The 461373-nt window shown below is 40.9% G+C and carries 392 protein-coding genes, 2 tRNA genes, 4 pseudogenes and 1 riboswitch (2 of these 399 running past the window's edge); of the genes and pseudogenes, 222 read left to right on the forward strand and 176 right to left on the reverse strand.

The window, feature by feature from the left end; all coding sequences use genetic code 11:
* Nucleotides 1-718 carry the 3' portion of a multidrug effflux MFS transporter gene (locus OCU78_RS14825; RefSeq protein ID WP_137372009.1) on the forward strand. 467 nt of this gene lie to the left of the window's left edge, so 718 of the gene's 1185 nt are visible here — the last part of the coding sequence; its start codon lies beyond the left edge, outside the window; its stop codon occupies nt 716-718.
* Nucleotides 719-876: 158 nt separating this feature from the next.
* On the opposite strand, the gene OCU78_RS14830 is transcribed toward OCU78_RS14825, so the two are convergent.
* The 3 genes from OCU78_RS14830 to OCU78_RS14840 form a co-directional block, all read right to left on the reverse strand.
* Nucleotides 877-1866 carry a zinc-dependent alcohol dehydrogenase family protein gene (locus OCU78_RS14830; RefSeq protein ID WP_137372010.1) on the reverse strand — a complete coding sequence of 330 codons (990 nt, stop codon included), beginning with the start codon at nt 1864-1866 and terminating at the stop codon, nt 877-879.
* Between the two features lie 45 nt (nt 1867-1911).
* Nucleotides 1912-2691 carry a phytanoyl-CoA dioxygenase family protein gene (locus OCU78_RS14835; RefSeq protein WP_137372011.1) on the reverse strand — a complete coding sequence of 260 codons (780 nt, stop codon included), beginning with the start codon at nt 2689-2691 and terminating at the stop codon, nt 1912-1914.
* A gap of 138 nt (nt 2692-2829) precedes the next feature.
* On the reverse strand, nt 2830-3711 hold the full coding sequence (locus OCU78_RS14840) for a LysR family transcriptional regulator (protein WP_137372012.1): 882 nt from the start codon (nt 3709-3711) through the stop codon (nt 2830-2832).
* Between the two features lie 111 nt (nt 3712-3822).
* Between OCU78_RS14840 and OCU78_RS14845 the strand changes: the two genes are divergently transcribed.
* The gene (locus tag OCU78_RS14845; RefSeq protein ID WP_137372013.1) at nt 3823-4494 is read left to right on the forward strand and encodes a type 1 glutamine amidotransferase domain-containing protein; all 672 of its coding nucleotides are present in this window, start codon (nt 3823-3825) and stop codon (nt 4492-4494) included.
* Between the two features lie 137 nt (nt 4495-4631).
* Here OCU78_RS14845 and OCU78_RS14850 read toward each other — a convergent pair whose 3' ends face one another.
* On the reverse strand, nt 4632-6017 hold the full coding sequence (locus tag OCU78_RS14850) for an aminotransferase-like domain-containing protein (RefSeq protein WP_167493982.1): 1386 nt from the start codon (nt 6015-6017) through the stop codon (nt 4632-4634).
* Between the two features lie 96 nt (nt 6018-6113).
* On the opposite strand from OCU78_RS14850, the gene OCU78_RS14855 reads away from it, so the two are divergent.
* The 8 genes from OCU78_RS14855 to OCU78_RS14890 all read left to right on the forward strand — a co-directional run bounded on the left by OCU78_RS14855 (nt 6114) and on the right by OCU78_RS14890 (nt 12852).
* Nucleotides 6114-7010 (forward strand): EamA family transporter, encoded by an 897-nt coding sequence (locus tag OCU78_RS14855; RefSeq protein WP_137372014.1) that lies wholly within the window; start codon nt 6114-6116, stop codon nt 7008-7010.
* Between the two features lie 288 nt (nt 7011-7298).
* The gene (locus OCU78_RS14860) at nt 7299-8306 is read left to right on the forward strand and encodes a tetratricopeptide repeat protein (RefSeq protein ID WP_137372015.1); all 1008 of its coding nucleotides are present in this window, start codon (nt 7299-7301) and stop codon (nt 8304-8306) included.
* Between the two features lie 365 nt (nt 8307-8671).
* Nucleotides 8672-9592, forward strand: coding sequence for a permease (locus OCU78_RS14865; RefSeq protein WP_167493983.1), 921 nt, complete (start codon nt 8672-8674; stop codon nt 9590-9592).
* Nucleotides 9593-9645: 53 nt separating this feature from the next.
* Nucleotides 9646-10038: an ArsR/SmtB family transcription factor gene (locus OCU78_RS14870; RefSeq protein WP_137372017.1), complete on the forward strand. Its 393-nt coding sequence runs from the start codon at nt 9646-9648 to the stop codon at nt 10036-10038.
* Nucleotides 10039-10050: 12 nt separating this feature from the next.
* A complete protein-coding gene (locus tag OCU78_RS14875) occupies nt 10051-10497 on the forward strand; it encodes a pentapeptide repeat-containing protein (RefSeq protein ID WP_137372018.1) in 447 nt (148 codons plus the stop codon).
* Nucleotides 10498-10801: 304 nt separating this feature from the next.
* Nucleotides 10802-11236: a hypothetical protein gene (locus OCU78_RS14880; protein ID WP_137372019.1), complete on the forward strand. Its 435-nt coding sequence runs from the start codon at nt 10802-10804 to the stop codon at nt 11234-11236.
* A 45-nt stretch (nt 11237-11281) separates the two neighbouring features.
* The gene (locus OCU78_RS14885; protein ID WP_137372020.1) at nt 11282-11632 is read left to right on the forward strand and encodes a hypothetical protein; all 351 of its coding nucleotides are present in this window, start codon (nt 11282-11284) and stop codon (nt 11630-11632) included.
* 218 nt (nt 11633-11850) lie between these two features.
* Nucleotides 11851-12852, forward strand: coding sequence for a metal-dependent hydrolase (locus OCU78_RS14890; protein WP_137372021.1), 1002 nt, complete (start codon nt 11851-11853; stop codon nt 12850-12852).
* A gap of 13 nt (nt 12853-12865) precedes the next feature.
* On the opposite strand, the gene OCU78_RS14895 is transcribed toward OCU78_RS14890, so the two are convergent.
* Both OCU78_RS14895 and OCU78_RS14900 read right to left on the reverse strand, forming a co-directional pair.
* A complete protein-coding gene (locus OCU78_RS14895; RefSeq protein ID WP_137372022.1) occupies nt 12866-13489 on the reverse strand; it encodes a CIA30 family protein in 624 nt (207 codons plus the stop codon).
* A gap of 25 nt (nt 13490-13514) precedes the next feature.
* On the reverse strand, nt 13515-13781 hold the full coding sequence (locus tag OCU78_RS14900) for a DUF3081 domain-containing protein (RefSeq protein WP_137372023.1): 267 nt from the start codon (nt 13779-13781) through the stop codon (nt 13515-13517).
* Between the two features lie 375 nt (nt 13782-14156).
* Here OCU78_RS14900 and OCU78_RS14905 point away from each other — a divergent pair, with 375 nt between their 5' ends.
* The 4 genes from OCU78_RS14905 (at nt 14157) to OCU78_RS14920 (ending at nt 17942) form a co-directional block, all read left to right on the forward strand.
* On the forward strand, nt 14157-14606 hold the full coding sequence (locus OCU78_RS14905) for a GNAT family N-acetyltransferase (RefSeq protein ID WP_137372024.1): 450 nt from the start codon (nt 14157-14159) through the stop codon (nt 14604-14606).
* A gap of 247 nt (nt 14607-14853) precedes the next feature.
* A complete protein-coding gene (locus tag OCU78_RS14910) occupies nt 14854-15741 on the forward strand; it encodes a LysR family transcriptional regulator (protein ID WP_137372025.1) in 888 nt (295 codons plus the stop codon).
* A gap of 240 nt (nt 15742-15981) precedes the next feature.
* Nucleotides 15982-16980, forward strand: coding sequence for a response regulator (locus OCU78_RS14915; protein ID WP_137372269.1), 999 nt, complete (start codon nt 15982-15984; stop codon nt 16978-16980).
* Nucleotides 16977-17942: a sensor domain-containing diguanylate cyclase gene (locus OCU78_RS14920; protein ID WP_137372026.1), complete on the forward strand. Its 966-nt coding sequence runs from the start codon at nt 16977-16979 to the stop codon at nt 17940-17942. The genes OCU78_RS14915 and OCU78_RS14920 overlap by 4 nt, the downstream gene beginning before the upstream one ends.
* Before the next feature lie 106 nt (nt 17943-18048).
* On the opposite strand, the gene OCU78_RS14925 is transcribed toward OCU78_RS14920, so the two are convergent.
* The gene (locus tag OCU78_RS14925) at nt 18049-18729 is read right to left on the reverse strand and encodes a DUF1826 domain-containing protein (protein WP_137372027.1); all 681 of its coding nucleotides are present in this window, start codon (nt 18727-18729) and stop codon (nt 18049-18051) included.
* 440 nt (nt 18730-19169) lie between these two features.
* Here OCU78_RS14925 and OCU78_RS14930 point away from each other — a divergent pair, with 440 nt between their 5' ends.
* The gene (locus OCU78_RS14930) at nt 19170-20774 is read left to right on the forward strand and encodes a BCCT family transporter (RefSeq protein ID WP_137372028.1); all 1605 of its coding nucleotides are present in this window, start codon (nt 19170-19172) and stop codon (nt 20772-20774) included.
* 241 nt (nt 20775-21015) lie between these two features.
* Here OCU78_RS14930 and OCU78_RS14935 read toward each other — a convergent pair whose 3' ends face one another.
* Both OCU78_RS14935 and OCU78_RS14940 read right to left on the reverse strand, forming a co-directional pair.
* Nucleotides 21016-21585, reverse strand: a complete 570-nt coding sequence (locus OCU78_RS14935; protein ID WP_137372029.1) for an NnrU family protein — start codon at nt 21583-21585, stop codon at nt 21016-21018.
* Between the two features lie 173 nt (nt 21586-21758).
* Complete coding sequence (locus OCU78_RS14940) at nt 21759-22154, reverse strand: PaaI family thioesterase (protein ID WP_137372030.1); 396 nt, start codon at nt 22152-22154, stop codon at nt 21759-21761.
* Between the two features lie 28 nt (nt 22155-22182).
* Here OCU78_RS14940 and OCU78_RS14945 point away from each other — a divergent pair, with 28 nt between their 5' ends.
* Entirely contained in the window at nt 22183-22461 is a 279-nt protein-coding gene (locus tag OCU78_RS14945; protein ID WP_137372031.1) for a DUF134 domain-containing protein, read from the forward strand.
* Here the strand turns inward: OCU78_RS14945 and nqrM are convergent.
* From nqrM to OCU78_RS14980, 7 genes are all read right to left on the reverse strand, one after another.
* A complete protein-coding gene (gene nqrM / locus OCU78_RS14950) occupies nt 22449-22652 on the reverse strand; it encodes a (Na+)-NQR maturation NqrM (RefSeq protein WP_137372032.1) in 204 nt (67 codons plus the stop codon). The two genes, OCU78_RS14945 and nqrM, sit on opposite strands and share 13 nt — an antisense overlap.
* Nucleotides 22649-23098, reverse strand: a complete 450-nt coding sequence (locus tag OCU78_RS14955) for a NifB/NifX family molybdenum-iron cluster-binding protein (protein WP_137372033.1) — start codon at nt 23096-23098, stop codon at nt 22649-22651. Before OCU78_RS14955 ends, nqrM begins: the two co-directional genes overlap by 4 nt.
* Nucleotides 23099-23426: 328 nt before the next feature.
* Entirely contained in the window at nt 23427-24869 is a 1443-nt protein-coding gene (locus tag OCU78_RS14960; RefSeq protein WP_137372034.1) for an AGE family epimerase/isomerase, read from the reverse strand.
* Between the two features lie 197 nt (nt 24870-25066).
* Nucleotides 25067-25990, reverse strand: a complete 924-nt coding sequence (locus OCU78_RS14965; RefSeq protein WP_137372035.1) for a M14 family metallopeptidase — start codon at nt 25988-25990, stop codon at nt 25067-25069.
* A gap of 141 nt (nt 25991-26131) precedes the next feature.
* A complete protein-coding gene (locus OCU78_RS14970; RefSeq protein WP_137372036.1) occupies nt 26132-27328 on the reverse strand; it encodes a GGDEF domain-containing protein in 1197 nt (398 codons plus the stop codon).
* 282 nt (nt 27329-27610) lie between these two features.
* Entirely contained in the window at nt 27611-28639 is a 1029-nt protein-coding gene (gene pyrC / locus OCU78_RS14975; RefSeq protein WP_137372037.1) for a dihydroorotase, read from the reverse strand.
* Between the two features lie 231 nt (nt 28640-28870).
* A complete protein-coding gene (locus tag OCU78_RS14980) occupies nt 28871-29029 on the reverse strand; it encodes a YqaE/Pmp3 family membrane protein (RefSeq protein WP_137372038.1) in 159 nt (52 codons plus the stop codon).
* Between the two features lie 216 nt (nt 29030-29245).
* On the opposite strand from OCU78_RS14980, the gene OCU78_RS14985 reads away from it, so the two are divergent.
* Nucleotides 29246-31063, forward strand: a complete 1818-nt coding sequence (locus OCU78_RS14985; protein WP_137372039.1) for a hybrid-cluster NAD(P)-dependent oxidoreductase — start codon at nt 29246-29248, stop codon at nt 31061-31063.
* 125 nt (nt 31064-31188) lie between these two features.
* On the opposite strand, the gene nadE is transcribed toward OCU78_RS14985, so the two are convergent.
* Complete coding sequence (nadE, locus tag OCU78_RS14990; RefSeq protein ID WP_137372040.1) at nt 31189-32019, reverse strand: ammonia-dependent NAD(+) synthetase; 831 nt, start codon at nt 32017-32019, stop codon at nt 31189-31191.
* A 108-nt stretch (nt 32020-32127) separates the two neighbouring features.
* Between nadE and OCU78_RS14995 the strand changes: the two genes are divergently transcribed.
* Both OCU78_RS14995 and OCU78_RS15000 read left to right on the forward strand, forming a co-directional pair.
* Complete coding sequence (locus OCU78_RS14995; protein ID WP_137372041.1) at nt 32128-32658, forward strand: nicotinate-nicotinamide nucleotide adenylyltransferase; 531 nt, start codon at nt 32128-32130, stop codon at nt 32656-32658.
* 12 nt (nt 32659-32670) lie between these two features.
* Nucleotides 32671-33159: a hypothetical protein gene (locus OCU78_RS15000; protein WP_137372042.1), complete on the forward strand. Its 489-nt coding sequence runs from the start codon at nt 32671-32673 to the stop codon at nt 33157-33159.
* Nucleotides 33160-33257: 98 nt separating this feature from the next.
* On the opposite strand, the gene OCU78_RS15005 is transcribed toward OCU78_RS15000, so the two are convergent.
* On the reverse strand, nt 33258-33863 hold the full coding sequence (locus OCU78_RS15005; protein ID WP_137372043.1) for an AraC family transcriptional regulator: 606 nt from the start codon (nt 33861-33863) through the stop codon (nt 33258-33260).
* A 175-nt stretch (nt 33864-34038) separates the two neighbouring features.
* Between OCU78_RS15005 and OCU78_RS15010 the strand changes: the two genes are divergently transcribed.
* The gene (locus OCU78_RS15010; RefSeq protein ID WP_137372044.1) at nt 34039-35145 is read left to right on the forward strand and encodes a 1-acyl-sn-glycerol-3-phosphate acyltransferase; all 1107 of its coding nucleotides are present in this window, start codon (nt 34039-34041) and stop codon (nt 35143-35145) included.
* A 98-nt stretch (nt 35146-35243) separates the two neighbouring features.
* On the opposite strand, the gene OCU78_RS15015 is transcribed toward OCU78_RS15010, so the two are convergent.
* Nucleotides 35244-35846, reverse strand: coding sequence for a hypothetical protein (locus OCU78_RS15015; protein WP_137372045.1), 603 nt, complete (start codon nt 35844-35846; stop codon nt 35244-35246).
* 80 nt (nt 35847-35926) lie between these two features.
* Between OCU78_RS15015 and OCU78_RS15020 the strand changes: the two genes are divergently transcribed.
* Nucleotides 35927-36226 (forward strand): DUF1496 domain-containing protein, encoded by a 300-nt coding sequence (locus OCU78_RS15020; RefSeq protein ID WP_137372046.1) that lies wholly within the window; start codon nt 35927-35929, stop codon nt 36224-36226.
* Between the two features lie 43 nt (nt 36227-36269).
* Here the strand turns inward: OCU78_RS15020 and OCU78_RS15025 are convergent, their stop codons facing one another.
* Nucleotides 36270-36572, reverse strand: coding sequence for a YfcZ/YiiS family protein (locus OCU78_RS15025; RefSeq protein ID WP_137372047.1), 303 nt, complete (start codon nt 36570-36572; stop codon nt 36270-36272).
* Between the two features lie 531 nt (nt 36573-37103).
* On the opposite strand from OCU78_RS15025, the gene OCU78_RS15030 reads away from it, so the two are divergent.
* The gene (locus tag OCU78_RS15030; RefSeq protein WP_137372048.1) at nt 37104-37565 is read left to right on the forward strand and encodes a TetR/AcrR family transcriptional regulator; all 462 of its coding nucleotides are present in this window, start codon (nt 37104-37106) and stop codon (nt 37563-37565) included.
* A 155-nt stretch (nt 37566-37720) separates the two neighbouring features.
* On the opposite strand, the gene OCU78_RS15035 is transcribed toward OCU78_RS15030, so the two are convergent.
* Genes OCU78_RS15035 through OCU78_RS15060 form a run of 6 tightly spaced genes read right to left on the reverse strand, consistent with a single transcriptional unit; the run spans nt 37721 to nt 42477 of the window.
* Nucleotides 37721-38503: a heme ABC transporter ATP-binding protein gene (locus OCU78_RS15035; RefSeq protein WP_137372049.1), complete on the reverse strand. Its 783-nt coding sequence runs from the start codon at nt 38501-38503 to the stop codon at nt 37721-37723.
* Nucleotides 38503-39540, reverse strand: coding sequence for a FecCD family ABC transporter permease (locus OCU78_RS15040; protein ID WP_137372050.1), 1038 nt, complete (start codon nt 39538-39540; stop codon nt 38503-38505). The genes OCU78_RS15035 and OCU78_RS15040 overlap by 1 nt, the downstream gene beginning before the upstream one ends.
* 9 nt (nt 39541-39549) lie before the next feature.
* Nucleotides 39550-40422: a heme/hemin ABC transporter substrate-binding protein gene (locus tag OCU78_RS15045; protein WP_137372051.1), complete on the reverse strand. Its 873-nt coding sequence runs from the start codon at nt 40420-40422 to the stop codon at nt 39550-39552.
* 41 nt (nt 40423-40463) lie between these two features.
* On the reverse strand, nt 40464-40877 hold the full coding sequence (locus OCU78_RS15050) for an ExbD/TolR family protein (RefSeq protein WP_137372052.1): 414 nt from the start codon (nt 40875-40877) through the stop codon (nt 40464-40466).
* Nucleotides 40874-41638, reverse strand: coding sequence for a MotA/TolQ/ExbB proton channel family protein (locus OCU78_RS15055; protein WP_137372053.1), 765 nt, complete (start codon nt 41636-41638; stop codon nt 40874-40876). The genes OCU78_RS15050 and OCU78_RS15055 overlap by 4 nt, the downstream gene beginning before the upstream one ends.
* Before the next feature lie 2 nt (nt 41639-41640).
* Nucleotides 41641-42477, reverse strand: coding sequence for an energy transducer TonB (locus OCU78_RS15060; protein WP_137372054.1), 837 nt, complete (start codon nt 42475-42477; stop codon nt 41641-41643).
* A 161-nt stretch (nt 42478-42638) separates the two neighbouring features.
* Between OCU78_RS15060 and hutW the strand changes: the two genes are divergently transcribed.
* The 4 genes from hutW (at nt 42639) to OCU78_RS15080 (ending at nt 45849) form a co-directional block, all read left to right on the forward strand.
* Entirely contained in the window at nt 42639-44024 is a 1386-nt protein-coding gene (hutW, locus tag OCU78_RS15065) for a heme anaerobic degradation radical SAM methyltransferase ChuW/HutW (RefSeq protein WP_137372055.1), read from the forward strand.
* Nucleotides 44025-44087: 63 nt separating this feature from the next.
* Complete coding sequence (gene hutX, locus OCU78_RS15070; RefSeq protein WP_137372270.1) at nt 44088-44585, forward strand: heme utilization cystosolic carrier protein HutX; 498 nt, start codon at nt 44088-44090, stop codon at nt 44583-44585.
* A 77-nt stretch (nt 44586-44662) separates the two neighbouring features.
* Entirely contained in the window at nt 44663-45193 is a 531-nt protein-coding gene (hutZ, locus tag OCU78_RS15075; RefSeq protein WP_137372056.1) for a heme utilization protein HutZ, read from the forward strand.
* A gap of 119 nt (nt 45194-45312) precedes the next feature.
* Entirely contained in the window at nt 45313-45849 is a 537-nt protein-coding gene (locus OCU78_RS15080; RefSeq protein WP_137372057.1) for an ATP:cob(I)alamin adenosyltransferase, read from the forward strand.
* 94 nt (nt 45850-45943) lie between these two features.
* Here OCU78_RS15080 and OCU78_RS15085 read toward each other — a convergent pair whose 3' ends face one another.
* Nucleotides 45944-46858: a chemotaxis protein gene (locus tag OCU78_RS15085; RefSeq protein ID WP_137372058.1), complete on the reverse strand. Its 915-nt coding sequence runs from the start codon at nt 46856-46858 to the stop codon at nt 45944-45946.
* 214 nt (nt 46859-47072) lie between these two features.
* Here OCU78_RS15085 and ppiC point away from each other — a divergent pair, with 214 nt between their 5' ends.
* Both ppiC and OCU78_RS15095 read left to right on the forward strand, forming a co-directional pair.
* On the forward strand, nt 47073-47351 hold the full coding sequence (gene ppiC / locus OCU78_RS15090) for a peptidylprolyl isomerase PpiC (protein WP_137372271.1): 279 nt from the start codon (nt 47073-47075) through the stop codon (nt 47349-47351).
* 306 nt (nt 47352-47657) lie between these two features.
* Nucleotides 47658-49034: an alpha-amylase family protein gene (locus OCU78_RS15095; RefSeq protein WP_137372059.1), complete on the forward strand. Its 1377-nt coding sequence runs from the start codon at nt 47658-47660 to the stop codon at nt 49032-49034.
* Between the two features lie 124 nt (nt 49035-49158).
* Here the strand turns inward: OCU78_RS15095 and OCU78_RS15100 are convergent, their stop codons facing one another.
* The 5 genes from OCU78_RS15100 to OCU78_RS15120 form a co-directional block, all read right to left on the reverse strand.
* Complete coding sequence (locus OCU78_RS15100) at nt 49159-51027, reverse strand: methyl-accepting chemotaxis protein (RefSeq protein ID WP_137372060.1); 1869 nt, start codon at nt 51025-51027, stop codon at nt 49159-49161.
* Nucleotides 51028-51240: 213 nt separating this feature from the next.
* Nucleotides 51241-53112: a methyl-accepting chemotaxis protein gene (locus OCU78_RS15105; RefSeq protein ID WP_137372061.1), complete on the reverse strand. Its 1872-nt coding sequence runs from the start codon at nt 53110-53112 to the stop codon at nt 51241-51243.
* Nucleotides 53113-53505: 393 nt separating this feature from the next.
* Nucleotides 53506-54876 carry a YjiH family protein gene (locus OCU78_RS15110; protein ID WP_137372062.1) on the reverse strand — a complete coding sequence of 457 codons (1371 nt, stop codon included), beginning with the start codon at nt 54874-54876 and terminating at the stop codon, nt 53506-53508.
* Between the two features lie 290 nt (nt 54877-55166).
* A complete protein-coding gene (locus OCU78_RS15115) occupies nt 55167-55832 on the reverse strand; it encodes a YoaK family protein (protein WP_137372063.1) in 666 nt (221 codons plus the stop codon).
* A 175-nt stretch (nt 55833-56007) separates the two neighbouring features.
* On the reverse strand, nt 56008-56445 hold the full coding sequence (locus OCU78_RS15120; RefSeq protein ID WP_137372064.1) for a GFA family protein: 438 nt from the start codon (nt 56443-56445) through the stop codon (nt 56008-56010).
* A 107-nt stretch (nt 56446-56552) separates the two neighbouring features.
* Here OCU78_RS15120 and OCU78_RS15125 point away from each other — a divergent pair, with 107 nt between their 5' ends.
* The 3 genes from OCU78_RS15125 to OCU78_RS15135 all read left to right on the forward strand — a co-directional run bounded on the left by OCU78_RS15125 (nt 56553) and on the right by OCU78_RS15135 (nt 59279).
* The gene (locus OCU78_RS15125) at nt 56553-57221 is read left to right on the forward strand and encodes a hypothetical protein (protein ID WP_137372065.1); all 669 of its coding nucleotides are present in this window, start codon (nt 56553-56555) and stop codon (nt 57219-57221) included.
* Nucleotides 57222-57355: 134 nt separating this feature from the next.
* On the forward strand, nt 57356-57652 hold the full coding sequence (locus OCU78_RS15130) for an isoamylase early set domain-containing protein (protein ID WP_137372066.1): 297 nt from the start codon (nt 57356-57358) through the stop codon (nt 57650-57652).
* A gap of 349 nt (nt 57653-58001) precedes the next feature.
* Nucleotides 58002-59279 (forward strand): peptidoglycan DD-metalloendopeptidase family protein, encoded by a 1278-nt coding sequence (locus OCU78_RS15135; protein WP_137372067.1) that lies wholly within the window; start codon nt 58002-58004, stop codon nt 59277-59279.
* Between the two features lie 98 nt (nt 59280-59377).
* On the opposite strand, the gene OCU78_RS15140 is transcribed toward OCU78_RS15135, so the two are convergent.
* Together OCU78_RS15140 and OCU78_RS15145 are read right to left on the reverse strand one after the other, a co-directional pair.
* Complete coding sequence (locus tag OCU78_RS15140; RefSeq protein ID WP_137372068.1) at nt 59378-61213, reverse strand: putative bifunctional diguanylate cyclase/phosphodiesterase; 1836 nt, start codon at nt 61211-61213, stop codon at nt 59378-59380.
* A 159-nt stretch (nt 61214-61372) separates the two neighbouring features.
* Nucleotides 61373-62290, reverse strand: a complete 918-nt coding sequence (locus OCU78_RS15145; protein WP_137372069.1) for a LysR family transcriptional regulator — start codon at nt 62288-62290, stop codon at nt 61373-61375.
* A 107-nt stretch (nt 62291-62397) separates the two neighbouring features.
* Here OCU78_RS15145 and OCU78_RS15150 point away from each other — a divergent pair, with 107 nt between their 5' ends.
* The 3 genes from OCU78_RS15150 (at nt 62398) to OCU78_RS15160 (ending at nt 64469) form a co-directional block, all read left to right on the forward strand.
* Entirely contained in the window at nt 62398-63606 is a 1209-nt protein-coding gene (locus OCU78_RS15150; protein WP_137372070.1) for a multidrug effflux MFS transporter, read from the forward strand.
* Nucleotides 63607-63735: 129 nt separating this feature from the next.
* A complete protein-coding gene (locus tag OCU78_RS15155) occupies nt 63736-64086 on the forward strand; it encodes a hypothetical protein (protein WP_137372071.1) in 351 nt (116 codons plus the stop codon).
* A gap of 248 nt (nt 64087-64334) precedes the next feature.
* A complete protein-coding gene (locus OCU78_RS15160; protein ID WP_257217070.1) occupies nt 64335-64469 on the forward strand; it encodes a hypothetical protein in 135 nt (44 codons plus the stop codon).
* Nucleotides 64470-64723: 254 nt separating this feature from the next.
* Here the strand turns inward: OCU78_RS15160 and OCU78_RS15165 are convergent, their stop codons facing one another.
* Together OCU78_RS15165 and OCU78_RS15170 are read right to left on the reverse strand one after the other, a co-directional pair.
* On the reverse strand, nt 64724-65341 hold the full coding sequence (locus OCU78_RS15165; protein ID WP_137372072.1) for a glutaredoxin domain-containing protein: 618 nt from the start codon (nt 65339-65341) through the stop codon (nt 64724-64726).
* A 62-nt stretch (nt 65342-65403) separates the two neighbouring features.
* Nucleotides 65404-66282, reverse strand: a complete 879-nt coding sequence (locus OCU78_RS15170) for a DMT family transporter (protein WP_137372073.1) — start codon at nt 66280-66282, stop codon at nt 65404-65406.
* 259 nt (nt 66283-66541) lie between these two features.
* On the opposite strand from OCU78_RS15170, the gene OCU78_RS15175 reads away from it, so the two are divergent.
* Nucleotides 66542-67558: a succinylglutamate desuccinylase/aspartoacylase family protein gene (locus OCU78_RS15175; RefSeq protein ID WP_137372074.1), complete on the forward strand. Its 1017-nt coding sequence runs from the start codon at nt 66542-66544 to the stop codon at nt 67556-67558.
* Between the two features lie 189 nt (nt 67559-67747).
* On the opposite strand, the gene OCU78_RS15180 is transcribed toward OCU78_RS15175, so the two are convergent.
* From OCU78_RS15180 to OCU78_RS15205, 6 genes are all read right to left on the reverse strand, one after another.
* Entirely contained in the window at nt 67748-68674 is a 927-nt protein-coding gene (locus OCU78_RS15180; protein WP_137372075.1) for a porin, read from the reverse strand.
* 284 nt (nt 68675-68958) lie between these two features.
* Complete coding sequence (locus OCU78_RS15185) at nt 68959-69681, reverse strand: DsbA family protein (RefSeq protein WP_137372076.1); 723 nt, start codon at nt 69679-69681, stop codon at nt 68959-68961.
* Between the two features lie 178 nt (nt 69682-69859).
* Nucleotides 69860-70396, reverse strand: a complete 537-nt coding sequence (locus OCU78_RS15190; RefSeq protein WP_137372077.1) for a protein disulfide oxidoreductase — start codon at nt 70394-70396, stop codon at nt 69860-69862.
* Between the two features lie 3 nt (nt 70397-70399).
* Nucleotides 70400-72469: a protein-disulfide reductase DsbD family protein gene (locus OCU78_RS15195; protein WP_137372078.1), complete on the reverse strand. Its 2070-nt coding sequence runs from the start codon at nt 72467-72469 to the stop codon at nt 70400-70402.
* 108 nt (nt 72470-72577) lie between these two features.
* Nucleotides 72578-72970 carry a hypothetical protein gene (locus OCU78_RS15200; RefSeq protein ID WP_137372079.1) on the reverse strand — a complete coding sequence of 131 codons (393 nt, stop codon included), beginning with the start codon at nt 72968-72970 and terminating at the stop codon, nt 72578-72580.
* 214 nt (nt 72971-73184) lie between these two features.
* Nucleotides 73185-74975: a putative bifunctional diguanylate cyclase/phosphodiesterase gene (locus OCU78_RS15205; protein ID WP_137372080.1), complete on the reverse strand. Its 1791-nt coding sequence runs from the start codon at nt 74973-74975 to the stop codon at nt 73185-73187.
* 601 nt (nt 74976-75576) lie between these two features.
* Between OCU78_RS15205 and OCU78_RS15210 the strand changes: the two genes are divergently transcribed.
* From OCU78_RS15210 to OCU78_RS15230, 5 genes are all read left to right on the forward strand, one after another.
* Nucleotides 75577-76641 carry a porin gene (locus OCU78_RS15210; RefSeq protein WP_137372081.1) on the forward strand — a complete coding sequence of 355 codons (1065 nt, stop codon included), beginning with the start codon at nt 75577-75579 and terminating at the stop codon, nt 76639-76641.
* Between the two features lie 297 nt (nt 76642-76938).
* Entirely contained in the window at nt 76939-77409 is a 471-nt protein-coding gene (locus OCU78_RS15215) for a MarR family winged helix-turn-helix transcriptional regulator (RefSeq protein ID WP_137372272.1), read from the forward strand.
* A gap of 150 nt (nt 77410-77559) precedes the next feature.
* Entirely contained in the window at nt 77560-78192 is a 633-nt protein-coding gene (locus OCU78_RS15220; protein WP_137372082.1) for a fumarylacetoacetate hydrolase family protein, read from the forward strand.
* A gap of 154 nt (nt 78193-78346) precedes the next feature.
* Nucleotides 78347-78979: a LysE family translocator gene (locus tag OCU78_RS15225; protein ID WP_137372083.1), complete on the forward strand. Its 633-nt coding sequence runs from the start codon at nt 78347-78349 to the stop codon at nt 78977-78979.
* Between the two features lie 159 nt (nt 78980-79138).
* The gene (locus tag OCU78_RS15230) at nt 79139-79555 is read left to right on the forward strand and encodes a GNAT family N-acetyltransferase (protein ID WP_137372084.1); all 417 of its coding nucleotides are present in this window, start codon (nt 79139-79141) and stop codon (nt 79553-79555) included.
* Between the two features lie 111 nt (nt 79556-79666).
* On the opposite strand, the gene OCU78_RS15235 is transcribed toward OCU78_RS15230, so the two are convergent.
* On the reverse strand, nt 79667-81388 hold the full coding sequence (locus OCU78_RS15235) for a phospho-sugar mutase (protein ID WP_137372273.1): 1722 nt from the start codon (nt 81386-81388) through the stop codon (nt 79667-79669).
* 611 nt (nt 81389-81999) lie between these two features.
* On the opposite strand from OCU78_RS15235, the gene coxB reads away from it, so the two are divergent.
* From coxB to OCU78_RS15255, 4 genes are all read left to right on the forward strand, one after another.
* The gene (gene coxB, locus OCU78_RS15240) at nt 82000-83163 is read left to right on the forward strand and encodes a cytochrome c oxidase subunit II (RefSeq protein ID WP_167493985.1); all 1164 of its coding nucleotides are present in this window, start codon (nt 82000-82002) and stop codon (nt 83161-83163) included.
* Entirely contained in the window at nt 83160-84821 is a 1662-nt protein-coding gene (gene ctaD, locus OCU78_RS15245) for a cytochrome c oxidase subunit I (RefSeq protein WP_137372085.1), read from the forward strand. Before coxB ends, ctaD begins: the two co-directional genes overlap by 4 nt.
* A gap of 7 nt (nt 84822-84828) precedes the next feature.
* Nucleotides 84829-85530 carry a cytochrome c oxidase assembly protein gene (locus OCU78_RS15250; RefSeq protein WP_137372086.1) on the forward strand — a complete coding sequence of 234 codons (702 nt, stop codon included), beginning with the start codon at nt 84829-84831 and terminating at the stop codon, nt 85528-85530.
* 79 nt (nt 85531-85609) lie between these two features.
* Nucleotides 85610-86494 (forward strand): cytochrome c oxidase subunit 3, encoded by an 885-nt coding sequence (locus OCU78_RS15255; protein WP_137372087.1) that lies wholly within the window; start codon nt 85610-85612, stop codon nt 86492-86494.
* Between the two features lie 37 nt (nt 86495-86531).
* On the opposite strand, the gene OCU78_RS15260 is transcribed toward OCU78_RS15255, so the two are convergent.
* The gene (locus tag OCU78_RS15260; protein ID WP_137372088.1) at nt 86532-86753 is read right to left on the reverse strand and encodes a DUF2909 domain-containing protein; all 222 of its coding nucleotides are present in this window, start codon (nt 86751-86753) and stop codon (nt 86532-86534) included.
* A gap of 30 nt (nt 86754-86783) precedes the next feature.
* On the opposite strand from OCU78_RS15260, the gene OCU78_RS15265 reads away from it, so the two are divergent.
* The 4 genes from OCU78_RS15265 to cyoE all read left to right on the forward strand — a co-directional run bounded on the left by OCU78_RS15265 (nt 86784) and on the right by cyoE (nt 90451).
* Nucleotides 86784-87629 (forward strand): SURF1 family protein, encoded by an 846-nt coding sequence (locus tag OCU78_RS15265; protein WP_240701689.1) that lies wholly within the window; start codon nt 86784-86786, stop codon nt 87627-87629.
* A 100-nt stretch (nt 87630-87729) separates the two neighbouring features.
* Nucleotides 87730-88275: a hypothetical protein gene (locus tag OCU78_RS15270; RefSeq protein WP_137372090.1), complete on the forward strand. Its 546-nt coding sequence runs from the start codon at nt 87730-87732 to the stop codon at nt 88273-88275.
* A 69-nt stretch (nt 88276-88344) separates the two neighbouring features.
* A complete protein-coding gene (locus OCU78_RS15275) occupies nt 88345-89448 on the forward strand; it encodes a COX15/CtaA family protein (RefSeq protein ID WP_137372091.1) in 1104 nt (367 codons plus the stop codon).
* Nucleotides 89438-90451, forward strand: a complete 1014-nt coding sequence (gene cyoE / locus OCU78_RS15280) for a heme o synthase (RefSeq protein WP_373367613.1) — start codon at nt 89438-89440, stop codon at nt 90449-90451. The genes OCU78_RS15275 and cyoE overlap by 11 nt, the downstream gene beginning before the upstream one ends.
* A 104-nt stretch (nt 90452-90555) precedes the next feature.
* Here cyoE and gbpA read toward each other — a convergent pair whose 3' ends face one another.
* Complete coding sequence (gene gbpA / locus OCU78_RS15285) at nt 90556-92019, reverse strand: N-acetylglucosamine-binding protein GbpA (protein ID WP_137372092.1); 1464 nt, start codon at nt 92017-92019, stop codon at nt 90556-90558.
* Between the two features lie 155 nt (nt 92020-92174).
* Nucleotides 92175-92302, reverse strand: a riboswitch (cyclic di-GMP riboswitch).
* 321 nt (nt 92303-92623) lie between these two features.
* Between gbpA and OCU78_RS15290 the strand changes: the two genes are divergently transcribed.
* From OCU78_RS15290 to OCU78_RS15305, 4 genes are all read left to right on the forward strand, one after another.
* Nucleotides 92624-92977, forward strand: a complete 354-nt coding sequence (locus OCU78_RS15290) for a helix-turn-helix domain-containing protein (protein ID WP_137372093.1) — start codon at nt 92624-92626, stop codon at nt 92975-92977.
* Nucleotides 92978-93173: 196 nt separating this feature from the next.
* Nucleotides 93174-94229, forward strand: coding sequence for a 3-deoxy-7-phosphoheptulonate synthase AroG (aroG, locus tag OCU78_RS15295; RefSeq protein WP_137372094.1), 1056 nt, complete (start codon nt 93174-93176; stop codon nt 94227-94229).
* Nucleotides 94230-94464: 235 nt separating this feature from the next.
* A complete protein-coding gene (locus OCU78_RS15300; protein WP_137372095.1) occupies nt 94465-95439 on the forward strand; it encodes a DHH family phosphoesterase in 975 nt (324 codons plus the stop codon).
* Nucleotides 95440-95583: 144 nt separating this feature from the next.
* Nucleotides 95584-95985, forward strand: a complete 402-nt coding sequence (locus OCU78_RS15305) for a hypothetical protein (protein ID WP_137372276.1) — start codon at nt 95584-95586, stop codon at nt 95983-95985.
* Between the two features lie 144 nt (nt 95986-96129).
* On the opposite strand, the gene OCU78_RS15310 is transcribed toward OCU78_RS15305, so the two are convergent.
* The 5 genes and pseudogenes from OCU78_RS15310 to msrB all read right to left on the reverse strand — a co-directional run bounded on the left by OCU78_RS15310 (nt 96130) and on the right by msrB (nt 101901).
* Nucleotides 96130-97125: a phosphohexomutase domain-containing protein gene (locus OCU78_RS15310; protein ID WP_372267536.1), complete on the reverse strand. Its 996-nt coding sequence runs from the start codon at nt 97123-97125 to the stop codon at nt 96130-96132.
* Nucleotides 97126-97139: 14 nt separating this feature from the next.
* Nucleotides 97140-97623, reverse strand: a pseudogene (locus OCU78_RS22995) (hypothetical protein); the annotation flags it as partial.
* On the reverse strand, nt 97620-99215 hold the full coding sequence (locus OCU78_RS15315) for a mannose-1-phosphate guanylyltransferase/mannose-6-phosphate isomerase (protein WP_137372097.1): 1596 nt from the start codon (nt 99213-99215) through the stop codon (nt 97620-97622). The gene OCU78_RS15315 and the pseudogene OCU78_RS22995, both read right to left, overlap by 4 nt.
* A 55-nt stretch (nt 99216-99270) precedes the next feature.
* Nucleotides 99271-100398 (reverse strand): mechanosensitive ion channel family protein, encoded by a 1128-nt coding sequence (locus OCU78_RS15320; protein WP_137372098.1) that lies wholly within the window; start codon nt 100396-100398, stop codon nt 99271-99273.
* Between the two features lie 360 nt (nt 100399-100758).
* Complete coding sequence (msrB, locus tag OCU78_RS15325; protein ID WP_137372099.1) at nt 100759-101901, reverse strand: peptide-methionine (R)-S-oxide reductase MsrB; 1143 nt, start codon at nt 101899-101901, stop codon at nt 100759-100761.
* Nucleotides 101902-102097: 196 nt separating this feature from the next.
* Between msrB and OCU78_RS15330 the strand changes: the two genes are divergently transcribed.
* Complete coding sequence (locus tag OCU78_RS15330; protein ID WP_137372100.1) at nt 102098-102496, forward strand: OsmC family protein; 399 nt, start codon at nt 102098-102100, stop codon at nt 102494-102496.
* A gap of 75 nt (nt 102497-102571) precedes the next feature.
* Here the strand turns inward: OCU78_RS15330 and OCU78_RS15335 are convergent, their stop codons facing one another.
* The 4 genes from OCU78_RS15335 to phnW form a co-directional block, all read right to left on the reverse strand.
* The gene (locus OCU78_RS15335) at nt 102572-103591 is read right to left on the reverse strand and encodes an OmpA family protein (protein WP_137372101.1); all 1020 of its coding nucleotides are present in this window, start codon (nt 103589-103591) and stop codon (nt 102572-102574) included.
* A 409-nt stretch (nt 103592-104000) separates the two neighbouring features.
* The gene (gene phnX / locus OCU78_RS15340; protein WP_137372102.1) at nt 104001-104819 is read right to left on the reverse strand and encodes a phosphonoacetaldehyde hydrolase; all 819 of its coding nucleotides are present in this window, start codon (nt 104817-104819) and stop codon (nt 104001-104003) included.
* A 118-nt stretch (nt 104820-104937) separates the two neighbouring features.
* Nucleotides 104938-106431, reverse strand: a complete 1494-nt coding sequence (locus OCU78_RS15345) for an aspartate aminotransferase family protein (protein ID WP_137372103.1) — start codon at nt 106429-106431, stop codon at nt 104938-104940.
* Entirely contained in the window at nt 106431-107534 is a 1104-nt protein-coding gene (gene phnW, locus OCU78_RS15350; protein ID WP_137372104.1) for a 2-aminoethylphosphonate--pyruvate transaminase, read from the reverse strand. The genes OCU78_RS15345 and phnW overlap by 1 nt, the downstream gene beginning before the upstream one ends.
* Before the next feature lie 303 nt (nt 107535-107837).
* On the opposite strand from phnW, the gene OCU78_RS15355 reads away from it, so the two are divergent.
* The 13 genes and pseudogenes from OCU78_RS15355 (at nt 107838) to gntR (ending at nt 122619) form a co-directional block, all read left to right on the forward strand.
* Nucleotides 107838-108845 carry a putative 2-aminoethylphosphonate ABC transporter substrate-binding protein gene (locus OCU78_RS15355; RefSeq protein WP_137372105.1) on the forward strand — a complete coding sequence of 336 codons (1008 nt, stop codon included), beginning with the start codon at nt 107838-107840 and terminating at the stop codon, nt 108843-108845.
* A 166-nt stretch (nt 108846-109011) separates the two neighbouring features.
* Nucleotides 109012-110433 (forward strand): FAD-dependent oxidoreductase, encoded by a 1422-nt coding sequence (locus OCU78_RS15360; RefSeq protein WP_137372106.1) that lies wholly within the window; start codon nt 109012-109014, stop codon nt 110431-110433.
* A 46-nt stretch (nt 110434-110479) separates the two neighbouring features.
* Nucleotides 110480-111151, forward strand: coding sequence for an HAD family hydrolase (locus OCU78_RS15365; protein ID WP_137372107.1), 672 nt, complete (start codon nt 110480-110482; stop codon nt 111149-111151).
* A 285-nt stretch (nt 111152-111436) separates the two neighbouring features.
* Nucleotides 111437-112519, forward strand: a pseudogene (locus OCU78_RS15370) (putative 2-aminoethylphosphonate ABC transporter ATP-binding protein); the annotation flags it as partial.
* Between the two features lie 121 nt (nt 112520-112640).
* Nucleotides 112641-114338 carry a putative 2-aminoethylphosphonate ABC transporter permease subunit gene (locus OCU78_RS15375; protein WP_261856047.1) on the forward strand — a complete coding sequence of 566 codons (1698 nt, stop codon included), beginning with the start codon at nt 112641-112643 and terminating at the stop codon, nt 114336-114338.
* A 143-nt stretch (nt 114339-114481) separates the two neighbouring features.
* Complete coding sequence (gene phnR / locus OCU78_RS15380; protein ID WP_137372110.1) at nt 114482-115186, forward strand: phosphonate utilization transcriptional regulator PhnR; 705 nt, start codon at nt 114482-114484, stop codon at nt 115184-115186.
* A 104-nt stretch (nt 115187-115290) separates the two neighbouring features.
* Nucleotides 115291-116193 carry an EamA family transporter gene (locus OCU78_RS15385; RefSeq protein ID WP_137372111.1) on the forward strand — a complete coding sequence of 301 codons (903 nt, stop codon included), beginning with the start codon at nt 115291-115293 and terminating at the stop codon, nt 116191-116193.
* 200 nt (nt 116194-116393) lie between these two features.
* On the forward strand, nt 116394-117410 hold the full coding sequence (locus OCU78_RS15390) for a TRAP transporter substrate-binding protein (RefSeq protein ID WP_137372112.1): 1017 nt from the start codon (nt 116394-116396) through the stop codon (nt 117408-117410).
* Nucleotides 117411-117475: 65 nt separating this feature from the next.
* Nucleotides 117476-118033, forward strand: a complete 558-nt coding sequence (locus tag OCU78_RS15395; RefSeq protein WP_137372113.1) for a TRAP transporter small permease subunit — start codon at nt 117476-117478, stop codon at nt 118031-118033.
* Nucleotides 118026-119348: a TRAP transporter large permease gene (locus OCU78_RS15400; protein ID WP_065606581.1), complete on the forward strand. Its 1323-nt coding sequence runs from the start codon at nt 118026-118028 to the stop codon at nt 119346-119348. Before OCU78_RS15395 ends, OCU78_RS15400 begins: the two co-directional genes overlap by 8 nt.
* A gap of 117 nt (nt 119349-119465) precedes the next feature.
* Nucleotides 119466-119963 (forward strand): gluconokinase, encoded by a 498-nt coding sequence (locus tag OCU78_RS15405; RefSeq protein ID WP_137372114.1) that lies wholly within the window; start codon nt 119466-119468, stop codon nt 119961-119963.
* A 3-nt stretch (nt 119964-119966) separates the two neighbouring features.
* Nucleotides 119967-121475: an NADP-dependent phosphogluconate dehydrogenase gene (gene gndA, locus OCU78_RS15410; protein ID WP_137372115.1), complete on the forward strand. Its 1509-nt coding sequence runs from the start codon at nt 119967-119969 to the stop codon at nt 121473-121475.
* A gap of 142 nt (nt 121476-121617) precedes the next feature.
* Complete coding sequence (gntR, locus tag OCU78_RS15415; protein WP_137372116.1) at nt 121618-122619, forward strand: gluconate operon transcriptional repressor GntR; 1002 nt, start codon at nt 121618-121620, stop codon at nt 122617-122619.
* 157 nt (nt 122620-122776) lie between these two features.
* Here gntR and OCU78_RS15420 read toward each other — a convergent pair whose 3' ends face one another.
* From OCU78_RS15420 to OCU78_RS15430, 3 genes are all read right to left on the reverse strand, one after another.
* The gene (locus OCU78_RS15420) at nt 122777-123589 is read right to left on the reverse strand and encodes a siderophore-interacting protein (protein WP_137372117.1); all 813 of its coding nucleotides are present in this window, start codon (nt 123587-123589) and stop codon (nt 122777-122779) included.
* Between the two features lie 310 nt (nt 123590-123899).
* Nucleotides 123900-125378: a peptide MFS transporter gene (locus OCU78_RS15425; protein ID WP_137372118.1), complete on the reverse strand. Its 1479-nt coding sequence runs from the start codon at nt 125376-125378 to the stop codon at nt 123900-123902.
* A gap of 396 nt (nt 125379-125774) precedes the next feature.
* On the reverse strand, nt 125775-127145 hold the full coding sequence (locus tag OCU78_RS15430) for an L-serine ammonia-lyase (protein WP_137372119.1): 1371 nt from the start codon (nt 127143-127145) through the stop codon (nt 125775-125777).
* Nucleotides 127146-127537: 392 nt separating this feature from the next.
* On the opposite strand from OCU78_RS15430, the gene OCU78_RS15435 reads away from it, so the two are divergent.
* Nucleotides 127538-128482: a YdcF family protein gene (locus OCU78_RS15435; RefSeq protein ID WP_137372120.1), complete on the forward strand. Its 945-nt coding sequence runs from the start codon at nt 127538-127540 to the stop codon at nt 128480-128482.
* Between the two features lie 78 nt (nt 128483-128560).
* On the opposite strand, the gene OCU78_RS15440 is transcribed toward OCU78_RS15435, so the two are convergent.
* Nucleotides 128561-129229, reverse strand: a complete 669-nt coding sequence (locus tag OCU78_RS15440) for a hypothetical protein (RefSeq protein WP_137372121.1) — start codon at nt 129227-129229, stop codon at nt 128561-128563.
* A 324-nt stretch (nt 129230-129553) separates the two neighbouring features.
* Here OCU78_RS15440 and OCU78_RS15445 point away from each other — a divergent pair, with 324 nt between their 5' ends.
* The 8 genes from OCU78_RS15445 to OCU78_RS15480 all read left to right on the forward strand — a co-directional run bounded on the left by OCU78_RS15445 (nt 129554) and on the right by OCU78_RS15480 (nt 134897).
* Nucleotides 129554-130486, forward strand: a complete 933-nt coding sequence (locus tag OCU78_RS15445) for an exopolyphosphatase (RefSeq protein ID WP_137372122.1) — start codon at nt 129554-129556, stop codon at nt 130484-130486.
* Between the two features lie 184 nt (nt 130487-130670).
* Nucleotides 130671-131189 carry an NUDIX hydrolase gene (locus tag OCU78_RS15450; RefSeq protein ID WP_137372123.1) on the forward strand — a complete coding sequence of 173 codons (519 nt, stop codon included), beginning with the start codon at nt 130671-130673 and terminating at the stop codon, nt 131187-131189.
* Between the two features lie 335 nt (nt 131190-131524).
* Nucleotides 131525-131920 (forward strand): GFA family protein, encoded by a 396-nt coding sequence (locus OCU78_RS15455; protein ID WP_180033672.1) that lies wholly within the window; start codon nt 131525-131527, stop codon nt 131918-131920.
* 3 nt (nt 131921-131923) lie between these two features.
* Nucleotides 131924-132415 (forward strand): GNAT family N-acetyltransferase, encoded by a 492-nt coding sequence (locus OCU78_RS15460; protein WP_240701690.1) that lies wholly within the window; start codon nt 131924-131926, stop codon nt 132413-132415.
* 85 nt (nt 132416-132500) lie between these two features.
* Complete coding sequence (locus OCU78_RS15465) at nt 132501-133016, forward strand: GNAT family N-acetyltransferase (protein WP_137372125.1); 516 nt, start codon at nt 132501-132503, stop codon at nt 133014-133016.
* Between the two features lie 49 nt (nt 133017-133065).
* Nucleotides 133066-133497: a hypothetical protein gene (locus tag OCU78_RS15470; RefSeq protein WP_137372126.1), complete on the forward strand. Its 432-nt coding sequence runs from the start codon at nt 133066-133068 to the stop codon at nt 133495-133497.
* A 198-nt stretch (nt 133498-133695) separates the two neighbouring features.
* The gene (locus OCU78_RS15475; protein WP_137372127.1) at nt 133696-134448 is read left to right on the forward strand and encodes an SDR family oxidoreductase; all 753 of its coding nucleotides are present in this window, start codon (nt 133696-133698) and stop codon (nt 134446-134448) included.
* 62 nt (nt 134449-134510) lie between these two features.
* Nucleotides 134511-134897: a VOC family protein gene (locus tag OCU78_RS15480; RefSeq protein ID WP_137372128.1), complete on the forward strand. Its 387-nt coding sequence runs from the start codon at nt 134511-134513 to the stop codon at nt 134895-134897.
* Between the two features lie 274 nt (nt 134898-135171).
* Here the strand turns inward: OCU78_RS15480 and OCU78_RS15485 are convergent, their stop codons facing one another.
* A complete protein-coding gene (locus OCU78_RS15485; RefSeq protein WP_137372129.1) occupies nt 135172-138051 on the reverse strand; it encodes an HD domain-containing phosphohydrolase in 2880 nt (959 codons plus the stop codon).
* 194 nt (nt 138052-138245) lie between these two features.
* On the opposite strand from OCU78_RS15485, the gene OCU78_RS15490 reads away from it, so the two are divergent.
* The 4 genes from OCU78_RS15490 (at nt 138246) to OCU78_RS15505 (ending at nt 141805) form a co-directional block, all read left to right on the forward strand.
* Complete coding sequence (locus OCU78_RS15490) at nt 138246-138995, forward strand: phosphatase (RefSeq protein ID WP_137372278.1); 750 nt, start codon at nt 138246-138248, stop codon at nt 138993-138995.
* Between the two features lie 114 nt (nt 138996-139109).
* Nucleotides 139110-139505 (forward strand): cytochrome b562, encoded by a 396-nt coding sequence (locus OCU78_RS15495; protein WP_137372130.1) that lies wholly within the window; start codon nt 139110-139112, stop codon nt 139503-139505.
* A gap of 322 nt (nt 139506-139827) precedes the next feature.
* A complete protein-coding gene (locus OCU78_RS15500; RefSeq protein WP_137372131.1) occupies nt 139828-140169 on the forward strand; it encodes a hypothetical protein in 342 nt (113 codons plus the stop codon).
* A 217-nt stretch (nt 140170-140386) separates the two neighbouring features.
* On the forward strand, nt 140387-141805 hold the full coding sequence (locus OCU78_RS15505; RefSeq protein WP_137372132.1) for a PepSY-associated TM helix domain-containing protein: 1419 nt from the start codon (nt 140387-140389) through the stop codon (nt 141803-141805).
* A gap of 125 nt (nt 141806-141930) precedes the next feature.
* Here OCU78_RS15505 and OCU78_RS15510 read toward each other — a convergent pair whose 3' ends face one another.
* Nucleotides 141931-142860, reverse strand: a complete 930-nt coding sequence (locus OCU78_RS15510; RefSeq protein ID WP_137372133.1) for a LysR family transcriptional regulator — start codon at nt 142858-142860, stop codon at nt 141931-141933.
* Between the two features lie 152 nt (nt 142861-143012).
* The gene (locus tag OCU78_RS15515; protein ID WP_137372134.1) at nt 143013-143261 is read right to left on the reverse strand and encodes a hypothetical protein; all 249 of its coding nucleotides are present in this window, start codon (nt 143259-143261) and stop codon (nt 143013-143015) included.
* 301 nt (nt 143262-143562) lie between these two features.
* On the opposite strand from OCU78_RS15515, the gene OCU78_RS15520 reads away from it, so the two are divergent.
* Nucleotides 143563-144330, forward strand: coding sequence for a RecX family transcriptional regulator (locus tag OCU78_RS15520; protein ID WP_137372279.1), 768 nt, complete (start codon nt 143563-143565; stop codon nt 144328-144330).
* 32 nt (nt 144331-144362) lie between these two features.
* Here OCU78_RS15520 and OCU78_RS15525 read toward each other — a convergent pair whose 3' ends face one another.
* Nucleotides 144363-145178: a response regulator transcription factor gene (locus OCU78_RS15525; RefSeq protein WP_137372135.1), complete on the reverse strand. Its 816-nt coding sequence runs from the start codon at nt 145176-145178 to the stop codon at nt 144363-144365.
* Between the two features lie 297 nt (nt 145179-145475).
* Here OCU78_RS15525 and OCU78_RS15530 point away from each other — a divergent pair, with 297 nt between their 5' ends.
* From OCU78_RS15530 to OCU78_RS15540, 3 genes are all read left to right on the forward strand, one after another.
* Nucleotides 145476-146411 carry a DUF3187 family protein gene (locus OCU78_RS15530; protein ID WP_137372136.1) on the forward strand — a complete coding sequence of 312 codons (936 nt, stop codon included), beginning with the start codon at nt 145476-145478 and terminating at the stop codon, nt 146409-146411.
* Between the two features lie 128 nt (nt 146412-146539).
* The gene (locus tag OCU78_RS15535; protein ID WP_137372137.1) at nt 146540-147580 is read left to right on the forward strand and encodes a porin; all 1041 of its coding nucleotides are present in this window, start codon (nt 146540-146542) and stop codon (nt 147578-147580) included.
* A gap of 219 nt (nt 147581-147799) precedes the next feature.
* Nucleotides 147800-148093, forward strand: coding sequence for a hypothetical protein (locus OCU78_RS15540; RefSeq protein ID WP_137372138.1), 294 nt, complete (start codon nt 147800-147802; stop codon nt 148091-148093).
* Between the two features lie 128 nt (nt 148094-148221).
* Here the strand turns inward: OCU78_RS15540 and OCU78_RS15545 are convergent, their stop codons facing one another.
* The 3 genes from OCU78_RS15545 to OCU78_RS15555 form a co-directional block, all read right to left on the reverse strand.
* On the reverse strand, nt 148222-150357 hold the full coding sequence (locus tag OCU78_RS15545) for a bifunctional diguanylate cyclase/phosphodiesterase (protein WP_167493986.1): 2136 nt from the start codon (nt 150355-150357) through the stop codon (nt 148222-148224).
* A gap of 29 nt (nt 150358-150386) precedes the next feature.
* Nucleotides 150387-151382 (reverse strand): phosphate/phosphite/phosphonate ABC transporter substrate-binding protein, encoded by a 996-nt coding sequence (locus OCU78_RS15550; RefSeq protein ID WP_137372140.1) that lies wholly within the window; start codon nt 151380-151382, stop codon nt 150387-150389.
* 432 nt (nt 151383-151814) lie between these two features.
* A complete protein-coding gene (locus OCU78_RS15555; RefSeq protein WP_137372141.1) occupies nt 151815-153380 on the reverse strand; it encodes an arylsulfatase in 1566 nt (521 codons plus the stop codon).
* A gap of 357 nt (nt 153381-153737) precedes the next feature.
* Between OCU78_RS15555 and OCU78_RS15560 the strand changes: the two genes are divergently transcribed.
* The 10 genes from OCU78_RS15560 to OCU78_RS15605 all read left to right on the forward strand — a co-directional run bounded on the left by OCU78_RS15560 (nt 153738) and on the right by OCU78_RS15605 (nt 166631).
* A complete protein-coding gene (locus OCU78_RS15560) occupies nt 153738-155285 on the forward strand; it encodes an arylsulfatase (RefSeq protein WP_137372142.1) in 1548 nt (515 codons plus the stop codon).
* Between the two features lie 308 nt (nt 155286-155593).
* Nucleotides 155594-157888, forward strand: a complete 2295-nt coding sequence (locus OCU78_RS15565; RefSeq protein WP_180033661.1) for a tetratricopeptide repeat protein — start codon at nt 155594-155596, stop codon at nt 157886-157888.
* A 224-nt stretch (nt 157889-158112) separates the two neighbouring features.
* A complete protein-coding gene (locus OCU78_RS15570; protein WP_137372143.1) occupies nt 158113-159138 on the forward strand; it encodes an AAA family ATPase in 1026 nt (341 codons plus the stop codon).
* A gap of 6 nt (nt 159139-159144) precedes the next feature.
* Nucleotides 159145-160239 carry a DUF58 domain-containing protein gene (locus OCU78_RS15575; protein ID WP_137372144.1) on the forward strand — a complete coding sequence of 365 codons (1095 nt, stop codon included), beginning with the start codon at nt 159145-159147 and terminating at the stop codon, nt 160237-160239.
* The gene (locus OCU78_RS15580) at nt 160239-160781 is read left to right on the forward strand and encodes a DUF4381 domain-containing protein (RefSeq protein ID WP_137372145.1); all 543 of its coding nucleotides are present in this window, start codon (nt 160239-160241) and stop codon (nt 160779-160781) included. Before OCU78_RS15575 ends, OCU78_RS15580 begins: the two co-directional genes overlap by 1 nt.
* Nucleotides 160782-161169: 388 nt before the next feature.
* Nucleotides 161170-162051, forward strand: coding sequence for a VWA domain-containing protein (locus OCU78_RS15585; RefSeq protein WP_373367617.1), 882 nt, complete (start codon nt 161170-161172; stop codon nt 162049-162051).
* Entirely contained in the window at nt 162044-163768 is a 1725-nt protein-coding gene (locus OCU78_RS15590; RefSeq protein ID WP_137372147.1) for a vWA domain-containing protein, read from the forward strand. Before OCU78_RS15585 ends, OCU78_RS15590 begins: the two co-directional genes overlap by 8 nt.
* Nucleotides 163768-165225, forward strand: a complete 1458-nt coding sequence (locus tag OCU78_RS15595) for a BatD family protein (RefSeq protein ID WP_137372148.1) — start codon at nt 163768-163770, stop codon at nt 165223-165225. The genes OCU78_RS15590 and OCU78_RS15595 overlap by 1 nt, the downstream gene beginning before the upstream one ends.
* Before the next feature lie 84 nt (nt 165226-165309).
* Nucleotides 165310-166224 (forward strand): LysR family transcriptional regulator, encoded by a 915-nt coding sequence (locus OCU78_RS15600; protein ID WP_137372149.1) that lies wholly within the window; start codon nt 165310-165312, stop codon nt 166222-166224.
* 149 nt (nt 166225-166373) lie between these two features.
* The gene (locus tag OCU78_RS15605; RefSeq protein WP_137372150.1) at nt 166374-166631 is read left to right on the forward strand and encodes a hypothetical protein; all 258 of its coding nucleotides are present in this window, start codon (nt 166374-166376) and stop codon (nt 166629-166631) included.
* A gap of 162 nt (nt 166632-166793) precedes the next feature.
* Here the strand turns inward: OCU78_RS15605 and OCU78_RS15610 are convergent, their stop codons facing one another.
* Nucleotides 166794-168485 carry an alkaline phosphatase family protein gene (locus tag OCU78_RS15610; protein ID WP_137372151.1) on the reverse strand — a complete coding sequence of 564 codons (1692 nt, stop codon included), beginning with the start codon at nt 168483-168485 and terminating at the stop codon, nt 166794-166796.
* A 201-nt stretch (nt 168486-168686) separates the two neighbouring features.
* Entirely contained in the window at nt 168687-169358 is a 672-nt protein-coding gene (locus tag OCU78_RS15615) for a formylglycine-generating enzyme family protein (RefSeq protein ID WP_240701698.1), read from the reverse strand.
* A 303-nt stretch (nt 169359-169661) separates the two neighbouring features.
* Here OCU78_RS15615 and OCU78_RS15620 point away from each other — a divergent pair, with 303 nt between their 5' ends.
* The 3 genes from OCU78_RS15620 to OCU78_RS15630 all read left to right on the forward strand — a co-directional run bounded on the left by OCU78_RS15620 (nt 169662) and on the right by OCU78_RS15630 (nt 173581).
* A complete protein-coding gene (locus tag OCU78_RS15620; protein WP_137372153.1) occupies nt 169662-171044 on the forward strand; it encodes an anaerobic sulfatase maturase in 1383 nt (460 codons plus the stop codon).
* A gap of 9 nt (nt 171045-171053) precedes the next feature.
* Nucleotides 171054-172136: a tetratricopeptide repeat protein gene (locus OCU78_RS15625; protein WP_137372154.1), complete on the forward strand. Its 1083-nt coding sequence runs from the start codon at nt 171054-171056 to the stop codon at nt 172134-172136.
* Between the two features lie 284 nt (nt 172137-172420).
* Nucleotides 172421-173581: an OmpP1/FadL family transporter gene (locus OCU78_RS15630; RefSeq protein ID WP_137372155.1), complete on the forward strand. Its 1161-nt coding sequence runs from the start codon at nt 172421-172423 to the stop codon at nt 173579-173581.
* Between the two features lie 86 nt (nt 173582-173667).
* Here OCU78_RS15630 and OCU78_RS15635 read toward each other — a convergent pair whose 3' ends face one another.
* The 5 genes from OCU78_RS15635 to OCU78_RS15655 all read right to left on the reverse strand — a co-directional run bounded on the left by OCU78_RS15635 (nt 173668) and on the right by OCU78_RS15655 (nt 181743).
* On the reverse strand, nt 173668-175233 hold the full coding sequence (locus OCU78_RS15635) for a GGDEF domain-containing protein (protein WP_137372156.1): 1566 nt from the start codon (nt 175231-175233) through the stop codon (nt 173668-173670).
* Between the two features lie 5 nt (nt 175234-175238).
* Complete coding sequence (locus OCU78_RS15640) at nt 175239-176309, reverse strand: BMP family ABC transporter substrate-binding protein (protein ID WP_137372157.1); 1071 nt, start codon at nt 176307-176309, stop codon at nt 175239-175241.
* Nucleotides 176310-176547: 238 nt separating this feature from the next.
* Complete coding sequence (locus tag OCU78_RS15645) at nt 176548-177768, reverse strand: MFS transporter (protein WP_137372158.1); 1221 nt, start codon at nt 177766-177768, stop codon at nt 176548-176550.
* Between the two features lie 332 nt (nt 177769-178100).
* Nucleotides 178101-180062, reverse strand: a complete 1962-nt coding sequence (locus OCU78_RS15650) for a TonB-dependent receptor domain-containing protein (RefSeq protein WP_137372159.1) — start codon at nt 180060-180062, stop codon at nt 178101-178103.
* A gap of 22 nt (nt 180063-180084) precedes the next feature.
* Entirely contained in the window at nt 180085-181743 is a 1659-nt protein-coding gene (locus tag OCU78_RS15655) for an alpha/beta hydrolase-fold protein (protein WP_137372160.1), read from the reverse strand.
* Nucleotides 181744-181859: 116 nt separating this feature from the next.
* On the opposite strand from OCU78_RS15655, the gene OCU78_RS15660 reads away from it, so the two are divergent.
* The gene (locus OCU78_RS15660) at nt 181860-182861 is read left to right on the forward strand and encodes a helix-turn-helix domain-containing protein (protein WP_137372161.1); all 1002 of its coding nucleotides are present in this window, start codon (nt 181860-181862) and stop codon (nt 182859-182861) included.
* Nucleotides 182862-183087: 226 nt separating this feature from the next.
* Here the strand turns inward: OCU78_RS15660 and OCU78_RS15665 are convergent, their stop codons facing one another.
* The 3 genes from OCU78_RS15665 to OCU78_RS15675 all read right to left on the reverse strand — a co-directional run bounded on the left by OCU78_RS15665 (nt 183088) and on the right by OCU78_RS15675 (nt 186332).
* Nucleotides 183088-185007 (reverse strand): monovalent cation:proton antiporter-2 (CPA2) family protein, encoded by a 1920-nt coding sequence (locus OCU78_RS15665; protein ID WP_137372162.1) that lies wholly within the window; start codon nt 185005-185007, stop codon nt 183088-183090.
* Complete coding sequence (locus OCU78_RS15670; protein ID WP_137372163.1) at nt 185004-185624, reverse strand: NAD(P)H-dependent oxidoreductase; 621 nt, start codon at nt 185622-185624, stop codon at nt 185004-185006. The genes OCU78_RS15665 and OCU78_RS15670 overlap by 4 nt, the downstream gene beginning before the upstream one ends.
* 99 nt (nt 185625-185723) lie before the next feature.
* Nucleotides 185724-186332, reverse strand: coding sequence for an HAD family hydrolase (locus OCU78_RS15675; RefSeq protein WP_137372164.1), 609 nt, complete (start codon nt 186330-186332; stop codon nt 185724-185726).
* Nucleotides 186333-186432: 100 nt separating this feature from the next.
* Between OCU78_RS15675 and OCU78_RS15680 the strand changes: the two genes are divergently transcribed.
* The gene (locus OCU78_RS15680) at nt 186433-187512 is read left to right on the forward strand and encodes a threonine aldolase family protein (RefSeq protein ID WP_137372165.1); all 1080 of its coding nucleotides are present in this window, start codon (nt 186433-186435) and stop codon (nt 187510-187512) included.
* Nucleotides 187513-187640: 128 nt separating this feature from the next.
* On the opposite strand, the gene OCU78_RS15685 is transcribed toward OCU78_RS15680, so the two are convergent.
* Complete coding sequence (locus OCU78_RS15685; RefSeq protein ID WP_257217071.1) at nt 187641-187766, reverse strand: hypothetical protein; 126 nt, start codon at nt 187764-187766, stop codon at nt 187641-187643.
* Nucleotides 187767-187994: 228 nt separating this feature from the next.
* Here OCU78_RS15685 and OCU78_RS15690 point away from each other — a divergent pair, with 228 nt between their 5' ends.
* On the forward strand, nt 187995-188429 hold the full coding sequence (locus OCU78_RS15690) for a YccF domain-containing protein (protein WP_137372166.1): 435 nt from the start codon (nt 187995-187997) through the stop codon (nt 188427-188429).
* Nucleotides 188430-188517: 88 nt separating this feature from the next.
* On the opposite strand, the gene OCU78_RS15695 is transcribed toward OCU78_RS15690, so the two are convergent.
* Entirely contained in the window at nt 188518-189156 is a 639-nt protein-coding gene (locus OCU78_RS15695; RefSeq protein WP_137372167.1) for a DUF2057 family protein, read from the reverse strand.
* Nucleotides 189157-189319: 163 nt separating this feature from the next.
* Here OCU78_RS15695 and OCU78_RS15700 point away from each other — a divergent pair, with 163 nt between their 5' ends.
* Both OCU78_RS15700 and OCU78_RS15705 read left to right on the forward strand, forming a co-directional pair.
* Nucleotides 189320-189943 carry an HD domain-containing protein gene (locus OCU78_RS15700; protein WP_137372281.1) on the forward strand — a complete coding sequence of 208 codons (624 nt, stop codon included), beginning with the start codon at nt 189320-189322 and terminating at the stop codon, nt 189941-189943.
* A 154-nt stretch (nt 189944-190097) separates the two neighbouring features.
* On the forward strand, nt 190098-190625 hold the full coding sequence (locus OCU78_RS15705) for a DUF1294 domain-containing protein (protein ID WP_137372168.1): 528 nt from the start codon (nt 190098-190100) through the stop codon (nt 190623-190625).
* A gap of 98 nt (nt 190626-190723) precedes the next feature.
* Here OCU78_RS15705 and yiaY read toward each other — a convergent pair whose 3' ends face one another.
* A complete protein-coding gene (yiaY, locus tag OCU78_RS15710) occupies nt 190724-191872 on the reverse strand; it encodes an L-threonine dehydrogenase (RefSeq protein ID WP_137372169.1) in 1149 nt (382 codons plus the stop codon).
* Nucleotides 191873-192141: 269 nt separating this feature from the next.
* Entirely contained in the window at nt 192142-192285 is a 144-nt protein-coding gene (locus tag OCU78_RS15715; RefSeq protein ID WP_167493987.1) for a hypothetical protein, read from the reverse strand.
* 248 nt (nt 192286-192533) lie between these two features.
* Between OCU78_RS15715 and yjjG the strand changes: the two genes are divergently transcribed.
* On the forward strand, nt 192534-193211 hold the full coding sequence (gene yjjG, locus OCU78_RS15720; protein ID WP_137372170.1) for a pyrimidine 5'-nucleotidase: 678 nt from the start codon (nt 192534-192536) through the stop codon (nt 193209-193211).
* A gap of 105 nt (nt 193212-193316) precedes the next feature.
* Here yjjG and OCU78_RS15725 read toward each other — a convergent pair whose 3' ends face one another.
* Nucleotides 193317-195479 (reverse strand): sensor domain-containing diguanylate cyclase, encoded by a 2163-nt coding sequence (locus OCU78_RS15725; RefSeq protein ID WP_137372171.1) that lies wholly within the window; start codon nt 195477-195479, stop codon nt 193317-193319.
* Between the two features lie 145 nt (nt 195480-195624).
* On the opposite strand from OCU78_RS15725, the gene yddG reads away from it, so the two are divergent.
* Nucleotides 195625-196554, forward strand: a complete 930-nt coding sequence (gene yddG / locus OCU78_RS15730; RefSeq protein ID WP_137372172.1) for an aromatic amino acid DMT transporter YddG — start codon at nt 195625-195627, stop codon at nt 196552-196554.
* A 114-nt stretch (nt 196555-196668) separates the two neighbouring features.
* Here the strand turns inward: yddG and OCU78_RS15735 are convergent, their stop codons facing one another.
* Nucleotides 196669-197565, reverse strand: coding sequence for a cation diffusion facilitator family transporter (locus tag OCU78_RS15735; protein WP_137372173.1), 897 nt, complete (start codon nt 197563-197565; stop codon nt 196669-196671).
* 178 nt (nt 197566-197743) lie between these two features.
* Nucleotides 197744-198622: a LysR family transcriptional regulator gene (locus OCU78_RS15740; protein WP_137372174.1), complete on the reverse strand. Its 879-nt coding sequence runs from the start codon at nt 198620-198622 to the stop codon at nt 197744-197746.
* Nucleotides 198623-198783: 161 nt separating this feature from the next.
* Here OCU78_RS15740 and OCU78_RS15745 point away from each other — a divergent pair, with 161 nt between their 5' ends.
* The 3 genes from OCU78_RS15745 (at nt 198784) to OCU78_RS15755 (ending at nt 202091) form a co-directional block, all read left to right on the forward strand.
* Complete coding sequence (locus tag OCU78_RS15745) at nt 198784-199383, forward strand: class I SAM-dependent DNA methyltransferase (protein ID WP_137372282.1); 600 nt, start codon at nt 198784-198786, stop codon at nt 199381-199383.
* Nucleotides 199384-199582: 199 nt separating this feature from the next.
* The gene (locus tag OCU78_RS15750) at nt 199583-201148 is read left to right on the forward strand and encodes a YjjI family glycine radical enzyme (RefSeq protein ID WP_137372175.1); all 1566 of its coding nucleotides are present in this window, start codon (nt 199583-199585) and stop codon (nt 201146-201148) included.
* 52 nt (nt 201149-201200) lie between these two features.
* Complete coding sequence (locus tag OCU78_RS15755) at nt 201201-202091, forward strand: YjjW family glycine radical enzyme activase (protein ID WP_137372176.1); 891 nt, start codon at nt 201201-201203, stop codon at nt 202089-202091.
* Nucleotides 202092-202121: 30 nt separating this feature from the next.
* On the opposite strand, the gene OCU78_RS15760 is transcribed toward OCU78_RS15755, so the two are convergent.
* Together OCU78_RS15760 and OCU78_RS15765 are read right to left on the reverse strand one after the other, a co-directional pair.
* On the reverse strand, nt 202122-203051 hold the full coding sequence (locus tag OCU78_RS15760) for a LysR family transcriptional regulator (protein WP_137372177.1): 930 nt from the start codon (nt 203049-203051) through the stop codon (nt 202122-202124).
* Nucleotides 203052-203270: 219 nt separating this feature from the next.
* Complete coding sequence (locus OCU78_RS15765) at nt 203271-205352, reverse strand: acetoacetate--CoA ligase (RefSeq protein ID WP_137372178.1); 2082 nt, start codon at nt 205350-205352, stop codon at nt 203271-203273.
* A 242-nt stretch (nt 205353-205594) separates the two neighbouring features.
* Here OCU78_RS15765 and phhA point away from each other — a divergent pair, with 242 nt between their 5' ends.
* Entirely contained in the window at nt 205595-206389 is a 795-nt protein-coding gene (gene phhA / locus OCU78_RS15770) for a phenylalanine 4-monooxygenase (protein ID WP_137372179.1), read from the forward strand.
* Complete coding sequence (locus tag OCU78_RS15775) at nt 206379-206708, forward strand: 4a-hydroxytetrahydrobiopterin dehydratase (RefSeq protein WP_137372180.1); 330 nt, start codon at nt 206379-206381, stop codon at nt 206706-206708. The genes phhA and OCU78_RS15775 overlap by 11 nt, the downstream gene beginning before the upstream one ends.
* 56 nt (nt 206709-206764) lie before the next feature.
* Here OCU78_RS15775 and OCU78_RS15780 read toward each other — a convergent pair whose 3' ends face one another.
* From OCU78_RS15780 to yccS, 5 genes are all read right to left on the reverse strand, one after another.
* A complete protein-coding gene (locus OCU78_RS15780; protein ID WP_137372181.1) occupies nt 206765-209254 on the reverse strand; it encodes a bifunctional diguanylate cyclase/phosphodiesterase in 2490 nt (829 codons plus the stop codon).
* 394 nt (nt 209255-209648) lie between these two features.
* Nucleotides 209649-210908: a hydroxymethylglutaryl-CoA reductase gene (locus OCU78_RS15785; RefSeq protein WP_137372182.1), complete on the reverse strand. Its 1260-nt coding sequence runs from the start codon at nt 210906-210908 to the stop codon at nt 209649-209651.
* Nucleotides 210909-211132: 224 nt separating this feature from the next.
* Nucleotides 211133-211453 (reverse strand): hypothetical protein, encoded by a 321-nt coding sequence (locus tag OCU78_RS15790; protein WP_137372183.1) that lies wholly within the window; start codon nt 211451-211453, stop codon nt 211133-211135.
* A gap of 249 nt (nt 211454-211702) precedes the next feature.
* Entirely contained in the window at nt 211703-211867 is a 165-nt protein-coding gene (locus OCU78_RS15795) for a hypothetical protein (RefSeq protein ID WP_167493978.1), read from the reverse strand.
* Nucleotides 211868-212122: 255 nt separating this feature from the next.
* Nucleotides 212123-214261 carry a YccS family putative transporter gene (yccS, locus tag OCU78_RS15800; RefSeq protein ID WP_137372283.1) on the reverse strand — a complete coding sequence of 713 codons (2139 nt, stop codon included), beginning with the start codon at nt 214259-214261 and terminating at the stop codon, nt 212123-212125.
* A gap of 207 nt (nt 214262-214468) precedes the next feature.
* Between yccS and helD the strand changes: the two genes are divergently transcribed.
* Both helD and OCU78_RS15810 read left to right on the forward strand, forming a co-directional pair.
* On the forward strand, nt 214469-216559 hold the full coding sequence (helD, locus tag OCU78_RS15805) for a DNA helicase IV (RefSeq protein ID WP_137372284.1): 2091 nt from the start codon (nt 214469-214471) through the stop codon (nt 216557-216559).
* 43 nt (nt 216560-216602) lie between these two features.
* Nucleotides 216603-216959 carry a VOC family protein gene (locus OCU78_RS15810; RefSeq protein WP_137372184.1) on the forward strand — a complete coding sequence of 119 codons (357 nt, stop codon included), beginning with the start codon at nt 216603-216605 and terminating at the stop codon, nt 216957-216959.
* Nucleotides 216960-217184: 225 nt separating this feature from the next.
* On the opposite strand, the gene OCU78_RS15815 is transcribed toward OCU78_RS15810, so the two are convergent.
* A complete protein-coding gene (locus OCU78_RS15815; protein ID WP_137372185.1) occupies nt 217185-218423 on the reverse strand; it encodes an L-lactate MFS transporter in 1239 nt (412 codons plus the stop codon).
* A gap of 595 nt (nt 218424-219018) precedes the next feature.
* On the opposite strand from OCU78_RS15815, the gene OCU78_RS15820 reads away from it, so the two are divergent.
* A complete protein-coding gene (locus tag OCU78_RS15820) occupies nt 219019-219387 on the forward strand; it encodes an NADH:ubiquinone oxidoreductase (protein ID WP_137372186.1) in 369 nt (122 codons plus the stop codon).
* Between the two features lie 91 nt (nt 219388-219478).
* Here the strand turns inward: OCU78_RS15820 and OCU78_RS15825 are convergent, their stop codons facing one another.
* Nucleotides 219479-221353: a PLP-dependent aminotransferase family protein gene (locus OCU78_RS15825; RefSeq protein ID WP_137372187.1), complete on the reverse strand. Its 1875-nt coding sequence runs from the start codon at nt 221351-221353 to the stop codon at nt 219479-219481.
* A 515-nt stretch (nt 221354-221868) separates the two neighbouring features.
* Between OCU78_RS15825 and OCU78_RS15830 the strand changes: the two genes are divergently transcribed.
* Complete coding sequence (locus OCU78_RS15830) at nt 221869-223761, forward strand: methyl-accepting chemotaxis protein (RefSeq protein ID WP_137372285.1); 1893 nt, start codon at nt 221869-221871, stop codon at nt 223759-223761.
* A 214-nt stretch (nt 223762-223975) separates the two neighbouring features.
* Here the strand turns inward: OCU78_RS15830 and OCU78_RS15835 are convergent, their stop codons facing one another.
* Genes OCU78_RS15835 through pdhA form a run of 3 tightly spaced genes read right to left on the reverse strand, consistent with a single transcriptional unit; the run spans nt 223976 to nt 227332 of the window.
* Nucleotides 223976-225220 (reverse strand): dihydrolipoamide acetyltransferase family protein, encoded by a 1245-nt coding sequence (locus tag OCU78_RS15835; RefSeq protein WP_167493988.1) that lies wholly within the window; start codon nt 225218-225220, stop codon nt 223976-223978.
* Nucleotides 225217-226200: an alpha-ketoacid dehydrogenase subunit beta gene (locus OCU78_RS15840; RefSeq protein ID WP_137372189.1), complete on the reverse strand. Its 984-nt coding sequence runs from the start codon at nt 226198-226200 to the stop codon at nt 225217-225219. Before OCU78_RS15840 ends, OCU78_RS15835 begins: the two co-directional genes overlap by 4 nt.
* A complete protein-coding gene (gene pdhA / locus OCU78_RS15845; RefSeq protein ID WP_137372190.1) occupies nt 226193-227332 on the reverse strand; it encodes a pyruvate dehydrogenase (acetyl-transferring) E1 component subunit alpha in 1140 nt (379 codons plus the stop codon). The genes OCU78_RS15840 and pdhA overlap by 8 nt, the downstream gene beginning before the upstream one ends.
* 406 nt (nt 227333-227738) lie before the next feature.
* On the opposite strand from pdhA, the gene OCU78_RS15850 reads away from it, so the two are divergent.
* Both OCU78_RS15850 and OCU78_RS15855 read left to right on the forward strand, forming a co-directional pair.
* Nucleotides 227739-229520 (forward strand): sensor domain-containing diguanylate cyclase, encoded by a 1782-nt coding sequence (locus OCU78_RS15850; RefSeq protein ID WP_137372191.1) that lies wholly within the window; start codon nt 227739-227741, stop codon nt 229518-229520.
* 88 nt (nt 229521-229608) lie between these two features.
* The gene (locus OCU78_RS15855; RefSeq protein ID WP_137372192.1) at nt 229609-229932 is read left to right on the forward strand and encodes a DOPA 4,5-dioxygenase family protein; all 324 of its coding nucleotides are present in this window, start codon (nt 229609-229611) and stop codon (nt 229930-229932) included.
* 109 nt (nt 229933-230041) lie between these two features.
* On the opposite strand, the gene OCU78_RS15860 is transcribed toward OCU78_RS15855, so the two are convergent.
* Entirely contained in the window at nt 230042-230986 is a 945-nt protein-coding gene (locus tag OCU78_RS15860) for a LysR family transcriptional regulator (protein WP_137372286.1), read from the reverse strand.
* A 100-nt stretch (nt 230987-231086) separates the two neighbouring features.
* Here OCU78_RS15860 and OCU78_RS15865 point away from each other — a divergent pair, with 100 nt between their 5' ends.
* Both OCU78_RS15865 and OCU78_RS15870 read left to right on the forward strand, forming a co-directional pair.
* Nucleotides 231087-232439, forward strand: coding sequence for an MATE family efflux transporter (locus OCU78_RS15865; protein ID WP_137372193.1), 1353 nt, complete (start codon nt 231087-231089; stop codon nt 232437-232439).
* A 175-nt stretch (nt 232440-232614) separates the two neighbouring features.
* Entirely contained in the window at nt 232615-234552 is a 1938-nt protein-coding gene (locus OCU78_RS15870) for a tetratricopeptide repeat-containing diguanylate cyclase (RefSeq protein WP_137372194.1), read from the forward strand.
* Between the two features lie 99 nt (nt 234553-234651).
* On the opposite strand, the gene OCU78_RS15875 is transcribed toward OCU78_RS15870, so the two are convergent.
* Nucleotides 234652-235545, reverse strand: coding sequence for a LysR family transcriptional regulator (locus OCU78_RS15875; protein ID WP_137372195.1), 894 nt, complete (start codon nt 235543-235545; stop codon nt 234652-234654).
* 101 nt (nt 235546-235646) lie between these two features.
* Between OCU78_RS15875 and OCU78_RS15880 the strand changes: the two genes are divergently transcribed.
* On the forward strand, nt 235647-236015 hold the full coding sequence (locus tag OCU78_RS15880; protein ID WP_137372196.1) for a DoxX family protein: 369 nt from the start codon (nt 235647-235649) through the stop codon (nt 236013-236015).
* Between the two features lie 150 nt (nt 236016-236165).
* Here the strand turns inward: OCU78_RS15880 and fruA are convergent, their stop codons facing one another.
* The 3 genes from fruA to fruB are packed head-to-tail and all read right to left on the reverse strand — an operon-like array spanning nt 236166 to nt 240066.
* The gene (fruA, locus tag OCU78_RS15885; RefSeq protein WP_137372197.1) at nt 236166-237929 is read right to left on the reverse strand and encodes a PTS fructose transporter subunit IIBC; all 1764 of its coding nucleotides are present in this window, start codon (nt 237927-237929) and stop codon (nt 236166-236168) included.
* A gap of 16 nt (nt 237930-237945) precedes the next feature.
* Nucleotides 237946-238923: a 1-phosphofructokinase gene (gene pfkB, locus OCU78_RS15890; RefSeq protein ID WP_137372198.1), complete on the reverse strand. Its 978-nt coding sequence runs from the start codon at nt 238921-238923 to the stop codon at nt 237946-237948.
* A 9-nt stretch (nt 238924-238932) separates the two neighbouring features.
* Complete coding sequence (fruB, locus tag OCU78_RS15895) at nt 238933-240066, reverse strand: fused PTS fructose transporter subunit IIA/HPr protein (protein WP_137372199.1); 1134 nt, start codon at nt 240064-240066, stop codon at nt 238933-238935.
* A gap of 392 nt (nt 240067-240458) precedes the next feature.
* Between fruB and cra the strand changes: the two genes are divergently transcribed.
* Nucleotides 240459-241460: a catabolite repressor/activator gene (gene cra / locus OCU78_RS15900; protein WP_137372200.1), complete on the forward strand. Its 1002-nt coding sequence runs from the start codon at nt 240459-240461 to the stop codon at nt 241458-241460.
* A gap of 38 nt (nt 241461-241498) precedes the next feature.
* Here cra and OCU78_RS15905 read toward each other — a convergent pair whose 3' ends face one another.
* Together OCU78_RS15905 and OCU78_RS15910 are read right to left on the reverse strand one after the other, a co-directional pair.
* Nucleotides 241499-242017: an outer membrane beta-barrel protein gene (locus OCU78_RS15905; RefSeq protein ID WP_167493989.1), complete on the reverse strand. Its 519-nt coding sequence runs from the start codon at nt 242015-242017 to the stop codon at nt 241499-241501.
* A gap of 196 nt (nt 242018-242213) precedes the next feature.
* Nucleotides 242214-242768, reverse strand: a complete 555-nt coding sequence (locus OCU78_RS15910) for an outer membrane beta-barrel protein (protein WP_167493990.1) — start codon at nt 242766-242768, stop codon at nt 242214-242216.
* A gap of 569 nt (nt 242769-243337) precedes the next feature.
* Between OCU78_RS15910 and OCU78_RS15915 the strand changes: the two genes are divergently transcribed.
* From OCU78_RS15915 to OCU78_RS15925, 3 genes are all read left to right on the forward strand, one after another.
* Nucleotides 243338-244381 carry a GMP reductase gene (locus OCU78_RS15915; RefSeq protein ID WP_137372203.1) on the forward strand — a complete coding sequence of 348 codons (1044 nt, stop codon included), beginning with the start codon at nt 243338-243340 and terminating at the stop codon, nt 244379-244381.
* A gap of 410 nt (nt 244382-244791) precedes the next feature.
* Nucleotides 244792-245436: a tellurite resistance TerB family protein gene (locus OCU78_RS15920; protein ID WP_137372204.1), complete on the forward strand. Its 645-nt coding sequence runs from the start codon at nt 244792-244794 to the stop codon at nt 245434-245436.
* A gap of 14 nt (nt 245437-245450) precedes the next feature.
* Nucleotides 245451-246941, forward strand: a complete 1491-nt coding sequence (locus tag OCU78_RS15925) for a hypothetical protein (protein WP_137372205.1) — start codon at nt 245451-245453, stop codon at nt 246939-246941.
* A gap of 340 nt (nt 246942-247281) precedes the next feature.
* Here OCU78_RS15925 and OCU78_RS15930 read toward each other — a convergent pair whose 3' ends face one another.
* The 4 genes from OCU78_RS15930 to OCU78_RS15945 form a co-directional block, all read right to left on the reverse strand.
* Nucleotides 247282-248013 carry an EAL domain-containing protein gene (locus tag OCU78_RS15930; RefSeq protein WP_137372206.1) on the reverse strand — a complete coding sequence of 244 codons (732 nt, stop codon included), beginning with the start codon at nt 248011-248013 and terminating at the stop codon, nt 247282-247284.
* Between the two features lie 37 nt (nt 248014-248050).
* Complete coding sequence (locus OCU78_RS15935) at nt 248051-248980, reverse strand: methyl-accepting chemotaxis protein (protein ID WP_137372207.1); 930 nt, start codon at nt 248978-248980, stop codon at nt 248051-248053.
* Between the two features lie 2 nt (nt 248981-248982).
* A complete protein-coding gene (gene nrtS / locus OCU78_RS15940; RefSeq protein ID WP_017095112.1) occupies nt 248983-249222 on the reverse strand; it encodes a nitrate/nitrite transporter NrtS in 240 nt (79 codons plus the stop codon).
* Between the two features lie 445 nt (nt 249223-249667).
* Entirely contained in the window at nt 249668-250660 is a 993-nt protein-coding gene (locus tag OCU78_RS15945; RefSeq protein WP_137372287.1) for a nitrilase family protein, read from the reverse strand.
* A 62-nt stretch (nt 250661-250722) separates the two neighbouring features.
* Here OCU78_RS15945 and OCU78_RS15950 point away from each other — a divergent pair, with 62 nt between their 5' ends.
* From OCU78_RS15950 to OCU78_RS15960, 3 genes are all read left to right on the forward strand, one after another.
* Complete coding sequence (locus tag OCU78_RS15950; protein WP_137372208.1) at nt 250723-251601, forward strand: LysR family transcriptional regulator; 879 nt, start codon at nt 250723-250725, stop codon at nt 251599-251601.
* A gap of 182 nt (nt 251602-251783) precedes the next feature.
* Complete coding sequence (locus OCU78_RS15955) at nt 251784-251969, forward strand: hypothetical protein (RefSeq protein WP_137372209.1); 186 nt, start codon at nt 251784-251786, stop codon at nt 251967-251969.
* A 1172-nt stretch (nt 251970-253141) separates the two neighbouring features.
* Nucleotides 253142-254212: a helix-turn-helix domain-containing protein gene (locus OCU78_RS15960; RefSeq protein ID WP_137372211.1), complete on the forward strand. Its 1071-nt coding sequence runs from the start codon at nt 253142-253144 to the stop codon at nt 254210-254212.
* Between the two features lie 18 nt (nt 254213-254230).
* On the opposite strand, the gene OCU78_RS15965 is transcribed toward OCU78_RS15960, so the two are convergent.
* On the reverse strand, nt 254231-255247 hold the full coding sequence (locus OCU78_RS15965; protein ID WP_137372212.1) for an alpha/beta hydrolase family protein: 1017 nt from the start codon (nt 255245-255247) through the stop codon (nt 254231-254233).
* A 409-nt stretch (nt 255248-255656) separates the two neighbouring features.
* On the opposite strand from OCU78_RS15965, the gene catB reads away from it, so the two are divergent.
* The 7 genes from catB (at nt 255657) to OCU78_RS16000 (ending at nt 261363) form a co-directional block, all read left to right on the forward strand.
* Nucleotides 255657-256289: a type B chloramphenicol O-acetyltransferase gene (catB, locus tag OCU78_RS15970; protein WP_137372213.1), complete on the forward strand. Its 633-nt coding sequence runs from the start codon at nt 255657-255659 to the stop codon at nt 256287-256289.
* A gap of 155 nt (nt 256290-256444) precedes the next feature.
* Complete coding sequence (locus OCU78_RS15975) at nt 256445-257035, forward strand: Crp/Fnr family transcriptional regulator (protein WP_137372214.1); 591 nt, start codon at nt 256445-256447, stop codon at nt 257033-257035.
* 118 nt (nt 257036-257153) lie between these two features.
* A complete protein-coding gene (locus tag OCU78_RS15980; protein ID WP_137372215.1) occupies nt 257154-257600 on the forward strand; it encodes a methyltransferase family protein in 447 nt (148 codons plus the stop codon).
* Nucleotides 257601-257764: 164 nt separating this feature from the next.
* A complete protein-coding gene (locus OCU78_RS15985; RefSeq protein ID WP_137372216.1) occupies nt 257765-258448 on the forward strand; it encodes a spondin domain-containing protein in 684 nt (227 codons plus the stop codon).
* Between the two features lie 9 nt (nt 258449-258457).
* A complete protein-coding gene (locus tag OCU78_RS15990; RefSeq protein WP_137372217.1) occupies nt 258458-259138 on the forward strand; it encodes a spondin domain-containing protein in 681 nt (226 codons plus the stop codon).
* 71 nt (nt 259139-259209) lie between these two features.
* The gene (locus tag OCU78_RS15995) at nt 259210-259962 is read left to right on the forward strand and encodes a response regulator transcription factor (protein WP_137372218.1); all 753 of its coding nucleotides are present in this window, start codon (nt 259210-259212) and stop codon (nt 259960-259962) included.
* Nucleotides 259963-259986: 24 nt separating this feature from the next.
* Nucleotides 259987-261363 (forward strand): sensor histidine kinase, encoded by a 1377-nt coding sequence (locus OCU78_RS16000; protein ID WP_137372288.1) that lies wholly within the window; start codon nt 259987-259989, stop codon nt 261361-261363.
* 197 nt (nt 261364-261560) lie between these two features.
* On the opposite strand, the gene OCU78_RS16005 is transcribed toward OCU78_RS16000, so the two are convergent.
* The 5 genes from OCU78_RS16005 to OCU78_RS16025 all read right to left on the reverse strand — a co-directional run bounded on the left by OCU78_RS16005 (nt 261561) and on the right by OCU78_RS16025 (nt 269614).
* Nucleotides 261561-262463 carry a helix-turn-helix transcriptional regulator gene (locus OCU78_RS16005; RefSeq protein WP_137372219.1) on the reverse strand — a complete coding sequence of 301 codons (903 nt, stop codon included), beginning with the start codon at nt 262461-262463 and terminating at the stop codon, nt 261561-261563.
* A 79-nt stretch (nt 262464-262542) separates the two neighbouring features.
* Entirely contained in the window at nt 262543-265662 is a 3120-nt protein-coding gene (locus OCU78_RS16010; protein ID WP_137372220.1) for an efflux RND transporter permease subunit, read from the reverse strand.
* Nucleotides 265659-266861, reverse strand: a complete 1203-nt coding sequence (locus OCU78_RS16015; RefSeq protein WP_137372221.1) for an efflux RND transporter periplasmic adaptor subunit — start codon at nt 266859-266861, stop codon at nt 265659-265661. The genes OCU78_RS16010 and OCU78_RS16015 overlap by 4 nt, the downstream gene beginning before the upstream one ends.
* On the reverse strand, nt 266858-267877 hold the full coding sequence (locus OCU78_RS16020) for an ABC transporter six-transmembrane domain-containing protein (RefSeq protein ID WP_137372222.1): 1020 nt from the start codon (nt 267875-267877) through the stop codon (nt 266858-266860). Before OCU78_RS16020 ends, OCU78_RS16015 begins: the two co-directional genes overlap by 4 nt.
* Before the next feature lie 372 nt (nt 267878-268249).
* Nucleotides 268250-269614 carry an MATE family efflux transporter gene (locus OCU78_RS16025; RefSeq protein ID WP_137372223.1) on the reverse strand — a complete coding sequence of 455 codons (1365 nt, stop codon included), beginning with the start codon at nt 269612-269614 and terminating at the stop codon, nt 268250-268252.
* Between the two features lie 219 nt (nt 269615-269833).
* Between OCU78_RS16025 and OCU78_RS16030 the strand changes: the two genes are divergently transcribed.
* The 11 genes from OCU78_RS16030 (at nt 269834) to OCU78_RS16080 (ending at nt 283592) form a co-directional block, all read left to right on the forward strand.
* Nucleotides 269834-270289 carry a GNAT family N-acetyltransferase gene (locus tag OCU78_RS16030; RefSeq protein WP_137372224.1) on the forward strand — a complete coding sequence of 152 codons (456 nt, stop codon included), beginning with the start codon at nt 269834-269836 and terminating at the stop codon, nt 270287-270289.
* A gap of 129 nt (nt 270290-270418) precedes the next feature.
* Nucleotides 270419-270928, forward strand: coding sequence for a DUF6653 family protein (locus OCU78_RS16035; protein WP_137372225.1), 510 nt, complete (start codon nt 270419-270421; stop codon nt 270926-270928).
* Between the two features lie 104 nt (nt 270929-271032).
* Nucleotides 271033-271518, forward strand: a complete 486-nt coding sequence (locus OCU78_RS16040) for a hypothetical protein (protein ID WP_137372226.1) — start codon at nt 271033-271035, stop codon at nt 271516-271518.
* 88 nt (nt 271519-271606) lie between these two features.
* Nucleotides 271607-273127: a TolC family protein gene (locus OCU78_RS16045; protein WP_137372289.1), complete on the forward strand. Its 1521-nt coding sequence runs from the start codon at nt 271607-271609 to the stop codon at nt 273125-273127.
* Nucleotides 273124-274941: an efflux RND transporter periplasmic adaptor subunit gene (locus tag OCU78_RS16050; protein ID WP_137372227.1), complete on the forward strand. Its 1818-nt coding sequence runs from the start codon at nt 273124-273126 to the stop codon at nt 274939-274941. Before OCU78_RS16045 ends, OCU78_RS16050 begins: the two co-directional genes overlap by 4 nt.
* A complete protein-coding gene (locus OCU78_RS16055; RefSeq protein ID WP_137372228.1) occupies nt 274934-278101 on the forward strand; it encodes an efflux RND transporter permease subunit in 3168 nt (1055 codons plus the stop codon). The genes OCU78_RS16050 and OCU78_RS16055 overlap by 8 nt, the downstream gene beginning before the upstream one ends.
* Before the next feature lie 139 nt (nt 278102-278240).
* Entirely contained in the window at nt 278241-278804 is a 564-nt protein-coding gene (copI, locus tag OCU78_RS16060; RefSeq protein WP_137372229.1) for a copper-resistant cuproprotein CopI, read from the forward strand.
* A 311-nt stretch (nt 278805-279115) separates the two neighbouring features.
* Complete coding sequence (gene sigZ, locus OCU78_RS16065; protein ID WP_137372230.1) at nt 279116-279670, forward strand: RNA polymerase sigma factor SigZ; 555 nt, start codon at nt 279116-279118, stop codon at nt 279668-279670.
* A 180-nt stretch (nt 279671-279850) separates the two neighbouring features.
* Nucleotides 279851-281326, forward strand: a complete 1476-nt coding sequence (locus OCU78_RS16070) for a glutathione synthase (RefSeq protein ID WP_137372231.1) — start codon at nt 279851-279853, stop codon at nt 281324-281326.
* A gap of 373 nt (nt 281327-281699) precedes the next feature.
* Nucleotides 281700-282743 (forward strand): polysaccharide lyase family 7 protein, encoded by a 1044-nt coding sequence (locus OCU78_RS16075; protein WP_137372232.1) that lies wholly within the window; start codon nt 281700-281702, stop codon nt 282741-282743.
* 255 nt (nt 282744-282998) lie between these two features.
* Nucleotides 282999-283592 carry a hypothetical protein gene (locus OCU78_RS16080; protein WP_137372233.1) on the forward strand — a complete coding sequence of 198 codons (594 nt, stop codon included), beginning with the start codon at nt 282999-283001 and terminating at the stop codon, nt 283590-283592.
* A 182-nt stretch (nt 283593-283774) separates the two neighbouring features.
* Here the strand turns inward: OCU78_RS16080 and OCU78_RS16085 are convergent, their stop codons facing one another.
* Entirely contained in the window at nt 283775-284662 is an 888-nt protein-coding gene (locus OCU78_RS16085) for a LysR family transcriptional regulator (protein WP_137372234.1), read from the reverse strand.
* 157 nt (nt 284663-284819) lie between these two features.
* On the opposite strand from OCU78_RS16085, the gene OCU78_RS16090 reads away from it, so the two are divergent.
* Both OCU78_RS16090 and OCU78_RS16095 read left to right on the forward strand, forming a co-directional pair.
* Nucleotides 284820-285512, forward strand: a complete 693-nt coding sequence (locus tag OCU78_RS16090; RefSeq protein ID WP_137372235.1) for an aspartate/glutamate racemase family protein — start codon at nt 284820-284822, stop codon at nt 285510-285512.
* A 114-nt stretch (nt 285513-285626) separates the two neighbouring features.
* The gene (locus OCU78_RS16095; protein ID WP_137372236.1) at nt 285627-286793 is read left to right on the forward strand and encodes an MFS transporter; all 1167 of its coding nucleotides are present in this window, start codon (nt 285627-285629) and stop codon (nt 286791-286793) included.
* Between the two features lie 129 nt (nt 286794-286922).
* Here OCU78_RS16095 and OCU78_RS16100 read toward each other — a convergent pair whose 3' ends face one another.
* The gene (locus OCU78_RS16100) at nt 286923-287882 is read right to left on the reverse strand and encodes a hypothetical protein (RefSeq protein ID WP_137372237.1); all 960 of its coding nucleotides are present in this window, start codon (nt 287880-287882) and stop codon (nt 286923-286925) included.
* Between the two features lie 150 nt (nt 287883-288032).
* On the opposite strand from OCU78_RS16100, the gene OCU78_RS16105 reads away from it, so the two are divergent.
* Both OCU78_RS16105 and lpxL read left to right on the forward strand, forming a co-directional pair.
* Nucleotides 288033-288497: an Lrp/AsnC family transcriptional regulator gene (locus OCU78_RS16105; protein ID WP_137372238.1), complete on the forward strand. Its 465-nt coding sequence runs from the start codon at nt 288033-288035 to the stop codon at nt 288495-288497.
* 132 nt (nt 288498-288629) lie between these two features.
* Entirely contained in the window at nt 288630-289565 is a 936-nt protein-coding gene (gene lpxL, locus OCU78_RS16110; RefSeq protein ID WP_137372239.1) for an LpxL/LpxP family Kdo(2)-lipid IV(A) lauroyl/palmitoleoyl acyltransferase, read from the forward strand.
* Nucleotides 289566-289843: 278 nt separating this feature from the next.
* On the opposite strand, the gene tkt is transcribed toward lpxL, so the two are convergent.
* Complete coding sequence (tkt, locus tag OCU78_RS16115; protein WP_261856048.1) at nt 289844-291835, reverse strand: transketolase; 1992 nt, start codon at nt 291833-291835, stop codon at nt 289844-289846.
* 89 nt (nt 291836-291924) lie between these two features.
* On the reverse strand, nt 291925-292875 hold the full coding sequence (tal, locus tag OCU78_RS16120) for a transaldolase (RefSeq protein ID WP_137375376.1): 951 nt from the start codon (nt 292873-292875) through the stop codon (nt 291925-291927).
* 452 nt (nt 292876-293327) lie between these two features.
* Between tal and OCU78_RS16125 the strand changes: the two genes are divergently transcribed.
* Both OCU78_RS16125 and OCU78_RS16130 read left to right on the forward strand, forming a co-directional pair.
* Nucleotides 293328-294332 (forward strand): sugar-binding transcriptional regulator, encoded by a 1005-nt coding sequence (locus OCU78_RS16125; protein ID WP_137375375.1) that lies wholly within the window; start codon nt 293328-293330, stop codon nt 294330-294332.
* A gap of 178 nt (nt 294333-294510) precedes the next feature.
* A complete protein-coding gene (locus OCU78_RS16130; protein ID WP_180033752.1) occupies nt 294511-295878 on the forward strand; it encodes a glycoside hydrolase family 18 protein in 1368 nt (455 codons plus the stop codon).
* A gap of 80 nt (nt 295879-295958) precedes the next feature.
* Here the strand turns inward: OCU78_RS16130 and OCU78_RS16135 are convergent, their stop codons facing one another.
* The 7 genes from OCU78_RS16135 to moeA all read right to left on the reverse strand — a co-directional run bounded on the left by OCU78_RS16135 (nt 295959) and on the right by moeA (nt 304562).
* Nucleotides 295959-298253 carry a bifunctional diguanylate cyclase/phosphodiesterase gene (locus OCU78_RS16135; RefSeq protein ID WP_137375374.1) on the reverse strand — a complete coding sequence of 765 codons (2295 nt, stop codon included), beginning with the start codon at nt 298251-298253 and terminating at the stop codon, nt 295959-295961.
* 126 nt (nt 298254-298379) lie between these two features.
* A complete protein-coding gene (locus OCU78_RS16140) occupies nt 298380-299234 on the reverse strand; it encodes a sulfurtransferase (protein ID WP_137375373.1) in 855 nt (284 codons plus the stop codon).
* A complete protein-coding gene (locus tag OCU78_RS16145) occupies nt 299234-299563 on the reverse strand; it encodes a hypothetical protein (RefSeq protein ID WP_137375372.1) in 330 nt (109 codons plus the stop codon). The genes OCU78_RS16140 and OCU78_RS16145 overlap by 1 nt, the downstream gene beginning before the upstream one ends.
* 167 nt (nt 299564-299730) lie before the next feature.
* Complete coding sequence (locus tag OCU78_RS16150; RefSeq protein WP_240701790.1) at nt 299731-300192, reverse strand: hypothetical protein; 462 nt, start codon at nt 300190-300192, stop codon at nt 299731-299733.
* A 14-nt stretch (nt 300193-300206) separates the two neighbouring features.
* Complete coding sequence (locus OCU78_RS16155) at nt 300207-302357, reverse strand: LruC domain-containing protein (protein ID WP_137375370.1); 2151 nt, start codon at nt 302355-302357, stop codon at nt 300207-300209.
* 207 nt (nt 302358-302564) lie between these two features.
* Nucleotides 302565-303314: a molybdopterin-synthase adenylyltransferase MoeB gene (gene moeB / locus OCU78_RS16160; protein WP_137375369.1), complete on the reverse strand. Its 750-nt coding sequence runs from the start codon at nt 303312-303314 to the stop codon at nt 302565-302567.
* 12 nt (nt 303315-303326) lie between these two features.
* A complete protein-coding gene (moeA, locus tag OCU78_RS16165) occupies nt 303327-304562 on the reverse strand; it encodes a molybdopterin molybdotransferase MoeA (RefSeq protein WP_137375368.1) in 1236 nt (411 codons plus the stop codon).
* 185 nt (nt 304563-304747) lie between these two features.
* Here moeA and folE point away from each other — a divergent pair, with 185 nt between their 5' ends.
* Both folE and OCU78_RS16175 read left to right on the forward strand, forming a co-directional pair.
* Entirely contained in the window at nt 304748-305401 is a 654-nt protein-coding gene (folE, locus tag OCU78_RS16170; RefSeq protein ID WP_137375367.1) for a GTP cyclohydrolase I FolE, read from the forward strand.
* A 396-nt stretch (nt 305402-305797) separates the two neighbouring features.
* A complete protein-coding gene (locus OCU78_RS16175) occupies nt 305798-307333 on the forward strand; it encodes a sensor domain-containing diguanylate cyclase (protein ID WP_137375366.1) in 1536 nt (511 codons plus the stop codon).
* 171 nt (nt 307334-307504) lie between these two features.
* Here OCU78_RS16175 and OCU78_RS16180 read toward each other — a convergent pair whose 3' ends face one another.
* The 3 genes from OCU78_RS16180 to OCU78_RS16190 form a co-directional block, all read right to left on the reverse strand.
* Complete coding sequence (locus OCU78_RS16180) at nt 307505-308044, reverse strand: hypothetical protein (RefSeq protein WP_137375365.1); 540 nt, start codon at nt 308042-308044, stop codon at nt 307505-307507.
* Entirely contained in the window at nt 308037-308576 is a 540-nt protein-coding gene (locus OCU78_RS16185) for a YaeQ family protein (RefSeq protein ID WP_137375364.1), read from the reverse strand. Before OCU78_RS16185 ends, OCU78_RS16180 begins: the two co-directional genes overlap by 8 nt.
* A 113-nt stretch (nt 308577-308689) precedes the next feature.
* Nucleotides 308690-308899: a cold-shock protein gene (locus OCU78_RS16190; RefSeq protein ID WP_137375363.1), complete on the reverse strand. Its 210-nt coding sequence runs from the start codon at nt 308897-308899 to the stop codon at nt 308690-308692.
* A gap of 358 nt (nt 308900-309257) precedes the next feature.
* On the opposite strand from OCU78_RS16190, the gene OCU78_RS16195 reads away from it, so the two are divergent.
* Nucleotides 309258-309524: an alternative ribosome-rescue factor A gene (locus tag OCU78_RS16195; RefSeq protein ID WP_167494081.1), complete on the forward strand. Its 267-nt coding sequence runs from the start codon at nt 309258-309260 to the stop codon at nt 309522-309524.
* A 48-nt stretch (nt 309525-309572) separates the two neighbouring features.
* Here OCU78_RS16195 and OCU78_RS16200 read toward each other — a convergent pair whose 3' ends face one another.
* Nucleotides 309573-310736 (reverse strand): threonine/serine exporter family protein, encoded by a 1164-nt coding sequence (locus tag OCU78_RS16200; RefSeq protein WP_137375361.1) that lies wholly within the window; start codon nt 310734-310736, stop codon nt 309573-309575.
* 219 nt (nt 310737-310955) lie between these two features.
* Between OCU78_RS16200 and OCU78_RS16205 the strand changes: the two genes are divergently transcribed.
* From OCU78_RS16205 to OCU78_RS16215, 3 genes are all read left to right on the forward strand, one after another.
* Nucleotides 310956-312491, forward strand: a complete 1536-nt coding sequence (locus OCU78_RS16205) for an EAL domain-containing protein (protein WP_137375360.1) — start codon at nt 310956-310958, stop codon at nt 312489-312491.
* 160 nt (nt 312492-312651) lie between these two features.
* A tRNA-Gly gene (locus OCU78_RS16210) sits at nt 312652-312726 on the forward strand.
* Between the two features lie 36 nt (nt 312727-312762).
* Nucleotides 312763-312837: transfer RNA gene (locus OCU78_RS16215), tRNA-Gly, on the forward strand.
* Nucleotides 312838-313080: 243 nt separating this feature from the next.
* Here the strand turns inward: OCU78_RS16215 and OCU78_RS16220 are convergent.
* The gene (locus tag OCU78_RS16220) at nt 313081-313296 is read right to left on the reverse strand and encodes a helix-turn-helix domain-containing protein (protein WP_137375359.1); all 216 of its coding nucleotides are present in this window, start codon (nt 313294-313296) and stop codon (nt 313081-313083) included.
* A gap of 117 nt (nt 313297-313413) precedes the next feature.
* Between OCU78_RS16220 and OCU78_RS16225 the strand changes: the two genes are divergently transcribed.
* The 4 genes from OCU78_RS16225 (at nt 313414) to OCU78_RS16240 (ending at nt 315611) form a co-directional block, all read left to right on the forward strand.
* On the forward strand, nt 313414-313623 hold the full coding sequence (locus OCU78_RS16225) for a hypothetical protein (protein ID WP_137375358.1): 210 nt from the start codon (nt 313414-313416) through the stop codon (nt 313621-313623).
* Nucleotides 313624-313633: 10 nt separating this feature from the next.
* On the forward strand, nt 313634-314812 hold the full coding sequence (locus tag OCU78_RS16230) for an Arm DNA-binding domain-containing protein (RefSeq protein WP_137375357.1): 1179 nt from the start codon (nt 313634-313636) through the stop codon (nt 314810-314812).
* Nucleotides 314809-315120: a hypothetical protein gene (locus OCU78_RS16235; protein WP_137375356.1), complete on the forward strand. Its 312-nt coding sequence runs from the start codon at nt 314809-314811 to the stop codon at nt 315118-315120. The genes OCU78_RS16230 and OCU78_RS16235 overlap by 4 nt, the downstream gene beginning before the upstream one ends.
* Nucleotides 315121-315203: 83 nt before the next feature.
* A complete protein-coding gene (locus OCU78_RS16240; protein ID WP_206383709.1) occupies nt 315204-315611 on the forward strand; it encodes a YlcI/YnfO family protein in 408 nt (135 codons plus the stop codon).
* A 34-nt stretch (nt 315612-315645) separates the two neighbouring features.
* Here the strand turns inward: OCU78_RS16240 and OCU78_RS16245 are convergent, their stop codons facing one another.
* On the reverse strand, nt 315646-315957 hold the full coding sequence (locus OCU78_RS16245) for a hypothetical protein (protein ID WP_137375355.1): 312 nt from the start codon (nt 315955-315957) through the stop codon (nt 315646-315648).
* 647 nt (nt 315958-316604) lie between these two features.
* Between OCU78_RS16245 and OCU78_RS16250 the strand changes: the two genes are divergently transcribed.
* The 31 genes and pseudogenes from OCU78_RS16250 (at nt 316605) to csm6 (ending at nt 368769) form a co-directional block, all read left to right on the forward strand.
* On the forward strand, nt 316605-318638 hold the full coding sequence (locus OCU78_RS16250) for an apolipoprotein A-IV repeat region-like domain-containing protein (protein ID WP_137375354.1): 2034 nt from the start codon (nt 316605-316607) through the stop codon (nt 318636-318638).
* 2 nt (nt 318639-318640) lie between these two features.
* On the forward strand, nt 318641-319351 hold the full coding sequence (locus OCU78_RS16255) for an OmpA family protein (protein ID WP_060467617.1): 711 nt from the start codon (nt 318641-318643) through the stop codon (nt 319349-319351).
* Nucleotides 319348-320433, forward strand: coding sequence for an HNH endonuclease (locus OCU78_RS16260; RefSeq protein ID WP_137375353.1), 1086 nt, complete (start codon nt 319348-319350; stop codon nt 320431-320433). The genes OCU78_RS16255 and OCU78_RS16260 overlap by 4 nt, the downstream gene beginning before the upstream one ends.
* 112 nt (nt 320434-320545) lie before the next feature.
* Nucleotides 320546-320794 (forward strand): hypothetical protein, encoded by a 249-nt coding sequence (locus OCU78_RS16265; protein WP_240701789.1) that lies wholly within the window; start codon nt 320546-320548, stop codon nt 320792-320794.
* Between the two features lie 7 nt (nt 320795-320801).
* A complete protein-coding gene (locus OCU78_RS16270) occupies nt 320802-322883 on the forward strand; it encodes a chemotaxis protein (protein WP_137375352.1) in 2082 nt (693 codons plus the stop codon).
* Nucleotides 322883-323539, forward strand: coding sequence for an OmpA/MotB family protein (locus tag OCU78_RS16275; protein ID WP_137375351.1), 657 nt, complete (start codon nt 322883-322885; stop codon nt 323537-323539). The genes OCU78_RS16270 and OCU78_RS16275 overlap by 1 nt, the downstream gene beginning before the upstream one ends.
* Nucleotides 323532-325565, forward strand: coding sequence for an EH signature domain-containing protein (locus OCU78_RS16280; protein WP_137375350.1), 2034 nt, complete (start codon nt 323532-323534; stop codon nt 325563-325565). Before OCU78_RS16275 ends, OCU78_RS16280 begins: the two co-directional genes overlap by 8 nt.
* A gap of 115 nt (nt 325566-325680) precedes the next feature.
* Nucleotides 325681-326040: a hypothetical protein gene (locus tag OCU78_RS16285; RefSeq protein ID WP_137375349.1), complete on the forward strand. Its 360-nt coding sequence runs from the start codon at nt 325681-325683 to the stop codon at nt 326038-326040.
* Nucleotides 326041-326248: 208 nt separating this feature from the next.
* Nucleotides 326249-329812: a type I restriction-modification system endonuclease gene (gene hsdR, locus OCU78_RS16290; RefSeq protein WP_137375348.1), complete on the forward strand. Its 3564-nt coding sequence runs from the start codon at nt 326249-326251 to the stop codon at nt 329810-329812.
* A 94-nt stretch (nt 329813-329906) separates the two neighbouring features.
* The gene (locus OCU78_RS16295; protein ID WP_137375347.1) at nt 329907-330584 is read left to right on the forward strand and encodes a vWA domain-containing protein; all 678 of its coding nucleotides are present in this window, start codon (nt 329907-329909) and stop codon (nt 330582-330584) included.
* Nucleotides 330585-331277, forward strand: coding sequence for a PP2C family serine/threonine-protein phosphatase (locus tag OCU78_RS16300; protein WP_137375346.1), 693 nt, complete (start codon nt 330585-330587; stop codon nt 331275-331277).
* Nucleotides 331270-332700, forward strand: coding sequence for a protein kinase domain-containing protein (locus OCU78_RS16305; protein WP_137375345.1), 1431 nt, complete (start codon nt 331270-331272; stop codon nt 332698-332700). The genes OCU78_RS16300 and OCU78_RS16305 overlap by 8 nt, the downstream gene beginning before the upstream one ends.
* A gap of 8 nt (nt 332701-332708) precedes the next feature.
* Nucleotides 332709-336056: a DEAD/DEAH box helicase gene (locus tag OCU78_RS16310; RefSeq protein WP_137375344.1), complete on the forward strand. Its 3348-nt coding sequence runs from the start codon at nt 332709-332711 to the stop codon at nt 336054-336056.
* Nucleotides 336057-336138: 82 nt separating this feature from the next.
* On the forward strand, nt 336139-337497 hold the full coding sequence (locus OCU78_RS16315; RefSeq protein ID WP_137375343.1) for a hypothetical protein: 1359 nt from the start codon (nt 336139-336141) through the stop codon (nt 337495-337497).
* Nucleotides 337498-337500: 3 nt separating this feature from the next.
* Nucleotides 337501-339864: an AAA family ATPase gene (locus tag OCU78_RS16320; protein WP_137375342.1), complete on the forward strand. Its 2364-nt coding sequence runs from the start codon at nt 337501-337503 to the stop codon at nt 339862-339864.
* A 2-nt stretch (nt 339865-339866) separates the two neighbouring features.
* On the forward strand, nt 339867-341654 hold the full coding sequence (locus tag OCU78_RS16325) for a hypothetical protein (RefSeq protein WP_137375341.1): 1788 nt from the start codon (nt 339867-339869) through the stop codon (nt 341652-341654).
* A gap of 370 nt (nt 341655-342024) precedes the next feature.
* Complete coding sequence (locus tag OCU78_RS16330) at nt 342025-343626, forward strand: N-6 DNA methylase (protein WP_137375340.1); 1602 nt, start codon at nt 342025-342027, stop codon at nt 343624-343626.
* Entirely contained in the window at nt 343626-345122 is a 1497-nt protein-coding gene (locus tag OCU78_RS16335; protein WP_137375339.1) for a restriction endonuclease subunit S, read from the forward strand. The genes OCU78_RS16330 and OCU78_RS16335 overlap by 1 nt, the downstream gene beginning before the upstream one ends.
* Nucleotides 345123-345197: 75 nt before the next feature.
* Nucleotides 345198-345431, forward strand: a complete 234-nt coding sequence (locus tag OCU78_RS16340) for a hypothetical protein (RefSeq protein ID WP_137375338.1) — start codon at nt 345198-345200, stop codon at nt 345429-345431.
* 277 nt (nt 345432-345708) lie between these two features.
* A complete protein-coding gene (locus tag OCU78_RS16345; protein ID WP_137375337.1) occupies nt 345709-348249 on the forward strand; it encodes an McrB family protein in 2541 nt (846 codons plus the stop codon).
* A pseudogene (locus tag OCU78_RS16350) lies at nt 348249-349566 on the forward strand (McrC family protein). Before OCU78_RS16345 ends, OCU78_RS16350 begins: the two are co-directional and overlap by 1 nt.
* A 276-nt stretch (nt 349567-349842) precedes the next feature.
* Nucleotides 349843-353352, forward strand: a complete 3510-nt coding sequence (locus tag OCU78_RS16355) for an STY4851/ECs_5259 family protein (protein ID WP_137375336.1) — start codon at nt 349843-349845, stop codon at nt 353350-353352.
* Nucleotides 353353-353361: 9 nt separating this feature from the next.
* On the forward strand, nt 353362-359799 hold the full coding sequence (locus tag OCU78_RS16360) for a DEAD/DEAH box helicase (RefSeq protein ID WP_261856049.1): 6438 nt from the start codon (nt 353362-353364) through the stop codon (nt 359797-359799).
* 340 nt (nt 359800-360139) lie between these two features.
* Nucleotides 360140-360766, forward strand: a complete 627-nt coding sequence (locus OCU78_RS16365) for a dual OB domain-containing protein (RefSeq protein WP_137375334.1) — start codon at nt 360140-360142, stop codon at nt 360764-360766.
* 10 nt (nt 360767-360776) lie between these two features.
* A complete protein-coding gene (locus tag OCU78_RS16370) occupies nt 360777-361217 on the forward strand; it encodes a DUF488 domain-containing protein (protein ID WP_102350799.1) in 441 nt (146 codons plus the stop codon).
* Nucleotides 361217-361834 (forward strand): DUF4326 domain-containing protein, encoded by a 618-nt coding sequence (locus tag OCU78_RS16375; RefSeq protein WP_137375333.1) that lies wholly within the window; start codon nt 361217-361219, stop codon nt 361832-361834. Before OCU78_RS16370 ends, OCU78_RS16375 begins: the two co-directional genes overlap by 1 nt.
* Before the next feature lie 233 nt (nt 361835-362067).
* Nucleotides 362068-364872 (forward strand): AAA family ATPase, encoded by a 2805-nt coding sequence (locus tag OCU78_RS16380; protein ID WP_167494080.1) that lies wholly within the window; start codon nt 362068-362070, stop codon nt 364870-364872.
* 27 nt (nt 364873-364899) lie between these two features.
* Nucleotides 364900-366312 (forward strand): DUF7017 domain-containing protein, encoded by a 1413-nt coding sequence (locus OCU78_RS16385; RefSeq protein ID WP_137375331.1) that lies wholly within the window; start codon nt 364900-364902, stop codon nt 366310-366312.
* Nucleotides 366313-366412: 100 nt separating this feature from the next.
* Complete coding sequence (locus OCU78_RS16390) at nt 366413-367021, forward strand: hypothetical protein (protein WP_137375330.1); 609 nt, start codon at nt 366413-366415, stop codon at nt 367019-367021.
* 20 nt (nt 367022-367041) lie between these two features.
* Nucleotides 367042-367560 carry a single-stranded DNA-binding protein gene (gene ssb / locus OCU78_RS16395; RefSeq protein WP_137375329.1) on the forward strand — a complete coding sequence of 173 codons (519 nt, stop codon included), beginning with the start codon at nt 367042-367044 and terminating at the stop codon, nt 367558-367560.
* A 75-nt stretch (nt 367561-367635) separates the two neighbouring features.
* A complete protein-coding gene (gene csm6, locus OCU78_RS16400) occupies nt 367636-368769 on the forward strand; it encodes a CRISPR-associated ring nuclease Csm6 (RefSeq protein ID WP_137375328.1) in 1134 nt (377 codons plus the stop codon).
* Nucleotides 368770-368888: 119 nt separating this feature from the next.
* On the opposite strand, the gene OCU78_RS16405 is transcribed toward csm6, so the two are convergent.
* The 4 genes from OCU78_RS16405 to OCU78_RS16420 form a co-directional block, all read right to left on the reverse strand.
* Entirely contained in the window at nt 368889-371927 is a 3039-nt protein-coding gene (locus OCU78_RS16405) for a tyrosine-type recombinase/integrase (protein ID WP_167494079.1), read from the reverse strand.
* The gene (locus OCU78_RS16410; RefSeq protein ID WP_137375326.1) at nt 371927-374149 is read right to left on the reverse strand and encodes a hypothetical protein; all 2223 of its coding nucleotides are present in this window, start codon (nt 374147-374149) and stop codon (nt 371927-371929) included. Before OCU78_RS16410 ends, OCU78_RS16405 begins: the two co-directional genes overlap by 1 nt.
* 12 nt (nt 374150-374161) lie before the next feature.
* A complete protein-coding gene (locus OCU78_RS16415; protein ID WP_137375325.1) occupies nt 374162-374455 on the reverse strand; it encodes a hypothetical protein in 294 nt (97 codons plus the stop codon).
* Between the two features lie 137 nt (nt 374456-374592).
* On the reverse strand, nt 374593-374745 hold the full coding sequence (locus OCU78_RS16420; RefSeq protein ID WP_167494078.1) for a hypothetical protein: 153 nt from the start codon (nt 374743-374745) through the stop codon (nt 374593-374595).
* 527 nt (nt 374746-375272) lie between these two features.
* Between OCU78_RS16420 and OCU78_RS16425 the strand changes: the two genes are divergently transcribed.
* The 7 genes from OCU78_RS16425 to OCU78_RS16455 all read left to right on the forward strand — a co-directional run bounded on the left by OCU78_RS16425 (nt 375273) and on the right by OCU78_RS16455 (nt 381540).
* Nucleotides 375273-375566: a hypothetical protein gene (locus OCU78_RS16425; RefSeq protein WP_137375324.1), complete on the forward strand. Its 294-nt coding sequence runs from the start codon at nt 375273-375275 to the stop codon at nt 375564-375566.
* An 11-nt stretch (nt 375567-375577) separates the two neighbouring features.
* Nucleotides 375578-376102 carry a hypothetical protein gene (locus OCU78_RS16430; RefSeq protein WP_137375323.1) on the forward strand — a complete coding sequence of 175 codons (525 nt, stop codon included), beginning with the start codon at nt 375578-375580 and terminating at the stop codon, nt 376100-376102.
* Between the two features lie 16 nt (nt 376103-376118).
* Nucleotides 376119-376262 (forward strand): hypothetical protein, encoded by a 144-nt coding sequence (locus OCU78_RS16435; protein WP_167494077.1) that lies wholly within the window; start codon nt 376119-376121, stop codon nt 376260-376262.
* Nucleotides 376263-377188: 926 nt separating this feature from the next.
* Nucleotides 377189-378844: a DUF1800 domain-containing protein gene (locus OCU78_RS16440; RefSeq protein WP_137375321.1), complete on the forward strand. Its 1656-nt coding sequence runs from the start codon at nt 377189-377191 to the stop codon at nt 378842-378844.
* Nucleotides 378841-380151, forward strand: a complete 1311-nt coding sequence (locus tag OCU78_RS16445; protein WP_137375320.1) for a DUF1501 domain-containing protein — start codon at nt 378841-378843, stop codon at nt 380149-380151. The genes OCU78_RS16440 and OCU78_RS16445 overlap by 4 nt, the downstream gene beginning before the upstream one ends.
* Nucleotides 380152-380435: 284 nt before the next feature.
* Nucleotides 380436-380864: a hypothetical protein gene (locus tag OCU78_RS16450; RefSeq protein WP_137375319.1), complete on the forward strand. Its 429-nt coding sequence runs from the start codon at nt 380436-380438 to the stop codon at nt 380862-380864.
* A gap of 181 nt (nt 380865-381045) precedes the next feature.
* Nucleotides 381046-381540 (forward strand): AAA family ATPase, encoded by a 495-nt coding sequence (locus OCU78_RS16455; protein WP_137375318.1) that lies wholly within the window; start codon nt 381046-381048, stop codon nt 381538-381540.
* A gap of 92 nt (nt 381541-381632) precedes the next feature.
* Here OCU78_RS16455 and OCU78_RS16460 read toward each other — a convergent pair whose 3' ends face one another.
* The 9 genes from OCU78_RS16460 to OCU78_RS16500 form a co-directional block, all read right to left on the reverse strand.
* Nucleotides 381633-382616, reverse strand: a complete 984-nt coding sequence (locus tag OCU78_RS16460) for an FHA domain-containing protein (RefSeq protein WP_137375317.1) — start codon at nt 382614-382616, stop codon at nt 381633-381635.
* 77 nt (nt 382617-382693) lie between these two features.
* On the reverse strand, nt 382694-383038 hold the full coding sequence (locus OCU78_RS16465) for a hypothetical protein (protein ID WP_137375316.1): 345 nt from the start codon (nt 383036-383038) through the stop codon (nt 382694-382696).
* Complete coding sequence (locus tag OCU78_RS16470; protein ID WP_137375315.1) at nt 383035-384375, reverse strand: TfuA-like protein; 1341 nt, start codon at nt 384373-384375, stop codon at nt 383035-383037. Before OCU78_RS16470 ends, OCU78_RS16465 begins: the two co-directional genes overlap by 4 nt.
* The gene (locus OCU78_RS16475; RefSeq protein WP_137375314.1) at nt 384372-385610 is read right to left on the reverse strand and encodes a YcaO-like family protein; all 1239 of its coding nucleotides are present in this window, start codon (nt 385608-385610) and stop codon (nt 384372-384374) included. The genes OCU78_RS16470 and OCU78_RS16475 overlap by 4 nt, the downstream gene beginning before the upstream one ends.
* Before the next feature lie 68 nt (nt 385611-385678).
* The gene (locus OCU78_RS16480) at nt 385679-386596 is read right to left on the reverse strand and encodes a hypothetical protein (protein ID WP_137375313.1); all 918 of its coding nucleotides are present in this window, start codon (nt 386594-386596) and stop codon (nt 385679-385681) included.
* Between the two features lie 15 nt (nt 386597-386611).
* Nucleotides 386612-390688 (reverse strand): protein kinase domain-containing protein, encoded by a 4077-nt coding sequence (locus OCU78_RS16485; protein WP_167494076.1) that lies wholly within the window; start codon nt 390686-390688, stop codon nt 386612-386614.
* A 413-nt stretch (nt 390689-391101) separates the two neighbouring features.
* A complete protein-coding gene (locus OCU78_RS16490) occupies nt 391102-392835 on the reverse strand; it encodes an FAD-binding oxidoreductase (RefSeq protein WP_137375311.1) in 1734 nt (577 codons plus the stop codon).
* On the reverse strand, nt 392823-394595 hold the full coding sequence (locus OCU78_RS16495) for a thiamine pyrophosphate-binding protein (RefSeq protein ID WP_137375310.1): 1773 nt from the start codon (nt 394593-394595) through the stop codon (nt 392823-392825). The genes OCU78_RS16490 and OCU78_RS16495 overlap by 13 nt, the downstream gene beginning before the upstream one ends.
* Nucleotides 394592-394792, reverse strand: a complete 201-nt coding sequence (locus OCU78_RS16500) for a hypothetical protein (RefSeq protein WP_137375309.1) — start codon at nt 394790-394792, stop codon at nt 394592-394594. Before OCU78_RS16500 ends, OCU78_RS16495 begins: the two co-directional genes overlap by 4 nt.
* A 545-nt stretch (nt 394793-395337) precedes the next feature.
* Here OCU78_RS16500 and OCU78_RS16505 point away from each other — a divergent pair.
* Nucleotides 395338-396087, forward strand: a complete 750-nt coding sequence (locus OCU78_RS16505; RefSeq protein ID WP_167494075.1) for a phage tail protein — start codon at nt 395338-395340, stop codon at nt 396085-396087.
* 49 nt (nt 396088-396136) lie between these two features.
* Here OCU78_RS16505 and OCU78_RS16510 read toward each other — a convergent pair whose 3' ends face one another.
* From OCU78_RS16510 to OCU78_RS16540, 7 genes are all read right to left on the reverse strand, one after another.
* On the reverse strand, nt 396137-396922 hold the full coding sequence (locus OCU78_RS16510; protein WP_137375307.1) for a substrate-binding periplasmic protein: 786 nt from the start codon (nt 396920-396922) through the stop codon (nt 396137-396139).
* 505 nt (nt 396923-397427) lie between these two features.
* On the reverse strand, nt 397428-398609 hold the full coding sequence (locus OCU78_RS16515) for a tetratricopeptide repeat protein (RefSeq protein ID WP_137375306.1): 1182 nt from the start codon (nt 398607-398609) through the stop codon (nt 397428-397430).
* A gap of 4 nt (nt 398610-398613) precedes the next feature.
* Nucleotides 398614-399273 carry an energy transducer TonB gene (locus tag OCU78_RS16520; RefSeq protein ID WP_137375305.1) on the reverse strand — a complete coding sequence of 220 codons (660 nt, stop codon included), beginning with the start codon at nt 399271-399273 and terminating at the stop codon, nt 398614-398616.
* Nucleotides 399248-399652, reverse strand: a complete 405-nt coding sequence (locus tag OCU78_RS16525; RefSeq protein WP_137375304.1) for an ExbD/TolR family protein — start codon at nt 399650-399652, stop codon at nt 399248-399250. The genes OCU78_RS16520 and OCU78_RS16525 overlap by 26 nt, the downstream gene beginning before the upstream one ends.
* Nucleotides 399642-400154, reverse strand: a complete 513-nt coding sequence (locus tag OCU78_RS16530) for a MotA/TolQ/ExbB proton channel family protein (RefSeq protein ID WP_137375303.1) — start codon at nt 400152-400154, stop codon at nt 399642-399644. The genes OCU78_RS16525 and OCU78_RS16530 overlap by 11 nt, the downstream gene beginning before the upstream one ends.
* Nucleotides 400148-401497: a MotA/TolQ/ExbB proton channel family protein gene (locus tag OCU78_RS16535; RefSeq protein WP_137375302.1), complete on the reverse strand. Its 1350-nt coding sequence runs from the start codon at nt 401495-401497 to the stop codon at nt 400148-400150. Before OCU78_RS16535 ends, OCU78_RS16530 begins: the two co-directional genes overlap by 7 nt.
* Before the next feature lie 2 nt (nt 401498-401499).
* The gene (locus OCU78_RS16540) at nt 401500-402243 is read right to left on the reverse strand and encodes a DUF3450 domain-containing protein (protein ID WP_137375301.1); all 744 of its coding nucleotides are present in this window, start codon (nt 402241-402243) and stop codon (nt 401500-401502) included.
* Nucleotides 402244-402758: 515 nt separating this feature from the next.
* On the opposite strand from OCU78_RS16540, the gene OCU78_RS16545 reads away from it, so the two are divergent.
* From OCU78_RS16545 to OCU78_RS16560, 4 genes are all read left to right on the forward strand, one after another.
* Nucleotides 402759-405104 (forward strand): TonB-dependent receptor plug domain-containing protein, encoded by a 2346-nt coding sequence (locus OCU78_RS16545; protein ID WP_137375300.1) that lies wholly within the window; start codon nt 402759-402761, stop codon nt 405102-405104.
* 77 nt (nt 405105-405181) lie between these two features.
* Nucleotides 405182-406885, forward strand: coding sequence for an ABC transporter ATP-binding protein/permease (locus OCU78_RS16550; RefSeq protein ID WP_137375299.1), 1704 nt, complete (start codon nt 405182-405184; stop codon nt 406883-406885).
* On the forward strand, nt 406882-409707 hold the full coding sequence (locus tag OCU78_RS16555; RefSeq protein ID WP_137375298.1) for a M16 family metallopeptidase: 2826 nt from the start codon (nt 406882-406884) through the stop codon (nt 409705-409707). The genes OCU78_RS16550 and OCU78_RS16555 overlap by 4 nt, the downstream gene beginning before the upstream one ends.
* Nucleotides 409708-409812: 105 nt before the next feature.
* Nucleotides 409813-410289, forward strand: a complete 477-nt coding sequence (locus tag OCU78_RS16560; RefSeq protein ID WP_137375297.1) for a hypothetical protein — start codon at nt 409813-409815, stop codon at nt 410287-410289.
* Between the two features lie 117 nt (nt 410290-410406).
* Here the strand turns inward: OCU78_RS16560 and OCU78_RS16565 are convergent, their stop codons facing one another.
* Together OCU78_RS16565 and OCU78_RS16570 are read right to left on the reverse strand one after the other, a co-directional pair.
* Nucleotides 410407-411258, reverse strand: coding sequence for a DNA alkylation repair protein (locus OCU78_RS16565; protein WP_137375296.1), 852 nt, complete (start codon nt 411256-411258; stop codon nt 410407-410409).
* 97 nt (nt 411259-411355) lie between these two features.
* A complete protein-coding gene (locus OCU78_RS16570) occupies nt 411356-411673 on the reverse strand; it encodes a hypothetical protein (protein WP_137375295.1) in 318 nt (105 codons plus the stop codon).
* 74 nt (nt 411674-411747) lie between these two features.
* Between OCU78_RS16570 and OCU78_RS16575 the strand changes: the two genes are divergently transcribed.
* Nucleotides 411748-412476, forward strand: a complete 729-nt coding sequence (locus tag OCU78_RS16575) for a helix-turn-helix transcriptional regulator (protein ID WP_137375294.1) — start codon at nt 411748-411750, stop codon at nt 412474-412476.
* 154 nt (nt 412477-412630) lie between these two features.
* On the opposite strand, the gene OCU78_RS16580 is transcribed toward OCU78_RS16575, so the two are convergent.
* A complete protein-coding gene (locus OCU78_RS16580) occupies nt 412631-413164 on the reverse strand; it encodes a chromate transporter (protein ID WP_137375293.1) in 534 nt (177 codons plus the stop codon).
* Between the two features lie 2 nt (nt 413165-413166).
* A complete protein-coding gene (locus OCU78_RS16585; RefSeq protein ID WP_137375382.1) occupies nt 413167-413736 on the reverse strand; it encodes a chromate transporter in 570 nt (189 codons plus the stop codon).
* Nucleotides 413737-413939: 203 nt separating this feature from the next.
* Here OCU78_RS16585 and OCU78_RS16590 point away from each other — a divergent pair, with 203 nt between their 5' ends.
* Entirely contained in the window at nt 413940-414599 is a 660-nt protein-coding gene (locus tag OCU78_RS16590) for a GntR family transcriptional regulator (protein ID WP_137375292.1), read from the forward strand.
* Here the strand turns inward: OCU78_RS16590 and OCU78_RS16595 are convergent.
* A complete protein-coding gene (locus OCU78_RS16595) occupies nt 414586-415845 on the reverse strand; it encodes a Y-family DNA polymerase (protein ID WP_137375291.1) in 1260 nt (419 codons plus the stop codon). The genes OCU78_RS16590 and OCU78_RS16595 overlap by 14 nt on opposite strands.
* Nucleotides 415845-416252 carry a translesion error-prone DNA polymerase V autoproteolytic subunit gene (umuD, locus tag OCU78_RS16600; protein ID WP_137375290.1) on the reverse strand — a complete coding sequence of 136 codons (408 nt, stop codon included), beginning with the start codon at nt 416250-416252 and terminating at the stop codon, nt 415845-415847. Before umuD ends, OCU78_RS16595 begins: the two co-directional genes overlap by 1 nt.
* A 220-nt stretch (nt 416253-416472) precedes the next feature.
* Between umuD and OCU78_RS16605 the strand changes: the two genes are divergently transcribed.
* The 3 genes from OCU78_RS16605 (at nt 416473) to OCU78_RS16615 (ending at nt 418587) form a co-directional block, all read left to right on the forward strand.
* Nucleotides 416473-416925: a Fur family transcriptional regulator gene (locus OCU78_RS16605; protein ID WP_137375289.1), complete on the forward strand. Its 453-nt coding sequence runs from the start codon at nt 416473-416475 to the stop codon at nt 416923-416925.
* Nucleotides 416926-417029: 104 nt separating this feature from the next.
* Entirely contained in the window at nt 417030-417590 is a 561-nt protein-coding gene (locus OCU78_RS16610; protein WP_137375288.1) for an LbetaH domain-containing protein, read from the forward strand.
* The gene (locus OCU78_RS16615) at nt 417580-418587 is read left to right on the forward strand and encodes a CobW family GTP-binding protein (RefSeq protein ID WP_137375287.1); all 1008 of its coding nucleotides are present in this window, start codon (nt 417580-417582) and stop codon (nt 418585-418587) included. Before OCU78_RS16610 ends, OCU78_RS16615 begins: the two co-directional genes overlap by 11 nt.
* Nucleotides 418588-418747: 160 nt before the next feature.
* On the opposite strand, the gene OCU78_RS16620 is transcribed toward OCU78_RS16615, so the two are convergent.
* Nucleotides 418748-419092, reverse strand: a complete 345-nt coding sequence (locus OCU78_RS16620; protein WP_240701785.1) for a hypothetical protein — start codon at nt 419090-419092, stop codon at nt 418748-418750.
* A 183-nt stretch (nt 419093-419275) separates the two neighbouring features.
* On the opposite strand from OCU78_RS16620, the gene OCU78_RS16625 reads away from it, so the two are divergent.
* Both OCU78_RS16625 and OCU78_RS16630 read left to right on the forward strand, forming a co-directional pair.
* Nucleotides 419276-419782, forward strand: a complete 507-nt coding sequence (locus OCU78_RS16625; RefSeq protein WP_137375286.1) for a GNAT family N-acetyltransferase — start codon at nt 419276-419278, stop codon at nt 419780-419782.
* Nucleotides 419783-419915: 133 nt separating this feature from the next.
* Nucleotides 419916-420431, forward strand: coding sequence for a P-loop NTPase family protein (locus OCU78_RS16630; protein WP_137375285.1), 516 nt, complete (start codon nt 419916-419918; stop codon nt 420429-420431).
* 23 nt (nt 420432-420454) lie between these two features.
* Here OCU78_RS16630 and OCU78_RS16635 read toward each other — a convergent pair whose 3' ends face one another.
* Nucleotides 420455-421162 (reverse strand): SDR family NAD(P)-dependent oxidoreductase, encoded by a 708-nt coding sequence (locus OCU78_RS16635; protein ID WP_137375284.1) that lies wholly within the window; start codon nt 421160-421162, stop codon nt 420455-420457.
* A 341-nt stretch (nt 421163-421503) separates the two neighbouring features.
* Between OCU78_RS16635 and OCU78_RS16640 the strand changes: the two genes are divergently transcribed.
* On the forward strand, nt 421504-423309 hold the full coding sequence (locus OCU78_RS16640; RefSeq protein ID WP_137375283.1) for an ABC-F family ATP-binding cassette domain-containing protein: 1806 nt from the start codon (nt 421504-421506) through the stop codon (nt 423307-423309).
* A gap of 147 nt (nt 423310-423456) precedes the next feature.
* Here the strand turns inward: OCU78_RS16640 and OCU78_RS16645 are convergent, their stop codons facing one another.
* The 4 genes from OCU78_RS16645 to OCU78_RS16660 all read right to left on the reverse strand — a co-directional run bounded on the left by OCU78_RS16645 (nt 423457) and on the right by OCU78_RS16660 (nt 428980).
* The gene (locus OCU78_RS16645; protein ID WP_373367634.1) at nt 423457-424644 is read right to left on the reverse strand and encodes a chemotaxis protein; all 1188 of its coding nucleotides are present in this window, start codon (nt 424642-424644) and stop codon (nt 423457-423459) included.
* A gap of 174 nt (nt 424645-424818) precedes the next feature.
* Nucleotides 424819-426039, reverse strand: coding sequence for an HD-GYP domain-containing protein (locus OCU78_RS16650; RefSeq protein WP_137375282.1), 1221 nt, complete (start codon nt 426037-426039; stop codon nt 424819-424821).
* A 510-nt stretch (nt 426040-426549) separates the two neighbouring features.
* Nucleotides 426550-428328, reverse strand: coding sequence for a sensor domain-containing diguanylate cyclase (locus tag OCU78_RS16655; protein ID WP_137375281.1), 1779 nt, complete (start codon nt 428326-428328; stop codon nt 426550-426552).
* Between the two features lie 319 nt (nt 428329-428647).
* Entirely contained in the window at nt 428648-428980 is a 333-nt protein-coding gene (locus OCU78_RS16660) for a PBPRA1643 family SWIM/SEC-C metal-binding motif protein (protein WP_137375280.1), read from the reverse strand.
* Between the two features lie 321 nt (nt 428981-429301).
* Between OCU78_RS16660 and OCU78_RS16665 the strand changes: the two genes are divergently transcribed.
* The 4 genes from OCU78_RS16665 to OCU78_RS16680 all read left to right on the forward strand — a co-directional run bounded on the left by OCU78_RS16665 (nt 429302) and on the right by OCU78_RS16680 (nt 434280).
* Nucleotides 429302-431215, forward strand: a complete 1914-nt coding sequence (locus OCU78_RS16665) for a methyl-accepting chemotaxis protein (protein WP_137375279.1) — start codon at nt 429302-429304, stop codon at nt 431213-431215.
* Nucleotides 431216-431763: 548 nt separating this feature from the next.
* The gene (locus OCU78_RS16670) at nt 431764-433344 is read left to right on the forward strand and encodes a BCCT family transporter (protein WP_137375278.1); all 1581 of its coding nucleotides are present in this window, start codon (nt 431764-431766) and stop codon (nt 433342-433344) included.
* Nucleotides 433345-433481: 137 nt separating this feature from the next.
* Nucleotides 433482-433892, forward strand: coding sequence for a VOC family protein (locus OCU78_RS16675; RefSeq protein ID WP_137375277.1), 411 nt, complete (start codon nt 433482-433484; stop codon nt 433890-433892).
* A gap of 97 nt (nt 433893-433989) precedes the next feature.
* Entirely contained in the window at nt 433990-434280 is a 291-nt protein-coding gene (locus OCU78_RS16680; protein ID WP_137375276.1) for a YkgJ family cysteine cluster protein, read from the forward strand.
* Nucleotides 434281-434365: 85 nt separating this feature from the next.
* On the opposite strand, the gene OCU78_RS16685 is transcribed toward OCU78_RS16680, so the two are convergent.
* Nucleotides 434366-434881 carry a MerR family transcriptional regulator gene (locus OCU78_RS16685; protein ID WP_137375275.1) on the reverse strand — a complete coding sequence of 172 codons (516 nt, stop codon included), beginning with the start codon at nt 434879-434881 and terminating at the stop codon, nt 434366-434368.
* A gap of 289 nt (nt 434882-435170) precedes the next feature.
* On the opposite strand from OCU78_RS16685, the gene OCU78_RS16690 reads away from it, so the two are divergent.
* Nucleotides 435171-435908 (forward strand): MipA/OmpV family protein, encoded by a 738-nt coding sequence (locus OCU78_RS16690; RefSeq protein ID WP_137375274.1) that lies wholly within the window; start codon nt 435171-435173, stop codon nt 435906-435908.
* A gap of 197 nt (nt 435909-436105) precedes the next feature.
* On the opposite strand, the gene OCU78_RS16695 is transcribed toward OCU78_RS16690, so the two are convergent.
* The 4 genes from OCU78_RS16695 to OCU78_RS16710 all read right to left on the reverse strand — a co-directional run bounded on the left by OCU78_RS16695 (nt 436106) and on the right by OCU78_RS16710 (nt 440454).
* A complete protein-coding gene (locus tag OCU78_RS16695) occupies nt 436106-437818 on the reverse strand; it encodes an RluA family pseudouridine synthase (RefSeq protein ID WP_137375379.1) in 1713 nt (570 codons plus the stop codon).
* Between the two features lie 217 nt (nt 437819-438035).
* The gene (locus OCU78_RS16700; protein ID WP_137375273.1) at nt 438036-438656 is read right to left on the reverse strand and encodes a glutathione S-transferase family protein; all 621 of its coding nucleotides are present in this window, start codon (nt 438654-438656) and stop codon (nt 438036-438038) included.
* A 34-nt stretch (nt 438657-438690) separates the two neighbouring features.
* A complete protein-coding gene (locus OCU78_RS16705) occupies nt 438691-439722 on the reverse strand; it encodes an NADP-dependent oxidoreductase (protein WP_137375272.1) in 1032 nt (343 codons plus the stop codon).
* Between the two features lie 141 nt (nt 439723-439863).
* Complete coding sequence (locus OCU78_RS16710) at nt 439864-440454, reverse strand: TetR/AcrR family transcriptional regulator (protein WP_137375378.1); 591 nt, start codon at nt 440452-440454, stop codon at nt 439864-439866.
* 330 nt (nt 440455-440784) lie between these two features.
* Here OCU78_RS16710 and OCU78_RS16715 point away from each other — a divergent pair, with 330 nt between their 5' ends.
* Nucleotides 440785-441933, forward strand: coding sequence for a hypothetical protein (locus OCU78_RS16715; RefSeq protein WP_137375271.1), 1149 nt, complete (start codon nt 440785-440787; stop codon nt 441931-441933).
* A gap of 121 nt (nt 441934-442054) precedes the next feature.
* Here the strand turns inward: OCU78_RS16715 and OCU78_RS16720 are convergent, their stop codons facing one another.
* Both OCU78_RS16720 and OCU78_RS16725 read right to left on the reverse strand, forming a co-directional pair.
* Nucleotides 442055-442528, reverse strand: a complete 474-nt coding sequence (locus tag OCU78_RS16720; protein ID WP_137375270.1) for an FKBP-type peptidyl-prolyl cis-trans isomerase — start codon at nt 442526-442528, stop codon at nt 442055-442057.
* 63 nt (nt 442529-442591) lie between these two features.
* Nucleotides 442592-443215 carry a thiol:disulfide interchange protein DsbA/DsbL gene (locus OCU78_RS16725; protein WP_137375269.1) on the reverse strand — a complete coding sequence of 208 codons (624 nt, stop codon included), beginning with the start codon at nt 443213-443215 and terminating at the stop codon, nt 442592-442594.
* A 240-nt stretch (nt 443216-443455) separates the two neighbouring features.
* On the opposite strand from OCU78_RS16725, the gene OCU78_RS16730 reads away from it, so the two are divergent.
* Nucleotides 443456-444064, forward strand: a complete 609-nt coding sequence (locus OCU78_RS16730; RefSeq protein WP_137375268.1) for an OmpA family protein — start codon at nt 443456-443458, stop codon at nt 444062-444064.
* 149 nt (nt 444065-444213) lie between these two features.
* Here the strand turns inward: OCU78_RS16730 and OCU78_RS16735 are convergent, their stop codons facing one another.
* Complete coding sequence (locus OCU78_RS16735) at nt 444214-444573, reverse strand: glutaredoxin family protein (protein ID WP_137375267.1); 360 nt, start codon at nt 444571-444573, stop codon at nt 444214-444216.
* Between the two features lie 171 nt (nt 444574-444744).
* Nucleotides 444745-446334 (reverse strand): nitric oxide reductase transcriptional regulator NorR, encoded by a 1590-nt coding sequence (gene norR, locus OCU78_RS16740; RefSeq protein ID WP_137375266.1) that lies wholly within the window; start codon nt 446332-446334, stop codon nt 444745-444747.
* A gap of 380 nt (nt 446335-446714) precedes the next feature.
* Here norR and hmpA point away from each other — a divergent pair, with 380 nt between their 5' ends.
* Nucleotides 446715-447911, forward strand: a complete 1197-nt coding sequence (gene hmpA / locus OCU78_RS16745; protein WP_137375265.1) for an NO-inducible flavohemoprotein — start codon at nt 446715-446717, stop codon at nt 447909-447911.
* A gap of 194 nt (nt 447912-448105) precedes the next feature.
* A complete protein-coding gene (locus tag OCU78_RS16750; protein WP_137375264.1) occupies nt 448106-449506 on the forward strand; it encodes a CHASE4 domain-containing protein in 1401 nt (466 codons plus the stop codon).
* 90 nt (nt 449507-449596) lie between these two features.
* Here OCU78_RS16750 and OCU78_RS16755 read toward each other — a convergent pair whose 3' ends face one another.
* A complete protein-coding gene (locus OCU78_RS16755) occupies nt 449597-450574 on the reverse strand; it encodes a TDT family transporter (protein ID WP_137375263.1) in 978 nt (325 codons plus the stop codon).
* A gap of 711 nt (nt 450575-451285) precedes the next feature.
* Between OCU78_RS16755 and OCU78_RS16760 the strand changes: the two genes are divergently transcribed.
* The 3 genes from OCU78_RS16760 (at nt 451286) to OCU78_RS16770 (ending at nt 454751) form a co-directional block, all read left to right on the forward strand.
* Complete coding sequence (locus OCU78_RS16760) at nt 451286-452275, forward strand: CobW family GTP-binding protein (protein WP_137375262.1); 990 nt, start codon at nt 451286-451288, stop codon at nt 452273-452275.
* Nucleotides 452276-452652: 377 nt separating this feature from the next.
* Entirely contained in the window at nt 452653-453939 is a 1287-nt protein-coding gene (locus tag OCU78_RS16765) for a DEAD/DEAH box helicase (protein ID WP_137375261.1), read from the forward strand.
* A 191-nt stretch (nt 453940-454130) separates the two neighbouring features.
* Nucleotides 454131-454751 (forward strand): LysE family translocator, encoded by a 621-nt coding sequence (locus OCU78_RS16770; RefSeq protein ID WP_137375260.1) that lies wholly within the window; start codon nt 454131-454133, stop codon nt 454749-454751.
* 190 nt (nt 454752-454941) lie between these two features.
* Here the strand turns inward: OCU78_RS16770 and OCU78_RS16775 are convergent, their stop codons facing one another.
* The 6 genes from OCU78_RS16775 to napF all read right to left on the reverse strand — a co-directional run bounded on the left by OCU78_RS16775 (nt 454942) and on the right by napF (nt 459568).
* Nucleotides 454942-455079: a TIGR02808 family protein gene (locus OCU78_RS16775; protein WP_137375259.1), complete on the reverse strand. Its 138-nt coding sequence runs from the start codon at nt 455077-455079 to the stop codon at nt 454942-454944.
* Between the two features lie 11 nt (nt 455080-455090).
* The gene (locus OCU78_RS16780; protein ID WP_137375258.1) at nt 455091-455669 is read right to left on the reverse strand and encodes a NapC/NirT family cytochrome c; all 579 of its coding nucleotides are present in this window, start codon (nt 455667-455669) and stop codon (nt 455091-455093) included.
* Between the two features lie 29 nt (nt 455670-455698).
* Nucleotides 455699-456154, reverse strand: coding sequence for a nitrate reductase cytochrome c-type subunit (locus OCU78_RS16785; RefSeq protein ID WP_137375257.1), 456 nt, complete (start codon nt 456152-456154; stop codon nt 455699-455701).
* A 121-nt stretch (nt 456155-456275) separates the two neighbouring features.
* The gene (napA, locus tag OCU78_RS16790; protein WP_137375256.1) at nt 456276-458765 is read right to left on the reverse strand and encodes a periplasmic nitrate reductase subunit alpha; all 2490 of its coding nucleotides are present in this window, start codon (nt 458763-458765) and stop codon (nt 456276-456278) included.
* Complete coding sequence (locus OCU78_RS16795) at nt 458762-459067, reverse strand: chaperone NapD (RefSeq protein ID WP_137375255.1); 306 nt, start codon at nt 459065-459067, stop codon at nt 458762-458764. Before OCU78_RS16795 ends, napA begins: the two co-directional genes overlap by 4 nt.
* A 21-nt stretch (nt 459068-459088) precedes the next feature.
* Nucleotides 459089-459568: a ferredoxin-type protein NapF gene (gene napF, locus OCU78_RS16800; protein WP_137375254.1), complete on the reverse strand. Its 480-nt coding sequence runs from the start codon at nt 459566-459568 to the stop codon at nt 459089-459091.
* 252 nt (nt 459569-459820) lie between these two features.
* On the opposite strand from napF, the pseudogene narQ reads away from it, so the two are divergent.
* Nucleotides 459821-461373, forward strand: a pseudogene (narQ, locus tag OCU78_RS16805) (nitrate/nitrite two-component system sensor histidine kinase NarQ) (it continues 179 nt past the right edge of the window).

Consider the following 461373-nt stretch of genomic DNA (forward strand, 5'->3'; position numbering starts at 1 on the left):
CTGGTGGGGCTGGAGTGGAGGATTCTACTTAATGGCAGGTTTAGCATTGTTACTTTTTGTTGTTTCCTCATTTTCACTTCAATCACAACGGAATGTTAAAACCACAATTGAAGTTGTGGATACACATGCGCTGAAGTGTAACGTTCGCGGTATATTAAGCCATCGTACTTTTCTGATTTATGCGCTGACAAATATGCTCAGTTTCGGCGCATTGCTAACCTACATTTCTGTTGCCCCTATCGTTGCGATAAATGATGGTGGTTTTTCTCAAGTACAGTTCTCCGTTATGTTCGGACTCATAGGAGGTGCTCAAATACTTGCCAGCTTTTTTGCGCCTAAATTAATGGCATCATTTGGTCGTAGGAATACGGTGCGATTTGGTTCCAGTATTATGGTTGCAGGGGGCGTTGGCTTATTATTTATCAGTTCTGAAGCAACTTACTATTTCTTTGCATTAGCAGCACTTGGTGCGGCTGGATTCAGTCTCTTATCTGGTTCTGCAACGTCTCTTGCATTAGAACCTTTCAAATACTGTGCTGGTTTAGCAACATCTATCGATGGTTTTTTAAGAATGATAGGAGGCGCTTTACTTGTCGCCTTATCAGGACTATTAGGTGCTAGCAGTATTTCCACGCTGGCATTCGTGATGCTTCTGTCTGTGATACCAGTGTTATTAATCACTGTAGATAATCGGATCGTAAAACTGACCCAAGCTTAAGTTAGTCATTAAATGAGTCACTGTGAACTTGCGAACAGTTATGCGCTAAATGTTTCGATTCACACAGCTCCTATGAATGAGGAGTCTGTGTGATTTTTGGTTACATGTTACAGATAAATGGCCTTGATGATTCAATAAGAGGCTTTGCGCTACTTCATCTAAACCGGAAGCAATATAATCTTTCCATTTAAAATCGTGGTTTCAGACTCAATCAGATCAATCGCGGTCTGAAATTCACTGAGTGGTAGATAACGGTCAACATCGAGTTGTATATCGTGAGTGATGAAATGATTCAGCATAGCCATAAATTTATTACGGCGAACACTTTTACCCTCTGCTTCCTCCCAATAACGTAAGAAGAAAGTGCTGAAATCGATGCTTTGGTTTTTCGCGTGTTCGAAGAAGCTTGGGTCATAAAAATCCAGTGACAGCGTTCCATAATTGATAAAACGACCTTGATTACCAAGGGTATGAATAAGCTCGGTTCCGGGTTTCCCACCAATCGCATCAAAGGCAATAGTCGGCTGAGGTAAACTTAGCTGTTGAATTTGTGAAACTAAGTCACCTTGAGCATCTAACATATGATTTGAAGCTGTTCGAGGTCGCTTTGGCTGTGATGTAACGACAATGATTGTGAACCCGAGTGAGGAAGCTAACTGGGAGAAAATTTTGCCAATGGCTGAGTTGCCTGCATTGATTATCAACACATCTTCTTTGGTCAACTTCGCCACTTCTGTAGTCAGTACCCACGCGGTCAGTGCATTGATGTATAGCTGACAGGCGTAGCCATTGTCTAAATCTTGAGGTAGAGGAAATAGGTTGTCTGGCGATACATCGACATAGTTTTGCCATGTTCCACTCGTTGCCACTAGCACTCGCTGATTAAAGGTAAACTCAGCATTGCTGGATTCTACAACCCTTCCGACCGCTTCAAACCCTGGCACTCTCGGCGGCTGGTGGCTGTGTTTGTATTGACCAACACCATAAATCGACAACAAATCACTAGGGTTGATGTTAGTCGCTTCAATTTGTACTCGAACCATCTCTTCTGCAAGCGCCCCTAAAGCGACATGTTCTAGCTTAAGAGATTCTTTCGGCTGACCGAAACGGAACTGGCTGATTTGGGTATTTTGCTTATTGTCAGTCATGGTTCGGGTACCTTTAGGTTAAGAGCATTGCATCGATTTTAAGTACTACATCGATTTTAAGTGTAGCGTGTTCATGAACAATCTTGGATCGGCAATATTGTTCAGCATTGATGGTGTTGGTAAACAATCGTCATCAACGTAGTCGACATAATCTGCCGCTGAATCAAAGATCAAAATATCCAATGCCAAACGATCCAAGCCGTATCGACCTCGGTGGATCATATCCGCTGAAAACACTAACAAGTCACCTGCTGACAACGGTATCTGTTTACCACCAGAGATGTCATCACTGCTCACTTTACCATTCTCTTCTTGGCGAACGTTGTATTCTTCTTCGTTGTCCCAGCGCTTGTGCGTTCCGGGAATAAGCTCCATGCCGGGCTCATCAAATAGGGGTACACGCAGGTGTAACACTTGAGTTTCCATGATGACTTTCATTTGGTCATCAATGTCATAGTCGTATTGACAGTCACGATGCCAGAAGTCTTTTTGTTGTGGGTTCACAGGGTTGAAAAACAGTTGAGTGTTCATGAATGCCGGCTTATTCGGTATCACTGCATCGACCACGTCCATCACTTGTTTTGAGCTTATGAAGTCAAAGAGTACGCTTCTATCGTCGGCGGGCAAATATTCGCTTCCTGTAATTAGAGACGAGTTAAACGCTTCTTCTTGATAAAACTCTTCGTTGTCCTTTTTCCATGATTCATGGAATTTAAGCACGACTTTTCTAAGTGATGCAATTTGAGCATCATCGAAATATTTTCTGATAACAAAGTAACCATGTTCATCGTAACGGTTGCTTAATTGTTGGTTGTTTTCTACCACTGACTACCTTCGTTCATTCTGTACCGCTTAATAACCACGGATTTCTTGGGCGCATAATGCCAGACAGGTGCTATTCCACCAAGTTAATGGATTCATTTAGCTAGATGGGTATTGAGATCTCTACACGTGAGTGTTCATTTAACTGCGCCAGCCAGAAAAGTGAGCCACTAAATAGTCTATTGCCAAGCGAGCACGTAATGGCAGGAAACGTTGATTTTGATACACGATCCAACTGCTGTTTCCTTTCCCCCAAAAGTCTTGCAAGACTGGGGTAAGCAAACCTGAGTTGAGCCCTTTCGCTAGGCTACTTTTGGGCATGTAAGCAATGCCTAGCCCTCGTTCGCAAGCAGAGATGACAGCATTAGAGTTATTGCTTTTCCAGCGACCATGGACACGCGTGCTAATGGTGTTTTGACCATTTTCAAAGAGCCAGTGATCATTATTGGCAATAATACAACTATGCTGTTTTAGTTGGTTGGGGTGGGTGGGCTCACCGTGACGTGTTAGATATTCCTGACTCGCGACAGCTGCCATTGGGCGATCAACGAGTTTTCTCGCAACCAAACCAGAATCTTTTAGAGCGCCATAGCGAATGGCGAAATCAATACCGTCTTCAATGAAGTTAACCATTCGGGAATTAAAATCCATCTCGATAGTGAGCTCCGGATAAGACTTAGCGAATTCCATTAAAGCTGGAGCCACATGCTCTTCTGAAAAGGCACCTGCGGCGCTTACACGTAGAGTGCCACTTAATGTAACTTGCTGTAAGTTCAAACCTTCATTGGCTTGTTGCAACCCATTGACCAATTCTCTGCATTGTTGGTAATACAGCTGACCGGCGTCGGTTAAATTGACTAGCCGAGTTGAACGAGCCAGTAACACCGTTCCAAGCCTTTCTTCTAGTCTAGATACTTGTCGGCTTACGTGGCTTGTACTGCAACCTAGCTGTTTGGCCGCTGCGGAAAAACCTTGGCTTTCAGCCACTGCAACGAATTCAATAATTCCATCAAAATTGTTCATGTCTTCCATCTTTGCTGTATAGCAATAATCTTTTGCCAATTATCGGTATTATCAGTCAAGTGGTTTTGAATTAATATCATTATCGAACTCAAAGCCTTCAAGGAAAAAATAATGAAAAAGATCCTAATTCCAGTAACGAACCATGCAACTCTAGGCGAAACAGACCAAGCTAACGGTACTTACTCTCCAGAGATCACTCATGTTATTCACGAGCTTAGTGCTGCTGGCTTTGAATACGATATCGCGTCAATTCAAGGTGGAAAAGCGCCACTCTATGGTACTGATGTTGAAGCCGATGAAATAAACAGCGTTGTGTATTCTGATGATGATTTTCAAAATCGAATCAATAACACAATCCCAGTTTCGCAAATTAATATTGATGACTATGACGCAGTGTTCTACCCAGGTGGCTTTGGGTTGTTATCAGACCTTGCTACGAACGCGAGCTTCGCTCAATTGTCTGCAAAGCATTACGAGAATGGCGGAATTATCGCGGCAGTATGCCATGGTCCCGCGGCATTACTTCCAATCACATTGAGTAATGGTGACAGCCTACTGGCTTCTAAGTCGGTAACGGGTTTCACTCGTGAAGAAGAGATCGATTTTGGTACGATTGCTGATATCCCATTTCTGCTTGAAGAGTCACTTTCACGTAAAGCCGCTCGCTTTAGCAAAGCACAGCCTTGGCATGAACTAGTTATTGTTGATGAAAGGGTGATTACGGGGCAAAACCCAACGAGTGCGCATGCTGTTGGTAAAGCGTTAGTGGCTTCACTGTCATAAACTTTTGACAATAATTTAAGTTACTTAAAATAGCCCATATGCATGGGCTATTTTTTTAGAAGATGCAGTGACGGTTTAGAGTGGCAAAACTTTGTCTATGATTGATTTTCTGGCTACTGGCTACTGACTTTTAGCTATTAGCCGCTGGATTGTTTAATTGCTTCTATCAATTGCTCTAACTCGTTTTGCACATTGCTTGATAGCTCGAACCCAATGTTTATTCTTAGACAATCGTTATAGAGCGATAGGGTACTGAACAATTGACCCAAGCGAATATCGATTTGATTTTCTTCGATTAGTTCTGTAAATCTCGCAAGCTCAAGCCCTGGTACTTGTAACCAGAGTACCATTCCCCCTTGTGGGTGACTTATTTTGACCTTTTTGGGCAAGCGTTCAGAGAGAAAGGTGAGATAAGACTGCCTTAAGTTAAGTAATTTGCTGCGACGACGCTTCAGCTGCTTGGCGTAGTGCCCAGACTCAATGAAATCAGCCACCGCCAGTTGAATGGGAAGAGAAACACCAAAGCAAGAGGCGCTATGCTGCTGGCGGTAACGTTCTGTAAACCGGCCGGGTAAGCACCACCCTAATCGATAACTCGGTGACAAGCTCTTTGATACGGACCCACACCAGAGAATGTAACCATTGCGATCGTAATACTTCGCAGGTAGTGGTGTGTGCTCAGAGTAGGAGAGCTCTAGGTAAACGTCATCTTCTATCATTGGCACTTGATAGTGATTAGCAAGCTCTGCCAGTTTCTGTTTTTGTTGTGCAGACATGGTGATCCCTTGAGGGTTCATGTGCGATGTACAAAATAAACCGGCCTTAACACTCCCTTGCTCTAAATGTGCTTCGAGTTGGAGCAGATCAATTCCATCGTTCAGAGATGGGATTTCTACGATATTACGCCCCATCTGCCCGAGTAAGCCTAAAATGCCACTAAAGCATGGTGAGCTAATGGCAATGGCATCGCCTACTTGAGTACAGGCTTCTAGGGCTGCTTTGATGGCAGGCATGCACCCTGAAGTGATGACCAATTCCTCAGAGTTAATATGCAGACCAAGCTTTGCAAAATGAACACTTAATGCGTTACGTAGCAAAGGGTCGCCTTGAGTATCTGGGTATTGATTGAGTCGGTTGCCGAGTCGTTTGCTTGCCCTGCGAAAACTGCGTTCAAGTTCATTCAGCGCGAGATCGTCAATTGTTGTGCTCGATACGCCAAGAGGTCCATTATGAAGAGAGTGGATGGAGAAGTTCTGGTTAACTTTCGAGACCTTACTAACAAATTGTGCCCATTCCGGTGTGCTGTGTGTACTCGGTTGCGCCGACACATAGTACCCAGCTTGAGGTCTAGCATGAATCCAACCCTGAGATTCCAACTCTTGATAGCAACTTACGGCAGTCGACATGCTCACAGCTTGCTGCTTTGATACTTGTCGTAATGAAGGCATACGACTTCCTTCTGTCAGTTTTCCGGCTTCAATCTCGCGGATAAACTTGCTCGCCATCGTTCTGTACATACTCATAGGCTGTAACTGTACTTCTTTTTGTTTAAAAAATTGTATCTGTACTGATAACTGTACTCGAGTAATACTATTTTTCAACAAAAAGAGGGGACAGTTATGATAAGAAACGATTTATTTTTGGCAATATTCGTCATGGCGATATGGGGTTTTAACTTCTCAATGATTAAGTTGGGGATCACTGAAGTACACCCGTTGCTAGCGACTGCCGCTCGATTTACGTTGGCGGTGATACCAGCCATATTTTTTATTAGAAAACCTAACGTAGCTTGGCGTTACTTGTTTGCTTATGGCTTAGTGTTCGGTGTAGGAATATGGGGTATGGCTTCCTGGTCGATTACAGCAGGACTTTCTTCGGGTATGTCTTCTGTCTTGCTTTCATCTAACGCTTTAATCAGCATGGCCGTAGGCATATTTATCCATAAAGAAAAAGCTTCAATGCGAAAAGTTATTGGGGCTGTGACGGCATTGGTCGCTCTTTTGGTATTGATCTCAGCGACTAATGGCAATATTACCCTAGATGGTTTGATGTTTATTATGATTGCCGCTTCATGTTGGACAGTAATGGGAATGATAGTAAAAGCGTCTCAAACCACACAGGCATTTGCGTTTAACGTGTGGGGAATGTTATTTGCGCCTATTCCTCTTGTTCTATTTGCTGTGAGCCTTTATGGACCGGGTATTATTTGGCATGCCTTAGATGTATGGGATTTTAACACCACAGTAGCCGTTGTTTTCCAAGCTTATCCAACCACATTGTTTGGTTACTGGGTATGGAATCGATTATTGATTCGTTATCCCCTGAGTACCACAGCGCCTCTCACATTACTGGTGCCAGTGTTTGCCTTGATCTCTGGATACTTTATGTATGATGAAGTGCTAAATATCGCCCAAATAGTTACTTGTATCCTGTTTTTAATTGGGGTTGGGCTGATTGTTAAGCCTGGCCGGGAAATGAAACAAGAACCAATGTCGGCTAAGTTGCAAGAGAGCTAGTTACTCGCGGTAAAACGGTAAATGAGATGAGTTTTACTAGCGTTGAGCTTTCTCTAGTTAATCTTGTACTAGTAAAGCTTGCTAGAGTTACGTTCAATTGTGTTAAGTCTACTAACAAAGCCACCTTCAAATGGTGGTTTTTTTATTCATAGTTATATTTCCCTGAACTGTGTTTTTTAGCGATCACATAATGGAATTAAACTGATTTACGAAACAGGAAACTCCTTTATTTTCAATAGCATTTTGATATATTCATGTGAAACTATACTAATACATGGAATGGCTTAAATGATAAAACAAAGTGGTATTTTCTTAACGTCACTGTCTCTGGTGTTATCCGCCAATGCTTTTGCTTACGATCTAGATTTAGAATATTTTGAGAGTGAAGATATCGCCTTATTAAAGGCGGCAGAAAAGTCGAGTGATAATGAATTATTGATGAAGGCGGCTAGCCTTCTGATAGAAGATTCAATGTATGACGAGAATGTCGATCGTGGCTATGAATATATGAAGAAAGTGGCACAAGCTGGCGAAGTAAAGGCAATGATTAGTTTAGCTGATATGCATTACGATAATGATCAATATGAGAAAGCACTTCGCTGGTACCACAAAGCTGAACAAAGCAAAGACCCTTATGTGCTCTACTCGTTGGCTGTGATGTACTTTGATGGCGAAGGGACACCTGTCGACTACAAAAAAGGCAATGACTACTACTTAGCTTCTGCGCAAGCTGGATATTCGGATGCTATGTATCAACTTGCCTTTTCATACAATGATGGAAAAGGCATCGGGCAGGACTTCTCCAAAGCAGCGTATTGGTTTGAGCAAGCGGCAAACTTAGGTGATGTAAGCGCAATGTATAATTTGGGTATTTCTTTTCTTAAAGGAGAAGGCGTAGACAAAAGCTGCTCTAAAGCGATGCAACTATTTAACAACGCTATTGACGAAGATGAACATGCGCTTTCCTATGCCAAAATGGGCGATATTTACTCTTATGCAGAGTACAAAAAAGCCTGTAATTTCAAAACCACTGACTACAAGAAAGCACTAGAGTATTACACTGGTGGTGCAATGCAGGGGAATGCTTATAGCCAATATTCAGTTGGTTATGCTTACCGTAACGGTCACGGCACGTGGAGCGATTTCGTTAAAGCGCTGGCATGGTTCGAAGTTGCGTATGAGTATGGTGACTCGGATGCAGAAAAAGAGATTGCGGATGTTAAACAGCATATGTCGAAAGAAGACATTGCTTCGGCAACCCAGCTCAAAGACTCTTTAATTGAAGAAATTTGGTAAGTAATCTCGATTGTAAGTACTTTGGCTTATGGCTTATGGCTTATGGCTTATGGCTTATGGCTTATGGCTTAAACAGCTTACGAAAGACTATTATGATATAGAGATTTCCCCTCATAAAACCTTAAATCAATATTTTAAAAGCGAGCGTAGTGCTCGCTTTTTTTATTTATATCGAAAACTATTATCCGCTATCCGCTATCCGCTATCCGCTATCCGCTATCCGCTATCCGCTATCCGCTATCCCAATTATGGACAATGACAATTTTACGAATCGCGAGCATATAACTTTTTAAATATACATACTTGCTCAATTGTGCATGTGTGTATATGATTCAGTTCTATTTTCACTTGTAGAGATTCCAATTGTGGATGCTAAATTAGTAATTGCGTTAAATGAGTTCTTTTATGTGGCTAAAGGTCTAGTGCTGATCATTGCTGTTGTGTCTGTGTTAACTGGTATTATGCGAGAATATATTCCGCAAGATAAACTCCAGGCAACACTGACTAAACATGATAAGTGGGGAACCTTACTAGGCGCTTTTTTTGGAATGCTGACCCCATTTTGTAGTGCGGCCGTTGTTCCTGTGACCATGGCAATGGCATCAATGGGAGCATCACTTGGTACCGTCATGAGTTTCATCATTTCAGCACCATTATGTAACTTCATCGTATTGGCGATGGTGTACGCTGCCTTTGGGTTGAAGATTACCGTGGTTTATTTCTTAATTACCTTTAGTGCGGCAGTACTTGGGGGATATCTGATATCTAAATCTCCTTGGCGAAATGAAATCAAACGTGATGGCGAGCTTGAAAACACTAAGGGAAATAGTTGTAGTTCAGAAAAGGCAATCACTTGCGGTGGTGTACTTTCTTCAGCTTCAAGAATGCGTAATGCTATGGACGGGGCATGGGCTTTGTTTAAGCGCATTATCCCATACGTCCTATTGGGCGCGGCGATCAGTGGGTTTTCTGCAGCTTATTTGCCAGCCGATCTTGTGGAGAAATATGTAGGGGGCGATAGCTTTGAGTCGATAGTGATTGCTTCACTTATTGGTATTCCACTTTATCTCCGGATTGAAATGGCAATTCCTTTACTTAACGTATTGATAGCGAAAGGAATGGGCTTAGGTGCTGCATTAGCATTAATTATTGGTGGTACTGGTGCAAGTTTGCCTGAAATCGCGCTAGTATCAGCTGTTCTTAAAAGAAAAGCAGTGATAGCGTTTGTTGGGATAGTGTTAACTACAGCCATTTTGGGTGGCGCTATTTTCCAATACGCTCTATAGAAGTGTCGCGCCACTCGGTTTGAGTGGCGCTATTAGTTGAAAAGGTAAACACCGTGATGGATGAAAAATATATTGATTCGTTAAAAGCGTTATCGGAACCAAACCGATTACGTTTGTTTTGGTTATTTCTGCATGTTGACGAATGCATGGCAGTTGCAGAGGCTATGGATATCATTGGTGAAACTCAGTACAACGTTTCTCGAAATTTAAAAATGCTGTACAAGGCTGGGCTGCTTAACCATGAGAAGAAGGGAAAATGGGTGTTTTACACTTTAAAAGAGCAGACTGCACCTCACTGCAAAGCCTTAGTGGATTCAGTCAGACACTTACCAGAAGATGATTTTAAAGAAGTGATGAAACGCTGCATTATTCGTTTATCAATGAGAGTTGATGGCGAATGTGTTGTCGGCCCGGATAGTGAAATATGGCAAAGTAAAATTAAGTAAGTATGGTTTTTTATGAATACGTACACTAAACAGGAACTGGATTTTATTATAGAGCAGCACAGCTTATGGCTTAAAAATGAAGGTGGTAAACGTGCTGTTTTAGGGAGCGCTGACCTTAGTCACCTCAACCTAAAGGGGCTCGATCTACGAAGAGCGAACTTAATTCGTACTGATTTTAGCCACAGTGATTTGTCCGGTAGCGATATGAGTGATGCCGATATCATGTACGCAAACTTCCAGAGTGCATGCTTAAATAATGCTATTTTCCGTGATTCTGATTTACGTAATGCCAATATGAGCCATGCTCAGATGTGTAATATTGACTTACAACGAGCCGATTTATACAAGACAGATCTTAGTCATACCGAATTGAGCAATGGTGCGCTTAAAAGCTCTTATTCAACGGGAACAATAATCACATTGCGTGATACCAGTAAGCCAAGTTGTTTCTCGCTTTAACCTCCGATATATCTCTAACAATTTAAGCTGCCTTCCCCACCTTTGATCTCATGAATTAAGTCGGTCTTATTAGGGGGAGGTTTATATTGTTGTCAGCTATTTTGCTACATCTACATCTACATCTACATCTACATCTACATCTACATCTAGTTACTTAGGTACTACGGGCCGCTCTTCTCTTAAAGACAATGTATGTCGGAAAAATGCCTGTTTAATTTCAGTAAACCTTATCAATCTTATTAGGCGCAGGTAAGGTCACTTTTCTGTGTATTAAACGCTTATTAATTATCTCAGGTGAACAATAATGAGAGCAGTATGGATTTTTATCATCATTGTCAGCACGTTAGTTTATGGCTGTATGAGAAGAGAAAGTATTGAACGTAATTGTTTTGAACCTTTTTCGATTTCACCTACTGATTACTTTAATACCCCTGAACCTCAGCTTTGGTACATTATTGGAGGGAATAGTGGAGATGACTTTTTAGTCGATAATAATATCTTTGCGTACGTTGTTGAGGGTGACTTTGCGCAGAAAATGACTCCGCTAGACCCAGACAGCTCGGTCAACTTTACCGGAAATGTTTACAAGTTTTGGCCTAGTTGGCCTGAAAAGTTCCTCGGTGGCGGTGATAACAATATTCAATTTGAAGTTTTCATTGATAGAGATAAATTCTTAGTTTTCGATGAGTTAGAGAGGAATGAAAACATCCCGAGTATAGAAGAGCGTTGTGATTTTTGAGCTGATGAGAACTATTATTTTGACTGAAAAGTTATAGGGAAATATATGAATTTTGAAGGGTTATCAGAACAGCAAGTTTTGGATATAGCTAATCCTATAATGGATAATTTGATGGAAGCATCAACTGAAATTAATTATGAAAGACATGTTCAAGACTTTACGGATCGCATGAAGAGTATAGTGACTAAAGATTACCTTCATAAGGTCTGTGAGCAGTATCAATCAGAAAAAGGATACTTTGCTGAACGTGAGTTTGTTGCTGTGTTCAAACGTCCCGATTCAGTGGCAATCGTCTGGAAACAATCATTTACTAAAGCGAAAGGGCAATTTGTAGCTGAAATGGTGTTGGTCAATGTTAATGGTCGCTACCTTTGCGATCATGTGATGGTCTTTTAATTGGATAATCGCTAATTTAGCAATTGATGATCGAAAATTTCAATGACACTAGTTTTCAAGGGCGAAATTTAGCGAAATGAAGTCAGTCAATCTTTCAAAACACGCCAAGTGCTAAACTTGTTTTCGTAGCGAAACAGCGCTGAGTTGTGAATAGCAATTTAGTGGTGAAGCTCAGCTGAGCATCTATTATTAAGTCATATGCAATCAATGAGTTAATTATGGATCCATTAACACAAGGTGTGCTGGGGGCTTCTTTGTCCCTATCAGTAAGCCAAAAACAACACTTAATCGTCGCCGGTGCTTTTGGTCTACTCGCAGGAATGGCTCCGGATCTGGATGTATTTATCCAGTCAGAGAGCGATCCATTACTTTTTTTGGAGTTTCACCGGCAATTTACTCATTCACTCTTTTTTATTCCTCTGGGCAGTTTTATATGTGCTCTTGCTTTTCACTGGCTGATCGGAAAGCCACAGCGACTCTCGTTTAAACAAAGTTGGCTTTATAGCGCACTAGGTTATAGCACTCACGCGTTGCTGGATTCTTGTACTTCTTATGGCACTCAGTTATTTTGGCCTCTAACCAGTGAGCGTTATGCTTGGAATAGCGTATCCGTGATTGACCCCGTGTTCACCCTGCCTATATTGATACTGCTCGTATTCACAATGCTTAAACGAAACACTTGGTTTGCTCGTATCGCATTTCTTTGGGCTTTAACGTATCCAACATTAGGTATGATACAAAGAGATCGCGCTGAGGTTGCGGGATGGCAATTAGCAAATGAACGACAACATGCCCCTATTCGGTTAGAGGCGAAACCGAGTTTCGCCAATATTTTGTTGTGGAAGGTTATCTACGAAACTGAGGGTTACTACCATGTTGATGCTGTGAGGGTAGGGACTTCAGTGAAAAAATACCCAGGTGAAGCCATAGAAAAGCTAGAGATGAGTAGGGACTTCCCTTGGCTCGACCTTAATTCACAACAAGCTAAAGACATTGAACGCTTCAGCCAGTTTTCAAAGGGCTTTTTAGCCAAAGCTCCTAGCGATGAACTGCGTGTTATCGATGTTAGATATTCAATTGTACCAAACCAACTCAACGGGCTATGGAGTATAAAGCTATCACCATCAGTGACTCATGATACGCATGTAGAATATGAGACACATAGGTCTAATAGCTCGGCATCAAGACAACTTTTCTTAGAAATGCTATTGGATTTTTAATGATTTAATTTCGTTACTTATTAGGTTCTTGTGATTTTTTAAATTGGATCTGAATTAAATTAAGAGAAAAGGGAAGAGGCTGCTTATCTGCAATTAGAAAGCCAATTTGTTTTATTTCTTTTGCATCAATTTTAGGAGCTCCGCTGAGCATTCGCCCTCTGAACACTGCTTGAAAATCACTAAGATGGAAAACTCTCTTAAATTGTTCTCCTTGAACAGTGGAAAAATCGTGTTTGTAGTTTATTCGGTAGCCGTCTTTCCATGTTGTGAGCCTGAGCTGGTAAGTGCGTCCATCACCAATATATGTTAGTTCAACGGTGTCCGGCTTATTGGACAGAGTCTCAATCGCTCGGTTTACTGAACTGAATCCACCATTGTTGGCAAACGATAACTCACCGATGAAACGACTTAACTGACCGTCATAGATGAAACTGCCTGTTGAAACGCCACCCATTACATTATCGTTGGTTGCAGTCCAGTTATGTTGTTCGCTCGCTTTTGTAAAATCGATCATATTCTTTCCTGAAGCCATTACGGCTTTAGAGCATAAAAAATAGCTAGTAAAGACTAACAACAAAAAGGCTATTTTCTTCATCGAGTAGTGTATTTGAACTCTTTTAATGTGAGCTATATTCATCTTAACTCCGTTCATGAGACTTCTTTCAATGTATTGGTTTAGTAGTAATCATTGCTAAGCAATGGCTGATGAAAGCGGAGTAATTGGACGGTTTACCGTGCTCAATTTTAAGTGTTCCGTGAAACATTAGCGTTACGGTTACGTCTTTGTAGCTTAACCAACAGGTGTATCCATCGTAATCGTGCCATGCGTATACTTCATCTAAAACGTATCGGTCATCTAACCTATCACCAGATGCTCGAATACAGTCGAACACTCTGAGAAATTCTTTGATGGTGAGCTTTGTATCCATGTGTTACTCCTAATATGAGGCTAATAAGCACAACATTTACAACCTATAGCCAATGCGTTAAACCAAACCTGATGCATTACTAAGGATAAAATTCATGTCTTGTATGTGCTCTTGATTGCCTAGTTAGGTACGGTTGAACCCTTTGATTCGATCAATGGTGAGTGTCTCTAATGTATATCTATCTGAATATAAAAGTGATTATGGTTGCTGATAGTAGAGAGAACTTATCTGATGGAACCTGTGATACATTTGAAATATTAACTGGGAAGGACCAATGCTTTTCGAACATTGGTTAGAAGAAAATCTAGAATCATAACAAGCACTAGCGAGCTAACTCATAAATTGAGTCAGTCTCAAACTTTAATAGGAAATACCATGGCAAATCATATTGAGTTTAAACCTTTTGAACCAAGCGATAGAGATGCTTGTCTTCAAATCTTTGATGAAAACTGTCCATTATACTTTGCGACTAATGAACGTGAAGATTACTCCGGCTTTTTGAATAGCTTCCCCGAAGGTTATGAAGTTTGTATGGTAAACAGTCATATCGTTGGTGCTTATGGTTTGGCTGTGGATGACCAGAAAAATTGTCATCTCAATTGGATTTTAATCTCTCCAGGTACCCAAGGGTCGGGTATCGGTAATGAATTTATGACTAGGGCGATTGCTCGTGCAAAGTGTCTAGGTTCAGAAGAAATTCAAATTTCAGCTAGCCATTTGTCGGCTCCTTTTTTTGCTAAGTACGGAGCATTAGAGGTGAATTACATATCTGATGGATGGGGTTTAGGAATGCATCGAGTGGATATGAGATTGAAACTGCCTTAAATGGTTTTGGTTTAAAGCCGGGAGCCACCGTAGTAATGGTTGAAAGTATTTACGTTTATTTGAAATGATGCCTGCTAAGTTTGATTAAATGTTTACAGTAAACTAGACGAATCGCTGTTTAAACTGGATTGAATTATAAGTACTCAAATTAAGGTGTGTTTCTTTGACGAAATGAATCATAAAAGATTGATGTTCTGCAAAAAACACACAGAATCAAACGTCATAATTTCTTAAATCGAGCTAGTGAATGGATAAATTAACTGCAGCAAAGGTGTTTGTTGATATTGCTCAATCAGGCAGTTTTACGGCGACGTCTGATAGGCTCGAAATGTCACGACCTATGGTAACTCGTTATGTTGAAGCGATGGAAAAATGGCTCAACGTGCGCTTATTACACCGAACTACTCGTAAGGTCACATTAACTAGTGCAGGAGTAGGTTGCTTGAAAGAAGTAGAGCTTTGGCTGGAACAAGCGGAAGCTCTACTCGAGTTGAGTGATAAAAGTGAAGAACTCTCTGGTAGTGTAAGAGTCGCGACAAGCATGTCATTTGGATTTTCACAGCTTGTTCCTGCACTGCAAGAGTTCATGTCCATACATCCCAAAGTTTATGTCGATATTGATTTACAGGACTCTGTTGCTGATTTAACCGAAAGGCAAATTGATCTGGCGATTCGTATTGCGTCTAACCCAGATCCATCTTTGATCGGTAAGCCAATTGCCTTGTGTAAATCGCAACTTGTTGCCTCTCCAACCTACTTAGCTACGAGAGATAAACTTGTTGAACCTAAACAACTTATTGAACATCGCTGCTTGGGGTATAAAAACTTTCAGCGGCATGTATGGCATTTAACACAGGGAGAACAGCAGCAATCCGTTGATGTTGAGTGCAAGCTAACAGCCAATGAAGCCACGGCTTTGCTTCACGCTGCGCTTTGCAATGGGGGCGTTGCCATCCAGCCCGATTACTTAGTGAATAAATATTTAAAGTCTGGTGAGTTAGAATCGGTTTTACCTGAATGGAAACCAGCGGAACTTACCGTGTATGCGCTTTATTCTTCTAGAAAACATTTATCACCTACTGTCAGAGCATTAATCGATTACTTACAACAATATTTCGAAGATAACCCACCGTAAGTGGTTTCTTGGGCTGGCATTTATATTTATCTGAAAATTCATTGTGTTAGTCGACCCTTTTATACTATCTATTAGGCAGAAATGATGCGGAAACAGCGAGTTACGCACATAATATGTAATAATGGCCGAATTGTTGACGTCAATACTTAGTCTCTGGTCACAAATGAAGCAACTTGGAAGTCATTGAACATAAATATATGGCATGATGGTTTGTTATCAATAAACACATTTGCTCAGCCAATGAATATCTTAGTATGCGATGATTCTATTATCGCTAGAAAGTCAATAATTAGGCATCTGGACATATCATCTCACCTTGAGATCTTTCAAGCTGAGAATGGGCAGCAGGCGCTTGAATTGCTCGCTGCTCACCCTATAGATCTGCTATTTCTCGATTTGACGATGCCTGTTTTAGATGGGTTTGGCGTATTAACTGCTTTGCCAGTCAATACCTACCCAACGAAAGTCGTTGTGGTTTCTGCTGATATTCAAAGCCAAGCGAAACAACGCTGCATAGACTTGGGAGCAATTGCGTTTTTAGATAAGCCCTTTGCACCAATGGAACTGGCAGTACTGTTAGATGATTACTTAGTCCCGTCATCAAAAGTTGAACCTGTTCAACGATCCCAACTTTCACAATTTGACATCATAGCCAACATCAAAGAAATGAGTAATGTTGCCCTTGGTACCAGTGCTTCTTTGATTTCTGAGCAAGTTGGTCAATTTATCGAGATGCCAATTCCCAACGTAGCTTCACTGCATCAATCAGAATTGAAAATGACAGTGCAAGATATTGTTGACCATTCTGAATATCGTGCAGTTTCTCAACGTTTTGTTGGGCACGGTATCAACGGTGAAGCGCTGGTTTGTTTGCATGGCGATGGGCTTAGTCAACTTGCGCAGGTTTATGGCGGTAGTGATCAAAATATCGCAAAGGATCAAAATTCAACGAGTGAAATAATTCTGGATTTAGCCAACCTGACTGTTTCTTCATTTCTTGTCTCTTTTAGTAAGCAGCTTGATATCTCTATATCTTTACGTCAGCCGATTATTTTAGAAAAAGAACAGCTTCAAGAATCTCTTGGGTGTAACCAATTTCTTTCTGGGTATGACAAAGACATTTTTACCATTGAATTTGTATATAAAAGTGAAGACATCGATCTCGCCTGTGATGTTATTTTTCTAATGCACAATGAATCATTGAACGCGATTGGCGACATTTTAGAGACGGTATTATGAATACGACAGATATAGGTGACTTGCATTGGGCAATGCAGATTATTGGTGGTCTCGATGCCGGACTGATAGTTATCGATCGTGATTATCAAGTATATGCTTGGAATTCTTTTATGCAGTCATATAGCGGAATAAAAGCCAATGAGATCATTGGTAAGCCGTTATTTGAGGTTGTGACAGATCTCCCTGAGGAATGGGTAAAAAGAAAAGTTGATACCGCTTTTAAGCTAAAGAGTCGTAGTTTTTCATGTTGGGAAGACCGACCTTACTTGTTTAAATTTAAAAATTTCAGCCCAATTTCAAATGGCTTAGAAGAGATGCATCAAAACGTGACCTTCTCTCCCCTTACTTCTGTGAATGGTGATGTTTCACACGTTAGTATTGTAGTGAATGACGTTACTGACATTGCAAAAAATAAAATTCATCTTGTTGATTCAAACCAAAAGCTATCTGATCTTAGCCGAACAGATGGCTTAACTAAGTTATTCAACCGTCGTTATTGGGAAAACTGTCTTCAACAAGAATTCAATAGGTGCCATGTATCTGGCATTGTCTCGTCTATTGTGATCTTTGATATTGACCATTTTAAACGTGTTAATGATACCTATGGGCATACAGTGGGTGATCAAGTGATACGTCATGTCGCCGATGAACTTCGAAGAGCATCGAGATCATCAGATATATGCGGTCGCTATGGCGGAGAAGAGTTTACCATCATCTTGCCTGGAACTTGTGCTGGGCAAGCTCTCTATTTCACAGAAAGGCTTCGGAAGCGAATAGAAAGCTCGATTGTTGAATACCAAGGGAGCTCCGTTCAGTACACGATAAGCTTGGGGATTTGTGAGGTGTCTAGCTCTCAAAGTAATCACTTGTCATGGTTAGAGCATGCAGATAAAGCGTTATATTTTTCTAAAGAAATGGGGCGAAATCGTTCGACAGTTTTTGACATTACCTTAATTGAGTAGTGAGTTTTTCTGGTTATAGCCTTAGCTTGCACTCTTGTGTTTGATGCACTTTTACTTACCACTTTTTACGTCAAACATTTAGATAGGCGCTATTTCTAGGCACTTACTAACCGAAGTCGAGCGTCAGTAATAACCTAGTTTCTTCGGATTTCATGGCTGGTGAACGATGGACCAGCCCTGAATGTTCGTTTCCAATCCAAAGCTCCCCTTTAAGAAGTGCTACATCACCGCAAGTCACCTGCTGAATATCGGATTCTTGTGTATAAAGACCTGAGATTGAATCCGGTTGTCCATTACTTCCATGTCCTAATTTTGAGCGATCTAGTACATGATTTGGCAGCCATTGCGTTGCAATTCCATGGTAAGTGGAAACTAATCGACAAGGTACTTTATCAACATGGAATCTAGGGCACATCGCACTATCTAGAGTTGCTAAACGTAGACCAGCTTGCTTAAGGTCGAAGAGGTAGCAGTACATATCAACGAGTTCTACCATGTTCTCCAGTAGCGCTTTAGGCGCGGTCCCGTTTGTCGCGTACTCGAGCTTTTCATACGCATTTTCAGGAGTGAGAGTTATGGATTTTCTAACACTAAGGTTCTGAGTGAGAAAGTGGCCGACTGCTTGAGCTAGTTCTTCGTCATTACTACGTCGCCAAATCGCAATGTTGATGTGCTCTTGGTAGATATCACTTAGAACTGTTGGGTGTTCCCCAGTGCTGAAACACGGCTCAATATTACTCTGTGGGGAGATGTTTGTGAGGGGCTGTTCAATCAAAGCGGTATTCATTGTGTCATTTCCTAAGTAGCAATCAGGTCGTCAAATCTCATACAACGGCTTTCGTTATGTAGAAAAATGGATTGGTTGTCGTGTGATGTTATAACATAACAGTTGTGGTTGTGCGAGATGAGAGGGCTTATAATTGTTAATCGCTAGTTAACGATTGATGTAATTCGTGGATGGTTAAAGACGAGGTGTAATGCTCTGAATGTGCTTATAGTGATGCTTGAACATTATTCAATATGCATTGGTCAGGTTATTGTCAGATCTAAATCTAAGAACCCACATCAAAATTTGGAGACTTGAATTTGTGTTACCATACGCCGCTTGGGGTTGAGCACAAAGTTTTATCATATCGCTTTATATGATGTGACTAGCCAATCAAGTTGTAATTGGATATGGAGTTGGTCCTTATATTCGATCTCTCGGATATGTGAACATCATAATTTATGAGTTTTAAATCAAAAAAGTACAGTATTGATTCTACTGATTATCAAGTCGGTCAAGATAACGTCAGCAAATGGGGTATGGATGTCCATAACACCGTTTTTGTGGCATCTGTCAGTTTATCTATTCTTTTCGTCATCACTCTTCTTGCGCTACCAACTGCTGATGCAAAAGCGGCGATTGATTCTATTAAAGGCGCTGTTTTATCGAACTTCGATTTCCTATTCATGTGGGGAGCTAACATCCTGCTAGTGTTCGCAATCATCCTGGCGTTTTCACCTTTAGGTAAAATTCGTTTAGGTGGTGAAGATGCGACGGCTGATTATTCCAAAGCATCATGGATTGCAATGCTTTTTGCCGCTGGTATGGGGATTGGGCTTATTTTCTGGGGTGTTGCAGAGCCAACTGCTTTCTTCACCAATTGGTTCGGAACACCATTGAATGCTGAACCTTATACAGAAGCCGGTCGTGAGTTAGCACTAGGCGCAACAGTTTTCCACTGGGGCTTACATGCATGGGCTATCTATGGGATGACAGCACTTTGCCTTGCATACTTTGTTTATAACAAAGGTTTACCGCTATCAATGCGTTCAGTATTTTATCCATTATTGGGTGATCGTGTTTGGGGTAAAACCGGCGATGTTATCGATGTACTGACAGTGTTAGTGACTCTGTTTGGTCTGGCTACATCATTGGGTTTAGGTGGTACACAAGCGGCAAGTGGGATTAGCCATGTTTTCGGCTTAGAGAATAACATCTATCTTCAGCAAGCTATTATCGTGTTGATCATGGGCTTAGCGATTGTTTCTGTTCTGCGTGGCATGGACGGAGGTGTTAAGTTCCTTAGTAACCTAAATATGGTTATTGCGTTTATATTCCTTGGTCTTATTGCTGTTTTGAATTTCACTACAGTGCTTGATTCTTTGGCTACAGCAGTCACGGGTTATGTGAAAAACATCGTAGCATTAAGTCAAACTTCTGGTCGTGAAGATACAACATGGCTACATGGTTGGACTGTGTTCTACTGGGCTTGGTGGGTTGCTTATGCACCATTTTTCGGTATGTTCGTTGCTCGTATTTCTAAAGGTCGTACTGTTCGTGAATTCTTGCTTTGTGTAATGATTATTCCAACATTAGTGACGACAGCTTGGATGTCTATCTTTGGTGGTGTAGCTATCGAACAAGTAATGGATAAAGTAGGTCAGCTTGGTATTGATCAGGGTATTACAGATGTGTCTCTAAGCTTGTTCTATATGCTAGATGCCTATCCGTTTGGCAGTATTTTATCTGTAATCGCCGTTGCATTAATCATTGTATTCTTTGTAACCACACTTGATTCGGGATCTATCGTAATTGATGGCATGACGGCTGGTGGTAAATTAGAAGTACCAGTGAAGCAGAAGGTGGTTTGGGCTGTTATTTCTGGTGCGATTGCAATGGTCATGTTGTGGATTGGTGGTACTCAATCTATTCAAGCGCTGCAATCTATTACCATTATAGCGGCTATGCCTTTCACTATTATTTTATTGCTGGGCAGTGTGAGTTTATTTAAAGGACTGCTGACGGAATTGGATAAAGTGCAAGTGTCTGCTAATGAATCACGTTAGTTACCTAAAGTAGTAGCCTGCACCTTATAATAAAACTCTCTGGTACATTGTGTCAGAGAGTTTTTTATTAAATAACATTCTAAAAACCACTAATTCAATTAAAGTAACCTTACTCTCCTGATAGCGTAGTTCGATACATTTTGATTACTAATTGATTAAATATTTCAATAGGTTATCGATTTTATCATGATGAATGGCATATAGCTGTCATTGATAAGAGTCAACATTTAAAGCAGTCGAATCACACGACTAATGGCATGCCAATTAGCTTGCTGTGCAAATACAGCACGAAGGTAATAGTTAATGCTATGCCAAGAATGATCGCAATGATGTCATTCATTTTACTTGGTTTAAGACTCGGTAGAGGGCGAGTTTCTCTTTTATTGAACGACACTCGTGCAATGATTGCCCAGATTAAAAAAGATCCAAAAAGTATCACGTCAGCCATCATGCCATTAACGAGTAAATGACTGAATGCCCATAATTTTACAGCGATAAGTTGAGGGTGTTTCGTTACTTGCTTTATTTTACCTGGTAAGTAAGGAACAACGAATAACACCATTACAGGAAGCATCAATAAATAGGTGAGATGCCTTACCCAGTATGGCAGTGTATAAAGCAGTACAGGCTCGAGTCTAAGTGATGCATAGCCTTTTGCAATAAACACAATTCCCACAAGAGATATGATTGAGTAGATCAACTTCCACCCAATCTTGTATTTTTCAACCATTCTGGTTCTGAAATCTTCATTAATGATAGATATTGAATGAACACCTAAAAATAACATTAAACCTGTAATAAAAATCACCATAAGATCTTTCCTCTATTCCTTTATATTGACGCTAGAATAACCACTTTCCTTGCATGTAAAGTTGCGCACAATCAAATTGTGCAAAATTAAAGGTAAATAATTTGTGACATCTTCGTTGACTGCCCTAGTGGTATTAATCGATTTTCTGTGTGGGTTTCAGGCTTAGATAGGCTTTATGACATGAATTGACTTTGTGCCGATGAACATATTCTTCCGTGTTGGACTATCTGGCTTTGTAAAAAATGAATATTACGTTTGCTTTTTACCCACTTCGCTCGGATTTCTATTGGCTTACCAATGTATATCGGGCTATGGAATCTAGAGGCTAAGCTAACGGTCATCGCGTGGATATCATGACTGAATAAGCAGTGCAGCATTGCACAGTCATGTAACGTGGTTACAATGCCTCCTTGCATAATCCCATCGTAGCCCTCCACTTTATCTGTTGGTACAATCTTCGCGAGGATCTCTCGTTCACCTATGATGTCAAAGTTTATAGGGCTGTGAGTAAAAAAATTGTGGCAGCATACTTGGCATTGTCGATGGTTATAGGGAGTAGAGATATTCATATTTGCCTTTACACAGTAGGAAATTGATATGGCTCGACCAAAAAAACATCGAGTGTTATGTACACGTGCTGCTTATTCTTGTTTCAAGCCTAATGGAATTCCTCGAGAGGAACTCCATCATGAAGACCTTCATTTAGAAGAGCTGGAAGCATTACGCTTGGCTGATGTTGAAGGGCTGAGTCAGCTTGAAGCCGCAATGCAAATGCAGGTGTCCCGCCAAACGTTCGGTAACATCATTAAACGTGCACGAGCTAAAGTAGCAACCTGCATTGTTCATGGTCATGCACTAGTGATTCAAGAGTCCTGATAGGGCTCTTTGATTTGGTAGAGTACTCGGCTGTGTTCCACACACATATCTACGCAATTGCATTCTTTCTTGATATCTAATTGAGCTAACCCGCCACAACTCCCTTTGATGGGGTGTCGTGAAAAAATGATACCTATCGACATCAACGTTATTACGGCGATAAAACTCAGGAGAGTGAATAAGAATGTCATTGGTAAACCCTTTTGATTACCCCTAGTTTATGCGGCTGCGATCTGGAAAGAGTGGAAGTGGTGGAAAGAGCTGAAGTCGGTCCTCTTTTGCTGCCGCAACGATGATTATTACGTGATTCTCGGCCGTACTCTGTGTCTCGAATTTCTGGCAGGTTCTTTAAGTCTAATGCGGTAATTAACGCTTTTGCAGGAGAGGCAAAGACTTTGACTTCCTTATCGAACAGGTGGCCTAGCATTTTTTTACCAATATGGCGGACAACAACAGCCTTTACATGATAAGTACCAATGATCGCCATCCATCGATTCTTTTTATTGCATGAGTTATCCGATTCGTTCCAAGGAATAATATGCCTGACCTGTTGTCGGTCATCCATAATGATGATTTGTGGTGAGCGAGAAAAATGGTTGCCAACGTGAAGGTTCTGAGAAGGGACCGCGTAGATCATGGTAGCTCCTAGCAAATGCGAATGAGGTGGTTATTGTAAGATTTGTTATTGGCATATGCTAATAACAAATATGCAACTATAGTTTTCGCAGGCTAGGGAATGTCGAGAACAGTCGTCGGGTGTAGACAAATATAAGGTGTGAATATCAGTCTTATTTTGTATTCATCTATAGTGCTTATTTACTGTTTTTAATCCACTTGTTTTAGTTCTGGGTAACTGGCGATACTCACAACTTACCTATTGTTCTAAATATAAACTTACCTATTGCTAACTTTATATTTAGAACAATAGGTAAGCCATTTTTAAGCGTTAGTTGACGTTCAAGCTGCTAAGGTTGAATGTTTTCAAAACGGACTTTTTGCGTTCCATCTTCTTGCACATCTATATCAATCACGTCACCTTGAAAATAATAAGGGGCAACGGGCATTTTGCTGTTTTTCGGTCTGGCGTAGTGTAAGGTTGCCGATTTTTTTTCAACTTGCTGTGAGTATAAGTAACCAATTAAGGCATGCTCAAATTGATGGTATCCATTGCCCCAATGGAAAGCTTTAGTTCGTTTGGGTTCAAGTCCAACCCCGCCGTACTTATGGTCAACCCATACATCATGGAAAGTTGGTAGGGTATATTGCAGCACTTCTTTCATCGAACCGTCAACGAGTGATACGGTCATAGCGGCTTGATCAAGCTCTGCCCATTCCCATGATGAACTCCACTGACTATAAGGTCGACTTTGCCAGCCTGTTATATCCTGATCTTTCCATTTTTCCTGAAGTTGTTCGTTAAAGTAGCCGGAGACGCTGGCAAAACTTTTCTGATATTGCGCTTGCTCGAGAGTATGTTTCATCCCCTTGAGACCGAAAGTCGACCATTCAGAATTCTTTAGGGTTTGCCCTGTTAAATACGTCATCCAGTACGCTTTGATAGTGTGCCCAAAATCATTATGATTGGCGTTTGGCATCATGGCGGCTTTATGGTGAATTGCTCCGTAAAAGCGTTGTTCGCTCTTGGAGTGATAATGCTCAACCATGGTTTGTGTTAGCCAGTTAAGGTCATTAAACCATTTTGACTTGATCGGCTCTTCTAGTAACGGTGCAATCAATAGCATGTAACCGTTAATTTGGTCTAATTGAGCGACCAGCTCTCGCTGTTTTGCACTGCCATCACTGCTGTCAGCCAGAACCCAAGCGAGACCAAGACCATCTTCCAGTCGATATTTTTCAAATATGAAAGCTTGCTGATCGATAAGTGCCTGCTCGACCTTTTTGTCTTGTGTTAGGTAGTAATACATAGCTAAGCCAACTAAAGCATAAGCTTGATCTTGCGATGTGCGTTGTTGCCAATCTAGCCCTGCTCTCCCTTTTTGGGTATAGCTAATGAAGCCACCATTCTTCTTGTCTTGTAGCTCATCAATTATGTAGTAGGCACCTTGTTTTGCTAGGTTTAAGGCTTTAGGGTCTCCGGTAAGGTGGTACAGAACACCATAAGCAAAAGTTTGCCGTGATTTCATTCGTGTGAAATCTTTTCCAAAATGTGGTGCAATCCAATCTCTTTTTAATTCAGGGCAGACATCTGAAACATTGAGCAGTGTGCCGTCATCACAGCGGAAAGTCGGGAAGTTACCGATTGGCTCACCTTGAGCACTCGGCATTACCCAATAGGGAGCGAGCCCTTTGGTTGTGTGATCTAGCCAGTCTTCACCTGAAGGAAGGTTGATGCTTGCAGATACGGTTAAGCTGACCGTACTTAGAATAGCAATTGTTTCTCGTAACATGATGTGCACTTAAGTAGTTGAATTTATTTGAATATAAACAATCATACTTACACATTATGGCGGGGTGATCACAGTCGTTTAAATGTTGAATGGTAAAGGTGGCTTGTTTGAAGTGAAGCAGGCTCAGAAAAAGTGGCACACTTATCAATTAATTAAGCCAGTGTGCCACTAATGCCATTGCGACTGAAACCATGTGGTTAAGCGGTTTTGGCTAGTACATAGTCAAGCGCACCTAGAATTGCTGCTACTTGAGCGTCATTACATTCTTCGTCTGTGACTTTAGCGCTGTCAGGGTAAACTTCAGTCGTAGTTCCATATTTACAGTTTGTCACACCACCACATAGTCCGAGTTTTTTCATTGGGTAGTTGATAACGCCATGTTGTGTTACGTCTGAACCGATGATTTTGCCTTCTTCATCCGCAGGGGCAATGTGCGTTACTTTTGCCACTGATTCAATGATAGCGGCTTGGAACTCCGGTTGCGGGTTTTCAGTATCGCCTACCGTGTAGAAGCCATCTGGAATCATCCCCTCAATGTACTCAATACCATCACGTGCCGCGAGAGCTGGTCTAAACTCGGTTTCATCAGAGTCCGTAGTTTCGTGAAGATCAATGTGTACTAAAACTTCTTGTGGCAAAGAAGCAACTAGATCGCGTAGGTTTGCGGATTCTTCTGCGGGTGTACCTTCATAGAAAGAACGGTTTGGATCTACCGCATTTGGGTTCCAGCGGTTAATCACTTCATAGCCCCATGGGCTAACACAAGGCGCGATGACAATATTAAAATACGGCGTGTATTTGTTCGCTTGAGTTTCTGCAAACTTAATTGCGCCGTGAACACCGCTGGTTTCATAACCATGTACGCCGCCAGTCACAAGAACGGTTGGTTTGTTGCTGTCCCAATTTTTACTTTTAATGGCAAATAGCGGAAAACGCTCGGTGTCATAGCTCAAGGCGCCATACTGTTCGATATCAAACTGCTCGGAGAGTGCTGAAATTTTTGGCACTACTTCTTTTTGATATTCACGTTTAATGGTGGTTTGTTCGTACCACTCTTTGCGTTCTTGTTCTTGCCATTTTTGACCAGGCTTACCGATTGGGTAGGTGTAGGTATCTTGCATTTCCTTGCCTCTATAGGATCACGTTGAAGGCAAGAGCATAGTCAGCTGTCGATTGTTAAGCAACTGTTATTGATGTCGTTGATTTATGAACCAACAAAATGGTAGGGAAACATATTAATTTATGTATTAGTTGGCTTTAATCTACTGTATCACTTTTAGATTTGGCCCTAGATCTGAAGGAGTTTTGGCGGAATAAACTGCATTTCTACCGTTGCTTTTCGCAGCATATAGAGCTTCATCAGCTCTTTGTATCAGCGAAGACCATTGCTCATCTTTATTTAATTGAGAAACACCAAAGCTAGCGGTCCAAGGAACAGTTTGATTCTGAGTAAATGAAAAACTGGCTATAGATTCGCGTATTTTATTCGCTACAATCATTGCATTTTCAGTATTCGTTTCAGGTAAAATAATTAAGAACTCATCACCACCGTAGCGAAACCCAAGATCTTGTTTTCGCAGTTTAGTTCTCAATATCTCCCCAATTCTTATTAATACTAGATCACCTATTTGATGACCTAAAGAATCATTTATTTCTTTAAAATGGTCAATGTCAGCAATGATAATAGACAATTCAGAGTGGTTTCGCTGCGCTCGAGAATACTCTCTTGGAATGATGTCTTCCATCGCTCTGCGGTTATAAAGCTGCGTTAGGCTATCTTTGATTGAAGAGCTATAAACGGTTGAGACTAACCTTGCATTAATAAGCCAAGTGAATGTAAACCCAACCACAATGATCAATACCACCATCATAAAGAAGGCGAGCTGGTGGATGTTTCCCGCGTGTAAGAAATTATTGATGTCTGACCCTGAAACGGTAATGCCTATACGTAAGGTCATAAAGAAAGCATTAAAGAAGAAAATACCTGCCAGTAGCCAGATAGCTAATGATAGGTCATCAGCTTTTCCTTTCAAGGTAATGTATGCGCTCATACTTGTGCAAATAACTACATGCAGGCTAATTATAACGATTCTCGTCGTCGTGGAAGTATCGAACAATGAGTAGTAAATAAGAGATATAGCAACCAGAGGTAAAAGAATGAAAGCTATTTTTGAGTATATGAAGGATGTGATTCGAAACTGACATAGACTATGCACAATCAAAGTGAAACCGAAAGCAATAAGAGTATTTGCTGCGACTTTTGATAACCAAATTGAGATGCTTGGACCAAAACTGAGTAAAGAGAAACCAATAGACAGCATCAAAATCGCTGTCGCTAAAGTGAATAAGCCTGGTATTGGCTCTTGGTTTTTTTGAAGAAGACTTAGCCCTATAAAATAAACGATGGATAACATTGCCGTGACAACGCACAACGTCCGAATGTCTAAATTTAATTCCATGTACACCCTCTCGATAAGATCGAATGAGCGCTTAGCTCTTATATCTGAAGCTTAGTCTACAACCCTTAATAAATCGAATGGCGCCCGAAATATTTGCATATTCTCGAATTAAAATGAGTGACTTAGCGGTTAATCGCTACTGGGGTATTGTTTGAATAGAATAGTTTGAGACTAAGGTTGAGGGTTTTAATGAAAGATGACGAAAGAACTATCTATAAAAAAGCTCTCTATATTTAATAGAGAGCTTTTAAAGTTCAGTGAGAAAGATGCTGAATTAAATAATTACTTAACTGTCCAAGCGATCGTTTCGCCAGCTCGAATCGGTACAACAATATCAGAACCGAAAGGCATCGTTTCTGCTACTTTCCACTCTTCTTTGACCAAGGTTACGGTATCTGAATTGCGAGGGATACCATAAAAATCCGGTCCATTATGACAAGCAAAGGCTTCTAGATTTTCTAGTTTACCTTCTTGTTCAAATACTTCTGCATAAAGTTCAACAGCTGCGTGTGCAGTATAAGAACCAGCACAGCCACAAGCTGCTTCTTTCATGCCTTTCGCGTGGGGCGCAGAATCCGTACCAAGGAAGAATTTCTTACTGCCACTTGTTGCCACAGCGATAAGAGCTTGCTGGTGGGTATTGCGCTTAAGAATTGGCAAGCAGTAGAAGTGAGGTTTAATGCCGCCTACTAGCATGTGGTTACGGTTATATAGTAAGTGGTGCGCCGTAATCGTTGCTGCAACGTTCTCATTTGCTTTTTGAACGAAGAAAGCCGCATCTGCTGTTGTAATGTGCTCTAAAACAATCTTCAGTTTAGGGAAGTCGTTAACAATAGGTGCTAGCACTGTGTCTAAAAACTCTTTCTCACGGTCAAAAATATCGACGTCATGTGACGTTACTTCGCCGTGTACAAGAAGCAACATACCGACTTCTTGCATCGTTTCTAGTACGTGATAAATATTCTTAGCTGATGTTACGCCAGAATCAGAGTTTGTCGTAGCGCCTGCCGGGTAAAGTTTAGCGGCAACAACGGCACCAGATTCTCTTGCTTTACGGATTTCTTCAGATGTCGTGTTATCTGTTAAGTAAAGTGCCATTAAAGGCTCAAACTGTTCACTTGGCTTTTCTGCCATGATGCGTTCACGGTAAGCTAAAGCCATTTCGGTATCGGTTACCGGTGGGATGGTGTTTGGCATGATTAACGCTCGACCATTGTAACGGCTGATATCGCGAACGGTATCTTTCAGTACATCACCATCGCGTAGATGAACGTGCCAGTCGTCAGGACGAGTAATCGTAATTTGTGTCATTGAAATGCTCCCACCAATTGAAGTGTTATGTAGTTGGAGCCTAAACGAACCAAAAACTGTGAAAGCAATCGCTTCCGTTTAGGCGACAGGATGATAGAGGAAAAGAGGTTTCATTTCACCCTATTTTTATTTCAATGATGGTTGAGGCTTTATTAATTACGGGCTAAATGAGATTAAAGAGTTGGAGTGATGTTTATCATTTAACAGTGCCCGTTGCTTACACGGGTCATTTTATCGAGTTGCCACCCATAATGCATGGATCATCCCTGGAACCCAGAAAAATAGCGTTAGTACAATGTTGATCAGTAAATCTTTACCTACGCCTTTTGCGAAGAATACACCCAGTGGGGGAAGAATGACGCAGAGAATGATAAGTACAAGTTTATTCATAATAATTCCTTTTTCATGATTGCTCTTCATGAGCATAAATTGCCGAAGTCGTATCTACAAGATTGCAGCCAACTGACTTGATGTAAAGTGATTTGTGAATATTCTCAATAGACATATTCACAAGGTTCTCACATTTTACGCATCAAAATATCGCTGAGTTTAACTATTAGTAACCTTTTGTTAGCATGCATATAAATAATAAACATTGGATTCGTTATGTCGCAGTCATCACTTTCTCAAATTAACATTTTCCCGGTTAAATCTGTCGGTGGAATCTCTCTTTCAACATCGTGGGTAGAAAAGCAAGGTTTGAGCTTTGATCGTCGTTTTATGTTAGCTCTAGCTGATGGGGCAATGGTAACGGCAAGAAAATACCCAGTGATGGTTAAAGTTCAATCGAGCTTATTGCATGATGGCATCATCTTTACTTTCCCTGGTTTAGAGCCATTAAGGGTTAAATACCAACAATTCAAAATGCAAGAAACACCAGCAATTGTTTGGAAAGATAACTTCACAGCTTATACGACAACTGACGATGCAGATGATTGGTTCAGCCAAGTATTAGGGCAAAGGGTTGAGCTGCTTTTCTCTGGTGAGCAATCGAATCGAGTGCGCGAAAAAATTGGTCATAATGTCAGCTTTGCAGACGGTTACCCATTATTGGTGATTAGCCAAGCTTCTTTGGATGAGCTTAATCGTCGTAGCCCTGAAGAGCACTCAATGGATCAGTTTCGTACTAACTTAGTTGTCTCTGGTGATGAACCATTTATTGAAGATAGCTGGAAGCGGATTCGTATTGGTGATGTTGAGTTTGAAGCGGTGAAGGCATGTGAACGCTGTATTTTGACCACTGTTGATGTTGAAACGGCTGAATTTAGACCAAGTAAAGAGCCTTTGAATACCATGTCGAGCTTTAGAGCGAACGAGCGTGGTGGCGTATTTTTTGGGCAGAACTTAGTGGCTAAAAATGAGGGTATGATCCGTGTCGGTGATCAAATAGAAGTACTTGAAACTAAAGAGAAAGAATTCTACGAAGATACATGGAAAGCCTCTTTGACTCTTACTTGCGTTGAACGCGAAGAAGTCGCAAGAGACTTTACAACCTTTTGGCTTGAACCTGCAAAGGGTGAAGTACCAAATTATCAGCCTGGTCAGCACCTTCCGATTGAAATGAATGTAAATGGTAGCATTGTTTCCCGCCGCTATACTCTATCTTCTAGCCCTTCACGCGCTGGTCGGCTGGCGATATCGGTTAAACGTGTTGATGATGGACAGGTTTCTAATTGGTTAAATGACCACTTCCAAGTGGGTGACTCATTGGTCGCCCAAAACCCTGATGGTGCTTTCTTCTTAGAAGACAACCCGACAAGACCGTTATTACTTCTTTCTGCAGGAAGTGGCATCACTCCTATGTTATCGATGTTACGTTACTTATCTGATCATAATCAGGTGAATGATGTGGTTTTCTACCATCAGTGTACGGAAGAGCAAGACATCCCATACAGAGAAGAGTTAGAGCAACTTGAAGCTAAACATAACGGTTTAAAAGTGATGATCTCGTTGACTCAACCTTCTGGAAAGTGGTCTGGTTTATCAGGACGCCTAAGTGTGTCGCATGTCGCTAAGGTTGAAACTGTACATCACAGGCAGGCATTTGTTTGTGGACCTGAAGGTTTCATGCAAGACGCTAAAAAACTACTGATTCAATTTGGCTTAAATCCGCAGCATTACCACCAAGAAGCATTTGGAGTCAATCAAGCATCAGACGAGCCTGTGGTAGCACTTCAATTGAGTGTAAATGGCTATTTATTCGATGGTGATAATCAATCTACTTTACTTGAACAAGCTGAAGCTGCAGGTGTTGCGATTGCTTCAAGCTGCCGGGCGGGTTTTTGTGGAGCTTGCAAAGTAACTCTGGAATCTGGTCAAGTACATCAACCTGACGTTCCCGCATTGCAAGAGCATGAACGAAATATGGGGCAAGTACTAGCATGCTGCTGTATCCCGAAAACCGATATTGAAGTTGTTGATTAAAGCGAATATTGAGACTGTGATAGACCTCGTAAGTGTTCGCTAGAATATGTTGTCAAAAAAGGGCAGATATCGTTGAGATACCTGCCCTTTGTAATTAGATTCATTTAGAAAAACGTAAGAACGAATTAATCGTAAATCGTCGGAATAGGCTGACGTTTGTGTTGAGTCGCTTTGTAAATAGCAACCAATCGCTCAGTTACGTATTCAGGGACTTCCTTCCCTTCCAAAAAGTCGTCAATCTGGTCGTAAGTGAGATCTAGTGCGTCTTCGTCCGCTTTTTGCGGGTCAAGCTCTTCTAAATCAGCCGTTGGAACCTTATGTACGAGTAACTCAGGGGCGCCCAGCGTAGCTGAAAGCTCACGAACTTGGCGTTTGTTCAAGCCGAATAACGGTGCGAGATCACAAGCACCATCGCCATGTTTTGTATAAAATCCAGTGATATTCTCTGCAGAATGGTCAGTACCAATTACTAAGCCGCCCACATAGCCAGCAATCTCGTATTGAGCAATCATACGTGCACGTGCTTTTACGTTGCCTTTAACAAAATCTAGCTTTGCAGTATCTGTTGGCAATAAGCCTGTACCTTCTAGGGCAACATGAGAAGCGGCATGCAAACCATCTACGCCTGCTTTAATATTGACTGATACTGAATGTGAAGGCTGAATAAATGATAGAGCCAATTGTGCTTCATCTTCATCTTTCTGTTCACCGTAAGGCAAGCGAACGGCAATGAACTGATAATCATTAGTTGCAGAAGCTTCATTTAAGCCATCAACCGCTAGTTGAGCAAGGCGACCACATGTTGTGGAATCTACGCCACCACTAATACCTAGGATTAAAGACTTACAACCTGATTGCTGTAATTTTGTTTTGATGAACTCAACTCGTCGGTTGATTTCGAAGTGTGGGTCGATAGACGGAAGCACACGCATTTCATCACGGATCAACTGTTCCATTCGTTTTCCTTTCCTGCAAGCAATTTAAAATTCTAGTGTTATCATACCTAAATCACTCGATTAAAAAACCTATTTGCGTAGGCTCTCATAGAGAAGAACAGGATCAACATGCTGAAAATAGCGGTATTCGGAAGTGCATTTAATCCACCTAGTTTAGGGCACAAAAATGTTATTGAGTCGCTTGCTCATTTTGACAAAATTCTACTGGTTCCAAGTATTGCCCATGCTTGGGGAAAGGAAATGTTAGATTTTGATATTCGGTGTCAGCTGGTGGAAGCTTTCATTCAAGACATCGAATTAAGTCACGTAGAGTTGTCAGATATCGAAAAATGCCTTCATACGCCCGGTGAAAGTGTCACGACCTATGCTGTACTTAACAAAATTAAAGAAAAATATTCAAATGCCGATATAACATTTGTAATTGGCCCTGATAACTTTTTTAAATTTTCGTCTTTTTATAAAGCTGAAGAGATAACAAAGACTTGGGCTGTGATGGCTTGCCCAGAGAAAGTTAATATTCGAAGTACAGATATCCGAAATGCTATTTCTAATGGAACAGATATCAAAGATCTGACTACTTCATCAGTTACAAAGATGTTGCAAGACGGTGAGCTGTATAAGATAATTCAAGCCCTATAATCCAGAGGTCTGATGACTATGCTAAAAAGAACAACAACAGCATTGCTTTTAATTGTGAGCTGTATGCACGCAAATGCTAGCTGTAATCTTTTTAGTGATGAGTCTGTGATGCTAAATCAAGATGAAGCACTAGGCTGCCAAGAATTTACAGACAGCTGGGATTATGTCGAACAGCAAGTCATTAGTTTAGGCGGTTTGTTGGATGAAGATACTGAGTCGACCGACGATTATTGGAGTGACTGGGCTCTGAAATCGAAAGACGCCCCAATTCTTACTCAGAACATTTCATCAAACTATTTTGGCTTGGGCATGTGGTTGCCAGAAGATCTTGAAGAAACTAAAAATGATATGACCACTCAAGAATGGCTTTTAAATCATGGCTTACAATTAAGTGTGGGTTTTGGAGATAAGGTCAATGGTCAACCTAGGTTACGTTTTGACTATCGTTGGCATGATGAACGTGATGCCAACATGATGATGCAAGTAGAACTTCCGTTCTAAAGAACGCTCAGTGAAAAGCAATCATTAAAAAAGCCGTTTGAATCGATTTCAAACGGCTTTTTTAATGATTGCTAATTCGCTTTTCTTCCCAAGGAAGCTTATAGCTCGTGTCCAAATACTAATACTGAAAGCAGGTCGAATTCTTCAGATTTTCCAGCAAAAAGATCGTCGATCACCTTTGGTTTTTTCTGACCTGATTGCATGCGCTTTTTAGCTTCACGCATCATCATTACTAGAGTCTGTTCTTGATTCAATGTCGGCTCTTCTGAGCTCCACATATTGACTTTTTCAGTCAATGAACTTGAAGCCAGTATTGGTTTAAAGGCAAGGCTTTCTTGTTTAAAAACAGACAATAGATTTTTTTGATGCTCTTCTGAGAGTTTATCCGACGACAGTTTATCAAGTACGGCTTTAGATAGTGCCGTATGTTCGATATAACCAGCTTGTTGTGGGAATGCATCACTTAAGCGAACAGAAAAATCGACTTGCTCAATTTCAGTATTTGGGAAATACGTTAAAGAGGTCAAACAATCAAAAGGAATCCAGATACTTTGGTTCTTTTCGACTGCGTATTCTTGCTTGCCCAGTTTCACTAAAACCAATCCACTACGAACAGATACTAGGCTGTGTTTAAGTACTTTTTTTCTAGGTGTAATGACCAAGTGAGAAAAGTGAGCCGAGATATGCTCGATAGCAAAGTTCATAGATAGTACCTTAGTTTTTGGGCGCTAAGATTACCGCTATTCATCAAAAATGCCAACACTGACCGTTTATTTTCTTTATTTCTGGTCTGACCTTGCTCAAAGTATGGCTTATGTTGCTGCGAGAAGTGCCAACAATGCGTAGAATGAGCCAGCTTTTTATTATATGTAGTGAAAAATGACCGACACAACTGATCCATACTTTGATATTCGTCCTTACAATGATGACGAGATTCCTGCGGCAATTGACCGTTTAATTAATGACGAAGAATTTATCAACGCCATTCTGCACTATCGTTTCTCTAACCATGCAAATTGGTTTAAGGCTTTAATGAGTCCAATTCTACGTGTGTACTTGAAAATGAAATGGAGCAAGTTCAAAAGTGTTGAAGCCATTCAAATTGAAGTGAAGAAGTACCTGCGTGACACATTGGCAGATACCACTGATGGCGTGTCTTATTCTGGCTTAGAGGTATTAGATTCAAACCAAGCGTACTTATTTGTTTCTAACCACCGTGATATCGCGATGGATCCTGCCTTGGTTAACTATGCATTGCATCAGCAAGGGCACAATACATGTCGTATTGCGATTGGTGATAATCTGCTTAAAAAGCCTTGTGCGACAGAATTGATGAGATTGAACAAAAGCTTCATTGTTAAGCGTTCATTGAAAGGCCCAAGAGAAATGATGAAAGCTTTGGGTCAGCTATCTTCATACATCAAATACTCTCTTGAAACGGGCAATTCGATTTGGATTGCACAGAAGGAAGGGCGAGCAAAGGATGGTAATGATTTTACTGATCCAGCTATATTAAAGATGTTCCATGTAGAAGGTCGTAAACAAAAAGTTCCATTTTCAGAGTATGCAAAATCTTTAAAAATAGTGCCTGTTTCTATCTCTTATGAGAATGACCCTTGTGATACTGCTAAGGCGCTAGAGCTATATGAAAAAGATATCCATGGTACTTATGAAAAAGGTGAATTTGAAGATATTGAAAGTATCATTCAGGGCATCATAGGAAAGAAAGGTCGTGTGCACGTTAGTTTTGGTGATGTAATTTCCCAAGATTTCGAAACGCCAGATGCTTTAGCTGAAGAAATAGATCGCCAGATACATAATAACTATAAGTTGTTCCCGATAAACTTGTTAGCGGCGAAAAAGGGCGATGATTCAATTACTGATAAAGTGCAAAGTGACTTTGAAGCTAAGTTATCAGCGATTCCGCTTGGAGCCCATCAATACTTAATCGACAGCTACGCTAATCCAGTTAAAAATATTGGTTAATTGGTTAATTGGTTAATTGGTTAATTGGTTAATTGGTTAAATATCTAAAAGGAGCTCGTTGAGCTCCTTTTTTGATGCGAATAAATATGACGTATGACTTATCGGGCAACGGCACCACCTAGGGTTAAGTTGGTTGGCCATTTAGAGATAATATTCCCACCTAAATAGATATTTCCTTTTACCGTCATTGTGTCAGGAAACTCTTTAATTGCAGACCCGCCAAGATAAAGGTCGCCATCAATGATGATACCCTCAGGCAAATTGGTTAAGGGGGTACGTATAACGCTTAAATCCCCTTTTACTCTTAAGCGGTTTGGTAATTTTTGGAGGAGCGTATCAGTAAGGTTTAAGTAACCACCGACTTTTACACCCTTTGGCCAATTTTTAATTTGAGTCCCGAGTAAATTGGCATAGCCTTGAATTGATGTCCCTGCATAAACTTTATTTAGTAAGCTATTTGAAGCATCTAAACTTCCTTTAACCTCTAAGCCTTTTGGTAACCTTTTAATCGATGTCTTTTCTATATTGAGATTCCCTTTGACTACTAAATCAGAAGGCAGCTCAGTGTAAGGCTTATTGCGCAGGTACAAATTCCCGTAATTATCCAGGTGATTGAGTATCTGGTAATTATCCAGTGGCTCAGCATAAACTGGGGAAGTTATGAAAAAGCTACTCAATAGGAGTGTTAAAAATGGGCGCATAGTCTGTTTATTTTGTTGAGTGACATTTACACTATAACGATAAATACACGCATCGGTTAAGTATAAATTTAAGGGAGCCTATGACGTTTGAACCTCATCAACTTAAAAAAGTAACGCTCAGTTTCGCGACTTTAATCCTATTCGGTGGTTATACGTCTGCAGAGGCGTTAGCGAATAGAGTGATAGCAACACCTGGTAAAGCGGCGGTTGTGGTCTCTCAACCTAATACGAATCAGCGTTTATGTTATTACGATGATAAGTCCTATAGCATCGGAGCTGTGCTTGAGGTGTCAGGAGTGCTTATTGAGTGTAAAGTTGAAAAAGAGTTTGAGTTAAACGGAACATTACAATGGGTTCAATTAAAGAAAAAAGACAAGTAACCAGTACTTGTCTTTATGTTTATTAAAATGAAAACCAATTCAATTATCGAGAAAGAGAACGTGTTTTCAATTCAAAAATTAATTTTTCAGCGCTTACTTCAAATTGAAACTGAGCTGTCAGCTCTTTAGTCTCTTCTGTTAGTTCAGAAACCGTGTATTCAACTTTTTCAGAAACTTGTTTTGCTAGATCGAGATACTTAGCAAATTCGCTTTCAATTAGCGCTTTGGACTCACCAAAGATAGTAACTGTTGCAACGTCATCGCCTTCTCTAATCATAAAGCCAATTTCACCAGCACAACCGCATGCTTCACATACATCGTTGTTGTTTTCAGCATCGTGACTCATAAATAATCCTCTTACAAAAGTTACGGTTATTCTATCTAGCAATTTGAACTGTATCTACAAAAATTAAATTTCTTTGAACCAAATACCATTGGTATGCTATGTTGTTTGTTAAGGGATCGAATGAATATGCACGTTTAAAATGGCGAAAATTAGTGTGATCTAGGTCATATTTCGTTGAGAATCAATGTCATATGTGTGTCAGGATGTCATTCAGTTAGTTGCGTTACGAATGATTTTATAAGACTATCTATTGCTTAATAGTTATTTATACAATGAATCTATTGATCAGTATTTCATATTCTAAGAGGTTATTTAAAATTATCCTCTGAGAGAGTTATGGTAAGCATTAATGCCAACTAGGTAAAGTGCACAAAGATGCACTGCTGTAAATTTGGCAGTACAGAATGCTTATTAGGTTTTTAGCATCGAATACTTGCGAAAAAGCCCCTTACTTACATAATACTGATAACGATTTTCATTCTGACTTCATTTGATAAGTTAGATGGATTTACAGAGAGAAGAGCCTGAAATATGCCAAAGCGTAGTAAAGAAGATACTGAGATCACTATTCAGAAGATCATGGATGCCGTTGTAGACCAATTGCTTAGACTGGGTTACGACAAAATGTCATACACGACATTAAGTCAACAAACGGGCGTTTCTCGTACAGGTATCAGCCACCACTTCCCAAAGAAAACGGATTTTACGGCAGCCCTAGATGGTCGTATTTTCAAAATGTTCATGGAACATATTGATTTTGAAAATGGTCTAGAAGAGTTTTCAGCAAGTTGGGTTAAAGCACTAGAAGATGCAGAATTCCTTGCAATTTTACGTCTGCTATTCCACCACATTGTAACTGCAGAAAATGCTCATGAGTTTGCCGCGAACGGTATTGATCGTTTATACAAACTTACTGAAAGTCAGTTTGGTGATACAAGCGGAAAAGAATTAGAATGGTTGATTGGTAAATCAATTATTCGTATGAGCAAATAAACGATTTGCTTAAACAAAAAAGCTCCTATCTAGGAGCTTTTTTTGTAAGTATTGCATTGAGAAATTTCTGTTCAATTTACCAATTTACTTAGACTCTATTATTGAGGGAGATTCGTTTGAACTCGATAATACTAAATTACTTACTTTCCTAAAACTCAATGGGCAGGGTGAACTTGTGGAAAGTCCATTGTCGGGTGCTTTTCAACTAAGCTTGAATACCCATAAACTTCTTCAATCATCTGTGGTTTAAGGGCTTCCCAGGGGCTTCCATCGCAAACTAATTCTCCATCCTTAAGCACGACGAGTCTATCTGAATACTGAGCGGCTAAGTTAAGGTCATGCAGTACAACAATCACAGCCGCTCCTTTTGTATCAGCTAAGTCTCTCGCAATTTTTAAGGTGTTATGTTGATGAGCTAAATCGAGGGCAGAAGTCGGTTCATCCAGCATTAATATACACTGCTCATCAGCATGATGAAGTTGAGTGAGCACTCTTGCTAAATGAACTCTCTGTTTCTCTCCTCCAGAAAGTGAAGGGTAAAGCCTGCTGCTTAAGTGAGATACGTCTGCTGTTCCCATTTTTTGCTTTGAAATTTCATTTAGTTCTTTGTTTGATGTACCTAAAGGAATACCGCCCAGTTCAACGACCTCATGAACAAGGAAAGGGAAAGTCAGGGTACTATTTTGTGGCAGCATCGCGAGGTGCTTAGCTAAGCGCTGTGGAGACCATTTCGTCATGCTGTGACCAAAATATTCAATATCTGCATTACTGGATAACTCTCGGCATAATGCTTTTAGAAGCGTACTTTTTCCAGCTCCATTTGGACCTAATAACGTGGTGACTTGACCTGCATGGATATCAATAGAGATATTATCGAGAATAGTTTTACTACCAAACTTTATACTCATGTTTTTTGCACTTAGAGCGGGTTCCGGCATTATAAAATTCTCCCTTTTTGTTGGAATAGAAGGTAGAGGAAGAAAGGCGCACCAATGATTGCAGTAACAATACCAACCGGGAGCTCTGCTGGAGCAAGAACAACACGAGAAAACATATCAGCAACAGTTAAGAGAAGGGCACCTAATATGGCTGATAAAGGAAGTAAAGTCCGGTGATCTGGTCCTGCTAGCATGCGGCTCAAATGTGGAATGACTAGCCCAATAAAACCTATCATGCCCGAAAGGCTTACAGTGATGCCTACTCCAGCGGCTGTTAGTAAAATAAGCTGGCGTTTCAGCTTTTGAACTGGGATACCTAAATGTTGAGCTTCAGACTCACCAAGAAGAAGTGCATTTAAAGACATAGCATGTCGATAAAATAAGGAAAACAATCCAAGCAGTGTGATTGCGGCTAAAGTAATGCCAGACCATTTTGCTCCAGCTAGTGACCCCATTGACCATAGTGAAAGATCACGTAGCATTTGGTCATCAGCAATGAAATTCAAAAAGCCTATCCCAGCCCCAGATAAAGCACTTATTGCAACACCTGCAAGTAGCATTATGGTGACTGATGTGCCGAATTTACTTGTTCCCAGTTTATAGACCAGCATGGTGGTGAGCGCACCGCCAAGAAAAGCAAATACAGGTACTGCCGCAAAATTCATAAAGCTTGGGTATTGCATTGAGACTTGCGAGAAAAGAACGATAGCTAAAGCAGCACCTAAAGCAGCCCCGGCTGAAACACCAATGATCCCAGGCTCTGCGAGCGGGTTCCTAAATAACCCCTGCATAACTGCACCACATAGAGCCAGAATAGCGCCAATCAACATACAAAGAATTGTTCTTGGAAGACGGATTTCTTGAATAACTAAGTTGATGTGTGGTGCCAAATCATTACTTGGATTAAATAGGCTTAATGCACTGTCAGCAATGGTGATATTCATCGGACCAACAGTAATTGATGACAATGCAATAAAACTCAATGCTGATATTAAAATCAGCATTGATGTTTTAAGTGGAATCTTTCTCAGTAACATGGTGTGACCTTAAGGGTAAATCAGAGCATTAAGGCGTTTTGCTTCTGAAAGGCTGCGTAACCCTAGCCCCCCAACTAAAGCGCTGCCATCTACTGTAATAATCTGTTTGTTCATACCAGCGGGAGTGGCGGCAAGCATAGGAAGTGATTTGAGAATAGCGTCTGCTCCCCCCATTTTTTTGTAGCTGCGACCACTCACTAGAATCACATCAGGCTGCATCTCAACCATAGATTCCATCGACAATGGTTTGAAAGACGTTAATGTTGAAGCAGGGTTGATACCGCCAGCAAGTTCAATGATGGCATTAGGCGTTGTCTCTTTACCTGCCACATTTGCCGGGCGACCTTCATGCAATAGTAAAAATAGAACCGTTTTTGCATCTTTTTTAGTCACTTGGTTGCTTTCTAATGCGTTAACTTGTTCCGCAACATTCTTCTTCACGGCTTGGGCTTTATTTTGGCTGCCCGTTAAGTTGGCAATTTGATCAATTCGGTCGAGTAAGCCGTCGATACTTGCTTCAGTATTGACAATTTGAACGTCAACATTCGCTGATTTCAACTGAGATACGGCTGAATCAGGCCCCATTTCATCTGAGCCAATAATAACGGTAGGCTGTAAGGCGATTAGCCCTTCAGCAGACAGCTGGCGGTGGTAACCGATCTTAGGGAGTGCGTTAGATTCAGGGAAGCGGCTTGTTACATCGACTGCAACTAGTTTGTCTGTCGCATCAAGTGCAATCACTAGCTCTGTTACTGCGCTGCCAGCGCTAATGATTCTTTGATTGGCTAAATCGTTTGCAGATACTGTATTGACCGCACCAAAAAGACCGGCGGTAATGGCTAGAGTTTGAAGAGTAGATTTAAATAGCGTTGCTTTGTTCATAGTTAATATCATCTAATTGAGTCACATAAAAATGTGAGGCGTTAGTTATTCTCAGTGAGTAGTTGAGTGGCGGCAATGCCATTTTCTTGGAGGAAAGACAACAACTTCACAAGGTTTTGCACATCGGCAGTTTTATCTGCGGCAATGACAATAGGCTGCTTACTGTTTGATGTTGTGACTTCAATAAGCGCTAGTTTGAAGTTTTCCCAATCAATGTATTCTTTTCCATCAATTGCCCAGTAAGGTTCTTGATCTAAAATATTAATGGTTAAGGATTTTTTATCGACTTCTGACACACTAGTGGTGTCTGTGCTAGGTAAATCGACTTCAAGCGACTCTAATTTCACAGAGGCTGTTAGCAGCAGAAACACCATTACGATAAATATGATGTCTAATAATGGCGTTAAGTCGGGCATTAAACCTGAGGGTGATTGAGTTTGAGATACCTTGATCATGAGTAGCTCGCACTTGAGGTGTTATCTACATCAGGAGAAGAGTTAGGCTTAGCCGCACCTGATGAGTTTTGGCGATTATTAGAGTTACCGTTAGAGCGGTTATATGAATTGATTTCTAGAGTTTGTGGCTGTTGAATTGTCATGCCTTCAAGCCAAACATTAACGTAGTTCAGAGTATGCTCTAGCTTTGCGACAACTCTATCAGCCCAAAGCCCAAGTAACTGCGCACCAGCGATGGCAGGAAGTGCAATCATTAACCCAGCAGCTGTTGTTCTCATTGCGAGCCCTAAGCCATCAGCGAGATCATTTGGAGTAATGCTGCCAGTTGAAGCCGCCACACCTTTAAACATTTCAATGAGCCCAAGAACTGTACCTAATAAGCCTATTAGTGGGCTTAGTACACCAATTAAACCAAGTAACCTTAAGCCCGCATGAAGCTGGTGGCGTTTTTCTTGTAACCAAATACCAGCGGCATCTTCACGTAGATTTTTAGAAAATGAGTGGTGGGCAAGTAACATTGCCACGCCCTTGTAGAGGAGTGGGCGTTTAGGAGAAAGTGTTTGGGCTAATTGCTCAAGATCTTTACTGTTTGTCGGTGAAATATTATTTAATTCTTTACGTATAGCGCTTCTACCAACACCAATGCTGAGCACAACTTGAAAGATACGCTCGGCGATGATCATTGCCGTTAATGCAGAGCAGATAAGAAGTGGCCAAGTCATTAAGCCAAGCTGATCTTGTAAATAATTAATTTGTTGCATGATTAATCCAATCTAAAACGAACAGGTATTTGTACACGGTGAGCAATGGCTCTTCCGTTTACTGTATGAGGTGAAAATTTCCATTGTTTAACAGCATCTAAAGCTGCCTTGTCGAGCATGAGTGCTCCTGAGGAGCTGACTAATGCCTGTTTAATCTGTTTGCCGTCTGCATCTATCCATATCTCATAAGTTGCGACACCTTGAACACCACGTCTTCTTGCCTTACGAGGGTATTTCGGAGGTGTTGGTCGAGAAGAAAATGCCGGTTTTTTTATCAACGTTGGCTCTTGAGTTGATACTCCCCTATTTGCAATCACTTCTTTTGCTTCTTGCTGTGGGGTGTCACTGACGGTTTTTTCTGTTTCTTTCTTTTCTACTTTTTTCTCAATCTTTTTTTTCTGAGTGATTTTCTTTTCAGTAACAGGTTTTTGGGTTGTCTTTTTAGCTACAGGTTGAGTTTTCTTAGGCTGTTTTGATTCAGGCTTCGGTTTTTTCTTAACCACTTCTTTGCGCGGTGAAGTTTTATCAATTTTCTTTTGTGCTACGGGTTCTGGTTTAACAACCTTGGGAAGCTGTGGTTCTGGTGGTATTGGTGTTGGCTCTGAAAATTCAGGGGTCTGTTCGGGTTGCGTTTCAGCCGTTTCAGATACTGGGTCACTGATAGGTTCTGCTTGAGGAGAAGGTTTAGCGGAAGTAGAAGGCACAAAATTAATTGAGACTGTTGTCGAATTTGTACCAGCTGGCATAGCAAATAATTTGCTTTCTTGAGCCACAAATAAAATGGCTACATGGATAGCTAATGAAGCACTACCTGCAATGACATACCTAGGTATATTCACACTGAACCCTTAAGACCTAACTAAAACAGGCTGAGATTATCACTCACAATGCAAATAAGATCAATTATCAATTGCATTATCATTTGCGTCTATTTATGATTTACTCAGATTTTAGCGAACAGTCTTCCAGACTTTGTTCGATAAGCGTTTAGAGAGATTATATGAGTCTTGATATTTATAAATTTGACGAATCTATCGTTGGTGTTTCTAGCCCTGATCCACTTAGGTTTGCCTTTGCGAAAAAGCATTCAGCACACGCAGGTGGTGCAGCTATTCCAGTAATGCCCGATCAGCAGCCTCTGATTTTCAATGAGTTGCTTCAGTCTGAAGGGAAGAAAACTGATAAACGATGTTTATACGTGCATGTCCCTTTCTGCCGTGTTCGCTGCACATTCTGTAACTTCTTCCAAAATGCAGCCAGTCGAAAGCTGGTAGATGAGTATTTCGAAGCATTGATGAAAGAGTTAAAGATGAAAGCGCAAACACCTTGGGCGCAATCAGGCACTTTCCATGCTGTGTATATTGGAGGCGGCACGCCAACGGATTTATCAGCCAAGCAAATCGAGATTTTAGGCAAGGCTATTCATGACTTATTTCCATTAGCTACAGACGCTGAAATCACTTTAGAAGGACGTATAAATCGCTTCAGTGATGAAATGTTTGAACGATCTTTAGCTGGTGGATTCAACCGCTTCTCATTTGGAATTCAAAGCTTTAATACTCAAGTTAGACGAAGTGCAAAACGTCTGGATGACCGAGAAATTGTACTCGACCGTATCAGTAGCCTTAGCCAAACCCAGCAAGCACCGATTATTTTGGATCTTCTATATGGGCTTCCTCATCAAACACTGGATGTGTTCAACCAAGACTTAGAAGACTTCATGTCAACTGGAGCGCATGGTATCGATCTCTATCAGCTTATTATTGGTGGTAGTGCTCCTATGCTTAATTTAGTTGAAAAAGGAAAAATCCCACCTCCAGCAACAACGCCAGAGAAAGCCAGTATGTATCAAGCGGGCGTTGAGTTTATGAATAAACACCACGTTAAGCAGCTAAGTGTTAATCATTGGGCTCGAGATAACCGAGAGCGTAGTTTATACAATAGCTTAGCCAAAACTTATGCTGAAGTTATGCCTGTTGGTTGTGGTGCTGGTGGCAATATTGGTGGGTACGGCTTTATGCAGCATCGCTCATTAGACAAATACATGGAGCTAATGAATAAAGGTGAACATCCCCTCGCCATGATGATGCGTCAAAGTGATTTTGAATCACTGTTTTCATCACTAAAAGCAGGTTTTGATTCTGGGGTTATACGTCGTAGTACGCTGCCGGAATTTGAAGGGAAAGACAGCTTTGATTATTTAAAGCCTCTGTTTCATTTGTGGGAAGAAAACGGCTTAGTTGAGTTGTCTGATGATTACCTTGTTCTCACATTAGCAGGCAGTTTCTGGTCAGTAAGCTTGGCTCAAGCCGCTATTCATATCTTGAATTCAGAGAGCTCATCTCAAGAAAAACTACAGCATAAACATGCAGCTAACGGACATTAATACATGACAAATTTCACAGAAACTAAAATTGAAGAATCAAATACAGCTACGTCTACTCAGCACATGACTCTTGTTCAGCGTGTTGCCGAAGTTTTAGAGCAAGATCCTAAACTGCTACCTGCCGCGATTGCGAGTCAACTTGAAGTAACAGAAGTTGAAGTAGTGTGTGCATTGCCTAAAGAAATGGTCGCTATCCTTGATGGTGAGCAAGCGCAAAGCGTACTTGAAGGGCTTGTCGGCTGGGGACCCGTTACCACAATTATGCATTCATTTGGTTCTATCTTTGAAGTTAAAGCCCCATTCCCTAAAGGAAAAGAAGCTCGAGGCTACTACAACTTAATGGGTAAAGAAGGTGAACTTCATGGTCACCTAAAGTTAGATAACGTAAAAAAAGTAGCTTTGGTGAGTAAGCCGTTTATGGGGCGTGAAAGTCACTACTTTGGCTTTTTCAGTGAGTCCGGCGATAACATCTTTAAGATCTACTTAGGGCGAAATGAGAAGCGAGAATTGATTGCTGATCAAGTTGAACGCTTTAAAGCGATGCAAGCTCAATATCAATAGAATCGGCTAAGCCCTAATTAAAAGTTACAAAAATAATAATTAAATATCATAAAGTTAAACTCAAATAGGAATAAAAAATGGAACAGCAAGTAAAACAAGAGCGCCTTCAAGGTCGACTCGGTCCGGAAATTAAAGAATTTCGTCAAGAACGTCGTACTATTCAACTCGCAACCGTTGATGAAGAAGGTCGCCCAAATGTTAGCTATGCGCCATTTGTTCAAAACCAAGAAGGCTACTTTGTACTGATTTCTAAAATTGCTCGTCATGCACGTAACCTTGAAGCTAATCCTCAAGTTTCATTAATGATGATTGAAGATGAAGAAAATGCGAAACAGCTCTTTGCTCGTAAGCGTTTAACGTTCGATGCAGTGGCTAATGTAGTTGAGCGCGACTCTGAACTTTGGTCGCAAGTTGTCGCTCAGTTAGGTGAGCGTTTTGGGGAGATTATCGACGGTCTAAGCCAGCTTGAAGATTTTGTTCTCTTTAATCTAAAAGCTGAAAATGGTTTATTTGTGAAAGGCTTTGGTCAAGCTTACCAAGTGTCAGGTGATGATTTAGTTGATTTTGTTCACCTGCAAGAAGGTCATAAAAAAGTATCTAATGAATAGTGTTAGCTGATTCGTTTAGCTAGTTTTTTAATAAACTTAAAGCCTTCAATATTGAAGGCTTTTTGCTATATTACGCATCTACGATTTAATAAGATTTACTCATTAATTAAGGCAGTTATATGAAACCTGTAAGTCGCGATTGGGATGAGTTTTGTTATCCATTCATTTATGAAGACAGTCCTATCTGTGACTTTGAAATCTTATCAGATGAACTATGCTGTCGGGTTGGACTAGTGCTAACGATGTCTTTGGAGGAAAAGGTTCGAGATGTGTTAGAGCGCTTGCAACCAAATATCTATCATTTGAATGGTTCGGTGAGAGGCAAGCTTGCGATTACAGAGTCAGATTTAGTAGAACTTAAAGCCGACTATCATTCTATAAGAGACCAATTAGAAGGTGGGTTTAAAGGCTTTGTGTTGCCCGGTGGACATGAAGTATCAAGCGAATTACATTTAGCACGCTGCCAAGCTAAAAAAGTGGTACGTGCACTAGTGATGATTGAACATTCAGGTAAGAAGTCACCTGCGCCGATCCTATTTAAATATTCGAACTTAATTGCGAATACACTTTATGCTTTGGCATCCCTCACTAACCACTTACACCAAGTTAAAGAGGTGGAGTTTGTGAGTAAAAGTTACTCTATGCCTAAGAAATAGGTGAAATATAAACAAAAAGCGGCACCCAATTAGGTACCGTTTGGTTTTGATTATTTGCATTGAGGCGTTATAGGGTAGACATTCCTGTAAAAACTCAGTGCGCTGCGGATGAGCTTTCTAAGCTTTTTGCACCTCTTAACATCGCTTCAACTAACTCACCTGCATTAAACTTCTCTAACGCTTCATGAGCACCAACCTGTTGAGCTCTGTCTACACATATTTCACTTGAAAGAGAGGTATGTAAAATACGGTACGACTGGTTTAGTGCCGGATCATTTTGAACTTCAAATGCCAGTTCATAGCCATCTAAACCTGGCATTTCAATATCGCTCACGAGTAACTCAATTGGAGTATTGTGCGCAGCTTCTTGCCTCATTAACTCAATTGCATCTAGACCGTTATTACAAATCTTATACGGTATGTTGATACTGTCTAAGGCATCACTAAGTTGTTTACGAGCAATAGAAGAATCATCGACTAATAAGATATTCAGAGCTTTTAATCGTTCACGCTCAACATCCGTTAACATTGGGATTTGGGCGGCTTCGTACTCGGGATAGATTTTAGAAAGTAAAAGCTCAACGTCGAGCATTTGGACAATATTGTCTTGGTAGCGAGTGATTCCTGTGACAAAAACATTCGACCCAACCGTAGTCGGTGGGGACTCAATGCTTTTCCAGTCACATTCAATGATTTTATCAATAGAACGTACTAAGAAAGCGACTACCGTTCTTAAACAGTCAGTGACGATCAAAAAACAGCTGTTGTATTCTGCCGGTGTGATGGCTCTAAAACCAATAGCGGCAGACATGTCTATGACGGGTACAGTTAACTCCCTAATGGTGACTGTACCAATAACATGATGGTGTGAATAAGGGATCTGAGTCGTCTTTTGGTAAGGGACGATCTCTCTTACCTTAAGCGTCCCTATAGCAAAACTCTGTGACAATGAGAGCTTAAACATCAGCATGCCTTGTGCTTGATTAGCTTTGCTTTTCATCTTAGCCATTAACAGGCTCCTGCTTTTTATATATACCTACCAATTTAATGGGATTATGGCAGACCAGCAAGAAATAGGCAGTATTTTCCTAACGATTCGTTACTTAATACGGTGTATAGAGTGAAGATGTCATGATCTTAAGGTAAAATTGGATATATAAGGTTATTTTTTATTCCAAACCTCTCAGGCTTTGCACTGAGATGGATTAATTTAGAGAACAATGATGGCAAGAACAGCAGCAGCACTCCACATACTCGTAAAGCATAAAGAGCAAGCCGAAGATATTATTCAGCAACTAAAGAAAGGTGCTAAGTTTCAAGCTCTTGCAAAAAAACATTCGACTTGCCCATCTGGTAAAAAAGGTGGTGATCTTGGTGAGTTCAAGAAAGGTCAGATGGTTCCACAGTTTGATAAAGTCTGTTTTTCTGGAGAAACTTTGGTACCGCATTTGGTGAAAACCAAGTTTGGTTGGCATGTTGTGAAAGTTCTATATAGAACGTAATTGGTACAATAGAACGTAATTGGCACACTCTTGTGCTGTAGCATAAGTAAGAGTGTATCTAAAGGGGCGGTCGTTCGCTCCTTTTTTGCATCTAAAGGTTTATATGTTTCAGCAATAAGATGACGATGTTTATAAGATATTCATCCTAAATGTCATCCTATAAAGTTAGCTACGCCCTTTGTTATCCACCTACCTTTTCATAAAGTAGGAGGATGGCTTAGTGATTGAACTGAATATAATGAATGTTATTCCTGAAGTAGTAAATGCAGGCATGTGCCTGTTTATTAAGTTTGGTTGGAGATACACATGGAAAACTCAGTTGCGTTAGATATCCCAAATAGTGATGTCATTTTGCATGCTTTCGATTGGCGCTATTCAGACATCACCAAGAATGCGTCAGTGATCCGTAAACTGGGCTATAAATCGGTATTGGTTTCACCTGCGATGAAGTCATTACGTAGTGGTAAGGGAAAAAAAGAAACGCAGTGGTGGCAACGTTACCAGCCACAAGATTACCGTGTAATAGATAATCAATTAGGCGACACACATGATTTTATCGAAATGGTTCAGGCTTTAAGAGAGCACGAATTGCGAACCTATGTTGATGTTGTCTTTAACCACATGGCAAACGAATCGGGTATTCGTAATGACCTTGTCTACCCTAATACCCCAGATCTTAAAGAATACCAGAGCGATCCAAAGTACTACGACAGCATTCGCTTATTTGGAGATTTGTCTCAGCCTTTGTTCGGTGAAGATGATTTTGTTGAAGCTTTCGGAATTGAAGATTGGAATGATCGATGGGAAGTACAGAATGGTCGTATTACGGGCAGCCCGGAAGACCCAGGTTTACCAACATTAAACGATAATGAAAATGTGGTTGCCCAGCAGAGAGCTTACTTAAAAGCATTGAAGAAAATTGGTGTAAAGGGTTTTAGAATCGATGCTGCGAAACATATGTCGCTGTCTCATCTTCGTAAAGTATGGACAGAAGACATTTGCTCAGACATTCATATTTTTGGTGAAATCATTACGGATGGCGGCGCAACAAAAGCAGAATATGAAACCTTTTTAGAGCCTTACCTTAAGTATACCCGATTAGGGGCGTATGATTTCCCACTGTTCAATATTATCTTTGAAGCCTTTGGTGAAAAGGGCAGTTTTTCTTCTTTGATTAACCCATATTGTTTTGGACAAGCCTTGTCGAATACCCGTGCCATTACTTTTACGGTTACTCATGACATTCCTAATAATGATGTATTCAGTAATTTAGTGATGAGTGAGCAAAGTGAAAAACTGGCTTATAGCTATATTTTAGGACGAGATGGTGGTGTTCCTTTAATCTACAGTGAGCTTAAGACCAGTGGGATAAAAGATTCTAAAGGAAACCCACGTTGGTTCAATGACTGGCAATCAGGAGACATGCACAACATGATTCGTTTCCATAACTACGTACATGGTGAAAGTATGCAGGTTATTGAGGCTAATGCTGATTTGCTTGTATTTGTACGTGGCGAGAAAGGGATTGTTGTAATCAATAAATCCAAGCGTAGTAAAACAGTTCAATTGACGTGGACAAAGCCCGTTGTTGATTTACTTTCAGGGACTAAATTTTCGCGTAATAAAGGCTATGTGGAAATCACAACGGAGCCCAATAGCAGCATGATGCTTGTTAACTGTTAACTGTTAACTGTTAACTGCTAAGTAATGATTTAACCACGTATAAAAATTAAAACCGCATAGAAAGTTCTATGCGGTTTTGTTATTTACAGATTCAGCTCTTCAATATTTAGATTTAAGCGATAACTTAAACCGTGAATTTATTTAAGATTGCGTCCTGCTCTCTTACATTCTCAGTTTGAATTTGCATCTCTTTATTCGCGTTATCAGCTGCATCTGACACTTGTACAGATAGGTCTTTAATCTTAACAGTGTTGTTGTTGATTTCTTCAGCCACCAAGCTTTGCTCTTCGGCCGCAGATGCAATTTGAATATTCATATCAGAGATTTCTTGGATTGAATCACGGATACGTTCAAGAGCTGCATTGGCTTGCTGAGCTCTATCTACCGCATCTCTTGCTGTGGCTTTACTCTGATTCATTGCATTGGATACTGAGCTTGCTCCAGCTTGTAATTGCTCAATCATGTTTCGAATCTCGGTAGTTGATTCTTGAGTTCTTTGCGCGAGTGTTCGTACTTCGTCAGCTACCACAGCAAACCCTCGACCAGATTCACCTGCTCGAGCTGCCTCAATAGCGGCATTTAGTGCGAGGAGGTTGGTTTGATCTGCAATATCGTTGATTACTTTTAGAATGGTCTCAATGTTATTAGTCGCACTTTCAAGTACTTCAACTTCAGCCACTGCTTCATCTATCCGACTTGATAAAGTGTCGATAGCATCTGTTGTATCGGTAACAACATGTGTACCCTCTAAGGTTGCATCATCTGCTGCTTTTGCTGCTGAGGCTGCACCTTGGGCATTGGAAGCGACATCGGAAGAAGTCGTTGCCATTTCATGCATAGCTGTCGCTAACTGTTCCAATTCATGGAGTTGGTCACGCATAGCTTCAGAGGATTCTTGTAAGCCCACAGAGGTTGATTCAGAGCCTCTTAATATCTCTTCACCAATCGCTTTAGATTGAATGATTTGTTGTTGTAGTGTCCCTGTAAAGGTATTGAAGCCAGTAGCCAGCTCTGAGAACTCTTTATCAGTATTCGTATCAAGACGCTGAGTTAAGTCACCTTCACCTGAAGCTACGTTTTGAATGGCTTCATTGAGTACACCTAATGGGCGCATGAGTGTTCGAATGAGCACTAGAAGTAAACCAATACTGATAATCAATGAAATTATCGTGTAGAGAATTGAGCTATCTCGAAGATCACTAACCGATTGATAAGCAACTTCTTCATTTAGGATGACCCCAACAAACCAATCTTCACCTGGTACTGCCGAAAAGTCTAAAGTGTAAGGTATTCCATTCAATACAACCTGTTGCGGTTGATCGGCAATACTGACATTGGGCATATAATCAGATAATGGCTTACCATTTTTATTCGTTTCTGGGTGAGCGATAGTTGTACCGTCAGCAGAAACAATGAATACGTAGCCAGCGTTAAATAATTTTACTTGGTTAACAACATCAGCTAACCCGGCTAGGCTCACATCATAAAATATAGCGCCGATGAAGCGTCCGTTGTCTTTCACTGGCGTTGCAATAGATACCAATATTTCATTGGTAGCAGAATCGGCATAAGGTGCTGTGATAATAAGCTTGTTAGCGTTCTTGGCATCTTTATACCAAGGTCTTGCTCTCGGGTCCCAGCTAGCACCAGGATCCCAAGAAGGGTCATTACTGATGTTTGTCCCGTCTTTTTCGAAACCTATCCCAGCCAGCAGGAAGTTGTTTTTGACAACAGGGCGGGTGATGACATCTTTTATCTTATTGGGGCTAAGGTCCAGTTCAAGCATGCTGGTGGAATAGCTAGCAATGGCTTTTCGACCATTTATATCGGCTGCTACTGTATTTCTTACACCATCAACAATTTCAATAACACTTGCTTCTACTTGTTGCCTCATTTCATCTTGCATCGTGAAATATTGTTTTGCTGTGAGCAAGGAAATGGTAACAAGCAATAGTGCCGACGAAGCCGCAACTATTTTATGACTAAATTTCATGGTCATCCTTAACTATTTTCTTAATCGTTTATAAATTTATAGTTAGAAATAACCACTTCATCCAGCGGATTGGCGTTATATCTATCAATAATTTAATTCTGATCAGCTCTTTATGTGTTTAGAAAGTAAGCCACGAGAGCCTCGTGACTTACTATGAGTACCCAATTTTGTACCTGATCTAGCCTATTTTTTATATTAGGAGCTATTTCTTGATTACACTGTGAACTTGTTTAACAGTGCATCTTGTTCTTGTACATTTTCAGTTTGAACTTGCATAGCGGCATTTGCCTGCTGCGCTGAATTGGACACTTGTGTAGAAAGGTCTTTTATTTTTACCGTATTATTGTTGATTTCTTCTGCTACCAAACTTTGCTCTTCGGCAGCCGAAGCTATTTGGATATTCATATCTGAAATTTGTTGAATCGAATTACGGATACGATCTAGTGATGAATTTGCCTGTTGAGCGCGTTCTACGGCATCCGTTGCAGTATCTTTACTTTGATTCATCGCAGCAGAGACAGAACTTGCTCCTGCTTGTAATTGCTCGATCATACTGCGAATCTCAGTTGTTGATTGCTGAGTACGCTGAGCCAAAGTTCGCACTTCGTCCGCTACAACTGCAAACCCTCTTCCTGATTCACCAGCTCGCGCAGCTTCAATCGCTGCATTTAATGCGAGTAGGTTAGTTTGGTCTGCAATATCGTTGATTACTTTTAGAATAGTCTCGATATTTGCCGTTGCCGATTCCAATACTTTAACTTCTTCGACAGCTTGGTCGATACGAGAAGACAAGTTATCGATAGCTTGAGTGGTATCACTTACTACCGTTGTGCCATCAATTGTTGCTTCATCGGCATCTTTAGCTGCAGCAGCAGCACCTTGTGCATTGTTAGCAACTTCTGTTGCAGTCACCGCCATTTCGTTCATCGCGGTAGCTAACTGTTCTAGTTCTTGCAGTTGGGTATTCATCGCATTTGCAGATTCTTGAGCGCCAATAACCGTCATTTCAGTACCACGCTTGATCTCTTCACCAATTGCTTTGGACTGAATAATCTGATTTTGTAAGTTCTCAGTAAAGGTATTGAAGCCTTTTGCTAAATCAGAGAATTCTTCGTCTGTATTAGTGTCTAAGCGCTTTGTTAAATCACCTTGACCAGAAGCCACGTCGTTAATTGCTTTATTAAGTGTTTCAAGGGGGCGCATTAATACACGGATTAAAACAGTCAGAGCAATAACACTTAAGATAAGAGCAATAATGGTATAAATAATTGAGCTATTTTTAAGCTCTGAAATAGTAGAGAAAGCGATAGATTCATCTATGATAGTACCGACATACCAATCTTCGCTTGGGATATGAGTAAAGTTAACCAAGAAGGTTTTACCATCCATTTCAATTCTTTGTTGCTGGCTATTGATGGTCGCTTGAGGCAAGTAGCTTGAAAGTTTTTCACCGTTATTTTTAGCATTTGGGTGGGCAATAGTCGTCCCATTTGATGTCACAAGGAATAAGTAGCCTGCATCAAATAGGTTCACTTTATTAACCAGTGTTGCAAGGTTTGTGAGTTCTAAATCGAAGAACATACCCGCAGTGAACTTGCCATTATCTTTAACAGGTGTACCTACGGAGATAATTACTTTGTTACTTGATGCGTCCACATAAGGGGCGGTTACGACAAGGCGGTTTTGGGATTTTGCATCAATATACCAAGGGCGAACTCTAGGATCATAGTCAGGTCCTGCGACCCAACCATCATCATTTTCAATAACGAAACCGTTTGCTTCATAGCCAAAACCTACGGCTAAAAAGCTGCCTTTAAGTTTTGGTTTTTCAAGTATGGTTTGTACGTAATCGTGATCTTGAGGGTTAATTTCAATCACCTCAGTCGTGGATTGAGCCAGCGCTTTTTTCGCAGACATTTCAGAAACAACGGTATTTTTTACCCCGGCTACCATTTCGTTCATGCTAGCGTTAACGTGGTTTTCAACAGCACTTCTCACTGTAAACAGTTGTTGAATCGAAAGTAATGAAACGGTCACCAGCAGAAGTGTAGATGATGCTGCAACAACCTTATGACTAAACTTCATAGTACGGTCCTCTCAATAAGCTAGCGAATAAGCTTAAGTAATAATTATTGTTTTTATGATATCGGCAAGTGTCTGACATACTTAATGACATTTTCACACTCACAGTTACAAAAATACAACAGAACTGTAAATTTAAAAGGTTAAACATTCATTTTTGCTTACTAGAGGGTGTTATTTCATTGAAATTAGAAATTAATGAGATCTAGTTGAATTATCACCTTTAAATTAATACGGGAATAATTCAACAAACCTAGGTTGTAAAAGGGAAGAGGGTTAATGAAAATCATTATTAATAGGAAGCGGTATAATCGAATATAATCAGTTATCTTATTTACAAAAACGAAAAAAGCCTCACATAAATGAGGCTTTGTACGGTTTTTGTTCAGCTTGTTTTTAGAAAATCAAGTGCGCTACACCCGCGATTACAGGAAGTGTAATTAGGGTACGTAGAATGAATATGATAAACAGCTCAACAATGTTGACTGGGATTTTACTACCAAGCAATAAAGCGCCAACTTCAGACATGTAAATTAGCTGAGTAACAGACATTGCCGCGATAACGAAACGAGTCATTTCGTTGTCGATTGATGCCGCTAAAATTGCAGGGATAAACATATCAGCAAAGCCGACCACAATGGTTTCTGATGCTGCTGCAGCTTCAGGAACCCCAAGTAATTCTAGAAACGGAATGAAGGGTTGACCTAAAATTGAAAACACCGATGTATATTCCGCTGTAACTAGAGCAATGGTACCCATGCCCATTACCACAGGTAGTACACCAAACACCATGTCTACTGCGTTGTGTATACCTTCACCGAAAACAGATTTTGCTGATTTAACTTGTGATGCCTTATTGATTGCCAGCTCTAAACCCCAAGAGAATGTAGAGTGACCTTCAGGTATTGCATCTGCATCTTTCTTTGGAGAAGTACCATCAATAAAAGTATCTTTCTTCATACTTAATGGTGGCAAGCGAGGGATAATTACCGCCGCAACAATACCGGCTAAACAGATAGCTGCATAAAATGGTAAGAATAGGTGTTCTAATTCTACTTGTGCGATAACTACTAGGCTGAACGTAATAGATACAGCAGAAAACGTTGTACCAACTACTGCAGCTTCGCGCTGTGTGTAAAATTTGTTTTCGTATTGCTTACTTGTAAGAAGAATACCGACACTACCATCACCTAACCATGACGCCATGCAGTCGATTGCGCTTCGACCTGGTAGGTTAAAAATAGGACGCATGATCTTACTCAATAGCGTACCAAAAAGCTCTAATAGACCGAAGTTAAGCAGTAGTGGAAGTAATAATCCAGCAAAGATAAATACAGAAAATAGCGTTGGTAATAAGCCTTCTAATACTAAGCCGCCGGTATTTTCTTCCCAGATTGCTTCTGGACCTACTTGGAAGAAAGTCATGACTGCTGCAGCGCCACCGATGACGCGAACTGTAAGCCAAAGTGGTGAAGGGTTGAATAGACCTTCAAGAAACGGGTTCGATTTTATGAAAGTAGGCTTGAAAACTTTGTAAAAAATGGATGCTACAGCCATAAAAGCAACAATTGCGGTGATCACAGAAACTAGGTATTCACCAAATATGACTTGAATAGATTTCGCCAGAATTGCTACAGGGATGGTCAAGTCACCTTCATAACTAATAGGAGCCATGAATAGAAATAGACCAATGAGAGAAGGGATTAAGAAAATCCAGAAACTGCTTTTTGATTTTGAATTGTTAGCAGCGTTGGTGTTGTTAAGCATTATAGGGTTCTCGTATTACTACTAGTAAAATGTTGCCTTATCCGTGGCACTTAATCACTAAATATCCGTATTTTCTTATCGACCGCAAGACTACCTACTATTTTATCACCTTGCAATACTATTCAATCTATTGGATTAAATATTCACAAATATTATTCTCCAATAGCTGTCATAGGTAAAATATTGTATCACATATGTTGTAAATGTTTATTTTATGTATAGATGTGCTTATTGAGATAAGTATTTCAGACAAACTCAGTATTTCCAGATAACACTATGCTGGCAAAAGCTTAAGTTTGTGATGAGAAAACAGAAAGGTAAATCCAGTAGCCGAAAGCAATAGAAAACGAGAAAATCGCTGGGAAAGCTAAAGACATAATATCAAAGGATTGGAACAATAAAGCCCCAACTAAACCGCCAGAAAGAAAACCAACGATGATAAACATCAGAAGTTTGGCTTTACGACGGTCGAATGGGTTTCCTTTTAGGCTTGAACCCAGCATGATCCCAAGATCTGTGATGATCCCTGTCATGTGTGTGGTGCGGATGATTGCACCGCTGTAAGTCGTAATCATGGCATTTTGTAAGCCACAAGCCGCTGACGCTAAATACTGACCAGAGGTAAGCCCATTGAGAAGCGCCCATAGTGCAAGTAGTAATAGCGCGCCTTCAATACAGAGGGCAACCCCATAACGACGCCCTAATTTTAACGCCTGACTATCAATAAAGAAGCCACTAAACGCAGAGCCAAACATAAAACTGATGATAATCAGCAATAAATGAAGTGAGGTTTGCGTTGGTGAAGTAAGGCTACTGCCCAGTAAAGTCATCGTACCGGATATGTGAGAAATCGCCTGATGTTGAAACCCCATAAGACCAATAGCATTCACGCACCCAGCTAATGCAGCAAGAAGAAGAGCGCCATATTCAATCCAGCGAGGGAGTTTAGATATCATGTCACATAGCTCAATTGAGAAAGGGCAGAATTATAACGCTAGTGAAGTGACGTGCTAGCGTTATAGCCTAGGAATAGTTGATCTGAAGCAACAGTACAGCAATTATCTGTCGTCTGTACTATCTGTTTGTCGTTCAAATATTTCAGACCGAATATGGACTGTTGATGGTATGAAGCTAGTTGTAATGTTCCATTTGGCTATCAAACTTAACCCATCCGTGCTTTCTTTCCTCATAAATAGAAAAGCTTGGGGGTGGGAAATCTTGTTCTTTAAAAAGCCCAAGCGGAATGACAGCAACCTCTGGTGAGGCTGTGATTCCTAATTGCATGGTCGTACCGCAGTTAGGGCAGAACTGGTAGGTGACTTCATTACCCGTATCACTTATTCGGGAAAATGAAGTAGTTTCACCCTGCATCATTACCTGACTAGCTGAAAACCGTACTTGGACGCCAAATACACTCCCTGTGCGCTTCTGACATTCAAAACAGTGACAAACTGCTGTTCGAATAGGTTCACCTGTGCAGACAAGGGTGACTGCGCCACACTTACAGTCACAAGTTCTGACTTTAGTATTCTTTCCTGTATGGGCATCTACTTTAGAATTAATTTCCATAGGCAACTCTCGTTTTAAAAGGATCCGAATAAAGCCTTATTGCTTATTATATCAAAGCGATTTATGGTCTGCACAAATTGACATGGAACTAACCAATATAAGTCGCTATGAAAAATAGAATTTTACCTATCCCACTTATCTTACTCATCCCTATTGTGCTGCTCGTGATCGTGATTGTGGCTGGTGCTTACAGGTTCAGCCTAACGGATGAAGAAATATTAGCGAAATTCCCATCTTCAAACGTTCAGGCTGACCCTATCGTGTTGTCTGTCTTCAAGTTAAAGGCAACAAATCCATGGACAATTAAAGTACCAGAAACAAATGCTTACGCTTTTGTTGATGAAATCATTGAAGAGAAAGGCGTTGCAATTGGTCGTTATGATTCTGGTGTGGAAAGAGGAACAGTAAGCGTAGCAACCAGTAATATCCAAGCTGCTGAAAGTTTTAAAGCTCTTAAAAATATTCAAGGTGAGCAGGCTAGAGAACCATTATTTGTCGCGCCGATGTGGGTATCGAATCAAGGGTCTGGCATATTTCAATACGTGGCGCTTTTTAAATTTGATCAGCAACGAAGTCGAATGATTCTAATAGATCAGTTATTCATCGGTGATCGCGCAAATATCACGGGTTTAAAAATCACTCAAGAGAAAGAAAACCGCTATACCGGAGTGGTTGAGTATCTGCAACATTCCGCTTCTCAAGCAAAAGCAGAATTACCTAATGAACCCCACTCCATAGCCTTTGAATTTGATAAGCAATCAATTGATAAGCAATAAGACTTTATGGGATGCAATGTTTTGTTGTTTATGTGAGCTAAATTACATATTATTGTTCTTAGATGTATGTAATTTAGACACTAAACGAGGATAACACTTGGTGTCCGAAAGGTTTTTTCAAATGGAGCTTGCGAATGATTAATAAACGTTTTTTTAAAACAAAAGATGAAGTAGAAGTAACGTTTGAGCTTGAAGCTCAAGAAGCGACTTCAGTTTCTATTGTGGCTGACTTTCTAGATTGGAAAGAAACGCCAATGAAGAAATTGGCAAAGGGTAAAGTCTATAAATTTAAGGCTCGCCTACCAAGAGATGAGCAGTTTCAGTTCCGTTACCTAGTGAATGGGCAGCAATGGGTGAATGATGCTAATGCTGATAGCTATATCCAAAATGGGTTTGGTGAAGACAACTGTTTAGTGACTACAGGTCAGTAGTTATTCGCACGTTGGTTTAAGTGAAGTAGTTCTTGTCGGGGATTGTTTAGCCTTCAGAGTTATACCATTTTAACATTCATTAAGTGTGATAACCCTTCGGGGTTTAGAAAGCAGAAGTTTAGGCTTCTGCTTTTTGTTACTTCAAATTTGTTACTTCAAACTAAGCATTTTTCTGAAATCATGCCTCTCTTTGAAATCTAGTATTTCCATTTAACCTAAGTACCCCACGATAACTCAAGCACTTAGGCTGGGTTTGGCTGATGAGCATCATATTATGACATTTCACTGATGATTTATGCGCTCAAAAAGCATATCCTGTTGCTTTATGTTGCAGAAAGATCTCTTTACCGTGTATTCAAAAATATTTTCATCTCCGTTTTCTGAGCTCTCGTCACTTAAAAAATTAGCCCTGCTAGGTTTTCCTATTGCAGCCGCTATGAGTGTCGTTTTCAATGCTTCCGACTCCCAACTAACTAAGACAATAGATTTAAATTTGCCCGATTCAACGGTCATTGAATCGTTGTTGTCTCCAATTTCTGAGATTATTGAACCACCTACTTTTGAGTATCAAATCCGCAGTGGTGATAACCTTAGTGGCATATTTACTCAACTTGGTTTCTCATATCAATCGATGATGAGTGTGATGGAAACCGATCTTAACTTCCTTGCGTTAGATACATTACAACCGGGTAACCAACTTCGTTTTTGGCGAGATGAAGATTCGGGTGAGTTGGTTAAAATGGAGTTGATGTTCAACCTTGTGGATAAAGTTTTGTACCGTCGTTTAGACGATGGTAGTTATGAGTTTGAAGACATCTCATTACCTGGAGAGTGGGTACAAACTCCTTTGGTTGGTGATATTCAAGGCAGCTTTTCAATGTCCGCTAATAAACTGGGTTTAAGCAGCATTGAAATTGATCACGTTGTTTCTTTATTGAAAGAGAAGATTAATTTTAGTCGTGATTTACGTGCTGGGGATAAATTCGAAGTTTTACAGAAGAAGCAGTTTCTTGATGGCGTTCCTACTGGGAAACGTGAGATTGAAGCCATTAAGATAATGAACCGAAATCGTGTTTTAAGCGCTTATTTGCACACTGATGGTCAATACTACGATGCAAATGGAGACAGTCTGCAGCGTGCTTTCCAACGTTACCCTGTTGGTCGAAATTGGCGCTTAAGTTCTCATTTTAATCCAAAACGTTTACACCCAGTTACGGGAAGAGTATCCCCACATAACGGGACAGACTTTGCTACACCTGTTGGCACTCCAGTGCAGTCTACTGGTGATGGTAAAGTGATTATGACTCGTAGCCACCCATATGCGGGTAATTACGTCGTTATCCAGCATGGCACCACTTATAAAACTCGCTACCTTCACTTGAGTAAGATACTCGTACGTAAAGGGCAGCAGGTTTCTCGTGGCCAAAAAATTGGTTTATCAGGTAAAACTGGTCGAGTGACAGGTGCCCATCTTCATTATGAATTGATCGAGCGTGGTCGCCCTGTAAACGCAATGAAAGCGAATATACCAATGGCGAATTCAGTTCCTAAAAATGAAAAAGCAAAATTCGTCGCGATGAGAGATGAAGCAGACGCATTACTCTTAGCAAGAGAGCAAAGTTTATAATAAGCCAAAGGCATTGCTGAAGCCGGTTGATATTCACTGAACTTCAGCTTATTACAAAGCTCATACCCGTAACTCATAGCCTGTGAGTTACGGGTTTTTTATGCAAATTTACTTTGTACACGATGGGTAAGGGTATCAATAATCACGGATGGCTTTTCTGGTCGTGAATAGTAATAGCCTTGAATTTGTAAGCATCCCATAGAGTGTAATTTCTCCAACTCTTCTTGGTGCTCTATTCCTTCCGCAATTAAGGTAATATTTAGTTGCTGAGCGAGTTGAATTATTAACCATACCACTCGCTCAGAAATAGCATTACTTAATAGATTTCGAATAAAGGTAGCATCTATCTTCAAGCAATCGATAGGATAGCTTTGAATGTAGTTTAAGCTTGAATATCCTGTACCAAAATCATCTAAAGCAATAGTAAACCCCATTTCTCGTAATGAAGTCAGTACACGTGTTACATCGTCAGTTTGAGTCAGTAGTACGGTTTCGGTAAGTTCAATGACGAACTCTTTGGCTTCGAAATCATATTTATTGATCATTTTGGTTAAATGGTTCAAATACCTTTCAGCGTCATTTAATTCGTGGGCTGAGCAGTTTATACCTAACTTTATTTTGTAACCAAGTCCCTGTTCTAGCTGCTTTTTAGCAATGCAACCCAGCTCCATTATCCTTTCACCAAGTTCAACAATAAGCCCTGATTGTTCTGCGACCTTAATGAATTCAACCGGCGAAACTGACCCATATTCAGGGCTTTGCCAACGGCTGAGTAATTCAAAGTAATCCCATTCATCTTGATTCTTGTAGACAATCGGTTGAACAACCACATGCATTTCTTGATTCACTGCGATTGGGCTCGCTAGTTCGCGTCTAATGGCAGCGACTAACTGGGTTTTCCTATGGTAGCTTGCGCTTAAGTGAGTGTCGTAGCATTGCACCTGTATTTCGGGGTGCTGCTTACAATCTTTAAGAGCTAAACTGGTGTTGAACAGTAACTTTTCAATGTTTTTATCTACGTCTTGAGTTCTTGCAATACCAATACTGATCTTAAATTTTAATTGATGCGTAGAGTCGTAATAGCCATCCTCTATCTTATTTAAAATATCATGACAAATTTTTATTGGGTCGGAGTCATAAGTGATAAATGCAAATTCATCTCCAGCTGTTCGGAAGGTTAAAGCTGCGTCTTGTACGCAGGAAGTGATGGTATCGGCAGTAAACTGAATCACTTTGTCCCCGATGTAGTTACCGTTTGCGTCGTTAATCGATTTAAAGTTGTCGATATCAATGAAGGCGAGAGTAAAAGGTGCATTTGATTGCTGCGTTATAGATTCTAGAGTGTCGGATAAGCAGCTACGGTTAAGAAGCCCGGTAAGGTTATCGTGTGAGACTTCATAGCTGAGCTGATTGACGAGCTGTTCTGAGCGATCACTGAACCATAGTTCCTGTAACGTATGATTTATCATATCCGCAAACATTTGATGGTGTCGTATCAGCTTTTGTTTATCTCCATTACTGATCGGTAAGATAAATGTGGAATAGAGTACACCCATAGTATCCCCATTACGCGCTTTAATCGGGATGGCTATATAGTTCTCTGAGATAAACTCATGACTAAGAGTGTTGTTAGGTAATGACTCTAGAAGTTGCCTGGTAAATGAACAGTGCTGGCAGTCTTGGCGTGTTTCTTGGTTGCAAAGCTTATTAGTAACGGAATGGACGTTGACTTGTTGTACTGAATCGTCAAGGACAATGACAACGGGCAAAGTGTGATCTTGAAAATGGCGCTTTTCAATTATCCCCGTGCATTGGCTGCCAAAAACGCGATGCAGCGTAAGGGCAACAGCTTCTAACAAGTCCTGCCCATCTAATTTTAGAATATGACTGATTGTGTCTAAGTTTACTGTATCGTTCAGTGAGAGTTTAGCCATAGAATGTTGCCTATCATTCATTAGTCAAATTTAAGAGCATCAAGTTGCACACTTCTATTTATTACTATTGACGATAAGTCTCCAATATTCAATCTTAATGATGAATTTGTGTCGGTTTTATAAAGGCAGTTCCTTACAGGTTTTACTTTCGTTTTATGCTTAATTTAACTCCATTGGGTGAGAGTACGTTTCTAGATCTCGCTCTTTGTGTAAACGCAATTTAAGATAATCTAAGAACAACTTTGTGCGGGTATGTTCGTAATCAAGCTTTGGATAATAGGCATATACCATCGCTTCGTCAGCTTTAATCCCAGGCAAGATAGGCACTAGAGTACCCAGTTTTAGTTCTTCTTTAATCATCGTCTGGTTAGTGAGAAGAATCCCCATGCCATTTTTAGCTGCGTGAAACAATGCTTCAGGGTTGGTTGTGGCAAAATTGCCACTTAATGTGATCCTTTTCCCTTTTGATATTGTGATTTCCCTAGTGGTTCTTTCTCCCCAAACTAATGAGTTATGTACTTCGAGATCTTGTTCATCGGCAGGGCAGCCATATTTTTTCAGGTAACTAGGCGCTGCATAAAAGGTGGCTTTATGTTCGAACAAAGGCGTTTTTTTAAAGCTTAGTGAATTGAGTTGCTCTAATTCACGGCTGAGCACGAGATCTAGGCTCATTTCTGGTAGCTGGCCTGGAATTGTGGTGATTAGCTGAATTTTGATATCCGGATACTGCTCAAGAAAATCGTTTAAGTATTGGACTAAAAATTTAGATCCGACAGCAATCGTCGCCCCAATTTTTAGTAAACCTGCTGGTGTTTGGTTAACTGATCGAGTTTCATCAACAATTGACTGCCAGCTATCTAGTTGAGCTTTTGCTCGCTGGTAGAAAAGTGCGCCAGCTTCTGTTTGACTTATTGAGCGAGTTGTTCTTTTGAGTAATTGAGTGCCAATGCGTTCTTCTAACCAATTGACACGCTTACTGACTGCTGAGCTGGTGGTGTTGAGGCTTCTAGCTGCTCCATTGAAACTGCCTTCATCTACGACTTTTACATAGCTTTTTACACTGAGAATCCAATCCATATTGTTTCCTATTAGGACTTAATAAAATTCCTACTTGCTTGATTATCAATTATCAGATTTGAATGTAAACTGAATTATGAATAAAAAGCACACAATTAGGGGATTTAATGACTTCAGCAGTATTCAAAAAAGCACCTTTACTTCTCGCTATGATGATCATTGCTACTGGACAGGTAGGGGTGAGTATTTATCTACCCTCATTACCGTTGATTGCCGCTGATTTAGAGATAGCACAAACTAATGTTCAAATGTTGGTTACCCTGTTCTTGGTAGGTTTTGGTGTTTCTCAGCTGTTTTATGGTCCTATGTCTGACGCGATTGGTCGAAGACCTATTTTTATTCTTGGACAGGGAATTTATTTAATCGGTACGATTGTATGTTTACTATTTTCAGATAACGCTACCGCGTTGGAGCTTGGGCGTTTGTTGCAAGGTTTAGGGGCCGGTAGTGCTTCTGTGCTTGGACGAAGTGTATTAAGAGATAGTTATGATGGCTTACAACTCACTAAAGCTTTGTCTTATATTTCGATGACCGCATCTATTATACCCATTGCAGCACCAGTATTTGGCGGTTGGGTGGCTTTTCATCTAGGTTGGCAAGCAGTATTTGGGTTTGTCTTGGCGTACATTTTCGCCATTTTTACCTTAGGTTTCTTTATTCTTCCTGAAACGCTGCCGTATGGGAAAAGTCGTTTTAATGTCACGAAAGTCGTTAAGAATTACGGTGCCTTATTAGTGAATCGACAAGTGATTAGCAGCGCGAGCTATAACTGGATGAGCTATTTAACCAGTATTGTGACACTGTCTTTATTCCCATTTCTAATGCAAGATCAACTAGGGCTTACAACGGCTGAATATGGTTCATTAATGATCATTCCATCCGCAGGTTTACTTATTGGTAGCGTCACCCTGAATATCTTGAACCGTTATTTAAACACTCAAACTTTAATGAGTATCGCGATAACAATTATGCTTTTATCTGGCGCATGGTTGTTGGTTTCTGAGTTCAGTATTTTTAATTTGGTTTGGGCGTTTACGTGGCTTGTGATTGCTCAGGGTATGTCCTTTCCTTTATCAATCAGCATGTTGTTGGAGCCCCATAAAAAGCAGGCAGGTGCGGTGTCGGCATTGTCGGGTTCTATTCAAATGTGTGTTGCGGGCTTATTTGGTGGTTACTTAGTCGAAAACTGGGTGGTGAATAATACAAGCTTAGGTGTCTTTTACATGATGGTAGGGGGCGGTATGGCGTTGGTGCTCTTTTCAACATGGCTAAATTCAAGAAAAATCGAAGCGGCTTCTGCAGAAGCGTTGCTATAGATGTGGTGCGTAGAGATCCGATGTGGTCTGTAGATATGAGAGTGCAACATGCATTATTCATTCAGTAGATCGTTGTAATTAGAGTGATGGTTTCCTACAATGCGTTCGTTAATTTAATAGGTAGATACCATGCAGCACAATGAATTTGAAGTACTGGTTAAAGAGATTTGCAGCAAGCAAAACCTCCCAGAAGCACTAGAGTTATTAAAATCAAATGAAGATACTGAAGTATCTGAAGCCGCTCAATCTTTGGTCGGTCAATTTGCATTGGCTGATGTTGAAAATGAAAAACGCATTTACCATGTGACAGTTCAAGACAACGATGAAGGTGAAGAACAAGAATTTGTTGAGCATGTCATGAATGAAGGTGACGATCTGATTAAGTTCGCTGCGTGGTTCTTTGAATCTATGTTTGAAGTAAAAGCAAAAGATACGTACCAGATTGCTGGTAAGACTTATAAACAGCCCAAAAGAAGCTAATAAGCTATTTCTTGAAAAAGCTATTTATTGGCAAAGTAATCGATTTAAAAAGGTAGCTGTTGGTAAAGATAGCTATTAGTAAAGATAAAAATCAGCCTGAGTGCTGATTTTTTTGTGCCTAATTTCCTCATGGTTAAGTAATTAACAATTTAATTTGCACAAAAGTGTGATTTAAGTCTTGTTTTTGTGTGTTTTGAGAGTAAGATCACTTTATAGAAATCAGACATTAATATTTTGTGGAGATAATCATGGGTTACGAACTAGGCAATGCATACATTGGTCAACTTGTGGCAAAGAACATGATGCACGAAGCTCTATACGGCAAATCAAAGCCGAAAAAAGTATCGTTCATTAAGCGAATGATGAAGAAGATGGCTAAATAAAATACAGCCTAAAATATAGTGGCTATTAAGCACATGCTAGTATTTTATTATGCTGCAGCAGTCTAGTGCTTATTTAATATTTAAGAAATAGTCGCTATTTATAGAATTCAACAAAGCCCTTAATCTCTGCTCTGAGATTAAGGGCTTTGTGTTTATATGTGCCATGAAATTAAGAGTTAAATGACATCAAGAGTGTGGTGATTACTCTAACCCGTCACTCTATTAATATCTGGAATATGCACAGCGAATATTTGCTAGCTAGCGTTTTGATTCGATAGATCAACAACATTGTTAGGTATACGATCTAACCCGTTATCTTTCATCCATGCGGCTAGGTTATCTGCTCCGCCAACATATTTCCCTTCTAGCCATATCTGAGGGACAGTAACCGGTGTTTTTTCGCCTATGATTGCTTTTACTTCAGGAATCATTCGGTACAAAGCGGCACTGTCTTTTACGACGTCATAGTATTGGTATTTAACACCTGCTTCATCAAGTAGGTTTTTTGCTTTTACACAGAAAGGGCAGGTCGCTTTTCCGTAAACAATATTACCTTTGAGAGTATCTCTCTTCGTCCATTCTTTGATAACGGATTGAACGAGTACGCCTCGGTTTAATGCTTCTCCTTGGCTTACAACTTTGCCTTCGACTACAAGAATCGGAGCGTGCCATGCACCAAGTTTTAATGGCTCCCACCAATGAGATAACCAATCTTTTACCTCAAGTTCCACTTCTACGTCAGCCAGCTCATTTTCAAACGTATCTTTCAGAATATCTTTTGTGAGCGTGCATTCGCCACATGGGATATTTACTTTAAATGGACCCCAGCTGCCACCCCAGCGGTACAAAGTAATTTTGATTGGTGTTGTCATTGTCGTTACCTCAGTTCAATTCGCTTAATAATAAAGAACGGGAGAGTCCTATATTAATTTCACTATTTCGTTTTTTTTGTTTCCCAACGAGTAATAAACGCAACGGATAAAATAATAATAGCAGCCCCTAACCATAAACGTCCTGGCGGTACCCAACTGAATACTAACCAACCTGCTAATACATTTAACGGCAGTTTTGCATGGTCAAAAGGTTGAACGAAAGATGCATCTGCCACTGAGTAAGCTTTTACTATTGCCCATTGAGCCAAAGCGGTCATGACACCAGCTGCAATCAGGATGAGCCAAATTGAAGACCCTGTAGGTAATTGCCATTCTGGTGCTGCTAATAAAATGTTGAAAGGGGTAATCATCAATAGTAGATACATTACCATTGTTGAAGGTCCATCTTCAGAAGATAGCTTTTTCACCATAAGTGAATAACATGCCCAAAAGAATGCGGCACCAACGGGTAGTAGAGTTGCCCAACTGAAACTGTCTGCCCATGGTTCAAGAATGATCATTGCACCGGCAAAGCCTGCTAAGGTCGCTCCCCAACGTGCAGCTCCTACTTTTTCTTTAAGAAATAACCCAGAACCTACAGTGGCAAAGAGTGGAGATGTCATTAATAACGCAATGCCTTGCCAAATAGGCACAGGATAAGCAAGCGCCCACAGCCAAAGCTGGATGCCAATAACCGATAGAAATACACGTAGAATGTGCATTTTCAAATGGTTAGTTCTTAATGAACGCCTAATACCAAGAGTGCGTAAATAAGGAATGATCACAACAAGCGCTATGGCATATTGAATGACGGCAACGGTAGTTGAAGGTAGCCCGAACTTGATGCTGGCGACTTGAGCAAGGCTATTGACGATAGCAAATGCAAGACCGGCGGTGAGCATCCAGCTTGCGCCTTGTAAGGGGTGGTGAGGTTGACTCATAATTTTACGGAACCAAGCATATGGTGCGGTTAATAATAGAATTCCAGAATCATACGATTAATCATGCAGTAAGCCAATGTTTATGCTTTGGCTAAGTTGTTCGAATTGTTGGAACAATCAGATTACCTATAGAAGTGGTGACAAATGAATCAGTACTTGTTCAGCTATTAATATCCTCTATGATGACATTCTCAAGTGATTCAAATTATCTTGTTGATCCCTTTTTCTCAGCTGCAAATCAGACATCACGGAGTGATAAATGAATACCGAATTTTTAGATGATGTTTTACAAGGTAGACGCGTTATTACCACTTTGAACGTAGACGATTTACCTTCAGGTGAGCATCAGTTTTGGTTCCAAGTAACCAGCGATGGTTTAGGTCAGCCAAAAAATATGCCAGTCACGGTGTTCAAAGGGACAAATGATGGTCCTAAACTCATGGTGACCGCGGGTATCCATGGTGATGAGCTAAACGGTGTTCTAGCCGCTCAACAAATTGTACGAGAGCTCGTTGGTAAAGAGCTGTCTGGTACTGTCACTATTGTGCCAACGGTAAATCTTTCTGGTTTGCTGAACCACAGCCGAGACTTTATCTCTTCCGATCCTGGTTCATGCCCAGCTAACCTCAATCGCCTTTTCCCAGGAAATGCAGATGGACTCGCGGCAGAGCGTTTCGTTGCTTCACTTTGGGAACGCTTACTGAAGCCGAATGCTACTTTTGCTATTGATCTACATACTCAAACTCGCGGTGCTGTGTATCCATTATATGTTTTTGCCGATTATCGAATTGCTCAATGCAGTGAAATGGCAAGATTAATGAAACCTGACTGCGTTTTAAATGATCCGGGTGATCCCGGTATATTAGAAACAGTTTGGAACCGAAGTGGCATTCCGAGTATTACTGTGGAAGTCGGGATGGGGAAATTTACTCAACCGAAAATGATTCAACGTGCAGTAGAGGGGGTATTCAATATCTTAGCTTATTATGAGATGTTGGAATCTAACCATACCGCTCAATCAGTGACTGAAGTACCACAAATTAATTGGGTTGAAGGCGATAAAATCGTATCAGTTCGGGCGGATGTTGGGGGGTTTATCTTACCTCAAGTTGAACTGCTACAAAGCGTTGAAGTCGGTGATTTATTAGCGATTCAATATGATGCCTTTGGTGATGAAAGCAAACGCTATTTAGCACCATCTTCTGGGAAAGTTCTGAGTTACAACGTGGATGCACTTAGAGAACCAGGTGCACTGGTAGCTCGCTTGATTAGTTAGATCCTTTATCACTTTGAGAGTGAAGGCTGCCTACGCTTGTAAGACTTGGTGCATTTGTGAGTAAGCTCCGGGTTTCTTGTTTCCTAAGTATTAGTTTTTATCTTTTAATAAGAAAAGAGGCCAAGCAAATGCTTGGCCAAAGGACAGTATGATTAGAGTTGAGTTGTACTCAGAGACTCTACTTTCGAATTAGAAATCGTAACGAATACCAGCTTGAAGTTGGTCGTCTTTATTGTCTAACTGTTCAAATTTGTAACCAGCGTAAGTACGGATATGACCGTTGAACTTGTAAACAGCTTCGATAGCGAAGTTATTTGCTAGTTCAGTGCTCGTATCGTCATTTTCTGAGAAGTTATATACACCAACTAGAGCGAGCTTCTTATTTGCTTTGAATTTTGCAGATAATTCGTAGCCCGTGATGTCTTCGTCAGCAACAGAGCCCATTGTGTAAAGGCCGCCGAAAGTGAATGCATCCATCGCGTACTGCGCAACTAGGTTGATTTGGTTGTCACTGTCTTGACCGTTATCTTGTGAAACATAACCCAAGCCAAGGTCTAGCCCCATATCTAGTGAGAACATACCAGCAATACCGTAGCTGTCAGCATCTTTATCATCGGCAGCGATGTAGTTTGCTTTCACTTTAAATTGGTCAAACTTGCCTGAGTAAAGGAAGTTATTTTCGCGTTTATCTTTGTTACCAGAAACGATATCAGCAGCATCTGCACCGAACGTTGCCATTGTATCTGTTACATCAGTGAGCATCACTTGAGCAGAATCTTGCTTGCCGTAAGAAAACTCACCCATGTCAGTTCCAATACCTGCGAAGAAGTAGCGGTTAGAAATATCAGATGCGTCATCGAACTCTGCTTCGTACTTACCAAAACCGTATAAGCCGTCAGTTACTTGAGTTTTGCCTTTCAAATTAACTCGTGCACGAGACTTGTCTTTGAATGAGCTTTTATCAACCGTTTCGTTGTTATCTGAAATATTGAAACGAGCTTCAGCACGACCGCCGACTGAAAGTTTAGTCCCATCTTTGTCGTAAACTGTTGCAGCAAAAGATGAACCCGATACCAATGCTGAGACGATTGCAGTTGCGATAGCTGCTTTTTTCATTTTATTTATCCTATTTAAATATCAATGAGCTTCATGCCCGATTTGTTTTGATACGAGTAAGATAATGTTTATAAATGAAAGATTGATTTCTAATTAGTGACGGTTAAGTGTCGGTTTGGTTTCAGTTTTATGAATGCCAGCTAAGAGATTAATTTGGTGAATAAGGCGTTTGGTGAATGGGTCGCTGAAGGAAGTGTTAATCGATGCTCAAGGTGTTGGGCAGATCAGAGCAAGCTAATCGGTTCAAATAAAAAGGGAGAGTATGCCTCTCCCATGATGTTCGTTTATTTAGAGAAGGCTTCTTTCACCATATCCTTTAGCTTCTCATATGGGACATAACCAGGGGTTACTTGATCATTCATGATCATAGCCGGTGTTCCTCCTAATCCCATCGCAGTAAAGGTCTGGTAGTTTCTGGCAACAATCAATTCTTGCTCTTCACTCGTATTCAGAAGAGCTTCAGTTTTTGTCTTCTTCGCAATCGCATCTAATGAGCGTTTGTCATGGCGACCATTTTTTGCCACTAATAGGTTATGTACTTCAACAAAGCTTTCAGGTTGTTGCTTCCAAACATTAAGTGCGTACAGCGCCGAGTTAGTATCGGTTCCCGGAGCTTGTTGTTGCTGTAAAGGCACGTATATGTTGATTACTTTCAAGTCACTATTTTCTTGGCTTAACTTTTCGAATGCCGCTTCCAATTTTTTACAATATGGACAGTTATAGTCGGTAAAGTTGATGATAACAGAGCTGCCGTTAGGGTTACCCGTAATTGAGTGTGCTTTATTGTTGTATAGCCAATCGTGGCTTTGTGCCTTAACTTTCTCTAGTTGAGCTTGCCCTTCTACGTACTGTTCAAGACTTTCATGTAAATTACTGATAACGCTTGGGTTACTTCTTAGCAGCTCATTAATTTTTAAAAGCTGTACTTCTTGGGATTCAGTCAAAGCGGCTGAGACTGTAACAGAGAATACAGCCGTAATCAGTGTACTAATAATAAGTTTTTTCACGGTAAATCCTTTAACTTTCGTTGTTCTTATTCCTATTTAGAGCGCGTTGTTCTTTATAAAAAACAGTTATAAAAAACAATCTAACCAAATCCTCTAAATAGAGTCATAAATTTAAAATGCAGTTATGGAACGACACAAAGATCGTTCTACGTGAATAGTGCTCAATATAAATTGTGCTCTATACAAATAAAGTTCTAAACCAAAGCCCCCAAGGTGTGGTTACCCCTGTCGAAGTGTGCTTTATTTCACCGTCTTTTATGATCACGATGGTAGGAGTGACACTAATTTTCCAGTCTCGGTTGAGGTTTCCGGTAGCGTCATTGAGTACAGGGAAGTCGTACTCTTTTGCGGAAAGAAATCGACGAACTCGTTCATCTTCACCTGAGGAAAGTGCCACAGTAACCACTTGATGATCATTAGCAAACCAGTTGATGGTTGGGCTTACAAATTTGCATGCACCGCACCATGTTGCCCAAAAATAGACAATAACGGGTTCACCTGATTTGCTTTGTTCAATAACATCAATGAATTCACCTTGCACAGTCATTCCTGATATGGGGAGAGCTGCGCCAGTTGGTAGTTTGGCACTGTGATAAAAATCCATAGCGTAAGAAACGATGCCAACGATCAAGATAATATAGACGAGTTCTTTCGCCCATTTTTTTACTCGGCTTGGCTTCTCATTTTTGTGAGAGTCTTTTGAGTGTTTATCCATCAATTATCTCGCTGTATTTAAAGCTTGAGTTACGGTATCACTATCCAAAATAACAGGAAGAGGGATACCATTTTCATAACTTGGTCCGTATATAATGTTGAATGGCACACCGAATCGACCGTTACTCTGTAGGTAATCGGTGACACTTTTATTTGGTGTCGTCCAATCGCCTTTCATAAGAACAATATCGTCTGCTTTTAGGTGGCTATAAACCGGATCTTGTAAGATCACGCCAATCTTGTTGGCTTTACACGTAATACACCAGTCGGCAGTGACATCCACAAAGACAGTTTTTCCTTGTTTAACTAGTGCTGGTATTTCAGTCGCTTCTAATGGTTGCCAATTAAGGTCATCCACAATTGGGGTTGACCAGTTGTCAGCAGTTAAACTGCCTGCAATTAATCCACCGCCAAAAACAAGTGTAGATATAGCAATAATAGGAACTAACACTTTTCTTCCCAGCTTCACACCAATCCAAACTAATACGCTAATCAGTAATCCAGCAGTCAAAACGATGGTCGGAAATAGCCCAATAAATGGAGTTAATAAGCTGCTTAACCATAAGCTAGTCGCAAGCATCATCATTCCGAAAGTAAGCTTAACCTTAAACATCCAGTTACCTGGTTTAGGTAAGAATTGAACCATTTTTGGGAAGGCTGCAAAAAGTAACCACGGAAAGCTCATACCCACGCCGAGCGCAACAAATATAGCCCACAACTCTTGGTAGCTTGCTCCTAAGGCATAAGCGACAGCAGTCCCTAGAAACGGAGCACTACAAGGCGTAGCAAGTAATGTTGCGAACATACCTTGAATAAAATGACCTGAGTGCGAGTTATTTCCTTTCAAAGCCATCCAAGTATTTAGGTTTGATGGGAGTTTGAATTCAAATAAACCAAGTAGATTAGTCGCAAAAAGCGTGGTCACAAATAGCATAAACGCAATGAACCATCCGCTTTGGAATTGGATGCCCCAACCAATAGCGTTGCCTCCCATTTTCAGCATTGAAATGCCAAAAGCGAGGATAGCAAATGAGGTAATAATACCTGCTGCTGAAGCGATGAATGAGCCTCGAATATGACGAGAAGATGCTCCTTGGTTTCCGATCATGCTGTTGAGTTTCATTCCAAGAACAGGAAGTACGCATGGCATAATGTTAAGTATGAATCCGCCAATGAGGGCAAAACCTAACATGGCAAAGAAGCTGTTGTTAGTTTCTTGATAAATAACAGGTTGAGAACCAACTTCTCCAGTTAATTCACTGGCAAAAGTTTCATCGGAAATGGTTAACGAAATACTACGACCCACGAGGTTGGTTTCACCTAGCCAGTTGCTCACATCAAACACTGCCGTTAGCGTATTACCTGAAATATGCAGGGTGGGTTGTGCAAAGAACTCATCCAATACCTCGTTGCCATCCACTAGTATTTGGGGTTTGTCCCAGGCTTTTGTGTTCGAAAATTGTGTGACAAGCTGTTGTTTCTCTTCATTCCAATATAGACCTTTGGTTGAAACATTTTGCTCGCTAGCATTGGAATCAATTTTTACGGGGGTTTTACTCATGCCTTGGTTGAATATAAACATAGCTTCTTCATCTAGCTGTAAAGATGAAGGGTTGATAGGCAATGAAATATTGTAATCAGTCAGAACACAAATGTTCGTACACGATGGGAATCTCAACTTTGCATTAAAAGTCGCACCTTGAGTAATGTCATCTAACGTTAGAGTGATTGGGAAACTGACGTGAGATTTGTAACCTAACGTCATTACACCAAGTTGCTCGTAATATTTAGGTACAGGCCAGTGCCAATCGACGGCTTTAATATTGGTCGATTCAGTCCAATCCCATTCAGGTGCAATCCCACCTTCTCCGGGGCTACGCCAGTATGTTTTCCAATCACCGTCTAAAGTTACGTCTAGAACGGCGCTGATCGTACTGAGTTCAGGATCTTGTTGACCTGTAGACATCATTCGAAGCTTTACGGGCGGATGCTCAGGTGCTGATATCCAACCTGTACTTTGAGCGAATGATGTTGAAGAAAAACTGATAAATACAGCAATGAATAAAAACTTCATACATGCATGAAGCTGAGCTCGCGCGTATTGCGCAAACCTAAAAAATAAGTGATTTAGCACTAAAATTGTCTCCGAAAATAAAATAAAAGGGTGATTGGACCCGGTTATTTACTCTCGAAATATACAATAAGTGAGGTGCAGGCGGTGCTTTGAACGTTGGAAATCTCTTTGCTCTTCACGGAAACGTCGCAAAGTATCAGGAATAACACTGAATATGACGATTGTGAGCAAAAGGAAACAAGCGAGCCAGTGAAGCTTAGGCGCAGAATAAGTCAGCATCTTCTCGCTAAGGCTACAAGGTTCTTCTGCAGGAAGCTTTTTGATTTGCTGTGAGGAGTTACTAAAAACGTCGAAATAGAGTTGCGCTATATCAGTGATACTGGAAGTTGATTGAGTATCATCACGAGTTAATACCGAATTAGCATAAGTTGTGTTCGGTGACAGGAGTGATGTTGTGGACAGTGATTGGCTAGATAGCAAGCTTGCCAGACAAGTCAACATGACTAATCCGGTTAAAAAAATCGACCAAAGCGCGTGCTTTTGTAAGCGATTTTTATTCGTTGATAATAGGGCTATTTTGCTTGGCAAAGAAATCACAGTAAATATAAAGACCGAGCTAGATTAGTGAAATAATTCAACTTGAGCAAGGTTAAGTTTGTCAGTGAATTGTCATGTTCACTGTATTAATGCTGGCTAGCCCTAATATTACCTAGCATTATTGATTCGATGCTATTCGTTCATTCGCCAGTAAAGTCGATAAGTCATCGATTTCTAAAGGTCGAGCGAAATGATAGCCCTGGTAATGCATACATGCTTCATCTGCAAGCAAATCTAGTTGTGCTTTATCCTCAACGCCTTCTGCAATGACCGTTTTTCCTAGGTTATGACCGAGCTGAATGATCGTTCGGACAATCATATGATCTTCATGCCTTTGTACACATTCATCAATAAAGGACTTATCAATTTTTAACACATCGATTGGGAGTTTTTTTAGGTAGTTTAGTGACGAGTAAGCAACACCAAAATCATCAATAGCAACAGTCACACCAAGCTTTCTTAATTGGTTACAAGCGTTGATGATGTTGTCAGGCTGCTGCATTAAGGTGGTTTCGGTGATCTCTAATTGCAATAAATGTGGCGATAGCTCCACTGTGTTTAAGGAGGAAGTCACCAGGGTATAGATATCATCATGTGCGAATTGAACGGTGGAAACATTGACTGAAACACAAAGGTTAAAGCCTTCGTCATGCCATTTTTTTGCTTGTTTCGTTGCTTCTTCTATTACCCAGCGACCGATGGGGATGATCAGCTTACTTTTTTCTGCGATCCCAATAAACTCAAAGGGTGAAACAACGCCTAATTGAGGGTGGTGCCAACGAATAAGAGCTTCCGCGCCGCATATTTCCCCTGATTTAATGTCGACTTTAGGTTGATAAAGCAGTTTAAATTGCTCGTTTTCAATCGCAGCGGCTAACTCGGTCTCAATTTGATGTTGTCGAATAGTTTCATCTATTAATTCATGATCGTACCAACGAATATTTCCTTTGCCTTGAGACTTCGCTTTCTTAACGGCGATATCAGCGTTTTTACTTAAGATCTCAGTATTGCCCATTGAGTCTTCAAGTTTGGCAATGCCAGCACAAAAGTTTAATTTATAGGAGTATGGATTGATTTGATAAGTTTTTTCCGCGATTTGTTTTAATTGGTTTTCTAATGATTGAAGCTCTTGAGTTAAATCGTTTTCTTCATAGCAGATGATAATAAATTCATCACCACTTAAACGGTAAGATGATAGGTTTTCAGAAGACAACTGGTTGAGTTCTTGAGCAAACATTGACAGCAGTTTATCGCCTTTGTCATGACCAACGCTTTCATTAACGTCCTTAAAGTTGTCAAGGTCGATTTGGATAATTGCAGACTGCTTTGAGGGAAGGCTTTCCATCGACTTTAGTGTATCAAAGTACGCTTTTCTATTACCTAACGATGTAAGAAAGTCCGTTAAACTTTCTTTACGGAATACCAACATTTGTTCCCGAAATTTTTGTTGGTAGTAAGTCATGATGGTGGCAAACACCGTGATAATGACTACTTCAATCGCATCTTCTATAAACTCTTCAAACTCAGATTCAGGCAGTTCATACAAGTAGCTAAGTATCAGAACTCCACCGGAGGCAATCGGCCACATAGAGCCTGGAAAAATAACGATATAAGAAAGTGGTATTAGTATGAAGGCTTCTTCAATAGTATCCAGTTCGAGTGGTTCAACATATCCTCCAACTAAAATGATAGTCATAGAAGCGACAGCTGCAACCGATTTAACTTGAGGGTGTTTGTGAAAAAATGCAATTAGCATGCAAGCAGGGTAGCTAAGGTATATCCATCGAACGAGTTGATGTTCTGATATGAGAGTATAAGAGACTATAGTGACCGCGGCGACAAAACCTAAGGTGATAAGGGTTCTAATTCTGTTAGTGCTAATAGGGTGTGAGCCTAAAAATTGGGTCATAGGGTTTCCTCATAATGTACCTTGATAACTATAATAATTTGATTAGCCCCTCAAGAATGCTCTAGTCAAATTAAGGTGCACTTCAAGGATATGGTCAAAGGTTGTTGATGACCTTAGCAGTTTCCAAATTTAGCACTCGAAAAGTTGAATTTAATCAAATTCTCATTCTTTTCACTGAATGTGATTATAGCGTACATTAAACCATTAAATGTTCTGTATCTTCTTTATTACAGGTATATAACCCTATTTTTTAGTTCTTATATAAACAATTCTAGTTTGTAGGTAAATGCTCAATTCTTTAGGCAATAGTGTTACTTATTTGTTTTTCATCAGTAATGTGTTTGTGATTTTTAGTTTTTTGTAAATGTAACAAGCTATAACAAAGGAATTGTCATGTTTTTTATAAATCAATAATTCTAACTTACTGTTAATTAAGTATTTATATTTTTGTACTTGTTTTTTTTATCTTTTATATAACTTAATGAAACTATTTGAGTCATCTCGATTAGGGTTATGTCACTTGTTAAGAACAGGTAACAACTTCCGTTAGAGAGAAGTTGTGAGTGATTAAATTACCTTTAAGTTACAAATGGATATGACGATGAATAAGAAACTTTTAGCGGTAGCAATTTCTAGCGCTGCCTTTGCTTCACAAGCTGTTGCGATCGAACTTTACAATGAAGACGGTACGACCTTTTCTGTAGGTGGTCACGTTTCAGTTGCTGTGGGTGATGTTAATAGCAGCGACCGTCAAGGTGACGACGATATTGGTATTGAATCAGTTTCTCCACGTATTAACTTTAATGTAACTCATGACATAGGCAATGGCTTTACTGCCGATGCTAAAGGTGAGTGGGCATTGAACTACTTAGATGGCGGTGAGAATGCGTTTACCACTCGTCTTGGCTACCTTGGTTTAACGCATGACGATTTCGGTCGTGCTGTTGCTGGTACGCAGTGGGCTCCTTATTACAGTGTTTCTGGCGTTGCAGATATGCCAATCGCTTTTGCAAATGACTTTATTTACGACGATCACGGTAACTTAGGTACTGGTCGTGGTGAAGAAATGCTGAGCTACGGTAACAGCGTAGATTTTGGTGAGGCAGGTACTCTTAACTTAGGCGTTGCTTGGCAGGGTCGTAAAGTTGATGACGTTAGCTACACAAGCACTGTAAGTTTTGAAAATGAATACGGAAATCGTGCTCAAATTGCATTGAACTACTCAATTGCTGATGTTACTGCAAACTATGCATTCAATACTGGTGATGTAAATTTCGGTAGCGTTGGTTCCCAAACGGCTGAATCACATGTTCTAAGTGCAACATACGGCTCTTACGGTAAAGAAGGCATTTACCTAGCGGGTGTTTACGCAATGAATGAGTACATGAACTCAAGCTCTGGTATCGCTCTTGAAGAAACAACAGCCGTTGAACTTCTAGCTTCTTACGCTTTCTCAAACAGCATTAATGTAAGTGTTAACTATGAAGCAGTTGAAGATGACAAAGAAAGCGCTACAGTTTACAGCACTTCAGCTCTACAAGCTGAATACAACTTTACTTCTAACTTCGTAGGTTTTGCTGGTTACGAGTTTGACCTTCAAGGTTCAGGCACATACAAAGATAAAGCAGACGATAAGTGGTTGATTGGTGCTCGTTACTACCTATAAGAAGTAGCTCGTATGTAGTTTACTAAATTTGGCAATTATCTCAGGTTGCGATAATTGCTTTTATCGCGGACTAGAATAAAAGTTACACGCCTATTCAAGAGCTCACTTATTTTAAGTGAGCTTTTTCTTTGGTTGAATAGGATAATCGGCAAGTTGCGATACTCTTCCAATCCAATCCAATCCAATCCAATCCAATCCAATCCAATCCAATCCATATATGGTGCTTCGATACTAATGACTTGGAGCATGAGATATAATTCAGTATATTGTGCACAACTTAATCTAACGGGTGTATACATGACATCTTGCCATACCAATAACTCATCATCTTTAAGTAACCAAGAACAAGAGCTGATTAAGCTTGAGAATCAAGTTTGCTTTCCTCTATATAGTGCTGCCAATGCTGTAATTCGCGCCTATCGCCCACTATTAGATGAGCTAGACCTCACTTATTCACAGTATTTAGTAATGATGGTGCTTTGGCAAAATAACGGTATCAATGTAAAAGAACTGGGCGCTAAACTTAACTTAGATTCTGGTACTTTAACGCCTCTGTTAAAACGATTAGAAACTAAAGGCATTGTTTTGCGCAAAAGGGGTGAACATGACGAGCGCGTTCGTGAGCTTTTTTTAACAGAGCAAGGTGAAGCGCTTAAACTGCAAGCCGTCAGTGTGCCTAAAGCGATGCGCTGCAAGATTTCGTTGGATGTTGAAGAACTTGTAGAACTGAAACGTTTATGTGAAAAGCTAATAAAGACAATTGACTAGCTTTTGAATTTGAAGCCGAACTCCAAAGGTTTTATAACCGTAAGATTGAGCTAAAGATCAGGTTTTTGATAATTTACTAGATTAACTCGAAGATCAGTGGAATATGATCGGTTAAAATATCTGCTCTCAAATTCAGGTCAAGGAAAGGTAATGAGCTCAACAAACAAGGATAGTGAAATGATGATTTCTAAAGTAACCGCCGCACCCAGTAAAATATTATGTGTGGGTAGAAATTATGCAGATCATATCGAAGAGCTCAACAATGCCACACCTGAGCATATGGTGGTTTTTCATAAGCCAAGCACCAGTGTGACTACTATATTGTCTTCATTCCATGAAGAGACATTACACTATGAGGCGGAGATTTGCTTCATCGTTGAAAATGAGACTTTCACTTCAGTAGGCTTAGGGCTAGATCTCACCAAGAGAGAGCAGCAATCTTATCTTAAAAGCAAAGGGCTTCCATGGGAGCGAGCAAAGTCATTTGATGGCTCTGCGGTGTTTAGTCGCTTTGTTCCATTAACTGATGTTGATATTAATGATCTTAACTTAGAGTTATTCATTAACTGTGTCCGAGTCCAGAAGGGGCATGTGAACCAGATGCTCTACTCACCTCAAACCATCTTGGATGAATTAAAATCTTACCTTACTCTGTTAGATGGTGATGTTGTAATGACAGGTACGCCAAAAGGCGTGGGTGAAGTGCACAACGGCGATGTGTTTTTAGGGCGTCTTATGTGTGGCGACAAAACCCTCATAGAAATAGAGTGGCTTGCTCGGTGATGCATATTGTTTGATTTGATTTGTTTTGTGCTGGAAAATGATCAAAAACCAGTTGTATTGACGTTCAAGTTTAATTTATTTGCACGTTATACCTAGTTAGTTATCATCCGTTGATATAAAATCCGCGACCGGATTTTTATAAATACAATAACGAATGATCGATTTAACTATTTTACCTGTCTACTTAACTGCTGTTGTAGCGCTTCTTCTTCTTCCTGGTCCTGATATGTTACTGATTGCTAGCTCAAGTATGAGTTACGGTCGCAAAGTTGGCGTGTTTGCCAGTTTAGGTAATGCAACGTCCGGCATCATTTTGACCGTACTGGCTGCTATGGGTGTGTCTGCCTTAATTGCAATGAGCCCTATGGCATTAAAAGCATTACACCTATTGGGTGGTGCTTATTTACTTAAAATGGGTTGGGATTGCTTAAGAGCAGAGCAAGACGAAGCGCCTGAACTTAACAATAATTCTGCAGTTGCGAAAACCTATTATCAGCGAGCTTTAGTCAGCAATCTACTTAACCCTAAAGCGCTTGTTTTCTTTGTGATGTTTTTACCTCAATTTGTGTCGACTAACATAACAGCAAGTTCTGGTGAGCAAATGCTTGTACTAGGGCTACTGCTTAATATTTTAGGCTTGTCATTTAACTTCTTATTGGTAGCGCTTGTTGGCAGTGTCGGGAAGTCTCTAATTGAGAATGCTAAATTCAGAATGTACCAACAGAAAGTGATGGGTGGCGTATTCATCATTCTGGCTGTTTGGATGCTTAAATCATTCGTTGCTTAGATGCTTAGATGCTTAGATGCTTAGTTGTCTAGCTGATTAGTTTCTTATGTCAGTATGATCGAAGACAGCAATGAACAGAATTAACCAGCTTCGGCTGGTTTTTTTATCTTTAAAATGTACGATAGAGCTTAACGATAAACTTACTTTTTAGAGAGTTATATGGATATTGAAGTCGTTAGCCACCCATCAAAGCAAGATACTGATAGCGTTCTTGATGGAATAAAAGAATACAATGCCCCTCACTTCCCTGATCAAGATTTGATCCCTCTTTCAGTTTTTGTTCGAGACTCACAGAACAAAGTGATAGCAGGGTTAAATGCCGAACTATTCACTACCTCGCTGATGATCAATCACCTTTGGGTATCTTCAGATCTAAGAGGAAATGATGTTGGTACCAAGCTTCTTGCTAAGGTTGAGTCAGAAGCCCTCGCGAGAGGAGTTACCGATATTTACTTAGACACTTATAGTTTTCAAGCTTTGGGTTTTTATCAAAAGTTAGGTTTTAAGGTGGTAGGGGAGTTTAGCGATTATCCAATAAAAGGCGTCCATAAACACTTTTTACAGAAATCGCTTTAGAAAAAATGGACGTATTACTACGTCCATTTTTGCTTTGGTGCTAGAAGCTAGAAGCTAGAAGCTAGAAGCTAGAAGCTAGAAGCTAGAAGCTAGAAAATAGAGGTACCGCTATTACTTATTAAGCTCTTGCTGATGCTGTTCAATAAGCTGTGCCATTTTTTCCTCTGCTCGTAGTAAAGCTTCAGGGTAATTTTCATTCCCCTCAAATTCAGTGACAAGTTCATAATAAACTTTTAGCTTAGGTTCAGTACCAGATGGGCGAACAATGATTCGAGAGCCATCTTCCATGTGATAAATAAGCACATCACTGGCAGGTAGGTGGATGGCTTCGGTTTTCCCCATGCTACCTTTTCCACCAATAGTAAAGCGAAGTGAAGATTGAAGATCTTCAATGACAGATATTCCCACACCAGCAATCTGTTTTGGTGGAGTACTTCTTAGCTTCGCACCAATGGATGGTGAATTGGGATCAAGTTGAATACTGCGTTGAGCATTCACATGTACACCATGTTCAAAGGATATTTGAGCGAGTACATCCCATACCGTTTTGCCATTTTGTTTCAATTGCTCCACAAGTTGAGAGAACACAACCAGTGTTGATAGCCCATCTTTGTCTCTTACTTGTGTGCCAATGGTGTAACCAAGAGCTTCTTCATAGGCAAAAAGGAATTCGTTTTCATCGTCTTCTAATTGCATTCCTACATTCGCTAACCATTTAAAGCCAGTGAGTGTTTGGAAGTAGGTTGCGCCATGTGATTTTGCCACTTTAGCAAGCAAAGTAGACGATACAATGCTGTTCCCAACTAGTTGCTGTTTGGTATGCGGTAGCGAAAGTAAGTAGTTGGCGAGTAGCACACCAATTTGATCACCAGTTAGCATTTTATATGTTGTATCTTGCTGCCTTGCAGCAACCGCGAACCTGTCGGCATCTGGATCGTTTGCACAAGCAATAGCAGCTTCGACACTTTCAGCGAGTTCTAGAACGAGATCCATTGCCCCATCTTCTTCAGGGTTAGGGAAGTTAACGGTTGGGAATAAACCATCAGGTTCACGCTGTTCGGCAACACTGAAGACTTTGTTGAAACCGTTGTCATGCAGCAAATCTTCCGCCATTTTCGCTCCAACACCGTGCATCGCAGTGTATGCCACGGCGATTGATTTCTCCGAAGTATCACCTTCAATGAATGGGCTTTGGTTAACGCTGGTACGGTAGGTTTGATAGTAATCTTCAGTAAGCCAAACGAGTTGTTCTCTTTGCTCTGCATCACTTAATGACATCAGTGGAATCGGTCTTGTTGCGGCGATTGCAATTTCAGCAGCGATACCTGAATCATGAGGCGGGATTATTTGAGCCCCATTCTCCCAGTACACTTTAAAGCCATTATATTCAGGAGGGTTATGGCTTGCGGTTACTACTACCGCCGCAGCGGCATTCAGGTGCTTAATACCAAATGCCACAACAGGGGTAGCGGCCACATCATGGGTGAGAAAAACTTTAATGCCTAAAGCAGTAAGTACCGAAGCCGTATCTATGGCAAATTGCTTTGAATCGGTTCTGCCATCATAGCCAACCACTACTCCACGAGAAGCAGCCTTACTGATATTGTCGATTAGATAGTGACCCAATCCAGCGGCGGTTTCTTGAATCACTAAGCGATTCATTCGGTTTGGACCACAACCTACTTTTCCTCTTAACCCAGCTGTTCCAAATTCCAATCTTTTCCCGAAACGATCTTCAAGTTCGCTGTATTCTTTTTCATCAATAAGATATTGAAGCTCTTCACGAGTTCTTGGATCTGGGTCTCGTGCTAACCAATTCGTCAATTTTTCCATCATAAATTAAACCTTTGCTGTTGATAGAGTAAATATAAATGATATTCATTATCAATTAAGTGAAGGCAATCGTAAAACTAAGTTGTTAGAACATCAATTGTTAACCAAGCGGTATTCTAAGCACTGCTGGCATGTGCGGGTTCATAGCTAAACTCTGCAATTAAGAGTTCTGAACCGGTTAAAACCGTTGAGCTTAATAACTGATTTTCCTAATAACACATGCCTCTACTTCTTTTCTTAATATTCCCTTTAGAAACTCTACTCTGAGGTACTTTCACTCGCTATATACAAGATTTATAGCCGATAATTTGAATATTTAGCACCTTGAACATTTAGCTTTCAGTAACTAGCCTTTACATAAATATAACAAAAAGTAGCCAGTTCGCTGATTAAACGTCTTTATCCCTCATATTTTCTGCCGTATTGATGAGGCTTACTTTGCATCATTTTTATGTTTAACCCTTAGCCAAATATTCTTTCATTGCGAAGTAATGTCCGAATGGATGGTTGAGATAAACATGACGCAATTAGGTGATAGAAAGACCATAGACACATGTGAACGATGGTTTCAGGGCGTAAATGTCTTGTGGGATGGATAAAGGAGATACCTTTTGAAGAGATCACGAACCACTCTTGTACTGTTAATGGAACTAGCGGTAGTTTTGTTTTGGTCATCAGCTGTTTGGGCTGAATCAGACTACAACATGACTCAGGGTGTTACGGAAATCAGCGGTAAGGTCTATGACCTTCACATGTTGATTTTCTACATTTGCTGTGCAATTGCGCTAATCGTGTTTGGCGTGATGTTTTATTCCATTATTCACCATCGAAAGTCGAAGGGTGCGGTCGCTGCCCATTTCCATGAAAGCACCAAAGTAGAAATTATCTGGACGATTATTCCCATTCTTATTCTTATCGCGATGGCGATACCCGCAACCAAAACATTGATTGCGATGGAAGATACCTCCCAATCCGACTTAACCATTAAAATCACAGGTTCTCAGTGGAAGTGGCATTACAGCTACTTTGGGGAAGATGTTGAATTTTTTAGTTTATTAGCGACGAGTGATAAACAAATTGAAGGAATTGAAGAAAAAGGAGCGCATTATTTACTAGAAGTGGATAAGCCCTTAGTCCTTCCTATTAATCGCAAAGTCCGCTTCTTGATGACATCAGATGACGTTATACATTCATGGTGGGTGCCTGCTTTTGCTGTGAAAAAAGACACTGTCCCGGGGTTTATTAATGAGGCATGGACCAAAATTGATGAGCCTGGTGTATATAGAGGGCAGTGTGCGGAGCTTTGTGGCCGAGCGCATGGATTCATGCCGATTGTCGTGCAGGCGATGGAAGAAGACGATTTTGATGCATGGCTTGTTAAACAAAAAGAAGAGGCTGCTATTGCTAAGCAACAAGCTCAAGAGGCACTAGGCTCGTCACTTACTATGGACGAACTGTATGCCGAAGGTGAGACCATTTATAACGCGAGATGTGCGGTGTGCCATCAGGTCAATGGTGATGGTATTACTGGTGCATTCCCTGCAATTAAAGGTAGTGCGATTGCACTAGGCGATTTATCAACACATTTAGACACTATTGTGTATGGCAGACCTGGAACGGCAATGCAGGCATTTGATGCCCAATTAAGCGAGAAAGAAATTGCTGCAGTCGTGACTTATCAAAGAAATGCATGGGGAAATGATACGGGAGATGTCGTTCAAGCTTCTGATGTAAATGCATTTAAGGCACAGAAAAATGCCAAGGAGGAGCAATGAAATCATCAGCAAACAAGCCCGTAAAGTCGGCTCCGATGAATAGCCATGAATTAAGTGGTGCTGGAGACTTATCTCATGGTGCTGATTCTCATGATGCCGAGCCTCATGATGATCACTCTGCACCTAAAGGGTTAGCTCGCTGGCTCTATTCGACCAACCATAAAGATATAGGCACCCTCTACTTATGGTTTAGCTTCGCTATGTTTTTGACTGGTGGGGCAATGGCTATGGTGATACGTGCTGAGTTGTTCCAGCCTGGTTTGCAGTTAGTTGAGCCTGACTTCTTTAATCAGATGACCACAGTCCACGGTTTGATCATGGTGTTTGGGGCTGTCATGCCTGCTTTTACTGGGCTTGCCAATTGGATGATCCCAATGATGATTGGCGCCCCAGATATGGCGTTGCCACGAATGAATAATCTTAGTTTCTGGATTTTACCTTTTGCGTTTTTGATTCTAATTGGTTCACTGTTTACTGAGGGTGGAGGACCAAACTTTGGTTGGACGTTCTATGCGCCACTTTCTACGACTTATGGCCCTGACAGCACCGCATTATTTGTGTTCTCTGTTCATATTATGGGGATCAGTTCGATAATGGGCGCAATCAACGTGATTGTGACTATTGTGAACATGCGCGCACCTGGAATGACTTGGTTTAAGCTACCAATGTTTGTATGGACATGGTTGATCACGGCTTTCTTACTTATAGCGGTGATGCCTGTTCTCGCCGGCGCGGTGACCATGGTATTGACGGATAAATACTTCGGAACTAGCTTTTTTGATGCGGCTGGTGGGGGGGACCCTGTGATGTTCCAGCATATCTTCTGGTTCTTTGGACACCCTGAAGTGTACATCATGATACTGCCTTCCTTTGGCATTATCTCAGCCATTATTCCGGCATTCAGTGGTAAGCGATTGTTTGGCTACCATTCTATGGTTTACGCGACTTGCAGCATTGCGTTGCTGTCATTCTTAGTATGGGCGCATCACATGTTTACTACGGGGATGCCAGTCTTCGCTGAACTTTTCTTTATGTATTGCACCATGTTGATTGCGGTGCCTACCGGGGTGAAAGTATTCAATTGGGTGGCGACAATGTGGCGAGGTTCTCTGACCTTTGAAACCCCAATGCTGTTTGCGATTGCCTTTATCGTGCTATTCACTATTGGCGGTTTTTCGGGCTTGATGTTGGCGATTGTCCCAGCAGATTTTCAGTACCATGACACTTACTTTGTGGTGGCTCATTTCCATTACGTGTTAGTGACAGGCGCGGTATTTTCTATCATGGCTGCGGCTTATTATTGGCTTCCGAAATGGACAGGTCATATGTATGACCAACGTTTGAGCTTGTGGCATTTTTGGACATCAGTGGTATCGGTGAATGTTCTATTTTTCCCAATGCACTTTCTTGGGCTAGCGGGTATGCCAAGACGTATTCCTGACTACGCCATTCAGTTTGCAGATGTGAACCAAATCGTATCAATAGGTGGTTTTGCTTTTGGTTTATCTCAACTGATCTTCTTATGGCTTGTAATTAAATGCGTAAAAGGTGGAGAGCCCGCTCCAAGTAAACCATGGGAAAGATCCGAAGGTTTAGAGTGGACAGTACCAAGCCCAGCTCCGCACCACACCTTTACTCACCCACCAAAGATTGACTGAGGTGAGTATGACAAACAACCCACGCGACACATCAGACAGTGATGCCAAGCAAGATAACCAAGGCGAGAATAACGTTAAGCAAGGTATTAAACAGCCTGAACTGGATTCTAAAAGCATACCTAATTCATCAAATAAATTGGTGGGCTATTTAGTGCTGAGCGTCATTGGGATGTTTGGCTTTGGATTTGCTTTAGTGCCTTTGTATGACGTGATGTGTGACGCCTTGGGTATCAACGGTAAGACAAATTCAGAGTCGGTGATACAGCCTCAAGGTATGCAGCCTGATTACTCGCGAAGTATTCGTGTTGAATTTATGTCTCATATAAACCCGGATATGCCTTGGGATTTTGTGCCAGAAAAAAGAACGTTAGATGTGCACCCAGGAGAAGTTATTCAAACTCAATACCTTGCTTTGAATCGTTCAAGTGAGCCTTTAGTTGGGCAAGCTGTTCCTTCTGTGTCTCCTGGAGAAGGGGCTACTTACTTCAATAAAATTGAGTGTTTTTGCTTTAATCAACAAGCGTTAGCTGCATCTGAAAATACAGTGATGCCTCTGATCTTTTATATAGAGCCAGATATACCAGACTCTATCCACACGCTTACGCTTTCATACACTCTTTTTAATATAACCCATTCATTAAATGCTGAACCTGAGGTGATAGAGGTTGTGAGTAATATGCGGACTACCGATTCCTTAGTGGCTCATTAATAGCTAAAGAAAGAGTAATCAAGTTAAAGAAGAGAACAACTAAATAGATAGAAGAACGATTTCAACAAGGAGTTGAGTGATGAGTTCTAAAAAAGATATTTATTTTGTACCCGCACAAAGTAGCTGGCCTCTGGTTGGTGCGGCTGCCTTATTCCTTGTAGCGGTTGGCGCTGGGCTAACTGTGCAGAATATGGGCGTAGAAGGCTCTGGTGGTGTCGTAGGTAAAATTGTTTTAACCGTAGGCTTTCTGGTTCTGCTTTACATGTTAGCTGGGTGGTTTAGCAATGTAATTACAGAGTCATTAACGGGTTTGTATTCAGAACAAATTGCGCGTTCGTTCCGACAAGGCATGAGCTGGTTTATCTTTTCTGAAATTATGTTTTTTGGTGCATTCTTTGGTGCGCTTTTTTATGCACGGATGTTGTCTGTCCCTTGGTTAGGTGGTGCTGATAACAATGCCATGACTCATGAAGTGTTGTGGCCAATGTTTGAGGCAATGTGGCCACTAACCAGTACCCCAAATGGCGTTGAAACCCAAGCAATGCCTTGGCAAGGCATTCCACTTAAGAACACGATAATTCTCTTACTTTCCTCTATTACTCTGCACATGGCGCACATCAGCTTAGAAACAAACAAGCGTATGGCGTTAATTGTGTGGCTTGAAATTACCATCGTTCTAGCTGGTTTCTTTTTATTCTTTCAAGTTGAAGAGTATATGCACGCCTACCAAGAGATGGGGCTGACGTTGCAATCTGGTATCTACGGAAACACCTTCTTCTTACTGACTGGTTTTCATGGTCTTCACGTTTGTTTAGGAACGATTTTCCTAATAGTTCTACTGTTTAGAATTGCTAAAGACCATTTCACTCCGAAAGACCATTTTGCATTTCAAGCGGGGAGTTGGTATTGGCATTTTGTTGATGTGGTATGGCTGTGTTTATTCGTTTTTGTCTATGTATTGTAGCTGTTTCGTCTCGATATTTTTCAATGGTTATGTGGCGCTAGTAGGGACGAGGGTTCGGAGTTATCCAACCCATAGAAAGGGCAAGTAATAGTAGTAGAACGACGGCAGCAGACAACATGACTCGTCGCCCAAGGAAGTGGCTTAGCGGTTTTTGAGGTTGATCACCTTTGGCAATAATGAATAAAGCTTTGGCGAGGTTGATGATGATAAAGAAAAGAAAAAACACTAAAGCAATTTTGAATATAAAGGAAACCGTCATAGCTACTCCTGATTCTAATAAAGGATGTTGATGAAGATAGAAAATAAGGCATGGAAGAGTAAAAAACTTTGGTTTGCAGCTGTGTTAACTGTGGTGTCTGTTTCTATATTGATCAAGTTAGGTTTTTGGCAACTCGACAGGGGTGAACAAAAATCAGCGTATGAATTAGCCCTTCAGGAACGTGAAAAGGTAAGTGCGATAGCCTTGTCTGATTTTATTGAGATGTCTGAATTAACAGAGAGACCATCTAGTCTGTTGGGTGACGATTACCTAACGCAGTCCAAACCATTGAAGCACTTTGAACAACTACAGGCATTGAACGGAACCAGAGTAAAGGTAGAGATTGAGGGTGGCACAGGAGGTGTTTTCCTACTGGATAACCAAATACATGAAGGGCGAGTTGGGTACTTGGTTTTTATGATTGGTCAGCTTGGAGAGGCAGGAGGCGGGCAGTCAATTTTGTTGGATTTAGGTTTTGTTGAAGCGAGTCGTGATCGCACTATCTTGCCTAACCTGAGCGACCTGTCAGTACCTAGCGACTTATCTGGCCGTTTGTATCTTAAATCCACAAACCCATTGAGTCATGAATTATCCGCTGAAAATACACTGCCAGTTAGGGTTCAAAATGTAAACATCGCTGAACTAGAAGGCTTATTTGAGGTGAATTTATTCCCTATGGTGTTTCAACCTATTGGGCTAAAAAATTGGGATTACGAACCTGTTTGGGTACCGCTACCAATGAGCTCTTCGAAACACTTTGGCTATGCTGTGCAGTGGTTCGTAATGGCTGCAGTATTGGCATTAATAATGTTGATGATCAGTTATAGGTTTTGGATGAAAAAGCATCGAATAGACTCTGTAGAAAGTAGAAAGTAGAAAGTAGAAAGTAGAAAGTAGAAAAGCAGCTTGTAGGTTGTTTATATCAAATAGTTGCTTATAGGGTGGATCATCAAACGAAACATAGGTGGAGACAATCATGGAAAGATCACAGTTAAAAGGACGTGTTTTGTTAGTGAGCTTGATTTTGATATTTGCCTTGCCTGCCATTATCGCCAAGCTTGTTTTGTCTCAACAGTGGTACACATCTGGAGTCACTAACTTTGGTGAACTCATTGAACCTAAAACGACATTAACTAGTGTTGGAGTAGACTTGTTACCAGAAGAAGGGTGGTTACTTGCTTATGTTGTTCCCGAAAATTGTACCCGTGTTTGTGAGCAGCAGGTGCACTTATTAGGTCAAAGCTATTTAGCATTAGGGAAATATAAGGAAAGAGTGAAGCCTATTTTACTTATAGATAAAGGCAATAACGACACTCTAAAGGACATGGACTTATTCCGAGAAGTTCGCACCGATTTGACCAACAATGAACCCTTGTTGTCATCCTCGGTGGTGATTGTTGATCCGCTCGGTCAATTAGTGATGCGTTACCAAGGCGTATCCACTCAGGCTTTGTTAGTGAAACAGTCAAAAGGGATCTTGCACGATTTAAGAAAATTATTGAAGTTATCAAGAGTCGGTTAGGCTTTTGAATCGCTGAATAGTAAGTGCTTCTGGTAACCGAGATATTGGGTCAAATGATAGGGAGAGGTCATGGTTAATGAGACACCTAAAAATCTAACCTTACTCGTAAAAGTGAGTTTGCTGTTAACGTTAACCGTTATTGTATTAGGCGCTTATACAAGGTTGTCTGATGCTGGATTAGGTTGCCCCGATTGGCCAGGCTGTTATGGCAGCATGGTAGTGCCTTCTGACTCATCTTCTTTATCTAAAGCAGCCCAGCTTTACCCTGGTAACACTATAGAATCGGATAAAGCCTGGTTAGAAATGATCCATCGCTATTTTGCCGGAACTTTAGGTATTGTCATTTTCTGCATCGTTGCTTGGTGTTTGAAGATAAAAAACATTTCCCCCAAGTTACCACTGACCATCTTGTTTGTGGTTGTATTTCAAGCCGCACTTGGTATGTGGACCGTCACATTGAAGTTGATGCCACTGGTGGTTATGGCTCATCTCTTAGGAGGCTTCACACTATTCTCATTGCTTGCCATTCTTTATTGCAAACTGAATCGCTTACAGCAACATATTGACCCGCTTTATGTTGACCCATCCGTCCGGTTTTGGGCTCTTGCTAGCTTGGGAATCGTGATTCTTCAGATATTTTTAGGGGGCTGGACGTCATCGAATTATGCGGCGTTGATGTGTACTAGCTTACCTATTTGCGAAGGTAACTGGATAGCATATCTAGACTTTTCCAAAGCCTTTGACTTACTTCAATCAGGGCATGAAAACTATGAATTTGGTGTGCTTGAATATCCTGCCCGAATGACCATTCACGTGACTCATCGAATAGGAGCTATTGTGACTTCTTGTGTGGTTTTAGTGTTGGTATGGAAGCTCGCTCAGCAGCCTTGCAATATTCAAAACAGCTTAGCGAAAAGAGTAGGGACCTTGTTATTACTTCAGATAACTTTAGGAATTGGCAACGTTGTTTTACAGCTTCCTATTTCTGTTGCTGTGCTTCATAACCTTGTTGCTGCTTTATTGCTCGTTAGCATAGTAACCACTAACTTTTTACTCTGGCACCGACAAGATTATAAAACCCTGATAGCAAGTAACGTTGTACCGATTGGCAACGCGGTTCATCACAAGTCGAGACATGCAGATTATGCAGAAGGAGTCGAGTATGACAAGTAAGACATCAGCCATGAGAACAATGAACAGAGCCTCTTCTTTAGCCACTATTTCTAGATCCACAATGTCTGCGAGCACTATATCTTCAACTGCTATATCTTCATCTGCTATCTCTGGGGGGGAAAGTACTTATCAAACTCAAGATAGCCGTCATTGGAAAGCCTATTTAACGCTCACCAAACCGAAAGTCGTGGCTTTGATGCTGCTAACCGCATTAGTGGGGATGTGTCTTGCTGTACCTTCTGGGTTACCGCTAAAAGAAACCGTATTTGGGCTGATTGGTATTGGTTTGATGGCTGGAGCAGCAGCAGCGTTCAACCATCTTATTGATAGTAAAATTGATGCAAAAATGACACGAACTCGTCGTAGACCTTTGCCTTCAGGTGAACTGAGTCGCTATAAAGTATTTGGCTTTGCCACTGCGATAGGTGTACTGGGTTTTGTGACTTTATTTTTTGTGGTGAATGCCCTGACAGCTTGGCTAACTTTCGCCAGCTTATTGGGGTATGCTGTTGTTTATACAATGTATTTGAAACGAGCCACCCCGCAAAATATTGTGATTGCCGGAATTGCAGGAGCAATGCCACCATTACTCGGTTGGACAGCTATAACCAATGAACTTCATTCTCATGCATGGTTATTAGTGATGATCATTTTTATTTGGACTCCTCCACATTTTTGGGCGCTTGCCATTCATCGACGCGATGAATATGCAAAAGTGAATATTCCAATGTTGCCTGTCACACATGGTATCAGTTACACGAAAACGTCTATTTTCCTGTATACCCTTCTATTGAGCGTGGTGTGTATATTGCCAGTTCTTGTTGGAATGAGTAGCTGGCTCTACTTAACGGCATCACTCGTACTTAATGGTGGGTTTATCTATCATGCTTGGTTACTTAAATATCGAAGTGAAGACAGTACAGCGATGAAAACATTTAAATTCTCTATCTATCATTTAATGTTTTTGTTTATTGCTCTACTTGCAGATCATTACTTGTTGTAAATGATTTCTTGTCACTCGTTTTCTGTAAACTATTTTTTGTGAACCAAGTAAGCAGGTATAAAAAAGCGGAGACACAATCTCCGCGTTTTTATGTGCTGAATATATTAGTTCAACTTATTCCAAGCCGATTGCCAATGTGAACCCACTCCGGGCTCATAATGATTTGCAGAAGGTGACCATTGAACGCAGTACCCAGAATATGGGAACTCTTTACATTGATAGATGCTGCCATCACTACTGAGTACTTTAGTGCCAGCGGTATAAGCTTCAATACCTTCTGGGAATACGAAATCATACTCACCTGCTGGTGGTGGGGTTTGCTCTTCGATTAGGTGGAAATCAAGAGTATTTTGATCAACTAGATTACCCTGCGCATCTTTGGTCACAATAACAAGCATGTGATGACCGGCTTCTGATTTTGATAGCGTTAGCTGAATATCATCAACTTGACCATCAGATAGTTCAGAAACATGGGATGCCAGTGCCTCTCTATGGTGATTAAATACGGTTAGCTCAGCTTGAAGATCGCCAGTAGCCGCAAGTGTTAAATCAATTTTTGTAGGACTATCGTTAACAATGTATTCAGCCTCAAGGCCAGTAACAGCAAGATCGTAGCCAGGTTCTAGTGTTTCAATCTTGTACCCAACTTCAACACTCTCAAACCCAGAACCTGCTTTTAAGTAAATAGGGTTTGTTCCGTAGACAGGTGTGAAATCACCGGCATCATTCAGTTGACCTGATTTTATTTGCGCTTGCTCTTTATTGATTTTCGTCGCAAGGGCGTGAGACCAGTTATTGGCTTTACCTTGCTCTGTGCTTTCAATCACCACTTTTGTGCTGTAAGAAGTGTTTTCTCCCGATTGGTCAAATACACGCGTGTAAACGCTGTCACCGATATTTAGATCAATTGTTGGGTTAACTTGCCCGCCTTGCTCCCAATCAGGAATGATAGGTCCGTCACCATTAAATTGAACGTCAATCACATTATAAAAAGATGCGGCGGTATCACCGACATCCCAAACCGCTAGAATGACTTGGTAGCCTTCGCGTTCAGGCACATTGCACAGGTGACTTACGCGTTTTGGTGGTTGAACCATTCCGCCATCTACCACACAAAATGGAGTTAGATCGAATGAGCTACGTGCTAGAGGCTGGTTTGGGTTCCAGTTTGAATTGGTAATGTAGTATTTCCAATCACGGGTAACGTGGTTTGCAGTGAACGTCCACTCGAAAAACTGAGAACCAGATTGAATAGGGCGCTTAACCCAGCGGTTTGCGGTTTGTTCATCTAAAGCTGCGGCAAGTGAGCTTTGTGCGCTGGCGATTTTTCCATCTTGTGGTCCAGTTGCTGGGAAGCCATCAGGACCTTCGACACTTTGAGGCTCGTATTGAATGGCACCACAATGTGTATTTTTTTCATTGGTATCACTGGCAGGGAATTTACATAGCGCAACTCGGCTTTCTGCAACACCATTGTCATAGGCAGAAACATATCCGTGTCCAAAACTAGCACTACTCACACTGAAAAGTGAAAGGGCAATTAAGGTTTTATTTGGGAGTTTATTCATCATTTTTCCTTATAAATAGCTGACAAAAAAAGATGACACTCTGGCGTTGTTTACACTTAACTATCTGTATTGGTTAACTATATTTACGAGTTAACTACCTGGACTTATATGGGTTCACTAAGTGAGATCTTATGGATAACCCTTGTCCCTAGTTAAGTGGCAGCTCCGCTATCATAGACATTACCTAAGAGTCTTTTACAGTATGACTAGCATGCTCATATGTAGTGTCGACAGACCGGTAGCTTTGCGTCCTACCCTTTCAGGTAGTTTGCCAAAAGTGCGTTGAGCAAGCGAAATGTAGCCAACAAAATTTATAAATACGAAGTGAATGATTCAATTGTGGAATGTCAGTTCAGGTTTTTAATTCTCGGAGAAAATTAACTTGATAAATGAATGAAGCTGATTTTTATAAGGTATTGATATGAATGTATTAATAATGGCAATGAATATAAAAATTATATGTATAAGAGGGCTAGGTGGTCATAAAACGTCACAATTTTTAAGGCGATAAAAACAAACCTTTGACTTCCATTAACCAAACGCTGACATCCGTTTGTATTAAAGCAACGACAATTCATTCAATTGACTTATATAAGGATGAATCATGGAATTCACAGAACAAGATAGAGAAGCGCTCTACCAAACTTGGATGTCACAAAAATCTAAAATGCGTATTACACAAATGGAATTCTCTAAACAACTCGGTATGAACCAGCTTGCTTTTTCTCGAATATTGAGAGGAGAGAACCCTTTAACTATGCCGTTTATTAGCCACTTTTGCCGTCTACTTCATTTAGAGCCAAAACACGTTTTACCGTCTCTAAAAGAGACAATGGGTCATGCACCAAAAGTTGTATATCTACAGAGCCGTATGAGTGTCGATGGGGAAATCCAAAATGCTTATATTGAAGGAAATCAAGTGGTCGTTGAATACGCTCATACTGTTCAAACTGCTTAGAAAATCACCGCTGTAAATTATGATATACAAGGTGTTGTAAATATAAAACATAAAAAAAATTGCCTTTATTTTTAAATAGTGATTGAAGTTAGCGTTTTTACTAGATAAGTTACAGGGAACAAGAAGATTAATGCTGATAGAAGTTGTGTTTGAACACGCGAATTCAGCTCAAGGATAGAAAAGGAAGAAGTAAGCAATGTTCCAGACTGATGATGTAAGAATTAATAAAGTAAAAGAGTTATTACCCCCTGTTGCTGTTTTAGAAAAGTTCCCAGCAACAGAAACTGCTTCTTCGACTACATTTGAAAGCCGTAAAGCTATTCATAATATTTTAAAAGATAAAGACGATCGCCTACTTGTGATCGTTGGTCCTTGTTCTATTCATGACACGGAAGCAGCAATTGAATATGGTAAGCGTTTAAAAGTATTGCGTGATGAACTGGGCGATCGCCTTGAGATTGTAATGCGTGTGTATTTTGAAAAGCCACGTACCACTGTTGGTTGGAAAGGTCTGATCAATGACCCGTACATGGATGATACTTTTAAACTGAACGATGGCTTGCGCTTTGGTCGTAAATTGTTGCTTGATCTGACTGATATGGGCATGCCGACAGCAAGTGAATTCCTTGATATGATCACTCCACAATATGTGGCTGATCTAATCAGTTGGGGGGCAATTGGTGCGCGTACAACTGAATCACAAGTTCACCGTGAGCTATCTTCCGGTCTTTCATGCCCTGTAGGCTTTAAAAATGGTACTGACGGCAATATTAAAATTGCTACAGACGCTATTCGTTCTGCGAGCGCTTCACACCACTTTTTGTCGGTAACAAAGTACGGTCACTCGGCGATTATCGAAACTGCAGGTAACCCTGATTGCCACATTATTTTACGTGGTGGTAAAGAGCCAAACTACAGCGCAGAGCACGTCGCTAAGATTAAAGATGAACTTGAAGCGTCAGGTTTGCCGCAAAAAGTGATGATTGATTTCAGCCACGCAAACAGTTCTAAACAGTTTAAGCGTCAAATGAATGTATCTGATGATGTTAGTGCTCAAATCGCAGGTGGTGATAAAGCCGTCTTCGGCGTAATGATTGAGTCACACCTAGTCGAAGGTCGTCAAGACCTTGTAGATGGTAAAGCGGCAACTTACGGTCAATCTATCACTGACGCATGTATTGGTTGGGAAGACACTGAAACTGTTCTTCGCCAACTTGCTGATGCAGTGGTTGAGCGTCGTAATAAAGCATAATTCATCGATTGGCTTATTTTTAAAGCCGCGATAGCATTAATAAAAAACCTCACAGGCTTATGTCGGTGAGGTTTTTTAGTTTTAAATGATATAAACACAAAGATAACGGTATAGCTCTTTTCTTTGCAGTTACCATTCAATAGGTTAGCGTAAACAAAAGTATTGAAGAAGTTAAAGTCTCGAACCTAACTTCTTAGCTCAAGCTGGCTCGATAGCGAAAGGAAAGACCAATCGAATGAATTATGACGTATTCAATGGTGATGCCGATGGCATTATATCTTTAATTCAATTAAGGCTCGCTCAGCCTAAGACAGCAAAACTGGTTACAGGAGTTAAACGTAATGTTGAGCTTTTGGCTAATGTTGATGCTTGTGAAGTGAATACTTCGGCTGGTGATGAAGTGCTAGTCTTAGATGTCTCATTAGATAAAAACAAAGATGCACTGAATGCGTTACTCGAATCTGGCGCTAAAGTGACGTATTTTGACCATCATAAATCTGGTGATATTCCCACTCACCCGAATCTAACTTGTCTTATAGATTTAGATCCAAATACGTGTACTGCGCTGATCGTTAACAAGCAGCTTGAAGATCAGTTTGTTCATTGGGCGATTGCTGGTGCATATGGCGATAATCTTTTAGCTGTGGCTGATGAACTTGCTAGCCAATGCCAGTTAAGTGTGTCTCAGCGAGACCAATTAAAAGAGCTAGGTACTTTGATCAATTACAACGGTTATGGAAGAGAAGTATCTGATCTACATTTTGACCCGGCTGAACTTTACAAAAAACTCCTTAACTATCGTTCTCCATTTGATGTTATTGATGATCCTCAATCGCCATTTCATGTTTTACAAAAAGCTTATGCTGAAGACTGGGCACTCGTTGAAAGCCTAACTCCGCTCGCCCAAACCGATGTCGTTCGTGTATTTGAGCTACCTGATATTGCTGCTTCAAGGCGGATCAGTGGAGTCTATGGAAATTATTTAGCCAATCAAAATCCAGAGTGTGCAAGTGTAGTATTAACCTCCAATTCGGATCTTAGCTATACCGTTTCTTTACGTGCTCCATTAAATAATAAGCAAGGGGCGGTAAAAATTTGTGGGTCATTTAAAACGGGAGGAGGGCGTGAAGCCGCTGCGGGGATCAATCAATTAGAAAAGCACAACTTGGATACCCTTATTAATATGACGCATGATTATTATGTGAGTTAATCACCATTCAAATCAAAACGAGTTTTATTAAGCAATTTCACTATATGGTGTACTGTACTATAAAATTCTTGACGATATATTGAACTGGTGATTTAATGGAACGGTGTTCAATATTGAGTTAGGGTTTTATCCATGAAAATGAAGATGGCATTAGTAAGTCTGGCATTCGTCGCAGTAAGTGCGTTTACTACTCCTCAGGTAGAAGCTGCTCAGGGCTTTACTGCTGAACAATTATGTAAAGCTGGTCTTTCTCTTGCGATTGATAAAAAGCCACGTGGGATCAAAGTTGCATCAGGCGCATCGAGCCAAAGAATTCTTCTTGATGTAAAAGATGGCAGTAAAGATTGGGATTACCGTTGCGAAGTTAACCGTGGTAATAAAACCATCAAATTGAATGCGCGTGATATTAAGCGCAATGATAAATACCTTGGTCAAGCTATTCGCTACAATGTTGCTGATGGCAAGCGTAGTGTCAAAGTCATGATGAAAAAGCGTAAAGGATCTGGTGTTATTGATGAAACTTTTACTGCAATCCAATTAAAGTAGTTTCAATAAAGATCGAAGCATTTGATATGCCTGAGCTTTGATTGTCTAGTAAATATCAAGAATTGAATAAAGCCGCAGATTATTTCTGCGGCTTTATTGTTTAAAGCGATTTGATGTGTAAAGAGCTTAGATGAATCTGTCCTGCTAGGTTAATAAAGAAAGGATTTCATCGGTTTTCTCCGCAAGAAGTACTTTGTTTCCTCTCGTTTCAACATTCAATCGAATAAGGGGTTCAGTGTTCGATTGCCTCAGGTTGAATCGCCACTCTCCTAAATCAAGGCTTATGCCATCTGTGTGGTCAATATTGACCGCTTTGTTTTTGTATCGCGCTAAAACGTTTTCAATAACCTGCTGTGGGTTTTCAACTGTGCAATTTATTTCACCAGAAGAGGGAAAGGTATTGATACTGGCGGAGGTAAGCTCTGCAAGCGATTGTTGAGTTTTAGATATAAGCTCGATGATGAGCAGCCATGGAATCATTCCAGAATCGCAATACCCAAAGTCTTTGAAGTAGTGATGAGCACTCATTTCACCTCCATATACCGCGCTTTCTTCCCGCATTTTCTCTTTGATTAACGCATGACCTGCTTTCACTTGTATAGAGTTCCCACCGAACTTTTTGGCGACTTCGATGGTATTCCAAATAAGCCTTGTATCATGTAAAACCGTAGCATTGGTTTCTTTTTTCAAGAAGGCTTCAGTGAGCAAACCAACCATGTAATAACCTTCAATGTAACGACCATTTTCATCGAAGAAAAAACAACGGTCAAAATCGCCATCCCATGCTAATCCTAAATCCGCAGCGTATTGAAGAACAGCTTGTTGAGTAACTGTTTGATGAGATTTGATTAGAGGATTTGGTATCCCGTTTGGGAATTGACCATCGGGTTCAAAATTGATCTTGATAAAAGTGATAGGTATTTTCAGCTCGATGAATTTCTTCTCTAAGGCGTCTAGCACATGACTCGCTACTCCATTTCCTGGGTTAACCACAATTCTTAATGGATTGATTTTGGACGTTTCTATATAAGAAAGTAAGTGTTCAATGTACTCAGTTAAGAAGCTTGTTGAATGGAGTCGTTGGATTTTAGATTCTTTATTTTTACCTAGGAACTTCTGGTAATCAGGCTCAAGAGCCATGTTTTTAACTAGACTCTTTATCGCTTCTAGACCACTATTTTTACTTATCGGGTAAGCATTCTCGGCAACCAGCTTCATTCCGTTATAATGAATAGGGTTATGACTAGCGGTAATTTGTATTCCGCCAAGGGCTTTTGTATGGCGGGTCGCGAAATACACCTCTTCAGTTCCTGTCACTCCAAGGTCAATAACTTTAATTCCCACTTCCATCAATCCTGTGGTTAACGCATTTTGATAGGGAAGAGACGTTTCTCGATTATCACGACCGATGACAACGACGTTCGATAATTTTGAGTCACTTTCGTTGCCAGTCACTGAAGTGATTCGATTTGAGTTTGAGACCGTACCTTTTTGAAGGTGTAAAGATGGATTTCTGGTTATGAGCCATTGGGCAAATGCTTTACCTATCAGGTACGCTAGCTCTTCAGATACCTGCTTACCTATGACGCCGCGAATATCATTATTCTTGAAACCGCTTAGATCGAATTTTTGCTTCATGATTGGGGTTTTGGCTTAAGGACTGGGTTAATTTTATACTGAGTATTCTGACGACCATAGTGATCTTGGTAACGGACAATGTCGTCTTCACTTAAATAGTGCCCTGTTTGCACTTCGATCATCTCTAGCGGAATGGTTCCAGGGTTTTCTAGGCTATGGATATGACCAAGTGGTATATAAGTCGATTGATCTTCACCTATTAGATAAGTCTCATCATTATTTGTGACTTTGGCTGTACCTGCAACAACAACCCAATGCTCAGCTCTATGATGATGCATCTGTAGTGAAAGTTTATGACCTGCTTTCACTGTGATTCGTTTTACTTTGTCTCGCTTACCTAAATCAACTACATCATATTTTCCCCATGGACGGAAAACTTCTCGATGGTGTTTATGCTCTGTTCTTTCTGATTGGTTGAGCTGCTCGACTATAGACTTCACACCCTGAACTTTCTCTTTATCAGCGACTAAAATGGCATCTTTGGTTTCTACGATAATCAAGTTATCAACGCCAACCGTTGCGACTAGTTTGTTCTCTGCATGAATGTAATTATGTTGAGAGTCCACAGTCAGCACGTCACCTTCAATAACATTGTTATTCTTGTCCTTATCACTAACATCCCAAATAGCTGACCAAGACCCAATATCATTCCAACCTGCATCCATGGGAATCACGGCGGCATGCTGAGTTTTTTCCATGACAGCATAATCTATAGAGTCACTCGGGCTGCGAGCAAACGCCTTTGAGTCAATACGTATAAAATCTAGGTCACTGGTTCGTTTAGAAAAAGACTGTTTACAAGCACGCAGAATATCAGGCTGATATTTTTCTAACTCCTCTAAATATTGAGAGGCTTTAAACATGAACATACCGCTGTTCCATAAATATTCACCGCTGCTTAGGTAGTGTTCAGCTGTTTCTTTGTTGGGTTTCTCAACAAATTGTTCTATGGAGAATGCTTGTTGAGCACCTGATGGGTTTGAGAGAGATAGTTGAGAAAAGACCTTGTCTTGCAGAACTTTGCCTTGTTTAATGTAGCCGTAGCCTGTTTCAGGTTTATCTGGAGTAATACCAAACGTGACAAGTTTACCAATATTTGCGTAGTCAACGCCGTGACTGATCGCCTGCTGGAATGCTGCGACATCAGATATATGATGATCTGCCGCAAGCACTAACAAGATTGGGTCGCGATCATCCAAACTATTTTGCCCATGACCTGCTGATTTAACCTGCTCTGAACTTGTCCCTGCTTCTATTTCGAGCTGCGAGTCTTGAATCGCATATAAAGCTGCGAGTGCGATAGCTGGAGCGGTATTTCTACCCAAAGGTTCTAATACAATATGAGAATGTATTGATCCGGTAGAGCGTATTTGTTCAGCCGCAATGAAACGGTGCTCTTCATTACAAATGATTAAAGGAGCGTGGCATTTTAGATCAAGGAAATGATCATCAAGACCGTCTAAACGAGCAAGAGTTTGCTGAAGCATGGATTGCTCACCCGCGATAGATAAGAATTGCTTGGGATATAGCTCGCGAGATAAAGGCCACAGGCGGCTACCTGAGCCGCCCGCTAAAATGACAGGTAAAATCATAAGGTGATACTAAATGAATGAGAGAACTACTTTCATTATGTTAACACGTTATGGCTTATCTCTGTGGATCTGCCTGTAAGTTTGAAAGTGAGCCAGATAGTTCTCCAGCCATGCCGATTTCTTGAGGCTCAAGCTTTAGAGTTTGAGTTGGGAATGCAATATCCGCTTGGTGTTTATGAATAATAGCCAACACTTGCAAAAGTAAATCTTGCTTCACTTCATGATAGCGAATCCAGTTTACCGTTTTGGTAAAGGTATAGATAAAAAAGTTAAGAGAAGAAGGACCAAATTTATCAAAGTTGACGATAAGGGTTTGCTTAGCATCTATGTCGGGATGCGTTTCAAGCATAGCTTTTACATCATTCACGATAAGCTGCATTTTATCTGCATCTTGGTAACGTAAACCTATCGTTTCATTGATTCTTCGGTTCAACATGCGTGATGGATTCTCAACTACAATATTACTGAAAACCGAGTTGGGTACATATAGTGGACGTTTATCGAAAGTACGAATGATCGTCATTCTCCAGCCAATTCTCTCAACCGTACCTTCAATTAGTCTATCAGGGGAGCGGATCCAATCGCCAACTTTGAACGGGCGGTCAAAGTAGATCATCATGCCACCAAAGAAGTTGGATAGTAGATCTTTAGCGGCTAAACCGACAATTAAACCACCTACACCACCGAAGGTCAGTAGACCAGATAAGCTTAAGCCGAAGGCCTGCATGATAGTTAAAGCGCCGATAACCATAAAAAACAGTCGGGCGACTTTGGCTATGGCTTGTACTGTCGTTTCATCTCGCTTCTTAGAAGCTAAAACGTACTCTTCTACATTGCTGATTAAGCGTAAGGTGATCCACACAAAAATACTGATAACTACAATCAGTTTCACCGTGCTCAACCAATTGATCTTACTACCAAAATGATCTTGTAATATGAACCCAAGTGAGACTGTGGCTGGCCAGCACCATATCAACGTGCTGACTGGCGTTTTTAGAGCGTCTAGGAGAAGGTCATCCCAGTGAAAAGGGGTTTTCTCAGCCAGTGTGGCTAAGCGGCCTTGTAAGATTCGCCATCCAATCCAAGCGATAAAACTGGCAATGGTAATAAACAAAACGCTAGTACCCCAGTCGTTTGGCTGGGCGGTGATGTAAGTTTGAAATTGAGTAATTAAGTCATTCATATAATGATGCCACTGGAGACGTTATTTGAAAGCTAGCAGATATCGCGCGGCTTCTCTAGCTTATAAATCAATTGATTAGAGGTTTATTGATGATTAGGGGAGAGCGAATGCAAGGTAGGCATCATTGAGTGAAATGAGAACAACGTTTTTTCAGTTATACACAAGGGAATAGGGTTTACGAAGAATTAAGCTTGCAGATCATATTAAGTGGTTGCTCAACTATTCGCATAATATTTTATTCATAAAAATGCCAACTGAAATGATAAGTCTTGTCAGTTGGCATTTAATGCTATGTTTTTATAAGGTTACTGATGCATTAACTCTCAACATATTTCATTGGGGAGTCGATCGCAGGAAGCATTAACCTTCGAACATTTCCACATACTCTTGGTAACCCTCTTCTGCTAGCTTATCTGCTGGGATAAAACGCATAGCAGCAGAGTTCATGCAGTATCGTAAACCTGTAGGGGCTGGTCCATCTTTAAAAACATGACCAAGATGAGAGTCTCCAAATCGGCTGCGTACTTCAGTTCGTGGGTACAGCAATTTATAATCTGTTGTGGTAACAACATAGGCATCATTGATAGGCTTTGTGAAACTCGGCCAACCAGTGCCTGATTTATATTTATCAGCTGATGAGAATAACGGTTCACCAGTCACGATATCAACATAGATACCTTCTTGCTTGTTATCCCAATATTCATTGCTAAACGAACGTTCTGTCGCATCATTCTGTGTTACTTCATATTGAAGTTTCGTTAGCTTTGCCTTTATTTCAGCTTGTGTTGGCTTAGAGTAGGCTTTTAAATTTGCAGCAATCTTTTTGTCATCAATGATTTGGCGTATTGTTTGTGGATTATCTTCACGGTCATCGCCGAATATCTTCTCTAAGTATTGATCGCGACCCGATGCGTAGCGGTAGTAGTTATAACGAACTTTACTCTTTTTGTAATAGTCCTGATGATACCCTTCCGCAGGCCAAAACTTGTCGAGTGCAATTAGCTCAGTTTTTAGCGGCTTCTTAAAGATATCGGCTTCTTCAATCTCAGCCATAAATTGCTCTGCAATCATCTTTTGTTCCTGATTGTGGAAGAAGATAGCTGGGCGGTATTGTGGACCTCTATCTACAAATGAACCTTTATCATCAGTAGGGTCTATATGACGGAAAAATTGGTCAAGGACTTGCTCATAGTTAACAGCTTTTGGATCATAGACAACTTCAATCACTTCAATATGCCCAGACTTACCCGATGATACCTGTCGATAAGTTGGGTTTTCTAATGAACCGCCAGCATAACCTGAAGTAACTTCAATAACCCCATCTAACTTTTCTAAATCTGATTCTGTACACCAAAAGCATCCCCCAGCTAAAGTTGCGATTTCAGTCTTCCCTGATGTTGCCATTTTATCCATAGTATCGGCAGTGCCAGCTTGGCTTACAAATAGAGAAATCAGCGGCAGTGCTACCGCGAGTGATACCAATATTTTAGATAACTTCTTCATAGATACCTCATCTTGTGTTCTATCATTCAATTGAATGTACGAATAGAGACAGGGTTAGGGCGTAAAAAATTACAAAAAAATAGAAATTTTTTATGAATTAGGAAATATTGCCTCTAATGCTAAGTGGTAGTAACGTACGCAAAATAAGTTTGGTTTGAATTATAACGATAGCGCATTCAGCGCATATAGGATCAGCATGCAAGCAGAAATTAAGTGGGTAGAAGGTTTTAAGTTTCTTGGTCAATCTCAGTCTGGGCATTCTATTGTTATGGATGGCAACGGTGGAGCAACGGCACCAAGCCCTATGGAAATGGTACTAATGGCTGCTGGTGGCTGTAGCTCTGTTGATGTAGTCGATGGGTTAAAAGAAGCGGGTCAGAATGTGACGGCATGTAATGCTAAGCTGGACACAGAGCGAAGAGATACAGCTCCACGTATTTTCACTAAAGTTAACATTCACTTTGAAGTTTCTGGCGACAACCTTGATAAAGACACGGTTGCAAAAGTATGTGCGGATTCTCTAGAAAAGTATTGTTCAGTGTGCCTAATGCTAGGTGCCGCTATTGAAATGACGCATAGCTGGGAAATTGTTTAAAGTGATGATTTAAGCTTAAACAAAAAAACCAACCTAATTAGGTTGGTTTTTTATTAATAGTAATTAGAAATAATCTTATTTCATTACTTCTTCTTTGTACTCAAAGCTTGGAATGTTGGTTTCAACACGACGGTTTTGGCTTCGACCTTCCGCAGTCGCATTTGATGCGATAGGGTTAGACTCACCTTCACCTGAAGCTGAGATACGATCTGTCGCTACACCATTTTCTTCAAAGTAAGTCGCAACTGCGTTTGCACGTTTTTCAGAAATCATTTGGTTGTATTTTTCACTACCAGTTGAATCTGTGTGACCTACGATTTCGATATTTGACTCTGGGTGAGCAAGTAGAATCGTTAGTAGAGGCTCAAGCGTCTGTTCACCTGCAGCTGATAGCTCAGTACTATTCGTTGCGAATAGTTCTTGCGTGTAAGAACCTTTTTGAGCTTTCGTTACTATCACTGGTTTTGGCGCTTCAACAACTGGAGCAGGTTCTACTACTGGTTCAGCCGGTGCTTGTGTTACAGCCGCTGCTGCAGCAACTGGAGCCGCAGCACCAAAGTAGTAAGATAAACCGACAGACAAGAAATTAGCGTTCATATCTTGAACAATTTTGTCATCGAAGTCGTTAAAGTATTGATATTCAACTCGAAATGCAAAATCGTCAGATAAGCGTTTTTCTGCACCGAATGCAAGAGTTGGTACAACATCCGTTTCACCTGCGTGGGCGATATACGCTAGACCAGGCTTGAATAATAGAGAGAAATTGTTCTCTAGTGGGATCGAGAATTTTGGCGCTAGAGAGATAGCAATGATTGGTTCATCGAACTGGTAGTTAACACCTGGTTTCGAAAAGTTTGTTTCATAGTTACCTAAGTAATCTGAACTTAGCTCTAAACCAACTTGTTCATTGAAATTAAAACCCGTGTAAATTCCGGCGCCGATAGCGTCATCTTCACAGTTAGCGCTAGTCGCACATGCGCTATCAAGCCAACCCAACCCGATTTTACCACCAATGTATGTTTCAGCCATTGAAGCGTGCGAAGCAATACCAGAGGCCGCAATTAGAGCAACTGCTACTTTTGATAATTTACTCATAATCCTATCCTTTGATCCATGTATTAATGTAAGAACTGTCCACAAGCTTACTGATGATAGTGTCAATAAATTGCCAGGTTCATCACCCTGTGAGTTTAATTAAATGTTATATATGTTTTATTTTGTAATTTCTGCTGTTTCCATTTGGCATTATAGTCAATAGGTTGGGCATAAAGCATGTATTTTTTGTACTTTTTTTGAATTTATTTGCCAGAAAGCAGTCGAAGGGGCGCATTTTCTTTACTTTAAGTGTTCAGTTTAAGGGGATGTTGAGCAGGATTAGCAAGGATGAAGCGTCAATTAATTATCACTTGTAAGTGCTATCTAAGCCTTGCTAATACGAAGAAGGCTTAGATATATATAAGAAGAGTTATTGCTAAGAGATCAAGGTTTGAAGCGTTCTGATTAACTAAGGTCTTTCACCTGCAAGCAGCCGTTTTTCAATATCAGCTACGATATTTGGGAAATCATCAATGGTATCTATTAAATAGTGAGGTGTTGATTTACTCAGCTTTGTTCTCGATTTTTCACGAGCCGCGCTTAATGTTGCTTCATCCGCATCTAAAAACTCTTGATAAGTTAGTCCAGCCTCATTACCGGAAAGCAGTATCCCTACGGTCCACATTCCCGCATTATGACCTTCGTAGATTCCAGGCGCTGAGTCATCGACTTTTATACAAGCTGCTACGTCCGTTACTGATAAATCAATGACATTTTTAAGCGCCATATAGGGTGCTGGGCGACCACCTTGAGGTAAGTCATCAGTTGCCACAACGCAGTCTGGCTTATAGCCATAGTCAGCGGCTACAGGAATTAATACGTCCATCACTTCACGAGGGTAACCAGAGCAAGACCCAATTTTGATGCCTTGTGCTTTTAAACCATCTACGACTTCAATAGCGTTTAAAATAGGTTCGGCGTGATCGGCGACTTTGGCTTTTTGTAGAGGCATGAAGGCGGCGTAGATAGCATCAATATCGTCGTTGGTCATTGAACGTCCGAATTTTTCGTTCCAACGTTTATCGACAGAAGCTATTTTCCCTACGGCTTGAATATGATCCCACTTGCCTAATCCCATAGGTTCACGAGCTTCCGATAGATCAATATCGAAATTAAACCCTTGTTTGAATGCTTCGACAAAAATACTGGTAGGAGCAAACGAGCCAAAATCGACAATAGTGCCTGCCCAATCAAAAATCACAGCTTGTACTGGTGATGTCTTGTTCATTTTCTAATCCTATCTGGTTTGTTCCGTTGTCATCATGCTCGTTCTAAAATAGAACTGACGACTTGGTTAATAAATCTTGTGTAATAAATAATGCGAGAGCGTAAAAGCAGGCTCCCCACTAGATGTAGTTGAAATCAATACACACTTGCTGAATGGCGTTTTCGAATATATTGAGTGCAGCCTGTAAATCAGCGCGACTGATAATGAGTGGTGGACTCAATTGAATGACATTTCCTTGGGAGACTTTAAAGCTCAGACCATTGTTTAAGCATTGATATAAAGTGGCTTCCGCTTCATCAAAGGCTCGGGTTTTTGCTGTTTTATCAGTGACCAGTTCGACTCCCCATAGAAGACCTATGCCTCTGACGTCACCAATCACTGGATACTTCTCTTTCATGCGCAGTAACTGTTCGCGCATGAACTTGCTATCAGATTGTGTCTTATCTAAAAGCTTTTCTTGCTCAATGACCTCGATGGTTGCAAGAGCAGCAGCGCAACCAAGTGGGCTTTTTTCATGCGTGTAATGACCTAAAGAGACTTGTGTGGCTGTGTTAAATTTATCTTTTGTAATCATGGCGGCTATTGGAATTAGCCCTCCGCCTAAACCTTTGCCAATACATAAAATGTCAGGCTCAATATCAAAGGCTTGGTGAGTAAACCATTCGCCGCTTCGCCCCATACCATTAGGGATGTCATCAATGATCAACAGGACGTTGTGTTTGTCACAAATCTCTCTGATTCGCTTCCAATATGCTTTGGTAGGTACTTGCACGTCAGTGTTCCGTACCGCTTCAGCGATAAATGCACCAATGCCGCCTTCTTTTTCTATGACATATTCCAAGTAATCAGCGTAGTGAACGTCACTGGCTTGGTCTTGGTTATTGTCATTGTTAGAAGCATTAGGATTAGGATTAGTAAAAGCACCACGGTAGGAAACGGCAGGAGGGATTCGCTCTACACCAGCCATTAAAGGTCCCATTCCTTCTCGAAAACACGCTTCGCCTCCAACAGAAATGGCATCTAAAGATGCGCCATGGAATGAGTCCCATAGGGATACTACTTTGAAATTATTGGTCACATGGCGTGCCAGCTTTAATGCCATGCCAATCACTGAAGTGCCCCCAGGCGCAAATAACACTCGGTTTAGCTCACCCCCACAAATCTGAGTGAGTTTTTCCGCGCATTGAACGGCCGTTTCATTCGTAAATCGGCGAGGGGAAAAAGGCAATGAAGCCATTTGTTCAGTGATTTTTTTGATGATATGTGGATGCCCATGACCAAGCTGATGGACGCTATTGCCATGAAAATCCATATATTTTTTGCCAGACGAGTCTTGCAGGTAGATACCATCAGCTGCCTCTAAAGAGTCAAGACAGGGCGTAGACATGGCTTGGTGGAGGAACACTTCAGAATCACGCCTCAACAAAGCTTGGGTCGCTTGATGATTTAAAGATTCGTTCCAAGTTTGTCTTGCAGGTGTTGTGTTTACATCACCCTCACTGCGAAAGTGTGTGGCTGATGTTGCTGGTTCGTTTGATGCACGAGTAAGTACAGGGTTAGCAGTTACTTTATTGGTATCAGTTGGGGTACCAATTTCTACAGAATCAGTCATTAGCGAACTTCCCAGTACATAGCTTTTTCAACCGCGACAATTAGACGCTCAATATCAGCAGGGTACACTTCGCCAATATTGCCAATTCGAAAGCATTCGGCATTAGATACTTTGCCAGGGTAGATAACAAAGCCCTGCGCTTTTAATCGGTCATAAAACTCTTTGAATTGGTAGTCACTATGGGCTGGAGAATAGAATGAAGTAATAATAGGTGAGTGCAATTCATCGTTGAGAAGTGGTTCAAAACCCAATGAGCTCATGCCTGCAACCAGTGTGGTTTGATTTGTGTGATAGCGTTGATGCCTAGCCGCAATTCCACCTTCTTGTTCCAATTCAATTAACGCTTGGTAGAACGCTCGAACGGTATGGGTTGGTGAGGTAAAACGCCACTTTCCATGGTTCACTTCCATACAGTGCCATTGGTCGTAAAGATCCAAGCTTAATGAGCGAGCTTGTCCTTTACACTGCTCTAATTCTGATTGTTTTGCGATGACAAATCCAAAGCCAGGAACGCCCTGAATACACTTATTGGCGGAGCTGATCATATAGTCAATTCCTAACTCGGCAATATCCATCGGGATGCCACCAAAGCTCGACATCGCATCTAAAATTACGGTTTTATGATGTTGTTTGGCGAGTGTGGAGATTCGTTCTATTGGGTTTAACATGCCCGTTGTCGTTTCGCAGTGCACAATAGCAACGTGGGTGATGCTTGAGTCCGTAGCCAATACCTTTTCCATTTCATTTAAGTCAGGCTGGGAAGTTTCACCAGGGGAAACGACATGGCAAGGAATGTTTAAATAGTCCGCTATCTGAGCGATGCGTGCACCATAAGCGCCATTATCCACAACAAGTAATTTACCGTTTTTGCCAATCACACTGCCGATAGTGGCTTCAACAGATGCAGTACCACTGCCTTGCATTAAAACGCTTGTGTAACCATGCTGCTTGGTCGCCAGTGATACTAGTTTCTGACGAATAACCTCCACCACTTCTTTATTGTATTCATCATCCCAAGTGCACCAATCTTTAAGCATGGCTTGACGCACTGTATCAGAAGTCGACAAAGGACCAGGTGTAAGCAGCAAGTAATCATTCTTCATTTTAATTTCCATTTGGACTATACCAGAAAGTAGCTATTACTTTAGCAACCGATATTAGGTTGGGTAAAGGCTCTGCAAAGTAATTTAATAAAAGCTTCATATTGATACTTAACGGTCAGCTATTCGCTTAGTTTATATCTTGAAATTGCCATTTTTTGTTCATGTAACCGTCACAAACCTGTTTTAGGTTAATACTCAATAACTGGTACATACCAATAAGATTCGCAATCTAGTCAGAATCCGTGTGCTGATTATTTACTAATTCATTGATAGACAAACAACATTGCCTAATTGGAGAAGATAATGAAAAACCGTTTAATGAAAGGATCACTTGCTGCACTTGTATCATTACTTGCGAATAATGCACTTGCTGCACAGGAAGTGACGGTTTACACGGCTTTTGAAACCGACATTCTTGCGAAGTACAAAACTGCATTCGAAAACGAAAATCCAGATGTGGAAATCAAATGGGTGCGTGATTCAACGGGTATTATGACGGCAAAATTGCTTGCTGAAAAAAACAACCCAAGAGCAGAAGTGGTATGGGGACTTGCTGGTTCTTCAATGGCACTGTTGAAAAACGAAGGTATTCTGACGCCTTATACACCACAAGGTGTGGAGTCATTAAAAACTAGTTTGAACGACCCTCAATCAAGCCAAGCTTGGTTTGGTAACGACGCTTTCTTTAATGCCGTTTGCTTCAATGAAATCGTTGCAAAACAGCTTAACCTACCAGAGCCTAAAACTTGGGAAGACTTAACCAACCCTGTTTATAAAGGTCATATTGCTATGCCAAACCCTGCGTCTTCAGGAACGGGGTACATGCAAGTATCAGCTTGGCTGCAAAATATGGGTGAAGACCAAGGTTGGAACTACATGAATAAGCTTGATAAGAATATTGCACACTACACGCACTCTGGCTCTAAGCCTTGTGTACAAGCTGGTATGGGCGAAGTGGCAATTGGTATTTCTATGGCTAGCCGTGGCGCAAAATTAAAGACTCAAGGCGCACCACTGGCAGTGATTACACCTAAAGGTATTGGTTGGGAATCAGAAGCTGTAGGCTTGGTGAAGCCATCAGATGCGGCGAAGAGAGTCGTAGATTGGTCTATCTCTAAATCGGCAAACGAATTGTACATTGAGATGTACCCAGTGGTAGGGCACCAAGATGTCACAGCAACGGTGAAGAATTTCCCAAATGTAGAAAAGAACATGGCAAAAATGGACTTTGCACGTATGGGTAATGAGCGTGCACAAGTACTGAAAACATGGTCTGAAAAGTTTGATTCAAAATCTGAGCCTAAATCTTAACTTACTGAGCTGCTTAGTTCATTGGCTGTTTAGTTAATGAGCCTTCTAGTTTATTAGCTTACGAGATTATTAGCTCTGCAGCCCATGAGAAGTTAGGAATCTGTACAGGAAGGCTTCGGTCTTCCTTTTTTAGTTTACGCCTTTAAGTTTTAGGTAAGGTACAAAAATGACAAAGCACTACTCATATTGGTTCAAGCAAGCATTGGAACAGGAATTTGGCAGCATCAATGCGGGGCTAGAATCCGCTAAACCGCTTCAAAAAGACGTTAACTGTGATATCGCCATTGTCGGCGGTGGTTACACCGGCTTATGGACGGCGGTTTTAATCAAACAACAACAGCCCGAAAAACATGTTGTAGTGATTGAAAAAGGCTTGTGTGGCAGCGGTGCATCTGGAGCGAACGGTGGATGCATGCTGACTTGGTCGACTAAGTACCCAACGCTGAAGAAGCTTTATGGGAAAGAGCAAGCCAAATGGTTGGTTAAGGAATCTGAAAAGGTCATTTACGAAATTGAAGCTTTCTGTAACGAACACAAAATTGATGCTCACCTTTATCGAAGTGGTACTTACTACACAGCGACCAATGAAGCTCAAAAAGGTGGAATGGACCCCGTCGTGAATGAGTTGGCCAAGCAGGGCATTAATAGCTGGAAGAAGTGTGATCACTCCTTGTCTGAAAAAGCGGGTTCAAATAGCCACATTGAAGGCTATTACTCTGAAGCGGCAGGCAGTGTGCAACCGGCTTTATTAGCGAGAGGCTTGCGCCGTGTCGCGCTCGATTTAGGTGTTGAAATTCACGAAAATACAGAGATGACTTCCCTCGATTACGGATCGCCAGCACGTATCCAAACCAAGGGCGGGTCCATATTAGCAGGTAAAGTGATTTTAGCGCTCAATGCCTGGATGCTCGATCATTTTAAAGAGTTCAAACACAGCATTGTGGTTGTATCGTCAGATATGGTTGTGACCAAACCTATTCCAAAAAAGCTTAAACAGTTTGGACCTGAGAAAGGGGCGGCAGTGGTGGATTCTCGTATCTTTGTACATTACTACCGTGATACCCAAGATGGACGACTCATGTTGGGTAAAGGCGGCAATAAATTCTCGTTTGCCAATAAAGTCGAAACCATGTTTAACCAAACGACTGATTATTTGCCGATTCTTCATCAATCCTTCCAAAAGCTGTTTCCTAAACTGGAGCAGAGTGAATTCGATTACAACTGGTCTGGCGGTTCAGATCGTTCGGTCACAGGGTTGCCATTTTTCGGTAACCTAAAAGATCAACCCAACATCTATTATGGGCTTGGATATTCAGGTAACGGCGTCGCGCAAACCCGCATGGGTGGCAAAACTTTATCTTCAATGGTGTTAGGAGTGGATAACGAGTGGACGCGCAGTGGCTTAACTAGCGGTCCACGAGGCTATTTCCCGCCAGAGCCGTTTCGGTGGGTAGGGGCAATGATGGTTAGAGATGCCGTTCGCCGAAAAGAAAATGCAGAAGATGCGAATCAGCGCCCAATGTGGCTAGATAAGCAATTGGCTAAACTTGCTGGAGCAGCTGGCAAAGCTGATAAAGTAGAGTCTTAGATTTGATCAGGATTAACCTAAACGGACCAAATAAGTGAGAAAAGGTATGATAACTCCACTGTATGTATTTGACCTAGATGAAACGCTACTCGATGGCGATAGCACAATGATTTGGAACGAGTTTCTTATTGAAAAAGGTATCGTAAAAGATCCTAACTTCCTTCAAGAAGACAAGCGTTTAATGGATCTCTACTCTCAAGGTTCACTCTCTATGGAAGAGTACCTTGAATTTGCGATGGCACCGCTCAGTAGCAAAAGCAAAGATGACGTTGCTCGATTGGTGGAAGAGTGTGTAAAAAGCAAAGTGCTAGGACGAATTTTCCCCCAAGCACTGGAACTGATTCAGACACTCAAGAAGCATGGTCACCCAATCATCATTGTGTCAGCGACGGTTGCATTTATTGTTGATTGTGTTGCTCAGAAACTCGACATACCGAATGCTATTGGCATTGAATTGGTTGAAGAATCGGGAAAGTACACAGCGAAAATTGCAGGTACTCCCAGTTATCAGCAAGGTAAAGTTGTGCGCCTGCAAGAGTGGATGGACTCTCAGAATCAATCCTTTAATCAACTTCATTTCTATACTGACTCGATCAATGACTTGCCAATGTGTGAATTCGCGGACCGAGCGTATTTGGTTAACCCTTGTGAACGTATTGCGCCATATGCAGAGCCAAACCAATGGCAAGTTTTGAATTGGGGTCGATTAGCCTGCTGATAAAATGGTGGGTGACTTCGGGTTTAAATTACGAAATTTAAAACGGCTGGAACTTGGGAGAGTCCCCCTAAGGTCTTGAATAAAAATAGTAATAAGAATAAATAAATGAAGCTTTCATCCCTATTGAAACAAGTGGGTGGAAGCTTTGTTGTTAATAGCCCAGCCGAGTTTTCTGCAGGGTATTTTGTTTGCAATATAACTGTCACTTACCTTCTATAAATTTGTCACTCAACTGCAATATTCAAAGTTTAAATTTGGTATATACCATTTAAAGAGTGCTGTAGCATGAGCAACCAACCTTACTTAAATATTGAAAACGTTGTAAAACAGTTTGGTCAATTTACTGCGTTAAAGCAGATCTCCTTATCGATAGAAAAAGGAGAGTTTGTGTGTTTCCTTGGTCCCTCAGGCTGTGGCAAAACGACATTACTCCGAGCGATCGCAGGCTTAGATCTTCCAACGTCAGGGGCTATTCATCAAAATGGCTCTGATACGACTTTTCTTCCTCCTGAAAAACGAGATTTTGGGATCGTATTCCAGTCTTATGCGTTGTTCCCAAACTTAACGGTTCAAGAAAACATTGCGATTGGGCTAAAGAATCAAGGTATGTCCAACCAAGATGCGCTATCAAAAGTGGAAGCGTGGTTAGAGACAATTGGGCTACCATCGTCAGCACATAAATACCCGAACCAATTATCGGGAGGACAGCAGCAGCGTGTCGCTCTGGCTCGTGCTTTAGCCTTATCTCCTGGTTTGTTATTGCTAGATGAACCTTTATCTGCCCTTGATGCAAAAGTGCGTACTCACTTACGAGATGAAATCTGCCAATTACAACGTAAGTTGGGGATAACGACGATCATGGTGACTCATGATCAAGATGAAGCGCTAACCATGGCAGATCGTATTGTTGTCATGAACCATGGTGTGATAGAGCAAGTTGGCGCTCCGCAAGACATTTATCAAAAACCAGCAAGTCGTTTTGTCGCAGAATTTGTAGGCACAATGAACTTCATTCAAGCGTCAGTGGCGACGAATTATAAAATACGAATCGCTGAGTCGATGCTGTCTTTACCTGTTCTCGATAATTTATCTCCAAAGCAAGGGGATCGGTTTGACCTAGCTGTTCGCCCGGAACAGCTTCAATTTGTTGATCACTTCAATGACTCATTACCCGTTCGAATTCTATCTTGTGAATTTTTAGGCGCGTTTTATCGAGTGGAGTGTGAATTGCAGCATGACGCACTAGCCAAAGACATTGTTGTGGACATCTCGGTTAAAGAATTCAATAAGTTGAAACTGCGCCGAGGTGATATTCGTTATATCGAGTTTGATAAAGAGGGCTTAAGAGCTTACCCGTCGAACTCCATTGGCTCTCAAACTGGCGATAGTCGAAAAAATAGCAGCGACGGTAATCAATCCATGAATCAATCAGCCTCAAAAGGCTTAAAGAAAACAGAGGCGGCTTGAGATGAGCATGGAAATAGCCCCAATGCGTTCCCCCAAACTTAGAGCCAACGCTTTCATGGCGAGAATGAGCAAAGATAATGTCATTCTTATTGCATTACTGGCTTTATTAACCTTAATGATGTCACTGTTCATTTTAATGCCGCTTTGGGCGATGCTCAAAAAAAGTGTGCAGAATAATGATGGAGATTTTGTTGGTTTAGAAAATTTTGCTACCTACTTCTCTTCACAGAGCTTATGGCAGTCGGTTGGTAATACATTCACTTTAGGTGTGTTGGTCACCGTGATTGTTGGTGTGTTGGCGTTTGGCTACGCGTATGCGATTACTCGATCCTGTATGCCCTTTAAGGGTCTCTTTCAAGTGTTGGGGTCAGCACCTATTCTTGCTCCTTCATTACTTCCAGCGATCAGTTTGATCTTTCTCTTTGGTAATCAAGGTATCGCCAAAGAGGTGTTAGGTGGGCATTCGATCTATGGATTAATTGGTGTCTCAATTGGATTGATTTTCTGGACCTTTCCACATGCATTAATGATCCTCACTACATCGTTAAGAACATCGGATGCTCGTTTATATGAAGCAGCAAGGGCATTGAATACTTCGCCTTTGAAAACCTTTTTTATGGTGACATTACCTGCGGCAAAATATGGTTTGATAAGCACTTTGATTGTGGTGTTTACCTTAGTGGTATGTGACTTTGGTGTGCCAAAGGTGATTGGTGGCAACTACAATGTCTTATCCACTGATATTTTCAAGCAAGTGGTTGGTCAGCAGAATTTTTCTATGGGTGCAGTGACAAGTATTTTACTGCTGGCTCCTGCACTGTTGGCGTTTGGTGTTGACCGCTGGGTTCAAAAGAAACAAAAAAGTCTGTTTGATACCCGCTCAGTCGCCTACCAGCCAGAGCCGAATTCCATTCGAGATGGGATCTGTTTTGTCTATTGCCTTATGATCTCTGTAGCGGTTATCACTGTTTTAGGCATGGCGATTTATGGCTCTATGGTGACATTCTGGCCTTGGAATAAAACCCTAACGCTGAATAATTATAACTTTGCTGAAATGAGTACCTATGGGTGGACGCCATTTTTTAATTCACTCACGTTAGGAGCTTGGACAGCCATTATTGGTACAGTGGTTATCTTTATTGGTGCTTATTGCATTGAAAAAGGACGAGCTTTTGCGCCTATTCGTCAAGTGATGCAGATGGTCAGTGTCGTGCCGATGGCAGTTCCTGGAATGGTGTTGGGTCTTGGGTATATCTTCTATTTTAATGATGTGACTAACCCACTTAATGTGCTGTATGGCACCATGACATTCCTAGTGATTAATACTATTGTGCACTATTACACAGTCGGCCACATGACGGCGTTAACGGCATTGAAGCAAATACCCGCCGAGGTTGAAGCCACCGCGGCTTCCGTTAACCTGCCTCAATACAAGTTGTTTTTTAAGGTCACAGTGCCCGTCTGTTTACCAGCAATTTTAGATATTGCGACTTATCTTTTTATTAATGCACTAACCACCACCTCTGCTGTAGTATTCTTATATTCAACAGATACGATTCCTGCCTCGGTTTCAGTATTGAATATGGATGATGCTGGGCAAACCGGTGCAGCGGCGGCAATGGCAGTGATGATCATGTTATCAGCCGCAACCGCAAAGCTTATGCACATGGTAACGAATAAGCTCTGTGAAAAAAGAACTCAAGCTTGGCGTAAGCGTTAGTGGTTTAGGCTCTGTAAATATCGCTGAAGAAAGCTACTGCTTAAGAAAACTTTTACTAAAGAAGAACAGAGCTAAAGAAAAATTCAGCTTAGGCAGTGCTAGTAAGCGAATGCTCCGTAAAAGAACGATATAAAGGAAAGTAAGTGCAGTACGTTAAAATTAAAGATGTCATCGTTGAACAGATTGAGTCGGGGATGTTGTCATCAAGACAAAAACTTCCGGCTGAACGTAAGCTTGCCGAATCGTTTGATACTACTCGTGTCACATTGCGCGAAGCTTTGTCACTGCTTGAAGCGGAAGGCAAAATTTATCGAGAAGACCGCCGCGGTTGGTTTATCTCTCCATCGCCTTTGCGTTATGACCCAACACAAACACTTAATTTTACCAATATGGCATTGTCGCAAGATCGTAAGCCCAAAACGGAACTCGTTTCAGCTAAAAGTATGCTCGCGACAAAACAAGCTGTGAATTTGTTAAAACTGCCTCCTTTCTCCGATGTCTACAAAGTCGATCGTGTTCGGTATTTAGAAGATCGCCCTGTGGTGTATGTAACAAACTTTATTAGACCAGAGTTATTCCCTAATTTACTCGATCACGACTTATCCAAGTCATTAACGGATATTTACCGTGAACATTTTGGTGTGGTGTATCAGAAAATTCGTTATCGCGTCAGTACAACATCCTTACTCGGAGAAACAGCCCAAGCTTTGCGTGCAACGTCTGGTTCGCCCGCAATGGTGGTAGAGCGTGTAAATTACAATCAGAAGGGCGACTTGATAGATTGCGATATTGAATACTGGCGACATGATGCGATCAGCATAGAGTCAGTTGCTGAATTAGAGCGTTAACGCTAGAAGATAAAAATTAAGAAAACTCGATCATATATTCTGATTTATCGTAATAGGCTTCCTTCTGGGAGGCCTTTTTTATAAGCAATGCTCAAGGAATAAAAATGGAAGTGGCAGCCGTCATCATTGTGGTTTTTTCTGCATTGTTACATGCAGGGTGGAATATTTTAGGAAAATCAAATCAAGGTTCAGGCTCTGCATTTTTCCTCGCATCAGGCTCTGCAGCCGCGTTACTGTTAACGCCTTATTTGTTTTGGTATTCAATGACATTGGGCTTCGAGAAAATCCCCAATGCTTTTTGGATGCTGGTATTTCTTAGTGGGATTTTTCAAATTGTTTATTTAATTGGCTTAGGGATGGCTTATAAACAGGCAGATATTGGTGCCATTTATCCAATGGCACGAGCATTACCGGTACTAATGGTCGGTTTTGGTACCGTTTTGATTGGCTATGAGCTTTCTGTTAATCAGTGGTTGGGGTTTGTGTTGATCACAATAGGCTGTTTGTTTGTTCCGCTTAAAAGCTTTAGAGACTTACGATTCAAAGCTTATTTGAACCTGGGCGTGTTATGGGCACTTATTGCCGCCATTGGTACTACGGGTTATTCCATTATTGATAAAGAAGCCCTTTTGTTACTGGACCCTTTAAGCACATCAGCGATTACTAACAAGCACACGGCGGTTTTCTATTTAGGCGTTCAGTTCTGGGCGATTGTTGTACCGCTGGGCTTGTGGCTATTGGTGACGAACCAAAAAACAGAGTTCGATAGTGCCTGGGTAATGCGTAAGCGTGCAACCGCGGCTGGCATTATGATGGCTGCGACTTATGGCTTAGTCTTGTTTGCAATGACTATAACAGAGAATGTCAGTTTGGTTGTGGCGCTAAGGCAAGTGAGTATCATTTTCGGTGTAGTGATGGGGATCTACTTTTTAAAGGAAAAGTGGCACATGACTCGTGGTGTCGGTGTTGTTCTGATTATCACAGGCTTAGTTACCTCACTGATTTAAAATAGTTTTTATATTACACACCCGCCTTTAATGTGACTTTACAGTCACATTTTTCTTATTGATAGCAAACGTTTTACTAATGTTAAAGATGTGATCCTTCTCATAGACAAGGTTGCAAAGTTACCGGTAACATCCACCCTAACGTTACCGGTAACATATAATTACAAACCGGACTCTGTGAAACTCATAAGGATACCCAAATGAAAGCTCTGACTAAAACGCTGATTGCTGCTTCCCTCACCGGCCTATTTGCTACTTCAGCAATGGCTGCAGACTTTAAACTTAAGATTCAATCTTCAGATCCTTCTGGTGATTTGAACTTCAAAGTTCAGCAGAAGTGGGCTGAGCGTGTAGAAACGATGTCTAACGGACGTATTGATATCGACCTTCTTCCTGTTGGCGCTGTAGTTAAGCACACAGAAACGCTAGGCGCGATCAAGATGGGCATCCTAGATGGTCACATCACAGCAACGGGTTACTTCTCTGGTAAAGATCCAGCATTTGGTCTTATCGGTAACATGGTTGGCGCATGGTCTGATACAACACAACTGCTTCAATATATGAACTATGGCGGCGGTAACGAGCTAATGACTGAGCTTTACAAGCCTTACGGTGTTCAGTTCGTTGGCGCTTCAACAACCGGTGTTGAGTCATTTATTTCTAAAAAGCCAATCGATGGTGTAGCGGATCTTAAAGGTCTTAAACTGCGTGCGCCAGAAGGTCTAGTACAGCAAGTATTTGCAGCAGCAGGTGCGACTCCTGTAAACCTCCCGGGTTCTGAAGTATTTACTGGTTTAAGCAAAGGGGTCATTGATGCCGCTGACTACACCGTATTTTCTACCAACCAAAAAGCAGGCATGAACGACATTGCCACGCATCCAGTTCAGCCAGGTTTCCACTCTCTACCACTTATTGATATCTCTATTTCTCAGAAGAAATGGGACAAGATGCCAGCTGATCTACAAACAATGCTGCAAACATCAGTGCGTGACTTCTCTTACGACATGACAACTCAGCTGAAAATGGCTGACCAAGCTGCGCTTAAAGAAGCTCAAGCGAACCCTGAAATTACTATCCACGACTGGTCACAAGAAGAACGTAAGAAGTTCCGTGAAATCGCGAAAGGTCAATGGAAAGTATTTGCAGAACGTTCTGACAACGCAGGAAAAGTTTATAATTCAGTGACTGTGTTCCTAGAAGAGAACGGCTTACTGTAATTCAAACTTAATTTACTGAAGGGGGAGGGCATTGCTCTCCCGTATTCTCCCAGGAAATTTGGCTCATGACCGATAAAATCCCTCACGCACCAGCTGAAAACGACGAACAACCAAGAAATGCGCTTGATCGCCTTATTATAAAGTTCAGTAATCTCGTTAGCTGGTTGTTTATTTTTACTGTATTGATTTCATTTTATGAAGTTGTGATGCGTTATGCATTTGATGCCCCAACCACATGGGTGCATGAAACAGCGTCTTTCATCGGCGGTTCATTATTTATTATTGGTGGCATCTACGCGTTTGCCGCGAATAAGCACGTACGTGTGGTTCTTATCTACGATTCAGTGTCTAACCAAGCGCGTAAATATCTTAATCTTGTTCACCACATTGTTGGATTAGCCTTTGCTGGCATGCTTGCTTACGCGGCTTACTTCACGGCAGAAGAAGCATGGTTTGCACCTTGGGGTGAGTTCCGCCTTGAAACATCAGGTTCAGTATTAAACGCGCCTTATCCTGCGCTCTTGAAAGGCCTGATCTTTGTTGTTTTGTGTGTTCTTGTTGTCCAGTTTGTATTGCACCTAATCCAAGAGTTGATGGGTCTGAGGAAGAATGATGATGTTTGATTTATCTTCTATTGGTATCGCATGGGGCAGTTTGCTCATGCTGGTTATGATGATTGGTTTGCTACTGACTGGTATGCAGCTAGCGTTCGTAACAGGCTTTGTCGCGATTTTTTTCACTCTATGTTGGTTTGGTCCTGATGCCTTACCTTTGATTGCGAGCCGTACCTATAGCTTTGCTTCTGGTTATGTTTTCCTCGCGGTACCAATGTTTGTGTTGATGGCGGCTTTATTAGACCGTTCAGGCATTGCGCGTGATTTGTTTGACGCGATGAAATCTGTTGGTCGTAAAGTTCGTGGTGGCGTTGCGGTACAAACACTATTGGTAGCGGTACTACTGGCATCTATGTCAGGCGTTATCGGTGGTGAAACGGTACTACTGGGTATTCTTGCTCTGCCACAAATGCTTCGTTTGGGCTACGACCGTAAACTTGCTATCGGTACAACCTGTGCGGGTGGCGCACTTGGTACCATGCTCCCGCCAAGTATCGTGCTGATCATCTACGGCATGACAGCAAGTGTGTCGATTGGCGACCTGTTCAAAGCGTCATTCTTACCAGCGTTTATTCTTGCGGGCTGTTACATCGGCTACGTGCTGATTCGCTGCAAGCTGAATCCGTCTTTGGCTCCTCTTCCAAGTGATGATGAGACAGAAGAAGATATTGCCAATCAGCCAAGCTACTTTAAGGCTCTGTTTTTCCCACTGCTTTCTGTAGCAACGGTCCTTGGCAGTATCTATACCGGTATCGCTTCAGTAACAGAGGCTTCGGCATTGGGTGTAGTTGGTATCATGATCAGCGCACTTATCCGTGGTGAATTGAACTTTAACATGCTGAAAGAGAGTGCCATCGCAACCATGCGTACTTGCGGCATGATCATGTGGATTGGTATCGGTGCAAGCGCACTGGTTGGTATCTACAACTTAATGGGCGGTATTGATTTTGTTGAAGAAACCATCCTTGCACTAAGTGGTGGTAACGCAACGGTAACGCTGTTAATTATGATGGCTATCTTACTGGTTCTAGGCATGTTCCTCGATTGGGTAGGTGTGGCACTCCTAACAATGCCAATCTTTGTTCCAATCATCACGGGCCTTGGTTTTGACCCTGTGTGGTTTGGTGTTGTGTTCTGTCTAAATATGCAGGTGTCTTTCTTGTCACCACCGTTTGGTCCTGCGGCATTCTACTTGAAATCAGTAGCGCCAAAAGATATCAGCCTAGGCGAGATTTTCTCTTCACTACTGCCGTTCATTGCACTTCAAGTATTAGTTCTGGCACTGGTTATTATCTTCCCTCAGCTAGCGCTTTGGTGGCAATAACAGAGAAGGTTCCTGAGTGAATGGAACGTTTAGGAACCTATCAGCAACAACATCAATGTAATTATTAGATTCGATTGTCAGCCCTAATTTGGTTAGGGCTTAGGGAAGGCTTGCCTTATGAAAAGCAAAAAAATACTCGTGATGGGCGTATCTGGATGCGGAAAAAGCCTGATTGGAAGCCGTATTGCAGAAGCATTAACGCTTCAGTTTTTTGATGGGGATGACTTCCATCCGCAAAGCAATGTAGAAAAAATGCGTCAAGGCATTCCGTTGACAGACGACGATCGTCAAGGTTGGCTAGAAACGCTTAATAAACAATATATTGAACAACCAAGTGCGGTGATTGCTTGCTCTGCATTGAAGCCGCAGTATCGAGATATTCTGCGTAAGAATAACGAAGACTTAGTGATTGTGTATCTTCAAGGCAGTTTCGATACCATTTGGAATCGCCATCAAGCTCGTGAGAACCATTATTTCAATGGTCAAGAAATGCTAAAGAGCCAATTTGAAACCTTGGTTGAACCAAACAAAGGTGAAGCGTTGTTTATCGATATCTCACAAGATGTCGAACAGGTAGTAGAAAACGCACTGACTCAAATTAGACAGATAGGCTAAATCATGACTCAGATACAAAATGACATCGCAATGATTGGTTTGGGAGTGATGGGCAAAAGCCTTGCCCTCAATCTACTGGATAACGGTTTTAACGTTGTTGGTTTCGACCTGAACAAAGACAACATTGAGTGCGCTAGCACTGAAGCGAAGCAACTCAATGCGATATTTGAAGGAAAAGGGCTGTTTACTAGCGGCATTAATCTTGAAGAGGTTTTACAAGGACTAGCAAAACCACGAGTGATCGCGTTGTCTGTTCCTGCAGGAAAGTCCGTTGATATCGTAGTGAGTAATTTGCTAGAAGCCGGTTTAGAGAGCGACGACATTGTTATCGATACAGGCAATAGCCTTTGGACTGATACCGAATCCCGCGAATTGAATTATAAAGGCAAACTTCGTTTCTTCAGTACTGCCGTTTCTGGTGGCGAAGAAGGCGCGCGTGTTGGTCCTGCGCTGATGGCCAGCGGAGACCAATCCGCTTGGCAATATGTGAAACCGATGTGGGAAGCGATTGCTGCAAAAGTGGATGCTAATGGACTACCTGTTGGTCAGTTTGAAACGGGTGAAGCGTGCGCGGCGTATGTTGGCCCTGCAGGTTCAGGTCATTATGTGAAGATGGTGCATAATGGTATTGAGTACGCTGACATGCAGCTTATCTGTGAAGTGTACCAGTTCATGCGTGATGTGCTTGAAATGCCAGCTCAAGAGATTGGGCAAGTTTTTGAACAGTGGAACAACGGCGTACTTAATAGTTACCTGATGGAGATCAGCGCCGATATTCTTCAACACGAAGATGCTGCAACGGGTAAGCCATTTGTTGAAGTGGTGCTTGATAAGGCTGGTCAAAAAGGCACAGGTTTGTGGACAGCAGTAAACAGCCTTCAAGAAGGTTGCCCAACGCCAACGATTGCACAGGCCGTTTATGCGCGTGCGATGAGCGGTCAAAAATCACAACGCATACAAGGCAGTAAGCTTCTCAAAGGTAACATTGCTGATGCAAGCCAGTTAGATAAACCTGAAATCGTCTCTGAACTTCATGATGCACTATATTGCGGCAAGCTATCTGTTTATGCTCAAGGTTTTGATTTATTAAAGACAGCTTCAGATAAAGAAGGTTGGAACTTAGATTTCACTGAAATTGCTAAGATCTGGCGTGCGGGTTGTATTATTCGTGCCGCATTTTTGCAAAGTATCACAGCGGCTTATCAGAAAAATGGTGAGCTAGCGAACATACTGTTTGATGGGGCTTTCATCAAACAAGTGGAAGAGCGGGAGCTTGCTTGGCGTATTGCAGTCGCTAACTCCGCCTTGTTTGGGGTACCGATGCCAGGGATCAGTTCAGCATTGAGTTACTTCGATTCACTACGCTGTGAAGTATCGCCTGCTAATTTACTGCAAGCACAACGTGACTATTTTGGAGCTCATACCTACTCAAGAGTGGATTGTGAAGAAGCGGAGAAGTTTCATGTGACTTGGGGTCAATCTCCGAGAGTTGAGATAACCGTTAAAGCATAGCGAATCTGCAAACGCCCTCTAGATGAGGGCGTTTTTAATTATGTTGCTATATCAATTTTTTACTAAATTAGACTTCAAATTCCAAGTCAGTTGGATACACTGTTACCAGTAACATTAGCCATAACAATAATAATTAAATACCATGCCGAATAAGAAAAAACGTCCTACATTACAAGATATTGCCAATTTAGTTGGTGTGACGAAAATGACCGTAAGTCGCTGTCTTCGTGACCCTTCATTAGTGTCTGAAGCCCTTCGTGACAAAATTAATTCTGCGGTAGATGAACTCGGCTACATACCTAATCGCGCGCCAGACATACTTTCGAATGCAAAAAGTAATGCGATTGGAGTGCTGGTACCCTCTCTGACCAACCAAGTTTTTGCCGAAGTGATCCGAGGTATAGAGCAAATAACTGCTCCAGCAGGTTATCAGACCATGATTGCTCACTACGGCTATAGCCCTGAACTTGAAGAACAGAGTATTGCTTCACTGCTCTCTTACAATGTTGATGCAATTATCTTGTCTGAAAATGTACATACAGAAAGAGCGCGTAAGATGCTGCAAACGGCTTCCATTCCAGTTATTGAAATTATGGATTCTGTCTCACCTCGCATTGAACAAGCGATTGGCTTTGATAACTTTGATGCTGCAAGAGCCATGACCAAGACTATGTTGGATAAGGGGCGTACGAATATTGCTTATCTTGCTGCGCGTATGGATGAACGTACTCGCTTAAAAATGGCAGGTTATGAGCATGCAATGGAAGAAGCCAAGCAGCAGGCGATCACCCTGCAAACGGAAGATGCATCGTCGTTTACTTTGGGGGCTAAGTTGATAGGTGAATTGTTGGAAACGCACCCTCAAGTGGATGGGATTTTCTGCACCAATGATGACTTGGCGATTGGTGCTTTTTACGAATGTGTAAGACGTGGTATTCATGTTCCTGAGCAAATGGCGATCGCAGGGTTTCATGGGCACGATATTACGGTTGCCATGACACCACGCTTGGCAACCGTTGTCACGCCAAGGGAGCAAATCGGTAAAGTTGCCGCAGAGCAAGTTGTTGCTCGTCTGAAAGGTAAAAATGAATGGGTTGCGAAATTAGATTTAGGTTACCGAATTGAGGTGGGAGAAAGTATCTAGTGCCATAGAGTGTGCATGACGGTACTTATTAAGCCTGCCATTTAACGCCTAGCTTTGTTGAGTAAATAAGTTAGGCGTTTGTATCTTTTTGTCTAGCGTCTTGCTGAGCCTGAGCCTGAGCCTGAGCCTGAGCCTGAGCCTGAGCTGGATATAGGAGTTAGTTTACTAGCGTTTCTGCATCTGCACGTTTAATGGCTTTGTGCCCATCTTCAGTCACGCCACGTTTCCAATAACTACTGATATAGATGTTTTCTTTTGCCACTTCTTTTTCGTTTCTGAAGTACTGTCTTAATTCTCGCATGCTTTCAAACTCACACGCTGACCACACTGACACTTGACCGTTTAGCCATTCTTTTTGGCGAACTGTGTCTGCAAGTGAAGGGGCTGCAAGAGAAGGGTCTGCAAGTGAAGAGTTAGATTCGCCTTCAATGATCCAGTCAATATTCAAGCCGGCAGGTGTATCTAGCTGTTGCTTATCATCTTCTGAGTTAATAAGAATAACTGTGTGCCCAATGGCATTTGTAGGTAACTGATTTAACTTTGCCGTTAAAGCTGGCAGTGATGTCATATCTGCGACTAGGAAGAACCAATCAGCCTCTAGATTTAATCCTTGAATAAGCCCAGGCCCCGCAACAGAGATAGTATCACCTGGCTGTGCATTCATAGCCCAACGTGCGGCGAACCCACATTGTAGGTCAACCGTATTATGTCGTACAAAATCGACTTCAATTGATGACTCATCAAGGTTGAACTGACGAATAGTATAAGTACGCATTGTAGGGCGTGCGCCTTGATCTAGCTTGGTTAAGTCGGTGCTACCAGAAGGAGTGAAAAGAAGTTTAATATACCCGCCAGCACACTCAGGCGGAAAGTTACTCAACCCTTCACCATGGAGTGTAATACGCTGCATGTTAGGGGTAATGGTGATTGAACTTGTAACGCTTAAAGTGATTGGACTAGGTTTACTCATATACTTATCTCAATGTAGTTTACTGCCAGTATCATAATCTTCATTTTCAAATCTGACAATCTTAATAGTTATCATTTACGTAGTTTTACAAATGATACTTTTAGTCTAAATAGGTGTGGTTGATTGTTAAATTAAGACAAGATTTAAGGTTCATATCGTGAAGAACTATGTCGCTATATCTATGAAGCTAAATTATGCGAGGTCGTTTAAGGAGTTATGTTTATGAGGGCATACTTATGGCGTTAAATAAAAAATGCCCCAGTGAATATTCACTAGGGCATAGATTAATGCATCTCGCCTGAAGGGCTAATTAGCTTTTAGCTTCTTCCAAGTCAATAGACTCTTCCGCGTTTTTCGCAGCTTCCAGCATTTTGCTGATAGCTTTAGAGCCAGCCATCGCGACACCAACCATTACAACCGCTAGGATAGTTAGCATTTGGAAGTAATCACCGTAAACCGTTTGCACGATTTCTTGAGTGATTTCTTGACCTTTTTCTAGCGCAATTGAAGTTGAGAATACCGCGCCAACAATACCTGAAAGAGCGATAGCAACAGAGAACAAGCTTACTGAGAAGTTTTCAATGTGCTTAGGCGCTACAGACAGGATGAATGCAACAACCATTGAACCAACAATTACTTCACCAAATGCTAGGAAGAAGTGAATAGCTAGGAATACTTCTGGACGAATTAGAACATCTTCACCAACAGTCGTTACAGCCATGGTTAAGATACCAAAGGCAATAGCGGTAAGGATGAATGAGAAACCTACTTTCGTTGCAGTAGAGAAGTTAATGTTTTTCTTTTCTAGGTTAGAGAAGATACCCGCAATAATAGGGCCAGCAACCATACACCATAGTGGGTTCATTGCCATTGAAGCTTCAGGTGCTACAGGGATAAAACCGAATAAGTCGCCACGCATTGTGTTGATCGCAACCATTGTCATCGAAGTCATCATTTGTCCGTAGTACACGAAGAAGCATGTTGTTAGGAAAGTAATGATTAAGATAGTGCCCATTTTTAGCATGTCTGATTTCTTCGATTTCATCATCAAAGAAACAAAGTAGATAATTGCCGCTGCACCAATTGCGTATACGATGTTTTGACCAATATCCATGTTAGAGAACATGAAGAATACCAAGCCGATCATAGCAGCAGAAAGACCTAGGAATGCTGCCCAGTTTTTAGAGCTAACAGGCTGTTGGTCAATATCAGCACTTGCTTCTACAAGACCTTTACGAACAAAGATCATCATAAGAAGCGCAGCACCTGCTAGAACAGCAGAAAGAAGGAAACCACCGTGGAAACCTACAACCAGCACTAACATAGGGAACAGGTATTGACCTAATAGTGCACCAATATTGTTTACTGAGTAGTTGATAGGGTAGCAGTTTTCGAAATCTTCCTGAGTTTTGAACGTACGCTTGTAAAGGCTAGGGTAAGAAGGGGACATCAAGCCACGTGCATAACTCGCTAAAGCAATACCACATAATGCCATTGGTACATTAGTTGCGGCTGCACCTAATACCAATAATACATAACCACTGGAGAACCCAAGGAACGCGATAGTCAAAGAGCGGTATGCGCCTAAAAACTTATCGGCGATGAAGCCACCCGCAATCGCGAATAGAGGTCCAATAGCAGAGAAAGCACCAACAACCATCATGGTGTCAGCTTCATTGTAGTTAAGATCTTCAAGGAAGAAGCGGGTTAAAATAACCATCACGCCATAGAATGATAATCCGAACATCATCTGACAGAACATCATTGATTTGTTTAATCTATTCCACATTATTTTATTCTCACATTTATGTTTAGATATAGTGTAATAACCTAATTATAATATCATTTATAGTTCGACATAAAATGAAACATTTCTCGCACTGTGGATTTTTATCACCGTATCTTTTCTTATGAATGCATTCATTTTTCTCATGAATCAAAAGTGGAAAATAAGATTTTGCTGGTGGATGGTTTTGTAAAATAAAGAAAGTAATGGCTAGGTGGAACTAAGTGTCGGTGAATTAAGAAGAAATAAGAAATGATAGATAAATCGTCACTTAGAAAAATTTACCCTGGGGCAGAGAAACGAGGCTGGACCGATTAAAAAGCCAGCATTCCTGCTGGCTTTTGAGTGAAAATGGAAACTAAGTTTACAGCGGTAAAGGAACGTAAAAAATATTCAAAATTACTCGCAAGGTGGTGACATATGGATGACAGCAAGCCCGCCTAAAGATGTTTCTCGGTACTTACGGTTCATATCTTTACCTGTTTGATACATGGTAGCGATAACTTTATCTAATGAGATAAGACACTTGCTGGTGCGTTTTAGAGCCATTCGCGAAGCATTGATGGCTTTCATCGCACCCATTGCATTTCGTTCAATACATGGCACTTGAACTAAGCCGCCAATAGGATCACAGGTCATCCCTAGCGAGTGCTCCATGGCAATTTCAGCAGCCATACAGATTTGCTCATTACTGCCGCCACGTAGAGCGGTAAGCCCAGCAGCAGCCATTGAAGATGAAACTCCCACTTCCCCTTGGCAACCTACTTCAGCACCAGAAATAGACGCATTAGTTTTGTAAAGAATGCCAATCGCGCCAGAAACCGCGATGAAGTCTTTAAGTTGTTTAGTGTCCAGTTCTTTAATAAAACGATGGTAGTACATCAATACCGCTGGGATTACGCCTGCAGCACCATTTGTTGGCGATGTTACCACTTGCCCACCTGCGGCATTTTCTTCGCTGACTGCAAAAGCAAAAAGGTTGATCCAATCCATAATTTCCATTGGATCGCTTTCAATTGCGGCATTTGCCTCTAGCTTTTTCAATAAAGCAGGAGCACGTCTTGTTACTTCTAGCCCACCTTCTAAAATGCCTTCAGTATCAAAGCCACGCTGCATACACAGAGACATTACTTTCCAGATTTGTTCTGTTTTTTGATCAATCGCTTCCATGTCTTGGAAAGACACTTCATTTCTTAACACCAAACTGCCTAGGCTCAGCCCTTGCTTCTCGGCAGACGTTAAAAACTCTTCAGCAGAAGTGAATGGAAATTCCACAGAAACTTCAGATTCTTTTTTGCCATTTTGTAGCTCATCAGCGGTGGCAATAAAACCGCCGCCAATAGAGTAATAGGTTTCCATACCAAGTAACTTTCCCTGAGCGTCAAACGCAGAAATGGTCATGCCATTTTCATGTAAAGGAAGGTTAGATGTGTGGAAAAGCATATCGGTATCTACATTGAATGGAATATCATTCGTACCGCTAAGCGCTAGGCGTTGATCTTCAACTGCCTTCTTCATTGCTAAATTGGCGCTCGAGATTTTGATGGTATCGGGCTTATTGCCTAATAGTCCTAGGATCGTAGCGCGGTCTGTGTGGTGACCTTTACCAGTGAGTGACAGTGAACCATAAAGGTCAACTTGCACACGTGTAACCTTATCAAGGTAAGGTTGAATGATCTGAGTAAAGTTAAAACCTGCAATCATTGGACCGTTAGTATGTGAGCTAGATGGCCCAACGCCAATTTTGTAGATATCAAAAATAGACAGCATAGTGGTGACTTCCTGTGGAGGGTGGCTCGATGAACGAACTCTGACTGATTATAATTATTGCTTCGTAGGTACTCTCCGTAGTATTTACAGCAAATACGTACGATGTGTTTACGGGCATTGCTTATTTACTATGGTTTTGTACTGTTTCTAATGGATTTAAATTGTTACTTTCTGTAGTTTTCAGCGGCCGGATAAAAGCGCAGCTGTGTGTAACGAATGTTTACTGTAAGTCCATCTTTGTGGGCTGATCGGTAAACGCCTTAGAAAGCAGCGTGTCGAAATTTGTGAGCGTAATTGCGACACACCTAAGGAAAATTAAAAATACTTTTGTTAATTATCATTGTATACATAATTCACTCCATCTAATAACAAAAACGAGACTTGCGCATAAAATGAGCACAAATCACCTACTAATTGTTCTAGGAAAGCGCCTAAACAAAAATACTTTGACTGTAGAGGGGCAGAGCCGAGTGCATGCACTTCATCATTTTTTGCTCAGTCGCACTGCTCATTCCGATGAGCGATTCCAGTCAGATGAGCCTTTACAGTTAAATGAGAAGTGGCAGCCGGGTGAGTCTTTGATAGTGGCATTTTGTGGTGGCATAACGAGTGGTCAAACGCTTTCAGAAGCAGAGGCAATGTATGATTACTACGATAAGTTAGTATCTAAGATTTCTGGGTCGTATCCACTGCCAACAGTATTGTTAGAAAAAGAGTCGACGAACACAGTCGAGAATATAAGAAATGTTGTTGTGGAATTGAAAAAAAGCGGTTTACTTGAAAATGGTCTACGACAAGAGTCGACCTCTCTTAAAGTGACCTTTGTATCCAACGACTATCATTTACAGCGCATTTTTGAAATACAGCAATTAATGGACGAGCAAGGCTTATTGAAGGTATTCAAAGATGGATGCTTAGCAATGGGTGTAGAGCTTGAAATCAGCCAGCAACTTGATGACCACGTTGCTGAGCCTTATCCACACAGTTCGCAGCAAGGTCAATTATTTCTATTGATGGACGCCCTGACAACGTATCGAGTTTATCTTGAAGGGGTGGTCGCTGAGGCTTTTCATCGAGATTTAAACACGGTGAGACATAAACCTGCTCAAATTGCATTAGAGGCGCTACAAGCGGCTGAATTAGTCGCCACCGAAAGTAAAGCCTTCCCGCTCGTAAATGCTTTATTGCCAGTGATGCGAACGTGTGTGGAGAATACAGTTATCACATTAGAAACAACTAAGGTGAGAGAGTATCTAGCGTTATTAGATACAAACCTCACCTTGCTTAATCGTTACCTTGACCCTGAAGTGGATCATGCAGCGCGCTGGTGGCGCTAAAGTTTTCTAAGTTGAAAGTCTTTTATGTCCGAATCGTCTTTTATGTTCGAAGTTGCCTTCTACGCTTGAATAAGCAAACTACTTCTTGGTTAGGCTAATCACGGTTTTTATTGAACCTAGTGCAATTAACGCGTAACTAAGAAGTTCAGTTCCTTCTTCCGCAATATTCTTCACATCACCCACGTAGTTTTCACCCATCACACCTTGCCAAAAGCTACCCATACCAAATAGTCGAGAAAATACGAGCAACAACATCAAGCCAATTACTAATGTATTCATATGAGGGGATGCGAGAATTAAACCAAGCTGTTCAATGGTTTGCTTACCATTTTTGCAGGCGTAATAAATTGCGGAGCCAGCAACGAGTACAGCAGGGTAAACCCAAGCTCCATGGAAGATAAAATCGAACCAGTGATCCAGCTCTCGAATGAACATTACTGCAAAAAAGGCAGCAATAAGCAGTGCTGCATGTTTGACTTCAGCTCGTTGTTTAGCCAGATGAATAAAAGATAAGACGCAGCCTAAAAGCAGAAGCTGCTGAAGCATTTCAGTGATGGAAAGTTCACTAGGAAGATCATTGAAAAACATGAAATCAACACGTAATGCAAGGTTCGTAACAATAGAGATGGTTAACACGACAAGAGCGGTTTGAATCCGTTTGTAAATGACCTGAGAAGTTGACTGAGACAAGTTAAATTCAGGAAGAGCAATGCTAAGAGGCGATGAGGATTTAGATTTGCTTTTCATAATATATCGACCATTTTGTAAATAAACGTAACAGGCGTAAATGTTACTCTTGACGCACCTCATTTTGTCATGGAAATGTCAAAATCGAACAGTGTTCAATTGTTATAATCTGAATCTATTGTTTTTAATATAATTAATTGATGACGATTTTCTTTTGAAAGAAGAACCTTTACTCGGTTTTGAAGTAAAATGGTGTGTATTATGAGCAATACCCCATAGGTTAGCTGAACTAAGAGCGATCACTGCCCAAAAACTTGATTCTTGGGATACTATGCGGTTATCTTTAAATGACTTCAGTGACATTAGATGACAAAGGAATGATAAATGTCAGATCAAAAATTTAGATTAGTAACTCGCAGTGACTTTGATGGTCTTGTGTGTGCGGTTTTACTTAAGCAACAGAACCTAATTGATGATATTAAATTTGTGCATCCGAAAGACATGCAAGATGGCATTATCGAGATCACATCGAATGATATTGTTACTAACCTTCCATATGTTGAAGCGTCTCATCTGACTTTCGATCACCATCTATCTGAAACTATCCGTAACACCGGTGAGCGTAAAAACCATATTATTGATCCAGATGCCCCTTCTGCCGCTCGCGTTGTGTGGGATTATTATGGTGGTCTCGACACTTTTCCTGCTGATTGGTTGGAAATGATGGAAGCGGTTGATAAGGGTGACTCTGCTCAATTCAATCAAGACGAAGTATTGGACTCTCAAGGTTGGAACTTACTGAACTTCCTAATGGATGCCAGAACTGGTCTTGGTCGTTTCCGTGAATTCCGTATTTCAAACTATGCTTTGATGATGGACTTAATTGATTACTGTAAAAATCACTCTATTGAGCAGATCCTTGCGCTGCCAGATGTAGCGGAACGTATCGATTTATACCGAGAACACGAAGGTAAGTTTAAAGAGCAAGTAAAGCGCTGTGCAACAGTACACAACAACTTAGTGCTATTAGATCTTACAGGTGAAGACACTATTTACGCTGGTAACCGCTTTATGATTTATGCGTTGTTCCCAGAATGTAATATATCTATCCACAAAATGTGGGGCTTCCAAAAACAGAACATTGTATTTGCTACTGGTAAGTCTATTTTTGATAGAAACTCAAAAACGAATGTGGGTGAGCTAATGCTTAAGTATGGCGGTGGTGGTCATATTGCAGCGGGTACTTGCCAAATCGCAATAGACAAAGCTGATACGGTTCAACAAGAGTTGATTGATACTATTACTGCTGATGGTTAGTCTCTAGTTTTAGTAGATTAGCCTTTGTAAGCTAGCTAGTTAGTGTCTATCAGAGATGCATTTATTAACTATAGTATCTAGCGGATAATCAAGCCTCACTTCAAGTGGGGCTTTTTGTTGCACCAAATATTATTTCTGATGTGATACCATTCCGCCAAATTTTTAGCAGCGAATACAGAACCTCATGAGACATTTAAAAACAACCATTCACCCAGATATTGATCACTTAGACAATCAAACGGTTTATCAACGCAATGCTGCCCGTGCCATTGTTGTTGATGGTGAAAATATTCTGATGCTATATACACAGCGTTACCACGATTACACCATCCCTGGCGGCGGTTTGGATGAAGGTGAGGATGTGATTGCCGGAATGGTTCGAGAGCTTGAGGAAGAAACAGGCGCTAAAAATATCCACGCTATCAAGCCGTTTGGTATCTTTGAAGAATTTCGTCCTTGGTATAAAGACGATGCCGATATAATGCACATGGTATCTTACTGTTATTCGTGCAAAATCGATCGTGAGTTAGGAGAAACCGCTTACGAAGATTATGAAGTAAAAAATGGTATGAAGCCGGTTTGGATTAACATTCATGAGGCGATTGCTCACAACGAGAAGACCATGGCTGAAAGCCCTAAAAAGGGCATGAGCATTGAACGCGAAACGTTTCTATTGCATCTGATTGCTAAAGAAATGCTGTAATCGTATTTAGTTATTAATAATAAAAACAATCATCTAGCCTGAATGCAGCCTTCATATTCAGGCTTTTTATTTATGAACACACATGCTCTTCTGTGTTCCTCCTGCCTATTTCCATCCGCTTTATTCCAAGCTTAGAAAAACGAAGTCGCTACTGTTATGTCTTTAGCTAGTTGCCAACCTCTCTAGTTAGTTACTGTTTTTTGGTAAGAATTTGCATTTATTTTATCAATGCCTCAGTTCCAAGTGCATTAAGTTGCTTACACTTGCAATGCAAATATTAAGTCAGTAGCGTTATTGAACGTTAAAAACGCGCAATGCAGTGGGAGGGAGCCATGATCAAACTAGTGGGAAGTACGATTATTCAACCGAAGCACAGGGCCAGTTGTCATTGTGGCTCTGTCGTTCTTGAATTGTCTTTACCTAATGGAATTGAGAAACCAAGGCGTTGTGACTGTTCAATATGTCGAAGAAAAGGCGCCATTGTGGGGTCGGTTAAATTGGATGGTATTCAAATCGTAAATGGTCACGATTTTTTAAAGTTATATCAATTCAATACCAATACCGCGAAACATTACTTTTGTTCAAATTGTGGAATTTATACTCATCATCAAAGACGCTCTAACCCGTCTGAATACGGTTTTAATATTGGCTGTCTGGAGGGAGTAAACCCCTACGAAATTGGTGATATTGATGTGATGGACGGAGTCAATCATCCAGCAGATAGGAGGTGAAGTTTGGCTAATGACCTTAATCTAGTTCCACTGCATGAAACGGAATTTGGTGATGTTTTTATGCTGACAAAAGCTACCTTATTTCCTTACATAAATGACACTTTCGGCTGGCATGACGACTTCCAATATCAACGCCTCAAAAATGATTACCCGTTATCTTGGTATTACTGGGTGAAGTACCAGAACAAGCGAGTCGGTTTACTATGTTTTAAGCCTCAAAGTAAGTCTTACCATATCCACTTATTGATAGTGTTTCCTGAATTTCATCGGCAAGGGTTAGGCTCAAAAATTATGGCTCAAGTTTATGATATTGCAGAGAGGAATCAATGTGATTCAATAACCTTATCAAGCTTTAAGAGGAATAAAAAAGCGATAGAATTTTATAGAAAACTAGGTTACAAAATAACAAATGACTCTGATAAGGACTTCGTCACTATGAAGTTAGATGTCGTTTCGAAGCTCGGTGGTATTGCAACGAAGCTCAACCTGATTTGACCCTAGGCAAACTCTGTATCGATTATTGACATCGTCGCGCTAAATGTAAATGTTTGGCACTTTAGAAACTTAAAAAGGAAAAGAGATGAAGCTAGTCATTCCAAGCACTGAATATCAAGACTCTTATATCAACATGGTGCGAGAAGTCTCTGAGCAAGGGGAAGCGTTTGTTCCTTTTGTTTTGAAGGAGCAATATGATGATTTCTCAGCCATGGTTAAGAGGCTGGAATCGTATTCTAATGGTGATTCAGTACCTGAAAACTTCGTTCCTCATAGCACCTTCTGGTTGGTGGATGAAGATGGTTGCGTGGTCGGTTGTTCGAATTTAAGGCATCAGCTCAATGATGGGTTGAGAGTGCTAGGTGGGCATATTGGCTACGGAATAAAACCTTCAGAGCGCAGGAAAGGGTATGCACAAACCATACTTAAATTGACGCTAATTGAAGCGAGTAAGCATGGCATTGATAAAGCGATGCTGACGGTAAATAAAAGCAACATAGGTTCGGTAAAAGCGATTCAATCTAATAACGGAATTTTAGAAATTGAAAAAGAAGTACCAGGTCAAAGTGGGCTTGTTCAGTATTACTGGATTAATACTTAATTAGAAGCTTTGGGGCTGAATTAAGCTGTAATATTGGAAAGGAATCACTATGAAAAAAGGAGCTTCGGTTGGTATCTCAACCAGTTTCATTTTGTTCATGATTTTAGGTAGTAAGCTGAACTGGTTTGGTTCCAGTAATGCCGAATCATTTCCTAAATTGCCAGATGAGCCTAGCTTTGTAGTGTCAACAAAGTTTGATGGCGAGTGGGCAGGAAGACGTATTAATACTACCGGTAACAACATGTGTGAGCGAACAACCATTACAGGTAGTATCGTTGATGGTAAAGCAAGTTTACGTCTGACTTACAATGGAACGTCATTACAAGGTTGGGTTTCAGAAGATAATGAGTTAGTGCTATATGCCAACCATAGGCAATGGGATTATCGATTTTCAGCATTAGGGCATACGAACCGTTTTCAAGGTGAATGGTATTTAACGAATGGTCCTTGTCGTGGGTCTTGGTTTATAGAGCGGCAATAATTGTATTTTTCAGTTTCAATAACGGTTACTGGTTAATGACTTCCTCGCTTAGTTTTCATTTAGACAATGACTTTATAGATGCTTTATGCTTGGCATTTATTCTTTCAGCGGTTCACTAATAATGAAAGCGAATGTTAACTTGGAGGTTAGTAAAAGCAGTAAACCAAATTAAAAAGTTCATGTGTAAGGGATTGGTTAATGAACAAATCTAAAGTAGCTATAGTTACAGGTGGCGGTCGTGGTATTGGTGCTGCCACTGCGCAGCTTTTCGCGAGTAAAGGTTACTCTGTATGCATTAATTATAAGTCTAATGCGGAAACAGCCGATGCATTAGCTGAGCAGATTACCGCTAGTGGCGGAAAATGTATGACAGTTCAGGCCGATGTTTCTTCCGAGGCAGATGTGGTGAGAATGTTTGCAACTGTCGATAAGGAATTTGGTCCCGTCTCTATACTGGTCAACAATGCTGGAATCTTGAAAAAGCAATCACGCTTAGATGAGATGACCGCTGATAGAATCAATTCGATACTCATCAATAATGTGACTAGCTACTTCCTTTGTTGTCGTGAAGCAGTTAAGCGCATGTCTACCCGGCATGGTGGGGTAGGTGGCGTGATTGTTAATGTGTCGTCTGGTGCTTCTCGCTCTGGTTCGCCCAATGAGTACATTGACTATGCTGCTTCTAAAGGGGCTGTAGATACGCTCACTAAAGGTTTATCACTTGAGGTTGCAGCTGAAGGTATTCGTGTGAACTGTGTACGCCCAGGGTTGATTCATACCGATATGCATGCCGATGGAGGAGAACCTGAAAGAGTCGAAAGGCTAAAAAGTATTATTCCATTGCAAAGAGGTGGTGAACCTGAAGAAGTCGCTGAGGCGATTTATTGGTTAGCTTCGGAGAAGTCCTCATTCTCTACTGGTAATTACTTAGATTTAGCTGGTGGTTTGTAATATTAAGATGGGGTAAGTTGCTAGTTAATGTGTATTGAACTTAATTTAAAGTAGGGAAACGTATGTTTAGCCATGTAATGCTCGGAACCGATAATGTTGCTCAAGCCAAAGTATTTTATGACTCAATCATGAAAGTTCTTGGTTATAACGAAGGTGTCATTGATGAAAAAGGACGCTGCATGTATTTCACTCCAACAGGCGTACTGGGTTTAACTAAGCCTATTGATGGGGAGCAAGCGACTCATGGAAATGGCATGACGATTGGCTTTCTAGCAAAGAGCCCTGAAGTGGTTAACGAGTGGCACCGCACTGGGGTAGAAAGTGGGGGTACCGCAATTGAAGGTGCGCCTGGTGTACGTGATGCTGGAGAACGAAAGTTGTATATGGCTTATTTACGTGACTTTGATGGTAACAAAATATGCACTACGCACTTTATGTCAGCCGATTGAGTGTAGTGAACAGAACACCAAAATAAAAAGGTCTACGCTTTGTAGACCTTTTTTATGCCTGCGCTATTTTTATGCTTGCGCTAAGCAAGTATGCATTAGCTGTAATATCTACACAGTAATTACAGATGTTTGTATTGAGGCGTTTGAGTTTATATGACCTCAAATCTTGGTCTGGTAATGGTCATTAAATCCATCTAGTGAGAATAAGCGAGCCTAATTAGAACGAGTGTATGTACCTAGAATGTGTGCATTCAGCTAGAGTAAGTGCATATGTTTAGAACAGTAAGCGAATGTACTCTTTGACTTTCTGTATATGGGCGAACCTATCTACTTCACAATGCTGGCTTTCATCTAAGAAATGTTCAGCGTATCGCTGATCGATCCCATTCTCTAAAAATAGAACGTACAGCTTCGGATCAATATGACCAGAGGTCGCCATGTCAGTCATTATATTAAGTGACTCATCAAGAGATTTTCCTTTTTTATAAGGACGATCACTTGAAGTTAATGCTTCAAATACATCGGCAATTGCCATAGCTCTTGCTGGTATTGATAGCTGCTCTTCATTTAAACCTCTTGGGTAACCTTTTCCATCGACTCGCTCATGGTGACTGCCAGCAATATCTGGAATGTTTTTCAAATGCTCAGGATAAGGGAGTTTGTTCAGCATGGTGAGCGTTTGAATGATATGGTCATTTATCATGAAGCGTTCTTCATTGTTTAATGTGCCACGCCTTACTTTCAGGTTATGCAATTCACCTCGGTCGTATTTAACATCTGTAGGTTGTAAAACGAATGATTCCGTCCACACATCTATTGGGCTAAACCCCTTGTCCCAAGGCACTTTATGAACCGGTTTGTCTGCTAGAAGTGGTTCCATTTTCGGTAAGTAGGTTTTGTTTTCATGGCGCTGTTTTTCAACCCAAGATACTCCTAGTTGATCATCTAAGGTTCTTTTCCATCTGCGTTTAGAAATCGCATCCAAGCGCTCTATTTTCTCATCCTCCATAAATTCCCCACCCAAATTGCATTGGGCGACAAAAGCAAACTCTTCGTCTAGTTCGTTATGGATGTTATCTAGAATCTCTTTCTGCTGATCTTTATTTTCGCCATTCGCGATAGCTTTCCAATAGTCGGTTTCTGCTTGTTGTTTAAGTAGCTCAAATCGCATTCTTATCTCGTGAATACGGTCATAAATAGTTTCGAGTTTTGTCGCTTTGTCCACTACGTATTCAGGTGTGGTGACTTTTCCGCAGTCATGTAACCAAGAGGCTAAGGTCAACTCTTCCCATTGTTTTTTATCTAAAGAGAAGTGAGGGAAGTAACGACTATCTTGCTCGGTGATTTCAGCAATCCACTTAGTAAGCTCAGGAACACGCTGGCAGTGCCCCCCAGTGTAAGGAGATTTAGTATCAATAGCGGAGGCAATCAATTCGATGAAGGCATTAAGCATGTCTTTTTGTTGCTGAAGTTGGTCAATATTATCCTTGGCTATTTCAGCAAAGCTGAGTAGCTCTCTTAAGAATGCATGCTTATCTGTTTGCATTTGGTTAATCGAGCGTTCATACCCAATCACCACAATCCCAACAAGCGCTCCTTCTCTATTCATCAACGGAAATAGGTATAAATCAGAATTAAATATGGAGTTTTGATGACGTTTTAAGGCGTTATCATCTCTATTTAAATGAATGGTTTCACCCGCTTTAAGTTTGGAGAGCAGCCAAGGCGTGTCTTTGATGAATTCATTGATGTCTGCTTTGAAAGGAATGATGGCGTGGTTCGCCTCCATCTCAAATACATCCGCTTCATCAGATTGAACAAATAGCACAATAGTTTCAGCTTTGGTAACAAGGTAACTTTGATGAGCGATGGTTTTTGCGAGTACATTGAAGTCTTGGTTACTTGCCGTGTCACGCAGCAGCTGTAGCAGGTCATGAAGTGTATGCTCCATCAATTCAATGGATTGAGTGAGGTTTGAAACCTCTTTAATCATGCTCTTTGGGTAGTGGGTTTTTTTGAAGTCAAATCGTGAGATGTTATCTGTCAGTTGCATGAGTGTTTGCAGCGGCATAGAAAGGCGGTGAGCGACGAACCACACCAATATAAAACATACGGCAAGTAAACCTAAGGCAACAGTAACCTGTTTGTCTCTCATTGAAATTAAGTCTGCCAACAAATCGTTCTGAGGCGTTGCTTCTGCCAACATCAATGTGACGTTATCTGTAAGGAGAACTGGCGTCATCGTCAGTGCCCATTCATTCAAGTTGTACTCAATGTTTTGTACAATTGTTTTTGTCAGATCGGGTTCATTGAACAAACTCGCTAGAACTGATTTTTCTAATGCCTCCCTTTGCTTTTCTTGAGTCCACTCATTATTAATGTCTAGTTGATGCTGACCTAATAGGTTGAAGTTTTGGTCAAATAGGGCGAGGCGGGTTTGTTTGGAATACGCCAAATTACCAATTTGTGAGGATAGAGAATCAAGAGTGAAATCGGCACCAATAACGTGCCCGCCATCCGCTGAACGCCTTGATAAAGTAATACCGGATGTTTTTAGGAAATGGAACATATAGGGTTCTGATAATCGTATCTTTCCATCTGGTTGAGCACTAATAAACCAAGGGCGGGTTCTTGGATCAAATGTATTGTCGTTTGTTATTTTATGCCCTACTTGTTTATGTGTACCATCAAGAAATACGATTTCACTTCTACCCGTCAAGTCAGCACTGTTGATCATCATTGTTGCTTTTGCTGGGGCTTTATTAGCTTTTCTATGCTTATTGGAAGTTAATGGTCTAAAAATGGTAAATGAACCATCATTAGCGGTGTAAAACAGGGCAACCAGGTTTGGATTTTGTTTGAAGATGAGATGAATAGAAGCCAGCCATGGTTTTTGTTCAAGAGATTCACCTTGATGACGAATAAAAGAGCTAACAGCCATGAAATCAAGAGTGGTTAACACTGGAGCGACAGTTTGCTTGAATACTGATTCCAGTTTGTTGCTATGCTCTTTACTGAGCTCTTGTACGGTTCCTGAAAGTAACTCTTGAGAGTGTCGATAGCTAATAGAAATGAGTACAGCACCTACCATGGTGGTAAGTACAAGGAATAAGCTCGTGATGTGTATACTCAGAGGATAACGACGTTTTTTCATTCCATGATCCATGTTCGCAAACTTTTATAAGTATTGACTAACTTTTATAGGTTGCAAAAAATTGTTGGAAATTTAGTTACTTGAATATCTTAAGAATTGAGCTAGTTACTGATAGGTGATCTTTCTTTTGTTTGCTGCAATTTGTCACTTTGGGCTGTTAAACTGTCACTAATTAAGAAACGAGGTCATTGATGATGCAGTTGCAAGTAGATACGCATACACATACTTACGCTAGTGGGCATGCTTACAGTACATTGATTGAAAATGCGAAAGCAGCAAGTGAAAAAGGGCTTAAGATGTTCTGTACTACGGATCACTCAGAGTCTATGCCTGGCGCTCCCCATTATTGGTTTTTCAGTAACCAGCGTGTTCTTCCTCGCTTTATTCATGACGTGGCTATCGTTCGAGGTGTGGAATCTAATATCCTCAATACCGCTGGTGAAATAGATATCCACCCGAGTGTCGATAAAAACCTTGATTGGGTGATTGCTAGCTTTCATGAGCCTGTATTTCGACCTGCCGATCGCGCTTCTCATACTCAAGCCTTGCTCAATACGATCAAAGGTGGACGAGTGGATGCGCTAGGTCACCTTGGTAACCCTAATTTTGATTTTGATTTTGACGCGGTTATTCAATGTGCTACTGAACATAATGTTGCTATTGAAATTAATAATACGACCTTAAAGGGTAATAGCCGAGTGGGTAGTGTTGACCGTTGTTATGAGATAGCTCGAATTGCTCGTGAGCATAATGCTTTTATCACCACTGGCAGTGATGCGCATTTCTGTGATGCGATAGGTGGCTTAGAGCTGGTTTCTGACCTGCTAAATAAAGTTGGAATAAACAGTTCAAAAGTGATCACACACTCAACGCAGCAATTTATAGATTTCCTTGAGCTTCGTGGCCGTAAAGCTATCCCTGAATTTGATATTTTGAACGATTAAATGCCTTCTCAGTGAACATTTCGCAACATTCAATTTTTGTGCTGAACGAAATTTTGTATACACTAGCAGCCAAAATAATAATGCCTTAGGCAACCCTGTTTTATTGGAGAAGTAATGAAAACTCGCTCAGTCCTTATATCTGGTTTTTTAGCTGTATCTATTTTGTCAGCTTCTGCATTTGCAAGTGTTGATTTGAAAAAGAATATGCAAGAAATGAAGCTTGCTTTTAAACAAGCTGCCGAAGCGCAAAGTATTGAAGAAATGAAAAAACCAATTGTGCGCTTAGACAGCCTAGTTGCGGATTTGAAAACGGGTGTTTACCCAATAGAAAAAGAAGCCAACTACATGGAAGGCTTTAAGAAGATTACTGCTTCATTAGATAGCATTGAACAGAAGCTAGATAACGGCAAATTTGATGAAGCGAAGCAAGAACTTCGTTCTATTGATGCGTTACGTGAAGAGTACCACGAGAAGCGTAACCCAAGTATTTGGAGCAAAATTTTTGGCTAAGGCTAATTTTGGCTAATGCTAGTAGTTAATGGAGCTATTAGCATGTCATATTAGCTCGAATAAAAGAGTTTTATTGAGTCGTTGTTAGCTTGTAATTATCCTGCTCAAGACATACAGGTTAAACGACCTTAACAGATGCCCACGACCTTTAGTTCGTGGGCGTTTTTATTGGAAGTGATTTGTTCATTTTATTAACTGTGCGTTAGCTTCAACTTTTCATCTATTACTTCGTCTTTACTTTTCCCAGCCGAGTAATTTCGACATAATGTACCAATCATTTATAGAATCTATTGAATAAGCCTGTTTATATTTCATGGCGATAATGCGTAATACCCCATTTAACCGTTCAATGTTATTAGCCACAGCGTTAAGTTGGGTGCTGGTAACTTTGATGCCTGTTATCAATGCTCATGGTAACAGCGCTGGAGTGTGGGCTTCATTATGTACGCTTAATGGTTTTAAACTGGTTCAAATAGAGGAAGGAACGCCAGAAACTCACAGCGGGAAACCTTGCCCGTTTAGCCACTTTTCTTCCTTTCATTCCGATGAACTTTTAACGACACTACTTCCTACTCGATTGAGTTTTATTGTCGAACATAACTATGCTTTTTTGGCTCTAAGCTCCCGTTATGTGAGGCAAGCCCCAAGAGCCCCTCCTTTCTAAAGACTCTTTATTAGCTTATTTGTATAGCTTAGTCATATAGCTCCTTTGTATAAAAGAGCACTCTGATACAAATATCAGTATTCAAGCAAGTACACGTGTATTTATAACTTTTCGAAAGGCTTAAGCCTTCGGTGTACTTGGAAAAAAGTAAAGTCAACGCGCTCAATTGCCTTCTGTTTTTACCGAGGGTGGTTTGTGTGTGTAAAAGGAAAAAACAATGTCGAGAAATGATTCTCAACCAAAGCAAGTTAACCGTTCTAAATCCCTATATTTTCTAACATGGCGCTGGCATTTTTATGCTGGTTTGTTTGTTATCCCATTTATGTTGATGCTTAGTTTAACGGGTCTTGTCATGTTATTTGATGATGAGATTGAAATGGCTCGCTACCATGAAGTGTTAAGTGTCTTGCCAGAAGATAACATTACGCTTGTTTCAGAACAGTTAAATGCTGTGCAGGAGAGTTACCCAGACACAGCGGTGACCCAGTTTATACCTGCGAAAGAACCGACCCTCGCAAATCGATTTTCAGTTAGGTTTGAAGATGGTCGTTCACTTTTTATCACCGTGAACCCCTATACTGCCGAAGTGATGGGTGAAATAGACAGAAGCGATAGTTGGTATCAACTTGCTAATGATATTCACGGCACTCTGTTGATTGGCGATTGGGGTGATTACCTGATCGAAATTGCCGCGAGTTTATCAATTTTATTATTGGTAAGTGGTATTTACCTTTGGCTGCCTAGAGATAATGCTTCTAAAGCTGGTTTTCTGAAAATACGTGTAGGGTCTGGACCTCGTGTATTGATGCGTGATTTGCACGCGAATATCGGAGGTACGCTCTCTTTAGTGCTTCTATTGTTTATTTTATCTGGCTTAGCATGGGCGGGCATTTGGGGCGGAAAGTTTGTTCAAGCTTGGAGCACTTTCCCTGCTCAAAAGTGGGATGATGTGCCGTTATCCAGCCAAACACATACCAGTTTGAACCATGGTTCTGAGGAAGAAGTGCCATGGAATTTAGAACAAACCCCTTTACCTGAATCTCATGACCATTCTGCGATGGGTGATGAACATAGTAGCCATGTCATGTCATCAAATACGGTGAATTTCGACTGGCTGGTGGAGCAGAGTAATGCGCTTGGTTTTACGAATTACAAGCTGAACTTCCCACGCTCTGAAACAGGAGTTTATACCTTAACAGCGAATACCATGAGTGGTGATATTACTGACCCGACTCAAGATAGAACCATGCATATTGATCAGTATTCTGGTGCAATTCTAGCGGACGTTACATGGGATGATTATAACCTTATGGCTAAAACCATGGCAGCTGGTATCGCGCTGCACCAGGGGGATGTGAGTATCTTCAATAAGGTGCTGAATGTTTTATTTTGCTTGGCTTTTATTTTGGTTTCTGTCACGGGAGCATTCATGTGGTGGGTGCGTCGCCCTGTAGGGAAGGGAACGATTGGTGCGCCTGCAAAGTTTGAACAAGATGGCATTTGGAAAGCGGGCTTAGTAAGTTTAATTATCATCTCACTGTTATTTCCACTGGGGGGGCTGACGATAGCATTGGTATTACTGGTTGATTGGCTGCTGATTAAACGCATCGAGAAGCTGAATTTGGTGATGAATTAGTTGAATCCTAAAACAGGAATTCATAATGAATAGTAAAAACTAAATAGAAAAGAAATAGTACATAGGAATACAACGAATAGGCGATTACTAGTCAGGTTACTGGCTAGTAATCGTCAGCGATAATTTTATTCATCTGTAGCGAGTTTATCGCTCAAATGCTCCATTGCATAATCAATGAATACTCGCAGCCTAGCAGGCATGTACTTGGTCTGAGCGAACTGCAGTGCAATAGCTCCGTGGTAATTACTTTTTATATTCCAGTCTGACAAAACTTGTACGACACTGCCTTCTTCAAGTGCATCTTGAATCACGAAGTCGTGGAAAATACCAATTCCTAATCCACTTTTAACACCGTTTAGACGCATTTGAGAGTGGTTAACAGCGTAACGCCCTTTAACCGCCACAGTATGAAATTCATCATCTTTTAAGAAATCCCAAATATGGTCTCGGTCGGTCTCTGCAAGGTATATACAGTCGTGCTGGATTAAATCGGTAGGGTGCGAAGGTATTGTATTGCTCTCTAAATATTCGGGACTAGCACATAAGACTAAATTAGTTTTACCTAATTCTTTAAGTACTAAGCTTTCATCTGGCTTATCCGTTAATCGAAAGGCTACATCAATTCCTTGCTTGAAAATGTCAATGTCGCCGTCTGCTGCTCTTAGCTTGAGTTGAATTTCTGGGTATTGATTGAGGAAGGGCACAACAAATGGTTGAAGAACTGAGTTCAAAAAAGCTTCTGGTGCAGCAACTGTGAGTGACCCCGAAGGTTCACTGTGGTCTGAATTCGAAGACTCAATGGCTTGTTGCGCAGCATTCACCATTACTACGCTTTGCTCATACACACGTTGCCCTGCTTGGGTAATGATGAGCTTACGAGTCGTCCTCTCGAATAACTTTACAGACAAAGCATGTTCTAATCGTGTGATCAGCTTACTTAATGCAGAAGGTGTTACCCCGAGTTGTTTTGCGGCAGCCGTAAAACTGCCTTCATTAACTACTAAGATAAATGCAGCTAAGTCAGGAAGTAATGAGAGAAGTTTCGGGTTGATCATATAAACCTATTGCCGGTGCCTGAGAGCCATTCAATAAAAAAGCACTATCCTATTTATTGGGCAGTGCTTTACTTTTGGTACTTTGGTTATTATAGCAAAGTCATCATTAAGCTAGGGCGAAATACATTAATCAGTATGCCAGAGCTTGCAACTTAATGCTTACGGCTAGGACCGTTGCGCACTAGGTCTTTACCGTTTTCGAAGACTTCTTTTGAAATCCAACGAGCAAGTAAAACTTTATGGCTGCTATTAAATACTGCCACGAAGTGACGACCGTCTGAGTTATTTGTTGCCATACCTACGCCTTCGACACCTTCTAACCCTAAACCGCCAGCTTCAACGGCAATAAGGAATTTTTCTAGTTCTTCTAGGTTATCAATTACATCTAGTTCGTCGTTCATATGGATACTCTTTTTGTTGTCATGCTCTGAAATAGGTTTGCGTTTGGGATGTACCAGCCGCATTGAAATCAGAACAGTTTGTATTGTGTTTTCTATGGGGCGTACTTTACAGATCATGGCGCTTTATGGGAACTGTGTTCGAGTATTTATTCATGTCTGTTAGCTGAGTTATTTGTACTGTAGGTTTGGTTACTCCGTATCTAGCTTGTAAGATGAACGTGAATGCATGCTGATTAGGATGAAAACAGCAATGAACCAAGACCAAAACCGAGTAAAAAAAGCCACTCGACTTGAAAGTGTTATGAATTCTGCCATGTGGCATTTAACCCAACGTGATATGACAGAAAGTGAGCTGTTGGTTAAGTTACGTGTGAAAACAGATAATGAAGAGTGGATAACTGAAACGCTCAGTAACTTGCGAGGTTACGGCTACCTTAAATCTGATCAAGATTTTGCCGAACAGTTTACAGAACAAGCCTACGCTGGGGAGTTTGGGTCAAAGTACATTGTAGAAAAGCTCAAGAAGAAAGGCTTACAAGATTCAATCATTCATGATGCGATTGAAAAGGTTAAGCAGGCAAAAAATATTGATGAACAAGCCATGTTAATAGAGAGAGTCAATAATTACTATCAAACCTTTACCATGAGTAAAGAGAAGGTTGTAGCAGCATTACAAAAACGCGGCTTTACTTATCAGCAGATAAAAGAAGCTTTAGCGCAGCACGAAAATGTTTCAGAGTTGAAATCGAACTTAGAAATAAAAGTAGAAAAGGCCGATTTAGAAAAAGAAGTCTTAAAATACGCGCGAAAAGGGAAAGGTCTTACGGTAATCAGGCAAGAACTTAGGATGCGTAAAATTGATATTGCGGATTTAGAAACTGTGGTAGAGAAGGCGATAAATGAAGACATGATTGATTTTTATTCATCATGCTTAGAGCAGCTACAGAAAAAAAATTATGACTTGACCACCCATAAAGAACGTTCAAAAGCTTATGCAATGCTTACTCGTAAGGGCTTCTCGTCGGAAGAAGTGAAATTTGCTATTGCAGAAGCCCAAGAAGAGAATTAAAGACGGAACTTGTCAGGCTCGTGGAATACAAACTAGCGACCTTTAGCTTTAGCTGAAGGTTGTGAATTGGTGTCTTCAGCCATCCCCAAGCCATTTCTAAGTGCAAATTGAACTAGGTCGCTGTGGTTTTCCAACTCAAGTAAGTCAAGCATTCTGTACTTGTGGGATTCAATAGTACGTGAGCTTAGGTGGAGTTTGTCTGCGCATTGCTGGGCGGTAAGCCCTTGTGCAATTAAGGCTAAAACTGTGCTCTGCTTTTTGGTCAGCAGTAATAACTTATCAGCATCATTGACGAGCGAGGTTTCACTCTGTTTAAGGGATCGAAATAGAGTGGAGTGCTGCCAATAGCAAAGCCACATTTCGCAAACAAGTTTTAAGCGTTGTAAATCTTCATCATTTAACCCTTCAGAGTTATCGAAGAAATTGGTAAACGAAAGTGCGCCCCAGCGCTGCCCAAAAAGCTGTAAAGGAATAATGCAATGCCAACGTCCCCCTTCTTTATACAGTTGCTTTAAAACGACGTTTTGGCTTTTTTCCAGTTCTAAGGTACTAAACGTGAGATGTGGCTTGGATGTTTTCAGTAACTTTAAATAGTCAGTATGGTTTTTTCCAAGGAAGTTCTTCTTATTGATTGGCGGGATGTTTTCACGAGCAGCAGAAGCGGTTTTTCCTTCTTCAAGGAGAACCATTGAATTTGGAAATAAGGTTAACCTATCAATATTAAACCAATTTAATACTTCAAAGCTGGTTTTAGACCACGTGGGGTTAAAGAGTCTTGGGTCACAGTTAATAAGTAAACTGGACTGATTCATAAGAAGTTGTTCAAAACTTAGTTTTTTACCGCTCATTTATTCCTCTTCACTGCCTGCATTTAGTATAACTAATGGTTCTTGGTCTATTTTCAACTTCACACACCTTACCTTGAGTTTCACATATCCTACTATGTTTGTGACGATAAGTGGCATATAAATAATAACGTTTATGAATTTCATTACCGCTTCATATATAAGTCTGTCGAATGGGTTATATGCTGATTGTATGCATTGACTAAGCAATTAATGCAGTAAATATACTGCATGAACTTTCACTTATTTTTAATAAAATATTCAGCTGGTCTTTTAAGTTTTATATTTAGCTGAGCATATATGAAGCCATTTATAACCCTAATTCTGCTGTCTATTTTGATACCAAGTATTCATGCCGCACCTGTTTATACTTACGCGCAATCCCCAATTCATTCGAATGTCCTTTCGACTCAATTAAGAAAAGCAGAGCCGAACCAAGTTGGTTCTGTTGAATTTAAGTCATCATATACAATCGCCAGTATTTGGGCGCACACCAGTGAGTACTCTCTTGATTATTATCAGAACCAGAGCAGCGTTGCTGTTGAATGGCAAATTTCGCCTATTTGGAAGGCGGAGATAGATTACCGAAGAGTAACTGCTAAAGATAATGGACTAGATAGTTTTGTCATGGGGTTTCACGATCTATTCGGAATTGGCCAAAATGGTCGAGATACCGTTCCTGAAGATCAATTTAGTATCTCTATTCCAGGCGCAGGGGTGCAGATAGATGACTTTGAAGGAGAGACTCTAACCAGTGCTATCACTTATTATAGTGAGGTACTAATTTTATCGAGAGGCCCTTCTTCCCTTTCTGCTGGAGCGTCATTGTTTTGGAATAATGTAAGAGACGGGATGTTTGAAAGGAAAAGTTTTGAACAGGGTGCTCAGCTCAATTATAGCTATATCAATGCTCAAAACAGCGTTTTCGTCACGCTTGGAGCCGTGCATCGAAACTCTGATGAAGAGGTAACTTTAGAAAATAGAAGTCTAAGTTGGGCGGTAGGCTACGAATACCGTTTTAACAAAGCACACAGTGTGGTGATTGAGTCACTGAATTACCATGGTTGGGCAAGTAATGACCCTGACTTTTCAGAACCTTCCAATGAGCTTGTTCTTGGGTATCGATACCGCTTTTTACAACGAATCATGTTCGAAGCGTCGATGACAGAAAATATGAGAAATATGGATAACAGTACTGATATTGGTTTTACATTAGGTCTTCGAATGTCAATTTAAAGCTATTTAAATGCCAATAAGCAGTAAAATTACGGTACTGACATCTTTGTAAATGAATAACAATCACTGCCATCCAAAAGGAGGATGTATAAACCTCCCAAATACATGTTTAAAACAAGGTAGTGAAAATGAAAAAGACCCTCGTAGCTATTGCAATCGCAAGTATCTCTTCATCAGCATTTGCAGTAAGTACAAGCAGCCAAAACAGCAAAAATGAAGATATGTTTGCATTCGATTCTATGCATAAAGACCAATTCTCTGTATCTGGTTCTTTTGGTGTAGGTGGCTACTACGATACTGGTTCAAAAGCATTTTACGATGATTGGGCTACAGGTCTTACTCTTGCGGTTAACTACCGTAACAATCGTTTCGTAGGTTACTTCGAAACAGATTTCATGCTGAACTACACAACTGATAACAACGTAACTGACGCGAATACTGCTGGTTGGGCTAACGGTATTGATTCTGGTCCTGCAACAGATGTTGATAAAGCATGGTTAGGTTTTGACACAGGTGTTGGTATTGCTTCTTTCGGTTTCGAAAATGATACAGCTTTAGACAAAGTTGATGGTGCGGGTGATAACACTTACGAGTACGGTGCTTCTGCAAGCGATGCGTCTGATGCATTTAACGTTGTTAAATTTCAAGGTTCTGTTTCTTCAATTGCTTATGGAATTTCATACTTTGAAACGGATGACGACCACACTGATGCCGATAAAGGCGTGAATGGCTATGTTGGTTTTGAGCAAGGTATTGTGAACATCTACGCAGGTTACGAAACCCGTGATGACGCTGATTACGACGTGTACACAGTGACAGGTAACGTAAAAGTGGGTGACATTAAAATCGGTGTGAATACATGGATTGAAGAAGGTAACACTGTAGTTAAAGGCCACGACGACTACGTTGAAGATGCAAAAAATACAGGTTACTACGTTTCTGCGGGTTACTCACTTAGTGAAGATCTAACACTAGCTGCTGGTTACGCTGCAAACTCTAAAGAAGCTCAAGGCAAGTCAGATGAAGACTTCTCATACATCAACATTGCCGCAATGTACCGTATTGCAAACAATGCAGACATGGGTATTGATATTAAGCAAGAGCTAGACGCTGGCTTTGATTACGATGAAGAAACTCATGTATTCGCAGCCGCTTATTACTACTTCTAAGTTTAATTTAACCCGTTTACGAGGTTAAACAATTAAGAGGAAAATGGCACTAGCACGGCTCATCTTGTTTAAATGGAAGAGTCGTGAATTAGGTTTGGTAAGTTTGATTTACCAGCCCGTTCTCGAAGCTTTTCCTCTTGTTACACCCTGCATCCACAGTGAGTGAACTTATGGCCACTTTGTCTTTCGAAGTGGCCTTTTTATTAAAAGAGTTGTCACATGATTAAATCGATTACTGCTGAAGGTATTATTTACAACAACCCAGTTATTTTCGAATGCTTACCAAATAAAGATGGGTTATTTGAGTTAGTTATAAAGAAGGGAAGAGACAATAGAGCTGAGCCTCAGGCTCCAAAAGTTAAGCATTATGCGGATTCTCTCGACCAAGCTTGGAACATGATGAAGAAAGGGAATTACTACTTAGTACTAAGTGGAAGCCTAAGTGGTGTTCACCGAAAGTCACTAAGAGGAATTAACTCTCTTGATATTTGTTTTGAAGGGGAGCTAGTATAGTTGGCTATTGGCTATTGGCTATTGGCTATTGAATTCGTCTGTTTAGGCAGCTCGATATTGAAATGAATGGGTTGATTAGTATCTTTCGGTCTAGATAGTTAGCCAACCCACATGTTCATTTTTTGAGACTATTTCATGTTGGATGTGGTGAGCGTTTCGCTCTTTTCTTGTAAGTAATCTTTTTCGAAAAGATCGACAGCCATAGGTCTAGCAAAGAAATATCCTTGTCCATAATCGCAATCTTGTTCTAGTAAGAAGTTAGCTTGTTCTTGAGTCTCAATTCCTTCTGCCACCACTCTAATACCTAATTGATGTGCCATTAAAATAATGGCAGAGCATAGAGTGTGCGTATTAGTATTCACTTCTGATCCTGAAATAAAGCTTCTATCGATTTTTAACCCGTCAACAGCAAGCTGTTGCAAGTACATAAGGGACGAAAATCCAGTGCCGAAGTCATCCAGCCATACTTCTACACCTAACTGCCTGAGTGAATCTAGGGTTTTCTTTGCGCTTACCTTATTTTCCATTAATGTGGTTTCAGTTACCTCAATCTGTATTAGCTTCGAAGGTATCTGATATTTGTTAAGTTGTTCATCAATGAAATTAGAGACTTGTTGATCACGTAGTTGCCGCGCAGATACATTAAATGCAACGTGGAAGTTATCTAAGCAATGTTCTTTATTCCAAAGCGAAAGGTTACGGATGACTTCTTCAATTACCCATTCACCTAACCGAACAATCAGTCCGTTTGTTTCAGCAATTGGGATGAATTCATCAGGGCCAATAAAGCCTTTTTCAGGGTGAATCCATCGAAGTAAGGCTTCTGCACCAATGACTTCTCCTTTATTCAGGTCGATTTTGGGTTGAAACCACACCTGAAACTGAGAAAAATCAGACATTGCGAGCTGTAAGTCTTGTTCGATAATAACTCTGCGAAGTACTTTTTGTTCCATCTTCTTAGTGAAATGACGGAATGTGTTTTTACCGCTGGCTTTCGCCGCATACATAGCAATATCTGCTTGTTTCACCAGTTCTTCTGCTGATAATTCATCCTCAGAAAGAAAAGCAATACCGATACTTGCACCAATAAAAACGGACTCATGTAGCTCATTAATCAGTATTGGTGTCGATAGCTCATGTAATAAAGCGTTGGCAATGGTTGAAGTGTCCTCAACACCGTTTACATTCGGGATACAAAGCAAAAATTCATCACCACCAATACGAGCAACTTGCTTATCGATGGGTTCTAGGTTATTTAGGGCATTCAAACGCTCAATCACGGATAAAATTCGCTTGGCTACATGTCTTAAAAGGTCATCACCAGCTTGGTGCCCTAAGTTATCATTTACGTTTTTGAAGCCATCAAGGTCTATAAAAAAGATAGCCGATTGAACGTTATCTTTTCTGCTGCTTTCGATTAAGCTTTCAATGTAAGTGATGAAATTAAGACGGTTAGGCAGTTGTGTCAAAGGGTCGTTATAAGCCAAGAATTCTATACTATCACTTCGTTGTTTTAGCTTTTCATCCATTTCATTAAACGCCATGGCTAGCTCACCTAGCTCGTCGCTACGCTTGATGGTGTTATGATTTTGATATTCACCTAAACTGATGTGTCGCGATTGAGTTACCAGTTTTTTAATTGGGTCTACAAACTTATTAATTAAGAATGATAATAAAACTAAGCTAACACAGAAAATAATGATAAAAGCGGCTGTGAGGATTCTAGAGTTCAGATCGTGACTATTTTGCTTAATGTCTAGAACAAGGTTTTTGTGTTCAGTGATATCTCGCCTAACAGCCTCCAAAGACAAAACTAAAGCCACGCCACCCAATAATTTATTGTCTAGGCTTAATGGGTAGGCGAGTGTTAATGATTTTTCATCGATATAGAGGTATTCCTTTTGCTCCGTTAATATCGATGTTTGCAAATCTGGGCGGTTGATTGGCTTCCCATAGTCGCTATTTAGCCCACCGGAATGGAAGATATTCCCCTTAGTATCAAAAACAATGACTTCTTCAATACCTTTACTGTTCGAAATAGGTTCAATAAGGTATTGCACACCATCAAGATCGAAGAAATACATAGGTTCAACAAGAGAATAAGCCAGTGAATCAATAATAATGGTGGCTTGCTCTTGCGCATAAAGTACATATTTCTCTGAAATTATTTCAGATGTGGAGTTCAGAATATTATTTGTGTATTTATGTTTAATATATAGCTGTGACAGAGTAAGACATGTAATCGTGAGGATTATAAATGTCATACTACCTAAAATAATCCTGCCCTTTAATTTCATTTTTGTTTACTACTTGATGTATGACTGACTAAAGGAGTAATAAGCTCGAGTTTAGAACCAAGTTGATCAATGCTATTTCGATCTTGTGGTGTTAATACATCAAACTTACTTGTACTTTTAAATGCCATAAGCGCTTGTTTTCCAGTTGTATTGCTATGCGCATTAAACAGCGTGAGCATAATGGCTTTTTTCAAATCTTCATTTAGTTTTGAACGAGTAAGCATAATGGCACGTGGTTGTGGCTGACTTTTGTGGAAAATCACTAACTGAGATTTAATATTATTTGGAACTTCTTCTACCCAATCTAAGTTGCTGAATACAGACGCCGCCACAATTTTATTGTGAACCCATGACATCATATTTGTTTCATCACCATAGCGTGAAACTTCATCAGAAAAGAAAAAGCCGATAGAGCCAGGCGGTACGTTATCACGTGGCGAGGAAACTTTATGTAATTCGTAGCCACTTTCAAGCAGTGTGATTGCAGGAATTAAAAAAGAGCTCGTTGAACGGTGATCCTCAAACACAATGATTTGACCTAATAAATCGTCAAAGCTATTGATGCCGCGATCTTTCCGAGTGAAGAAGATGGAATAGTACTCTTTACTTCCTCCTTTCCATTGGCGAGCAATCATATCCGCCAATTTTGCTTCTTTTAGCTCATAAGCTGAAAAGCTTGTTTCAGAAATTAAATCAACTTGTCCTGTTCTGAATAGCTCTTTCATTTGATCTAGGTTTTTTGCCACTTTCACTTCACCTGAAGTGATTCCATAGTCTTGCAAATGATCGGCTAGATAGTCGGCAAGCTGTTGTGAACGCTTAAAAGCTTTTTTCGGCTTCGAGCTAATAACGCCTAAAACAATACTTGAGCGTTGAGGTTCTATCGCGTGCTCTTCGTTAGCGTATGAGGATGAAGTCATCAGCAATAAAGGCGCTAAGGTGACACACACAAGCCCCGTAATACGAATAACTGCACTTAAAATCAGAGTCATATCTTCATCCTTACAAATAGAGTAGCGAAAATATACTTTATCACGACCATTTACTGTTCATCATTCTATAAATGACACGTTTGCTACTAATTTATGACATCTATTGGCGTAGGAATAGGTGACTTTACAATGTAAATCAGTATTTCATTAAAGAAGGCTACACGCTGAGTTTAGAATTGGACACCATAACTATATCGACTACTAACCTTTATAATTGTAGTTAATTATGATTGGTTTGAGAAATGTAATTAAGAAGAGAAATGTAAGCATAGTCAAAGTGGGCTAGACATAATAAATTTAGAAAAAAGATGAGGATAGAAGTGAAAAAAGCCACCCTATTAACGAATAACAGGGTGGATTATTTGGCTGGGAGTCCTAAAGTTCAATATTCATAATGATAATATTAACGATTGAACATTAGAGTATGACTCGTTATTTCATACCATCAACTTGCTGTTGTAACTGTTCTAGTTGCTGAAGCTTCGCTTTCAAACCAAGAGATTGAGAGCTGATTGAAGCTGGGTTCAACATAGTACCTGTTTGCATTGGGTACTGTGGCAATGTTTTGAAGAAATCGCCTAGAACGTCTTGAATAGGGACGAATAGCCACATGTTATCTGCCATCCAACGCATGTACATTGTAGATTCGTGCGGTGCTTTTTCAAATGGGTCAGCACGTAAGTGAATGATTTGAGGCCAGTTCGGCGTAAAACGTACGGCGTTAACAATGTTGCCTTCCATTACAGCAAAGTTAAGCTTCCAATCATTCCAGCGTACTGCATTGAGCTCACCGTTTGCTGTAAAGTAAAGTAGCGACTCACGTGGACCTTTATCTTCTTTACCTGCTAGGTAAGGCATGAAGTTGTAACCATCAATATGAACTTTGAACTCTTTACCGTTAGCTTTATAGCCTTTAGTCAATTGTTCTTTCACATCAGGAACACCAGCAGCTGCCAATAGTGTTGGTAGCCAGTCTTGGTGAGCCATCATTTCGTTCATTTTAGAACCAGGTTCAATCACACCAGGCCAGCGTACTAGTTGTGGTACACGCATACCACCTTCCCAAGTTGTGCCTTTTTCACCGTGGAATGGTGTAGCACCGCCATCCGGCCAAGTTGCGGTTTCTGCACCGTTATCTGTTGAATAGATAACGATAGTGTTGTCTGCAACCCCTAAGTCATCTAGCTTGTCTAGCAAAATACCAACTTGGTCATCATGCTCCAACATGCCATCTGCATAGATACTCACGCCAGATTTACCTTGGTATTTCTCTTGTAGACGAGTCCAAACGTGCATACGAGTTGTGTTGTGCCAAATAAAGAAAGGTTTATCTGCTTTAACCGCTTTTTCCATGAAGGCTAGAGAGGTTTCAAGGAACTCTTCGTCTGCATGTTCCATACGCTTACGCGTCATAGGACCCGTATCTTCAACTTTACCGTCTGAGTAAGATTTGATTACACCACGAGGACCGTAGTTTTTTCGAAATTCAGGGTCTTTAGGGTAGTAATACGTTTCTGGTTCTTCTTCTGCATTCAAGTGGTAAAGGTTACCGAAGAATTCATCAAAACCGTGGTTAGTTGGTAAGTGCTGATCTTGGTCACCTAGATGGTTCTTACCAAATTGTGCCGTCATGTAGCCTTCGTCTTTCAACAAGTCAGCAATGGTTGGAGCCCAGTCAGGAATACCGTGATCAGAGCCCGGCATGCCGATGGTCAGTAGACCGGTTCGGAAAGGTTCTTGACCTGTAATGAATGCTGAACGACCTGCAGTGCAAGATTGCTGACCGTAATGATCGGTGAAAAGTGCACCTTCATTCGCGATTCGATCAATATTTGGTGTCTCGTATCCCATCATGCCTTGGTTATAAGCACTGATGTTCCAGTAACCTACATCATCACCAAAAATGGCAAGAATGTTCGGTTTCTCTGCGGCAATGGCAGCGGTTGAAGAGGCAAGTAAGCCAACGCCAACTGCTATCTTGTTTAAGTGATTAGCCATAAGGACTCCATTGTCATTAAATGCTGTTGAAATAAACGCACATGCGTTCCTTGGCAAGTAATGTAATAAGAAGCCTGCTACCTGTCGTCTTATAGCCACTATAACCAAACGTTATAAAGTTCTATTCATCACACTGAAATAGTCGTTAGCCCTCGCTTAGACACAAGATCAAAGCCGTCTGATCTTGTTTACACTTTCATTCGTAGGGTTACTTGTGTCACAAATTTTTAATCTGATGGCATGTATCTCAATCTATGGAATTAAAAATATTATGTGTTTGGTTGAATAGTAATTGTCTGATTTTTGTTCTATAGGTTAATTGCAGGATGCTACTTACTTAGATAAACAGGGGCTTATATGATGTCAATGAAAGGTACCAACTATCGCTTAACTCTACTCGCAGCCATTTTAATTGGGGCATCGGGTAGCAGTATTGCAGCAGAGAAACCCAATATATTGGTGATCTGGGGCGATGATATTGGGCAATCGAACATTAGTGCGTACACCTTTGGCTTGATGGGGTATCAAACTCCGAATATAGACAGTATTGCTAAAGAGGGGATGATGTTTACGGATTATTATGGTGAACAATCTTGTACTGCGGGGCGTTCTACTTTTATTACAGGGCAGAGTGTTCTAAGAACTGGGCTGAGTAAAGTAGGTCTGCCAGGCGCTGATATTGGTTTACAAGCTGAAGATGCCACGATTGCAGAGCTGCTCAAGCCAATGGGATATATGACAGGGCAGTTTGGTAAAAACCACCTAGGGGATAAAGACGAATTTCTTCCAACAGCACACGGGTTTGACGAATTTTTTGGCAACCTTTACCACCTGAATGCTGAAGAAGAACCTGAGAATATTGACTACCCGCAAGATCCAGAGTTTCGTAAGAAGTTTGGTCCACGTGGTGTGATTAAGTCTTTTGCTGATGGAAAAATTGAAGATACGGGTCCACTCACTCGTAAGCGAATGGAAACGGTGGATGATGAAACTGTGACAGCGGCTATCGATTTCATGGAGCGTGCTGTAAAAGCAGAGAAACCATTTTTTGTTTGGTGGAATGCCACCCGAATGCATTTCCGCACTCATGTAAAACCAGAGCTACAAGGCTCTACTGGTATTAGTGAATACGCTGACGGTATGGTTGAACATGATAATCACGTAGGGGCAATTCTTAAGTCAGTTGATGATCTCGGCATTAAAGATAACACCATTGTTTTCTATTCTACCGATAACGGTCCTCATATGAACTCGTGGCCAGATGCTGGTACAACGCCATTCCGAAGTGAGAAAAATACAAACTGGGAAGGCGCGTACCGTGTTCCTGCGATGGTTCGTTGGCCTGGTAATATCAAACCGGGGCAAGTTTCTAATGAAATCATGCACCATATGGATTGGTTGCCTACCTTTGTTGCCGCAGCGGGCGACGATAAAGTTAAAGAGAAGCTTTTGAAAGGGCACAGTGCTGCTGGTAAAGATTTCAAAGTTCACCTTGATGGTTATAACTTCTTACCTTATTTGAAAGGGGAAGAAACAGAAGGTCGCCGGGATGAGATTTTCTACTTTACCGATGATGGGGATTTAGCCGCACTTCGTTATAACAAGTGGAAAGCGGTATTCATGGAGCAGAGAGCGAAAGGGACATTACAAATTTGGGCTGAACCATTTGTGACTTTAAGAGTACCTAAACTGTTCAATTTAAGAATGGACCCGTATGAAGTAGCAGATGTGACCTCTAATACTTATTACGATTGGTTAATTGACCACGCCTATATGTTTGTACCTGCTCAAGCGTATGTCGCGAAATACCTTGCCACCTTTGAAGAGTTCCCACCTCGCCAAAAAGCCGCCAGCTTTGGGTTAGATCAGGTAATGGAAAAACTCCAAGAGCCGCATAGTAAGTAGCAACTATAAGGGCTCTTCGGAGCCCTTTTTATCTCCTTAAACGTATTTAAAGCCGAACTTTTCTTCTAGTTTCTTATCTCTGAAAAATGACGAGTTGAAAGAAAATGAATCTTAAAGTTCAAACTAGAACACAGATCTTATAGATAAATGAATTACCACCCTCAATTGTCATCAAATTAGCCTACGCTTTAGTAGTAACTTATTGTTATTTAAATAAGTTAGTTATCAAAAAGGTAAGTGTTTTATAAAAGTCTGCCATGCAGAATAATAAGAAAATCAAATAACAGCAGGAAGCAGGTAAGGGAATAATGACAAGGATAAGTCAGAATTTATTGGGTATGGAATCACTGCGAAAAGTATTGCTTATATTGCTTGCTACGTTGGCATTTCAACTGAAAGCGGAGGGTGAGTTTGTAGCTGCTGAAAGCTATGTAGGAAGTGAGCAATGTATTGATTGCCACGCGGAAGAATATGAGCAGTGGAAAGGCTCCGACCATGAAATGGCAATGAAACATGCGACAGAAGAAAGCGTGTTAGCCGATTTCAACAATGCGACATTTGAATTTGAAGGTAAAACGAATCGCTTTTTTAAGAAAGGTGATGATTTCTGGGTCAATATTCAGGGACCTGACGGAAAGTTCCATGACTACCAAATTAATTACACTTTTGGCTATGATCCACTTCAGCAATACATGGTTGAGTTTGAAGATGGACGAGTGCAGCTGATCCCATTTGCTTGGGATTCAAGACGTGCGGAAGCTGGTGGGCAGCGTTGGTACCACTTGTACCCAGAAATGAAGGTGACGGATGAATTCTATTGGACCAATACAGGGCAAAATTGGAATTTCATGTGTGCTGATTGCCATTCAACAAACTTAAAGAAAAACTACGACCTAGACCAGAATCGTTATAACTCTACTTGGTCTGAAATCAATGTGGGCTGTGAAGCGTGCCATGGTCCGGCTAATGAACATATGACATGGGCAAAGGCTCAAAACTCTAACGAGCCTAGCACCAATACTCTTGTCCATTATGGCTTTGACCGTGACTTATCAAAAGCGGTGAAGGAATGGGTTTATAAAGAAGGCTCTTCTACTTTGCAGCCAGCTTCTATTGAGCATACAGATCAAACGACAGTCTGTGCCCAATGTCATAGTCGGCGAACTCAACTGAATGAAGATCAAGCCCATGTTAATGGGCACCTGCTAGATAGCTATTTACTCAGCCTAATTACTCCAGAGCTTTATCATAATGACGGGCAGATTTTCGATGAGGATTATGTCTATGGATCATTCATGCAATCCAAAATGGCAGAAAAAGGCGTAACTTGTACTAACTGCCATAACCCCCATACCTCTAAGTTAGAAGTGCCAGAACAAGCCGTGTGTAGCCAATGTCACCTTGCTTCTGAATACACGCCAGAAAAGCACACGTTCCACACTGCTAACACTGAAGCCTCTCAATGCACCACTTGTCATATGCCAGAAACCACTTACATGGAAGTGGACCCAAGGCGCGACCACAGTTGGCAAATTCCAAGACCAGACTTAAGCAAAAATATAGGCACACCTAACGTGTGTACCAACTGTCATGAAGGCGAAACCAATGAGTGGGCAGATGAAAAGCTAGGTGAATGGTTCCCCAATTCAAAGTACCGAAATCAGCAGCACTTTTCTGTGGCTTTCTATGCGGCAGAAATCAATTACCGCGGCGCAGAAGATGCACTTTCTTACACCGCTCAAGATGCTAAGCAAAGTGACATTATTCGCGCATCTGCCTTACAAAGGTTGGGCAGCTTTACTGGTCAAAATACGCTGGTTGCTTTAGGGCGGGCAGTGAAACATGAAAATGAACTGATTCGTTTAGGTGCAATTCAAGGCTCTATGGCATTTTCATTTAGTGATCGTTGGCAGATATTACAACCATTACTCAATGACCCAATATTAGCCATACGTGCAGAAACTGCAGGAGCACTTGCAAACCACTGGCGAGAAGCAAACCCAATGCAAAAAGAACAGCTCGCTAAGCCATTAGATGAGTACATCATGATACAAACTTTCAACGCCGACAGAGGGTTTGGACGGACTAACTTAGGCAATTTATATCGTGCCCAAGGTCATTACGATAAAGCGATAGAAAGCTATCAACATGCAATGATAGTAGAACCATATTTTGCCAATAGCTATGTCAATTTAGCCGATTTGTATCGCACACAAGGGCAAGAAAAACTTGCGTTCGACACCATGAAGAAAGGCATTGTGGCTCAACCTAGCTCTGGTGCACTTCGCTACAGTGCAGGTTTATCATTGCTCAGACAAGGTAATAAAACCGGCGCTTCAAATTACATGCGTCAAGCAACCCAAGTTGAACCTCAGAATGCACAATATTGGTATGTGTATGGGTTATCTATGGAAACGATAAATGTGGATCAGGCAGCAGGCGCATTATTTAAAGCATTTGAATTGAGTGGCGATCCTCAGCAGCTATTTGCTCAGTGCGACATGCTTTTAAAATATAAAAAGCCAACAGCCAGTCAATGTATTCAACAGTTAGAACGCTACGCACCGCCTAATATTATTCAAAATCTAAAGCAGAGGTTATGACCTGAAATCGTAATACAGGTGATAACCGCAGGCATAGAAACTATAAGCATAGAAACTAAAGCCATAATCATAGAAATTAAGACCATAGGCATAGAGAGTATAACCAATAGTTATCAGCCACTTTAGTAGGATTAAGAATATAAAATTGACTACCCAAAGCTCGTATTTTGACTCATTCAGTATGGGCTAACTGATCGTTTAACTTAACGTAGTTTGGAGAACATATGAATCAGGCTCAACAGGCAATTACATCCCTTATTACTCAAGTTGAACAGTCAGTAATTGGGCAAAGCCACGTCGTACGCTCTTTAGTTATTGGTCTTTTAACTAATGGTCATGTGTTATTAGAAGGGTTACCGGGCACAGCTAAAACCCGTTCAGTTAAATCCTTAGCCGATACGTTAAATACCTCATTTGGACGCATACAATTCACACCAGACCTTTTGCCATCAGATGTTACTGGTACTGAAGTTTACCAAGAGCAAATGGATGAATTTGGTAAATCGAAACCAAGTTTACACTTCCAACCCGGACCAATTTTTAACAGCATTGTATTGGCTGATGAAATTAACCGAGCACCAGCCAAGGTTCAAGCTGCGTTATTAGAAGCGATGGCAGAAGGTACCATTACTGTTGGCGATCAAACTCATCAATTACCTGATCTGTTTATGGTGCTAGCCACCCAAAATCCTGTTGAACAAGAAGGGACGTATCCATTGCCAGAGGCTCAAATGGATCGTTTCATCATGAAGATCACTGTGGACTACCCGGAAGACGACGCTGAACTCGATATTATTCGTTTGGTTCGAAGTGAAGAGGTAAGCACGTATGAAGACTCTAAAGAACTCTCTTCTGGTTCAACCCAGCTAGAACATACCTCCATTCAGATTGAACCTGAACTTGTCCTTCAAGCTCGTAGAGAGCTTCCAAACATAGAAGTATCGGAGATTGTTGAGCGTTACATTGTCGGTCTTGTCATGGCGACCCGTAAACCAGAGCGTTACCCAGAATCTAATTTAGCCCGCTGGATAGAGGTTGGTTCAAGCCCAAGAGCGTCAATTGCACTTGATAAATGTGCTCGTGCTTATGCATGGTTACAAGGTCGTGATTATGTAGAACCCGATGATGTAAGAGCAATGGCACATTCAGTGTTAGGGCATAGACACACGCTCAGTTACGACGCTTTAGCGGATGGTGTGAGTCATCAGCAAGTGATTGATGAGTTGTTGGATCACGTTGTTATTGGGTAAGTCACTATGAACCATTCTACATTTCGTCATTCAAGAGCGAATCAATCTGCATCGCATAGGTCTGCATCCCTTCAAGATGAACGCATTCACTGTGAATACAAAGGGCTAGTTCGATTGCAGGCTCAAGCTGAGTCTTTTTCCCTATTGCCACAATTAAAAGCGGGTTCGGCTTTATCTGGTCGACATTCTTCCGTATTCAGAGGTCGTGGTCTTAACTTTGAAGAGCTACGTCATTATCAGCTTGGTGATGACATTCGTAACCTTGACTGGAAAGTGACCATGCGCACGGGTAAGCCTCATGTTAGAGCTTACACGGAAGAAAAAGATCGCAATGTGATCGTCTGTGTAGACCAGCGTTCCAGCATGTATTTTTCATCGGTAGAAGTCATGAAATCCGTTGTGGCTGCTGAACTGGCGTCACTCACGGCATGGAGAGTGCTTAAAGATAGCGACAGAGTCGGTTTTTTAATGGTGACGCCCACCCAAAACTATTGGATGAAACCAAGACGTTCACAAGCGGATCTTTTGCATCGGCTGAAGAAGCTTTCAGAGTTAAACCAAAGCCTCAGTGTTGATACGAAAGACAGTGAGCCTACTAGTTTTAGTCAATTTGTTACTTTGTTAGGTCGGCTGAAATTAAAAGAAGCCACCATCATTATTTTGAGTGATTGGAGCGGAGCAACGCAAGACGATTTAACGCACCTTAAACATCTACAAAAGCATAATGATGTGCTGGGCGTGTTGATTTCAGACCAACTTGAAAGTGAATTTCCCAACCAAGCAGCCTCTTCATTTTTTGATCTTTCTCAAAGCGAATCGCTATCTCAAGGCAAATCATTATCTGCTTTAAAAAGCGAGCCAATTAGAAAATCTCAAGCGAAGGGAGGACCTGGTTGGGTGGTGGGTAACGGTGAGTTACAACTGAATTTGAATGATGGGAAAAAGCTGGATCTTGCCAATCAAGGGTTAACCGAGCACCAAAGGCTTAAGAAAGATAAGTTGATTCAGTTAATGGCAGCTAAGCGATTACCTTTAATCGAAGTTAATACTTCGGGTCAGCATGTAGAGCAATTCAAACAAGCGGTGGGAGGGCGACGTTAATGGAACATAAACCTCCTGGCACTTATATATTACGAGAGTTAAATGATGTTGCAGTGCCTGAGCATGTGAGCTGGTTTCCTCAAACTTTAGGTTGGCAAATACTCGCATGCGCTATCGTAATTTATGCAATTTATCGAATGGTGAAATTGTTCCAGAGCTGGTGGGGAAATCGCTATCGCAGAGAAGCTTTAAGGTTAGTTTTGGAGGTAAGGCATTCTCTTTTACTGGATAGCATCACGATTGGAGAACGAACTCAGGTAGGGCAAGACTACTTTCAAATTATGAAAGCGGTACTGGTTTATTTAAAACCAGAACTCGCGAATAAGCATGGCAAAGCTTTTCTTGCTGCTTTGGACTGCTTCATTTTGAAACCGACTTTTGAAGCAGAATTAGGATACAAGTGGACGGTCTCTCTTCTACAAAAATCGAAGGCATTAACAGCAGCCGAATTGCTCGAATTAACGGCTTTATGCGAGTTATGGATTAGAGAACATTATCTACAACACGCTTCTGTTACAAGTGAGGTAAAGCAAAATGGCTGATGCTTCTCTCATTCTTGAATCTACAGTTTCAGATGGTGGACTTGTTCTCGATACCAGTCGACTCATTGGCTCTGCTATTACCTTGTCTCATCCTCTATGGCTGATAATTCTACCGTTACCCATCATCATTTACTGGTTAATTCCAGCTTATAGAACGAAGCAGTCCGCGATTAAAGTGCCGTTTTTTGATGTGCTAGTTAAGGCTATCGGTGAGGCTCCAACTGAAGGGGCAAGCCAACTAACTCCTAATTACTGGCAGCGAATTATTCTTGTGCTTTCATGGGTATTGGTTGTATTCGCAATGACCAAACCAACGATTTTAGGTGAACCTCAAACAAGGGAGAATTTAGGTCGAGACATCATGGTTGTAGTTGATTTATCTGGCTCGATGGCAGAAGCCGATTTTGCCTCTTTGCAAAAACCTAGTTTAAGCCGTTCAAATGCTGAACCTGTAAAATCCGATATGATTTCACGCTTAGATGCCGCCAAAGAAGTATTGGCTGACTTTGCCCAAACTCGAAAAGGTGACCGATTAGGGTTAATCCTGTTCGGAGATGCGGCATTTGTACAAACCCCTTTTACTGCCGACCAAGAAGTATGGCTTGAGTTATTAAACCAAACTGATGTAGCCATGGCAGGGCAAAGTACCCACCTTGGTGATGCCATAGGCTTAGCGATTAAAGTCTTTGAAGAAAACCGTCAAGGTTCTAGTTCTATTGGAAATAGAAAGAATAAAAATAAAACAAATAGTAAACAGGCTGAACTCTTTCCTGAAGTTGAGAAAGTCGTCATCGTTTTAACTGACGGTAATGACACGGGAAGCTATGTCGAGCCTATTGATGCGGCGAAAGTTGCTGCTGCAAAAGGGGTGCGAATTCATATGATTGCCATGGGTGATCCTGCCACTGTAGGTGAGCAAGCCTTAGACATGGAAATCATTGAACGAGTAGCGAAAGAATCAGGGGGCGAAGCTTTCCAAGCGATAGATAGATCAGCTCTTGATAACGCCTATCAAGCGATTGGCGAGCTAGAGCCACAACTGTATGAAAGTACTACCTATCGACCTAAGAAAAGTATTCATCAGTATCCAATAATGCTGGTGGTGTGTTTGTACTTAATGGCTTTTGGTCTAGCGACTTTACGTCGTTACCGCACTAGGCAGCACTCTCAAATCAGAACTGAAGAGAAAGCGGCAACAGAAACAGCGCAAGTAGGAAGTACACAAGCAGGAAGTAAGCAATCAGCGGAAATGGGAGAGTCGCATGTTTGATTCTCAATTATGGCAACAGATCATATCGCAGTTTCATTTTGTAAGACCTTTGTGGCTATTAGCTATCATTCCTTTGGCTATTGTTGCGTATTTACGTTGGAAACAAGAGTCATTAGCAGCAATGCATTTAGCGATACCAGAACACCTTCGTAAGGCTTTGACCATAGGCGATCTCGGCTGGAAAAAACAACTGCCTCTTAAGTTGCTAACCGTTTCAATGTTTCTGGCAATTATTGTGTGCGCGGGTCCTACTTGGACAAAAGAACCTTCACCGTTTGGGGAAGATAAAGCATCGCTACTAGTGATATTGGACTCAAGCCAATCAATGTTACAAAAGGATTTAGCACCAAGTCGTCTTGAGCGTTCAAAACAAAAAATTAGAGACTTAGTTACTTTAAGGCAAGGTGGAAAAACAGGGCTGATCGTTTTTTCTGGTAGTGCACATATCGCAATGCCGCTGACTAAAGATAACTCCGTTTTTGCACCATTCTTAGCGGCAATTCAGCCAGATATTATGCCTGTGGAAGGTAAGCAAGCTGAGGCTGCTTTGGCGCTGATTGGTGACCAATTAGGGAATGAACAAGCCGGAACAGTATTGCTGATCACTGATGGAGCAAACCCAGCAACCATCACTGCCTATGAACAATATTTTGAAGAGAGTCCGCATCAACTGCTGGTATTGGCTGCTGGTAATTCGGCTGCCGTGAGTGATAGCCCTATGGATTTGTCTTCATTGAAAACTCTCGTATCCAAATCAGGTGGTCGATTAGTGGAAGTCACTATCGATAACCAAGATATTCAGTCCTTAGAACGCAGTATTGAACGTCATATGCAGCTCAATAATGAGTCGGCGATGCCATGGAAAGACATGGGATATTTTTTACTGTTTCCTATGGCTGTGTTGATGCTGTTTTGGTTTAGAAAAGGTTGGTTAGTCCAGTGGTGTTTAGTTGGGGTTGTGTGTATTTCAGCACTTCACCCACCCACTGCGTTGGCTGAAACCGTGAGCTTAAAAGCTGACTCAGAACCAGCTGTGGTTGAGTCGACCTTATGGAACAAAATAAGCCAAGGTTGGTTGAATTTATGGTTAACCCCGGACCAACAAGGGCAATTGTATTTTGAACGTTTTGAGTACCTAGAAGCGGCAAAACGCTATGAGGACCCAATGCATAAGGGCATTGCTTATTACTATGCTTCTGAATACCAATTGGCGCACAGCGCCTTTCTTCAAGTGAAAAGTGATTTAGGTCTGTTTAATGCCGCTAATGCGCTCGCTAGGCAGCGTGAATATCTTGCAGCAAGAGACATCTACAAACTGATGCTGGAGCATAAACTAGATGAAAGCTTGAGCCCTTTAGTTGAAGAGAATTTACTTGTGATGCAAGGCATTATTGATGAAGTGAATCGCTTTAGTGAAAGCCAAGCGAATACGCCTGAAGGACCTGAAGACTCATTCGAACTAGGTGATAAACCTCAAACCGGTGATGGAGCGGAAGAGCAAGTCGATTCTGCCATGATGAGAGAAGAGAAACTGAATGCTAATGAAATTCTGGGCAGCCAAGACCTTGCAGACAAATGGTTACAACGCGTAGAAGCCGACCCTAAATACTTCTTACGAGCCAAATTTCAGCTTCAACTTCTTAGCCAAAGCCAAGGAGTGAAAGATACAAACGAAACCGATAAAGAAAATGAAACAAATATAGCGGGAGAGCAATAATGAACAACTTTATTCGTGTACTTGTTTATTTTGCGCTTTCTTTCGCTTCGGTATCTTCTTACGGGGCTGATATAGGTCAATTGCTGAAAAGTGGTGATGTTGAAATTAAAGCTTGGTTAAGTGACTCCTCTCTTGTAAGTAAGGACAGTCACGTAGATAAAGACAACGAAGCTGATTTAGACAGTATCAATAAGAAGAAATCGTCAGCAAATTTTGCAGTGAATGAGCAAATCATCTTATATATCGAAGTAGCGACACCTCGTTGGTTTACTGGCGGCACGCGCATTTCTTCTATTGAAATTCCAAATGTTGTGGCTAAGCAGCGCAATCAGTTAGCCACTAACTTTACTGAACGCAGAGTCACCAAAGAAAAGGGCGCTCAGACTTGGTCTCATCAACGTTGGGAAATCACGTTATACCCCCAAGATGTTGGTCAATATTGGGTTCCTCAAACCTCAGTTCGCGTACAGGTGTCTGCACCTGATGGTTCTAATGTCACCGGTGAACTTTACACACAACCCCTTAATTTTAATGCTAAACGTCCCTCTGGATTACTAGCAAATGAGGATGTATGGGTTTCTGCGAGTGATTTAAAATTAGAGCAACAATGGAGTCAATCCAATCAGGAGGAAACTCTAAAAGTGGGTGATGCGATTACACGAACCGTGACCGTTTCAGGTTCCGATACTCTGGCCATGTTAATACCGACTTTAATCCCAACGGGATCCGATTCTGGCTACCAACATTACACACAACCAAATCAGCTCTCTGACACTCAAGTTCGGGGCAACTACCGTTCAACTCGTACTGAAGAGAGCGTGTATGTTTTGCAAGATGGTGGAGAGATCTACTTTCCTGCAGTAGATATCATGTGGTGGAATACCCAGACACAACAATTAGAAACTTTGAGTGTAGAAGGACGAACCTATCAAGTTCACCACACGGTACAGTCTTTCATCCAAGCGTATTGGCAATGGTTTGCTGTTGGAATCTGCGCTTTAATACTTCTTTTGAGCTGTGTGATATTGATGGTTCGGTATTACCAAACTCATCCATTACCAAGCAAAGTCATGTTTTATCGTGCTTTGAAAGCTGGGAATAGTCCTCAAGCGAGAGTATTGCTGTTTCGCCATTTGAGGAAGAAAACTGATCTTTTAGAATTAAAACAATATGAGCTTAATCAGCCGAGTAAAGGTGCCCATCAGAGTAAAGGTCTTCAGCAGAATGAAGCCAATATCCAATGGAAAGGTGATGCTCAAGAGTTCCAATCTAAGTCAGTGAGTTTCAGCCTTGGTTGGAGAATTTGGCGAAAGATAAAAACACCAGGTGGAAGAGTCGGAATAGCAGATAATCGAAAGATAGAAAATCGTATCCGTCTCTTGTTTATGAAACATAAAATTTTACCTAGCCTTGATTCATTGAGGATGAGACTAGAAAAAGATCGAAATAAAGAGTAAAGATAAAACTCGGATTGTTTTTATTCCGAACATCAGTCTATGCCGCGAATACATCGCGAGAGTTAAATTGAGAAAAGACAATTAATGAAGAGTACTGAATTAAACTTAATCCCTATTTTTGTTGCCATTTATGAAGAAAAAAACTTATCTCAAGCCGCTGCGCGAATGGAGATAAGCCAACCTGCGGTGAGTAAGGCGCTCAAAAGGCTACGTGAAATTTATGATGACCACCTTTTTCATCGTAATGCTTCTGGTGTAGAACCCACAACATTCTCTCGTGATATTTACCCCGCCATGTCTGTGGCATTAAAGAGCTTCACATCCACCTTATCTGCTTCTAGAGATTTTGAACCAAAAACATCAAACCGAATTTTTTCTGTGGCAGCGGTGTCTGTTGCGGGGTATTTCTTAATCCCGGAATTGATTAAACAAATGCGAAGTGAAGCGCCGAATGTTGCGTTGGAAGTTCACCCGCTATTTACTGAAGATCATGAAACTGACCTTCGTTTACAGCGCTATGATTTAGTGATTGATATGGCACCGCGCGGTCGTAACTTGCTGAAGTCTGAAGTGATTTATTCAGAGCATTTGAACGTGGTGTGTAGAAAAGATCACCCGAGACTGAAAGACTCATTGAGCCGTGAAGAGTTTTTTAATGAAGAGCATGTTGTTGTATCTCGTTGGCATAGCCGACGCAGTTTACTGACTGCTGATGATATTTCAGAAATTGAAAAACGTAAAATAGTGGTGCGTGCTGCTGGAGCTATAGAAATGCTTCCTATTGTAGGTAAAAGCGACATGATTGGTATTTTACCTAAGTCGACCATTGATTCTTTTGCGGATTTCTTTGATGTTAGATCGATCCCGTTACCCTTTGATCAAAGTGAACTTGATCTTTGCTCCATTTGGCACCCTAGCCGAACAGCAGAAAGTGGGCATAAGTGGTTAAGACAGCAAATTCAAAAGGTTTCGAAGAACCAAGTGATAGCCAGAAAGTGATTCTAGTCAGCGCGCTATCTGAGGCTTATTTGGAACTTATATAAGCTCTCCGATTTAGTGGAATGCTTAATAATTTTGCATGCATTATTACACTTTGTACGTATTATTCATTACTCTCGTATTATTAATAAATGAAGAAAAATCAAATAATGTTCTTAGTCTTATATTGTCACAACATTGGAAAAACGGAGTTCTCATTCTTTGAAACGGAAGATTTTGATGTTGAGGAAGGCTATACCGTTCGTGGTAAGTGGCCGAACACTCAAGCCTTTTTAGATTATTTACCTAAAGAGTTTCCAGATCTCACTGGCTTCAAAGTGATTGACTTAACGGGTGAAGGTCCCAAGGCTGAATCCTATTCTCAGCAGCAACTTCAAGAACTTGCCAACCAATTAGTTTCGCAATAACAGAACCTGATGTTTCAACATGTAATCAGTTTTTTAGATAAAAAAGAGCAGCCAAATCGCTGCTCTTTTTATTTAACTGCATTCGAGTTCAATCAAGGGATCTCTGAATCATTCCTAACATTTCCTACAGTTCACAGCCACCAGCTCGTTATCAGTCATTTCCTAGTCATCAATCACTTCAGAAAGAACCTGACCGACAGCACCGCTAGGCTGAGTAATCCCCAGTTTGTTAGATAGAGTTGGGGCAATATCGTATGGCGTGATTTCATGCGTGATCTTGTTTGCTTCAACATCGTAACCTGCAAAAATCACGGGCACATGCGTATCGTATCGCCAAGGTGAACCGTGAGTCGAAGCAATGGTTAAACCATCCATATCATTGATATAGGTTCTAGGAGCAAAAACCAGATACACATCACCAGAGCGCTGAGGATGGTAGTTGTTCTTAACCAGTTGCATCACTCTAGTATCGGGCAATTGGTTGTTTTGCACATCGGTACTGGTCACAGCAAACGCAACCCCTTTGATTTTTGATACTTCATCTGCAACCACAGCTTGAACCTTAGTCAAATCGACACCTTTTTTCGAGATTACGTCATGGTTAAGATAAACATAAGGCTGAGCGTATAAACGAATGGCTTCTTTACCTAATCCAAATTCTGATTGTAAACGGCTTATCAAGCTCTCATTCAATAAGGTATTTTTGTCGAAGTAATTGGCTTGGTTGTAACCTAAAGCGTTAACCGTTGGTGAGGCTTCTGGTACGCCATGGTCTGCTGATAAAACAATGAGCGTATTCTTTAGACCAACCTGCGCATCCACATCGTTCAGTAATTTAGCGATGGTTCGATCAAGTCGGATAAGGTTATCTTCAGCTTCTAGGCTGGAAGGACCATACATGTGAATGACATAGTCATTGGCTGAAAAGCTTACTGCAAGATAGTCTGTGAACTTGCCTTTACCTAACTGCTCTTCTTTTAGCAGAGTGCTGGCAAAGTTTGCTGTAAGTTCATCGCCTGCTGGGCTTAGAGTAAGCATGGTACTGTAGTACTTAAAGCTTGCAGGCCCATAGGGATGAGGAAAGGTTCTTTTGAAACCGGCTAAATCGACTTTATGCTCAGGGTCACCTTCTTCTAAAGTGTATTTATTGCTGTCTAAAGCAAGCTCCCAACGCTGACCTGAATATTCATTCGCCAGCTTTTTACTGTTCCAACTCGTAACCCACTCGGGGTACTCCTCGTAATAATAATTGCTGGTGACAAATTCTGATTGTGCTTTAGAAAACCAGAATGCTTTACCAGAATGCCCTGCAAGCGATATCGCCCCACGGTCTTTCACTGAAACCGAGAATATTTTTGAAGCACCGTTACTTGATACGGCTAACTCATCACTAAAAGTGGTAGAAAGAATAGGCTCTGGAGAGCGTCCATCTTTGGTTGCCACTTTCTGAGTCGGATCTATTTCTGTCGCTTGGTTAACACCAGCGCCAGAAGTCAGCATGTTGTATTTTTCATCCTCAACGTTGTAAACCAAGCGTTCTTCACTTCTGTCATACCAGACGTTTCCAACCATACCATGCACACTTGGAGGAGCGCCCGTTGCCAATGATACGTGACCTACAATGGTTTCAGTATTTCCATGTTGGTAATGAGCATTAGTGTAGTAAGCCCCTTCTTCCATCAGGTAACGAAAACCAGCTTGACCAAAATTAGATTTATAACGTTCGAGAAGATCACCACGCAATCCATCCACCGTGATCTGCAAAACCAATTTTGGTTGCTGATCATTTGCAACCGCTTGGAATGGCGAAAGCAAGGCTCCTGCTAAAACTGCACTAGATAACAGAGAACTCATGAACATAGGCCTAGTTAATACAGAATGAGGCTTTCGCTGAGTATTAGAGGGCTTAGGTACAACTTGCAATTTTATTGAGGTTAATGGATGAAATCTGGTCAAGCTCGGTTTGTTCATAATTAAATCCCTTGCCGGAAGAACGTTGGGTATCGCTTATTTAGCTTCTGCCTTCGCTGTCTATTTAGCATTGGCTCTCACTGCTTATTTAGCATCTCTTACGAGTCGCAAACCCATGTCTGACATAATTATAGACTGACTTGCAAAGTCTCTTCGGTAATTCTCAGATTCATTAGCGTCGTATGAAAAGCTTCCACCTCTTACTGACTTATGAGCTAGTCCAACTTTACTGTCATTCGCGTTACTTGGATTGTCAGAAGGTGAGTAACGGTAAAAAGTGTCGTCGTAAGCATCAATAACAAACTCGCCGACATTACCTGTCATATCGTAAAGCCCTAGCTCATTTGGTAACTTACTGCCAACAGGTTGCGCTTGGTTATTGGCGTTTTCTGAATACCAAGCCACATCATTAATATTATCTGATCCGCTATAAATATAGCCTTGGCTTAAATTTCCGCCGCGAGCAGCAAATTCCCATTCAGCTTCAGTTGGTAGGCGGTAGTTTTCATTAGTGAGTTCGTTGAGCTTCTCAATAAAGTAATTGGCTTGCTGCCAGCTTAAGTTATTAACTGGAACGTTTGGTGACGGGAAGTAACTAAGGGAAGACCCCATCACTGACTCAAATAAAGATTGAGTGACTTCAAATTTAGACATGTAAAAGCTATCGACAGATACAAGGTGTGCCGGCTGTTCGCTTGATTTCGCTTCCTGCGCATTTGATCCCATAGTGAATTCACCACCTTCGACCTTTACCATATCTTGCTCAATAAGGGTAGCGGTTGGGTGGGGGGCAAAGCTACTACAACCCACTAATGTTGACCCTAAAGCTAGCACCGCGCCGATTAAAACTTTGGTTTTAAGTGGTTGCGTAGAAGCTGAAGTTTTACAGTGAGAATGTACTGGATTTGATGTGAACATAGTCGCCTCAATTGCTCATAATGTATGCATCCATAATACCTTTAAACCACTTTCCAAAATGGAATAACCTCTATAACAATCCACAAGCGCAGGAGATGTTTATTATTAAGCGGTCACCATTTTTGAATAGGCAAAACCACTATGATTCTAACTCAAGGCCCTCAATTTAATGGAAAAGCGTCTAAGCGTTTACACGTGATGGCGAAGCCGATTGGAGCGGCTTGTAATATTGATTGCACCTACTGCTATTACTTAAGCAAACAAGATCTTCTTGAGTATAAAAAAGGTTGCTCACCAAGAATGGATGACGAAACACTAGAGACGTATATTCGCCAATACATCGAAGGTCAAAATACACCAGAAATCATTTTCTCATGGCAAGGTGGTGAACCAACCATGCTTGGTTTAGAGTATTTTGAAAAAATTGTATTACTCCAAAAAAAATACCAACCCTCAGGCATCAAGATTTCTAACGACCTTCAAACAAATGGCACATTGCTCAATGACGAATGGTGTGAATTCCTTGCGACAAATAGTTTTCTTGTTGGGCTGAGTATTGATGGTCCTGAGCTTTTACATAACACCTACCGAACTAACAAAGCGGGTCGCGGCACATTTAACCAAGTGATGCAAGCTGTCGAGTTGCTTCATAAACATAGCGTGAAATTTGCCACGCTAACTTGCGTGAACAATTTAACCAGCCAAAACCCGCTTGAGGTTTATCGCTTCCTACGTGATGTGGTGAAGTCACCTCAAATGCAGTTCATCCCGATTGTGGAACAAAAAACCTTTAGAACGGATGCGCCTCAAATTGTTGGTGAAGGACAAACTGGGCAGACTAACGAACAGTTACGCCAAGGTGATAAACGTTTAATTCCAGGTCATAAAGATTCGGTGGTGGAGTCTTGGTGCGTGTCAGATGAAGCGTGGGGCAACTTCCTAATTGCTGTGTTTGATGAGTGGGCGCGACACGATATTGGCAAAGTATTTGTGCAGTATTTTGAAGCCAGTATTGAAACTTGGATGGGTCGTCAGAACCCATTATGTACCTTAGGTGAAGTATGTGGCAAAGGCTTAGCAATGGAGCCAACAGGCGATGTGTTTGCTTGTGACCACTATGTTTACCCTGAATTCAAAATTGGCAATATCAATCAACGCAGTTTGGATGACATGGCGTTTGACAAAAAGCAGCAAGAATTCGGGTTTGCCAAATCACGTAGCCTAACCAGTCAGTGCCAAAAGTGTGAATACCGCTTTGCTTGTCATGGTGAATGCCCGAAAAATCGATTCATTCGCACCAGAGATGGTGAGCTAGGGCTTAATTATTTGTGTGCGGGTTGGAAGAAGTTTTTCAGCCATGCTGATCGCTCAATTGCTTATATCTTAAGAGCGATGAAGCACCCTGTTAAACACGGTAAGTACAGCGATTCTGAACTGCAAGCTGCGCGTGAAAAGGCGATAGCTGAAAGAGCATCACTTGCGCAGAATACAAGCACAGCTCCTGCTTACCCTACAAAATTTTAGGCGGATAACATAATGAAAAAACACATCACACTGAGTTTAGCTGGCTTAATTTGTATGGGATCGTTTAATGCTGCAGCTGACACCGATCTGCCCGAGTTAAAGGCTCAAACCTCATCGCCGGTTCAAGTACCAGCTTCGACCCAAGAAAGTATGCCGCAGCAATCGCAGGCTCAACAATTGGCTTACCAAGCGCAGGATATGCGAGAAGCGGTTAGTGTCCGATCTGATGCATTAAGACAGCTTGCCCGTTACCCAAACCAAAGTAGTTTAGTTGCTGTTGCTAGGGGCTTAAAAGACTCATCGGAAGAGATAAGAGAGTCGGCAGTAATAGGTGCAGAACCGTATCAATTTGCTAACCGTTGGAGAATGGTTTCGCCGTTACTCAAGGATTCGGCTAAAAGCGTTCGGATTACCGCAACCACAAGTTTGATTCGTGATTATGGCAACATGACGGTCGAGCAGAAACAAGCCATTGAAACTCCAGTTGAAGAGCTTATCGCGTATTTAAAAACTAAGTCAGATTCAGCCACAAGTTTGTTGCTTGCTGATGTTTATCGCTGGCATAAAGAGTGGGATAAAGCCGAAACTCTGTATTTATCTTTGCTTAATCCTAAAGATAAAGAAGACGACAGCAGTAATCTAAATGCCCCTCAAATTTGGCTAAGTTATGCCGATAATTTCAGGGCTCAAGAGCAAGATGAACAAGCACTAAAAGTACTCGATAATGCATTGACCTTATTTGCTGATAATGCAGCACTCTATTATTCAAAGTCTCTCACATTAGTCAGGTTAGATAATAAAAAACAAGCTGCTGATGCAATTCAAATGGCCGCTGAATTAGAACCAAAAAATAGCTACTTCTGGTATTTGAACGGAGTACTTCAAGAGTCATTTGATATCGAAAAATCTACACAATCATTTGAACAAGCCTATCTAATCTCGGGCGCTCCAGAGCAGTTGTATGCGGTGTGTGATATCTACACTCGCTATAGCCATCCTAAAACTGATGAATGTTTAGCCGAACTTGAAAAAGTAGCGCCTCCATTCGTCATTCAACAGTTAAAAGAGCAAAAGCCACAAGTTCAAAGCTAAAGCTACAAGCTCAAAGCTAAATCTCCTAGTTAACGACTATTCAGACTAGCTTGTCTGCAGCAAATAATCAGCCTGTAGTCAGTGTTTTAGCCGGTAGTAAGCGGGTTTAGCACATTCTTGGCTGGAACCGTAATGCTCAGAAGGTGAACTGGCTGGAATATTCAGAGTCATTGTTTTACTTACCTTAACTCATTGGTTTATTTACCTTAGGTCATGTTTAGAACACAAGGAAAGTACACCGATACACGGCTTAATTTTTATTATTTCGAAAAGCGGAAACAGTAATGAACGCAAGATTTTCTATTTTATCCCTTTCTTTAACTGCAGCATTTTCTGTAAACGCGAGTGGTATTTTCTTACAAGAAGCCGTCATTGCCAATGCAGGAACCGCTGGAGCTGGTGATGGGGTTTACACTCAGTCTGCTGCTGCAATGTGGGTGAACCCTGCCACTATGTCCCATATGGGCAATAGTTTGACCACGTTTAATACGTTAGCGTTTGATATCGAGATGAAGTATCAAGATAGCGCTAATGATAATGGTGAAGCCAGTACATTCATGCCTTCTGCAGGCGCGTTTCATGCGCATCAGGTAAGCGATAAAGTGCATCTAGGGTTGGCATTAGGGGCGGTGGGCGGTTCAAGCTTAAGCTACGGGACTGATTGGGCTGGAGGAGGTCTTTTAGACAGTATTACTCTAACTGCGATGCAGTTGAACCCTAGCTTGAGTTACCAGCTTAGCGAGCAGTGGTCTTTTGGCGCTGGGGCGCAAATCAGTTGGGCGGCATTGGAGCAATCAACGGACTTAGTAACAGCAAAGCAAGATACTGATTGGGCATATGGTTTCAATCTAGGCATGATGTATCGACATAATGAGACATGGTCGGTGGGGGCGAGTTATCGCTCTAAGCTAGAACATGATTTTAAAATGAAGGTCAAAACCAGTTTGCCGACTTCAGTTTTAAATAACCTAAAAACGGACATTATCGTTCCAGAGATTGTTGATATCAGCGGCAGCTATGCTTACACAGAACGCCTTAATTTACTGGCAAGTGTACAGTTTCATCGTTGGAGTCAATGGGATGCAACGAACCTTGACCTAGAATCAAGTATAGGCTCGGGTGTGGGTGCTGAGATTGAAAGAGATTGGGACGACGTGTGGAAATTTGCCTTAGGGGCGGACTATGTCCTGAATTCAGATTGGCGCTTAAAAGCGGGCGTATCATACGAGACATCACCACAAGATGATCCAAGCAAGCAATGGGTCGACTTACCTGTAGGTGAGCAATATCGTTATTCGGTTGGTGCTTCAACTCAATGGGATCACATCACAGTAGACATGTTTTACGAGTATGCAGACCTTGGTTCTGTTGATATGAATAGGCGGGGAGTCGATGGTAGCTTTGACGGCAGAATCCATTTTGTCGGCATGAGCTTCAGCTTTTAGTATTGTTTTGCTCCCAAGTCTGATCCGTTTTTAGTCTGGATTAAGTATTTAAATGCACTTTCCACCGTTGGCGGAGAGTGCATTTTTTAGTCTGTGTGCTTTGTTCTGCGTATTAAAGGTGTTTGATCTTCAATACAGTGGTGAACCGGAGAATCTAACGTTGATGAAAGAGCTTTTGAGTAAGCCAGTACCGCGCCATTACTTTTGGCCTCGTACATTGCAACGTCGGCATTATGTAAGGTCCGTTCAATCGACATTCCTGAAAGCGATTGATAGTGATCGACACCTATACTGGTAGAACTCGAAAAGTGATTGTTTAGATAGCAAATAGGTGTGGTTACCGCTTCTTGGATTTCTTTGGCTAAGCTTTCTGTTTTGAGTATGTCAAACCTGCCTTCAAGAAGAATCACAAATTCATCACCACCGAGTCGAAACAACTTTTGTGTTTTGTTAGTCAATAATTCACTTAATTTTTTGGCGACTTCTATGAGCAATTGGTCACCTGCTGCATGTCCATAGGTGTCATTAATTTTCTTGAAACCATTTAAATCAAGCATCATGACAGTGAGCTCATCAATCGAGTTCTTTTTGCAGCCTTGAATATACTGGTTGAAACAGTATCGGTTTGAAATTCGAGTAAGAGAGTCGGTTAATAAAAGGATCTCAGCCTCTTGTTTAGCCAAAATAAAATCTGTTATTTCGAGTGCGGAACATTCAATTTCACCATTGATTACTTCACTGCGATTGATCTTATAATAACGCTTTTCATTATTAATGAGCAGAGAGTATTCAAAACTCTCAGTTGACGGGCAATTGATTAAACCATTGATGAATAGCTTTAGTTCAGCGCTAATACTTTTTCGAGGGATCAGATAAAATATTTCTGTAAACTTGCTGTTAGAACGTAAAACTCTTCCAGTTTCAATATCAATTACGAAAAGACTTACTTGGGTAATATTGTAAGTTCTGGAGTGCTTCTCTTCGCTTAACTTTAACTGAGTTATCGAGTCTTTTAGCTTGATTCTCATGGTTTCTAATGACTTGAATATCGTCGTTATTTCTAAGAACTTTGAGTCAGTTTTAGAAGGGGTATAGTAGTCACCATTCGCTATTTGAAATGCAAATTTTTGTAATTGGCTAAATGGTGTTTTAAGGGCGCCTAATATAATACGGTTGAAGACGAGTGAAACAGATAACAGGAGTATTACCAAAATGGCAATGCGCGGGACAATCGTTGTTATGATCCCATTTTTAAACGCGTTGTTATCTTTTACTACGGTAAGAGTACCCACCTGCTGTTGGTGAATATCGGAGATTGGGTACGTTATGACTTCTGTATGTTGAGATTCTATTTGGTCATTAATCACTTCAGCCATTGTCATTGCGTAAAGCATAGACTCGAGCTTTACCGACACAACGTAATCCAACTGAGAAATTTGTGTAGTGACGAGCTCAGCAGCAAGAAGGTCGAATTGAGCTAGTGCTTTTTTTGAATCTAGAATCTGCTGCGAAACGACTCGCTCATACAGTTTACTTTTTACTTCATGTTCAATATAAAGATCTTTAGCGATGTCTAAGCCACCAAAGACAACGATTGGAATCATAGTCAATAGTAAGTAAACGGAGATAACGTAAGAAGATAGTTTTTTCATATGATTTAACTTTGACAATTTTGCGCAATTCTCTGAGAAATAGCGTTATTTTTGCCTTTTAGCTCGATAATTAATTTGTCTACGATTTTTTTATCTTCAGGGCTAAGCTTTGGTGTGTTTGGATTAACTATTACGTTAATGACACCTTGCTTGATACCAAAATGTTTTCTGTTCCCGTTCCAGATTTCATTTTTAAGCTGCATAAGGGCTGCAAATACTGCTATATCGACTTTCTTCTCCAATGAAGCTAATGACGTGTGCGGATACTTGTCCGAATAATTATAATCCACGCCAAAACTGTAACTAGGCTGACCGTTTTCAGTTCTCTCTTTCACGGCATCCATTACCCCTACGCTAGAATACCCAGCAGCAGGGTAAATAATATCAATCCCGCTATTTAGCATGTCCACACTCATTGAATGAGCCGTATGTGTATCACTCCACGAAAGTGCACCATTGTTAATATATTGTGTACTCAAAATGACCCTAGGGTTTGAATCTTTTATGCCCAGTTCAAAACCACATTTAAAGTTATTGATCACTGGTATGTCTAAACCTCCAATGAAACCAACTTTATTGGACTCGGTTTTCATGCCTGCAAGGTAACCTATAACGTAGCTTCCTTCAGCATGGTTAAAGGTTAATCCCAGTATATTTGGAACATGATAAGAAATATCAAGTGAAATGAATCGAGTAGAAGGATGCTGACGTGCAATGCGACCAAATGAATTAATGGTATTGGAATCTTGAACAATGATTGGGCTATACCCTTCAGAAGCCGCTTTATTAAGTTCTTCTACATAAAGAGCATTATCTCTTTCTATTCGTATTCTTTTAACGGTGACACCCGTTTGTTCTTCAAACCTTGAGATACCATTGTTTATTAACTGCGAATAAGAACCTTTGTAGAGTTCGGCAGGAAATAACACTAAAGGCTTGAATGCTTGAGTGGTGGCTAAGGCTGTTGGAGATGCGACTAAAGCGGATATTAAGATGGTAGGTAGTCGTCTATTTGGAGGACTTTTACATAACCTGTTGACCAATTTTTGAAGTTTTAAAATACCATCTGATTTCATTTTATGAGCATCTATTCTTTATAGTAATTATTGATAATACTTATTGCCCACTGAAATTATGTAGGGGCATTTATGCCACTAGTTTATTAACACTTGCCAGTTATAACAATGATCTCTGTCGCATAATTATAATTTACGGGCGCATATATTGCAAAATAATGTGATCTGTATTCTAAGGGTAAGTCTGGATTTAGAAAAGCGTTACGGTGGTGTTTTTTGCGCTGCACCCGAAATTGTATTATTCCGCTTTGACCGGCTGAATTGTAGTGCCTGATCCCTCAGGCTTTAGTCCCAACTTATTACTGAGTAAAGTCATACTAATTGTCGCTATTGCAATGACGGCTGCAATAATAGTGAAGCCATTCTCTATATTGTTTGTGTGTGCGAGAAAAGCAATAAGAACATAACTCAAACTTTGTACAGAGGTAGCGAACATGCCAAGCCCACCATCCACACGACCTCTTTGGGATATATCTACCTTGTGGTGCATCCAGTTAGTTCGAGCAATACGAATTAAAGCATTAAAGAAACCGAAGCCAAGAGTTAATACCACAATATAGATTGGCTGCATAAAGCTCGCCATTAATATCAACACCACGGTTAATGCCAGCATAGAAAATTGCATGATTCTTGGGTGAGAAGCTATATTCAAAATCTTCGCAACAAAAACACCCGTTAATAAAGACCCTAACCCGAAAGCCATGTTATACCAAGCCACCCAATCACCTGAAACGCTTTGAGCTGCGAACCAAATAGGAACAAGTTTTCCTAAAAATGTGAGAGTTGGGTATGCCAAGCAAGACAGTAAAATGAATGCGTAAAAAGTAAGGTTTTGACTATAGATAGTTTTACTTTCTTTAAGTTGTTCTATGAAAGCGACGCGTTTCGTAGTTCTGATTTGCTTGCGATAAGGGGTAAAGTAATAACAGATGGATGCAATACTGGATGCAATTGCCGCAAATAAAGAAAATTCAAACATTCCCCACATTTCAAGTAATACAATGCCTAGCGCACCAGCACCAAGCGTTGTGCCTTGCATTACAATTTCCTGATAACTGGAGATTTTAGCGTACTCATTTTTGTCGTAGTTTTCCTGTGTGAAGGCATTATTGGTATGCCAAGCAACATTACTCGACACCCAAAAAATGAGTTGAGATAAAGCGAGCAGCCACATATTACCTAGGTCTAACGCATAAGCCAGCATGATTAGGGCAGCAGTAGACGCTTGGACTGCCTGAGCTGAAATTAGAATGAGTTTGCGCGATTGTCTATCAATAATAGTGGCAAAAAATGGTGTGACGATAAATGAGATACTTGTACAGACTAGCGCGGTGAGAGCAACAAATGTCCCCATGTTTGGTTCCTTGAGCATTAACCACGGTAACGCCAGCATGAATAACCCTGAGCTTATCCCATCAAAAAATCGTCCTGTTAAGTATGGTAGTGTTTTATTTTTCATTATTTTCCCTATCAAATGTGACCAACTGGTTTATCCCTTTTATTTAAAATTCACTTTAATACTTAAAGTTAACTTTAAGTAAAGTGATATTTATAGTTTTTGGGAATAGAGGAATACCTCACATCTGACTAATATATTTATCGCGTTTATTTTGATGGAGAGATAAAGAAGCATGTTAGATAAAAAGGACTGCACGTTTACACGTTCAGTCCTTATATTTGGGTAGGTTGCCCTCTATTAAATATCCATTTAGTACCTTTAAGCTCAGGCGGAAAAATTCAATATCGAGGGTTCAGTTTGGTAATCCTATATTCAAAGACGGGCAGTGAATTCTAAATTTCAAAATCAAACTTTATATAATAAGTTCTACCAATTTCTGTATCTTCATAATCTTGTTCAGACTTATCTAGGCGTTCATCGGTTAGGTTAGTTATACCAGCTTTAACCGTGAAGTTACTGTTGATGTTATATGAACCGCCAAGGGACACTATTGAGTATGAATCTAGGTTGTCTCCACCCGAGTCTTTCTGTTCTCCCGTATAGTTCACCCCAGTGAAAAAAGACAGATCTTTACTTGCAGCCCAGTGGACATTTAAGTTAGCTAACCATTCTGGCGTGTATGAAATATCAGAATCATCTTCAGTGTCTTTAGCATCGGTATAGGTAGCATTAGACACTAGAGACCAGTTTTCAGATAAATCGAGCTCACCTTCTAGCTCTACCCCCTTCGTTTCAACACGATCAACATTTTCATACTGAATGATGGTTGAAGAACCATCGAAGAATGGGTCAAGATCCCGGTCTATTAAGTTTTTAACGTCATTGAAGAAGAGTGTTGCTTGAATATATCCACGTTCTGCGTAGTACATACTTGATAATTCATAGGTTTTTGACGTTTGAGCTTCTAAATCTGGGTTGCCGATTAAGGTACAGCGCCCACCACAACTGACGAGTGAGAAGTCTTCAGATGACTGGAAAATCGTTGGTGCTTTAAAGCCTTCCCCATAACCACCTTTAAAAGTGAAATTATCGATACCGTTATAGACAAGGTATGCCCTAGGACTAAAGTCATTTCCAAATTGGTTATTATGAGTAATACGCCCACTTAAGGTTGCGGTGAGATCCTCGGTGACGGATATTTCATCCTGAATATAAATGGCGTTCTGAGTCACTGAGCGGCTGCTTGTGTAATCCCTTTCATTTTCAATGCTGGTATAAGACATCTGCCCACCCGCAGAGATCACTTGGCTATCAAGTTCGGTTAAAACAATTCGACCATCGACGGTATGATTATTCTGGGTCATATCCGCTTCATCGACCATTGGATGGAAGTTGTTTTCGCTCACTTCTGAATTCTCATAGAAATAAGAGAGATCGGACTCTCCCCAGTCCCAGTCTCGTTTATAACCAAGAGTAGACGTTAGTTTTTCACTGTCATAGTCACTTTCAAATACAGAGTTTAAATGGCTGTAATAGCTGTACTCTTTTCTATCATCGTCAGCAAAGAGTAGATCAAAATATATCTCATCTTCATAGGTGGGCAGCCAAGTTAAGCTAGCTCGGAGCGTTTTTCGATCTTGCTGTGCTTGTGGGCTGAAGTTTGCCCCTGCATTGCTTGGGAACCAAGCATCTTTATCACTAATATCCAATGACATGGTGTAAAGGAGTACGTCAGGAATGATAGAGCCAGTGACAAAAACATTACCAATTTTCAGTTCCCCACTCGCGTTAGGGGCTAGAGTGTTGCCGCTGCTATTTTCAGGAGTGCTATAAGTCAGGCTACCTGCTACATAGGTATCATTTTCAGGTTTTTTAAGAATAACGTTAACCACACCGCCAATCGCTTCACTACCATAAAGGGAAGACATAGGACCGCGTACCACTTCTATTTGTTCAACAGAACTCAGTGGGATACTGGACAAATCATACCCTGCACCACGGATAACGGTTTCACTAGAACTGACTCGACGTCCATTCACTAAGAAAAGGGTGTAATTACCATTTGAAGAGTTCTGATTATGCAGACCTCGAATGATAATTTTAGATTCACTGCCGGTGCTTTTGGAAATGTGAACACCAGCAACACTTTCTAACGCTGTTGTAATGTCTGTTGCAGGTAGCTTATTAATTTCTTCATTGGTAATCACCGAAATAGAAGCGGGTGCATCTTTAATGGAGGTTTCATTTTGTGACGCAGTCACGACCATCACATCCACTGTATTTGCGAAAACAGAAAGTGGGAGAACAGTTGAAAGGCTTAGCGCCACTGCTAGGCTTAATTGATATGGTTTCATAACATTCCTTTAAGAATTATCCTTAGTTTGTATTTGTATTTGATTTGGATTTCGTAAATAACGAAGTTAACCCTTCGGCTAGCATGACCTGCCAACTGAAGTAGTCATGACCACTCGCGGCTTCTTGTAAATGTACCGAGTACCCTTTCGACTTGAGGGTTTGATAAAGCTGACGATTAGTCTCAAGAATGCTGTTTGGATGAGGCTTGATTTCAAACACTCCAGCAGTTAGATATATGTCGATGTCTTTTTGGGGTTGGGATCGAGCGAGTTGAGCGACCCAATTGTCGTGTTCTTTATAAAGAGCTAGTTCAGATTGAGGAGCCCACCAAAAGGAGCCTGATTGACTGAGCACCTTTCCAAAGCGTTCTGGGTGCTGAAGTGAAATGAACATAGATGCCAACCCTCCAAAACTTGAACCCGACAAAATAGTGTCCTCAGCTTTAGGGCAAATCTCCCAGCGTAGACATAGCCATGGCATCAACTCATTTGCCATGAACGCGGCATAAGCTTTGTTCGGGGTAAGTTCTTTTTCTCGAAGGCTGGGAACAGGAGTGTTAACAAAGATGGCCCTCATTGGTGGGGCTTTTTTCTGTGCGATTAAGTTGTCCAAAATGAGTGGCGTAGGCACTTTTTCTAGATAGGCATCCCCATCAAACAAAATCAAAAGTGGTGCATCTTTCGCTGTTTGATAGGTTTCATTCGGTTCATAAAATGTGACTTTTCTCGGTAAACCCCCGTTCTCACCTTGATAGATATGGTTGAAGAGTTTTCCTTCAGGGTTTCGTAATGGTTTGGTAATGGCATCACTTGGAGCTTTGGAAAGAGTGACGGTTGACGCTAATCCAAATAAATTGTCATCAGCACCATATGTTGCTTGCTGGTTTAGTGGATCAGGTTGGGCTGTAGCAAGTACTGCTCTTCTTTGCTCTCTTCCTTTTTTGTCAATAATTTGAGGGACGTTAGGTGCGATTCGATAAGAGAGACGAGTGTCGGCTGGTACTTCAAAAGAACGGAACCAAATATTACTTTTACCTAACTGACTTAGGTGCGCATGTCCACCGTAAGGAGAGCCAAGAACTCTGACATTATTGACAGGTCCCTTGTAAAGAAAGGTGACGATAGCCGTGTTGTTTTCCGTATATTCAACAAGCGGTGCGCCGCCATTGGTATTCACGTATTGCCAGAATTTAGTTTCAGTATCGGTTAGGTTTTGCTGAATTTGATGCGCCATTTCCTGAATCTTCGGGCTAACTGAATTTTCTTCAGGTGATACGTATTGAGTGTCCTTTAGCGGAATGGTTTTGAGCAGAACTTCGACATTGGTACTAGGTGCACCAGACACTTCACTTGGTGTGCTAAGGTCGGTAGAAGTCTTTTGCGTGACAAACTGAATTTCGTAATTTCCAGGTCTATCAACCAGCCAAAATATTTCAGCCTCTTTCGTCGGCGAGCTGATCAGGGTTTTAATTACTTCTCCATTAGAATCAACCACACCTGCCCAATTTAGACTCTGAGTACTTTTAATTCCTCCTCGATAATAGCTTGGTTTGACAACTTGTAACTTGATGGTTTCACCACTCGCCACCTTGTAGTGCAGTCCTTTTTCTAGGTTTAAGGTATTCGCACTGACACCAGCCATAACAGCTCCCCAAAGTATTGCTGATAAGAAGAATCTCATTAAATTTATCCGTAATGATATTTATTATCATTTATGTTACTTTGAATTTCTCATCATAAGTATCGGATTTGGTTATGATCACCAACCAAACTGTTATGTAAAATCGGCAGGTTAAAATGGTAAATAAGCTCCCATCTTCATTTAATAAGAGTGCATTAATTCGTTGGGTAGAGCATAAAGATCGACATACATTAATGTCTGATTCACCTATGTCGAAGGAGGAGTTATTAGAGGGGGAACTTATTAATTACAAAGTTAATAACAGCTTTTCACTGCATGGTGGAACCTCCGATGAACTGACGGATTTTCAAGTGATCTCTACTGCGAAGAAAGCGCTGATATTCGTAATTTTATTGGAAGGGAAACTTGATTTTAGCTATGACGACATTAGGTTTGTATTTGATGCAGTGGATAAACCTGTTGGAGTGGTTGTTAACTTAAGTAAGCCTGCAACTTTTAGGCGAGTTATCCAAAAGGGGAATCATGTCACTAAACTCAATATTGTTCTGCCGGTTGAATGGGTAGAAGAACGAACTCAGACAGACTCCAATGTTGGGGTGTTTATTTCACAGCATTTAGCGCACTTCAAACTGAAATTAACCGAGCCAGTATTGAAGCTGACATCAGAGATTATTCTTAACAGTGATCCAAAAGAAATAACCGGAAAAATCAATTTAGAGTCGATGACTCAAAAGCTTATATCAGAAATTTTTTCGCAAATTAGTGATTGTGATGATTTGAAATACTCTGAATCAGAAGAACCGAATAGTGGCGATTCTCGATCCAGTAGTAACAAAAATGGGCATGCACTGGATTCTCTTGTGACTTACATTGAGGCAAATTTAGAACGTGAATTACCAGCGAAAGAATTAGCTAAATACGCAGCGATGAGTGAATCAAACTTGCAGCGAAAATTCAAAGCAGCATTAGGGTGTAGTGTTCGGAGTTATATACGTCGCAGAAGGCTAGATATTGCGCGTCAGCATTTAGAGCGCGGTGTTGCGAGTGTCACGGAAGCGGCATACAACGCAGGGTACAGGCACCCATCTAACTTTACGATTGCGTTTAAAAAAACGTTTGGTTATCCGCCCGTTGCATCAATGAATCGTGAAGTGTAATTAGGCATACAATGTAGTTAGGTGTGGAGCGTAGCAAGTCGTAGAATGAAAAGGGCTATAAGGTGAAGATAGCTCTAGGGAAAGATAGCTCTAGGGCAAACGAGTTCTAGGTTAAGCGAACTATGGCGCTGGCGAATTAAGACACGCAATACGAGACACATAAAAGGCTGAACTTATAAAGTTCAGCCTTTTAGTTTATTCAACATTAATCATCGATTAAAAGAGGTTATTCATCTTCGAAGTTGTCTGCATAGCCTTTCGGTGGTGGCGTCCAACCTCGTTCAGAACGAGAGTGTTTGTCTGAACGATCTTTTTGCATATCTGCTTTCATACTTTCTTCTAGTTGAATGAAAATATCACGGTAGTTATTGTCATAACGTTCATCTTCAGCTGCTGCTGCCCAAGCTTTATAAAGCCTCTCTGATTTACGGCTCTCTACTCTCTTATAAGTTGATTTTTGTTGTTCGACAAAAAATGGGTGATGCCCTAAAGCCCTCAGAGCTTCTGCTCCTACCTCAAGTGCCGAGTGATAGGTTTCAGATTCTATAAAGTCAGCACCTGCTGATCTCAATCGGTAGCTATGACCTCGGTCGAAACCACGAGCCAGTATTTTTACATGTGGGTAGGTGTGCTTAACGTATTTCACAAGTTCAACGCTAGAGTCTTGGTTATCTATGGCTACAACAAACAGTGCAGCCTCTTCAATTCCTGCGGTATGAAGTAAGTCAGGGCGAGTAGCATCACCAAAGTATGATTTGACATTAATTTGTCTTAGTAGATCAACTTGGTTTGCTTGGTGATCCAATACCACAGTGTTAACACCATTAGAAACTAATAAACGGTTCACTATCTGACCAAAGCGACCAATGCCAGCGATAATCACTGTGCCTTTTTCTTCGATTTTGTCTTCTTCACGATCGTTGGAGTTTTGCTCATAGCGCGGCAAAATGACTTTGTCGAATAAGATGAAAAGACCTGGGGTCAGGAACATTGAAAGCGCAACAACCAGTGATAATGTCTGAGCGATATCATTTGGCAGCACATGGTTTTGTACAGAGAAGCTTAATAGTACAAAACCGAATTCACCGGCTTGCGCTAGGCTAAGAGTAAATAACCAACGGTCACTATTCTTAATTTTAAAGATCAACGCTAAAGTGAATAAGACGAAGGCTTTAAGTGCCATGACACCAATAGTAAGACCGATGATTAAAGCAAAGTCATCGAAAAGAATGCCGAAATCAATACCAGCGCCTACGGTAATGAAGAACAAACCTAGTAGCAAACCTTTGAAAGGATCGATGTTTGATTCGAGTTCATGGCGGAATTCACTGTTGGCAAGTACGACACCCGCCAAGAATGTACCTAATGCAGGTGATAAACCCACAAGGCTCATTAATGCGGCGATACCAATTACCAGCATTAATGCAGTCGCAGTAAAGATTTCACGAAGGCCTGAGCTGGCAACAAAACGGAATAAAGGGCGGCTAAGGAAATGCCCGCCAACCACAACAATCGCAATAGAAGCCGTGATGACTAAGCCATAAGCCCAACCAGGCAAACCCGCAACAAGGCTTAGCTCATCATGGTGTTCAGCTGCATTAGCAGTGGCATTTTGTGCTAGCTCAACAAGCTCAGGTAATGCTAACAGGGGAATGAAAGCCAGCATTGGAATCACGGCAATATCTTGGAACAACAGTACCGAGAAGGCATTTTGTCCGCCTTCTGTTTTACTCAAGCCTTTCTCATTGAAGGTTTGTAAAACAATAGCCGTTGAAGAGAGAGCGAAAATTAAACCAATAGTCAGGGCGATAGTCCAAGGCAGCTCGAAAAAGAGCGCAATGCCCATCACAATCGCGATGGTGCCACCTACTTGTAAACCACCTAAACCCATTAGTCTGTGCCTCATCGACCACAGCATCTTAGGCTCAAGTTCTAGACCGACTAAAAACAGCATCATCACTACGCCAAACTCGGCAAAGTGCTGAATTGTTGTGGTTTCTTCACCGACTAAACCAATAATGGGTCCTATCACAACCCCTGCAATCAGGTAACCCAATACAGAACCTAACCCAAGCCGTTTAGCGATGGGCACTGCAATAACCGCAGCTGCTAGATAGATAAACGCTTGTAAAAAATATCCAGTCATTGCTTGTCCTCAACCATGATGTTTTTAAGATAGTGGTTGAGCTTGGCTGCTTTGCCTGCTTCTTTATAGTCCACTTGATCTTCGACGAGTGCAGTGAGCAGTGTTTTATAATTATTTATGTGTTCACTAATACGGTTTTCTTCTAATGCGGTACGTGCACCAAACAGAGCAAAGGGGGCAAGGTAATTCATGCCACATAAAGAGGCGGTTTGCTCTATCGGGTGGAGCAATTCACGAATCGTAAAGTGATTATAACCGTCTGTTTGGTATGCATCTTCTTTCCCGCCTGCAGTGATGCTACAAAAGATCGTTTTTCCTTCAAGAGAATGACCATCAGTACCGTAGGCGAAGCCATATTCTAAGACCAGATCTTGCCATTCTTTTAAAATGGCAGGAGTTGAATACCAGTAAAGAGGGAATTGAAAAATGATGACATCATGGTCGAGTAAGCGCTTTTGCTCTCGGTCAATATTGATGCTGAAGGTTGGGTATTCAGCATATAGGTCAACCGCTGTTACGCCGTCAACTGAACTTGCTTGATCAAATAAAGGTTTATTTGCTTCAGAACGATGTTGTGAAGGATGGGCAAATAGCACCAAAACTTTTTTTGGGGTCATAAGTCCTCTTTTGGCTTTCACGTATTAATACGCAGGGTTAATGTATCGACTCATAGGTATACTGACACAATAAAGTATTCATTCTTTAAGAACAATCTGTTAGCCGTATCGTTGAATGTAACTTAATAGGTCATCTAATTGATTAACAGAAAGAGACGCTAAGTTTTCAAATGGCTTCACTTCACCATGTGTGATTAAACAGCTGGGCATATTTGCATTGTTTGCGGCTTCTAAATCGTATAAATAGTCACCCACATATAGGACTTGATGCGGTTGAAGTTGCCAAAGGTCAGCTAAAGCCGTTAATGCTTCTGGGGACGGTTTCGGCGCGTATTGCTCGCGAGAAATAACTTCTTCAACAGTAATATTGCAGTGCTCCAGTTTGCATTTAGAAGCCTCAGCACAATTACGCGTGACGATACCCGTATGAAAGTGTTTATCTTCTAAATAATTAAGCAAGGTATGACAACCTGAAAGTGATACCGAATTTTCAGCGTCACTAAGCTCATGATCTAAGATTAGCTTGTGCGCGCTTTCCCTATCAGCAGCCTCAACAAAGCTATCTGCGTGGGTCAAAATGTCTTGATGCACAGGGCAGTTTAATTGCTCTCTTAGACCTTGAAAGTTTATTTTTGAGCTGACAAGCGTGTTATCTAAATCAAACACAACCGCTTTAATATTTTTTATATTGAGTGGAATAGGCACCACATTATCTCCTCAGGTAACGTATTGATTTAAGTGTAGTCTGCATTTATATAGACTGTATGAGTCTTCATATTAATATTTGAAAATACGAAAGGAACGAATTATGAGTAAGGATTTGCGTTTACAGTGCACAACCACAATTTCAGGGCACCATGAACCTAGCCCCGCAGAGATGTTTGCGCAGATGGCAGCATGGTGTGAAGAAAACGATATTACTCATGATACTTATGGTGAAGGTCCTTTCTTACAGGGGTTTGAACAAAAAGTGGCGGATCTTCTCGGCTTTGAAGCTGGTGTATTTGTGATTACCGGCACGATGAATCAGCCAACCGTTTTAGAGTTAGTCTGCAAGGAAAAGAATAACCCGCTGGTGGCGATGCACGAGACTTGTCATATTTATCGACATGAACGTCAGGGCTACCAGTTGCAAAATCGTTTTTCAGTGTTGCCTATTGGTGATGCATTTAGAACTTGGAATGTGAATGATCTAAAAGCCTGGCCGGATACTTTATCTGCGGCATTGTATGAGCTACCTATGCGCGAAATTGGTGGTCAGCTTCCCACTTGGCAAGAACTCGAAGAGATCAAACAATATTGTAAAGAGCAATCTATTCACCTGCATTTAGATGGTGCTCGTTTATGGGAGACTGCCGCCTTTTTCCAAAAAGAATATAAAGAAATAGCACAAGGTTTTAATAGTGCTTATGTGTCTTTATATAAAGGTCTCAATGGTATGGGAGGCTCTTTACTTCTCGGAGATAAAGATCTGATAAGCAAAGCCTCAGTATGGATGAAAAGACAAGGAGGTAATGTATATCACCGAACGCCTTATGCCGTTTCTGCTGCTATGCAATTTGATCAAAGAATTGAGATGATGCCGCAGTTATTTGAGCGTACAAGGCAAATTTACCAAATCCTTCATGATTACCCCCAATTAAAGGTGAATCCTGAACAGCCGCAAGCAAATATGCTGCACATTTACTTACCGGTAAGTTACGAAAAAGCACTGGAAATCAGAGATAATTTTGCCGCAGAAAAGAGCATCTGGATAGGGCACCCTAGTATTACTGAACTAGCAAATCAGTCAAAAATAGAATGGTATGTGGGGGATAGGTTATTGAACATGCCCGATCATGAGTTTATTGAATTCTTAGATGGATTAGTTTTAGCTTTAGAAGCTTAAGCCATAGCAACTGACTCTAGAGCTACTAGACGATAAACAGGAGAGCATTGGCTCTCCTTTTTTGTGGGCAATCATTCTATTTTTTGGTGTTCAATTTATTGGTTGTTGAACGGCGGAAAGCCTAGGAATTACATGTATTGGTTAATATAAACATCGACCAAAAACATAAATACAGGCACGGTGCTTAGTACACCGAAAAAGACAATTGGAACCCAGTTTTTCACTGGCTTTTTAGGCTGATTATTATCACTCATCAAATTAACCTCTTACATGTCATATAAAGCTGAACATAGAAAATTGAGCCGCTAATGAACACGTGATTGACGAACAGCAGCATTGTGGTTTGGATACTATCAAATAAAGTGTAAGCGCTATATCCCTTTTTATATAAACGAATAAGCCTTAATAATTATTTTGAAGTGAACCAATGAAATAGGCTATTGTCGTAGAAGTTAATCGATTAATTTCTTTGGAGAGACAGAGTGAAAACACTCGGTAATATTATTTGGTTTTTATTTGGTGGCGTATTCATGGGATTGGCTTGGTGGTTCTTCGGAATTCTAGCTTTCTTAACCATCGTAGGAATTCCATGGGGACGAGCTTGTTTTGTAATGGGTAATTTTTCTTTCTTCCCATTTGGGCAAGAGGCGATTTCTCGCGATGAACTAACGAACGAAACTGATATTGGCACCAGTGCTTTTGGCATGCTTGGTAATATTATTTGGTTCTTGTTTGCCGGTATTTGGCTAGCGATTGGTCATATTGCTTCAGCAGTAGCTTGCTTCATTACCATAATCGGTATTCCATTTGCCATTCAGCATTTGAAGCTTGCGGTTATTTCACTCGCTCCGATTGGAAAAACCGTTGTTGATAAGCACGAAGCAGAAGCGGCACGTGTGAGAAATTACAAAGGCTAACTAAGTTCAGAATAAACAGAGCCCTGCATGATGCAGGGCTCTTTAGTTTCTAATCAATAAACTGGATTATTGGATTATTGGTTATTGGTTACTGATTAATGAAGTCTTTGAATCTTTGCTTCGTTTCAGCGTCTGCTTTGCTGTACCAAAAGTGAAGCATTTCTTCAGTAGTATTTGCGGTATCAGTATCGATCTTAGCCGGTAATGTCACCGGTTGAGCTACTGCAACTGAAGCGGTTGTTAACGCCGCAACCCCACCTTTTTTGTTGTAATCAGCCGCTTCTAAAGGGAACTTACGACCAATCTGCATCCCGCCTTTTACTAGCTTGTCTTGACGAAGGTCGACTGCGTTTTGGTTTTCATCAAGTAAGTTCCAATCAAGGTTCTTAATACCTGCTTTGCCTTGGTCGATATTACGATAATCAGGCAGATCAAAAGTTAGTGTCGTGTCACTGGCTTCAAATGTCGCAATGATAGTATCGCTATCAATAAATTCTCGCTCATTTCCCTGATCAAACGCCAGTTGATATTGGAAAACGATTTGGTTTTTGCCATCAGGAACGGTCAAAGTTTTATGTGAAGAGAAAAGACCACCAGAGAGATCTGGGCTGGCTTCGTTTACCGCTAAAATATCAACACTTGAAGGGACTTGTATTTCTACGTCAGCGAATACCGCTGGAGCCGCCATGATGGTAGAAAGTAACGCGATGCTTTGTATTGTTTTCATAATCATACAATTGTTGTGGTCAGAGAAATTACAATCTCACGCGGAGAAATGTAATTCAAGTGATGAAAGTGGGATTTAAAAATACTTGCCAAATCTTAACGAAACATTCATGTTCTAAGTCAAAAATGACTCAAAAGAGGGCAGTGACTTGGATACAAAACGCATGGAAAGCTTTGAAAATCAGTTTGAATTTTTTTTAGAGCAAACAATGCAGACTGATGCTGCTCATGATCTTAACCATGTATTACGTGTTGTTAGATCCGCAATGGAGTTATGCCAGGCAGAAAAGGCTAGACCTGAAATTGTAGTACCTGCTGCTTATCTTCATGATTGTTTTACTTACCCTAAAGATCATCCAGAAAGGAAAAACAGCGCTTTTCTAGCCGCAGATAAAGCCATTGGTTTTCTTGGTGAAATTAACTATCCAACGGAATATTTTGAGGCGATCCATCACGCCATTATTACTCATAGTTTTAGTGCAAACGTAACACCACAGACATTAGAAGCCGAAATTGTACAAGATGCTGATAGGTTAGATGCCCTTGGTGCTATTGGAATTGCGCGTTGTATCCAAGTCAGCGCTACTTTTGGCACAACACTGTATTCAGAGCATGACCCATTTTGTGAGTTTAGACTCCCTGAAGATAAAACTTATACGGTTGACCATTTTTATTCAAAGCTATTTAAGCTAGCCGACACTATGAAAACAACTGCGGGTAGAAAGGAAGCGATGAAAAGAACCGAGTTCATGCGCAGCTATTTAGAACAATTAAGCTCGGAAATCTAATTGTATTGATAAAGTGTGAAGTCAGTTGTGTTTTATTCGGGTGAATATTTAAATATGCAACTAGAATTACTCGATAAAATCAAAAGCCATCAGAAATAAGATGAGCAGCATAGCAATGTGACTAGGTAAACTCGGCAAAAGGGATTAGAAGGGAATGGAACATCAACACGTTCAAGTGAGCCATGACATCGTCATTGAGTCTGAACTTGAAGAACGGAATCAAGCGACTCAAAGTCTCACTAATGCCGTGAATATCGATCAAACTAAGCAGGAAATAGTTTTACCACCTCGCCCTTTGGTGGTGAATTATTCAATGGCGATACCTGTGTGGTTCTTTAGTATTTTGTTTGCGAGTATCTGGCTTGTTTACTACCCAGCAATAATGGTGCTGTTTTACCTGCTGGTTAGTGCGGTGACCTTTTTTGTTTATGCTTTCGATGCTTCTGCTAATAAGAATAAGACTTGGCGAATTGATGACACTTTATTTCATGCGTTATCGTTAATTGGTGGATGGTCCGGTGCTTTATTAGGGCAATGTATTTTCAACCATAAATATTCTGATAAAACGTTTGCCGTCATTTTCTGGTGTACTGCCGCAATGAATTTTTTATTTTTTGTATGGACACTAACCGAGTCGGGAAGCAGACAGTTAGAGGTTATTCTAGGTTCATTATTGACCTAGCGTAGTGGTTAAGATTTATTTAAAGAATAGAAAAGCCCCGAATGAATCGGGGCTTTTTAGTTTAGCCAGGCTTTAGGTATCTAGAACCTAAGGCGTGATTACATTGCTGCTTCGAAGATAGCTGAGATTTCTTCGTGCGTTGCTTGTTTAGGGTTAGTGAAACCACAAGCATCTTTAAGTGCGTTATCAGAAAGTGTTGGGATATCTTCTAGCTTAGCGCCAAGTTGTGCAATACCTGCAGGAATACCTACATCATTCGCTAATGCTACAATCGCGTCGATTGCTGCTTCTGCGCCTTTCTCTGGAGACATACCTTCAATATCAACACCCATAGCTTTAGCTACATCAGCAAGACGCTCAGGGCAAACTTGCGCATTGTAGCGTTGTACGTGTGGAAGAAGAATTGCGTTACAAACACCGTGCGGAAGGTCGTAGAAGCCTCCTAGTTGGTGAGCCATTGCGTGAACATAACCTAAAGATGCATTGTTGAATGCCATACCAGCCATGAATTGTGCATAAGCCATTTGTTCACGAGCTTCAATGTCATCACCGTTGCTTACTGCTGTTCTTAAGTGTGCTTGAACAAGCTCAATAGCTTTGATTGCTACAGCGTCTGTAATTGGTGTAGCAGCAATTGATACATAAGCTTCAACCGCATGTGTTAACGCATCCATACCTGTTGCAGCAGTCAAAGATGCAGGCTTAGCTAGCATTAGCTCAGGATCGTTTACAGAAACAAGCGGAGTTGTGTGCTTATCTACAATCGCCATTTTAATGTGACGATCTTCATCAGTGATGATGCAGAAGCGAGTCATTTCAGATGCAGTACCAGCTGTTGTATTGATAGCAATCAATGGCATCATTGGTTTTTCAGAAACGTCTACGCCTTCGTAGTCAGCAATGCTGCCACCATTTGAAGCGACAAGCGCGATACCTTTTGCACAGTCGTGCGGAGAACCACCGCCTAGAGAAATAACGAAATCACAGTCATTGTCTGTTAAAAGCTGTAGACCGTCACGAACGTTGCTCATTGTTGGGTTTGGTTGAGTGCCATCAAAAACAACGGCTTCTACATCGCGATCGCTAAGTAAATCTTGTACTTGTTTAACAACACCGATTTGGTTAAGAATTTTATCAGTTACGATAAGACCCTTTTTGAAGCCTTGAGACTGAATATTGTCTGCTGCGTCTTTCAGGCAACCAGCGCCCATTAAGTTTACTGTAGGGATATAAAATGCACTCGCCATGGGAATACTCCAAGTTAATTATGATTTTTTGTTGGGTTCATATTGGCGAGTTAAGGGCTTTGAATTCTTGATCTGAAGCAATTTTAAAAGATAACTAACACTTTATAGGTACAGGTTGTGATTGCGCGCATATAGCAATCGTTTTTATGGAAGTAAGTGATGTTTGTATAAATAAGGTGTGTATGTTTTATTTGATTATAAATGGAGCAATTCAGTCCGAAAGCTCCATTTAAGGTACAGGCGATTGTTTACTTTATTCTTTTCAATAGTTATTTATCAGTGGTCTCAAGTACTTCATTATTCTCGTTTTGATCTTCATCAGATGAAAGTTCTGAGTTTCCTTCAGGTTCTTCATCGTAGTATTTAACTAAAAAAGGGGTCAGCATGACGGATGATGGTAAGAAGTGCTTCATAAAACCTCCACTATAAGTAATAGAAAGTTGAGTGATAATACTTGTGCTTGTCACTATGGTAGTGTGCTCAAATTAAGAAGGCTTTGCGGCGCATCATAGCTTTCTTGGCTAGCTCAATTATGTTTCATAATTACTAACAAGATCACAGCATCAATGATTAACTTTAACTAAAGGTGGTGCATATCCGATTTAGTTTTACGAATCTTGAAAATGTGTTTAGAGTTGCGCCAAAAAATTAGGAATGATTTATGAAATACGATTGGATTTTCTTTGACGCGGATGAGACCTTGTTTCACTTTGACTCTTTTAGAGGTTTGGCGCTGATGTTTTCACGCTTTGGTATAGAGTTTGGCAAATCAGAGTTTGCTGAATACCAAAAAGTTAATTTGCCTTTGTGGGTTGATTATCAAGACGGTCGTATTACTGCAGAAGAATTGAAGCATACCCGTTTTGTGTCTTGGGCTGAAAAGCTTGAAACCACCACTGCAACACTAAACAGTGCGTTTTTAGAAGCGATGGCGGATATCTGTACATTGTTACCTGGAGCAAAAGAGTTAATGAATGCGCTGCACGGCAAAGTAAACATGGGCATCATAACCAATGGTTTTACAGAGCTTCAGGCAATTCGTTTAGAGCGCACTGGGATGACAGACTACTTTAAGCATGTAGTGATTTCAGAAGAAGTAGGTATTGCTAAGCCTGATTTTGGCATTTTTGACCACACTCATAAGATGATTGGCTCACCAGATAAAGCCAAAATGCTAATGGTTGGAGATAATCCACATTCCGATATTTTAGGCGGTATTGATTTTGGCATTGAAACTTGTTGGCTGAATGTAAACCAAAAAGAAACGCCAGAAGGTGTAACGCCTCACTATCAGGTTTCTTCTTTAAAAGAACTACAACAGTTACTGGTGAAGAGCTGATTAAACTGGCTAAACATTTATGGGTGTGAGGTCGATTAGATAAATTATTGGTTTGAGTGATGAAAGAGGGTGGGTCTTGAACTTGCCCTTTAAATCCCCAAGCCTTTAAATAAAGGGAATGGTAGGTAGCGAAGTCATTTTAGCTGAGTTAGGTGTGATTTTTTTAATAAGAACACCGTTTCTCCCCTTGGCTTTGACGCTATATAGAGCCTCGTCTGCTCGCTGAATTAACTCTGAATCGAGTAGGGTGTTTTTAAAGTCACTTTCAAACCTTGCACCGCCAATTGATAGAGTAATTCGATCACTACATTTTGAAGAATTATGTTCAATGTTGAGGCTGTGCAATTCAGCCTGAAGCTGACTTATTTTCTTTTCTATTTCTTGAAGCTTTAAACACTCCGTAAGAATCAAAAACTCGTCCCCTCCATATCGAAAAACTTTACATGTTTCACTTGAAAACGTAGTGCGTAGCAGGTGAGCTAAAGCCAGCAGTACTTCATCTCCTCGAATATGACCATAACTATCATTAAATTGCTTGTAATAGTCGATATCAATCAGCAGTACAGCAAGCTGGTTCGATGTTCTTGCGCACTCTTGTAAATTCTTGATAGAGGATGCAAGTGAAACACGGTTATATAAACCAGTAAGAGGATCTAAATTGACAAGATTATTGAGTTCTTTTTTCTGTTCTTCTAACTGTTTTTTGTGCTGTTTATTTTGTAAATCAACCGCGATATAAGAGCAAAGGTGCTTAATTAAAGACACATGGTAATCTTGGTAAGCGTGACGAAGATGGCTTTGGATTGTTAATATTCCCAAAATCTTGTCATCTAGAGTGAGTGGGATCATCATTATCGAAGGGTAATCTTCTTCTGTTGTGCCAACAAAAGCGTTAGCAGTGGGTTTTCCACTCAGAAGGTTTTGTAAAATAGCGGGTGAAAAGTGCCCATGAACGAAAGTTGATTTATTCTTAATGCAATAAGTACTTAAGGTTGATTCATCTTCACAATTGATCGAAAAAGGGTCGAGAAGCTGACCTAAATCGATGAATTGGTTGTATTGTATTTGTTTTTTTTCTTCGTTATAAAGCCCAAGAGCTAGGCAGTCCACGCTCATTATCTTACCTAGATCTTTATTTAATCTAAAAGCCATATCTGTCAGGTTGTTATGCGACCCTAAGTATTCACCAAATGATGAAATTAGCTTTAGGTTGTTTGCTAGAGATTGGGCATCTTCCAGCTTTGGTCGTTCTGAATGCAGTTGGTATAATTGAGAAATCGACTCATTAATACTCTCTGTATGTATAACAATTGCTTTAGATTGTAATTCTAGTGCGTGTTCGTATATGTCACAGCGGTGATCTAGGTCTTCAGTTCTACGACCCACAGCTTTTAGTATCTCTGCAAAGTCTCGCATTAAGTTTGCGCTTCCGTACTCATAAGCGAGCGAGATCGCTTTTGATAGATACGAGTGTATGACATCAAAGCGTTGATGCTTAGAAGCACAGCGGCAGTATTCGTGCAGTGAATCTAGCAGGTAAATGTTGTCATTTAACTTTTCAGCACTATCAATTGCCACCTTGAATTGTTCGAGTGATTCATCAATTTCCCCTAAGATCTCAAGATGTGCACCGTAGGCATTACCATAGAAGAAACTGCCAAGTAAATTAGGATTTTGGCTTAAATGCTGACGGTACTGGGCGAATTGCTGCTCTGCTATGTCATATCTACCTAACTTAGTATTGCTGTAAGCTAAATTCGTCAGGATAGGCTTCGTCGCAATATTTTCGTTTTGATCACAAGTTTCCCAAGATAGTTCACAGTAAGAGTGGGCTTTAGAGTAATCATGCGTTTCTAGAAAGATGTAACCAAGATTGCCGTATATACGAGCGGCTAACTTTATGCTGTCAAGGTAGGTGCACTCAGTCGCTTGAGTCAGCGCTACAATAGCTTCTGCGTAATTACCCGCGCGAACCAGAGCAATACCGACACCATAATCAATATAGTATTTGAGCGCGATAGATGGAGATGCGGCAGACTTGTGTTTTGCCTCAGCTAATTGCACAAGTGACTCTTGAAGTCGACCTTGCTTAAGCATCAAGAAGCCATGAATAAAGAATTTAACGGCACTTGGAATGGTTTCGTCTAAACGAATAGCAGCGTCTTCGATCTCTTGCCTAATGATCATAATATCATTTGGGCTAGGAGCTTCGATTACATTAATTAATCGAACATCCAAATAGTGAGTAAAGCTCTTTGCATAATTCATGGAGACAGATACCTAAAGTTAAGTCTTTATATTGTACGAAGTATTGTTAAGTCTTTAAAGTAAAATGTATCAATTTGTAATCAGCTCGGTATCATCATCTGAATTAATAACCTATTGCAGTGGTTTTACTTAGGAAAGGAAGTTTATGTTACATACTCATCGGTATAGCTTATATGGCTGTATAGCAATTTTACTATGGAGTTGCTTAATGGCGCTTTCACGTAGCGTCTCTGAACAGTTAGGTCCCATTGGTGGTGCTGCCTCGCTTTATACTGTGAGTTCAATTCTGCTCGTACTTATTATGGGTATTCCTAAACTGTCGAAGTTTTCAAAGTCATACCTATTGATTGGTGGTGCACTATTCGTTTGTTACGAAATCTTCTTATCACTGGCATTAGGCATGGCAAATAGCCGTCACCAGGCTATTGAAATGGCGGTTATTAATTACTTATGGCCAGCGATGACCGTATTAGTCGCTGTTATTCTGAGTAAGAAGAAAACCAACCTTTTAGTCTATCCTAGTATCGTGCTTGCCTTTTTCGGTGTGGCATGGAGCATTAGTGGCGATCAAGGTTTATCGGTCAGTCAGATTAGCGCGAATATTGCGACAAACCCTGTGACTTATTCCATGGCGTTTTTCGGTGCGATAATTTGGGCAATTTACTGCAACTACACACAAAAAGTAGCCAATGGTGAAAATGCGATCACTTTATTCTTTATTGCCACGGCTGTGACTTTATGGATTCAATACGCATTAAGTAATGAAACTGGCATGACATACACTCTAGGGGCAAGTCTTGATTTGTTCTTAGCGGGCGTTGTGATGGGAGCGGGATACGCTCTTTGGAATATGGCGATTCTAGGTGGGAACATGGTGCTATTGGCAACGATGTCTTATTTCACTCCAATTTTTTCGACCCTGTTTTCGTCTCTGATTTTGGGACTAACGTTGAGTACCACTTTTTGGCAGGGTGTGGTGATGGTGACAATCGGTTCGATAGCCTGCTGGTGGGTAACGAGAGAGAAAGCGGGATCCAGCGAAGCTGTTGGTCAAATTGAAAAAGTAGAAGGTTAGCTATCGAATGACCTTCTACTATGTTGATACCGATTCAATGGTGATTACATAGCAGAAGGCATCTATAAAGGTGTATTAGCTTGCGATGCTGATTATCTCGCAATAAAGATTATATTAACTCGCGATGTTCAAGTTTAATTGCAGCTCATACGGGAGTTTAGATAATCTGCGCTTTAATTTGCGTCGAGTGCGTTCTAAATCATCGACTGCAATGGTATGGGAGTTATCAGAGTGAACATCCACATTGATACGAAGCTCTTGCCCGACTTTTGTAACGCCAGTGAGTTCTAAACCTTGGTCCGCTTCTTTATCTACTGCATTCACGTTTTGGTCTACTTTGTCACAAATCTCTTGTGTCGCAGACATCATTAACAATTCACGCATGGCTTCTTTCAGCATGTTGAATGGAACTTTGATGAAGTAAAAAGACATCAACAACATCATCATTGGGTCAGCATAAACTGCATACCCAGCAAGTGGTGACCATGTCATCCCCCAAGCCATTACAAAACCAGCCGTTACTGCAACGCTTAATAGTGTATCCATCTGCCATTGTTTAGATTCAGCTTCAATGAGGCCTGAAGAAAAGTGGCGACTCTTACGTGCGATATACCACCATGCATAGCTGCAGCCAATAACGTTTACTACTCCGAACAAGGTTGCGATTGAAGCGTCCACTTCACGGCCACCTGTAAATAATGCTTCTATTGCCGAGTAGAGCGAATAGCCGACAACCAGTAAAATCACAATGGCTTTAATCGCGATGACTATAGGTTCAATAATTGCTTTACCGAAAGGGAATTCAGATTGTGAAGGGCGATTAATATAGCGAGAAGCAGCTAGTGACAATAAAGTTAACAGTAAACTGATTAATGAATAGACACCATCAAATACTATGACCAGAGAGCCAACCATTAACCCTAATATCAACCCACCGCCAGCAAAGCCAGAAGCTAAAAGGGCTGAGAAGATTAAGACACGGTTTTCGTTTTGGCTTTTCCTGTCACACATGATGTTTTCCTGATGCTCTTGATAACTTCATTGTTCTCAGAACAGCGTGGTTTTACAAACTTTATCTGTGTGTTAGATAGGTTAAAGAATTGATATTTATTCTTATTTTAATAATTTCAATGTGTTAGTGATTATTTTACCTGTCAATATATTTGACTGTGACTGATTTATGTCCAATCTAGAAGTCAAATAAGTAATCGCTGAGTTTATCTGCAAGCCAACTCATCCCCGGGTGTTCTGTCATACCTGCTGCAATAAACATGCAGTAATCTTCTTGATCAAGACCGTAGGTATGTTTGATCACCGCCAGTTTTTGTTGGCGAAGAAGGTGGCGAATTAAAGGTTCAGGTAATACGCCCCATGCATCATCACGAAGAATGGTATCTAGCATGTAATCAAAGCTAGAAAAGCCGATGTAGCGACGTGAAAACGGTTCCAACTCTGGGTTATCTTTCTCGTTCAAATACACCATAGTGGCTTGCATAGCATTTCGCAGATCTTCGTCCGAAACTCGGCGCATAGCACTGAGAGGGTGTTCTTTATTGCACACCGACATCATGCGAATCTTACCTAGTGGGTTATAGATCATTTTTGGGTCATCAACTCGTTCGTAGTCGACTCCGAAAGCGAAATCGACTTGTTGAGTTTCAACGAGGTTGGCGAGATCACCGCTAGAAGCCAGTACAAAGTTAAATGAAGTTGAAGGGTAACGGCTGTTTAGTGTGTGAGACAAATCTTGCCACATTTCATCAGGGAGGGAGTCATCTCTGGCTATCCAAATCTCCGCATTAAATTCGGCAGAAGCTTGTGAACATGTTTGCTTGATTCGAGCTGCAATAGCAAGCATGCCCTCACAATCTTTATAGATGGCTTTACCCGCCTCGGATAATTCTACGTGGTTACCACTTCGAATAAACAACTCAACGTCTAAGTCTTTTTCAAGTGCTTTGATCGACATGCTTAACTTGGTTCGGTTACATTCTAGCTGGCGAGCAGCTTCTGAAACTGAGCCTAAATCGGCTATTGAACAGAATGCTTGAATTTGAGAGAGGTTCATTTCACTTCCGAGTGGGATTGAGTTCGTGAGACATAATACGAATATTGTGCTGACTATCTTAGAATTAGTCCATCATTGAGTGATAAGTCTATGACGAATTGATGGATTTAGTTTACTCTGATGAAGTTCCGAATCTACAAGAAGTAACGATGGAGGCCATGATGGCGAATGAATGGGACGAATACGCACCTAATTGGGAAAAAGACCAAACAACAGGCGTGTTCGCACAATCAGTTTTTGAACAGCTCACGCAGTTGGTTGATCTAGAGGGAACTCGTGTTCTTGATTTTGGTTGTGGTACTGGGTTACTCAGCCAAAAAGTATCCCCTTTAGCAAAAGAGATCATCGCGATGGATATCTCTGAAGCAATGATTGAAGAACTGGATAAAAAAGAGCTAGAGAATGTTGAGCCTGTCGTGGATTATCTTTCTCGAGGTTTAGCCGCTCAGCACCCTGCATTTAGACATCAATTCGATGTAGTTGTCGCTTCTTCAGTGTGTGGCTTTGTTCCGAACTTGCAAGATACCGTAAGTTTAATTTACACATTACTTGAAGAAGACGGTTCATTTATCCACTGGGATTGGTGTGTTGAAAGTGATGATGAAGAGTTTGGTTTGACGATAGAGCGCTCTGAAAGCGTATTATTAGCGGCTGGCTTTTCTTCTGTTGTAGTGTCTACACCATTTTCAATTGATACACCTAAAGGTACTTTCTCGGTATTAATGGGTGTCGGTAAAAAGTCTTCATTACCCAATTTATGACAATATGATGAGTGCGTGATAGTAGGCTCTGAAAGTTCTCAACATACGCTCACCTGATAGATATTGATAAATATATTACCACAAAGGGTATGTTTCCATTATGGAAATGTACCCTTTGTTTTATTTCATTAGTGGAAAGGCATTTCACCACCTAAAATAAGCCCATAACGTATCTCTTTCTAGGTAAAAGGGTTTATTCATGAGTCAACAATCTTCTGCTGCACCGCTTTCTACTCTTACTAAACAGCAACAACGATTCAGCGATATTATTTCTGATATGAGTTTGTCTCCAAAACAGAAATCGAGCTATCTAGCGTTGGAAGCTGAAGCAAGCTTACCCTATGTTGAGGTGAGTGATGAGGTGAAATCAGCTTTAGATGAAGGTGTGTTGTGCGACATGTTTGAAGGCCATGCCCCATTTAAGCCGCGCTATGTCTTACCGGATTATTCCAAATACTTGTATCAAGGCTCAGAGTATTTAGAACTTAGTGCGGCGACCAATTTTGATGAAGCATTGAACATGCTGACCATCATTTATCACCATGTGCCATCGGTAACGTCTATTCCAGTTTATTTAGGTCAACTCGATGACGTTTTGATGCCATTTGTCGGTGATTTAACCGATGAACAAATTTATCAAAAATTGAAGCTGTTTTGGATAATGCTGGATAGAACGCTGCCAGATGCATTTATGCATGTGAATATTGGCCCAGCCGACAATATTGTTTGTCGAACTATCCTACGTGTCGATGCTGAGCTGAAGAAAATTGCTCCTAATTTAACTTTCATGTATGACCCAGCAATTACACCTGATGATTTGCTGCGCCAAGCGACTTCAAACATTTGTGAATGCAGTAAGCCTCACATTGCCAATTATCCGCTTCATGCTAAAGCGTACGGTGATAAGAAATTTGGCATTGTAAGTTGCTACAATTCTCTGCCTCTTGCCGGGGGTTCTAACACTTTAGTTCGTATGAACTTGAAAGAAGTTGCTCTCAAATCAGCCGATAGAGTTGATTTTCTTAATCAGGTTTTACCTGCATATAGCCGTATCATGGTTGAACTCATGGATGCGCGATGTACTTTCTTACATGAAGACTCTCATTTCTTCGAAGGCTTTTTAGCTAAAGAAGGGCTTATTGAAGAAAGCCGTTTTGCGCCTATGTTTGGTATATATGGCATGGCAGAAGCGGTGAATATTTTGCTAGACAAAGAAGCCAAGCAGGGCGCTTATGGCTTGGATGATGAATCGAATCAGTTAGGTCATCGCATTTCAGAAAAGCTTGCTGAGATTGTTGAAATGTCAGATGTGAAGTATGGCTTAGCTGGAAAGGCTTTACTGCATGCTCAAGGCGGTATCAGTTTAGATAAAGAAGTGACACCGGGCGTGAGAATCCCTTATGGGACAGAACCTGATCCCGTCTCTTATGTTCGTGCAACTGCTGGGCATCATAAATTTTATACTTCAGGCATCAGTGACATCTTAACTATTGATGAAACCGTTAAATCAAACCCCGAAGCGATGTTTAACTTGTGTAAAGGTGCGATTCAAGCTGGTTACCGTGAATTTACCGCGAATGTTGCATCTAATGATTTAGTCCGTGTGACGGGCTATATGGTCAAGCTGTCTGACATTGCAAAATTTGATGATGAAGGTTCTCGAACAAATACGACTTTCTTGGGAGCAGAAGCCGCTAAAAATACCGGTATCCTAGAAAGAAAACCTCGTGTCGCCAGTTTAGAAGTGTCACCCGTTTACGAATAAATAAAAGGTATTTCCAGTGAATACGTTTAACCAATTTCTGATCTAACAACTCATGGCTAGGGTTTATAATAATAAGACAGAAAAACAAGCGAAGGTCAGCCGTGTGCTGACCTTTTCTTGTGTTGACGGGCCTGGCAACAGGCTGGTCCTTTTCCTTCAAGGATGTAACTTTGATTGCATCACATGCCACAATCCCCACACTATTAATCACTGTAACCACTGCGGTGATTGCGTATCAGCATGCCCAAGTAATGCGTTGCAAAAAGACGCCTCAGGTAAAGTCATTTGGAACGTGGCAGCATGCACTCATTGCGATCAATGTATTGATATTTGCAGCCATAAATCCAGCCCGAAGATTACAACAATGACAGTGTCTGATGTGATGGCTGAAATACAAAAAAATCAGTTCTTTTTAAGTGGCATTACTATCTCGGGTGGGGAAGCTACTCTACAGTTGCCCTTTATTATCGAGCTGTTTAGAGAGATCAAAGAAGACCCGCAGCTCGCTCATTTGACTTGCTTTATTGATAGTAATGGCTCATTGCCTATTTCGGGGTGGGAAAGAGTCTTGCCTTACCTAGATGGGGCGATGATTGACCTAAAATCCTGGCAAGAAGAGACCCATCAATGGCTTGTTGGACGAGGGAATCACCGGGTCTTTGAAACAATTCGTTTTTTGAACGAGACAAACAAATTACACGAAGTGCGGTTACTACATATTCCAAACAAGAGCGATTTAGACTCAGAAGTGGAACAAGTCGGGCAATATCTAAAAGCTCTGTCTAGCTCGGTTCAAATTCGTTTAAATGCATTTCAGCACCACGGTGTAGTAGGGCAAGCTTTGCAGTGGTCAAAATGCAGCCGAGAACAAATGGAAACTTTCCACGATAAGCTGCATCTTATTGTTCAGCGACCTATGCTCACTCCTGATGTGTATACGTAATTGTTGTTTTTCGATCTAAGCATGCTTAAATCATGAACTAGCCTTATTACACGACACTAAAAATTGCTCACATAGCCACTTAATTGCAGGGTCGTTCATATTAGGTTTGTTCCATACAAGGCTGTACGCAACTTTCCCGTAATCGAACGGCAAAGGCTTACTGATCAGCCCTTTGGCTTGCAGGGCGCTGTTTGACCAAGCTTTTGAGCAGGTAAACAAGAATGGGGTGTGGTGGCAAAGCACCGCAGCTGCTCCAAAATCCGCTACATTAATCGCAATATCTCGTGGCTTGTACTGCTGCACTAAATTTTGCTCAAAGTATGGCTGTGTCAGCTCGTTTTCTAAGATCCCAATATGCTTATGGTTCAGGTATCCATCTATGGTCAAAGGTTTATCTGCGAGTGGATGGGTAGCGTTCATCAAACAAATCATTTCATCTTCACAAATTGTCTTCCAGATAAGATCTTTGTTTTCGGTTGGGGGTTGTGAAATATCGTGAGGCAAAAGAATACAATTCACTTTCCCGCTTAATAGAGCATCAAACCCCAGTTGCTGTTTTGAATAAATGTTAAGCGTGGCGCTGGGCGCTAGCTCGGTTGTGATATGACTAATCGTTGAAGCAAACACTTCAAAAGTACTTTCACGCATGGAAAGTGAAAAACTGCCTTTGTATTCAGAGGGGCAAAAATTCTGCTGGTGTAAAAGCCCATTCATACTAGAAAGAATAGCATGGATAGTCGGGGCTATTTTGATGGCGAAGGGCGTTGGAATGAGCTTGGTGCCATCTCGGTAAAATAAGTCGTCACTCAAGATTTCACGAAGTTGAGAAAGCGTTTTACTCACACTTGATGGACTAACACAAAGCTGTTCTGCAGTTTGAGTGACGCTATGAGTATTAAGCATTATATGCAAAGCAGTGAGGTGCTTTAAACTGATACGAGAAAGGTGTAGGTAATCCATTGAAGGCTCAAAGGTGATTATTTTTGTAGTGGGTGCATTATACGTGTGCCCAAATTAAATTGGGCACATAAATTATAAAATAGCTGTTTATATTTCAGCAAAACGGCTTTGACTACTTTTCTTGAATAGCAGTTAATAAGGCTTAAAGGTACCAAGCAATAAAGTCTATAGCTTTACTCTTGTTCTTCCTTGCTTGATGACATGTCTTGTCTTGCCTTGTTAAGTCAGAGATACCGTTTGTTCAAAGACTCGCTGCACTTCATCTAGGGCGGTTGGGTTAGCAATTGCCCCTATGTTTTTGACCGTCTGACCATGAATGATCTGTTTTACGGCTAGTTCGACAAGTTTGCCCGATTTAGTTTTCGGTATATCAGACAGCGGGAGAACAAGCCTTGGTACATGCCTTGGTGAACAGCGCTTTCGAAGCAGGGTTTTGATAGTGTTGACAAGTTCGTCGGTGAGTTTTTGTTTTCCAGTGGTTTGGACAAATAGTACGATCACTTCATCTGTGTCTTGCTGTAATCCTACCGCGATTGAATCGACGATTTCGTCCATCGCATTAACTTGCTGATAAATTTCTCCAGTGCCAATCCTTACTCCGCCTGGGTTTAAAGTGGTGTCGCTGCGACCAAAAAAGATCATGCCTTGATTTTTAGTTGGTAAAACATCATCTCCATGGTGCCAAATTCCTTCAAACTTATCCCAATAGCTAGCATGATATTTTTCGCCATTATCTCCCCAAAATCCGATGGGCTGATTTGGAAAACTGTTTAAGCATGCTAGTTCACCTCTCTGATTACTAAGTGGGCTGCCTTGTTCATCAATTGCCTGAATATCTAAGCCTAGAGCACTGCTTTGGCACTCTCCTCTGAAAACTGGGCTGATGGGGTTTCCTAAGACAAAACAGCCACAGATATCTGTCCCTCCTGAAATCGAAGCCAAATGCAGATCACGTTTGATGTTTTGATAAACAAAATCAAACTGCTCTGGGTACAGAACAGAACCGGTGGAACAAAGGGTTTTTAGATGATGTAGGTTATGAGCTGAAGTGGGAATGTAATGCGCTTTTTGTAGTGCTTCTAAGTATTTCGCGGATGTGCCGAATAGCGTTACTTGCTGCTGTTCGGCTAACTCCCATAAAACACTGGGTGATGGGTACATTGGGCTGCCATCATAAATGACAAGGGTGGCACCGCTTGCTAAAGCTGAAACGTGCCAGTTCCACATCATCCAACCACAGGTTGTGTAATAAAACACGCGATCTTGAGGCTTGATATCACTATGAAGTTGATGTTCTTTTAGGTGATTAAGTGTGGTACCACCAACAGAGTGGACAATGCACTTTGGTTTTCCTGTGGTGCCTGACGAGTAAAGAACGAATAACGGTTCATTAAAACCAATACGCTTAAATTCTATGTTAGTGGGCTCAAAAGACCTGACCATCTTTTTCCATAAAAGAGGCGTTATATCAGAAGTGACTTTTTTATCTGGTTGTTGTGCCGGTAGGCTACCTGAACCTGAACCTGAACCTGAACCTGAACCTGAACCTGAACCTGAACCTGAAAGCGACTCGGTATTTGGGCTTGCTTGATATTGAACTTCTACGCATCGAATTAAACTGGGTAAGCGATTGGATATTTGATGATTTTTACTCGCCATAGAATGATGCTTACCGTTGAATGAATAGCCATCACAATAGAATAGAACTTTAGGTTTAACTTGGCTAAAGCGCTCTACAACACTTTCAACTCCGAAATCTGGCGATGTTGAGGTCCATACCGCACCAAGACTTGTTGTTGCCAACATAGCAATTAACGTTTCCGTTAAGTACGGTAAATAGCCAGCAACAGTGTCACCTTTTTTAACACCTTGAGTGCGTAACCATTGCTGTACAGAAGAGACTTGTTCGTAAAGCTGTTGCCAGGTGATTGAGCTGTTTTCGCCCCTTTCATTCGAGAAAATGACGGCTAATTCGTTTGGGTATTGAGTTGTGGATTCGAGCAGGTTTTCTGCGTAGTTGAGTTTTGCCTGTGGAAACCATTGAGTGTCTCTAGCGCCGACAAACTCCTGCCATTTAGCTTTACCCGCGGCTTTGATAGCATGCCCTTGAGCACCCTTTATATTGCAAAAATTCCAGATTTCTTCCCAAAAGACAGCGTCGTTTTTTATTGACCAATCATGAAGTTGCGTGAAATTAGTGATGTCTGCATGGTGATGACAGATTCGCTCAATAAAACGCTGGATGTTCGAGCTTTTAATGCGCTCTGTTGTTGGTGTCCAGATCGGTTGTTGGATCGACATAGTTCCCTCATTTTTTACGAATTCCATTGAGTTATTTTTGTGGCACACGAGCCACTTGTCAAAAAATAGGCGATAAAACATTCAGTTGATTAATAAGGTAAAAAAGTGAAAATGTAAATTATTTGTTACATAAGGTGGCGTGCTGATTTTACTCGTATTATTGGCAGTGAAGCATCAAGTGGGTAGGCTTAATGTAAATAGGTTGTTAACTGAATGGCAATTTTTACAAAGGAGAAGGGGTGATGACTCAATATCATTCCAAGCCTGTTGATGAAGCTGGAATCGTCGATTGGAGCAAGGAAGAAGATCGAATTTGGCATGATTTAGTTGTTCGCCAATTAGACAAGGTTAATGATAAAGCCTGCCAAGCCTATTTGGATGGTTTAGACACGCTAAATCTTTCAATAGATAGGGTACCGCAGTTACCTGAAATTAATGCAGTATTACAAAGAGAAACGGGTTGGAGTGTTGAACCTGTACCTGCTTTGATTAATTTCGACCGATTTTTTGATTTATTGGCGAATAAAAAATTCCCTGTAGCGACTTTTTTACGAAGTAGGGAAGAGTTTGATTATCTACAAGAACCTGATTTTTTCCATGAGGTTTTCGGGCATTGCGCAATGCTGACTCACCCTGATTTTGCATCATTTACTCACAAATACGGGCAACTCGGGCAGAAAGCAAGTAGCAAGGAAAGGGCTTATTTAGCAAGGTTATATTGGTTTACGGTTGAATTTGGTTTAGTAAAAGAAAAAGGACAAACCAAGATTTACGGCGGTGGAATACTCTCTTCACCTGGGGAAACCATTTATGCTTTAGGTAACCCTGAACAACTGCATCAACCATTTAATGTAGAGAACGTATTAAGAACACCTTACCGAATCGATATTATGCAACCCACCTATTTCGAGTTAGGTGATATTAAAGAGCTCTATCAATTGAGCCAAATGGATTTAATGGCGCAAGTTCATAATGCTATGGAATTGGGCTTATTCACACCACTTTTTGAACGAAAGGAAGTTACACATGCTGGATGAATTACGTTGCGAAGCCTGCAGTACAGACGCTCAAGCTTTATCTGCTGAAGATCGCAGGTTGTTGTTCACAGAATTGACTGGATGGGAAATGCTAGAAAGAGAAGGCATTCCGCAGTTAGAAAAAGTATATAAGTTTAAAAACTTCAAGCTAGCATGGGCATTTTCAAATAAAGTCGCAGAACTTGCTGAAGACGAATTCCATCACCCATCAATATTGTTGGAGTGGGGGCAAGTCACTGTTATATGGTGGAGCCATTCGATTAAAGGTTTGCATCGTAATGATTTTATTTGCGCCTCAAAGTGTGATTCGTTGGCTTAGAACTGTTTAGTTCACGACTTTAATTGTAAATAACACTTAGCCTAAAGGTGTTCCTTTTAGGCTATTTTTTTAGCTTTATTATCCTCAACCTCAAGGCTATTGGCTTTGAACGTATCAGATTCCATACTTTTGTTCGACTCTAACGTATTATTCGGTTCGACAGGTTCTGCTGGTTTGATAACTTTATGAGTTTCAATGCTCTGCTTGAAGTTGTGAGTTTCAAGCAAATCCGTGAGGACACAAACGCTCACGGGTTTAGACTTTAAGTAACCTTGAATATAGTCACATTGATAGTCAGCGAGAGTCGCTAATTGAGACTTTGTTTCTACGCCTTCAGCAACCACTGGTAAGGAAATCGTATGAGCCATGTTTATGATCGCTTTACATAGCTTGGCTGACTTACAATCAGGGCTGTCGATATTATCGATGAAACTTTTATCCATTTTGAGTATATCAATGGGGTAATCACATAGCACTGCAAGCGAGGAGTAGCCGGATCCAAAATCATCAAGGTAAATCGAAATACCCAGTTCTTTGATTTGTTTCAGTGCTCTTACTGTGCATTCAGAATTGCTCAGCAGCAGTGATTCGGTTATCTCGACTCCCAGTAGTTGAGGGGGAAAACTGGCATGTTCCAGAACAGCTTGTAGCGTATGCAGTATATGGTTGGATTCGAACTGTTTTGCCGAGACATTGATATTAATCCGAGGAACATGTTTAACCAAAGGGTTCAGCCATAACTGTTCGAGTGTTCGGCAGGCTCTTTTTACCACCCAATCTCCAATTTTTATAATCAGCCCAGTTTCCTCGGCAATTGGAATAAAATCTGCAGGTGAAATGGGTCCATAGTCTTTATGGGTCCAGCGCAGTAAAGCTTCAACACCAGTAATGGCGTGTGTTTTTTGGCAGTAGATGGGTTGATACGCGAGGAACAGTTGTTGTAACGCCACTGCTTGTGTCAATTCTTGCTCTAAGGTGAATCTTTGCTTGGCTTGAATAAACATCGTATCGTCGAAAAAAACAATTCGGTCATTAGCTGAACGCTTAGCTTTATACATGGCGGTATCGGCTTCACGTAAAATTTGCGCGACAGAATGACAAGGTTCATTGACCATAGAGATACCAATACTTGCACCCACATGGCAAGTACGCCCTTGGATATTGTAGGGCTGAGCAAGTAATTCATTATAGCGTTTTGCAATCATTCCAAGAGATTCAGGGTCAACATTGTTGTACAGACAAACAACAAATTCATCTCCTCCAAATCGATAACACTTATCGCCGAGCCGTGTACTTTCCGTTAGCCTCAAAGCAACTTGTTGTAAGACGTTGTCACCCACCAAATGTCCCATAGAGTCATTAATGACTTTAAAACGGTCTAAGTCGATGAATAACACCGCGAACCCATTTTCAGGGTGCGTTTTTAAACTGGCGACTTTATGAGTTAGGTGTAAATTTAGTGCTTGTCGGTTATATAGATTAGTGAGGTCATCACGAATGGCTTGCTGCTCAATAGAACGAGTTTTGTCCTCTACAAGCTTATTTGAAATGGCTAAACGATTTGAATAAAAGCGAGCTCCCCAAGCTACGGAATAAGTCAGTAAAGCGATGAGAAAAACGCAAAATCCACCATAAAGAAATGTGCTATGGCTATTGTCTAGTTGTGAGACTTGTATCTTCCAAGTGGTATCTAAGGCTGAAATATATAACTCTTTGGAACGTGATACCTCTTGCTCAAGGCCTGTAACTTTTTTAAATCGGCTATTTATGTGGGATTCAAAAATAGGAACGGAAGAAGAATCATCCGCTTGGAAAACATTAATGTTGAATGATTGAGCGTTAACTTCGTCTTTCCATGCTTTTCCTAAAAATTCATAGAAAAAGATATGCGAAACCACAAAACCTGCCAGCTCCTGTGATTCTAAAATAACGGGAAGAAATAAGCGGCTTCCGATGAAACCATCTTGTATGAAAGGAGCGGCAACAATTTGATTGTTTTTAGCGGCACGATGCATGGCTTGGAGTTGTTCACAATTTCCCGCAACTGGGCTACCTAAGTAATCACTACCTTCAAATTTAGGGGAAACATAAAGTGCAGGAAAAAACGTGTTATCAGTGTTTTCTACACAATCAATAAATGCAGGGTCATTAGCTTCACGAGTTAAAACAGCATATCCGAGTAAGCCTTGTTGGGCTGCTTCTTGCTCTAGGGATTCAATATTTTGAGATGTGACGCTTGGAGCCCAAATTACGGATTGAATTGCTGAGTCGATACCCGTTTTTTGATCAAGAAAATATTGAAATTGTTCCTGGCTGGGGTTGTTGGCATGGAGGAGAAATGCACGCGTGGAGTACATTAATTCGGAGAGATCTTCGAAAGATGCATTTAATGCTTTAATCTTATTGTTGAACTGTCTATCGAGTTGGTCGTGTAACCGTCGAGATTCATAAAACCCAATGGTAAGAAAGCTCGCGATAGCGGTAAGAATACCAATAGACCAAATTATACGGTTCATCTTTTGATTAATGAAACGAAGCACATCCATAACTCCACTTTATAGAACTGAAATTATAATAGTGATAAGAAAGTTAATTGCAAATGATAATTGTTACTAAAGATGGTCGTTGTATGATTTATGCTCAGAATAAAGTGCTTATCCTTTAAAGTGCTTATTTTTCGGGGTTTACCTGCCTTACTTACTATCTGTCTTGGATGGTGCACCACGAAGAAGCCATGAGCTAGTGATAGCCGATTTATGAATGTTGGAGATTGTGGGTGAGCGGAAATGTAAATGACTAATAATGAAAGATAGATAGAAAGATAGAAAGATAGAAAGATAGAAAGATAGAAAGATAGAAATATAAAGATAGATAGAGCTTATGAAGTACAGCTATCAAGCCTATCCTTATAGCTGGATAGGCATGTTAACCACTGTACTCTTATCGTGCTAATTTATGATGAGCTCTTGAAAAGTGTCCCGCACAGAAGGCTCCGACAATGGAAAGCTCCCCAGCTAAACACAATGCAGCGCAAACTTCAGCTAAGGCTTGTGATTTACCGTTACCATGTAACTCCATTAAGTCTAAGCAGGCTTTTTGACTAGGCAGAGAAGTACCGCCACCCACTGTCCCTAGCATTAAGTTAGGTAAAGTCACACTCGCGTATAAACCACCTTCATTGTTCAACTCCATGCGAGTCATTCCAATGGCTGATTCGGCAACACAAGCGGCATCTTGACCACAAGCTATATAAAGAGCAGCTAAGGCATTTGCATAGTGTGCATTAATACCAATTGTGCCACTTAATGCTCCGCCTACTGTGGTCATTTGACCGAATTGAACCATCTTTTTAGGTGTCGTATGCAAATACTTTTGAACTAGTTCGGCTGGAATATTCACTTCAGCGGTGACTTTCTTGCCACGGACACTGCGTAAAGTTTGCGTATTCGCTTTTTTATCTCCAGATAGATTACCGTCTAAGAAAGCATGATCTGGAGTTACTGGAGTATTTTCTATAATGAATTCAAACACGGCATTAGTGGCAATAGTCACCATGTTTTGACCAGATGCATCTCCCGTTAAAAACTCAAAAACTAAGTAAACGTGGTTACCTTCAATATTAATATTGATGTCTGTAAGCTTGCCATGGGAGGTGGTTGACTCTGCAATATCTTTAAATATTTGATATTGAGTTACTGCCCAAGCAACGAATTGACCTGCTTCTACCAACCCTTTAAATGCAAAACCTGGTGTTCGTGTCACCCCTTCATTAAGCAGCATTGCGCTTGCTCCACCACATGCGGTTAAAAGCTTTGAACCACGATTGTACGAAGCAACCAAGGCTGCTTCAGTGGTTGCTAGTGGCACAAGGTAATCTCCTTCAGCAAATAAGCCATTTACTCTTAGTGGACCAGCAATACCAACAGGAACTTTGACGGTACCAATAAAATGCTCAATGTTTTTCTCATAAACCTGAAATTGGTTTTGAGTATGGCTATCGAGAAGCTCGGCTTGTGCTTGGGTGTTACTGAGTTTATCCCAGCGACGTTCAAGGTTTTTTTCTGTTAGGTATGGGCTTGGTGTCAGTTTGTTTGTTGGTTTTTCAAAATGAGGTTCAAGCTTTTTTGCTAAGTCTTCTGCTGAAATATCGCCCCCTAAGATAGAGACATAGTCACGGCGATGCAGATTGAGTTTTGGCATAGTGGTACAAGGTCAATAATTTTCGATGATTTTACCGAGTAAAATCTCAGAAACAAGAGTTGGATATAATGAGTTACAGTTTGTTGAACTTAATCTGTTCTTTGAGCTTTTTATCGCCGAACTTGAGAGCGATTATTTATAAAACTAATCGGTTTAAAGGGGAGTATTTGATGGTTTAGGTCGCTAAATGGGTAGGGTAAATGAATGAATAAGGAACAGGGATTTTAAATATGAATGTCGAGTAAGCTACCGATCATTTCATTGTTGCGCTCAACGACACTCGCCCCAATTCTGTTGTAGTTAGAGCTCTGGGTTAGTTTCATCATCGCATCTGCGTGGGAAGGAATAGGCTCTGATGGTTTAGCTTCGGTTACTTGGTTTGGTTGCGGTGCTTCAACTTGGTTAAAAGCTAAGTCATTTTGTTGTGGATTATTGAGCTGGGCTTCACGTTGAGATGCTTGGTTTATTTCAACCGCTGCTTCTTCAGCCATCTGCGAAGATTGCTGAATCATTTGGTAGCCAGATTGAATACCTGAAATCGACATATATACCCTAGAAAATAAATGTACTTAGTAATTTTAGTTTGGTGAATAAATGTACGCAAGCTAGATCGTATATCTAGTGCTTAAATTTGTTGGTGAGAACTAAATTTTTATGTTTATGCCCATGTTTTTCATGAGATAGCTTGGGTAAAAAAGGCTTTCTGGAGGGAGAGCCACTGCTATGGCTTCATTGTGTATCGTATTTTTATAGTTTTGTTTAGTGCTTAGTCTTGTTGAAATTGGAGTTCTAGGTTAGTTAAACAAGGTTGCGATGACATTGCGTTCTTCATCTGTGAGTAAGTCTTTTTTAGGCTCTTCAATCGAACCGTGAATTTCACCTTGTAGCATTCTAAGCTGTTGTGGTGTGAGCTGTTGTATCTGTCGTTTAAAGTTTTCAAATTGTTGTGTATTCATCATAAGCCTTACGTTTTAATTCTTGTGGGATGTAACAAGTTGAGTCTGCAAAAAATTGCGGAACAGACTTTTTGTTTTGCTTTTATACAACTATAAATTTAGGTGGTTGTTTTTTGTCCGAGAATTGTCAGGCTAGGTTAAGAGTAGGTCAATCTGAATGGGCAGTTGTTAGCGGTATTGTTAAATACAAAAAGAGTTGCAGCTTCACTTAGTTACATCGGAAATAGAACATAAGTGAAGCTGATGTAAATTGCGAAGCTATTTTACTCGAACGGCAAATTTGGTCGCAAGAGAATGTAACTCGGGCAGCATTCGATAAATGAGGTACAGCTGTTGAAGCACCATACGAACGTCACTTTCATCATCTTCTCGCCACTCATTGAGCCGTTTCTCTAACTCTGGGTCAAAAAAGCTGCTGACCTCGCATTCCTCTCGGTGTGCGTGAAGTTGCTTATGTAGCGCGTCTAAATGAAGGTGAATAACGCGGTGAGCATCAAGCACCAGTTTATGAGTCGATTCATCATCAATGCGAGTTCTATGCGCACCAAGTGCAGAAATATAACTGAGTAGGGCATGATTTAGGGTTAGAAAACGGAAGCTTTCATCTGCAGCCATTCGGTATTTCCCGGGTTCGACTAACATACTACTGATAGCGGATGTTAAATTAGCATCGCAGTTATGGGCACCCCGACGAGCAATTCTATAATTCAGGTTATCTTTTTTACCCACTCGGTACTGACCAATGATTTGCCCGAGATAAACTTTATTAGAATCCAATGCGTCAGCCATTACTTTGTGCAAGCGTTTTGATTGCCAGTCAGGTAATACAAACATTACAGCTAAAACTGCAAGCGCACAGCCAATCAAGGTATCAGCTAGCCTTGGCAGTACCACCGCATAGCCTTCCCCTAGTTGATTGAAACAGAATAAAACTAATAAGGTGATGAACCCCGTTGCAAACCCGTAGTTATTGATGCGGAAAGCAAAGAACATCACACCACTTACGACAATGAAAACAAGCTGACTTTCTTGTGAAGGGAAGAAAGTTAGCAGTGGCACTCCAATAAGTAACCCTGCTAAGGTTCCAATCACTCGAGCAGTAAGCTTTTGCCGTGTAGCACTATAGTTTGGTTGGCAAACAAATAGTGTGGTTAAGAGAATCCAATAGCCACGTTCAATCTCAAAGCTTTGAATGATTCCGTAGCCTAAAGTCAGCGCTAATGACATTCTGATGGCATGCCTAAAGAGTATGGAGTCTTTATTCAAGTTTGCTTTTATTTTATGCCACATCGCTTTAAGCGTGTGAGGATTTGTATCGTCTAGAGTACCTTCTTCTAACTTCTCTGCGTCAGGGTTGCTGATGTTCGATAGCTGCTTTTCTACGGTCGCTAAATTATTAAACAAATAGCCCAGTTGACTGAGTAGTATTTTCCATTCAGGTTTATTTTTTTCTTTAAGGTGAGCTAATGAAAATTGCAGCTCATCTAATGCTAGGGTGGATTTATCACCATGTTGGTATTCGTTACCCACTTTTAAAGATGCGGCAACTTCTCGACATGCTCGAGCTTGTGTCTCTAGGAGATATTTGAAGCGAAATAGAACATCCGAACGTTCAAAATGCTTAGCGAGATCTTGATATAAGTAATGGCTTGAACTGACTCTTTCATGGATGTCTTGCGCAATAAAGTAGGTATTAAGAAAGCGGTCACTGGGACCGTCTACATGACCTCGTTTAGATCGGTTGAGCAGTGTAGCTTTGCAAGTATTAAGAGCATTGACCGTACTGGCGTTGTGTTTAGCTTCTATGATGCGATGAGGTTGAGGCGTTAAATTGGCGACAGGATAAAACAGTTCTGCCTTGGATTGCATGTAGGTGCCAATTTGGTCAAAGACTGTGGCTAAGTTTTGCTGTACAGGTTGCATTGGCCAGATGATTTGCCACACCATCGACATGAAATAGTACCAAGCTGCACCGGAAAGAAGCAGCAAAGGTTGGAACCATATATTGGTGCTCTCATGTGCGCCTAACATTGCGTAAATAGCCACGAGTAGAGATCCGAAAGCAATACTCGCATATTTGGGACCTATCGCCCCGAGCATGATGAATGAGAAAGTAGAAACAAATAAACCTAATGCGAAAAATAGGGGAGTATTGAAGAGTAGTTCAATAGAAAAAGCGGCGATCGCGAAACATATGAAGGTGAGGGTCAGCGCTTTTAAGCGACCGGTGAAACTGTCGTCACTTTCTGCCAAGGCTGCTGCAATGACACCTAGAATTAGCGGAGTAATTAGTGTGTTTTGCTCAAAATACCATGCAGGGATCACCACACCTAAAAGAGTAATGAGGATTAGAACGCTGTAATTAATGGTTTTGTTTGCCCAATAGAGGCGCAGCATAGCGGGTAATTTCACGGCAATTCATTGATATAGGGAAAACACAATCCTAGCAGAAATCAACCGTTAGGATTTGATACATGTACAGTTTTGTTATCAGGTGGTCATGATTTCATCGATAAGCAGTCGAGTATTATTATTTCCAAGAACATCATGATATAAAACACTCATTCAGAATTTTAAGAGCACTTCCCAATGCAGCACGCTTCAATACAACTTCGCGCGAATAAGACTGCCCAGTTTTTCATCCAAAATGAATATCATCAAGTGGAACTCAACGGGCAGCTCCTGTTATTGTCATCTATTGGTAGTGAAGAGCGAATTCCTTTCACCGTTTGGAATGGAAAAGTGGCATTACGTCGTGGATTATTTTGGGGATCGTTGCAGTTTTTTGCTCATGAAGTAGATGGAAAGCAGCAGAGCTGGTTGGTACAAGGGTTACCTTGGGATATGTGCCGTAAATTCGCCCGAACTGCAATCTCAGCTTATCAGCATTGGCATGATACGCAGTGTGAGCAATTGATCACAAATCTACCAGAGTGGGAAGCGGCACTGACACATTTAGAGCAGCTACCCGCTTTTTTATCTCATTCTAAAGTAAATAAATGGGTCGATTTAGTCACCACTCAGTTAGATACCATGACGATGACATTAGAGGAAGCCGCTCAGCGTATGCCGAAGCGCGTTTCCCGTCTATTACCTTGGCTCACTGACACTGAGAATATGCAGTCTGAGCGTAATCAGAAGTGGTTAGACACGGAAAGAGCTAATTGGGAAGTCTTGTTCGCACAATGTGAATCTTCTCCTTTGAATTTATCACAGCAATATGCAGTTCTGATGAACGATGATCATAATCTAATTTTGGCAGGAGCTGGTTCGGGGAAAACCAGTGTGCTGACTGCGCGAGTGGCTTACTTGTTACAGAGCCACCAAGCTCAAGCTGAGGAAATGCTACTTCTGGCATTTGGTCGAGAAGCCGCTCAAGAGATGAAGCAAAGGCTAGACAGCAAAATAGGCATGTCAGCAGAACAAGTTCAAGTGAACACGTTTCATCAGCTTGGGTTGAAAATACTGAACCACGTAGAAAATGAATCTGTGGTCATTTCTCCACTAGCTTTAGATAATAACCAGCGCCAAGCTTGGTGTATTGATTGGCTTAAAAAGCACTGGATGACGCCAACAAACTTTAAGCGTTGGCAAAAACATTTATCTAAGTGGCCAATCGCCTACCTAACTGGTGATGATGAACTCGGTAGCCATGCTTCTAACCCTAAACTGATCAATTGGTTAGAAAATCAACTCGATCAGTTGAATGCCTCGGGTTTGACGAAAAAACAGATACAACAAGAGTTGATTGACCATGCAGACTACACTCGACTAAATAGCGAGTTAAATCTTTGCTGGCCATGTGTCACAGCTTGGCAAAAAATGCTTAAAGAGCAAAATCATATAGATTTCCCGACAATGATCAGTCGAGCGACTCAGTATGTGGCGAAAGGACGCTTTGTCCCGACTTGGAAGTTTATTATGATCGACGAATATCAAGATATTTCACCGGATCGACTTGAGCTTGTGGAGGCGTTATATAAACAAACGCAATGTGCGCAAACAAAAGAATCTCATCAGGCGTCTATTTTTGCAGTGGGCGACGACTGGCAGTCTATTTATCAGTTTGCAGGCGCTGATGTTGATTTAACGACAGGTTTTAAAGACCGTTTTGAAAGTTCTACTGTTCATCACCTAGATACTACTTACCGATTTAATAACCAATTAGGTGAAGTGGCTAATCGGTTCGTTCAGCAAAACCCAGCTCAACTCTCTAAAACCCTCAATAGTTTTAAGCAACAAAAGCAGAAGTCTGTTTATACCATTCCGAGTAAAGATGTTGAAAAGACGCTCGATAATCTACATACACAAGCAAAAAACAAAGTTCAAAAATCGGTACTGTTACTAGGACGTAATCACTACCATAAACCTGAGTTATTAGAGGATTGGAAGAAAATCTATACAGGGCTTAACCTTACGTTTATGACTTGCCATGGCAGTAAAGGTAAAGAAGCAGACTTTGTGATTATATTGGCAGTCGATGAGGGGCAATTCCCGACTAAGAAAAAACAACTTCATATAGACGGTGCGTTAACGGAGTCATCTGATACTTTCCCATACGCAGAAGAAAGAAGGCTGTTCTATGTTGCGATGACTCGTGCAAAAGAAAAGGTTTGGATTGCACACAATGGTGATGGTTCTGGCTTTGTACAAGAACTACATGGCGAAGATTATCCGATCATTCGTAAAAAGTAGAGCTTTAATAAATGTAAATATCGCGAGTCTGAGAGGAAGATAAATGGAATTTGAACATGGTTCGATCAATTACATAGAGTTTGCAGCTAGAAATATCACCCAATCGAAAACATTCTTTGAAACGGTTTTTGATTGGAAGTTTGAAGATTATGGCGACGAGTATTCGGCTTTCACTGCAAAAGGTTTGATGGGAGGTTTTTATAAAGCTGACTTAGAGTGTGTCCAAGGTTTGGGTGGGGCATTAATGGTCTTCTATAGTGCAAATCTTGAATCTACGGAGCAAGCGGTTCTAAAAGCTGGTGGTATCATCAATAGAGAAATCTTTCCATTTCCTGGTGGTCGACGCTTTCATTTCAAAGAGCCAAGCGGTAATGAAATGGCAGTGTGGAGTGATAAATAGCGCTGACTGAAAGCATTCAGTTCGATTTTTAGCTTCAAACCTTAACTTTATTTACTTTTAAAAGCTCAAATATAAAAAAAGAGCCGACCATTGAGGTCGGCTCTTTTTTTATGAGTTATGTCTAGTGATTCGTTATAAATAAGAGCTGGTTATCAAACAACAACTCACTAGTACATAAATAGCAGCTTATAGCTTAATTAGTTTAAAGCTAAAGTCGAATATAGCTTATGCGTGAGCAGCTTTAAGTTCTGCAGCTTTCGCTTCGCTGATTGGTTTAGTCACCAATGCAAGAACAATACATACGCCCATCATTACTGCTGAAACTGTGTACGCTAATCCGTAACCACCGCCATTTGTCATAGAGAAACCAACAATAGCTGCACCGATTGCACCACCAATACCCCATGATGTGTATAGAACGCCGTAGTTAGTACCGTAGTTTTTAAGCCCGTAGAACTCAGCAGTTAGTGATGGGAATACTGCTAGAAGTGTTCCGTAACCAACTGCTGCAATTGCAGTACCGATGATTAAAGTGATTTCTGTGTTGAATGTTGCGAATAGCACCATGTTCGCGCCTTGCAGGATGAATGCAAGAAGCAGAGTACGTACACCACCAATCTTATCTGAAAGGATACCAGCAGCAACACGACCACCAGAGTTGAAGATAGCCAAGATAGACGCTAAGTAAACTGCGTTTGGTAGGTTTGCTTGAACACTTGCGATGTTCGTGATGTTACCAATAACCATTAGACCAACAGAAGCAGCAAATGCGTACATAACCCATAGAGAATAAAACTGAGGCGTTTTAAGCATGGCTTTCCAGTTAATGTCCGTTGACTTTTTAACTGTAACTGGCGCTTGACCTGCCTTTACTTTTGGTTCAGCTGGAACGTACTCAGAAGGTGGGTTGTTTATCGTACATGCAAGAGGTACGGCAATAGCTAGAACACCAACACCTAGAATCATAAATGCAGTGTTAATACCCATTTCAGTGATTAGCATAGATGTTAACGGAGCCAAGTAGATAGCGGCTAGACCGAAACCAGCAGCGATAAGACCGTTTACCATGCCTTTCTTAGAAGGGTGGAACCATTTCATTGCTGATGGAGATAGACATGCATAACCGAAGCCAATACCTGCACCCGTGATCATACCAAACGTAATGTTTAGCATTAGGGGCGAAGTTGCGAAACCAGATGCGATCATACCTAGACCTGTTAATACAGTACCTAAGATAAGGATCTTACGTGGTCCCATGCGATCTTGTAGGATGCCTGCAACAAGAAGACAAACAGAGAATGTGATAGTTGCGATAGCATAAGGAGAAGAAGCCTCAGCAGCACTCCAGCCGAAATCGGTTACTAACGCTTTGTTAAATACACTCCAAGCATACAGGATGCCAAGACAAAGGTTGATACAGAAACCTGCTAGCAGGATACGCATTGCTTTATCAATCTTGCTCATTTTTATTCTCAGTTTTGTCTTTTCTGAATGTTCATTCATTCAAGTAAAGACGGGTTATTGTGGTGGTTTACTCAAAATTAGTTTGCGTTTTTCAACGGATAGCGCAAAAGAGCGCGGATTATAACCAATATAAATGTGATTGGAATCTCTTTTTCCCATTTAATCTAAATAAAATTTGAAATGTTAAATTAATGTTTGTGTTAGGTTTTTTTTATGTTTTTCCAAGGGGTTTCCTGTGTATGTTTTCAGCAAATCCTCAGGTTTCCTATGGCACGGATGCCAATATCATGGGCATAAACCTCACTGAAAATATGGAGATCACAGTGTGGAAATTTTTTTAAAATTATTTCCATAGTTAAATTTTTGTAACAAAGTGAATCTGGATAGAGTGTGAACCTCTAGGTGCCTGTCGTATCAGTACCTTTGAAAATTCAACTTGTTAACTTAATGTTAAGTTCGTTTTTCTTCGTAATCTTTGTACACATTTTGTACGTTTGTTGGGCTTGTTTTGTATTCAAAAATAAGGAAAATGGCGTGCAATATGAGATTGCAAATTTGAAAGGATGCATTTCTAGTTGATTACGAGGCGAAAATTATGAAATTGTTTTTAATTCTTTTGATGTCCATTTCTGGTGGTGTAGCAGCCGCTGATCACATTCATTCGTTTCTATTTGGTTTTTATGTAGCTTCGCTAGCGGTAGGCAGTTGTTATTGGTTGGCATTCCGCAGTACGCGCTTCCCTCAATTGGCGCTGGTGCTATTGTTGTGTGGTTTCTTTGCTAAAATTGCAGTTACAGTGGCTGGTGTTTCTTGGGGTATTTCAAACGACGCTATCTCATCACCGTTTGTTTTCTCTCTCTCATATTTATTCTTTTCTATTGTCGCAACCTATATGTGGTTTGCATATAGAGAAAAGATCACCGGAATAAAGAAAAACTTATTCAAAAGTAAAGCCACGGCTTAACGTAATAAATGAATTAAAAAAAAGCTCTCTTCGGAGGGCTTTTTTGATTTTATTGCATCAGAAAATAAGATGACATTAAGGCATGTACTCTTTAACGAAAAGATCGTCCTTTTAGTGGTAACCGTATCTGTTTTAGCGCGTTGTTTTCGGTTTTACGATATGTCCGTATATTGGATAGTTTCTGAAATAGACTGGAGTCAAAAGCATCTTTTTGTTTTAGGTCACAGCACAAATCGTCAATGAGAGACTGAGTGACATCCCACATCGTAAATAAGTGAACATAGTGGCGCACTTGGTCGCCTGTTTTTGCGCTTTCTTTTGCTAAAGAATACCGAAATATAATGTCCTCATTGGGTTGGCAGAAGATTAGAGACAGAGAAAGAGGCGTTCTCTGCAACCAAAGACCATTTGGTAGTGTCACATCAGGTTGGCTTTGCCAGAATACAGCAACTTCAGATAGCTTTTGAAAGGCATATTCTGCCACTTTCTGAGCTTGCATTATCATTTCAACCTGTTTTTGGTAGTCGTTTCGCGCAAAATATTCCCACAGTACAAGGGGCGACAAACCATTACGTGAACCAGCAAAGGTTGTATCAGGTGACCCTATGTATTCAGGGTTATCTGGAGGGGAAACCATAAACTTTTGTTTAGTCATATACACACCCGTAGGCCAAGGAGCGCCGGGCCATTTATGACCACTGGTCACTATCGAATGCACCATAGGGTTACTAAAATCAAAATCTGGTCCGCTATAACCAGAATTCTTCTCGAAGACATCATTAAATTGACCTGACTTTTTCGCCATTTTCATGAATGGCACATAACTAGCTCCAAGAGCCCCATCAACATGAATCCAATATCCAGTTCTTTTTTCGAAGCCTTTACTGACATCATTTTTGTCAATTGGGACGGTGCGTTCAAGCATGTTATAAGATTCTAAAACGGTTTTTAGTTGCTCAGTGACTTGCGTTATATTGTCGTATGCACCTTTAAAAGTGGTTCCACAATTGAGTACAACTAGAATTGGGTAGCCCTTCTGCGCAAAAAACTCGACATATTGAATTAATTTATCGACATCGATGGCTCCAGAGCCAGCTGGAAGTTTTTCTGTTGGGCTTTCAGAAGGGATTTCAGTCGGCCATGGTGCGTTGGGTCTAATCGGGTTTTCTTTGGGATAGAGCCTATTTCCAAGCTCGCCAAATGTGTCAATTTTCTCTACCGCCATCGCTTTCACTATCGAGTAATGCGTGTCTTCTGAAAAAAAAGCAACGGGCGTATAAGCATTTGGGTTGTTGTCTGGAGGGCTAGGGTAATGCGCGTAAATCTGGCAATTTGAAACGGTTTTCCCAGATTCATCTTCACCGCGTATTTCTTCTTCAAGTAACATGACGCCACTGAGGTAATCTCGTGCGTTGAGCATTGCGTAAAGGTTACCTTCTGTACTTCCCATTGTTAAGACATAGCCCCAATAGCTTTCGGGGTCGCCTTGTTTAAAATTCCCATCTTCATCTAAATATGGGCCTTGAGATGGCCATTTAGCATTCCATAATGAAGCGTAATAATCGAGAACAGACCTTTCAACACATTTTGAGTTAATAGTGTAGTTACCATTTACAAATGGGTCTCCAACATTATTCAAGCTAACATTCAGAAAGGGGGCAAGCCGAGCTTGGTACTCAATGTTTTCTTCGGTTTGATAACCTAAGAAGTGACTCTTTTGTGTATCGACGAAAGCTTGGATTTGTTGAAAAGCATTGTCTTGTTCTTGAGCCGTTTGCCCTGTTGCTGGTAACTCAATATCAAAACCATTAATCGCATGTTCGGTGTGGTAAAAGTCGTAGTTTCTATCTTGATATACCTTGATAGGGTCTGCACTTGGGGGAGAAACTGAACCCTGTGCAAACTTGGGTAATTGCTCTATCCAAGGCACTCTTTTAGGGCCATATTTAATTTCTTTTTTTGTCATATTTAGCTCCAAAAATTAGCATTATTAGTATTCGGAACAAGGTGCAATAACGACTTTGCAACCTAGCCAATGCGGTATGTCCTCATGAAGTGACTATAGTTTGGTAAAAAATCACTATGTGACTTTGCTTCCAAAGTACTGTGTGTATCGCAAAAATTGGCGTTTTTACTGAGTTGTTGATTACTAAGGAAGGTGATTGCTCTCTTTTTATAAAATGACATTGCTAATTACATGTATCTCAACTAACTATTATAAGGATTCAATTGCATATGTTTGTCGCGTAATAAATTGCCGTCACGTAATCAAATAGCTTTCACGCAAAATATAGTTTTCACGTGATAAATCGCTGTGTGATGCATTCGCTTTGTGATTGAAATCGACAGTTGGCTGGGTGAGTAATTGGTTTAAACCGTTTATCTGCGTTTAAAATTCGTGAGCAAAGATATTCGAGAATAAAAATAAAGCTGAACTCACTCTAGACTTAAAATTCAACTCGCTATTAGTGAGGCTATATGATGAATTTAGGCTTTAAATCAAGGATCTACCTAGGTGTTGGGGCACTTGTTGCGGTTTCATTGATCGTACTTGGTTCTCTAAATATGTTATCGATGAAAGATAATATGATTGACTCTCTTGAGTCTAAAACTGAAGACAAGCTGAGTTTCCATGTCACAGAGCTAGAGCAGATGATGACATTTAAAATCAATGCTATAGCTCAAGGGGCATCGAGTTTTACGAATGAGTTGTCTAATTCTGAAAATAAGAAATTGGTCGATGTTCTTGCCACTAGCGCTTCACTGTCTAATGTCATTATGACCTATGAAGATGGTCGCTCTTACATGTCACTAAGCGGGGATAAGTTCGACTTTAGAGATCGAGAATGGTACCAAAATGCTAAGAGTGCTTCAGGTGCTGTATTAACGGAGATCTATTTAGATCAAGTGACTCAAGAGCAAGTGGTCAGCGTTACAATGCCGGTAAGGAGAAACGGTACATTAGTGGGTGTGTTACTTGGTGATATTCAGCTCGGTGAGGTTATTTCAACCGTGAGTAATATGCGTTTTGCTGGTGGTGCTGCCACGTTAACGGATAAGAATGCAGTATTCTTTGCTAGTGATGACCCGAGTGATTTGGGGCGGACACCTTCTCAAATCAGTCCGAATTTTAATGAAATGGAGCGGATGTTTTCTAGCCAGCAAAGTGGGCACCTTGTTTTCCCGTATTTAGGTATTCAATTCGATGGGTATTTTGAACGTGTAAACTTAACAGACAGTATGTATTGGACATTGATGGTGTTTGTTGATCAAGATACGGCATTGTCAGGTGTTTTCGATGCTATGAATAGCTCGCTAATAACGGGAGTGGTTTTACTCTTAATCAGCTTAGGTTCAATCTCTCTTATTGTTCATTATGCGTACAGACCTGTTCTAAAACTTAAATCGGCAGTTTTGGACTTATCACAAGGTAATGGTGATCTTACGCAGCGTTTAACTGTTGATGGGGATGACGATTTAGCTAAAATCAGCTTGGGCTTCAACCAATTCCTTGAAAACCTTCAGGATATGATGCTGCATATTTCTCATGCGAGTGAAAATATTTCGGTCAGTATCCATCAATTGGGTACTACGGCGAGAGATAACGAATCTAAACTGGTCACGCATTCAGCAGAAACAGAACAAGTCGTTACGGCTATTACGCAAATGAGTGAAAGCGCGAGAACTGTTGCTGAAAACGTTCACCAGTCTAATCGAATTACTGCTGAAGCAAACAAAGAAGCAGACTCTTCCCTGAGCATGGTAAACAATGCCGTGAGCACTGTGAGTGCGCTGGTTTCTGAAGTAGACGATATGTCAAAAAGTATCATACGGATGAATACAGACGCAAATAAGATCAGCAGTGTACTGAATGTGATTGGTGAAATTTCCGAACAAACAAACTTGCTCGCTTTAAATGCCGCAATAGAAGCGGCGCGTGCTGGTGAGCAAGGACGAGGTTTTGCAGTTGTTGCTGATGAAGTGAGGGCACTTGCCGCTCGTACACAAAATAGCACGACGGAAATTTCTGATATGTTGAGCCAGTTACTTGGAGGCACGGAAGGTGTTGTGAGGGCGATGGAAGCGACGAAAAGAAAGTGCCAAGAAACGGCGGATAAAACATCTGAAGTTTCTGATAGCTTAACAATAATGAGCGGTTCGGTGACGGAGATTGATGATGTGAGCACTCAAATTGCGGCTGCAACTGAAGAGCAAAGTACTGTAGCAGAAGAGCTTAGCCGTAATATGCTTTCTATTCGCGATATTGTCGACTCACTGGTCAATAGCGGTCAACAAACGGTTGAAGCAGGGGAAGTGCTTAAGGATTCAAATGAAGATCTAAAAAGACAAGTGGCAAATTTTAAACTCAGTTAGATTAAGTTCAATAAGCTGATGACAGGTGATTAAATCAATAAACGAGTTAAGCAGTACTCACTGATTAATTGATAAAACTAAAATCCAAGAGCGTTCATGCTCTTGGATTTTTTACGCATGTAACTTTCTATACGCAGCAATGCTAAGTGAACATTGATTAGAGATCCGGTATTACGGCTCCTACATTGTATCTGTTTTCTCATTTAATCTGTCTTTACGCGTTCCCATGTTCACGTTCCAGGTGTTTCACTAATGCTTTAACGAAACGAGCAGCTTCTCCACCGGTACATGCTCTGTGGTCAAAAGTGACGGATAATGGCATCGCTTTTACTTCAGTTGGCTTTCCATCTTCCATGATCACTTTTTTAATAATGCGCCCAGCTCCGACTATTGCTACTTGAGGCGGAGAAACCACTGGTGTGGCATAAATGCCTGCGATTGCACCAAAGTTAGATAAAGTAATCGTGGCATTTTGAAGTTGTTCTCTGCCAATTCGTCTATTTCGGATTCCTTTCACCGTTCCATCTAGCCATGTTCGAATATCTTGCGCATTGTAGCTATCAGCTTGGCGTAAAACTGGAACATACAAGCCATGGGAACTATCAACAGCTATACCTATGTTTACGGTGGTGTGAACACAGCGAGTCATAGTGGTGGCATCGAACCAAGCATTCATCGCTTTTTCTTGTTGGCTGGCATAACTGACGGCTTGGATTAGGCGGATAGAAATATCTTCATCTTTGTTCCAATGATTTAATAATGCTTCTTCTGTAATCGTTACGGAAGCAACATTATGATGGGATTCCGCCATCGACTTAACCATTGCCCTCCGAGCACCTTTTAATACTTCGGTTCCTGGTTGTTGTTTATCTGCAGCATTGTATATATCTACATCAAGTATTAGCCCGCTATCACCGCTACCATCTACTAAATCAATGCTTATACCTAAACGCTTGGCAAGTAACCTTGCAGAAGGGAGTGCAGAAACTTGATTGTTTGAACGTTCAGAATTTCCTTGTGTATACCCTGATCCTTCTGCGTAACTACTCCCTTGCGCAGAACTAGCATCGCCAACCCAGAAACTATCAATGTCGACCTGATGGTTTTGGTGAGAAACTTTGCCAACCACGGTTGCCGCATCTTTTGACTGTTCAGCACTAGATTCATATTCATTTACGCTTTCAGCTTCTAACTGACCATGGGTATGGTTACTGAACTCTGTGGTGACTTCTTCTATTTCAAGTAACACACTGCCAACGTTAATTACATCGCCTTCATTACCAAAACGTTTCAGGATTTTTCCGCTGTAAGGGGCTGGTACATCAACAATGGCTTTCGCGGTTTCAAGTGTCACGACAATTTGATCCACTTTAACTACATCGCCCACTTTAATGTGCCATTCAACGATTTCTGATTCGGCAAGACCTTCTCCAAGATCTGGTAGCGTAAAAGATTTCATTTCCATCCCTCCACTAATTCATGAGCCGCAAGCTCAATATCTTGTTGTTGAATCATGAAAAACTGTTCATTTCGGTAATAAGGCATGACGGTGTCCATCCCTGTTAATCGCTTCGGCGGGGCTTTTAGCAAACACATGGCGTGCTCAGCTGTCCGAGCCAAAATTTCCGCCCCAACACCACAGGTTCTTGCAGCTTCATGAACCACGAGCAATCGTCCAGTTTTTTCGAGTGACTTGAATATGGTAGCCATGTCTATTGGTTTGATACTGGCTAAATCGATGACTTCGACTTCAATACCTTGTGATGAAAGGTTACTTGCGGCCTCAAGTGATTCAACGACACATGCCCCCCATGTTACTAGGGTCAGATCTCTTCCTTTGCGAAGCGTGAAACAGGAATCAAGAGGGAGTGCTTCTCCGTTATCGACGACATTCGATTTTACAGTGCGATAAATACGCTTGGGTTCAAAGAACATGATGGGATCGTTACTACGAATTGATGCGAGTAGTAGTCCGTATGCACGTTGAGGTGAGGAAGGAATAACAACTTTGAGCCCTGGAGTATGAGCAAAAATGGCTTCAACACTTTCAGAGTGATGTTCTGGAGCGTGAATGCCTCCGCCAAAAGGTGCGCGGAATACCGCAGGGCAGGTTAATCGCCCTCGGGTTCTATTTCTGATGCGAGCAGCATGGCACATAATGTGCTCAATCGCCGGGAATACAAACCCTTGGAATTGAAATTCTGCAACCGGTCTTAGCCCTTGAGCTGCCATGCCAACCGTTACACCACTGATTAACGCTTCAGCAAGGGGCGTATCGATGACTCGCTTTAAACCAAAGCGCTCTTTTAATCCAAGCGTAGCTCTGAATACACCTCCGTTGTCACCAACGTCTTCCCCTAAAACTACCACATTAGAGTCTTGGTTCATTTCATGGTGTAAAGCGAGGTTGATTGCTTCAATGATTGTGATTTCAGCCATTATCATCTCCTTGACCTTGACCTTGACCTTGACCTTGACCTTGCATGCGCATCGCTTTGTTGATTAATTCATCTCGTTGCTTGTTAAGGTCGGGGTCAGCCGATTCATACAAATAATCAAAGGCACTTTCAGGCGCTGGATGCGTAAGTTGCATATAGTGGGAGACAGCAACTTCTACTTTTGTTTTGCATTGTTCTAACCAGTCTTCATCTTTTTCTTCAGACCAGATATTTTGCTTGATCATGTACGCTTTCATTCGGGTTACTGGGTCAAATTGCCAAGCTTCTTTGAGTTCATCACTACTACGATATCGAGTCGCATCATCTGCCGTAGTGTGGTCACTTAAGCGATAGCTGATGGCTTCAATTAGGGTAGGACCTTTGCCTTTTTTGGCTTTATCTAATGCGTTACTGATTGCATCATATATTGCGACTATGTCATTACCATCAACCGTTACTCCTTCAATACCTGCTCCTTTCGCTTTTTCAGACAGCAAACCTGCAGCGCATTGTAAGGAACGAGGTACAGAGATCGCCCATTGGTTATTATTCACGACAAAAACTAATGGCAAATTCCAAACACCAGCGCAATTTATGGATTCGAGGAAATCCCCCTTTGATGTCGCTCCATCACCACAAGTTACAACTGCGGCATTATGAAGCCCTTCAATTTTTAATGCTGACGCAATACCAACCGCATGGGTGCATTGAGTCGCGATGGGTACACAGAAAGGAAAGTCTCGGCAGTATCCCGAATTAGGCAAGTCTTGCTGATCGGGTGTTCTGAAATCACTGCCTCTTTCATCACCGCCCCAGTATTGGAGGTTTTTTTCCATGGAAATGCCGCGCGCCCACATGGCGGGCATGTCTCGGTAGTAGGGGACAAATACATCTTGGGGGGCCATCGCTCGACCAATCGCAATGCCAATCGCTTCTGCTCCTAAATGAGACGGGTATGTTCCTAGTTTTCCCGTACGTTGCAGCGCGACTGCTTTGTTGTCGTAGGTTCGAGTTAAAAGCATGTCACAGTAATACTGGATTAATTTTGAAGGTTTAGCCCAGTGAGGCAGTGGGCTAATGAGATCCCCATTGTGATCAATAAATCGATACATAGGTAATGCCTGAACATTCATCTCACGCTCCTTTTGACAAGGATCTTCTTACAAGATCGTTATCACCGAAAGGTTGATAGCTATGATGAGAGAGTCTTTTCACTATGATCAAGTTATGAACTTGAGGCAGCATTGATTAAGCAGTAAAGGTTCTATTCAAAATGCTGTACTAGAGACTTGCTATGTCATGATGCATTTAGCTACGCAAAACAAGCTCTTCAGTGATTGATCTCGATATAGCCGATACACTAAGTGTAATCAAAGTTGTGTATTTTGCTTAGACTATAAGAAACTTTGTCATTCATTGCTCTGGGTTATGGTAGTGTTAAGTTTCATAATGCTGATGATTACCCAGTGGTTTTTTGTTACTCATGGAAATGATTAAGCGTTTCAAATGTAGGTTCTTAACCTCAGTTGTGGAGTGAATATGAGTAGACTTCGAGAACCTTTCCTAATTCCCCTTTTCTTCGCGATTGTTTTTTTTATTGGTCATCGTGGGTTGTCCATCATTGAAAATGAACATCGCTTGTCTGTTGGCGAATCCCTTAATACGGTTATTCATACGATTGAAGAAGCGTTATCTTTATGGACAAACAACCACCGCGCAAAAGTTGAAACCATTGCCCATCGAACAGACCTTATTGATTTAACCCAGCAGATTTTAGATGCAAAAGATGTGCACCAGTTTGAGCTTGTACAAGGGAAAATTCGAGATTTACTTAATCCTGAAATTATTGCATTTGGGTATAAGGGCTTTTTTATTATTAGCCCAGAAGCAATTAATATGAGTTCAATGCGAGATACCAATATTGGTCAAGCAAACTTAATTGCTCACCAAAGAAGGGATCTATTTGAAAAGGCGCTTGCGGGTGAAACACTTATTGTCCCACCGATTTTCTCTGATGTGCCACTGCAATACCGCGATAGTCGATTTAAAGTATTACCACCTACTATGTTCGCTGTTTCCCCAATTAGAAATCATGAAAACTCGATTATTGCTGTCCTTGCGATTCGAATTGATTCCGTTAATAGTTTTAGCCGCTTAATGCGTTTAGGCCGAATTGGAAACAGTGGCGAGACCTACGTGTTTGATCATCAAGGGGTTATGCTTACGGAAAGTCGCTTTGAAGATCAACTACTTGCTCTGGATCTTATTGATTACAAGGAGGGTTCAAGCTTGAATATACAGTTACTTGATCCCGGTGTTGATCTCACTACAGGGGCTGATGCGGTCTATCCTCCTTCTCAACAACCTTTTACTTATCTAGTTCAAAGTGCCTTAAATCAAGTCGATGGCGATAATGTAAATGGGTATCGGGATTATCGAGGGGTTATGGTGATAGGAAGCTGGAAATGGTATGAAGAGCTTGGTGTAGGAATTGCTACTGAAATCGATGTGTCGGAAGCGATGAAGTCATTCGTTATTTCACGAAACGCCATTTTCGGGATTTTGTTCCTCACAACAGCATTAGCGGTCACGCTGACTTCTATTTTACTAAGAAATCGTTCTAAAGCGGTGGAGTTATTGGAACAGAATAAGCTGTCATTAGAGGGGAAAGTTGCCGAACGAACTGAAAGTTTGTTGAAAGTGAATTCAGACTTGCAAAGCCAAATTGTAGAAAGAGTTCGAACCGAAGAAAAGTTGAAGCTTGTACAAATGGATTTGGAAAACACAAACCAAAAGCTGACAAGGTTAGCGTCTACTGATGGCTTAACGGGGATTTCAAACCGCAGAACATTTGACATTAAGTTAAGTGATGAGTGGCAGTTAGCTTTGAAGTTAAATACGCCTATATCTTTATTGTTGATGGATGTTGATGACTTTAAAAAGTACAACGATACATTCGGTCACCAAGCCGGCGACCTATGCTTAAAGCAGGTTGCTGAGATTTTAAAGTTAAGTGATCAGCAAGCACTCTCAAATGATATTGTTGCTCGTTATGGTGGTGAAGAGTTTGTGATTGTTTTAAGGAATACCAAGCTTGAAGATGCAAGAATAGTTGCGGAAACCATTCGTTCTAACCTGCTATCAGCTGCACTTCCGTACAGCAATTCGGGGGTAGAAGGGGCGCAAGTTGTAACCCTGAGTATTGGTGTTGCGACAGTGACACCTAAGTTTGGTCAAAGTTTTGAATCTTTGGTAAAGCAAGCTGATGAAGCACTTTATCGGGCTAAGGCGTTAGGAAAAAATAGAGTCGTTGGCGGTTAGTTCATTGTCGAATGACTATTAATGGATTATCAATAGTTTTAAATTGTCGTTACACTAGCGCTAATAATGATTAAAAAGGTAAAACCCAATGTTTCATGGTCACGTTTATTTCGGTTTACGTAATGCTCAGTTAGCAGAAGATTTTCGTCAAAAACTGATTCAGGAAAGAAAAGATGCGATTGAAGTGTTCCCTCTGGTTCAGCGCTTAGTCGGACCTCATAAAATGCCGATGTTTGAAATTCATTTTAAAAATAACGATAACAATCTAATTGAATGGTTAGAGGCTGAACGTGGCGATATGTCAGTACTTATTCACCCAGTGACTGGTGGTGAAGAGTTACTGGATCACACTGAACGAGCGATTTGGCTTGGTCGTGAATTAGGTGTATTTGAAGAAACGTTATCAAGTTAATTCAGTCTATTTCTTTTATGTACCATTCTTTAATAAAGCGCTGTTTTTCAGTGCTTTTTTTATGGGGCAAACTCAGTCAACTAGTTATTATATCGTATGACTTTATTACCTATTTAATACCTAGCCAATGGTATTGGTTAGCCAACTTTCGAAGTACATCAATCTCTTTTTCAGTTTCTTCCTTGAGCCACTCAATTAAATCATCAATAACAGGGGTATGAGTTTGTTGGTGACCATAGTAAGTCCAAGCACTCCGCTGAATTTTCGCGTTCTCAGGGCAATACAAAAAATCTCTTTCAAGTTCCTGCAATACTAAAAGTAAATCCGTTACAGTGACACCTTGACCAGATAAGCATGCACTTAACGCTAAATCTAAAGAGTGGAAACTGGTGTTTCTAACCACTTGTTGAGGAGGGTATTCGACTGCTGATAACCACACTTTCCAATCATGATGGTCAAGCGTGGGGTGCAGGCGTGGCATCGTTAGAATCGAATTTAAGTCTGTGGTGTCTTCCGTTAAAATTTTTGCACAAACTGGAGCCATGTATTCATCTCTTAAGAAGAAAATATTGGGCTTATTATCGTAATGTTTTTTTAAACGGGTATGAAAAATGAGTAAGTCATAGTCAGCCTTATTAAGCGCTTCGTCCTCTTCAATTACAGGAATAATCGCGATTTCGTAATCTGGGTAACGCTCATTCAGATCGTGGACCTTATTAATCATCACGCGAGTAGCAAAACTTAACGCCGCCTTTATCACAATACGTTTTTGCTTTGGTTCTTTCCACGAAGCAACAACGGCTTCAATCGAGGTGTAATTATCTCTTAGTGCTAAATAAAGCTCTTGCCCTTGAAGTGTCAGGGTTATCGTCCTGTGATGTCTCATGACTAGTGATGCGTTGAGGTCATCCTCAAGCTGTTTTACCTGACGACTTATTGCACTCTGGGTCACGTTTAGCTCATCCGCTGCAAGGGTAAAACTCATAAGCCTTGCCACGGATTCAAAGGCTCTAAGTCCGTTATGTGAATAAGGGAGGTTTGGATAAGGAGTTATCATTATTTCTCATGAGTTTTTGGAATGCCAGATTGGCAGATATATCAATTGAATGCTAGTTCGATAAAGCTTACTTTGTGCGAAATATCTAGAGGTTCCTATGAAAAAAATTCTCGCACTTGCATTCCCACTCATCATCTCACAGCTTATCTCTATGGCATTGGTATTGACTGATGTTTGGATGATGTCACGAATCAGCGTATCTGCATTGGCTGCGGGTGGTTTAGGTGCCTCTATTTATTTCTTCATCTTCATTATTGCAGGGAGCACGGTAGGGTGCGCCGCAAACTTAATCGCCATTGCTTATGGGCAAAGAGTCAGCCGTCCTGAGCACGGTAATAAGCAAATTAGGTTAGCGGTAAAAGGTGCAGTGATGTTGTCATTTGTACTGAGCGTATTACTGATGAGCAGCTTTTGGCTAGCTCCGTGGGTTCTTGAAACCGCAAAACAACCGCCTGAAGTGGTGGTTCTCGCAATGGAATACGTACATGCTCTGAAATGGGTGATGTTTCCATCTCTGATATTGTTGGTGCTTCGTGGCTTAACCAGTGCGTTTGGACAAGTGCGCTCTATTTTAGTTATGTCTGTTGTGACGGTCATACTTAATGTACCTGTGAGCTATTTACTGACTTTCAAATTAGACATGGGATTAACTGGCTTAGGCTTAGGAACTGCCATTGCTGCATTAATTGTTATGGCTTGCTACACCATCTGGGTCTTTAAACGCGATGAATTTAAAGCATTCTCTCCTTGGCTAAATATTGATGAGTATTCATTCAAACTAATGAACCCACTACTGCTTATGGGATTACCGATCGCAATGGCAGCCATACTGGAACACGGGTTGATTTATGGCGGAACATTAATGGCAGGGACGATCAGTATTGCTTCATTAGCATTGCATCAAATATTACTTCAATGCTTAAGCTTCACTTGGAACTTTAACTTCGGTTTCTCTCAAGCAGCCGCAATATTGGTGGGGCGTGACTACGGCGCACAAAATTATGAAGGGATTAAAAGAACCTCTATTCAAAGCTTTATTTTAGTCACACTGCTGAGTGTGGTTTTGTCTGCTATTTTCATTCTTTGGCCAGATTTTATTGCGGGCTTGTTTAAGCTAGACGAAGGCGCTGAAGGCATGTCTTCTTTACTTGCGTCAGTGATTTGGGTGGTAGCGCTGTGCTTCATTGTTGATGCGTGGCAATTACTCGCAATCAATCTCTTAAGAGGAATGAAAATAGTCTCAATGCCAACTGTGATGACAGCCATTGGTTATTGGTTGTTTGGTCTTCCAGCTGCTTGGTATCTAATGCTTGAATATCAGCTAGCTGGAATTTGGGGTGGAATTGGTGTTGGTTTGGGTGTGACCGGAATTTTATTATTGGTTAATTTAATGTTCGTTATTCGCCGCACTAATCGTCATGTTAACCCAACAGGGCTATGCCAAGCGTAAGGCTAAACGTGTACGGCTTGGATAAAATTTATTAATTCACCTCTAATTTCTAGATTACTCTATGGCATGTGCTAACGTTACAGTATGATGGTAAGCATAGTTAGAGGTGGATTTATCAGGCTGTGACCTTATAGAAATGCTTCAATGAGCATATTTTCTGGAAGGTTATCTCTGCATGAGAAAAAGTAGTTTACTTTCGTTTTTAGTGATTGGACTGTGTATTTGGGCTGTTGTTACGGTCGATATCCTCGTTTTCCAAACGGAGACAGATACTGTTGATCATCCAGCAGCATCTTCACACCCTGAAATTGAATTAAGCCAATCAGACATTGGTCATCAGCTTATTTCTATCTTTGACCAAACAAAGGTAGATCCTCAAACATCTTCCAGCCGTTTCCAGGCATTAGAGTTAACTAACTTATCTAAACTGACCCCCACAGAAAAAGCGTATTGGCTGAAAATACAAATCAAGCTTGCAAAGAATATGAAAGATAGCAGGACGGTTGATGAACTTACACTGCAATTAAAAAAACTAGCAGATAATGAAAAACTGACTTGGCTAACCGTTTCACTTTTAATTGATGAAGCCGTAAACCATGCTAGGCATAGCCGTATTCCTCAAGCTGAAGCCCTGATCACGCAAGCCATCACTATAGCGAGAGAGCACCATATTATTTACCAGCTCCCAAGAGCCTATAATGTGGCTGGTTTTATCAGTAATTCGTCAAATGAACTTTTAAAGTCGCAAAGGTACTTTTCTGCGGGGATAAAAGTTGCCACCGAATTAGGGGATAGTCTGTATAACAGCACCATTCATAATAACTTGGGGCTCTTATATCTACATATAGAAAGGTGGCTCAAAGCTCTAGAATACATGCAAAAAGCCCGTCAGCTCTTGAATGAAAGTGGTGTGATTAATAACCCCTTAATGCATACCATTTATCTTAATGAAGCCTTTATCTACAATCGATTAGGTGATGTGGAGAATTCTATTGCTGCGTATTCTGAAGCTCAGTTGTATTTTGAGGAAGAGAAAGCTTCTGTGCGGGATAATTTGATTCAATTGAAAGGCAAAGCTGAAGTATTACTGTTATTGACGGAATATGAAGAGGCTCGAAAGACTGCTACCCACTGCCTTAATTTTCCTGGCAGTAAAGAATACCCATTGGAATTCGGTCAGTGTTATTTGTTATTGGCGAAAAGTTTAAATCAACTGAAAGAGTACCAATTAGCTTTGAATATGGTTGATGAAGCCATTGAAATATTTACTGATATTGACCATGAAAGATGGGTGATACGCTCATACAATCAAAAGGCTGAAGTGTATAGCAGCTTAGGGGATTTTGAATCAGCGTTGGACATGTACCGTATTTTTTATCAGCAAGATAAGCAACAGCTTTTAGGCAAGGTATATAACCTTGAAAATGCTTTTGCTACTCGCCGAATTGAGCAAGAGCGTGATTTGTTAGATGTCGAAAAAAAACTGACAGAAGCAAAACTGGCGAAAGAAAGGCTTCGCTTTCAGGTTGCTTGTATCTGGGGGATCATTGCTATCGTTATTATTACTTTAACGATACAAAAATCGGTATTAATGCATAGGAAAAATAAGGAATTAGAGAATCTATCATTCATCGATCCATTAACTGGTTTGAATAACCGCCGTTACTATAACTATCAAGTGAAATCCGGAAAAATCCTTTCAAAAACATTATTTTATCGGATTGCTTTATTAGATTTAGATTACTTCAAACAGGTCAATGATCAATATGGTCATGACATCGGGGATGTGGTTTTGAAAGAATCCGCTAAACGAGTGAGTAAGCTATTGGCTGATAATGAATTATTTATTCGCTGGGGCGGTGAAGAGTTTTTAATGGTATTGATTGACGATAAGTCAGTAGAACAACGCATTCAACTAATTTTAGAAACCTTCAATAAAACAAAATTTGAAACCAGTGCTGGCAATTTGGATATCACAACCTCTATTGGTGTAAGCCACCCTGCGTTGCCTACTGAACTCCATTATAACGATGAATACTTTAGGAAAGCGGACCAGAACTTATATGAGGCGAAACGCTCGGGTCGAAATCAAGCCGTTTATCCAGACAGTTAAGTCTCAATGTAATATAAATATCGATGTAAATTTAATATCACTGTAAAGATAGGTTCGTACCTTTAAAAAGATTCGAACCTATCTATTCATATTAGTAAGTTAGAGCTCGTTAGTTTTAAAATAGTCGGCGACAAAATCAATAAAAGTACGAATGCGTTGGGGCTGATGGTCGCTGTCTTTATAAACTAAATACATCGGCAGTTTTTTCTTTGTGTACTGTTCGAATAGCGAAACTAGTGTGCCTGACTCTAGCTCTTTTTCTATCATCCACCTTGGCATTGCAGCAATACCTTGCCCAAGCTTAGCCATTTTAACCAGCATCTCTGGGCTATCACTTCGTAATTTTTCTCTTACTTTTACTCTTATTTCCTTGTTCCTATCATTAAAACGCCACAAGTTTGATGGTGATATAAGAGAATAGGTTAAACATTGGTGCAGGCTTAATTGCTCCGCTTTTAAAATTGGCGGGTGTGATTCTAAGTAGCCAGGCGATGCAAAATAGACTAATTCATTGTCTATTATCCATCTTGCTTTTAATCCAGAATCTTTGAGGTATGAAGCTCGAATAGCGATGTCGATGTCGCTTTCAACTAAGTCGACGAACTTATCTGAAACAGATATATCAACAAGTAAATCTGGGTGTGAATTCATGAACAGATTCAGTGGCTTTGACAGTAATTGAAGACTAAATGCACTGGGTGCAGATAGCTTTAATACTCCAGTGACTGAAGCTTGTTCTTCTCTGAGGTGAGATTCGAATACATCTATTTCACTGGTTAGTTTTAATGATAAATCCAGATATTGCTTTCCACTTACAGTGAGACTAATGGCACGGGCATGCCTGTGAAATAAAGTCACTCCAACGTCTTTTTCTAACCAAGCAATCTTTTTGCTTACGGCACTTTGAGTGAGGTTGAGCTCATTTGCCGCAGCGGTAAATGTACCAAGTTGAGCAACATGTATGAACACTTTTAAGCAATCGAATTTATCCATTAGGTATTCCGTTTTGGAATCGTAATTAGTCAAATATTAGCCTACTTATAAATTTTTTGGAATGCTTAAATAAGGGCACTGATTACAGAGGAGTTCAGGTTATGTTGTTTATCCAGGGTCTATTAATTGCGTTCTTTCTATTTGCTAGCTCAGTTAAATTGTTTGGTTGGATGAAGGTGATTTTTGAACCTCAGTTAGCATTTTTTCACCGTTATGGACTTAACCGGTTAGCCATGTTTCTTGTTGGAGTGATTGAAGCGACGGGAGCGATTGTTATGTTTGTAGGTTTGGTAACGCAAAACCCAATTTTAAGTGCCATAGGGGCAGGGTTAATTGCAGGTACATCCATTGGAGCAATGTTCTTTCATTTCCGTTTTGATACATTCAAAGATGCCATACCATCTATCATCACGTTAGGGTTGTCTGCTTATGTGATGACACCTGCTATTGAAGTACTTATTCGACTCTGAGCGAATTCATTAGATACTGTTCGAGCCAAAATAAGAAAGCCCCTTGTGGAGTTATCCAATCAGGGGCTTTGAGGTTTTTAGTTGATGGCTAGGCTTAGATAGCTAGGTTTAGTTAACTAGACCTAGATAAACAAACTGTGATTATAAGTGTTAAGCAGTGACTGCTTTTTTGTCTTTGCTATCACCCATCTTTTTAAGTGCCGCGTAGCCGAAGCCTGTTACTGCTGTACCTGCTGCAATCGCTACTAGGTACATAAGTACTGGAGAGATAGCACCTGGAATCAGTAGTACAAACAAACCGCCGTGTGGAGCCATAAGTTGCGCGCCAAACATCATTGATAGAGCACCAGTTAGTGCGCCACCCGCCATACAAGCTGGGATAACACGCATTGGATCTTTTGCTGCGAATGGAATCGCACCTTCAGAGATGAAGCATAAGCCAAGAACAAATGATGCTTTACCTGCTTCACGTTCGCCTTCTTCAAACTTGTCTTTCACTAGGAAAGTCGCAAGACCCATACCCAGAGCCGGAACCATACCAGCTGCCATGATAGCCGCCATTGGCGCGTAAGTTTGCGAAGCCAGTAGACCAACACCGAATGTGTAAGCCGCTTTGTTTACAGGGCCACCAAGGTCAAAACACATCATTGCGCCTAGAATCACACCCAGAAGAATCGCGTTAGACGTACCCATGTTGTTTAGGAAATCAGTCATTGCGGTCATCACGCCAGAAACTGGACCACCCACGATGTACACCATCACAAGACCAGTGAACAAACTCGCAATAAACGGGATTATCAGTATAGGTTTTAGTGCTTCCATTGATTGTGGAAGCTGAACTTTGTCGGCAATGAATTTCGCTGAGTAACCTGCAATGAAACCTGCCGCGATACCACCTAGGAAACCAGCGCCAGTTGAGCTAGCCAGCATACCGCCGATTAGACCTGGAGCCAGACCTGGACGGTCAGCAATTGAGAATGCAATGAAACCAGCAAGTACAGGGATCATCAGTGCGAACGCCGAGCCACCACCGATAGTCATCAATGCTGCTGCTAGTGTGCCTTCTTCTTTAAACGCCTCAATACCGAATACGAAAGACAATGCGATGATCAGACCGCCTGCAACTACCACAGGAAGCATGTGAGAAACACCTGTCATTAGGTGCTTGTACACGCCTTTCTTCTCGTCAGCAGGTGCTGAATTTGAAGAAGCAGTATGTTGGTATGGCTTAGCTTCTGCGAATGCTTTTTCCATCTCTTGCTTCGTTTTCTTCAAAGCAGGACCTGTTGTCGTTTTGTATAGCGTTTTGCCGTTAAAACGATCAAGAGGAACATCGATGTCTGCTGCGATGATAACAAGATCAGCGTCTGCGATTTCTTGGTCTGTCAGTTGGTTTTTCGCACCTACAGAGCCGCGAGTTTCTACTTTAATTTGGTGACCTAGACGTTTACCTTCTGCTTCAAGCGCTTCAGCTGCCATAAAGGTATGTGCAACGCCAGTTGGACAAGCGGTAATCGCTACGATCTTTTTGCTGCCTGTAGTTTCTGTTGAAGCATTTGCTGAAGTACCAGTAACTTCCACTACAGTCTCAACTTGAGAAGCGTCTAATACTGTTGCTTCTGTTACTGCTTTCTCTAGGAATGATTTTGCATCAGTTGTGCACTCAGAGATAGCCGCTTGGTACACTTTCTTGCCGACAAAGCGCGCTTTATCAACATCTGTATTTGCTGCGATAATCACAACATCTGCAATTTCAATCACACCGTCGGTTAATGGTGTATTAGGAAGCACGCTTGACTGACATTCAATTGATGCGTTCCATTCAAGGGATTTAGCCGCCTGTTCGAGCAACCCTGCTGCAATGATGCTGTTTGCTACGCCACTCGGGCAAGCTGTAATAATGGCAATATTCATAATAAACCTTCTGTCCTTATTTGCTTATGTCTAACTGGCTAGTTGGAGCACTAAGCGACTGTAATTGGATATTTTGTAGTACTGAATCCAGCTCTTGTTGGCTGGTTACGCCAACGCCTACCTGTGAAACTGCTAGGGCAGATAGGGCAGTTGCAAATTTAATAAGTTCTGTTTTTGGCATCTGTTGCATGTGACCCCAACATAGACCAGCGACTAAAGTGTCACCTGCTCCTACCGTGCTTACTACTTGCATGCGCGGTGGTTGAGCGTGTAACCATTCACCTCGGTTAAGCCACATCACGCCCTCTGCGCCAAGTGACACCACGATGTTCTCAATACCTTTTTCACTTAATACTTGACCTGCTTGTTGGCATTGGTCACGAGTGGATAATTCAGCATTGAATAGCTGAGATAGCTCTTCATCGTTTGGTTTGATTAACCAAGGTTGTGCATTAATACCTGCTTTAAGTGCGTCTCGGCTGCTATCAAATAGCACCTTCTTACCTAAATCGTGTAAGCGCTGAACCCAAGAAGCGCAGAGCTCAGGTGAGATACCTTGTGGTAAGCTGCCTGCAATCACGAAGTAATCGTGCGTTTCAGCAAGCTCTAACAAGGTTTCTTCAAACGCTTTAATTGCGTCAGCGTTAACAGGAACACCTGGGAAATTGATGTCACTTACTTGGCCTGAATTCTCTACCAATTTAACGTTGATTCGAGTTGCGCCGTCGACACGAATAAAGCGGTCGGTTGCGCCCAGCTGTTCGAACAGTTGGCAGAACGCTTCTTCATTGTTACGACCAAGGAAACCAGTCACGGTCACTTGCGCGCCAAGCTCTGAAAGTACTTTGGCTACGTTTACGCCTTTGCCTGCTGCATGAAGTGAACCCTTGTTCACTAAGCTAACTGAACCTACGTTTAGCGCATCGATGCTACCAGTCAGATCCAGAGCAGGGTTTAGCGTTACGGTAACGGCTTTGATTTGTTTATCAGACATGTCGATTCCTTAACCTTCACCAAGACCAGATGCGATAGCTTTACCAATCGCTTCTATTGCTTGTGGAGCATCAATACCGTCTGCGATGAATTGAAGCTGGTGGCCGTGTTTAACACCAAGTGCGATAACTTTCATTAAGCTCTTCGCGTTTACTTCCTTTCCGTCACCATCTAAGTTTGAAACGCGGATAGTTGATTCGAATTTTTTCGCTTCAGCAACTAACATTGCACCTGGGCGTGCGTGTAGGCCGTGTGCGTTTTTGATTTTGAATACCGCGCAGTTGCCATCCTCTTGAGAAGCTGCAGAAACTACTTCACCTTTTAGAAGACCAATTACTTGCGCTGCGTCAGCGGTTAACAGTTGTTGCTGCTTACCTTCAAAAACCATTTTGCTTAGGTTTGCCAGAATAGATTGATGAGCGCTATTACAAGCGGCGAAGGCGACAAGTGCTTTCACTGGTGTGCCTTCGTATTCACAATCGTTCGCTGTTGAAACATACGATACGCCAGTACGTGCCACGCCTTTATCGCTGCCTAGTAGCCACAGTCCATTACCAAGGTGTGTAGGCGACTTAGTTACTAGATCCGCTACGAAAGTGTTATCAGTGCAGCCTGTGTTTTTTAGTAGACCTCCCGCAACAGCAGACATTTGAATCATGTCACTTGCAGGGAACAGTAGTTGAACTAAAGAAGCGTCTAGGTCGGCTTCAAGCTGAACTTCACCGTTAAGTAGGGCGATGATTTCGTCTTCTGATTTCGCTTGCTTTAGCTTATCTTCAACACCGTCCGCTGCTAGCACTTTAGTAAGTTGCTTAAGAATACCTAGGTGCTCGTCAGATTTAGCTGCGATACCAATCGCCACGTACACACGGTTACCGTCCGCCCAATCAATGCCTTCTGGAAAATGGTGAACGACTACGCCTGTCTCTTTTACTAAGCAACGAGTATCCGTCGTCCCGTGAGGAATCGCGATGCCGTTACCTAGGAACGTCGAGTTCTGCTTTTCACGGTTCAGCATTCCTTCAACATAGCCTGAATCAACTAAGCCTTTCGCGGTTAGGTCGCCAGCAATGTTCTGGATAGCTTTGAATTTGTCATCGGCCGTTTGACCAAGAGTGATGTCAGATTTTGATAATTTAAGCATGGTGCCTCTTTAGCATATCGCTTGAGAATTTGTGTATCGCTACGATTCAGTCTAGAGCAAGTGTTAGTGAACTTTACTCGTTTATTTATAATTGCTGAATCGGTTCAGCATTTGATGTAAAAAAATTCAGCAAAGCCGATTTTAGTTTTCAAAACAGTTTTGCTGCGTGTCGTTTATTCCGTTTGATTCATGAATCATAAAAAGTTAGATCATGAAAATTCGATTAACGACAAATGACGTTCAATTCATTCAAAAGGATGATTAAAGTCACTTTTCAGATTTTGCTGAATCCTTTCAGCTTTTATACTGAATCGATTCAGCATATAATTCAACTAATCCGAGGATCAGATCATTGGTTATATGATCCTACGCACAAAATACAGGTCACCCATATGACACTTGATGAAATTGCTAAATTGGCTGGCGTTTCAAAAACCACAGCCAGTTATGTCATCAACGGCAAAGCGCAGAAATACAGAATTAGTGAAAAGACTCAGCAGAAAGTAATGGCAGTCGTGGAAGAGTATAACTATCGACCAGACCATGCTGCTTCGTCATTGCGTGCCGGTAATAGCCGTTCATTTGGACTGATTATTCCTGATCTGGAAAACAGCAGTTACGCACGTTTAGCTAAATTGATAGAGCAAAACTCACGTAAAGTGGGCTATCAAATACTGATTGGCTGTTCAGATGATGATGCAGAAACAGAGCGTAAGGTGGCAGAAGCTTTGGTGAGCCGTCGCATTGATGCTTTGCTTGTTGCGAGCTCAATGCCAGATGCCAATGAATTTTACTTGAAGCTACAAAATTCAGGAACTCCAGTAATAGCGATTGACCGTCCTCTAGATGATGAGCACTTTGCCTGCGTGATCAGTGAAGATTTCGAAGCCGCATTTGAACTTACACATTCAATTCTTGATAACAATATCCAAAGCGTGGGCTTGATTGGCGCATTACCCGATTTGAATATTTCACGCGAACGTCAACTTGGATTTGAAGCGGCAAACAAGGCTCATGCGCAACAAACTGATCTCAAAGAGAACAAGCCAATGGTTGTTGGATATGGTGAACACTTTGATCGTGAATCGGGTAGAGAAGTGTTTGAAGAGTGGATTGCAAAAGGCAAGGTGCCCGATGCGATTGTGACCATGTCATACACTTTGTTAGAGGGGGTGTTAGATGTGATGGTCGAAAAGCCAGAATTGATTAACCAAGTAAAATTAGCAACTTTTGGTGATAACCGTTTATTAGATTTTTTACCATTCAAAGTACATTCGCTGCCACAGCAGTTTGAAGTGATTGCAGACAGCGCTTTTGCATTGGCGATTAATGCTTCAGCAAAGCGCTATCAAGCTGGGATTGAATTAGTACCGAGAAAAATAACTCGCAGGTAGTTCTAACTTAAGTAGTCCCAGCCTAAAGTTGTGATTTTTTATTTGAATTGGTAGTCGACACCAACAGTAAATGCAGAAGCAGTAGAGCTGCTATTCAATAATTGGAAGTTATAGCTGGCATTGAATTTAAAGTTTTTCATTGGTGTTAGCATGTTGACCCCTAGGGACCCATACGGATATATACCAGTATCTTCAGTTCGGATATAAGCTTGGTTAGCTTGATCCCATGACTTCTCAGTAATGGTTAGGTGAGATGCTCCGCCTTTCGCATAGACAGAGAAACGCTTACTTAAATGGTGTTGAAATTTAACTCCAGCTCCAAGTCCCTTATAACTGGTTACTAAGTCGTCACTAGTCGGGTTATTTTCTGGATCATCCAACGCTCTTGAGTCCGTATAACTTAGATCTAGTGCCATAAATGGTGAAAAGTAGTAGTTATAACCAAATCGGTGATACCAGCCCTGCGATGTAGATTTACTATTTTTGGTCGAAGACAGACCTATGTCGGTGTAAAGATCATGTTTAGATGATGCAGCATAAAGGTGGGTGCTCGTCATTAGAGTTCCACCCACAGCAGCAAGTATTAGATATGTTTTTTTTAGTCCGATCATTAAAGTTACAGCGCCATAAAGTTATAGTTTCAGCAAAGAAAAAATTATAACATACAGCGTTCTGTTTTGTTAATAATATTGGGCTAAATAATTTTCTATATTATGTACTCGACTAAGCAGCTTAATTGAGTAAAGGCTAAGATCAGAATGTTAAATACGCACCAGCGAATAAAGATGCAGCACTTTCATTGTTTGGTAGCCACTGATAAGACACACCGGCATCTAGTAGAAGAGGAGAGCCCTTTGGAGCGAATTTTATTCCGGCACTCGCATAAGGTTCAATGCTGCTTTCTTTAGTTGTTTCAACCGCACTATTAGCAACACTCCAACGCGAGACTTCAGAGTCTATATAGCTTGCTCCTCCTATACCGTATAGATCAAACCAGCCAATTCCTTGTTCTAACTTCAGCCCTAATCCGTAAGAATTATATTTTGAAGCAAAGCTTGTACTGTTCGCAGCAACGCTACTGTCTAATGTGGCGGTATGGCGATAATTCAAATCTAAAGCAACAAATGGAGTGAGGTAATGATTATAACCAGCTTGTGCAAAGTAAGCTGTTTCGGAGTCAGACCCATCTGAAATCATCGTGGCTCCAACATTGGTATAGAAAGAACCAGGTTGAGATTGGGCGATAGCGCTGCCACTTGAGATAATCAACGCTGTAGTGAATGCGAATAAACCCAGTGATTTGTTCATGTTTACCTTCCTAGTCATGTAATTTCCCGATTTTTAAGTGGCAAATTAATGCCTTTAATATTTATTAAAGCAAAATGTGCTCCAACATATTGAGTTAAAGATAAAATAATTGATCGAAAAAAGTGATTATTTAAAGGTAATGATGATTATTTTTAATAAAACCTGGACTGAATCAGTTTAAATTGACTGAGTTTTAACCGGAATTTTAGTGACTTAATGCATGGTTTAAATAATAAATGTACCCGAGTGGGAATTTTAGGTTAGTAGCTCGTATGTTATTTGCGCAAAGGTTTGCGTCATGGATTCGGTTAAGTAGTTAATTTGCTTGGAAAAGTAATGAATAGAGGCTTTGTAGGGAAGTGGCTGGTATGCAGCTTTTCCGAATGGTATCACAAATAAAATTTTAATATCAGGCTTGTAGATAAGAAATCGCAGCCTATAATGCTGAAAACCGGAGCGTCTGCCAACGCTCCGGTTTTTTTGTGTCCGAAGAAAAGTAAATCCGTCTGCCAACGAATTTACAACGCATTTGCGAGTGACACATATATTCATGAATCAAGGAAAACACTATGCGTATCGAACAAGAACTTAAGTTAGGTTTCAAAGATGTATTATTTCGCCCGAAGCGTTCTACTCTTAAAAGCCGTTCCCAAGTAAATTTAACCCGCGATTTTACATTCAAGCATAGTGGTCGTCAATGGTCAGGTACGCCTGTTATTGCGGCTAATATGGACTCAGTTGCTACTTTTGAAATGGCAGCAGCTCTCGCTGAACACGGTGTGATGACGGCTATCCATAAGCACTACACAGTAGAGCAATGGGGTGAGTTTGTTAAAACTGCAGATAAAAACACGTTAAACAATGTGTTTGTTTCTACGGGTACTTCTGATGCTGATTTTGAAAAAATCAAAGAGATCATGTCATTCAGTGAAGATTTAGTCTTTATCTGTATTGATATTGCCAATGGTTATTCAGAGCACCTAGTGGACTACGTAGAAAAAGTGCGCGCTGAATTCCCAGATAAAGTTATCTCAGCTGGTAACGTTGTAACTGGCGACATGGTTGAAGAACTTATCTTAGCGGGCGCTGACATCGTTAAGGTTGGTATTGGCCCTGGCTCTGTGTGTACTACCCGTGTAAAAACAGGCGTTGGTTACCCTCAACTTTCTGCCATTATTGAGTGTGCAGATGCTGCCCACGGTTTAGGTGGAACAATCATTGGTGACGGTGGCTGTTCATGTGCGGGTGATGTATCTAAAGCGTTCGGCGGCGGTGCTGACTTCGTAATGCTAGGCGGCATGCTAGCAGGTCACTCTGAGTCTGGTGGTGAAGTTGTAGAGCAAGACGGTAAGCAGTTCATGAAGTTCTACGGCATGTCTTCACAGTCGGCTATGGACAAGCACTCTGGTGGTGTTGCTAAGTACCGTGCTGCGGAAGGTAAAACTGTTTTACTTCCATACCGTGGTTCAGTTCACAACACAATTTCTGACATCCTTGGTGGTGTACGTTCAACTTGTACATACGTAGGCGCAGCAAAGCTTAAAGAGCTAACTAAGCGTACGACTTTCATCCGTGTACAAGAGCAAGAGAACAACGTATTCGGTAAAGAATAACATTTAAACGATTGTTTGAATTTTTAAGAATTGAGCCACTTTATAGTGGCTCTTTTTTTACCTGAAATTTGGCAAGTGGCAACAAAGTGGCGACAGCCGAGCAAAGAAATTGTGGCGGCAGGTTACAGGTTTGAAAGAGGATTATGGATAATTGCTTCAGATAGGTGATCTGGTGCGAAGTGATTCACATCAAATAGAGTCTTAGTACATTCTTCTTGGATTCCAGAATACTACTGCCATTTTAAATAAAGTCATTTCGTCTGGAAGTAATCAGTTAAGTGATAATTCACGAAACATCTATAAATTCAATTAGTAAGCAAGATCACATTATGTGACAGTGTTTATATGCTATTTTATTTCAGTTCACTTGCTGTTTGAGCTGTAAATAATAAATATAAAAGGATATTAATATGAGTTTTTGGAAAATGTTAGGTGGTGCTGCTATTGGTGTGGGCGCAATTGCTGCAGCTCCATTTACAGGAGGAGGCTCATTACTCGGAGCTGCTACATTAGCCGGGTCTTTAGCTGGAGGCGCGACTGTCGCAGCCGCAGTTGGAGCGGGTGTCGCAGGTGCTGCAGTTGGTGCAAGTATGGATGGTGAAGAGGCTGCTGAAAAACGCGGTGCAGATGAGGCGATAAGAAAAACTGAGGCAGAATATGATCTTAAGTATCAAAAAATCAGTGCGGCTTTTAAAGATGCAGAAGCTCGACTCAATGATGTCGATGATTACTTTAACCTAATCATAGCGATGGAAGCTGTTGGGCTTTCATGCGCAGCATGCGATGGTGAAATAGCCGATGAAGAGCGAGCAGAAATTGATGAATTTATTAATGGGATAATGGGCAGTGCTTTACCTGCGCATATAAAATCGAAGATTGATGGCATAGCAAATAACCCACCCAATATCACTACTGCTTTTGAATATGCTAGTAAAGTTTCTCCAGAGTCGATGGGTTTATTTGAAGAAATTATTGATGTGGTAATGCATGCTGATAATCATATTCATGAGAATGAGACAGCCTTTTTAGAAGCTTGGAAAAAGCTTGCAGCGTAATACTAGGAGCTCTTATGACTACTCAATCGGAACGGTATCAGCAAAGAAAGAAAAAACGGAAATTATTTCGAGAAACAGCCCATATAAATGAAGTTGCCTCTCAAGAAATTGTTCATGAATTATTGCAGCAAAAACCTGATGATAAATTTCTACAGGACACATTTATATCTAGTCCAACATATGATTTAGAAGTCACCTCTCAAGAGGTGTCTGAATCATTGTCCTTACTAGACCAATCATTTACAAATGATAAATACGATGTTCTTTTTGAATCAAGTAAAGAAGTGTTAATAGATCAGCTTTTAGCACCATTGAAATTGAGCCGTTCAGATTTAGTAAATGTAGATCGTAGCTTTGAATATAATAGAGCCGATTACACCAAGTCTCCGAAGAGTGTTGGTGGGGATGGCGTCTCATTTGACACTCAAAAGAATAGAAGCAAATCCGAAGCTACAACAGCTGACGGTCAAATAAAAGATGTGAACACAGGTATTTATCATGATGCTGGTGTAATGGACTTTGATCATAACAAGTCATTAAAAAGTGTACATGATGACGGTGGCTTTATGCTGTCTGATGCCAAAAAAGCTGAGTTTGGTGCGGATTCAGATAATCATAGCTTCACACATCAAAGTATTAACCGTTCTAAAGGGGACAAAGATCATAAAGAGTTTGTGGAAAACTCAAATAATCAGGATCTTGATAAAAGGCGTACTAATGCAGTTCATGCTCAAGGTGAAAAAGCAGCTGAGAAATATGTGCCTTCTGATCCTGTAGATAAAACAATATGGATAGCTAAAGAAGGAGCTAAGGACGGTTTAAAAACTGGATCTCATCAAGGTCTCCAGCAAGCAATGGGTGCTATGCTTTCTAGTTTTATATCTTCAACGTTTGAAGAGGTAAAAGACATTTTATCTAATGGTTGGAAAAATGGGCAATACAACGATTCGTGGTTGAGTGTCTTAAAAACTAGACTTGGAAGAGTGGTAAAAAAAGTGCTGGGAGAGTGGAAGAATGTTGCAGCGGCTTTTTCTACAGGGGCAATATCGGGGCTATTTTCTGCTATATCCACAGCTGTTATAAATATGTTCGTTAGAACTAGTAAGAATGCAGTTAGGTTGATTAGGGAAGGTTTCATGTCTCTAATGAAAGCTATTAAAACATTAGTATTTCCTCCCGAAGGAATGACGATAAAGCAAGCAGCACATGAAGCTAGTAAAGTTTTTGCCACAGGTTTAGTTGTTACCGGGGGGATTCTGGCAACTGAGACTATAGCGACCTTTATTAATGGAATCCCTTTTTCCAATACTATTTCTATGGTGATTGGCGGACTATTATCAGGTTTAGGGTCTCTATTCGTTGTCTACCTATTAGATAAATTAGATCTTTTTGGAGTGAATGCAGACGAACGTCATGAGTTTATTTTAGGTACTTTAGAACCTAGGATTAACAGCTCTATTGAGAGTAGCGAAGCAATCATTACTAGGTTAGGTTTAGAATATTAAAACCCACTTTGAACTTGACATAAGCTTTTTAAATCAAAGAGATTGATATAGAAGTGGTGAGTTCCCCCTGAGCTCGCCTAATCTAAACACAACAAGTAAAGACGTTTGGATTGGGCGCGTAAATACTTAATAATCGCTGTGCGATGAACCTCGATAAAGTGATGGCATTCATTGTAAAAATGCGTTGTTTATTAGCATTTATCGCCATTTTAAGCTGTTTTATCTATCAACTCTTTCTAATACTACTCTGATCGCACTTGAGCGTGCTTTTCGTACACCTCATCGAAAGTTAACGAAACCTCGAAGAAAGAGTATTCACTGGAGGGCTGGTTTTTGTGACTCAAATAAGTGGCTGTGGCTTATCAAAAAGATAGCCTTGTGCTAGATCGATGTTCAGTTGCTCCGCCATATCGAGCTGTACTTGCTCCTCAATTCCTTCAGCTAAAACAGCACCACCGTAGTCATGAACCGCTTTAACGACCGCTTTTATTTCATCGACTAGAGTAGGATCAAACGTAAGTCTGCTGATGATTTTGATGCAAAGTTTGACTACCTCTGGTTTGACTTCATCGATCAGCGCCAAATCAAAAAATCCGCAGCCAACATCGTCAAGCCAGAACTGATAGCCTTGCTTTCTCAATTGAGCCATTCGCTGTTTTATTGGTTGCCAGTCTCGTATCGGTAAGTGTTCAGTGAGCTCAATCTTAATTCTTTCAGCCAGTGCGTAGTGGTTTAGTATCTGAAATACGGTTTTATCTAACAACAGGTTAGGAGCAAGGTTAACGGTGTAACATCCTATAGATGTATGGGCGGCAATGTTTGCAAGATGAACTTCTAGGATGACAATTTCCAATTGCCTGCTGAGCTGTTGTGATTGAGCAGCGATAAACAACTGATCGGGTCGATGCCACAAGGAGTCTGAAGGACCACGAACTAAAACCTCATGTCCATAAGTGGTCTGGCGTTTAAGATCTCTAATAGACTGAACATATGAATACAGTGAACGCTCACTTAAGATATCACTCAGTGAAACAGTAGTCCCTGTTTCAAGTGGTGTTTGGCTTTGGTTCATGTCGCAATTCTCCTTGCTTGCTTACATGCTATCGGAGCTAAGCATTTCTTTTCTGGTCCGTTTTATCATTCAGTTGCAGATAAGATAAAGAGTTGACGATCTGTTCCGCGAGTTCATGATTGTTGCCCGAGAGGCTTATTGATAGCTTGGTGTCTTCAACTAGGGCTTCCATGTTTTGCTTAACCGTGTTGGAGTCGGACAGTTGAGCCTCAATGGCGTCCATGATGGTTTTAGAAGCTGTTTTACTATCAAGCGACATGTTCATCAAGTTCTGCATGTTATGCATGGTGTCTTTGGTTACTTCTGAGCTGAGAATAATGACGTCCTCAACCTCTTTTTGTTTGTTGAAAATGCTGTCTGATATCTTTGAAATCGATGCCATTTCAGTATCGATGTTCTCAGCGGACTGATTCGCCGTGTTCGCAAGTTGACGAACTTCGTCTGCGACTACTGCAAAACCACGTCCGTGTTCTCCAGCTCGAGCGGCTTCAATCGCGGCATTAAGCGCCAACAGGTTTGTTTGTGCAGCGATACCTTTAATAGAATCCACCAATTGGGTGACGTTCTTGTTAATCTCATCCAGTGATTCGAGCAGTTCGCTAAACTGGCAGATCTTTTCTTTAGAAACCAATACCTGTTCTTCCAAAGCCTCCAGCTTGTCGATGGTATTAGCCGCAGTTTCTGCCGTTTGGCTGGAGTATTGATGACTCTCACAAGACAGCTTGTTAATACTTTCTGACTGCTCGATGAAGTGATTCACTAACTCATAGCTCTGTTCAATCGACTTCGCACGACTTCGTGATGCTTTATGAACATTGGCCGCATTGACGTGAATTTTCTTCGCATAGTCGGTGGGATCATTTTGTTTGAATAGAGAGTACTTTTCAGAAGTTTTCTTCAGTTCTGCAAGATGGCTAGTATGAACTTCGACAGTATCCGATGACTGTTTTTTAAACGAAAATATCATTATTAGACGACCTTCTTTCGGGATTGAAGAGTTGCAGAAACGCTGGCTTGGGTAGACACACAGAAGGGTACGCAGTAAGTCATTAAGATCTTAATGATCAGCGTTGCGTCAATGTTGCTAGAGAGCAATTTGTCACCGTGATTAATGAACATAAGAATGGTGCCAACTATGAAAGAAACCTTGAGTGAGCGTTTCAGTATCGTCGGTTCGCCTGCGGTTTTAATAAACTGAGCTAAAGGCATCTGCAACCTCTGTTTAGATGAATATTGTTTTGGTGAATCATACACCTTATTGAACGATTGTTCAAATTAAGGGTGGTGTTCAACTGCAACTTACGTAAAGTTAATTTCAGTAGTATATTCAATCGCTAAAAATTCTATGTGCCTTAGAAGTGTTCTTTCGCATTGAGGCTTTGTTGCGTAATTCGGTGTAAGTAAATGCTTTTACATAAATTAATGATAATTCAGACTAATGGTGAGACCTTACTAAAACACTTACCGGAAGGTAATATGTTTGATCGATTCTAATAAAGTTTGTCATATTTCATCTGTCAGTTAATTTGGCAGAAGTTATGTGGACCGACTATAGCAAACGCACCTTTGCCCCAAAGTTTGTTAGGGGCTTTTTATGAAATAATGGAAGCGCCAACGTATTATTCGTTGGCGAATGTTCAATAAGTGACGTCACCTATTTTTGTGTCGAGAACCTTGCGTGATAAGGCGTCAATTCATCCCCTTCCATTGTTAAGGGAGCGTAGAGGTTAGGTCTACGACCTCTGATCCAGCGTTTGCCTGTACACATGTTTAGATCTTTCGCATTGAGTTCGGCAATAACCATATCATTATCGATGCAGTCAGTTTCAACGATAATTTCACCATATGGATTGAGCACCATTGCATTCCCCGTTCTAACTTCATCCATATCAACCCCAACACCATTACTAAAGATCAGGAACATGCCATTGTCATGGGCACGCGCAGGTAGCCAACGCATTAACCATTTTCTTCCTTTAGAACCTTGCATTTCAGAACGAATCGAATCTGGATCTCGGTGACGATTATGCCAAAGTTGGGGATCAATCAACCCCATCGCATTAGGGCTGCGAGAGTTCGTTCCGCCTGTTTGATGGGGCGCGACTAGTATATCAGCCCCTTTTAATGCTGTTATTCGAGCATTCTCGACTAAATTATTATCCCAGCAAATTAAGATTCCTACACGGCATCCATGTGGCGTATCAAATACAGTGTAATCATTGCCACTTCTCATGTGTTCACTGACAAACGTATGCAGCTTTCTGTGTTTGGCTATCTGGCCATCAGGCATTGCCATTACATAAGAATTATAGAGATCTCCGTCCTTGTCCTTTTCAATTAAACCTGCGCCGATGCTGAGTTGGTATTGTTCAGACATTTTTAGCAAGCGTTGAGACGTTTCCCCTTGTGGAATGAACTCGGACAAATCATTGATCTCTGATTTTTTAAGTTTCGAAACATGCCAATAACCAGTGACACACATTTCAGGGAAGGCGATGATTTTTACCCCTTGTTTAGCCGCCTTTTCTGCGTAACTTTGAATGACCGATAAGTTGTAGTCTTTGTCGTTCGCATGGTGGTTAAATTGGACAGTCGCAACACGGATATCTTTCATAATTGTTCCTTTTACTTGGTGAATATCAACCATTTTAAAAAACACTTTTGATTCCGTATAATGAATAAAATTCCTATTATTAATGAGCGCATGGAATGGATTTTGTGGACTTACGTACATTTTGCCAGTTAGCGGTAGATGGTAACTATCGAATAGCTTCAGAGCACTTACACATCACTCAGTCAGCTTTAACTAAGAAGATTCAGCGCCTTGAAGCTTTTTGTGGAGTGGTTTTATTTGAGAGAGGAAGGCAAGGAGCCAGTCTAACTGCGGCAGGCGTAGCTCTTTTACCTGAAGCGCAACGAATTGTATCGAGTTTTGAATCTTATAAATCACTAACTCAACGAGTCGCCAAGGGAATTGCAGGAAATCTCAATATAGGTTTTGGTATATCTTCCTACCACCTTGCTCCAGATTACATAGCTAAGTTTAAAAAACACTACTCAGAGATCCATATTACGCTTAACGATATACCATCTCAAAAGCAGTCAGAGCGTCTACTTCTAGGGGAGCTTCATCTCAGTTTTAGCCGACTACCAACTGTAGCTCCGCTGAAGGGGGTAAAGCTCTGTACAGATCACCTAGTGCTTGCGACGCATAGAAGTCAAATCATAGACAAAAACAAACTATGGTTTTCGTTAGATTCAATCGATTATTTACAGCTTAACCCTGAGCGAGGGAAGGGACTAAGCCAACAAATAAACATGCTATTAGAGGAGCATGAGAAAAAATTGAATATAGTTCAGGAGGCCGATGATATTCAAACATTGTTGGCACTAGTATCAGCAAATTTGGGCTTCACTATTGTTCCTGCAAGTGTAAAGCATATTGCGAATGAGCATGTCGTTTTTTGGGAACTGTCAGGGGAAAATAGCTCATGGGATGTCGGTCTAATTTGGAATGAGCAGTTAGAGAGCTTTGCAAAAGATAATTTCATTCAATTTGTCGAGAAGATGACAATTGAACGGCGTTGATTCTATTTGTGTGTGGTAACTCATTTCTGTCCATTACTGCACCGTTCTTTGTTTTAGCGGTAGAAATAGAGTTCAAGCCGTACTAAAGAAGCATTAGATGCCAAACGTAAGTGGGCATCATCCGTGGTAGACCAAAAGGACCGGCCAAAAACTTAAAGCTCGATAAGCAAAAAGATAAAGTAGTGGAACACTTACGCATGGGGTTAAGCCAGGCATCGATTGCCAAGTTGCTCGATATTTCAGCCCGTACGCTCATTGACTATCTTCGCCGGCAAGACCTTAAAGCGAAACTAAACGTGGGTTGTGAAACGAGCGTATGGTTGGATGAGTACATTACTATTTATGATTTGTTTGCATGTTACTTTTAATTAAGAAGTAAGAAAAAAAACCGCCAACAAAAGGAAGTAACAATGAAAGAGCGATTATAAAAACTCTATTTTTCATGCTCTTATCAATAATGGCTATAACTATTGGTGTAAATGAAGTGAAGAATACACTTCCTACGGTTAGCCATAGGAAAAACCAAGACACACTTTCTTTGTTAACTATTTCAGGGAAAAACTCTTGACCAATTAATCTAATAAACAATGAAAAAGCAAATGTTATCATGGAGTACTTTAATAACCGTATAAACATTACTGCGAAACCTCTAATTCTGCGAATACCAAGCCACCAACTGCAGCTTCAAATTTATTTATACCCATAAAAGAAGACGATACCTTGTCTTTTTTTCTCGCTCTGGAATTACATTCATACTCTTCCTGCTAGGGCTAGCTGGGATGAAAGTAATATAAATACTCTATTGTTTATATAAAGCTCATTGATATTAATGATTTGTGTCACGCTTTATAAGGTGAGGAGGTCCTATTGTGCGTTTTTTCTTATTGGTGATGACTCGCATGGCTTTGGTTTAGAGAGTAAGTACAAGATATTGCTCGACCAAAGGGGGAAGGTTAAGGACTATAGAGTGTGATGAAAATCTAATATCAGTAGAGAGTATCTTACCTTTATTTTTACTGATTACATCTAGGGTTACATTGCCCACAAAGGTGTACCTTTGGAACACTACCAACTTGTTGGCTCAAAGTGTTCATTTACTCTTCATTTTGCTAATGGGTCATGTTTCCGAATGTGACCGAACTTTACTTACATCATGAGGAGACGAAAATGGAGATTGGGTACGCGAGGGTCTCAAGTGATGAACAAACGACACATTAGCATTGAGCTAAATTGCAGTCGAACAACGATATATTGAGTTATATCTAGTGAAAAGACCGAAGGGGATAAAGTATGAATACCTCAAGTATCAATACTGGACACCAAGCTAAGTGTCTTTTCTATACCTGTACTAATTCAATAGTTGCTAATTTAGGAAAATCATTGATTTAACGCCATCAAGGTTTCGCTGTAGATTTCTATCAGAAGAATGATTTACCATAGATTGATATTCAACACGTATTACTTAGCTCGTTCAGTTGCTTTGCTAATAAAGCAGGTAGCGTGAGGTTGAAGTGGTTTTTTCTCGAACTTAAATGGACTTTTGATGCTCGCCATTCCCTTACCATTTGTCGCTGCGTTGCTGTTATTCATGACTGGCGTACTACTTAGATATCGTTACCCACAAAACAGTCAAAAGCCATTTTGGTTTATCACTCTATGTGCGTTAATGATCACTGTGGTGGGGCTACGATGGACGGTAGATATTGCGTTGTTTCGTTTCCTACAGCCAATTCTCGGTGCGAGTGTACCAGTGGCGGCTTGGCTCTGCTTTGCGGGGGCTCATCGAAGTAAACCCAACACACGTGTGCATTGGTTAGGACCCGTTATTGTTCTGGTTAGCTCATTTTTGTACCCACATTTCTGGGTTGGGACCGTTGATGTATTGCTGATCTCGCTATACCTAGGTTATGGCAGCTTGCTGTTGAAGTCGTCGTTCAATATGCCGGAACAAGTAAGGCTAACCGATGTATCGAAAGTCTTGATTGCGGAGCGGGTTGCAGGAGGGCTTCTGCTATTTTCCGCTTTGGTCGATGGTGTACTCTCTTACGATATCTTGTTGTTGGGTGCACAACACACTAACTTAATCCTATCGATTGGGTATCTGGTTCTTATTCCCGCGGTTGTGTCCGCCGTGATTGTTGTCAGTCTGAGTACGCCTTCTTCGATAGAACACAACCAAGCGCACGTTCAACTTCACATGTCACACGGGTCTTCACAAGAAGCTGATAAGTCGTCACCTGCGCTGGTGAGTAGCTTGGATGAAGATGAAGAAACAGCGAATATCGTTGCCAAGCTCGATGCATTAATGAGGGAACACCAAGTATTCAAGGATCCTGACTTGTCACTCAATAGGCTAGCGCGAAAGTTAGGCATTCCTGCCCGAAAAATATCATCTGCGGTTAACCAAACTCATAATGAGAACATTTCGAAGGTGATCAACACCTATCGAATTGAGCATGCTAAGGCACTACTGAAGCAAAGTGATGAAGCGATAACTGAGATCTTCCTAAGTTCAGGCTTTCAGAGCAAGTCTAATTTCAATAGGGAGTTTTCAAGGATCACTGGGCAAACTCCGAGTGAGTTTCGAAGTTCACCGCAAGTGTCAGATTGAGTTGGCTTGTTGTTCTGTTTATTGATTCAGAAAACCAACAATGTCATTTAACATCAATTGATGTAGCTCACTGCGTGAAGCGCCTAAGCCGTCTTTACAAATAATCCCATCGCCCGGCACTTCTTCTTCAAGCATAGCAACTGCTTCCGCTTTACAGCGTTGAATAAAGCTAAAATGGGTCGCGTTTTCGTAGACTTTGTATTGTCTCGAGTTAAGAGGCATGTGCTCGGCAATGTAGCCAGACTCTAATGTCTGAGGGAGATCTCCAATATCGATCCCAGCAGCCAGTATTAAGGTTGGCACATTGATGTCTTCTAAGCTATTGACTGAAAAACTCCGAGCAAGGCCCAAATCAAGGCTAACCACACGGTGAATTCGTGGATCTGAAAGGTCTATATTGCTTGGTTCTTTAGCTTGGACTTTGGATAACCCTAACTCTTTAGACAGCCCACAAGTTCTCGGATTCTTATATTTATTACATTCCGATCCAAATGTTGCTCTATCCATTTTCGCTCCACCCAATAGCATCACTGTCCAACCACCCAACGAATGCCCGATTGCTGCAACATCGTCAACGTTAGCAGACTGTTTCCAGGGGGCTTTGGATAATAAGTAATCTAGAATGCGTGACATATCTCGTGGTCTTTCCCACCATTTCGCTGCCAGCTTGGGGGAATGGTTGAAAGAGGTGGTTCCTGGGTGGTCAACGGCCGCTACGATGTAGCCATGACCAGCAAGTTCGGTCGCCAACCAGTTTTGGTTTCGCCAATTTCCTCGGTAGCCGTGTGATAGCAGTACTATTGGAAAAGTACCAGATTGAATTCGTGCATCTTTGATGACTTGCGTACCTATGAAAGCAGGGTTATCGCCAATCAAGATTGTGTCTGATGCATCTTGTGTGGGATACCAAATGGCGGTGTCTAACGGTCGTTCAGGGACGTCTGTTAAGACGATTTGAGTGAATCCGACACCGGAAGCGATGGCTGAATTGCAAAGGAAAAGGAAGGGTACGAACAGTAAATGTGTCCATTTCATGGGAGTTGCTCCAATTGAGGTAATTGGAACTAATATGGGCTAGACCTAGGTATAACGAGACCTCAAACACGATCGAGGACGCCCTCAATCATGTTTAAGTACCGAATTTAGCGAATTGGTTATGGTTATCTACCTTTAGACCGCTTTTTTACCATTCTCTTTCATGAGTAAAATAGACAATGACTATCGAGGAGTTTTAAAAACTGGCGATCGAAGAGAGTGTGCGTATTAGATGAGGCTATTAGTTGAATAGATGCCACAAAGGCTACTAATGTTAGCACGGTGCAGTTGGAATCATTCTTGTGTAAGCTTTAGCAAGCATAATTCATGTTCCAATAGCTAATATCGGTCCAATAACTAATGCCGGTCAAGCTCATAAAAACGTTATAAGTTTCCAAAGGAATACAGTTTGAATAATTATTTTGAGAGCCCTTTTGTAGGTAAATCTCTGAAAGAACAAGTCACGAATCCAAATATTATCGTGGGTGAGCACAGTTACTATTCTGGCTATTATCATAATCATAGTTTTGATGATTGTGCGCGTTATTTACTCGCGGATAGGACTGATATTGATAAGCTGATTATTGGGCGTTATTGCTCGATAGGTTCTGGCGCGGTGTTTATGATGGCTGGTAATCAAGGGCACCAAAACACTTGGGTAAGTACGTTTCCATTTTTCTATCAGGATAATGAGAATTTTGCGGATGCAAAAGATGGCTTTGTGCGTTCGGGTGATACAGTGATTGGTAATGATGTGTGGATTGGCACGGAAGCTATGATCATGAGTGGTGTATCTATCGGAGACGGCGCAATTATCGCAAGCCGTGCTGTCGTAACTAAAGATGTTGCTCCGTATTCAATTGTGGGCTCGAACCCAGCGAAACATATTCGTTATAGATTCTCTGAAGGCGAGGTAGCCCAATTATTAGAGATGAAATGGTGGGAGTGGAGTGATGAGCAAGTAAAGGGAGCCATGGGCTTAATGTGTTCATCAAATATCGATGGTCTATATGATTATTGGAAAACGTTAATTCGTACGTAATATCCATTTTATCTGATGATTTACACATGGCACTTTAGAGCATTTTTTTTGGTGTAGAGCAGGTTTTGGAATTAAATAGCCAGTGCGTTAGGCTTGTAACCGACCTGTCACTTAACAGATATCATACTTCTGGTTTGCTCGTAGTAGGTAGGAATATGGAAAAGACCAATCAACAATTGCTGCAAAACACATTCTCGGCTTTCATTTCTTTAAACCAAGCCGATATGGATATAGCAATTCCTTATTTTACATTTCGCTATTGCCACCCTAAAGAGTACCTCTTTTTAAGCGGTGAGCTTCCACTCGATGTCCATTTTGTTCTGAATGGTGTTGGTCGATATTTTTATATTGATCAAAATGGCATCGAGCGTAATAAATCGTTGGTTAGAAAAGGCGGAGCTTTTGCAAGCATCAGTTCGATTGTTGAAGGGAGCCCTAGTCCATTCTTTGCTCAGGCTCTCACAGAATGTGTTATCGCTTCGGTAAGCTATTCAAATTTGGTGAAGCTTTCTAAATCCAACAATAATTGGGGAGACTTTGTTCGTAAGATGTTCGAGCGTTTAGTGCTAAAGAAAGAAAAAAGAGAGGCTGGGTTTCTTATGCTGTCGGCAAAGGAACGCTACTTACAATTTTTAAAAGAATTTGGTGCAGACAGCCAAGAAATTCCACTTCGTCATGTCGCCATGTACTTAGGTATCACCGATGTTACTTTGTCGCGTATCCGCCGCGAGATGGGCTTAACCTAGGTTCGGTAGGCTTTACACAGGTTAGGTGGAATTTATATAGGTTCGTGGACTTAACATAGGTTAAGGAGTCGTTAACTTATTTTTTATATGCTCTCGTTTTCGACAACGGAGTATCGACATGAAAAAACTACTACCACCAGTTCTCTTCTTAATTTTTATCATTGCAATGGGCTTAATGTGCTGGAGTATTGGTGCCACCCACTTACTTGTTTTTCCTTTTAATCTTATTGGCTTACCTATTATTGGTTTGGGTTTGATGCTCGCAATGACAGGTAAACAGTTATTTAAGAAGCTAGAAACAAATATCATGACATTTGATGAGCCAACCATGTTAGTCACAGAAGGTATTTACCAATACACAAGAAACCCTATGTACTTGGGCTTTACTACCGCAATGCTCGGTTTTTCAATGCTCATGGGGGCTTCTGTTGTGTCCTTATTAATGGCGGTCATATTCCTATTTATAACGGACAGGTGGTATATCTCATTTGAAGAACAAATGATGCACACTAAGTTTGGTAAAGATTACGAAGAATACTGTAGAAAAGTGCGTCGGTGGATTTAAAGCCTAGAAGTTTGCAGGCGCTTCTATTTGAAGGCGCCTCTAAATAGTAGGTGCTACACGGTGGCCGTGATTAACTTGTGAGATTTTTATGAGAATTACATGAACGGGTCGTGAGACTTGAGGTTCATCCTATAAGTGTTCTCAACAAAATGGATGGAATCGATATGTTAAAACTCTCTCAACTTGGACTTATTATCTCCGCTTCTGCACTGGCTATGAATATCAACGTTATTCAGGCTGCAGAAATGGAAATTACGGTTACGAATGCAACAAAGGGCATTTATTTTACTCCTCTGATAGTCGCTGCACATAGTGGTGATGTACGTATGTTCCGGCTCGGTGAAAGCGCTTCTTCAGAACTAGAGGCGATGGCTGAGGGTGGTGATATCTCTGGCTTATCTTCTTTAATTGGCAATGCGGGTGGAGTGGTAGTAGAAAATCCTGCTTCGGGTATTTTGGAACCAGGTATGGCGACTACATTCAATTTAGACAGTGGAGATATGGGGTACTTGTCATTAAGTGCAATGTTGTTGCCAACTAATGATGGATTTGTTGGGTTAGACAGTTGGACTATTCCTTCTGAAGCTGGCACATATAAGGCTTCACTCTATGGTTATGATGCGGGCACTGAGGCGAATGATGAGCTGGCAAGCAGTATGCCTAACCCTCCTTTTATAACTTTTGGGGCTGGTGGTACTGGGGTAGAAACTGCTAATAGCAATAATACGGTTCATATCCACCCTGGTAATCTTGGGGATAGTGACAATGCTGGTGGAATGAGTGATTTAGATAGCAGCTCACATCGTTGGTTGAACCCTGTTGCAACCATCACAATCGTTGTTAAGTAAGGGGGCTGTATGAATAAGCGAATTTTAGTTGCGGCATGTGTCGCTATTACATTAGCGGGTTGTGGTGATGATAACGACACTACAAAAGCGCGTTATAGCATTAGCGTCACGAATCTTACCGCTAACCAACCTATGTCCCCCCTTGCAATAATGACTCACACAGAGGAATACAACTTATTTGAAGTAGGAAGCGCGGCATCGATGGAACTGGAAACTCTTGCTGAAGGAGGAAGCAATGCGGAACTCCTTGCATTGTCAGATTCTGAATCAAGCGTTGGAGCCTCTGTTTCAGGCAATGGCTTATTGTTACCTGGATCCACCGATAGTGTCGAACTGACGGTGACGTCTTATTATCCCTACTTATCAATTGCCTCGATGCTAGTCAATACTAATGATGCATTTGTCGGAGAAACCGGTTTAGATGTCTCTGATTTGAAGGTAGGTGGTAGTTACTCGATGAGCATGAGTGTTTGGGACTCAGGGACGGAAGCTAATGATGAGCTTTCTGAGACGATCCCCGGACCTGCCGGTGGCGGTGAAGGTTTTAATGCCGAGCGAAATGATGATGACCGAGTAACGTTTCATTCAGGTGTTATTAGCCAAGATGATGGTCTTAGTTCGTCAACGCTTTCTGCTAACCATCGCTTTCTAAATCCTGGAGCTCAGCTTGTGATTACAAGGATTGAATAATTAATATGAAAGAAAATGCTCCCTATCTCGGTCTACATGAAGGTATGACAATACTGGGATAGGGAGATGTCATGGAAAACAACCTCAATGCTCAAAGTGCCAAGATATTGCTTGTCGAAGATGATAATGATCTTGCTGAACTGATACAAATGCACATCAAATTTCAAGGTCATCAAACCGTTCGAGTAACAAGTTGTCGGCAAGCTCATATTGCTTATCAAGATGAACCCTTTGACTTACTTGTGCTGGACCGAGGTTTACCCGACGGTGACGGTTTGGATATTTGTCACCAACTTCGTCAAAATAATGATTGGGTTCCGGTATTGGTATTGACGGCGCGCGGTAGTGAATTAGAAAAAGTAGAAGGGTTGGAGGCTGGTGTTGACGACTATATTGCTAAGCCGTTCAGTGTGCTTGAATTCCAGGCTCGAGTTCGCAATATTCTGCGTAGAAATCAATCTAATTCAACGGATATTCCAGAATTAATTGAACCGGGAAGCACCATGGATTTTGGTTGCCTGACGATAACGCCAGAGCTCCATCAAGTGTCTCTTAATCACGAAGATGTGCCATTGACCGCTACAGAATTTACTTTGCTCCAGTTTCTCGCTAATCGCCCTGGCAGGGTATTCAGCAAAGATGAGCTTTTAGAGCATGTCTGGAATACAAACCACACGGGATATTACCATACGGTTTGCAGTACTATTAATCGTTTGAGAACTAAACTTTCTGAGTCAGAAAAAGAGTTGTCTGAGTCAGAAAAAGATACGCAATTTATTCAGACGGTATGGGGCGTTGGATACAAGTTTCAGCCAAGAGTATAGGGTGTCGAGATGAAACAAAAACCGTTGAGTTTTAAATCACGATTGGTGATATTTACAAGTATTTGGTTTTGCTTGACTGCTTTGGTGATCGCAACAACGTACAACTGGCAGAAAGAAACAACCGAGCAATTCACCAAACAAAGCTTACACAAAGATCTTGCCAGTCATATGAGAGATGACAACCCATTAATGATCGGCACGGATTACAACCCGAAGGCGTTGAAGTCGATATTTCATACTCTTATGTTGATGGGTCCAGATTTTGAGATCTACTTTTTGGATAGCCAAGGAAAAATCACCACTCATGCCGCCCCAGAGGAGGCTCAGTTAATGGGGTATGTTAACCTTAATCCCATCAAACGCTATTTAGGTAATCAAGCCTTTCCCATCTTGGGTACCGATCCCCGTAACCCTGATGAAAACAAGGTATTCTCAGTGGCTGCGATTGAAGAATTAGGATCAACGGTCGGTTATCTCTACGTGGTAATAGGCAGTACACGCCACACGGCGATCGCCAACTCAATTGTGAATTCCCCATACTCAGCGCTAACTGCGTTGGTTCTTTTTTCCATTTTAGGCTTTGCGTTTGGTGCTTACTGGCTTGTAAAACAGAGTTTGCTTAAACCAATTCAGCAAGTGACTGATCAGCTTCAAAAGCAAGCTGGGCATGATTTTCGTCTCAATGCCGACTTTACCTATCGCGTACCAGAGTTAATTCCCATAGCAGAGTCCTATCATTTGATGGCAAAACACATCCAACAACAATTTTTGTTGTTGGAATATCAAGCCTCAGCAAGAAAACAAAGCTTATTGCAACTGAGTCATGACTTAAAAACCCCCCTTTCTAGTGTGTTAGGTTACCTAGAAACCTGGAAGATGACTCACCCAGAGTCAGATCCATTGATTGATATTGCTTATCGAAATTGCAACAAGTTATCTATTCAACTGGAATCTCTGCTTGATTCTGCGAAGCAAGAGGCAAAACTACCTAGTTATGAGTATCAATTGGTTGTGCTAAAACCATTACTTGATGAGTGCGCTGAAACTATGCGTAGTCATTGTATTCGTAAAAATATCTGTTTGCAGATGGAGGTTGAGGAAGGGTTGGAAACCATTGGAGATAAGCAATTGCTAGAACGTTTGATATTGAACTTACTGGATAATGCATTTCGTCATAGCCCTAAGGACGCCGAGATTCAATGTCAAATCACGGCGGATTCAAACAATGGAAAAATTTACTTTGTCTTCCGTAACTTTATTGATAATGAAGCACCAAATGGCTCGCTGGGGATAGGCACTCGCATCGTTAAATCCATCCTTATGCTGCATTACAGTGTCTTACAGACTTCTCAGGTAGATAATAGGTTTGAACAAAGCTTTTACTTAAACTCACCGACCTGACCTAACAGCAGCAGAGTGATACCTCACCAGTGAGAGTGACAAGTCGACATTCATAGACGACTGCCACAAGGTTACAATTTCGTATTTGCTGAGTCCCCAGAATCTTGAAGTGTTTTGTCTAAGTTAGGGCACAGTTTTATGAACGATTTTTTAAATTGATTAAGATGGAATGATCGTTTTCATATTTTGGAAATGTATTAAATAATAATGGGAATTTGAAAAGCGAATGTGGCACCTCCAATTGGACTCATATCCACGTGGTGGACCATTTCAATTAAGTGAGCAGATTCATTCACTTGATATCCTAGAATCTCTGCTTGTTCAAACAAGCCCTCAATTGCAGCCAAGTAGGCTATATCAGACACTAAATAGACCTCACAGCAGAGATAATAGCCTTCAGGAATGAAGTAGTCGTAATGCTCACTATCCACTTGCCAGTCCCCAACAGTAAAAGAAATATCTTTCCACTTTCGTTCTAATTCTGAGATTGGTGCTGTACTCATTAGCCGAGTACTTTTCTCACCAAGAGTTTCAAACACGTCATCCCAGTCAAAGTTAGGTATATCTTTAACTTTCATACCTCTCGCGGGGTACCATACCAGTTCGGTTGGCATTTCTTGAGCTAGCTGTTTTTCAATGGACTGATTAGAACCTGGGTGTGACAATTTATCTAATAGTTGAGCCATATCTGCTGACGTGCCTGATACTACGAACTGATGAAGACTTTTCGCCGTCATCCCTAATTCTCGTTTTAAAACCTTTGCCATCGCTTGAGATGAGGAATATCCGCATTCGTGAGCAATATCCGTAATTTTTAATGGCGTCTCTGAAGAAAGTAGTGACACGGCATATTGCAAGCGCACCCGACCTAAATACTGCCCCGGTGTTTCCCCAAATAACTGACTAAACTGCCTGTGAAAGTGATAGGGCGAAATGGCACTTTCTTGTGCGATTTGCTCCCATGACAAACTCTCTGCTAATGAGTTATGCATCATGAACAATGCCATCTCAAATCGCTTTTTATGGTGTGCAGGTAAAGTCTCAAGTAGCGTCATTTCTGGTACTAACACATAAGGCTGTTTATTTGCTGGATCAGTCATAGGGAATGTGAATGAGTATGGGTAACTTTCACTATGACGATTCGCCTTTTTAAATGCAACTTATCCGATTGGATTTACCTTATGCGGTTGGCTTAATTTGGAGGTCGACCTGATTCACTAAATCAGACTCCACTTTTCCATGGGACTGTTTACTGCTGATCCCCAGTAAAACAGGGATCAAAATCAGAGTGACGGTGGTAGCAAATAACTCACCAAAAACCAATGAAACAGCAGCAGGCTTTAGGTATTGGGCTTGTTCAGCACTTTCACTTAATAATGGGAGCAAGCCACAAACGGTGGTAATTGTGGTCAGGAAAATAGCTCTCATCCTACTTGTACCAGCCGTAATTAAGGCTTGATTAAGAGGTACACCATTTCTGAATTCAGAATTAAAACGCGTGATCAAAACAAGGGAGTCGTTAATGACAATTCCCGTCATTGCCATCATGCCGAACATAGACAAAATACTGATAGGTAAATCCATCAAGTAATGCCCAAAGATAGCTCCGGAAAATCCAAAGGGGATCACTGCCATAATAATCAAAGGTTGCCAGTAAGATTTCAATGGAATTGCTAATAAAATGTAGACCAGTAAGAGCGTTAAAATCATTGCGGACTGAAAGCCTTGTTGGACTTCACCCATTTCTTCAAATTCTCCTCCTGCTTTGATGCTCACATCTGGGTAACGTTTATGAAGAGTATCGATAGACTGATTTAAGAGGGCCATCGTTGCTTCTGGTGATTGTACTGCTCGGTTTTGATTCCAATAGACATTGACTACTTGTTCGCGATTGCGGCGGTACAACACCTCAGGTACTCGTTCTACGGTAAAGGTGGCAATTTCACTTAAAGGAAGTGTTTGCCCACTTGGTAGCATGATAGGAGTGTATCGAAGCTGAGTTTGCGTCATACGTTCACTTTGCGGGTATCGAACAATAACTTTTGTTTCCTGCCCTTGTTCTAATAAACGATGGATCTCTCTTTGCCCAAAAGCATCCCCTGCTAGTTGAGCTATCTTGTCTTGAGTGAGCCCTAATTGGCGACCATAAGAATTGAGGGTAATGCGAACTTGCTCTTGCCCGCCTTTGCCGTCATTAAATACATCTGTCACACCGGGTAAGCCGTCTAACTGGGTTCCCACTTCTTGAGCGACTCGTTTAGCGAGCTCTCGGTCTGTGGCGGAAACGGAAATGAAAGTGCCACCTGCTGGCTCTTCAGCAGCGGTAAATTGAGATGAATAGGCACCTTCAATCGACCCTGTAAGTGAACGCCATTCATTGGTTAAATGATTACTGGGTAGAGTAGACAGCGCTTCACTGCTCAGTTCGGCTGTCACTTCTATTTCGCCGTAACCATCAGACCAGGCGAGTAAATTAACAAGCGGATCATCAGTGAGTGCGAATTCTTGTTGAAGGGTTTGATTGAGTTGTAAAGCGGTTCGCTCTAGTTTATCTAGTGCTTTTTCTTGTAAAGGCAAAGGCGCACCGTCTTCTAATGTTACTTTTGCAGTGATATAGCGCCCTGGTATTTCAGGGAATATAGCACTACGAATGGTGCCACTCGCCCACATACCATAAGCCAAGATGAAAAATGCACTGAACCCGAGTAACGACGCGCATTTATTGTGTAGAGAATATTGTAATACCGGACGATAGTAATGCTGAGTGATATGAGCAAGACCTGCTTGAGCACCGTTTTGTACGCGAGAAATAATCCCTGTTTTGTCCTTTTGTGTGTTTTTCGTTTTCATTTCGGCAAGATGAGAAGGCAAGATAAATTTACTTTCTATCAATGAGAAAAACAGAGCAAAAATAACCACGGCAGAAAACCCAGCCAGTATTTTAGCGAAGTCATTGTTAATCCAGAGCATAGGTGAGAAAGCCGCGATTGTAGTGAGCACACCAAATACTGTGGCGACAGACACTGATTTTACGCCTTTCCATGCGGCTTCTCTTGAATTGGAAGTTTTTCCACGCTCAGAATGAATCGCTTCTCCAACTACAACTGCATCGTCCACTAAAATTCCTAGCACCAGAATAAAGCCAAATAAAGTGATGTCGTTGACGCTATAGTCCATTAAATTCATGGCACTGAGAGTTCCGCATAAAGCGATGGGAATACCGGCTGCTACCCAAAAAGCCAGTTTTATTTCCAGAAAGATCCCCAGTAATAGCATGACAATAAGTAGTCCTTGCCACGCATTGTCACCTAAGCGATAAAGCTGATCTTCGATATAAGGTGCCATATTAGCCATAGTTGAAAGGGATACGTCATCAGGCAGGCGCTCGCGTTCTTTTTGTAGCACTTCTTTGATTGCACCACTCACCTGAATTAGGTTGTCCGTTTGTCGAGTGCTAACCAGAAGCGCGATGGCGGATTCACCATTATTGCGAACGATGGAACCACTGTCTTGATAGTCTCTCGTGAGCGTGGCTATTTCCCCAAGTCGAATTGAGCCTGATGGTGTAGACAGTATTTCGAGAGCACTTAGTTTTTGTAAGTCATCAGCATACCCATCACCTCGAATAATCATTCGTCCCTTAACACTTTTCAGTTCACCTGCCCTTGTTTCTAAAGAGGATTGTTCAATTATCGAAGAAAGGGACGAAAGGTTTAGCTTAAGGCTCCTGAGTTTCTCAATGTCAGGTTCTATCACTACTATTGGATCTCGGCTTCCCCAGTTAGAAACTTTGGATATGTTAGGGTGCTTCTTTAAAGCTTGAGCTACCTGCCTGGCTATGGGTTGTAGCTGGCTATCTGTTCTAGGGGCAGACACAATCACGAAAGAGGCTAGGTTGGTAAATTCATCACGAGTGACTTGGGGTTTCTCCGCTTGAACCGGAAAACCACTTATCGTATTGACTTGGCTTTTTACATCTTCTAGTAACCTATCGAGATCGGTTTCTGTTGTTTTGCGAACGCGTATTGTTGAGAGTCCAGTAACCGATGTGCTGGTAATTTGTTTGATTCCAGCAATGCCACTGATTGATTCCTCAACACGCTGAGTGATGCTTTCATCAATTTGTTTAGCACTTCCCCCCGGGTAAGCAACATGAATAACCAAGCTAGACGGGGCAATTTGTGGGAAAGACTCAACGCGTAATTGACCAAATGCTAATATGCCACTGGCTACGATGGAGACCATTAATAAATTGGCCGCAACAGGATTATGAATAAACCATTTTGTTAACCAATTCATTGTGATACCTCCGTGATGTGAGCGTCTGAGGATGCAATTTTAGGAGCGGCTTCAGGAACAATTTGAGGAATAGATTCAGGGGGTGTTTCAAGGGCAGGTTCAGGGGAAACTTGAGTACCTGAAATCATGGACAGTAATGGATAAGCAACGACCTTCCTTGGGAGATCTGGCGAGTGATTGAAAATCACATAAGCCGAGTTAATGCTCTCTTCTAATATTTGGATGCTTTCAATTCGCAGTTTATCCTCAATGTCGACTGTCCATATATGACCATCTCTTGTTAAGGCGCTTAAAGGCACTTCCATCACTGCTTTACGCATAGCTAATGTGACTGCGATATCTAACTGCTGATTAGGTAAAATCCTTGGCGTGGTCTGATATGGGTTATCGACTGTGAGCACCACTTGCCTTTGGCGAGTGGTATTGTCCACCTGTGGTTCGATATATCTAACCGTGGCAGGGTGTGCTTTCTGCTGTTTATCAATTACTTGAATTTTAGGGGCTTTTAACGCTGCTGAGATGATGTTCCATTGCGGTTCAGGGATGGGAACGTGAATATCTAAACTGTCACTTGATGCTAGAGTAAATAAAATATCCCCGGTTTCTAATTGCTGTTCTGGGCTAATGGTTCTGCTTAATATGACTGCATTAAAAGGCGCTTTGATCGTGGCATCATTTAGGTGCTGTCGAGCACTAATAACTGCTTGTTTGGCTTGTTTTAATTCCGATTTCGCGGCAGCAATTTGCGGCTCTCTACGAGCATACGCAGAGCTATTTTTGTTTGATAACATTTTCAGAGCGACAGTTTGTTCGTGTTGTTCACGTTGTAAATTAAGAGCTGCCTGTTTCATTAAAGTCTCTGTTTGCGCGAGTTGTGATACAAGGTGGGTTGTATCTAGCTTAGCTAACACTTCCCCTTTATCTACGATTGCTCCAGGTTCTGTGTTGTTCTTTAACCAAGCTAATCTTGCGCTGCTAGGGGCTTTTATCTCAACCGACCAACGAGCTTCACTTATTCCAATAAGAGTAAGTTCTGGCTGGTGGGATTCTGGTGATACCAATACAACGCTTACGGGCTGTTTTTCCTTTTTCTGAATGACAGGTTTAGTTGGCTCAGGTTCGAGCATATCTACTACACTAAGCGCGCACACAATCAGAATAAGACTTAACGCAATAGGGATGATTTGTTTTATTTTCATTGGTTAGACTCCGATTTAAATTCATTTCTATTGGTTTGAGTGTGAAGAGGTGACCTATCTTTGAGATCTGAGCCATTTTCAAAATCTGACCTACTTTCAAGATATGGCTTTCTTTCCATGCATGATTTCTTATCAGGGCAAGAGCTAATCTGACATTGTTGATTAAGACGTTGGCTGATATCAGTTAAGCGCGAAAGTGTTTGGAGCGTTATGGGTAATAGAATCGCAGCTTCAAGAAATTCCAAAGAGTAGGTCACAGCAGAGAAGAGTTGTCCTGCGGTTGGTTGTATCAATTGAGTCGATAACCAAAGGTTGGTAATCACGAAGCTAAAGAGAACAAAGAATATCAAGCCATAAACAATGGCTTCAGCATCAGAAATCAGCACTTCTCGGCGCTTAATTCGCTCTAAATGGCGTCGAATACTACGAAAAGGCACACGAGATAATATGGAAACTTGTTGTTCTATTCGATGATTTAAAGAGCGATTTAGCCGGGTGAAATATGGGTGAAACTGAGAATAAATCACAAGCATTGTGATACCCGCAATGATGGCGCTGATCCCAAGGCTGATATGAAAGGAGCTGAGAATAATAATTGAAGCAGTGAGTTGAATGCCTGCAGTCATAAGCGGCGGTACATCATTTTCAAGAAAATCGACCAGCTCTCTAGACATGTCCAACCTAGCATTTCGAATAGACACGCTATTGCTGGGCGGTAACTGATTACGCATTTTAATATCGACAGCTTCACCAATGATTACCCGAATTCGGCCGTAAATACGTGTGTCGTAAAAGCGACGAATAACGGAGACTACAATGAGTGATACGATCAATGCAGAGAGCCAATAAAGATCAGAGAACTCACCCTTAACAAGATCATCAATGGCAAATCCGATGAAGAGGGGAAGCAGCACCATGAATAGGTTTTCAAGTGCGACCAGAAACCAGGTAATTGCCACCTTGGATTTGTTTTGCTTCAGGATTGACCTGACTGTGAAGTGTGAAAGGTCCGGCAAAATAAAGACTCCATTTATCGATTGGAGATCAGTATTTACTATGTGAATAACAAAAAAGTGTCTCAGGTTGCTGAAATGACTTTAACCACCTTCATTAACTCTCTCATTTGTGCCCGCACTAGAGTAACTGCCTATACGTTCAATCAGTTTATGAGTAACGTTTAATCGCTAATCGCTAATCGCTAATCGCTACAGCCAGTCTTTGCATCTAATAAACTTATCATTTGTAAAACTAGCGGGTTCTTTGGTTTATGAAAAAGTAGCGTTACTACAGGTAAGCAGTAACGCACTTTTATATCTCAGTTGCAGAAGAACCTGCTTCTAAGGAAGAGTCTAGTATAGAAGAGCTTTGTATCGAAGAACCGAGTTTGTCTATGCAGGTTGCAAAGCTCGCATCTTCATTATGTAGTGTAATCTAAGGAGCATAAGGGTAGCGGCAATGGTTAACCCGGTCAGGATTCCGACCCAAAAGCCCTTTTCGCCCATTGCTGGAACAATGTAATCGGTCAATCCTAATACCATACCGAGGGGGAGAGCCAATCCCCAGTATGACGCAATCGCTAAAAACATCGGCACTTTGGTGTCTTTATAGCCACGTAATGCGCCATTAGCGGATGTTTGTAAAGCATCACTAAACTGGTACATTGCGGTTAGGGCGAGTAGCGTTGCCGCTGTTGCACTGATAGCTGGATCAGTTGTGTATAGCCTGATTATCCATTCAGGGAATAATAGGAATACCGCCACCGAGAGCGATGAAATAAGCCCTGCGACTAAGATGCCTATTTGGCTGCGTTCAATTGCTCCTAATTCATCTTTTTCACCTAGAGCATGACCAACACGAATGGTAATACCAAATGATATGCTCATTGGGATCACGTAAGTCATGCTTGAAATGTTTAAAGCGATTTGAGCCGCGGCGATATTTTCAGCACCGATTCGACCAATCATAAGTGCAATCACCGAGAAAATACTGCCACAAACCGCAATGTTCATCCCGATAGGTAAACCTAGTTTCAATAGGTGAAGCATTTCTTTCAGTCTTGGTTTTACATCTGAAAAACTGATGATGGTTTTATAATGGTGATGTCCTTTGATATAGGAATATAACATTCCGGACATCAACCAATACACTAAACTTGTTGCCCAACCGCAACCCACAGCCCCCATTTCAGGGAATCCAAATTTACCGTAAATAAGGACATAGTTAACGGGTATATTGACCAGTAAACCAACTACCGAAATAATCATCGGCACTTTGGTATTGTTCATCCCTTCACAAAAGCCGTTTAAGGTATAAAACAGAGCTATACCCGGAACACCAAATGCTAGGGCTAGCGCATAATCACTTGCTATAGGGATGATTTCCGAGGCAACACCAATCCATTCTAATATCGGTTTTGCACTGGCTAAATAGATGATAAGTAGAATACTCGCAATGATGGCTAGCCAAACCATCTGGAAAAATTCAATGGAGATATTATTAAAATCACGGGCACCGCGGTGATAAGCCACAACGGGGGTTAATGCCATGATGATACCGCGTAGCAGCAACAATACCGGGATCCAAAGGCTTGTTCCTAAAGCGATTGCTGCAAGATCAGCAGGGCTTACTTGACCTGCCATAGTGGTATCGACAAAGCCCATAGCTTGGGTGGCAATTTGCGTGAAAATGATCGGAATCGATAGGTGCATCAAAGCACCCGACTCTCGGGTAAAAGAACGAAGTTTAGTTAACATGGAGGCTCTAGACACCAATATAAATGCACCAATGATGGCAGGATAGCGAGTGTACATTTTAGGGTGTGCCCGTTAGGCGGCGACAATATAAACACCTTGTTTGCTAGGGTCAAGTTTTAGAATTATTAGTTCTATTTGCTTCTTATTGTCGTAAATGTGCAATCTATGAGTTTCTAGGAGCGTTATAATTTTCACAAATACCACATTGATGAGAACCCTATGATTCGCCCATCTATAGAAGCAGATATCCGTACCATTTTAGATATTTGGCTTAACGCATCTATTAAGGCGCATGATTTTGCCGCCGCTGATTTTTGGCAATCACAAGTCGATAATATGCGGGATATCTACCTGCCAGCGTCACAGAACTTTGTTTTTGAATTAGACTCAGATGTCGTCGGTTTCTATTCTTTGTACGAAAATACTTTAGCGGCCATCTTTGTATCACCAGAGATCCAAAGGAAAGGGATTGGTAAACAACTAATAGCCCATGCCAAGGCACAAGTTGAAAATGGTAAAACCGACGAAAAAGAAGAACAAAAACTGATATTAAATGTTTATGCTGAGAATGAAGCCAGCTTTAATTTTTACTTATCTCAAGGCTTTGAAGTTGAGAACCAGCATAAGTGCGAGCATACAGGTTGCTTGGAATATACGATGAAATTGAAAAATTAATGAGTATGGTGGTGAAAAGGTAAGTAATAAAAGGAGGGTGTGCTGAGAAGAATTAAGCGTATCTTTCTGTATTCATAGATACTACATTGCTTACTTTTACATTTGCTATCACCAAACAAGGAAGAGCCATTGGATATCGTTAAACTGCTTGAGAAGTCAATGTCAATGGATGAATCCAGTTGGCAAAGGCACTCTAACCCTTGGAGTGTTTATTCCCGGTTTACTCTTTTGCCACTCCTGTCTCTGGCTTTTTGGTCTAGGGATTGGATAGGTGTGTATTCGATTATCCCTATCTTGATGTCATTTCTGTGGGTATGGGTCAACCCTCGTTTATTCAACGCTCCTAAAACCACCAATAATTGGGCTTCCATGGCAACCTTTGGTGAGCGTATTTATTTGAATCGAAATGTAGAAACTATCCCAGAGCATCATGTAAAGCCTATCTTAGTGTTGAAATCTTTAACTGGAATTGGCTTACCTATATTCATTTATGGGTTGTGGGCTTTAGACCTAGGCTTAGTCTTGGTTGGAAACCTGTGGATTATGGTTTTTAAGGCTTGGTTTGTAGATAGGATGGTATGGCTATACCTTGATATGAAAAGTACTAAAGCTGAGTATGAACAGTGGCTTAAACTTTAACTTATAGTTATTAAATTAGTCTTTCTCATTTTATTTCCTTCGTTTCGCTTGACCTTCCCCCTAGGGTAACCTTTACACTCACGCCGTAATTTTAAAGGTTAGTTATGACAAACACACTCCGAACAACTTGGATTACCGTGTTCAGCATTATCGTAATGTTGATGTCTAGCTATACCTCAAGTTCACCGGTAATGATGCTTGATATGATGCCTCCCCAAGCCATGGCTAGTATGATGAGCGATTGCCACCTCCCAGATAGCTTGGATAATTATCAAGCTGGTACTTCTTTTATATCCCAGGCAAAAGATCATCATTCTTCAATGTTAGCTAAGAGTGATCATGCTCATCATGATGCTAATTCTCAAAGCTCAAGTGAAAACAAAGCCAGTCACCATTGTCAGGGAGCCTCTGATACTGTGCATACTTGCTGTATGTCGGTTTGCTCTTCTGTTTCATGGCCACTGAATACTTTCTATGTTCCTTTTGAATTATCCCCTTCGCTAGCACAATACCAACCTTTGGTTATTGGCCATAAAGTCTCGCGTATTCAAACCCTGCTACGCCCACCTTCAGAATCTATCTATATCTAAAAAATAGAGCTACATCAGAGAACTGATCTGATTTAGCCGATCTTTTATGAGCGTTATTTAACGCTAGATATGGACAATCATTGTGATTATACATCCCAAAAATGCAGTGCTTTCTTTGAGCATGAGCATCATGGCGGCTGTTATGCCTGCCATTTTATATTCGAATAGTGCTTTCGCTGGCGAGAACCTTACGGTGTACGAAACTTACAATTCAAATCAGCAACTCAAGATTCTTATTGAGATGGCGTTATCTCATGACGCCAGTAGAAAACAGTACTTTTCTCAATCGCAAGCGATGCGAGAGTCTGGTGTTGCCAGTGCAACCTTGATGGATCCGAAACTGAAAGTAGGTTTTGGAGGGCTGCCTGTTGAGTCATTTAAGTTTGATGAAGACCCAATGACCAATATTTCAGTGGGTTTAATGCAGCAATTCGAACGTGGTTCGACACTGGACTTGAATCGGAAAAAGGCGAATCAGCAAGCCAATGTTGTCGACCATCAAGTTCAAGTTCGTGAATATGAAATTGCAAATAACATGACTCAACTATGGCTAGAACTTGGCTATCTTCAGCATGCTGCGCTTCTCATTACAGAAACCCAAAGTCTGATGGTTGAGATGGAGCAGTATGTTAAAACCAATTATTCAATCGGTAAGAGTGAAGCGCAGGATTTACTGAATACTCAGCTTCAGGTGAATAAGCTTGATGAAAAGTTGCAAGCTAACCAACAAATGCAACAACGAGTGGTTGCACAGCTGTCTGAATGGCTAGGTGACAAATGGTTGGGTGCTAAGCGGTTCGATGACAATCGGTACAATTCATCTTCCTTGAGCCAAGTCAGCTTTGAATTGGATTGGGGACTCTTAGATTCACGCCTGAAAAATAATACCAGTGATACGCAGTTTTACGCGCTGCTCAATCAACACCCTATGGCTCAAATGGCCGATGCCACCATCTCGGCAAATCGCACGAAGGTGGAAGTTGCAGAACAAGCGTTCACGCCACAATTTGGTGTTGAAGTGATGTATGCCTACCGTCAAGCCGACAACATGATGGGCGAGCCTGCTTCTGATTTACTCAGTGCTTACCTGACTATGGATATCCCGTTATTCACCGATAACCGACAAGATAAAACCCTCACCGCTGCTCAATACCAAGTGGGCGCTTCGCAATATCAAAAAGATGCGCTGTTGGCACAAATGAATGCCCAAGTGAATGTTTTGATGAATGATAAAACGAATTTGATGGAGCGGATTGAACGATATCAAGATCGATTAATCCCACAATCTCAGGCGCGTATTGCCGCTGTAGAAAGGGGCTACCAGAATAATACCGCTCAGTTTGGTGATGTGATCACTGCCGCGACAGATGAGCTGGCACTAAAAATTGAACTGACACGCCTCATTACCGATCTGAACCAAACCAATAGCAAACTAGCCTCGTTACTTGGTGGTTTCGAATATCAAGTGTCCAGCCCTTCTGATCTATCCCTAGATCAAGCTCAATATCCAAATCACATTCAATACTCCAATCGCGTTCAATACTCAAATATCACTCGATACTCAAATAGCATTCAAAAGAAGAACGACACTAATAAGGACATCAAATGAGCACATTTAAAACGGCAAGCCTTGCTTTAGTTATTGGTGGGGTTCTGGGCTACGGAGTGAATACCTATTTCACTGGTATGAGTCACGGCATGATAGGGATGTCTCAAAGCAACCAGACACAAAACAAACCGGCAGAAAATGATGAACCGCTGTACTGGGTTGCACCAATGGATCCGAATTACAAGCGCGATAAACCCGGGCAGTCGCCAATGGGAATGGATTTGATCCCGGTATATGCGGAAGACACGAATGGGGAAGATGATAAACCCGGGACGATAAAGATCGATCCTTCGGTAGAAAACAACCTTGGGGTGAAAACCGCTACTGTTTCTAGAGAGGTGCTTTCACCATTGATTGATACGGTTGGCTACATCGCTTTTGATGAAAGCCAACTATGGCAGATCAATGTGCGCATTTCTGGTTGGGTAGAAAAGCTTCATATCAACGCAGTTGGCGAACAGGTAAAAAAAGGAGAAGTTCTGTTTACTCTTTATTCTCCTGAATTAGTTAAGGCGCAAGAAGAGCTAATTAGTGCTTACAAAACTAACCGTAAGGGAATGATTAAAGGGGCGACTGATAGGCTCGCAACTTTAGGAGTCGACCGCGGTCAAATCAAGGCGATTGCGCGTAAAGGAAAAGCCTCACAAACCATTGAGGTCAAAGCGCCCGCAGACGGTGTTATTGCAAGCCTTAATATCCGTGAAGGTGGTTATCTTTCTCCTGCTCAAGCGGTGATCAGCGCGGGACCACTTGATGAAGTTTGGGTCGATGCTGAAGTATTTGAGCGTCAGTCTCACTGGATCAAAAAAGGCAATTTGGCATCAATGACGCTAGATGCATTACCTGATGGAGAGTGGAAGGGAGAGGTGGATTATGTCTATCCGATTCTTGACCCTAAAACTCGAACATTGCGTGTTCGATTACGTTTTTCTAATCCTATGGGTCAACTTAAACCCAATATGTTTGCTAACGTCACCTTAAAGCCGGTGACAAATAATGAAGTATTGACGATACCTCGGTCGTCTGTGATTCGCTCTGGAGGCATCACCAGAGTAGTTATTGCGGAAGGAAATGGAAAGTATCGCTCTGCCCGTATTGAGATTGGACGTGAGGCAGCGAATAACGTTGAGGTATTAAGCGGTTTAAAACAGGGAGACAGCATTGTGACGTCTGCTCACTTCATGCTGGATTCCGAATCTAGCCAGTCTGCAGATCTTTCTCGCATCAACGGAGTTGAAGATCCAATTGACACGGCTTGGGCGAAAGGGGAAATCACTGATGTGATGGCAGGTCACCGAATGCTGACAATTAATCATCAACCTGTTCCTGAGTGGAATTGGCCTGGCATGGTGATGAATTTCAGCGTTGCAGAAGGTGTTGATTTTGAACCATTTAAGCTAGGGCAAACTCTTGAATTTGAAATGCAGAAAGGTGAATCAGGGCAGTATGACATTGTGGATTATAAGCCGCTATCTAGGTCACAGACCGGTAAACCTCAAGCCATAAACGAAGTTTGGATAAACGGTGAAATCAGCATGCTGATGGCTGATTTTGGGATGATCACGTTAAACCACCAAGCGGTTTCTGAATGGGATTGGACATCTGGAGAGATGAATTTCTCGGTCGGAGATGCAGTTAAGTTATCTGACTTTCAAGAGGGGCAAAAGGTTCGCTTTTTAGTTGAAAAGCAAGGTTCAGAGTTCTCTTTGAAAATGCTAGAGCTTAAATCTCTAGAGACTATTGATAATAAAAAAGGTACAGCGAGCAAAAAAGCTATTACCACATTACAACTAGGCGAGGTGGACAATGATTAATGCCATTATTCGCTGGTCTATTGGAAATCGATTTTTAGTCATCATTGCGACAATAGCCATTGTTTTTGGTGGCTTGTATAGCGTTAAAAATACACCTGTCGATGCTATTCCTGATCTCTCTGATGTTCAGGTAATCATAAAAACGAGTTATCCGGGGCAAGCGCCACAGGTCGTTGAAGATCAAGTGACCTACCCATTAACGACAGCGATGCTAGCTGTACCAGGTGCAGAAACCGTGCGTGGTTATTCGTTTTTTGGTGATTCGTATGTCTACATTATTTTTGATGATGATACCGATATGTACTGGGCAAGATCTCGCGTTTTAGAGTATCTAAGCCAAGTAGCACCCAAGCTCCCTTCTAATGCTAAACCTACATTAGGTCCTGATGCGACTGGTGTGGGGTGGGTATACAGCTATGTGTTGCAAGATAAAACAGGCAAACATGATTTAGCTGAACTTCGTAGCTTACAAGATTGGTTCTTAAAGTATGAACTGCAAACGGTCGCGGGCGTATCGGAAGTTGCGACGGTGGGTGGCATGGTTAAGCAGTACCAAGTGCAAATCGACCCCGCTAAATTACGTGCTTATGACTTAACACTTCAGCAAGTTAACAGCGCAATTAAAAACGGTAATCAGGAAACAGGCGCTTCGGTAGTGGAAATTGCTGAGGCTGAACACATGGTTCGCACTACCGGTTATCTGACCAGCATTGAAGACATTCAATCCTTACCACTGAAAGTAACGGAGAAAGGAACACCACTTTTATTAGGGGACATCGCAGACATTAATCTTGGACCACAAATGCGCAGAGGAATCTCTGAACTTAATGGCGAAGGTGAAGCCGTAGGTGGTGTAATTGTGATGCGATTTGGTGAGAACGCTAGTGAGGTGATTGATTCCGTCAAAACCAAACTAGCAGAGCTGCAACGCGGCTTACCTGAAGGTGTAGAAATTGTCGCAACTTACGATCGTTCAACCCTGATTGATTCTGCAGTCGAAAATCTTTGGAAAAAACTGGCAGAAGAGTTCATCGTCGTTGCCATCGTGTGCGCACTTTTCTTGTTCCATATTCGTTCTTCTATGGTTATTGCTCTGAGCTTACCTGTCGGTATTTTAGGGGCATTCATTGTTATGCATTGGCAAGGAATTAACGCCAATATTATGTCTCTTGGTGGTATTGCGATTGCGATTGGAGCCATGGTCGATGGTGCGATAGTCATGATAGAGAATGTGCATAAGCATATCGAAAGGACACCGCTAACAGATAAAAACCGTTGGCAAGTGATTGGTAAAGCAGCAGAAGAAGTGGGAGCACCTTTGTTCTTCTCTCTGATAATCATCACATTAAGCTTTGTTCCTGTATTTGCCTTAGAAGGGCAAGAAGGCAAGATGTTTTCACCGCTTGCGTTTACTAAGACGTATGCAATGGCTGCATCTGCAGGTTTGGCGATTACGCTTGTGCCAGTTCTCATGGGCTATTTCATCCGAGGAAAAGTACTTCCAGAGCATAAAAACCCGGTAAACCGTGGTTTAGTGGCACTGTACAAACCACTGTTGAACTTAAGCTTGAAGTACCCAAAAGTGATGATTGTATTAGCAATTGGGCTAATGGCTTCAGCGTATTATCCAGTAAGTAAGCTTGGCAGTGAATTCATCCCACCATTGGATGAAGGCGATCTTATGTATATGCCAACCACATACCCAGGGATCTCTATTGGTAAGGCGCGAGAACTCCTGCAACAAACGAATAAGCTGATTATGACTGTGCCGGAGGTTGAAACTGCATGGGGAAAAATTGGCAGGGCTGAAACTGCAACCGATCCTGCGCCTTTGACCATGATTGAAACCGTTATTCAGTTCAAGCCGCGTGAACAATGGCGTGAAGGCGTGACGGCTGAATCATTGCGTAAAGAGTTTGATGAACTTATTCAATTCCCTGGGCTAACCAATGCGTGGGTAATGCCGATAAAAACACGTATCGATATGTTGGCTACGGGTATTAAAACCCCGATTGGTATCAAGATAGCCGGTCCTGATTTAACAGTTATCGAAGGTATTGGGGCTCAAATTGAACCAATCCTTAACAATGTGACGGGAACGGCTTCTGTTTATGCTGAGCGAGTCGCTGGTGGGCGTTACGTCACCATCGATATCAAGAGACGTTCAGCAGCTCGTTATGGTCTGAATATTCAAGATGTCCAGCAAGTCATCTCTACAGCAGTGGGCGGTATGAATGTGGGTGAAACTGTGGAAGGCTTAGAACGCTACCCAATCAATGTTCGTTACCCGCAAGATTACCGTGACTCAGTCGTTAAACTGCAAAACTTACCTTTGGTGACTCCCAATGGTGCACGAATCGCGTTGGCTGATGTGGCGGACATTCGCTATGAAGACGGGCCTCCAATGATCAAGACTGAAAATGCTCGACCGAATGGTTGGGTATTTGTCGACATTGATGGACGTGATTTGGGGTCTTACGTGGTAGAAGCGCAGAAGGCAGTGGCGGATCAATTGGAGCTTCCAGCTGGCTACTCTCTGGTGTGGTCCGGTCAATATGAATATATGGAACGCGCAAAAGAACGCTTGAGTGTGGTCGTGCCTATTACTGTTGCCATCATTATGCTGCTGCTTTATCTGAGTTTTCGTCGAGTGGGAGAAGTCATGATCATCATGCTCACTTTGCCACTCGCGATGGTCGGTGGTTTGTGGTTGATGCATTTATTGAACTTCAATTTTTCAATCGCAGTTGGGGTTGGTTTTATTGCGCTTGCTGGAGTGGCTGTTGAAATCGGTGTCATCATGCTGGTCTATCTCAACCAAGCTTGGCATTACAAAAAACTTGATGCTGCTGAGTCACAAACAAGGCTTGAACAAGGCGATCTAATTGATGCCATTCGCGAAGGCGCTGGTCTACGAGTTCGCCCTGTGATGATGACAGTTCTGACGGTGATTATTGGGTTGATTCCCATTATGTACGGTGAAGGTACAGGCTCAGAAGTCATGCAACGAATCGCTGCGCCAATGATCGGCGGTATGGCTTCGGCATTAATACTCACGCTGCTGGTGCTACCCGCACTATTCATGCTCTGGAAACAGCGAGAAATGAGCGGCTCTCACGACATCGAAGATACATCAACAGTATCGAAGGTAATTCAATAATCGAAGTCGATTTAATCACAAAACCAGTTCAATCACTGGCCAAGAGTCATTGAACCAAACAAATTTGAATATACAGCCCTTGAGCATGGCACTGTTTTAAAACTGTGTTCAGGGCATTATAAATAACTAAGGAAGTACCATGAACAAAACACTTATTGCTATAGCCCTAACATTTGTGACCTCAACAGCCTTTGCTGAAATGAACCACGCGAATATGGACCATAGCAATGTAGATCAAAGCGATATGGATCATTCGACTATGGAAATGGGGAAAATGGATCATTCCAATATGATGATGGACCACTCTAATATGATGAACATGGAAGGAATGTCTGAGGTAGGAATGCCCGCAAAAGGCGCAAAACCCGATAAAGTCGTCCATGTGATATTAAGCGATGATATGAAAATTACCTTTAAGAAAGAGGTAAATATTGAACCCAATGATGTGGTGCAATTCGTTGTAATGAATACAGGTAAGATTGACCATGAGTTTTCGATTGGATCGATGAAAGAGCAGATAATGCATCGCGAGATGATGAAAAGTATGGGAAATCATGAGCATGATTCTGGAAGTACAGTGACAGTCAAACCGGGTAAAGCAAAGCAGATGCTTTGGCACTTCCATGGGGATAAAAATGTTGAGTTTGCTTGTAACATTCCAGGGCATGCAGAAGCAGGAATGGTAAAGAAAATCGTTATTTAGCCTGTATCGATGCTTAGCCAGATCGCAAGCTAGCTAGATAAAAAGCTAACGATTTTTAACCGAGACTTAAACCAAGAGCCTCTAATTCGTTAGGGGCTTTGTAGTTCAGTAGAGTATATTTTCAGTATTTTGCGTCTTTTATTAGCGATTTTCGTCTAGTCAAAGTAACCAATAAATATTGAATAATGGTGGTGTAAATATTATCAGGGCAGTAAACCATCACCGAATCAAATGCTTTTTACTTTAAAGTTTTTTATAATTCCACTAGTATCGAAATATAGTGATAGAGTATCGAAATTGAGGTAAAAGCTATGCTAGCGGAATGGTTAACACATAAAGACCACTTGAGAAGTTACATAGTAAAACAGACGGGTGATTTAGATCTAGCTGATGATATTTTGCAAGAAGTATATATAAAAGCCAGCCAAAAAATAGAACAGTTAGAAGCCAGGGATAAACTGAAAAATTGGTTATACCGTATCACTCATAACACGATCATGGACTTCTATCGCTCACATCAGAATCATGAAGAGTTAGTTGATAACCAAGTGGAAGAAGAGGTGCCTGACGAAGTTGTGAACCTTCAAACCATGGGGCAGTGCTTGAGACCTATGTTTGATTGCTTACCGGAAAAGTACCGTGAAGTGATGATCCTTTCGGAATTGGATGGGTTATCTCAGCAGGCTGTTGCTGATCAGTTAGGGTTATCACTTTCTGGTACGAAAAGCCGAATCCAGCGTGGCCGGGTTAAGCTTAAAAAGATTCTCACCGACTGCTGTAATGTGGAAGCTGGGCGAGAAGGTATAATAGACTTTTACCCCAAAGATAAGTGTGTTGATTTTGCAAAGAAAAATGGTGCAAATTAGGCTATGTTTGGCAGTTTGATGGTTAACTTACTTTAAATAGAAATCGATCCGTAATATGGGTCGATTTTTTGTTTAAATCAGTTTCTACTATCCGCAATTGATAGTTTCTACTACAAAAATAGCACGCGAGCTCTGACGGCAGTAAGTGCAGCATCAGATAAATTAGAGAGTTTTTTCATAATGAATACCAACAAAAACCAATTTATATCGCAGCAAGTGATTGAAGATGTATGTGAGTGGGAAATCATGCATGGTGTTGCTTTTCGTCAGGATGATAATACAGCAAGACATGTGCCATTTAGTATCACTCCAATGACGATGGAACGTCCAGTTTATAGTCATTTACTCGCGGTGACGCCATTAATCGCTAAGTTAGTGAGTAACGTGTCAGAAGATCATGAGTTCTTGCAAGAATCCCTTCGTGATATGGCAAAAGCTGACCCTTTCTTCGGGCGTTTAATTGAGTTACACCAGCAAGCCTACGGCGATGTATCTCAAAGTGATGAAGCGGCTCGCCAGTCATTATTATTGATGCGAACTGATTTTATGGACGATCGCCAGCATGGTGCAAAAGTGATTGAGTTTAATGGTATTGCGGCTGGTATGGGACCCTTCGGACAACGCGCGACAGAGCTACATCGCTTTGTCAAAGACCAATGGAATGACGTATACAATACGTGGCTAGAAGATGATTCAGCGGTCCCTGCTGATAATCAAGCTTTGGAGCAACTGGCTCATGGGATTGCAACGGCAACCAATAAAGTAAAAATGCACTTCTCGGCATTAGATGATGCAAACGACCAGCAGAAACCAACGTTTTTGATGATTGTTCAGAAAGGCGAGGATAATGTTTACGATCAGCACCTTCTGGAAGTAGCCCTGCGAAACCTTGGTGTGAGAACGGTAAGACGTACATTCGATCAGTTGAGCACTCAGCTATCGAGTGGTGAGAATAAGCGCCTTATTTTGAATGGTGTAGGGGCAATCGATACGGTTTATCTAAGAGCTGGTTATCAATATTCAGATTACTGGGCTCCGGATCTAAACGAACCTATTTGCTGCCATACGTTAAGCCAAACGCGTTTGTTCATTGAGAAACATTATGTAGCAATGAATGCCACTATCAGCCAGCAACTGGCAACCAGTAAATCAATGCAAATGCTACTGACTATTATGCCTGCAGAAGATTATGCTCGTTGGGGTTTAACACTTGAAGAAGCGCAGTTAGTGAAAAGCGTATTGGCGGAGATGAAGCCTATTTCGACAGAAACCATTGAATGGTTCAACTGCCATGCGGACAAAAAAGAATGGGTGCTTAAAAATCAAGGTGAGGGTGGTGGCCACTGTGTATTTGGTGAAGACATCAGCGACACTCTCACTAAGCTAAAACCAGAAGAGTACGATGCGTGGGCATTGATGCAACGTTTGTATCCGCATGAACGAGACACATCCACAATTGCTATTCGCGATGGTCAGCAAACGTTGGTGAAAGATCTTGTGAGTGAGATAGGTTTATTTACTGCGCACTATAAGGGTGACGCCGTAACAGAGTTGGGTGGTTACGCTGGTTATCTAATTCGTAGTAAGCCTGCAAGTGAGAATGAAGGTGGTATTCATAGTGGTCAAGGTATTCTCGATTCACTTGTTCTCATTTAATTTATATCAAGAGGTTTAGATTAATTGTAGCCTTTGGGTAATTAGACCTTCAGAAGTGTCATTATCCATTGGCTGATTTTATAAACATCAGCATTATTCACTTTTTTGCAAAGCATCCATCATCCTTTCGATTCACATTTCGTTTAGTTATTCAGCGACTCCCATAATACGTAGCTTCAACTTGGTAAAGAGATCATTTCCGAACTTGAGTTTATAGACCTTCTTGAATCTATGAAAAAATCTTATTTATTTGAGCTAGGTTATAAGTCAGAGTTTTAAAGTGTGAACTAACAATCACATCTTGTTGATAGCGCTTTGCTTAATATTACGCCTGATTATTATGTATGATAATAACATATAAAGGATTAAATAAATGAAACAAACTCTTGCTCTGACTGGTGCTATTTTACTTGCTATGCCTGCATTGGCAGATGTTGCTAATAACGGTGTGGATTCCCCAGTTCCTGCTGATAAATTTGATATGCGTAACTGGAAAATTACGATTCCTTCAGACATCAATGAAGATGGTAAAGTCGATGAAATTGAAGGCGTAGCAATGATGAGCTACTCTCATTCAGACTTCTTCCACCTAGATAAGAACGGGCATCTTGTCTTTGAAGTGCATAACAAAGCGATCACGACTAAAAATTCAAAGAATGCGCGTTCTGAACTGCGTCAAATGCCTCGTGGTGCTAATTTTGATAACATTCTTACTGACGGCAAGCTGAACCAGTGGGCTCTTTCTAGCCACCCAGAAGCGGATCAATACAGCGCAGTAGGCGGCACTTTAGAGGCAACGCTTCAGGTTAACCATGTTTCTCTGCATGCAAAACACCCTGAAAAATATCCAGCGCACTCTGTAGTTGTAGGACAAATACACGCTAAAAAGCACAAAGATCAGATCAAAGCTAAAACTGGATATGGACACGGTAACGAGCCTCTTAAGATTTTCTACAAGAAGTTTCCAGACCAAGAATACGGTTCAGTTTTCTGGAACTACGAACGTAACCTAGAGAAGAAAGATCCAAACCGTGCGGATATTGCTTACCCAGTATGGGGCAACACTTGGGAAAACCCAGCTGAGCCAGGAAAAGCAGGTATTGCTCTAGGTGAAGACTTTAGCTATCGAGTAGAAGTTAAGGGCACAATGATGCACCTAACTTTCGAAACGGCGAGGCACAATACAGTGACTTACGACATTGACTTAAGTAAAGGTGTGGATGATAAAGATCACCCAACAGGTTATGCAGCAGATGACTTCTACTACAAAGCGGGTGCATACGGTCAATGTAGCGTACAAGATTCTCACCCAGTATGGGGACCTGGTTGTGAAGGTACGGGTGATTTTGCTGTTGATAAGAAGAATGGTGACTACAACAGTGTGACGTTCTCTGCTTTGAAGTTGAACGGTAAGTAACCTCACTTTCCACCAACATTTATTTGTTAAAAGAAGCCTTTTGGTGCGCTAACCCGTAGTAAAAGGCTTTTCTATTTCGATGTCAGGTTTTTCTGTTCTTTCTTACCTGTTCGTTTATTAACGACATTCTTGGTAATCAATCGAACATCAAGGTTTGACACTGATCACTCATATCGTTAGCCTGAGCGGCAAAGTAACTTGTCTTAGCTGATGGGTTACTCTGCATTACCCTATCTATCCAAGGAACAAGATTACATGAGTGAGCTAACACCACAGCAAGAAGAAGCTATTGCAACGTTTAAAGAGAACCTTCATCTTCCTGGAGGTGGTTTCCATCTTCTTATCATTGAGTTGTGTAAAGAATTTCAATTGCCTTTCCAAAAAGTACGTAATGTATTGATGAAAGCTCAAACAAAAATTGAAAAGAAGATTCGTCACGATTTCAATGCCGTATGTGAGAGTGATTTAACTCAAGAGACTTGGTTGAATACGATTCGAGCTAAATTAGGAGAGATGGCTCAAGACCATGTGCCTGTCATGGACAACTTATTAGCGAGTGAAAAATACAAGAAAGTATTGGCGGCGCTTACCTCACCTATTCAAAATGAATACGAGCGTGAAGATATTTTAGAAGAGTTAATGCAAGTGTATGAAAAAGAGGTGTTTAAGCCTTTGCTTGCTATGCTGCATACAACCAAATTGTATTGGAAACTTATGCTCGCAGAAGATTTAAATAAAATGACTGAAACATGCCGTGAGCAATTCGCCGATTACCCGCAACATATGGAAGCTGCCGAGCTTTTATTTAAGCTAGATGAAAAAGTGAGAGCCACAAAGCTAAGTGAATAAGTGAATAAGTGAATAAGTGAATAAGTGAATAAGTGTTTAATTCACTGATGTAGCTGTCTATTACTGCGCCTTTTACTTAAATCTGTATTTCCACACCTCTAACCACCTCTCTTCATCAATAGGCTTACTACTGAGCCTATTGATTCTATGTCAGCCGTGAATCGTGAACTTTGACTTTATGGCTATTTCAGTACTTGTTTAATTTTATCTATAAGAGTGTTGTAACGGTGAGGGAGTTCTCTATTTCGTTTCTGTACCAAATATAGAGCTTCTTCCACCTTTTTAGTTGGAGGAGCGATATAAAGGTTTTCTGCTTGAGGGAAGTTTCTAACAGCACTTTCAGGTAGAACCGTGAAACCTAAGCCTTTAGATATCGGTACCAGAATTTGGTGTAGTTGGTTGATATAACCAGCTTTTGGTAGCGAATTTATGTTTATCTTTGATAGCTCTTCATCGCCACACAAATCAAAATAAAGCGATAGATAGTGATGAGAATCGGGGTGGCAGATCAAACCAACAGAAAACAATAACTCCGATGTTACAGCTTGTCCCTCATAGGATTTAGGTAGGACTAAGCACAGGGCTTCTTTTCCGATAATTTCATTTTGAAATAAGCTGCTACTGGGTATGTGTGTGACTATGCCAAGCTCAATGCTGCCTTGTTGAATGTCGTTCAACACTTTGTGGTTTGGCGCAGCTTCAAGGTGGAAATACATTTCGGAATGTTCTTTTTGCAAATCCAATAACTTGGGATAGAGCAATAAAGACAAAGACCCAGAGCACGATAATAAACATTGGCCTGAATAAGGGTTATCAAAACATAATGATTCGAATAGAGCGTGCTCATCTTTAGCGATTTTAATGGCGTATTGATAGATTATTCGACCCTGTTCGGTCAGTTCAAAACTCTTGTTTTCTCTTGTAATTAAAGGGTGATTACAAGCATGTTCTAGCTTCTTGATATGCTGGCTCACACCCGGTTGAGTCATGTAGAGTTTTTCTGCGGTCTGAGTGAAATGACCAACATCAACTAGAGTTTTGAATGTGTGTAACCAAAGAGGGTTAAGCATGCGCTAGGCTCAATAAATAACAAAAAATTATTATTATTGCAAAATATGATAATTTCAAGATGTCATTTTGTCTTCGTGTGGCTCAACGATAAATTCATTTGTACCAAAGTGTGTTTTCTGTTCTAGTGAATTGATATTCAATCTCAGAGGATAAGTGATGAAAACAATTGGCATGCTAGGTGGAATGAGTTGGGAGTCTACATCAAATTATTATCGTGAAATTAACCAGTTAGTCAAAGCTCAACTGGGTGGTTTCAATTCTGCCAAAATTGTTATGTACAGCGTAAATTTTGAAGAGATTGAAAAATTACAAACAGCAGGTGAATGGGATAAAACCGGTATAATTCTTAGTAATGCGGCTCTTTCACTGAAAGCGGCAGGTGCTGATTTTTTAATGATTTGCACGAATACAATGCATAAAGTCGCGAATCAAGTGGAACAAGAAACCGGGTTACCACTTTTACATATAGCTGATGCGACTGGCGAGCAGTTAAAAGCACAAGGTATTAGCAAGGTTGGTTTGTTAGGTACTGCATTTACAATGGAACAACAGTTCTACAAAGGTCGTTTACAAGAAAAGTTTGGTATTGAAGTCATCGTACCTAATGGTGTTCAGCGTAAGCTAGTTCATGGAGTGATTTATAACGAATTGGTTCAAGGTGTTTTAAATAACCGATCAAGAAATGATTTCATTACGGTGATAAACGACCTACAGGAAAGTGGTGCAGAGGCAGTAATCTTAGGTTGTACTGAAATTGCTATGTTGGTGAATCAGAATGATACGAAAGTTCCTTTGTTCGATACTACCGAAATACATGCTCAGGCGGCCGTTGACTACGCATTAAGCTAATACGATTAAAAGTACATTTAGAAGACGTACATTAAAAACGTATATTTGAAAGAACCGGATTAGAGGTGAATCAACACAGTGTTGGTTCATCTTAGAAAATACAAGGATTGTGTGATGAATAGAAATGTTTGGTTATTATCGCTTTGCCAAGCACTGCTAATGACAGGAAACATATTGTTGATTTCCGTGATTGGATTAATTGGCAAACAGATTGCACCGAGCACCAGTATGATTACATTGCCTGTTGCATTGCAGTTTCTTGGTTTGATGGCTGCCACTATCCCTGCATCCTTGATATCCGGAAAATTAGGGCGTAAACGGGGTTTTAGTATTGGTAACATGGTCGGGATTACAGGTGCGAGCCTTGCGACCTATGCTTTATATCAGCAGCAATTTTACCTATTTTGTTTTGCTACATTTTTGCTGGGTATCGGTATTGGTTTTGGCACGCTTTATCGTTTTGCGGCTATTGAGGTTTGCGATGAAAATGCACGACACCGGGCAATATCCATATCTATGGCTGGTGGAGTATTAGCGGCTGTTTTAGGACCTAACTTAGCTATTATGTCGCAAGAATGGTCACAGGACGGTTTATACATAGGCGCTTTTGCTTCACTTATCCTTTTGAATATTTTCGCTCTAATCATTCTACAAACGATTCAATTTCCCGAAACCTCATATCATTCCTCTCGAGAAAAATCAGACTCGATTGGTGAGATTGTAAAAGCACCGAACTTTATTGTCGCCGTTTTTGCAGCAATGGTTTCCTACGCGGTAATGAATATTCTCATGACAGCAACACCACTTGCGATGATTGGCTGTGGGTTTAATTTTACGAAAGCGGCAGGGGTGATTGAATGGCACGTATTGGGCATGTTTGTACCTGCTTTCTTTACGGGGCGACTAATTGAAAAGTTTGGAGCACGACATGTGATATTAGTTGGTGGATTACTGTTTGTTGCATGTATTGCTATCAATATACACGGTCAATCTATTTGGCACTTTAGAGTTTCTCTAGTATTGCTTGGGGTGGGTTGGAACTTCATGTTTATAGCCGCGACAGGTATGTTTAGCCAAGCATACAAGGAAAAGAACAAAGCTAAAGCACAAGCGTTTAATGAGTTTGTCGTGTTTAGCTGCGTCACGGTTACTGCACTTTTATCTGGTTGGCTTGAATCGACCGTTGGTTGGCAAAACTTGAATCTTTATGTCCTGCCGTTTGTGCTAATGGTCATTGTAATCTTTGCAGTGAATGCTAAGCAGTCTCGCGTTACGGCTTAATAATTGATAATTGATACTGCTAAGAACACAGTATTTAACCCGCTAGTAACGAGCTTTACGTACGAATTAGTATGCTCTGAACTCATCTATAAAAGTTCAGAGCATGTTAACTAAAGACTTTTACTTTTGTTAAGCGACACTTCGATAGAAATATTTTTCACAGGTTTGATCACTTAGCTTTCTTAGCCCTAATGAGATTAGAGCGACAACAACAACGGAAAAGACTAACCGCCCCCAAAATATGGTGTTGAAGTCAGCACCTATCAACATAATCAATAATGTATCTTCAATCAGACTGTGTAGCAGATTAAGCAGCATAATTGCGGTGAATACATCTCTCGCGGCAATATGACCACGTTTAGCTTCATTTATCAGTAACCCCCCACCGAAAGATAAACCTAACGTGACGCCAATGATGGTGAGATTGGTTGCTTCTTTACTGATGCCTAAAATGCGAAGAAATGGTCTAAGTAACACAGCCATTAATTTTTCAATACCAAGCAGCTTCAAGATTTTAAGTAAAAATAATAAGGCAGAAATAACGAGGAATATAACAGCAAAGTTTTTTACTTGGCTTACCGCCCAAGCTAAATAACTGGTGTTTGTGACGGTTTCTGGCTGCCATAAAATGACCGCGTGTTCTGATAGGAAACCACCAGTTTGATAAGTCAGGTTAAGTAACCAAGCAAAAAAGAGACTACCACCAATACGCACAAAAAGAGTGCCAGCAAGGTTTACCCCTGCTTTTTTTGCTATTGCAGCCTCTATGGGTAAGGAGTGCGCCAAAAGCATCATGCTGCCCAATATTGACGCTTGAGCCACCGTTAATGGCATGTCTAAATTGATGAACACGATTATACCTGCATAGATATTCGTGAGCATTGTGGTTGCCCAAACCAAGCCAAGTTCTTTGGGGAGCCCTACTAACTCCATAATGGGGCTCAACCAACTACTCAGTAATACAATTCCTCCTAATTCTTCGACGACTTTTATCACTAGGATGATAGGAATCATAATTTTAAAAAGGGTGTATGTAACATCAAAAATGTCACGAATAAGTTCTTTAAAAAAGAGTTGAATCGGTTGCATTGGCTCTGTCCATGAAATGTGGCGAATAGTGATATGTTACACAGCATTTCTCTATCAAGATTTCGTTTTCAGTTTACTAAGATGTTAAAAAATTATTATTTGAGTTATTTTGAGAAATTATAGGTAATTAAATTGGCTCAGTGAGAAATTATGGATATAGATCGTATAGACAGGAATATCTTAGCAACCTTGCAAAAAAACAATCGAGTTTCAAATATTGTGTTGGCGGAGTTAGTTGGGTTATCGCCTCCTGCGTGTTTAAAGCGAGTTAAACGCCTACGCGAAGAGGGGATCATTATCGGTGATGTTTCGATTATCAACCCAGAGTTGGCTGGCAGCACTATGACTTTGATTGTGTCTGTCGAAATGGAGCGAGATAGGGCAGATATATATCAAGTGTTTAGACGTTCTATTTTGAAGGCTCCTGAGGTGACCCAATGCTACCAAATATCAGGAAGTTATGACTTTATGTTAGTAGTGACAGTAAAGGATATTCTGGCTTATGAGCAGTTTGTAGAACGCGTTTTGCATACGGATTTAAACATCAGAAAGTTTCATACATCAGTTTCTTTGAGAACCGTTAAATTCACTACGGCAATCGATCTAGAAAAATAGCGTAAAGTTTAGGCTTAAAATACTAATTATATGGATGTGGTGTCATTTTTATCACTAAATAAATACATTTTTTACACTTATCTATTTTATAATGTTATTTGATTCGTTAATTAGTAGTACTGTGAGATAACTATGAAAGTGGTTGAAAGTCCTAAGCTTTCTGTTGCTATGTTGGCACCAAAATATTGGCTGATTTGGTTGGGTTTTGGTTTATTGGCATTAACTGTGAATATTTTACCTTATTGGGTATTGCAAAAAATTGGCTTTGGAATAGGTAGCCTATCAAAGCTTGTATTGGGAAGGCGGTCTAAGGTTGCGTATCGAAACTTTCAGTTAAGTTTTCCAGAATTATCAGATGATGAGATAAAGAATCTCGTTAATGATAATTTTAAAAAGACAGGCTTAGCGTTAATTGAAACGGGAATGGCTTGGTTTTGGCCCGATTGGCGAGTGAAAAAGCATATGGCTGTGATTGGACAGGATATGCTGATAGAACAAGAAAAGAATAACCGTGGTGTTTTGGTTGTCTGCGGACACTTTCTGAACCTAGAAATGACAGCTCGTATATTCAGTTTCTTTGCACCAGGCTACGGCGTTTATCGTGCTCACACGAACTTAGTGTATGAATTCATACAGCATAGAGGTCGAACTTGGAAAGGTCACCAGATGATCGATCGGTCTGACTTAAAAGGTATGATTCGAGTGCTAAAGTCGGGTAACCGTTTGTGGTATCTACCTGACCATGATTATGGAAGAACTAGCTCTGTATTTGTTCCTTTTTTTGGAGTAAATGAAGCGGCAACAACATCGGGTTCAAGCTTCCTTATTGATATGAGTAGATGTGCCGTAATGTCCGCAGTGACCGTTCGTAAACAAAGTCAATATACATTGGAAATTAGCGATGACTTAAGTGCTAAGTTCCCTCGAAAGTCTCCTGAAATTGCTGCAAGGTTAATGAATGAAGAGATTGAGAGAATGATTAAAAGAGACGTAAGCGCGTGGATGTGGTTACACCGCAGGTTTAAAACTTTGCCTGAAGGCTATCAAGGTGGCTGCCGTTACTCTTAATTTCCGTTAGCTTAGCCATAGATTTACTATAACGTTCGTTTTTGGCTGCAATTGTTTGAGTTAATTATTTGAAATAGCTTGCGCATAATTGAGCTTGGACATAATTGAGATGATACGCTAAGTAAAAAGCCCCCTGCATCAGACATGCAGGGGGCTTTTTTGATTCTATAACTTCTATCTAGTAGTGTAATAATTTAAGCCAATAATGTAGACGCTCAAGTTATTTTCACAACCAACTAAGGTGAAGTTGAATCTCGAGAGACTCAACTATCACACTGTTAAGCTAGAATTTCTTTCGCTGTGTTTACTACGTTTTCAGTAGTGAAACCGAACATCTTGAATAGCTCACCTGCTGGTGCAGATTCGCCAAACGTTGTCATACCGATGATCTTGCCACCGAAGCCAACGTACTTGTACCAGAAATCAGCGATGCCAGCTTCTACAGCGATACGAGCTGTAACGTCAGATGGCAGTACAGACTCACGGTACTCAGCGTCTTGCTTATCGAACGCGTCAGTTGCAGGCATAGATACTACGCGTACCGCTTTACCTTCAGCTGTAAGTTCAGCAGCAGCGCTAACCGCTAGCTCAACTTCAGAACCTGTAGCGATGATGATTAGCTCAGGTTTACCAGCACAATCTTTCAGGATGTAACCACCCTTAGCGATGTTTGCTACTTGCTCTGCGTCACGGTCTTGTTGTGCAAGGTTTTGACGAGAGAAGATAAGTGCAGAAGGACCATCTTTGCGTTCGATTGCTAGTTTCCAAGCAACAGCAGACTCAACTTGGTCACATGGGCGCCATGTGCTCATGTTTGGAGTCAGGCGTAGAGATGCGATCTGCTCAACCGGTTGGTGAGTTGGACCATCTTCGCCAAGACCGATAGAGTCATGCGTGTAAACTTGGATGTTCTGAGTTTTCATCAGAGCAGCCATACGCATCGCGTTACGAGCGTATTCCATGAACATTAGGAACGTTGCGCCGTATGGTACGAAACCACCGTGCAGAGCGATACCGTTCATGATAGCCGTCATACCGAATTCACGTACACCGTAGTGGATGTAGTTACCCGAGAAGTCGTTTGCTTCAAGAGACTTAGAACCAGACCACATAGTTAGGTTAGAAGGCGCAAGGTCAGCAGAGCCGCCCATGAATTCAGGTAGCATAGCACCGAATGCTTCTAGAGCATTTTGAGATGCTTTACGTGATGCGATGTTAGCTGGGTTAGCTTGAAGATCAGCGATGATTGCCGATGTTTTCTCTTCCCACTCAGCTGGAAGGTCACCGTTTACGCGGCGTTTGAATTCAGCTGCCAGCTCAGGGTATGCTGCTTCATAAGCTGCAAGTTTCTCGTTCCACGCTGCTTCCTTAGCTGCGCCTGCTTCTTTCGCATCCCACTCTGAGTAAACTTCCGACGGAATTTCAAAAGGACCGTGCTCCCAACCTAATTCTTTACGTGTTGCTGCAATTTCTTCAGCGCCTAGTGGTGCACCGTGACAGTCGTGCGTACCTGCTTTGTTTGGAGAACCAAAGCCAATAACTGTTTTAGTACAGATTAGAGTCGGGCGAGGATCCGCTTTAGCGGCTTCGATTGCAGCATTGATAGCGTCAGCGTCGTGGCCATCTACAGCTGGGATTACGTGCCAGCCGTATGCTTCAAAACGCTTAGGTGTATCGTCAGAGAACCAACCTTCAACTTCACCATCAATAGAGATACCGTTGTCATCCCAGAAAGCAACCAGCTTACCAAGACCTAGCGTACCTGCTAGAGAACATGCTTCGTGAGAGATACCTTCCATCAGACAGCCATCACCCATGAATGCATAAGTGTAGTGGTCTACGATGTCGTGGCCTTCTTTGTTGAACTGTGCAGCAAGAGCTTTCTCAGCCATTGCCATACCAACAGCGTTAGTGATGCCTTGACCTAGAGGACCAGTCGTTGTTTCGATACCTGGTGCGTAACCGTACTCAGGGTGACCTGGAGTCTTAGAGTGTAGTTGACGGAAGTTCTTAAGATCTTCAATTGAAAGCTCGTAACCTGCTAGGTGAAGCAGAGAGTAAATCAGCATTGAACCATGGCCGTTAGACAGGATAAAACGGTCGCGGTCAGCCCACTCAGGGTTTGATGGGTTGTGGTTTAGGTGAGAACGCCAAAGTACTTCAGCGATGTCAGCCATACCCATAGGAGCGCCTGGGTGACCAGAGTTTGCTTGTTGTACACCGTCCATGCTCAAAGCACGAATAGCGTTAGCTAGATGTTTGCGATTCATAATTGCTTCCAATAGAGTCTAAATTAGAAATTTATAGTTTTGAAATAAGAGAGGAACGAAATTCGTTCCTCTTTTTTATATGGTAGTGATTACAGCTTAGCTGCGATCATGTCTTCTAGTTTACCTTGGTCAACTGCGAAGTTACGGATACCTTCAGCCAGTTTCTCAACAGCCATTGCGTCTTGGTTGTGGTCCCATAGGAACTCAGCGTGAGTCATTGCTGCAGGGCGCTCTTTAGTACCGTTAGAGTCGATTAGCTTCTCTACAACTTCACCTTCAGCCGCTTCTAGGTCAGCTAGAAGTTGAGGTGCGATAGTTAGACGGTCACAACCAGCAAGTTCAAGGATCTCGCCGATGTTACGGAAGCTTGCGCCCATAACAACAGTCTTGTAACCGTGCTCTTTGTAGTAGTTGTAGATGTCTGAAACAGAGATAACGCCTGGATCTTCAGAAGCTTCAAAGTCACGACCTTCTTTCGCTTTGTACCAGTCCATGATGCGACCAACGAAAGGAGAGATTAGGAATACGCCAGCTTCAGCACAAGCACGAGCTTGAGCGAAAGAGAATAGAAGCGTTAGGTTACAGTTGATGCCTTCTTTTTCTAGGATTTCAGCAGCACGGATGCCTTCCCAAGTAGAAGCTAGTTTGATAAGGATACGGTCGTTAGTGATGCCAGCGTCGTTGTACATTTTGATTAGTTGACGAGCTTTAGTCACACTGCCTTCTAAGTCGTAAGAAAGACGAGCGTCAACTTCAGTTGAAATACGACCAGGAACAACTTTAAGGATTTCTTTACCGATGTTCACGTTCAGCATGTCACAAGTATCTTGAACTTGCTGTGCTTTGTCGCCGCTTTGAGCTTTAGCGTATTCGATAGAAGCATCAATTAAAGGTGCGTACTCAGCAATTTGAGCAGCCTTAAGAATTAGAGAAGGGTTAGTAGTTGCATCTTCAGGTGTGTACTTGCTGATAGCTTCGATATCACCAGTGTCCGCTACAACAGTTGTAAGTTTACGTAGTTGCTCTAATTTATTGCTCATTGTTGATCATCCTATGTCTTGGGCAACACTTCATCAAAATGAAGCGTGGGCATTTGCAAGCTAACTCATCCACATTCATAAATTTGGTTAGTAGAAAGTGTATGAGTTTAAATTTTCAATTGAGCGAACATTTGTCTCGAACATATGATCGCTCAATGAGTAAATGATGTAGCCATATTTATCTGATCTAGCGGTAAAGTCAATTACGAATGACTGTTAATAGTGACTTTAATCAAATATATTTATCATCAGTCACCATAAGGCTTTCAAGCAAACGTTTAGCAATAATTCAATCCCTTTTATCCCCATCCTATATTCACCTAAATATACCTGAGAATATGTAACTTGAATGAGCAAATGCTCAGTGTGTATAATGAATTTAGATGAAAAGATAAGAATATGGCGAAGTCTATCTTAGGTGAAATAATTGTTAATGGTGGGTTAAATAGAATATGTCTAATAATATTCAAGATGTTTCGGAAGAAAATACCGATGTACTAACAGAAATTGCCGTTGCTTATTACCAAGACGGAGCGACTCAAGAAGAAATATCAAAAAAGTTCTCAATCTCACGTGCAAAGGTAGGGCGAATGCTCAAACAAGCGAGAGATGAAGGGATAGTCGATATTACGGTGAAGTACCACCCAGTGTTTAGTGCCAAAATTGAGCAGAGATTGATTGAACGTTTTGGTGTTAAACGAGCTTTAGTGGCGCTTGACCAACCTCAAGAAGAACAGCAACGGTTACAGGTGGCAGGATTGGTATCAAAGTACTTAACCAGCTCACTTAAGAATGGAATGGTAGTGACAGTAGGGCAGGGGCGAAATGTATCTTCTGTTGCACACCATGTTGGCGTAATCACCCCACGTGATTGTAAGTTCGTTTGCGGTATTGGTGGTATTCACCCAAGAGGCGGTATGTTTAACGCGGATCATATTTGTCGTCAGCTAGCTAAAAAATATGGCGGCAGTTCAGAAACCTTGTATGCCCCTGCGTATGCGGAAAACAGAGACCAAAAGTTAGCATTCATGCAAAACGCGACCGTCAAGCAAACTCTGGATTTGGCACGTAAAGCAGATGTTGCATTGGTCGGTATTGGTGATATGAGCGAGAACAGCTACATGGTTGACTTAGGCTGGTTTACCGCTGATGAAGTGGTTCAGTCACGATTACTGCAAGGCGTGGTTGGGGATTTTGCTGGTTACGACTTCTTCGATGTGCATGGTAAAGCTGCAAATACCGTCATGAGTGACCGAGTAATTGGATTGGGCTTAGAGGAGTATCGCGCAATCTCTGATGTTATTGCTATTGCGGCGGAAAACAGTAAGCCACTCGCTTTATTAGGTGCGTTGCGTTCCGGAGTTGTAGATGTAATTGCCACGACGGTAAGTAATGCTTTAACGGTTTTAAATCTAGACGAGCAGCTCAGCGTGAGCAACCCAAACGGCAGTGAATAGCAAAGCAACTCCCTGTATCGCTGAATTCACTATTTGATCAAGTCATGGAAAAAACGCCCCTAGTTGAAACCGGTGTAATAATGGGGATAACAATTAGACATGACTCGAATAGTGAATTTGTTCAGCGGTTGAAAGAATTATCACTCTTTAATGTTAAGCCACATTAAAGGAGATAATTATGAAACTGTCATTTATTACACGAGCCATTTCTAGCAATAGTGATCAATCAAGTTCTATCTTTAAATCTAATCCTATCAGCGCGCTTAGCTTAATAGCAGCAGCTTGTATACTCACACCTACAGCACATGCCGATGATAAAGTTGTCGCCGGGTACTTTGCTGATTGGCAATACCTGAATAAAGACAACCCTTATACTGTTGATGACATACCAGCAGACAAGCTATCTCATATTATCTACGCCTTCTTAAGCATGTGTGGTCCCCACACAGGAGCCGGTGAGCCAGTCCAAAAACAAATTCAGCAGCAATGTGCGGATAAAGACCCCTTTACTGCGATTATTGTGGATAAAAAATCGGCATTAGAAGTCGATTTTGGTGATGTGAATGTAGATGTTGGCTATAAAGGTCATTTTGCCCAGTTAGCTCAGCTTAAAGCCGACAATAAAGACATTGTAATATTGCCATCATTCGGCGGGTGGACAATGTCTGAACCTTTTCATGCGATGGCGAAAGATCCTAAAGCCATTGCACACTTTTCCAAAACGGCTGTTGAGTTGATCCAAAAATATGACTTTTTTGATGGTATTGATCTTGATTGGGAATACCCAGGAGGCGGCGGTTTAACCACTTCGCCTTGGAACCCAGAAACTAAGCTCACTGATGAGCAGAAAGCGTCAGAACGAGAGGCTTTCACGCTGTTAGTGAAAACGCTTAGAAGTGATTTAGACGCTTTGTCGAAAAAAACGCGAAGAGACTATGAACTTTCAACGGCTGTAGGCGTGGGAGCTAAAGCTGCACAAATTGATTGGAACGCAGCCAGCCCATATTTAACGAATATGTTTGCGATGACATATGATTTCCTCGGCGGGTGGGGAACACAGACTGGTCACACAACAAACTTACATGCCACAGAGCGCAGTTGGTGGGGAATGGGCGCTGATGTGTTCATTAATCAAATGATTGAACAAGGTATCCCTAGTGAAAAGCTGGTGATCGGAGCTGCATTCTATGGTCGAGGCTGGCAAGGCACAAAAGACTTTGCTGGAGAATTACCGAAAGGTGATCTGGTTTCAGAACAAGGTGCGCAGTTTGGTACTGGCGAAAACGGTTACTTCATGTTCTGGGATCTTATGAATAATTACAGTAGCAAGCAGGGTTATGAGTACAAGTACGATGAACAAGCTCAAGCACCTTACTTGTGGAACCCTGACAAAAAAGTATTCATATCTTTCGAAGATCAACGTTCAATTAAAGCAAAGGTCGAATGGGCGAAGAAATCTGACCTAGGTGGTATTTTTACTTGGGAATTATCAGGCGATCCTACAGGTCAACTGATAGATGTCATGCATAATGAAATGAATAAATAATTCATTAAAAATAAAACACCTAGCAAATATGCTAGGTGTTTTTCTATCTACTTACTTTGCTAATCCACTTGCTCATGGTTCTAAATAGAAAACTCAGCATACTTAGTCTCCTGCTGATTTAGGTGAACAGCCAGCTCTTCTGAAGAGATAGGGCGGGAAAAGTAGTAGCCTTGCATCAAATCACACTTACACTCTTTAAGTACATCAAAATGTTGATTAGATTCAACACCCTCAGCCAATACAATCATTCCAAAGTTTTTGCCAATAGCGATAATATTCTGAACCATAGTAAGAGATTGTTGATCACAATGTATGTTCTCAATGAAACTCTTATCAATTTTTAGCTCATTGATCGGTAGCGCTTTTAACATGCTTAATGATGAGTACCCTGTTCCAAAGTCATCGAGCGAAATTCTAATACCTTTCTCATGTAAGGATTCACATATTGGCTTTACGTGACTTAAATCTTCAATAAACAGGTTTTCAGTAATTTCTAAAGTCAGTAAATCAGGGTTAAATTGATATCTTTCAAGTGTCGATATCAAATGTTCAGAAAATCGTTTATTCATAAATTGACGGACTGAGATATTAATTGAAAGCCCAAATTTGATTTGCTCAGATTGATGCAGTCTAGCTATTTGTTGAATGCTAGACTCAATAATGAAAGTACCAAGGCGATTCATTAAACCTGTATTCTCGGCTATAGGGATAAAAACATCTGGCGGGATAAAACCTAACTCTTCATCTATCCATCGAACTAAAGCCTCAACTCCATAGGTACTACCATCGGCATTCACTTGTGGTTGGAAGACCATGAATAAGCTTTTATTCTCAACTGCAAGTCTTAGTCTTTGTTCTACCTTCATCTTATAAAGGTGAGTTTCTTGCATTTCAGAAGTGAAAATACTGAAAGAATTTTGTTGCTTCTTTGCTTTATACATTGAGATATCGGCTGCTCGAAGTAAGCTATCTAAGTCGTTTCCATGTTCAGGAAACATTGAAATCCCGATACTGCAGCCGAGTAGAAACTGGGAGTCATTGACTTCATAAGGCACAGCCAAATCATCAATGATCCGTTGGGCGAGGGCTTTAACATCTTGTTCATGATTTCGAGGCGTCAGTAAGATGAATTCATCACTGGATTCCCTGACAATTAAACATTCACTGGTATGAATATTAATAAGACGTTTTGATATTTGCTTAAGAACTTTGTCACCAAAATCATGACCATGCGTATCGTTCACACTTTTAAAGTTGTCGATATCAATGAACAATAATGAAAATGGCTTGGTTTTGTTACCTAGCCAGTGATGGATGTCATTTCTCATATACTGCCTGTTCGGCAATAAAGTCAGAGGATCGTGACTTGCCTGATACACTAGCTGCTCTTTTGCGACCATTTCACTTTTGGCAATAGAATTTACGAGTAAATAAAAACCAATATGTAAAAGTATAAAGACTAAGAAATAAACAAGAAATTCTTTAGCGAAGAGCTCGTCTACGTACGTGAGATCTGTTTGACCTACCACCCACAATTTATAGTCTCGAAGATATTTTGCGGTAACAATGGCGTTTATTTGAGGATCAGAGGTTGCGATGGAATAGCTTTGATTACTGAGTTTTATTTCCTCAATGCTAATGTCATGTTGTTCTGCCACTTTAGCCGTGATGACCTTATACATGTTCGCATCAACAGTTTCATTATATCGAGCTACAGAATGAATAGGTGATGATTCAAATTGACGAAAGTGATCGGCGCGTATGAGCAGTAATTCATTGTAATCGCCATAGTGAGTATTATCATTAAAAACTAATGTACTATTCAATTGCAAACCAGCTGTCATAACGGCTTGCACGCCTTTTCCAGGTAAAGAAATCGCTTTTCTAATCGGAATGATTAAGCTATTGAGAGACTCGTGAAAATAAGTTCTTCCTAGAATCATCTTGTCACTGTTGAGCGCTTCTATAAATGAATCTCTGGTGTGTGGTCTTTCCATTAAGCCGGGCAAAGTCGATAAGCTGAGGTTGGAACTTACGGCAATGAAGTTTCCTTCTTTGTTAGTAAGTCCGAAAGCGGCAATCGCGGGGTGAGTATCGAGTAATTGGTCAAGTATTGGTCTAATCTGTAGGGCTGCTGTACGCGTGAAGTCAGATTGCTGTACGAGCTGATGACCAACCACCTCTAGTAGAGCTTCTTGACTGGTTAATAGAGAATTAACTGATGTTGAAAAGAGTTCGACTTGAAGGTGTTGCTTGTCTACAAAGTCTTCTCTGTTCGCATCCCACTTGTTGTAACCTAGCAATGTGAAAAGTATCAGGGTGATTGAGACAATCAGAAAATACAACATCCAGATATTTTTCTTGAATACAGCCATAGAAGTCTTCTTTTGTGATGAAATTCTTAACTCGTTTAGTTCTTTAAGCTTGGTTTTCAATCGCTTGAATTCTGGGATTTAAAGCCACTATTACTGAGGTTAAAGCAACGGCTACTGAAACTAAAATTAGCTACTTAAATTCTGGGTCACAGCGATAGGAAGGTTCGAGTCGGCTCCCCACTCAGTCCATGATCCATCGTAAATGCTCATGCTATTTTGATAACCTGCAATGTATGACGCTACAAGTAAAATACAAGCGGTAACACCAGAACCACAACTAAAAATCATGGGGTTAGATTCATCTAATGGTAGTTGATTGAAGATGTTCTTCAAGTCTTGCGTATCTTTTAAGTGACCATCGTTCAGGACTGATGCAAATGGAAGGCAAAGGGAGTGAGGAATATGCCCACTGCGCAAACCTTTTCTTGGCTCTGGTACTTTTGAATCAAATCGAGCCTGTGAACGCGCATCAATAATATTTGCGCTTTGTGCATTTGAATGGGTTAACACTTGTTGAGCATTAATAAAGTAACCATGTTCAAGTGTTCCACTGAAATCACCGTCTTGAGTGACCTCTTTATAATCTGCGGTTGTTGCTCCTCCATTTTTTATCCATGCAGGTAAACCGCCATCTAAGATCAATACTTTGTTATGTCCCATGGCTTTAAACATCCACCAAGCTCTAGGTGAAGCATAAGTCCCTGCATTGTCATAAATCACAATGGTACTTGAATTGTTGATACCCAGTGCTTGTGCTCGTTCGTTGAAATGCTTTTCAGAAGGAAACATATGAGGGAGTAGAGTGTGACGGTTGCAAAAGTCTTTGTCATAGTCGAATTGAATCGCATTGGGAATCATTTGCCCAGTAACCTTTGGAGATTCGCCAGGGATTTGAAACTCGATACTGGCATCAAGGATAATTGTGTCTGGATCGTTATAAATCGTCTGTAATTGTTCAGCAGATATAAGTATTGGATTCATTACAATGTTCCTTTTTCTGTAGAGACAGAGCAGCTTATAAACTGGTAGCTGCTTTTTTGCGTGAGTTTATTCGAGAGTTCTTGAAGTAAAGCTAAGTCGTTGACTTGGCAGTTTGTAGTCGGGGGAATACCAAGTCGAAATGTTCCGAGTTCTGAGTGCTCAAGTGTCAAATATCGCCTGTGTCCATCCAGCGATTGTGTAAGAGTATTGGCAATAATAGTAGCCGATATCTTGTGTTCAGTCGGTGTGCTCAGTGGATAACGAGAAAGCAAAACAAGCGTGATGCACCCGATGAAAAGAATTATTAGACCGACTTTAAGTTGCTTCATTCCATTGAAATACTGAATAAATAATTCATATAAGATACGGTACAAACAAGATAAATGGAATCTTGTTAGCTGAAATATGTGCTTTAGCAAAGAAAACCGCAAACTCGTTATTGAGCTGCGGTTTATGATTATTATCTGAATACTTAGCTTTTCCTAGTTACGGCGACTTACCAAGTTAATTGGCTCTCAGAAGTGGAGAATACTTGCTGTAAGGGCGGTTGGTCATCAAAAAACCATACTTCAACAAGAAACTCATCCTCTACTGATGGAGCAGAAAAACTGCTATCAAATGTTCCAGAGTTCAAAGAACCAGCGATAACCTTACTAGAATAATCGGGCTTGTAGCTAGAGTCATTCTTGATCGAGAACCGAGTATATACAGAGACAAATGATCGAGCGGTTGTGATACTACTTATATCGATGTCCAGTTCATAGTCGCCCATGGGGTTATAATCAAAGCCATCAGGTACAACGAGATCTTCCATCTTTGTTGCAGTTGCTAGTGCAGGTGTAGCTGCAGCACCTGAGCCTCCGCCACTGTCTCCCCCACATGCACTTAGTAATAAAGTAGAAAGCGCGCACACCACCAGATAGCTGTTTTTGAAAATAGAGTTATTGAATAAAGTCATGTTGAGCTCCTTACCTATGGGATATAGCATTGGTTAGCTGCTGGTGCTTTGTACCAATCAGTAGATTGCTGACCTTCCGATTCTGCGTAACTCGCAAAGTCAGGGTAAGCGGTGACAATGTTGACTCGTTCAAGTGGCCATTCCCACTCATCTGGTGAAGTGATCAATAACGCCCAAGGGTGATTTTCGACTGTTTTAAAATACTTACCTTCGGCAGGTCGGCTGTCATCAACCCCTAGACCAGTGTTAAAAAGATTAGCGCTATCGAAAGCTTCTGTTGGAGAGTGATCGGATAAATGTACTTCCCAACTTCTTCCTGGATGTAATGGTAAATTTGGACCGTGGTAGTGCCCTGGAGTGGCAAAAATGAACGGGTCGTAAGGCATATCAGTCCATACATTAGTTTCAATACCTTCGCCGTTAATTGTTACCCCTATCTGGAACTCAAATTCTTCAGCTTCCTTGCAGTCTGATTTAGTTCTATAGAAGCTACAGCCATTCGATGTATGAGCCGTTAAGTTTTCAGTCACGACGAAAATCGCTTCTGATCGATTGTTCTCAAGCCCTAAAGTATCGTTTACACCTGAGTCAACGTACGTTCCATTATGTTTCATGTATGAACTAGACGAGTTGACCATTGCTGGAGACAAGCCTTCCATTCGAATAGCAAAACCATTCAGATAGTCAGCCCCAACGGCTGCCAATCTGCCATTGATAGTTGATTTAACCACTTTCCCATCTTTTAATATTTCCGTGATTCGATAGAAAATTACGGCATCGTTCATATCGTAATCTGCTTTGTATGGCCAATTATCTTCATAAGCTAATGTTGCGTAGCCAGAAGCGCTAGGGAAGTAGCGAGCTGAAGCGCCGTCATTCAAAACATCTACCTGAATATCAACCACCTCACCTGACGTGGAGCCGCCGAAGTAATTTAAGCCTGTTTGCTGACTGAATCGAAATCTTGCCCAAGTTGTGCCAGTTAATGCGCCAATATCAGCTGTTAAGAAAAGAGTGTTTTCCCCGGCAGACAGAGCTTGATCAGTAAAGACTTGCTCGTTTTCTCCATCAAAGCTGCCATCTTGGTTCCAATCTATCCAAGCAGATAAATAACCAGAAGTTGAAGCGTCGATTAATACTTTAGAATCTAAACCGGACTCAAGACCTGTAACAAAACCAATACCGCCATTTGACCATTCGTCATCGATACCAGATGATTCATCAGACTGAGGCGCGGTGAAGCCGTTTTGTTCACCATCAGGTTGAGCGGTACCAAGCCATGTAAGCCCATCAAGTTCATGACGTGGGCCATTACTCTCAAGTAACGTTAGGTAGCTGTTTGGGGCATCGCCGAAGTCAATATTTGAATCTTCATCAACAACAGGTGCATTGGCACATCGAGCACCATCGTTTTGGCTAGAGGCTGGACCGTTAGAGACAAACTCAACGGCTGGCACAATACCATTGTCGATATTGGATTGGTTAGAGGTGGAAAGGTTGATTCGGTATATCTTCCCATCTTGATTACGCGAGACATAATAATAGCCGTTCACATCGAAGTACCCAGCACCAAATGTTCCGGTTTCTCCTGTATCCCCAATCATTTCACTTGAACCATCGGTACGGTCGAATCTATACAAATAGCCAGAGTTATTGTCTATGCCATACAAAAAGCCATTACCGGGATGGAAAGCAAAATCTGTTAGGTTGATGGTAGCCGTCGAAGAGATTTGAGTAACAGGTAATACGGCATTTTTATCAGAATCAAGAGGGGTTAGGTCAATAGAAAATAGCCCTTCGCCTTTGCGGTATAGGTAGTATTTATGCCCAAAAACGTCACCAACATAGAATGTATGGTTGGTCGGTAAGCCACTTGTATTGATGACTTCTGCTTGGAAATCTTTACCGAGACGAACAATACGTTTGTTCGTTGTGTCGTAGCCATAAATGTATCGGTCATCAAAATCGAAACCAACAGCATTTATATTGGCATTTATTCCAGTGTCTGCCTGCAACAAGGTTGTCGAACCTGTGACGAGATTGATGCCGTATACTTGAACAGGTGTTGACTGAAACAAATATGCCTGACTAGGGCAGGTATCGAAAGGGGCAGCGTGAGCGAAAAATGGCATGCCTAGCATTAAACTGAGTGTTGTAATTCTCATGTCTACATCCTTATATTGGGTGATGTAGTTAATTAATCAAATTACGTGCCATTTCCAACTCGTTGATTTTTAATGGAAAATAATTATTGAAAACACCCTTGGTAAAATGATTGTCATAATGAGAAGGTGTTTGAGTATTCATGTTTAATCAAAAAGCCCCAGAATATTCTGAGGCTTGATCATTTTGTTTGACTTACTAATTATAATTTAAGAACAAACAGGACAAGTAGGTATTTTCATTAGTTTCATTTCACGCCAGCTTAAGGACATTGCATCTAGAATCAGTAATTTCCCTTTTTTAGGGGTGCCGAAATTCGCAATAACTTTGATGGCTTCAAGTGCCTGAGTTGCCCCAATGATCCCTACTACGGGCGCCATCACACCAGCTTCAACACAACTTAATGCTGCGTTACCAAATAAGGAGCTTAAACATTGGTAGCAAGGTTCATTCGAATCTTGATAAGTGAATACACTGATTTGACCTTCCATGCGAATCGCAGCACCAGACACTAAAGGTGTTTTTGAAGAAAAGCATAATCGATTCAGTTGATTACGTGTTTCAACGTTGTCACTAGCATCTAGCACAAGAGTATGAGATTCAACTAATAGCTTTAGCTCATCATCACTTAACCTTTTGCCTCGCGTATCTAATGATAAATGCGGATTTAATTGTTTAAGAGATTGAGCGGCAGAATCCACTTTCTTCTTCCCAATATCACCATCATTATGAAGAACTTGACGCTGTAAATTAGACAGCTCGACATGGTCGTCATCAATTAAAGTGATATGACCAACACCAGCCGTTGCAAGGTATTGAGCCGAAGCACAACCTAACCCGCCTGCACCAAGCACAAGTACCGAGCTCTGTTTAAGAGCTTCTTGTCCTTCAAAATCAAATTGCTTAAGTATGATTTGGCGGTTATAGCGAAGCATTTCTGCATCAGAAAGAATTTCCATGCGTATGCCTCGTTAATAAAGAGTCGAATTAAAGAGCTGAATTTGCACAGTTTCACCAACTTCAACGCTACCGCGATCTTTCTCTATTACGACAAAGCAGTTTGCTAAACTCATTGAACGGAATGCACCTGAGCTTTGATTTCCTGTGGTTTCCACAACAAACTTACCTTCTTCTATCGTGTAAATTCCACGTTGGTAGTCAGTACGTCCTGGTCCTTTTTTGAAAGCCGATTTGGTCACCGCTGGGATAGATTCCGGAGCCGTCCAAGCTGAATGCCCCGCAAGTTTTGCAAGCATAGGCTGAACGAGAACGTACATAGTCAATATCGCAGATACAGGATTTCCTGGTAAACCACAAAACCAAGCATTATCTAGCTCACCAAAAGCAAAAGGTTTACCAGGCTTTATCGCCAACTTCCAAAAACCGATTTGTCCAAGCTCTTCTAAAATATCTTTCGTATAATCGGCTTCGCCTACGCTTACGCCACCAGACGTTACAACAACATCAGCTAAAGATTGAGCCTTATCGAAAGTTTGTTTTAATGTTTCAGGGCAGTCAGGAATGATTCCTAAGTCAATGGCCTCACAGCCAAACGCTTCGATTAGAGGCTTTATACCGTAGCGATTACTGTCATAGATTTGCCCTTCAGCTAGCGGTTCACCTAACGTTTTTAATTCATCCCCTGTTGAGAAAAATGCGACTTTAGGTTTACGAACAACACTGACATGGCTAATGCCTAGAGAGGCAATCATTGGAATGTCACGAGGTGTTAATCGAGCGCCCTGATTCAGCACAATATCGCCTTGTTTAATGTCATCACCAGTTGGACGAATATTATTATTCAGCTGGATATGTTCTTGTGTGATTTTGATGCCCGCATCAGTGACTAAAGTGTTTTCCTGCATTACGACGGCATCGCAACCTTCTGGGATTTTAGCCCCAGTCATGATTCGAATTGTTGTTTGAGCTGGCCACTCGCCAGAGAAGGGTTGACCTGCGAAAGATTTACCTGCTAGTGGGAGTACACGTGTCTGTTCGAAGTCGGCCAATCTTAGGGCATAACCGTCCATCGCTGAATTGTCAAAAGGAGGCACAAAAATAGGAGACAGCACATCTTCAGCAAGAACATACCCAAGCGCTTCGGCAAGAGGTAAAGATAAGGTCGTTTGGATTGGTTTTATTGGTGACAGCATTTTGTCTAATGCTTCTTCAATTGGCATTAAGCCAGGAGCGTCGCAACAGCCCATAATTGAATTTCCTTTAACATTTATTATTTTGATTTATAGGTCAGCAGGACTGACTTAACTGCGGGCACTCTAGCATATTTGGGGTTTGTAAATAATGACCTCCCTTAAAATATGGGTGTAATTAATCAAAATTCCGAGTATCCTTTCAGCCATCCAAAAGGGGTAATAAAAGAAGAGGAAGTTCAATGTCAGGTCTTAGCGAATCAGCGAAGTTGGTTAAAGATGCGCTAGCAAGCCGCGGGTTAGAAACACCAATGAGCCCGAATGATGTCAGCCGAGAAGAAAAGAAAGAGCGCATTGAGCATCATATGCGTGAGATCTTAACTCTTCTTGAACTCGATCTTTCCGACGATAGTTTAGAAGAAACCCCGCAGCGCATTGCAAAAATGTACGTTGATGAAGTGTTTTCTGGTTTGGATTACGCTAATTTTCCTAAAATCACAGTTATCGAAAATAAGATGAAAGTGAGTGAAATGGTTTGCGTAAAAAATATTACCGTGACCAGCACTTGTGAACATCACCTTGTTACTATCGATGGTAAAACCGCGGTTGCTTATATCCCAAGAGGGAAGATTATCGGCTTATCAAAAATAAACCGTATTGTTCGTTTCTTTGCACAGCGCCCGCAAGTTCAAGAACGCATGACTCAGCAGATATTAATTGCACTTCAGACGTTATTAGAAACGGACGATGTCGCTGTTACTATGGATGCCGTGCATTATTGCGTAAAATCACGTGGTGTGATGGATGCGACTAGCGAAACGACGACGACAGCACTCGGTGGTTTATTTAAGTCAAACCCTGCGACTCGACATGAATTTCTGCATGGTTTGCGATAAGAGTTAACACGATACTATAAGATTCTAAGCCCTAGCATTTTGATGCTGGGGCTTTTTCATTTTAGGGGAGTAATATAGAGGTTGATGCTTTATTCAACTGTTGTCTTTGTCAAATTATAGAAATGAAATCTATTCACTAGTTAAATATAAATAGTTACTTTTGTTTATAAATGCTATCTTTCGGTCACTTTTTTCCGAATAAAAAAGATCTGAAACGAGCAATTTCCAGACTATTAGTAAAGGTTTTTACAGCGAAACCAACGTATTTTGTTGTTTACTGCACCAGCTACCTTACTAAGATTAAACCATGCCCTATGAGTTATTGAGAGGGTCTGGTTACTCAGGAAGTCATCAGTTTCAAGTTTTTCAAGATAGTTCTAGATACGATGAATCGACATGCTTCGAAGGCTTAATTTAAACCAGTTATTATTTGTTACGCATATGCTGCTTGTTCTTTGGCTCGTTGGGTCTTTTAGCTATACGCGTTATGCAAGTGAGTGGAGCGGAAAAATAGCCTCTGAAGTTCGTTTAGCAAACTCATCTATGCAACATGTTTTGAAAGATGTGTCGTTTGCTGCGAGAGGGCTGAATTATAATTATGTTGCCACTCAGCATGCCCTAGCTGGTTACGACGAAACGCCAAATTTATTTTATTTCGAAGTTATCGCCACCTCTAAAAATGAAGAATCCTACAATGTTGCATGGGCAAAAGATGTCGGTGAATTGTGGAATACAGAAGCGTTATTTGAACAGAATGATGAACTAGAAATTAGTATTAAGGGGCTAAGAGAACGCCTCATCACAGCTTCTGAAGAAGATAAGTTTAAACTTACTTATGTTCTTGATCGGTTGCTCGATAAACAAGATAGGTTAAGTAACCACATTCGTCTTGAGAATCTATTTGGAAATATATATTTTGAGCCAGATTTTACTCATTCTGATTATGTTCTGGATCTAGATTCTTGCCTGCTTTACCTCAAACTTCCTCTTTTAAATTCTGAAGGCAGCTATTTATGGGCTGTTTTCGATGCAACAAGTCTGACTCAGTTTAAGATTGACACTATCTTCCTCCTGGCTCGTGAAGCATTTATTGCTATTCTGTTCTCGATTGCCTTAATTGTTTGGGCAAGCCGTAGAATTATTCAGCCAATACACCGGTTAGCGGAAAGTATGGAAGGGGATATTGATTCTATTGATGTGGATTCAATTCCTGATCAACATCGTTCTGATGAATTAGGAAAGTTGGCACAGCGTTATGCATCGTTGATTCGTAGAATACAAAACCAAATGTTAGGGCTTAGAAGGCAGTCTTTATTTGATGTGTTGACAGGGGTCTACTCACGATTTGCGTATGAAACACAAGCAAATTTAACACTAGAAAGTTCCTGGAAGAATGATCGATGGTTTGGATTAATTATCATCGATATTGATAACTTTAAAGCCTATAACGATGAGTTCGGTCATGCCACAGGTGATGAGGCCCTTCAAGCTGTCGCTAAAGCATTTAGAACAAGCATTAACCCTCACTCTGATAAAGTGTATCGGTTTGGTGGAGAAGAATTCGTTATTGTTTGTGAGAAATCATCCGCTAGCGGTGTTAGTTCTCTCGCTGAATTATTGAGAACCAATGTATGGCTGAAGAAAATTCAGCACCCTAACAATGGTGGGCTAGGTTTTGTTACTTGTTCTGTGGGCGTTTCTATGTCCCGTAGTTCTGATAGAGAAGTGAGTTTGAAAGCATTATTTAAGCAGGCTGATTTAGCTCTTTATCAAGCTAAAGATAGTGGGAGGAACCAAGTCGTTATTGCTGGGCAAAGAAATGCGATAATCGAGAGTGATGATGACCTGCAAGGTAATAGCCATAAAGAGCATAGCCACTGCCAGACAGAACAACAAGATAAGACTAATGAGAATAAAGAGCCTGTAGTGTAACTACAAAGCCTGTGACGTAATTAAATAGAGGTGACAGGCGTTTATTTGAAAGAACCAAGAGCATCGTTGGTGATGTTCTAAGGAGCCTAAATACACGCAACTTGTCTTTTATGTTGCTGAACTATGTATTTGAGGCTACTTACATTATGTATTAAAAAATGCATTCAAAAACTAACGCTTAAACATATTCAATAATTTTGACCAGCGAGATTGTGGCTGGTTGGCAGAATACAGAGAAAAACCGTCGTAAAAGCTTGCCATAAAACCAGTTCTTTGCACTTCAATATCGCCTGACTGAATGCTTAAGATAAGTTTAGAAGTCGCCGTGGCATGATCATTCGCTAAACTGAAATCCATTCCCATTCTTCCCTGAACAAACAGCCATAAATGCGTAATAAATACTAAGTATTTGATATGGGAGTTTTGAAACTTCTTACTATTTTCATTCCCAACAGTATTTTCAAAGACTTTTTGCATGGCATGGCTAGTATCTTTATTCGACTCAACACCATAACTCGCATCAATGTGAGCTTTGGTGAGCAGCCCAAGAAGAGTCTGGCGTTGCGAATTTTGAGGCTTGTTAGTGCATGCATGAGCAAACAGAGCTTGGTTGTGCTCAATAAAATTTTCAAGCTCTGAGTCATAACCTTCAGCTAATGCTTGTATGTTATCAATACCAGACTGTTCTAACGTTTTGCTCAGTTTAGTCATTGCTTTGCAATTCTTCCCATGTGATTTCTGCAGACTGAGTATCACTATTAACAAATGCAGAGTTACCAGAAAGCATGACAGATAAATCCATGGTGCGTTGTGTCATGGCTGCCATTTGCTCAATACCATCATTACTTAAACGCGTAATATCAGCCTTTAGGTAGCCAAATTTGCCTTTATTCTGTTCCCACCACACATTCGATTTAGTATTAAAGCTGAATACTTTTACATTTTTGGCTAATCGAGTAGCTTTTTTAACGCGCTCAGGATCAGGTTCACCAACATCAATCCATTCCAAAATTTGATCATCAAGCGTCTTCTGCCATAGATCCGGCTCTTCAATGCTCGATAACCCTTTGGTGAATTGAAGTTCAGGAGAGGCATTCAAACAAAAAGCAATGATACGAGCCATCATGCGTTGTTCGGTTTCAGATGGGTGCTGAGCAATCGTTAGATTAAAAGAATCGTAATAATCGCGGTTCATGTCAGTTAGAGAGATACGAAACTTATAAATTGTTGGTTTAAGAGCCATGGATACATCTTAGATAAAATAGTGGAAGGCGATATTACCCTAATTCTTTGATTAAGGCGCAAAAAAATAGCCAGCAGATGCTGGCTATTCTTAGAAAGCGATAAGCGACTTAATTAAAGTACTTTAATGCTGTCTGCTTGTGGACCTTTTTGACCTTGAGATACAGTGAACTCAACTTTTTGGCCTTCAGCTAGAGTTTTGAAACCGTCGCCTGTGATTGCAGAAAAGTGTGCAAATACGTCAGCGCCGTTTTCTTGTTGAATGAAACCGAAACCTTTAGTTTCGTTAAACCATTTTACTGTACCAGTAACTGTGTTAGACATGTTGATATCCTGAAATTTAATTATTATGAGCCAATTGTGGCACGATAGCGCGGAAAAATTTATTGCTATTGTGTACAACACAACGGGGTTACTAGTAATCCGACGGTATGTGTATATACAAAGAATTTTCTTTCTAGCCGGGTTCCGAGTCTAAATCAATTAAGTATCAAGTCAACGAATACAAGGGATAAAACGAGCGATATATGCTGGCTGTCAAACTTTTCATTCCTTAAATATCATGGGGTTACAATAGCATGACGTTTTCTGATATTTTTTGTGAAAGTCTTGCCTCAAATAGATTATGATAGTTATGAATATGTGGTTAATCCACAGTTCCTTAATAATGAAAGGAAAACTTATGGGTAAGAAAAGTAAGGCTCTGAAGCCAGCTTTGAATCGGGTCGATGTAACCGACTCTATTGAAGTTGAAACAGGGCGGGGAATAGTAAAAGACAACGCATTAAAAGCAGTCGTAACCAGTAGAATATTCAGAAGCAGAGTAGAAAAAGCGAAAAAAGGAAAGGGAAGTTTTACAAGGAAAGGTAAGCATAGAGGCAAAGAGCCCTATTCAAAAGTTGCTGAAGAGCGATATTTGAATAGGGCTTTTTTTTGCTCAATAGATTAAGACTTTTGAGCAAAACGAAGTACGGAAGCGTTAGTTCTTTCTTAAGGACTAACGCTCAACTTTCGGTGAGTAAATGGAGTATGCGGTAATCTGCCCTGCAACAATGGCAGAAAACATGAATAATGCGGACAAACCAATGCTAGGAATTGGTAATATAGATTGCTCAAATACCGATTGGCTTGCACTCACCAATACTCGGCTACCTGGCACAAGAATGATGATGCCTTGTACAATATAAATTGCGCCTGTTAGGTTCATTCTTTTGGCTATCCAAGTTCCATAAAGCGTAATGAGAACGGTAGTCACCCAAGTTCCTACAACCCAACCACTATCAAAGCCTAAATAGAATGGTCCCCACATACCCAGTACCGCGACAGGCAACCCAAGTAATATGTCTTTTGGACGCGCATTAAATATCACCCCGATACATACAGATATGAGCACTAGTCCCGAAACGTGCATCCAGGTTGGCACTTCATTGGTATACGAGATGGATTCAACTTGCCCCCATAATGCCTCTCCAATATTAAGCCCCATGACTATTCCAACAAAAAGCTTAATCAAAGAAAGCGCGCTTTGCCCTAATAAACTGGTTCCCGATACTAAATCATTAAAGGCGAGGCATTCGAGTGCATTTGCGATTGATAATCCGGGTACAAATAGAACAACAGATGCAATACAAAGTGCCCAAATAGGAATTGGCATACCGGTGCTGGCTAAGAAAGCGACGAAAATACCAGTGATAAGAGCTGAGATAAACTCAGCTGCAATGGCTCTTCGTGAATGACAAACTTGCTGACATACCCATACCATGAAACCCAGCAATACGGAAAAAGCGACAGCTTCCAATGTACTGCCCACCAACATTAAATAAGCAGGTGGAATGCCCATATTCGCAAGCGCACTGACCACTTTTGAATAGCCAACAGGCTCAGGTACGGGCTCGCTACTCGGTTGGTTAATACGAATGATCGTATTCGCAAGTAAGCTGAGGTTAATGGATGCTGGTTTATGGCGTTTAAGAATGACAGCATTATTATCATCAGGGAATTGGTAATTGATCGCGGTGGGGGTGGCTTGAATCATCACATCAACCCCATGCTTCTTTGCATAATATTGAGTATATTTTTCGAGCTTATATGGGGCACAACCACTGCGATGAAGAGTGTCTCCAATTTCAACAATTTTGTTAATTCTATACTGCGAAGGCATGGGCATTTAAGGGATGAACAAATTTGCGGCAAATGTACCAGAGCTGTTTTCAAATAACGAGATATTTAGGTGATTTTACGCAGACTTTTTACTACTTTTTACCAACATTGAATACTTGAGCCTTACATCTACCTAATTTGTACTAAGCTTATTAAAAAGTTTTGTATATATGTATTTTTTATAAAGTTTTCAATACGTAAAAAAGTATAGGGAGTGAGATTGGATCGAAGAACGAAACGTCGACAAATGATCGTATCTGTTGTTATTGCCATCTTTATTTATTTTGGCTCGTCAGTTGTGATTTCAAGAATTTTGTCATACCAGCTATGGCAGCAAACGACCGTTGAAGCAAGCAGAATGCTAGCAAGCGCCAACGAAATTAAAGATGAGATCATACTGAGCTTAACCAACCTAAATATCCTTCCTTTTGAGCAATGTTCAGATGAAAATCTATTGGAAATGCGTAAGACACTTTTTCGCTCTCAGTACATTAAGGATGTCGGCTATTTCACTAATGGAGACTTAGTGTGCACGACAGGCTTAGGACAATTAGATGTACCGTTTAAAGATAGAACCCCACCAAATTTTGTGACTGAAGATGGAATTGAGTATTGGAGTTTTGAACACTTAATCTTTTTTGACCAAGAGCACTCTGCACTGATTGCTCGTTATCAAAACTATAATGTCGTGGTTGAGCCAACAACATTCGGTCATTTAGTTAGTGAAGATTATGAATGGGAGATGTTCTTCAACGGTAATAATCAAACCTATACATGGGCGGGACAAGAGGGGGTTGCCGATGAAGCAAGGAAAGAGCAGCCAATGAGCCTAATGTCTCCGGCTTTGGTTTCTGTCATAAAGTGCAACTCATATAAGCGTGTTTGTGTGGCGGTTAAACCAAAATTATTAAACCGAAGTGAATACCCACCGCTATTGTTTGAATTAACTACGTTACTTTCCATTTGTTTTTCGGTTTTTGCCTACTTGCTAGTACATAAGTATTTTCGAGTTCAATGGACACCGATTAAACGGGTGCAGAGAGGTTTAGCTTCTAACCAATTTTATTGTTTATATCAGCCGATCGTTGAACTGAAAAGTGGGAAGATAATCGGTGTTGAAATGCTTGCAAGATTTGAAGATCAGTATGGGTCATTAACTCCCGACGAGTTTATTCCGCTAATTAGCCAGTTAAATAAAACTTGGCAGTTCACGGAACAGGTCATGCTCAAAGCTATGCAGGAAACAGTACCAATTAGCCATAGTGGATTTAAACTGAGCATGAACATATATCCTCAAGATATAGCCAATGGGAATGTTGAATCTTTACTCGAACTGAGTGCATTCAACGACTTTCCAGGAAAGATCATGCTAGAGGTAACAGAGAGTGAGTATTTAGAAGGGGATGGTGCCTGCAATACGCTTAGCCAATTACAAAAACAAGGTGTGGATATTGCCATTGATGATTTTGGTACAGGTTACTCTAACCTAAATCAGCTACGGAAAATAAACAGCCAAGTGCTCAAAATTGATAGAAGCTTTGTTATTGATGTTGAAGATGGGGCAATTCGTTCATCTTTAATCCAACATATTGTTGATATTGCTCGAGCTGAGAATATGTTACTCGTGGCTGAAGGGGTCGAAACCTCGGTTCAGCACCAAGCATTAGCCAAAATGGGGATAGAATATGCCCAGGGCTGGGCGTTTGGCAGACCAATGAGTTATGAAAAGCTAGTCCGCCTCCTTATTGAAGAGTAAGAACATAGTGCGCTAGATCACATTTATATTTTATCGAGAGCTACGTAATGTGTAAAAAACTAGCGCTTTGCTGAATATACGGCCACTTAGACGAAAAAGGTAATAAAAAAGGTTTCGTTTTCAGTTAGATGTGGCATTATCAATCTCGTTAAGACGATGTGCGTGCATCGTATAATGGCTATTACCTCAGCCTTCCAAGCTGATGATGCGGGTTCGATTCCCGCTGCACGCTCCAAGTCTTGCCGCTATTCAGTCTTTTTCGAGACAATATGCGTGCATCGTATAATGGCTATTACCTCAGCCTTCCAAGCTGATGATGCGGGTTCGATTCCCGCTGCACGCTCCATATAGCTCAATCCGAGCAATATTTTACTCCCCAAAATTTATTAAAATGAAATTAATATTTAGCGCTTTGTTGCGAGAAATTTTGCCGCCTTAACATTAGCATTGACTTATTTAGCTGATGCTAATGTTATTTCTGAAAAGTATTGAGACCACTTTGAGACCATATTGAGACTCAACAGTGTTTTGGTACTAACTCAGATAGAATTGAAAATGAATACTAATCATCAGCTTATTATTAGTTTCTCTAATCGATGCTATCTTGAGTTTGTACTTCTAATAGTTCACCCACAGTACAGTTTAAATAGACGCAGATTTTTTCAAGAGTTTCAAAATCAATTCGGTTATTTGTTTCATGAAATAACCTATTAACTGTACTTCTATTTATTCCAGTATCTCTTACTACATCAGCAATTTTTAGCTTTCTAGCGCCAAGTAAAGTTGAAAGATGACATTTAATCATGTCTTAAAAGACCTCAAATGCTTCGCTAGAGATACAAAATGATGTTGACAGGTTGCTTTTTGTGTCATGTTGTTTCTCTAGAGCTACAAAGTGTAGCGACAAAGATAGGAAATGATTATGTCATATACATACCTAACAACTGAAGAACTATCTTCAGCAATCAAATACAACCAACGTGTAATTCGAGAGCAGTTGAAAGATTCGGTTCTATTTGAAGGCATTCATTACATTCGTCCTTTCGGAGGTCGGAAAATTCTTTTTATTTGGGAAAGAGTTGAAGAAGAGATGCTTAACGGAATTACTACAGAGTCATTAATTTTGAAATGAGGGATAAATAATGGGAAGTGTGAATGAGCGAGGTGGTATGTTATTTCTGGATTTTAGATTCAAAGGAAGTCGTTGTCGTGAATATACTAAGCTCCAAGATACTAAAGTAAATAGAAGTCGAACATCGAAACTATTACAAAAAATTGAGGCTGAAATCATTCTTGATACTTTTGATTACGGTAAATATTTTCCGAACAGTAAACTTCGCGAAAAATTTGATTCATTAGATGAACGAAAACGGAAATCTAAAGCCTATTTTAACGCACCAGACTCACCTAGGTTCGAAGAGTTCGCTCGAATTTGGTTAACTGAAATGAAGATAGAGTGGAGTAAAGGCCATTATGAAGACGTAGAAGGCGTTCTGAATAAGTATTTGCTCCCTACATTCGGGAATAAGAAGATCAGCGCCATCAATAAGGGACAAATCCTACAATTTCGTACCATCCTCGCCAAAGTACCGGGACGAAAAAGTAGCTTTCTAAGCCCATCACGTATCAACCACATAATGACACCCCTAAGGATGCTGCTTAATGAAGCCGCCGCTCGTTACGACTTTACCTCACCATGGAAGAATATTAAAGCCTTAAAAGTGGGGCGCACTGAAGTCGATCCTTTTAACTTCGGTGAAGTTGATAAGATCATTAATAGCGTCCCAGAGCACTATAAAGCTTATTATACCACTCGTTTTTTTACAGGGTTAAGAACAGGTGAAATTGACGGTTTAATGTGGGACTCAGTGAACTTGGATGACAAGACATTGACTGTCAATCAAAGCTTAAATCGCGGTGAGATCTCAACGTTAAAAACGGAGGGATCTTATCGTGTAATTTCTCTGACTGATAGAGTCGTTCATGCTCTGAAGGAGCATCAGAGAAAATCTTACCTGAAAGATGAATTTGTGTTTACCAATGAAAAACGTAATCCAATAAATTATCAAGTTCATTCACGAACGGTTTGGTACCCAGCTTTAGAAAAAGCCAAATTAAGAGCTCGTAACCCTTACCAGACTCGACATACCTTTGCCACATTATTACTGGCATCTGGTGAGTCTCCGGAGTGGATCGCTAATCAAATGGGTCATACAACCACAACGATGTTATTTCGTGTTTATTCGCGTTATGTGCCGAATCTAACAAGGCAAGACGGCAGTGCATTTGCGACATTTTTGAATAATGGAGGTCAATTATGAAGTACTCACCATTAGCGATCCACTGTACTAGTCTGTGCTTTGATGTGATTCAACAAGCTTCGTTTAAGGATCTGACTCATAAGGATATCGATAGTTTTAGAGAAGATGTATATGTCCTAATCTGTGAGCGAACATTGCTACTGCCAGGCAAGCAAAACCGTGAGCATCAATTCGTGGATCAAGTTACTGATGGAGTTATTAGAGTTCTGCATCAATGTTTAAATAACCCGACAGCAAGAGATTCAGTATGGATTTTAGCTGCTCTCGAATCACGTATAGAAACGTCCATCAAAATTTCTCTTCATTAAATATAAGTAGTTAAAAATGTGTGCCCAGTAAAGATCTTTATGTGCGCACATTTCGATGTCCATCTGACTTTAAGTGTGCGCCTATGCGGAAAATTATTGTTGTCTTAAATGCGAACACAAATCGGAAGTCGACCAAGAAAAACATCCGGTTTGAACACGAACTTGTGGATGAAATCGAGAGGGTAAAGCTAAAAAATGTAAGTTTTTCAAGTTGGGTAAAACAAGCATGTCGCGAGAAAGTAGCCAGTGAGACTATCGATGGTGATGTGTGCGCACAGGGTGAAAGTTATTCACAATTAAATGTGCGCCCACGAGCAAGTAACAAGTCAGAAACCATTAATAATATGAGTACGCTCGAACTGATTAAGTACTGGGATGAGAAGGGTTTATATCATCAACAAATTGCTGAAAAGTTGAATGAACTCGGACGAGAGACCCCAAATAATAAAACATGGAATAGGGCGCTAGTGAGGCTGACACTTCATGATTAGCTAAGCTAATTAAATGATTTAAATTCATTTTCAGCTACTTCAGTTTTTGCTGAAGAAGGTGCAATTGAATATTTAGTTTTTGTTCTAATTCGGACTTTTGTCGATTTAACTCGATCAAGCTTTTCACTACTGGCGGTTTGTCCTCCTCTCGTAATTTATAAAATAAATTAAGTTGTTCTGGTGACATTTTCTGTAATGTTTCTGTTAAATCAATTTCAGCTTTGATTACCGCAATTTCGATACGAGTTGAAGATGTTTGTTTTCGCAAGTGACGGGTAGAACAGAGCATCTTTTTCATATCAGTGGATATATGCTCTATTTCTGAAAGGAAGGAATTGATTATCATATGTTGGACCTATATATAAATATGTCTTTTGTTGTATTGTTGTTGGTAACGACAACCTTGTGAAGTACTGTTTTAAAATCCAGGTACTGATTAAGCTAATCTAGTGTTGTGCCTTTGAAGTATTTAACCACTCTCCGGTCTTTAGTGCCGATAAATATTACAGCCATGGTAGAAAAGATAATATCACCTAAATCACAGTCATCGTTGCTGTTTATCCAACACTTTTTAAGTGTTGGATAAGTAAGGTGATGATGGTTAATGGAGGAGAAGTGAAAGAAAATCGGTCTCGATTAAGGTTATAATTTCAATTTTATTTATATACTCCCACCCTGAACGACGAATTTAGAACTCCATAATTAAAATTGACGTCAATTGCTATTAAGTAATAACCTTAAAAGGGATGTTGTCCCTTTTTTATGTATTTTTAGATTGTTATGATAGAAGCATAAATCGATAATTTAAATTTGTTAAATAGTATAAGGTTAATCTACTAATGAGTTAATTTAAATTAACTAAATTAATAAAAAGATAACTTAACCTGTTTGTTTCCACAAATCTTCTTTAATAATCATCAAATTCAAAAATTGTGAATGGTATTCCGTTTATGTAAAATGACATTCTCTTCCATTATGATTGAACTACTACTTATGACTGAATTACTAGCTTCATTTATTGCATCGTTTTCAGCAGAAACCATATCTAATGCATTTATATACATGATTCTAACCTTGTTAGTTATCTCAATTGCTTTAGCGATTTGGGGGAAAGCGGCACGATTTACGGCAAGTACAACTAATATTCTTACCTCTCTAGGTATCCTCGGAACATTTGCAGGGATTGTAGTTGGTCTAATGGACTTCGATCCACAAAACATTGATGGCAGTATCGAATCACTGCTTGGTGGTCTAAAAACGGCGTTCTTGACAAGTTTAGCGGGTATGGCTGGCTCTATTTTTTACAAAGCTGCATTAGGTTTGATCCCTCAAAAAGAACTAGAAGAATCAAAATCAGTGGGGCCAGAAGAAATATTCTCTGTTATGTCTCAACAGCTGCAAGCATCGACTGAACAGCTGAACGCTTCAAACGAGTTGCTATCAGCGATCAAAGGCGATGAAGACTCATCATTGACCTCCCAAATTAAGAACCTCAGAACTGACATTAACGATGGTCAAAGAACATTAAATGGTCAGTTTAAGCAAACAACAGAGCGCAATGCTGAATTCCAGAGCACACTATGGAAGAAAATGGATGAGTTCGGTGAACTTCTGTCTAAGTCAGCAACAGAGCAAGTAATCAATGCGCTAAAAGAAGTAATTGTCGATTTCAACGAGAAGTTGACGGAGCAATTTGGTGAGAACTTTAAGCGTTTGGATGAATCAGTTAAGAAATTAGTCGATTGGCAAGAGAACTACCGTCATCAGCTTGAAGATATGGCGACTAAGTACCAGCTGGGAGTTGATGCTATTTCATCTACTGAGAAATCTGTTGCTCACATAAATGAGCGAGCGGAGGCAATCCCAGTAACAATGGAAAAACTGCATCAAGTAATGGAACTTGGTCATGGTCAAGTGACTGAACTTGAACATCGTTTGGAAGCGTTCAAGGATCTACGTGATAAAGCAGTTGAAGCTATGCCACAAATCCGTGAGCAAATGGATACAACAATGAATGTTATTGGTGATTCAGTTAAAGCGGCTTCTACACATTATGAATCAATGCTTCATGAATCACAGACACTCATCGACAATTTTGGTTCTACCGCAAACCAAAGTGTTGATGCTATGCGTACTAACTTGGAAGAGGGCGCAACCAAACTAGCTCAGGAACTTACAACAAGTGCAGAGAAAATTAGTACCCAGTTAGCAGATGCTAGCGAAGACTTTACACAGGCAACTGAAGAAGGCGTTGAAGACATTAAAGTCAGCTTTGAAGCTGGCGTGAAGAAAATTGCTGAAGACTTAGATACAACAACGAAAGAAATCTCAACAACATTGAGTGCTTCATCTCAGCAATTTACAACAACGACTGAAGAAAGCATGAACACAATGAGAACTAATCTAGAGACGGGTGCTCAGGATATCTCTACACAGTTAAGAGAAAGCGCCCAAGACATTGGCGGCAAACTTGCAGAAGCTTCATCTGATATTCAGGAGCAAGTAGGTACGGCAACAGGTGGCTTAAGCAATGTAACGAATCACTTAACTGATACAACAGAACAGATCCGCCAACACCTTGAAGACTCGATAACAGAATTGAATGGTCAGTTGCGTGTGTTAGTTGCTGACATCAAAGATGATTCAAAAGAAACTGGACGCGTGCTTAAAGAAGCTAATCAAGATCTTATTTCAAGTACCAAAGAGCTTCAAATTGAGACAACCTCAGCTATCTCCAAACTGCATGACCGTTTGGAAACCACATTAGAAGATGTTTTCCAAGTTCAAGCACAAGCGGTAAGACGCACATTCGATAGTTTAGAAGATCAAATCACAGAATCAGTGGGTAAGACCGGCAGCGCGGTAGAGAAGCAGGTTGAAGTTCTTGATTTACAAATGCAACAAGAACTGAACCGTACAATAAGTGAAATGGGTGAAGCTCTAGCGACCGTTACTCAACAGTTCACTCGCGATTACAAAGATCTTGTACGAGAAATGAATAACGTCGTTAGCAGCCGAGTAGCGTAATTATGGAAAAGCTATTTGGTTCTTCAAAACGCCCTAGTGATAGCGGTGAACATTGGATGTCAGTTTCAGATTTGATGGCTGGCTTAATGATGGTCTTTCTTTTCATCTCTGTTGCGCTTATGCGAGACGCGATGGTTGAGCGCGATAAGATTAAAGAGGTCGCAGAGACTTATCAGCAAACACAAGAAGCTATCTATGTTGCTCTTTTTAAAGAGTTCGAGGTTGATTTAAAAAAGTGGGGGGCTGAAATTGACCGCGATACATTGAGCGTCAACTTCACAGCTCCTGACGTTTTGTTTGCTAATGGTAAAGCGAACCTTACAGGCAACTTTCAGACGATCTTAGATGATTTCTTTCCACGCTATTTGAAAGTGTTAGACAGCTACAAACCAATTATTCAAGAAATAAAAATTGAAGGGCATACCTCAAGTAAGTGGAATCATGATTCAACGGACTATGAAGCTTATTTCAATAATATGCGCTTGTCTCAATCGCGAACCCGAGCAGTTTTAGGTTATGTAATGTTGCTACCTAATGTCGCTGAACAGCATTATAGCTGGGTAAAAGCTAACGTGGCAGCAGTAGGTTATTCATCTTCTAAATTAGCAACGAATGAAGAAGGTCTTGAAGACGAAGATCGTTCTAGACGTGTGTCTTTCCGTGTCATCACTAATGCTGAAGAACAGATACGTAAGATTTTGGGTGCTTCATGAAGTTAAGTATTAACTTTGGTAGTTTGAAAAATGCGATTAACTTGATGGAGCCTGATCAAAAAGGTGATTTCAAGCTTGAGCTGCAAGAGACTCAAATAGAAAAGCTCGATATAGAGCTTGCTGAAGGTAAAGACGTTGAACTAAAAGACGTTGATGTCGATTCAGGTCTATTGAGTTACAAAGGTCGAAATGTTTCTCTCTATATTAAAGCAAACGGTAGCAGTGCTCGTTTCCACGTGGCTGACTGTAAAACGTTACAGAGTATGAGAGCGAATGGTCGCTTTGAACGCTATGTCGTCACCAATGATACATCAGGTGAGTTTATAGTAGCTTCTGGCTATAGTGAAACAAAGGCTAAGCTTAAAGTTTGTCAGAACTGTTTAAGACAGTTGAATTACAAAGGGTGCAATACAGGCACTCCGATAAGTTCAATTGTTCAACAATTTGACATGGCTGAATTCTTCGCAACATATAGTTCGTTTTTTCCTCACCTTCCATCCAGAAAAGCAGAAACAGCCGAAACAGGTTACACAGAAGATTGGGCTAAAGTTTCGTCTCATTATAGAGTCGAGAAAGATTTTGAATGCGAGCAGTGTAATGTCAATTTGCGTTCAAATAGAAGCTTACTTCATGTACACCATATAAGTGGTGTGAAATCTAATAACAGAGCCAGTAACTTGAAAGCGTTATGTATAGATTGCCATAGCAAGCAGCCTATGCATTCACATATGGCACTGAGTCACTCGGAAAGGCAGTTAATTAATCAACTGCGCCAAGCGCAAGGCTTGTTAGGTGATTTAAGTGGTTGGCAAGAGATATTCGATTACTCAGATCCGGGTCTACATGGTGTTTTGCATGCCTGCAAACAATTTGGCACGACTCTTCCAGAAGTTGCCTTTTATATTGCTGATTCATTCGGTGACATAACTGCGAAGGTTGAACTTGCTTGGCCTAAACATAAGTTTGGTATTGCTATTTCATCCAATGATATTGAAGACGCTAATAGTGAAGGTTGGCATGTGGTCACGGCCAATGAGTTTTTAGCAGACTATCGCTCTCAAGCGGGGAATTTACGTTGGTAGGTTATGTATTAGGAGAGACAACGTGAGAATACGTTTTGATGAAATTCTCGAAAGAATAATTACCATCAACCATGCATGGAAATTGTCTCGAGATGAGTTTGGAAACGATTTTGTGGCTACAAAATCGTTTCGCGATACGAAGTCATCCTTACAAGCCACTTTGCTTCGTGAGTTTCCTGAAGATGTGTATCTAAAGGTAGCAACTGACAGCGATGACCATGGTGAAGGTATGTATAGCGTCAGACTCAAGACCCCTATACGAATTAATGACACGCTACGTACAGATGCTGAACACCTTCCGGTGAGAATCGCCGAAGAACTGTTCACTCCCCAAGAATTACAAAACTTACTAAATCAATAGGCTTACCATGCTTCAATTTATTTTGAATTTATTCAGCGAACCTGTGACTGCAGTGATCATTGGTTCAACTATAGTGTGCTTTATTTTCTTTCTATACAGGGAATGGAAGACCAACTCTGATGAAAAAATCAGGTTATCTGCTCTAGCATCACTTACCGAGAGGTTCGGTGATGGTCAACTACCAATCGGTAAGCTGACTAAAGACGAATTAGTTTGGGTTACAGACCATTTGGTGTATGACGCTAAAGGTGAGTTACTTTTAGTCGAGTCTAAACAAGGCAAGTGGTTATCTAAATCTCCAGTCACACAGATGTTGCCAAGTTTTGATGCCAGTCGATACAAATTGGTACCAGCTCTATTAACGAGCTTAGGTATCACAGGCACATTTTTAGGTATCACTCTGGGTCTAAGTGAGTTCTCCATGACTGGTGAATCTCAAGCGCTTTTGAAATCAGCCGCGCTATTATTAGAAGGCATGAAAACAGCCTTTTATACCTCGTTAGTTGGCTTATCATTATCTGCTGTGTTTATGGCTGTTATGAAGGCGTCTTCGAGTACGATTGCTAAAAAACAGAGTGATTTTATTGCTGCTATCGCTAGTCAATATCTAGAAGCTAGCCCAATCATGTATTTGAAAAACATCTCCAACGAAAACCAACAAGAAGTGATTGATGCTCAACTAAACTCTGCGTTTGTAATGGAGAAGCTGGGTGGGAGCATGGACTCAGTTGTTACTCAATTGTCTGCTTTAGGGCAATCATTTAATGGTGAAATCATAGCGAATACGATTTCAGCAGCAGTGACAGAGTCAATCGAAAAACAAATGTCACCTGTTTTAGAAGGTATCAAAAATGAACTTTCACTTCTTAAAGATATAAAAGAGCAAAATCAGAAAGAGCTGATGGAGCTTATGATCGGTGAGATGAAAACCCAGCTGATTGAACCTGTTGTAGCAGAACTAGAGAAAACGGCGAGCGCAGTAGAGAAAAATAACGAAGTATCGGAGCTACTCAACCGCAACGTTGAACAAGTAATGACGCGTACTGCTGAAACAGTAGAAACAATCGATAAATTCCAACAAGAAACCATGGTTAAACTCCAAGGTTTTGCTGAGTCGCTTAAAGAGATCTTAAGTAGCTTTAAAGACGACACCCAAGGCGCCATGGGAGCAATTGCTAACGAAGTTCAGCAAATGCTAAATAGTGCAACAGAGGGGATGGATAAACAGCGTGTTGCTTTTGAACATAGCTCAGAAACTGCAGCTTCCGCTTTCGAAGGCATTAAAGATTCAATGGATAAAGCGCTATCAGAACGACAAAGTGCAGAGCAAGCTCTATTCAATAATGTTGAAAGTCGAATTGCTTCTTTGTTGAAAGAGTCGCAAGACATTTTTGATAACCAAACCAAAGTGTTGGAAACGGTAGGTGAAGAGGCGAGCGGTCTGATGTCATCTGCAAAAGATGAGTTGATTTCAGGGCTTGGTGATATTGATAAGAAAGTTATCTCAATGTCACAAACAGTACAAACTGAGCTAGAAGCATTCCGTGAGCAGTATCAGCAAAACTTAACCAGTTACTTCACCCAGCAAAACACATTACTAGAAGATAGTCTTGGCAAGCAACGTGATGGTCTAAATGGTGTGGTTGATAATTTCCGTCAAGTCTTTGAAAGTGAGTATCAGACTCGTCACAACCTACTGCAAGAACTAACGGCTCAACACTCTGAACTACAAAAGTCAGCGAAAACGATCGAGCAAGTAGCTAAAGCGATCGGCCTAAATGAAGCTTCGAAAATGGCTGAGCTGCAAGATGCAGCGCGTACTATGGGCCGAGAGATTGGACAGCTTAAATTAGAATATTCAAAAGCTGCTGCTACGTTTAATGACGTTACCGAAAATCTACCTAAAGCGATGGATGAATATTTCACAAGAGCGAACCAAAGCTTTGAAAGCTTCTTCGGTGATTTTGATACAGCAGCAAGTTCTATTCATAACAAGTTATCGCAAGCTGCAGGTTACTTGATTAACTCTCAAGTACAGCGTCGAGAGTTTGAAGCAGACGAGCGAGCTGTTGCTAAGGCGGAAGTGTAATGCGTGGGTTGAGAACAAGCCCGCGAACAGCCGACGCTGAAGAGTCTGGGGTTTGGTTATCAATTGGCGATTTGATGTCCGTACTCTTGATGATCTTTGCATTGCTATTGATTAGTGCCTTAGTTCAGATCTCGGAAGTTCATGAAAATAGCCAAACTACCAGGATCGTTATTATTAAAGGCATAAATGATAAGTTAGAGGCTGCGGGTATTGGCGTTCAGGCCAACTCAGAGACTGGTGATATTTCTATTTTGGATTCAATTCTATTTGATAGAAACGAGTACCGCTTGAAACCGTCTGGTAAAGCGTTTCTCGATCAATTTGTCCCTATTTATTCCGACGTGATATTCCAATCTAAACAAACGTCTGACGAAGTAAGCCGTATCGTGATTGAGGGACATTCAAGTTCAGAAGGCTCATTTGACCGCAATATGGAACTTAGTGTCTTAAGAGCAAATAGTGTAGCGAAGTACATAAACAGCATGGATTTTGCGCACAAGTTGCCGTTTTTTGACAAAGCAATGATCTCAGGCCGTGGGCCAATAGAGGCGAACCAAGAAGCGACAGATCCGGCAGACCGTAAAGTGAAATTCAGATTCCAATTTAAAGACGATGAGTTCTTAGGTTATTTCTCTGAGGTGAAATCAGTTGACTAATAAAGGTTTTACTTTTAATCAGCCTGTCGTCCCTGGCGCAAATAGCCTCGACAGAATGTCATTTGATGATTTCTACAACATGGGTGATCTAGAGGGCAACTTACCGAGCTTCCCTCCCAAAACGATTAGACAGATCATCCAACTCGTTGACCAAGGAAAAAGCGAGCAAATTTCAATCTTGGAATGGCTAGATGCAGTAGATAACCAGAGCCAATGGAATGATCTCGAAGCGAGTGAGGTTAACGATGCTTGCCGTGCTATTTGGTATGCAATGTGTACTAATGTCGCATTGGGAGGCATTGCGTTCTTTAAAGTAGCGCTAGCACTTGACGGTAAGCCAACGTCTATTATTCCTGATTTGATTAAAAGTATGGATATTGTTCAAGGCGTATCTGAACTTGCAGACTTAGAACGGAAAAAGATCGATTGGCTTCAAGCGATAAGAGGCCAAGGCTACCAATCAATGAGTCAATATTGCTTTGACAACAATAGAACGCCGAAGAGTTACGTAAAATATTTGCGTCTACCAAAAGCCAATTCGTACGAACGTCATTTATCAACTGAATTAGTTAAAATCGCGCCTAAACCACTTACTAGAGTAGCGGACTTATGGCTAAAAGAATGTTTTCGTAGCCTAAAAACGACTAATGATAAGTTGGCTTTTTGCGATACAGCTATCGGCTACTTCAAAGACTATGATTACGGTAAACACGTAGAAGACATTCTCGAAGAAAAATGCTTACCAACGGGCGATGATTCTTTCTGGTACTCCTTGTCTGAGCAAAGTAAAAGCATACTCAAAAAGAAATTCAATATTTCAAGTTATTACGAACTTAAGAGTATATCTAGATTATTAACTTCAGAGCATGGCAAAGAGCATCTTGATTTCGAAGAGCACGAGGCAAGGCAGATTCACAGCCGAACCATGTTTTGGTCTAACTATAGCGCTCGATTTAATCGCATAAGAGCACTATTACCTGCGCAAACTCTGCAATACTTGATGAGCCAAGGGTATTCACCTTCTGGTCAAATCGAGGCGTTGTCTGATAAATCTAATTATCAATGTGAAGTGCTGATTTTTGAGTTAGACAAAATTATCGCAGTCGAGTTTTTGAGAGGAGATCTGAGCGAAACTCGCTTTTTCAAAAATACAGAATGGAACGCTAAGCGTCTGTTTGAATCGTCTGACCTGACCATTGAAGCCATACGAGAAATGTCGCAGCTCGATGTTCATGACCATCTGACATCTTGGCAGTACTTCTGTGAAAAACTTTTGCGAACCAAATTTAAGCTGTTACCAGATTCCGATATTCCTCATTTCAAAGGCTTACCTCCTGCTGTCAATAGTTACAGTGAAACTCGTGGTTTGCCAAAGCCTGAACAAAGCTATCTTGATGAAAGGGCTAGGAAATTAGAGCGTTGGGTAGAACATTTTTGGGAAACTGAATTTAAGACATCTAAATATGGCGAGCAGTCAGGTTTACGTCAAAAAAGTAATATTTACTTATCCAAAGCTCAAGTGGCGAAGCAGCTCGGAAATGATGAAGATCATGAGCTGTATATTATGAAGGCAGCGAACCAAGGCAATGCAGAAGCTATGTGGCAATTGGGTCAAAAATTGATGCTTGGTTCTGAATCAACACCCAAAAAAAGACAATATGGTGAGAAGTGGATTGCTAAGGCGGCTTCTGAAGGACACGAAGTTGCGCTTGAAACAGCTAGAAGGTTCAACATTGTCCCTAGTGATTTAGCGGCGAGGCTTCTGTCAGCAGTAGATACACATATACCTGCGAATCAAGAAGCTGCAATGGCAAAAGAAGAGGGACTTCAGCATTGGAGCGATGTAAGAGTATTAGATAAGGTAAATTACTTCTTCACCCGAACTCAAAATGTAATTAACGCAGCGAACATTATGATCTTACTTAATGAGTTAGAGCGTCGTAACACCACCAGTGCTGATAAAATGCTTAAACCACTGCTACCAAAAGCCAAAGCTTTGCTAGATGAATTGAAAATACCAAACTAGTACGTATGCTTTGCCGCGCATGATGATGAGCTTGTACTTTCACAAGCTTACAAAACTCACAGCTTTCTGCGTACGCCGTAGAATTCGCACATGATAAATCCAATGAGATAAAGCGGTGAAGAACAAAACGATAGCAGCACTTTCAGAAAAGTTGGGCGTGCCAACGAGAGAAACTAAAAAAGCACTGGCATGGGACATTACCTCTGGCTTTGGTGTTGTTGTTGTGCAAATCGATCAGCCTATCACCAGTGAATATGCATTGGTTTGGCTGCCTCACAACGCGGATGCATTGAAAGAGCTTTCTTGTGAGAAAGTTGTCTACCCAGAAGGCAAGGGAAGACACAGTAATACGTACGCTTATCCAGGTTTAAAGCGTGGTGATGCAGCTATCCGTGCCAAGATAAAAACAGAACAAGAACTTAATGAGCTGTTGAGCTCTTATTCGACCCATTTTACTAGTCTTGGAGATGTTTAGCGTTATGGACGTTATTACACGCAAACCTGAGCGCTGACTGTGCAATTGTGTGAATAAATGGATGTTATGTGAGCGATGGTCACATCTTGTAAAAAACTAATAGGTTGTGTGCGGTCTATTTCACCGTTTTATATAAGGTTTTTATTGTAAGATACGGTTTATTAAATAAAAATTACATTCTAAATTACGACGAGTCGGTTGGTATTTAATGCAAAAATCAAACTTCGAATTCCTCAAAGGCGTTAACGATTTCTTGTACGCTATTGCTCGCGCAGCAGAACAAAACTATCCAGATGATCCAAACACCACGTTAGTTAAATTGCGTATCTTTGGTGAAGCGACAGCCAAACACTTAGCTAAGCTGTTAGATATAGAAGTTCCTGAAAACCAACACGAACTCCTACGTGAACTCGGCAAAATTCCTTTTGTCGATGACAGTATTCTCAACGTCTTCCATAAGCTACGCAAAATAGGCAATCAAGCCGTCCATGAATATCATGACGATCTTCAAGATGCTGAAATGTGTCTACGCTTTGCGTTTCGTATTGCGGTTTGGTACTACCGACTTGTAACTAAGAAATTCGATTTCCCTGTCCCTCAGTTTGTTTTACCCAGCTCAGATAGCGGTGAACAGTTTGAACAAGAAGTGTTGTCGCTGAAGCATGAATTGGTATTAGCTCGTCAAAGCGAAAACCAAGCGAAAGAACAGTCGAAAGCCGAGCTAGAAGCGCAACAGGCGAAACTGACAGCGCTGAATGGCTACATCTCCGTTTTAGAGAGTAAGCAAGAAGAGACACATGAACAGTCTCAAGCACGAATTGGCGCACTTGAAGCTAAACTTAAAGAACAAGAAACTGAGCTTTCTAAGAAAACAGAAGTCGAACGCAAAGCTTATAAGAAACAGATCATCGAAGAGACCAAGTCACGCCCTCTAAATCTAAGCGAAGATGAAACTCGCTACCTGATTGATAACCAGCTGCGCAAGGCCGGCTGGGATGCAGACACCAAAAAGCTAAATTTTGCCAATGGTACTCGCCCTCGAGTCGGTCGCAATATTGCAATCGCAGAGTGGCCAACAGGCAAAGATGAAACTGGTAAAACAGGTTTTGCTGATTACGTATTGTTTGTCGGTTTAAAGCCGATGGGCGTCATTGAAGCGAAGAAGAACAACAAAGACGTTTCGGCGAAGCTGACAGAGTCTTACCGTTACAGTAAGTACTTTGATAACGACTTTCTGCGTTCAGAATTACAGCAAGCTGCGAATGGTCAAGATGAACTCGATCAAGTAGCTGAAGCTTTACCTAATTATTTGCCTTCGTGGCCCGATTCGCACGGTTCCTCAACTCTTAAAATGCAAGAGTTCAAAATCCCATTCTGCTTTTCTGCCAATGGTCGTGGCTATAAAGCGGTAGCGAAAACCAAAAGTGGTATCTGGTATCGAGACGTTCGTCATGCTACCAATATGCCCAAAGCATTGCCTGAATGGCACCGACCTGAAGAGTTAGTTGCCAAGCTAGAAAGTGACGACCAGCTAACCAATAACTGGTTTAGCCGAAATGCAGACATGAGTGACCTCGGTTTACGTTACTACCAAGAGGAAGCGGTGCAAGCGACCGAGCAAGCCATTGTTAATGGTCAGCAAGATATCTTGTTAGCGATGGCGACGGGTACGGGTAAAACACGTACTGCAATTGCCTTGATGTATCGCCTTATCCAGTCTCAGCGATTTAAACGCGTTCTGTTCTTGGTCGATCGCACCTCTCTTGGTAAACAGGCACTGGATTCGTTTGAAGACACTAATATCAAAGGGGATACCTTTAACTCGATCTTCAATGTGAAAGGGTTAACGGACCGCTTCCCAGAAGACAGCACCAAGATCCACGTTGCCACTGTTCAGTCTCTCGTTAAGCGTACGCTACAAAGTGATGAAGTGATGCCAGTAGGGCGTTACGACTGCATTATTGTTGATGAAGCACATCGTGGCTACATTCTTGATAAAGAGCAAACGGAAGGAGAAGAGAAGTTCAGAAGCGAACAAGACTTTATCTCTTCTTATCGCCGTATCATCGATCACTTTGATGCAGTGAAAGTCGCGTTAACCGCGACACCTGCGCTGCACACCATTGATATCTTTGGTGGAGAGCAGAAGAAGCCCGTTTACCGCTATAGCTACCGAAAAGCGGTAATCGACGGTTACTTAACCGATCAAGAACCGCCAATCCGCATCATTACCAAGCTCAGTGAGTCTGGGTTGTATTTATCTCAAGGTAGCGAGGTGCAGAGGCTATCTAATCAAGGTGAGTTAATCAACGACACCTTAGATGACGAGCAAGGCTTTGAAGTCGCGGATTTCAACCGTGCGCTCATCGCTTCAAACTTCAATAAAGTGGTGTGTGAAGAGCTGGTCAATCATATAGACCCAACCAGCCCACAAAAGACCTTAGTCTTCTGTGTTAACAACACTCATGCCGACTCTGTGGTCGAAGAGCTGCGGACAGCGTTTAAGGCTAAGTACCCTGAGCTTGAGCACGATGCGATTATTAAAATCACTGGCGACTCAGACAAAGACTCCACCAAAGTCCAATCTATGATCACTCGCTTTAAAAAAGAGCGTTTGCCTAACATCGTGGTAACAGTGGACCTACTTACAACCGGTATCGACATACCAAGCATCTGTAACTTGGTGTTTATGCGCAAAGTGCGCAGCCGTATCTTGTATGAGCAAATGAAAGGCCGTGCGACGCGCTTGTGCCCAGCCGTCGGTAAAACGTCATTCAAAATTTTTGATGCGGTTGACCTGTATTCCACACTGCAAAGTGTCGATACCATGCGCCCAGTCGTGGTTCGTCCAAAGGTAGAGCTGCAAACCTTGGTTAACGAAATTACCGATTCTGAAACCTATAAGGTCATTGAGGCAGACGGTCGAAGCTTTGCCGAGCACAGCCATGAACAACTGGTTGCCAAGCTACAACGTATCTCAAGCCACGCGGAGTTTAACCGACTTAAATCACGTGATATAGATAACCAAATCAAACGCTTTGATGAGATTTGCCAAGACTCAGCAGGCTGTAACTTTGCGAGCCTTGCTAAAACGCTCAAACAAAAAGGCCCGAAATGGTCGGCAGAAGTGTTTAACAAGGTAACGAATATGGTCGGTCGTTTAGAGCAGCTTAAGCAAGAGATTAACGACTTACGTGATATGCCAATCTTTACCGATGTGGATGATTCACTGCTTCGAGTAGAGACCGTGTATGGCGAGCATGAAACCGCCCAAGATTTCTTAGAAGCCTTTGATGCGCTGGTGGATAAATCATCCAACCACCAAGAGGCATTAGATGTGATCATCAACCGCCCACGAGACTTAACTCGTAAAGGTTTGCTAGAACTGCAAGAGTGGTTCGATGCACAAAACTTTAATGAGCCAACGCTGAAAAAGGCGTGGAAAGAGACTAAAAACCAAGATGTGGCAGCGCGCTTAATCGGTCATATTCGACAAGCGGCGATTGGTGATGCACTTTTACCATTTGAAGATCGAGTTGATCTCGCGTTAGATAAAATCAAAGCCCAAAAAGAGTGGAGTGAAGAGCAACTTAACTGGCTCGATCGCCTAGCGTCATCCATTAAAGACAAAGTGGTACTCGACGATGACACCTTTAAAACGGGCAACTACAAGCGTAAAGGTGGCAAACGTAAGCTTATGAACGTCTTTAATGATGAATTAGATAGCATACTTACACAGTTCAACGAATACATGTGGGATGAGCACGCGTAAAACCTTACAACTTCTCACCTAACGCTAACGGTTGTCTGCTTGATAGAGCAACTAAGAATAGTTACAAAGTACTTTATAGCTTTTGAGGAAAATAATGGAACTGAATAAATTTGTCGCAAGTAAAGCACGTCCTTTACCCGTCATTGTTATGGCTGATACAAGTGGGAGCATGAGTATTGATGGAAAAATTGGTGCGTTAAATCAATCGATTAAGGACATGATCTCTAGTTTTGCCGATGAGAGTAGATTAAGAGCAGAAATTCATCTGTCAATTGTAACCTTCGGTGGCGAAGCTGTAACACACCTCCCTTTAACACCAGCACACCAAATTGAGCAGATAGAAAACTTCGATGCACGAGGAAGAACTCCGTTAGGTGAAGCTTGCACACTAGTTAAAGATTTAATCGAAGATAAAGAATCTATTCCTTCTAGAGCATACCGACCAATCATTATTTTAGTGTCGGATGGCTATCCTACAGACGACTATAAAAATGCATTTGATGCGTTATTAAATAGCGAGAGGGCTCAAAAGGCGACTAGGTTTGCTTTATCAATAGGCAATGATGCGGATACCACTTTGCTCGAGTCTTTCAGCAACGATGTTGAAGCCCCTTTGTTGTTTGCGCATAACGCAGCTGAAATCGCCCGGTTTTTCCGAGCAGTGACCATGAGCGTAGCCAACCACTCTAAAAGCCAAAAACCAAATGAGCCTATGAAATTAGAGTTTGTTAACGATGATTTAGCTGATGATGATCTAGATATTCCGCTGTAAATGAAAATTAGCATATCGAAAACGTCAGTTATCGGCCCAACGCATTCTGATCTCAATATTCCAAATCAAGATGCTGTTAAATGTAGAAAATCTAATGGTCGATGGGCAGTAGCGGTTGCAGATGGCATGGGATCTCGAGACTTGTCTCATATAGGCTCTAAACTGGCAACTCGTTTAGCGGTTACTTCCTGCCTAGCTAAACCTGAAGACATTTCTGATAAAGAGCTAATTACCTATATTTATAAAAAGTGGCTTAGCGAACTTAAAGTCAAAAATATAGAACCCAATGATGCAGTTACCACTTTAATGGTTGCTTGGGGAAACTCAAAAGGTGAATACCGCTTCATCCAACTCGGGGATGGTGTCATTTGCAATAGCACTACTAATCATTCTATTTCAAACGATGATTTGTTTTCAAATGAAACAACAGGGCTAGGGTTAAGTAAAAAGTTCTCTGATTGGCGTATAGGTAGAGGCAGGTTGAATCGGACGAATGGTGGACTGATTCTGATGACGGATGGAATCTCTGAAGATATAGAAGATCACCTCGGTTTTTGTTATGCGCTAGTGACGCGCGCTCAATCAGTAAGCCCAAGAGCAACTAAGAAAAACTTAAAAGGCCTATTGCACAATTGGCCCACACCACATCATACAGATGACAAAACAATTGCAATGGTTCTAATTAATGAATAGTAAAAAGAAAAGTACTGTCTACGACAAACATGACAATGCATATGAACTTACTAAAAGAGTTGGTGAAGGTGGACAAGGCATCGTTTGTCAAACTCAGCACAGTGGAGTTTTGGTAAAAATCTTAAATACTAAAGATCAATCAACGATCAAAAGGTGGCAAAAGCAATTAGATTGGAGCCTAAGGCAAGACCTATCCGGATTAAACCTTGCTCTTCCTAAAGTACAAATTGTAAAACCTCGTCTTGGTTATGTTATGGAGCTGATGGATGGTTTGATTCCACTACAAGATGTACTAGAGAAAAGCTTTAGTGATCTTATTGATAACCAAAGTATTAAGCAGTACATACAAACTGGTGGACTGAAAAGACGCTTTCAAATTCTACTGAAAGTCGCCAAAACGCTCGCGAAGCTCCATAGTAGAGGCTACGCCTATGGCGATATTTCTCCAGCAAATATCTTTGTTTCGGAAGACAGTCGTTATTCAGAAGTATGGTTTATTGATTGTGACAACTTGTGTGTTAACGAAAGAGAAGGGTTCACGCACATATATACGCCTGGGTACGGTGCACCAGAAGTTGTAAAAGGTGATATGGGCGTTAATGCATTAACCGATCAATGGTCATTTGCAGTAATGGCGTTTGAGCTGCTTACGCACCAGCACCCATTTAAAGGGGTTTATGTCGAAGATGGTGAACCAGAATTAGTAGAAGAACAGGCTTATAGAGGTGAGTTGCCTTGGATATACGATACTGAAGATGAAAGCAACGAAAGTGTCGGCGGCATTGATTTGGCTTTAGTCGCCAATGAAAAGCTTTATAAATTGTTCGACCAGTGTTTTGCTAAGGGCCGGACGCAGCCTTATGAGAGACCTTCACTAAATACTTGGTGTGCAGCCTTACAAGAGGCTCTTGACCATTTGCTGGAGTGCCCAACTTGCAGTAGTCATTACTTCACCAACCTTCAATCTGATGAACAAGCCTGTCCATTTTGTTCAACCTCAGTAGGGAAAGAGCACTATGCAGTGTTAAGACAAGTTATTTATCTGAATGAAGACGATTCACAATATATCTTTAATTCGTCTCAAGGCTTCATCGAGACTGATAATGTACGTGTAGTTAGTAATGGAATGTCTCTGACATTTAATTCTGCACCATACAATACAGAGCTATGGTTTGAAAGTGATGAAAACTTGACCGTCACCATGAGTGAAGGAGATATATATTTCATTCCCGAGTCAAATGCAGTTTGCAGCATATCACGTAAAAATGCATCGCAGGTCCATCAAATCACTCATAAGCAAAGAATAGCGGCGGAGCGTCGTAGTGCTATCGATCCCTATGAGTTTACCACTTGGCTCAAGTCCGATGAAAGAAAACCAGAATTTGTCGAATTATTAAAGACTTACAGATGGCAATTAGCGTGAAGTAAATTATGAACCTATTAGACTCTAAATGCCTTACCGGCGATGTGATCGAGCTTATTTTCGAAGATCAGAATGACGCAACTTTGAACTGGGAAATAGGTGAAGAAGTAGAATTGTTTTTTGAGATAGATTCTTACTATGTCAAACAGGGAAAGACGGATTTATTTGCTGAAGTTAAGTTTAAGAACAGTGCTATTGTGATGGCTGTCTCAGGCAGCACAGCGAGAAAAGTATGTGCTGTTTCTTGTTATAAAAATTCTCGTGCGCTAGCGATTCGCTATGTTGATCTCGTTGATAGTTACGATGAGAATATCGAATTTAAAATCGAACCTATCGTTATCGAAGCAATTCAAAAGCAAGTTCCAAGCGTTGTAGATTTTGACAGTGCACGCAAATGGTTCGATGAAGAGTTTGTCTTTGCAAAAGATGACAAAGGTGGGATCTTTATTGAATTCCCTGATAATTCAAAGCACTCTTTTTTCCTGATTGGTCAAGATTACAAGGTGTTAGTTGATAAGGTTAGAAAAAATTGGCACCTTTCTTCGATCCATCAATTTGGCGGTGGAACGGATAAGCTTTACGCATATTATGGACATCACGTATTAGAGTCTTACGGAATTGAAGATCAATTAAATACTTCTAACTACAAGCACCAACTTGAACAGCATCTTCAAGACAATGCAAGTTATTTTAAACTATGGCAGAGATACTCGGAACTGCATTGGGAACAGCATTCTAGATTAGCTAAAGCGGTTGGCTACCTTGATTACGAAGCTGTCTATAGCGCGTCTGATACAGAAATAAGATTCAAATTCAAAGTCGGCGATAAGGCTCTCAAATCGTTTTTTGAAAAGTACAAAAATGAATTGGAGCAGTTTGGTGAAACATTCTCAATTTCGGATGTAGAGTTACAGATCGCTCAAGATTTACCCAGTTGGTTAACATCTAACGAGAGTTTTGAAAAAGGTGGGTCAAGACCTGTTTTTTTACGCAGAGTTCAAATTGAACGAGACTTTTTAGTCGCGAACTTGAATCAGAGGCCAAAATCAAAAGGCTTTATCTTCATATCTTTGAACGGTATGAAAAAACAACACGAGCGTAAAAAAGTTGCTTTTGATTTGTTGAAAGATGCAACAAATCCTATGCCGCAACTCAAATATATCTTAGAAGGTGTAAATCCACCTGAGCAGAAAGTTAAAAAGTTACGTGCAATAACGCCGACCTTGAAGAAAAAACTTGATGGTAAATCGCTAACGAAGAAACAAGAAAGAGCGGTAAAAGTCGCATTAAATACACCAGATGTCGCCTTAATCATTGGACCTCCAGGTACTGGTAAAACCCAGGTTATCTCTGCTATTCAACATAGGATTGCTGAACAGGGTAATAAATATAATTTATCGTTAAAACACCAAGTTTTACTCACTAGTTACCAACACGATGCTGTCGATAACGTAGTAGCTAGGTCGGGCGTATTTGGGCTTCCTGCAATTAAAGTGGGAGGTAAGCAAGATGAAGCAAATCAGCAAGAATCAAACAGTATCGACACTTGGACAAGTAAAGTTATTCATGAGCTAAAACCAAATCTTGAAAGCGAAATTAGAAATAGCGATGAATTTAAACTAGTGGATGCGATATCGTCGTTAGTTTTTCAAATAAAGAACTCAAATAGTGCTCAATTCAATTACCAAAACTTGAACGAATTGTATCTTAAATTAAAGAGGCTAACGCTTGACTACGGTATTAAAGTATCAGCCAAGATTGAAAGAAACGTGGATCAGCTCATAGAGCAATTTAGCTTGTCTTCCTCGTATTCTCTCACAACAACTCAAAGGCAGGCGTTAGTCACTGCAACCAGAGCGTTGAGAACGGATTCCACGTCATACGATGATGATGGTGCTTTGAGACTAATCAAATTGATTTCATTACTGAAGGACCTAAAAGGTGGTGATTACGACCTTGAGAAGCTCGAAGCTATGACTAACATCGGTGTTGATGTGGACTTTGAACTTTTAAAAGCTACTCAACGTCAACTGCTCGATGCTTTACCGGATAAATTTGTACTGCCGAATCAACGTTGGTTGAAACCAGAACAATCAAAGAGTTTAAGTGAGCTTATAGAACAGCTTGAAGCGAGCCTGGTGAATTCCCTAAGGCTTGGGCAGTTATATTATCGCAAGAAGTATCTTGATTCATTGGTGTTTGAGAAGAAGCAAGTTCAGGATTCACTTAAAGAATATAGTGCAGTGCTTGGAGCAACATGTCAGCAAGCTGCTGGTGAAGCTATGGTTGGTCTTAAGTCTGTCGAGCATAGCAAAAACATACACTTTGACTCAGTAATTGTTGACGAGGCTGCGAGAGCTAACCCACTGGATCTTATGATACCAATGGCGATGGCTAGAAAGCGTGTGGTGCTAGTCGGGGACCACAGACAGCTTCCGCACATGTTAGAGCCTAGAGTTGAAAAAGAATTAGAAAATAATAATGAACTAGAAATTGTCGATCACGAACTATTACAACAAAGTTTGTTCGAACGTTTGTATCACTCTCTTTCGAAATATGAAAAAGAGAGATCTACAGAAAACCAGCGCGTAGTAATGCTTGATACCCAGTTCCGTATGCACCCTGAACTAGGTTCATTTGTTAGTGAGGAGTTTTACGAGCTATTTGGCTTGCCTCCGGTCAAGGCTGGCTTGAATGAGTCACACTTTCCACTAGATGTACCGGGTTATGAAGGAAAACTTGCAGCATGGATCGACGTTGAACCGTCAAAAGGAAAAATGGCGACAAAAAATGGCTCTAAGTATCGAGACTGTGAAGCTGAAATTATTGCTGACGAAGCTTACAAAATACTTACAGCAAGGCCAGATCTAAGCGTAGGTATTATCACCTTTTATGCGGCTCAAAGAGACCATATCATTGAGAAAATGGTAGACAGAAAAGTCATGGAGTATTCGAGTACAGGTTCAAATGTTGTATCTGAATTTAGAGTGACGACCCCCAATTCAGGTGGGAAACCAGAAGAACGTTTTCGTGTTGGTTCTGTAGATGCATTCCAAGGTAAAGAATTTGATGTCGTGTTGCTGTCAACCGTTAGAAGCTGGAAAGAACCAGAAGAAATTACGCAAGAGGTTGTCAATGCGCAGCTGGGTTTTTTGCGCATACCTAATCGTATTAATGTCGCAATGTCTAGACAGAAACGCCTGCTCATTGTTGTTGGTGATAAAAGCTTAGCGTCAAACAATCTCAATAAACTTATGCCTGAGTCGATTCGGATATCTGAAAATGAAAAGGCATTAGTAGGTTTTCCTAAGTTCTTTAATGAGCTTTGTAAAAAGGAGAAGGGCATTGTTCTCTAATACATATATTAAAACTACAGATTCCCCCAAAAGTCGTGACGTGCAACTGTTCGCCTGGCCTGTATACAGTTGGGAAGTATATTTGTCTTCTCACAAAGGGCGAGAGTTAAATCTTTTCGAGAAAACTATCCTAGAGCTGATTCGAGTAACCGGAAATCGTGAGTTATTACCGAGTCAAATTGCTGAGTGGCTTTCACTAGAAAAGGAAATGGTTTTATACATTTTAACCGCCACTATGCAGCCAAATGGTTGGTTAGATAAGAACTTTAAAATTACAGAAGAAGGTCGAAAAGTTCTAGATTCGGAGACAGAACCTGAAATGACAACGGCTCTGGTATTTCAGTGTGCATTGACTGGAGAGTGGTTTCCTAGAATTGCTTACGAGTCTAGCGAAGTTAAACCAGAGAAAGATTCTGACAAGTTAATCTTTAAATTAGATAGAGCAACTGATAAGAGGGTTAGAGGGTATCGTGTTAACAAAGCAACTCATGAAGTAAATAGGCCGAGTGAACACGAGATAAATGGTCTTTTAAGCAAAGATAAAGAAGCTCGATGGATTGCTAATAACATCAGTGATGAGCGCTACCATACGCCCATTAAGGCTGAGAAAATGATTCTGTCAAACAAAGAGGTCAAACAGTCGTATTTGCTGTTATGGGCAGATACTTCTTCAGGTTATAAATTCGATTTTGTTGATCCATTTGCTCTTTCCCATAAAGCGCCCTGGATGAACGACTTGTTTGAACAAGCTATAGCGGTTAATAGCAAGCTAGAACAATTTTCTAGTTCGAGGTTTCAAACTGAGGAAGAGGAACTATCTTACTCAGAGGCAATTGAACTCATGAAGGAAACAGCCAGAGTTGAAGTGTTAACTAAATATCCAAACGCTGAGCGTTTTGAAGGTCTAGTAGAACCATTGTTTGAGTTAATGAACGAAAAAGAAAGGTTGAACCGTGGGAAATCGGCTGATTATAGTTTAAATAGATCTTTAATTAATAGTTGTGGCTCCATTATTGAAATTTTATGTAAAGGGATTCTTATTAAATTTCCTTTTAGAAGTAAGCATAGGTTACCAGCTAGAGGGAAAACCTATAATAGACGAAATGAATTACATTCTTTAGTAAAGCTTACGAGGCTATTTACACAAGATCAAATTTCAATAGTTTTACGTTGTCCATGGGATGGGATAAATAATGCTGTAGATGGAGGGTTTTCAAGTGTTCGCAGTTTGTTAGCTGCAGTATTTATATCTACTCTAGATTATCCCCAACACCCTATTAAATTTATTGGTAAAGACAGTTTATTATTTGAAGATATTTATAAACTGGCTGCTGAACGCAATGAGGCTTCACACGGCAACAGCACAAGATTTACCAACGAACAAGCGTTGCACTACATAAACGTCGTAGACAAATTTTTAGAAAATATTTTAGTGGATTAAGCAATGGCTAGAAAAGGCAAAAACAAAAACTCAGCACCAAAACCGATTGAAAAACCACAACCACCAACGTCAAATGGAATTTTGGGTGGTCTTCTTAAAAAAGTTGGCGTTTCCTCGGATGAAAAACTCGTTAGTAAGCTTAATGAAGAAGAGAAACAGACTCTCGCTGATTTGACGGCTCAACTTGAAGAGTTAATTGAAACAAATGAAAGAACTAGGCAAGAGCAAGAATATAACCTATCTGAAATTGAATTTAATGTGGTACAAGCTGCGAAAGACGGTGAAGAAGTAAAGTGTAAGCTACAGTCAGTAGCAGCAAAAGAGGAAGCTGTTGCTGTAAAAGAGAAAGAGCTTTTAGTAAAACTAAGTGAACTTTCTGGCAAAGAGCAATCATTATTAGAAAAAGAAGCAAATGCTAATGCTGGTTTTGCTTTAGAGCGTCAAAAATCGCTGGAATATTTGAAGAAAGAGTATCAGCAAGTTGAGCAGAAAATAACTCAGCTTGATGAGCAACGAAGAATAAACGAACTAAAAATGCTTGAGCAGCAAGCTCAAAGTAATGAACGCGCGAAAGAGCAGGAAAATACACGATTTGAAGAGCTAAAGAAAAAACTACTTGCGGAGCACGTCGAGTTAGAAAATCGTCAAATCGAACTCGATAAGAAAATTGATGAAAATAAATCGCTAAACGAACAACTTAAGAAAAAGCTTGGCGCTCATGCTGTTATGAAAAAACAAGCGCTAGAAGAGTGTCGAAGAGAAATTCAAACTGAAAAAGTATCATTAGAAAATCAACTAAAGCTTTTAGAAGATTACCGTAATCGAGACCAGCAAGAAATCAAGAGCTTAACTGAGCGTCTGCTTGGTTATAAAGAGTTGGAAAGAGAGGCTCAAATTAAAGAGCTTGGTTCTCCAGCAGCTGTCTTAATACGGATTGATGAGCTTGAAAAACAGCTACGAGATGCTCGTAATAAGTTAAAAGGTCGCAGCGAAGACGATTTGGAAGAAGAATTAGATTACTACAAAGATCGTGCAGACGACTTAGAAGAAGAGCTAAGAGACCTAAAACAAGAACATGATGAGGTTAAGCTACGTGAAGGTAAATATAAGCTTAGCATGAGAGAAAAGTTGGAGTTACAGAAGCAAAAGGATCTTCTTGAACTTAGCAATGCAGCATTAACTCATAGTATTGAAACAGTGAAGTCACAACTGGATGATTTGCTTGAAAAGCAACAATCACAAGAGGCATTCAAAGAGTTAACACTAATGGACCGAAAATATCGTGAACCGGTTCCTGCACAACCAGTTAATTCATTGAAAGAATTTACTGAAGAGTTGCAACACAGAATCGCAATATCTACGGATGTGGAGCTTTATTACGATTTAGATTTGCTAAGAAAGTTCATGGCAGGTTTAGCGCTTAGCCCGCTGCATGTGTTCCAAGGTATCTCTGGTACGGGTAAGACAAGTTTGGTCAATGCTTTCGCAGCAGCTGTTGGTGGAGAAGTGACGACAGTACCTGTTCAAGCTGGTTGGCGTGATAGAGACGATCTAATTGGTCACTACAACGCATTTGAAAAACGTTACTATGAAAAAGAGTGCTTACAGGGCTTGTATAAAGCGCACACTCCATCTTTTGAAAAACGCTTTAATATTATCTTGCTTGATGAAATGAACTTGTCTCGCCCAGAGCAATATTTCGCTGAGTTTCTCTCTGCAATGGAGCAAAATGAACAAAAACGAAAAGTCGTTCTGATGGACTCGTCTGTTGCAAACCCGCCAAAGCACTTTGTCGAGGACAGAAAGCTATTACTAAAAACGAATACCTGGTTCATGGGAACAGCGAACCATGATGAAACAACATTTGAGTTTGCAGATAAAACCCATGATAGGGCCTTCACATTAGATTTGGAGAAGCAAGTAAAGCCGGAAGGTTGGCGTGCAAAAGCTATCAAAAATACGGTAATAGACTTTGAGTCAGTTGATGATCTTTTCACAAAAGCACAACAGAATCATAAAAAACTAGTTTTAGATATGCTGAAAAAACTCGCTACTTCTGAATTTACAGAAATTCTAGAACGCCAATTTGATATTGGGTGGGGTAACCGTCTAGAAGCGCAAGCGCTTAGATTCATTTCTGTCTATAAAGACTGTGGTGGTCATGAAGCTGATGCGTTAGAGCACCTTCTAATAACCCGCGTGTTACGTAAAGGCAAAGTACTTGGTCGTTATGATATTTCTATCGATAAGCTGAAAGACCTAAAGAACGCTCTGAGTAAAATGCTCAAATCAGTGAACGGCACTGGAACGAAAGCTATCGATATCATTCAAAGTGAAATTACGCGTAAAGAAGAAGGGGTTTATTAACAATGTTAATAGACAGAGTAACTTCTAAAATGGTCCAACCAAGGGAAGTCACTAGCATACAATCAGGGCGTTATGCCCTGATTGGACAAGAGTTTGAAGGCAGCTTTGAGCAATCTCTTATATTGGAACCTATTGTTCCAAAGAACCTAGAGATAATGTTCCATAGCGAGGTAGCTTTCGCTCAACCGTCAGACGAACTGTTTACGAATGATGATATTGTAAAAAGCGAGCAACAACTCAGAGTAATTTATGATGCCATTCATCAGATAAATGATAAGTTCGATGATATCGACCTAGAGACATTTAGCCATTTCTTACCTCCCGAGATCAGTAAAAACATAACCCCAAATGAACTTGATAGAGGAATTGAAGAAGTTTTCAATAACGGTGTTCTATTTCAAATAAATAGTTCACCGAGAATGAGTATGCGCTATGACACTGAATTGCTACCGACTAGCAGGGTCAAACGATACGCAAATAACTATCAAGCACATTTAGTTGCCCATTCGGAATGCTGGCAGCAAAGAACAATCGTCGGCATTGTTCCTAAAAAGCTGATGGCGAAGGTGAGTGAAGATGAAGTCGCGATTTATGAAAATATCGTATACGCAAGATTGATTGATAACTTATTCAATTATCTGACCATGTATCAGCTACGCCTTGAGGAGATCGTAACTTTCATCGGCCGGTTTGGAGCGCTAGATAGCAGTAATAAAGATCACCGCTATATCACTCAGTTAACGCAGGACTGGGGAAGAGCATACGAAGATAGCGATGAAACAATGGAAGAGTTGCAGGAGCAAACCGAATCAACTTTAGAAAAGGTAAAATCTAGCATTCGTAAACTGTCACAGTTGCGCTCGGATAAATTATATCAGTCGATTCCACGTGTAACTAAGGTACCTCTGGAATTGAAGCAAACTAATATATTGGTACACGATAAAAACTATCGAAGAGCCGCTAAGCTTTGGCGAGTATGGCTTAAAAGTTTCAACACCGGTAAGTTGACCTCTCAGCAGATTCTTGAGCAAAAGCAACGCAACTTTATTCAATACCAATCATATGTTGGGCAAATATTAAGACAAGTATTTGTTAACTTAGGGTGGTCTCTAACCAAAGACCCAGAAGGCTACAAGTTAAGCCATGACAATACTTTTGAATTAATGCTCGAACATTCAAAGACAGGCGAGTGGTCATTAGTTAGAAAAGAAAGTGTCGTAGCTCGAATAGTCGCGCTGTCTGAGCCGTTGGTAGAAGGAATCACTCAGAGCGAGTTGGCTACAAGAGATTTTTTAATCTGCCCGGAAGATAATACAGTCAGCGAAAATGACAACATTATTGTCATTTCTCCGATTGAACTTCATGGTAAAGAAACTCTTGCGGGAAAACTTCAACAGCAAATCTTAAAAGTGATCATTCGAGAATATTTGACGGAGTTTGACGTTAGGCTCCCGACAGCCATAGAAGCGCTCTACGAAGAAAAGTTTGATCTGATGCTTTCAGATGAAGAACTGAAAGTTGCTAGAGTGCATGCAAACAGCGAACTGTACAACGCGATTGTTACTAAAAGTAATATATCCAAGTACTTGAAGCAGTGCCCGGTATGTAGCCAGCAAGCTCACGAGAGTAGTATTCAACAAACGTCAAAGGATTACTTTACCGCAAGTTGTAGAAATAAAGCATGTAAAGCAACCTGGACCTTAGACGTCAAGAGATCATTGTTTAATTTAAACGATGGTGATTCATCTAATGGGCGGTTCGCGTTCAGTATTGATTTGGAGCATGACTAGGGATGATTGCTTAGATAGTTGCCAAATTTGCTATTGATGGTGTTCGTTGGGTTACTTGAATATCAAACATCGTTGGTAGAATGGTGAACTTAAGCCTGTTTGACCACCTAGTAAGCTTATGAACGTCTTTAATGATGAATTAGACAGCATACTCACTCAATTCAACGAGTTTATGTGGGACGAGCCCGCGTAACTCAGTACAATCGAACCAAACGTCAAAATGCACGCTCAATAAGAGCGTGCGGATTAACAAGGGCACGCAGCATCGTCATTCCAGAAGTGAGGAACGAACTATCTGGAATCTCAGAGTAGCACTTGTCTTAAACGAATTATCTATCTGGCACGAGTCAGAACAAACAAGAGAACAAGCATGAACAATAATGATCTGGTCGCCAAACTGTGGAAACTGTGTGACAACCTACGTGATGGCGGTGTGTCTTACCAAAACTACGTAAACGAATTGGCATCGCTACTGTTTCTTAAAATGTGCGAAGAGACAGAGCAGGATGTAAAGTTACTTCCACAAGGTTATCGTTGGGCGGATCTCAAGCAAAAATTGGGACAAGATCAGCATCGTTTTTATCGCAAACTATTAGTTGAACTAGGCGAGTCTAATCAACCGATTGTTCGTGCGATTTTCCAAAACGTAAACACCACCATTACTCAACCTGCTCAACTGACCGAGCTGGTGGATAACATGGACAAACTAGAGTGGTTTGACGATTCTGTTGATGGTGAAGGGCAAGGTAAGAGCCGTGATGACTTTGGTGATATGTACGAAGGTCTACTGCAAAAGAACGCGAACGAGACGAAATCGGGCGCGGGTCAGTACTTTACGCCACGTTCACTTATTAGCACCATCATTAAAGTGATGCAGCCTCAGCCGCGTGAAGTGATTCAAGATCCGGCAGCGGGTACAGCAGGTTTCTTAATCGAGGCGGATAAGTACATCAAATCACAAACCAACGATTTAGATGATTTAGACGATGACGATCAAGAGTTCCAAATGACCAATGCCTTTGTCGGTTTGGAGCTAGTACCAGAAACGCGCCGTTTAGCACTGATGAACTGCCTACTGCATGACATCGAAGGTGATGCAGAAGAGGGCGCAATCCGCCTTGGCAACACATTGGGCAGTGCGGGTGAAACGCTTCCACAAGCAAATGTGATTCTAACGAACCCTCCGTTTGGCAGCGCATCAAGTACAAATATCACTCGTACCTTTGTTCACCCAACGGGTAACAAACAGCTCTGTTTTATGCAGCATATCTATGATGCCCTAGAACCAGGCGGCCGTGCAGCAGTGGTAATTCCAGATAATGTGTTATTCGAAGGCGGCAAGGGTACAGACATTCGTCGTGACTTAATGGACAAATGTAACTTGCACACCATCTTGCGTTTGCCTACGGGTATCTTCTACGCCGCAGGGGTAAAGACTAACGTGCTGTTCTTCCAAAAAGGCACGCCAGAGAACAAGAACCAAGACAAAGGCTGTACTAAAGAGACATGGGTGTTCGATATGCGTACCAACATGAACACCTTTGGTAAGCGTCGCCCACTGACTGAAAAGCACTTTGAAGCCTTCATCAATGCTTATGGCGCAGACAAAAACGGTCAATCATCTCGTGAAGAGGGCGTTTACGAGACGTTGGGCAACATCTTCGCCGAGGGACAAGATAGCGTAGAAAACACCATCGACAACGCGCGTTTCCGCAAATTCAGCCGTGACTACATTCGCGACCAGAAAGGTGACAGCCTAGATATCTCTTGGCTTAAAGACTTAGAAGCCACCAGCGCAGAAAATCTACCAGAGCCAGAAGTGCTTGCAGGGGAAGCGATGGCAGAGTTAACAGAAGCCATGTCTGAAATTTACCAATTGATGCAAGCATTAGGTGCTGACGATGTAGCTGAAGGGCAAAAGCAACTTGTGGCAGAAGCCTTTGGCTTGGTAGAAAAGCCGGAGGCTGAGTAATGAGTGAATTGCCGAAGGGTTGGGTAGAAAGCGCAATTGGTGAAGCTTGTTTAATTGAAAATGGTTTGCGTAAACCTATCTCATTGAAAGAGCGTGCTAACTGCCAAGGTGACTTTCCCTACTATGGTGCAACTGGGGTAATAGACCACTTAAATAGCTATACCCATGAAGGCGAATACGTTCTTATTGGTGAAGATGGGGCAAATCTTTTGTCTAAGTCTAAACCTTTAGCATTTATCGCTAACGGAAAATACTGGGTAAACAATCATGCACATACTTTGAGATGTCTTGCTGATAGTCCAAACTTGTATCTGGAAAAATATTTCAATTCTCTTTCTTTAGAGTCGTGGGTGACGGGCTCTGCTCAACCCAAGCTTACTAAAAAGAACCTAGAGGGTATTCCATATCCACTAGCCCCACTAGCCGAACAAAAACGCATCGTTGAAAAACTCGATGAGGTATTGGCACAAGTCGACACCATCAAAGCCCGCCTAGATGGCATCCCAGATTTGCTAAAACGCTTCCGCCAATCGGTACTCGCTTCTGCGGTGTCGGGTAAGTTGACGGAAGAGTGGCGTGGGAGCAACTTTGATGGCGAGAGTGCGCAGCGCCTTAAAGCTAACCTTTCTGTAAGTAGGTTTGACTTCTGGAAGCAAGAACAACTTGAGAAATTCAAGTCTAAAGGAAAACTACCGAAATCAGACAAGTGGAAAGAAAAGTACAAGCCAGTAATTTTTGTTAAGTCACCAGAACTAGGAACAATTCCCGAATCTTGGGAATGGAGCTCCCTTGAAGAGCTTTCTATTGTGATTTCTGATGGTGACCATAATCCGCCAAAGAAAACAAGTGAAGGTGTCAGGCATCTAACTGTTAAGAATGTTAATAATGGTGAGATAAGTTTTGAGGGATGTGCGTATGTATCTGAGTCAGGTTACGCGCAAACAAAGCTACGATATGAGGCTAAGACCAACGATATACTGCTAACGTGTATTGGTACTGTAGGTCGGGTTGCTATTGTCGGAGAAGATACTAACTTTAGTACAGATAGAAATCTTGCATATATTCGCTTGTGCGATGCTCTCGATGTTAAATACATGAAGTTTTTACTTATGTCCCCAATGATGCAAAGGTTTATGAGTGGCGGGAAAGTGGGGAACGCACAATCAGCTCTTTATCTGAAGGTGATAAGAGCTCTTCCAACTCCGTTAGCACCGTTAGAAGAACAAAAAGAAATCGTCCGCCTAGTCGACCAATATTTCGCTTTCGCTGACACCATAGAAACGCAAGTGAAAAAAGCGCAGGCGAGGGTAGATAACCTAACCCAAAGCATCTTGGCAAAAGCCTTCCGTGGTGAGCTGGTGGCGCAAGATCCAAACGATGAACCAGCTGACAAACTGCTAGAGCGCATCGCCGAGGCTCGTAAAGAGGCAGAGGCGTTAGCTAAGGCAGCGAAGAAAGCTGAGACGGCCAAGAAAAGAGCCGTAAAAAGCGCTTAAGTTCTAAGCTTTGCTTTGTTGTGTTAATAAAGGGGCGAGAGCCCCTTTTTAGTGCCTGTCATATGAGGTTTTTAAATGTTCAAAGCAATATCTGCGCTGTTTAAGTCAATCGTTGAGCTTGTAAAAAGTCTTTATTCAATTGTGTTTAGTTTATTCTCTATCGTCTGCAATTTAACCAAAGCGCTATGCCATATTTTCTCTGCTTTCTACATCCGACATAAAGGAAACAAAGAAATCGAGAGATTGAAAAATGAACTTAAAAACGAAGAGCGAGAACAGAGTTTAGACAACAAGCCAAATCAAGAATAATCAACTCAGCCAGCTTGCTGAGAACTACCTTCAATAGCCTACCAATCGAACATATTTCGCACACCTTGCAGCATTTTCAGTAATGTCATCCTGCTAAGTTATGCTAGCGAATAAGACACATATATACGTAATTTGTTGATAGATCAAAGTTATGATTTTTATGAAATGATAGGCTTATCATTGATTAGTTTTGTGAATCAAAGTCACAGAACTGATGTTCTTAAAATTAATAGTATAACCATCAACGGATGGTACGTGCTTTCTATGAGTGTTATCAATGTCAGTCTATTTATTAACGTGGAACTCGAAGCATTTCTCGACAGGTGGTGAAGGTTCTGAAGCCGGAACTTTAAACTACACAGTAGGTGAAAATATTCGTTGGTCTTGCCATAGCCAACAACCAAAACCTGGTGATACCGTTTATCTGATTAGAGTTGGCGTAGAGCCAAGAGGTATCGTTGCCAAAGGAACAGTAAGTAAAGAAAGTTATCTGGCTGAACATTGGTCTGACGCTTCAAAACAAAAACATTATATCGATTTTAAGTTGGAAGGCTTGCGCTCTAACTGTGAGCAAGGCTTATTGCCAATGATGTTGCTTCAAGGAGCAATGCCCGATCAAAAATGGAGCCCACAAACTTCTGGTATTGAAATCAAGCAAAATTATCGCGAAACGCTGGCGGATTTGTGGGAGAGCGGAGAATTTAAACACTCTGTTGAGCAGTTCTTCAATTGGTACCTAGAAAACAAATTTAACCCCAATGGTTGGTACAAAGGTTACGTTGAAACATGTGAGTTAGCTACTCAGATCCAAAATGGTAAAGAAATCTCCAAAGAAGACGTTAAAAAGCTTTGGTATGACGCGAGCAATGGAATTGCAGGTGTCGGTCAAGGTTTTATGTATCAACGAGAGTTCGATTCGAATTATGAATTCCTACTAGAAATAACTAGCGAAATACTAATTAATCCAACAGAAGAAACCTATCAAAAGGTTAGAAATGAATGGAAGCAAGTAGGTAAATTTGAGCGTGTATTGTGGGGAGTCATCCACCGTGTCTTCGCTGCAGCAGATCCCAAGCAATACACAAGTGTGGTGGCACAGTCTTATTTGAATGATGTTTATACGTGCCTTAAAAAACAGTATCAACTACAAAGTAAGCGAAGTGGTTCATGGTTGGCAGATAATAAAGTTCTACTAGAGCTTACCAAGCCATTTATGGATGTTAGTGTCGATGACCAAACTCGCAATATTCTTTTATGGAGCTTGTACGAATGGAAAGCCACAAATAAAAATGATGATCTCGAAGAGAATGATCAAGTAAGAGACAATGAAGCCAACTATGAAGTGAACCTACCGATGATTAACTATGTTAATAAACCTCTAAATCAGATTCTTTATGGTCCTCCAGGTACTGGTAAAACCTATCACACGATAGAAGCTGCGGTGAAAGCGGCTGAGCCGAACTTCTACTACAGCTTGGAAATAGAGACGTCAGAAGGGGCAACGAAAGAGCAACGCTCTCTGCTTCAAACAAAGTTTAAAGAACTGTCAGATTCTAAACGCATTAGATTCGTAACCTTTCACCAAAGCTATGGTTACGAAGAATTTGTCGAAGGGTTAAGCGCTAAATCAGTCGATGGGCAGATTTCATACGAAGTAACCCCCGGTATTTTTAAGGATATTTGTGAGCAAGCGAGCCGAGGTATTGAACAAAGTAATGACCCTCTTGAAATCGCAATTGAAAACCTTAAAGCTGACCTTGAAGAAGGCACGTCGCTGTCATTAAGTACTCAGCGAGGGAAAAAGTTTGATGTTCAGTATCACGGGAATACAACATTTAGAGCCTTTCCACACGAAACTGCGCACGAAGACTTAGGTAACGGTTACCCAGTTTCTATCGACAGTATACGTAAGCTATATAGTGGAGTAGATGCGAAAGAGTTTTATAATCCGTCGTATGTAAAGGCGATACTCAACCATCTAATTTCAAGGTATAAACTGCCCAAAGAACCAACGGCTCAACCAGATAGTTTGAAAAATTTTGTGCTTGTGATTGATGAAATCAATCGAGGTAATATTTCGAAGATTTTCGGTGAGCTCATTACGTTAATTGAAGACTCTAAACGGTCTGGTAAAGGTCAAGCAGAAACCATAGAAGTGGTACTTCCACATTCAGGTGAAAAATTTTCGGTTCCCAACAACCTCCATATCATCGGAACAATGAATACGGCTGACCGTTCTCTTGCGATGATGGATACTGCCCTTCGTCGTCGTTTCGATTTTGTAGAGATGATGCCTAAACCAGAGTTGCTGAAAGGTGCCATAGTCAATGGTATTAACCTCGAGCAACTGCTAATTGTACTCAATCAACGTATTGAAATCCTTTATGACCGTGAACACACTCTAGGTCATGCTTTCTTTATGCCAGTTAAAGCTCTGGTAGACGTAGGTGAGCAGGATAAAGCGTTTAATGTTCTAGTTTCTGTATTCAAAAACAAGGTCATCCCACTCTTAGAAGAATACTTCTTTGAGGACTGGAGTAAGATTCGCCTAGTGCTTGCTGACAATCAAAAGACGAATAATGAATCACAACAGTTTGTACTAGAACAAAAACAAAAGGCTGATGATTTGAAGAGTTTGTTTGGCAAGGGGCATAACCTGGATCAATACGGTCAGTCAGTGGTGAGATATACACTCGCTGAAGGTAACGCTAATGTTTGGCGAGATGCTGAAGCTTATATCGGTATCTACAAACCAACGGAAAAAGAACTAACTCAGTCACCAGAGTCTCAGACCGAAGCAAACAATGAGCCTGTATAATGCACACCACTGTATTTGAATATGGCTATTTAACTTGGGACAAAGCAGCAAGCGATGAATTGGGCGCAAAGCCTATTTCGAAACGTGCATTCGAATATTTAAAGGACGTGAGCTTAAGCGCTGGAGAATCTGATACCAATAAGTGTTTAGGTTTAACTAAGCGTTTTGGCCATGAGTTACTTCAAGTGAAAAACTACGTCGGTGTATTGTTTACACCGACAGGTGAGCATATTGAAGTTCTACCTAAAATAGGGCGTAAGTCGGTAACGCACGAACAAGCTGTTTCAGAATCTCGCGAGATGTTGTTGATGATGCTGCAGCATTTGGGGTCATTCCGTTATGTGGTATCGAACCAAGCGAATATAGCCAGTAAGCAGATGCCATTACTCGAGGCGTTTATTAATCAGTTTTTACAATCCGTGAATACCTTGGTTAAGAGAGGGCTCAAAAGTGACTATGTCACGCAAGAAGATAACCTTCGCTACCAGAAGGGCAAGCTTAAAATCTCCCAACAAATCAGACACAACATCCTCAATAAGCATAAGTTTTATGTTGAATATGATGAGTACCTGATTAACCGCCCAGCTAATCGACTTATTAAAACGGCCCTGTTGAAGTTAAGTAATTACACAAAACTAGCGACCAACCAGAAGTTACTGCGTGAGCTACAATTTGCTCTTGCCGATGTCCCAACGAGTAAGTCCGTCAAACAAGACATTAACGCACTTAAGCTGGATGGTGGAGTATCATTCGCCGATTGCTTGGGCAAAATTGATATTAGACGGGTTCTCTCCTCTGAGTATGAAAGGTGACAACAGCGCGCTTTCTTTATTGTTCCCAATGGAAGCAGTGTTTGAAAGTTACGTTGCGTCTGTGCTCAGAAAACAACTGCCTGATGGTGCAGAGCTTACGACACAAGCATCCTCGAAATATCTCGTAACTCATAATGATCGAACTCAGTTTCAGCTGAAGCCAGATCTATTGTTAACATTACCGACCAACACAACAGAACCAGAATACAAAGAGCTGGTTTTGGATACGAAATGGAAACTAATCGATGTAGAAGAGCATAACTATGGGTTGTCCCAATCCGATCTCTATCAAATGTTTGCATATGGGCATAAATATTTATATGGTACGGGTGACCTTTTGTTGATCTATCCCGCACATAGTAGTTTTCAAAAGCCGATAGAATATAGCTTTGATTATAGTGATTCATTAAGGCTTTGGGTTGTGCCGTTTGTTATCTCGTTAACTGGCGATTCGACCCTCGAATGGCCAAAGGCTTTAAAATTACAAGCTTATAAACCTCATTAGCATATTTCGGTGTGCAATAGTCCTTAAACAGAGTTGAATTTCCATTTATCAGTAATGCGCGAGGTGGCGCAATATGGTAAACCCAATTGACTGTGGTTTGATAAGTTGAATTAAATAAATTTGGGTCAAGGATTGCAGATCCTACCCTTGCAAACGATTTTCTAAAGTTATTGATGCCTCATAAGGATTGATCAATATATGGGAAATTGTTGAGTGTGCTTCTCTTTTCAGCACATGGTTGCTAACAAACCGATTAACTAGCATTAAGTGATTGATATGATTTTAGATAGTGTTCAGAACCCAGTATTAACGATGCACCAGTGGTTTAATGAGTTTGAATCGAAAAGAGACAAACCTAAAAAAGGGATGCCTTTGTGGGTCTTAAAGGTCACGGACGAAGAACTTCAGCAAATGAACAAGCTCTTAAAGGCCCTTTTTAGAGCTAAAGATCCGTCTGTCGTGTTTAATCAACACTCTTGTGCTGGTTATGGTAAGAAGTTTGACCAAATATTCACACTTTATTTAGCTACATGGATCCAAAGGAACTTTACGGGTGGAAAGGAACGATGGCCTGTTGTTTTGCGCAGTATCGATATCTCACACAACAGTCGGCTCAACACGTATATATATGACTCTGTAAAAGCAGGTTTAAAATATTGGGGTATTGACCTCTACTCTACTTCATCTGCAAACCAATATTTTGCGACTTTATACTGTCAAGGTGGATTCCCTAGATCTGGACTTGTTGGTTTGAGCAGTGGACCAGTACCGGAATATTTGGACAAGGTTATTTCTCAGTATGCTTTGTTTCATCACACATCTGAAATCAACGATATTGCTAATCAGCAACTTGAATTGCTACCAGAAACTCTGAAGCAACTTCCTTTTGCTAAATTAGCTACGGTTTTGATTTCCAAGTTAATGGAGTATCGAGATCGCTATCATCTGCACGGAGAGTCTGATCCTGTAATCGCATTGAATATACGACACCCACAGTGGAGAGATGAACTTCCATTTTTGCTTTGTGACGATGAGGCATATGAATTAATTGGTCGTTTGGTACGTAAGACATCAGCAATCATTCGTCGCGAGCAGAACCCAGTTAGAATTAAGCGTTACCTCAGAGAAGATATGGGGCATTGGGATTTGGTCGCTGAGACTTATGTTAACCATACTATTCATCCTCAAGATTTGTCTCGCGTGCTAGCGTTGGAAACTTTACCCAAATTCTTTGACCTATATACCCAAACCAATACGGGAGAACGTGTTAGAACCGCATCTTTTAACCTTAAAGGGTACGCTAACCAAAGGTGGCAAGTCATAACCAAGTTTGCTCATTTTTATAATGCTAATGCTGCGAGTAACATTGGCTATGAGCTTTGGAGTGATGGCCGAAAATTTAATAGTGATACGTATTACCGAGGTGAAGAGCTAAATCAAGCTCTACCATGGGTTTTTTCTACTGAAGGTGAAAAGTCGCAGTACCTTGGTCAAGGTAATGTTCATGTAAAACAAGCCTCTGCACTAATTGTTCACGCTGGTTCAGTTGAACCGGCAACTTCTCGATCAAAAGTTGAAAAGGTTGGAAGCATTTCGAGTTTAGAACGAGATGTTTTTCGCGTTGTTGGCAAGGCAAAAGTCCAATTAGATTATGGTTTCATTGAAGTAGAGACCAGCGCTGAGGAAGCCCAAGATGTTACGTGTTGGTTGGAGGGAGAGCGTAATCATGAGGCTATCTCACACCAATATGTATTCGAGGGTAAACCTACTGGAATGATGAGATTTGGAGTCAATAAGTCTCAACTTATTCCGAATGCCGAGTTGTTCTGGAAAAGTATTGATTCTGATTCGCTCGTGCCACTAAGTTCAGATGCATTCTCTTATGGCCTTGGTTCGGTTATTTGGTTTAACGCTGGTCAGGTAATGTGGCAAATGAAATGCGCGATTTTGCCTGCTTCATCTGATTTTAATGTGATTCATTACGGTAAAGGTGAAATTGAACTAAAAGCTATGGGTTTCAAAAATACTTGTCTTGGCTTCGTGGAGAGTGAAAAAAACTGGTTAAGAGATGTTGAAGTTATAGAGGATATGTTCCTCGCTGAAGTTCAGATTCCAGCGAGTATGCCTGACACTTTTCACCCAGTGTTGGGGTGGAACAACTCCACTAAGAATACCCTGACGTTTGAATTTGATTCGATGCAATCTGGCGTATGCTTGCTCGGTAGTAAAGGCAATACACTCAATGCTAGGGGGAATAAGACCACTTTGGACGACCTTTACGCAAGTAGTTTAAAGGTAAAACTAGGTGAAGAGTCCAGCTCGATCAGCGTGTCTGCTGCATTAATGCAACATAAAACTATTAAAGCCAGTATTACTGATATCATTCAAATTCCTGAATCAAAAGTTACGGTAGGAAGTGGCGAATTAGCGCGTATGGCACAGGCGCTATTTACACAATCTGATGATACTCGTGATCGTGTTTCATTTAAATTCTACTCAGGACGAGAACTTTTGGAATCACGTGTACCAGCAATCGAACAGTTCAAGTATCCCGTAGCTTCTTTGAAAGAAGATCGTTCTATGCTTCGCATTTATGGCGCTCATGATCATAGAAATCCAGAATCAATACAGCTCTATACTGCACCTATATGGGATCTATCACGCGAACACACGCCACTATTTAAGTCCTTAGGAGATCGAGGAGAGTTGTTTTTTGCAATGCCAGAAATAAATGAACCTGGACCATGGTTCGTGTACGCAAAAAATGATCGAAAGATTCAACCAAGGGCTGTACTCGTCGTTCAGGATGAAACTGAAATTAAAGAATACAATTACTCTCGCCTACAGTTATCTATCAGAGATCTACACTTCAACTCTGAGACTAGGAGCTTTGATTATTCAGAAATGGATGCTGCTTTGAAGGAGCTAGTGTTTGACCTTCAACATAATGATTGGCACACCGTGCAGTCGTTCGTTGAACAGCTTTCAATTGCCAATCCAACAACGTTCCACATTTTCAAGCGTCTTGCTGCGAATCCAAACGTGTTTGCTTCATTGTTATTAAAACAAGAAAATCTTGAAGAGTTTGAATCGGTTTGGTCAATATCACTCGATATGCCATTCGAATGGTTGAGCGTCCCTCTAAATCAATGGATCGATGCTATCAGGTTGGCGACTAAGAGCACCATGGAATCCCTTGTGATGATGAAGGATCAACTACCCGTTGATCAGTTTGAACAAATTCAAAAAACTATGTTGAAAAGTCGTCTTCAAAACTTGTCAGATAAAGGTGAGTACTTTGCAGCTGTTGTTGACGCAGCACTGTTTGTTCTGTACGACATAAAGCCAAGTTGGATGGATTTCCCAATTTATGCATCAGAAGAGCTGCCGTCTTATATCGCTGACTTTCATAAGCAAAAATCCGAATATTTTGGTCGTCAAGAAGGCAGACTTCTGACTCAAATTCAAAACAAGCATAATGACATTCGATTAAAAGAGCTTCTTGATACAAGGTTATCGAGAGATCTTTTGGATGCTGAACTTAAAGGATTTACTCAGCATTACTCTGTAGAGAAGTCGAAAGCAATACGACTGGCGATACCACTTGAGTTACCGGTTAAAGTTGCACTTCACAATGCAGGAATCTACCCAGCTGCTGATATTAATGAAGAAGAGTTGAGGTTGGTTAACTTCGCTTTAAACCGTCTATCTCAGTTTGACCGAGTATGGACACAAGAATCGATGGCGATTGCACTAAAATCTGCAGTTAAATTACGAGCGCAATAGGTTGTAATAATGTCTACCAAAGCAATTAATTTTAAGTCTCTCTATAAAGATCTTTCCTCAGTTACGTCACAGGCAGTGATTAACCGACTTCAGTTGAAATCGGCGCCTTTAAGAAAGTTTTTGCAAAGTGAGTTTCAAGTCAAATATGGCAAGGGTAACGACTTTTTCGCTCAACCTGTTTTTGAGGCTACTTTTGGTTGGTCCTCGGAAGGCTGTGAAAATGATCTTAACGGGCTGGTCACTCAAGGTAAGTTAGAACAAACTTTCGTTAATAACCTGTCGCAACCGCCAATGCCTTTCCCTGACTCTTCTGAGGAAAAAGAGGAATATCGTCTTAAAGGAATAAGTGAAGACCGTTGGGCTGAAGACATACAGGAAGATTACACTTGGCCTTTGGATAGACCGCCATATAAGCATCAACTAAAAGCTTGGGACTACTTGTCCTCTGAGAAAGTGAAATCCGTAGTTGTTACTTCTGGGACTGGTTCAGGTAAAACCGAGTGTTTTCTAGTTCCATTGTTGAATGACTTAGCGAAGCAATCCAACCGAAGTGCAGAACCTCTTGAAGGAACACAGGCGATATTCCTTTACCCGCTTAATGCTCTGATCAATTCGCAGAAAGAGCGTCTGAGTGCCTGGACACGTGGCTTTAAAGGGAAGGTCAGGTTTGCTCTGTATAACGGGGAAACACCGACTCAAGCTCCATCTAAAGCTATTTCCAACGCGAGCTTCAGTAAGAATGCAGCTCCTGAATTGGTTACCAATAGAAAAGAAATTTGGTCTTCTCCGCCACCGATACTCGTAACTAACGCGACCATGCTTGAATACATGCTTATTCGTCAGCAGGATGAAGATATTCTTGCCAAGTCACAAGGAAAGTTAAAGTGGATAGTGTTGGATGAAGCGCATACGTATGTTGGTTCTCAAGCCGCAGAGATTGCACTGCTGCTGCGTAGGGTGATGCATGCCTACAATGTTAAGCCTGAAGATGTTCGTTTTGTAGCAACTTCTGCAACTATTGGTGATAAAAACAAACAAGAAGAGACAAACAGAGATCTCCAAAGGTTTTTGGCCAAGGTTGCAGGGGTATTACCCGAGCAAGTCGAAGTGGTTAATGGTCATCGTTCTATACCCAAAATCAACTCAACTGTAGCTGAATCTTCTTTTAGCTTTAAAAAAGCTAGAGACATGAGCTCCGGTGACCTTTTCGACTATATGAGTAGTTTTCAAGTACTTCGTGAGATGCGAGACCTTTTGACTCGCGAACCACATACACTTGAAGAAATTGCTCGTATTCTTGAGCCGAGCAAAGCAGAGAGTATTTCGCAGGTTGAATTCACAAAAGCGCTAGATGTTATTGATTTGGCGGTAACCGCATACCCTCAAGGAGATGATAGTCAGCAAGCATTCCTGCCGGTACGAGCTCATATTTTCCATCGCTCTCAAAGAGGCCTTTGGGCTTGTTCTGATCCAAATTGTTGCCATAAAGCTAACACGGAGCTTCAAGATGGTTGGAAGTTTGGCATGGTTTATACAAGCGAGCGAACACATTGTGAAGGAGAGTGCGGAGCTCCTGTTTTTGAGCTAACCCATTGTAAAGATTGTGGAACACCAAGCCTTGCTGCAGCAAAGACAACAGCAAAGGGTGGAATAAAGTTGTTGGAACCGAGAGAGACAGATCTGCTAGACGATTATGTCGATGAGATTGATGAACATGATCAGTTTTCTGAAGAAAGTATCGATACTGAGTTTGAGGCCAATGTTCAGATTTTTGCAAGAGAGGACGCTCTAGGGAATGCACATGATCAACTAGGCTGCACTCATGTAAGCATCGACCCGAAAACCAATCGCATATCTGAAGGTTTCGAACCTGGGCATCTTGATATTTTCTATAACCAAAATGATCGCGATGACGGTTTGCGCTGTGCACACTGCCATGGTGTAGAAAATGTACCGAATACTCAATTCAAACGTGCTTTGTTAGGTTCTCCATTCTTGATGGGCTCTCTAGTACCGGCTATGTTGCGCCACATACCAGGTGATAACAGTGATGACCTCAAAGGAAAGCGTTTGATTACGTTTACTGATAGTCGTCAAGGCACGGCTCGATTTTCAGCGAAGATGCAGTTAGATTCGGAACGTAATTGGACCAGAAGTCAGGTTTACAAAAATGCGGTTCTAGAGTCTGGTGAACTGAATCTGCCTGATGATGTAAGAAATCTTAAAACAACTATTCAAGTAATGAGAGACAACGGTGTTCCGGAGGCGGTTATTGCTCCGATGGAACTAAATTACATTGCACAGTTGAAAAAAGTACCATCAAAAAAAGTAAATTGGACTGAGCTAAAAGAACGTTTGAGCGTTTTACCAGAGATACAACTACTGTCTGGTGCTGAACTAGACTTGTTAGAGGGTAAGGCTCTTGAGAAGTATGATGAGCGTATTCCTGGTGAGTACCGCTTACGTTCTGAGTTGTTGAGTGATGCAGATAATCTTGCTGATCTGTTCTTAAAACGAGAGTTTGCTAGGCGTGGTAAGAATGCTAATAACCTTGAATCTATGGGACTAGTTAGCCTTCATTATCCAACAATCGCTAACCTTTCTGAAGAAGATATGAATTCTTCAGAGTGGCGAAGCTTGGGATTTACTTTTGAAGACCTTAAGAACTATCTGAAGATTTGCATAGACTTCTATATCCGAGAAAATACGCTCGTTGATATAGATAGGAGTGTCATCAACTGGATGGGAGCCAAGATTAACCCAAGATTACTCAGAGAGTCGAGTTACGAATACATGGATGAGTTTGAGAAAAGGGCGGTATTTAGGTTCCCTGTAGTTAATAACGGTCTTCAGCATCGTCTGGTTCGCCTACTAGAATTAGGCTCAGGCCGTATTGCAAAGAATGAGAAAGAACTTTTTAACTCTGTGTTGTCTTTTATTTGGGGCTTACTAACAAAACGTACTCAATTATTAACGTTGTCTGAACGACAAGAAATGAGTACTGGTAATGAGATATCTGGTTATAACTTAAAGTTTGATGAGAAAGTCGAATTCGCACCTATCGAAAAGGCTTGGCTGTGCCCAGTTACTAATCGATGGCTTGATACCACCTTTAGAGGATTGAGTCCGTATACTACAGGCTCTTCGACACTGGATGATGTTAAATGTGATGAACCATTTGAGATCAGTCATCCTGAGATAGAAACACTTAATAGCTCTCCAGCTGACGTAAGAAGCTGGTTAGCAGACGAAGACGTTTTGAATTCTCACCGTGATCATGGCCGTTGGTCTGATATCAATGACAGAGTAATTGCGGGTGTACCTTTAGTTAGAGCGGCTGAGCACTCTGCCCAACAGAGCTCGGACAAGCTCAAACGTCTCGAAAAGGCATTTAAAAAAGATTATTTAAATGTTCTTAGTTGTTCTACTACTATGGAGATGGGGGTAGATATTGGTTCTCTTAGTATGGTGGCAATGAATAATGTTCCACCGAGTACTTCGAACTATCTTCAGCGTGCTGGTCGAGCAGGTCGACGCAGAGAATCAACTGCACTTGCGCTAACGTTCTGTAAAGCGACACCTCATGGAGAGCGTGTATTTAGTGAACCTAAGTGGCCTTTCGCAACTCCGATCCGAGTGCCTAAGGTTTCGCTAGATAGTGGGACCATTGTACAGCGCCACATAAATGCATTCTTGCTAGCGAGTTTTTTGAAGATTGAGAAAAGTCGTTCTAACAATCTTTTGAAGATGCAAGTTGGTGCATTCTTCTTGGGTGATAGCGGGCTCAATCCGTTCAACGCCTTCAGAAATTGGTTAGTTGGCCCTGCACGTAATGATGAAAACGTGCTTGCAGGGATAGATAGCCTTAAGTTTGATTCGGTGTTTGTTGGTCATCTTAACAGTATCCTTATGGAGAGTGCATTAAATGCTATCGAATCTTCGCATACCAAGTGGTTGCGCAGATATGAGTCACTCAACACACAAATTGAAGCGACAAGTGACAGTAGCTCTCCTGCATCTAAAAAACTAACAAGACAATTGAAACGTTTGGAACGAGACTATTTATTGGCTGAGTTGGCTAATACGGGTTATTTGCCCGGCTATGGTTTCCCTACAGGCGTGGTTCAGCTAATCACTGATAACCGTAGTGAAAACAACTCAAGAGATGATGGTAAGTCTCAACATCGTACTTCGTATCCAAGTCGAGGCCTTGAAGTAGCGCTAAGAGAATATGCTCCAGGTGCAGAAATCGTTCGTGATGGGGCTGTTTATCAATCTCAAGGCCTGCAACTCAATTGGAAGATGCCATTCTCTGGTAATGATATTAAGCAAGAACAGCTTATTGAATATCAATGGGAATGTGATCACTGCGGGAACATAGGCTTTGAGTCGGTGAGTTCTGAACGAGCGAATATTCGTTGTAATGACTGTGACAGTGACAGATTAACCTGGAGTGAGTTTATTGTTCCATCGGGCTTTGTTGTAGATTTTAATAAGCCTCTGCATAACAACTATGTGTCACCAAATTATTCAGGATACAGAGAGCCTAAAGTTGCTTTGAGTGACGCACAGTGGCAGCCACTTTCAAATTCTGGCGTTGGACGCTACCGCGTGTCTGAATACGGTTCGATTTTCCATTATAACGATGGAGAAGGTGGCGGATATGCGCTGTGCTGGTGTTGTGGTAGATCTGAGCCTTTGAGTGTAGAAAAAACTCCGGTGGGGAACGTCAGGCTATCCAAAGAGCCTAATATATTGAAAACTCACAAGCGACTTCAGGGTTTCAAAGTTAAGGGCGAGGTGATGTGTGATGGTGTTAGAGATGGCTGGGGAATTAAAACCAGTGAGATTAGTAAATCTGAAAAAGAAATCTCTATGCCTTTCATCATGGGTTATCCGCAAAGTATGGCTATGTTTGAGTTGCAGTTGAAAAGCCCTACGTCGGGCAACTGGATATCTGATGAGACTCTGCTTTATACGCTTGGTGTAGCACTTAGACAAATGTACTCAGATGAGAAAGGCATCACTACTCAAGAACTTGGCGTAGTAACTAGACGCAAAAGAACCGAGTCTTTTGAAGATGTGGTGAGTTTATACATCTTTGACTCTGCGACTCAGGGAGCTGGCTTCTCGAGTTCTATGCCGGAAGTTCTTTCACAGCTTCTAAAGGATCTTACTGAGTATTTAAAGAAATGTCCTAATAATTGTGAGGCGGCGTGTCACGCATGTCTATTGGATTACGATACTCAACATAATGTAAAAATACTAAATCGTAATTATTTGATTAAAGAGCTTGAGGAAAACAGGATTCTTGAAGGGTTAGCCCTTTCAACAGAAAGGTGTTTCTTTGGAGATTCTTCGAGGGTGGAACTCAGTAGTGCTAATCAGGTTTTGTCCAGAGTTGGGCATTCTTGTAGTCAGATAAATGTATTTTTAAGTTCATCTGAGTGGCATTTCGGCGAGTGGAATATTCGAGAAAAAATTACCACGTTTGCAACAAAAGGGATTCCAGTCAACGTTTATTTTTCTAAAGAGTTAGCTGATTCATTAGACTCTGACCTTGCTTGGGAGATAGCCCGATCTATGCCTGTAGGTATTATCAATTTCCAAGAGTTGGATAAACCCATTGAATTAGCTTCGGGCGGCCAGCCAGTTATGTCGTTAAAAGTTGATTCAAAATTACACTGGTACGCGACCGATGAACTGAGTCAACTGGGCGCAAATGAACATTGGGGAAGTGGTGAAGACCTGTGTTTAGTAACTGCTGTGAAAGAGCTAGAGATTAACTCGACTAAATTTAATCTTGAGGCGCTTGCTCAGGCTTCTAATCTAAATGAAAACTCCTTTATATTAAGTGATGTCACCTCATTGAAAGGCAGCATTACTTCATTCGGAGTTAGTTTTGTTGAGCTGTTGGTAGGCAAAATCCCATCTTTAAATGAAACGCTTAACAACAATATCGAATCCATTCACTATAGTGACCAATATGTGGTGAGCCCAATTAGTGTTGTGTTAATTAACCATGTATTGGCTGCATTTAATAAGCGCTATGGCCACTTTTCATCAGAAATCAATACTGTTGCTCCAAGGAAATATGTGACCGATCAAAGGCTGTCTTCATCTATTGGTGATAACTTCTTGGAAGCAAATGATGTCTTGGATTTTATCTATGATTCGTCAAGAGCTCTTGGTGCCGAAGTTTATGGAGATATCGTTGATAAGTCAGAATTATCACACAGCCGCATTATGCGAATTGATTTAAAAGATGGTAGAGAGATTAAGCTTCTATTTGATCATGGTATGGGTTATTGGAGTCGTAGCAGAGATTACCCACAAAAGTTCGATTTTAAAAATGTTGGATGTGAAGCATCCTCTATTGATGATTGGAACTTTGGGTTGAGAGATTCAGGGAAGGAAACCTTTATCGCCGTTAAACTAGGAGACTGAGTTTGAACAAGTTAGAAGGCATAGTTTTATTAAACTAAGTACTTCTTCCTCTCACTAGCAAATTAGATGCCTCTCGTTGACTTATAAACGAGGGGCATTTTTATATGAAATGTAAACAATCTAGTATTAGCAACTCCCAAGTCAATTACCAAGTAACTATATGAGCTTCTAAATACTGTAGCCAACTTTGACCTAATAAAGGATGAAAACCTATTAACCACAATTGCTTTCTTAGTTAATGATGAGCATAACCTTTAAGATTGCAAGCTTATAAACTCCGACTCATATTAATCATAATTAACATACCTCTCATACCAAAACTAAATGAGAGGGAATAGTTATGAATCACAACCCAACACTATGCACGTTAGTTGTTTTGGCCAACTCGGTGAAACACGGACAATGCTGCGTAGCCGGAAAGCGTTTAGACACCAAAGAGTGGGTTCGTCCTGTTTCGAATGCAGACGGTGCCGAACTTACGAGCCAGCAGGCGAGTGCGATGAACCCGTATGGCGCTTATAAGGTTAAACCTTTGCAAAAGGTAAATATGTGTTTTGAACAAGCTGTGCCTCTTAAAAATCAGCCAGAAAATCACCTGATTAATGGTGCGCAGTGGGTACAGCAATATAACATTACCGCTGATGAACTGAATCAGTTTCTAGACACACCAACCTCACTTTGGGGTTGTGGTGATCGAATGGATTATCAATCAATAATGCTTGGTCAAGCGGCAGTTGAGCAATCTTTACAGCTAGTCAAGGTTAAGCACTTGATGCTATACGTTGATGGCAATGATAAGCGTAGAGCATCGTTTTCATACAATGACATTCAATATAATTTGGCCGTGACCGATCCAAGTTTTGATAATCTCGTATCCCAGCAAAGTGATCTGATGGGTATTTTATGTATCAGCCTTGGCGAAGAGTTTCATGGCGATTGCTACAAACTTGTCGCTGCAATTTACTGAGGAAAGATTCATGAACATTTATACTATTGGATTTACCAAAAAGGGTGCTGAGAGGTTTTTTACACTGCTAAAGAAAAACGGTGTTAAAACTCTAGTAGATGTGCGATTAAACAATGCTTCGCAGTTGGCAGCGTTCGCGAAAAAAGATGATCTCGCTTACTTTTTGAAAGAACTGTGTGATATTGAATACTTACACATGCCAAAATTGTCACCTTCGGAAGACATCCTTAAAAGCTATAAAGCGAAAACGTTGTCGTGGTCCGAGTATGAAGTTAAATTTAATGCCTTGTTGCAACAGCGTAAAGCGGAGGGGCTGTTGAATGATGAGACACTCGAAGGTGCTTGCTTCCTATGCAGCGAACATGAAGCCGATCAATGTCACCGCCGCCTTGTGGCTGAGTACATTGCAAACTACTCTGAATCAAATGTTACGATTAAGCACTTAAAATAATGAATAAGTTACTGATTTTATGCCCTAAAGAGTTCAACTGCTTTTCAAAGTTTAAACGCAAGTTAGACAGAATTACTTCTAACATGCAGAGTGTTGAACTACTGACGACACGCGATGATAATGGTCTGCTCAAACAGTATGCAGAAAGCATTCACACCTCTCTTGAAGTACAAGACGTAATGCTAGAAACACCTAGCTTCACACACGCTGTTATCTTTGATGACGGTGAAGTGTTTCAAAGTGAAATAGAAATGATCACGTCGCAAGGGATCCCTCTTCGTGTTATTAAGATTGCAGTGACCCGAGTTGTTAATATCAAGAACGATACTGAATACGCGGATGAGAAAAGTACAAATAATTACGAATATATCGGTAGAGGTTCTTATTGGGGAAATCCTCATTCCATGTTCGAAGCAATGGAAGACAGCGATGAAGACCCACGTGAAGCCGTCATCCGCATGTATAAATACGACTTTGATTACGACAAGTTTTTGAATATCGACAAAAGTAAAGTGTATGAGCTAGCAGGTAAGCGGTTAGGGTGTTTTTGTAAGCCACAATCATGCCATGGTGATGTCTTGGCTGACTACTTAAATCAATGGGATGATGGGAAATAAAGCCTCATGGCAGTAACGAATAATGCTTAGCAGATAGTTTTTACCAGTTGTTGTTTTAATAACTCGAAATAGGTTATATATTCTGGTATAACGTATGCAATACTTATCAAGATGAGGCGTAAAACTACGCCTTTCATTTATCAACACCATGAGTCGCTAGTCATTACATTGAAGTTTAGATATGAACATGGAAGAGTGGTGTAGAGCTATTATGACTTTATATGGTGAGCATCATGAGTGCGTCAAACTTCACTTTTCTAAACGACACCTATTCTAGGTTATCAGGTTTAGCCTATCAGGCTGAATCATACATCTTCAGCGATCCCCAAACATCAGCATTTAAGTTACGTGCTTATACCGAGTTGATGGTGGAGTACATATACTCACACCTTGGTCTAGAAAGTGATGATAATGCAGACCTTTTTAATAGACTTAGCAATCAATGTTTTCGTGATGTCGTCGTTTCTGAAATTCAGGCTAAGCTTCATCTTTTGCGGAAAGAGGGCAACAAAGCCGTTCATAATAATGCTATCTTTAAGCCGAGTGATGCTATGTTTCTCACGAAAGAGGCATATTTAGTAGGTCGTTGGTTTATCCAGACCATGCAGCATGGCTATTTGTTTATTCCTGATTTTGTCCCCCCCTCCCCAACAGAAGATCTCTATAGAACACTCGAGCAAAAAAACGAGCAATTGAAGGCGGATCTTGCAAACCGAGCACAAGAAGTTGAGCAAACGAATCACGCTCTAGATTCAGTTAAAAAAGAATTAAGACAAGCCCAAGAGAAAGTTTCGCTAAGTGAAGAAGAACTTATACATAAAGCAAGATCATTTAAAAGCTCCAGTAGGGAAGCCGCCAATAACTTTGATCTACAGATGGAGGCGACTCGAAAGAAAGTTTCTATCATGGATCATTTTGAGGGTACTGAACTAACAAAGGGCCAACGAACGGCTATCGATGGCATTGAAGAGTTTGTTAAGTCTGAGGATATCGACAACTTTATTCTTCATGGTTATGCAGGTACTGGTAAAACGTTTATTACTAAAGGTATTGTTGATTACTTAACTGCTTTAGGTAGAAAGTGTGTGTTGTTAGCGCCGACCGGGAAAGCTGCAAAAGTCATTTCTGAAAAAACAGGTTATGCCGCATCAACGATTCATCGGGCTATCTACAAAATAGCAGAAACTATGGACGTTGAAGATGGAAGTGATAGAGCACCTGTTGCACCATTAAAAGTAAACAATGACGGTAATAACACCGTTTATATCGTGGACGAAGCATCGATGCTATCGGATGCATTCTCAAGTATGGATAATATTCAGTTTGGTTCAGGAAAAGTACTGTCTGACCTTATTGAATATAGTCGCGCTGCAACGCTTGAAATCATGGCTACGGTTAATCGTAAGATGATATTTGTCGGTGACCACGCTCAGTTACCTCCGGTAGGAATGTCTTTTTCTCCAGCTCTACATAAAGAATATCTACAACAAAAGTACCAATTAAAGACCGTTGAGAGCTGCCTAGATGAAGTCGTACGTCAGAAAGCGGGAAGTGGTGTTATGGATAATGCGATTATGCTACGTGATAGCATCGATACTATGACGTTTAATGAACTGGATTTTTCCTGTGCCAAGGGTGATATCAACTCTGTTGAACACAATGCGGTTATTGACCACTTTATGACGGTTTGTAACGGTCAGATTAAGGGCACAAAAAATGCGATGTTAATTGCTTCTTCAAATAAAAAGGTCAAGCAATATAACGATAAATGCCGTGAAAAATTTTTCCCAAATCAAAATAAACTGTGCGTGGGAGATAAATTAATCTCAGTAGCTAACCATTATTCAGAAGAATACTTTGTCGCTAATGGTGAGTTTTTACTGATTACTAAAATCTTTGGGAGTGCAGAACACCAAAAACTCTATTCATTTACGATCGAGGACGGTAAGAAAAAGAACCTAATGTTGGACTTCACTTTCAGAGATGTTGAGTTGCTCTTTAAAGGTGAAGGTACCTCGGTAAAAAGAGTGAAAACCAAGGTTATTGAACATTTACTTTATAATGATGAGCCGGGATTAACATCAGAGGAAATGCGAGCTTTGCATATACAGTTTGATTCTAAGTATAAGGATAAATCTAAAGAAGATAAAACTACTCTCAGAAAAACAGATCCTTACTTGAATGCTTTTAAGGTTAAATTCGGTTATGCCATCACATGTCATAAAGCTCAGGGTAGTGAATGGGAAAATGTGTTTGTCGATTGTTCGTACCACACACCTAGTTTACTGAACAAAAACTATTTTCAGTGGCTTTATACTGCTATTACGCGTACGTCATCAAACTTGTTTGTTATTGATGAACCGAAAATCAAGCTTGGAAGTAGCGCAAAGCTCGTTGGTTCAACATCTTGGGCTGATGGACCAGAATTTAATACTCCAACTGTTAATCCAACATCGCCTTCAAGCTCGCCTGTCGACATAGGAGAGCACGAATTATCAAGCTGCCCTGTAGAGCTCCAAGATTTATATAGAAAAGTACAAAGCTTAATCGCAGGGCATGATATTGCTATTGAGCAGATACTTCACAACAACTATCAAGAGATGTATGTGTTTAAATCTCATGATGCGACCGCTGATGTCAGACTAATTTATAATGGCAAGTTTAAGGTATCAAACGTTTATGTGCTTGGAAGTGGGATGCTGCAAGTTGCCCTCACTACCTTACTTACACCATTGAAAGGTTGCGTGCTGTCATCTGTTACTGAAGGAAACGCAGCTCATGACTTTTCATTTGAGAAGCCTCACTTAGAAACGTTCCATGAGAGGTTGACTAGTGTTTATCTAGAACACGGGATTACGGTGTTAGACATCAAGCAAAATTCATGGTGTCAGCGCTACACACTAAGTAAAAATAACGAAACCGCAGTCATCGACTTCTATTACAACGGTAAACATCAGTTTAATCGTGTAGCACCAATGCCCAACGCTAGTAGCTCGAAAGCTCTACTAAAAGAATGTGCAGATATTTGGACATCATAACGCGAAATATAATGTGGAGAATTGAATATGAATGAACAACCTTTTCGCGTTGTGAACAACCTACGCAAATCAGGAAAGCTACAAGAAGCTTGGAGTGTTGGTTTTGCTGCACTAGAGCAGAACCCCCAAGATGCGTATCTAAAAGGTTCACTATTTTGGCTGTGCTACGAGTATATGAAACATAAGCAAGAAAAGATTGCTACCAGAGCTGCTACGTCTGGAAACTACAGACCAAGTGATTTCGAGTTTGAACAGATAGAGAATCTACTACAGACCATAGCCGGTCTAGAAATCCCAACTGGTGGGTTAGAGTATAAAATGCTTTTGGTTCAATTCCGAAAGAACATTGAGTGGTTTCCGTCGCTGATTCATATGGTGCTAGATAAACAGGGTACTATCTTTGATGATGAGTCTAAACAGCCCTTTCAAGCTGAAAAAGGTGAAGTGCCTAGTTTAATGCTATCGATTACTCGGCAAGTTGCAAGTGCTTGGCTTAGAGCAAGGGAGTACTGGCAAATCGATCTCCAACAAGTGATGTCACTGATTACCCTAACTCGCTCACATGTTAAAGATACCAAGCACATTATTTGGTTAGATTACGATCAAGCTAAGTGTTTTATCGTGTCGGGTGACTACGGCAAAGCTAGAGAATTAATCTTACCAATTTTGCGTAAAAAACAACGAGAGAGCTGGGCGTGGGGAGCTCTAGCAGCTACATATCAAAAAGAATCGCCTGATTTGGCTACGATGTTTTTCGCCAAAGGTATTGATTCTGCGCATGATGTGACATTTGCTCTTAAATTACTCCAAGGCATTGTTCCTTTGTTTCTCAATGCAGGTCAGCCAGATAAAGCCTCAATGTGCGTGAAGTTGGCTGTAGGGGCATATAAAGAGAACGGTTGGAAAGTAAAGCCAGAACTAGAAAAGTTACAAGGTCAACAGTGGTATGACTCATCTGTTGATGAAACTTTATTAATGACGTATTTAAAGTCTGTTTCAAAGGATGTGACTAACCATCTTCATGGTCCCTTACAATTTATAAACGGCGTCGTAGAGAGCATCCATAGATCAGGCAAAGGCTTCAACGTATTTGTTAACAAATCCACGTTAATGTCAGTGCGAATAGGAGCCCACCAAGGAAAAGTGAAACCTAAACCTGGAGATTATGTAGAGCTTTCGATATCTCAAAATGAAGAGCGAGAGGTGGTCTCGTGTAAATGTATCGATAAGGTTGAGATTAACGACGTATCGTTCACTGAAGGCGAATTGCGCATTGCACCCAAAGGCTTTGGTTTCGTAAATGATACTTTTGTACCTCCATATATCATAAACAGTATCGAGAACCAGTCTCAAGTAAAAGTGATGCAAGTGTTGTCATGGGATAAAACCAAGAGCCGATATAGTCAGAAAGCCGTTTCAATTAGGCTAGATAACGCTTAGCGACTGTCCCTCTTTATAAGCTTATTATCTCTATTTCTCTTCGCTTCTCCGCTATTGTTTTATCTACACAACGACTTGAATGATAGCAGCGGAGACAGCAATGGAAACTCAACTTATTTCAGTTAACGATCTTGGTTACATGCGCCACAATCGAGCTTATGCAAATCGATACCGTCATACTCGTCGTAATCAAGGCGTTGATACAGTCGCTAGAGAGTTTCACAAGCAGTTAATGTTAGTCGAAAGAGATATTACACAGTGGTTTACTCGGTTAATTAACTCAAAGAATGAACGAATCCTAAGGTACAAGTCTTCAAACGGTATGTTGAAGTACCAAGAGATCGATTTTATTGCTGAAAATGAGTTTGGACTTAAGTTCTGTGAACTTAAGTTAAATGGCTCTCTTGCTATTTGTATTGACATGACTTTCTTATACACAGGTTTGGAAAGTGAAGGACGAAACTTCACGGATGTTGCTGTGTTGTCGGACTATTTCCAGCAAAAGGGTGAAAACAACCACATCTGGTTAGATATTAAAGATGTATTGTCTGTAGCTTTACAAGAAGGGTGGTTCACGAGCGAGCGAGTAGAGGAAATTCGAGAGTTGCATGAGGTGATGAATAATCCAATGGAAATGTTGCCTGAAGTGCATGAGATCCCGTTGAATAACCCTTTTGCTCAACTACAAGCTACACGTTTAGAGTGCTAATACAGAACGAGGAACAAAAAATGGCGAGTCGTGGGATTAACAAGGTTATCCTTGTGGGCAATGTCGGTCGTGACCCTGAAATTAAAAGTTTTGCTAACGGTGAAAGCGTTGCTTCTTTGTCTTTGGCAACATCAGAAACGTGGCGAGATAAGAATACTGGCGAGAATCGCGAGAAAAGTGAGTGGCATAGGGTGTCTGTGTTTGGTAATACTGCCAACTTTGTTGCTAACTATGTTCACAAAGGGAGTCAGCTTTACATCGAAGGTCAGTTAAAGACTCGTAAATGGCAAGATCAAAACGGACAAGAAAGATATTCCACTGAAGTCGTCGTACGTTGGCCAAATGGTTCATTGCAACGGCTAGGTTCAGCAAATACGGATAACAGCTTAAATGCTCAAATTGAGAATACTGTTCCCAGTTTAAATTCAGGAAGTGGTCAGCGACCCTCGGCCACACAAGAACCTCGCTCGACACAATATGCTCCTCCAAGCAATACACAGGATTGGAGCAATATGTCAGACGATGATATTCCTTTCTAAGGGAGCATTTCGCCAAACCTAAAGCAGCTATGCTAATTTCCTCTAAATTAACGTAATTTCCATAAGGAAAACAAAGTGAAAAATATCTTGGTAGCGGTAACAGGCGCAAGTCCTCAAGTCCTAACTGAAACGTTGTTTGCATTGAATCATCAAGGTAAAACAATGCCTGATGAAGTATTTGTGATTACTACCGCTAACTCTAAGCTAACGCTAGAAGAAGGGTTATTTCAAGATGGTCATTGGAACAAGTTAATACAAGATTATCAACTTCCAGACATTAAGTTTAGTTCTGACAATATTTGGTTGATCTCTGATGAAGAAGGCAATGTGTTAGATGATGCAAAGGCCGAAGCAGACCAAGTCGTCATGGCTGACTTTATTACACAGAAAGTAGAGGAGCTGACTCGTAATGACGATGTTGCGATTCATGCTTCAATTGCTGGCGGACGAAAGACAATGGCTTTTTACATGGGCTACGCTATGTCTTTGTATGGCCGTGAGCAAGATGTGCTGAGTCATGTGTTCGTAGACGATGATTTTGAGTTTGTGAGTGAATTTTATTACCCAACTCCTTACGACAAGTACATCGTCGGGAGAGATAAAAAAAAGGTCGTAAACACCAAGGACGCTAATGTCACCCTGGCTGAAATCCCGTTTGTAAGAATGCGTCGTCAAGTTGATGAGTCAATTTACAACCAAATGCAAAACCATTCGTTTTCAAAAACTGTATCAGCTTTGAATAGTGCACATAGCTCGGAAATTAAAGTAAAAATTTCGACCAAGGATAAGACATTAGATGTGGCTGGTGTACCTGTAAAACTTACAGCTAAAGCGCTAGCGATTTACTTATTCTTCGTCAAAAAAGCCATGAGAACGGAAACGTTGGGGCGAATATTTGAAGAAGACGTTGACCAAACGCGTGAATATTTAGAAGTATTAGACTCAATGAAAGCCGACGTGCGTTTGTACAAAAGCATGGGTTTAGAAGATGAGGGGCAGTGGCGTCAGAATGATTTTGAATTGACACCTAAATTGACGAAAGACTTCGTACGTCAGTCATTAAGTGCATTCCATAAAACGTTAGAAGGGCGTTTGGTTCCAGATATCGTAGAAAAAATCAAAGTGCACTCTGATGGTGCAAAATCAGGAGCAACGTACAGCATTTCACCAGAGTTTACGGTTATGTGTGATGGTACATATTTGAAATAGTTTAAAAAGAACTCATCTTTCAGAAGTCAAAGTATGTTTTTTACTCAAAACTTTCCTGGATAACCAATAAAAAGATAAAGGTATATTTTTATGGTACGCAAGTAGGAGCAGTATGTTTTTTAATTCACTCTCACCATTACAAACGTAAAGAATAAAATGTAGCTTAATAAGTTAGAAGAGTACTTACTCATTTCTGTGTCTGAAATTATTGTTTTCTCATCTGGATGAATGAGTTCTAACCTAACTGAGCCATGACCACTGCGTCCAGTGCTTGTTCCCTTAATCTCTGTCAATACTTTGAGCCCTTTGTAGGCATTGCGCCACTCATCTTTTAATGTGCTTGATTTCATGTTTTTTGTTATAACACGCCAATGAGCTTTGGCAATCCCAAAGCTGAATACTTCCATGAAGTCTGTGAAAGTATCTGGGTCAGTAAATGTTACGCCAGATTCACTAACTGATATGTGTTGAAGCCAGTGGTTTATCTGCCTAATAAAGTTATCTTTGTTCTCTTTATAATAGCCTTTGAGCTTGATATTGAACTTACTCAAGTACGCCTTTTCACTTTGCGTTTTTAATGGACCCGGTACCATTGCATGAAGTCTGTTCTGCTTGAATAGACGGCTTTGTAAGATTGATGGGTCAGATGATGGCGGTCGAATTGATTTAATGTAGTAAACATTTTCGACCCATGTTTCAATCGTCATTCTTTTCAATTGGTACTTGAATACTAAATCATCTAAGTTACGCCCTTCGCTTATTGCTTCAAGCACTTGATAACAGACTTCTATCGAAAGTGATTGCTGTTCTCGTGGGGTGATGACTGGAACATTGACCATGTTTGGGTATTCAGTCACCTTTAGCTCTTCGACATGAAGCTTTTTGTACAAGGGAGAAAAAGCATACGCTTCAGACACATTTTTGTTATACCTTTCACTCATTTTCCAATAATGAGAGTGCTTAAACATACCTGTTTTTATAGCTTGCTTGGAATCTATTGGCTTCAGATATTCGGAACGTTGTGGCATAGAAAGTATGTCGCTCATATGTAAATAATGAAGAAAAGTCGTACTAGGGTCTTCATGTCCTGCAAACGCAGCTATCTCCCAATAACCTTTCACTTTTGTCTTTTTAAATAACAATGTTTTAATTTTTTTAAGTTGTTCATCGTCATACGGACAAAGGTAGGGAAGCTCAATGAATGGCTTTTCAAGTTCTAAAATGCACTGTAGACGACTCAAGCTTGAGTGTCTTAAGTGGTAAAATACAAAATGGTCTAATTTCGTAGCGGATTTCAGAAAGCTACCGACATAGTTTGAAACCGTCGAGGGATTGAACGCAGAGGATGTGGCATCACCAATAGTAATAAATAGAGCAGTATTACTTTTAGTGGTTGCAAGCTTATGTCGAAGATGGGCACCGAAAATCTCTTTTTCATGCTCGAGGAGCAAGGTCATGACTGGAACCTTACGTAAACTACTTGCTGTTTTATTGCTAGCAACGGAGTTTGACCTGACCTCGATCCATGCTTCTTCACAGAGGCTGATATAACCCATTTTAATCTTTCGTATCTCGCTTATTCGAAGCCCACAACGATAGGCAATGATACAGAGTGTTTTGAGGCTCGTTTTATCGAAATTATTCAAGTCAGTTAACGTATTAATATGGCTTAAGAGTGCATAGAACAATACTTCATCAACTATACCAGCACGAGTGTGCTTCTGAGTTGCATCACAATGAAAGAAGCTAGAGCTGAGGCTTGGTAAAGAAAGTGAATGACTGGCAAACCCGTGCAAATCTTTAAGTCGAGCAGTGAAGTTGTTTTTTTGCTTTTCAGTAGAATGTCGGGCTATTTGTTGATGATAAATATCTTCTAGTTCTACATTGTCCAGATTTGCATTTAATTCTAATTCGGTATTAATGTATATCCAGTCTTTAATTAGTGTTGTTCTGTAAAGGTTTACTGAGCTGACTTCGCATGTTTCTAGTTTATACAGTAGCCATTCAACAAAACAGGCTTGCCACGGATGGAAATCATAAATGTGTATAAACTCATTCAATGTTTTTTTGAGCGTACTTTTGCTAACTTTTTTACCATCTTTTGTTAGAAAAGGCTCTTGGATGAGTCTATTGAAGGAATTATTGTCTATAGCCAGCCGTTGAGAATGTTCCACCGATTGTTTTGTTGGTTTAGAGATCGTGATTTGGCTATGAAAGTCATAAAAAGTCGTAACTTTGGGCATTATTATATTAGGTGCAATCAATTGCTCTAGATTACGAGTTGGTAGGCATGAAGAGCTTGTCCTATTTGATCGATAATCTATAAGTGCTTGGCTGATAGATGGATTACGATGTGTTTCAAACCAAAACGCAGTACACTGAAGAAATGTATTTAAGCGAGTAGGGAGTAATTCAAGAGAAACGAAGTTTTTAGTTATGCTTGAATAAATGGTTTTAATATCTTCAGGTATGCGCCATGTAGTGTCATCATCGGCTCTGAGCCATAGGTCAAGCTGGGCTAACGTATGCAGCGATAGATAACATTGATGTTCAATTAATTTACTGCCGTTAATCACACTGTTTGTGTTTACGCTAGAGCTATCAAGTTGAAGGGCTACATAGGTATAACAAGTATGTCGCTGTAATTTCAGTCCGTTACTGCTCACCAGGGCTTGATTGAATGCCTTAATGACATCACTATTCATTTGACCAGATTCAAAGATAAGGGACAGGATTAGGCTTTGATAACGAACGTCTCTTTGAGCATTATCTGGAGTTAAGTGTTCTTTTCGCCAAGCTTCATATTGATCATAAATAGACCATGCATTCTTTAGCCATTTACCATCTCGAGTTTGTTTATCTGGCTTATTACTGATAACCGAGCTAGCAGGGGAGTATGATAGTGAGTTACTTTTATTGAACTGAGTTAGTAAATGCTCACCACACTTAAATGCGAGCTTAAAGTCTTTAGAAGCACCAAAAGTATTAGTAAGATTCTCTTCGAATGCTTGCCATACTATAGAAAATGCTTCGGGTGAATTGACAGGTTCAGCACTTGAAAATGAAATTTCAAATAACTCAGTTGCTTTCTGTGTGACAGCTAGAATATGTTCTATGCGTCTATTTTCCCTTTGTTGTTCTCCTATTAACTGAGGCATTAGAGCTCTCCTTTTAGGCATCTATTAAGTTGCTTATCGATAAGATCTGCTATGTTTTTGATTTCTAATATTGTTAATTGACTGAACTGAGAGAATGGTAATAAGTTCATATACTGATGCCCTAAAAATGCAGCGATGATCTCATCGGATACATTTTTTGAATATAAGAATGAACGCAGGTAGTGACGAGTCCAATTCACTTGAACAGGTAAAATGTATTTCATTTGTTTTTCACTGCTGCGAGGTGAGAGAGGCACAATCTTGTTTTTTTCGATGTAGAAACAAAAAGCTCGTTGAGAATCGATTGCTTCAAGGTAAGCGTGGCTAACATGCATGGAGTGAGGTTGGTGATATATAAATGCTTCTTCGCAATAGCGTTTGTACGCTTTAATTTTATTAAGAGCGATCTCACCTAGTATGACTACTCTTCCAGAGTAGAATGTATCACGCTCTTTATCTGCAATACGGTACATTCCAGTATCTAGATGAATATCACTGAATAGACCAAATTGGTCGATGACAGCTCGATACCCACTTGCTATCCCAATAATGATTTGAAGCTCTAAAATTCGCATGTTGTGATAAGCGTTTGAGAAGTAATCGATATCACTGCGTTTTATTTTATCGAAGTAACGATTAAATTGTCCTAGCAGAATCTTCAAAATGTCATTATTGAATAGGAATGGCGAACCTAAGCATCCTGTTTTTTCTATATCAGCAAAGTCATCAATAAAGTTACTTTTACTGAGCTCCCCTAAATGCTTGGTATAACGTTCATATTGTTTGTATAGATCGCTTTTGGGGATCAGTGTGTAGTATCTCGCGGGTTCATTTTGTATTTCGTTTGCTGTAATGAGTTCAATGATGCAGATATCAACACTCCAATCGGTCATCACTTGTTTCATATAGCGCGATATAGCAGAGATAGAAGGTGCAGACTGATGCTCTTTCTTGATGTTTGATAGCAAAGCCGAGATATCTTCACGCTCTACTTCTTCGAACCGAAAATTTGATAATTGGTCGAGGATGTTAAGTGGAAAATGAATGACGTAATTAATTTCAATATCACTTACTATTTCATTTACATCGTTACTGAGATTTTTGACCGCTGGTAATTCCAGTGAGTGTAATACACCAGCGAGAGAAGCCCCTTTCCTCACTCGGAACGGTTTCCAGTGTTTAATGGCGTCAAGAGTGCTACCTGAATAAAGCATAAGCATCGCAGCTTTTGCTACTTTCATTTCTTTTGTTTCTTGTCTGATTGCATCAATGCAGTGGCGAACAAGAATCGAAATATCAAAATCATTGACGTGATTAATGTTGCAAGCAAGGTTCATCTCTCGTCGAGCAATTGATTTGTTAATTGCTCTAGAACGAAGGGCGTTTACATACTTATCTTGTTTAATAAAGTCAGTAGAAGTGACTAAAGAAATTGAACGTTCGCTCTTACCATAGTCCTCAACCTCGTGTGTCTCTTTTGTCGTGATTTGTGCAAAGACTTCACGAATCTCAGTAATAGATTCCCGACGTTTATCATCCAAAAATTGAGCAGAGGATTTTAATAATCTTGAGTCTTTAACGAATGTCCTAGAGTCGACTTTTCTATGGATCCCTTGACGCTCCATATAGCTGTCACGAATTGCGTTTCTGAAGTGAGTTAGTTGTAACTTCTGTTGTTCATTCGTTTCATCAGATTCGATATCTTCTTCGAACTTTTTCATAACTGAATCGAAGTTATGCTTTTTTAAATCAGGTAATAAAGAGACTAATTTTTTTCGTCGACCTTGAGCATATTGTCGCATTTCATTTGTCAGTTTATTAATCTTTGCTCGGTGATCTCCAAGTGAAGAAAGGTGCGCCAAAGTCACTAATGAAATCGCTTTATAAAGATCAAATTTGTCCTGATCATAAGATTTTAATTGTATGGATGAGGTAATAAAAGATGCGAGCTCTAATGTCGTAATGAGTTGTCGTTTATGAAGCGTTTTATTTATCTCTAGTAAAGAAAATGGTGAAGGATTATTTGCAAGATCTTGAGCGTATCGTATCCACCAATCGAACTCATTAATGTCATTTTTAAAAGTGTCAGGAAGTAGGTCATAGAGTCGTAAAATCTCATCAGCAATAACTCCAGAAAAATCTTCAGACGCATCTTGATAGAAAATTTCATTAAGGAACTCAAGCTGATTATGTGTGAATCCTTCTGAGCTACTTTCTTTCATTACTCTTCCCTCTTAACACTGAAAAAAATCAGGCTTCTTAGTTTTAATTTGAGATGCGATGATTCGTTTTTTACTTTGCTTTTTTAATCCTGAAACACTCATGTTTGTTAAATCTGCAAGGTTGCTTTGAGTCAACATTTCATGATGAAAAAGAGATGTCATCAGGCTGGGAGGTGCTGAGATATTTAAGTCATTACGCATTAATTCGGTTGCATGATTATCAATTGAAGAGAAGATAATTTTTAATACAGAGAGCCATGCAATTTCTGAAATTTCTTCATCAGTGATTTCGGAATGAATGATCACATCGGCATTGGTTAAGTCAAAGTTAGAAACTGAAAGCCCAAGGGTTTCGAAGCCAGAAATGATTCCAATGGTATCTTTTGAAATACAGACCGCCCGATATATTTGATGCTTATTTAATTATTTAATTATTTAATTATTTAATTTTTTAATTTTTTAATTTGTTCTCGTTTTAGCTTTGAAGAATCGAAACGATATTGTTGAGCATGGAAGAAATCATAGGCACTTTTAGCAGCAGGGTGGGGGAATACGGATAAGTTTTTCTTCTTTGTTTCAGAAAGTATTGTACGCATGAAATTACCATTTCCTTATAAAAAGGTACCAAAAGTATCTATAGATATCTTATATTTTGAGTCTATAATTTTAATAGCATGGCATTAAACGGTGTTGGATGTAAATGATGAGGTCAATATAAATGCATGATTTTAAAGGCTTTGTGATTTTGTTCTTATATTTGTATTCGAGTGGGTGTAAGCCTTCCAAGCTGATGATTGCGGGTTCGATTCCCGCTGCACGCTCCAATTAGCTCAGTCAGAGCAATGTTTACCCTCCCCAAATTTATTGAAATGAAAATATTTTTAGCGCTTTGTTGCGAGAGATTTTCCTGTCTGATGATAAATTATTCATGTGATCATTCCTATTGGAAATTTGCGCGGTGACCAAATGGAATAGGTAAGTATAGTAATACACTTATAACTTCACCTATAAATACGACGTTGTTCAAATGTGCCTTTATTGCTGCCGGTGATTTTACTACCAAATTAGGCCTAGGGGTGACAGTTATGAATGCATTCATAGATGTTGCTCAGAGCGACTAGATATGTCTAAGTCTATCAAATATGTTGTGGATGCGGCTGCCTCGATATCAACATTAAGTAAGGCGGGTTATCTTACTAGATTCAGCCCTCTTGGTATTGCGTATTCGGGGCTTGATGTTGCTGTACAACAGTTTAAAGGTTACGAAATTAGGTATGGTGACCGCGCAGGGCAGGAGGTAAATGGATGGTCTGCCTTGTTTTATAGTGGTCTCGACAATCAGAAGGATATAGGGCCAACACCGACGCCTTCCCAGTGGCACCTTCAAGGTTATTTAAATAACCAGAAGAACCAATAACGGAAACTCAAATGTTAAATAAAATTAAGTTACTTACATATAATGTTTACTATGGCATGCTTAAAATTCAACGGGATTTTCCTGAAAAAAATGCCTATGAGAAGTCAGTTACAGAGCTAAACTGGCAGGTTAGTTATATATTAGCAGCATTGTTTTTCGCATTGCTTCTCCATATTGTTGAATATGAGACAATTGTTGAATTATGGCCATATGACTTTGGTAGAGAGCATGGAAAAAACTTTATTGCACCAGGTGCCATATTCTTTTTATTAATTTGGTACCTATCAAGACGAGCATTTATGCATGCATTCATGAATGAAAAAGCATTTTCTGAAATGGAACGGTATTATGGCTCCGAGGGGATTGAATATAAAGAACATAGTAAGCTCATTAATATCGATAATTTTTTATTCTTTGCCACTGCGGGTAGTTTCGCTTTTCAAGTGTGGTTCGCTTTCATACTGTGCGTTTTAGCCTTTATTTCCCAAGAGGTTTGGATTAGGAAGAGGTTTTCATCAAGTAAACTTAAAAAGTAGTTTTTAGCCCAGCCTTATGGCTGGGTTTTCATATCTAATTGATGCGTTGGGGAATATGATTTCGAGTGATATTCAGGCTGAACAAAATAGAATATCTTCTTCATCGATTAGCCCGATAGATAAAGCATGGTTAACCGAAGGCGCAGATGCGCGTGGTTAACTGCCGAGGTCGATGCGAAAACACCATCCACGATAGTATCACCGTTGTCAGAGGCAGATGACCGAAGTAATTGGAGTTGGAATGAAGAAGATTTATTGTTTGAAGAGAAAGAGCTAGCTTTAGCAAATCACTCGAAAACTCGGGCAAAGTCCAAAGTATTGGTGGTAGTTGGGCTTGGTCTAGACAATGTACGGTTGATAAACCTTATGGCTTGAGTCAGGCGCAGGTTGAACAGATAGCTTGGGATTGAAAATAATGATTTTGATATGATGTGCGGTTAAAAAATTGAGAGGGTGTAATCCTTTCAAGCTGATGATACGGGTTCGATTCCCGCTGCACGCTCCAATTAGCTCAGTCAGAGCAATGTTTAATTCCTCAATTCAGTTTCAAATAAATTTCAAACTTATCGCTTTGTCGCGATGTTTTTTCGTATCTGTTGAAAAACTATTGAGGCGTACCTTTCTTTCAGGTTTGCCGCTTCTCATCAGTATCACCTTTCTTAACTTCCCATCAGGCATTTGCTGCAGATTCAACTCTATAGCATCAAAAGCTAAACTGATGGATAGAGAACGGGCTTCATTAACGAACGTATCGAAAGCGATTGGCGTTTCACAAAGGGAATTATCTCAATACGATACTAATTTTATAGAAGTCACCAGGTAAATGTTTCTAGAAGAAGCAAAGTCTCGGCTTGAGTTCGATGAGTTGGTGACAAATAGCTTTTTCGAGGAATGAGCTACACTCTTTTGTAAGGCTAAGTGGGTGTGTATATCGTAATCAGCGATATGGCTTGAGTAATTTTGCTACTTCATTGTCAAATATGAACCCGTCGCACAATTTATATTGGGTTAGATTGCTGTAGATGATGATCTTCGTTAGTGTTCGGAAAAATCACCTGCAGCAATAAGATTTCTGAGTTGTTTTCTATGTTAAAGCGTTTTAGCTTCAAATTATGTATATGCTTCGTTAGCCTCTCATTGCTTTCGGCATGTGGCGGAGAAGATAGTAGTTCGGGAAATGGTGGTACTCCTGAACCTGCTTCCCTGACTCAAGATCAGCGTTACGATCTTCTCTATCGTTCGACATTTGGTCCACAGCCAAACTCCTATCAAGAATTAGAAAGCTTAGGCTATATTAATTGGCTAGATAAGCAGTTTTCTGCGGTCCCAAGTTTGCACTCAACACGCCTGAAATCTTACCCACTTGAAGCTGATAAAGACACTTACAACCAAACAGATCGCGTGGCAGTTTGGTGGGATATCAGCATTAATGCACCAGATCAATTACGACAGCGTGTCGCGTTTGCATTGAGTGAAATTTTCGTGATTTCGCGTTATGGCGCTAGCTTGGGTGGTCGTGCACTAGAGATGACCGACTACTACGACATGCTCATCAAGCATGCTTTTGGCAATTATCGTGATCTGATTGAATCAGTGACGCTTCATGCTGCGATGGGTGATTATTTGTCAATGATGGCTAACCAAAAAGCTGATCCTGAGAACAATCGCTACCCCGATGAAAATTATGCACGAGAAGTTATGCAATTGTTTAGCATCGGGCTGTATGAATTAAATTCCGATGGTACAGAGAAACTTGGTAGTCAAGGTCAACTGACCCCGACTTACTCGCAGGATGACATAGAAAACCTTGCACGGGTATTTACTGGTTGGCACATAGCTGAAAAATCTAGACCATCGTGGGGTTCTAAAGATGGGAATTGGTTCCTGCCAATGGTCGCTTACCCTGAACGTCATGATGATGAAGAAAAGATGGTGTTGGGCGAAGTGTTTGCGCAAGGGCAAACTGCCGAGCAAGATATGGCACAAGCCATGGACATGCTGCTTAATCACTCGAATACAGCTCCGTTAATCAGTAAGCATCTTATCCAGAGATTGGTTACTTCCAACCCTTCTCCAGCTTATGTCGCTCGAATTAGTGCACTATTCAGCGATAATGGTGAAGGCGTTAGAGGTGATCTTAAAGCGGTAATTCGCGGGATTCTAACGGACAGCGAAGCTCTTAACGGTGGTGATCGTTCACCCGTTAAGATGAAAGAACCCTTGATAGCCATGACCAATTTTTTCCGCGCATTTGAAGCAAAATCAGCTGACCCTTCAGGACGATTCCATAACTCTATCGACATGTTCAGGTCATATGGGCAGTCTCCACTTGGTTCGCCCAGTGTGTTCAATTTCTTTTCTCCAGACTACGCCCCAAATGGTGAGATCGCTACCGCAAATGATGTTGCACCAGAGTTCGAGATACTGAGCTGGAATAATTTCATTCTCACCAATAATCAGCTTTGGAATGCAACGGGCAGAACAAATTACGAGGGTGAAGATAATCCTAAACGCATTGTCATAAATACGGCACCTTTAGAAGCGATCGCTAATGACCACACAGCATTGATCGAAGAGCTTGAGAAGCGATTACTTTCTCAAAGAATGAGTGAGCCACTTAGATCTGTGGTATTGGAGTCTTTAGAAAGCCTTCGCGATACGCAGCAAAGTTTAAAGGTCCGCAATGCACTTTATATTGTCGTGACGAGCCAAGAGTTTCATATTGAGGAGCTAGCCCAATGATTTCACGTCGTCAACTGTTGGCTGCTATGGCATCGACACCACTTGTTTCGATGATGGGTACCGGCTCGGCACATGCGTTGCCAAATAATGATTACAAAGCGCTGGTTTGTGTGTTTTTGTTCGGTGGCAATGATGGCTTTAACATGCTGATGCCGAATGATAATACTCACTATGATGAATACGCTGCTGCGCGTCCAGATATTGCTATCCCTCAAGCGTCATTACTGCCTTTAGCATTGAATACAGGGTCAGAGCTGACATTAGGTTTACACCCATCCATGGTTCATGTTCAAAGCCTGTTTGATAGTGGAAACATGATTGCCATTGCTAACAGTGGAGTCTTAATTGAACCTTCAACAAAAGTGGGGTTAAAGGACGGGACACATGCGATGCCCCCCTTTTTGTTCTCTCACAATTCACAACAAACTGAATGGCAACGGGGTTGGTCTGGAAGTACAACAACGTTAGGTTGGGCCGGACGATTGATGGATGTACTCAGTAGCGAGACTGACGCCATTAGCCCTACATTTAGCCTTAATGGATATGCTCAGCTACTGAACGGTAGAGATCATAGCGCTAACCTTATTAATGCATCGTCGTTGCCAAAAGTGAATGCCATTAATAATGCCCAACGCCGTAAGAGTTTTGATCAAGTGATGAGTCTGTCTCCTTTAACTGCATTTGGGCGGGAGTTTGATCGTGTGAAGAGTGATTCAATTTCGATAAGAGATACACTTGCAACAGCAATTGATTCGATACCGGAAGAGGAACATTTCCCTGATATTTCTCTAAGCCATCAGTTACATACAGTTGCACGACTGATCAAATCGAGTGATCAGCTAGGTCACCAAAGACAAGTTTACTTTGTCGGATTAGGTGGTTTTGATACACATGCTAACCAATTGAATGACCATGCAGAATTAATGAGCGCTTTGAGCCAGTCGCTAGCCGCGTTCAATCAATCGATGGAGGTATCAGGACTAAACGATAAAGTAACCACCATGACAATGTCTGATTTTGGTCGACGCTTAGCGAGTAATGGGTCTGGAACCGACCATGGTTGGGCAAGCAATCACCTGGTGATGGGCGGCGCACTAAATGGCCGACAGTTATACGGACAGTGGCCATCGTTAATCCTTGATGGAGAGAATGATTTCAATAAAGGGCGAATGATCCCGACCACTTCCGTTGAGCAAATTGGTGCAACAATCGCAAAATGGATGGGAGTGAGAACGGATAGTGCAATGGATTATATATTTCCAAATTTAGCCAATTTTTCGGTCCAAGACTTAGGATTCTTAAAATAATCTAGGCTTATGGCTTATGGCTTATGGCTTATGGCTTATGGCTTATGGCTTATGGCTTTTCAGTTTGTACTCCGAATCCCAATGATCAGTTCTGATTCTTCTTAGTTTAATTATTGAGTGCTGTTGATTATTTAAACGAAGAGTAGTAGCCTTTGGATCTAGGCAAGTTGGATGCCTGTCTCGCAAAAACGATTGTACCAACGCGTAAACATATTTAAGCAAGCATTTCACTTGTATATCACCCCGTAACCGATAGCGAGTAGGTTGAATAAACGGAGGACGATATGCGTCATCAAAACAACCCAGATCTCCAACTATGGCTTCGAGAAGCTAAAGGTTTACAAAAGTTAGCTCAGTCAGCATCGTTGGCTCATTCTTTACCTGTACTTAGGCGACTGCTTAATTCTAAGGTGTTGACTAATACCTCACTGGTTGAACTCAAGAGCAACACGAAGATTATCCAACGTAAACATTTATTACAGATGCTCGCTGCTGAAAATGGGGCGAAATGCTGGGCTGAATTTAAACAGCACATCATTACTGCTCCAGAAGGCTCAATCCTCCCTAATAGCATTGAATTACGTGATGCAGGCTATCCAATTCTTTGGTTCGCTAATGCGGCTGATGCCACTCTCTATGCTGACAACCATGGTGGGAAAGTCGTTAAGGTCGGCACACAAGCGGCGGTTGCTCCACAGCAATGGGAAAGATAGCGAGTTCAAGAAAAAGGTAATGAGTGTTACGTAATATCGATTAGGGAAGAGGTAGGGTTTAGCCGATATGGCTGAAACCTATTTTCCGCTTCCCATTGTGAGTTCGTGGAGGTATCACGCAAGTTACCTTTATCTCACAGTATTCGCGCCACTCACGGATAATACGGAAAGGATTTTGAAAATGGCTAGGTTAATACTAGTTTGTGGACCTATTGGTGCTGGTAAGACAACATACTCAATATCGGTATGTGAGGAAATTGAAGCAGTTAAGTTCTCAATAGATCCATGGATGCAGACTCTATTTGCTAAAGATATGACCTCACTTGATTTCACTTTGATTATGGAACGTGTCAGTCGTTGTTATGACCAAATATGGGAGGTGAGTGAGCAAATTTTAGCGTTAGGTGGCAATGTTGTGCTTGATTTGGGTTTTACAACAAAGGCTCAGCGCGACATCTTTGTAAATAAAGCTAATTCGTTGAATATCAAAGTAGAAATTCACTACCTTGATGCGTTGAAAGAAACTCGAAGACAACGGATCGTAAATCGAAACGTAGAAAAAGACCCTAAAATTTATTCCTTCGAAGTTACGGATATGATGTTTAATTTTATGGAGCCTAAGTTTGAAGTTCCTGATGACAGTGAGTTGGTGAATGGATTTAAAGTGATTATATAAGAGGGTAGTGCATAAAAGGTTGCAAGATATTCATCTAACAACCATTTAAATATTTTCCAAACCTTTATCGTTTGTTGTAGGGAATGTTCTGACTAAGCTACCAAGCTTCTCGAATCAACTTCTAATGTGCTGCCTTTAATGATTTGATAGTCTCTTACCGCTAGCCTTATTCTTCCTCGTTTTCTTTCGATAAGGTTTGGAACTAACACACCTTCTGGTTCCAATAAGTCTGAAAGTTGTTTGCGTGCCCGGTGTATTTGAATATTAATATGGGTCTCCGCTAGTCCCAAATCTTTGGTTAATTGTTCAATTGAACGCCAACCCTGCAATGGCTCGGGAACATTGCTTTTTAGATCCTCTGCTTTATAGCGAGCGAGTATGGCTGTTAAATAATGATGACTTCGAGTTTGGCAATTTATAGACCGCTGTGCATCTTGGATGATGAGTTCCGTTAGTTCTTCATCTTGGCTGATATTGAAGACATAGCATAGGTTATCGGTCGGTTGCGCTTTTAGGCACATCGTTTCCATATCCTCAGTCTCTGTGCTTTTGAATAACTGCCAGGTTTTTTCCGAAAATTTAAGTTGTTCACCGTCGTTCAAGATACTGCACAAATTGTTCTCAAAATGTTCACATTGCCATTCTTGTTCATCTTGATCATAAAAGACCACCAGTTCAGGGGCCGTATCATTGGGTAAGAAGTGGTAACGATCTAGGTAAATTGGCTTAAGGTCTGGTTCAACATAAACCTCTTGCTGCGTTGGCAGTAAAATGTCTTTTGGTGGTTCGAGACTCTCAATAATGAACGGTTCCTGTTGAGCGTTAGAAAACCAAATTTGATCATGAATATTGAGTAAATGAGGTCGATTGGCTTCTATCATTTGGCCATTAATTCGCACGCCATTCTGGCTGAGATCACGAATAAACCACTGCTTCTGGAACTCTATAATGGCGTGTAGTCGCGAAACGTCAGGTAGATTAATGGTTGTATTCACAGATGAAGACAGCCGACCAAACTGGTGAAACGCTTTAAGATATATCGGGTGAGTAAATCGTAGATTACTGAGATAAGCCATGTGTGTCCCTCACTATTTCAGACCTTTATAAGACGTTGCCATTCGCTTTATATTACGAGCCTTAACTTTATATGACGTTAAATGGTATAGCCAGTGGCATAGCTAATGGTTTCTTCAACAATTAATGCGTCTAACATTTCGAGCTGTCGTTGATAATCAGCAACATTCTGAGTAAGCGTTTCTATCGCTCGTTGGAGCCCGGTCTCTACTTGTTCTGCCGTTTCATCATTTGTTCGCCATAGGTTTTGGATATTTATTGTTTGCACATTCTCTTCTGGGAATGACTTGAGTGAGGTCAGTTGCCACTTTGTTTCACTGGCAAGTGGGGGGAAAACTAACTTCGCTAGCTCCATGAATTCCTCTTCCTGTTCACGGTCAATCTTCAAGGATGCAATAAGGGTTAATTTTCGTGTGTAGTTCATAAGTGATTTCCTGATTGTAGGTAAAATTGATAGTCATGCATGGTGGCGGTTTTTAATTCTTCATAGGATGTAAAACCAAGAATTGGCCACAAATCTTGAGGGTTATGCGTGGGGCTATTGGAGTGTTTGGTAGAAAAAAACCAGCCCCATAGCTGTTGTTCATTAATATTTAGTTCTGATAAAGAGAGTTGCTGAGTGTCACGTTTAAATGTGATTCGAGACTGGTAGTCTGAATAGCGCTGATTGAGCTTTAATAGATCGATGAGTTCACTATCAAAGTACTGATGGTTATCATTTAGCCACGCGAATAGAGACTCATTGGATACGAGTGTTTCAAAATCATGAGTACTGATGTTCTGTGATGCTAACCAAGTAGCTAAATACTCAAAATCTAAGTCTTGATTTGTGTAAGCGGATTGTTTGAATGCCAGTTCAAGTAAGGCACTCTGTTTTTGTTTATCCGAAATCGTTGGGTTGTGAATAGAGGCTGTTCTCAACGCGCTTTTTCGGGACAGAGCCTGTTGTTTCAGATCCCAAAAGCAACCATCTAACTTTAGCTCTCGATGGAGTTCTTCTGTTGTCATGAAATGTGTGGAGAGTTTTCTTTGGTGATCTAATTGAGAAACTAATCTCTCCCAAGCATCAGTCGGTATAAAACGGTGTCTATTTTCAGCTTTGAGGGGATGCAGAAGTTTTGGACGCTCAGAAAGTTGTTTGAGAAGTGTGACTGCGTCACGTTTCTTTATATCAATGGAATGATTTTCTGTAAATTCACGCAATGATTGAGCTTTGGTATCGCCCAAGTATTGTTTTGCATAGTCATGAAGTACGAAGAAAGAACGCTTTGGATAATGAAGCTGCTTTATTGAATCAATAAGATGGTCCGACTCTTGTTGGTTAAGTATGGTTCTTTCTACAGCTTGCTCTAGGGTCGCGCGAATGTTGACCATTGGAGTCGATGCCTGAGGGTAGCCAAGTTCTTTAGGTCCGTGAATCAATGCCACTTCATCATCATCTTCCAGAATACCCGCGTAGTAGCTTTCGAATACGTCACCAAAACCTTGCATTCCAAAATGTGTAAGCTCGGCAGCTCTTAGTGCACCCATGCTTGAACAACCGTACACTTTGATACCAATAGACATGGCGTAGAGTATTTCTTTGTGCCAGACAGCCGGGACATTTTCAAAGTAGCCGTCAATCAAAACAATAACATTAGGTTGGTCGTAGGTGGCTAGATAAATATCACCTTGCTTGGCGGGCGGTCGACAATCAGCCTTCAAAATATTTTTAATGTCAGGTGCGCTAAGTGTTGGTCCTGAAAAAATAATCACACTCATGCTTGTTCTCCTGAACTTGCCAAGGCTTTGATGGCTAATGCTCGTGTTCCCATTTGATAGCCGGGCAGCTCATCAATGCCTTCTAACCCTGGAACGACTACACGGACCACTGGGATTTGAAATTCACTTTTCTCAAGGTTTACAAAGGCGGCTTGAGCGAGGTTGACTTGCTTAAGTTTGCTTGTAATCAGCTTAATGTCTTCTTTAAAGCATTGATTGCTCCAAGACTGAATATCGTTAAAGTTTCTCAGTAAATGAGGTGGCGGGTTTAGCGGAGTTCCTTTCTCTTTTTCTGAGTCAAGACGTTGATAGGCATTGGCGTTAATATCGTCTCTAGAGCCAGAAATCATGGTTAATCGGGTTTGCGCAGCTTCTGTTAACGCCCGTAAAAGAGCAATGGATTTGCAAGGATGAGTACCTGATCCGAAAGCTGGATAGGATGGACCTTGGTCTGAGTTTTGCGATGTTTCCGAGACGATACGGCAATAAAAACTGGGTAACTCAATATCGGTTGTGATATCCCAAACTTGGACATTAACGCCCGCCTGATAATATTGGTTGATAACCTCTAGGCAATCTTCATCATCGATTGTTTTAAGATCTAATTGATTGGTTTCTGGATGGTTCGAATAGCGTTGTTCTACTTTCCATAACGCTAAAGCATCGCGTTCTATCGCCTCACATAGACCGTGCACTATGGCTTCATCCATGCTGTTACCTGAAGCAAGACCGTTTGAACTCATCGCGAAAGCACCGCTGCCAGTGGGTAAAGGAAGCGTGTAGTTGCAATGCACAACCTCATAAGGAACATAAGTGGCTTGTTGAGTGAACAACTCAATTCCTTCAACCCATAGGCGTTGTTCGTGCGGAGAAAATTGGCTGAACGCTAACTTGGGCAAACCATCGACATTTAGTACTGAATACTTGTTCGATAGCTGAGAATAACTGGCTAGCTTTAGTGGTAAATCGATGTGTTCAGCGTGATAAGTCTCAATCGCTTCCATTGCTCCAGACACTTTTGCAGACATTAGATCTAAGCCTTTTCCTTGAGCAACGGAAATGGCACAAGAATCAGGTCGACATACCGTGACAACTGGAATGCCAATACGATCCAACCCTGTAATATTGGCAACGCGGGTGATTCCCATTTCTTTAAAAAAAGGAGATATTTTGTCGAAAGTGGACTGTGGAGAACACAGACGATGCGTCCCTTTTTGGTGTCTTTTATAGCTCATTCATTGTCCTTCCATGACAAAGAGTAGGAGCCAAGTGATGGTTTGGCTCCTTTCGTATTAACTGCGTCTTATTTCAAGAAGCTTTGCAGATTGGCAACGGTACAAACTGTGCCAACAAGTAGGCTTTCTTCCTGTAAATCCTTAGGGTTAACAGCCCCTACTTGAACTCCAGCATCACGATAATAGCGAGCCAGTGATTGTGCGGTTAGCGTGTCACTGTTTTGCTTTATCGTGTCTAAATAAGGTATGAGATCATCTTGGTGACGATGAATACTGGCTTTTAATTCCTCGATCGTTTCTTGTAATTGATTGAGGTCGTCTTCTGCACCATGTTCGAGGTTCAATGTCTCTAAACTATTCAAGTTATCTAGGCTCAAATAGTGAATGTGATATGGGTAAAATTGATTGTCATCTCTGACCAAAAGTGGATTCACATAGGAAACGATATAGAGGTTCTCAGGAACGGGTTGTTTAAGTTGTTTGACCTCTGATAAAGGAACGTGGTCATTAACGAACTTTATGATTGGTGCGGTAGAGTTCGGGTCTAATTTGCTGATAGGGGTGTCTCTAGCGACATCAAGCTGGGGCGATTCACGTAAAGGAGCTCGTAATCGATTAAGCTGTAAAACGCGCAGGTCGAGTAGGTAACCTGGCTCCAAATCGGTAATGTTAACATCAGGTGGACATTGAGCATTACTTAGGTTCCAAGGTAAGACTTTAGTCAGCGCTGGTCCCATTATATTGATTTGTTGGAGCTTTTGATCCTCGACTTTAGAACCAAAAAAGAAATGGTAATCGGATGGGCTGTAGCACCATTCAATGCATTTCATCGCATCAGAAGTATAGTCTTTGTGATTGATCAGCGTTGCCTGGTGACCATTTTGCCTAATCACATAAATATCTTGTGAACGTAGGGTAAGTTGTCCTTGATCATCGATGTAAGGGCTCAGTCTTTTTTGAAGCTCTTCTATGGATGGATTGTTCATATTTTGTCCTTTTAATTATAAATAACCTAGCGCTTTTGCATTTGTTAGTGCGTTTTCTACCAATTGTTGATGGTATTCGTGGTTGCTTCTATCGTTGATTATTTCCTTCAGTGGATTAACGACGGAATGAGGAAGGGCATGTTGGCTGCTATCTAGCAACGTTGTGACCACGGCAATGATGCGCTCTTGAGCGCTATCTCTTTTTTTGTCGGGTTGAGCGTGAGCGAGTAGTTCAAGTTCAATGAGCAAAGCTAGCCACTGTAGCGGGAATGGAAACTCATTGGATAACGCCTTCCAAATCTGGTTACTTTCTTCAATGAACGTTTGAGAACCAGAAAAATCGTCTTGTTTATAAGTGAGCCAAGCTTCATTTGCACTGGCGATAGCGACGTAGTCATCCATTCCAGACTCTCGAGCATAGAAGAGGGCTTGCTTTAAATAAATACGGGTATTATCGATGTCGCCTTGCAGTCGGAAAAGCACAACAAGATAGGCAAGGCAACGGGTTTTAAGTGTCGTATCAGCTTTTTCGTTGGCGTGTTCTAGTGCCGCTAAAAGATGCTGTTTCGCCGTGGAATACTGTTGGCTGAACAAGCATGTAAACCCTAAACTAAATAAGCAGTGTGTTTGCAGTGGATGATCATCTGTTTTTAATGAGGCATCGTAAGCTTGTTGAGCTAAGTCGATTTGTTCCTGGCTCAGATCGTAACGATTGTTCCGTAATTCAAATTGTAGTTTTGCGTCATAAAACTGAGCCTGTGAGAGCGGATCGTTAAAGTGGTCAAGGTGTGCTTCGATAACATGGAGTACGTTCTGCATCTCTGGCAATTTATTGCGCCAGTAATAAATATATAACTGACACAGTTGGATGGTTAACCAAGTGTTATACCAGCGCGTGTTCTTAACAGTATTGGTATTCAGCAGTGTTTCAGCCTGCTCATAGCTTTTTAGCGCCTGAGCATGTAAATGATGGGTTTCTAAAGATTTACCATACTTAACATGCAAACTTGCACTGACTAAAGCATCGCCTAGCTTGTTCTCTTGAAGAGCATCTAAGTAGTAAGCTCGTGCTTCGTCGTGTTTGGCCAAACGGATTAAGTTATCACCAAGACCAACAAGTGCTGATAGTTTATCCGAATTAAAACGATCCTCTTCATTCTCGTGTAATGATATTTTTAGCGATTTTTCAAAGTATTGAATAGCATCATCTACCATGGATGCTTGGGCTGCCTGCTCTCCGGCTTTTAAGTAATAAGGTGTAGCTCTACTTGGTGAAAGTGTCTTTGCCCAGTGATCCCCAATTAAAGCTGAAGGGTAAGCTGTTTCGGCAATGTTAGCTTCCATAGCATTGGCGAGCTGTTGATGACTTTTGTGCTGTGTCGTTGAACTTTCATAAATGGCATCACGTATCAGAGCATGTTTGAATTGATACTGACTCCCTTCAACACTGCGTTGTATAAATATAATATTGGTTCGTTGCAGTTCATCTAAATCTGCTTGAATTTGACCTGTATTTTTATCTGAAGCTTGCTGAATTAACTTATTACTGAAAGTTCGACCTATGGCAGCTGCAAGCTGTGCTGTGTCTTTTGCAAAGGTCAGGTCATTGAGTTTTTGTTGCAAGGAGCTTCTAAGGTTTTCTGGCACGTGCGATTCGGGCTCTGATACAACGAAGTCAATATGACCATTCACTTTCTTAACAAGCCCATTTTTTTGTGCATAGAGCACCAATTCTTCAAGAAAGAGTGGGTTCCCGTCGCTTCTTGTGGTGAGCAGTTGTTTCACTCTGTCGCTAATGGGCATGTTATCGAATAAATGTTCAATTAAATGATGGCATTCTATCGGTGAGATAGAACTGAGCTCTATCTCAAAAATCTTCGCCTGCTTGAATTCATCTGGGTGCTGTGTTCGTGAAGTGCTTAGCCAGCGAAAGGGCTGACTCATGTAATTCGAGCTTTCAACTAAATAGCGAATAAACTCTAACGTAGTAGCATCAGACCAATGGAGATCTTCACAAACAAATAGGCATGATCCCTTACCATTTGCTTCTTGACCTTCACTACAGGCTAACTGTAGGAGGTGGGATAAAGTTAAAAAAAGATACGACTTCTGTTGGCTAAGCGAAAGATTAGAGATGGATTTCTGGAATTCTTTTTCACTGTGACGAGATAATTTTAAGTAAGGCTGTAACCATGCCCATAGAATGGCGGAACCTCTTTCTTTTTCCAAAGGTGAAAGTGATAGCGAATCTATTACATGTTTATAATTGTACTCAGCATGTTCACCATTTAGGTCGAAATGGACCGAAAAAAAGTTGAGTAAGGGATAAAGAGCATTGGTTTGAAATTCTGGTAGACACTGTAGAGGAAAGACATTGGTATGACTTAAACACTCTTTTAGCTCAAGCAGTAAACGAGACTTACCGATACCAGCTTCACCGTAAATATGAAAGAGTTGATACTGACCGTAAGGACGATTTAAAAGCAAAAGTTTCTCAAGGATTTCTTGACGACCAAAAATCGCATTGTTTGATTGTGATTTACGTAAAAATGAGAAGGCTTCAGATAAACGTTCACCTTTAAGCCTGTATCCATAAGGTGCCGCGGGTGTTGAATCGTTCCTAATTGGCTCAAATAAAAGTTGATGACTGAGCATGTCTTTAAACAGAGGCGAACAAGCTATTTCCTCTGGTTGAGCATTTCGCGCCAGAGCCATAGCTTCGGTTGAAACGCGACCTTCTGGTATTGCTCCATCAATACTTCTCATCATCCCTTTAGACAGGCCTATTCTAAGTTCGAATTTAATGTCATGCAGTTCACTGAGCGATGCTTGCTTAGAATGAAGATTGTTCCATATATCCAGCGCAGCTCTTGCACTGAGTCGGCTATCGTTATCACTGACTACTGGGTAGCCAAAATAAAATAGCGTTGTATCACCAACGGTTCCAACCTGAGTGGCTCCATAGCGAAGTGCGATATCTACACACTGGTGGTGATGATCTGATAAAAGCATCTCGGCGATGTCTTGCTTATCGTGTGCGGACTTGTTGGAGTTAGTTCTGTCTTCCGAGAGAATGATACACAGTGCGGTGATTTCCTTGCGCTCCGTGAATTGTGATCTCGTGGATGATAAAAAACCAGTTTGAGTTATTGATTCTTGCTGTAACGACAAAGCTTGTGTTGATGGGGCGCGCGATGCAGTTGGCACTAGGTCTGAAAAATTGAATCTACGAAATTCACGATATAAATCAATAGTGTTGCCAGGGCGTTCTAACGCTTTCTTATGCAGTACTCGTCTAAAGAACTGTGCAGAGTGATGCCCAGCAAGGGTTCCTAAAGGGATGTTGGCAGCGCTAAGTTGATGATAAAAAATTGATGCAGCACTGTTGCCTTTGATCGTGGGAGTGCCGGTGAGGCATTCTAGAAATACGAGTCCCCAAGCGTAAACGTCGGTTTGGGGTAAAGATGGCTCGCCTCTTAATTGTTCAGGCGCACTGTATTGAGGTGTACCCAGAGTTTCATCATTCAATGTTAATGTTTGGAAGTCAGAATGTTTCCCATCATTTTTGAGCGTACTGATCCCGAAATCGAGGATTTTTACATGCTGCTTTGCACCTACGTTGAAAAGCATTATGTTAGCGGGTTTTATATCTCTATGGATGATGCCAAGTTCATGCGCATGAGCTAATGCATCAAGTACACAAGCCATAATTTCAGCGGCTTCAGCTGGAGCTATTTGACCTTGAGAGTCGATATATTCCTTTAATGTTGTACCATCAACAAATTCGTATACAGCGTATAGAAGGCACTCGCCTTGCTGACCTTTGTCTAGGAGAGATACGATATTGGGGTGGTTGAGTCGACGAACCAAATCGCATTCACGTTTAAAACGAGCAATTTTTTTCTGTCTTTTCTGAGGGCATTCAGTTCCTGTTAATGTAAGAAACTTTATCGCGACGACTTTTTCAGTGCTGAGTTGCAGCGCTTTATAGACTTTTCCGAATCCACCTTCGCCTATTTGCTCTAGTAAAATGTAATGCTGGGAGTGAAAGCGTGCTTCTATTGTGTCCGTCGTGTCTTCTTTTTGAATCATGTACCTACTCTTGAATGCCATCGTTAGGAATATCAGTCTAGTACTTCAGGATGAGTATCGATATTTATTATCACTAGTTTTGATGGATTCTTCATATTGTATTCATCAATGTTTATATTTCCGTGACTTGGGTTGTATTCTTTCTTAGGGGGAGTTCAGTAGAGCGTGATGCGGTAAAGAGCGGTTAGTCATTTTAACCATGAATAAACGCGAATGCCTTGCTGTATTAAGACGTCTATTGCTAACTGCCTTTTAGGCTAAACAGGCTAAACAGGCTAAACAGGCTAAACAGGTTAAACAGAGTAATAGAGTAAGTTGATTAGGGTAATCGGCTCCCCAGTTTTATCGAAGCACGTTGTTTTGATATCAATAATATTCTGGGTAGCCTTAGGGTACTTAATAGGTTGAGAGTGTCAGTAAATCGTTTTTCGTGACCGCAAATGGTTATAACCTATATCTGAGCCTGGTTGGACGTCTTGGCAAAGACCACTGTATTTTTCTTTGGTCTGAATTAACGATTGATAATGTTGTTGAAAATACTCTCGTGTTGGGATTGAGCTGTCTTTGAAGCTGATAAATGCGCCTCTAGTACCACATATATGAGTGTCTCGACAGACTTCCATCCAATCTAAAGCTCGGTTCACATAATTGTATACAGGGTTATGTTGACCTTTTTCAACTTCGTATACTTTTTCGTTCCACCAAGTTTGGTATTGGATTGTGTATTGGGAAGTTGCATAGGGAAAAGCGACACGCTTACTGGCTGTTTCGTTGGTGTCTTTTGCATAAAATGGCCCTGAAATAGCGCCTAGGGTGACGTAACAGAACAGTCCTAGTGACTCATTGTCCTCGAAAACTAGGGTCGACGTTAATGATTGGATCAATTGCTCCTTACCAAGGTCACCGAGCCCCTTTTCTGCTACGACTTTCGATGTGATTTTGTGTGGGGCTGGGGAATCAAAATCAGGGGTAAATGGTTTACTTTGATTGGGAGCCGACGATAAGCGCCTCACATCGTACAGTGAGTTTCTCGCCCAGTGCCCCATTAATGAAGAATCATAACGGTGTTTACTGTCAGTGCCCGTAATCTTAAGTCTACCCGTTGAAAAGTTTTGTTTAGCAAACTGTTTTAGTTTCTCTTCGCTACCATCCCAGTATCCGTACATAGTACAGGGGTGCTGGAGATCTCTAATGCACTCTTTTTCGGTAATGAACGTGGAGGGGATCGCGTTGATTTTTAGGTTAGTTCCAACTAACTCGACAGTGCTTTTATCGTTAATTGTGTTTTCCCATTGTTCTAAAACGCTGTAAGTTGATGCCTGTCCTGTATCTACTTCTTGTGTATTCCAATCCAATTCAAAACGATGAATTTCATCAGGGATCTCAAAAGCTCGCAGTGTAAACTCTAGAACAATGCCATAACTCAGAGCTCCACCGCCACGAAGCGCCCAGAGCAGATCTGAATAATGTTCTTCGTTCACAACCACCAATTCTCCGCTTTCTAATAAGACCCTTGCCTCAATCAAATGTTCACAACACATGCCGTGCAAGCGAGTCCATGGTCCCCAACCTCCACCTTGAATATACCCAGCCAGCCCAACCGTCGCACAAGTACCATGAGGTATGGTTAGTGCAGGGCGTGTGCCATTTTCTGTGTCGGCTAAAATAGGCACCAGTTGGTAGAAGCGATAACCGGCACCAACACGAATCAGATAACCTTTGGAGTCTTGCTTCACGCTAATTCTCTTTAATCCACTTAAATCCAATAGAACAACATCATTCCCCGTACATTCTCCTTCGTGATCATGTCCCCCAGATCGTATTTTAACGGGTAAGTTAAACTTCACTGCTAATTGATAGGCTGTGATCACGTCTGACTCACTCTTGCACATGACAATCACTGATGGGTAAGCAATAAGCCGAGTATTAAAGATAAGTGTTTGAGCTTGATATTTACTTAACCCAGGGCTCTGGGAAGGTTGGGAACGATGTGACCCTAAAATCTGGTTTTTATCAACACCAAGTTGGGATAATTGATAGGCATAGCGCGCAGCGTTGTTTTTATATATTGCCATGAGACGTTGTGCTTCTAGTAATTGCTCATGCGGTGTATCTGATAAATCGAATTGTGTATTCATATCGTCCATGACGGTTCCTCAACTGAAGTATGCTGCGCGTTGTTAATTGGGCACTCGTTAATATCTTGCTCGGTGACCGACCCAGCGATGGATCGAGTCTCAGGTGCTGAATCGGGTTTGTTTATGTCGACTTGCACTAAAGTGGGCTGAGTGGATTCAACCGATATTTTGTCAAGAACACCGTCTAAATCCCCGATAGTTTCAACATGCAAATATGCAGTGTTAAACGCCTCTGCTAGCGCTTTATAATTCCATGATGGAAGACCGTTAAAAGGGGCAAGTTGGTCGCCTGATGTTAATGCACAGCTATCAACAGATGATTGTTCAATGGCATAAACATCGTTTGTCATAACAAAAACTACGCTATTAGAATGATGTTTGGATAGCGTGGACAGGGCTTGGCACATCATCATTAGCCCGCCGTCTCCAGTAACCACAATACTTTGGCGTTGGCTCGCCATAGAAATACCAAGGGCGCAGCCAGTTTCATGACCGATTGATCCCCATGCGTCGTCACAGATAAAATGGCTTTCATTAAATCCGGACAAACGCGCAGCCATATTTAGCGATGAACTTTCACCTAATATGAGGTTACTGTTTTGGATAGTATCGTTATGCTCAAGTGCCCGTTGATAGGCTGAAAAAAAAACTTCATAAGTGATTTTTTCATGATGTTCGGGGAAAGGAAGTCGATTATCGTTAAGTAACGTAGAACACCAGTTAGTAATTGGAGAAGGCGACTTGAAGCCATAGGTCAACTGGTCAATAGTATCGACTAAACTAACCTGCAAATAAGGGTCATTCTTTTCGCCTAGTGCATCATTCATATTCACTCTGATGAGTTGATTTTGTTTGTGTTGAAGCAGGGAGAGGTAATCGTCAGTGAACATAGCGCCTAACGCTAGAATAAAGTCAGCCTCTTCGATTATGTCTAGGGTAGCTTGGCTGGACGCCTCTCCAGAATATGTTCCAATAAAATTCTCTTTTCCTACTCCATGAGCTTCACTTATCAGTGATTTCGCTAGGGTAGTGGTCGTATACGGAATATTTAATGTTTCGATGAGTGTCGTGATTTCTTGCTGGAGACCAAGACGCGAGAGCTCTATCCCGAGCATAAGCAGCGGGCGTTTTGCTTGGCGCAGCTGGTGCTCTATTGCGGTTATTAAATTTGTTTGCATCGCTTTGGAAGGAGCAAGCGTGATTTGTGACAATGGCTGACGTGGGGGCGGTACTAATTCTCCCCAGACGTTTTGCCAGGCTTCAAGGTATATTGGACGTCGGTGTAGCAGAGCGGCTTCTAAGGCGCTATCGATTTGTGCTGGAGCACTAACATGGTGACTAAGTATTTCCGCAGCAATGGTAACGTGTTCAAAAATGGTTTTGTCACAATCGGGATTGCCAATTGAGTGGTGAAACTGTGCGTGGGTTTGTTGTAGTACTTTTCTATCATTTAATGAGGGGCTGGCTGTGATAACAACGATTGGGTTTCGTTCAACGTAGGCACCAGCGATGGCATTTAATACATTAAAAGTGCCGACTCCATATTGGACTGAGACCGCACCAATACCTTTGAAGCGCGCATATCCGTCTGCAGCATAACCTGCGCCGAGTTCAGTTATGTCACCAACGGCGTCAATACCCTCGAAACGTTCTAAGGCTGTTATAAATTCTTCTACATAGTCGCCAGGCACTTGAAAGATTTTATCAAGGTTTAGCTCTTTAAGACGTAACAACAAGTAATCGGCAACACTGATCCATTGAGTATTCATGATTGACTCCCTTCATAAGCACATTCTGTGACTTTATTGAGTGTGTCGGAGGAAGTATTCAACTGGTCAATTGAAGCTTTAACCGAACAATTCCATGCTCTGCAATCAACGGAGAAATGGTTGGCTTTCCATTCATGCCAAGCTCCTCCAAATGGATCAATTCCCCCAACGATAGCAATATCAAGATCATCATTCATTTCGATTCTATCCGTCCTTTTCAATGAACATCAAAATGTACAGCAGGCGTTTTGTTATTCCATTACACCTTATTACAGCTTGGGGAATGTGAGGTTCAGGTTGCAATTTTTGAGGAGAGGAGAGGAGGATAACAAGCCAAGTAAACTTGCTGAATTCATGGCTACCAATCTCATTAAAGGATTAAAGGATTAAAGGATTAAAGGATTAAAGGATTAAAGCGACAAAGCAACGAAGCAGAAAAGCAGAAAGCACCTTAGTCTCTGAATCGTGATGTGTAATATCGTGTAATAGTTCTGAAGATTATCGGACGGTATATTCCTTGAAAGCGCGAACAATGTACGTTTCCTAAAGGTTAGACGGTCTGCTAATAGCTAGACCAACAAGGAACACAATGTCTCGTGAACCTGACCCTATTAAATGCGATGAAGACGATTTGAACCAGATCTACAGTATTCGGTTGTCTTTTTATAAGCCATCGTGTCTGCGCAATATCAGCAAAGGGATAAGGTTTTTTGATCAACGGAGCTATATCAAGGAATCTCGAATGCGCATCAATAAATGGATATTTAAGCTAACACCAATAGCTGTAATGATTGGCATGTTCTCGCCTGGAAGTGCATCGGCGGGATGCAGCTCTGAACCATATATAGGGTCTATGTGTGTGACGGCTGCAAGTTACTGTCCCTCTTCCTATTATATGCAAGCAGACGGCGCACTTTTATATATCGATGACTACACAGCATTGTTCTCTCTTCTGGGGACTAATTTCGGTGGAGATGGCAGAGTCAATTTTAAGTTGCCAGATATGAGAGGTCGTACTGCGGTTGGTGTAGGTACTGGCCCTAGTTTAAGTTTGATTCAACTTGGGGAAATGGGAGGGCATGAATCAATCCACCTCACGGAAGATAATTTACCGGCCCATACTCATAACGTTGGTAATGGCGTAGTAATGAATGTAAGCAATGCTAATGTCGATGTCGCCGTGGAAATTCCTCTATTTGCTGATCGTGGAACGAGTAATCAAGTACCAGCGAGCGGAGAAACTTTCTTGCACACGGTAGGTAAAGATAATGTGAGTGCTAATGAAGACGCTAAGATCTATGGGAACGGAGAGAGTGCGCAAGGGGCACATTTGGTTGGCACAGGTGCGGGTAAGTTACAGTTCAATCAAAACAACTTCATAACAGGTAAGGTTGATTCAACAGGAAAGGATGAGAAGCTTACAAACCGACAACCTTACGTTGGCTTAACTCATTGTATTGCGGTATTTGGGCTTTATCCTCCTAGACCGTAACTATTTTTTAGTTCAGATTAGTATAGCGCTCAGATTTGTACACTTCATATTAGTTGCTTTCTGATAAGTAAGTTTTCATGTTGCGGGCTATAATTTCATCCCGAATTTTACCTATGGCTTTCCACATTTTTTGGACTAACTCAGGGTTCTCTTTTGTGAATTTATGACTGAAGATGAGATAGTAATATTTTGTTGAGATAGGGGGAGTGATTTTTTCGATATTAGACAGTTCATTTTCTTTAATGTAACTGTCGGCTATGTTGCTTTGAATGGCAACCGCGGCGATTCGTCTTTTCTTCAACATCGCGAACAATTGATCGGTACTTTCCATTTCAAGCGTGCTTATTTCATTTTTTTTCAATTTATTGATGATTGAAAAGCCGTTGTGAGCTCCAACAGGTCTATTCCCCACAGATTCTAGCTTTGTACCATCCCACTTTACTTCTTGCTCTTTCAGCTTATAAAAAAAGTAATCCAATGTTGCGATGCGTAATGTGCTATCAACTTGTCCGTCTTTTACCGGATAATCCGCATACTTAGCACGTTTCTGGTTGTAAGAAAAAATGAACCCACCATCCACCTGGTTGGCTTTCATATGATGAAGTACTCTTTTACCCGGCAGTCTTATATATTCGATGTTAACGTTTAGTGTAGTCGCGGCGTGCTCTAGAATATCTATAGATAAACCAGGTGGTTTTGCAACAGAAGTACCATTGCCCATTTGAAATGGAAAGGATTCAATGTCTGAGTAAGCAAGCTTTATCGTCTTTATTGAGGAGGCATGTGCAGCAATAGGATTCAGAAACATGACTAGTATTAAGAAGAGATAATGCATTGGTTCTTTCCCTAGATTTAATCTATGTATGTCAGTATAGAGTGTTTATATTGCAATATAGTTATACCAATTTAAGCACTGCTTCCCCAAGATACCCCTCATAGTTTATTAATCTACATTACTCAGTGGTATCTCTAGTATTGATGGGGTTAATGTATTAATCGCTATAGTAAATATTATTTGTAATGAAATGAAGCGAATAGTGGATTTTTGTTGCTCTCGAAACATCCATAAATGTTATCTGTATGCCTATCTACATTGTTGTGTAAATGTACTCGAAGATAAACCTTTGAACTACTTGAATTACTACTTGGGCATTGTAAGGCTAGTTCATTAGTTCATTAGTTCATTAGTTCATTAGTTCATTAGTTCATTAGTTCATTAGTTCATTAGTTCATTAGTTCATTAACTGGATGATTTGGCTACATTGCTCAGCCACTTTATGTAAGCTCGACGACTTTACCGAAAATTTGGATGTTGTCGTTTGAATTTTGTTTTCACATGCTTACTGCTGGGCATCATCCAAGTAGGCGATTTGCGCGAGCCATTGTTTGGCTGAACTATCGAATTTCCCACCTACTAAAGATGTGAGCAATGGTTTGGCTTCGTTATATTGGTGCAACTCAAAATGAGCAATTGCTTGTAAGAGTTGCCACCGTTTGTTTTTAGGCTCAAGAGTAAGAAGCTTATTTATTAGAGAGATAGCTTGCTCCCAACTCTGTTCTGCATAGGCTAATTGAGCTCTTGTTGCCAATGAGCTCTGGCTAGAAAGTGACTCTAGAAGTTGCATCGCTTCGTGTTGTTGGCGTGATCGCAGTAAAGCATGTAGCTTTAAAGTATTAGCCTTATCTTTATATTTTGCTGATGGCGTATAGCCATTAAGTGTCTGGTAAGCCAAGGCTGGAGTGTCAGTACCTAGCTGTAGCTGTGCTAATAAAATGCGCTGTTGCTCCGAGAGTTTTCCTAAATTATTAACGACAGAAAGAGCCGTGATCGCCTGACGCTTTTCTCCGTGTTGGACACTGGATTGTGCCAATCGAGACCAGTACTTGTCTTGATTAGGGTAGAGCGCTGTCACCTTGAGCAGCAAAGCCCGTTCCTTGCCAAAAGCTTCAAGTCGTTGGTAGCTGGCAAGCAGAAGTTGATAATGCTGTTGTGTTGCATCTAACCTTATTGCTTCTTTCATTATCATTACAGTTTGTTGCCATTGCTCAATGTGATAAGCACTGTGCCCGGCAATGGTGTAAATAGCTGCGGTTTGTGATGCCGTGAGTGTGGGCTTTAAGGCGACGGATTCAGAAACATGCAAGTCTCGCCATGTATTGAATCTATCCAACGCATCAAAGTAACGCTGGTTTTGGTAGTTAAGCTGTACAGAAAGGCGTAAAAGTTGCTCTTTGTTAGCAAGATTTTCCGTGATCTTTAAAAGTTCATTCGTTCTATCAAGTGCGCATCTTACCATTTCAAGCTTTAAACAAGCCTGCAAATAAAGGCTCTTAGTAAGCTCTTTAGTTTCTGAATTTTCAGCTTGATGGTTATCGTGGAATCGAGCAAAACTATCGATACTTATGCTGTCACGTTCGAGAAAGTGGCTGAGTTTTTGGTAACGCTCAAAAGTTTTAATGTCTACTTCTGCATGCGTCATGTAGCTAACCAAAGCTAACCATAGTAGGGCGAATTTTTTCATAATATTAGCCCTCTAGGCTGTAATTGACAGTGACTTGCTGCCATTGTTCACCAGATTGTGGTGGCACAAACTTCCAACGCATGACGGATCTTAACGACGAACGAAGGAAAACCCCTTTAGGTATCTCTTCAATAACCTCATATTGGATCGCTTCGCCTTGCTGATTAATTAATAAAGAGAAAGTGATGTGACCTTCTATTCCGTTACGTTTTGCTTTTGTAGGATACTTTGGTGGAATTTGGTAAGTCGGCTTTGCCATTACCACGTTCGACTGAAAATCACTTCCTTGTTGTACTCCTTGCCCAGAAAAAGAAAAATCAAACGTTAGGTGGATATCAATTTCATCACTTGGCTTAAATGTCACTTCTGGCAGTGTTACTAAGCTCTCAATATCTGGTATAGCAAAATTAATTAAAGCAGGGCGGCTAGGCGCGGAAGTCGGGGCAGAGGTTGCAACAATGGGCTTGCTTATAGCCGGTTCCTCTTGCTTTTTCTGAGAGGAAATTGTTTGAACATACGTTGTATGTAATGGACGAACTTTTTGATTTTTGTGTGTTGAGATTAATACGTGCAAAAGAGCGACCAACAACATGTTGATGAGTAAAGTCATCAGTAAAATAGCGAGCAACTTTGCTTTACTAGTCTTGGGTAGCGATAGCAACATTAGTTAGCCCTGATAAGCGCAGTGTGTCAATTACGGAGATAAGTGTACCGGTATCTAAGCTTCGGTCGGCATTGATAATGGCATTCGTCGTTTTGTTACCTAATAACTGGGCTTTTACTTGAAACTGCAATTGGCTTAGGTTGATGTTTTGTCCGTTAAACCAAATATTGTGCTCGCGATCGACACTGACAGTGAGTGTTTTTGATTCGGATTTTAATGTAGAACTAGAGGCGCTAGGTCTATCCACTTCTATGGCTGATTCCTTTTGGAAGTTGGCCGATAAAATAAAGAAGATCAGAAGGATAAACACGACGTCAATCAACGGAGTCAGGTCGACTTGAGGTGATTCCTCTCTATCGGTGAAAGATTTAATTTTCATGAAATTTCCATTTATTAGAATAGTGGTCGAGGAGCTTTTGATGCTGTCTTTTTAGGTTATAAGCCAAGTACATACCTGATAGGGCGGCAAGCAAGCCAGCTAAAGTCGTTAGCATAGCTTGGCTAATACCATTCGAGACGGCGCTGAGTACATCGTTACTATTGAGTTGCTCAAAACAAGCCATCATTCCATCGACTGTGCCAAGCAGGCCAAGCATTGGAAGAATGCGAACAAATAAGCGAATTTCGTTAAGCCCTACGCTGAGGTACTGGCTAATTTGGTTTACCCAACCCTGCCGTAAATAGTTACGTTCAGTTGAACTAATGTTGGCGTACTGAGTCAGTATTACTTCAATTTGCGAAGATAAATCGATATGTTTCAGCGAACGCAGACGTGAATAGCACTGAATGATTAGCCCCCACATTACAAGCGATATAAAACCAATAAACCACATGATAGGGTGGTCTATTGGTAAGCGAGCATTGATGAGTTGTTCTAACATGGCTCACGCTTTCCGTAGCGAATATCGACCACTAAACTGGTGACTTGGTATTCTAGAATTTCGGCAAGTTGTTGTGCTTGGTTTTTAACTAAGCAATGGATGATAAGTAAAGGTACAGCCACAAGAAGCCCTAGTTTGGTTGTGAGTAGTGCCTCGGCAATGCCGCCAGAAAGTAGATCCCCATCTGTTACGCCCTGAGCTGTGATCACCGAAAACGTCTCGATCATGCCGCCAACGGTACCTAATAACCCCATAAGAGGGGCAATGGCTGCCAATACTGCTAATGTTCCTATACCTTTGTGTAACCAAGGCATTTCACGACTGACATTTGCATCAACCACGTCTTCCATTTCTTGCTCGGTCGCGCACTCTTTAAGCTGAATGAGTACTCGTCCTAGAATGTTCCCATTTGAGAGGGCACTTAGCCTACTGGCTTGGTGGGTTACCGCTCTTTTCTCTTTAGTCAGCGTAATGAGGCGAACCAAGCCGATAGAAAATCCAATCACTGCAATGAAGGTAATAAGTAAACCAATAATGCCAGCTGGCTTGTAAGATTCGTACCACTTAGGCTGTTTTGCCGATGCGATAAAACCCAAACCAAAGTTAGGGTCGATAACCCATTGATCTGGTGTGCGGTTAAATTGGGGTTGTGGTGTGATTTGTTGCCATTGCTGACGGGCTCCCTCAAAGCTCAACCAGCCGAAGTCTTTGGATAATTGGCTAAATGCCCCGATTTGCTGAATTGAAGCACGTTCAACTTTACCGCTAGGCAATAATATATCGCCTATATATTCTCTTGGTTCACTCGATTCCGAAATTTGCTGAATCATCGCAAGCCAAAGCGTGTTAATTGTTGTGATATTGAAATCACTTTTTTCTATCGGCTTAGGCATACGGTTATTAAACCAAGTCGCCAAAGGTTGATTATTCGCGATAAAGTTATTTTGCTGAGCAGACGTCAGGTCTATTACTTCAATGATCCCAGATCGAGCGGCTTCAACTTGTTTTTGCTTGTCTCGTAATTTTTGTTGCAGCCTAAGAATATCTTCTTCAAGTCGTGCATTGTTTTCGTTGAGTTCATTTAATTTAAATTGCTGTGAACTGACTTGTTCATTGACTTCGGATAACTGGCTTTGTTTACGAGATTTTAGTTGTTCATAACGTTGAACATCATCTTTGTTACTGCGCTCAACACGTTCAAAGATACCTTGCAGCGTTTCGCTAGGGCTGTTGTTTGGTAACGTTGTGGTACTGGCTCCTATCGCGGAACCGACATTGAACACCCCTATTAGGCATACAGTTAATAGAAATGAAGAGCAGGACTTCGAAGAGTATGTATTCATGACTATTGCGCCTTTGGAAGTGTGATAACTGGATAAGTGCCGCCATCATTGAGAGTGATGAGAGCTTGTTCAATCTGCGCAGTTTCGTTAGCCCCTAGTGCTCCCCATTTCTGATCATCTGCGAGCCACACCCCTGCAGTTAAGGTATCCAGCGACAAATAGTAATAGCCTAAACGTCCAACTCTGATGAATTGAACTTCTTGAGTTGGGGTCAAGCGACCAAACCAAGTTTTTACTTGAGTCCCGTATTGGATCTCTGTCTGATACGCGATCAGAATACGTTCAAGTTTTTCGGCTTCACTCATTTGCGGGTTATCTAAATCTAAATTGAGGCGTTCAACACGCTCAAGCCTTTGTCGTTTATCAAATGGTAGGTCGGTTCTTACTAAGTCTTCTAAGGTCGTGACCATCTTTTCCAATAGAGGGTACAAATTCACTTTTGTTTGGCGAATGTTACTCATTTCACTCTCTAACTCATCAACAACACTTTCTAATTGCTCTAGCTGTCTTTGAAGTTGGCTTTGATAGCGCGTTTGTAGCCTTATCTCATGATCCAAGTTTCTTGTTATTTCACGTTGAAGCTGAGTTTGGTCGTCGATTGCTTCTACGTGCTTCTGAATCGTGGAAGATGATTCAATATAACCTGTTTGTTTTTGAATCTTATGACTAGTTGTTGATTCTGCAAAAGATGCATTTTGCAGTGATATTGAGAATATTACTAAAGGTATAAATCGAAATGGAATCATCAGTCTTATTGCTATAGTTGGTTGGTGCTATTCTTGAGAGCAACACTAAAAACCAGAGAATGATAATCGTTTTTATTTATAAAGAAAGAGATATTTTTAAAGTTGTGGATACTTTTGTTGTTTAACTATTTGATTAATAATTAAATAAAAATTATTTATATTGATTTTGTTTTAAGGGGGATGGAAATTTATTTTTAATAACGCCAACCTTCATTTTATCGATTGCCTTAACAAAAGTGAATTTTTTATAAAAAATCATTGTTAACAATTTGTTTGTAATAAAGTGTGTACGATATTTTATTCTAAATAGGATTAGTTATCACTTAGATCCTTATGTATAAAGGTTTTGGAAGGGTTACTGATATTCCATAACCTCTCTGAATGTTAATATTCTATTAATAAAACGGATATTGCAGTGCATTATTCTAAGGTAATAGGTTTCCATAGTGGGATTTACTTACTGAATGACTTATTGTTAGTATTAATGATAATTATTATCACTTAGAACTTTTGAAATGCACACCTTTAATAAAACTATCCTCGCCGTGACCATTGCGTCGCTCTGTTCTGTGTCCAGCGTTTATGCAGAAACAGAAAAACCATCGAATACTCAAACTGATCTTACCGTTAATGTAACCGATACGAGAGATGATGATCTTTCAACTAAACAGACGCTTGATGCTGATGATATTAAAGATACACCGTCATCAAACGGGAACTTAACGGACTATTTAAAAGATAACCCAAATGTGCGTTTTGCTGGTGGTGATTTAGATGGCTTACAAGGTGGTGAAATTAAGCCAAGTTCAATTTCGATTAACGGTGCCGACTCAGAACAAACAGCCTACCTATTAGACGGTATAAACATTAATAATGATATTGACCCAGGTCACCAGTTGTTTGATGGCTCAATGGCAGTTAACCCGAATAAAAGTTCAGAACAGGCTTATTACTTTGATGCCAACCTTTTAACTGGTGTTACTGCTTACACAAGTGATGTTCCTGTGAGTTTAGGTGGCTTTACCGGTGGTGCAGTGGTCGCGGAAACTCGCCATTATAGCGGCGAAAACCGAGTGAAGTTACGCTATCGTGGTACACAATCTGATTGGGCTTCAGTTCATATCGATGACCATGTAAAAGCAGCGACTGAAGCTTTAGAGCCAACAGGTTCAGAAGCCACTTATCAACCTAAATACAAAAAGAATTTCTTCAGTCTAATGGCGGAGCAATCTCTGACAGATGATATAGGGATGGTGCTTGGATTCAGCCGTCGAGATTCTGATATTCAACAAACCCGACTTTTAAACCCGACAGGGGAAAGAGATAGAGAAGATCAGACTCGACGTTCAGATAACTTTCTCGCGAACTTTAATTGGGTGCCTGATGTTAACCGAAGCTTAGAGTTTGGCTTACGCTTGTCTGATTATAGTGAAGGTAAGTACTTTGCGACAAATACGGAAGGTGATGTTACAGATACTCACTTAGCTTATGGCTCTACAGTTAAGTGGACGCAAAAACTAGGTGCTGGCTCCTTCTCGGCAACGGCGGCCTACGATAAGTTCAAAGATGAACGAGATTCTTCATCAAACACTGCCAACGTTTATATCGAATTTGATCCTGCGTTTGAGTTCTACGAAGGAGGCTATGGTGATAGCCAAATGACTCAGCAAAATATCAACCTGCTATTAGCGTATGACTTCGATCGTATTGATGTCGGACCTACGTCACATCTTATATCTTTGGGCGCGGATTATCGAAAAACTGATTTCGAATTCAATCGCGACCATGATGTTAACATCAATACAGCAATGACTTGGGGTGGTGTTGAGATTGGTCAATCAAGCGAGACGTTGAACGCAGGTAGTGTTAGTACTGATCACCAAGACTACGCTATATATGTCGAAGACCAAATTCAAATTGGTAACCTGACACTTCGCCCTGGTATTCGAATTGACCGAGATGATTTCTTAGAAAACACTAACATAGCGCCGCGATTTGTATCGTCGCTACAGGTGGCACGTGACACAAATGTGAGTTTTGGTATAAACCGATACTACGGTCGTTCGTTTGCCTCTATGAAATTAGCAGGAGAAGTTCAAGAACTTAATAACGATACATCACGCGATTACGCTTCAATCGATGGTTTAAAGACACCTCATGCTGATGAAGTCACTTTTGGTATCACGCAAAACGTATCGAATTTTGTGCTTTCTGCAAGTTACGTCAATAGAGATTATAAGAATCGAATTGTAACGGAAGAGCTGAGAACAGCAGGTTCCAAAGTGGTCTCTTACGTTAACACTGAAAGCTACAGTGCTGATGTTTATACCATTCAAGCAAGCAATATTAAACCATGGGTTCTAGGACCGACTTACTGGACTACTACCTTAGCTGCCGACTGGACTACAACCGACTATTCAACTGTAGCAAGTGGTTATAACGCTAACGAGCTTATCTACCTTGACGGTAAGTTGATGACTCGGGCGGAAGCACAAGAGAAAGTAAACAGCAATGGTGAGGAGTGGATTGTTCGCTTAGGACTAGATATGGAAGTGCCAACGTACAATATAGCTTGGGCAAACAAAATCTACATAAAGGCTCCAGTGAAAGATACTGAGTATTCTACGGATGCGGCTGATGGTAAAGAAATGTACTACAGCTACGATCACGGAACGCAAACCCAGTGGGATACTCGACTTCGTTACCAGCCAAGCCTTTATGGAACTCACTCGGCTTACGTTCAAGTTGATATTCTCAATTTACTAGATGATGTTCGTCAAAAAGGTATCTTTAGCACAGCAAGTAATGCAACCTTCTCCCCAGGTCGTGAGTTCTGGCTTGAGCTAGGTTACGAATTCTAATCACTTCTTTTTAATTTTTTGATAATAGGTAACCAGTGGTTTTCAGCTACTGGTTGCCTTGTCGTTTTTGGTGAAATATGTCTAACCCATCCCCTTTGTCTCTAAAAGACAAATCCTTCCTTTCTCAAGTATGGTCGCTAGCACATCCGTACTGGAGCAGCGACGAGAAACGTATTGCTTGGCTGCTTCTCGGCTTTGTTGTTGGTTTGAACTATTTGATCGTTGAAGTCGCGGTTCTTTACAGCAATTGGAACCGTGATTTTTTCAACCTAATGCAAAATGAAGAATGGCATAACTTTTGGAATATGCTGGGTCAATTTGTGCTTATTATGGTTGTGTATACCGTCATTGATTTAGCCGAGGAATATCTGCGTAGAACCTTGCGTATTCGCTGGCGTCGTTGGCTTACTCATACTTTCCTAGAAAAGTGGTTAGGCGGAAAACGCTTGTACCGCCATCAACTCAGTTACGCAGACAGTGATAACCCAGATCAGCGAATCTCGCAGGATGTAAAAGATTTCTGTGATAAAACGTTGAAGATGGGGTTGGGGTTACTTCGCACTGTAACCAGTTTATTTTCGTTTGTAGTCATTCTCTGGAATTTGTCTGGGAGCCTAACGTTTGAGTTTGCTGGTAGTGAGTGGGTGATTCCTGGATACATGGTGTGGGTTGCGATTGTTTATTCCATTATTGGTACTTGGTTGACTCACAAAATTGCCAAGCGTTTGGTACCACTGAACTTTGAACAAGAAAAAAGTGAAGCCGACTTTCGTTTCCACTTAATGCGTGTACGAGAGCATGCGGAATCTATTGCTTTACAACGTGGCGAACTAGCAGAAAACAGCCGCACACAAACCTTATTCGGCAAGGTTTGGGACAACTGGCAACAGCTTACTGGCATGAAGCTAAAATATGGTGCGTTTACCAGTGGCTACAATGAGGTTGCGCGAATTTTCCCATACTTGGTTGCTTCACCAAGATTGATGAGTGGTGCGTTACAACTTGGCGATATGATGCAAACTGCAACGGGTTTTTATCGTGTTCAAGAAGCCTTCAGTTGGTTTGTCGACTCTTATGAAGAACTTTCAGATTGGCGCGCCGTCACCGACCGATTAATCACATTCCACGCTCAATTAGAAGCGTTACCAAATGCAAATTCATTACCACGATCAGAGAAGCCAGAGTGGCGTGATCTCAATTTGTATTCACCTGAACAACAGCCGTTACTTTCTGAACAAAGTGGTGCTATTTCTCAAAGTATCATCATTAAAGGTGTGTCTGGAGGCGGGAAAAGTACCTTTATTCGCTCGTTAGCAGGGCTGTGGCCTTATCAAAATGGTGAGATCAGCATGCCTGACGACAGCGAATGTATGTTTATTCCACAAAAACCGTATCTGCCTAATGCGACTCTGCGTGACATTCTTTTGTATCCGAACTGCAATTCAGTATCTGATGAAGAGTTGTCGGAAGCGTTAACGCTCGCAGGTATTGCTAAGTTCAGTGATCAAATCGATATGCAAAATAACTGGCAGCAAAATGTCTCAGGTGGTGAGCTTCAGAAAATCATGCTGGCACGCAGTTTGGTTCAAAAGCCGCAATGGCTTTTCTTGGATGAAGCAATGTCGGCGCTCGATCCTGAAAGCTACCGCTCAATTCGTGAAGTAATGAAGGTGCAACTCCCAGATAGCTATATCGTCGAAGTCTCACATCGCGAGAGTCACGAAGAAGAGCAAAACCAACTTATTTTATGCACACAAACACAATCGTTTAAATATTTATGAAGATTAACAAAATACTGATATTGGCAAGCGCGGCACTTTTAGGTGCTTGTCAGGTGATTACACCGACTAAAAGTGTAGATTCGACTTTGGACCTATCTCAGACGTTGAGTTTTGACAGCAACGTAGAAGTCGGCAAGCTTGAAAATGGCTTGAGCTATTACATTGCTGAAAATACTAATCCTGAATCGCGAGTTTATGTCCGCTTGGTCGTTAATGCTGGTTCAATGAGCGAAGACGATGATCAAAGAGGTGTCGCTCATATCGTTGAACATATGGCTTTTAATGGCACAAAACATTATCCCGGGAATGAAGTCATTAAAGTGCTGGAAGAAGCGGGAATGAAATTTGGTGTCGACATCAATGCGTTTACCGACTTTGAAAATACGGTTTACACCCTTAACTTGCCGAGTAACGATCCGGAAACTCTTGAATTGGTGATGGATGTACTTTCTGATTGGGCAAGTAATGTCACTATGCTCAAAGGGGATTTAGATGCAGAACGTGGCATTGTTTTGGAGGAGTGGCGTGCTCGATTAGGTCCAATGTTAAGGTTAGGTGATAAGAAAAGTGCGATTGAAATGGCTGGTTCACGCTATGTTATGCGTGACCCAATTGGTGACCCTCACACTATTAAAAATGTATCAAAGTATCGAGTTGCGGACTTTTATACTAAATGGTATCGCCCAGACAATATGTCGGTTGTGGTCGTTGGCGATGTTCAAACTGAACAAATCAAACAGCTAATTACTCGTAAATTAGGTGATGCCAAAGCGCCTGATTCACCGTTAGAGACCGTTGATTACAGTATCCCACTAGTGGAAGGCTGGCGTAGTGAAGTGGTATCAGAAGAGGGGTACTCATCGCCATCTGTGGAGGTCAGCTTTTTCTCAACTTTCGAACCAGATCTTAGCTACGCTCGCTACCAACAGGATCTTGCTCATCAAATAGCGACGCGTCTGCTCAATGTTCGTCTTCAACGTTGGGAACAAGATGAAGATAACGTGGTCAACGCAGCAAACTTTTACTCGTCAAATGTAGGTAGAGAAACATCACAAGCGGTGTTCTCTTTACAACTTGTTGAAGGGCAGTATGAGCAGGCAACACAAGGATTGTTCCAGTTTGTTGCTCAGCTCACTCAGCACGGCTTTTCTGAACAGGAAGTGCGCGGAGAAATCAGTCGTCTTAAAGGTGTTATTGACCGAAACCAAGACAAAAAAAATTACAGTATCGACCTTGCTGGAGACCTTATGGTATCAGCCGCTAGCAAACAGATATTGATAGATAAAGAGCAAGCTTATCAGCTTAACAAATACTTTTTAGACCGTATCAACGTTAAGCAAGTGAATGAGGCTTTCCGACGAGCCATACAACCTAAATCGCGTTTAGTTTTGTTAACTCAACCAACTAAGAAGCGACAACCTAAATTGGCGACTGAGTGGATTGAGAGTGAATGGCAGTCGAACATGCTTAGCAAACAGCCGCAATGGGTTATCGATGACAGCCAAGCTGTATTGCCAGTTGTTGACCCAAAGTTAGGGACACTCAAGCAAGAGAAAAAGTGGGCGGAACATCGTATTACTGAATATCGCTTGAGCAATGGAAGTAAACTTGTCTATCGTTATAGCGACAGCAACCCTGGTCAAGTCCATTTTAAGGCGTTAACTGAAGGCGGTTTACGCTCAATTCCTCAACAAGATTATCAAGCTCTAAAAACTGCGATCAGTCTAGTGGATGATACGGGAGTCGGTATTGTCCCACAGGCTGATATTCAAACCATCTTCCGTGGTAACCCTGTAGTGATGTCGACACTGGTTGGAGATTACCAACAAGGCTTCTCTGGTTGGGCGAAGACCGACAGTTTTGAAAAGATGTTAAAGCTATTTCATTTAAAATTGGCGGCAAGTCCAGTATCGGAAAAATCACTAAAAGAGTACCAAGTTGAGATGGAGCAGCGTTTAACTGGCAGCCAGTTTGACGGTGCCGATCGCTTTGTTAGAAAGGTCTCGGAGCTACGCTTTCCTGACATTCCGACAGTGTATAGCGATAATGGTGAACAAGCGGGATCCTATACGACACAAGGGCTTAGTGATGTTTATCAAGAATACATCGCTGGTAAAACGGATTACACCTATTTTGTCGTGGGCGATATTACCGCTGATCAACTTGAACAACTTGCCGCGCGCTATTTATCCTCGGTTGAGGTGAAAGAGCCTTCGAGAGATCACTACGAGTTAAGAGCATCGTCGCCAGAAGTGCGTTACAGCAAAGCCGATTCTAAAGAGCCGAGAGCAGAAGTTGAGATCTACTTAGTTCAAGATTCTCAGTGGCGACCAGATAATGCTTACTACTTGGAGTTGAGCGGCGAGTTAGTTCAAGAGCAGTTACGCTTGAAGCTTCGAGAGCAGGCATCGGGAGTTTATGGTGTGGCGAGTTGGTTTTGGCAAGATAATTACAGCTCGCAAGCCGAAGGTCGAATTTTGTTTACTTGCGCACCGGAGCGAGTTGATGAATTAATATCACTGACGCATTCAGTGCTGAATTCAGTTGCAATTCAAGGAGCCGATGAACAAGTGCTTGAGAATAAATTAGTTCAACGTGACGACCAAATTGACCGTTACCTGCGTTCAGATCTAGGTATGTTAAATGCGATGGAACAATCTTATCTACTGACGGATAGCCCGCGCTTAATTCAAGCTCAGCGCCGAGCGAACAGTGAGGCAAACAAGTTGATAATTGATGGAGTTATGCGTCAGTTTTTAACTCAGGCTAATCGTTTTGAGGCTGTGCTGCTACCTGAATTGGCTGCGGATAAGTCAAACTAATAATTCAAATAAATATCTACGTCACGCAAGCGTTTTAATCATTCTACATATGAGTAACGTAGAATGATTAGCGCTAGTGTGTGACTTATTTATCGGACAATAAAGATGAAAAAACAGTTATTACTCGGGTTACTTTCCATATGTACTTTTAATGCCGTCGCCGGTTTGGAGTTAGCGAATACTTATCAAGATTGGGAACATTATGAATCGAAGAGTTTCGATACGGGCGAAGCGGTGATTCTTGGGGTCTCTAGTGTTAAGAGTGATGGTAATACGGAAACTGTCGCATTGCGATGTACAACAGAGGGCGTGAACCTACTGTTTTTTAATGGTTTACCAAGGCAAGAGCTGGGTTATTCTGCAAGCGCATCATTTAAGAATGCTGAAACGTTCACAATGGATGTTTGGATCAAAGGTAAAACACATTGGGCAACGGTACCATTAGACTTACTGGAGTCGTTTTATAGCGCAGAATTCTTGAAGGTGGAACTGCAAGGTGATGGGGAAGAAGTTGAGCAGATCGCTGTCTCGTTACGAGGCTTTAAAACGATGTATCAGACATTACTGCCAAGCTGCAAATAGTTTAACGTTTTAGATGATTTAGCATATCAAGCGCTTGATATGCTTTTTTAATCAATTTTCATTATACCTTTGCTCAAATATCACGTTTTTAGATTTTGTTTATCTACTTGTAACTTCTTATATTTTAGCTGCATTTCTTATTGAAAGGGCTTGTGGGTTCTTCTGTTTTGCTGGGTAGCGCAGTGCGTGTCTTATTACCCATTTGACTTCATCGGAGGCTCCTTGTTCGAGCCAACTCTCGCATAATGTGAAGATGATCTTTGGATGATCTTTTGCAATATCCCCAAGATGATTCGCGACACTTCTTCTCACAAATAGTGATTCGTCATCTTTCAATGCTTCAATAAATGGAAGCGTTGGTTGGGGGTTAATGACGAAAGATTGGATTCTCTTTCCCCATGGTAATTTGGGTCTGGTGCCTTCCGTACATAGTCGCCTTATATTTGGGCAGTTATCATTTAGTCTTTTTTCGAGGTGCGCTAACGTTCGATCTTGCTGTTCAATGAGGAAGCGGCGAATGGCGAATTCAGCTGTAAAACGTTTAGTGAGCTTAAACATCGCATTCATCGAGACATCAAAAGGATCTTCCCCACCATTATTTTCTTTATCAAGTCCGTACTCTGAAATGAAAAAGCTATGAGGCAGATAAAAGAAACCAGAGAGACCAAACTCTTCGGTAAACGCTTCTTCCGGGGTGAGTGAGTTCATTATAATAGTTATAGCTTGGGTGTAATTCTGAGGAAGATTCGATTTCAAAGCCACGGCAACATGCTTTCCTCTTTCCATCAATGAAAGTGCTTCTAAACCTGATTTAGCCTGAGTACAAAAGGCATCAACATTAAACTGGCGATAGACGTAAACAATATTGAGAGCTAAACACTCAATAGCTGGATCATTAATTAACAGCTTTAGTGGCACACCTTTGGTAATGGCTTTTGGCGCGTCGGGAATGATGGGTGATCGGATCATGTGGGGTAAACCTTTGAGAGTTATCATCTAATGAAAGGCAGCGTCTATTGGCTACCTTTATTCCTTTTATCTAGAATTTTAGTATTAATGATTGCCCTTATTTGTAGGTCACTAAAGAAGCGTAAGTTTCCATTTCTTCTTCAGGGTTATAGTCAGATAGATCCATTATTGAGAAAAACTTTGCTGCCGCTTCGCAGCTTTGTTCTTTTTCTATGACATCTTCCATGTCTTCTTGGCTACGAAACTTCACTATATCTAAATAAGTTCCATCTCCTTTCCTAACAAGCTCACGGCGCAATATCCCTGTGTGATTAGCGACAAAATCCTTTTGGAAATTGGCAGATGCATTTAATAAGTCGGTTTCTGTGAATCCTTGCGCGAGTGTTATAGGTGCAAAAATAGTAATAGCTGACATAGTATTTCCTTGTCTAGTGTGGTTGTTGTATTCAGTGTATTTATAAATATGACAATTTCTGTCATATTAAATGAATGACTAATACTAATACTCGAATTAAGCGACTAGAAAAGCTGGCAGCCGATCTCAAACAAGATCATCTTTGTACTCAGAAAGAACTGGCTATTCTCCACGGCGTGAGTGAACGTACAATTGCGAGAGACATCCAGCTGTTAAGAGATCAAGGAGTTCCTATTGATGCTGATCGCGGGCGAGGAGGAGGAGTACGGGTAGACCGAAATTGGGGCGTTGGTCGGTTGAATCTTAGTTATATTGAAGCTGTTGAATTGATGATAAGTATGGCGATAGCCGAACAAATGGGGTCACCGCTTTTCTTGACAAATCTTGCGGCGATTAAGAGGCAGCTAGAAGCATCTTTATCACCTGATAAACGTCGAAAAGTGAGTGGGTTAAAATCAAGAATACTGATTGGGGAGACGGCATCAACCGACGTACAGGGCGGTTTTACAATGACTGATTTAACCGTGCAGCAACAGCTGCAGCAGGGCTTCCTTGAGAGAACTTCTTTACGTATAAACTACCGATCAGAGAATGGTGATGTTACTCAGCGGGAGATCGAGCCTCATTACTTATTGCTCAACTACCCAATTTGGTATGTCTTGGCTTATGATCACTTGAGAGATGCGCCTCGCACCTTTCGCTGTGATCGCATTTTATCTACAACGTCGACAACCAACCAATTTAAATTACTCGATAAGACATATTTTCAGCAGATCTTGGAGTGGCACAAATCCGCTAAGTAGCTTGGCGGGATTTGGTGGAAATAGTTTGGTGGAAGTAGCTTGGTTGTTGAGTGAGCATTAATAAGGTTCACCTGATATGAACCTTATTAATGAGTAAATTACGGCTTTAGAGTTTTGATAGGAGTGAAAGCTTTGCGGCTTGTTCACCTATATTCTAATTTCCTAAAAAGACTGCCCCATAAACCAATCCACTTGAAATAACCCATGTAGGGTGAATCTTGAGCTTTTCTAATGTCACCGCGGCGAAAACGAACAATAAAACAAAATGGGTAATTCCGGCACCAACCCCTGATACCACTAACTTATAAGACAAGATAGCCATAAGCGCAGCAATCACCGGTAAAACCCATGCACTCAATGCTTTTACTTTTGGCGCATTTCTGTATTTATAGAGAATACTCATAGCGATAATCATAATTAAGATAGTTGGCGCTGCTGTAGCAAACACGGCTATGAAAGCCCCAAAAATGCCACCCACTTCGTAACCAATGTAGCCTGCCATCTTAGTGGCAATTGGGCTTGGTAAGGCATTTCCTAATGCTAGAACTTCTGCAAACCTTGTTGCATCCATCCAACCATATTGGCCAACCACCTGTGCTTCAATTAGAGGAATAATGGCAGGACCACCGCCATAACCCACAATGTTAGGTATAAAGAAAGCGAGGAAAATATCAATATAGAGCTGCATATTTATCCTTCCTTTTCATTGGTTTTAAGTTCGATTTTTTTCTCTGGTTTTACTAATACACCGGCGAGCACAGCCGCAACAATTAGTCCAGGGTGGACATTAAATACAAGTATAAGTACCAAAGAGGCTATGGATAGTAATCCGGTCGCTACGGCTCCTACCGCCTTATGTCCCTTCAAGAAAAAGTCATAACATAACTTTGCCATCATCCAAGTCACAATCGGAACTACGCCCATCGCCATGCCAGCTACCCATGGGGTATCGCGATATTCGTTAACTAAGCCAAGCCCTGCGATCATGACAATGATCAAAGGAATGATGGTAGCAACCACAGCATTTATACATCCGGTAATGCCTCCTACTTTATAGCCGATGTATCCCGCCATTTTGGTCGCAATAGGACCTGGTAGAGTGTTGCCAATCGCCAGTACATTGCTGAATTCATCATCGGGCATCCATTGGTAGTTTTCGACGACTTCCTTATGAACCAATGGAATCATGGTTGGTCCGCCGCCAAATCCAAAAATACCGATACGGAAGAAGGCATTGAATAAGTCTCTTTGTGTTTTCATGATTCTTCCCAATAAGCGGTAATGGATCTTACATGGTGAGTCTCGTGGTTACTGGTTACCGACGATAAAAATTTTTCCATGGTCATTCATGTCATCCTTGCGATTATGTGTCTCATTTAAAATAATCGATTATTTTAAAATTATTCAACAAATTAATCATATGAGTTAAAATAGTCAACAGTAGTGATTAAGGGAATGAAATAATGTCTCAGACCAAAAGTTCGATAATTTATAAGAAAATAAAACAAGACCTTACAGATGGTGTATATCCTGCTGGTGAAAATCTGAAAATTTCCCATTTAAAAGAGGTTTATAATGTTAGCTTGACGCCTTTAAGAGAAGCCTTGAGCCAGCTAGCAGCACAAGGGATGCTTGATCAAGAAAATAATAAAGGCTTTTCAATTCCCAACCTAAGTTATTCAGACATTCTTGATATCAAGCACACTCGTATCCTTGTTGAGACAGAGGCTCTTTGTTTATCACTTAAAAATGGTGACATGGACTGGGAAGCAAGCTTAGTCGCTGCACATCACAAGTTATCTCGGTTGAGCTTGTCATTGAAAGATCTTGAAGCGTGGAGCGAGGCTCATGAAGAGTTTCACGCAATTTTACTGTCGGGAAGTCAGTCGAACTACTTAATTGATTTTTCGATACGACTGAACCTAGCATTGGATAAATATCGACGTATTGCAGAGCCTGATCAAAATATCCGAGAGAAATTAGATGCTCAACACGATGAGCTATTACAACTGGCTTTAAACCGAAATATCGATAAAGCCGTTGAAGTATTGACTTCTCATATCACTTTATCGTGCCAATCGGCGATTGATTTATTGGTCTCTCAAGAACCTATACACATTTAATGGTTGGTAGGTCTCGCCACTTGGTGGTGTATTGCGGCGTTAACATTTCACGTCGCATCCCCCATTTATGCTCAATACCTTGGGCACCTAAAAAAAGTGTGTTGCTGCCATATTTTTTATTGAGCCCATCAAATACCGCCATAAGTTCATTATTATTTGGGTTTTCATTGAATAAATCTTTTTGTTCATGGCGACCATCAACTAGGTCAATCAACCCAACTCCAATTCTGTAGTATCGAACTCCTTCCTTGAATAACTCTAACGCTAATGTATTCGCTGCTTGAGTGATTTGAGTGACGTCTGCGGTTGCGTACGGAAAGCGGTGGATAGCTCTAAAACTGGCTGGTTGATTATCAAAAGGGGAGCTGGCAGCAAAGCAAAACATGACTTTGCATAGAGAGCCTTGAGCTCGCACTTTTTGAGAGGCGATACCTGCGTGTTTGCTTAATGCTTGCTGTAAGGAAGTGAGATCAAGAATACGCTCTCCAACACTTCGAGTGGAATACACTTGTTTCTTATCTGCGCGAGCAGTATCCCAACCTTTACATGCTTGCCCATTGAGTTCTCGAACGGTCCTTTCGATTTCAATATTGAAATTTTTTCGGATAAGACCGATAGGCACTTGGGTTAAATCAAAAGCTGAGTTAATACCCATCACCTTCATTTTCTTAGAAAGCTTACGCCCAATTCCCCATACTTCACCAACCTCAACTTTTGCCAGTACGGCTTGACGGTCTCGGTCATTATCGAGAACGCAGACACCGTTGAATCCCTGGATCTTTTTCGCAGCATGATTGGCAACTTTCGCTAAAGTAAGTGTGGGCCCGACCCCAACGCAAACAGGTAAGCGACACTCTTTCCAGACAGCTCGTCTAATCAGCATACCTTGCTCTCGTAAACAGGGAATGGCGGGGAAGCTATGAACGAAAGAAAGGAAAGACTCGTCAATGCTATAGATATGTTGTTCAGGCGCAAAGCGTCCTATCACCTCCATCATTTTGGCGGATAAATCTGAATACAATTCATAGTTAGAAGATAGGGTTATGACGTTTTTTTCTTCGCATAAAGCTTTGACTTTAAAATATGGTTGGAATTTTGGAATGCCTGCTTCTTTAGCTTGTCTGTTTGCCGCTACGACGCAGCCATCATTATTAGATAGCACGACAATTGGTTTACCTCGCCAATCAGGGCGGAAAACTTGCTCTGCACTGCAATAAAAAGAATTAGCATCAACAAGAGCAAACATTAACTTTCACTCAGAAGGTGGCTAGGACGATGGCAGCGGATAGAACGTATTACCACGCCTTCAACCGTAAAATTATCAAAGTCGTTAATGACAACAGGTAAGACTTTGTCATTCGCTGACATGAGTAAACGGCGGCGAATGTCTAACTGCTTACACACGAACTCTCCGTTGAAGTTCGCCACAATAATATCGTTATGCGTAGCTGTGACATATCTATCTACGATGAGTAAATCACCATCAAATATGCCTACACCCTCCATGGAATCGCCACAGGCTTTACCAATAAAAGTGGAACTAGGATGTTCAACAAGCAATTGATCTAAGTTGCAGGGTAACTGTGCGTATTCGGCGGCAGGGCTTTCAAAGCCAGTGATACCAGCGCTCGCAGAAATAGGGATAATATTCATAAGTACAACTACTGTTTATTTATACAGTTTAATTTTGAGCGTAAATTAGAATAAATACAAGTGAATCTCTCTTATCGAGGTGAGTTATTGAGAATAACGTTCCCCAAACCTTCTATCACCATCAAGAAATCGAATATCATCGTTGTTAAGATTTAAATTGTTATGTTATAACGTAACCGTGATGGGACGTGACAAAGTGAATTCGAGAAAAGTGAGTTGAATGAGCACAATTAACACGATTATTAATCATGTAGAGAAAAGCTGTAAGACTCGCGGTAAGCAGCTCACATCGAAACGTAAGTTAGTGCTACGGGCTTTGGTGCATGCTAATAAGGCTTTATCTGCCTATGAGCTGGTGGATTATTGCAACGAACATTTTTCTCAGAGTATTCAAGCAATGTCCGTTTATCGCATATTAGATTTTCTAGAGGGTGAACACTTCGCCCATAAGCTTAAAGTGTCTAATAAATACATTGTCTGTTCTCATATTCTTTGCGATCACGCACACGGTGTTCCTCAATTTTTTATCTGCTCTAAGTGCAACAAAATCAGTGAGCAAATAATCGATCCTACAATGATTTCCGGGCTTAGATCTCATGCAGAACAAGAAGGTTTCACAATCATTAGTCCACAACTTGAAATTAATTGTATTTGTGATGAATGCGCCAAATAGCTCTTAAGCTAATCCCTAAACCTAAACCTAAACCTAAACCTAAACCCTGCCAGTCGAACAAACTTTAAATGTGTCTTGCTAGACATGAATAATGAGAAATAAATATGTTAAGAAGAAACCCTAGTGGGCATATGCCTGAGGTGTCAGAAGCGGCGTTTGTTGATCCAACAGCCATCGTTTGTGGCAAGGTAATTATTGAAGATAACGTTTTTATTGGTCCTTATGCCGTTATTCGTGCGGATGAAGTGAATGAACAAGGCGACATGGAAGCTATCGTGATTAAACGTGGAACCAATATTCAAGATGGTGTGGTTATTCACTCTAAAGCCGGAGCTGCCGTCACTATTGGTGAGCGTTCATCTATTGCTCATCGCTCTATCATCCATGGTCCATGTGAAGTCAGCGATGACGTATTCATTGGCTTCAATTCAGTTGTGTTTAATGCCTTGATTGGAATGGGATGCGTGATTCGTCATAACTGTGTGGTGGATGGCTTAGACTTACCAGAGAACTTTCACGTTCCCCCTATGACGAATATAGGGGCTGGTTTTGATTTGAATAATATTTCAAAAGTACCACCGGAATACTCTGCGTTTTCAGAGTCAGTGGTGTCAGCAAACCATACGCTTGTTCAAGGTTATAGGAGGATCACCAATGAGCTTTGATGATCAGCCTATTTTAGGGGTGCCAACGAATATCATCACTGGGTTTCTCGGTGTAGGAAAAACGACAGCTATTCTAAACCTTATGGCTAATAAACCGGATAATGAACGTTGGGCTGTACTCGTTAATGAATTTGGTGAAATTGGCGTTGATGGTAGCTTGCTCCAAGGCAATAAAAACGAAGAAGCAAAAGTGTTTATTCGTGAAGTACCAGGTGGGTGTATGTGCTGCGCTGCTGGTCTACCTATGCAAATTGCCTTGAATCAGCTGCTGATGGAAGCGAAGCCGGATCGCTTATTAATTGAACCTACAGGGCTTGGTCACCCAAAAGAAGTTCTTCAGGTTCTTTCGACAGAACATTATCAGAAAGTACTTTCTTTGCAGAAGAATATAACGCTGGTGGATGCGCGCAAGCTTTCAGACAACCTTTATACTGCTAATGAAACGTTCAACCAGCAAATTGCTATTGCCGATACGGTGGTGGGGAATAAGCTTGATTTGTACCAAGAGGGTGATACCGAAAAACTACAAGCGTATGTGGCAGCGATGGGTAGCCCAAACTCTAAGATAATATTTGCAGAGCATGGTGTGATTTCATTTTCTGAGTTCGAAGGCAATACTGGCATTTATATGAACCCTCCACATCATCACCATCATGGGCACAGTAAGCCTCTCGCTTCAGAAGCTCCTATGCCAGAAAGTGGAGTGATCAAAGCCATTAATGAAGGTGAGGGGTTTAAGAGTGTAGGCTGGCGCTTTTCTGCTGATAAAGTTTTTGACCGAGCTAAGCTTATTTTGCTATTGGTTGAATTAAACGTGGAGCGTATGAAAGCGGTATTTATCACTGATAGTGGTATTGCTGGTTATAATTTGACACCTGATGGTCTAACTGAAATTGAACTTGATGAATGTGCGGAAAGTAGAATTGAGCTTATCTCACATGCCATAGATGACGGCTTAGAATCAAAGTTACTAAGTTGTGTTCAGGCAGCATGGTAAGTCGGTTGGCTAGAGTCTCAAAATGGGAATTGCTAGTGGGAACTTATTTAAAGACAATCATGCCTTTCATAGAGAGGCATGATTGATTTTGAGCCGGTTTAAAATGCTTCTACTTAAGCGTTATTATTTGAAATGAAAGCTATCACTTAAGAGTCACTTTTTAGAAGCCATATTTTGTTTTGATTGGTTCACATACCTGAGTGTATTTTTCGTCGGCCTTCGCTTGCCCTGCAAACTCAACCATAGCTTCCGAATAACCCATTGCTGTACCGAATTCTTCCATAATAAATGGGTCATTTTTAACGCTCTCTGAACGTCCCTTAGACAGTTCGACAATAAATCGAGCGTAATCTTGGTCTTTATCTAAGCCAGCAGCCCAGCCAAAGCAATGCGCTGCATCTTGCTTGGGAAATTCATTAAAGTCTTCACCATTAACTTCTGCTGTTGCTGTACCTGCTATTAATGCTGCGAACAGTGAAAGGCTTACTAATATTTTCTTCATCATTTAATCTCTAATTCATTACCTGCCGCTATAGTGGCTTACTACTAATGAATGAAAAGTGAATACTTTGTTCATATATCTATGTTTATACTTGCTTCAAATTCTCATATGTATTGTTATTGAGAATAAGACTGATGGTATTTTAGAAGCAGAGCTCCGTGGTGGGGTTAATTATTTAGAGGAAGTATGGAAGTCTCCCTGAAACGAATTGAATTAAATGATAGGCATATATTGGAGAATCTATTTCCTTATTATGTTTACGATATGTCTGAATATATGGGCTGGAGCCCGAATTCGGATGGTTTGTACGCTTTTAAACCTACTTCGCTAGACCCTTATTGGTCTCAAGCTAACCACATCCCTTATTTTATCTATGTAGATAAAGAACTCGCTGGTTTTGTTTTACTTCGTGATTATCCTGATAAATCAGAGGTATATGATATTGATCAATTCTTTGTGTTACGTAAATTCAAAGGGAAGGGAGTTGGAAAAAGGGCATTGGCTGAACTTTTTGGCTGCTATCCAGGTAAGTGGCAAATTCGTGTTCTAAAAGAAAACACAGCCGCATTGACGTTTTGGCTTTCGGCCGTAATGAATGTTGTTGATAATGATTATGAACTTTCTTTAGATATTGATGTGGACTTAGAAATGCATTTTATACGTTTTGAAAGTCAGTTAAATCAGGCTGACTAAGAGTTTATTTGGTTTTAAAAAATCGAAATAGAATTTAAAGCATTATGGGCTAGGCTAATGACAGTTCAAATTGCCAATTTCGTTAAATTAATAATGTCGCTCATGTAGAGAAGATACCTTGTAGGAGATTAAAATGAAAAAGATAGCCGTTTTTGGTAAACCAGGCAGTGGAAAATCGACAATAAGCAAGGCTCTTACAATAGCGACTGATATTCCTCTTCACCAGTTGGACTCTATTGTTTATAACGTTGACGGTACGCTTGTGGATAGACAGGTATACGATGATGCACATAATAATATATTGAGTTCAGAACGCTGGATTATTGATGGGTTTGGTCCTATCGGCTCATTTTATAAACGCTTAGAAGAAGCGGACACTTTGATTTATATCGATCTACCATACCCCGTTAGCTACTGGTTTGTTACAAAGCGATGCCTGAAAGGAGTGTTTATCAAACCGGAAGGTTGGCCTGATGGAAGCTCGGTTTTGAAAGGCACTTTAGAGAGTTATAAAACCTTAAAGATGTGCCCTAAATTTTGGAATGATCAGTTTATATCTAAACTAAAAGAAACCTCAGAGGATAAGGATATTTACGTCATTAAAACAGTAAACGAATTGAACACTTTCGTTCGGGACCATGTGCAATAGCCTAGTTATTCATCTAATGACTGTTACCATGGGATCTCTTCGCCATTAAAGCTGAAAAACTTTCCTGTATCAGACGCGTCTTTATCATCTAATAATTCGAGTAACTGACGTGCGACATATTCGGCGCTAAACAGTTTTCCAGGTTTAACGTTTCGTTGAAATGGTTTGGAAAGCTCCGTGTCAGTAGTTCCAGGGTGGAAGGATAAAACGCAGCAATGCTGGGATTTATATTTCCACTCAATACTGATGGTCTTAATCGCCATATTCAGTGCGGCTTTAGAGCAACGGTAGCTTATCCACCCTCCAATATTATTGTCTTCGATACTGCCAATCCTTGCAGATAAAGAAACGAAAAAGGTGTTGCGCTTCGATTTTAGGTGCTTAATAAAATACTTGCTAAGTAAAATCGTAGGCACCACATTTGTATCAAGATTGTGGTGGAAAAATTCAGGATTAAATTCGCTTACCGATTTCTCGGGCTTTTTATTTGTGGTATGCAAACTACCAATGGCATTGATTAACAAATCAAGGTCGGTGATTTGGTTGGCTAATTCGAAAATATCTGATTCAGATGATGCATCTACCCGAAACCATTTTATATTATCGTTTGTAATTTGAGGCTCGCTCGAGTGGTAGGTCGCATAAATTTGACTTTTAGGCTTGCTAGCCAATAGCTGCTTGATAAGAGCTTGCCCAATTCCTCCAGAACCGCCAACAACAAGAATTTTCAAAGTCCGTCACCTATTTTTCAGCCTAAGTTTATGATGTAGTACGGCTGTAATTGATAAGGCGATCTCTTTACTTTGATAAAAGCTAAGATAAAATGCTCATCATTCAATCACCCGAAATGGCAACGTTTCACAAAGAAGAAAAGGAGGAACTTATGATTTTGTGGTGCTTTAGCTACCCACGCCTATTTGGTATTAACGTTCGCTCAAGAGTTACTGATATCGCGTTGCGATAATCTCGACTTGAGCGAATAATTAATTTAGACGGATACCGTCACTCAAGCTCGAAGAATTATTGTCAACACTGACAACGGCGTCTTGCGCCCAAAATTCTTGAGAATATTATGAGTACATTTTTAACTGCACAATCCCTAACACTTTCACACACTTCTACCCCTCTATTTAAAGAGCTGACTTTTACTGTAAACCGTGGCGATAAGATTGGTCTTATTGGACATAATGGTTGTGGAAAGAGTTCACTACTTAAACTACTTGATAAGCAAAATGAGCCTAGTGAAGGCTATATTTCTACGGCTAAACATTGCTTGATGAGTTACGTTGAGCAGCATATCCCTAATGAAATACAGTCAAAAACGGTTTTAGATGCGTTAGCTGAAACTCTAACCGAAGATGAGTACTGGCGAGCTGAACTTCTTTTAACAGAGTTAGGCTTTGCAGTTTCAGATTGGCAGATGCCGGTTTCCAATTGTAGTGGTGGCCAGCAAGTTAGGCTTTTATTGGCAAGAGCGATTATAAACGAGCCAGATTTATTATTGCTTGATGAACCTAGTAACCACTTAGACTTACCTTCACTTATGTGGTTAGAACAATTCTTATCACAATGGAAAGGGTCTTTTGTACTGGTTTCTCATGACCAAATGTTACTCGATTCGGTAACCAATACGACCTGGATCATGCGAGATCAATCGCTTCATCATTTTGCTTTACCTTGCTCGCAAGCAAGAGAAAAATTGAGAAAAAAAGATGAACAAGATAAGGCTCGTCGTTCAAATGAACAAAAAGAAATCGATCGTATAGAGAAAAGTGCCAAAAGGTTAGCGAATTGGGGTCATGTTTACGATAACGAGGATTTAGCTCGCAAAGCTAAAACCATGTTTGCTCGAAAAGAGCGTTTGGAAGAGGAACAAACAGAATTAACAGAAGGCGTTCCGTGGCGATTGAATCTTCAAGGGGATGCTTTACCAGCGAACCGCTTAGTGGAAATTGCTCCATTTTCAGTTAAACCACCGCAAAGCCAATCTGTATTGTTTGATATGGCAGAAATGCGTATCAAAAGTGGCGATAGAATTGCAGTTCTAGGGAGTAACGGTTGTGGAAAATCGACATTACTGAACCTGTTATACAGGCTGTATCTTTTAAAAGAAGATGATGAAGCGAGCCTAGAAAATTATGCGGAGCCAGTGACTTTTCATGACCGCTGCCATTTAGGTTATTACGATCAATCACTGAAACAACTTGATGATCAAGATACTCTGACAGATGCCTTGGGTCAGTTTGCTTCCATAAGCAATGAGCAAACTAAGAGGGCGCTCATTAGTGCTGGATTCAAGTTTTCTAGACATGAGCAGAAAGTCGAGTCCCTAAGTGGTGGAGAAAGGGCACGTCTTCTATTTGTTGGTTTAACACTCGCAAGATATCACTTAGTGTTTTTAGATGAACCGACTAACCACTTGGATATGGAAGGGAAAGAGGAGCTTATTGAAACGCTCAATGAGTTTAAAGGGGCAACTGTGTTAGTCAGTCATGATCGCAGTTTGATAGAGCAAAGCTGTAATCGATTTTGGTTTATTCAAAACGGAAGCTTAACCGAATTCTCAACAGCTGAAGAGATATATCTAAAAATAGCTGAAAGCTCCGAATCTCCCCAATCTTCTGACAATCCAGAAATACTAGGAGGTTCAGTTGGGCAATCTAGTGGTAACAATTGGAACAACCTGCATTCGGATGTAGAAATTTCAAATAGTGATATATCAGCTGAAGAGCTATCAAAGGAGGAGCAACTTTTGGAACGTTTGATTGTTTTAGAATCATTGCTCACGGATGACCTTCAAAGAAAGCCTAAACATCAAAAGCCAAGTCTACAAAATCAATGGCGTGATGAAATGACTGAGATTAATAGGCAACTTTAGTACGAGAAATACGAAGTGTGTTTCTCCATTAAGATCTTAGAAGAGAGCCGATAATTTAGTTACTGTGGTTCTAACTTATGGGGTGCTCATTAGATTAATCTGAGCATCCCATACATGAACATTCACTTCATGCGTTAAGTTCTGCCTTTAAACGGGTTGTTTGACAGTAGCTCGTTTACCTAGCCAGTACCCAATACCTAAAGGAGCAAAGAAAACGATAAGAATGAACAAGATAAAGTAAATGAGCACGCCTCTGATCAGATCCATTAATTTATCAATGGCAAGTACAACGACATCTTGAGAGACGCGATCCAAATCTTGAGTAAATTGCGCTCGTTCTTTTGAAACAATATCTGCAATTTCTATCCGCTCACTTGCAATCATTTTAATCAGAGCTTCGCGTTCACGAGTCACCATTTCCTCTAATGCAATACGCTCCAAAGTTAGCTTGTCTAATTTTTGGTCCGTTTTAACACTCAACTCATTGATTAATGGCTGCATTTCAGCCGACATCATCTCGGCTAGGTTCTGCATATATTCAGGATTGTTTTCAATGAAATCTTGAAGCGATGAAGATGTATCGCGTAAATTAGCTAACGTTAATGACAAGTCTTCACCTGTAAGGCTGCTATTAAGAGCAACGAGTTCTGCCTTCCATGAGATCAACTTAGGTGTTTGCTCTGCCATTAGGCTTAAACGGTCAGAGGCATCACCCATCGCTTCAGGCATTGTTCCCAAAGTTTGAACAGCATCGGTTCCGCTTTTACCTGTGTAAGCTAACCAATCACGGTAAGCTGGTACGCGCTTAAATGAAATGTCTCTAAATGGATTGTCTTCTACAAACTGTTCGACAAATGTCGCACTCAGCTTGAAGTCATTACTTGTCAATATAGATTTAGCCAATGATTTAGCTTGTTTACTAAGGGATATAGAGGTTTCTTTTATATCCTCACTTTTAAACAAATCTTCTCCAGAACCCGCCACATAGAAGCGTTCCATCTGTGCTGCAAATACCCAAGTATCAATTAATGCTGCAATGGGGGAAGTTTGGTATGCCGCAGCTTGTAAGCCTTGTTCAGAATGTATTTTCCATAACAGAACATAAGATTGATGAAGGGTGTCAGAACCTGAATATAGCTGTGCGGTTTGATCCGCTGCATTCTCAACTTGAGTGAAAAAAGACTTTGTGTATTCACGAGTCATAATTCGGGCGTTGAGCTGTTGTTCAGTTAAAGGTGTAGTTTGACTATCAAGCTTGATTTCTAATAAGGAGCAACCACTTAGAGCAATAGAGAATAGTACGAATACCATTCTATGGGAGAGACAACGAAACATAACAACCTCGAATGAAATAAAATCGCCCGGATTGTAAGGATGGATAGTCAGAGGAGTGTCAAAAGTTGATGGTTAAATGGGTTATGAAGGCTTTTATTTATGAAAGATAGCTAGCTTTATGAAATATTCGAAAGCAAACAACCTATTTGAGGCTGTTTGCTTCATTTCAGTTAACTAATGAATGAAGTCATTAATATCAAAATCGAATTCAGATGGAGATATCGCCCTTACGATCGTTAAGTCACTTTTCGCGAGATCTTTGAATTCAATTTCTGTGAAATGCTTATGTTTAATTGAATAGAAGCTTTTCACAATGGGTTTTTTACTGTGTTTTTGGTTAGATTCCCAGACTATTGCTGCTCGCCCATTACTGAGCTCTACAAGTGACGCTACTGGGTACACGCCTAAACAGTTAATAAATTGGTAAACGAGGTTGCTATCTAGGTGATTAGGAGTCATCCCAAGAAGAATCTTGAAAGCTTCTTGTGGGCTCATACTTTTTTTGTACACTCGATCAGCCGTTAGCGCATCGAATATATCGACAATTGAACTCATACGGCCATGTACCGGAAGTTGATCGCCAGCTAAGCCTTTAGGGTAGCCATTGCCATCCAATTTTTCATGATGCATCAAGCACACATCTCGGCTAATAACCGAAAGCCCCTTGATATTTTTGATTAAATCTAAAGCATAGGTTTGATGCATTTTCATATGCTCAAACTCTTCAGCTGTTAATTTAGCTGGTTTGTGTAGAACTTTGTCGTCGACTTTTACTTTACCGATATCATGAATAATACCGCCAATTGCAAACTGCTTCAGTTCGGCTTCTGAATAGCCTAAGTAGCGTGCAAAAGTAACAAGTAATGTCGAAACGCTAACAGAGTGTTCAAGTAAGTATTCATCTTTTGAACGAAGTGCAGACACCAAGCGAATCGCGTCTTTATCCGTTAGTGTGAAGCTAATAAGGTCATCAGCCCAAGCGTCAAATTCATCCACACTAAATGCTTGGCCATCAAAAGCTTTGTTTATGACTTTACTGGCAATGCCTTTTGCTTCTTCTACCAACGAACGAGCGGCAGTTGTGCCTTTGACATTGTTTTTTCTTCTGTTTCGCAAGCTTTGGGTCGATTCTGTAATCGGTTTAGCTGGCTGGCTATCTTCAGTGGCGATAGTGGTCAGTGTAGAAAAATCAATTTTGCTGTCTGATAGACCTTCATCGACCCACACAAACTTTATATTATTTTTCAATAAGCTTTGAATGCCAGCTTCGCTTGATACACGTCCTGCATTCGTTAAGTTGATGCGGGTATTATTTTCTATACCTGTAACAAACATCCCAATCGAAATTTCAGATATTTGAACTTTAATAGAGCTTTCAGGTGAGTGCTTATGCATATTATTGGTTGACCATACTAAGACTACAAAATATTAACTTAATTCGGAGATTAAAGTCACCAAATAGGAATGTCACACCGCTATTAATGCGAGGCGATGAGCCAGGTGATTAATAACTATAATATTACTGACAGATATATTGATTATAACCTTTTATTCTCGTCACCAAAACTAGTGTTTAGAGCATAGGTGCTTGTTACATAAGTATAGACCTAGGATTCGTTTCCGTGAGAAATAACCATTTTAGGCTGTGAATCTTCAAGAAAAGACACTATTAATCAACATTTATTTAATTAATTGAAACATAGAAAGAGTTGATTCTTAGCTGCTAGCCGTAGCCAAAAACTAAATTGTAGAGTGACTATTTTTAAATAGCTTTTTAAATAGCAGGAGAAGTGATGAGAGAGGATAAAGACATCAGAGAAGATTCTATTACGCTTAGGTGGTTTGGTAAAAAAGACGATGTATCTCAGGTAAAGCGGTACACCGTCAAATTGTAAGACTTAAGATCTAAACTTTATTCGTTTTGATAGGTTCCACATTTTCGGAGTCAAATAGTTCTTTAGTAACAGAAGGTTCTTTAGAGTCAAAAACTTCTGCGACTGGTTCTAGTTGTGCTGATTGATTCTCCAACTTTTCAGGCTTGTAGCAGGTATGTATAGCTTGGCTACGTCCATTATCTTTAGCTTGGTATAAAGCCGTGTCAGCTGCTTTAACTAAATCCAGCGTTGAAGCGTTTAAGTCTGGATAAGTGGTTACTCCAATGGATACACCAAGCTGACCTAAAGATAATCCCTTCATATCTAAGTGCAGTTCACGAATTGATTTAACAATCAGGTTGGCAAGTTCCATAGATTCTTTATTGTCACAATCTGGGCTAAGTACCGCGAGCTCTTCGCCTCCTAAGCGACAGGCAACATGGTTTTCACCAATCACTCGTTTCAGAAGGTTAGACACTTCTTTTAGAACATAATCACCAGCATCATGACCAAAATTATCGTTGAAGCGTTTGAAGTGATCTAAGTCGAGCATTAATAATGAAAGAGGTTGGTTTAGCTGGCTCGATTTATTCCATTCAGTCTCAATTGCTTCTTCAAAATAACGGCGATTAAATAATCCAGTTAAAGGATCGCTTAGCGCTTGAGAACGCAGTTTTTCTTGTAAGCTTAAGTTTGCAAGCGCTAAACCTAGGTGTTCGGCAATGGTGAATGCCAGTTGTTTGGTTTCTTCATTGATAGATTCTGTTTGATGTCCAAAATATAAATGGAACATGCCAACAGTATTACCGTGAGCTGTTAAAGGTAGACAAAGTGTGACACCTGAATCTTCGCACTGACTCATGTGGTTACAAGGTAGGTGGTGGTGATCATCATGAGATAAATGGTGCTTACCTTTACGTAAAGCCCAGCAGTCATGTGGTGCATAAGTTAAGTTTGCCGGCCAAGAACCTCCCCAATCTAGTTTCACTTCTAGTTGGTTACGCGATTCACGCATAATTGAAACACAGCCATTAATATTACCTAGTATACGAGGAATGATATCAGCGACCACAGTTTGCGCCTCACTCACGTTATTACACGCTGCGAGCATATTGGCTAACCTGTGGAGCAGCTCAATTTCTTGAGTACTTTTTCTTATTCTATCTTCTTGTTTATCTCGCTCTTTATTGACTATGAGAAACACTTTTCGATTGCTGTACCAAGACGAAAACATAAGAACAATGAGGGAGCAGCCCATCAAAGCTGCAACTATGTATTGAAGATCTTTAGCCATTGCATAGAGAGTTGTCATTGGCATGGCAAGGCGCAAAACATAGATGGAGTCATGGTCATGAGCATCCATATGGAAATCAATTTTCTTAGCTACGTATAAAAGCTCTTGATTCAAGGTGGGGCTATAGCGTTTTGATAACCCACTTTCTCCGGTAAGGGCTGACTTTATTTCTACCCTTTGACTATGGTCATCAAGCTCAGAAAGTTCACGAAAATTGAGCTGTGAATCACCAAGCACTTTCCCTGAACTGTGGATAACGGTAAAGCGTCGACCAAAATTAGCTTGGGATAAAGAGCTCAGATACTCATCTATCTCAATGGCTTCCATATCATAGAGGTCTAAGTGATCTTGCTGCATTTGGTATGCCACATCATCGACTAGGCTGAACATGTAACCGCTGACTATCTTTGTTAACCAGTCATCCAATGTGCGGTTATAAAAATACCCACCCACAACCATAGAAATCGCCAGTGCCGCGATAGGGAAATATTGAAATTGACCAAATGATTTTTTCATTGTTTCTCCGTAAACAACTTGCTTTACTTTTCGAAAGGTAAAAGCCAAAACAGATTAACCCTTTAATATGTAGTGATTTGGGTTGCACTTACCTCATTAAAGTTTAGACATGTTGTACGAAATATTATGACTTCATGGGAGATGCTTTTAATTTATGTGCACTTGGTTCAATAAGTGCCGAATTTCAATCACGTGACAAAATTTAGACGCTGACAGTGAAAGTTGGTATTTGATAAAGGGAAAGAGCGTAAATAACCCGAGATAGGGTAGAAAGGTGAAAGCAAAAAAATACCGCCAATGAGGCGGTACTTCTGAATAATTAAGCGCAGCACTTCTTATATTTTTTACCACTCCCACAGTTGCATGGGTCGTTTCGGTTTGGCATTTTTTCAAACGTAGTTGTTTTTGGTTTATTCAGAAGAATATCAAGCTCAAGTGTGTTTTCTTCCTGATCTGCGTCAACCGTAATTTCTGCGATAACAGAATGCGCAGAAACCAACAGCTCAAGTTCAGCTTTACGTTCTTCAGATTGCACAGTAATTGAAATTGGTGCTTTGTCTGTTCCGGCTTTCACATCTCGGTTCACGTTATAACCTGCAAGTACGTGATTTTGCCTAGTTTCAATTCGGCCTTTAAAAAACAATTTTGACATTTTGGTCTCGCTAAGAATAGAACAGCGTAATAAGAGCGGGGATTATACGCATCTATTGAAATTGATAAAGGTATGCTTGAAATAATGTGCTCGTTTCCTTCCATCGGTTAACACTCAAACCCTGAGCGTAGCTTCTTTTAGATCGTTTAAAGCTAAATAAGTGGGTTTACGTTACCAAGATTAATGGATTTAACCGGATACCACTCATGCATCATTTCTATCTAATAGTGTGATTTAATTCATAAAAATAATGAGCCTCATACATGTTGCATTAAATTGATGGGATGATATTCATAGTTTTATAAATTAAAGAGAAATTATATGCATATTATAGGTGGTTTTAAGGGAAAGCTTTTTGTTGCTGTAACCTTCTTACTGGCAGCTTCATTAGTGGTGTCTAACGTTCTATCTTATAAGCAGGTTTCAACATCGATTCATGATCGAGTCAATGAATATTCAATGCTTAAGATTGAAACGACGAGTGACACTATTGAAACTTGGTTGAATACGATTAAATCAGGATTAACAGCTAATGCACCTGATTTTGCGAATCAACACAATGACGAAACAATATTGTCGATGCTAAGACCCATCGCTAATACATCATTAGCGACTGATATTTTTGTAGGTTTTGAAGATGGTAGGGCGTACAGCAACGCAAGTGGTAAGCGTGATTTAGCGACATATGACCCTCGTGAACGAGGTTGGTACCAGTTAGCTAAGCAAAAAAGAGGAATGATTGTGACGGGTATTTATCAAGATGCCCTAACTAAAAAATTATTAGTGAGCATTGCTGAACCTTTCTATTCTGCAGGTCAATTAAAAGGTGTACTACTGGCGGATATAGAGCTGGACTTGCTTGCTGATTTGGTTCAAAAAGCCCCTTTCCCTGGTGCCTTCATGGGCATCTACGATGACACGAGTTTGACGATTGCATCTAATGGTGAAGTGGATGTGCCGGGCGAGACTAAATTATACGATTTCGACAGCTTACGCCCGCTTACGGATATTCTGTTGTCTCAGCCATCAGGAAAGGCTGACTATAGCCTGAATGGTGTTGAGAAGGTCGCATTCTTTAAAACTATCAATGTAGATGAAAACAACGGCTGGCATTTGATGGTTGGGGTTGATAAGTCAGTGGCATACGCAGGAGTAGATGCTGCTTTAGAAGAGTCGTTGTATACCTCGGCGCTATTACTTGTTAGCTCGTTTTTGCTGTTTTTTATTATTTTTAATATTACTTACCGACCAATCTTAGCGTTGAAAAGTACAGTGGTGGATCTGTCTAAAGGTAATGGTGATCTGACTCGTCGATTAGAGGTAAATACTAATGATGATTTAGGGGAGATAGCGCAGGCTGTGAATACCTTTATCGGGAATTTGCAAGTAATGATGTTAGATGTGTCTAAATCTTCGAAACAGATTTCTAATAATATTGAGCAGTTAACAAATCAGACTTTGAGTAATGACCAAGTATTATCATCGCATGTAATGGAAACGACTCAGGTAGTGACCGCGATTAATGAAATGAATTCAACGGCTGAAAGTGTTGCTCAAAGTGCTTCTCAGACGGCTGGGTTCACTCAATCGACAAATGATGAAGCAGCGCAATCTAAACTTGTTGTGGCGAACTCAGTGACAAGTGTGGCTGATTTAATCACAGAAGTTGAGACAATGGCTGCTAGCATTCAATCAATGAACCAAGATTCGCAAAAAATCAGCTCAGTTTTGAGTGTTATTGGTGAAATCGCTGACCAAACGAATTTATTAGCGCTTAATGCTGCGATAGAAGCCGCACGAGCTGGAGAGCAAGGAAGAGGTTTTGCCGTTGTTGCGGATGAAGTTCGAGCTCTAGCGGCAAGAACTCAGCACAGTACGTCTGAAATTAATAACATGCTTGCTGATCTAAACGAAGGGACAAAAACAGTCGTTAAAGCGATGGATGAAACTAAATCACGTTGTGAGCAAACAGCAGAAGCGACCAAGAATGTGAATGTTAGCTTAGATGTCATGGTTAGTTCGATTACCCATATCAATGATTTGGGCTTGGAAATAGCTACGGCTGCTGAGGAGCAAAGCGCAGTGACTGATGAAGTTAGTCGTAATATGGCAACGATCCAAAGTATGGTGAATGAATTAACCAATAATAGTACTCAAACTATGGAAAGTACCCAGAATCTAACGCAAAGTAACAAGCAGCTATCGGCACTTGTAGAGCAATTTAAGCTGCAATAGTTTCGATGCGATTCTCCTATATTACTTAGCAAATAAATTTCTAAGTAAGAAAAACGTCCAGTAATTAAATTGGTCAGTGGCTTAGGTCACTGGCCTTCTTTTAATGGTTTGTAGGAAATTGGTTATCTTATTCGGTCAATAAAAATGAATGCGTGAGTAAGGCTCGGTGAATCTACTTTTTAACGAACACCTCATGCCAAGTTGTGGTTTTCTGCATCTTCTATACTGAGTTTGTTTTTCAAATATGAGGGATTAAAAATAGAGTATTTCAACAATGAAATTGCCTATTGCTTAAGGAGAAGGAGTGTAGCGAGATTGACCTAATGAAGTTCAAAATACTTAGAGTACGAATAAATACAGTGGAAGCTTATTTATAGTGGTTTGGGTGGTTTTTCATCTGTTTGGGTGGTTTTTATACATAGGTATCGTTTGCATAGTAAAGTCGTCTTGATGGGGGGATTATCCTTAATAGGTAAATAATATTTTCTACTGGAAATTAATATCGATGCTGATATTATGACGCCCCTCACACACTACGTGAGCGTTTTATGCTAACTGATGCATGCCAAATTGGCGAAGAAATACCTGAAAAAAACAAAGCTTCAAACCGTCTTCTAGACATCAAACTTGTCCCAGCACTGACTATTGGTTTTATTAGCCTTTTCTTGCTTGCGGCGATCATTGATCTTCCTCGTTTTACGACCCTAATTCAAAGCTTATTTTCAATTGCCGCTGAACAGTTCGGATACTTTTGGCAGTGGTTGATGGTGGCTAATTTTGCCGTGGCACTTTGTGTCGCAGCCTCCCGTTATGGCAAAACCCGTATGGGAACCCAATCAAAACCAACCATTGGCACTTTTCGCTGGCTAGCGATGATAATGTGTACCTTACTTGCTGGTGGTGGCGTGTTCTGGTCAGCTGCTGAACCTATCTACCACTTTATTACTCCTTCGCCTAGTTTTGGTGATGTTGCCGGTTCAACGGCAGAGGCCGTAGTACCCGCTCTCAGCCAAAGCTTTTTACACTGGGGCTTTCTAGCTTGGTCTGTTTTGGGTACGTTGGCGACTATCGTTTTAATGTATGCACACCATAACCATGGCATTAAGCTACGCCCAAGAGCGTTGTTATTCCCATTGGTTGGTGATCGTTTAGAAAATCACTGGCTAGGGGCAATGATTGATGCATGTTCAATTATTGCAGTCGCGGCAGGTACAATCGGACCAATTGGCTTCTTAGCTTCTCAAATGGGATACAGTTTAGAAGTGCTGACCGGTCTGAAGAATGATATGAACTCGCAGCTCATGATTTTGGCGGTAGTGGTTTCTATTTGTGCAATTTCAGCAGCGTCAGGCATGGATAAAGGTCTACAGTGGTTAAGTCGTCTAAACGTGATTGGTGCATTTGCATTGCTTGTTGCGATTTTGATTCTGGGTCCTACTACTTTTATCTTTGAACAATTTGGTTTAGCTTTCGCAAGCTACCTACAAGATATGCCTAACATGAGTGTAACGAGCAGTAATGCTGGTTGGAACTTGTGGTGGACTTGGTTCTTCTGGGGTTGGTTCATCGGCTTTGCTCCAATGATGGCAATTTTTATTGCACGTATCTCTGAAGGTCGAACTATCCGCGAGCTGATTTTAGCAGTAGCGGTTGGCGCTCCAATTGTAACGAACTTTTGGTTCTCAGTGCTTGGCGGAACCGGCATATTCTTAGAGCTTGAATCCCCTGGAATCATCTCTGGCGCACTTGCTGATGGCGGTTTACCTGCAGTATTACTTGCTTCATTACAGCAACTGCCTTTTAGCGAAATTTTACTTCCTGCGTTTCTAGTACTTACAACAACCTTCGTTGTAACAACGGGTGACTCAATGGCGTATTCTATTGCTATGGTGGTATCTGGTGATAACGAACCAGATCGCAAGCAACGCCTTTTCTGGGCTGTGATTATGGGCTGTGTAGCGGGTGTGCTTTTAGTAGCCGGTGATGGTGGCTTAAATGCATTACAGTCATTCATCGTAATTACAGCTGTGCCTGTTTCTTTGATTATCGCAGTGACCTTATTAACAGGTCCTATAGCGGCAGTTAAGATGGCAAAAGCACAAGCTCAACGACAGGTAGCAACTGCTTAAGTTAGCCCTGTTCATGATATAAGCTAAAACTTAGTGATATTTCAGCCGAGCTAAAAAACTTAACCACTGAATGGAAATGATGTACATGAAATGTGTATTATCACTCTTCATTTGGTGGTTTTTTAATGGGAGAAACCATGACAAGCTCTATTAAACAGCAAATTGGAAACATCGCTTTAGTCGTCGATAGCTATGATGACGCTATCGCTTTTTATACTAAAAAGCTTCAGTTTGAATTAGTGGAAGATACTGACTTAGGCGGCGGAAAACGTTGGGTGCAAGTTTCACCACCGAATGGTAATGGAACAAACTTGTTATTGGCTCAAGCGAGTACTTATGAGCAAAATGCTGCAGTTGGTAATCAAACTGGTGGGCGAGTGTTCCTATTCTTGCAAACCAATGATTTTTGGCGAGACTACAATGACATGAAATCTAAAGGTGTCATTTTCAATGAAGAGCCAAGAGTTGAAGAATACGGAACGGTAGTCGTGTTTCAAGATTTGTATGGTAATAAGTGGGACCTGCTTCAGCTGAATAGATCAAATTAGGTTTGTGCATACCGTTTCGGTGAAGTTAATCATCTACAGATAGCAGTCTGAACCGCTTTCGACTACTATACGGCAATTGAGTATTATGTAGTTTAATATGAGCATAGAAGTTAAGAATATTACCGAACCTGAAGTGACTTGTGGAAACTGCCAAGCTTGCTGTTGTCGTTTAGAAGTGATGATCATTACTGATACAGGTGTACCGGAAGAACACATCGCATTTGATGAGTGGGGCGGGGAAACCATGCTTCGACTTGATGATGGTTGGTGCTCGGCATTAGATCGTGAAACATTAATGTGTTCTATTTACGAAAACCGCCCTTGGATTTGTCGAGAATTCGAAATGGGTTCCTATGAGTGCGTTGTTGAACGTACTGAGAATATGTAATCGAGCTTTTTAGAGTTCGTTTAAGCATTTCATAGCCAACGTATCATGCTCTAACGTTGTTCTACTCGACTTGATTGAATTCTACTTAGTCTAGTCCTCTAATCTGTTTTATCTCGTTGCTTGCTATCCCTAAAGATTCTAAAAACTCTTGGTGAGCATCGGGTTCCATTCGTTCAAATTGTTTATGCCAATTTGCCATGTCTTCTTCATTCATTCCCGAAGATCTCATTATCTGAACCCAACGTTCTTTCGTTACGCTCGTATGCTTAGCTAATTCTGGCAGCCCTAATAACATCACAATGGCTTTTTGTTGTTGTCTGAGCCGCTGCACTTCTTGTTCAAGAGATCGAAATTGCTCTTGCAGTATGGACTCCTGAGTTTTTTCATCCTTACTTGTGATTAGGGGAGCGATATCATTGATAGGCACACCAAAAGATCGGTAAGCAATGATGGAATCAAGAATTTGTGACTCTTTATCGCCATACCAGCGGTAGCCATTTTCAGAACGATATGATGGTGTCAGCAGCCCAGCTTTTTCATAATACAAAATGGTTGTTCGAGAAACTTGATGCTTTTTAGCAAGTTGCGTCACAGTGAGCATATTATCCTTATTAATATATTTATAAGTAGATGTTAGTTATAAGCGATGATACTAGAAATGTAAAAATGCTTACTGATTATCACTAATCGGCAGTGGTGCTTCTTTGAATGATGAAAATTTTGAACTGGCGAAGCAGAATGAAACTTTCATAAAAATAAGCAAGTTAGCAAATAAATAGGATACTAAAGCCTATATTAATCAAAGATTGAACAAAATATCTAATCTTGTTGTGTAATTTTTTTCTTTGTTATCGGTTCATATAGAGAATAGTCGACGAAGGAATATCAACATGAATAGAGCAAACAAACTGAAATGTAGCTTACTAGGTTTAGCTATTACACCTTTCATGGTTGTAGCTGATGAGCAATATTACGATTATGGATTTATCGGGCTAAGTGGTTCATATGGTGAGTCTGTTTTTTCTGATGAAGATGAAGCGAGCATTAGCCCTGAGCCCAATCTTTTTTACAACGGTAAGTATGGCTTTGTAGATGGCAGCTTAGTGAATGTATCAGTGTTGCCTTATGTGGGCATTTCTGGGCAGTGGCGGTTTGCAGAGGTGTCTGATGATTTTGAAGATATCCCGACAGGAATACAAGATAGAGATGGCAGCGGGGAACTTGGGTTTACCGTTGGTACGGTTGGCGCAAGAATCACATTTCTACATGATGTCTCTAGCGTGCATGATGGCTATGAAGTGCAAGCGCATCTAGGTAGAAGCTTCGATACACCAATCCAAAATTTGACTTTAACACCTTATGTTGAAGTGGATTACCGTGATAAAAAGCTATCTCAGCACTTGTATAACATCTCTGCGGCGGAATCTGCCGCTTCTGGGCTCAGTGCTCATAATTCAGGTTCTTCATGGGTGTATCAAGGTGGTTTGATTGGGATTTATACCTTTGCACCTAAATGGCTTGCATTAGCTAAGTTTGAGCTAGAGTCTCATGATTCTGACAGCCCTTTAGTTCAGCGTGATCTTGGTTGGGCAATGAGCTTAGGCGTGGCTTATAAGTTTACGGATTAACTCCTGAGAATATGTGTTGAATGAGCAGAGCGCACAAGGCATGAGTCGTGCGATTTAGCTGGCTTCCGGTGATATAAAAAATGAAAGGGCAGTTTACTGATAAGAAGTAAACTGCCCTTTATGGCTTATGGCTTATGGCTTATGGCTTATGGCTTATGGCTTATGGCTTATGGCTCAAAGCTCAAAACGAAAAGTGATTAGAACTTCGCGGCTACTTCAAATTCCATCGCTTCGCCCGTTGATGGGTGGGTAAACTTTAAGTATCCAGCATGCAGATATAAGCGATCACGTTTAAAGCCATACAAATCATCGCCAGTAATCGGCAGACCTAAGCCATTTACATGGGCGCAATGGACTCGCAATTGGTGGGTTCGCCCCGTTTTCGGGTAAAGGTGCACTTTTGTTGTTGGAGGCATTGTTGCTTTATTCCTAGCAACCACTTCCCATTTTGTTTCCGCTGTGCGTCCGTGCTGGTGGCAAACGAGTTGTCTTGGTCTGTCTGTCATATCACCGCGCAGAGGTAAATTAATCGTGCCAGAATCATTTTCAATTAACCCATCAATAAGAGCGGTGTAACGTTTTTCTACCGTGCGGTCGATAAACTGCTTCTGTATATGTTTATTTGCTTCAGCAGTCAGAGCCAATACAAGTAAGCCTGAAGTCGACATATCTAGCCTATGAACAATCAAAGGGCCCGTTGCTTTTGGGTAAAGAGCTTTAACGCGAGTATAGATAGAATCTTCAATAAACTTACCCGGCACAGAAAGGAACTCCTCGGGTTTATTGACGACAATAAAATCCGTATCTTCATAGATGATATCAAAGGTTTTCCCTACGGATGGCGTCACTATAAGTGGGTTTTCATCCAACTCTACTCCTTCAAGCATATGTTCCAGTATTTCAAAGCACTTACTTTGGCACACTGGGTATAGGTTTTTGTGCTGTCTCACTTCCGCCTGCGGTGGTGTACCCCACCAAAACTCAGTTAATGCAACTGGCGTGAGGTTATGTTGAAAGGCGTAATTTAGTAATTTGGGGCAACAGCAGTCTCCAGTGCCAGGAATAGCAGTTTGTCCGTTAAGTGATCGTTCATTAGGTGATTGCTCATCTAGTACTTGCCCACTGAGTAACTTATCGAGGGACTTTATATGACCATATTGATTATGGAACTGGTAGTCTGCTAATCGAGCATGATCTAATGATTGCTCCAATTTCTCTCTTGCTTCCTCAATAGAGCTGATAGCAAGTTTTTGATCTTCTAACTGCGTTTTAGCATGCTCAATTTGATTGTTAAGCTGCGTTTTTAGCGATTTTAATTCACGCTTCTCTTGGCTACTTTGAATGCCTAATTGCCTAATGAGCTCGGCAAGTTCGGGTTCTGAGAGGTCTTGCTCAGCCTGTTTTCGAGTCGCTTTTCTAAGGGTTTTACTTTCAGATATTTGTTGCTGTTTTTGTTTTAATGCGAGTTCAGCTTGAACTTGGGTTGTTTTCAGTTGGTCGACGAGCTGTGCAAGAATCCCCTGCTTCTCTAGGTTATCGAGTTGTTCCGTTAACTTCACCAAGCTTTCAAAATGATGTTGATGTTCTTGTTGAAACTTTATTGCATCAAAAATGGCAGGAACAAATGGTATGTCATTTAATCGGTCACTTAGCTGAGGCTGTAAATCTAACCCTGAAAACGCAGAGAGATAACCTAATTCACCTTGTGTATTACGAACAACTAACACAGCGTATAAATTACCAATAGCACTGTCATCTACGCTGATCGCAGTAAGACGGTCCTGCAACATAGACGCTGCAATATTGGCAATAGGGTGGGGGGTATAGTAATAAGGAAAAGTGAAACGCTTTGGCAACGTGAAATGACTGCTTAAAGGCAGAGGAATAAAGCAGTTCATTGGTTTAGGCATCGACATTAAAAATAACTCAAATCGCGAAGTTAGCTAGAGCAGTATTGTTGACGAATTTGAAAGGAATGAGAAGCCAAAAATCTAGGTTCATGATAATTGGCCTCTGTTATTAATCGGCTTTTGTTAGCAAATGGATTCTTGTCCCTAACCTTATCCTGGTGAGGAGCTAAATCTTAGTTAAGCAAGATCTAGAGTCGAGACAAAAACTTAAACGAGTTTAAGCAGAATGTTCTATCTCGATTGCATTCGCTTTATGATAAGTCGCATGCGACTGTATTTGCTTAGCGTACAGCTCAATATTTGGATAAAGGTGCATCGAACCATTGGCTTCTAGAATTTCGATAATGAATGACATCATGAAATCTGCGCCAGTTAATTGCTCTGCAACTAAATATGTCTTCCCTTCAAGAGAGTCATTCACATATGACATCACTTTTGAGGTTTCAATATCAGCATAGTCATTAAGAAAGTTTGTTTCACAGCCATCTTTGAGTACAAATACTTTTAACAACAGAGGCAAAATGCCTGAGCTTTCTGCAAAGTGAAGCCATTGAGAATATTCCACATACTCTGATGTCCCGCGGTTTGGTGAAAATTTGCCCGCGCCATATTTATCAATTAGGTATTCTGTGATTGCCCCTGATTCCGTAATAACAACGCCGTTGTCTTCAATTACAGGGGATTTACCCAATGGGTGTACTGCTTTTAGTTCTGGTGGCGCTAGAAACGTGACACTGTCTCTTTGGTAAGGTTTGATTTGGTAGTCAACGCCGAGTTCTTCCAAAAGCCAAATGATTCGTTTTGATCGCGATTTGTTCAGGTGGTGTAATGTAATCATGTGTTGTCTTCTTATATTCGTTAGCGATTAGAATTTACTTTGCTTCGTTGGTTTTAATTACAAGCTTTCCGAAGTTTTTACCTTCTAATAAACCCATGAAAGATTCAGGTGCATTTTCTAGCCCGTCAATCATGTGTTCACGATAATGAATTTTTCCTTGTGCAAGCCACTCAGTCATTTGGGTTGCAAATTCATTGTAGCGATGTGCGTAGTCATCAAAAATAATGAAGCCTTGCATCTTAATTCGTTTAATAAGTAGAGTTGCAACAAGGCTAGACATGCGATCAGGTCCTTCAGGTAATGATGTCGCATTGTATTGAGAGATAAGACCACAAACTGGAATACGTGCGCCTGTATTTAATAAAGGCATTACAGCATCAAAGACTTTGCCACCGACATTTTCAAAGTACACATCTATGCCTTTATCACATGCCGCTTCTAGTTGTTGTGCGAAGTCATCCGCTTTGTGGTCGATACACTCATCAAACCCTAGAACTTCTTTAGCGTAACGACATTTTTCTTCACCACCAGCGACACCAATAACACGACAACCTTTTAGCTTACCAATTTGACCAACCGTTGCTCCAACAGCTCCTGTTGCGGCAGCCACGACCAATGTATCACCTTGCTTTGGTTGACCAATATCTAGCAGACCCATGTAAGCGGTGAAACCAGGCATACCCATAATGCCAAGTGCGTATGACGGGTGAGAAGGTTGCTTACCTAGTTTGATAAGTCCTTCACCATCAGAAACACCGAAATCTTGCCAACCGGTGTAAGCGAGTACCCATTCTCCTGCTTCATAATCTGCATGCAGTGATTCCTCTACTTGGCAAACTGTCGCACCAACCATTACCTTATTAATAGCCACAGGGTCTGCGTAAGATTTTGCATCACTCATTCGCCCGCGCATGTATGGGTCTAGAGAAAGGTAAATACTGCGTAGTAACACTTCACCTGATTGAATACTTGGAGCAGTAATACTTTCTAATCGGAAGTTTGATTGGGTAGGTGCACCTTGTGGGCGAGATGCTAAAACGATTTGTCGGTTGGTTTGTTCAGTCATTGGATGTCCTATAAATTATAATTAGACCAGTCGTCTAGTGGTTGTTCCTAAAAAATCCGCCAAGTATTTTTTTGTAAATAGCAGTGGCGGAATGTAGTCGTTATAAGCTGAAGTATGTTTTTTATATTCAGCTTACTTTTATTAGATTGATTCGTGTAACAGCTTTTCTGTTGTGCGAAGAGCTAACTCTAAACTCTGCGTATTTTGGTTTAACTTGCTCAGTAAACTTGACCCTAACCATAAGGCATAGAGGGTTTGAGCTGTTTCCTGGCTATCTTTGACGCGTATTGAGCCATCTTGTACACCCGACTCGATGCACTCCTGAAGTGCAAAGGTGATCTGATCTGCACCTTGCAATAATGCCTTACGCATAGAGTCGGATAAATCCGATACTTCAGCGCTTAACTTAACGACTAAACATTTGTGGGCGTTACATGTCCCAGAGTTAACTGTAAGCCATTGAGTAAAATAATGGTTAAGACGTTGGTAATCTGAGCCATCACCATGAATCAAAATAGATTCAATACGAGTCATATATTGCTCGAAGTAATCTAAGATCAGTGCTTCACCAAATTGTTCTTTGGATTTGAAGTAATGGTAAAAAGATCCTTTCGGTACCCCAGCTACTTTTAATAACTCGGATAACCCTACGCTAGTGAAGCCTTTGCTTACTATCAGTTGATATCCGACATCTAAAATATGCTGTCTTGTGTCGTTTGTTTTTTCGTTCATGGCGTTAAGATAAATCAAATTAGACCAGTCGTCTATAAGAATGTCTTTATTAATGGGAATAGAGATTCTCAATATTGAGAATGCGTGGTAGAAGATGATATACAAAAATCATATCATTTGATGTGTAGAGATAAAGGTTATAGTATCTCGGAAAATTTATAAGATTCTCATCATCAGGTTTACCTTTTGTCATAAAAGGGCTGCGCAGCGTCATCGCTGTAAGGATTTGCAGACGAACATGGAGACGATTATAAGCAATCTTCAATAACGAATAGTAGTAGGTGAGATGTTTCGCTTACTGGTTTTTATTTGCCTTTATTGAGGTCGTCTATGCTCCGTATTTCAACACCTACTCTATATACTGCTTCTCTAGCTAACCAGCTATTAACTCGTATTTCATCAGTATCGCGCCGCACCGCATCTCTCACATCTCTACTCGTTTTGGCTCTACTTCCGCAAACTAGTGTTGCAAAGCAGAATAGTAATCTTTGGTTTGAGCCTGTAGATATTGCATTGCCTCGCCAAATGGATACGGGCTTATTAACAGACAACTTGCGTTATACCTTAATGCCAACTGATCACACTGGTATGGCTGTTCAAATCACAACTGCCGTTAATCCAAGCCAACCAATCATTTTGAACTTTGAAACAGAGCAGCAAGCGTTTGACTCAATGGAAGAATTGAAAAACAAAATTGAACAAGTGTCTACGAATGATCAGGATGTTTCTTTAGTGATCGTCGGTGATTTTAGAACCGGTAAATTAAAACGCACACTGTATAAAACCTTCTCGGACAATAACGGTTACATCGAAATTGAACGTGAACATTCTCAGTCGATTGCTAATTCTTCTGCTCCTAACTTTGAAGAACTGACCATTAATGTTGTAAAGTCAGCGACTTCAATTTCAATGACAGTGCTTAGCCATGTTGATTTGGAAGACAGCAAAAAAGCGCAACGCGAAAAACTCACACGTGAAATTTCAAACAGAGCTTTAACTCACCGTTTAGAGCAAGCTTATCAAGATAAGCAAATCATGTTTACCAGTGTTGATACTTCTGAAGTAGTTGTATTTGACGAGCAAATTATGACTACCACAATTGTAGAGTTAAACTCTGAAATGGATATCAACAATGCTTACTTAGTCATGCAAGAGGCTGTAGAAGATATCGTTAATATTGGTATTACTAGAAACGAATTTAAGCAAGAGCTTGTTAATATCCGTGTAGCTCTGAAAGAGGAGCTTGATCAAACTTTGCTTCAAACTGCGTCTGATATTTCATTGTCAGTGATCAACCAAGATGTGTACATCCAACCATCTGATAAGTTAATGTTTTTTGATTACCATATTGCGCACATGAGCGAAACCGATGTCAATGAAACACTTCATCAAGTGTGGGCTGAAGGCAGTTCTGTCCATGTATCAAAAGGTAAAAATGAAGAGTTTGATTCTGCACTGAACCTAAGCCTTTCTAAATAACAACTAGGTAGGTTTCATAAATTCCAGGCAAATAAAAGCCCCTTTGTTCAAAAGAGCAAAGGGGCTTTTTATATTTGAGTTAGCTACTCTGTTTAGCTGTTTAGCTGTTTAGCTTTAGTACTTATTGAATTTCAAGAAGCTCAACATCAAAGATTAGAGTAGAAGACGGTGGGATAGGACCTGAGCCGCCTTTTCCGTAACCAAGTTTACTTGGTACAAATAGACGAATTTTTTGACCAACGACCATATATTGAAGACCTTCTTGCCAGCCTTTGATCACTTGCTTAACGCCAAATGTAATTGGTTCATTACGATCAACTGAGCTATCAAAAACTGTCCCATCAATCAAAGTACCATGGTAATGCACTTTAACTTTACTGCTTGAAACTGGCTTTTCAGTCCCCGTTCCTTCAACAAGCACAAGGTATTGAAGACCGCTCTCAGTGGTGATCACCCCTTCTTTCTGAGCGTTTTCTGCTAAGAAATTTTGCTCAACTTCAATGTTTTGTTCACCTGCTTTGTGATTTGTCCATGTACGGTAAATCATGAAACCTGCAAGAATGAAAACAATAACAGGTAGAATAAATTTGGTCATAGTGTACGCCTAGCTTTGGTTTATATTTAAATCGAATATTCAGTTAAATAACAGCTGTATTAATTACTTCGCAAGTAAGTAATTAATGGTTTCTGCAATATCATTAATGTCTTGATGACCTGCGGTTAAAATTTGGTACTTACCGTTAATGATGAAAGCAGGAACTGAATTGATTTGTCCTTTGACTGAAATCTCTTGTGCTTTTTCAATATATTGAAATAGAGCAATTTGCTGTTCTTTATTCAACTGGTAAGGGCTAACTAAACCACGAGAAGTAAAAGCCGTTTCTAGCGCTGATTGGCGCTGTTCTGGAGTTACATCGCCCCCCATTTGCACTGCAGCGAAAAGGTCTTCCATAAATTCATGGTTTGGGTTGTCATTAAGTTGCATTACGGCTGTGTAAAAAATCATTGCGCTGATTTGTGCACTTTCATTGAAAGTAACATGAACCTTACCAACCTTCTGATTAGTCAGAGATTCAATTTCAGGGATGTTGTTTTCCATGGTGCGGCAATGACCACAATTTAAAGAGAAGACTTCTGTGATCGGTGCAAGGTTAAATTCAGTCAGTTCAACAGGCAGTTTTTGAAACTGTGTTCCTTCTTGAGGCTCACTGTTTTCACTACACCCGGCAAGAATTAGAAGGGCAAAGGCAGCTGCGATAATTTTAGAAAATGGTTTAAACATTGTGTTTACTCGGACTTTGAGAAGTTTCCAGATTTTAACCATTTAGAGGCAGTTGGCAAACCATAATAAAGTAATTAAATGCAAACAAAGCCAAGCTTTATCATTCCAAGTTAAGCCGTAGGGTAAAATGTGATCTTGAACACTTTTTACCTTGCATGGATCTATTTGAACTAAAGTTATTGGAGATGTGCCGATATAGGTAAAAGTAAGATAAATACGAGCAGATGAGTGGGCAATTGAATGAAGTATTTAGCCATAGTTTTTAGCTTAGCATTAACAGGGTGCCAGGTGATGCAGTTTGAGAGCATGCTTGAGACTGCGCCGAAGACAAATTATGACGTTCTCTACCCTGATTGGGGGGCTGTACAACAACCTGTTCAGCAAAATGCCCCTCAGAAAAAAACAATCGCAAATAACTATGGATCCCATGCTTCTATGGGGGATTCCTTAGAAGTGTTTTTGAGACAGCATCGTATTGATTATGAGTTACTTCCTGGTGACCATATAATGGTAAAGCTTTCTGATCACATTAACTTTAATACGGGTTCTGCGACTCCGCCTAACTATAATCAATGGCTTGATATCTTAGGGGATTATTTAGCTAAGCGAACAGACATTGATGTAGTTATTGAAGGACACACGGATAATACCGGTTCTGACTATATTAATGACCCACTATCAGAGAAACGTGCAAAACAAATAAAAGCAAGGCTGGAAAAAAATAACGTTTCAAGTTCGTCTATTTATACTCGAGGGTTTGGTGAATATGTACCAGCGTGTAATAACCAATCTTCTCAGGGTAAAGCTTGCAATAGACGAGTTGAGCTTATGCTGATTGTCTCTAATTAATTTCATGATGTAGAACTCCCAGTCCACGTTTGCTGAACTGTTCTAAATTCAAAAGCCCCATAGTTATGCTCGTAACTATGGGGCTTTTTGATCTACTAAATTACTTATGCGAAATCACCTGAATGATATTAATTCAGGACTAAATTCGATTAAGCAAATTCTTTTTCTAGATAAGCAACAATATCAGATGATTCATACATCCATTCAGTTTTGCCATCTTTTTCAATACGTAGACATGGCACTTTAACTCTGCCACCACCAGCTTCAAGCTCCGAACGGTGCTGTTCATTATTTTTAGCATCACGGATGTCAAACTTAACAGATTGACGTTTCATTGAACGGCGAACTTTGACGCAAAATGGGCAAGCTTCAAATTGATAAAGAGCGTAATTTTTTGCACTTTCATTTACAGTGTTTTGTTCTTCTTGAGAACGCTTAACGCCACGAGGTGAAAACACAAAATTCAAAAGCAAAATGATTCGACCAAGAAACCAACGGATAAACTTCATAATTATCTCTACATATTTAAAGTAAGTTTTACAATTCGCAGCATTATATACACAATCTACTCAATACGCTCAACCCTCAGACATAATATTTGTGTCTGAATATAGCTGGGATTGTTAGTTGAAGTATCCTGCTGTGTTCACCGCTGACTTCAACTAACCTATGAATAGGACTTAAAGCCTTTCAATTGTGTGAGTTTTTGCCACATTTAACCCTAAGCGTTTTGCTAGCCTGGTTAGATTAGCCCTGTCTGTTTTCAGTAGGCGACCCGCTTGAGCCCAGTTATAGTTTGACTGTTCAAGTGCTTCTGTAATGACGGTTCTTTGGAAATCTTCAGTTGCCGTTCTTAACCCTTCACTTAAATCGATAGTTGGACTTTTGGTATTTGAAGAGGTCTCTAAAAGCGCTGGTGTTGGTTGATCTTGATCCAACGGACCGCAGTCTTCTTTGGAGATCGTTACTAAACTTTTGTTTGTACTACGTGCAAGTGCTTTTAAGGCTGAGCGGCTGATTACATGCTCAAGTTCACGTACGTTACCTGGCCAGCTGTATCGATTTAAGAAAACCAATACATCAGATCTGAATTTGATCTGGTTAATGCCGAGTTTGCGTCGAGCTTGTTCTAAGAAGAACCCTGCTAATAAACTGATGTCGTCACCACGTTCGTTCAAAGCTGGAACCGCAATTGGGTAAACACTCAAACGATGATATAAATCGGCTCTGAATCGACCATCCTCTACTTCTTGTTTTAAATCTCGGTTTGTTGCAGCCAATACTCGCACATCAATGGTTTCAATGTTGTCTTGACCAACAGGTTGAATTTCATTGTTTTGTAAAGCGCGCAGTAATTTACTTTGCGCCGCCAATGGTAATTCACCGATTTCATCTAAGAAGAGTGTTCCGCCGTCGGCTAAAGCAAACTTACCTGTACGGTTTTTATCAGCACCAGTAAATGCCCCGCGAACGTGCCCGAACAGTTCACTTTCTACAAGGTTTTCAGGAATAGCCGCACAGTTCACATAAACAAGAGGCTTACGTTTTCGCTGAGATTGGTGATGAAGAGTTCGTGCGACAAGTTCTTTACCGACACCGGTATCGCCGTGAATTAAGATGTTAAATTCAGAGGGAGCCACAACCGCGATATCATTTTTCAATGCTGTCATGGTGTCACTTTTACCAATTAACTCACCGCCATCACGCTCCCAAGCTTCTACGTTTAATTCTTCTAATAACTGCTTTGATTGCTTTGCTTGGTGTTCAAGTTGAGAGAAAGTCATCGCCATTTGCATGGTGGAGGCCGCAATAGCAGCGAGTACTTCTAAATTACGAGCTGGGATGTTGGTGAATACATCTGGTGCAAGGCTATCAAGGGTTAAAACGCCAAGTAGTTTATCTCCGAATAACAGAGGTAGACCCATGCAAGCGTGCATTGGTAAATCACCATCGTGATCAATGAGTAATCCATCAAATGGGTCGGGTAGTGAGCTATCAGAATCGAAACGAATGGGTGATTTAGACTCACAGATCTCTTTAAAGCGAGGGTGTTCCTCAATAACAAATCGTCTGCCAAACGTATCTCGGCTTAGCCCCTGCATTGCGATAGGGACTAAAGTGTCACCTTGAAGGCGAAGTAAGGCAACACAGTCACAGGTAATGGTTTTTCGAATTGCGTCTATTAAACGATTGAACCTATCTTGGTCATTAAGCCCGCTGGCTAGCCCAATGGTCATTTCCATTAATGTTGAAGCTGAAATATCTTGCATGATTGACTCGCATTTCTAATTTTAATACATAGTAGTGTCTTTCTGACATTTTTAACAGGTCTTTATGACTTAGATAAATGCTAATAATTCTCGCTAAAGCTCGCATTTACGGGCTTTCAAAGGTTGGCACTCTTTATGCTATAGGGAAGTATCCAGAAAAATCTGGTGAGTGGACTGAATGGTAAGTCGCTGTAATAACATAATAAATAATGAGTAATAAACTCATTAATAAAGCCCATTCATAAGCGCAATTAACGTTAATCAATAAAAGAGTCAAAGAACTCAAATTGACGTTAATTGAAATCAATAAAGTCAAATTTCAACAATATTGGTCAGTTCGACATAAAAATTGTCAACTTACTAGTGAACGGAGTATCAACATGCTTAACAATCAACACATAGACATTATCAAATCGACTATCCCATTATTAGAGAGCGCAGGACCTGCCTTAACTGTGCATTTCTATCAACGCATGTTCACGCATAACCCAGAGCTAAAAGACATTTTCAACATGACGCATCAACAAACAGGTCGTCAGAGTGTCGCATTATTTGAAGCTATCGCAGCTTACGCAAAAAATATTGAAAACCTTGCTGCACTGACCACCGCAGTAGAGCGTATTGCTCAAAAGCACACGAGCTTTAATATCCAGCCAGAGCATTACCAAATAGTTGGCCTTCACCTAATTGAAACGTTAAGAGAATTAGCACCAGATGCGTTTACTGCTGAAGTTGAGGAAGCTTGGACTGCGGCATATCTGTTTTTAGCTAAGGTTTTCATTGATCGTGAAGCTGAATTGTACCTGCAGCGTAAGCAAGCTGTTGGTGGGTGGGAAGCTGCTCGTACTTTCATTGTTTCTGAAAAGACACAAGAATCTGAGCTAGTGAAAAGCTTCGTTCTGACACCAAAAGATGGTGAGAGCGTATTGGATTATATTCCTGGTCAATATATAGGTATTGAAGTGCAACCTACAGGTAGTGACTATAATGAAATTCGTCAATATTCATTGTCAGATCAACCCAATGGTAAGCACTATCGAATCTCAGTAAAGAGAGAAGGGCATGGAACAGATCAAGCTGGTTTAGTTTCGAATCACCTTCACGACTTCGTACAAGTGGGTGATGAAGTTAAGTTGTATGCGCCGGCTGGCGACTTTATGTATCAAGAACGTAATAAGCCTGTGACACTTATTTCTGCTGGTGTGGGCGTTACGCCAATGCAATCTATGCTTGAATTATTGAATAGTAGTTCTAAAGCAGAGGCTGTTACATACTTACATGCTTGCGAAGATTCATCACAACATTCGTTCTCGAACCGAGTTCAACAGATTATTGATACGAACGGTTGGGCTGCAAAAACATGGTATATGAAAACGGAAAATGAACCTTGTGAACATACTTTTGAAGGGATGATGAATCTTGAAGAAATCTCTAGATTAGAATCATTTTCTGAAGGGGACTTTTATATCTGTGGTCCAGTTGGTTTCATGAAGAATATTGTTGAACAATTGGATTCATTGGACGTCAGCCGTGACCGAGTTCATTATGAAGTGTTTGGTCCCCATTCTAACTTCTAGGCAACTTTTGCCTCAGATAAATGTTAACTAAAACATTGTTCATTTAAAATAATGAGTTTAAAAAATCAAGGACCTCAGTCATTCTGAGGTCTTTTTTTTATTTAAAATACATTTATGGTATGTAATGCTTTATGTAATGTACATATACTACCAAGGCTAAAATTAGCTTTCGCTTGTAAACTTTGGAGTATGGAATGAACACTATCAAAAGAATTAAATGGCACCATTCGATAGAAAAACGATTAGTCATTATCTTTGTGTTTGCCATGACTCTGATGTTTGGAATTATGACCAGCATTTCCATGTATGCGGCGCATAATGAGAAAAAAGAACAAGAAGAAAAACTGGTGGGTAAATACTTATTCATTGGACTTAATTTATTAGGAGCGAGAGTCGATAGTGTTGCCGAGATGGCGAAAGATTACGGGTATTGGAATGAGACATTTGATTTTATTAATACTCCAAACCGCAATTTTGTAGAAAACTCACTGGACTCTGATTCAATCAAGACTCGCTCATTGAATGGAGTTATTATCCATAACAATGCTGGTAAAGCGCTTTATCGAATCAGTTCATATGACTACATCACCGATAGCCAGCTATGGTCATTATTCACTGATATAAATGGCATTGAGAGTGGAGTGGTTCAACGAGGAGTCGTATTTTTACAAGGGCGTATCCTTGTATACGTATCGCAGCCTGTCAGCGACAATTCGGGAAGCATGTTAAGTAATGGTCGAATTACATTACTAAGAGAGATGACGCAACGGACTCTCGATGAGATAAGTTCAGACCTCGGTGAGTCTTTTAGTCTTATTAATATGCATCAACCAGATGCGATTGAGAGAATGGCATTTGGCACTGATTGGCGAGTCGAAAAATCAGAGATCTTATATACAGAAAAAACATTAGAAGCGACGTACAGCATTTTCTTTTCTGATCAATCTCGATTACCTATTTTAGCGGAACTCGTCATTGAGCGAAGTCCTTTTAGTATTGCCTCTCAGTGGCGCTTGCTCATTCCCGAATTTATCCTGCTTATCGTACTCAGTGGTGTTCTAGTTGTAGTGTTACGAGCAACAGTAACTAAGCCTATAAAACGATTAATCGCATGGTTAAATCAGGTTAATGGTTCAGAATTGGCAGAAGACCTACGTCCTTATGAATACTCGCAATACGGTGAAATCAGCGTTTTAAGTAATAAATTTAGTGAGATTTACAACAACCTTTACCAGCAACATCAATTCAGCCAATTACTTTTATATTCGATCAGTGATTTTATTTTTACGGTGGATAGCAAGGGGAAAATTGATTACTGCAACCCCGCGGCAGCTGAGTGGTTGAGAATTGATTCTAAAGAACTCTATTGCCAAGATTTTGAACTTCTCTTTGCTTCTGTGGATGAAAATTCGCCAAGCGTTGCAAATTGGTTATATCGAGCGCTTGAGACATTGAGTGAGTTTAGTGGGCAGGTCAATATACGTAAGCTAAGTGAGCCCAATAAGACTTTTCTTGTTGAAGTTCAAGTGAGTCCAATTTTGTACAGAGATACAGAACAGAAAGGCGCTATGATAATTTTAAGGTTACAAAAGTAGTTTGAATCAAAAATACATATGAAAAACGGGAAGCGTATTGCTTCCCGTTTTTTTACTTGTATGTCCAAGGAATTGATACATTCAGTCTTTTTATCGCTTTAATTTGTTAATTGCCTTTGAAGTGTTGAAAAATTCAGGCCAGTACATTTTCACATAACCACCTGAAACCCACACAACGAGAATGGTAGCGATAGTGAGTTCAAAAAAACCAAAGGAATGAAGCCAGTACCATTGCGGATATTCTGTGCCAAATAAAGTCGTTAGGTGGTGCATGGCAATAGAACTGATAACCGATGGGAAAGTTACTGCAGCAATAGAAGGTTGAAATTTAAGACGCATTAGTCGGATATAGCATAAGTAAATGAGTAATGTCATTGTGATAGCAATACCCGCTAACGCACCCGTTAAAATAGGGTCAGGGTTTGGAAAATTAACAAGATATGCTGCCAATGAAAGGTTCACTGGAGCCGCCATGATTGCAAGAGTCGGCCTTGCGCGTTTTGGTAATTTGCCTTCGAAAACCAGTCTGTATAAAACAACCGGTAGCATGAAAAAATAGATGCCGATACAAACCGAAGCAAGAGTCTCTGAAAACACGGTCAGCCCGAATTGAGAACCCGCGAGCGAGCTACTAATAAGCCCTACAGGATAAAGGAACCAGCTGGGGACAATATTAGACATCTTAAAATTCATAGCTTGAAAGCTGAAAAATAAGACCATCATAGTAAAGTGAAGTAATAGTGCACCAAACCAAATCGGATAGGCTAAAGCTGGTGAAACGGCGGCGAGATAATCTGAAAGTACGAGTAAAGCCATGCTCATAGGAGCCATTAAGCTTCCACTTAAAGGATGGCGGATATCGTTTATAAAAGTATTGTAGCTAGTGAAATATTTGAGTAATACAGGAAGTAATAGAATAGCACCCAATGATGCCATCAAGGGTCTAATGGTGTCACCGAAACCTGGAATATAAAGAGACCATGCTTGCCCTAATCCTATAACCCCAAGTGCTAGTGATGCTTGAGAAGGTGGGACATTTTGCACACGAATGAGTCGTCTCCAGTTCAATGTATTGCTCCGTTTTTCGGTCAGTTAACGAGAAGGTAGTAGCTAAATCAGGATGAGACTTAATTGCAGGCGATGCTACAAACACACCTATACAAAGTAAAGCTAAGTTTCATATGGACATAAGCTGGAAATGATTTATGTGACACTAAAGCATCTTGCACGCAAATTTTACACAAGAACATCATTGGAAAACATGCGGAGTACACGAGAATTGCGTAACTTATGATTTCAAGATTGTTGGGGTAAATTGAGCTTAAAAGTTTGACTTTTGAATCAAGATCACAAAAGGTGTTTTTCGGGGTGTGATTTCTTGTTTTTCTTTGAAAATGAACCATAGTTAAATTGTAAAGCAACATAACGAACCGCAAGGAGAATGAGGTTTTACACACAATTTGGATGGATTCAAAAATACCATTTCTAGTTCCTCGTAATATGTTCAGGTTGCTATCTATGACTTCCTGATTCGCGAACTCACGATTGAGTCACGAGGGTAAGGCGTACTTGCTACATACAGTACGCCTTTTGTCTGCCTGTCACTTTTAAAACTATCTTTATTAAAACTACCTTCCTATTTAATTTGTATTAACTTTAAGCTAATAACTTAATGGTTTTGGGCGAGTAATTACCTATACGTCAGAGAGTTAAAATGTCATGGTCTGCTGCCTTTTTTGCCATAATTAGGTATATACTCCAAGAAAAAGGAGATGTGACATGACGAATAAAGTGCCAACAAATATTATTACCGGCTTCTTAGGAGTAGGTAAGACGACCTCAATTCTTAACTTACTTAAAAATAAGCCTGACAATGAACATTGGGCGGTTTTAGTGAATGAATTTGGTGAGATTGGTATTGATGGTGCGTTGCTCACAGATCAAGGTGCAATGATTAAAGAAGTACCTGGTGGTTGTATGTGTTGTACTGCTGGCGTACCAATGTCTGTAGGAATCAATGCGCTATTACGTCAAAAGCCCGATAGGCTCCTGATTGAACCAACAGGCTTAGGTCACCCTAAACAAGTTGTTGCCACTTTAACCTCAGAACAATACCAGCCTTATGTTGATCTTAAAGCGACATTAGGGCTTGTTGACCCGCGTAATTTAAGTATCGAAAAATATACTTCCAACCAAAACTTCAATGACCAACTAGATAGCGCAGATGTGATTATTGGTACCAAGGTTGATTTGGTTCATTCAGAAGATATTGATGCATTTAATGATTGGGTTACCGAGCAGTCACCACCTAAAGTGTTTAGTAAACTGATACATCATGGAGAGATTCCACTCGAAGTGCTTGATATTGAAAGAGTCCATGGCAGCGCTTCTTTTAACCTAGAATCTCATCATCATGACCATGCAGAGCAAGAGCCTCAATTCGAGCTTGCGCCTGGTGAAGCTTTTGTCAGAAAAGAAAATAAAGGTCAGGGATATTTCAGTTGTGGGTGGTTATTTGGGGCAGAGCATAAGTTCGACTTTGACCAACTATTCTCTATGCTTTCTGCATTAACCGCAGAGCGTGTGAAAGCTGTAATTAATACTGATCAAGGTTGTTACGCGTTCAATGTCGCGAATCAAGTTGTTTCTGTTCATGAAATATCATTAGATGGCTTTGAATCTCGCTTAGAGGTTATCGATTCACAACTGATGCCATGGGATGATTTAGAGCAAGTGTTGCTATCACTTTGTGGGCTTCAAGAGAAATAACCTAGCTAGTAAATTAAGTCTCTAACGAATTTACTAACTAGCTAATTGACTAACCATTTTAATAACTAACGATAAAAGTGACTTGTTAACGCTACTGCTAAGCTTTACAGAATATTTCTTTAGGATAAATACAAAGTAAAACGTTCTGTAAACTGAAATGAGTTGGTTTGGAATAAGAAAAAAGGGAGCAAGTTGTTCCCTTTTTGCACATCTCAATGATGATTCTTTTATGATTGGCTAGTTAAAAGAAATAAATGCTAATTTAAGTAATAAAATTTGCTCTATATCACGATTAATGTGAGATAAATCACCTTAATTCATTTATAGTGCTCGGCTGAAATAAGAAATGTAGGCTGTCTGCTTAAGGAACCGTAATAATGTCATTTTCTTCACAAGGTTTTGCTCCTGAATTAGTAAAAGCGCTTACTGAATGTGGGTATGAAAAACTCACTCCAATTCAGCAAAAAGCGATCCCAATGGCTCGTAAAGGGCATGATATTTTTGCGACTGCGCAAACAGGTACAGGTAAAACTGCTGCATTTTCATTACCTGTCATTCAACATTTAATCGATAGTAACAAGAAAGCGTCAAAGGGCACTGCACGCGCTCTTATACTTGCTCCTACTCGAGAATTGGCTGCACAGATTGCAGACAACATTAAAGATTACGTTAAATTCACGAACCTTAATGTTGCTGCGGTTTATGGCGGTAACAAAATGTCTTCACAGGTTCGTCAACTTGATGCTGGTGTAGATTTACTTGTTGCGACTCCTGGTCGTTTAGAAGAGCATCTAGAAGCTGGTAATGTATCAATTGCTAACTTAGAATTTTTAGTTTTTGATGAAGCAGACCGTATCTTAGATATGGGCTTTATCAATGCTGTTCGTAAAATCATGTTAGATGTAGAAACATCACCTCAAATTATGATGTTCTCTGCAACAACTTCAACCCAGTTGAATCAGCTTTCTGTTGATATATTACGTAAGCCAAAACGTATCAGTGTAGAGCGTGAGAACTCAACTGCAGCAACAGTTGGTCACGTGGTTTATCCGGTAGACCAAGAGCGTAAAACTGAGCTACTTTCTGAATTGATCGGTCGTAAAAATTGGCGCCAAGTGCTTGTTTTTGTGAACTACAAAGAAACGGCTAATGAAGTTGTAAAAGAGTTGAAGCTAGATGGCATTAAAGCGGTACTTTGCCATGGTGATAAAGCACAAAGTGCTCGTCGTCGTGCATTAGATGATTTTAAAGAAGGTCGTGCTCGAGTAATGGTTGCAACTGATGTTGCGGCTCGTGGTCTTGATATTGCAGATCTTCCTCATGTAATTAACTACGACATGCCTTTCCTTGCTGAAGATTACGTTCACCGTATTGGTCGTACTGGTCGTGCCGGTAAACAAGGTCATGCTGTATCATTTGTTAACCGCGAAGAAGAGCTAACTGTAGTACAAGTGGAAACACTGATTCAGCAGCGTATTCGTCGAGTTGAGCAACCTGGTTATGAACCTAAGAAACGTGAAGCTTACATTGAAAAGTTGAACACGAAATCGGCTTATAAAAACCGCCAAGGTCGTAAGAATAATGCGACTGAAGAAAAACCGGATCAAGCCTCTGCTGAACGTCGTTTAACAATGATGAACCGTATTAAAAATAGACGTAAGTAGAAGTTATTATTCACCGTACATGCCACTATACCTATTGGTTGGATTGAGCGGTTAAAGTAATCAGTTAAAGCTGAATAGCTTCAAAATAAAAACTAAGATTCAATTTTGAAAGGGCCACTATTATGTGGCTCTTTTTGTCTTCGGGTTTCATGATCTGAAGTTAATTATTATATCGCTAAATTGGGGAAACTATGGACAGTACATTACTTTGGGCGTTTATCCCGACTTTTTTCTTTGTGTCGATAACACCTGGAATGTGTATGACTTTGGCTCTGACACTTGGGATGAGTATTGGTTATAAACGCACTTTGTGGATGATGATTGGTGAGCTAGCTGGAGTGGCAGTGGTCTCGATTGCTGCCGTGCTAGGTATTGCATCGGTAATGCTTAATTACCCTTGGCTATTCACAGGATTTAAGTTTATAGGGGCAGGGTATCTTTTCTACTTGGGCGTTCAAATGTGGCGTTCTAAAGGGAAATTGGCGATTAGTACAGATAACCAAACTGAAAACGTAGGGAAAGACTGGGATTTAGTCGTTCAGGGTTTTGTGACCGCAATAGCGAACCCTAAGGGTTGGGCGTTTATGATCTCTCTACTGCCTCCATTCATTAACAGTAGCAAGGCACTTGCCCCACAGTTATTGATACTCATCTCAATCATCTTAGTATCTGAATTTGTCTGTATGACGTTGTATGCTACTGGTGGTAAGAGCTTAAAGCGTGTTTTAGGTAAGGCTGATAACGTTAAGCTAATGAACCGAATCGCAGGTACCTTGATGATGGGAGTGGGTGTTTGGCTGTTTGTCAGCTAATGAATAATTGACGTAATACCTATTAGTTAGTACTACGTCTCTAAAAGTTAAAAGTTAAAAGCTAAAAGCCTGACTTGGAAATAACGGAAACTAGGTAATAAAAAAGCCACTGATATTCAGTGGCTTTTTAGTGTCAATCTATATCCGAACGAATCAAAAGTAGCTGACAATGTTGACTTTAATCGGTCTTCTAATCGACTTCTTTGTCTTTACCCATAGATAAAATCCAAAGAGATACAGCTGCAACACCTGCAAAGCCTGCCAAGATGATGACTGGCATAGCGCTATAGCCTAAGAAGTGCCAAATAAAACTTTCTAATGAACTCATTTAGGTTCTCCTTATTGCCAGCCTTCTACACCATGCATGTCTGGTAGTTTATGAGCGATACCTTTATGACAATCTACACATGTTTTTTCACCAGAAGCTAGCGCAGTAGAGTGCTGTTTTGCACTGCGTGGGCTTTGCTCTGAGAAGTCCATGAAGTCAAATTGGTGACAGTTACGACATTCTAGAGAATCATTGCTCTTAAAACGAGCCCACTCACGTTCAGCTAAGTGTGCACGACGTTCTTGAAACTTCTCTTCAGTATCAATTGTCTTAGAAATAAAGTGAGCGTATAGCTCTTTAGACGCTTGTACTTTACGAACAATCTTATCTGTCCATTCATGTGGTACGTGGCAATCAGAACAGATAGCACGAACACCAGAACGGTTAGAGTAGTGAATCGTTTCTTGAATTTCAGCAACGATAGGAGCATGACAACCTGAACAAAACTCTTCAGTGTTAGTCGCTTCCATACCTGTGTTGAATGCGCCCCAAAATAGAAGACCACCAGCAAAACCCATGAATAAAACAACACCAACGGCTGCTTTACTTGGAGTCGTTAGTCGCTTCCAAAACGCTTTTAGTAATTTCATAAATAGCCTCTCTTACAATTCGGCTACGATTAGCGCAATGAGTCAACAGGTTTGAACTCGTTCTCAACTAGAGGTTTAGCTTCAGCTTGAGGAACGTGACACTGTAGACAGAAGTAACGACGTGGTGAAACGTCTGCTAATACCGCATCTTCACGATTAACGTAGTGAGTAACACTAATTTTGGTTGCACCCATCTCTTTAGCATTTTTCCAGCTATGACAAGCCAGACATTTGTTTGCATTTAGAGATACTTCGTAGCTACGAATGGTATGAGGCACTAGAGGTGGCTGGTAAACATAGTCACTTTCTAGAACCTGGTCTCTTGGGAATTTTTTAAAATCATCTGCTGGGCGAGTAGTTTCTAGCTCACTCACTCCACGTAGTGACTCAACGCCGCCAATACCGCCTGGGTTTTCCAGTTCAGCTTGAGCTGCGCCTGCTAGCAAAATGCCAGCTGTTAGTAGGGCAGTAATCAGTTTTTTCATGTTAATTTCTCCGCCAAAGGCAATTCTTTGAGAGGACTACTTCGTTCAATAATTGTTGAAAAAAGTAGTCGCAATATTAAATACGTAAGATCATTTGGTTTAGTTTGAAAAGCCGGAGCGTTTACGAAACCTTAGTGATCTTAACTGGACACTTCTTATAATCCGTCTGTTTAGACAGTGGATCCGTTGCATCCAAGATCAACTTGTTGATCAGAATTCTTGCATCAAAGAATGGTACGAATACCAAGCCTTGTGGTGGACGGTTACGACCGCGAGTTTCAACACGAACACGAACCTCACCTCGTTTGTTTTCAATCAGAACTTCATCACCACGGCGCAAGCCACGAGCTTTAGCATCTGCAGGGTGGATGTAACAAAGTGCATCCGGTACTGCTTTGTAAAGTTCAGGTACACGACGAGTCATTGTGCCTGTGTGCCAGTGCTCAAGAACACGACCAGTACATAGCCACATGTCGTACTCATCATTTGGTACTTCAGGTGGAGCCTCGTATGGTGCGTTAATGATCAGTGCTTTACCGTCGGGTTTACCGTAGAAGTCCCAACCAGAACCTTTCTTAGCGTATGGATCTGAACCTTCTTTAAAGCGCCACAGAGTTTCTTTACCATCAACTACAGGCCAGCGTAGACCACGTACTTTATGGTAAGTGTCGTATGGTGCTAAATCATGACCATGGTCGCGACCAAAGGCTGCGTACTCTTCGAATAGCCCCTTCTGTACGTAGAAACCTTGAGCTTGTGCATCGTCATTAAGCTCTTGAGCTTCAGACAGTGGGAAAGCGTCAACGTTGCCATTTTTGTAAAGCACGTCATACATTGTTTTACCACGGTATTCAGGTGCTTTAGCTAGAAGTTCTTCGCCCCAAACTTCTTCAACTGTGAAGCGTTTAGAGAACTCCATGATTTGCCATAAGTCAGACTTAGCATCACCAACGGTTTTAACTTGCTGGTACCAAGCTTGTGTACGACGTTCAGCATTACCGTAAGCACCTTCTTTTTCAATCCACATTGCTGTTGGAAGGATAAGGTCAGCTGCTTGAGCAGTTGCGGTAGGATACGGATCAGAAACAACAATGAAGTTATCTGGGTTACGGTAACCAGGCAGACGTTCAGTATTGATGTTTGGACCAGCTTGCATATTGTTATTACACATTACCCAGTAAGCATTGATCTTACCGTCTTTAAGCATACGGTCTTGAACAACGGCGTGAGCACCAGGCTTGCCATTTAGAGTGCCTTCTGGAAGTTTCCAGATTTTTTCTGAAATCTTACGGTGTTTAGGGTTTGCTACTACCATGTCTGCAGGTAGACGGTGTGAGAACGTACCTACTTCACGCGCTGTACCACATGCAGATGGTTGGCCTGTTAGTGAGAACGGGCTGTTACCTGGAGTAGAAATCTTACCTGTAAGAAGGTGAATGTTATATACAAGGCTGTTCATCCAAACGCCACGAGTATGTTGGTTCATACCCATAGTCCAAAGTGACATTACTTTGGTGTTTGGATCCGCGTATTGTTTTGCAAGCTCAATAAGCTTGTCTTCAGATACGCCAGACATTTGTGAAGCTTTTTCAACTGTGTACTCAGATACTGACTTTTTGTAATCTTCAAATGAGATAGAAGTCATTTTGCCTGAGTTAGGGTTCGCTGCTGCTTTTTGCAGAGGATCGTCATCACGAAGGCCGTAACCGATATCGGTTGTTGCTTGTTTGAAGTTCGTGTGCTTATTAACGAAATCCCAGTTAACAGCATCGTTTTGGATGATGTAGTTAGCGATGAAGTTAGCAATTGCCAAATCAGATTGAGGTTCGAAAATATAACCAGTGTCAGCAAGCTCAAATGAACGGTGGTAGTAAGTAGACAGTACGTTTACTTTAACATGTGGATGGCTTAGACGGCGGTCAGTAATACGAGTCCAAAGAACTGGGTGCATTTCTGCCATGTTTGAACCCCACAGAACAAACGAGTCTGCGTGTTCAAAGTCATCGTAACAACCCATAGGCTCATCAATACCGAAAGTACGCATGAAAGCACCAACAGCAGAAGCCATACAGTGACGAGCGTTTGGATCGATGTTGTTTGAACGGAAACCTGCTTTCATTAACTTAACAGCAGCGTAGCCTTCCATAACAGTCCACTGACCTGAACCGAACATACCAACGCCTGTTGGACCGTTTTTCTTCAGAGCCGCTTTCCATTTTTCAGCCATTACGTCGAATGCCATATCCCAAGAGACAGGAGCAAAATCACCATCTTTATGGAATTTACCATCTTTCATACGAAGTAGAGGCTGTTCAAGACGATCTTTGCCGTACATGATTTTAGAAAGGAAATAACCTTTAATACAGTTAAGACCCTTGTTTACTGGTGCTTCAGGGTCACCTTGTGTTGCTACAACTTTACCGTTTTGAGTACCAACTAATACTGAACAGCCTGTACCACAAAAACGACAAGGCGCTTTGTCCCACGTGATTTTCGTTTGATCGGAGCTTGCAATCAGGTTGGTTGCTGTTGCCGGTAGAGATACACCTGCAACGGCTGCCGCAGATGCAGCTGCGTTTGCTTTCACAAACGCACGTCTTGTCATTTTCATACTTCACCCTCAAGTTGAGAATTGTTACTTCCAGTGTCTGAATCTAATTCGTCTAAGTCAGTCTCGATTTGGTGATAAACCAAAGCTGTACCTAAAACGTTCGGTAAATTGTTAATAGCGTCGATAGTATCGGTGACGAAACCTTGGTTTTCAGTTTCTAACACCACTATGATTTTGCCTTCTGGGCTATCACCGTAAATTTCAGCATTATCGTATTTTTCGATTTCTGCTTTCGTTTCCGCTAAATGCTCAGGGCTCACATGAACGACTAAACTTGATATATGCACTTCATTTAGTGCCATAAATTACTCTCGTTTTTATATTTATATATTGCTCACAAGGATAGCTGAAGTCGGGCAAACTGATACGCAGGCGCCACATCCGCTACACTCATCTAACTCGATTTTCGGTAGAGCCACACCACCGGCTCTGAGTTGAAATTGAATGGCCATAGGTTCACACATATCCCCACAACTTCTGCATTCAACATTCTGGTGGGCTAAACATTTATCATTTATTGAAGCCTTAGCGGTCCAAGGTGTTTCATGTTTAGCTTTGAAAATTGGTTCAGGACAGACATCTGCGCATTGATAACAAAAAGTACATTCGTCCTTTTGGAAATCCACGGTAGGAAATCCACCGTCGCCTACAACAATTATCTTAGTTTCACAAACCTGTATGCATTTTCCGCAGCGAGTACAATCATCTGCGAAAGAATCTAGGTTGTTAATCCATGGCAAACGAATTTGGCTAGAATCAACTTTACGTCTAGAGAATAGACGACGCTTTGAGATGTCTACCACTAAATGCCTATAGATGTTAATAAGATGTTGTAATTGTAGGTCATTGTTCCATTAATATCTTGTCATTTATTCTCACAAAGAGTTTAGTTTTAGAAATATTTGTATAAATACCCATTAAGGGCTAAATGGGGGGCTATCTTGTCTTAGATCAATAAATTACAGAACCAGCGATCACATATTGAATGGAGCTATGAATTTCGATGTGTGACAATATCGTAAGTTTAGTCAATCGCCGTAACTAGGAATAGATTCTTGTTAATAAAACCCGTTACATCTGTCACAAGTACCATTGCTAAATCGTTACTCTTGATTTTGTTGCTTTCAGTTACGACGACTGGTTTTGCTATTTATACTTTGGCATCCAGTTTAAATGATGCTGAAGCAGTAAATATTGCAGGATCCATGCGAATGCAAAGCTATCGACTTGCACATGATATACAAGTTGAATCAATGGATTACAGCATGCATATTCGAGAGTTTGAGTACTCACTATATTCCGATTCAATGAAAAATTTACGTAATTGGAATGTGCCTGAGGATATTACACAAGATTATTATCGAATCATTGGTCGCTGGCATGAACTAAAAACCGTTTTGCGAAGTGAGCATCCTGAATACTACCTAGCGATTGTGGCTAATTTTGTATCTGAAATAGATGGGTTTGTTTTTAAACTTCAAGAATTCTCTGAGAATAAACTGATCAAGCTTGCTTGGGTTGGGGGAATTGGCTTAGGTGGTGTTTTAGTCATTTCTTTATTTGTTGTTCATTTTGTACGTAAACAGGTTGTTAAACCATTACATGGGCTTGTTAGGGCCAGTCAACAGATAAAGAATCAAGATTTCTCAGTTCAAGTTCCCGTTCAAAATGACAATGAACTCGGGGTTTTAGCGAAAACATTTAATTCGATGGCAAAAGATCTTGGAGCCCTATACCGCAACCTAGAAGAAGCGGTGAATGAAAAGACAGGTGAGCTTCAAAATGCCAATCAATCATTACAAGTATTGTATGACTCTTCACAAGAACTAACAGTGGCACGTATAGCGCCTGAAAACTTTAGAGCTATCTTACAAAACTTAAATAGTTTAGATGGCATTGAATCTCTACGTTTAGAAATTGAAGATACGGCAGGGCGTGCTTTAATTTTAGATGAGGGCTATGATGTTATTGAATATGATGAAAAATTAGAGTTGAAGTTAGATGATCATGATCTAACACTGGGCTATTTGTATTGTTCATATCGCACTGGCTATTCAGATAAAGCGTTAATCGAAAGTTTTATACAACTGCTATCGCGAGCCATATTTTATAATCATGCACAGAAAAAGGCAGAGCAACTGCTGTTAATGGAAGAAAGGGCAACAATAGCTCGTGAGCTGCATGACTCACTGGCGCAATCTTTATCTTATCTAAAGATCCAAGTGACTCTGTTGAAGAGGGTCATTGCAAAGTTGCCTGAACACAAACATCGAGATCAATCCGAGCAAATAGCATTAGAGATTGGCGATGGTTTAGCTGGGGCTTATACCCAATTAAGAGAGCTACTCACCACTTTTAGACTTTCTATTAAAGAAGGCAGTTTTGGTGAGGCACTCAGTGATATGCTTGAGCAATTAAGCGAACGTACAGATGCTAAGATCAAACTAACCAATAATTTGTCCTCGATTGAATTAGATGCCCACAGACAGGTCCATTTACTTCAATTAATTCGTGAAGCAACAATTAACGCTATCAAACACGCTAATGCAGATGTGATTGAAGTGTGTTGTCTTGATGAAGAAGGCAAGGTGCTAGTCGTTGTACAAGA

The sequence above is a fragment of the Vibrio gallaecicus genome, assembly GCF_024347495.1.
GTDB lineage: Bacteria > Pseudomonadota > Gammaproteobacteria > Enterobacterales > Vibrionaceae > Vibrio > Vibrio gallaecicus.

Bases quoted from the DNA above. Each gene is read 5' to 3' on its own strand.
- OCU78_RS14885 (WP_137372020.1), top strand. From the start codon at position 11,282: ATGAATTTTGAAGGGTTATCAGAACAGCAAGTTTTGGATATAGCTAAT.
- tal (WP_137375376.1), bottom strand. From the start codon at position 292,875: ATGAGCAATAAATTAGAGCAACTACGTAAACTTACAACTGTTGTAGCG.
- OCU78_RS16300 (WP_137375346.1), top strand. From the start codon at position 330,585: ATGAAAATTAGCATATCGAAAACGTCAGTTATCGGCCCAACGCATTCT.
- OCU78_RS15210 (WP_137372081.1), top strand. From the start codon at position 75,577: ATGAATAAGAAACTTTTAGCGGTAGCAATTTCTAGCGCTGCCTTTGCT.
- OCU78_RS15815 (WP_137372185.1), bottom strand. From the start codon at position 218,423: ATGAGCAAGATTGATAAAGCAATGCGTATCCTGCTAGCAGGTTTCTGT.
- OCU78_RS14890 (WP_137372021.1), top strand. From the start codon at position 11,851: ATGGATCCATTAACACAAGGTGTGCTGGGGGCTTCTTTGTCCCTATCA.
- OCU78_RS14920 (WP_137372026.1), top strand. From the start codon at position 16,977: ATGAATACGACAGATATAGGTGACTTGCATTGGGCAATGCAGATTATT.
- OCU78_RS16375 (WP_137375333.1), top strand. From the start codon at position 361,217: ATGAATAAGTTACTGATTTTATGCCCTAAAGAGTTCAACTGCTTTTCA.
- OCU78_RS16550 (WP_137375299.1), top strand. From the start codon at position 405,182: ATGTCTAACCCATCCCCTTTGTCTCTAAAAGACAAATCCTTCCTTTCT.
- OCU78_RS15100 (WP_137372060.1), bottom strand. From the start codon at position 51,027: ATGAAATTTAGTCATAAAATAGTTGCGGCTTCGTCGGCACTATTGCTT.
- OCU78_RS16235 (WP_137375356.1), top strand. From the start codon at position 314,809: ATGAAGTACTCACCATTAGCGATCCACTGTACTAGTCTGTGCTTTGAT.
- OCU78_RS14935 (WP_137372029.1), bottom strand. From the start codon at position 21,585: ATGGTGATTTTTATTACAGGTTTAATGTTATTTTTAGGTGTTCATTCA.
- OCU78_RS15465 (WP_137372125.1), top strand. From the start codon at position 132,501: ATGAAGCTAGTCATTCCAAGCACTGAATATCAAGACTCTTATATCAAC.
- OCU78_RS14830 (WP_137372010.1), bottom strand. From the start codon at position 1,866: ATGACTGACAATAAGCAAAATACCCAAATCAGCCAGTTCCGTTTCGGT.
- OCU78_RS16345 (WP_137375337.1), top strand. From the start codon at position 345,709: ATGTCAGTCTATTTATTAACGTGGAACTCGAAGCATTTCTCGACAGGT.
- OCU78_RS15765 (WP_137372178.1), bottom strand. From the start codon at position 205,352: ATGTCGATCCAACAACCGATCTGGACACCAACAACAGAGCGCATTAAA.
- OCU78_RS15670 (WP_137372163.1), bottom strand. From the start codon at position 185,624: ATGACCCCAAAAAAAGTTTTGGTGCTATTTGCCCATCCTTCACAACAT.
- OCU78_RS15645 (WP_137372158.1), bottom strand. From the start codon at position 177,768: ATGAAAAATAAAACACTACCATACTTAACAGGACGATTTTTTGATGGG.
- OCU78_RS16590 (WP_137375292.1), top strand. From the start codon at position 413,940: ATGTCTCAGACCAAAAGTTCGATAATTTATAAGAAAATAAAACAAGAC.
- OCU78_RS16470 (WP_137375315.1), bottom strand. From the start codon at position 384,375: ATGAGTGTGATTATTTTTTCAGGACCAACACTTAGCGCACCTGACATT.
- OCU78_RS15255 (WP_137372087.1), top strand. From the start codon at position 85,610: ATGAGTTCTAAAAAAGATATTTATTTTGTACCCGCACAAAGTAGCTGG.
- OCU78_RS16660 (WP_137375280.1), bottom strand. From the start codon at position 428,980: ATGTCAAAATTGTTTTTTAAAGGCCGAATTGAAACTAGGCAAAATCAC.
- OCU78_RS15020 (WP_137372046.1), top strand. From the start codon at position 35,927: ATGACGTTTGAACCTCATCAACTTAAAAAAGTAACGCTCAGTTTCGCG.
- OCU78_RS15310 (WP_372267536.1), bottom strand. From the start codon at position 97,125: ATGGCTCTTGAGCCTGATTACCAGAAGTTCCTAGGTAAAAATAAAGAA.
- OCU78_RS15615 (WP_240701698.1), bottom strand. From the start codon at position 169,358: ATGGTAAAGGTCGAAGGTGGTGAATTCACTATGGGATCAAATGCGCAG.
- pdhA (WP_137372190.1), bottom strand. From the start codon at position 227,332: ATGAATGTTCAGGCATTACCTATGTATCGATTTATTGATCACAATGGG.
- OCU78_RS16780 (WP_137375258.1), bottom strand. From the start codon at position 455,669: ATGAAATTACTAAAAGCGTTTTGGAAGCGACTAACGACTCCAAGTAAA.
- OCU78_RS16530 (WP_137375303.1), bottom strand. From the start codon at position 400,154: ATGTTAGAACAACTCATCAATGCTCGCTTACCAATAGACCACCCTATC.
- OCU78_RS16175 (WP_137375366.1), top strand. From the start codon at position 305,798: ATGCTTCGAAGGCTTAATTTAAACCAGTTATTATTTGTTACGCATATG.
- OCU78_RS15485 (WP_137372129.1), bottom strand. From the start codon at position 138,051: ATGAAAAAACGTCGTTATCCTCTGAGTATACACATCACGAGCTTATTC.
- OCU78_RS15575 (WP_137372144.1), top strand. From the start codon at position 159,145: ATGAACCATTCTACATTTCGTCATTCAAGAGCGAATCAATCTGCATCG.
- OCU78_RS16545 (WP_137375300.1), top strand. From the start codon at position 402,759: ATGCACACCTTTAATAAAACTATCCTCGCCGTGACCATTGCGTCGCTC.
- OCU78_RS15965 (WP_137372212.1), bottom strand. From the start codon at position 255,247: ATGAAATGGACACATTTACTGTTCGTACCCTTCCTTTTCCTTTGCAAT.
- OCU78_RS15110 (WP_137372062.1), bottom strand. From the start codon at position 54,876: ATGCTTAACAACACCAACGCTGCTAACAATTCAAAATCAAAAAGCAGT.
- pyrC (WP_137372037.1), bottom strand. From the start codon at position 28,639: ATGACACAAATTACGATTACTCGTCCTGACGACTGGCACGTTCATCTA.
- OCU78_RS15975 (WP_137372214.1), top strand. From the start codon at position 256,445: ATGGAAAAGACCAATCAACAATTGCTGCAAAACACATTCTCGGCTTTC.
- nadE (WP_137372040.1), bottom strand. From the start codon at position 32,019: ATGGAACAGTTGATCCGTGATGAAATGCGTGTGCTTCCGTCTATCGAC.
- OCU78_RS15145 (WP_137372069.1), bottom strand. From the start codon at position 62,290: ATGGATTGGATTCTCAGTGTAAAAAGCTATGTAAAAGTCGTAGATGAA.
- ssb (WP_137375329.1), top strand. From the start codon at position 367,042: ATGGCGAGTCGTGGGATTAACAAGGTTATCCTTGTGGGCAATGTCGGT.
- OCU78_RS16595 (WP_137375291.1), bottom strand. From the start codon at position 415,845: ATGTTTGCTCTTGTTGATGCTAATTCTTTTTATTGCAGTGCAGAGCAA.
- OCU78_RS15515 (WP_137372134.1), bottom strand. From the start codon at position 143,261: ATGAACGACGAACTAGATGTAATTGATAACCTAGAAGAACTAGAAAAA.
- OCU78_RS15015 (WP_137372045.1), bottom strand. From the start codon at position 35,846: ATGCGCCCATTTTTAACACTCCTATTGAGTAGCTTTTTCATAACTTCC.
- OCU78_RS16200 (WP_137375361.1), bottom strand. From the start codon at position 310,736: ATGCCTTCGCAGTATAGAATTAACAAAATTGTTGAAATTGGAGACACT.
- OCU78_RS15320 (WP_137372098.1), bottom strand. From the start codon at position 100,398: ATGAATGACTTAATTACTCAATTTCAAACTTACATCACCGCCCAGCCA.
- OCU78_RS15480 (WP_137372128.1), top strand. From the start codon at position 134,511: ATGTTTAGCCATGTAATGCTCGGAACCGATAATGTTGCTCAAGCCAAA.
- gbpA (WP_137372092.1), bottom strand. From the start codon at position 92,019: ATGAATAAACTCCCAAATAAAACCTTAATTGCCCTTTCACTTTTCAGT.
- OCU78_RS16430 (WP_137375323.1), top strand. From the start codon at position 375,578: ATGTTAAATAAAATTAAGTTACTTACATATAATGTTTACTATGGCATG.
- OCU78_RS16275 (WP_137375351.1), top strand. From the start codon at position 322,883: ATGCGTGGGTTGAGAACAAGCCCGCGAACAGCCGACGCTGAAGAGTCT.
- OCU78_RS15330 (WP_137372100.1), top strand. From the start codon at position 102,098: ATGCAAGCAGAAATTAAGTGGGTAGAAGGTTTTAAGTTTCTTGGTCAA.
- OCU78_RS16765 (WP_137375261.1), top strand. From the start codon at position 452,653: ATGTCATTTTCTTCACAAGGTTTTGCTCCTGAATTAGTAAAAGCGCTT.
- OCU78_RS15715 (WP_167493987.1), bottom strand. From the start codon at position 192,285: ATGAAGCACTTCTTACCATCATCCGTCATGCTGACCCCTTTTTTAGTT.
- OCU78_RS15875 (WP_137372195.1), bottom strand. From the start codon at position 235,545: ATGGATAAATTCGATTGCTTAAAAGTGTTCATACATGTTGCTCAACTT.
- cyoE (WP_373367613.1), top strand. From the start codon at position 89,438: ATGACAAGTAAGACATCAGCCATGAGAACAATGAACAGAGCCTCTTCT.
- OCU78_RS16125 (WP_137375375.1), top strand. From the start codon at position 293,328: ATGTCTAATAATATTCAAGATGTTTCGGAAGAAAATACCGATGTACTA.
- OCU78_RS16445 (WP_137375320.1), top strand. From the start codon at position 378,841: ATGATTTCACGTCGTCAACTGTTGGCTGCTATGGCATCGACACCACTT.
- OCU78_RS16705 (WP_137375272.1), bottom strand. From the start codon at position 439,722: ATGACTGAACAAACCAACCGACAAATCGTTTTAGCATCTCGCCCACAA.
- OCU78_RS16320 (WP_137375342.1), top strand. From the start codon at position 337,501: ATGGCTAGAAAAGGCAAAAACAAAAACTCAGCACCAAAACCGATTGAA.
- OCU78_RS16025 (WP_137372223.1), bottom strand. From the start codon at position 269,614: ATGTTAACTAAACTTCGTTCTTTTACCCGAGAGTCGGGTGCTTTGATG.
- OCU78_RS15905 (WP_167493989.1), bottom strand. From the start codon at position 242,017: ATGACGAGCACCCACCTTTATGCTGCATCATCTAAACATGATCTTTAC.
- nrtS (WP_017095112.1), bottom strand. From the start codon at position 249,222: ATGCCTTTAGCTCAGTTTATTAAAACCGCAGGCGAACCGACGATACTG.
- OCU78_RS15170 (WP_137372073.1), bottom strand. From the start codon at position 66,282: ATGAGTCAACCTCACCACCCCTTACAAGGCGCAAGCTGGATGCTCACC.
- OCU78_RS15785 (WP_137372182.1), bottom strand. From the start codon at position 210,908: ATGCCAAAACTCAATCTGCATCGCCGTGACTATGTCTCTATCTTAGGG.
- OCU78_RS15125 (WP_137372065.1), top strand. From the start codon at position 56,553: ATGAAAAATAGAATTTTACCTATCCCACTTATCTTACTCATCCCTATT.
- OCU78_RS15865 (WP_137372193.1), top strand. From the start codon at position 231,087: ATGAAAAAAATTCTCGCACTTGCATTCCCACTCATCATCTCACAGCTT.
- OCU78_RS15275 (WP_137372091.1), top strand. From the start codon at position 88,345: ATGGTTAATGAGACACCTAAAAATCTAACCTTACTCGTAAAAGTGAGT.
- OCU78_RS15490 (WP_137372278.1), top strand. From the start codon at position 138,246: ATGCAGTTGCAAGTAGATACGCATACACATACTTACGCTAGTGGGCAT.
- OCU78_RS15795 (WP_167493978.1), bottom strand. From the start codon at position 211,867: ATGATGAATACACAACAATTTGAAAACTTTAAACGACAGATACAACAG.
- OCU78_RS15450 (WP_137372123.1), top strand. From the start codon at position 130,671: ATGAGACATTTAAAAACAACCATTCACCCAGATATTGATCACTTAGAC.
- lpxL (WP_137372239.1), top strand. From the start codon at position 288,630: ATGAAAGTGGTTGAAAGTCCTAAGCTTTCTGTTGCTATGTTGGCACCA.
- OCU78_RS14880 (WP_137372019.1), top strand. From the start codon at position 10,802: ATGAGAGCAGTATGGATTTTTATCATCATTGTCAGCACGTTAGTTTAT.
- OCU78_RS15000 (WP_137372042.1), top strand. From the start codon at position 32,671: ATGACTATGCTAAAAAGAACAACAACAGCATTGCTTTTAATTGTGAGC.
- norR (WP_137375266.1), bottom strand. From the start codon at position 446,334: ATGCAAGATATTTCAGCTTCAACATTAATGGAAATGACCATTGGGCTA.
- OCU78_RS15395 (WP_137372113.1), top strand. From the start codon at position 117,476: ATGACCGATAAAATCCCTCACGCACCAGCTGAAAACGACGAACAACCA.
- OCU78_RS16645 (WP_373367634.1), bottom strand. From the start codon at position 424,644: ATGTTTCGTTGTCTCTCCCATAGAATGGTATTCGTACTATTCTCTATT.
- OCU78_RS16370 (WP_102350799.1), top strand. From the start codon at position 360,777: ATGAACATTTATACTATTGGATTTACCAAAAAGGGTGCTGAGAGGTTT.
- OCU78_RS15780 (WP_137372181.1), bottom strand. From the start codon at position 209,254: ATGGATGTGCTTCGTTTCATTAATCAAAAGATGAACCGTATAATTTGG.
- OCU78_RS15390 (WP_137372112.1), top strand. From the start codon at position 116,394: ATGAAAGCTCTGACTAAAACGCTGATTGCTGCTTCCCTCACCGGCCTA.
- OCU78_RS16640 (WP_137375283.1), top strand. From the start codon at position 421,504: ATGAGTACATTTTTAACTGCACAATCCCTAACACTTTCACACACTTCT.
- OCU78_RS15605 (WP_137372150.1), top strand. From the start codon at position 166,374: ATGTTCTTAGTCTTATATTGTCACAACATTGGAAAAACGGAGTTCTCA.
- OCU78_RS15045 (WP_137372051.1), bottom strand. From the start codon at position 40,422: ATGAACAAAGCAACGCTATTTAAATCTACTCTTCAAACTCTAGCCATT.
- OCU78_RS16580 (WP_137375293.1), bottom strand. From the start codon at position 413,164: ATGCAGCTCTATATTGATATTTTCCTCGCTTTCTTTATACCTAACATT.
- OCU78_RS15425 (WP_137372118.1), bottom strand. From the start codon at position 125,378: ATGTGGAATAGATTAAACAAATCAATGATGTTCTGTCAGATGATGTTC.
- OCU78_RS15050 (WP_137372052.1), bottom strand. From the start codon at position 40,877: ATGATCAAGGTATCTCAAACTCAATCACCCTCAGGTTTAATGCCCGAC.
- OCU78_RS16435 (WP_167494077.1), top strand. From the start codon at position 376,119: ATGGCTGGGTTTTCATATCTAATTGATGCGTTGGGGAATATGATTTCG.
- OCU78_RS16385 (WP_137375331.1), top strand. From the start codon at position 364,900: ATGAATGAACAACCTTTTCGCGTTGTGAACAACCTACGCAAATCAGGA.
- OCU78_RS16610 (WP_137375288.1), top strand. From the start codon at position 417,030: ATGTTAAGAAGAAACCCTAGTGGGCATATGCCTGAGGTGTCAGAAGCG.
- OCU78_RS16425 (WP_137375324.1), top strand. From the start codon at position 375,273: ATGTCTAAGTCTATCAAATATGTTGTGGATGCGGCTGCCTCGATATCA.
- OCU78_RS15365 (WP_137372107.1), top strand. From the start codon at position 110,480: ATGATAACTCCACTGTATGTATTTGACCTAGATGAAACGCTACTCGAT.
- OCU78_RS15775 (WP_137372180.1), top strand. From the start codon at position 206,379: ATGCTGGATGAATTACGTTGCGAAGCCTGCAGTACAGACGCTCAAGCT.
- OCU78_RS15160 (WP_257217070.1), top strand. From the start codon at position 64,335: ATGGGTTACGAACTAGGCAATGCATACATTGGTCAACTTGTGGCAAAG.
- OCU78_RS16525 (WP_137375304.1), bottom strand. From the start codon at position 399,652: ATGAAAATTAAATCTTTCACCGATAGAGAGGAATCACCTCAAGTCGAC.
- OCU78_RS14965 (WP_137372035.1), bottom strand. From the start codon at position 25,990: ATGCAAGATACCTACACCTACCCAATCGGTAAGCCTGGTCAAAAATGG.
- OCU78_RS16100 (WP_137372237.1), bottom strand. From the start codon at position 287,882: ATGCAACCGATTCAACTCTTTTTTAAAGAACTTATTCGTGACATTTTT.
- OCU78_RS15530 (WP_137372136.1), top strand. From the start codon at position 145,476: ATGAAGCCATTTATAACCCTAATTCTGCTGTCTATTTTGATACCAAGT.
- OCU78_RS16725 (WP_137375269.1), bottom strand. From the start codon at position 443,215: ATGTTTAAACCATTTTCTAAAATTATCGCAGCTGCCTTTGCCCTTCTA.
- OCU78_RS15555 (WP_137372141.1), bottom strand. From the start codon at position 153,380: ATGGCTAATCACTTAAACAAGATAGCAGTTGGCGTTGGCTTACTTGCC.
- OCU78_RS14915 (WP_137372269.1), top strand. From the start codon at position 15,982: ATGAATATCTTAGTATGCGATGATTCTATTATCGCTAGAAAGTCAATA.
- OCU78_RS16330 (WP_137375340.1), top strand. From the start codon at position 342,025: ATGAACAATAATGATCTGGTCGCCAAACTGTGGAAACTGTGTGACAAC.
- OCU78_RS16690 (WP_137375274.1), top strand. From the start codon at position 435,171: ATGAATAGAGCAAACAAACTGAAATGTAGCTTACTAGGTTTAGCTATT.
- OCU78_RS16670 (WP_137375278.1), top strand. From the start codon at position 431,764: ATGCTAACTGATGCATGCCAAATTGGCGAAGAAATACCTGAAAAAAAC.
- OCU78_RS16220 (WP_137375359.1), bottom strand. From the start codon at position 313,296: ATGATTAAATGTCATCTTTCAACTTTACTTGGCGCTAGAAAGCTAAAA.
- OCU78_RS15085 (WP_137372058.1), bottom strand. From the start codon at position 46,858: ATGGCTAAGATGAAAAGCAAAGCTAATCAAGCACAAGGCATGCTGATG.
- OCU78_RS15165 (WP_137372072.1), bottom strand. From the start codon at position 65,341: ATGACAACACCAATCAAAATTACTTTGTACCGCTGGGGTGGCAGCTGG.
- OCU78_RS15880 (WP_137372196.1), top strand. From the start codon at position 235,647: ATGTTGTTTATCCAGGGTCTATTAATTGCGTTCTTTCTATTTGCTAGC.
- OCU78_RS16410 (WP_137375326.1), bottom strand. From the start codon at position 374,149: ATGAAAGAAAGTAGCTCAGAAGGATTCACACATAATCAGCTTGAGTTC.
- moeA (WP_137375368.1), bottom strand. From the start codon at position 304,562: ATGGGCTGTTGCGACGCTCCTGGCTTAATGCCAATTGAAGAAGCATTA.
- OCU78_RS14940 (WP_137372030.1), bottom strand. From the start codon at position 22,154: ATGAATATCTCTACTCCCTATAACCATCGACAATGCCAAGTATGCTGC.
- OCU78_RS16145 (WP_137375372.1), bottom strand. From the start codon at position 299,563: ATGAAGCAACTTAAAGTCGGTCTAATAATTCTTTTCATCGGGTGCATC.
- OCU78_RS15420 (WP_137372117.1), bottom strand. From the start codon at position 123,589: ATGAGTAAACCTAGTCCAATCACTTTAAGCGTTACAAGTTCAATCACC.
- OCU78_RS15995 (WP_137372218.1), top strand. From the start codon at position 259,210: ATGGAAAACAACCTCAATGCTCAAAGTGCCAAGATATTGCTTGTCGAA.
- OCU78_RS15260 (WP_137372088.1), bottom strand. From the start codon at position 86,753: ATGACGGTTTCCTTTATATTCAAAATTGCTTTAGTGTTTTTTCTTTTC.
- OCU78_RS15705 (WP_137372168.1), top strand. From the start codon at position 190,098: ATGGAACATCAACACGTTCAAGTGAGCCATGACATCGTCATTGAGTCT.
- OCU78_RS15725 (WP_137372171.1), bottom strand. From the start codon at position 195,479: ATGAATTATGCAAAGAGCTTTACTCACTATTTGGATGTTCGATTAATT.
- OCU78_RS15510 (WP_137372133.1), bottom strand. From the start codon at position 142,860: ATGATCAACCCGAAACTTCTCTCATTACTTCCTGACTTAGCTGCATTT.
- pfkB (WP_137372198.1), bottom strand. From the start codon at position 238,923: ATGTCTGATAAACAAATCAAAGCCGTTACCGTAACGCTAAACCCTGCT.
- OCU78_RS16005 (WP_137372219.1), bottom strand. From the start codon at position 262,463: ATGACTGATCCAGCAAATAAACAGCCTTATGTGTTAGTACCAGAAATG.
- OCU78_RS15620 (WP_137372153.1), top strand. From the start codon at position 169,662: ATGATTCTAACTCAAGGCCCTCAATTTAATGGAAAAGCGTCTAAGCGT.
- OCU78_RS15230 (WP_137372084.1), top strand. From the start codon at position 79,139: ATGGATATTGAAGTCGTTAGCCACCCATCAAAGCAAGATACTGATAGC.
- OCU78_RS15220 (WP_137372082.1), top strand. From the start codon at position 77,560: ATGAGCTCAACAAACAAGGATAGTGAAATGATGATTTCTAAAGTAACC.
- OCU78_RS16050 (WP_137372227.1), top strand. From the start codon at position 273,124: ATGAGCACATTTAAAACGGCAAGCCTTGCTTTAGTTATTGGTGGGGTT.
- OCU78_RS16720 (WP_137375270.1), bottom strand. From the start codon at position 442,528: ATGACCAAATTTATTCTACCTGTTATTGTTTTCATTCTTGCAGGTTTC.
- OCU78_RS15500 (WP_137372131.1), top strand. From the start codon at position 139,828: ATGCGTAATACCCCATTTAACCGTTCAATGTTATTAGCCACAGCGTTA.
- OCU78_RS14960 (WP_137372034.1), bottom strand. From the start codon at position 24,869: ATGTTACGAGAAACAATTGCTATTCTAAGTACGGTCAGCTTAACCGTA.
- OCU78_RS16505 (WP_167494075.1), top strand. From the start codon at position 395,338: ATGCGCATCAATAAATGGATATTTAAGCTAACACCAATAGCTGTAATG.
- OCU78_RS16540 (WP_137375301.1), bottom strand. From the start codon at position 402,243: ATGATTCCATTTCGATTTATACCTTTAGTAATATTCTCAATATCACTG.
- OCU78_RS16340 (WP_137375338.1), top strand. From the start codon at position 345,198: ATGTTCAAAGCAATATCTGCGCTGTTTAAGTCAATCGTTGAGCTTGTA.
- OCU78_RS16730 (WP_137375268.1), top strand. From the start codon at position 443,456: ATGAAGTATTTAGCCATAGTTTTTAGCTTAGCATTAACAGGGTGCCAG.
- hutW (WP_137372055.1), top strand. From the start codon at position 42,639: ATGAGTCTTGATATTTATAAATTTGACGAATCTATCGTTGGTGTTTCT.
- OCU78_RS15560 (WP_137372142.1), top strand. From the start codon at position 153,738: ATGATGTCAATGAAAGGTACCAACTATCGCTTAACTCTACTCGCAGCC.
- OCU78_RS16140 (WP_137375373.1), bottom strand. From the start codon at position 299,234: ATGAATCCAATACTTATATCTGCTGAACAATTACAGACGATTTATAAC.
- OCU78_RS16085 (WP_137372234.1), bottom strand. From the start codon at position 284,662: ATGCTTAACCCTCTTTGGTTACACACATTCAAAACTCTAGTTGATGTT.
- OCU78_RS14970 (WP_137372036.1), bottom strand. From the start codon at position 27,328: ATGGAATTAAATTTAGACATTCGGACGTTGTGCGTTGTCACGGCAATG.
- OCU78_RS16520 (WP_137375305.1), bottom strand. From the start codon at position 399,273: ATGTTGCTATCGCTACCCAAGACTAGTAAAGCAAAGTTGCTCGCTATT.
- OCU78_RS16615 (WP_137375287.1), top strand. From the start codon at position 417,580: ATGAGCTTTGATGATCAGCCTATTTTAGGGGTGCCAACGAATATCATC.
- OCU78_RS15790 (WP_137372183.1), bottom strand. From the start codon at position 211,453: ATGTCGATTTCAGGTATTCAATCTGGCTACCAAATGATTCAGCAATCT.
- OCU78_RS15640 (WP_137372157.1), bottom strand. From the start codon at position 176,309: ATGAAATCAGATGGTATTTTAAAACTTCAAAAATTGGTCAACAGGTTA.
- OCU78_RS16295 (WP_137375347.1), top strand. From the start codon at position 329,907: ATGGAACTGAATAAATTTGTCGCAAGTAAAGCACGTCCTTTACCCGTC.
- OCU78_RS16150 (WP_240701790.1), bottom strand. From the start codon at position 300,192: ATGACTTTATTCAATAACTCTATTTTCAAAAACAGCTATCTGGTGGTG.
- moeB (WP_137375369.1), bottom strand. From the start codon at position 303,314: ATGGAAATTCTTTCTGATGCAGAAATGCTTCGCTATAACCGCCAAATC.
- OCU78_RS15755 (WP_137372176.1), top strand. From the start codon at position 201,201: ATGGCTAGGGTTTATAATAATAAGACAGAAAAACAAGCGAAGGTCAGC.
- OCU78_RS15565 (WP_180033661.1), top strand. From the start codon at position 155,594: ATGACAAGGATAAGTCAGAATTTATTGGGTATGGAATCACTGCGAAAA.
- OCU78_RS15935 (WP_137372207.1), bottom strand. From the start codon at position 248,980: ATGATATTTTCGTTTAAAAAACAGTCATCGGATACTGTCGAAGTTCAT.
- OCU78_RS15270 (WP_137372090.1), top strand. From the start codon at position 87,730: ATGGAAAGATCACAGTTAAAAGGACGTGTTTTGTTAGTGAGCTTGATT.
- OCU78_RS16240 (WP_206383709.1), top strand. From the start codon at position 315,204: ATGCGGAAAATTATTGTTGTCTTAAATGCGAACACAAATCGGAAGTCG.
- OCU78_RS16795 (WP_137375255.1), bottom strand. From the start codon at position 459,067: ATGGCACTAAATGAAGTGCATATATCAAGTTTAGTCGTTCATGTGAGC.
- OCU78_RS15580 (WP_137372145.1), top strand. From the start codon at position 160,239: ATGGAACATAAACCTCCTGGCACTTATATATTACGAGAGTTAAATGAT.
- OCU78_RS15750 (WP_137372175.1), top strand. From the start codon at position 199,583: ATGAGTCAACAATCTTCTGCTGCACCGCTTTCTACTCTTACTAAACAG.
- OCU78_RS15190 (WP_137372077.1), bottom strand. From the start codon at position 70,396: ATGGATAAACACTCAAAAGACTCTCACAAAAATGAGAAGCCAAGCCGA.
- ppiC (WP_137372271.1), top strand. From the start codon at position 47,073: ATGGCAAGAACAGCAGCAGCACTCCACATACTCGTAAAGCATAAAGAG.
- OCU78_RS15650 (WP_137372159.1), bottom strand. From the start codon at position 180,062: ATGAAACCATATCAATTAAGCCTAGCAGTGGCGCTAAGCCTTTCAACT.
- OCU78_RS14910 (WP_137372025.1), top strand. From the start codon at position 14,854: ATGGATAAATTAACTGCAGCAAAGGTGTTTGTTGATATTGCTCAATCA.
- OCU78_RS15470 (WP_137372126.1), top strand. From the start codon at position 133,066: ATGAAAAAAGGAGCTTCGGTTGGTATCTCAACCAGTTTCATTTTGTTC.
- OCU78_RS15300 (WP_137372095.1), top strand. From the start codon at position 94,465: ATGAATTATGACGTATTCAATGGTGATGCCGATGGCATTATATCTTTA.
- OCU78_RS15985 (WP_137372216.1), top strand. From the start codon at position 257,765: ATGTTAAAACTCTCTCAACTTGGACTTATTATCTCCGCTTCTGCACTG.
- OCU78_RS15095 (WP_137372059.1), top strand. From the start codon at position 47,658: ATGGAAAACTCAGTTGCGTTAGATATCCCAAATAGTGATGTCATTTTG.
- OCU78_RS16625 (WP_137375286.1), top strand. From the start codon at position 419,276: ATGGAAGTCTCCCTGAAACGAATTGAATTAAATGATAGGCATATATTG.
- OCU78_RS16095 (WP_137372236.1), top strand. From the start codon at position 285,627: ATGAATAGAAATGTTTGGTTATTATCGCTTTGCCAAGCACTGCTAATG.
- OCU78_RS15550 (WP_137372140.1), bottom strand. From the start codon at position 151,382: ATGACTCTGATTTTAAGTGCAGTTATTCGTATTACGGGGCTTGTGTGT.
- OCU78_RS15870 (WP_137372194.1), top strand. From the start codon at position 232,615: ATGAGAAAAAGTAGTTTACTTTCGTTTTTAGTGATTGGACTGTGTATT.
- phnX (WP_137372102.1), bottom strand. From the start codon at position 104,819: ATGAACAAGACATCACCAGTACAAGCTGTGATTTTTGATTGGGCAGGC.
- OCU78_RS15825 (WP_137372187.1), bottom strand. From the start codon at position 221,353: ATGACAAAAAAAGAAATTAAATATGGCCCTAAAAGAGTGCCTTGGATA.
- OCU78_RS16475 (WP_137375314.1), bottom strand. From the start codon at position 385,610: ATGAGCTATAAAAGACACCAAAAAGGGACGCATCGTCTGTGTTCTCCA.
- OCU78_RS16245 (WP_137375355.1), bottom strand. From the start codon at position 315,957: ATGATAATCAATTCCTTCCTTTCAGAAATAGAGCATATATCCACTGAT.
- OCU78_RS15685 (WP_257217071.1), bottom strand. From the start codon at position 187,766: ATGAGTGATAATAATCAGCCTAAAAAGCCAGTGAAAAACTGGGTTCCA.
- OCU78_RS16620 (WP_240701785.1), bottom strand. From the start codon at position 419,092: ATGATGAAGAAAATATTAGTAAGCCTTTCACTGTTCGCAGCATTAATA.
- OCU78_RS15695 (WP_137372167.1), bottom strand. From the start codon at position 189,156: ATGAAAACAATACAAAGCATCGCGTTACTTTCTACCATCATGGCGGCT.
- OCU78_RS14840 (WP_137372012.1), bottom strand. From the start codon at position 3,711: ATGAACAATTTTGATGGAATTATTGAATTCGTTGCAGTGGCTGAAAGC.
- OCU78_RS16335 (WP_137375339.1), top strand. From the start codon at position 343,626: ATGAGTGAATTGCCGAAGGGTTGGGTAGAAAGCGCAATTGGTGAAGCT.
- OCU78_RS15435 (WP_137372120.1), top strand. From the start codon at position 127,538: ATGAGCACAAATCACCTACTAATTGTTCTAGGAAAGCGCCTAAACAAA.
- OCU78_RS15010 (WP_137372044.1), top strand. From the start codon at position 34,039: ATGACCGACACAACTGATCCATACTTTGATATTCGTCCTTACAATGAT.
- phnW (WP_137372104.1), bottom strand. From the start codon at position 107,534: ATGAAGAATGATTACTTGCTGCTTACACCTGGTCCTTTGTCGACTTCT.
- OCU78_RS16455 (WP_137375318.1), top strand. From the start codon at position 381,046: ATGGCTAGGTTAATACTAGTTTGTGGACCTATTGGTGCTGGTAAGACA.
- OCU78_RS16105 (WP_137372238.1), top strand. From the start codon at position 288,033: ATGGATATAGATCGTATAGACAGGAATATCTTAGCAACCTTGCAAAAA.
- OCU78_RS16305 (WP_137375345.1), top strand. From the start codon at position 331,270: ATGAATAGTAAAAAGAAAAGTACTGTCTACGACAAACATGACAATGCA.
- OCU78_RS15600 (WP_137372149.1), top strand. From the start codon at position 165,310: ATGAAGAGTACTGAATTAAACTTAATCCCTATTTTTGTTGCCATTTAT.
- OCU78_RS15315 (WP_137372097.1), bottom strand. From the start codon at position 99,215: ATGATTTTACCTGTCATTTTAGCGGGCGGCTCAGGTAGCCGCCTGTGG.
- OCU78_RS16585 (WP_137375382.1), bottom strand. From the start codon at position 413,736: ATGAAAACACAAAGAGACTTATTCAATGCCTTCTTCCGTATCGGTATT.
- OCU78_RS16180 (WP_137375365.1), bottom strand. From the start codon at position 308,044: ATGACTAAACTGAGCAAAACGTTAGAACAGTCTGGTATTGATAACATA.
- OCU78_RS16130 (WP_180033752.1), top strand. From the start codon at position 294,511: ATGAAACTGTCATTTATTACACGAGCCATTTCTAGCAATAGTGATCAA.
- OCU78_RS15475 (WP_137372127.1), top strand. From the start codon at position 133,696: ATGAACAAATCTAAAGTAGCTATAGTTACAGGTGGCGGTCGTGGTATT.
- OCU78_RS16675 (WP_137375277.1), top strand. From the start codon at position 433,482: ATGACAAGCTCTATTAAACAGCAAATTGGAAACATCGCTTTAGTCGTC.
- OCU78_RS15130 (WP_137372066.1), top strand. From the start codon at position 57,356: ATGATTAATAAACGTTTTTTTAAAACAAAAGATGAAGTAGAAGTAACG.
- OCU78_RS15150 (WP_137372070.1), top strand. From the start codon at position 62,398: ATGACTTCAGCAGTATTCAAAAAAGCACCTTTACTTCTCGCTATGATG.
- OCU78_RS15005 (WP_137372043.1), bottom strand. From the start codon at position 33,863: ATGAACTTTGCTATCGAGCATATCTCGGCTCACTTTTCTCACTTGGTC.
- OCU78_RS16380 (WP_167494080.1), top strand. From the start codon at position 362,068: ATGAGTGCGTCAAACTTCACTTTTCTAAACGACACCTATTCTAGGTTA.
- OCU78_RS16195 (WP_167494081.1), top strand. From the start codon at position 309,258: ATGGGTAAGAAAAGTAAGGCTCTGAAGCCAGCTTTGAATCGGGTCGAT.
- OCU78_RS16770 (WP_137375260.1), top strand. From the start codon at position 454,131: ATGGACAGTACATTACTTTGGGCGTTTATCCCGACTTTTTTCTTTGTG.
- OCU78_RS16365 (WP_137375334.1), top strand. From the start codon at position 360,140: ATGAATCACAACCCAACACTATGCACGTTAGTTGTTTTGGCCAACTCG.
- OCU78_RS15610 (WP_137372151.1), bottom strand. From the start codon at position 168,485: ATGAGTTCTCTGTTATCTAGTGCAGTTTTAGCAGGAGCCTTGCTTTCG.
- OCU78_RS15840 (WP_137372189.1), bottom strand. From the start codon at position 226,200: ATGGCTGAAATCACAATCATTGAAGCAATCAACCTCGCTTTACACCAT.
- OCU78_RS15850 (WP_137372191.1), top strand. From the start codon at position 227,739: ATGAGTAGACTTCGAGAACCTTTCCTAATTCCCCTTTTCTTCGCGATT.
- OCU78_RS15140 (WP_137372068.1), bottom strand. From the start codon at position 61,213: ATGGCTAAACTCTCACTGAACGATACAGTAAACTTAGACACAATCAGT.
- OCU78_RS16555 (WP_137375298.1), top strand. From the start codon at position 406,882: ATGAAGATTAACAAAATACTGATATTGGCAAGCGCGGCACTTTTAGGT.
- OCU78_RS15080 (WP_137372057.1), top strand. From the start codon at position 45,313: ATGAAACCTGTAAGTCGCGATTGGGATGAGTTTTGTTATCCATTCATT.
- OCU78_RS14850 (WP_167493982.1), bottom strand. From the start codon at position 6,017: ATGAGTATGTACAGAACGATGGCGAGCAAGTTTATCCGCGAGATTGAA.
- gntR (WP_137372116.1), top strand. From the start codon at position 121,618: ATGCCGAATAAGAAAAAACGTCCTACATTACAAGATATTGCCAATTTA.
- OCU78_RS15120 (WP_137372064.1), bottom strand. From the start codon at position 56,445: ATGGAAATTAATTCTAAAGTAGATGCCCATACAGGAAAGAATACTAAA.
- OCU78_RS15030 (WP_137372048.1), top strand. From the start codon at position 37,104: ATGCCAAAGCGTAGTAAAGAAGATACTGAGATCACTATTCAGAAGATC.
- OCU78_RS15445 (WP_137372122.1), top strand. From the start codon at position 129,554: ATGTCAGATCAAAAATTTAGATTAGTAACTCGCAGTGACTTTGATGGT.
- cra (WP_137372200.1), top strand. From the start codon at position 240,459: ATGACACTTGATGAAATTGCTAAATTGGCTGGCGTTTCAAAAACCACA.
- OCU78_RS15915 (WP_137372203.1), top strand. From the start codon at position 243,338: ATGCGTATCGAACAAGAACTTAAGTTAGGTTTCAAAGATGTATTATTT.
- OCU78_RS15745 (WP_137372282.1), top strand. From the start codon at position 198,784: ATGGCGAATGAATGGGACGAATACGCACCTAATTGGGAAAAAGACCAA.
- napA (WP_137375256.1), bottom strand. From the start codon at position 458,765: ATGAAAATGACAAGACGTGCGTTTGTGAAAGCAAACGCAGCTGCATCT.
- OCU78_RS16500 (WP_137375309.1), bottom strand. From the start codon at position 394,792: ATGAATGATGATCTTGATATTGCTATCGTTGGGGGAATTGATCCATTT.
- OCU78_RS15225 (WP_137372083.1), top strand. From the start codon at position 78,347: ATGATCGATTTAACTATTTTACCTGTCTACTTAACTGCTGTTGTAGCG.
- OCU78_RS15855 (WP_137372192.1), top strand. From the start codon at position 229,609: ATGTTTCATGGTCACGTTTATTTCGGTTTACGTAATGCTCAGTTAGCA.
- OCU78_RS16630 (WP_137375285.1), top strand. From the start codon at position 419,916: ATGAAAAAGATAGCCGTTTTTGGTAAACCAGGCAGTGGAAAATCGACA.
- gndA (WP_137372115.1), top strand. From the start codon at position 119,967: ATGACTCAGATACAAAATGACATCGCAATGATTGGTTTGGGAGTGATG.
- OCU78_RS15345 (WP_137372103.1), bottom strand. From the start codon at position 106,431: ATGACTGATTCTGTAGAAATTGGTACCCCAACTGATACCAATAAAGTA.
- OCU78_RS16440 (WP_137375321.1), top strand. From the start codon at position 377,189: ATGTTAAAGCGTTTTAGCTTCAAATTATGTATATGCTTCGTTAGCCTC.
- OCU78_RS15830 (WP_137372285.1), top strand. From the start codon at position 221,869: ATGAATTTAGGCTTTAAATCAAGGATCTACCTAGGTGTTGGGGCACTT.
- OCU78_RS16190 (WP_137375363.1), bottom strand. From the start codon at position 308,899: ATGTCTAACACAGTTACTGGTACAGTAAAATGGTTTAACGAAACTAAA.
- phhA (WP_137372179.1), top strand. From the start codon at position 205,595: ATGACTCAATATCATTCCAAGCCTGTTGATGAAGCTGGAATCGTCGAT.
- OCU78_RS14860 (WP_137372015.1), top strand. From the start codon at position 7,299: ATGATAAAACAAAGTGGTATTTTCTTAACGTCACTGTCTCTGGTGTTA.
- OCU78_RS15495 (WP_137372130.1), top strand. From the start codon at position 139,110: ATGAAAACTCGCTCAGTCCTTATATCTGGTTTTTTAGCTGTATCTATT.
- OCU78_RS15570 (WP_137372143.1), top strand. From the start codon at position 158,113: ATGAATCAGGCTCAACAGGCAATTACATCCCTTATTACTCAAGTTGAA.
- OCU78_RS16570 (WP_137375295.1), bottom strand. From the start codon at position 411,673: ATGTCAGCTATTACTATTTTTGCACCTATAACACTCGCGCAAGGATTC.
- OCU78_RS15520 (WP_137372279.1), top strand. From the start codon at position 143,563: ATGAATTCTGCCATGTGGCATTTAACCCAACGTGATATGACAGAAAGT.
- OCU78_RS15200 (WP_137372079.1), bottom strand. From the start codon at position 72,970: ATGTTGACTTGTCTGGCAAGCTTGCTATCTAGCCAATCACTGTCCACA.
- OCU78_RS16360 (WP_261856049.1), top strand. From the start codon at position 353,362: ATGTCTACCAAAGCAATTAATTTTAAGTCTCTCTATAAAGATCTTTCC.
- OCU78_RS15105 (WP_137372061.1), bottom strand. From the start codon at position 53,112: ATGAAGTTTAGTCATAAGGTTGTTGCAGCATCATCTACACTTCTGCTG.
- OCU78_RS14945 (WP_137372031.1), top strand. From the start codon at position 22,183: ATGGCTCGACCAAAAAAACATCGAGTGTTATGTACACGTGCTGCTTAT.
- nqrM (WP_137372032.1), bottom strand. From the start codon at position 22,652: ATGACATTCTTATTCACTCTCCTGAGTTTTATCGCCGTAATAACGTTG.
- OCU78_RS15920 (WP_137372204.1), top strand. From the start codon at position 244,792: ATGAGTTTTTGGAAAATGTTAGGTGGTGCTGCTATTGGTGTGGGCGCA.
- OCU78_RS15195 (WP_137372078.1), bottom strand. From the start codon at position 72,469: ATGAAGTTTTTATTCATTGCTGTATTTATCAGTTTTTCTTCAACATCA.
- ctaD (WP_137372085.1), top strand. From the start codon at position 83,160: ATGAAATCATCAGCAAACAAGCCCGTAAAGTCGGCTCCGATGAATAGC.
- OCU78_RS15115 (WP_137372063.1), bottom strand. From the start codon at position 55,832: ATGATATCTAAACTCCCTCGCTGGATTGAATATGGCGCTCTTCTTCTT.
- OCU78_RS15405 (WP_137372114.1), top strand. From the start codon at position 119,466: ATGAAAAGCAAAAAAATACTCGTGATGGGCGTATCTGGATGCGGAAAA.
- OCU78_RS16665 (WP_137375279.1), top strand. From the start codon at position 429,302: ATGCATATTATAGGTGGTTTTAAGGGAAAGCTTTTTGTTGCTGTAACC.
- OCU78_RS15040 (WP_137372050.1), bottom strand. From the start codon at position 39,540: ATGTTACTGAGAAAGATTCCACTTAAAACATCAATGCTGATTTTAATA.
- OCU78_RS14980 (WP_137372038.1), bottom strand. From the start codon at position 29,029: ATGAATAAACTTGTACTTATCATTCTCTGCGTCATTCTTCCCCCACTG.
- OCU78_RS15205 (WP_137372080.1), bottom strand. From the start codon at position 74,975: ATGACCCAATTTTTAGGCTCACACCCTATTAGCACTAACAGAATTAGA.
- yiaY (WP_137372169.1), bottom strand. From the start codon at position 191,872: ATGGCGAGTGCATTTTATATCCCTACAGTAAACTTAATGGGCGCTGGT.
- OCU78_RS16495 (WP_137375310.1), bottom strand. From the start codon at position 394,595: ATGAATACTCAATGGATCAGTGTTGCCGATTACTTGTTGTTACGTCTT.
- OCU78_RS16450 (WP_137375319.1), top strand. From the start codon at position 380,436: ATGCGTCATCAAAACAACCCAGATCTCCAACTATGGCTTCGAGAAGCT.
- OCU78_RS15385 (WP_137372111.1), top strand. From the start codon at position 115,291: ATGGAAGTGGCAGCCGTCATCATTGTGGTTTTTTCTGCATTGTTACAT.
- OCU78_RS15740 (WP_137372174.1), bottom strand. From the start codon at position 198,622: ATGAACCTCTCTCAAATTCAAGCATTCTGTTCAATAGCCGATTTAGGC.
- OCU78_RS15950 (WP_137372208.1), top strand. From the start codon at position 250,723: ATGGATTTTGTGGACTTACGTACATTTTGCCAGTTAGCGGTAGATGGT.
- OCU78_RS14930 (WP_137372028.1), top strand. From the start codon at position 19,170: ATGAGTTTTAAATCAAAAAAGTACAGTATTGATTCTACTGATTATCAA.
- OCU78_RS15180 (WP_137372075.1), bottom strand. From the start codon at position 68,674: ATGAAAAAAGCAGCTATCGCAACTGCAATCGTCTCAGCATTGGTATCG.
- OCU78_RS15585 (WP_373367617.1), top strand. From the start codon at position 161,170: ATGGCAGAAGCCGATTTTGCCTCTTTGCAAAAACCTAGTTTAAGCCGT.
- OCU78_RS15680 (WP_137372165.1), top strand. From the start codon at position 186,433: ATGAGTAAGGATTTGCGTTTACAGTGCACAACCACAATTTCAGGGCAC.
- OCU78_RS16480 (WP_137375313.1), bottom strand. From the start codon at position 386,596: ATGAACAATCCATCCATAGAAGAGCTTCAAAAAAGACTGAGCCCTTAC.
- OCU78_RS16040 (WP_137372226.1), top strand. From the start codon at position 271,033: ATGACAAACACACTCCGAACAACTTGGATTACCGTGTTCAGCATTATC.
- OCU78_RS15635 (WP_137372156.1), bottom strand. From the start codon at position 175,233: ATGAAAAAACTATCTTCTTACGTTATCTCCGTTTACTTACTATTGACT.
- OCU78_RS14985 (WP_137372039.1), top strand. From the start codon at position 29,246: ATGTCGCAGTCATCACTTTCTCAAATTAACATTTTCCCGGTTAAATCT.
- OCU78_RS16260 (WP_137375353.1), top strand. From the start codon at position 319,348: ATGAAGTTAAGTATTAACTTTGGTAGTTTGAAAAATGCGATTAACTTG.
- OCU78_RS15355 (WP_137372105.1), top strand. From the start codon at position 107,838: ATGAAAAACCGTTTAATGAAAGGATCACTTGCTGCACTTGTATCATTA.
- OCU78_RS15835 (WP_167493988.1), bottom strand. From the start codon at position 225,220: ATGAAATCTTTTACGCTACCAGATCTTGGAGAAGGTCTTGCCGAATCA.
- aroG (WP_137372094.1), top strand. From the start codon at position 93,174: ATGTTCCAGACTGATGATGTAAGAATTAATAAAGTAAAAGAGTTATTA.
- OCU78_RS16230 (WP_137375357.1), top strand. From the start codon at position 313,634: ATGGGAAGTGTGAATGAGCGAGGTGGTATGTTATTTCTGGATTTTAGA.
- OCU78_RS16310 (WP_137375344.1), top strand. From the start codon at position 332,709: ATGAACCTATTAGACTCTAAATGCCTTACCGGCGATGTGATCGAGCTT.
- OCU78_RS16420 (WP_167494078.1), bottom strand. From the start codon at position 374,745: ATGCGTACAATACTTTCTGAAACAAAGAAGAAAAACTTATCCGTATTC.
- yddG (WP_137372172.1), top strand. From the start codon at position 195,625: ATGTTACATACTCATCGGTATAGCTTATATGGCTGTATAGCAATTTTA.
- OCU78_RS14900 (WP_137372023.1), bottom strand. From the start codon at position 13,781: ATGGATACAAAGCTCACCATCAAAGAATTTCTCAGAGTGTTCGACTGT.
- OCU78_RS16355 (WP_137375336.1), top strand. From the start codon at position 349,843: ATGATTTTAGATAGTGTTCAGAACCCAGTATTAACGATGCACCAGTGG.
- OCU78_RS15760 (WP_137372177.1), bottom strand. From the start codon at position 203,051: ATGGATTACCTACACCTTTCTCGTATCAGTTTAAAGCACCTCACTGCT.
- OCU78_RS15305 (WP_137372276.1), top strand. From the start codon at position 95,584: ATGGCATTAGTAAGTCTGGCATTCGTCGCAGTAAGTGCGTTTACTACT.
- OCU78_RS16650 (WP_137375282.1), bottom strand. From the start codon at position 426,039: ATGCATAAGCACTCACCTGAAAGCTCTATTAAAGTTCAAATATCTGAA.
- OCU78_RS16255 (WP_060467617.1), top strand. From the start codon at position 318,641: ATGGAAAAGCTATTTGGTTCTTCAAAACGCCCTAGTGATAGCGGTGAA.
- OCU78_RS15175 (WP_137372074.1), top strand. From the start codon at position 66,542: ATGAATACCGAATTTTTAGATGATGTTTTACAAGGTAGACGCGTTATT.
- hutZ (WP_137372056.1), top strand. From the start codon at position 44,663: ATGGAACAGCAAGTAAAACAAGAGCGCCTTCAAGGTCGACTCGGTCCG.
- OCU78_RS16735 (WP_137375267.1), bottom strand. From the start codon at position 444,573: ATGAAGTTTATCCGTTGGTTTCTTGGTCGAATCATTTTGCTTTTGAAT.
- OCU78_RS15545 (WP_167493986.1), bottom strand. From the start codon at position 150,357: ATGACATTTATAATCCTCACGATTACATGTCTTACTCTGTCACAGCTA.
- OCU78_RS16030 (WP_137372224.1), top strand. From the start codon at position 269,834: ATGATTCGCCCATCTATAGAAGCAGATATCCGTACCATTTTAGATATT.
- OCU78_RS15655 (WP_137372160.1), bottom strand. From the start codon at position 181,743: ATGAGATTCTTCTTATCAGCAATACTTTGGGGAGCTGTTATGGCTGGT.
- OCU78_RS16325 (WP_137375341.1), top strand. From the start codon at position 339,867: ATGTTAATAGACAGAGTAACTTCTAAAATGGTCCAACCAAGGGAAGTC.
- OCU78_RS15820 (WP_137372186.1), top strand. From the start codon at position 219,019: ATGAAATTGTTTTTAATTCTTTTGATGTCCATTTCTGGTGGTGTAGCA.
- OCU78_RS16490 (WP_137375311.1), bottom strand. From the start codon at position 392,835: ATGGACGATATGAATACACAATTCGATTTATCAGATACACCGCATGAG.
- OCU78_RS15235 (WP_137372273.1), bottom strand. From the start codon at position 81,388: ATGGAAAAATTGACGAATTGGTTAGCACGAGACCCAGATCCAAGAACT.
- copI (WP_137372229.1), top strand. From the start codon at position 278,241: ATGAACAAAACACTTATTGCTATAGCCCTAACATTTGTGACCTCAACA.
- OCU78_RS16185 (WP_137375364.1), bottom strand. From the start codon at position 308,576: ATGGCTCTTAAACCAACAATTTATAAGTTTCGTATCTCTCTAACTGAC.
- OCU78_RS14855 (WP_137372014.1), top strand. From the start codon at position 6,114: ATGATAAGAAACGATTTATTTTTGGCAATATTCGTCATGGCGATATGG.
- OCU78_RS16695 (WP_137375379.1), bottom strand. From the start codon at position 437,818: ATGCCTAAACCAATGAACTGCTTTATTCCTCTGCCTTTAAGCAGTCAT.
- OCU78_RS16485 (WP_167494076.1), bottom strand. From the start codon at position 390,688: ATGATTCAAAAAGAAGACACGACGGACACAATAGAAGCACGCTTTCAC.
- yjjG (WP_137372170.1), top strand. From the start codon at position 192,534: ATGAAATACGATTGGATTTTCTTTGACGCGGATGAGACCTTGTTTCAC.
- OCU78_RS16680 (WP_137375276.1), top strand. From the start codon at position 433,990: ATGAGCATAGAAGTTAAGAATATTACCGAACCTGAAGTGACTTGTGGA.
- OCU78_RS16510 (WP_137375307.1), bottom strand. From the start codon at position 396,922: ATGCATTATCTCTTCTTAATACTAGTCATGTTTCTGAATCCTATTGCT.
- OCU78_RS16075 (WP_137372232.1), top strand. From the start codon at position 281,700: ATGAAACAAACTCTTGCTCTGACTGGTGCTATTTTACTTGCTATGCCT.
- OCU78_RS16605 (WP_137375289.1), top strand. From the start codon at position 416,473: ATGAGCACAATTAACACGATTATTAATCATGTAGAGAAAAGCTGTAAG.
- umuD (WP_137375290.1), bottom strand. From the start codon at position 416,252: ATGAATATTATCCCTATTTCTGCGAGCGCTGGTATCACTGGCTTTGAA.
- OCU78_RS16710 (WP_137375378.1), bottom strand. From the start codon at position 440,454: ATGAACGAAAAAACAAACGACACAAGACAGCATATTTTAGATGTCGGA.
- OCU78_RS16225 (WP_137375358.1), top strand. From the start codon at position 313,414: ATGTCATATACATACCTAACAACTGAAGAACTATCTTCAGCAATCAAA.
- OCU78_RS15375 (WP_261856047.1), top strand. From the start codon at position 112,641: ATGCGTTCCCCCAAACTTAGAGCCAACGCTTTCATGGCGAGAATGAGC.
- OCU78_RS16750 (WP_137375264.1), top strand. From the start codon at position 448,106: ATGAACACTATCAAAAGAATTAAATGGCACCATTCGATAGAAAAACGA.
- OCU78_RS14955 (WP_137372033.1), bottom strand. From the start codon at position 23,098: ATGATCTACGCGGTCCCTTCTCAGAACCTTCACGTTGGCAACCATTTT.
- OCU78_RS15250 (WP_137372086.1), top strand. From the start codon at position 84,829: ATGACAAACAACCCACGCGACACATCAGACAGTGATGCCAAGCAAGAT.
- OCU78_RS16015 (WP_137372221.1), bottom strand. From the start codon at position 266,861: ATGAAAATAAAACAAATCATCCCTATTGCGTTAAGTCTTATTCTGATT.
- OCU78_RS15590 (WP_137372147.1), top strand. From the start codon at position 162,044: ATGTTTGATTCTCAATTATGGCAACAGATCATATCGCAGTTTCATTTT.
- OCU78_RS15990 (WP_137372217.1), top strand. From the start codon at position 258,458: ATGAATAAGCGAATTTTAGTTGCGGCATGTGTCGCTATTACATTAGCG.
- OCU78_RS16405 (WP_167494079.1), bottom strand. From the start codon at position 371,927: ATGCCTCAGTTAATAGGAGAACAACAAAGGGAAAATAGACGCATAGAA.
- OCU78_RS14995 (WP_137372041.1), top strand. From the start codon at position 32,128: ATGCTGAAAATAGCGGTATTCGGAAGTGCATTTAATCCACCTAGTTTA.
- OCU78_RS16535 (WP_137375302.1), bottom strand. From the start codon at position 401,497: ATGAATACATACTCTTCGAAGTCCTGCTCTTCATTTCTATTAACTGTA.
- OCU78_RS15400 (WP_065606581.1), top strand. From the start codon at position 118,026: ATGTTTGATTTATCTTCTATTGGTATCGCATGGGGCAGTTTGCTCATG.
- fruB (WP_137372199.1), bottom strand. From the start codon at position 240,066: ATGCTTAAATTATCAAAATCTGACATCACTCTTGGTCAAACGGCCGAT.
- OCU78_RS16270 (WP_137375352.1), top strand. From the start codon at position 320,802: ATGCTTCAATTTATTTTGAATTTATTCAGCGAACCTGTGACTGCAGTG.
- OCU78_RS15810 (WP_137372184.1), top strand. From the start codon at position 216,603: ATGGAATTTGAACATGGTTCGATCAATTACATAGAGTTTGCAGCTAGA.
- OCU78_RS15535 (WP_137372137.1), top strand. From the start codon at position 146,540: ATGAAAAAGACCCTCGTAGCTATTGCAATCGCAAGTATCTCTTCATCA.
- OCU78_RS15265 (WP_240701689.1), top strand. From the start codon at position 86,784: ATGAAGATAGAAAATAAGGCATGGAAGAGTAAAAAACTTTGGTTTGCA.
- tkt (WP_261856048.1), bottom strand. From the start codon at position 291,835: ATGAATCGCAAACATCTAGCTAACGCTATTCGTGCTTTGAGCATGGAC.
- OCU78_RS16055 (WP_137372228.1), top strand. From the start codon at position 274,934: ATGATTAATGCCATTATTCGCTGGTCTATTGGAAATCGATTTTTAGTC.
- OCU78_RS15930 (WP_137372206.1), bottom strand. From the start codon at position 248,013: ATGAACCAAAGCCAAACACCACTTGAAACAGGGACTACTGTTTCACTG.
- OCU78_RS15630 (WP_137372155.1), top strand. From the start codon at position 172,421: ATGAACGCAAGATTTTCTATTTTATCCCTTTCTTTAACTGCAGCATTT.
- OCU78_RS16575 (WP_137375294.1), top strand. From the start codon at position 411,748: ATGACTAATACTAATACTCGAATTAAGCGACTAGAAAAGCTGGCAGCC.
- msrB (WP_137372099.1), bottom strand. From the start codon at position 101,901: ATGAAGAAGTTATCTAAAATATTGGTATCACTCGCGGTAGCACTGCCG.
- OCU78_RS14905 (WP_137372024.1), top strand. From the start codon at position 14,157: ATGGCAAATCATATTGAGTTTAAACCTTTTGAACCAAGCGATAGAGAT.
- yccS (WP_137372283.1), bottom strand. From the start codon at position 214,261: ATGCTGCGCCTCTATTGGGCAAACAAAACCATTAATTACAGCGTTCTA.
- OCU78_RS14845 (WP_137372013.1), top strand. From the start codon at position 3,823: ATGAAAAAGATCCTAATTCCAGTAACGAACCATGCAACTCTAGGCGAA.
- OCU78_RS16785 (WP_137375257.1), bottom strand. From the start codon at position 456,154: ATGAAAAAACTGATTACTGCCCTACTAACAGCTGGCATTTTGCTAGCA.
- OCU78_RS15980 (WP_137372215.1), top strand. From the start codon at position 257,154: ATGAAAAAACTACTACCACCAGTTCTCTTCTTAATTTTTATCATTGCA.
- OCU78_RS16460 (WP_137375317.1), bottom strand. From the start codon at position 382,616: ATGGCTTATCTCAGTAATCTACGATTTACTCACCCGATATATCTTAAA.
- OCU78_RS15335 (WP_137372101.1), bottom strand. From the start codon at position 103,591: ATGAGTAAATTATCAAAAGTAGCAGTTGCTCTAATTGCGGCCTCTGGT.
- OCU78_RS15945 (WP_137372287.1), bottom strand. From the start codon at position 250,660: ATGGTTGATATTCACCAAGTAAAAGGAACAATTATGAAAGATATCCGT.
- OCU78_RS15505 (WP_137372132.1), top strand. From the start codon at position 140,387: ATGTCGAGAAATGATTCTCAACCAAAGCAAGTTAACCGTTCTAAATCC.
- OCU78_RS16715 (WP_137375271.1), top strand. From the start codon at position 440,785: ATGCTCCGTATTTCAACACCTACTCTATATACTGCTTCTCTAGCTAAC.
- OCU78_RS16080 (WP_137372233.1), top strand. From the start codon at position 282,999: ATGAGTGAGCTAACACCACAGCAAGAAGAAGCTATTGCAACGTTTAAA.
- OCU78_RS14895 (WP_137372022.1), bottom strand. From the start codon at position 13,489: ATGAATATAGCTCACATTAAAAGAGTTCAAATACACTACTCGATGAAG.
- OCU78_RS14875 (WP_137372018.1), top strand. From the start codon at position 10,051: ATGAATACGTACACTAAACAGGAACTGGATTTTATTATAGAGCAGCAC.
- OCU78_RS15155 (WP_137372071.1), top strand. From the start codon at position 63,736: ATGCAGCACAATGAATTTGAAGTACTGGTTAAAGAGATTTGCAGCAAG.
- OCU78_RS15595 (WP_137372148.1), top strand. From the start codon at position 163,768: ATGAACAACTTTATTCGTGTACTTGTTTATTTTGCGCTTTCTTTCGCT.
- OCU78_RS16775 (WP_137375259.1), bottom strand. From the start codon at position 455,079: ATGAGTTCATTAGAAAGTTTTATTTGGCACTTCTTAGGCTATAGCGCT.
- OCU78_RS16685 (WP_137375275.1), bottom strand. From the start codon at position 434,881: ATGCTCACTGTGACGCAACTTGCTAAAAAGCATCAAGTTTCTCGAACA.
- sigZ (WP_137372230.1), top strand. From the start codon at position 279,116: ATGCTAGCGGAATGGTTAACACATAAAGACCACTTGAGAAGTTACATA.
- OCU78_RS15540 (WP_137372138.1), top strand. From the start codon at position 147,800: ATGATTAAATCGATTACTGCTGAAGGTATTATTTACAACAACCCAGTT.
- folE (WP_137375367.1), top strand. From the start codon at position 304,748: ATGTCAGGTCTTAGCGAATCAGCGAAGTTGGTTAAAGATGCGCTAGCA.
- OCU78_RS16090 (WP_137372235.1), top strand. From the start codon at position 284,820: ATGAAAACAATTGGCATGCTAGGTGGAATGAGTTGGGAGTCTACATCA.
- OCU78_RS16515 (WP_137375306.1), bottom strand. From the start codon at position 398,609: ATGAAAAAATTCGCCCTACTATGGTTAGCTTTGGTTAGCTACATGACG.
- OCU78_RS15925 (WP_137372205.1), top strand. From the start codon at position 245,451: ATGACTACTCAATCGGAACGGTATCAGCAAAGAAAGAAAAAACGGAAA.
- OCU78_RS15910 (WP_167493990.1), bottom strand. From the start codon at position 242,768: ATGAACAAATCACTGGGTTTATTCGCATTCACTACAGCGTTGATTATC.
- hutX (WP_137372270.1), top strand. From the start codon at position 44,088: ATGACTCTTGTTCAGCGTGTTGCCGAAGTTTTAGAGCAAGATCCTAAA.
- OCU78_RS15055 (WP_137372053.1), bottom strand. From the start codon at position 41,638: ATGCAACAAATTAATTATTTACAAGATCAGCTTGGCTTAATGACTTGG.
- OCU78_RS16010 (WP_137372220.1), bottom strand. From the start codon at position 265,662: ATGAATTGGTTAACAAAATGGTTTATTCATAATCCTGTTGCGGCCAAT.
- OCU78_RS16390 (WP_137375330.1), top strand. From the start codon at position 366,413: ATGGAAACTCAACTTATTTCAGTTAACGATCTTGGTTACATGCGCCAC.
- OCU78_RS15660 (WP_137372161.1), top strand. From the start codon at position 181,860: ATGGTAAATAAGCTCCCATCTTCATTTAATAAGAGTGCATTAATTCGT.
- OCU78_RS15700 (WP_137372281.1), top strand. From the start codon at position 189,320: ATGGAAAGCTTTGAAAATCAGTTTGAATTTTTTTTAGAGCAAACAATG.
- OCU78_RS15665 (WP_137372162.1), bottom strand. From the start codon at position 185,007: ATGACTGGATATTTTTTACAAGCGTTTATCTATCTAGCAGCTGCGGTT.
- OCU78_RS15035 (WP_137372049.1), bottom strand. From the start codon at position 38,503: ATGCCGGAACCCGCTCTAAGTGCAAAAAACATGAGTATAAAGTTTGGT.
- OCU78_RS16155 (WP_137375370.1), bottom strand. From the start codon at position 302,357: ATGAGAATTACAACACTCAGTTTAATGCTAGGCATGCCATTTTTCGCT.
- OCU78_RS15360 (WP_137372106.1), top strand. From the start codon at position 109,012: ATGACAAAGCACTACTCATATTGGTTCAAGCAAGCATTGGAACAGGAA.
- OCU78_RS15290 (WP_137372093.1), top strand. From the start codon at position 92,624: ATGGAATTCACAGAACAAGATAGAGAAGCGCTCTACCAAACTTGGATG.
- OCU78_RS15025 (WP_137372047.1), bottom strand. From the start codon at position 36,572: ATGAGTCACGATGCTGAAAACAACAACGATGTATGTGAAGCATGCGGT.
- hsdR (WP_137375348.1), top strand. From the start codon at position 326,249: ATGCAAAAATCAAACTTCGAATTCCTCAAAGGCGTTAACGATTTCTTG.
- OCU78_RS16135 (WP_137375374.1), bottom strand. From the start codon at position 298,253: ATGGCTGTATTCAAGAAAAATATCTGGATGTTGTATTTTCTGATTGTC.
- OCU78_RS16760 (WP_137375262.1), top strand. From the start codon at position 451,286: ATGACGAATAAAGTGCCAACAAATATTATTACCGGCTTCTTAGGAGTA.
- OCU78_RS15735 (WP_137372173.1), bottom strand. From the start codon at position 197,565: ATGTGTGACAGGAAAAGCCAAAACGAAAACCGTGTCTTAATCTTCTCA.
- OCU78_RS16465 (WP_137375316.1), bottom strand. From the start codon at position 383,038: ATGAACTACACACGAAAATTAACCCTTATTGCATCCTTGAAGATTGAC.
- OCU78_RS15440 (WP_137372121.1), bottom strand. From the start codon at position 129,229: ATGAAAAGCAAATCTAAATCCTCATCGCCTCTTAGCATTGCTCTTCCT.
- OCU78_RS16560 (WP_137375297.1), top strand. From the start codon at position 409,813: ATGAAAAAACAGTTATTACTCGGGTTACTTTCCATATGTACTTTTAAT.
- OCU78_RS16070 (WP_137372231.1), top strand. From the start codon at position 279,851: ATGAATACCAACAAAAACCAATTTATATCGCAGCAAGTGATTGAAGAT.
- OCU78_RS15525 (WP_137372135.1), bottom strand. From the start codon at position 145,178: ATGAGCGGTAAAAAACTAAGTTTTGAACAACTTCTTATGAATCAGTCC.
- OCU78_RS16250 (WP_137375354.1), top strand. From the start codon at position 316,605: ATGACTGAATTACTAGCTTCATTTATTGCATCGTTTTCAGCAGAAACC.
- OCU78_RS16700 (WP_137375273.1), bottom strand. From the start codon at position 438,656: ATGATTACATTACACCACCTGAACAAATCGCGATCAAAACGAATCATT.
- fruA (WP_137372197.1), bottom strand. From the start codon at position 237,929: ATGAATATTGCCATTATTACAGCTTGCCCGAGTGGCGTAGCAAACAGC.
- hmpA (WP_137375265.1), top strand. From the start codon at position 446,715: ATGCTTAACAATCAACACATAGACATTATCAAATCGACTATCCCATTA.
- OCU78_RS15215 (WP_137372272.1), top strand. From the start codon at position 76,939: ATGACATCTTGCCATACCAATAACTCATCATCTTTAAGTAACCAAGAA.
- OCU78_RS16655 (WP_137375281.1), bottom strand. From the start codon at position 428,328: ATGAAAAAATCATTTGGTCAATTTCAATATTTCCCTATCGCGGCACTG.
- OCU78_RS16565 (WP_137375296.1), bottom strand. From the start codon at position 411,258: ATGATCCGATCACCCATCATTCCCGACGCGCCAAAAGCCATTACCAAA.
- OCU78_RS15430 (WP_137372119.1), bottom strand. From the start codon at position 127,145: ATGCTGTCTATTTTTGATATCTACAAAATTGGCGTTGGGCCATCTAGC.
- OCU78_RS14925 (WP_137372027.1), bottom strand. From the start codon at position 18,729: ATGAATACCGCTTTGATTGAACAGCCCCTCACAAACATCTCCCCACAG.